The sequence below is a fragment of the Arthrobacter sp. JB02-1C genome, from assembly GCF_057748045.1.
In genome coordinates, this window is record NZ_CM173235.1 from 1964745 (window position 1) to 2426117 (window position 461373).

Sequence of the window (461373 nt, forward strand, 5' to 3'; positions counted from 1 at the left end):
CACCGACGGGGCGGTGAAAACCGAAGGCGAGGTGCGTGAAGTTCGAATGGTTCGAGCGATCTAAGCAACAGTCCAGCTGTCCACCGTTGGGGTCAACTCGGGTGATCCACGGCTGGAATTAGGAGCCATCCGGTTAGCTTGGAGTGCCCTTGTTTCATGAGCTGAACAAGTGGGCAAAGAATCGGCGGCAAAAGTATCGTTGGATTGAGCCGGGGTGTATCAGTTTGCCGACCGCCGGCGACGCACACCAGCAGTTCGTACCGCGCCAGAGGTGGAGACTAATGCCCGGAGGATGGACGACGCCGATGCGGCGGTCCCCCCATGAGCGACGGCGGCGGTCCCCGCATGAGCGACGGCGGCGGTCCCCCCAATGAGCAACCCCAGTAACAACCCCCGTAACAACCCCAGCGGCAACCAGGCCCTGGCCCGCAGGCTCGGTACGTTCGACGCGTCCGTGATCGGCCTCGGCTCGATGATCGGGGCGGGAGTCTTCGCGGCCTTCACCCCGGCGGCCGCCGCTGCTGGGTCGGGGCTGCTGGTCGGGCTTGCCATCGCCGCCGTGGTGGCCTTCTGTAACGCCACGTCCTCCGCCCAACTCGCCGCCGCGTACCCGACGTCCGGGGGGACGTACGTGTACGGCCGCGAGCGCCTCGGGCCTTGGCCAGGGTTTCTGGCCGGCTGGGGATTCGTCATCGGCAAGACCGCCAGCGCCGCCGCCATGGCCATGACGTTCGCCGCCTACGCAGCGCCGCCGGGGTGGGAACGACCGGTGGCGATCGCCGCCGTCGTCGTTTTGGCAACGGTTAATTATCATGGGGTGACCCGAACGGCAGGCCTCACCCGCGTCCTGGTCGTCGTTGTCCTGGCGGCCTTGGCGGTAGCCGTGGTGGCCTGTTGGGGTGGCGGCGACCCGGAACCGGCCAGGCTCTTCGGGGAGGGGCTGCTGGCGTCTGGCTGGTATGGGATCCTGCAGTCGGCAGGGCTGTTGTTCTTTGCCTTCGCCGGCTACGCCAGGGTCGCGACCATGGGGGAGGAAGTCCGCGATCCGCGGCGCACGATTCCCCGCGCGATCGTTATCGCCTTGGCGATCACGGTGCTGGTCTACGCCGCGATCGCCGTCACCGTGCTGGCCCGTTTGGGGCCCGACGGCGTTGCGGCCGAATCCGCGCCCCTCGCCGCCGCAGTCCAGGGTGGAAGCATGCCGCGGGCCGTTCCGGTGGTCCGCGCAGGGGCGGCGGTGGCATCCCTGGGTGCCCTGCTGGCCCTGATCGCGGGCCTCGGCCGGACCACGCTGGCCATGGCGCGTGAGCACGACCTGCCGCACTGGCTCTCCGCGGTGCACCCGCGCTATAAAGTTCCACACCGCGCGGAGGCGGTGCTGGCCGTGGTGATCTGCGCGGTTGTCGCCGTCGCCGACCTGCGCGGCGCCATCGGGTTCTCCTCGTTCGGCGTGCTGGTCTACTACCTGATCGCCAACCTGTCCGCCTTCACCCAGCCTGGGACAGACCGCCGGTACCCCAAAGCGGTGCAAATCCTGGGCGCCGTGGCCTGCGTGGTCCTGGTCGGGACCCTGCCGCCGCCGTCAGTGCTGCTGGGCGTCCTCATGTTCGCGGCCGGGATCCTGCTGCGGCTGCTCCGGCTCCGTCGGGCACGCCGCACGCGCCGCGGAGCGTGAACGGCCGACGGCGCCGTCCCACCGCCCGTCCCGCCCGCACCGCCCGCCCATCCCGCCCGCACCGCCCGTCCCGCCGTCCCGCCCCGCCGAAACCGGCGTCAGAGAACCCTCGGCCGGCCGAACTGCGTGCGGACCCCGGGCGAGTACAACACCGATTCCGGCGGCCCGGAGACCGTAATGCCCGCCGCGGCGATCAGCTGGTCCTCGAGCACGCGCACGCGCGCGTGGAACAGCGGCCAGGGCCGGTGGGCGTTGGGGATATACAGGGTCCGGCCGCGAAAGCGGCTGTGTAAACCGAACCGGGCCGTGAGGTGCACGGACAGCGGATCGTCGGCGTCGACGTCGGGCAACGGGGCAACCGCGACCTCGGTCTGCGCTCCGCCGCGGAACCGACGGACAGAGTATCCGAGCGCCGGCGCCGCCGCCGCAGCCAGCTCCAGTGCGTCCGGCGGCCCCGGCGGACCCGGCGGCCCCGGCGGCCGCGGCGGACCGGCAGTGACGGCCGCCTCGAAGCGGGCGCTGGACCACACGTAGGGGATTCCGGCCGCGCGGGCCGCGAGCACCACCGCAAGGCGGGAGGCGTCCAGGCTTAGGAAGACAACACCCCGCGTGCCGTCCGGTTCCCGGGAGTAGAGCCGGACGTTGATTTCAGTGAAGCTGCCAAAATACGGAATGCCTGGTCCCCGGCCCAGCCCGGCGCCCTGCATCCGGAAGCCGATCAGCCCCACCCAGGCAGCCCCGTCGAACTCGTCCGGGGCGACGCCCGGCGGCATGAAGGCCGCGGCCTCCGCCTCGGGGATGCGCCAGTGCAGGAAGATGGCGTCGGTCCAGCTCTGACCCATGATGACCGGGTGGGGCAGGTCCGGCGCCGCCGGCCAGGAATCGGTGGTCATGGTGCCTCAGCTTGGTGTCGCGGCCGGTTCGGCTCCGGCCGGCTGTCTCTGCCAAGGCCAGCGTCCGGTGATTTCCAGCTCGAGGGAGAAGCTCAGGAACGTCCGGATCAGCACGATGACGGCCAGGACGCCGACGCTTTCGAAGGTTGGCGTCACCGCGACGGTGCGGATGATGTCGGCCGCCACGAGGAGTTCGAGGCCCAGCAGGATGGACCGGCCCAGGAGCTGCCGGTAGGAGCGATAGACGGACAGCCGTTCCGCGCCAGCCGGCAGCCGTCGCGGTTGGTACCCCCGCAGGGCCATGGGGACGGACGCCAAGGCACCGACGACCATCACGCTCACCCCGGCAAAATCCAAGAACCGGCCGATCGTTTCAATGATGTGTTGAAAATCCATGCTGCCCTCAGGTCCGATGGGATGGGAGTGGAATCCAGTTTGCCGGGGCCCCGGAACGCCTTGGGCGCTCAGGGATGTCGCACGCCGACGCCGGACAGGACTGCCCGGTATCCCTCCCGGTAGCTCGGATACGTGAACTCGAAGCCGGTGGAGCGGAGCAGCGCGTTACTGACCCGCTTGTTTCCGCCGCGTCCCGGCCCGCCCCCGGACACCCCGGACACCGCGGACACCCCGGACTCCCCGGACTCCCCGGTCGATCCCGGCAGCTCCGGCAGTTCCAGCTCGCCGGCCAGGAATTGCAGGACCGTACCGAGTTCGGCCGGTTCGTTGTCCACTCCCAGGTACACGGGTGCAGGCTCCGGGGCCATGCTGCACAGGTGCACGATCGCGGCGGCGGCGTCGTCGCGGTGGATCCGGTTGGTGAAGTGGGATGCCGCCGGGACGGTCGCTTTCCCGTCCCGGACCTGGTCGATCAGGCGGGTGCGGCCCGGTCCGTAAATGCCGCCGAGCCGCAGCACCACGGGGGACACTGCGCTCTCCCGCAGGCGGGTGTGCAGCAGTTCCTCGGCCTCGCAAATGATCCGGCCGGAAAACCCGGCGGGGTGCGGCGCCGTCGTCTCGTCCACCCAGCCGCCGTCGGCGTCCCCGTAGACGGCGGTGGAGGACACGAAGAGTACCCGGCGGACCGGCGCGGCGGACCCTGCCACGGCGTCGAGGACGTGCCGCAGGCCGTCCACGTAGGCCGCGCGGTACGCCTCCTCGGTGGCGGAATCCGCCGCCACCGCGACGACGACGGCGGTGGTGTCCGCGGGAAGATCCGGGAGTTCGCCCCGGGCCAGGTCCGCCGTGGCACCTTCGATCGGCGCGGGCAGTTTGTCCGGCGAGCGCCGCCAGCCCACCACCCGGTGTCCGGCTGCGGCAAAACGCAACCCCGCCTCGGTACCAAGGTCGCCGCAACCGGCCAGCACAACAGTCATACCGGCCAGTCTGCCAGCAATCCCGCCCCTGCGTCCCGCCGCGGGTGGGGGACTACGAGTCGCGGCTAGCGGGCAGCGATCGGGAAGAACACCCGGGGGTCCTGCAGCAGCGCCGGGTAGTCAAAGTCCTGCCGGGCCAGGATCTCGGTGACCGCGAAGCTCCGGGCAAACCGGCCGTCCTCGGTGATCGGCCGGCCGTGCACCTGGCCGACGGCGAACGACTGGCCGCCGTCGAAGGGAATGGCCACCACGGATTTGCCGGGCAGCGTGGCGAAGGCGTCTTCCTGCGCCTGCCGTTTGCGGGTGGGCTTCTTGACCAGCGGCTTGGCCGGCCGCTTGCGGGCATTCTTCTCCGGGCGTCGGGACGTGTGGTCCGCGTACACGAACTCATAGTCGTCGTCGCCCACGGCCCGGGCAGCCCGGCTGGCCCGCACCGGCGGCAGGCTGACGGTGTCCAGTTGCCGCGGGTCCGTCTCGCCCAGCGGCAGGCGGAGGATCCACATCCGGTCCCCGGCCGGATCTTCGGGGATCAATTCGTGCTTGGGCTCGGGCCAGACGTACTCCAGGTCCGGGTCCGTGCCGGGGAAAACGGAGGCGTAGAACCGGTGGTCCTTGGCCAGCAGCCGGGACTGGTGGCTGACGTGGAAGTCAGGGTTCCCGAGCCAGTACGGCATCGGGATCTTGGCGGCGTAGTCCGGGTGCGCGGCCTGCGGCGCGAACTCCCTGATCTTGTCCCGGGTGGTGTCTTCGCCGCCGCGGGAGGTCCACTCATCCACCATGGCCAGGCCGTACATGGTCAATGCGGGAACATGGCCCATCCACATCCGGACGGCCGGGTGGGACTGCCAGCCGTACTCGGGAATCACCAGCGCGCGCAGCATTTGCAGCGCCTCGACGCGCTGCTTGCCGAGCCGGACGCGATCAAGGGCCGCGGCGCTTTGCCGGAAATCGGGGAAGGGAAGGAAAGTCTGCATCTCTCCAGTTTGGGGCCACCGGCCCGCAACGCCAATTGTGGGCCCTCCGGGGTGAGCGTCTTCACATCCCGAAACGCTACAGACAGTTCCCAGTTACGGGATCTATCATGGAGCCCACCACCCCACGCCCCACGGAAGACCCGCCATGACCCCTCTTCACGCGGCGCCGTTTGCGCCCAAGTACGGACAAATGCTCCCGCCGGAAGCCAACGGCATCCTGGTCCTCGAGGAATTCACCCTGGACCCGGCTGCGGCCCGCAAGGAACAAAGCGGCTTCCGCGCGGCCCTGGCCTCGATGGCCCTGACGGTGCGCCGCCTGATGGCCTTAAGGCTCGTCATCGCCATCGTCGCGATCGCCAACCTGCCGTTTTTCCTGCTCTCCAGCGGCTGGGAAATTTACGCCGTCTCGCTGACCCTGGTGGTGGCCGTGCATACGGCGGTGTCCTTGCTGAACCGGCATGAACCGCGGCTGCGGCAGCGGCGGATGCTCGAACTCCACCTGCACCGCGAACGCAGCGCCAACTACCGCAAGGTCCGGGACGCGGTGAAGTATGTGATCGACACGCCGGCCCGGATGAACGAACAGCTCTACCTGGAACTGCTCGCCGCCAAGCGCGTGGCGCTGCATCTCGCGCAGGGAACGGTGGCGCTGCTGGACACCAGCGACGACGCCGCCTGGAAGGTCCGCATAATCCGTGAACTTCCGCGAGCCGCCTGAAACCAATTAACCAACGACGCCGGAGCGACCCCCAAGGGCGCCCCGGCGTCGTTGGTTAATCACTGCAGTTCAATCACGGCACTGATCAGGCGGGCAGCTGCAGGACCTGGCCGGCGAGGACCAGGTTCGGGTCGCTGATGGTGTCCGCATTGGCGTCGGCCAGCTGCTGCCAACCGCCGTTGATGTTGAGTTGTTCCGCGATCTTGCTCAGGCTGTCGCCGCTCTGCACGGTGTAGGTCTCGCCGCTCAGCGCGACCGGGGCTGCGTGCCGCGGCGCTGCCTGGACGGGGGCGGCCTGCTGGACCGGCGCCTGCGCGGCCACGTACTGGACCGGTGCCTGCGCCGCCGGGACCTTTACCGGGGCGGTTGTGGCGCCGCCGCCTCCGGTGAGGCCAAGCTGGGCAGCACACGCCGGCCACGCACCCCAGCCCTGGCTGGCCTGGACATTCTGCGCCACGGCGATCTGCTGTTCACGGCTGGCGCTGGCCGCCGAACCCGTGCCGCCATGGGCTGCCCAGGTGCTCTGGCTGAACTGCAGGCCGCCGGAGTACCCGTTGCCGGTGTTGGTGCTCCAATTGCCGCCGCTCTCGCACTGGGCCAGCGAGTCCCAGGTGGACGTGCTGGCGGCGGCCGGGGTGGCCGCGCTGGCTGCGGTGGCGGACAGGGCCACGCCGGCCACCGAAATAGCGGCAAGGGTGGCTCCACGGCGCGCGGCAGTAGTGAAGGTTGATTTCTTCATGGATTCAGCTGCTCCTGAGGGCCACCGACGCTCGGTCCGTCCCCGGACGTTATCGCGCCACTGCCCGCCCCTGACAATAGAGGTCATTTTCGGTTGCTGCCGGTCGGGCAGTTCATGGTGGAGGCAGCACCGGGCATGCAAAGCGCCCACGATTGGGCGTCCGTCCACCGTAAAACAGCCGGGCGCCGAGATCAACCCCGCGCGTTGACTCACAAATAACCTCCGCGTAGCCGGATACGTTGCCTCAGGAGAAAACCTCCGGCAGGGGCGGGCTGGGGCGGAGATCCTTGAGGGATGGGATTGACGATGGGTGAGCGCAAGGCGGTGACGAAGCATTTGGCTGAGTCTTACCGGGCCGGTGACCGTGCCAGGAAGGGGCGGATCCTGGATGAACTGGTCGAGTTGACCGGCTGGCATCGGGACCATGCGCGGGCGGTCTTGCGGCACGCGCTCGATCCGCCGCGGCCACGGCCGGTCAGGCCCGGGCGCGCCCCGGTGTACGGGGCGGACCTGCAGGCCGGGCTCGTGGTGTGCTGGGCGGTGTTGCGGGGGCCGGCGGGCAAGCTGCTGGCACCGATGCTGCCCGATCTCGTCCCGATGCTGCGGGCTGAGAAGGCCCTGGACATCACCGACGCGCAGGCGGCGCTGCTGTCCCGGATGAGCGCGGCGACCATCGACCGGCGGCTGGCGGGCCAGCGGGCGAAACTGCTGCCGCACGGCCGGTCCCATACCAAGCCCGGATCGCTGCTGAAGTCCCAGATCCCGGTCCGGACCTGGGCCCAGTGGGACGGCGCGGTGCCGGGTTTCGTCGAAATCGATCTGGTCGGCCACGACGGAGCGAACAGTTCCGGCCAGTTCTGCTTCACCCTCACGGTCACGGATATCGCGACCGGCTGGACCGTGAACCGGTCCGTGCCGAACAAGGCGCAGAAGCACGTCTTCGCAGCCCTGCAGCATGTCCTGGCGGTCTTCCCGTTTCCCGTGGCCGGGATCGATTCGGACAACGGCAGCGAGTTCATCAACAACGAGCTCTTCGAGTTCTGCCTGCAGCAGCGCATCACCTTCACCCGGTCCCGTCCGGGCAACAAGAACGACGGCGCGCACGTGGAGCAGAAGAACTGGTCCCGGGTCCGTGAGCTGGTCGGCTACCTCCGCTATGACACCGCCGCGGAACTGGATCTGCTCAACGAGATCTGGGAGCTGGACCGGATCTTCACCAACTACCTGCTGCCCCAGCAAAAACTCATCGCCAAGGTCCGCCACGGAGCCAAAGTCAGCAAAACCCATGACCGGGCAGCCACCCCGCACCGGCGCGCAGCCGCCCACCCGGCCCTGTCACGGATGCCCGTGATCCGGATGAACGCCCAGTACAAGAAGATCCGCCCCGCCGCCCTCTCCCGGCAGATCCTGGCCCTGACCGGCCGGCTCGAAACCCTCGCTACCGCCAAACAACCGGCCCCGATCAGACCCGTCGTGAACGAACGATGGAACCACCGCGACAACCGGAGGTTTTCATCTGAGGCAACGACTGCACCTTCCCGGAGGTATTGACATGAGGCAACAGGCCCCGGTCGGCGCCTTTAATTGCCGCCGCTTAGCCCACGGCCTCAAAAGGACAATCACCTAGCGTTACGGATCCAGCGCCGGTGGCCGACGCAGAGCAGTCGATGTACCGGTGATGCGCGGGGTGGCTTTGAACGGATCGCTCCAACGGCCGGCTCGAGTAGCCTAGGAATCAATGAACCCTTTTGGACTGCCGGACCACCAGCTCGCCGCATTCGCCCGCCCGATACTCGAATACCTGCCCGCCGGGTACGATGCTGAGGACGCAGCGCAAGCCGAGATCGACGACGTCAAATCCCTCGCCACACTTGCGTCACCGGACGTTGTGGCGGCCAGGATCGACCGGCTGGGAGTCGAGGTCAGCACCGGTAACATGACCGAGCGGCTACTTGTAGCCAGCGATGAGCGCACCGTCGTTTCGGGGCTCAGATACCGCAACCTCGATCCGGCTTTCCCGTTCGTGGCGGTCAAAACTACTGCCCGGGTGAACGACGCTGAGGCTGTGGATGCACTGGCCGCTCAAGTGGCAGCGTGTTACTGCGGCGCCGGAGTGCGTGGCTTCACATTCTGGGAACAGCCAGGCCTTGCTCTATCCACCGCAGAGAACTGGGCAACCGTTATGTCCGGGTCCGTGGACGTGGCGGCCAGAGCTGACGAGCGGGACCTGACCGGGGCTCTGACGATCTCTTGGCCGGAAGCGGCGGCTGAAGTGTTCTCCGATCACCAGAAAGAACATCAAGCGTGGAGGTCCGAGGCCCCGGAACTTGCCTCGTTTGTCTCGGAGTCCGGCCAGGAGGGGCTCCAAGAAGCGGCTGACCAGGGCCTGTTGATGTCGCTCCGCGACGACCACGGCTTTGCGGGATTGGCGGCTGCCACAATTTCGCCCCTCTTTGGCCGACGCGCGCTCTGCATGCTGGACGTTTTCCTGACGGAACGTCTGCGTGGCAAGGGCCTGGCTCTGGCGGTGCAATCCTCGTTCCTGACCGGCCAAGGCTCCGGCGCAGACACCGTCTGGGGCCAAATCCACGCGGGGAACCTGCCTTCGCTGCGCACGGCCCAGAAGCTGGGCCGTCGACCGGTCCAGCAGGAGTACTTCGTCAGCCTGTCGGCACGCTGAAATTCCCGACCATCAGGACCCCCCACACCGGACACGACGCCTCATCAGGCGATCCCTTGAAAAGATCCTTTTTTCTGGGAACCTTCAGCGCATAGACCTAAGTTGCCAGGGCCGCGGCCAGGTACTGCGCGGTCCGGCTGGTTTTGGACCGGGCGACGACGGCTGGTTCCCCGGCCGCGACGATCCTGCCGCCGGCGTCGCCGCCCGCGGGGCCCAGATCGAGCACCCAGTCCGCGGCGGCCACCACGTCCATTTCGTGTTCCACCACCACCACCGTGTTGCCGGCGTCCACCAGGCGCTGCAGCTGCCCCATCAGGAGTTCGACGTCGGCCGGGTGCAGGCCGGTGGTCGGTTCGTCCAGCAGGTAGAGCGAGTGGCCGCGCTGGGCCCGCTGCAGTTCGGTGGCGAGCTTGATGCGCTGCGCTTCGCCGCCGGAGAGCTCGGTGGCGGGCTGGCCCAGCCGGAGGTAGCCCAGGCCCACCTCCCGCAGCGTCTGCAGGGCACGCGCGGCGGCGGGGACACCGGCCAGGAACTCGGCGGCCGCGTTGACCGTCATGCCGAGCACTTCCGCCACGTTTTTGCCGTGGTAGGTGACCGCCAGGGTCTCGGGGTTGTAGCGGGAGCCGTGGCAGACCGGGCAGGGGCCGTAGCTGCCGGGCAGGAAGAGCAGCTCGACGGCCACGAAGCCTTCGCCCAGGCAGGTCTCGCAGCGTCCGCCGGGCACATTGAAGGAGAACCGTCCGGCGCCGTAGCCGCGGGCCTTGGCCTCGTCCGTGGCGGCGAAAACCTTGCGGACGGCGTCGAACAAGCCGGTGTAGGTGGCCAGATTGGAGCGAGGGGTCCTGCCGATCGGTTTCTGGTCCACCTTCACCAGCCGGTCGATCTGCTCCAACCCGGACACCTGGCCCACGCGCAGCGGCGTGTCGAGTTCGGCCGGCTCTTCGGCCGCCTCCTGGGCTGCTTCGTCTGCGGAGCTGTCCGTTCCGGGGTGCAGCCAGGCGTTGGCGACGTCGGCGAGGACCTGGCTGACCAGGGTCGACTTGCCGGAGCCGGAGACGCCGGTGACGGCGGTCAGCACGCCCAGCGGAAAACGGGCGTCCAGTTGCTGCAGGTTGTGCCGGCTGATGTCGCGCAGTTCGAGCCAGCCGGCAGGCTCGCGGCGGCCGTCGCCGTCGCTGTCGGGGCCGCCGGCCGACGGGGAACGGCGCGCCCCGCCGTGCACCCCGCCGTCGTGCACCCCGCCGTCGTCCGCCTTGCCGGCGGTTTCGGGGAACAGGTAGGGCCGGGTCACGGACGCCTCCACGTCGGCGAGGCCGGCCACCGGGCCGCTGTAGAGCACTTCGCCGCCGCCTTCGCCGGCGCGCGGTCCCACGTCCACCAGCCAGTCGGCGCGGCGGACCACGTCCATGTTGTGCTCCACCACGAACACGGAGTTGCCGGAGGATTTCAGCTGGTCCAGCACGGCCAGGAGAGGCTCGGCGTCGGCCGGGTGCAGGCCGGCGGAGGGTTCGTCGAGGACGTAGATCACCCCGAACAGCCCGGAGCGCAGCTGGGTGGCGATCCGGAGCCGCTGCATCTCGCCGGGGGAGAGGGTGGGGGTGGACCGGCCCAGCGCCAGGTAGCCCAGGCCCAGGTCCACCAGCACGGTGACGCGCTGCAGCAGGTCGCGGGTGATGGCGACCGCCACCTCGGTGGATTCGGCGCCGGACTGGCCGGCCGGCAGCCGGCGGGAGGCCGTCCCGGCGTCGGTGAGTTCGGTGGTGGGCTTGATGATCTGCGCCAGCTCGGTCATCGGGACGGCGTTGAGGTCGGCGATGGTCCGGCCGGCGAAGGTGACGGCCAGGGCCTCGGGGCGTAGGCGGCTGCCGCCGCAGCGCGGGCACGGTCCGGTCTCCATGAAGCGGAGCACCTTCTCGCGCATCATGGCGGACTTGGAGTCGGCGAGGGTGTGCAGCACGTAGCTGCGCGCGCTCCAGAACCGGCCCTTGTACGGTTTGGCCACCCGGTCCCGCTGCGGCGTCACTTCGACTACCGGCTGCTCTTCGGTGAAGAGGATCCAGTCTCGGTCTTTTTTGGGCAGCTTCCGCCAGGGGATGTCGACGTCGTAGCCGAGGTGGCTGAGCACGTCGCGCAGGTTCTTGCCCTGCCAGGCGCCCGGCCAGGCGGCGATGGCACCGTCCCGGATGCTCAGCGACGGGTCGGGGACCAGCGACGCTTCGGTGACCGTGTGCGCGATGCCCAGGCCGTGGCATTCGGGGCAGGCGCCGGCTGCGGTGTTGGGTGAGAATGCGTCCGAGTCCAGGGGCTCCGCACCCTCCGGATAGCTGCCGGCGCGGGAGAACAGCATCCGCAGCGAGTTGGACAGGGTGGTGAGCGTGCCGACTGTGGACCGGGAACTGGGGGTGCCGCGGCGCTGCTGGAGCGCGACGGCGGGCGGCAGGCCGGTGATCAGCTCCACCTTGGGATTATGGCCCTGCTGGATCAGCCGCCGGGCGTACGGCGCCACCGATTCGAAGTAGCGCCGCTGGGCCTCCGCGTAGATGGTGCCGAAGGCCAGCGAGGACTTCCCGGAGCCGGAAACCCCGGTGAAAGCCACGATCGCGTCCCGAGGAACGTCCACGTTGACATTGCGGAGGTTGTTTTCGCGGGCGCCGCGGACCCGGACAAAGCCGTCCACGGGCTGGACCGGCGCCAGGCCGGCAAGATCGGAAGCCTGCTGATTGTTCTGCATCTGTTCGACTCTATCCGGCCCGCATCCGGCCCGCATCCCGCGGGCATCCGGCGGGCATCCGCAGGGCATCCCCGGACCGCGCGGGCTTATCCTTACCGAATGGAAACTTACGACGGCGGCGCTGTACCGCCGCTCACTGAGCCGCATGCCGACGGGTCGCATGCCGACGATGTCCCCGAGTTCGCCGAGATCCCCGAAGAGGTCCATTCTCCGCTGCCGGTCGCGGAACTGCACCTGCATATCGAGGGCACGCTGGAGCCGGAACTGATCTTTGCGCTCGCGGACCGTAACGGGATCACCCTGCCGTACGCGGATCTGGACGAGCTGCGCGCCCGGTACGAGTTCAGTGACCTGCAGTCATTCCTGGACCTGTACTACGCGAATATGGACGTGCTGCGGACCGAGCAGGACTTCGCGGACATGACCCGCGCCTACCTGACCCGGGCCGCGGGGGCCGGGGTGCGGCACGCCGAGATCATGCTGGATCCGCAGGCGCACCTGGCCCGCGGGGTATCGCTGGAGACCTGTGTCAACGGGGTGGCTGCGGTGCTGGCGGACTCGGAGCAGGAGTTCGGCATCTCGACGCTGCTGATCGCCGCGTTCCTGCGCGACCTGTCCGAGGAATCGGCCCTGGACGTGCTCGAACAGCTGCTGGCCATGGACGCCCCGATCGTCGGGATCGGGCTCGACTCGGCGGAGCTGGGCAACCCGCCGTCGAAGTTTCAACGGCTCTTCGCCCGGGCCAAGGAGGCAGGGCTGCGGCGGACCGCCCACGCCGGCGAGGAGGGCCCGGCGTCGTACCTGATGGAGGCGTTGGAGCTGCTGGACGTGGAACGGATTGACCACGGGATCCGCTGTATGGAGGACACCGACCTGGTGGAACGCCTGGTCCAGGACCTCACCCCGCTGACCGTCTGCCCGCTCTCGAACGTCCGGCTCCGCACCGTGGCTACGCTCGCCGAGCACCCGCTGCCGGGCATGCTCGCCGCCGGACTCAATGTCAGTGTGAACTCGGACGACCCGGCTTACTTCGGTGGCTACGTCGATGACAACTTCGCGCAGCTGAGGTCGGTGATCGGGCTGTCCGAGTTCGACTGCGTGCGGCTCGCCGCCAACTCCATCCGTTCCTCGTTCGCGAGCGAAGAGCGCAAGACCGAACTGCTGGCCGAGCTGGCAGCTTCCGGCCGCTAACCTCTGCGCGCATTGCCCGCCCCGCGCGTTGCCCGCCCCTGCGTTGCCCGCCCCTGCGTTGCTCTATCAGTTGTGGTCGCTAAAACAGTCGGTTAGGGACCATAGCTGATAGGGCAACGGGGCTAAGCGTCGATGCTGCCCATATCCGGGTAGCGGGCCCCCGCGTCGTAGCCGGCCGGGGCCAGCTCATCGAGCCGGTTGAGGTCCTCGGCGGTCAGTTCGACGTCGACCGCACCCAGGTTCTCGGCCAGCCGTTCGCGCTTCTTGGTCCCCGGGATCGGCACGATGTGGCTGCCCTGGGCCAGCAGCCAAGCCAGGGCCAGCTGCGCGGGGGTGCAGCCCTTCTCGGCGGCGACCTCCGTCACCCGGTCCACGAGCTGGACGTTGCGGGTGAAGTTCTCGCCCTGGAAGCGCGGCGAGTGCCGGCGGAAGTCGTGCTCCGCGAAATCGTCCTCGCTGCGCAGCTTGCCGGTGAGGAAGCCGCGGCCCAGCGGGCTGTACGGGACAAAGCCGATGCCGAGCTCGGCGAGAACCGGGAAAACCTTGGTCTCGGGTTCGCGTTCCCACAGCGAGTACTCGGTCTGCAGGGCGGTGATCGGGTGCACGGCGTGGGCGCGGCGGATCGTCTCGGCGCCCGCCTCCGAGAGTCCCAGGTGCCGCACCTTGCCGGCCTGGACCAGCTCGGCCATGGCGCCCACGGTGTCCTCGATCGGGACCGTCTTGTCCACCCGGTGCTGGTAATACAGATCGATGTGGTCCACCCCGAGGCGCTGCAGGCTCGCGTCGCAGGCGGACCGGACGTACTCCGGTTTGCCGTTGATGCCCACCCAGGAGCCGTCCTCGCGGCGTTCATTGCCGAACTTCGTGGCCAGCACGACGTCGTCACGCCGGCCGGCGATGGCGCCGCCCACCAGTTTTTCGTTGGTGAACGGGCCGTACATGTCGGCGGTGTCCAGCAGGGTCCCGCCGGCGTCGAGGAAGGCCTGGATGGTGGCGACGGACTCGCGCTCGTCACCCCGGCCGTAAAACTCGCTCATGCCCATACAGCCCAGCCCGAGGGCCGAGACGGTGAGCGAACCGAGGGTGCGTGTTTGCATGGGGAGCTCCTGAACCAGAGGGAATGGAGTGCCGCCGATCAGCCGCGTTCAGCAATGCAGTGCAGCAGCCCGGAGCTGCGGCGGTCAGGCCACTGTAACCAGCCATGCTTGCCGCGGGCAACGGTTTGTTCCGGCGTCACATCGGGCCGCAAAGCAAAGAGTTCACCTGATGCAGTCGCGGAACCAGCGGAACCTTGGCAAAATGCAGGTGGACCAACAGCTTCTAAAGGAGACCCATGGGCGCGAACTCGGCGGAAAACACGAACCTTCGGCTTAAGGCCGTTTTGGATGTGCTGGCAGAAGGGATCTGGTCGGGCGAGAAGCTCAACGCCGGCGTGGTGCTCGGCGAGGCGATCGCCCGCGTGCCGCTGAACGACCACGAACGCGAACTGCTCAGCGGCGGCATTCCGCGCGGGCACAAGGCGCTCACCACCGCCACGGCCCGGCTGGTCAAGGCCGGCTGGCTGGTCAAGGGCCGCTCCGGCTGGACCATCACCGAGGACGGCCAGCGGGCCACGGTCGCGTTCCCCGACCCGGCCGCGTTCATCGCAGCGCTCGACGCCGGCACCCCGGTCCCGGCGGACACGCCGCTGCCCGCCGCCCCGGCCGGGCACCACGCGCCCAAGGCGCCGGCCGCCGCGACGGTCGCCGGAAGGGTAGCGGACAAGGCCGCCAAGCTGGTCGAAGAAGCGGTCGCACCGGTCGCCAAGGCCGTCCGGCGCAAGGTGGCGGACCGGGACGACGCCAAGGAAAACGCCGACGCCGGGACGGGCGGGACGGGCGGGACCGACGCCGGCGTGCCGCCGGTCGATCAGCCCGACGAGGTGGCCGTCGCCGGCGACTTCAACGTGCTGCTGGGCGCCCCGGCGAACTGGGCACCGCAGTATGACGAGGCCCAGATGCAGCTCGACGCAGCGGACCAGCTGTGGAAGCTGGCGGCAGAACTTCCCGCCGGGTCCTACAGCTTCAAAATCGCGCTGAACCGGTCCTGGGACGAAAACTACGGCGCGTTCGGCGTGTTCGACGGTGCCAACCACGAGGTGCACCACCGCGGCGGTCTCCTCGTGATCCGCTACGACCACCGGACCCGCGACATCGTGCTGGAATAGGACCCCTGGGTGATCCGGCCGCGCCCTGATACCGCCGGCCGCGCCCTGATACCGCCGGCGGCTAGAACCAGGTTGCGCTAGAACTAAGCCGCGCTAGAACCGGGTCGGATCGGGCCGCGGCGGTACCGGGCCAGGATCGGGGATCGGCAGCGGGCCCGGCGCGGGCGCAGGGCTGGGGGACGGTCCCGGCGTCGGGCTTGGCGTGGGGCCGGGCTCCGGCACGGGAATCGGCGCCGGCGGCGGGGGTCCCGGATCCGGGAACGGCTCGCCCGGGTACGGTTCCGGCGTCGTCGGGCCGGGTTCTGGCGGAAACGGGTCGGGCCCCGGGGGCGGTGGGATCGTCATGGCTCCGATTATCGGCCCTTGCGGGGGCCCAGGGAAGAGAGCAGCCGGGAAGAGGACAGCCGGGAAGAGCGCGGCCCGGAAGAGTGCGGCCGCCGCGGCCTGCTAGTCCTGCGAGTTGGCGGACTTCTCCCGATCCTCGAACACGTCCTCGCCAGGGCCGGTAAACGCGCGCGAGCGCTGCACGGCCGCGATCGAGCCGGTAAAGAGCTGCGAGTCCTGCGGATCCGCGGGCATGCGGGCGGCCGTTTCGTCGGCTGCCGAGATTTTGCCCCGACGCGCCGGCGGTGTTTGGGCTGCCGTCGCCGCGGAGGGGATGGTCTCCAGCCGGAGGTGGGGCAGCGACGTCGGGTATTTCTCCTGCAGGAACAGGACGAGTTCCTCGCGGACCAGGCAGCGGAGGTCAAAGAGCGCCGCGCTGTCCGCGGCACTGATCAGGATGCGGACCCGGACAAAGCCCGAGGTCGCATCGGTGATCTGCAGGATCCCCACCCGGTGGTCCCAAAGTTCGGTGCTGGCCAGCACGGCCTTGAGTTCGGCGCGCATGGCCTGCACGGGAGCACGCCAGTCCAGGTCGAACTCCACGGTCCCCATCACTTCGGACTGGCGCCGGGTCCAGTTCTCGAACGGGGTGGTGGTGAAGTAGGTGGAGGGCAGGATCAGGCGGCGGTCGTCCCAGAGGTGGACCACCACGTAGGTCAGCGTAATTTCCTCGATCCGGCCCCATTCCTTTTGGACAACGACGACGTCGTCCACCCGGATGGCGTCGGTGAAGGCCAGTTGCGTGCCGGCGAAGACGTTCACCAGCGATGTTTGGGCGGCGAGGCCGGCCACGATGGAGATCACGCCGGCGGACGCGAGCAGCCCGGCTCCGATGGCCTGGATTGCCGGGAAGGTCAGCATGATGCAGCCCAGCGCCACGACCGCGACCAGGGCGACGCCGATCCGCCGGGCAAGGATCACCTGGGTGCGCAGCCTCCGGGCACGCCTGTTGTCCGCAACGTCCACGCGGAAGCGGGTGGTGATCAAGGCTTCGATAATCAGCAGGACAGCGATCAGCAGCCAGGCCACGGAGCCGATCAGGGCGATCAGCAGTGCGTGGTCCACCTTGTCGCGCCACGGCGCGTCGTCGGTCGTCAGGTCCAGGGCTATCCGGATGCCGGTCAGGCAAAGCACGAAGCGCAGCGGCAGGCGCGCCACCCGCGAAGTTTCCCGCAGCGCCGGTTGATTGCGGTTCAAGCGCAGGACAATCCGGCGCACCAGCCAGGAGGCAGTCAGCCCGGCGACCACCGCGATGGCGACAGCGAAGTAAGGAATGGCGGAGTTGAGGAAACCTTGCATCTTTTCAGGTGTAGCAAGCCGGCGCAAGCAATTGCAATTGCAGGGATGCCGGTGTGGTGCTGTTCACTCCCGGGGGGCTCATGAGGGCTCCCGGGGGCTCACGAGGGCCCGAGGGCCCCGTGCGGAGGGCCGCCCGGCCGCACGCCGTCCCATTACGGGACCTAATGCCCTAGGCTTCGCGGCTGGAAAGCTGACAATTAGGCGACCACTTGTTCTCCAGGGGGAGGGTGACATGCGACGCGGCGCTTCGCTCGGACTGGTCCTCATCGTGGTGCTGTGCGCCTCCTGCAGCACACCGGGTCCCCCGCCGGGTGCCGCGCCGGGGATTTCCTCATCCCACAGTGTTCCTCCCGACAGTGTTCCACCCAGCAGTGTTCCTCCTGCCGAGGGCCCCTCGACGCCGACCGTTGGCCCCGGTGCCCCGGCCCGCAGCGGCATACCGGCCGGCCCGGACTGGAAGACCTTTGCGACGTCGGACGGGCTGGCGTTCGATTATCCGCCGGACTGGACCGCGAGGGACCCCGGCGGGGCCCTGGCCGGCGCGTTCGTGGACATCACCAACGCGGCCGGGAAGCCGATGGCCCAGCTGCGGACCAACATCGTCACCGGAGCGGAATGCAGCACGCAGGTGCCGTACCAGGTCTACGACTCACAACCAATCCAGGCGTTGAGCGAACCCGGCGCCGCGGACCGGCCCCCACCCCGCTACGTCTTCGAGTCGCGCGGCGACGGCATGGAGCCTGGCCCGACGCCCACCATCTCTGCCGCCTACGGCATCACCATGATGCCGGAGGAGAGCGGGCCGCTCGCCTGCCCGATGTTCCACCTGTTCCTTTGGCCGCCGAGCGGTGCCTTGTTCGGCGGCGTCTACGACCCCGGGAACAACACGACCCCTGGGGACCCAACGCTGCCGTACTTGGAGAAGGCCAGACGCTATGCCGACACAACGGAATATCAGGAAATTCGAACGATGATCACTTCGCTCCGGCCCGCCAAGGCTGTCCGCTAGCGCGCCGCGCGCCCGGCCGCCACGACGCGGGCAGATCGCATCCTCACGCCGCGGCCCCACACCACGTCCGCACCGCGTCACACGGCGGGCAAGCGCCGCTGTCGGCGGGTGCGTGGCTGCACAGCCTTGCTGCTCCGGGTCCAGGTGGTGCCGCCCCACGGGGTGGCGTGCGACTCCCGGATCAAGCCGGTCCCGGCGCACTCGCGCACCGCCATGATGCCGTCAGCCGCGGCGCGCTTGTCGGTAAAAGCCTTGGACACTGCAAGCACTGTGCCATCCGCGCCCAGCAGGCGGAACCTGACGTTCGATTCCGCGTCGGTGAAGATTTCAAACTGCCCTGCCATGTGTCTCTTCCTTTCAGCATTCCGGCGGCCCGTGCGGGGTGTCCGCGGTATGACCGGTGCCGGAGGTCTCCCTCCACCCTGCCGAGGCGCCCAAGGGGCTGAAAGGGGCAAAGGTCCCTGATGTTTCCCGCCGGGGACCGGTATTAAATTGGAGCCATGGCTGAATTTGGTGAGGGACGCCCGGCGGCGGAGCCCGGAACCGCGGTGCGGCTGACGGCCCGGGTCCACGGCATGGTGCAGGCTGTCGGGTTCCGTTACTGGACAGTCCGCAAGGCCGAGGACCTTGGGCTGAGCGGCACCGTGAAGAACAACGACGACGGCACCGTCGCCGTCGTCGTCGAGGGACCGCAGGCGGTGGTGCTTCAGTTCCGGGCATGGTTGAACTCGGCGGAGGCGCCGGGGCGGGTCGACCACGTGGACGAGCGGATCACTGCCGCCACCGGCGACTTTGACGGCTTCCAGGTCGAGTACTGATCCAAGGTCGAGTACTGAGCGGCCCGGCGTGTTGGCCGGCCACTACTCGTCGGGGGTGTCCGTAACCTCGTCCGGCGCCGCATCAGCCGCGTCGGCTGGGGCCCGGGCGGTCGTCTTGCCGGACGCCTTCTCCGCTGCCGGCGCACGAAGTGGCGCCACCCGGCCGTCCGCCCCGTAATCGCCTTCTGCGTACCGGCCGATTTCGGACTCGGCGGTCCGTCCCGGCAGGGAGCCGACGTCGCCGTAGTTGGCCTTCACGTAGCGCCCGAGCTCACGGGCCTTGTCTCCCAGCGGTTCCGGGAGCCCGCCCTCGCGGCCGGCCTCGCCGTAGTCCCCTTCGATGTACTGGCCCTCTTCGTCGTCCGCATGCCGGCCCCTTTGTTCGCCGGCCTTGCCGAAGTTCCCTTCGACGTACCGGCCGCGCAGATCTTCCTCCGGCTTCGCTTCCGGGGCCGTTGCCGGCGGGGTGTCTTCGAAGCCGCTCTTGTCGGTCATGACCATGCCTTTCCCGAGACGAACTCTGCGTCTTCTGCGGCGCACTTTAATTTTAGCGAGCACGCCGGTGCCGGAACAGGGAAGAGGGCCCTAGGTCCTTAGCCATGCGCATGTCTGGTGGTTACCATAAAACTACTGGGGTTGTCAAATATTGAAAGTGAAACAGATGACTCGAGGAGGCAATCGCAATGAGCGACATCAGTCCGCTGAGAAACGCCGTCCGCAACGGCAGCGGCCTCAAAAAATTGGGAGGGACTTGGGGGGAACTGCTGGCAGAATTCCTCGGCACCTTTGTGCTGATTTCCTTTGGCGACGGCGTGGTTGCCATGGCGGTCGCGGCCTTGCCGGGGTCGGGCCGGGCTGCCACCCCGACCACCATCTTTATGGCTGCCGGGGACTGGCTGCTGATTACCTGGGGATGGGCGCTCGCCGTCACGCTGGCCGTCTACGTTGCCGGCGGCGTCAGCGGCGCGCACATCAACCCGGCGGTGACCCTTGCTTTCGCGATCCGGCGCAAATTCCCGTGGAACAAGGTCGGACCGTACATTGTCGCCCAGGTCGTGGGGGCCTTTGCCGGCGCAGCGATGGTCTATCTGCTGTACCACGACGCGATTGACGCGTATAACAAGGCGGCAGGCACCGGGCGGGGGGACCCGAAAGGGTTGGCGACGTATTCCATCTTCGCCACCTTCCCCGCACCCTATTTCGACGGAAACGCCGCCGGGCCGCTAATCGACCAAATTGTGGGAACGGCCTTCCTCCTGATGTTCGTGGCGGCCATCGTCGACATGCGCAACACGGCGGTGCAGGCAAACCTGGGCCCGTTCATGATCGGGCTGGCGGTCGCGGCGATCGGCATGTCCCTGGGTGCGAACGCCGGCTACGCCATCAACCCTGCCCGTGACTTCGGGCCCCGGCTCTTTGCCTGGATGGCCGGGTGGGGGCAGACGGCGCTACCGGGCACCGTGGAAGGCTCCTTCAGTTGGTACTTCTGGGTGCCGATCGTGGGCCGCTGGTCGGCGGCGCCATCGGGGTGCTGGTTTACGACTGGTTCATCGGGGACGTCCTGGATGCGCGGACCATGCTTCAGGAGCCCACGCCTCCGGGCCGCGCCGGCGGCGAAACTCCCCCGGCGACCGGGACCGAGACGGGGACCGGGACCGAGGCGGGGACCGGGACCGGGAGGGCGGCCGAAGCGGCGGGTGAACCGAGGCGGACGGTTGAACCCAGGCGGACCGTCGAACCGTAGAAACACCCTCGGCACGGCGGCCGGTGCTGGCTAAGGTGGACCGCATGCAGAAGATATCGATCGACGCCCTGGCCCGGCAGCAGCTGACCGCCGCGCTCGCGGCCGGCAGCGGCCGGGCCGCGGACACCGTCTTCGGCGGTCACGAAAAGGTGCTCCGCCAGACCGTGATGGCCTTCAAGGCAGGTACCCAGCTCAGCGAACACCGCAACCCGGGGGAGGCCACCGTACTGGTCCTGACCGGCTGCGTGCGGCTTCGCTCAGGCAGCGAATCGTGGCAGGGGAAGCCCGGCGACCTGCTGATCGTGCCGGACGGACTACACAGCCTGGAGGCCGAAGAAGACTCGGCCATCATGATGACGGTGGCCAAAGTCCCGGGCTGACGGCGGGGCCGTGCCGGAGACTTTCCGAGACCCGTTGTCAGCAGGAGTTCCCGGGCCTACGCTGTGCCCGACGGCCCCACTCGGGGACCGGCTCCAGGACCTCCGCAGGCGGCAGCGCGCCGGACGGCCGATGCCCGCGTCCTGGAAAATTCGGGACAGGACAAGACCATGAGCAAGTATTTGTTTGAAGCGAATTACGTGGGCGAGGGCATCAAGGGACTCATGCGCGAGGGCGGCAGCAAGCGCCGCGACGCCGTGGTGGACGCCCTCAAATCGGTCGGCGGAACGCTCGATTGCATGTATTACGCCTTCGGGCACACCGACGTGCTGGGCGTCTTTGATGTCCCCAGCGACGCCGACGCCGCCGCCCTCTCGCTGATGATCAACTCCACCGGCAACGTGAACATCCGGCTGAAGCCGCTCATGTCGCCCGAAGACCTGGACGAGGCGGCCAAGAAGACGCCGACGTACCGCGCCCCCGGACAGTAACCCCGGGCATCCGCCCTAGGGATTGGCGCGGCTACCCGGCGCCCTTGATCTTGCGCCAGCCGCCGGCCCGGTTGTTGGCGATGATCGCCCGGAACATCGCGCCGAGCGCTTCTTCATTCAGGGCCTCACCCTCGTAAAAGGCGACGGTACGGGCGGTCTTGTTGCCGTGCCCGGCGGTGATGATGTGCTGCGGGTCCGGGACGATGCCGCCGTCGTACAGGAACACGTTGGCATGGTCCTTCGCCGCGAGGAGGGCGCAGATGTTGCCGTCCAGGACGAAGTACGGCTGGACGGAGCGTTTGATGGTCTCCTCGACGGCGGGATCGGCGGCGTGCGCCAGAGCGCGGACCTGCCGGCAGATGGCCTGCTGCCAGGCCGGGAGGGCTTCGATGTAGTGGTCCACCCGCGGATCGTCCATGCAGGGATTATGCCTGATCCTTGCCGCCCGGCGCGCCGCTTCCCCGGGCACCGGGCGCCCCGGTTCGGCGCGCGCGGGTGCGATAAGACAGACTGTTGCCGTGAGCAACTCTTCCCGGACCGGCCTGGCCGTGGCAGGGCTCAGCCTCGGCACTGCCCTGAACCCGCTGAACTCCTCGATGATCGCCGTCGCGCTGGTGGTGCTGCGCGCGGATTTCGGGCTCGACGTCGCCACGGTCACCTGGGTGGTCACCGCCTTCTACCTCACCTCCGCGGCCGGGCAGCCGCTGATGGGACGGCTCGCGGACCGGTTCGGACCCAGCCGGTTGTTCCTCTGGGGCATGATGCTGGTCGCCGTGACCTGCGCCGTCGCGCCGATCGCGCCGAATTTTGCGCTGCTGTGCGTGGCCCGGGCCTTCATGGCGCTGGGCACCGCGACGGCGTACCCGAGCGCCGTCGTCATGGTCGCCGCCCTGGCGCGGCAGGCGAACGTGCCCTCCACGCGGCCGCTGGGCCGGATCCAGATGGCCAACACCTCGGCCGCGGCGGTCGGGCCGGTGGTGGGCGGCCTGCTGGTGAGCCTGGTGGGCTGGCAGGCGCTGTTCCTGGTCAACGTGCCGCTCGCGCTGGCGGCGATCCTCGTGGTCCGGCGCTTCGCCCCGGCGGACGGGCAACGCGAGCGCGGGCGGGTTTCGGCGCTGCTGCGGGACTCCGATCTGCCCGGCATCGGCGCGTTCATCGCTGCCCTGGTGCTGGTGATGATGGCGCTGCTGAACGTGCTGCCGGGCTACCGTTGGTGGCTGCTGGCGGGCGGGCTGCTGCTCGCGGCGCTGTTCGCCTGGCGGGAACTGCACTTCAGCCCGCCCTTCCTGGACCTGCGGCTGCTGGGCCGGAACCGCCCGCTGCTGCTGGTCTATCTGGGCTTCGCCCTGTTCAACGGCGTCTACTACTTCGCGTTCTTCGGCCTCCCGCAGCTGCTGCAGACCGCCGGCGGCTACGACCCGGGAATCGTAGGCCTGCTGATGCTCCCGCTGGCCGCCATCTCGGTGGTGCTGACGCCGTTCGCCGTCCGCGCCATCGACCGGTTCGGGGTGCGCCGGGTGCTGATTGTCGGCGTCGTCCTGCTGATCGTGGCGTCCGGGACCATGTGGCTGCTGACCGCGTCGCTGGCGGTTCCGTTGGTGTTGGCGATGACGGCGCTGCTGGGCGTGCCGTACTGCGTGGTCAGCATCGCGTCCAGCCAGGGCATGTACCTCTCCACCCGGCTGGCGGAGCGCGGGGTGGCCGCCGGGATCTTCCAGACCTGCCGGTACCTCGGCGCGATCACCGCCACGGTGCTGATCGGCATCTTCTACGGCAGCGGCGTCAGCCAGGCCAACTGGGGGCTGATGGTCTTTGTCATGCTGGGGCTGGGCGCGGTGGTGTTCCTGGTGTCGCTGGCGTGGCGGGAACGGCGCCCGGCGTAGGAGCACGACGGCGGCTGCACCTGACGGTAGGCGCTCGCCCAGGGATGCGACCGGCCGCGACCGCCAGCGCCGTCGTGGGCGGCCCCCGGGTGCTCCCTAGACTTGTCATTCGCGGATCTTCCGGCTCGGCGCACTCCTAGGCCTATGCGTGTATCCGGGCCAACGTTTCAGTCAGCTTCTTGAGTATCTGTCCGCGCCAGCCGCCGCCCATGATGCGGTGGGCAATGACGTGGCTGGGCTCGTCCGGGTCGAAGCCTTCGTGGGTGAGGAACAGGCGCGTGCCGGTGCCCTCCGGGACCAGAGTCCAGGTGACCGTGCTGCTCAGGCTGTTGCCGGCGTTGCCATCGCGCCAGGAGATCCGCAGAAGCCGTTCAGGATCGATGTCAAGCACTTCACTGGCGACAAGTCCGCTGAAGCCCACCGCCGGAACCGGAGTCCCGCGCATAGTGTAGTTGTGCCCGACGACGGGCTGAAAGTCGTTTTCCATCAGCCAAGGCGCGATCAGGTCCGGCTCCGTGAGCGCCCGCCACACCTTTGCTGGCGGGTGGGGAAGAAATTCGTCGAGCTCTATGGCGGTCAACGTTGCTGACATCAGGTGTCCTTCAGGTTCTCGAGTGTACGGTTCAGGTCTTTCAGGCGGCTGCGCCAGAACAGCTCGAATGGAGACAGCCACGAGGCGACGTCGGCAAGAGGAGCGGGCGTGAGCTGGTATCGAATGGTGCGTCCGCGCCGTTCCTCGGAAACGAGGTTCCGATCGAGCAGCACCTTCAGATGCTCGGAGACGCTGGGCCGGGCCATGTCATATCGTTCGGCAATCTCTCCGGCGGTCCGTGGACCTTCCAGGAGAAGCGTCAGAATGTCGCGCCTGGTGGGGTTAGCCAACGCTCCGAAGAGCAGGTCCGCGGGGGAATCCTTCGTTCTCACTGGCACCCGCCCATAATATGTAGGACATTTCCTACAAGTCAAAGTGCGAGCGGCGCATTCCTGCGTTTAGCCGCTGCGCCCGGGAGGCCGTTCCTGTGCGAGGTCCCGGACCCATCCCGGCGTCGACCTGCCCAGCCTCCGGTCTGTGACTTCCCGCAACCGGGCGGCTGCCACGTGGACGGCGAGCTCATCTTCGTCCGGCGGTGCGGCCGGCGCGCGAGCCTCCGCCCGGGGCGGCGCCTGATCGGTTGAGGGTTCGGCCCGGGACGGCGCCGCCCTGGCGAGCGGCTTTTCCGAAACCGCATCGAGGACGGCGAGCTCGCCGTTGCCGGCCAGCGGGCTTTCGCCCAGCACCTTGAGCACCCTCAGCCCGATCACGGCGCGCTCTTTCTGCCCGGAGTAGACGGCATCCAGGGCCCACTCGGTCCGGCGCCACCACTCGGCCCGGTTGTCCGCTTCACTCTTTTGTTTCAGCGTCCGCCAGCCGACGAAGCCGGCCACGAGGGCGCCCAGCAGCACGGCCAGCGGCCCGAGGGCGGCCACGATCTGCCACCACTCGGCCGGGCCGCTGTGCACGAAGACATCGACCGGAGCCGGTGCGGGGGAGGGAATCGGCGGCATGCGACCAGACTAGTCCCGGGCCCGGACAGTTAGCCGTCGGGCTTAGACCGTGGCGGCCAGGGGTTCGCCGTTGAGGTACTCGAGTTGCCAACCGTCCTCGGGGTGGTGATGGACCAGGTTCAGTACAGCGTTGTCGATGCTCGGCATGGATTCGCCGAGCGCCAGGCTGAGGCTGAGCCGGATCAGCGTGCCGTGCGCGACCACCAGGACGCGGCGGCCCTGGAATTCCTCGGCGAGGGCGTCCAGGGCGGCCAGCCCGCGCTCAGCTGCTTCGTCGTCGCTCTCGGCGCCGCGGAACCCGCCGGGGATCCGGAGGGCCTCCAGTTCGGGGCCGGCCTGCATTCCTTCAGCCGGGCCGAAGGAGCGTTCGGTGAGCGCCGGGACGCGGCGCGCCACACTGAGGCCCAGCCCGGCGGCGATCAGTTCCGCGGTTTCGGAGGCCCGGCTCAGCGGTGAGGAGACCACGGTGTCCCAGTCGTACCCGGACAGGGCGGCGACGGCGTCGCGCGCCTGGCCGCGACCGACGTCGTTCAGCGGAATATCGCTCGATCCCTGCAGCCGGCGCTGCGCGTTCCAGTCGGTCTGGCCATGGCGGATGAGCGCGAAGGTTGTCAGGGTCATGGGTCTATTCTGCCGGGTGTTGCGTTAGAAGCCATTAACCGGGAGGCAGCAGCGGAACCCGGAGGAAAGGGCTGTCCACGTTTCCCCCAACGTGGACAGCCCTTTGGCCGTGCCGATGGCCGTGCAGCTGGCCGTGCGGATGGCCGTACGGATTGTCCGCGGTTTCCGCGGACCGAGCTGCTACCTCTTGGCGTCGTAGGCCTTCGGGAGCTTCAGTCCGCGCTCGTCCATCACGGCGCGCAGGCGGGTGGGGTAGTCGGTGATGATGCCGTCCACGCCAAGGTCCATCAGGCGCTCCATGTCCGCGGTGGTGTTCACCGTCCAGGGGATGACCGGCAGGCCGAGCTGGTGGGCTTCGGCGACCATCTGCGGGGTGACGGAGCGGAATGCGGGGGAAATGGCGTCGTAGCCCTGGGCGGCGGCCGCCTTGGCCAGGGAGCCGCCGTAGCTGTCGATGTCGATGCCGCCCAGGTTGGGGCTGGCGCCGGGCTTGCCGACCTCGAGCCAGGCATCGCCGCTGGAGAGGGCGACCAGCGGCAGCTCCGGGGCGAGCTGCTTGGTGAGGTTCAGCGAGGACCAGTCGAACGACTGCACGGTGCTCCGTTCCGCCATGCCGGAGGCTTGGATTTCCGCGACCACGGCCTTGGTCAAGGCCACCATGCCCGCGCCGCCGGATTTGCCGTCCTCCACCTTGGTCTCGATGTTGAAGCGGACCTTTTTGGCGTCGGCGTCGCGCACCAGCTGGAAGACGTCCTTGAGTTCGGCGATCCGGTTGCCCTCGATCACGTCCTGCTCCGGGTACTCCTTGAGCTGCGTGAAGCCGCAGTCCAGCGTCTTGACCTGGGCGAGCGACAGTTCGGCAACCCGGTCGCCGACGTACGGGTAGGCGGGGTCGCCCGGCGTGGCCGGCGCCGTGTCCCGGCACTTGTCCGCCTGAATGGTGTCGTCGTGCCAGACGATGACCTTGCCGTCGGAGGTCAGGTGGGTGTCCAGTTCCAGCGTGGTCACGCCGAGCCTCAGTGAGTTGGCGAACGCGGCCAGGGATTCCTCGGTCCACTCGGGGCGGCCACGGCGGGGCTCGCCAGTGAGGCCAGGAGCGCGGCGGTGGCCACGGCGGTCAGGGATTTACGCATGGGGGTGCTTCCTCCTAGGTTGGGACCGGCGGTCGGCCGGTGACCCGTCCACCCTAGGGAGGGCAGGTGGACCGCCGGTGAACGGTCCCGGAACGGAGCAGTCCTTCGCCGTGCAGCTTGCCGGTCACGTCGCCAGCCGCAGCAGCTTGCCGTCCGTGACGGCCTGGCGGGACAGCGTCTTGTAGCCTTCCTGCTCGAACAGCACCGTGATGACATCCTCTTCGTGCCGCATGACCAGGCCCGGCCCCCATTCCTTGTGCACGACGGCGGCCTGGAGCGGGAAGGGTTCCCCGCCCCCGGCGGCCGCAGCGCCGTCGTCGTAGTCATGTTCCTGGGCCGAACCGTCCCGGCAGGTGTCGCAGTTGCCGCAGGGCTCCGGGAGGTCCTCGCCGAAGTAGCCCAGCAGGAACTGGCGGCGGCAGCCGTCGGTCTCGGCGTAGCCGCGCATCATCTCGATCCGGGAGCGGTCCACCCGCTGCCGCGCCTCGGCGTGCTCGACGGCGCGTTCCACCACCGCGGGCAGCTTGGCGCTCGACTCCAGCCGGAAGCCGCGTTTGCCGGTGCGGACCGCCCGGGTCTCCTGCAGCTGGTTCAGCAGCCCGGTGAGTTTCCGAGGCGAGAAGCCGGTCTGCTCGGCCAGCGCCTTCTGCTTCAGCGGCCCGTCGGCGGCGCGCAGGGCTTCAAGGACGGCCAGCAGGGCGTCCTCGTCCGGGGCGTGGGTGCCGAAGAATTTGCGCAGTCCCAGGTCCTCGGGCCGGTAGTGGAGCACGGCGGTGGCGGGACCGCCGTCGCGCCCGGCCCGGCCGATCTCCTGGTAGTAGCTGTCCAGCGAGTCGGGGATGTCGGCGTGGACCACGAAGCGGACGTTGGGCTTGTCGATGCCCATGCCGAACGCGGTAGTGGCCACCACCACGTCGAGTCCGTCGTCCAGGAACTGCTCGTGCACGGCGTCCCGCTCGCTTTGCTTCCGGCCGGCGTGGTACGCCGCGGCGCGCAGGCCCAGGGCGGTGAGCTCGGCGGCGTAGGCCTCGGTGTCCTTGCGGGTGGCGGCGTACAGCAGGCCGGGGCCGGTGAGCCCGGCGACCTGCTCGGTCACGGCGCGGCGCTTGTCCTTGTCTGTGAGGTGCCGGACCACGGTGAGGCTGATGTTGGTCCGGTCGAAGCCGTGGACCAACACCAGCGGGTCGGCCATCCGCAGCCGCTGCTGGATTTCGTCGCGCACCGGCGGCGAGGCGGTGGCGGTGAGCCCGACGACGGGCGGGTTGCCCAGCTGGCCGCGGACCTCGCCGAGGCGCAGGTAGTCGGGCCGGAAGTCGTGGCCCCAGGCGGAGACGCAGTGCGCCTCGTCCACCACGAACAGGCACACGTCCAGGGCCGCGAGGCGTGCGACGGTTTCTGCCTTGGCGAGCTGTTCGGGGGCGAGGAAGATGAACGCCGCGTCGCCGCTTTCGGCGGCGGCCCAGGCCTCGTCCAGCTCGGCATCGCTGTGGCCGGAGTTGATGGCGACGGCGGCGTCGTCGCCGAGGGTTTCCCGCAGCCGGTCCAGCTGGTCCTCCTGCAGGGCGATCAGCGGCGAGACGACGACGGCGGGACCGTGCCGTGCGCCGTCCGTTTCCGCCGCGGTCCCGTCCGCATTTTCCTGGCCCGGCTTCCCGTGCAGGTACAGCGCCGCCACCTGGTAGATGGCCGACTTTCCGTAGCCGGTCGGCATCACGGCGAGGACGTCCCGGCCGGACGCCAGGGCCTGCATTCCGGCGAGCTGGCCGGGGCGAAGCCGGGGGAGCGCCAGGGTGTCGGCGGCGACCCGGCGGAGGTCGGCCGCGGGGTCGGGGCCGGTTTCTGCGGCAGCACGCGTCACGTCAGGCGGGACAGAGGAGGTGGAATTCTCGGTCATGGTGGCGGCTCCAGGGAGGTGCGATCCGATGGCCGGGTGTCTTCAGCCGAGGTTCCCAGTTTACGCCTGGGTGCTCAGCTCGCCTTTCGCCCAGGCGAGCGCCAAGGCGGAAATGCTGATGCCGTCACGGATCTGGTCGTCGGCAATCTCCTGACGTATCTGTTGCACATCAATCCATCGCACGGAGGAGTACTCCGCGGCGGCCGGGCTGGCAAGAGCATCGACTCGGATCCGAACGACGTTCACTGCATCCCCGCTCAGGCCACTCTCCGCCCAGATCTGGCCGAGCAGCCGGGTCTCAACGGCGATCAGACCGGTTTCTTCGAGAAGTTCCCGTGCGGCCGTCGATTCCGGGGTTCCGTCCCCGGCGTCGGCCTGCCCGCGCGGCAGTTCCCACAGGTTCCTCCCGATGGCCGGGCGCTCCGCATCAATGAACAAGACCCGCGATCCGTCGACGACGACGGCGACAGCCCCGTCGCCTTCGGAGTTTGACAGGATCCGGTGACGGGTCCACCCCTCTTCATCGCGCGCCTGCACGAAGAGCCGTTCTCCCGGCGAGGTCCAGACGTCGCGCCAGCGGCGGCCCGCCGTCATGCCTTGAACCGGAGGGTGGACTGCAGCTGGGAGCCGGACATGCGGCGTAGGCTGCCCAAGTCCGACCAGGGTGCAGCGAGGAGAGCAGCCACAAGGAAGGCGATGACCGCCCACTCCGGACCGTTTAGGACGATGACCCCCTTGTCGTAAAGCACCACGCCCAGCCCGCCGATGGTGACGACGGCGGTGCGCAGCATCGTCGAGCGCATCCGCCGGGATCGCGACGTCGTGTCACCGGCGATCTCGTCGATGGCGACGACGAGGTCCAACAGCGACCGCCGTCCCGGGTTTCGCAATAGCTCGCCCGAGCCAACAGCATCGAACGCTTGAAGCCGTGAGTACTCGGCGGGCGTGAAGGCAGCGAGGCGGGTGACAACATCGCCGGCGATCGGCAGAGTGTTCGCGACCGAGGACCGCGACCGGCGTCGGAAGCGCGCGCGCATCCGGGCCCGGAATCCCTCCTTGGGGCGCCGCAGTCCCCAGGCGAGCTCGGCAGCCTCGGCGTCGTCGCCACGGATGCCGGAGGGCGACGGCAGCGCGTTAAAGATTGTGAGCAGCCGAAGGTCGTCCCGGTCGCAGATGGCCCGGTTGTACGCAAGGGTCCACCAGCCGAGGGCAGAGCTGCGGTGTACGGCCAAGCCGTCATGCTGCAGGGAGTCCGGCAGCCGCGGCGGGTTCAACAGTTCCATGTGCTCGCCGTCAAGCCACCGGGTTACCAGTGACCGAGTCGTCACGTGGGCACGCTGGCACGGCTCCTCCTGGCCAGAATGCACAACCCCGCACGGAGCGGTTTTACGCCGGTCAGCCTCGTTCGCGTATTCGAGATTTACCAGCGCGGCGACGAGTTCATCCACCTCCGGGAGCTGGTCTGCGTTCGGGGGAAGTTCCGTATCGAGCTCGGGCCCAAGCGGATTAGGACCGAGGCCGGCGCTGCTACGCACCTGGACGCGCCCGTCCCGCATCGCTTCGACCCAGGCGCTCCGGCCGTCCTCCCGGACTTTCTTCGCGACTTCGATATCCCGCGCGGCCCAGAGAGCCTGTGGCACCACCACCGGGTCCGAAACGCGCCACGCCTCATCGAACCTGGCGCCGGAGGACGAATGGGAGCGCTGGCTTGCATCCGAGGCACGTTCGTAGGCTCCGCCGGTCAGGGCGATGAGTGGAGATGAAACCCGGTGCGGGTCGTCACGGATCGCCGCGTGATTGGCCTCGATTGCCGTCACGAGTTCGTCGTCGACGCCCCAGCGTTGCTCTCCGTTGGCGAGTTGCCATGGTCCCGATGGTGTCGAAGCGCTGGATGGCGCCGGCAGCAGTTGCACTTCGATCGGAAGCGGGGCTCCCGGTTCTAATCCAAGGTGCCAGGCCAGGCGCTCCGGAGGCATGGCGATGAAGAAGATCCCCTCAAGGAGCTGGTTGCGGTCGACGACCACCGTGCCGCCGAAGAGTAGCGCGGCGCGCAATACCCCTACGAGCATTTGCCTCGCCTCTGTCGGCCCGACCTGCAACCACAGCTTCGACTGCTCGACCGGGTCCAGGTTGAAGACGCTGATACGGGCGGACAAGCCAGTCTGCCCCTCGGTAGCTAATGCAGACATACATCCCCAATTGATTTTACGAATAAGTACTCGTGCGCTGCAGCGAGTGACTCTGCACTAGCCGTGCTCTGAGCGTAGTCAATCACGGGTGCTTGCTCGGTGTTATTGCGTGCGAGCATCCGGCGAGTTGGGCATGACGTCAGGCAGGCTCGGCGGAAGAGTCGCCCGGTCTAGCGCGAGCGAAACCCGAGCGGCCGCCCGGGTCTGGCAGCTCCGCTAGGGTGCGGCGCGGACGCCGGCCGCGACCTCTGCAGCCGTCAGCGCCTCGCCGAACGCCACTACGGCGGATCGGTACTCAGCAGTGCGGCCGGTTGATCTGGCCTCGTCTGCCGCGTGCATCGCCCTGATCATCGCGGCGGTGGGAGGAAAGGCAGTGTCCGACATCGCGGGAAAGTCGAACTGCAAGTGCGGGTCCACCTCGTAGGCCAGCCAGCGGCTCTTGAGAAGGTCGTGTCGTGCAGCAGCGGCACTGAACGCCTGAGCGTCAACCAACGACAGTGCCGCGAGGCTCCCCGCGGCTACACTGGCGGCCTGCTCCGCTGCCTGGGCCGCGAGGCGCTGGCGTTCGAGCGCCTGGGCAGTGCCCAGCCCGTCGGAGCCTTTAAGCCGGTACTTCAGCACCATGTTGTTCTCGAAGGTCCGGATCTCCTCAGGGGACATACCGTCGAGCTCCGCAGCGCCCTTGGAAGACACATCGTCCGGGCCTTTCCGGCTGGCGATACTGCTGACCGGGACCGGGAAGATGTACCTGCCCGCCAGGATGCCGCCGACCAGGACAGTCCAGAAGATCCAGCGCGGCCAGCCCGCTGACTCCACCGATCCGGCGAGGAAAAAGGCGCCCAACGTGGCTACAGCCTGCCCGGTCGTAAACACCATGCGGGATTTACCGAGCCGCCTCACCTTCCGGTACGTGCCGAGCTGCCTGTCGTGGAAAGAACGGGCCTTCGCGGTCCAATCTTTTACTCGGTTCACCGGTCGCGGCTTTCAGTCATGGTCATGACAATACCGCCGCTCTCGCGCCGTGGCGTTCGTCGTTCACCCGGACAGCGGCGGCGCATCTCAGCCGTACAGGCCGGTGCCAGGTCGATGAGCTGCGACTTCTTGGCCAGCGATGAAGGCGGCATTTAAGACACGCCGTGACGGTCCGGTAGCTCAATCTTTCTCAAAGCTTCAACCAATACCATACACTTCGAGCGTCATCTATCGCACCGCGGAATATGGGAAAAGGAGTGCGCTCGGAACATGGTGTTGGGTCTATCCCGCCAGCCACTACTGAGCGGAGGCCACCTTTTTGGTCTCGTCTCGTCATACTGCCGGTGTACGAGCCAACGTGCGGCTCCGTGAGGTGTTAAACCAGACGCGGCGCCCATCGCTTACTAATTTCCATGGGGAAAAACAATGATTGATCGTTCCACTATTGTCGCGCGCCTGAAAGGGCGCTCTAAGTCTTTTTGGGTCGTGGCAGCGCTGGTGCTGCTCCTAGCCATCCTCTTTGTGGCGTCCGGCGGCCTGGCCGGCGTCTTCGTGATCCTGGGCATTGTGGCCCTGCTTACGGGCTTGTACGCCCTTATCTTCAAGCGTCAATCCTGGGTGGGGCTGCCGCACCGCAAGGCCGCCGGCGTGGTGGCAGCGGCCGGCGTCGTCGTTTTCATGGTGGGCGGTGGCATCGGAGCCGCGACGGCAGGGCCCGGCAGTTTTCCCGAGAAGTCGCCGTCTGCGGCCGCCTCGGTCAAGCCATCTGCCACGCCTACACCCACGCCCTCTCCAACGCCGACTGCCACCAATCCTGTCCGCACGTCATGCCTGACAGCAGCAGCCACCCAGAGCTACCAGGGCGACGCCCTGGTCTGCACCGCGGGTACCGATGGCCGGCTGCTGTGGCTGCCGGAGGCGGAATCAAAGAAGGTCGTCAAAGCAGCCGAGGAGAAGAAAGCTGCTGAGGACAAGGCGGCTGCCGACAAGGCCGCAGCGGAGAAGCTGCTGGCTGACAAGGTGGCGGCCGACAAGCTGGCCGCCGACAAGGCCGCGGCGGACAAAGCTGCTGCCGACGCCGCAACAGCGGAGGCAGCACGTCAGGCGCCGGTTCCGGTAGCTCCCGCGGTTCCCGCTGCTCCCGCTGTGCCCGCCGGTCCCAATGTGGTTCACCCGGGGGCGTTCTGCAGCGGTGGAGTCGGCGTTTCAAGTACCGGTAAGCCGATGATCTGCGCGCCAGCAAAGGATGGAAAGCTTCGCTGGATCTCGGGGTGAAGGGGCGACGCGTCCCATGCGCACACCCCATTTAGATGCAGACACCATTACTGACACACTCCCGACGCTCCGCCTGCGGTTGAAAGCCGACGCCCGGTTGGACACCGCGCGCAGCACCTAGGCTCTTGACCGTGGTTGGGCCCCCGTTAGCAGTCCAGCGTCTATGCGATAGCTAATTGGTTTTCTTGGGTCCAGTTTTCCCAGTAGCGTTTCGGCGTCATGCCGTCCAGGGATCCGTGGGGCCGTTCATGATTGTAGATAGCTTTCCATTCCTCGGCCAAATACTTCGCTTCGGCCATGGTGTCCATGATTTCTCCGGCGAGTTGTTCCCTTCTGAATTGGGCGTTGAAGGATTCGATGAAGCCGTTCTGCCAGGGTGAGCCCGGGTCGATGAATGCGGTGTCGACCCCGGCGGTGTTGCACCACTCGATCAGTGCGGCGGCGGTGAATTCCGGACCGTTGTCGCAGCGGACGTATGTCGGGGAGGTGCCGGTTTCGGCGATGATGTTCTCCAGCACCGCGACCACGTCGGTGGCTTTGAAGGACCGGCGCGGGATGATGGCCAGCGCGGTGCGGGTGTACTCATCGATGACGTTGAAGAACCGGATGTGCCGGCCGCAGGAGGTCACATCGGACTGGAAGTCGAAGCTGACCACGTGCATCGGGTACTCGGCCGTGAGGCGCTTCTGTTCACCGGCGCCGGGCCCGGTGCGGCGCTTCTTCCGCGCCCTGGGTTTACAGACCAGGCCTTCGTCGCGCCAGAGCCGCCGCACCCGCTTCCGGTTCAGCGCCACGCCGTCCCACTCTGGCTGGGCGAGCAGGTGCCAGCGGGCCTTCCGCCAGCCCCACGCGGGGTGCTGCCCGGCGACGGTGCGCAGGGCTGCGCGGAGCCGGGCTTCCTCAAAGCCCATGTCGGGTTTCTTCTTGCGGAACGCTGACCGGTTCTGGCCCAGTAGCGCGCACGCGAAGCGTTCGGACGCCCCGAACTTCTCCACCGCCATGCGCACGGCACGGCGGCGGGGTTCGGGGCTCAGAATTTTCCCTTGGCCACCTCGTTCAGGATGTCGATGGCCAGTTCCTTCTCCGCCAGCAGCCGCTTGAGCCGGGCGTTCTCCTTCTCCAGCTCCTTGGTCCGTTTGGACGCCTCGGCGTTCTTCTCGGACCCGTACTGGTTCAACCAGCGGTACCAGGTCGCCTCGGTGATTTGGAGCTCCTTGATGACTTCGACCATAGGGCGCCCGTCGTTGAGCATCTTCTGGCCCTGCCGGACCTTGGCGATGACCTGCTCGGGGGTATGTCTGCGTGCCATGATTCGTGAATTTCCTCCTGTGTCCATTCTCGGACACGAAACTCACACAAACACTGGACTCCTACCCGGGGACCCAACCAACCGCGTTCTCGACGCGTTCGCGGTTGCGTCGGAGTAGCCGACCAAGCCGTTGACCACCCAGGAATCAGTGGCCGGGAGAGGCCGGCTTGCCTGGCGAAGTCGCGGATGGTGACCATTGTTCCTCCTCTCTGAGGGCGCCTACGGGTGCTGGCTTGCTTGTTGTTTGGCGCATTACGCAAACGGTTTCGTTCGCGCAGGATCGACCGTAAGTGGTGGGCGAGGGATCGCGTTTGCGCTTCCTAAACGGGGGTGGGCTCCCTGCACCCAACGGGAGACGACCCGAACGACTGGCAGATGGGTCCTGCTCGGAGCTGGTGACTTCGAGGAAAGCTGCTACCGACACCCTTTTAACCTCTGTTTAAAACCGACCGCCGCAGCTCCAGCGCAATGCACAGCGCAGGCACCGCCAACCCCAAGGTTGGCTTCTGCGCCATCAACCCGAACGGGGCCCTGTTCGGGTGGCACAGGAAAACGGAGAAGACCACACCGGCCGTCGAAATTCGCAAGCCGCTCGGCATCGATGCCCCCGCCCGCTAATGGCCGGTACGGCGCTCTTCCTGTCCGGCCGAGGCGACTTCGACCTCATGCTCGCGATGTGCCACAACCAGGGCCCGGGCCCGCGAAGCTCTGGGGTATCGAGGCGGCGTCCGCATCATCGTGCGCTACCGGTCAAATTCGCACCTAGACATAGCGGGCAAGAGCGTCATAGACGTGCACAGCATTGTCGACGCCTGGGGCCAGGCCAAGTGGGTGTTCCCGTGCCCGGCGCTGCAGGGGTAGACGTTTCCACGCAAAAAGGGGCGGCCACCCAGTGGGCTACCCCCGCCGCCGGATTTTTCATCACAGTCCGAGAGCCTTATCTAGCCAGCAAGTCCAACGCGTGCGCCGTGGGGAAGAATGAACCGCATGAAAACAGACTTTCCGACACCGGTCATGAAGCTCCCGCTGATCATGCAGAGCGCCTCCGATGAGCTCCAACAGTCCCTTGCCAAGATCAGGACGTCCATAGGGCATAACCTCTCGATCGGCGAGTCCGCAGAGGAGTCCCTTCGACGCTTCCTACGCGCGCACCTCCCTGAATCGATCGGGGTTGCCAAAGGCGAGATCATTGATAGCAGTGGACAGACATCACGCCAGATTGACGTAATTCTTTATGATCTGGCCAGGACGCCAGTCCTATTCAAGAGCGACGAGCACAACTACCGGATTGTCCCGGTGGAAGGGGTAATCGGTGTCGTCGAGGTGAAGGCGAGCATTTCAGCCAGCGCCATGTACAGCGTGATCGCAAACATGCAGAGCGTCAAAAACCTGAAGAAACGCGCCACGTATGCCGTACCAGACGGTTACGCATCCTCCGCCAAGAGCTTCAACCTCTACGGCGAGGCACTAGCCCACTTCCCCATCATTTACAGTCTGTTCGCCTTCGAATCGTCCTCTGCGGAGAACATGCACGGTGCGTTCAAGTCTTTGAACGACTCGCTCCCCGTCAAAAGACGTATTGACAACGCCTGCCTCCTCGACACAGGGGTGATTCTCAATAGAGACAGCAACGAAGTTATCCATGCCGTTCCGGCACCCGGCACACACTCGGTGATCTCGGCCACAAGCAACAAACTCCTTTTTTGGTTCCTCATGAACTCGTCGCTTTGGCTCCAAGCAGAGACGCAGCCGATCAACATGGTCCACTATCTAGGAGAAGAATTCGCCTTCTGACGGGCATGTGTGGCGCCCCGCTCACGGTTGGGCCCAGATCAACGAACCAGACCGGCCATAGGCAGCGGCAAGTTCATCCGCGCCCGTCGTATCTCCTTCAGGCACTCCTAGAAGATCAAGAAAGCGACACATGCCTTACCCGACCAAAGGCTTGCCGCTGGGTTCTTCCGTACAGACCGACGAGGTCGAAGCGGCCCGTGTAAGGCCTCTTCTGGAGTGTAGTTCGGGGTTATGCCGTTACCGAGGGGCACCTCTACATAACCGTCGCCCTACCAACGGTCCGCGAAGTCGTAGTTCAGACGATTCATCGTCCATGGAGCTCCTCCTCGCCGATTATTGCCCCCGCCCACGAGAGCCACGGAACCCAGATTAGTTGGCGGCATGAAGTAGCAGCTTTTTCTTAGCTGTATATTCTCCCAGGGCGACCGGTGAAGCTTGGGGAAACGGGACTGCAGAATTAGTCGCCGAGGGCGATGAACGGGTGATCTTACGTCTATTGAACGTCAGGCCGGTTCTTTCCGGACACGTACGCTAATAGCTGCGATGGAGGATCTCTCCCGCGCTTTGAGTCGGCAGACCTTCGCTAATTCTAGCCTTCTGAGGCAGGGAAGGCGAGAGCATAGGCGCATCGCGGAAGACCTGTGAAATCAGCGATGACTGCTCGCTGTTCCTACAGGCGCTTGAAATTGTCGGCCCCGGCAAGGGGTGGGTCATGATTGCCGTAGGCCGTCCGTCCGCTAGCCTGGCGAAGTGACTGATTTCATTGGGGGAGTGGCAGCGGAGCAGCTGCCCGAGGGCTTGTACGAACTTCTCAACACGGACGCACTTGGCAAGCAGCTGCACAGCGGGGCAGATCTTCAACCAGTCTTCGCAGAGGTTGAAGACGAAGACTCCCCGGACATCCTCTCCCGCCACGTAGCCGACGCCGTCCGGCGGGCCCTCGCCGCAGCCAAGCCAACCGACCGCGTAGCCCTCGCGAACAGGCTCCTCGAGGAACTGAGCACAGGAGACCGCATCGCCCCTGGTCCTACGCAGCTCCAGTCGCTTCACCGGCCAGACACGCTCAAACGGCGCAACCTTCGCCGCCCTACCACCAAGCTGAGCGACTCGGCCCTGCTCACCAACAGCAAGGACGATCCCAACCTCGCCGCGGAACTCAGGACCGAGATCGAGTCTGCCAACACAGTGGACCTGCTCTGTGCCTTTGTCCGCTGGACCGGTCTCAGGCTTCTCGAACCCGCACTCGCGCAGCTCAAGGAACGTGGGGCCAAACTCCGGGTCATCACCACCACTTATATGGGTGCCACCGAGCGTCGCGCCATCGACGAACTCGTCCACCGCTACGGCGCGGAAGTGAAGATCAACTACGAAACCCAGGCCACACGCCTCCACGCCAAGGCCTGGCTGTTCCGCCGTAACACAGGCTTCGACACCGCCTACGTCGGCAGTTCCAACCTCAGCCAGGCCGCCCTCCTGGATGGCCTGGAATGGAACGTCCGGCTCAGCTCCGTCGGCACGCCCGCACTCCTAAACAAGTTCGAAGTCACTTTCGACAGCTACTGGGAACAGCGGGCCTTCCAAAGGTACGACCCCGAACGCGACGGCGAGAAGCTGGACGCCGCGCTGGAACGCAACGGCGGCCGCCGTACAGCCATCCCCGGCGCAGCGACCGGCCTGGAACTCCAGCCCTTTCTGCACCAAGAGGAGATGCTTGAAGACCTCGAAGCCGAGCGGCTCAAGGGCTTCAACAACAATCTGCTGGTCGCCGCCACCGGCACCGGCAAGACCGTCATCGCGGCGCTGGATTACAAGCGGCTCCGCGAAGCCGCCGGCAACGACCTCAAGCTGCTCTTCGTCGCCCACCGCCAGGAAATCCTCAAGCAGGCCATGCGCACCTACCGCGACGTCATGCAGGACGGCGCCTTCGGCGAACTCTACGTCGGGGAGCACAAGCCTCGTCAGTGGAAGCACATCTTCGCCTCGGTCCAGTCGCTCTCGTCCCTCGGCATTGACAAGCTGGAACCGGACTTCTTCGACGTCGTCGTGATCGATGAGTTCCACCATGCCATGGCGCCCACCTACCGCCGGCTGCTGGACCACCTGCAGCCGCAGCAGCTCCTCGGGCTGACCGCGACGCCGGAACGCGGCGACGGCGTCGACGTCGCCCAGCAGTTCTTCGACGGCCGCACCGCCAGCGAACTGCGCCTTTGGGATGCCCTGGACGCGGATCTGCTGGTGCCGTTCCACTACTTCGGCGTCTCCGACGACGTCGACCTCAGCCAGCTGGAATGGAAGCGCGGCAACTACGACACCGCGCAGCTGAACAACCTCTACACCGGCAACGACGCCCGCGCCGCCAAGGTGATCCGCGAACTCCGCGACAAGGTCACCAGCACCGAGCAGATGCGGGCCATCGGCTTCTGCGTCTCGGTCCAGCACGCCCACTACATGGCCGAGGTCTTCAACCGCTCCGGTATCGCCTCCGTCGCCGTCGACGGCAGCACCGACGACGCCGACCGCGCGGCGGCGCTGAAGCGGCTCGCCACACGTGAGATCAACTGCATCTTCGCCGTCGACCTCTTCAACGAAGGCCTGGACCTTCCGCACGTGGACACCATCCTGATGCTCCGGCCGACTCAGAGCGCCACGATCTTCCTCCAGCAACTGGGCCGCGGGCTGCGCCGCGCAGAGGGCAAGGCGGTGCTGACCGTTCTTGACTTCATCGGCCAGCAGCGCCGTGAGTTCCGCTTCGATCTGCGCTACGGGGCCCTGACCGGTTACGGGCGCAAGGAGCTGGAGAGGGCTGTCGAGGATGAGTTCCCCTACCTGCCCTCGGGCTCCCAGATCGTGCTGGACCGGGTGGCGCAGAAAGTCGTGCTGGACAACATCAAGGCGCAGCTGCGGTTCAACCGGGCCCAGCTGGTCCGGGACATCGCCTCGTACGCGGAGACGGAACTGGACGCCTACCTGGAGCGGTCCGGAAACGACGTGAAGTCGATCTACCGGTCCACCAGGGATTCGTGGACCGGCTACCTGCGCCAGGCCGGGCTGATCGAGGGGTTCTCGCCGCTGGAGGAGGTGCTCAGCGGGAGGATCAGGGAGCTCTCCGACGCCGACGAGAAGAAGCTCCTCGGCCGGATGGCCGCGCTGATCCACGTGGATGATCCGGAACGCGCCGAAGCCTATTCGATGCTCGTCGGCGTCGACGCGCCACGCTATGCGGACCTCGGCATGCGCGAGCAGACGTTCGCCCGTATGCTCTTCTACACGCTCTGGGACGACGGCGGCGGTTTCCGGTCGTACGACGCCGGCCTGGACTACCTGCGGGGCTACCAGTTTGTCTGCAGCGAAATCCGCCAGGTCGTAAAGCTCGGCGTGGCAGCCTCCAAGCATGCAGCCAAGGGTCTCGGCGCGGGGCTGCAGCACGTTCCGCTGCTCTCGCATGCAACCTACCGGCGCGAAGAAGTCCTGGCGGCGCTGCAGTACGGGTCGCTGGAGCTCGGCAAGAACGTCCAGCACCGTGAGGGCGTTGCCTGGTGCCAGGCCACGGCCACGGACGCCTTCTTTGTCACGCTCAACAAGGACGACAAGAAGCACTCGGCCACGACGATGTACAAGGACTACGCCATCAGCCCGGAGCTGTTCCACTGGGAGTCGCAGAACGCGACTTCGCCCGCGAGCCCGACGGGCAAGCGTTACCTCGACCGGACCGCGCACGGCTCGAAGGTCCTAATCTTCACACGGGACACGTCAGAGGATGAGACCGGGCTGACCGTTCCGTACACGTGCCTCGGGCAGGTGGACTATGTGCAACATGCCGGGGAGAAGCCGATTGCGATCACCTGGAGGCTGCACCGACCGATGCCGGCGGATGTGTTTGCGACGGCGGCTGCGGTGGCGCAGTAAGGCGCTGACTTGTAGGAGGGCTTCCCGTGCTTGAGTGCTCGGCAGGGGACGCGTGTGGACAAAAACGAGCTCCAGATTGGCCCTAGTCAGCGTTGTGTACAGCCGCCCGTCGGATCCCGAGTTGGCTCGGAACGTGGGCGGCTCGACGACCACGACCGCGTCAAATTCGAGGCCAGACTCTGCCACTGCCGGGCCGGCGCCGGTTTCCTTGCGCTCGGCGATGGCGATCCAGCGCATCAGCGTAGTGACTGAACGCCCGAAATCCTTCGCAATCTGCGCCAGCGGCGCCTCGCTCTTGCGGACCACATCAAAAACGTCCTGGAGGAACCTCGCCCCATAAGCCGTGGGCATGGTCAACATCCTTCCGCGAGCACCAGCTGGTGAGATCAAGGAGTCAGCAGAACCGGGGGAAATCCCAATGACGGACTTCCTAGATCGCAACGACATGACCTCATCCTTGACGGCTGTGAAATCTGATCTGGCGTCAACGTACGCCCGCCCGGTCGGCGTCTATCACGCTGAGGTTTCATGGCCACTGTCTGCAATTTCTCAGACGTGAAAGGCCGTAGGTGCGACACGGGTTCGCCAGACGCTAGTGTCTAATCTCTTTGAGAGAATGGTGAGCATGATGGGGACGATGATGAGCGGGAGCACGATGGCGGACACGCAGCATATTAAGTCCCGGGAACGAGTACGCGACCTCGGCGAGGTCTATACCCAGCCACGGGAGGTAAACGCGATGCTCGATCTCATCCCGGACGCTTTCACTGAAATTGATACTCGCTTCCTCGAACCTGCCGCAGGCAACGGGAACTTCCTCGTCGCGATCTTGGACCGCAAAATCGCCGCAATCGACGAGAAGAAGCACGGCGGAAGCAAGTATTGGTTCGAGTTTGCGTTGCTACGCTGCGTCGCCTCGACTTACGGCATCGACATTAGCGATGAGAACGTCGATGAGTCGCGTGAGCGGATGACCGCCCTCATTGACGTCGCCCACGTCTTCCGCGGAGAGCCGTCAACCTCTGACTTCGCACCTGCTGTCGAAGCAATCCTCGCGACGAACGTCGTCGTCGGCGACTCGCTGAATGGCGCTGATCAGATCGTCTTCGTCGAGTACACGCCACTGCCGGGTGAGCGATTCCAGCGTGTTTCGTCTGAGCTGGAACAGCCGGAGATGGATCTGTTCTACGAGCCTCCGATGGTGCTGCCGACGGTTCACTACTCGGAGTTGGGGGCATGACCGGCGAGGTAACCGCGTCAGCACGTAACGAGCGGCACGACGAGTATGTTCCTGATGTGCTGGAGACGCTGGCCCAGTTGCCGAATGACGACATTTACACGCCACCGAAAGTCGTCACCGCGATGCTCGACATCCTGCCCCAGCACGTCTGGGCTGAGCCGCATTACACCTGGCTGGACCCCGGAACAAAGTCCGGCATCTACCTCCGCGAAGCCTACAAACGACTCATGATCGGCCTCTCCGAATGGGAGCAGGATGGTAAGAAGCGCCGACAGCACATCCTGGAAAACATGCTGTACGGTGCCGCGACGACGCAGATTAACGGTGAGATCGCCCGCCGCACCCTCTACCAAACGAAGAACGCCACTGGCGCCGAGGTGAGGGATCCGGCGCTGACCGACCTCGTCGTTCACCTTGACTCTCCAGACGGGAACATCCCATTTGTAGAGACCGAGCATACGCTTAACGCTCATGGAAAATACGCAGGGTTGAAGTGTGAGCTATGCGGCGCGCCGGCTGCGCTTATTAGGAACCAGCGTGAGTCATTTGCGTACTCGTTTATCCATGGAACTTACCCCACGAAGGAGGTGGCCGACATGCAGTTTGACGTCATCGTCGGAAATCCGCCCTACCAGATCGGCGTCGAGGGAAATACTCGCACCAAGCCGCTTTACAACCTGTTCGTGGAGCGAGCGATAGCACTCAACCCACGCTATCTGGTGATGATTACTCCGTCACGTTGGTTCACAGGAGGGCTCGGGCTTGATCAGTTTCGCCGCCGGATGCTTGCAGACAGGCGCATCCGAATCCTGGTCGACAATCCGAAGTTGTTCGACGTTTTTCCCCAGGCAGAAATCAAGGGAGGAGTGTCCTATTTTCTTTGGGAACGTGCGTATAACGGGGATTGCGAGTTTAACACCCGTATCGATGGCCACATAAGCTCAACGCTCACCAGAGATCTGCGGAAAGGTAAGGGAGTCCTCGTTCGAAGCAACGAGGCCGAGCGCATAATCGAAAAAGTTCTCGCTAAGAGAGAGCGCTCCATTGAGCACCGAATTTCCTCGCAGAAGCCATTCGGCTTGCTCAGCAACTTTTCTGATTTCACAAATGAACCAGAAGAGCTCGCCCTTCGGCTTTGGAAGCGTGACCGCGCAGATGCATACATCCGAAGAGGACAGGTACAGCAGGGGCTGCATCTTATCGACAAGTGGAAGGTGATTACGCCAGAGGCGGGGGACGGACATGGACGCGTGCCAGCGTTGGTGACCGGAAACCCGTTTGTCACTGAACCGGGGAGCGTTTGCACACAAACCTTTCTCGTCGCAGGGACGCATCCAGATAGGGAGTCAGCTGAGCGTTTTGCTGCCTACCTTAGAACCAAGTTCGTGCGATTCCTGGTACACGCGCGCAAGGCCTCTCAACACACAACATCTGACACCTACGCCTTTGTTCCAGACATCGAGATGAACCGTGTTTGGACTGATCAGCAACTATTTGAGCGATATGAACTTACCCGAGAGGAACAGGAGTTTATCGAATCTCAGATCAGGCCGCTTGGTGTCACCGACAACGTCGATATCAACGACGCTGAAGAGGTCGGTGACGACGAGTGACGAGCTACATCTACGCCTACACGCACTCAGGGAATGCGAAAGCATGGCGGCGTGCGAGCGGGCAGAAAGGTGACGCCTGGATCAAGGTCGGTCAGACCGTTAAGCCGGGGATTGACCGGGTTCGGCAGCAGGTCGGCACCGCGTTCCCAGGTCTCCAGGGCGTCGACGTCCTGTTCCACTCGGAGCTCGCGGCGAGGCCAGACGGCAGCGTTTTCAGCGATCACGATGTGCACCGCGTGCTTACCGGGGCCGGGATTGTCAACCCAGGCGGCGAGTGGTTCGAGGCGACAGAAACCGAGGTCTGGGCTGCGATCCGATCGTTGCAGCGCGGACTGCCCTTCGACCCGAGCCGCGTCCAGGATTTTAAGTCGAGACCTGAGCAGAAGCGAGCGGTCGAGCAGACCGCTGCATTCTTTCGGGCGCACCCCGAGGGAGCACCGAAATTCCTGTGGAACGCCAAGATGCGCTTTGGTAAGACCTTCACCACCTACAAACTTGCGAACGAGATGGGCTGGACGAAGCTGCTCATCCTAACTTACAAGCCGGCGGTGCGAAGCGCATGGCGTGACGACCTGCTCAGCCATGTCGATTTCATCGACTGGCAGTACGTCGACCGGGACACACCTCCCTCCGAGGCGGATGTAATGATCGACAGCGGCCGTTCGACGGCTTGGTTCGCATCATTCCAGGATCTCATCGGGCGTGATGACGCAGGCAAGCCCAAGGAGCGAAACGAGACCATTCACCTGGTCGACTGGGACTGCATCGTCATCGACGAATTCCATTTCGGTGCCTCCACCGCGTCGGCACGCGAGGTGTACGACCCTCAGGACAAGGCCGAAGCGGCGCTTGCCCAGATGTTCATGAAGGCCGCAGACGAGTCCAGTGACACCGATGCCGATGTCGTTCCCGAACTCGACTACGGGCTGAAGACCAAATTTCATCTGCATCTGTCAGGCACCCCTTTCAAGGCGATCACGAACGGTGACTACGACGAGTCCGAGGTCTTCAACTGGACATACATCGACGAGCAACGCGAGAAGGAAAATTGGGTTGCGGCAAAGGGCCCCAATCCTTACGCCGAGTTGCCTCAGATGCGGATGTACACCTACGCGATGGGCACGCCCGCAGACGAGTGGGCGGGGGACGGCGAGTTCGACGGTTTCGACTTGAATACCTATTTCAAGGCTAAGAAGGTCGAGGATGGTCATGTCTTCGTGAAGCCCGATTATGTTGCGTCGTTTCTCGATCTCATCCGCGGCAAGAAGGCGTTGCCGGAGAAAGTCATCGACTCGGGAGAGTCGAACGCGCAGTTTCCCTATGAGGCTGCCGACTTCAAAGACGCGGTGAGACACTCAGTCTGGTATCTCCAGGACGTCGCAGCGTGCGAAGCGATGGCCGCGCTGTTGCGGAAAGATCCCTTCTTCTCCGCTTATGAAATCTACGTCGCTGCCGGGGCGAAGGCGAAGACCGGCGCAAAAGCACTAGGGCCTTTGCAAGCCGCGATCCGCCGCGCGGACGAGTCAGGGAAGTCCGGTTCAATTACCCTCTCCTGCGGGAAGCTGATGACCGGGGTTACCGTGCCGGAATGGTCGTCTATCTTCATGCTCCGCTCGCTGAAGGCTCCCGAATCCTATTTTCAGGCCGCGTTCCGGGTCCAGTCGCCATGGAGGACGGATGGTGAAATTAGGAAGCACACCGCCTACGTGTTCGAGTTCGACCCAAACCGGGCACTGTCGCTCGTTTCGCTTTACGGCACGGAGTTGGCAAACAACTCCGCTGATAGGACAGCGACGCAGGAATCGGTGCTCGGGGAGCTGATCAACTTCCTACCGATCTTCGCGATCGACGGTGGGCAGATGGAACAGCTCGACGTGCAGGCGATTCTTCAGTGGGCACACGGCGGCATCGGCGCGAACGCACTCGCACGTCGTTGGCGTTCCGTGGACCTCTACAACCTCAACGGCGTCACCATGGACCGGTTGCTCCAAGATGCGGACCTACTTGCCGAGTTGGAGCAGATAGAGGACTTCCGGGCCATCCGTGAGGAGGCCGAGAAAATCGTCACCGCGTCGAAGAAGCTCTCTGCGGTAAAGCGGGCCGGTGGCGGTGCCGACGAGCAGCGGAAGCCAAAGAAGGAGATCGCGGAGAAGAGGAGGAACATCCGTGAGAAGCTCAAGAAAGTCTCAGCGAAGGTGCTGATCTTCATGTACCTCACGGACTTCCGTGAGGAGCGCCTGGCGCACGTCATCGAGTCTCTCGATACTGAACTTTTCCTCCGAGCAACTGGCCTCTCGCTGGGCTCCTACGGGAAGCTTACGGACATCGGCGTCATCGACGTTGGCAATATGACTGACGCTATCCAGAAGTTTCGATACTTTGAGAAGAAGAGCATCGAAAACCTGATTCGGTCTCAGGTAGCCGATGCTTGAAGAAGTGAAGCTGTTTAAAGAGGAAGGTGGTTAATCCCCCCTTACTGTCGGTCGAGTTGATGGGGCGGCCCCGGGCGAAGTGGTCCGTTCAAGCGGTCTTTGGTAGTTCTCGCCCGCCCAATGGTGCTCCTACCCAAGTCAATAGCGGAAGGTATCACTGGTTAGCTGTGGCTCAACGGGTTCTGGCCCGACCCGACGACGGATGAGGACGCGGAGCCTAGTTGGCTGGTGACCCCAATGATCCTCACCCAGGCCGTTCACGAAGCGGTGGCTCACATTCACTAGGGACGCCGCCTCGTTATGCCAGAGGACCGGCAGGATCGATGGCTGGTCCCGACGATGACCGAGCGGAACCAGGTAGACAGACAACCCGACCCGGCCTCATCCATCTGCCGGGCAAGGCCCCACACTGACTAGGAGCGCCGAATCCTGGTCAGTCAGCATGCCGAGCTCCGCCAGATCACCTCTGTTAGCGGCCATGAAAAACTGCCCATGGGCGGCCACGAAAGTGCCCACTGACGGCCAGTAGAACTGCCCGACGGTGGCCATGAGATCTGCCCACTTCCTTACTGAACCGACCGCGTCTTAACCTTGATCCACCGATGAGGGTGGGATCGGGTCCGGCGTTTTAAACACGAAATGCCCGTCTTTCGGGGGAAAATTGGCTTACCACAGTCAAAATTTCCGTACCGGAAGAGGACATCTCGTAGATGCAAGTTTCCCATAAGCCGTCCGCGGTGTCAGTTTCCTTCGACGAGCCGAATCTCGTGTCGGCGGCTGGGCTGCTGCCGGTGATGACGCTGGCCCGTGACGCCGGCCTGAACGAGCTGGTCGATGAGTGGCTGACGGTCCCGACGGACAAGGGTGCGAACGCCGGGCTGAAGGTTGCGTCCCTGGTCGCCGGGATGGTCGCCGGCGCGGACTCGATTGATGACATGGCCGTGCTGCGCCACGGCGGGATGAAACGGCTCTTCACCGCCTGTTACGCGCCCTCCACGCTGGGCTCGTTCCTGCGCGCCTTCACGTTCGGGCACGTCCGGCAGCTGGACGCGGTCGCGTCGCGTTTCCTGACCAGCCTGGCATCCCGGGCCCCGCTGCTCGGGCGTCCCGGCCCGGAGGACTTCGTGTTCGTGGATGTCGATGACACGATCATCGAGGTCCACGGCTACGCCAAGCAGGGCTCCGGTTACGGGTACTCCGGGGTCCGCGGGCTGAACACCCTGCTGGCCATAGTCTCCACGAAAGACACCGCCCCGGTAATCGCCGCCCAGCGGCTGCGTAAGGGCGCGGCGAACTCGGCCCGCGGAGCCAAACGGCTGATCACCGACGCCCTGTCCACCCTCAAGCGCGTCCACGCCGGCGGGCGGGTGCTCTGCCGTTTCGATTCGGCCTTCTACGGCCATGCCGCGGTTTCCGCGGCCCTCGCCGGCGGAGCGGCCGTCTCGGTGACCGTGCGCATGGACCCGGCCATCAAACGCGCCATCGCCGGGATCCCTGAAACGGCATGGAAAACCATCGAATACACCGACGCGGTCTTCGACGAGACCACCAACACCTGGGTCTCAAAGGCCGAAGTCGCCGAGACCGCCTTCACCGCGTTCAGCTCACGCAAAAAGGCCGAGCAGATCGCCGGCCGCCTGGTCGTGCGCCGCATCCCCGAACTCAACACGAAAGCCAGCGACGGGCAGGAAACCCTGTTCGAAACCCACCGGCACCACGCCTTCTTCACCACCGTCCGCGCCGACGTCCTGGACACCGTCGCGGCGGACAAGATCCACCGGAAACACGCCATCATCGAGCAGGTCAACGCCGATCTGAAGGACAGCGCCCTGGCACATATGCCCTCAAGCGTTTTTGCCGCGAACTCGGCCTGGCTCGTTGCCGCGGTCATGGCCTACAACCTCACCCGTACCGCCGGGATCCTCGCCGCCGGGCCCTTCCGCAAAGCCCGGACCGGCACGGTCCGCCGCAAACTCATCCACGTCCCTGCCCGCATCGCCACCAGCGCCCGGAAAATCCGGCTTCACCTGCCCGAAGCCTGGCCCTGGCAAACACCATGGCAGGACCTGTTCGACCAGCTCTACCCGCCGCCGCAAGCCGCCTGACCCCCGTCCGCCCCGCCACACGGCGCAACCAGGACCACCAGTGGAACACCGAAGGGCAGCGAGGCCCGGCACCCCATCATGCCCTCAACCCCGCAAACCCGCCGAAACCGGATCCCGATCACCCACCCAGGCGGATCGGTGGATCAAGGCTTAAGCGGTGGGGGCCTCTCCCTGGGGTTTGATGACGGTGTCTAAGCGCACCAAAAGCGAACCAGGAAGAGGCCCTGTATGAAGTCTGACGGAGAAATCATGGAAATTCTTGCTGCCTACGATCTGACCGGATCGTTGCGCGCCACCGCGGAGCTCACGGGCTGCTCGCACCACACCGTTGCCAAACACATCGCTGCCAGGGACGCTGGCCGGCCGATCGGGGAACCCGCGGCCCGGGGCCGGGTCACGGACGCATTTCTGCCCAAGATCGAGGAATGGATCGAAGGATCCAAGGGCCGGATCCGCGCGGACAAAGCCCACGAAAAGCTCGTTGCCCTGGGCTACACGGGTTCGGAACGCTCCACCCGCCGCGCGATCGCGCAGGTCAAAGCGGCGTGGCGGCTCGGCCATACCCGGGTCCACCGTCCCTGGATCACCGAGCCGGGGATGTGGCTGCAGTACGACTTCGGCGACGGGCCAAAGATCGGCGGGGTGAAGACCATCCTGTTTGTGGCGTGGCTGGCGTTCTCCCGGTTCCGGATCGTGATCCCGCTCAAAGACCGGACCGCGCCGAGCGTGTTCGCGGCCCTGGACCGGTGCTTCCGCATCCTGGGCGGGGCACCAACGTATGTGCTCACGGACAACGAGAAGACCGTCACCACCGCCCATGTCGCCGGGGTCCCGATCAGGAACCAGCAGACCCTGGACTTCGCCCGGCACTACGGTGTCACCGTGCTGACCTGCCAGCCGGCGGACCCTGCCACCAAAGGCGGGGTCGAAGCGTCCGTGAAACTCGCCAAGGCCGACATCGTGCCCAAGGACACCAACCTCCGCGACGAGTATTCCTCCTTCGCGGAACTCGAGGCTGCTTGCGCGGCGTTCATGGACGAGGTCAACAACCGTGAACACCGGGCGACCCGGCGCAAACCGGAGTCCATGCTCGCGGAAGAAGCCCCCAGGCTGCACCGGATCCCCGATACCGCCCACACGGTCGCGTTCGGACTGGCGCGCACCGTCCCGGAGAACACCCCGATGGTTACGTTCGAGAACGCCCAATACTCCGTCCCGGCGCACCTGCTCGGGGTGTTCGTGCGCAGCCACGGGACGGGACCCGGCGAACAGGTCATCATCGTCCACACCGGTGCCTCCGGCCCGGTCGAAGTCGCCCGCCACGACCGGGCACGGCCCGGCAGCCCCGCCATCAACGATGAGCATTTCCCAGGGGCCAGGACCCGGATCCCCGGCGACTACGAGGTCAGGGCCCGCAGCGCGGACGAAGCCGCGTTCCTGGCCATCGGTGACGGCGCCAGAACCTGGCTGGTCGAGGCCGCCGCGGCCGGGACGACACGGATGAACGTGAAGATGGCCGAGGCAGTGACCCTGGCGAAAATCGCCGGCACCGCGGCAGTGGACCGGGCACTGGGCGACGCGGCCCTGCATGGCCGTTTCGCGCACCCGGACCTCGCCTCCATCCTGAACGCCAACATCCGCCGCACCACCACCCACGCCGCTAACGAAGCCACCTCCCTGACCCAGGGAACCGGCGCGTGGGCCGCGATCGGCAACCCCGCCCTGAACACCGCGGCCACAAACACCACCCCGGAGGAGCCCCGATGAGCCCCGTCACGACGACCAACACCGCGGCCCCGCCGCTGCCGCCGGACCTGGAGGCCCTGATGCGGTCCCTGAAGATGCCTCACGCCCGGGCGCTGGCTCCGGAGCTGATCGCGACAGCCCGCGCGCAGCGGTGGGAACCGGTCGAGGTCATCAAGGCCCTCTTCGCCGAGGAATCCGCCGGGCGGGCCCGGTCCATGCTCGCCTCCCGCCGCAAGGCCGCGGGCTTCCCGACCGGGAAAACCTTCGATGCCTGGGACCCGGCCGTGTCCTCCATCCCGGCCCCGACCCAGCAGGCGCTGCGGACCCTGGAATGGATCAGCCGGCGGGAGAACCTGGTCGTCTGCGGACCCTCCGGCACCGGCAAGACGTTCTTCCTCGAAGCCCTCGGCCAACAGGCCGTGGAAGCCGGGATGCGCGTGGCGTGGTTCCGGCTCGAGGACCTCGGCGTCCTGATCCGAGCGCACCGCACCGACGACAGCGTCACCCGGGCCGTGACCAGGATCCTGCGCGCCGAACTCGTGGTCATCGATGACATCGGCCTGTTGCCGGTGGCCACGGACGCCGCCGAAGGCCTCTACCGGGTCGTGGACGCCGCCTACGAAAAACGGTCAGTCGCGATCAGCTCCAACCTCCACCCGGCCGGATTCGATGAGCTCATGCCCAAGACGCTCGCCACCGCCACCGTTGACCGGCTGCTGCACCACGCCCACGTCTGCCAGACCAGCGGCGATTCCGTCCGCCTCACCCAAGCCCTCGCAGGAAAAGGAGTAACCCGACTGAACTAACCAAACCAAACGATGGCCAACCCCGCCGAACAAATCAGTGGGCAGATCTGTTGGCCATCACCGGGCAGTTCTACTGGCCACCAGCGGGCACATCAACTGGCCGCCCGTGGGCAGAAACTACTGGCCATTGACACACCTCCCGCTGGATGTTCACGACTCGTGCTCACATTGATCCTTGTGAAAAAATTGAAGGATCCTGGCATTGCCGAGCTCCCTATGACGGGCCGCGGGACACCCGCCGATTCAAAGGCTGGGCAGGTCCAAGTCCGCGCCCTGGGCCATATGGGCCTCGACTACCGGTCCGTGGCTTGTTGCCGCGTCGAGGAGCGCAGTTGGCCGATCAGCGTCGTGGTGGCTAATAACTAACGGTGACGGCCGCAGGTAAGCCAGAAGGTTATGAAGCTTAGTTGAGAAAAATTACCTGCCGCTAACGAGACTCCCTTCGGAGAAATGGCGGACTGCCGCCGTCGGCGGCGACTGGGCGTCTCGTACCCCAAGGGCTTGCAGAAGTTTCGTTGAACCAGAGCTATGCGTGGACGTGCGACTACCTGCAACTTTTAGCTGAGGATCGGACCGGCGCGGCGCGCCGAGATCGTCAACTTCAGCCGCGCTGTGTAGGTTCAACTTTGGGCTTGTCTAGGGCCTTCTTTTCCGGAGGCCGAAGACGGCGGATAACAACTGATTCACCCAGCTAGGAATGTGCAGCTATGGAGACGAACGAGAACATGGCATGAAGCCCGAGAAGGTTAATCCACGGGAGATCTTCTATCAGCCCGCGAGAATGGTAGTGCCTCTTTTCCAGCGCCCTTACGTCTGGTCCAAGGAGCGGCAATGGCAGCCCTTGTGGGAGGACATAGCGCGGCTCGCTGATGTGTTGGCCACGAAAAACGCGGCAGCCACTCACTTCCTCGGCGCTTTCGTCGTACAGCAATTGCCTTCCACACTTGGTACCATGCCGGAGTGGAGTGTCATCGACGGTCAGCAGCGGCTCACGACACTCCAGATCCTCCTCGACTCACTTCACTCGCAGCTTGACGCCCGCGGTCTCACGATGCTCGCCGCACAGGTCGAGCCGCTCATCGTCAATCCGGCCGCCTTCCTCAAGACGCCCGAGGACCGCTACAAGGTCTGGCCGACAAATCTCGACCGTCTCGGATTCAAGTCGGTCATGAGCGCCCCTGCTCCGGTTGACTACTCGAGCGTCGTGCCATCGAGGCTCGCCGAGGCGCATCAGTACTTCAGCGACTCCATCAATGCGTGGCTCGACGACGCGGACGAGCTGGAAGTCAGCGCGAAGCTCCTCGTTGATGCTGTGTCCGGTCAGCTCGAGATCGTGAGCATTCGCCTCGACGCGACAGAGGATGCACAGGCGATCTTCGAGACGCTGAATGCGCGGGGCGAGCCGTTGAGCGCCGCGGACCTCATCAAGAACTTCATCTTCCAGAATCACGCCGGCACCGAAGCGGAAGTCGAAGTAGCGTACCTCAGTAACTGGGCTGAACTCGAGACTCCGTGGTGGGTCACACAGGTGACGGCCGGACGCATCTCGCACCCGCGCGCGTCCTGGTTCCTCTGGCACTGGCTGCGCGCCCGATTGCTGGAGGATTTCCCAATTCGAGAGCTGTTCACGCAGTTCAAGGGCTACGTGACCGACAAGCGGTCCGACCTGTCCACTTTGCTCCCTGAGATCAAGACGGCGGCGGATAGATACCGGTTCGTGATCGAGGGGGCGCAGGCGGTAAACGGTCCGTTGACGAGGGCACAATGGTTCAGTTACCGCGTCGGCACTCTTGATTCTGAGGTCGTGCGACCACTATTGATCTGGCTCGATGAGGAGCCACAGCTCAATGTTCCGGAAGAAGAAAAGAGCCAGATCCTCAAGTACCTCGAAAGCTGGTTCGTCCGCCGCGCGATCGTCAAAGCGCCCTCGCAGGGGACAAACCGATTCATGGTCGAACTCCTCGTCCACCTCAGCAAGCAGCCGCACGATCGTCTGGCGCCTGAAGTCCAGTCCTACCTCGCTTCGAACAAGACGCCCGTCGGGTACTGGCCGGACGACGCAGAGGTCACCTCGGCGCTGAAGGGCGCACCCGCATACAACAGGTATCTCCGGGCTCGACTCCGAATGATCCTTGAAGCGCTCGAAGACTACCGCCGTGGTTATCCTGATTGGAATGCACTGGCTATGGGGCCGATCGCGCGAGGGGTCGGTACGATTGAGCACTTCCTCCCGAGGAAGTGGCGGGCAAACTGGCCGGAGACTTGGTCGTCTGACGAAGCTGAAATGAAGGCGACGTCACGTGATCGCACTCTGCATGAAATCGGCAATCTCACCTTGGTGACCCAGAAATTGAATTCGAAGGTTTCAAACGGGTCATGGGCGACGAAGGTAGAACATTTTCAGCACATCAACGACGTGCTCCTCACGAACGATGTCATTCAGGCAGCTCCGACCAATTGGGACGAGACGGCGATCACTGCGCGTACGGCGAGGCTCGCTGCGTCGGTCCTAAAAGTTTGGCCTGCCCCAGCGGGACATATTGGACTCGCAGCGCAGCCGGAGCAGCCTGAACCTTCGGAGGAAGTCGACCTGGCTCTGCTGGTCTCGGAGGGGCTTATCCAGCCGGGAACCGTGCTCGTAGCTCGTCCCGCTGTCCTGAATGGTGCGACCGCCGCGGTTGGGCTCGACGGGCGCGTGTTTGTCGCCGATGTCGGCTATGACACGCCATCCGCGGCGGGGGTTGCTGTCAACTCGGCCGGAATGTACCGGGGCGGCATCAATGGTTGGCGATTCTGGAAGATTCAAGAATCTGGGAAGTCGCTCTGGGAGGTTCGCAACGAATACCGCGTCAGCCTTGGCGAAGATGACCGAGGCGATGAGGTGGGCGAGGATGTCCAAGACTCAGAGCAGATCGAGGCCGAACTGGTCGCCGCGGAAAGCGCTGGCGAAGTCGACGACGAATAACTCTTGGTTGACGGCGAATTGCCGGAAGCAACTCAGTGGATCGTGCCAGGATTAGATGTCCGCTACTAATGCTTTCTGGTGCGCTGAAGACCGGCCCTGCCTTTGGTGCGTAAGTGGAATTCCCTGCGGGTCTAGCGGGCTCCTGTTGCGTTGGAGTGCAGAGCTTTTCCCGTAGGACTGCCGGACGCCGGTCGGGCAGTCCTACCTGCCTGCGCGGGCTTACGTCGGGTCCGTCACCGCCCGGGGCGTACCAGCGTGACCCGCAGGTGCCACAGCATCGCGGCGAGGGTGGCGAGGAATGCTGCGACCGCCAGCCACAGCTCCGCACGGCCAATCAGCGCCACCAGGGGAAGATGGTCGGCGCGCCCAAGATAGATTCCGGCCACGGCGTACATCCCCAGGGGGAAGATGACGCTCCAGAGGCCGGGTTCGTAGGACAGCGGCACCCGGTGGATCACGTGCCGCCACCATCCGGCCGCCACGAGGACCGGAAAGAGCCACGAGGCAAAGGCCCAGAACACCACGGAGGCGCCGGCCACGAGCCCCCGGGTCGCATCCACCATCGGCGCGCCGGCCATTTCGACGATCCGCGCACCGGCGAGGACACTGATCGCAATGGCGCCCATGGCCACGAAGTACGGCGGGCGGAGGTCCTCGGGCCGGATGGGGTAGGTCATCAGCCGCAGCGAGACGAAGATCCCCACCGCGGCATACAGGATGAGCCCCACCGACCAGGCCACGACGGCGACCAGCGCCAGCACCGCCCGCCAGTCCGGCCCGGCAGCGGGTTCGAGCGACGCCGCCGCGACCGCGACGGACTGGCTGGCCACACACCAGATGAGACGTGCCGAATTCACCCCTGCGGCTCCTTGCAGGCAGCGTCACGGAGCGCCAGGGCCGCCTGGACCAGCGCGGCGTGGGTCAGGGCCTGGGGGTAGTTCCCGAGCAGGGCCCCGGTGGCCGGGTCGGCTTCTTCACTGAACAGGCCCAGCGGGCCGCCGACTTCCAGCAGTGCCTCGAACAGTTCTTCGGCTTCTCCGGCCCTTCCGGTGAGGGCCAGGGCCTGGGCGAGCCAGAAGGAGCAGGGCAGGAAGGCGCCCTCATTCCCGGGCAGCCCGTCCTGGCCGGGCGGGTAGCGGTAGAGGAAGGGGTAGCCGGCGGACAGTTCAGCCCGGACGGCGTCGACCGTGCCCCGGAGCCTGGCCGAGCCCGGCGCCTCGAAACCGGTCACCGGCAGGATCAGCAGGGCCGAGTCCAGATCGGGCGAGCCGTAGGAGCGGGTGTAGGTGTTCCGGGACGGGTCGAAGCCCCGGGCGGTAATGTCGGCGGCAACCGCGGCCCGTGCCGTGTCCCAGCGGCGCCGCCGTCGTGCGCTGATCCGGTGCGTGTCGGCAATGCGGAGCGCCCGGTCCAGCGCCAGCCAGCCCATGATCTTGGAGTGCACGTGGTGCGCGGGATCGTCGCGGATTTCCCAGATGCCGGCGTCGGGTTCCGGCCAGCGCCGCGCCACCAGGTCCGTGAAGCCGCGCATCGCCCGCCACGTCTCCGAATTGAGCCGGTGCCCCTGTTCGACGAGGTTCCAGGCGGCGTCGAGGACCCAGCCGTAGCCGTCGAGCTGGTGCTGGTGCGCGGCGCCGTTGCCAATCCGCACCGGGGCGCTGCCGGCGTACCCGGGCCAGCCGGCCAGGGTGCGCTCGCGGGGGACATGCCCGCCGGTGAGGGTGAGCAGGGCCGGCAGCCGGGGCCGCTGCAGCCGGCTGGCGTGCAGCAGCCAGTTCAGAAAGTTCAGGGCCGCGCCGTCCTTGCCCACGGCGAGGAACGCGGCGATGCCGATGCTCGCATCCCGCGGCCAGGCGTACCGGTAGTCCCAGTTCCGGATCCCGCCCGGGTCCTCCGGCAGCGACGTGGTGGGGGCGGCCACCGGCGCGCCCGAGGGGGAGTAGGTCAGCAGTTTCAGCGTCAGCAGGCTCCGCAGCACCGGCTCACGGAAGGGTACATCGTCGCTGACTCCGGCTGTCCACTCCCGCCAGCGCGCCTCGTCCGCGTCGACCAGGTCCCACGCGGTGTCGGGGTCGACCCAGACCATCGGTTCGGCGTAGGCCAGGGCGAGCACCAGCACCACCGGGCGGCCGGGCACTACGGTGAGGGCCGCCGTCGTCCCCGGTTCCACCCGCAGCCCGCCGCTGCAGCCCAGCGACATTGCCAGCGCGCCCCACGCGCAGACCACGTGCTGCCCGTGCCGGATGCGCGGGCGGACGTGGCGCTCGCCGAAGCGCGGATCAAAGACGACGGCGGCCTGCACCGGGGCGCTCGCCGCCTCCAGCCGCCGGATGAGGAGGGTGGTGGGCAGCAGCTGGCCGGCCACTTCGGCGACCATCGCCTCGGTGAGGGTCAGGGTGCCGCCGTCGGTGGTCCAGACCGTCTCCAGCGTGGCGGTGTGCGGCCGGTAGCGGCGGATGATTTGTTGGGCGGGCAGGGCCGGGCCGGCGCGGAAGGTGCCGGCCTCCGGGCCGCCGAGCAGGGCGCCGAAGACGGGGCTCCCGTCGAAGGTGGGGCCGCAGAGCCAGTCGATGCCGCCGTCGGCCGAGACCAGGGCGGCGGTCCGGGTATCGCCGAGCAGTCCGTAGTCGGCGAGGGCGGGGGAGGGGGCCTTATCTTCCATTGGTGCTCCACCTTCTTTCGCCGGCGTGGTCAGTGGGCCGTGAGGAGCAGCCCGAGCAGCGAGCCGTAGACCAAGTGGGCTGCGACGGCGACGGCCGGGGTCTGGATGCCGTAGTTCAGGCCCAGCAGGCCGGGCGGTTCGAGGGCCGCGCGGCTGGCCGGCCCGGCCCGGGTGCTGGCCATCCGGGGATGGATGCCGGGCAGCAGCGGCAGGATGATGGTCAGCGCTACTGTGACGTGCAGCAGGCCCAGCAGCGCGCCGATCCACCAGGTGGCCTGGCCGAGCAGCGCGAAGACGGCCGCGTAGCCGAGGGCGAAGACCTGCCCGGCGGCGAGGTGGATAAAGAACCCGGCGATCCGGGCCTTGTCCGGGTCCGGGGTGACGAGGCTGCCGAGGACCAGGGGCAGATCGAGCCGGGTCAAGCCGGCCATCTGGTAGGCGATCATCACCGCGGTCAAGGCGGTGGTGGCCAGCAGCCCGAACAGTGCCCAGCCTGGCCAGTCCATCTCAACCGCCGCCTGGACGGTGGTGGCTCCGGGCCGTTGGGGTTATGTCCATGACGCACCTTCTAAAACTAGGTGCTCTAACTTTAGAACGGTCCCGCGGCAGCGGACAAGGGCTGGTGTACCCGGTGCATCCGTAGACTTGGGCGTGCGCCCGAACTCGACGGGCAATGAGTGAAGGTTGGTCATGAACAGCGACTCCACCGGCGAACTTAGACTCGGAGACCTCTTCCACGCTGCCGGGCTGGACGCAGACGACGTGGCGGTCATCCGGCACACGCTAAATCCCGGTGGTCTGGTCACTCGCGCCGACGCCATGGGCCCGAACCTGCTGCAGTACACACGCGAGCAAGGGCACAACAACAAGCTCGGCAAAACACCACCAAAAATCTGGCTGAACTTTCTGGCCACGTCGGGCCGCCGCGCACGATTCATCACTGCGTTCGAGAATCATGGCGAGCTCTTAGAAGAACGCACCGAGATTCATCGCTTTTTCGACCTGCGGCCCTCGCCGGTGCTTTCCGCCTTGGCGGACCGCCTGGTCATCGAATGGACCGCCGACACGGTGAACTGGTGGTTGGGTCCCCGGGTAGGAGTCCAGTGTTTGTGTGAGTTTCGTGTCCGAGAATGGACACAGGAGGAAATTCACGAATCATGGCACGCAGACATACCCCCGAGCAGGTCATCGCCAAGGTCCGGCAGGGCCAGAAGATGCTCAACGACGGGCGCCCTATGGTCGAAGTCATCAAGGAGCTCCAAATCACCGAGGCGACCTGGTACCGCTGGTTGAACCAGTACGGGTCCGAGAAGAACGCCGAGGCGTCCAAACGGACCAAGGAGCTGGAGAAGGAGAACGCCCGGCTCAAGCGGCTGCTGGCGGAGAAGGAACTGGCCATCGACATCCTGAACGAGGTGGCCAAGGGAAAATTCTGAGCCCCGAACCCCGCCGCCGTGCCGTGCGCATGGCGGTGGAGAAGTTCGGGGCGTCCGAACGCTTCGCGTGCGCGCTACTGGGCCAGAACCGGTCAGCGTTCCGCAAGAAGAAACCCGACATGGGCTTTGAGGAAGCCCGGCTCCGCGCAGCCCTGCGCACCGTCGCCGGGCAGCACCCCGCGTGGGGCTGGCGGAAGGCCCGCTGGCACCTGCTCGCCCAGCCAGAGTGGGACGGCGTGGCGCTGAACCGGAAGCGGGTGCGGCGGCTCTGGCGCGACGAAGGCCTGGTCTGTAAACCCAGGGCGCGGAAGAAGCGCCGCACCGGGCCCGGCGCCGGTGAACAGAAGCGCCTCACGGCCGAGTACCCGATGCACGTGGTCAGCTTCGACTTCCAGTCCGATGTGACCTCCTGCGGCCGGCACATCCGGTTCTTCAACGTCATCGATGAGTACACCCGCACCGCGCTGGCCATCATCCCGCGCCGGTCCTTCAAAGCCACCGACGTGGTCGCGGTGCTGGAGAACATCATCGCCGAAACCGGCACCTCCCCGACATACGTCCGCTGCGACAACGGTCCGGAATTCACCGCCGCCGCACTGATCGAGTGGTGCAACACCGCCGGGGTCGACACCGCATTCATCGACCCGGGCTCACCCTGGCAGAACGGCTTCATCGAATCCTTCAACGCCCAATTCAGAAGGGAACAACTCGCCGGAGAAATCATGGACACCATGGCCGAAGCGAAGTATTTGGCCGAGGAATGGAAAGCTATCTACAATCATGAACGGCCCCACGGATCCCTGGACGGCATGACGCCGAAACGCTACTGGGAAAACTGGACCCAAGAAAACCAATTAGCTATCGCATAGACGCTGGACTGCTAACGGGGGCCCAACCACTGGGCCAAGTCAGGAAAGAACGCAAGGTCTCTCACTGTCGTCGAAATCGCCGATCCGCAGATCGAGCTGTTTCCCGGATTCGAGTCGCTTCTGATCAGTTATGACGAACTCCAAGCCGTTATCAGTGATGAACGCTACCGGCAGTGGCAGACCGCCCTTAGTTCGGTGCAGGGGATTTACCTCATCGCCGACACCAAGACCGGCAAGTTGTATGTCGGCAAGGCCGACGGTGCCGAACGGTTCCTTGGACGTTGGAGCGACTACGCCAGGAACGGCCACGGTGGCAATGTTGCCCTCAGGGAATTGGCGGGCGCCGACGCCAGCCACGCACGGCACTTCCAGTTCAGCATCCTGCGGGTCTTCTCACCCAGCGCGCCGGCTGCACAAGTGGACGCTGCCGAAGCACACTTTAAGAAGGCACTGCTCACACGCAGTTTCGGTCACAACCTTAACTAGGCGCTTAGCAGATGACCCCTGGCTGACCGGATTCTCGATCGGGGGCATTGCCCGCTGCCGTTTGATAATGAGCGTGGGCGCGGAGCCAAGGGTGAACAGCGGCGGGCGGTCAGCAGCCGCCGGCCGCCCGCCGTCGTCCTTCTCTGCGGAGCCTACCGCGCCGCCAAGCCCGGCACCCCGTCCCGGATCGTGAACGACGCCTTCGTGCCCACCGGTGCGCCCGGCGTCGTGACGTAGTCCAGGGTGCGGAAGTCCGCGGTCATCGCATCCTTGGTGATCTTCGTATTCACGTAGCCGCGGTTGTCGTTGTAAAACTTCAGGTGCGGGTTCCAGGCCATCACCGGGTCCGTGGTGGAGCCGTTGCCGTTGCCGGTGGAGGTGATGGACGTGCAGACCAGCTCCGAGCCGACCACGGGCGCGTCCGGGTTCTTGTAGTCGACCTTGACGTCGTTGGCCCAGTTGCGGTGCACGTCGCCGGTGAGGACGACGGCGTTGCGCACCTTCGCGTCCACCCAGCCCTGGGTGATGCGGCGGCGGGACGCGGCGTAGCCGTCCCCGCCGTCCATCGAGACGTCGTCGATCTCGGGTGCCTTGTCCCGGTCCCGTTCGGCGAAGAAGACCTGCTGGCCCAGGACGTCCCAGCGCTGTGTGGAGTTCCGGAAACCCTCCAGCAGCCACTTCTCCTGCTCGGCGCCGGTGATGGTGCGGTCCTCGGCGAGGCGTTCGGCCACGTTCTTCTTCCAGCCGTCGCCGGCCAGCTGGTCGTCGCGGTACTGCCGGGTGTCCATCATGTGGAAGTTGGCGAGCTGGCCCCACTGCAGCCGCCGGTAGATCTTCATGTCGGCGCCGGCCGGCACGGTGGAGGGCCGTAGCGGCATGTTCTCGTAGTAGGCCTGGAACGCGGCGGCGCGGCGCTGCCGGAAGTGCTCGGGGCTGTCGTTCAGCTGGTTCGCATCCCGGTTTTCCGGGACGTCGGCCGCCCAGTTGTTGTCCACCTCGTGGTCGTCCCAGACCACCAGCCACGGCGCCACCAGGTGCGCGGCCTGCAGGTCGGCGTCGGCCTTGTACTGTGCGTGCCGCTGCCGATAGCTGGCCAGGCCCACGGTCTCCGGGCCGGCGTGGTCGCGCGGGTTCCCGCCGCCGATCACGTAGCTGTCCTTGGTGTACTCGTACAGGTAGTCGCCCAGGTGCAGCACCAGGTCAGGCTGGTCCTGCGCCAGCCGCGCGTAGGCGGTGAAGTAGCCGTGCTCGAACTGCGCGCAGCTAGCGAACGACATGGCCAGCGCCGCCGGCGTCTCGTGCAGCGCCGGGCTGGTCAGGGTGCGGCCCACCGGGCTGATGTGCCGGCCGGTGCGGAACCGGTAGAAGTATTCGCGGCCCGGCCGCAGGCCCTTGAGCTCCACGTGCACCGAATGCGCGGTCTCGATCCGGGCATGCTCGACGCCGCGGGCCACCACCGTGCGCATCCGTTCGTCCTCGGCCACTTCCCATTGCACGGCGACGTTGCGCGACGGCATGCCGCCCAGGCCGTCCTCGGCCACCGGGTCCACGGCCAGCCGGGTCCAGATCACGAAGCCGGCCGGCCAGGGCTCGCCGGAGGCGATGCCCAGCTGGAACGGATCGGTGCGGAGACCGGCGTCGTCCGCGGTGGAAACGGCGACGGCGGCACCGGGCCAGGCGGCGACGAGGCCGGCCCCGAGGCCGGCGGTGAGAAGGGATCTGCGTGAAAGATTGTCCATGGCCCCGACGCTACGGACGGCGGGTTGACTCGCTCTGTGGACAATGTGAATGGGCAGTTAACTGAGTGACAAGAGCTGTCGACCCGTTGTTGTGCTCCGCGGCAGGGGAGTGGTGCTTTACTTCTTGGGCGCTGCAGGAGTCTTCGCGGCCTTGGCGGCCTTCGGCGCCTTGGGTGGCAGCCCGGCGACGTACTCGAAAGCCTTCTCCGTCCAGGCCCTGGCGCGTGCCTGGTCGCCGTCGCCCTCGCCGTTCCAGACCTCCGGCAGCCCGGTGTAGCCGCCCATCGGGCGCTCCGCGGGGCTGAACGGCACGGTCCGCTCGCTGCGCTCGAGCAGTTCCGTGTCTGCCGGAGACAGCTTGACGCCGATAGTGGGCCCGAACAGCCCGGCGAACATGTTGCCGTGGACGAACGCCCCCAGGTTGCCGAACATCGGCTTGATCACCACCTCCGGATGCTCCGGCAGCACCGAACGGAAGTGCTCCTTGTCGGCGTCGGACGCTTTGGGCATGTCCATGGCGGCGCTCCAGTGGCTAGGGTGCGGCGGGTCTTCCTGCAGGATATGCCTTGCGGAGGGTGGCGGTACAGGCAGGGAAAAGCGTGCACCGCCGCCGGCAGGAAACGACGGCGGAACCGCGCAGCTGCGGGTGTGGCCCCTATGCTGGGTCCACGGCACGCTTTTCGGCTATCGGGGGACAACGTTGCATTCACGGGGTGGGCGCACAGATGGATTCGAGCAGGCGCCGCCGCGCGCCGACGACGGGCCACCCGGCGTCCGACGTTCGCCAAGTGGGCGCATCCCACAGTGGGCCATCGATGAAGCCCTCGGGAAGGTCGACCAGCCGGCGCCCTGGCGGGCAGCTCCCGCCGCCCGGACGAAGCGGCGAAAGACTGCCCGGGGGCTGCGTCGAAAGAGCCCGCTGGGAACGCGCCGCTTGATGGGCCTGCCTCTTCCCACGGTGCTGGGCCTTGGGCTGGTGGTCGTCCTGTATTTCAGCCCCGCGCTGCTTGAACGGTTCGTGCTGACGCCGTTCCGGCCGTACCTCCCGGGTGCCACCGCGCCCCCGGCGGGGGTCGAGGCGGCAAAGGCGCCGCTCGGCCGTCCGCCCGCAACCGCTCCGTCGGCGCACTATGTGCTGCAGCCCGTGGCTGGGCTTGCCCAACCCTTCGTGGCCTACGACCCCTGCCGCCCCGTCCACTACACGGTTCGGCCGGAGAACGGCCCGGCAGGCGGCGATCAACTGATCCGGCAGGCCGTGGCAAAAGTCTCGGAGGCAACCGGGCTGCAATTCGTCGACGACGGCGCCACCTCCGAGGCCCCGAGCGACCAGCGGAAGTCGTACCAGCCCGACCGGTACGGGCAGCGGTGGGCCCCGGTACTGATCGCATGGTCGACGCCGGCGGAAAGTCCGCGGCTGGAAGGCAAGGTGGCCGGGTACGGCGGCAGCGCCCGGGTCGAGACCGCCGACCGGCGTTCGGCATTCGTGTCCGGACAGATCGCCCTGGACGCCCCCGCCCTGAACGAGATCATGCAGCGGCCCAACGGCCCCCTCCAGGTCCGCGCGGTCATCATGCACGAACTGGGCCACGTGATGGGACTCGACCACGTCGACGATCCGACGCAGCTGATGAACGCAGAGAGCATCGGGATTATTGATTTTGCCGACGGCGACCGCGCGGGCTTGGCGGTGCTGGGCGGCGGGCCCTGCATCCCGGAACTTTGATCCGGGATTTTCCCGTCGCGGTGTTCCCTTAAACGGCGCTGATTGGAACAATGTCGCCATGGCACGAATTCTCGGGTTCCTGTTGTTCCTCGCCGTGGTGGTTTACGTGATCGCCGCAACGTGGGTCTTCATCGTCGCGCTGGTCATCACTGTGGCGATCGTCAAGCGGGTGCTCGCCAGACGCCGGGCCGCACTGGCGGCCGCCGAGCTCCACCGCAAAGCCCCACCCGTGCGGCGCCCCGTCCCGGCACCCGCACCTGCGCCCGAAGCGACCCCGGACTACCTGAGCCGGTGGCCGGTCGAGCGCCGGTGGTACGTCGCGGCTGACAAGGACGACTGGGACACGGCCTTTCGGGACACCGAGCTGCGGGCGCAGGTCCGTGTGGCCCGCAGGAGCGTCTACGTACCGTAGCGCGGCGGACGGAATCCCTGGGGGCTCCAACCACGGTGGGCGGGCGGGCCGCTCCGCGCGAACAACGGACTTGCTCGACCCGGCGGGGCTAACTGGACGGCGCCAGCAGTCCTGCCGCGACCAGCAAACTCAGCAGGATCGTGATGATCCCGATGGCTCCGAAGATCCAGACCCGGCTGGATTTGCCCTTGGGCGCCCGCCAAATGGCGATGACCGCGGCGAAGAGCAACCCCGCGGCGACCGGGATGAACGCGAGCTGCCGGGGTTCGGTATTGAGGGGGAGCAACCGGTCCGCACCGTAGAGGGCCAGGACCAGGGCGGGGATGCCGAGGCCGAGGGAGGCCACCGCGGCGAGGGTGTTGAACGCGGCCTGCGAGTCGGCTTCCCGGGAATTGGACACGCTGGCCGCGGCCGCCATGAGATCGCGCGCGGAACCGGACTCCGCATCCAGCTGTTTGCGCATCTCCACGCACTGGCGGACGGCGGCATCATGAAGCCGCATCCAGCTGCGGGTGCTGGAGGTAGCGGCCGCGGCGTCATTGATGATCGAAGGGTCCTGGAGCCGGCGGTACGCGTGATAGGCCTCGGAGTCTGAGAGGTGCAGCCACAGGCCTTCGCGGACCGCTTCCCTGGCCTCGTCGGCGGCGCGGCCGCAGATGATATTCAGCTCGAGCAGTGATGCGACGATGGGGGTGTTGCTGGTGGTCGAGTGGCCCTGGCTGCTGAAGCGGGCCAGCCGGTGTTCCAGGTCGTAACGGATTTCACGGACGCTCGCCACGGCGTTTCGGGTCAGTTCGGCCAGGGCCTTGGCGTGTTTGGCGATCTGCAACTGCCGGCCTTCGCGGAGTCCGCGTCAGGCCAGTCCGGGAGTCCGCGGTTGAATTCTGCCGTCGCCGCCTGAACCTGCTCGTCCGTGCCGGCGTCGGCGACGGACATCCGGACAAATTCGCCCTCGTCCGCGCCTTCCACCCACGCGTTGGTCACGTACGACTCGACGGCCCGGTGGTCAGCGTCCTGGACGGACAGGCAGCTGTGGCCCGCGAGGACCACGCGGTGCCCCTTCTCTCCGGACACCCGCAGCAGTGGCACCACACGGAGGATGCTGGGGCTTTCTGGGCTGGCAAAAGGCCCGGCTGATGCCCTGGCCAGCATGTCCCGGTGGGTGAGGGCATGGTTCCCGTGCGCAGTCGCGACGACTGCAACGTTCTTGGCATGGGGGGCTGAGGCCGACGGTGCGTGCATGGGTTCATCGTAGGGGCGCACCCCATCCGCGGCGCGTTGCGACAGGCCGCAGACGGCGGTGACCCGCCCCCGTGGGCGGGCCACCGCCGTCGTCCTGCGGGGAGGCCCGTCTTAGCGGGCGGCCAGATACGCCGTGATGGCGTGTTCACCCGCTGGCCCGTCGCAGTGCGGTTGACGATTGCCTGCACGCGGTCCTTGAGCCCGTCGGCGGTTGCAGCGGGCGCAGGCGGCGACGAAGTTTTGCAGGGAGGTGGTGCCGCCCTTGGACCAGGGATAGAAGTGATCGCCGTGCTCGGCCGGCCGGGAACAGCGGCGCCGGAAGCCGGCCTCCATCTCGCACTGGCCGGCAGCCCGGGCCATGCCCTCGCGGCAGCCTAATGTAACGAACTGGTAACGTGGAGCTGATGACAAATCAGCCTGGACAAGCCCGAGTCACGCAACTGGACGGCCTCCGGGGGCTTGCTGCCCTCGTGGTGGTCGCCTGCCATGTGCTCTCAACCCTGCCGAACATTGGGCGGGCGGTCTTCGATGAGCGGTCCGCGGAGCTCAGCCCCGCCGGGACGTGGGCCGTGTTCTCCCCGCTGCATCTGCTCTGGAATGGCACGCCCGCCGTGCACGTCTTCTTTGTGCTTTCCGGGTTCGTGCTGGTCCTGCCGTTCACCCGGCCCGGCTTCCGCCAGCGCTGGGCGCCGTACTACGCCAAGCGGCTGCTCCGCCTGTACCTGCCGGCCCTGGCATCGCTGGCGGTCGCGGTTACGCTGATTGCCCTGATTCCGCGGACCCCGTCACCGCTGCAGAGTACCTGGGCGGACATGTACGTGATCCACCCCAGCGTGGGCCAGGTGGCCCGGGACGGCCTGCTTCTGCTGGGCGCGAGCACCATCAACACCCCGCTCTGGTCGCTGAAATGGGAGATCCTCTTCTCGCTCCTGCTGCCGGTCTACGCCGTCTTTGCCGTGTGCTGGCGGCGCCTCTGGCTGCTGAAACTCGGCGCCGCGGTGGCCCTGGCGGCGGTGGGCGCGGTGCAGCACGTGGACTGGCTGACCTACCTGCCGATCTTCGCCATCGGGGCGGTCATGGGGGCGGAGCGTGACCGGATCCGGGCGCTGACCGGCTCCTGGCCGCGGCTGGTGTGGGTTCCGCTGGCCGCCGCCGGCATGGTCCTGGCCAACGCCGAGTGGCTTAGCCGCGCTCGGCCGGTCCTCGGCGTCGAGGCGCTCGTCACCGTCGGCGCGACGCTGATCGTGCTGGTTTTCCTGGCCTGCCGGCCGGCCAAGCGGCTCGGTGACACCGCCGCCGCGCAATGGCTGGGCCGGATCTCCTTCAGCCTCTACCTGGTGCACCTGCCCATCATTCTGGCCGGCGTCACCTTGCTGCGGTCCGTCTCGCTGCCCCTGGCGCTCGCCGTCTCCGTGGCGGTCGCCTTTGCCGCCGCCGAGCTCTTCTATCGCTATGTCGAACGGCCCTCCCACCGGCTCTCGGTCGCCGCGGGCCGCGCCGTGGAGCGCTGGACCGGCCGGAACGCCCGCGTGGAACTCCCGGCAGCGCCGCAGGCTGCGCCCGTCCGGGAGCTGGCAGACGCGGGGGCGGGGCGACGGTAGCGGGCTAGGAGTGCCTCGCTGGTCTACCGGCCAGCCGCTCCAGCGCCCAGTCCCAGCGGATCAACTCCTGTTCCAACCGGACCGCTTTCCCGAACCGGTCGGTGCCCAGTGCTTGGTAAAGCGCGGACTCTGCCGCGGTCAGCCGGGTCAGTCCGGCCCGCGAAGGCGACGGTTCGCTGGCCCAGACATCCCGGTGGGCCAGCAGTGTTTCCTCATCCATCAGCACGCTGGTCACCTGCGGGTGGACGGCCCTGAGCTGGTCCAGAATGCGGAAGCCGTGGGTGTCCAGGTCGCCCCAGTACAGGACCTCGCGGTCCCGCAGCCAGGCCGCGTCCTGCAGCGATGAGAAACCGTACCCGCCGCCGTACACGGCCAGGGTGCCGGGCAGCTCGGGCAGGGCCAGGAAATTCACCAGGTTCTCGGTGGCAACGATCCGTCTGACCGGCAACTCAAGCGTGCCGAAGGCCTCGGCAGTGACTGTCAGGTCCCGCGCCGCACCGAGCAACGGCACCGTAGGATCCAGCACCCGGAACCGGACCAGCTCCGGGGGGTGCAGGAACCCGTGCCGCGCGGCGAACCGCGCCGCCGGCGTCCGCGCCGCGGTCCGGCCCAGCAACGACCCCGGCGCCGCCGGCACTTCGGCGAGGCCGTCCTCAGTGGCACTGCTGCCAGCGTCGGCGTCGGGCTCCACCTCAGCCGCCGCCCCGCGCAGCTCCGCGGCCAGCTCGCCGACGACCTTCCGGTGCTGCTCGATAAACTTCGTGTGCACGCCGGGCAGCCCCAGCTGCCGCACGTAGATTCCCGGCACCGGGTTGGCCCGCAGCCAAAGAGCCACCCGGGCCGCGGTCAGCGCGTCGGCGCCCAGCTCCAGCAGCTGCAACGGCCGCCGCAGGGCCCACGCGCGGAACGCGGGGTCCAGGGCCGTCAGCCCGGCCGCCAGGTCCGCAAACCGGTCCGCATCCTTCGATTTGCCCACAAACGCGATCTCGTCTGCCACGCTGGCGAACACCACCGCGGCGGGCAGCCGGTTGGCCCCAATGGTGGTGCGGCCCACCTCCGCGGTCTCCAGGCTGTACTGGCCCGCGGCGGCAAACAGCTCGGCCGACCATGCGCTGGCCGCAGCGAAGTGGCTCCGCAGGGTGGCCGCCGTCGGACGCTTCAGGCCCCGGCGGCGCGGATAGGCGCCGCCGGGCTCCAGCAGCTCGCGCAGCAGCTGCCCCCGGCTCCACGCGGCCAACGACAGGGCACGCAGCTCGGCCAGCGTGGTCCAGCCCTGCGACCGGCCCGGCGCAGCGTCAGCCGCCATGCCGTTCCTTCTCATCGCGGTACTCCTGGATGGTCATGTTGCGCAGCTGCGAATCATCGCCGTTGGCATTCGCCACGAAGCCCACATGCGACACGAACGGCTCGATCACGTGGATTTTCTGCAGCGGCGTGACGATCAGCAGCTGCAGCTTCATCCGCTGAAACAGCTCCAGCCCATACCGGGCGGACTCGTCCGAGCCGCGGCCGAACGCCTCGTCAATCACCACAAACCGGAAGCTCCTGCCGCTGCCGGCGTTCCTGCCCGCACCCTTGCCGGACCCCAGCCCGAACTGGAACGCCAGGGCCGCCGCCAGGATGGTGTACGCCAGCTTCTCCTTCTGCCCGCCGGACTTGCCGCCCGAATCCGTGAAGTGCTCGTACTCCTCGCCGGTCTCCGTCCACTTCTCCGACGCCGAGAACGTGAACCAGTTCCGCACGTCCGTAACTTTCGCCGTCCACTTCCGGTCCAGGTCCGTCAGCCCCTCGCGGCCGCGGAACCGGTCAATCAGCCGCTCCACCTGAAGGTACTTCTGCTCCGAGTACTGGTCCGTCTCACCGATGGTCCCCTCCGAGCACGCCCGCAGGTCGCTGCCGAACTCCCGCACGTCCTGGTCCGACGTCGCCTGGTGCTCCAACTGGATATGCCGGCCCGTGTTGTACGGAATGCCCGCCAGGGATTCGTTGATCTCGCCGATCCGGTCCATGATGTTCTGCCGCCGGCTGTCCAGGAACGCGTTGAATGCCACCACCTCGCGGATGGTGTTCTGGTTCAGCAGATCCTTGAACTGGTTCTCGAACCGGGGCAGGTCGTTGCCCACCAGCTGCTCCAGGAGCCGGTTATAGTCCGCCGCGGCCTCCAGTGAGGCGTCGACGTCGGTGGTTTCGTTCGGGTACTTGTTGCGGAAATCCGCCATCTGCCGGACCGTGCTCTCCGCCGCCCGGGCGATCCGCTTGGACAGTGCGTCGATGGTGTCCGTCAGGCCGTTCCGCACGGTGCTTTCCACTGTGGCCGTGTTCTTGTAGGTGAGCGGTTTGTCCCCGAGCGCCGCGTCAGCGATGCGTCCGACGGCGGCCAGCACCCCGGCGTCGTCCGTCACCGGCGACTCGCGCAGCACAGCCCGGCATTCCTCGATTGCCTCGCCAATGTCCCGCGCGTCCTTCTCGTTGGCGCCGAGCCGCTCCCGGAGCTTGCCCGCTTTCTCTTCCAGCCGGTCCAGTTCCTTCGTGACCTGTTGTTGCTTGGCCATCAGCTGCTGCAGGACGTCGCTGGTGGTTTCCAGGGCCCGCTTCTCCGCCTTCAGGTCCTCGATACTGCGGGCCGTAACCTGCCAGCTGATCTCGCCGAACTCCGTGACGGAACGGACGGTGCCCAATTGCTGGTTGTGCCGGCCCAGCGCCCCAAGCTGCTCGTTGACGCGGGCCAGCTGCCGGGCCACCACCTTCAGCTGGCCCTGCACCTCGTCCAGATCCGCGCGAAACCCGGCGATCTTGTCGTGGTTGTCCCAGCCCAGCACGTAGTTACGCCGGTCAGCCAGGTCCTTGCGGTCGTCCTTCTCGTGCCGGCCCCTGCCGCCTTTAAGCTGGCCGTTGGCCGTCAGCGCCTTGGGGTAGCGGCGGAAATCGGCCAGGTTCTCGCAGCAGAAGTAGTCAAACCGGCTGCTGAGCTCCTCCTGCAGGAAGTCCCGGAACGGGGTGCCTTGCTTGATGGCGATCTTCGCCGCGAGCGTCCCCGGCTCCGCGGTCCTGGGCGCATGCGAGTCACCGATCCTCAGATAAACCAGCCGGCCGCGGAGGTTGTTCGCGTCCACCCAGCTGCTGACCGCGGCGTAGCGCTCCGCGGGGACCAGGAGCGAGAGCGCGAACCCGCGGAGCGTCCGCTCGGCGGCGCCCTCCCAGCCGGCCTCGCCGTCGCGGACCTTGAGCAGCTCGCCCACGTACGGCAGGTCGCTTTCGGTAATCCCGGTGCCTTCGCAGAGGCGTCGGCGGATATCCAGCTGGGGGAGCGGGATCAGGTTGCGCCGTGCCTGGAGGCTGGTGAGCTCGGCTTTGATCTCCGCGGACCTGGTGTTGAGCCCGGCCTGCTGGATGGACAGCGTGGTGCGCTCCTCATGCAGCGCCTCGGATCGGGCAGCCAGGTCCTGTTCCACCCCGGCGAGCCCCGCCCGGTTCGCGTCGAAGAGGACACGGTCCTCGGGCGCCTGCAGGCCAAGGTCCGCGGCGGCGGCCGAGTAGGACTCGAACCGCTGCCGCTGCTCGGCGGACTTGGCCGCGAGGGCTGCCAGGTCGGCGTCGATCGCCGCGAGCCGGCCGCCGCCGTTGGTGCGGATGTCCTCCTCCACCCCGGCCAGGTCCCGGCGCAGCTGCTTGGTCTCGCCGTTCAGCCGGGCCGAGTCCTCCTGCAGCCGCACGCCGGCGCGTTCCAGCTCGGCCTGGTGTTCCAGGCTCAGCTGCAGCTTCCGGTCGGTGAACCAGGGGTGCAGCTGGTCGCGCTGGGCCCGGGCCAGCTCGTCGTCGGCGGTCAGCCCGGCGTGCAGCGCGGCCCCTTCCTTGATGGGTGTCAGCAGGGCAATCTGGTCTTTGGCCCGGAGGACCGCGTCGTGGGCCTTCTTCAGGTCATCGAAGTGGTGGATCAGGTTGGTGATCCGGGTGGCGACATCGTCCTCCTCCAGCATGTTGCTGCGGACGAACGAGGTGATGTTCTCCACCTGCTTCATGGACACCGTGCGGTGGAACAGCTCCATGGCCTGGTTGCCGCTGATCCCGAACTGGCGCTTGAACGCCGCCGCGTACGGCTCGAAGGAATCATGGACCGAGGCGCCGGCGGCCCGCAGCTTCTTCTTCAGCTTCAGCGGGTCCTGGCCGAAATGGCTGAAGTCGGCAGCAATGCTCTGGTCCGTTTCCGCGAGCGAGTAGAAGCGGTTGGGCTGCCCCGCCTCCTGCGTGGCCCACAGCGTGATGCCCAGGGTGACCCACTTGCCCAACACAGCATTGTGGAAGACGCCCAGCACCACGGTCAGCTGGCCGGTAGCGCGCAAAGGTACCGGCTTGGAGTACTCCCCGCCGGCGCTCCGGGCGCTCTTGTGGAAGCCCCGGACGTAGGACAGCAGGGAGCGTTCCTTCTTCTGCGCCCCCGCCGCCTTGTTGTACTCGATTTTGTGGGCCGGAAACAGCAGCGTGGTGATGGCATCCACCACCGTGGACTTGCCCGAGCCAATGTCGCCGGTGAGCAGGCTGTTCGCACCGTCCAGCCGGAACGTGCGCACCCCCTGGTGGAACGTGCCCCAGTTCAGCAGCTCCAGGCGGTGCAGCCGGAACCCGGGGGGAGTGCCGCCGTCGGCCGCGGTGTCGTCCAGGCTGAACAGGCTCTCCTGCAGGTCCGAGGTCATGCGTCAGCCTCCGTCGCGTGCGCTGCTTCGCGTGCTCCGTCCGGCGCCGCTGTGGCGGGCGGCTCGCCGACGAGCGTCGCGCGGTAGTCGGCCAGCCGGGCGTCGAACTCCTCCAGCCACTGCGCATCCACGTACGCCTTCAGGATCCGGGCCACCTCGTAGGTGTCCGCCTGCCCCTTGAGCTTTCGCAGGAAACCGAGCTCCACTACTTTCTTGATGTCCGCGCCCAGCCGGTCCAGGACGCGGACTTCGTTGCTGGATTCCGGCAGGAACACCGAGACCATGTCCGCGATCTCCTGTTCGTTCATGATGAGCCGGACCTCGCTGCTGTTGATGTCGAACTCCATCAGGCGCCGGCGGAGCAGGGCCAGCAGCAGGCTGACGTGGAAGGTCAGGGTGCGGCGGGCGATGAGCCGGGGGAGCGTGCCGTCCGGATCATCCTTCGACCGCAGGAACGCGTAGCCCTCGGATTCGTCCAGGACAAGGTCCAGGCCCAGTACCGAGACGTAGTCGCGCACGTGCGAGGTCAGGCCGAGCAGGGACTGCCACAGCTTCTCGTCATTCTCCGCGTACAGGACGCCCTTGAAGAGCCGGGTGACGACGCCGGGAAGTTCCTCCGGCCGCGGGGTTTCGGTGCCTGCAGGGGTTGGGGTGGCGGGGTTCATGCCGGCCTTCCGAAGATGATCTGTTCGATGGTGGCTTCGCGGATGCTGCCGTCCGGCAGCTGCCAGGACAGCTGCTGGGACTGTTCGGGGTTGATGGTGGCCCAGTCGGATTCGGTGGCCAGCTGGTAATACGCCACCACCTCGGCCAGGCCCTGGGACAGGGGGTAGGCGGCCGTGACGTCGGCCAGGGTGGCTTGCTCTGCTTCTGCCAGGACGGAGTCGATGTTGGCCCGCAGGCGTTCCTTGTCGACGAAGAACTGGCCGAACAAGGCCGAAGCGTCCACGTCGGCGTCGTCGGCTGTTTCCACCGCGTCGTCCACCAGCACCTTGCGGCTGGGCTCATAGAGCGGCCGCTCAAAGGGCAGCACAACGTCCACGGACGGCGCCTCAAGCTCCATGAAGGCGCCCGACGGCGGTGCGCTCCGGGTGCCCAGCGCGGCGGATTCGATACTGCGGATCAGCTGCATGATGCGCTTGTTTTCGAGGAACACCTTGTCATCCAACAGTCGGCGCATCTGCTGGGACAGCTGACGGACCGTGGCCTGGGTCTGTTCGACGGCGGGCAGCCAGTCCTGGTGCAGGTTGGCCACCGCATGCAGCCCGTCCGCCTCGGCCAAGGCTTCGATCGTCGTGGCGCGCTGGAGCAGGTCCTGCAGCTCGGTGCGCAGCTGGGGCGACATCAGGTAGTCCCAGAATCCCTGGAAGGTGCGCCCCTGCAGGGAGCTGCTGATGTCCTGCTGGTTGTTGAAAATTGACTCCAGCAGTTCACCCTGGGTGCCGTCCCACGTGGCGATCTGCTCGCGCACCTGCCGGTCCAGCTTGCGGAAGTTCTGTTCCACCTCGCGGAAATCGGAGAGCAGGTCCTTGGCCAGGGCAGTGAGCTGCTGGAAGTGGTCCAGTGCCTCCGGGGCCGTCATCACGCGGATATTGCCCTCGCGGATGCGCTGCATCTCGGCGTCAATCCCGTCCCGCTGGCGCTGCAGCTCGGCCAGGCGCACCTCCGGGTCCGTCTCGGACTGCTGCACCAGCTGTTTCAGCACGGCGAAGATGCTGGTCAGCCTTGACTGGGTGGCGACAAAGTCGCGGCCGCGCAGGCTCTCCACCCAGCGGACCACGTCCTCCGCGGCCGGCGTCAGGTCGAAATGCGGCTCATCTTCACCCAGAGGGTAATACTTGCGGAGCCACTGGCGTTCATCCGCCGCCCAGTCGTCCAGGTATTCTCCGGCGCTCCGGGGGAACCGGCCCACTCCTTCGCTGTCCCGCAGGCCGAACAGCACGTCATCCAGGACGTCGATCAGCTGCTGGCGGCCCAGGTTCCGCTGGTTCGGTCCGGTGAACGCCGCCATGAAGAAGGCGAGGGCCAGCGGCGCGTTCTGGGCACGCAACAGCGCCCAGCCTGCGTGGTGTTCACGCAGGGAGTTGATGGCATAAAAGTCCATGGAAGTTCCCGGGCAATACGGCCGATGAGTCGGGTCCCACTCTAAAGGACTGCGCCGCCATTCTCTGGCGCCGCGGCGCTACCCCGGAGACCTCCGGCGGCAGGCCAGGGCACGGCGCGGCTGTTGCGGGGGCCGCAGTGCTGGGCGGGCGCCGGAACGGGGCTTCCGCCGTCGGGCGGCCGCGGGCTAGAGTCGCGCGATGGGGACCAACGAAGACGTGTTCGACGGGCCGCCAACCGGCTTGCCCGCACCGATGGCGCGCGGCACCGCACTGTACCGGCCGGCCGCCGGCCCTCCCGCCGCGGTCAGGCACGCGCGCGGTTACGCGCCGTTCCTCGAGTTCTGTGCCCGCCATGGTGAGCCGGCCGGGGAACTTGCCGCGGACCCCGCCCGGCTGATCCGATTCCTCCGGTCCTCCGGCCCTGAACTGGAGGACGACGCCAAACTCCTCGCCGCCGCGGCCGTCTTCACCGGCAACACCCTCGCCGGGCTGCGGCCCGACGCGCAGTGGACCACCTACGACGGTGCGGCCGCCACCGTCGGGAACCGGCAGACGGGGTACGAGCCCACCCGGCTCGTGCAGGCGCTGCGCGGCGCCGACGAGGAGGCCGTGAGCGGTCTGCTGGCCAAACTGTCGGAGTGGGCCGGCGAAGAACCGGACCCAGCGCCCGTACAACGGCCCGTCCCGTTCCCTCCGCCCGCCGGCGCGCCCCGCTACGTCCGGCCGCCGCTGCCGACGTCGGCGTACTACTCCGCCACGGGCGAGTCCATTAGCTACGGACGCCGCTGGGGCCCCGACGGTCCGGACGCCGGGTCCTACGGTGTCGACAGCCACCCCGAGCGGTTCGCCGGGCTGCACCAGGTCGCCCAGGCCCTGATCGACTACCTGGCTTCCGTCTACGACGTCGCGGTGGACGAGGGGCCGGCGGCCGCGGAGGACCTGCTCCGCGAGGCGCCGAACGTCCGGCGCGCCGTGCGGGTAGCGCCGCGCCGCACCGGGGCGGCGGCCCTGACGTTTGTGCTGACCGGCTACCCGGGCGTTCTGGTGCACGCGGGGGAGCTGCACGACTTTCCGTTCCCGGTCTGTGGCTGTGACGCCTGCGACGAGACCGCGGAGTCGGCGGCGGCCCGGCTCGAGGAACTGGTGTTCGCGGTCGCGGCCGGCGGCTACAGCGAACGCTATCCGGTGGGCCCGCGCCGGTGGAGCGAGTATGCGCTGAGCGCCGCCGACGGGTCCGGTTCGCAAAGCGGCCGCGGTGAACCCGCCACCGCCGACCCGGCCCGCCTGCAGGCCGCGGAGCGCCGGCTGGGCCGGCTGGCCGGCGGCTGGGCTCCCTGGCCGTTGCGGCGGAGCTGACCCGGGCTCTCGGGTCGGCGATTTTCTTAGTCAAGATTGCGCGTGCATATTTCTCCGTAACACAGGAGATTTCTAGGAACTAAGTGATAGTTGAAACTCGAACCGCGGGTTACTATGTGCAGATTCCGGCGAACCGGACTTTTTGGTTGCGCAGCTTCTGCTGATGCACGAACTTGGGGGAAATACATGCTCGCAACGACGAGTCGGCTCCGCTTGCCTGCCTTACTTAGCGCACTTTTGGCGCTAATCATGATGCTCGGTGCCGTACCTGCGACAGCTGCCGATACAACCACTACAGGTTCGATTCAGGGCACCGTGCGGGCCCCCTCCGGCATGGATATCTCGGGTACATCTGTATACGCCTACCTCTCCGACTCTGAGGCCCCGCCGTACAGCGCGCAAATTGGGGCGGACGGCACCTACAAGATCACCGGCCTGCCGGCGGGCTTCTACAGAGTCCAGTTCTCCGGTTCGAATGGCAACGGGGCCCCCGAACAGTGGTACCAGAACGCGGCGTCCTTTGGATCTGCCACGGCGGTCGCGGTTGCGGCGGGGCAAAACGTCTCGGGAATTGACGCAACCCTGGTGAACGGCGCCACGATCAGCGGAAAAATCACCGCCCCGGTGGGGGTGCTCCTGTCCAACGTCTACGTCAATGCCATCCCGACCGCGGCTCCAGGGCAAGCAGGCCAGTTTGCCAGTGTGGCCCTCGACGGCAGTTACAAATTTGCGGGTCTTTCGGCCGGCTCCTACAAGATCAGGTTCTCCGGCCAGGGCAGCGTGGCAATGGAGCAGTGGTATAAAAATGCCACCTCCTTTGAAACGGCCACTGCAGTGACCGTTTCCACGGGGCAGAGCGTCACAGGAATCAACGCGGCCCTGGTGACGGGCGCCGCGATCAGCGGCAAGGTCACCGTCCCCGCGGGCGTGAACGCCACCACCCTCATGGTGAGCGCGACTCCGGCCGACGCGCAATGGCAAGCAACGCAGTCAGGCGCTGTGGCGCAGGACGGAAGCTACAAGATCAGCGGCTTGCCGGCAGGTTCCTACAAGGTCCGGTACTTCGGCTGGAACAGTGGAACCCTCGACCAGTGGTACAAGAATTCGGTGTCCTTTGAATCCGCCACGGCAGTGACCGTAGCCGCAGGGCAGCAGCTTGGTGGTATCGACGCTGCCCTGGTCTTGGGTGCAAGCATCAGCGGCAAAGCCACTGCGCCCCCCGGCGTGAACCTTTCCAGCCTGTCCGTCTCTGCCTCGCTGCCCGGCTCGGAGGGGCAATACATAATGTCTGCCAGCATCGGCACAGACGGGAGCTACAAGCTCGCCGGGCTCGCCGCGGGGTCCTACATCATCGGGTTCTCCGGCAACGGAATCCTCGGACAGTGGTACCCGAATGGCGCCAACGTTGACACTGCGGTGGCGGTCACTGTCGCTGTCGGGCAGGCTCTCACCGGTATTAACAGCAATCTGGTCAAGGGTGCCAGCGTCAGCGGAAAAGTCACGGCGCCGCCGGGCGTGAATCTGTCCAACCTTTCAGTCATGGCGACTTCGGCAGCCTCACAAACCCAAGCCGGCCCACGTGCCAACGTTGCGCCTGACGGCAGCTACAAGATCAGCGGGCTGCCGGCAGGCGCTTATAAGATCCTGTTTGACGGCAGGAACTCTGGCGCCATGGAGCAATGGCACCTGAATGCCTCCTCGTATGACAAAGCCACGCCCGTAACCGTCGCTGCGGGCCAGGATCTCACCGGAATCAACGCCACCCTTGTCAGGGGCGCCACAATCAGCGGCAAGGTCACCGCCCCCGCAGGCGTGACTCTAGCCGCCGCCTACGTCAGCGCCTACTCGGCGAGCACGAGGAACCCGACGAACCAGTCCGCCAGCGTCAATCCAGACGGCAGTTACAGAATCACCGGCCTCGCGGCAGGATCATACAAGCTCCAATTCTCCGGCTGGAACACGGGCGCCCTCGAGCAGTGGCACAAGAATGCAGCTTCCTTTGACACCGCCACTCCCGTCACCGTAACGGCAGGACAAGACCTCACCGGCATTAACGCCGCCTTGGTCAAGGGCGCAACGATTAGCGGCAAGCTCACCGCCCCGGCAGGAGTCAATGTTGCCGGAGCATACGTAAACGTCTGGTCCGCGGCGTCAATGACCCCCGTGGCACAAGCCATCAGCGTGGCGCCGGACGGCAGCTACAAGGTCATCGGCCTCGCGGCTGGATCGTATCGACTCCAGTTCGCTGGCTTTGACACCGGCGCCGTGGAAATCTGGCACCAGAACGCGGACTCGCCGTACAAGGCCACCGCAGTCACCGTCACCGCCGGCCAGGACCTGACCGGAGTCAACGCCACCTTGATCAAGGGCGCGACGATCAGCGGCAAAGTGACAACTCCGGCTGGAGTCGATGCGTCGAGCATCAGGGTCGAAGCGACGCCGTCGGCCCCAACGGACCAGCCCCGCACTTACGCCGCCTGGGTGTCGGCGGGAAGCTACAGAATTATCGGCCTGCCCGCCGGATCCTACAAGCTGGCTTTCCGGGGAGGGTCCACCGGCGCCGTTGACCAGTGGTACAAGGGCGGCACATCCTTCGAGACGGCCACACCCATAACCGTTACGGCCGGCCAGGACCTGGCCGGCGTCGACGCCGCCGTCGTCAGGGGAGCGACCATCAGCGGAAAAGTTTCAGCCCCCATCGGCGTCGAGCTCAGAAAGACGATCATGCGCGGCGTCCCCGTCGCTGCGACGGAAGTCCGCGTTTACGCCGCAGGCTCGTCGACGACCCAAGTGGCCCGCGCCGACGTGAGCGCCGACGGAACCTACCAAGTGGTGGGGCTGCCCGCCGGGCCCTACAAGCTCTTCATCTCAGGTTGGAACACCGGGGCAGCCGACCAATGGTTCGACCGGGCCGCCACCTTCGACACGGCCCGAACCCTGGCCGTGACCGCGGGGCAGGTCCTGACCGGCATCAACCCCGCGTTGGTAGCCGGCTCCACCATCAGTGGCAAGCTCACCGGCAGCACGCCGGACTCCACTCCGGTCAGCGTGTTGAACGCCGCCGGTGCCGTCGTGAAGAGCGGCTACGCAGGCTTGGACGGAACCTACAGCATCACCGGTCTTGCCGCGGGCTCCTACAAAGTCGCCTTCAACCGGGCCAGTGGCTCATCGGTTGCCGAGGCCCAGTACTACAACAACAAGCCTGAATCCGCCGGGCTCGGCGCGGCTCAGACGCTGACTCTCGCGTCCAGTCAGACCGCGGCGAGCATCAACGCCACTCTGGCCCCAGGCGCAACGATCACCGGGGTGCTGAAAGACAAGGCAGGCAACCCGCTGCCCAACACCGGAGTGCAGGCGTACACCCGCGACGGCAGTCTTGTCACCCGAAGCGGGACCACGGACTCGAGCGGAAGGTTCGCAGTCGGAGGATTGAGCAGCGGCAAATATGTCGTCACTGCCCGGTCAGGCGCGGACGGAACACGGGTCTATTCAGGTAATGCCCCCACCGAGGCGGCTGCTACAGCGGTAGCGACCACGGTCGGCAAGACCACTGACCTCGGCACCCTCACCTTCGGTCCCACCGCGCCGGTGGCGTTGACGGTTGCTCCGGTTCCGACGGTGTCCGGGTTGACGGTGACCGGGGAGAAGCTGACGGCGGTTCCGGGGGTGTGGGGTCCGGCGCCGGTGGCCCTGGCGTATCAGTGGAAGCGGTCCGGGGTGAATATCCTGGGTGCGACGGCGAGCACGTATGTGTTGACGGCCGCTGATTTGGGCAAGGCGATCACGGTGACGGTGACCGGGTCCAAGGCGGGGTATGTGAGCGCGGCGAAGACCAGTGCCGCGACGAAGGCGGTGACGGCGCCGGTGGCGTTGACGGTTGCTCCGGTTCCGACGGTGTCCGGGTTGACGGTGACCGGGGAGAAGCTGACGGCGGTTCCGGGGGTGTGGGGTCCGGCGCCGGTGGCCCTGGCGTATCAGTGGAAGCGGTCCGGGGTGAATATCCTGGGTGCGACGGCGAGCACGTATGTGTTGACGGCCGCTGATTTGGGCAAGGCGATCACGGTGACGGTGACCGGGTCCAAGGCGGGGTATGTGAGCGCGGCGAAGACCAGTGCTGCGACGAAGGCGGTGACGGCGCCGGTGGCGTTGACGGTTGCTCCGGTTCCGACGGTGTCCGGGTTGACGGTGACCGGGGAGAAGCTGACGGCGGTTCCGGGGGTGTGGGGTCCGGCGCCGGTGGCGCTGGCGTATCAGTGGAAGCGGTCCGGGGTGAATATCCTGGGTGCGACGGCGAGCACGTATGTGTTGACGGCCGCTGATTTGGGCAAGGCGATCACGGTGACGGTGACCGGGTCCAAGGCGGGGTATGTGAGCGCGGCGAAGACCAGTGCTGCGACGAAGGCGGTGACGGCGCCGGTGGCGTTGACGGTTGCTCCGGTTCCGACGGTGTCCGGGTTGACGGTGACCGGGGAGAAGCTGACGGCGGTTCCGGGGGTGTGGGGTCCGGCGCCGGTGGCGCTGGCGTATCAGTGGAAGCGGTCCGGGGTGAATATCCTGGGTGCGACGGCGAGCACGTATGTGTTGACGGCCGCTGATTTGGGCAAGGCGATCACGGTGACGGTGACCGGGTCCAAGGCGGGGTATGTGAGCGGGGCGAAGACCAGTGCTGCGACGAAGGCAGTGACCGCCGGCTAAACTGTCCCGCGCCGCTGTAGGCGCCCCCGTCCACCGCGCCGCAAACTGAGCACCAAAGGAGACCCGTGTCCCTCCCCATCCGAGCGTTGGAGAGGGCGCGGGTCTTCGCGCCCCAACTGTGCGTTGGGCTGTTCGCCTCATCTGTCCTGGTCTTCCAGCCCGGCGGGCTGTTTCGGTTTACCTGGATCAAGGTCCTCTGGCTTCTCATTGCCCTTGGGGTGGGAGCCCTTGCGCACGGAGGAGGCAGGCTGCCGCGGAACGTCCGTTGGGCACTGTGGGCAGCGGCACTGGTGCTCGTCGCCGCCATCGCGTTCTCAGCTAACCCGATGGTCAGCCTCCTGGGACGCTGGCCCCGGTTCGAAGGGGCGCCGGTCATCGCGCTGTACTTCGCTGCCTTTGCTTTAGGCGCCAAGGTCTTTGGCGGTCCGGCCAGCGCCCGGCACTGGGCTGCCTTCCGGAGCGTCCTCGCTCCCGCTGCGGTGATAGTAAGCCTGGTGAGTGCGCTTGAGGCGGCTGGCTTCCGGCCACTGGGCGGCGCAGACGACCTGCGGCCCGGGGCGACCCTGGGCAACGCGACGGACCAAGGAATCATCGGGGTGTTGGCGGCCGCGGTTCTGGCCCTGCCCGCCCTGCGCGGCCCCAACTGGACGGCACGCATCGGCCTGGCAGCGGCGGTCCTGACAACCGTGATGTCCGGTTCCCGGGCCGCAATACTTGGCCTCGCCGCCGTCGTCGTGCTGCTCACCGCGACGGCGGTACGCCGTGCTCCACGCCGGACCCGCACCATCGTTGCCGGCGGGGCGGCGCTCCTCGTGCTGGCCGCCGCCGCCGTCGCGGTGCCAGCGGCTCGAGAACGCCTTTTCAATCCCGACACCATCAATGGCAGGTGGCTGCTGTGGGGTGAGAGTCTTCAACTCGTCGCCGACCATTTGTGGGCGGGCGTCGGCCCAAATGGATTTGTGGATGCGATCACGGGCTACCACACCCTCGAATGGGCAGTCCGGGTGGGCAATACCTTTCCCCCTGACTCGCCGCACTCATGGCTGCTGCAGGCCGCAACAGCGGGTGGATTGCCCCTGCTCGCAGCGGCAGTCCTGCTGACGGCACTGATCCTCCGCAGCGCGCGAGCGAACATCCTCAGCGCGGAACAACGAGTCGACCGAGACAATTTGACCGGTGCACTGGCAGCCGCGGCCGCCTACGGGCTGATACTTCTGACCGGATTCACCTCGCCGGCCACCACCCCCTTGGCAGCCGTTATCTGCGGAAGCCTGGTATCCACGCCTAAGGCGGCTGGGCAGAGCCTCCTGCCTGCCGCGAAGGACCGGTCCCTGTTCCACAAATGGCGCGCTTTCCCGGCCAAAGCGGTGGCATCGGTTGCGCTCTTCGCGCTCGGATTCAGCTTCGCAGCCCCGGCGACGCTCGCGGAATGGCCGATGGCGGCAGCAACTTCTGCCGTCGACGCGGGTGACCTGGCGACGGCGGAGTCCCAGTTCCAGCGCGCTTACGGCTTGCGGCCCTGGGACTCGGATACAGCACTCCTGGCGGCGCAGGCCTTTGCCGGTCCCGCGGCCGACGGCGACGTTAGAGCAGCGAAGCACGCGATGGACTGGGCCCGCATTGCCCTGGCCCGGACGCCGGAGTCGTCAGAAGCCGGGGTGGCCCTGGCCATCGGCTACATCAACAGCGGCAGCCTCCAACAGGGCAAAGACATTCTCGAGGGGGTTATTGCCCGTTCGCCCTCTGACTCCGGTCCGTACCTCCAGCGCGCTGTGGCCAACTTCGGCCTGGGCCAGGTCAAGGACAGCATCGCCGATCTGACGGCCGCAGCAGAACGGGACCCCCGGTCCGCGGAACCGTGGACTGTGCTAGCCCGGATCTACGACAGACTGGGCGAATCGCAGGCTGCGGGACAAGCGCGGGCCCGCGCGGAGGCCCTGCGGGCAGGCTAGTGCGGGCGTGGTAACCCGGCCCACAAAAGTCCTGTAGTGTTGTTCCTGTTGTTGTGTTTATGCAGTTCGTAGTTCAGGCAGTACGCGCGGTCGAAAGTCCGTGTTCTTCTGAAGCAGCGGTTTTGAGCACCCCACACCGGAGGACCCGAAAGTCGGGACTTTTCCTCTACCTTCACGAAGGACAAAAATAATGGCTACTGGTACCGTCAAATGGTTTAACGCTGAAAAGGGCTTCGGCTTCATTTCCCCCGATGACTCCTCGCAGGACGTCTTCGCGCACTACTCCGCGATCGCTTCCTCCGGCTTCCGCTCCCTCGAAGAGAACCAGAAGGTCTCCTTCGAAACCGAGCAGGGCCCCAAGGGTCCCCAGGCCGTCAACATCCAGTCCCTCTAATTCTTTAGAGACTCTGGACCGTTAGGTTTCGAGCAGGGCCCGTCTTCGGACGGGCCCTGCTTTTGTTTAACCTGCGTGTGCCACATCGCGGCGGCGGGCGGGAAGGGCTGTTCCGGCACCCGGGATAGCGGGATGATTAATACATCACCGCACGCGAGGTGCATGAACCATGGAAATATTCGCAATCCTCCTCGCCGCCGCCGGGCTGGCCGCCATTGCCGGCACCATTGTTGCCGACGCGCGCGACGGCCACGGCCACACCCCGGAGATTCTCTCCGTCGAACCGTGGAAGGCGGGCAACCTGCCGAGCGTCCCGTACGCCTCGGCGAGCCTGAACATCCGGAGCGCCCCGCGGCCGCGGTAGCCAGCCGCCGCCGCCCGGCCGGGAGGAGCCCGGCGCCCGGGCGCCGGGCCTACTTCGCAGTGTCCGCCTTGGGCCCGGCGCCGATGGCCCAGACCCGCGGGGGAGTGGTGCCGTTCACGGCGTAGTCACCCACGATGCGGGCCTTGAAGACCCACGGATTGTGGCTGGCGGCCGTGCGCGCGTTCCGCCAGTGCCGGTCCAGGTTCTTCTTGGTGCTGGTGCCGGAGGCCGCGAGGGCGTCGAAGATGTCCGAAGTGGCCCGGGTGGCAAGCTCGGTCAGGATGATCTGCGCCTGCGCGGTCTCCAGCTCGGCGGCGTCGTTGAGGCGCTCCTCCTCGTCCGGATCACCCAGGAATGCCCCGTCGTAGGCGCCCTGCAGCGCCCGGGCCGCGCGCTCCAGCGTGGCGTCGGCCGCGTAGGCCTTGGCCGAGACCTGGCCCACGACCTGCAGAATCTGCGGATCCGCCGCGAAGGAATCGGCGTTCCCGTGCGAGAAGATCCGGGTCCGGTTGCGGACCTCCGCGGCGATCTCCCGCTCGGCGGCCTTGATGCTTCCGGCCAGCACGGCCAGCAGCACTGCCTGGTAGAACGCCGTCTGGTACTTGAACCGCGTGTCGAAATCGATGACATTCCCGGCCTCGACCACCGCGTCCGTGAAGGTGCTGGTGCCCGAGCCGGTGGTCTGCTGCCCAAAACCGTCCCAGTCGTCCGAGTGCGCGACGCCCGGCTGGTGCGCGTTGACGACGGCGATCACCTTCACACCGTTGTCCGTGCGCTGCGCGAAGGTGTCGATCCAGTCGGCGAAGATGCTGCCGGTGGAGTAGTACTTCGTGCCGCTGATCCGGAACCCGCCGGTACTGCTCTCCGGGTCCGGACTGACCTTGGTGATCACGTCGCCGATTTTCACGGTTCCAACCTCGGTCCACGAGTTGCCCGCGATCTCGCCCTTGACGAACCGTTCCAGCCACACCGCGCGCTGCGCGCCGGTGGAGACCAGACGGTCTTCAACGAAGGCGAAGTGCCCGCGGAGGGCCTGCGGGATGTTGGAGTCAGCGGCCGCGAGCTCGCTGAGCAGCCGGAAGAGCTGCGGCAGGGAGGCGCCCAAACCGCCGTCGGACACCGGAACGCGGAGGGCGCCGAAGCCTGCCGCGGTGAGCTCCTTGATTTCCGCGAACGGCAGCGTGTGGTCCTGTTCCCGGGCGCTGGCGCCTTCGGCGATGCGGGCAAAGATGGGGCGGAACCGGCCGGCGAGGGTCTGGTAGTCGGCTTCGGGCACAGCGGTAATTACTGATGACATGGCATGGCCTTTCGTCTGTGGTGTGAGCTTGGAGTTGGTGGGGTGATGGTTACGCGGTGGCGGGTTCGACGGCGGCGGGTGCCGTTGCGGCATCCGCAGGAGTCCGCGCAGCGGCGGACCTGGCCAGCGCCAGGGCCCCGGCGAACGCAGCGGCGACGACGACGGCGGCCAGCACCGCCGCGGACCAGCCGGCCGGCCACGCGCCGGAGAGTCCCAGCAGGGCCGGCGTCGTCGTCGTGAGCTGTCCGGTCAGCAGGGCCGCCCAGCCGGTGAACGCCGAGAGCGAGGACCGTCCGCCGGCCAGGACCAGGAAGAACAGGAACCAGAGGACCGCCCAGCTGAGCCACAGCACGGCCAGGAACGGGTCTGCCGCGACGTTGGTCGCGGCGTAGAAGACGGCGAGCACGGCCACCAGGGCGCAGAACCAGCCGATGCCGGCCGAGCCCAGGCCGAGCACGGCGTTCAGTCCGACGTAGAGGTACGTGAGGCCGAAGAGCACGATGCCGGCGGCTCCGAGCAGCAAGGCGCCGTTACCGCCGGCCGCGACCGCGAGGAGCACGGCCAGCACGAGCTGGAACAGGCCGATGAGGATGTTGAACGCGCCGCTGTCACGGGCCGGGATGCGGCCCAAGAGGGCCAGGCCGTTGATCAGGAGGGCAGCGCCGGAAAGGATCAGGCAGATATATGACATGGAAAATTCCGTCCACGAGGACGCCCCGCCGACAGCGGGACTCGATGCTTGCCGCGGCGCTTATGCGCACGGCCGGATCTTCACCTGGGGCACCCCGCCACGAAGAGGGTTGCCGTCCAACAAGCCAGGGCTTAATGCTGGAACTCTTGATCTGTACCTAGGACACTAGGGGCCGCGGAAGGCCCCCGACAAGTAAGTTGCGTCACATGAAGCGCCCGACGATTGAAGCTACTGTCGGACCATGACGTCGGATGATTCAGTGCGGGAGGCAAAGGCAAAACTGCGCGCCGAGGTCCGGCGCGGCCGCCGGACCCGGGTGGCGGCGGAGCAGGGGCGGGCGGAACAGGGGCCGGCGGCGGCTGGCCTGACGGAGCAGCTGGTTGCCCTGGTTCGGCAGCGCGCCCCGGCCTTGGTGGGCTGCTATCTCTCGGGCGGCGATGAGCCCAACACCCGGCCGTTCCTGGCGTGGGCCGCCGCGAACGGCGTGGACGTTCTGGTTCCGCTGAGCAGGCCGGACGGGTTGCTGGACTGGGTGGCTGCGACCGGGGGACGCGAGCAGCCTGGGCTGTTCGGCATCTCGGAGATGGTCGGCGAGGTGGTGCCCGCCAGCGTGGTCCAGCGCATCGAGCTGCTGCTTGTTCCTGCCGCGGCGGTGGACCGTGCGGGAATGCGGATGGGATGGGGCCGCGGGTACTTTGACCGGGCCCTGGCATCCCTGGCGAAGCCTCCTGCGGTGTTCGCCGTCATTTATGATGAGGAGTTCCTGGATGTGGTGCCGCGGGAGAGCCACGACCGGCCGGTCGACGGGGTGGTCACGCCCGGCGGCACCACAGTATTTTGACCGGCAACGGCGCGCCCCCGGTCAGAGGGCGTCGGTGGGGGCTGCCCGGTGGTCGATGTCGGCCGTCAGCTTGTCGATCCGGTCCAGGGCGGCGTTGAGGTGCGTCACCGTCGCCCACAGGTCCGGGTGGTCGTGGCGGACCTGTTCGAGGCTGGCGCCGGCCGAGTTCAGCGCTGACAGGTCGTAGCTGACGTTGGTGCGCGCTCCGGTGAGGGCTGCCCTGAGGGCTCCAAAAGCGACAACCACATCGGCGATCAGCGCAGGGTTGCCGTGCGCTGCCAGCCATTCCAGGTCCGCGATGGCATCGATGGCCCGCTCGCCGAGCAGGGCAGAGGATTTTGCGGCCTCGACGGAGGCTTTGTGGATGGCGTCCTCGCGTTCGGGCCCGGGGTCCAGGCGGAAGGCGGCCCCGAAGGCTTTGGAGGCGGCGGAGTCGTCGTCGGCCAGGCGGAGCGCGGCTTCCCGCAGTGAACGGGCCCGGGTGTGAACATCCTCGAGTTCAGCGCGTTGCTGCTCATCGGCGTCGGTGTATCCGGCCACCATCGACGTCAGGGACCCGGCGATGGCAAGCATCACCGCGGACCCGGCACCACCACCGGGGGAGCCCACGGATTCCGCCAACGCGAGCGTCCACTGTTCAACCGTCGAACGCCGGGTTGTCACTGCTTCCGAATCAGCCATGAAACCAAGTCTGCCCCGACGCCGCGGGTGCCGTCACCCGCCGGCTGGCGTTTGCTGCAGTCCGAGCGCCGCTCCTTACTGCGCTGCTCCTTACGGCGCCGCTCCTTACGGCGTCGGCATGCCGCCGTTGACGTTCAGCGTCTCGCCCACCACGTAGCTGGACTCCGGCGAGGCGAGGAACACGTACGCCGGCGCCAGCTCGGCCGGCTGGCCGGCGCGGCCCAGCGGGGTCTGCTTGCCGAACTCCGGCAGTTCCTCGGTGGGCTGGCCGCTGCTGGGCTGCAGCGGGGTCCAGATGGGGCCGGGCGCCACCGCGTTGACCCGGATCCCCTTCGGTGCGAGCTGCTGCGCCAGGCCCTTGGTGAAGTTGTTGATCGCCGCTTTCGTGGTGGCGTAATCCACCAGGGTTTCCGACGGGCTGTAGGCCTGGATCGACGTCGTATTGATGATGGTCGATCCGGGCGAAAGGTGCGGCAGCGCCTCCCGGGTCAGCCAGAACATGGCGTAGACGTTGGTCTTGAGCGTGTGGTCGAACTGGACGTCGTCGATGTCGCGAAGGTCCTGTTGCGCCACCTGCTTGCCGGCGTTGTTGACCAGGATGTCCAGTCCGCCGAGCTCCCGCACCGCGGTCTCCACCAGGTCCTTGCACACCGCCGAATCCTTCAGGTCGCCGGGTACCTTGATCGCCTTGCGGCCGGCCTTCTCGATCAGGTTCGCGATCCGGGCGGCGTCCTCTTCCTCCTCCGGCAGGTAGGACATCACGACGTCGGCACCCTCGCGGGCGAAGGCGATCGCCGTCGCGGCCCCGATCCCGGAATCCGCGCCGGTGATGATTGCCTTCCGGCCCTCCAGCCGGCCGGTGCCGCGGTAGCTCTCCTCGCCCAGGTCCGCCTTGGGCGTCATCTTTGCGTCCAGACCGGGCTCCGGCTGGCTCTGCTCGGGCGGTTCGACCTGCTCGTACGCGGTAACGGGATTCCTGAACGTGTACTGGTCAGTCATGGTTCTCCTCCGGATGGTTGCGGTCGGCTGGCATCCACATGCTAAGCATGCTTAGTAACCAGCGTAAGCAGAGCGGGGGACAGGCGCAACGGCCGGGTTGGAGGTTGGTCGCCTGCGGACGGGGCTGCGCGGGGGTGGTGGGGCGGAAGGCACGGGTGGGCCGGCGGGCGCGGGTGGGCCCTGGCCCGTCGTCGGTGTCAGCGTGCCGGACCGCGGGGACCGGCCAGCTCCGCCAGCACCCGCGCCCCCGTGCGTGCGCCGTCGGCCGCGCGGAGGCGGGCCCCCAGCAGTTCCGCCGCCCGGCGGTGGCTCTCGGATCCCAGCAGGGCGGTAAGCGCGGCAGCGATCTGTTCCGGCGGAGATGTGCGGCGCAGGAGCACTCCCGCGCCTGCATCGCGGACGGCTTTGCCGATCATCGGCTGGTCCATCATGGGGTGCATCGGCAGGATCATCAGTGGCAGGCCATGGGCCAGCGCCCGCATGGTGGTGGCGTGTCCGCCGTGGCCGATGACCGCGCTGCAGCGGGGCATCAGCTGAAGATGGTCCACGTAGCGGTGCACCGTGGCGTTCGCCGGCGCGGACAGTTCCGCGGGGTCCACGGCAGGCCCGGTGGTCACGGTTAGCGTGATCGGCAGCGCGGCGGCCGCGTCCAGGATGTTCTGCAGCGCCCGCCGTTGCCCCGGAAACGCCGTGGTGCTCAAGCTGGCCAGCACCTCCGGCGGACCGCCTCCCGGCGTGTGCCCTGCGGTGCGGCCCAGCGCCGGCGGTGGTGCCTGTACTGTAGTGCCGCTCGCCCGGCCTGGGCCGATGCCGTCCAGCACCGCGCCGGACCACACCGGTCCCGTGGCGCCCGGCCCAGTGGCGCCCGGTCCGCTTGCACCGGGTCCGCTTGCGCCGGTGGGCGGACCGGCCGGGTCCAGGGCGGGATCTGCGCACACCAGCACCCGCTCAGCCTGTCGCAGCACGTGCCCCGGTGGCAGCCGCCGGAGCGCCAGCGCCGCCCCCATCGGCCCGCGCCGGAATGGTCCGTCGAAGAAGGCAAGGAAGCTGTGGACCAGCACCACGGGGCGGAGCCCGGCCTCCGCTGCCGCCCGGATCGCGCCCAGCAGCAGGCAGTCGACCACGACGACGTCGGGCAGCATGCGCCGCGCCTCCGCCACAAGGTCCCGGCCGGCGCCGGCGTCGCCGAACACCCGGAGCATTGCGGCGAACTGCCGGTGGGCAGGGATGTCGGCGACGGGATCGAGCGGCGCCGCGTCACGGTAGGGAATGAACTCGGCGCCGGAGGCTTCGACGGCCGCCGCTTGGCGGGGGTGTCCGAGGAACCGCACCCGATGCCCCTCGCGCAGCAGCTCGCGGCCGATGCCCAGGGCCGGCGGTAGGTTGCCGCCGGCGTCCAGCGTCGCAAAAAGAAAACTTGCCATCGGGTCCTCCTCGTGCTGCCTCCCGGGCTGCCCGACCTGATCCAGACCTGATCCAGACCTGATCCAGACCGACTGTCGCTAGGGCATGAAGCATAGTGGCGGTGCCGCCCGCGCAACAGGGCCCGGAGGCCTCCAGGGGTGTGAGCTACTCCATAGCATCTGATTGCCGGCTGCCGGCGCCGAAAACCCTGCCCTGCGGCTCGAAAATCCGCGGAACCACGCCGAAGTTGGTCCCTCTGGAGCCAGCCGGGCGTGGATTTGTTCCGGGTCGGTTTGGTGTGTAAAGTAGTTCGAGTCGCCGCCGCTGAAGCGGAAAGATAGCGACCGACCCCCTTCTAAACGGCCTGGAAAATGGTTCGCGAATTTGCGTGCTGATTTCGGGTGGGGGCCTGGCGTGTGGGACTGGTAATCGCGGAAACGTTGATTTGCAAAGGACCGCGGGGCCGGGTAAGTTTGAAAAGTTGCTCCGGAGCGATCCTGGACCGTTGGGTTTGGGTGGTGTCGGGTGTGTCTGTTGTTTGAGAACTCAATAGTGTGCCAAGTTTGTTGATACCAATTGTTTTATTGATTGGTTGTTTTGGCTGTGTTGTCCACCCCGTGGATGGCATGGTTTTTACAGCTGGTTTCAAATTTGTGCGACTGGTTTCTCCCGTTTTCCCGGGGGTGCCGGTTGTGTCTGTTTTACTTCAACGGAGAGTTTGATCCTGGCTCAGGATGAACGCTGGCGGCGTGCTTAACACATGCAAGTCGAACGATGATCTCCAGCTTGCTGGGGGGATTAGTGGCGAACGGGTGAGTAACACGTGAGTAACCTGCCCTTAACTCTGGGATAAGCCTGGGAAACTGGGTCTAATACCGGATATGACTCCTCATCGCATGGTGGGGGGTGGAAAGCTTTTTTGTGGTTTTGGATGGACTCGCGGCCTATCAGCTTGTTGGTGAGGTAATGGCTCACCAAGGCGACGACGGGTAGCCGGCCTGAGAGGGTGACCGGCCACACTGGGACTGAGACACGGCCCAGACTCCTACGGGAGGCAGCAGTGGGGAATATTGCACAATGGGCGGAAGCCTGATGCAGCGACGCCGCGTGAGGGATGACGGCCTTCGGGTTGTAAACCTCTTTCAGTAGGGAAGAAGCGTAAGTGACGGTACCTGCAGAAGAAGCGCCGGCTAACTACGTGCCAGCAGCCGCGGTAATACGTAGGGCGCAAGCGTTATCCGGAATTATTGGGCGTAAAGAGCTCGTAGGCGGTTTGTCGCGTCTGCCGTGAAAGTCCGGGGCTCAACTCCGGATCTGCGGTGGGTACGGGCAGACTAGAGTGATGTAGGGGAGACTGGAATTCCTGGTGTAGCGGTGAAATGCGCAGATATCAGGAGGAACACCGATGGCGAAGGCAGGTCTCTGGGCATTAACTGACGCTGAGGAGCGAAAGCATGGGGAGCGAACAGGATTAGATACCCTGGTAGTCCATGCCGTAAACGTTGGGCACTAGGTGTGGGGGACATTCCACGTTTTCCGCGCCGTAGCTAACGCATTAAGTGCCCCGCCTGGGGAGTACGGCCGCAAGGCTAAAACTCAAAGGAATTGACGGGGGCCCGCACAAGCGGCGGAGCATGCGGATTAATTCGATGCAACGCGAAGAACCTTACCAAGGCTTGACATGAACCGGAAAGACCTGGAAACAGGTCCCCCACTTGTGGCCGGTTTACAGGTGGTGCATGGTTGTCGTCAGCTCGTGTCGTGAGATGTTGGGTTAAGTCCCGCAACGAGCGCAACCCTCGTTCCATGTTGCCAGCGCGTTATGGCGGGGACTCATGGGAGACTGCCGGGGTCAACTCGGAGGAAGGTGGGGACGACGTCAAATCATCATGCCCCTTATGTCTTGGGCTTCACGCATGCTACAATGGCCGGTACAAAGGGTTGCGATACTGTGAGGTGGAGCTAATCCCAAAAAGCCGGTCTCAGTTCGGATTGGGGTCTGCAACTCGACCCCATGAAGTCGGAGTCGCTAGTAATCGCAGATCAGCAACGCTGCGGTGAATACGTTCCCGGGCCTTGTACACACCGCCCGTCAAGTCACGAAAGTTGGTAACACCCGAAGCCGGTGGCCTAACCCCTTGTGGGAGGGAGCTGTCGAAGGTGGGACTGGCGATTGGGACTAAGTCGTAACAAGGTAGCCGTACCGGAAGGTGCGGCTGGATCACCTCCTTTCTAAGGAGCACCTACAACAACCACGCCAGGCGTTATGTCTGTGTGGTGGTGTTGTCAGGAGTAGGCCCGTTGCGCAGGCGATTGTTCTGCGGCGGGTGCTCACGGGTGGAATATCAACAAATAGCGGCCGCTGGTTTTCTGCCGGCACCCAGTACGGTCACTTGTTCCCTTCGGGGGGCGGGTTGTCCTGGAACGGTGCGGGGAGGGGATGGGCGGTTTAGTGTTTGGCACACTGTTGGGTCCTGAGACAACAGGACCATGGCATGGGCGGGGTTTTCCTTTCGGGGGAGGCCTGGTTGGTGCTGTGGGGCTGGTTTGTTTCTGGTTTCCTGGCTGCATCGATCACGCGCGTTGACGTGGGTGGGGTGTGTGGTACGGGGTTGTTGTTTGAGAACTACATAGTGGACGCGAGCATCTTTTATAAGAAGCAATTTCCAAGAATATGAACCTGGATCTGGTTCCATGCCTTTTGGGTGTGGGGTTGGTTTCGTGGTTCTCTCGTGAATTACTCCTTGATCTTTTGTGGTCAAGTTTTTAAGAGCACACGGTGGATGCCTTGGCATTAGGAGCCGAAGAAGGACGTAGGAATCTGCGATAAGCCTGGGGGAGTCGATAACCGGACTGTGATCCCAGGGTGTCCGAATGGGGAAACCCCGCCAGGGGCGCGAGTTGCCTGGTGACCCGCATCTGAACACATAGGGTGCGTGGGGGGAACGCGGGGAAGTGAAACATCTCAGTACCCGCAGGAAGAGAAAACAATAGTGATTCCGTTAGTAGTGGCGAGCGAACGCGGATCAGGCTAAACCGTTCCATGTGTGATAGCCGGCGGGCGTTGCATGGTCGGGGTTGTGGGACTTTCCGTTCTGTCTCTGCCGGGACAGTGGGGTGTGTTGCATGGGCATAGGTGAGCGGTCTTGAAAGGCCGGCCAGAGAGGGTGTGAGCCCCGTAACCGAAATGCTGTCATGCCGCCTGGGAGGTATCCCGAGTAGCACGGGGCCCGAGAAATCCCGTGTGAATCTGTCAGGACCACCTGATAAGCCTAAATACTCCCTAATGACCGATAGCGGACCAGTACCGTGAGGGAAAGGTGAAAAGTACCCCGGGAGGGGAGTGAAACAGTACCTGAAACCGTGTGCTTACAATCCGTCGGAGCCATCGCAGCTTGCTGTGTTGTGGTGACGGCGTGCCTTTTGAAGAATGAGCCTGCGAGTTAGTGTTACGTCGCGAGGTTAACCCGTGTGGGGAAGCCGTAGCGAAAGCGAGTCTGAACAGGGCGTTGCAGTGGCGTGATCTAGACCCGAAGCGAAGTGATCTACCCATGGCCAGGTTGAAGCGACGGTAAGACGTCGTGGAGGACCGAACCCACTTCAGTTGAAAATGGAGGGGATGAGCTGTGGGTAGGGGTGAAAGGCCAATCAAACTTCGTGATAGCTGGTTCTCCCCGAAATGCATTTAGGTGCAGCGTTGCGTGTTTCTTACCGGAGGTAGAGCTACTGGATGGCTAATGGGCCCTACAAGGTTACTGACGTCAGCCAAACTCCGAATGCCGGTAAGTGAGAGCGCAGCAGTGAGACTGTGGGGGATAAGCTTCATAGTCGAGAGGGAAACAGCCCAGACCACCAACTAAGGCCCCTAAGCGTGTGCTAAGTGGGAAAGGATGTGGAGTTGCGAAGACAACCAGGAGGTTGGCTTAGAAGCAGCCATCCTTAAAAGAGTGCGTAATAGCTCACTGGTCAAGTGATTCCGCGCCGACAATGTAGCGGGGCTCAAGTACACCGCCGAAGTTGTGGCATTCAGATTTTTGCTAAGCCCTTGTGGTTCAGGCGTCTGGATGGGTAGGGGAGCGTCGTGTGGGCGGTGAAGTCGCGGTGTAAACCAGCGGTGGAGCCTACACGAGTGAGAATGCAGGCATGAGTAGCGAAAGACGGGTGAGAAACCCGTCCGCCGAATGATCAAGGGTTCCAGGGTCAAGCTAATCTGCCCTGGGTAAGTCGGGACCTAAGGCGAGGCCGACAGGCGTAGTCGATGGACAACGGGTTGATATTCCCGTACCGGCGAAAAACCGCCCATGTTGAACGGGGGATACTAACCGCCCGAAGCCTGCCCGAGCGCCCTTGTGGTGTGAGGGTTTTGGTGGAGCGCGGGACCTGATCCCGGGAGGCAAGCGTATTAACAGGTGTGACGCAGGAAGGTAGCCGGGCCGGGCGATGGTTGCCCCGGTCTAAGGATGTAGGGCGAACGGTAGGCAAATCCGCCGTTCATGATGCCTGAGACCCGATGGGACCCCCGTAGGGGGGGATCCGGTGATCCTATGCTGCCGAGAAAAACATCGACGCGAGGTTTTAGCCGCCCGTACCCCAAACCGACACAGGTGATCAGGTAGAGAATACTAAGGCGATCGAGAGAATTATGGTTAAGGAACTCGGCAAAATGCCCCCGTAACTTCGGGAGAAGGGGGGCCCCTACCGTGATGGACACGTGCTGTCCGGAGCGTGGCGGGGCCGCAGAGACCAGGGGGAAGCGACTGTTTACTAAAAACACAGGTCCGTGCGAAGTCGCAAGACGATGTATACGGACTGACTCCTGCCCGGTGCTGGAAGGTTAAGAGGACCGGTTAGCCGCAAGGCGAAGCTGAGAATTTAAGCCCCAGTAAACGGCGGTGGTAACTATAACCATCCTAAGGTAGCGAAATTCCTTGTCGGGTAAGTTCCGACCTGCACGAATGGAGTAACGACTTCCCCGCTGTCTCAACCATAAACTCGGCGAAATTGCAGTACGAGTAAAGATGCTCGTTACGCGCAGCAGGACGGAAAGACCCCGAGACCTTTACTATAGTTTGGTATTGGTGTTCGGAGTGGCTTGTGTAGGATAGGTGGGAGACGTGGAAGCCCGGACGCCAGTCCGGGTGGAGTCATCGTTGAAATACCACTCTGGTCACTTTGGACATCTAACTTCGGCCCGTAATCCGGGTCAGGGACAGTGCCTGATGGGTAGTTTAACTGGGGCGGTTGCCTCCTAAAAAGTAACGGAGGCGCCCAAAGGTTCCCTCAGCCTGGTTGGCAATCAGGTGTCGAGTGTAAGTGCACAAGGGAGCTTGACTGTGAGAGAGACATCTCGAGCAGGGACGAAAGTCGGGACTAGTGATCCGGCGGTACATTGTGGAATGGCCGTCGCTCAACGGATAAAAGGTACCTCGGGGATAACAGGCTGATCTTGCCCAAGAGTCCATATCGACGGCATGGTTTGGCACCTCGATGTCGGCTCGTCGCATCCTGGGGCTGGAGTAGGTCCCAAGGGTTGGGCTGTTCGCCCATTAAAGCGGTACGCGAGCTGGGTTTAGAACGTCGTGAGACAGTTCGGTCCCTATCCGCTGCGCGCGCAGGAAATTTGAGAAGGGCTGTCCTTAGTACGAGAGGACCGGGACGGACGAACCTCTGGTGTGTCAGTTGTACTGCCAAGTGCACCGCTGATTAGCTACGTTCGGATGGGATAACCGCTGAAAGCATCTAAGCGGGAAGCTCGCTTCGAGATGAGATTTCCATACACCTTGTGTGTGAGAGGCCCCCAGCCAGACCACTGGGTTGATAGGCCGGATGTGGAAGCGAGGACTAACGACTCGTGAAGCTGACCGGTACTAATAGGCCGATAACTTACACCACACACCACCCGGGGCAAACGGGTTCAAAAGCGTTTGCCACCAACGGGCGGTACAAAGAAACAAGACTGCTTGCGTCCACTATGTGGTTCCCAAACAACAAACCCGTCACCCGACGGCAACGTTGCAGGAACCAACACAACAAAATAACAACACCACCTGTTGTAACCCACAGATTTCCCACCACCACCCCACCAGGGGCCGGAACGGTGCGGAGCACGAGTTACGGCGGTCATAGCGTGGGGGAAACGCCCGGTCCCATCCCGAACCCGGAAGCTAAGACCCACAGCGCCGATGGTACTGCACCCGGGAGGGTGTGGGAGAGTAGGTCACCGCCGGACAACCATTACAGCCAGGCCCCGACACAACGTCGGGGCCTGCGCCGTTTAACACGCCGGCCGGATGCACTTAGTCTGGGCCGCTAATGGGTAAGCTGCGCACTGTGGGCGGAAAATCGCTCCGGGCGGAACTCATCGAGCAACTCGCACTTATCGCCGAGGACTTCGGCTGCCAGCAGTTCGCCAAGGATCAGGCCGAGAGTGGCGCCGCTGTGCGTGAAGACCGTGAAATAGTTCTTTACCCCCGGCAGTTCTCCTATAACGGCAAAGCCGTCGCCCGGAATCGGTTTCGGTCCAGCTCCGTACGATTCAAGCCGAAGGACCGGGTGTCCCTCTAGGACGGCGGATGCTTCTGCCAGCAAGCGTTCCAGCGTTTCCTCGGGCACCGTGAACGTGCCGTCGTCGTGGCGGATCACTTCGGCTTCCGCCCAACTGTGGTCGAGGACCAGCGTGCCGTCGAGGTTGGGTCGTACGGCAATACGGGGCGAGTTGATGACTGCCTTGAGTCGGACGTCGACCGGCTGGGTACGTACCAGCACGGAAACTGGCGTTGACTCAGGGATGTTGATCCCGGCTTCGGCAACGTCGGCGGGGACTGAAGGGCCAGTGGCCAGCACTACCGCGTCAGCGTCAAGTCGGCGGCCCGTTCCAGTTTGCACACCGTTGGCCCGACCGTCTTCGATAATGACGGAACAGCGGCCGGCGTTTTCGATGAGTTCGCCGCCGTCGCGGGTGAACTCGCGCAGAAGTTCCGCGATCAGGCTGGGCAGATCGACCCAACCTTCGTCAGGAGAAAAAAAGATCCCGTCGGCGGGGCGCACGTCATTGCTCAACCCAAGCCCTCTGGCGGCGGCTTCCTCAGGGGTGAGCAGTTCGACGGGGTAGTCGAGGCGCCGGAGGTACTCGAAGTGTTCCTTGCCGCCGGTGGCCCCGGGGGGATTCCAGTAGATTCCGCCGTCGAAGTGTAGGTAGCCGGCGCTGTCATGAAGGCGTGCGAAGTCACGATAGCGTTCCATGGCAGCCACCCGCAGCGCATGGTAAGCAGGGGACGTTTCGTGGAACGCATTGAGCCAGGACAGGGAGCGCCCCGAGGCTCCGCTGCCCACCCGCTCGTCCGTAACCAACAAGACATGGGCTGATTTCTTGGCCAGTGCCGCAGCGGTGGAAACTCCCAGGATGCCGCCGCCGATAACCACGACGTTCTTGTGTTCCTTGGTCATGTTTCTTCCCTTTCTAAAGCTTGTTCATGGTGTCGGGGTCGGAGCCCACGCGTTCCCCGGTTCCCAAGCTGCTGAGCCGGTTCATTTCTGCGGTTGTGAGTGCGAAATCGAAGATGGCCATGTTCTCCGCGATCCGGGCGGGCGTGACCGATTTCGGGATGACGGCGTTGCCCAGTTGGAGGTGCCAGCGCAGGATGATTTGGGCTGGCGATTTGCTGTGGGCGTCCGCGACGTCGGCGACCAGTGGGTTGCCCAGCATGGCCCCTCGGGCCAGAGGACTCCAGGCCTGGGTTTGGATACCGTGTTTGGCATTGTAGGACCGCAGGGCGTCTTGGGGCAGAGCGGGGTGCAGTTCGATCTGGTTGACACAGGGGACGACGCCGGTTTCCCGCAGCAGCGTTTCCAAGTGGGGAATGTTGAAATTCGAAACGCCGATAGAGCGGACCAGCCCGTCTTGCTGGAGCGACTCAAGTGCTCGCCACGTGTCAACGAAGTTATTCTGTGCAGGAGCTGGCCAGTGAATAAGGTAAAGGTCGAGGTAGTCGAGCCCCAGTTTCTGCCTGCTGACCTCGAAAGCCCGGAGGGTGCTTTCCCGGCCGTGGTCCGCGTTCCAGACTTTGGTGGTGATGAATAGTTCTTCCCGGGCGACGCCGCTGAGCCGGAGGGCTTTGCCTACGCCTTCTTCGTTGCCGTAGGCAGCAGCGGTGTCGATGCTGCGGTAGCCGGCCGCCAGCGCCTCTGTTACCGGTGCGACGACGTCCTCGTCGGCAATCTTGAACACGCCGAATCCCAACTGCGGCAGACGGCGGCCGTCATTAAGGGAAAGGGTGGGGATGGGCGGCGAAGCCATCCACTCTTGTTCCAAGGTGGGTGTGTGAGTGGCTCTGGGCATGGGATGGGTTCCTTGAAGGGTCGGGGCTGTCGGTGAATGGCTCACAGGACATGGGAGAGGAATTCCCGGGTGCGCTGTTGCTGGGGCCGCGAGAAAATGTCGTCCGGGGACCCGATTTCCGCGATGCGTCCCTGGTCCATAAACGCAACGGTGTCTGCTGCCTGGCGGGCGAAGCCGATCTCGTGGGTGACCACGATCATGGTCATGCCTTCCGCGGCCAGATTCTGCATGACCTTGAGGACGTCCCCGACGAGTTCTGGGTCTAGGGCACTCGTCGGCTCGTCGAAGAGCATGAGCCGAGGTCGCATGGCCAGGGCGCGTGCAATGGCCACGCGCTGCTGCTGGCCGCCCGAGAGCTGGCGTGGGTAGGCGGAGCCCCGGTCGCCGAGCCCTACTTTGCGCAGGAGCTCGTGGGCGCGTTCCGTCACTTCGGCTTTGGGTTCCCGCTTGACCTTGATCGGTGAGATGGAAATGTTCTGAAGCACGGTCAAATGCGGGAAGAGGTTGAAATTCTGGAACACCATGCCGATTTCGGCGCGGCTCTCGGCGATGGCTGAGGGCCGGAGCTCGTGCATGCGCCCGTGTTTTTGCTCGTAGCCGATTAGCTGCCCAGCAACGTCGATGCGGCCAGCATCAATCGTTTCAAGATGGTTGACGCATCGCAGCAAAGTTGATTTGCCTGAGCCGGAAGGTCCGATCAAGCAGAGAACCTGGTTTTGCCGCACCTCGAGAGAAACTCCGCGGAGTACTTCGACGGCGCCGAAGCTCTTGCGGACGTTACTGATCCGTACCAGCGGGAGACCGGAACTCGGTGTTGCTGCCGCTTCAGCGGGTTCGTTCGGGCGCGGGGTCGTGGACGGGGCCGGAACTTGATGAGTGTTCATTCGATACCACCTGACGAGGTCAATCTTTTCGCGGGGACGCCCTTGCGGCGCAGGAACCGCTGCAAGGTTCCCGGGGCGGACGCTTGCTGGGTCCTGCTGGATCCGCGTTTGAAGTGTTTCTCCAGGTAGTGCTGGCCGATGCTCAGCAGCGAGGTAAGGATCATGTACCAGACGCTGACCATGATCAGCAACGGGATGGTCTCAAAGGTCCGGGAATAGATCAGTTGGGCGGAGAACAACAAGTCGGAGACTGCAACCACGCTGACCAGGGACGTGCTCTTGAGCATGCTGATGACCTGGTTCCCCGTGGGCGGCAGGATTACCCGCATCGCCTGTGGAAGAACGATATCCATCATCAAACGCGTCCGGCTCATTCCCAGTGCTGTCGCAGCTTCAAATTGGCCTTCGTCCACGGAGGAGATCCCGGAGCGGATGATCTCGGCCATGTAGGCGCCTTCGTTCAGGCCGAGCCCCAGGATGGCGGCCGTCATGGCGGTGATCAGGAGGTTGGCATCGAGTTCCATGAACTGCGGTCCGAAGGGAATGCCCAGGGATATTGTGGGGAACAAGGAAGCAAGGTTGTACCAGAAGATGAGTTGCACGAGCAGCGGTGTTCCCCTGAAGGCCCAGATAAATGCCCACGAGGTTGAACTGAGAACTTTATTGGTGGACATGCGCATCAGCGCCAGCACGGTACCGAGGACGAAGCCGATAACCATGGCCACCACCGTGAGGAAGAGAGTGATCTTCAACCCGTCGAGGATGGGGGGAGCGACGAAGTAAGAAACAACCGTGGGCCACATGAAGTTCGGATTCGTCATTACGACGTAGAGGCTCATGAGGGCGACGACGACGATCACCGCCGAAGCGATGCGCCGCCCCGGGTGTTTCAACTGGACAGTAGGCAGCTGGCCGACCTCGACAGCGTCCTCAGTGCTGGGAGGCGTCAAAAGGCTCGGCTTAGAATCGGGCATTGTTTATCGCCGGCTCTTCAAGCTTCTGGAAGGCTATCTCGTACTTGTTCAAGATGTCCATGTAGGCAGAACCCTTGACGAGTTCCTGAGTTGCGGCCAAGATGGCCGGCGTCAGTTTCGACTCCTTCGCCAAGGGCATACCCCAGATCCCCTTTCCAAAGGTGACTCCGGTCGCTTTGAGCTTGCCGTTGGACGTCTTAACGGTTTCTTTGGTGACGGTGGTGTCGGAGGCTCCGACTTCCACCCGGCCGTTGGCCACGGCCAGGGAAACGTTGTTCTGGCTGTCGAAAACGGAGATCTGGATGGGGGCCTTGCCGGCATCCGTGCACTTCTGGCTTTGTGTCTGGAGCCGCTCGAGCGGAATGCTGCCCTTGACCGCGGAGGCAGTGTGACCGCACATCGTGTCCTCATCGCCCACTTGGGCGGTGGCGTCAGCCTTGAGGAAGTACATCTGCCCCGGGCCGTTCAGATACGTCACGAAGTCCACGATGGCTTCGCGTTTCCTGGTATCCCCCATGCTCGAGATGGCGGTGTCGTACCGGCCGCCCTGGATGCCCGGGATGATCGTGTCAAAGGTGACGTTTTCAAACGCGACCTTTAGGTTGAGGATGCAGCCCAGCTGCTTGGCAATTTCGATGTCCGCACCGACGAGGGTCTTTCCGTCAGTGTCAACCGACTCGTAGGGCGCAGTCGCGGCACTGGTGGCGAACGTAATGGTGCCCTTGGCCTTCAGCTCCGCAGGCACCTTGTCTGCGGCGGCTCCCGGCTTACATCCAGCCGCACTCGCGTTGGCAGAGCCGGACGTGCCACTGGCGCTGGCGTTGCTGCCGCAGCCGGTCAGGGCGAAGAGGCCGGCAAATGCCAGGGCGGCAAAGCCGCGGCTGGCTTTGATGTGGTGGGACATGAATCCTCCAGGGGTCTTCGGGAAATACCGCTGCCGGGTGCAGCGGAACTAGTGGTTATCGCTCTTACCTGCTTGGCCCCGGAAGGGGCTGCACAGAACCTTGCCAATCGTTTGCATGCTGTGTCAATAGATTTCCACTGGTCGGTTTTGGGTGCTTTCCCTAGGAGCGGGCGGGACAACCCCAATGGGGTAGCGGCTTTAGTTCGGTTATGAGATATCTTGATACCAATCGTTTGCCTTATGGCTAATCCGCAACCCGTCCCGTCGCTTTGGAGGAACAGTTCATGACCGAAAGAGTTACGGTCCGAGACGTGGCTCAGGCGGCAGGGGTTTCACCGTCCACCGTCTCAAGGGCGCTGACCTCGGACGACAAGCGCGTGGCGCCGGGCACCCGGGCGCGAATCACCGCGATCGCTAACGATCTGGGCTATGTTCCCAATCTCGCAGCCCGGGAACTTATCACCGGGCGGTCCAACAACATCGGCCTCGTCGTGCCGGACATTCAGAACCCCTACTTCGCGTCCGTCACAAAGGGTGTCCAGGCGGAGGCGCTTCGCGAAGGCTATTCGGTCTTCATTTCCGACTCCGATGAGGACCCTAGGACCGAGTACAACCTGGTAGCCAACCTCGTGCAGCAGGTGGACGGCCTCATCCTCTGCTCGCCGCGGATGGGCGACGAAGAACTGGCAGCCTTGTCCGTGCAAAAAACCGTTGTCCTGGTCAACCGCCGACGGCCCGACATGCCGTCCCTTACTCTGGACGAAGAACAGGTCATCCGACTCGCCCTGGAGCATTTATACGCGCTGGGCCACCGTCATGTTGCCTACGCCGGCGGCCCGGCGTCATCGTGGACAAACAAGCAGCGGAGCGCTGGAATCAACGCAGTTACGCCGCAGCTCTCCGGCCTCAGGGTGACGGAACTCGGGTCTTTTGCCCCGGTCTTCGACGGCGGAGCCTCCGCCGCGGACCTGGCTGTTGCCGCTGGCGTGACTGCGGTCATAGCCTGTAATGACATGGTTGCCATGGGGATCGTCGCGCGGCTTAGGTCCAGGGATTTGTTGGTACCGCAAGACATGAGCGTTGTGGGGATCGACGATCACCAAGCCGCCAGCCTCGTCTCGCCCACACTCACCAGCGTCCGGATGCCGCTACTTTCCCTGGGCCGCTCTGCCGTCAACCGACTGCTCGACATTGTGCGGCCCACCGTGCGCCCCAGGGCCTCCTTGATGCTCGACGTTCAACTGATGGTCCGGGAATCCACCTCCGTACCAGCCCGAATCGGGGCCGGGACGTAACCCGACACCGAGTCAATGGAACACCCCACGGCCCGCCGGCGTTGACTACCCGGATGTAGTTTCAGCACCGACCACGGGAGACACCATGACCGCACGGACCATTGTCATTACCGGCGCCAGTGACGGGATTGGTGCCTCAGCGGCCAGGACCTTCGCCGCGCACGGCGAGAACGTCGTCGTCGTCGGGCGTTCTGCGGAGAAAACCGCACGGATCGCGGGCGAGATCGGCGCGGACTACTTCGTGGCCGACTTCGCCGAGCTGGCGCAGGTGCGCCGGCTGGCCGCGCAGCTGAGCGAGAAGTACCCGCGGATCGACGTGCTGGCGAACAACGCCGGTGGCATCATGCGCTCCCGGGAACTCACCGTGGACGGGCACGAAAAGACTTTCCAGGTCAACCACCTGGCGCCGTTCCTGCTGACCACCGAGTTGCTGGACGTGCTCACCGCCAGCAAGGCCATCGTCATCAATACCTCGAGCGTGGCCAACTCCGTCTTCGCCAGGTTCGACATCAACGACCTGGACGCGGCGCGCGGGTACGCCACGAACCGGGCCTACGGCAACGCCAAGCTCGCCAACATCCTCTTCACCGCCGAACTTCATCGCCGCTACCACGCCGCGGGTATCTCGACGGCCGCCTTCCACCCGGGCGGGGTCGCCACCAACTTCGCGGCAGAGTCCACGAGCCCCATGCGGCTGGCCTACACGTCGTTCCTGAAGCGCTTCATGCTGACCCCCGACCAGGGCGCGGACACGCTGGTCTGGCTCGCCACGGCCACGCCGGGCCTGGACTGGGCTTCCGGCGCCTACTACGCCAAGCGGACGCTCGCCAAGGCCAACAAACAGGCGTACGACGCGGACCTGGCCCGCGAACTCTGGGAACGCAGCGAAGCCATGGTCGCCCGTGCATCCGGCACCCTGGACCCGCGGGCCTAGCTGACCTCCCGCGACGTTCCAGCCCGGTTACCGGCCTTGGCTCGGGGCGGGGTCCGCGCCAACCCAGGGTCCGGCGGCCGGGTGGGTGGGTCCGGGGCGGAGTAACTGGGCAGGAACGTCGGCCGGACCCCGGCGAACCCCCGCACAGGCCCGCAGCCGCCGGAGCCAGCCGACCCCGCCAGCCGACCCCGCCTTACCCCGCGGCTTCGACCGTGTCGATGGCGGTCAGGGCGCTTTCCATCGTCCCGGCCAGGTCGCTGGCGGGCGCCGGCTTAGCGAAAAGGTAGCCCTGCAGCGAGTCGCAGCCGAGGTCCATCAGGTACTTGGCTTGCGCCGGGGTTTCAATGCCCTCGGCCGTGACCTTGAGGCCCAGGTCCTGCGCGGCCTTGATCATGGTGCGGAAGAAGGGCAGCTGTTCCTTGCCGGTCTTGATCATCGCCACGAAGGAGCGGTCAATCTTGACCATGTCCAGCGGCAGTTCCTTCAGCCGGCCCAGGGTGGAGTAGCCGGTCCCGAAGTCATCCATCGCAATCCGCACGCCGGCCTCGCGGAGCCTGCCGAGCTGACCCAGCACGTTCGAATCGGCGTCGAAGAACACGCTCTCGGTCAGCTCCAGGACGAGCTGGCGCGGACCGACGCCGGTGGACGCGACGATTTCCAGCACGTCGCTGGCAAAGTTGCGGTTCTGGAACTGCAGGCCGGAGACGTTGACGGACACGCTGTACGCGGCATCGCCGGCGAGCCAGGGCCGGATCTCGGCGCAGGCACGGCGCATGACTTCGTCGCCGATTTCGCGGATCAGCCCGCTTTGTTCGGCGACCGGGAGGAACTGGTTGGGCGGGACCAGCTTGCCGTGCCGTTCCCAGCGCGCGAAGGCCTCGAACTGCACCACGGCGCCCAGCCCGGGGGAGACCACCGGCTGATAGTGGACCGAGATCTGTCCCAGTTCCACGGCCTGCCGCAGCCCGGCCTCGCCCTGGCCCGCATTCGCGGCGGTACTCAGCATCTCCGGCCGGAACTGCAGCCAGGTGTTCTTCCCGGCCGCCTTGGCCGCCGTCATGGCCGAGTCCGCGTGCCGCAACAGTTCCGCGCCGTCGTGGGTTTCCGGCGAGCGGGCGGCCAGGCCCATGCTGGCGGCGGGCCGGATCAGCGTGCCGGCGATCCGGGCCGGCACGGACAGCGACTCGGCGATCCGCTTGGCCACGGCCCCCGCATCCAGGCATTCGGTCAGCAGCACCACGAATTCGTCGCCGCCGAGCCGGGCCACCGTGTCGTGCGGCCGGACGCAGTTACGCAGCCGGCTGGCTACCTCCACCAGCAGTTCGTCGGCGGCGGAGCGGCCCAGCATATCGTTGTACCGTTTGAAGTCGTCCACGTTCAGCAGCAGCACGTCCACCGGGTCCGGCCGGCGCAACGCCGCGGCGAGGCGTTCGTTGAACAGTGTCCCGTTTGGCAGCCCGGTGAGGCTGTCGCGCAGCACGGCGGCCTTGAGCTGGTCGTCGTGCTCGGCGGCGCTGAGCCGGGGGAGGATGCCGGTGTTGCCCGGCACCAGTTCGGCCTCCAGCGAGGTGAAGGTCCGACGGCGGGACGCCGCCGCAGTCGCGGAGCCGCCGTCGTGCGTCCCCGCGGAGCGCAGGGCACGGACGGACAGGGCCACCGCGCCGGTCCCGCCGGCAGCACTCCCGCCGGCAGCACCGCCGCCGGTCCCGGCGGCAGCACCGCCGCCGGTCCCGCCGCCAGCACCGCCGCCAACAGCACCGCCGGACGGGACCGCCGAGCAGGTGATTTCCAGCGCAAACTCGGAGGCGTCGCCGCGCCGCCCCGCGCCGGCGAAGGGCTGCTGCACCGCGAAGGTCGCCGGTTTTCCGGCGGGCGGGAGCTGGGCGAGGACGGCGTGGAAGGCTTCCCGGGAAGCTTCAGCGAGCAGCAGGCTGTAGTCGGCCCCGAGCAACTGCTCCCGGGAGTAGCCGAAAAGCCGCTCCGCGGCGCTGTTCAGGAACGTGATGGAACCGTCCGGTCCCAGCAGTACCAAGGCGTCCGGGCTGTGTTCCAGCACGGTTTGAGCAAACGTTGCGTCCATAGTGTCTAATGCCCCCAAGCAATGGATCTGTCAATAATGGCCCGCGGGTTCCGGCGGCTGCGGAGAACAGCTGCGGGACGCCAGACGGGCCCTGATGTGCGAAACCAGTTCCTGAATCATATGTGGTCAGAGGCACACTGCCATGCCGCACTGACAATAGCCGCACGGACAAGAATTTGTGACGCCGGTGCTACAGCATCCCGGCGGGCTCCTGGAGCGCTGCGATGGCGTCCGCGGACTGGGCCACGGCCACCGTCCGGCGCAGCGCCGGCACCGGGCGGGAGAAAAGGTAGCCCTGCAGGGCGTCGCACTCGTGTGCCATCAGGTAGCGGGCCTGGGCGGCCGTTTCAATGCCTTCGGCCGTGACCCGCAGGCCCAGGCTGTGGGCCATGTGGATCATCGAGGTCAGGATGGGCAACCGCTCCTCCCCGGTCTGCAGCATGGACACAAACGACTGGTCGATCTTCACCGCATCCACGGGCAACTCCTGCAGCCGGCCCAGCGAGGAATAACCGGTGCCGAAGTCGTCCAGGGCCACCCGGATCCCCGCGGCGCGAAGGGTGATCAGTTGCTGGATCACGTGCGAGGCGGCGTCGAAAAACACGCTCTCGGTGACTTCCAGGACCAGCTGGTGCGGGTCAACCCGGCTCCATGCGGCGATATCCAGCACCCGTTCGGCGAAGTCCTTGTGCTGCAGCTGCACCCCGGAGACGTTCACGGCCAGGGTCCGCCCCGGGTCCTCCGCCAGCCAGGGCTGCAGTTCGGTGCAGCTCTGCCGGAGGACCTCGGCGCCGATGTCCCGGATTAGGCCGCTGCGCTCCGCGGTCTGGATGAAGGTGGCCGGCGCCATCAGCACGCCGTCGCGCTCCCAGCGGGCCAGGGCCTCGAACTGGACCACCTCGCGCCGGTTCGTGGAGATCACCGGCTGGAAGAACACCTTGATCTGCCCGAGCTCGACGGCGCGGCGCAGCCCGGCGGTCAGCTGGGTACGTTCCAGCAGGGTGGTCAGCATCTCCGGCTGGAAGTGCACGTAACAGTTCTTGCCGGCCTCCTTGGCCGCGTACATCGCCACGTCCGCCTGCCGGAGCAATTCGGAGGAGGACATGCCCTCCTCCGAGCGGGTCGCCACGCCCAGGCTCAGGCCGGGGCGCATCAACGTCCCCTCGATGGTGACCGGGGCGTTCAGCGTGCTGACGATCCGCTGCGCCACCGCGTCGGAATCGTGGCAGTTGACCAGCAGCACGACGAACTCGTCGCCGCCGAGCCGGGCCACGGTGCCGTGCGGGCCCACGCAGTTCCGCAGCCGGCGGGCGATCTCCACCAGCATCTGGTCCCCGGCGTGATGGCCGAGGATGTCGTTGACGTCCTTGAAGTCGTCCAGGTCCAGCAGCAGCACCGCCACGGGGCCGGGGGACTCCAGCGCGGCCACGACGCGTTCGTTAAACAGCGTCCGGTTGGCCAGGCCGGTCAACGGATCCTGGAACGCCAGGGCCTTGAGCTGGTCCGCCTGCTGGGCGAGTTCGTCCAGGGCGCGGCGGGCCTGGTCCTGCGCCTTGGTGCGGGTGGTGACGTCGCGGAAGTTCCAGATCCGGCCCACCACCTCGTCGGCAACCTTGTGCGGCCGTGAATACAGCTCCACAGTGCGCCCGTCCTGGAATACGAGGACGTCCTGGCTGTGCAGCTCGTGGTTCGCGTAGAGCTCGGCGACCTTGGCCCTGAACGCGTCCGGGTCCACCAGCTGCCGGGCGATGAACCGGACCAGGGCGTTGGCGTCGTCCTCGGCCAGGATCTCCCGGGGCATCCCCCAGAGCCGCAGGTACTGTTCATTGACGCCGGTGATCTGGCCGGTGTTGGACACCACCACGATGCCGTCCGCCGTCGTCTCCAGCGTCGCGTCCAGCAGGGAGACGGCCTGCCGGCGGCCGGCGTCGTCATCCGGGCGGTGCGAGACGTCACGCACGGCGACCGCCACGGCCGTTTCGTCCCCCAGCGCGACCAGCGAGCAGGTGACTTCGAGCCGGATTTCGCGGCCGTCATGGTGCAGCCCGACGGCGGGGAACGGCTTGATGCCGTCGGCGCCGGAACGGCCCAGGCGGCTGAGGACCCGCAGGAAGCCGCCGCGGTCGTCCTCCACCAGCAGGCAGTCATGCCCGACGCCGATCAGGCCCTCGGGTGCGTAACCGAACAGTCGTTCCGCCGCCGGATTGGCGAAGCTGATGGTCCCCTCGGTGCTGAGCAGCAGCAACGCATCCGGACCCTGCGCCAGCAGAGCCTCTGCCAATCCCTGTTCCACGTTGATGCCAGCCCCCGGGCGTTCGGTATTCCGTCCACCGTCAGCGCAGTGGACCATAAACTTCAAGCATCATAGGACCCTGAGACGCAAATCACAGCACCGGCCGGGTTTGCGTTCCTGTGTCGCGGGCCAGGGCGGCGATGATCCGGCCCGCTGCGGAGAGTGCGTCCGGCAACGCGGCAGCCGGTTGCGGCCGGGAAAACAGGAACCCCTGGAGCCGTTCGCAGCCTCGGCCGCTCAGGTACGCGGCCTGTGCGCTGGTCTCGACGCCCTCCGCGGTGACGGTCAGGCCCAGGCCGTGGGCCATGTCGATCATGGAATCCAGGATGGGAAGCCGCTCGTGCCCGGTGCGGATCATGGCCACGAACGACTGGTCAATCTTGAGCGTGTCCACGGGCAGGTCCTGCAGCCGGCCCAGGGACGAGTAGCCGGTCCCGAAGTCGTCCAGCGCCACCCGGACCCCGGCGCTTCTGAGTTGCACCAGCTGGCGGTGGATCTGGCAGTCGTCGTCGAAGAAGACGCTTTCGGTGACCTCCACCACCAGCTGGTGCGGGTCCACTCCGCAGGATTCGGCGGTGGCGAACAGGAGTTCCGGGAAACCGCCGTGCTGCAGCTGCGTGCCGGAGACGTTGACGGCGAGGGACCGGCCGGGGTCCTCGGCGAGCCAGTCCTTCAGCTCGGTGCAGCCACGCTGCAGCACCTCGGCGCCGATGTCCACGATCACCCCGCTGCGTTCTGCGGCGGGGATGAAGTGCTGCGGCGGGACCACGACGCCGTCACGTTCCCAGCGGGCGAGGGCTTCGACCTTGACCACCCGGCCCAGGCCCGGGGACACGATCGGCTGGTAGTGCACCACGATCTCCCCGTTGCCCACCGCGGCCCGCAACCCGGTTTCAAGCTGGGTGCGCGCCAGCAGTTCGATCATCATTTCGGGGCGGAACCGCAGGTACCGGTTCTTGCCGGCGGCCTTCGCCGCGTACATGGCGATGTCCGCCCGGCGCAGCAGCTCCGAAGCGTCGACGGCGTCCTCGCTGATCGATGCCAGACCCAGGCTCAGGCTGGGCCGCAGCAGGGTGCCGTCAATCCAGACCGGCGCCTTGAGGGACTCGACGATCCGTGCGGCGGCGGCATCGGCGTCGAGCGATCCGACCAGCAGGATGACGAACTCGTCCCCGCCGAGCCGGGCCACCACGTCGCCCGGCCGGACGCAGCCCCGCAGCCGCCGGCCCACTTCGATCAGCATCTGGTCGCCGGCGTGGTGGCCGTGGACGTCGTTGACCTCCTTTTGAAATCGTCCAGGTCCAGCAGCAGGACGTCGACGGCGGTTCCGCACGGGCCGGCCAAGGCGTACGCCAGCCGGTCGTTGAAGAGCTGCCGGTTGGAGAGCCCGGTCAGCGGGTCCTGGAACGCGAGCTTCTTCAGCTGGCTCGCCTGGGCCGCGAGGTCCGCCATCGCCTGCCGGATCCGGTCCTGCGCCGTCCGGGCTGCCGTGACGTCCCGGAAGCTCCAGACCCGGCCCACCACCCGGTCGCCGACCTTTTGCGGCCGGGAGTAGCGTTCAAAGATGCGTCCGTCGCGGAAGTCCAGGACGTCGTGGCTCTCCGCTTCGGGGTCGGCGAAGAGGGCCGTGACCTTGCTAACGAACTGTTCGGGGTCCGACAACTGGCCCAGGACGAAGGCCATCAGGGAGTCGTTGTCGCCGGTGTCCACCAGCTCGCGCGGGACGCCCCACATCGCGAGGAACTGGTTGTTGACCGAGGAGATCCGGCCCCCGGTGCCACCACGAGGATGCCGTCGGCGGTGGATTCCAGGGTGGCGGAGAGCAGGGACAAGGCCTCGCGCAGCCGGTCGTCCGCTTCGATGCGCGCCGAAGTGCTCATCCGGCCGTTTCCGGATGACGCTGAGACCGATGTTGCCGCATGTGGAACCTCCCTGAGAAATCATAGGGGGCGCAGCAGGGCGGCGCTGCCACCTCGGCACCGGCCGCGCGGCCTGCTGCCGGCGGCGCGGCCGGGGACCGCTCGGTGACCGGTCAGCGGCCGGCAAACCCGCCCAGCGCCGCCGCGTCGGTGGCAACCGGTGCGGCGGCCCGGCCGAGTCCGCGCACAGTCCATCCCGCCGCAGTCCAGGCCGCGGCGTCCAGCGCGTTTCGGGCATCCAGCATCGTCCGGCGCCGGACCAGCCCGCCGGCCGCCGACGGAGACAGCGCCCGGTAGGCCTCCCACTCGGTCAGCAGCAGCACCAGTTCCGCGCCCTCGAGTGCGTGCCGGGTGGAGGCCTCGAAGCGCAGCTGCGGGTAGCGCAGCCAGGCGTTGTTGATCGCAGCCGGGTCTGTGACCGTGACGTGCGCCCCGGCGTCGGCCAGTTGCTGCGCCACGTCCAGGGCAGGGGAGTCGCGGATGTCGTCCGTGTCCGGCTTGAACGCGGCCCCCAGCACGGTCACCCGCCGGCCGCCCAGCTGGCCGCCGCAGAGCTCGCGCGCGGCCGCCACGGTCCGGGCGCGCTGGCTGGAGTTGATGCTGTCCACGGCGTCCATCCAGGCGTCCACCGAGTCCACGCCCAACGCGGCCGCCTGCACCCGCAGCGAACGGATGTCCTTGGGCAGGCAGCCGCCGCCGAAGCCGAGGCCGGCGTGCAGGTAGCGGCCGCCGATCCGCGGGTCCAGGCCCATCGCGCCGGCCAGCGCCGTCACATCCGCGCCCGAGGCCTCGCACAACTCGGCCATGGCGTTGATGAAGCTCAATTTGGTGGCCAGGTAGGCGTTCGACGCCGACTTGATCAGTTCCGCGGTGGCGAAGTTGCAGACCAGCCGGGGAATGCCTGCGCTCAGCAGCGGCGCGTACACCTCGTCCAGGGCCGCGGTGACGGCGGCACCGGCGCCTGCGGGACCGGCGTCGGCGGGTCCGCCGTCGGTGTCCGCGCCGTGGACCTGCCGGTCGGGCACGCCGTACACCAGCCGGTCCGGCACCAGGGTGTCCTTGACCGCGGTGCCCTGCCGCAGGAACTCGGGATTCCAGCCGAGCAGCACGTCCGGCCTGGCGGCCAGGACGCCGCCGAGCATGTCCACCGTTCCCACCGGGACGGTGGACTTGCCGACGATGGCGGCGCCGGGGGCGAGGAAGGGAAGCAGCGACTGCGTGGCGGCGACCAGGTAGCTGAGGTCGGCCTCGCCGGAGGTCTTCGACTGCGGCGTGCCGACGCAGAGGAAGTGCAGTTCCGCGCCGGCCGCGTCGGCGAAGGCGGTGGAGAAAGTCAGGCGGCCGTTGGCGCGGCCGTCGCGCAGCAGTTCGTCGAGGCCGGGTTCGAAGAACGGCGCTGCGCCGCGGTCCAGCTGCGCCACCTTGGCGGCGTCGACGTCGATTCCGACTACGGTGTGCCCCATCGAGGCCAGCGTGGCCGCGTGCACGGCGCCGAGGTAGCCGCAGCCGATTACGGAAATTCTCACAGGGTTGCTCCTCTGGTGTGTCGGGCACTGGCTGGGCTTGCGGGGCCGGTAGGACGGGGACCGGCCGGGCCGGCGGCCCGGGCCAGGACCGCCTCGTAGTGCCGGACCAGCTCTTCGCCCAGCGCGGTCCAGGTCCTGCCCTGGACCGAGGCGTGGGCCGCGGCGGCGAACGCGCGGCGCTTGGCGTCGTCGCCGGTCAGGTCCGCCACCCGGGCCCGCAGCGCGGCGAGGTCGCCCGGGGCGTAGAGCCAGCCGGTCCGCGAATTCTCGACCAGATCCAGCGGGCCGCCGCGGCCGGTGGCGACCACCGGCACCCCGGCTGCCATGGCCTCCTGGATGGTCTGGCAGAAAGTTTCGAACTCGCCCGGATGGACGAAGAGGTCGAAGGACGCCACCGTCCGGGCCAGGTCCTCGCCGCCGAGGAACCCGGTGAACACGGCTTGGGGGAGCGCGGCTTCGAGGGCTTCGCGCTGCGGCCCGCCGCCGACGATCACCAGCCTGGTCCCGGGCAGGTCCGCGATTGCCGCCAGGTCTTCCACCTGCTTTTCCACCGCGAGCCGGCCGACGTAGCCGATGATGCGCTCGCCGTCGGGGGCCACCGAGGCCCGCCAGGCGTCGTCGCGCTTCTCCGGGCTGAACCGTGCGGTGTCCACCCCGCGGCGCCACATCTGGACCCGGGGAATGCCGCGGCCCAGGAACTGGTTCAGCGCAAACGTGGACGGGACCAGGGTGCGGGAGGCGAGCAGGTGGATCTGCTCCACCCGGTTCCAGGCCCAGTTCTCCAGGAACGGGACGCCGTACCGGGAGGCGTAGCCGGGGACCTCGGTCTGGTAGATGGCCACGGTGGGGATCCCGAGCTGGTGCGCGGCCTGCGCGGCCCGCCAGCCGAGCACGAACGGGGAGGCGAGGTGCACGACGTCGGGGGCGTAGCCGGCAAGGATTCGCTTGACCCGGGCAACACCGCCCAACGCGACGCGTACGTTCGTGTAGCCGGCCAGCGGCACGGAAGGGAGCCGGTGCACCCGGGCGCCGTGGACCTCATCGGGCGCCCCGGCGTCCTGCGTGGACGGCGCGATCACCAGCACGTCGTCGCCGCGCTCCTGCAGGTGCTCCAGGACCCGCAGGATGGAATGCGTGACCCCGTTCATCTGGGGCAGGAATGATTCGGCGACAACTGCGATCCTCACGCCTCCACCGTGGCCGCGGCGGCTGACGGGGCGGAGTCACCGGTGTGGCCTGCGGGGGAAGAGTGGGTTAACACGCGGCGGCCCGCTGCCGCTGACGGGCGGGGCCTCCGGACACGGAGGCCGGGCCCGTCAGCGGCGTCGGGGCCCGACGGTCAGTGGAACTTGCCGGGGAAGGCACCGATGAGACCGGCGCTGAGAGCGTCCGCCATCATCATCATGTGGGCCTCCGCCTGGTCATAGACGGCGATGCCGTGGGCGTAATTCCCGGCGAGTTCGTCGCTGCCGTACACAATGGTCTGGTCAATATGCCCCTTCATCATGTCCCGCATGTCTTTCTGCGGCCAGAACCTGGGATTGGCCTTGGCAAGGAAATCCGCGATTTCCTGGGCGTTTGCGTACACCGCCTTGGTCGCCGATTCGAGCCCCGCCGAGTCCTTGGCTTTCGCCGCCTGGAACAGCGCCACGAAGTTCGTGATGTGGACCTTAAGCAGGGTGGTCAGCTGGTCGCCGGCAGCGCTGCCGTAGAAGGGCTTGATGGCGTCGCCGATATCGGCCTGGTTGTGAAGCAGCCGCGCGGCGGTGCTCGGGAAGCCGGGGGAGCCGGACGCGAAGTCGACGACGGCGAGCCGCGTCCACTCCATGTGTTGGGCCCACAGCGAGCGCATGCCCTCGCGGAGGGCTGCCTGCGAAGCGGGAATCTTGCCGGAGTTGGCGTCATCGCCGGAATGGCTGTGCTCGAGGGCTACGGCGGGCACCTGGGGTCCGGCGCCGGGCTGGGCGCCCTGCGCCGGGGAATAGGCGATAAGCAGGCCGGTCAGCAAGGCCAGTACGGCCAGCGGCACGGCGCTCCAGAGGCGCCGCGGACGAGAAACCAAGGAATTCATGACGTGTCTTCCTGTCTTGCGGTGGGAAACGCCGGCGACTCCGGAGGAAGCATGAGAAGGCTGCGCTGCTCCGGTGTGCCGGTTGGGCGAAGACGTCCATAGCTATTTAGTGGCGGCCCGACGCCGGCTTCTTACCGCCGTCGAACGGCAAAGTCTAAGCGCCGGATGGCCAGTAAGACGGCGGATGCCGGTGACACTAACCAGATATGGGAATCCTGGATCACACCGTCGCGGGGCAGGTTTCGCTGCTGCGGTCCGTGGGCATTCCTGATAGTCTGCGCACCAACTGGCAGCACTACCCGAGGCGGACCTCCATCCGCTGGTTATGCCGGTGGACCGCGGTTGCCCGCCGGAACTGGCGGCCCGAATTCCCGGGCCGCTCACTGGCCTTGGACGGCGGGAGTAATTTGATGGCGTTCCTGGATGACCACGAGTTGGCCGACACGGACTCTCCCCGGTCCGAACGCGTCCCGGACGACTGGGTGGAGCTGCTCAGCCTGCCCGGTCCCGGCCGCGACGAGGCCCTGGCCAGGCTGCATGCACTCCTGCTGAAGGCCGCCGGGCACCAGGTATCCCAGATGCTGTCCAGGCTGCCGGCCATCGGCCAGACGCGCCGGGAAGACATCGTAAATCAGGCGGCGGACGAGGCCATGGTCGCGGTACTCGGAAAGCTGTCCAGCTTCCAGGGCCGGAGCCAGTTCACCACCTGGGCCTACAAGTTCGGCATCCTGCACGCCGCCGTCGAGGTCCGGCGCAATCTGTGGCGCAACCGCGAGGTGCCGCTGGAGTCCTTGGCCGAGCCCGCCGCCGTCGGGTCGTCCCCCGAGCAGCTGGCCGAGGCGGCCGACTTTTCCCAGGCCGTCAGCCGCGCCATCGACCAGGTGCTGACCCCGCATCAGCGCAGGGTGGTGCTGGCACTGCTCGTTGACGAGGTGCCGGTTGACGTTCTCGCGGACCGGCTGGGCAGCACGCGCAATGCACTGTACAAGACGCTTCACGATGCCCGGGCCCGGCTCCGCACGCGGCTGACCGTCGCCGGCTACCTTGTTCCAACCACTGCGGGGGAGATGATCCCATGATGCGAGCGCACCGGGCACTCACGAAGGAGGCGGCCGAGCGCCTTACCCTGGCCGCCGAGCCATGGCTTTCCTGCGATGACTGCTTCGAGCAGATCGACGGGTATATCGAGCGGGTCCTGGCCGGCGAAGCCGCGCGGGAGCCGGCCATGCGCGCCCACCTGATCGGGTGCGCCGCCTGCGGCGCCGAGGCCAGGTCCCTGCTGCTCCTGGTGGCGGAGGACCAGGGCCTTGATCCGGGCCCCGCGCTGAGCCGGCTCACCGCGGAGTAGGGGCCGCGGCTGGTGGAACCGCGGCAGGGCTTCGGCTCAGCCGCCGGTGTCCTTCTAGCCGCGCGCGTCCTTCCTGAGCACGTCCGGGAGCTCATCGACGAAGACCGTCTGCGGCGGCTCGTAGTAGATGACGAGCACCTCCTCGCCGACGGCGAAGACGCTCTCCTTGTCGAAGGGGTGGGCGTGGAAGGCACTGGTCCCGCCGAGGAACGGCAGCATGACTTCCCCGATAGTGCCCGGCCCGATGCGCCCGGTCACCCGGCCGATTTTGCCGGTCAGGCTCCGGTCGACCTCCCTACGCATCGGGGGCCGTCGGCGGCTGCTTCGTGGGCCCCTTGCCGTTCTTGAGCGCGGAACGCAGAGCCGGGAGGTAGTCGCCGACCTGCGCCAGGATCCCGCCGACCATCCGGTTGATGCCCTCGCCGCCGTTGAGGACCGTGAACTGGCCGACATGGGCGAACGGCTCCGCCGCGGCGGAAATGATGGCAGGCATGTTCTCGGCCAACTGCTGGGAGATGACGGCTTCCTGGTTGGTCCCGAGCGCCTCCGCGCGTGCCTTAATGCCGTCCGCCTCCGCCAGGGCCTTGGCCTTGATGGCGGAGGCCGCCGCGTCGCCGCGGGCCTTCGTCGCCGCGGCCTCTGCCTCGCCGGTGACGCGGGTGGCACCCGCCGCCGCCGACGCCGCCGTCGCGTTCGCCTGGGCCGTGAGCTCGGTGCGGCGGGCATTGGCCTGCGCTTCGAGCTCCGTGCGCCGGGCCAGCGCCTCGGCGGCGCTGATGTCGGCGGATTTCTGGCCCTCGGCGTCGGTGCGCTTGGCGTAGGCTTTCGCGTCGGCGGGCTTGCGGATGGTTGTCTGGAGCTTCTGCTCCTCCCGGTCCGCCTCGAGCTTGGCCACCTCGGTTTCCTGGACCACAACCTGCTGGCGGGCGGTGGCGTCGGCCAGCGGACCTGCCTGCGCCGCATTCGCCTTGGCCTTCTCGGCATTGGCCATCGCCATGGACTGTCGGATCGACGAGACGCTTTGGGCGTCGGCAATCAGCGCTTCGGCCTCGGCTTCCTTTTCCGCCGCTTCCCGGTTCCGGGTGGCCTCGGCGATCCTGGCCTCCATCTTGACCTGGGCGATGTGCGGTTTGGCGATGTTCTGGATGTAGCCGGTGGGATCCTGCAGGTCCTTGATCTGCAGCGAATCCACCACCAGGCCCAGCTTTTCCATCTCGATGCCGCTGGCGCCGCGGACCTGGGACGCCAGCTTGTCCCGCTCGCGGATGATCTCCTCCATGGTCATGCTGCCAATGATGGAGCGCAGGTGCCCCTCAAAAACGTTGTAGACCTGGCTTTCCATCTTGGGCTGCTGGCCGAGGAAGCGGCGCGCAGCGTTGGCGATGAAGGGCGGGGCGTCGCCGATCTTGTAGATGACGACGCCTTCGACAATCACCTGGATGCCCTGCGAGGTCACGCAGTTAACCTTGAGTTCGGTTTCATTCAGGGTCAGGGACAAGGGCCGGACCGTCTGCAACCCGGGCAGCACCAGGGCTCCCTTGCCGGTGACGATCTTGAAGTCCATGCCCTCCCGGGTGTCCAGGGTGCCGCGGGTCAGCCCGGAGATGATGAGGGCCTCGTTGGGTTCGGCCACCTTCCACATCAGCTTCGTTGCCACCCAGATCACGACGACGACGACGATCACCCCGGCGATAATGGCCAGGGCCGGGATGAAGGCTGAGATATCCGGCATGGGAAACCTTTCGGATCGGGGCGTGCGGCCAGGGTAGGGGCGGGCAACGCGGCGGACATCGCGGCAGGGTAGCCGCCGCGTCAGGCCAGTTTGAGTCGTCGCCGCCGGATAAGTCCAGCATTTGGCGGAACGGCCTTAAATGAAGCTGGTGCGGGCACCTAGAAAACGGGGCGCCCGCACCAGCAGGTAGTACGAAATTGTTAGATTGCTATGAATCGTTCCTCATTCGCGGCTCCCTTTCCCGGTGGTCGATTACCGGGTTTCTGCGTCATCGGCCAGATGCCTCGCAAGCAGCCAGCCGGCGCCGATCATTGCCACGCCCAGCACCAGGAGCGTCCAGATGTCCGCGGTGTTGAACGCGAGGAAGTTGGCCGCCGACCCAACGCCGACGATCAGCCCGTAAACACTGAAGATGATGTACAGCAGACCGAAACCCATCAGGAAATTACGGGCGCCCATGCCGTTGCGCGACATGCTCAGGCCGGTGGCGCCAATCGCAAGCTGAACGATGTTCAGCAGCATGGACACCTGGAACAGGCCTAGGAACAAGGCCCGGGAGTCGGGCCCGAGGAACCTCAGTTCGCTGTACTGCGTGGTGATGCCCGGGAGGAACCCCAGGACTCCCACGGCCATTAAGACGATTCCCACACCCATGCCCGCGTTCTGAACATCTGCCCTGCCGAAATGGGCGCCGTGTGCATGTGGGGATGCGGTAGTCATTGCTGCCTCCAACCACTGAATTCGAACACTGTTAATTTTACGGCGCGTCATCGGAAAAAGCTCCGCGCCGCGGGCCTGCCGAGGGGCCGGGATCCGGGCCGAAATCCGGCGGCGAGCCTGTCGGAACCCGGGCCGCCGCCCCACGCGTGGCACGATGGATCACGATGAAACTGCGCGCTGATCAGACCGGGGACCGTGGCCTTCCGATGCCGTTGTGGCTGCAGGGGGCACTCGAGTCCGCGCAGGCGGCCATCATCTCTGCGCTCGCCGTCATTGTCCCGATCGTTGCGGTCTGGGCAACGTCCGGCTTCCAGGAGAGCGGCTTCGAGTTCCTCGCCCGGCTGGCGGGGCAGGCCTGGTTGCTCATCCACGGGGTGCCGCTGCTGCTGGAAACCGTCGGCCCCGGCACAGCGGCCAGGCCGCAGTCCGGGACCCTCTCGCTGGTTCCGCTCGGCCTCACCCTGCTGCCGTTCCTGCTGGCCTGGCGCGCGGGCCGCCGGCTTGCCCGGGCTTCGTACACGGACCAGCTATGGCAGGCGCTGCTTGGCTCCTGGCTCATGTACGCCGCATTCGGTTTTGCCACCGGGTTCCTGTGCCGCACCGGCGAGGTCGGCGTCAGCCTTTGGGCCGCCGCCATCATTCCGCTGATCCCGGTGGCGCTCGGTATGGTGATCGGCGCCCGGCGTGAGGCCGGATCGTGGAGCCGGCTGATCGGCGTCGACGCCGTGGCCTGGTTCTCCCGCACCAGCCAGCACTCCCGCTGGGCCGGCTCCTACCTGGGCTCTGCCATCCAGGCCGGCTTCGTGGCCGTGATGGCAACCCTGGCAATGGCCGCCCTGCTGCTCACTGCGGACCTGGTCATCCACTGGAACCTGATCGTGGCGGTCTACGAAGCCCTGCACGCCGGCCCCGTCGGCGGCGCTGCCCTGACCCTCGCGCAGCTCGGGTACCTGCCGAACCTGGCGGTGTTCGCGCTGGCCTGGACCTCCGGATCCGGGTTCGCGCTCGGCGCCGGTTCGCAGGCCGGACCGCTGGCCACCGCCGTCGGGCCGCTGCCCAGTATCCCGGTGTTCGCCGCGCTGCCTGCGGGGTCGCTGGACTACGGGTTCGTCGCCCTCGTGGTGCCCGTGATCGCCGGCGTCCTGGCCGGCTGGTGGTTCTTGCGCGCGGGCGAAAACCACTTTGACGAATGGCTCTCCATCAAGGTCCGGGCACGCTGGTTCACGGCCGCCGTTTCCACCCTGGTCCTTGGCGCCGTGGTCGGCGCCGTCGCGGGACTCCTGGCGGCCGGACTGGCGTGGCTGGCCGGAGGCTCGGCCGGAATCGGACGGCTCACCGACATTGGCCCCGCCCCGCTGTCCACGGCGTTGTTTGTTGCCGCGGAGGCCGGCATCGGCGTCGTGATCGGCTTCGCGGCGGGTCCGTGGCTGGAACGCAGACAGCGGCTGCAGGAGGCTGACCTGGATCCGGCGCGAAGGACGGACTGAGCGGCCGCCACAGCGGACCCTGCCGGCGCTTGGCCGTCGACGGTCAGCTAGCGCAGGGGCATCGATTTCTGCAGTTGCGTCTGGCACATGGATGCCGCCTGCTGGGTGAGCGCGTGCCGGGCGCATTGCTGGTACTCCCGCACCTGGTTGAAGAACACCGTGGACGCCACCACCAACAGCACCATCACGGCCGAGACGACCAGGCCGGAGATAGTTCCGAACAGCACCAGCCGGGATTCCCGGAGCTTCGCCGCACGGATCAGCAGCACGACGCCGATGACCACCCCGGCCGCAGTCAGGACCGCGGCGAGCCAGAGGTAGTTGATGTCCAGCTGGTAGACGAAGAACGACCCGAGCACCACGACGATGAACATTCGGAACAGGGTGTGCGTCTTGAGCAGCGACGCTTCGGCTGCCTCGCCGGGCCGCTGCTGGCCGCGCAGGCTTTCGCCGGGCTCGTGGGGGCTATTCATATTTTCCAGCGTACGCGAGCGGCTCATAAGCTAAGGCAATGCGCATAGTTGTCCTCGTCTCCGGCACCGGCTCCAACCTCCAGGCCGTCATCGACGCCGTCGCGGCAGGGGAGCTGGACGTGGAGCTCGCGGCAGTGGGCGCCGACCGGCCCGGAACCTACGGGGTCGAACGCTCGGCGGCGGTGGGCGTCCCCACCTTCGTGGTGGACTTTAAGGCCTACCCGGACCGGGCCGCCTGGAACGCCGCGCTTACCGACGCCGTGGCAGCCTACCGGCCCGACGTCGTCGTCTCCTCCGGTTTTATGCGAATCGTCAGCGCTGACTTCATTGAGTCCTTCGGCGGCCGGTACCTTAACACCCATCCGGCGCTGCTGCCGGCCTTCCCCGGCGCCCACGGTGTCCGGGACGCCCTGGCCTACGGCGTCAAGGTCACCGGCTGCACGGTGCACTGGGCCGACGCCGGCGTGGACACCGGCCCGATCATCGCCCAGGAAGCGGTGCCGGTGGCTGCCGGCGATACCGAGGAGACCCTGCACGAACGGATCAAGGCGGCGGAACGGCGGCTCTTGGTGTCCACGCTCCGGTCCCTTGCAGCGACCCCCTGGCCGGCCACCTGAGCAGCCGTTTCAAGCACGATTTCTCGCCCTGGCGGCTCGACCAAGTAGTGGTGCGGGTCCTGCCGGCGCAAAGGGCGATCGCGGGGCCGCCGCTTCGACGAGTGTGAGCGTGGAGTCGGACACTCGCACAGCGGCTACCGTGCAGGTCAACTGCCCGGCGGGCAAGACTGCGGTCGGCGGCGGTTTCGTGCTGAACACCGCTCAGAGCAACCAGGTTGTGGCCAGCCAGCCCGTTGGGACCATCGGCTGGTCCGTCACTCAGCTGAAGAACAACCTCCTCACGGTCTACGTGACCTGCATCCAGTAGTCAAAAGCGAGATGCCCTATCACTTACGGTGCTTCTGAGTCCTCAGAGCGACCACAAGTGATAGGGCATCTCGGCGTTGTGGCGGCTTCCGGGCTATTCGAGCCGGCGCTGCTTGGTCTCCGGCGCGAAGAAGGCCATCCACAACACGGAGAGCAGCACCAGGCCCCCGGCCAGCGCGAACGACGTTGCCAGCCCCAGCTCGGGCCACAGGAAGGAAGCAAAAATCAGCGGCCCGAATCCTGCGCCCAGGCGGGAAAAGCTCGAGGCCCAGCCGAAGCCCGAGCCGCGCAGCTCGGTTGGGTACAGCTCGGAGACGTAGGCGTACAGCACCGGGATGGCCACCTGCACCACGAAGCCGAACACGAGAAGCCAGAACACGGCCGCCGTCGGGATGTCCACGACGACGGCGACGATGACCAGCGTCAGGGCGGAGAGCGGCCCGGTGACGGCGAGGATCCATTTGCGGCCGGTCCGCTCCACCAGCAGGGCGGCCACCACCACACCGAGCAGGCCCACCGCGGCCATCGACGCCGTCGTGAGGAAGGCCTTGTACTCCTCGAAACCGGCCCCGATCAGGATCCGCGGCATCCAGGTCAGCGACAGGTAGTAGACCAGCAGGATGCTGAAGAACAGGGCCCAGGCCGCCGTCGTGATTTTCCAATTGAACTGCCACAGGGCGCGGAGCTGGGTCCAGGCGCTGCCGGCCGAGAGCCGGGGCGCGTCCTGGGGTTCGGGCAGGCTGTAGACCCGGGCCTCGGCTCCGGTGGCCGCCACCAGGTCGTCGATGACCCGGGCGGCTTCGCCCCGGCGGCCCTTGCGGATGAGGAACAACGGCGATTCCGGGACGCTGCGGCGGATCCAGAACACCAGCAGCGCCGGCAACACCATGATCAGCATGGTCAGCCGCCAGTCGGCGAAGGCGGCCACCAGCCCGGCCGAGACGAAGCCGCACAGTGCCGCCCCGACCGGCCACCAGCCGTCCATGGCGGTCAGGACCTTCCCGCGCTGCTTCCGTGGCGTGAACTCGCCCACCAGCGCGTAGTCCACCGGGATGCAGCCGCCCAGACCGAATCCGGCCAGGAAGCGGAACGCCACGAACCACAGGAAATCGGGGGAGAAGGCGCCGAGGACGGTGAAGACGGCGAAGATCAGCAAGGTGGCACTGAAGGCCTTCTTGCGGCCGATGGTGTCAGCGATGGTGCCCCAGATAAAGGCACCCAGCGCCATCCCGATCAGGTTGGCGGTGCCGATCCAGGCCGCCTCGCCCGGGCTCAGGGACCAGTGCTGGGACAGCAACGGAATGAGGATGCCGTTGAGCGTGACGTCCCACGCGTCGAACATGAAGCCCAGGCCGCCGATCAGGAAAATCCGCCCCTGGACCTTCCACCGCCACGGCAGCTCCTGGACCACTTGTTCGCCGCTGGGCACCGTGGTGTACGTGTTCATTTTTGCCTCCTCGGAAAACTCTACGTGGACCCGCCGGCCTGCCCGGGCTTCACACTCCCGCCGCGCGGGGAGCCGCGGACCCGCAACGCGATAAACTGGCCGCATCCCCACCAGCCGCGGCCGCGCCGCGCAACAACACAGCGATACAAGTGCGAAACAAGACGGAGACTTCTGTGAGCTTTACGCAGCATGAGCGTATTTCCATCGACCGCGTTCCCATCCGCCGGGCCCTGATCTCGGTCTACGACAAGACCGGTCTGGAGGATCTCGCCCGCGGCCTGCACGACGCCGGCGTCAAGATTGTCTCCACCGGCTCGACGGCCAAGAAGATCGCCGCCGCCGGGATCCCGGTCCAGGAAGTCGAGGAAGTCACCGGCTCCCCGGAAATGCTCGACGGCCGGGTGAAAACCCTGCACCCGCGCGTCCACGGCGGCATCCTCGCCGACCGCCGCGTCCCGGCGCACATGAAAACCCTTGAGGACATGGCGATCGAACCCTTCGACCTGGTGGTCGTCAACCTCTACCCCTTTGTGGAGACGGTGAAATCCGGCGCAGCCCAGGACGACGTCGTCGAGCAGATCGACATCGGCGGCCCGGCGATGGTGCGTTCGGCAGCCAAGAACCACGCCGCCGTCGCGATCGTGGTGGATCCCGCCTCCTACGGCTCCGTCGTGGAAGCCGCAGCCTCGGGCGGTTTCGACCTGCAGGCCCGGCGCCGGCTCGCGGCCAAGGCGTTTGCGCACACCGCGTCCTATGACACCGCGGTGGCCACCTGGACCGCCAGCCAGTTCCTCGATGAGGACGGCGACGGCGTGATCGACTGGCCGGCCTACGCCGGCCTGGCCCTGGAGCGCTCCGAGGTGCTCCGCTACGGCGAAAACCCGCACCAGCAGGCAGCGCTCTATGTGGACAAGGCTGCGCCGGCCGGCATTGCGCAGGCTGACCAGCTGCATGGCAAGGCGATGAGCTACAACAACTTCGTCGACGCCGACGCAGCCCTGCGCGCAGCGTTCGACTTTGACCAGCCTGCGGTTGCGGTGGTCAAGCATGCCAACCCCTGCGGTGTGGCCGTCGGCTCCGCGACCGCGGCGGATCCGATCGCGGATGCCCATGCCAAGGCCCACGCCTGCGACCCGGTCTCCGCGTTCGGCGGCGTCATCGCGGCCAACCGCACCGTCACTGCCGGCATGGCCCGGACCGTGGCCGGCATCTTCACCGAGGTGGTCATCGCGCCGGCGTTCGAGGACGAGGCAGTCGAGATCCTGGCCAAGAAGAAGAACATCCGCCTGCTCACGCTGCCCGATGGCTACGGCCGTTACCCGACCGAGTTCCGCCAGGTCTCCGGCGGCATGCTGGTGCAAGCCACCGACAAGGTCGACGCCGAGGGCGACGACCCGGCCAACTGGACCCTGGCCGCGGGGGAAGCCGCCGACGCTGCCACCCTCGCCGACCTGGCGTTCGCCTGGACGGCCTGCCGCGCGGCCAAGTCCAACGCCATCCTGCTGGCCGCCGACGGTGCCGCCGTGGGCATCGGCATGGGCCAGGTCAACCGGCTCGACTCCTGCCGGCTCGCCGTCGAACGCGCCAACACCCTGGGCGTGAAGGTGGAATCCGACGTCGAGGGTGCCGGCGGGGCCTCGAATGCCTATGCCAGCGGCGCGCCGGAACGGGCCCGCGGTGCCGTTGCGGCGTCGGACGCGTTCTTCCCGTTCGCCGACGGCCTGCAGATCCTGATCGACGCCGGCGTCCGCGCCGTGGTGCAGCCCGGCGGATCCGTCCGGGACGAGGAAGTCATTGCCGCAGCCAACGCCGCCGGCATCACGATGTACTTCACCGGGGCCCGGCACTTCTTCCACTAGCGGGAACGGGCCGAACCGCCAGCGGACCTGCACGGCTGGCGGACCTGCACGGCTGGCGGACCTGCGCCGCTGGCGGACCTGCGCCGCTGTGGCAGCCCGCAATGGACATGCCCTTCCGAACCGGGAGGGCACGTCCATTGTTTATGCCCGGTGGGAGCCGGCCGCGCACCGGCTCCCGCCCAGGGACGGGGTATGCGGGACATGCTCATTCTTCACGCCTAGGTCCGGGCACAGGCCCCCGGCATCACAGGCCCAGGGCACTGCGGGACATACGGTTCGTGCGCGAGTGCGGAACATGCTCATTCTTCGTCAGCAGAGACGGACATGCTCGTCGGGCCTTGGGACATGCTCATTTTTCGCCAGCAGAGACGGACATGCTCGTCGGGCCTTGGGACATGCTCATTCTTCGTCAGCAGAGACGGACATGCTCGCGGGGCCCCTGGGACATGCTCAGTCTTTGTGGGCAGGCGTGGACATAGTGGCACTATGTCCATTCGCGGACCTCAGCGGAGGGCATGCTCCGCGGCGGGTGGCTCACCCGGCCCCCAGGCCTCCCGGGGCCTTGGCGTGCACACTCGTGGGCTTCCGCCGGCCCGCACCCAAGCCCTCCCGGCCCGCGCCGCCGCACCCAGCCCCGCCGCACCAACCCCACGCCGCACCCAACCCCCGCCGCACTACCCCGCGCACACACGGGAACGCGGGGCCACTCTGCCGTCCCGTCGAGGGGATGGGCGGCACGTGGCCCCGCGTTGCCCTGCTCCTTTCACTAGGGCGCGGTTGCTGGGGATGAAGGTTTTAGGAAGCTGCGGCCGTGCTATAGGCCTGCTGGATGACCGAACCCCAGTAGGGTCCGTACATGGTGGTCGAGTTGCTGCCGTAGCCGTAGCTGTTGATCGAGTTCTGGTAGCCGCTGGAGCTGGTGCCGATGAACCACGGCCCGCCGGAGGATCCGCCGGTCATGTTGCAGGGGATGCCCTGGGTGTTGAACTGCGGGTTGTACGGATCGTTCCTGGCAGTACCGCTGCAGCTCTTCAGCGACTCGCCGTTGAACGGCGCCGCCGCCGGGTAACCGAACGATTTGTAACTCAGCCCCCGGGCGGCGTTGAACTGCACCCCCGAAGAGCCCACGACGTCGGCGAGCGACTTGCCGTTGAGCGGGTTCATCACGGCGAAGGCAGTGTCGTAGGTCATGTCGCCGCCGGTGCTCCACTGGCCGGGGGTGTACAGCGCCCTGGCGGTCCACTTGCCATACGGCGCCGAGCCGTTGAGGTACGCCGGAACAAAGGTGAAGTTAGTGGCGAAGGCGCCGGGGCCCTCATTGACACAGTGTCCGGCGGTGGAGACGGTGCTCCGGTTGGTGGAGGTCACGGAATTGCCGGAGCAGACGTAGTTGGCGCCGCCGAGGGTAAAGAAGACCTTGCCGATGTGCTTGACCGGCGTCTCACTGGCGTTGGCCTTGAGCTGGGGCTGCGGACCCTGCACGGTGGGCGCGGTGCCGGCCACCTGGGCCGGGGCCCCTGCCTCGGCCGGCCGGTTCGGTGCCGCCTTGGCGTTGCCGCCGCGTGCGACCGCTTTCGCAGCCAGGACATCGCCGGGAATGGCGCTGCGCATGCGCTCGGCAGTCCAGTAGTCGGCGGCGCCGGTTTCGTTGGCGGTGTGGCTGCTGACGTCGGCCGTCGCCGGTGCCCTGCCCTGGCCAGGCGCGGCGGAGGCGGTGCCCGCCGCGCAGAGCGCCAGCAGGGCGGCGGCCGAAAGGCTGAACAGGCTGGCGGCCAGTGTCTTTGGTGATCTCACGGATGTCCTAACCGAAGGGATGCGGTGCGGTCCATGGGGGCGGGCCGCTGTGATGGGTTAGAAGCTACGTCAGCGTGACGAACCTGTAAAGCACTTTGTCAAAAATTGACAGGAGAAATTGCGGGAAGTCGCACGGCACTCGCCCGCGCCGCAGGGCACGACCGCACGGCACCCGCCCGCGCCGCCGGGCACGACCGCACGGCTCCCGCCGGCGCCGCGCGGCACCCGCCCGCGCCGCAGGGCACGACCGCACGGCACTCGCCCGCGCCGCAAGGCACGGCCGCAAGGCACGGCCGCAGGGCCCACGCCGCTTCCGCCGCGAGTCATCCGGGAGGGCGACCTCGTCCCGGATAGGCGTCAAGGCGGCCACCTCGGGTAAGTTAGAGCCGTTGAGATACACAAGATTTCCGCAGACTTTCAGGGAGACGCCCGAGCAATGGCCAAGATTATCTATACCCACACCGACGAAGCGCCGATGCTGGCCACCTATTCGTTCTTGCCGATTGTCGAGGCGTTCGCTTCGACGGCCGGTGTGGAAGTGGAGACCCGCGACATCTCGCTCGCCGGCCGCATCATCGCCGTGTTCGGCGACTACCTCACCGAGGAGCAGCGCGTCAGCGACGCCCTGACCGAGCTGGGCGAGCTGGCCAAGAAGCCCGAGGCCAACATCATCAAGCTGCCCAACATCAGTGCCTCGGTGCCGCAGTTGAAGGCCGCGGTTGCCGAGCTCCAGAGCCAGGGCTACGCCCTTCCGGACTACCCGGACAACCCGGCCTCCGATGAGGAAACGGACGTCCGCTCGCGGTACGACAAGATCAAGGGCTCCGCCGTGAACCCGGTGCTGCGCGAAGGCAACTCGGACCGCCGCGCGCCGCTGTCGGTGAAGAACTACGCCCGCAAGAACCCGCACACGATGGGCGCCTGGAGCCCGGACTCCAAGACCAACGTCGCCCACATGCAGGCCGACGACTTCCGTGCCAACGAGAAGTCAGTGGTGATCGGGGCGGACACCAACATCAAGATCCAGCTCGTCAAGGAAGACGGCACGGTCAAGGTGCTCAAGCGGGCCTTCCCGGTCCTGGCCGGCGAGGTCATCGACGGCACCGTGATGCGCGCCGCCGCCCTGGATGAATTCCTCAAGGCCCAGGTCGCCCGGGCCAAGGAAGAGGGCGTGCTCTTCTCCGCCCACCTGAAGGCCACCATGATGAAGGTTTCCGACCCGATCATCTTCGGCCACGTCGTCAAGGCGTACTTCGCCGACCTCTTCGCCACCTACGGCGAGCAGATCGCCGCGGCCGGCCTGAGCCCCAACAACGGCCTCGCCTCCATCCTCAACGGCCTGGAAGACCTGCCCGAGGAGATCCGCGGCGACGTCGAAGCGGCCATCCAGAAGGGTCTCAACGACGGCCCCGAACTGGCCATGGTGGACTCGGACAAGGGCATCACCAACCTGCACGTGCCCTCGGACGTGATCGTGGACGCGTCGATGCCGGCCATGATCCGCAGCTCCGGGCACATGTGGGGACGCGACGGCGAGGAAGCGGACACTCTTGCCGTCCTCCCGGACAGCAGCTACGCGGGGATCTACCAGGTCGTGATCGACGATTGCCGTGCCAACGGCGCCTTCGACCCGACCACCATGGGCACCGTGCCGAACGTGGGCCTGATGGCGCAGGCCGCCGAGGAATACGGCAGCCACGACAAGACCTTTGAGATCCAGGCCGCCGGCACCGTCCAGGTGGTCGACGACGCCGGGACCGTGCTGATCGAGCACCAGGTCGCCCCCGGCGACATCTGGCGCGCCTGCCAGACCAAGGATGTCCCGGTCCGCGACTGGGTCAAGCTGGCCGTCACCCGCGCCCGCGCCTCCGCCACCCCGGCCGTGTTCTGGCTGGACAAGGGCCGCGCGCACGACGCCCAGATGATCGCCAAGGTCGAGGAATACCTCAAGGACCACGACACCGACGGCCTCCAGCTCGAAATCATGGCCCCGGAAGAGGCGACGGCGTTCACCCTCGAGCGACTGCGCAAGGGCGAGGACACCATCTCGGTCACCGGCAACGTGCTCCGGGATTACCTCACCGACCTGTTCCCGATCCTGGAACTGGGCACCAGCGCCAAGATGCTCTCGATCGTTCCGCTGATCAACGGCGGCGGCCTGTTCGAGACCGGCGCCGGCGGCTCCGCTCCCAAGCACGTCCAGCAGCTGCTCAAGGAAAACCACCTCCGCTGGGACAGCCTGGGCGAGTTCCTGGCCCTCGCCGTCAGCTTCGAACACCTCGCCACGTCCACCGGCAACGCCCGCGCTCAGGTCCTGGCCGACACGCTGGACCGCGCCACCGGCACCTTCCTGCTGGAAAACAAGTCCCCGAAGCGCAAGGCCGGCGAGCTGGACAACCGCGGCAGCCACTACTACCTGGCAAAGTTCTGGGCCGACGAACTGGCACGCCAGGACGACGACGCCGAACTCGCCAAGGCCTTCGCCGCCGTCTCCGAGGCGCTGAGCTCCAACGAGGACACCATCGTCGGCGAACTCCTGGCCGTCCAGGGCTCCCCGGTTGACCTCGGCGGCTACTACCGTCCGGACGAGGCCAAGGCATCGGCCGTGATGCGGCCCTCGGCCACGTTCAGCGAGGTGCTGTCCCTGCTGAGCCAGGCAGCCTCGGCGTAACCACTCGCAACCAGGCGGAGGACGCACCTGGATCTCCCGGTACGCCCTCCGTTTTTTGTCCCGACGGCGGACCTCGGGCCTAAGGAGCGAAGTCCGCCGCCACGCCGGGAACGGTGTCAGCGGTCGGAAGCGCGGCGGTCCCGGCTCTCGTCGAACGCCGGTTCGGTGGCCATGTCCGGGTCGGTGTTTTCGGACTGCCCCGCGCCCACGACGTCGTAGCCGGTGTCCGTCAGCAGCGGTTCGGCGGGCGGCGGCGCCGTTGTGCCGCCGTCGTTCACACGCTCCCGCCAGGCGCCGGTTTCAAAATCCCGGCCCTCAATGAATGTCTTGAACCGCTTCAGGTCGGCTGCGACCTGGCGGGAGTCCAGGCCGACGGCGGCGCCAATCTTCTCGGTCGCGGAGCCTGGCTCCCAGTTGAGTTCGACGTCGACGCGGGTTTCCGCGGGTCCGAGTTCGGCGAACCGGACGGTTCCGGCGTTGCGGGGGCCGTCCAGGCTTTCCCAGGACACCTGCCGGTCGGGGTCCTGGCTGGTAATACGGGCGTCGTAGTCGCGCTTGACGCCGCCGATGCTGGTCTGGAAATGGACTGTAGTGTCGTCGAGCTGCCGGATGGCATCGACGCCGGTCATGAACTGCGGAAAGTCCTCGAACTGGGTCCACTGGTTGTAGGCCTGGCTCAATGGGACGTTCACCGTGATGGATTCCTGGACTGTTGCCATGCTTGTTGTCACTCCTTCAGCCGGCAGGCCGTGGCCTGCCATTCGTTACAGGGGCCGGTACAAGGTCGGTGCAGGTGGTCGGTGCAGGCCGCAGTCGGCCTGACTGACCAAGCTAGCCGGATCCGGCGAATAGCGAAAGTCCGGCACCGCACGCTGCTCTCCTCGGCCGGGCCGCTGCCCTCCGCCGGCCTGGCCGGCCCGGTGACGGAATCCAGGGGCGGCTTAGCCTCCGCCCTTTCCCTTTCCCTTGGCCTTGCCGTTCTGCCCCGGCGTGGCGGGAGCCGGTGCTGGTGCTGGCGCCAGTGCCGCCTGCTCCGCCGCCTCCTGGGCGGCCTGCGCTGCCGCTGCCTCTGCCTCCGCCGCTTTCTGTGCGGCGGCCGCATCGGCGGCTGCCTTTGCCGCCTCCTGGGCGGCCGCCTGCTGCTGCGCCAGCTTCGCGGCGAGGTCCTCGCGGACGCTGTCAATGGCTGTCTTGATGCTCCGGTGCCGCTTGAAGGAGACCTTGCCGTCGGCGGCGGCCGCGTCCAGGGCGGATGTCAGCTCGGCCAGCTTTTGCAGGCCTCCGGCGGCGTCCTCGGCGGCTGCTGCCCGGGTGACGGCAAGAACCTGCGACTGGAGCTGCCCGGCAGCATCCGAGTCGAGGTCCGGCGGGGGTCCGGCGCAGCCCGAGAGCGTTGCGGCCAGCAGGACGGCGGTCAGCGCCGCCCCGAGGAGGGCCGGCACGGCCCGCGGGAAACCGGCGGCGGTCATGGCTGGACACTGTTCTGTAGCTGCTTCAAATGGTCGCCCAGATCACCGGTGACGGTGGGGTAGGGGACGACGGCGGGCGGCTCCGGTACCGCGGCGAGCGTCAGCGCAACGGCCACCGCCCCGGCCAACACCAGCACGAGGGCGAGCACGACGGCGAGCCGGGTGCGGCGCCGGGCGCCCCGGAACCGTGCCCGGCCGCGGACCACTGCGCTCTGGCGTGGGCCGGGCAGGGCTGCGTCCTCAGCGGCCACGATTTGCTGCTGGAGCGTTCCGCGCCTGGCGGCGGTCACGACGTCGGCCGGGGCGGCGCCGGCGGTGTGCTGCCTGGCCACCGCCACCGCCGGAGCAGGGCGCGGCGGCCGGGACGGCAACGCGGGCAGGACCCTGGTGCGTTCCTCGGCCAGCGGCCCGGGCAGCGATTCGGCTGAGACCAGGGCGTGCCGGAGCGCTGCCTCGAGCTCTGCCGCAGCGGGACGGTCAAGGGGATCCAGGGCGGTCATCGCCCGGATCAGTTGCGCCCATTCGGCCGGGACACTGTCCGGGACCACCGGTGCCCGGTGCAGGCGCGCCACCGCGGACTCGACGGCGCTTCCCGGATACTCCACCGTTCCTTTGAGGCACTCCAGCAGCACCAGGCCCAATGAATAGATGTCGCTGGCTGTCCCCATGTCCGCGCCGCGGGCCTGTTCCGGGCTCAGGTAGGCGGCCGTGCCGACCATCGTGCCGGTGGCGGTCAGCCGGGTTCCGTCGACAATCCGGGCGATGCCGAAGTCGGTAAGCTTCGGCCGGACGGGTTCACCGGGGCGGACCTGTACCAGCAGCACGTTGGCGGGCTTGATGTCGCGGTGGACAATGCCGAGTGAGTGGACGTAGGCAAGGGCGTCGGCAAGGCCTGCGCCGATGACGGCCAGTTCGTCGAGGGGAACAGGGCTGTGCCTGATCCGGGCGCGCAGGTCCTGGCCTTCCACCAGTTCCATGGTGAGGAACGGCCGGGGCTCGTTGGGCACCCGCGTATCGGTGCCGGCGTCGAACAAGGTCACCAGGCTCGGATGGTTCAGCGTGGCCAGCAATTCGATTTCGGCCTGCTGGCGTTTGAGCTCTTCGGCATCGGCGGTCTGCGGGGCGAAGAGTTTCAGCGCCACGTCCCGGCCCAGGTTTTCGTCCCGGGCCGAGTACACGGACGCCATGCCGCCACGGCCAATGAGCTCGCCAAGGCGGTAACGGCCACTCAGGACCGCGGTGGTGACCTCACTGGGCGATGCGTCCACGGTGTCCCCCCATCCTTGTCCATGCGCCGTAAGGGCGCTCCAAGAGAATGATACGGGGCCAGAGCATCGGGCGTCGCTGTGGGCGGTACCGCGGAGACGAAACGTGTGGGTCTGTGCAGCCACCTTTCGGTTGTGGGAGGAGGGGCGCCGGAGCCCCTGAGGCCGTTGAATCCCCCAGCGGATCCAACGACTTCGCCCCGGCGACAAGGAAACCTGGCAGGAGCGGGCGCGCTTACGGTGGGCGTTCCGTTGGCGGGAAGACAACGTGGTTCTGGTCGAACTGCGAACCGGCCGGCAGAGACCCGGCGGGCGGCGCTGAGACGGTGCGCCTAGGTGCGGCGGGGGTGCCGGTTATTGGGTTTCGGACGGTGGGGTCCATGGAGGATGCTCCTGAATAGCTGACGGCGGGCGCACATGGCAGCCCGAAGGACCGAGCTCTGCGCAGCAAAGAGGCAGAGGACGGCCCTGCTAGTCAGGAGATGAGCCGGGATCGGAAGCGTCGGCGGAATGGACGTGCTGAAGAGGCCCGCTGATCGGGTCGGCGCCCATCGGAGGGATAAAGAAGAGCGAGCCGGGAAGCCACGCGAGAGCCCCGGAAGGCCCGCTCGACGCGGACCCGCTGCCGGAGCCCGAGCCGGGCGTCGGCGGCAGGGCATTGGGGACGGGGAACCCGGTGCCGTCACCCCAGGGGCGCGGACCCTCCGGGCTGGCCGGGGCGGCCGGAGCGCCGCCGGACGCCGGGTTCACCGGTGTGGGGGTACCGGCTGGCGGGACCGCGGCCGGAGCGCCCGCGACAGCAGGTTGCGGCGGCGCCGGGACGAGGCCGTAGGTGCCGGGCACCGCACCGGGACCGAAGTCGCCGGGCAGCCTCAGCGGCCGCGGTGAAGTAATGGGGGAGCAGGTGGCGGGATCCGGCAGGGGTGCGACGGCGGCCACGGTTTGGAGGGGCAGCAGCGGAAGCTTGGCTGCCGGGGGCTTGGGTGCGGTGACGGGGGCCGGAACCGCCTTGGCATCGGAGGTCGGCGCGGGAACGGGGGTGGCTTTGGGGCCAGGTGCGGGAGCGGGCTCCGGTGCGGCCTTGGGATCGTGTGCGGGAGCGGGCGACGGGACTGCGGGGCCAGCCCCGGGTGAGGCGGGCGTGGTGACCGGGACCGGGGTGACGGTGCCCGACTGGCCTGGCTTTGTCACGCTGCCGGTGGCCGGCGTGCTGGCAGGGTCGGTGGCGGGCGGGACGACCGGAACGCCGGGCACGTTGCCGGGCTCGGCGGCGGGCGGCGTCAGCGGGTCGGCGGGTCCCGCCGGCGGCGCAGGGGCAGGACTCGGCGCAGGGGCAGGACTCGGCGCGGGTTCGGGTCTTGCCGGTGGCTGGACCGGGGCGGGCGTGGGCGCCACCACAACCGGGGCGGGGCTCGGGGAGGTGAGCGGCGCCGGTGTGGCGGGCGGCGGCACCGGTGCGGGTGCGGGTGCTGCGGCGGCCGGGGGTGCCGGGACGGGCGCGGGGACGGTCGGGGCCGGGTGGGCGATGGGTGCCGGGGCCGGCAGCAGTACCGGTGCGAGGGCGGGCGCCGTGGGGGAAGGGGTGGGAACAGCGGGGGCCGGAGAGGCCGACAGGGCGGGCCCGGGGACGATCTCCTGGTCCGTCATCGGCCGTTGGATCATGGCTGCGATGTCGGCGCCCCCCGCGGGCCCGGACATCGCGGGTTCGACGGCGTGTGCCGCGCCCGCGGACAGGGCGAGGGAAAGGGCCAGCCAGGCAAAACCGGCCAGACTAGCCAGCAGGAGCCGCTGCAGGAGGCGGAGCGCACGCGAAGGACTGCTCGCTACCGGCATGCGCAACACCCCTCCCCGAAATGATTCGACGATTGATTTTCAGGGTAAGACTCGAGGGCGGGGGGAGTCCATAGCCGGGCGGATATTTAGGCCGGGCAATCGGGTTCCAAGCCCTAGCGCGTAGAGCCGTGGGCGTCGTTGGGATAGCTGACACCCAGTTGCGCGCGGACACCGTCGAACAGCCGCATGATGTTCAAGGAGTCGTGCAGCGGCATGACCGGACTCTCGGTGAGACCCTGCTGGATGCACCGGGTGACCTCGCGCAGCTCGTAGCTGTAGCCGCGCCCGACCGCGCTGAACCGTTCGATCCGCGGCTCGCCCAGGCCGGCCCGCACGAGGATCTCGCTCGGATTGTTGATTGAGCCGAGGCTCTGCAGGTAGCCTTCACTGCCCGCCACCGTCGCTGTCCGGGGCCCGTAGGCCAGGAGCGAGGACGTCAATTGCGCCTGGGCTCCGTGGTGGTAGCCCAGCGTCAGCGCGTTCTGGGCGTCCACGCCGTCGTCGTTCAACCAGCCGGTGGCGGTGACCGTCTGCGGGAAGCCGAGCGTGCCCAGCGCCCACAGCAGCGGATAAACGGTGATGTCCAGCAGGGTGCCGCCGCCGTCGCGCGGTGCCCAGAGCCGGGAGGTCGGGGAGTAGGGCGCGGGGAAACCCAGGTCCGCGCCGACCCATTTGACCGCGCCGATCTCCCCGGAGGCCGCGATATCGAAGGCCCGCTGCATGCCCGGGAGGAACCGGCTCCACATGGCTTCCATCAGGAACAGCCCGTTCTCCCGTGCCAAGCCCACCAGCTCGGCCGCTTCCCGGGCGTTGATGGTGAGCGCTTTTTCGCACAGCACATGCTTGCCGGCCCGGAGGGCCGCCATCGCGATCGCGTGGTGTTGGGCGTGGGGGGTGGCAACGTAGACAACATCGACGTCGTCGTCCTCGAGCAGCCGCTGATAGCCGGTGGCGCCATCCCGGTCGCCGTATGACCTCGCGAAGCCGTAATCGACGGCAAAGGCGTCCGCCGCCGCCTGGCTGCGCGAGCTCACCGCGTACAACTCCGCGTCAGCCAGGAGAGCCAGGTCCCGGGTGAGCGCGGCAGCGATGCCCCCGGTCGCGATCACGCCCCACCGCAGCCTGGCGCCGGTGGCTGACCGGGGGTCCTGGTCGGGTTGGCTGAACAGCCATGGTGTGGCAATGGGGGCGCTCATGCAGCCATCCTCTCACCCGCGCCGCCGTCGTCGTCCTGCCTTTCCGCCGCGGAAACCGGAGCCCCGGCCCTCCCATGCGGGAGAACCGGGGCTCCAGGGCGAAATGCGTCAGGCTACTTGGTGATCGGTCCGAGTACCGGATCGTCGACGTAGGCCGTCTTGACGTTTTCCTTGGTCACGATGACCGGCTGCAGCAGGTAGGCCGGAACGGTCTTGACCTTGTTGTTGTAGGACTTGTCGTCGTTGATCTCGGGCGTCTTGCCGGCCTGGATGTCCTTGACCATGACGATTGCGTGCTCGACGAGCTTGCGGGTGTCCTTGTTGATGGTGGAGTACTGCTCACCGGCGAGGATGGACTTGACCGACTCGACTTCGGAGTCCTGCCCGGTGATGATCGGCAGCGGCTTGCCGGCGGCCTTGACCGAGGTCAGGACCGCGCGGGCCAGCGTGTCGTTCGGGGACAGCACACCGTCGAGGGTGGCGCTGCCGTAGGTGCCGCTGAGCAGGGTGTCGGCGCGGCGCTGGGCGTTCTCTGCCTTCCAGCCCTGGGTAACAGCCTGCTCGAACGAGGTCTGGCCGGAGAGGACCTTGAGCGTGCCGTCGTCAATCTTCGGCTTCAGGATGCTCATGGCACCGTCGAAGAACACCTTCGCGTTGGCGTCATCGGGGGAACCGGCGAACAGTTCGATGTTGTACGGGCCGGTCGGCTTCTTGGCCTTCATGCCGTCCAGCAGGGCCTGGCCCTGCAGCACGCCGACCTTGAAGTTGTCGTAGGCCACGTAGTAGTCCACGTTCGCGGTGTTCAGCAGCAGGCGGTCGTACGCGATGATGGTCGCGCCGGCGTCCTTGGCCTGCTTGAGCTGGGTGCCCAGCTGGGCGCCGTCGATGGCGCCGACGATGATGACCTTGGCACCCTTGGTGACCATGGCGCTGATCTGGTTCTGCTGCTCCGAGACGCCGCCGTTGGCGAACTGCACGTCCGGCTTGAACCCGGCCTGAGTCAGGCCGTCGTTGAACAGCTTCTCCGCCAGGACCCAGTTTTCGCTGGTCTTCTGCGGAAGTGCGACGCCGATCGAGGAGTTCTTGGGGAACGCTTCGCCGCCGGAGCTCGAGCCGCCGGACGATCCGCTGTCGGAACGGCCGCAGGCTGTCAGCGCCAGTGCCGCTATGGCAGCGATCGCTGCTGCCTTTCCTGCTTTACCAATCAGTTGCATTGCTTGGTTCACTTTCTATAGATGGTGTTCGGAGAATCAGGGGTTCGGTGCGGGAACGTTCAGGACTCCCGGGCAATGACCTCTTTGGTGGATGTGGATTCCTCGGGCCGGGCCTCGCCGCTGCGGCCGAAGTTCTTCATCATCATGCCGATGATCGACCGCTTGCCCTGGGTCTTGTTGTAGACATCGAAAGCCACCGCGATCAGGAGCACGAGCCCCTTGATGATCTGGGTGAGGTCCGCGCCGACGCCGAGGAGCTGCAGGCCGTTGTTCAGCACCGCCATCACGAGGCCGCCGACGATCGAGCCGATCACGGTGCCGACGCCGCCGGTCACCGCGGCGCCGCCGATGAAGACGGCCGCAATGGCGTCCAGTTCCCAGCCGACGCCGTCGAACGGGCCCGAAGCGGTGGACCGGCCGACGAAGATCATGCCGGCCAGGCCGGCCAGGACGGACATGTTCGCCATCACCAGGAAGTTGACTTTCTTGGACTGGACGCCGGAGAGTTCGGCTGCGTGCCGGTTGCCGCCAACCGCGTAGACGTGGCGGCCGACGATCGTCTTGGAGGAGATGAAGCCGTAGATCAGGACCAGGACGGCCAGGATCAGGCCCGGGATCGGGAACGAGGTGCCGGGCCGGCCGGTGGCGAAGAGGTAAGTGGCGTAGAGGATGGCGGCGCAGATCAGGACCAGTTTGGTGATGGTCACCCAGGCTTCCGGGACCTCGGCGCCGAGGGCCGTGGCCTTGCGGCGGGAGCGGATCTCGCTGAACACCACGAACGCGGCTCCCAGCAGGCCGAGCAGCAGGGTCAGGTTGTTGAAGCCGGTGTTGGGCCCGATCTCTGGCAGGTAGCCGGATCCGATGTACTGGAAGTCGTTGGGCACCGGGATGGTGTTGGATTTGCCGACGAACTGGTTGAAGCCGCGGAAGAGCAGCATGCCTGCCAGCGTGACGATGAACGCCGGGATGCCGACGTAGGCAACCCAGAATCCCTGCCAGGCGCCGATCACCGCGCCCAGCAGCAGCCCGAACAGGATGCCGAGGTACCACGGGATGCCCCAGTCGCGGATCATGAGCGCGACGCTGACGCCCACGAACGCCGCGACCGAGCCCACCGAGAGGTCGATGTGGCCGGCGATGATCACCAGCACCATGCCGATCGCGAGGATCAGGATGTAGGAGTTGCCGTTAAAGAGGTTAATGACGTTGCCCGGGGTGAGCGTGCGGCCCTCTGTGAAAATCTGGAAGAAGACGATCAGCGCGACCAGGGCGAAGATCATGCCGAATTGGCGGGTATTGCCGCCAAAGAGCTTCTTGAGCGCATTCATTGTGTCAGTCCTTGTTGTCCGGAATGCTCTGGATGGTCCCAGAGGGTCAGGCGGTCTTGCGGGCGGAAGTCATGAGCTTCATGAGGCTCTCCTGGCTGGCTTCCTCTTTGGTCAGGACGCCGGTGATGGCGCCTTCGAAAATCGTGTAGATGCGGTCGGACAGGCCCAGGAGTTCGGGCAGCTCCGAGGAAATCACGATGACTCCCTTCCCCTGGTTGGCCAGCTGCTGGATGATGCCGTAGATCTCAAACTTGGCGCCGACGTCGATCCCGCGGGTGGGTTCGTCCAGGATCAGCAGGTCCGGGTCGGTGAACATCCACTTTGCCAGCACCACCTTCTGCTGGTTGCCGCCGGAAAGTTTGGCCACCCCTTCCTCCACGGACGGGGTCTTGGTGCGCAGCGACTTGCGGTACTGCTCGGCGACGGTGAACTCCTTGTCGACGTCGACGACGTTATGCCGGCTGATCTTCTTCAGCGCCGCCGAGACCGTGGTGGCCTTGATGTCATCGAGCAGGTTCAGGCCGAGGGACTTGCGGTCTTCGGTGACGTAGCCGAGGCCGGCGTCGATGGCCTGCTTGACGGTCTTGAGGTGCAGCTCCTTGCCGTCCTTGTACACCTGGCCGGAGATGAAGCGGCCGTAGGAGCGGCCGAACAGGGACCGCGCGAGTTCGGTGCGGCCGGCCCCCATCAGCCCGGCGAAGCCGACGATTTCGCCGCGGCGGACGTAGAAACTGGAGTTTTTGCAGACCAGGCGGTCCTGGATCTGCGGGTGCCCCACGTTCCAGTTCTTGACCTCGAAGAACGTCTCACCGATTTTTGGCTCGTGCTCCGGGAACCGGGACTCCAGGGTCCGGCCCACCATGCCCTTGATGATGCGGTCCTCGTCGACGCCGTCGGCCTTCACATCGAGGGTCTCGATCGACTTGCCGTCGCGGATGATCGTGATCGAGTCGGCGATCTGCTCGATCTCGTTGAGTTTGTGCGAAATCATGATCGAGGTGATGCCGCGGCCCTTCAGGCCCAGGATCAGGTCCAGCAGGTGCTGCGAGTCGGATTCGTTCAACGCCGCGGTCGGCTCGTCGAGGATCAGGAGCTTCACCCGCTTGTTGAGCGCCTTGGCGATTTCGACCAGCTGCTGCTTGCCGACGCCGATCTCCTTGACCGGCGTGTCCGGGTCCTCGCGCAGGCCCACCCGGGCCAGCAGTTCGGTGGACCGGATCCGGGCTTCCGCCCAGTCAATCACCCCGCGCCTGGTGGGTTCGTTGCCCAGGAAGATGTTCTCCATGATGGACAGTTCCGGGATCAGCGCCAGTTCCTGGTGGATGATGACGATGCCGGCATGTTCGCTGGCGCGGATGTCCCTGAACTGCTGGACCTCGCTCTGGTAAACGATGTCGCCCTGGTAGCTGCCGTACGGGTAGACGCCGGAAAGCACCTTCATCAGGGTGGACTTTCCCGCACCGTTTTCACCGCAGATGGCGTGGATCTCGCCGGCCTTCACCCGGAGGCTTACCTCGGCCAAGGCTTTAACGCCGGGGAACTCCTTGGTGATCGAGCGCATCTCGAGAATCACCGGGTCGCTGTGCGTGTTGAGGGACGTCATCTGCCCTTACGCCTCCAATGCATGACTTCGTTGTCCGCCCCTGCAAATCGCAGGGCCGTCTGATGCAAAAGTAAACTGGATCACGTCGTTGTCGTCAAGTCTTTAACGCAACGGGCGGATAACGGGTTCAGGCTTTCCGGCCCCCGCCCGCCTACTTGCGCTGGATTCCGGCGTGCTGGAAAACCAGTGCCGTGGCGCCCAAGGCTTCCGCCCGGTCGCCGAGGGAGGACATGGTCAGCGTGGTGGTCTCACCGATGACCGGCACCGCGTGCCGGACCAGCCCGCGCCGGATGGGGTCCAGCAGCAGCTGGCCCAGGCCCGCCAGGGGACCGCCGACGACGATCACCTCCGGATTGATGAGGTTCGAGACGTTGCCCAGCGCGCGGCCGACGGCGAGCCCGGCGTCGTCCACCACGCGCAGGGTGGCGGAGTCTCCGGCGAGGGCCTTGCGGACGATGTCCTCGGGGTTCAGCGGCCGGTCCTCGCCCCGGCTCAGGAGCTCGATCATGGTGGTGGTGGAGGCGATGGTTTCCAGGCAGCCGCGGTTCCCGCAGCGGCAGACCAGGCCGTGTTCGTGGATGGTCGCATGGCCGATTTCACCGGTGATGCCGACGTTGCCGTAATAGGGCATCCCGTTCAGGATCAGCCCGGCGCCGATGCCCGAGCCGATCTTCAGGAACAGCAGGTTGTTGATGCCGGTGTGCGGCCCCCAGGTGACCTCGGAGAGGGCGCCCAGGTTGGCGTCGTTGTCGACAAAAACCGGAAGATCCAGCGCTTCCTCGAGCCGTTTCAGGATGTTGATGCCGACCCATTCCGGGAGGATGGCGCCTTGTGCCACGGTCCCGGTGCGCCGGTCGATCGGTCCCGGGATCCCGACGCCGGCGCCCACCAGGGCGCTGCGCTCCACACCGCTGCTGGCCAGCAGCTTCTCCAGCAGGGCGACGGCGGACGCGATGCCCTCCTCGGCCTGGTGGCCCAGCGGGAGCAGGATCGATTCCTCCGCGACCACGTGATAGCTGAGCGAGGCCAGGAAGACCCGCAGGTGGCGCCGGCCAAAGTCGATGCCGACGGCGACCGCGCCATTGCTGTTGAGCCGGACGTTCAGGGCGCGGCGGCCGGAGCTGGTGATTGGCTCGGTGGAGGCCAGGCCGGCGTCCTGCATAATCTTGACGATGTTCGACACCGTCGCGGTGGAAAGCCCGGTCTGCCGGGCCAGTTCAGCCTGCGTGGACGGGCCTGCCAGCAGGCATTCGATGATCCGCTGTTGGTTCAGGTGCCGGAGGGCGGACTGCGATCCGGGGTTTTTGGTGCGGCTCCTCGTTGAGCGCGTTGGTGAGGGCATGGAATGAAGCGTGCCGCATCAGCGGTTTGTAGTCAAGAAGTTAACGCAACCGGGCGGCTCCGTGTCGCCCCGGGCTTCGAGGTTGGCCCGCGGTGGGCCGAGGTAGAGCCGGGGCAGTCAGCCGTGCAGCGCGCGGTGCGCCTGGGCCAGGTCCTGGTAGTGGCTGGCATTGCTCTTGACGCCCTCGAACTCCTCGTCGGTGAGCTCCCTGCGGACCTTGGCCGGCACGCCGGCCACCAGTGACCTCGGCGGGACGATGGTGCCTTCCAGGACCACGGCGCCGGCAGCCACCAGCGAACCGGCTCCGATCACCGCGCCGTTGAGGATGGTGGCGCTCATCCCGATCAGGCAGTCGTCCTCCACGGTGCAGCCATGGACGACCGCGCTGTGGCCGACGCTGACCCTGGCGCCCACGGTGCAGGGGTAGTCCGGGTCGGCGTGCAGCACCACGTTGTCCTGCAGGTTGCTGCCCGCGCCGACGCTGATGGCGGCGGTGTCGGCCCGGACCGAGACGCCGTAGAAGGCGCTGGAGTTCTCGGCCATGGTGGCGTTGCCGATCACCGAGGCTGTTGGGGCGATGAAGGCTGATTCGTGGACGGCCGGGCTGTCGCCGCCGAAAGCGTAAACGGGAGTCATGGCTACAGCCTAGGACACCGGAGGATGCGCTATCAGTAGTGGCTGGTCCGGGTGCCGGTTAGCGGCCATACCTGATAGCGCAACGGGGTGTTCAGGCCGGGGCCCGCAGGACCGTGAAGCCCGGCCCCAGGTCCGGGTGCCCCAGATCGGGAACGGCGACGGCGACCGGCGCGCCGGGTTCCGCCACCCGTGTTAATTCACGGACGACGTCGTCCCACTCCTGCAGCGGCAGGTTGGCCAGCGCGTCCACGGCCCACACGGCCGCGAACGCTGCATCGGCAAAGGGCAGCGTCCGGCCGGTCGCCACCGAAGCGGACAGGCCCCGGGCGCGGGCGGCGTGGATGTTCTCCTCCGAAGCGTCCACGCCGGTGAAATGGATCCCGGCGCGGACAAAGAGCAGCCCCTCCGTGCCCGGGCCGCAGTCCAGGCCAAGCACGCCGCGCCGGCCCTCGGCCTTGAGCAGGGCGATGAAACCGGGCAGCTCATCCGTCCGCGCTGATGCCATGGCTCCAGTTAAGGGCGGACCCGCGTGGAAGACAAGCCTCGGCCTGGGGCGGCCGTGAACTGGGACGGCCGTGAGCTGGAGACGGCTAGCTGAAGACGACGGTGCGGTTGCCGTCCAGCAGCACCCGGTGTTCGGCATGCCACTGAACAGCCTGGGCGAGGGTGCGGGCCTCGACGTCGCGGCCCATCTGGACAAACTGCTCGGCCGTGCGGCGGTGGTCCACCCGGATGACTTCCTGTTCGATGATCGGCCCCTCATCCAGGGCCGCGGTGACGTAATGCGCGGTGGCCCCGATCAGCTTCACGCCGCGGGCGTGTGCCTGGTGGTACGGCTTTGCGCCCTTGAAGGAGGGCAGGAACGAATGGTGGATGTTGATGGCCTTGCCGGTGAGCTCGGTGCACAGTTCGTCGGAGAGGATCTGCATGTACCGGGCCAGCACCGTCAGTTCAATGTCGTGCTCGGCCATGAGCTTGCGCAGGGCGTCTTCGGCTGCGGCTTTGGTCTCCCGGCCGACCGGAATGTGGTGGAACGGAATGCCGTAGAACTCGGCCAGGCCGGCGAGGTCCTGGTGGTTGGAGACGATGGCCGGGATCTCGATCGGCAGCGTCCCGGAGCGCTGCAGGAACAACAGGTCGTTGAGGCAGTGCGCTGAGGTGCTCGCCATCACGAGGGTGCGGACCTTCCGGCCGGCCCGGTTGAGGCTCCACGCCATCCCGAAACTCCGGGCCACCGGTTCCAGCGCCGCGCGCAGCTCCGCCGGGGCCGCCGGGGTGGTGGCCTCGACCCGCATGAAGAAGGTTCCGGTTCCCTCGCTGCCGTATTGCTGGGAGTCCGTGATGTTGCCGCCGGCGACCAGCAGGGCGCCGGCCACGGCGTGGACGATTCCGGGCCGGTCCGGGCAGGACAGGGTCAGGACATAGGAAGCGGGCAGCTGGTCTTCAGTCACGAAGGACAGCCTACCTGCGGCTGGGATAGTCTTGACCTGTCGCAACTGGCGTTGGGTGGCTAACCACCAGGGAGCGGCACGCACGCAGACCACGGATCGTACGCCTGGGCCGAGGGTCATGTTTTTCCGGCCGGCAGCCACGCTGCCGGCCCGCCGCAGCGCCCCGCAGGGGGTGCAGCGCCGGCAGGAGGCGGTCCCGTCCCGGGACCCGTCATTTTGCGGCGCCGCAGCGGGCCAGCCGGTAACCTGACCTTAAAGCAGTGACCGTTGCCTAGCCAGGAGTATCTCGTGACTACTTCCGTTCGCCTTTCCTCAGCAGCCGTCAGCAACCAGCCGCTCGCTGACCTCGACCCCGAAATCGCCGCCGTCCTGGCCCAGGAACTTGGCCGCCAGCGCGGCACCCTGGAGATGATCGCCTCCGAGAACTTCGCCCCGCGCGCCGTCATGGAGGCCCAGGGCTCCGTCCTGACCAACAAATACGCCGAGGGCTACCCGGGCCGCCGCTACTACGGCGGCTGCGAGTACGTCGACGTCGCCGAGCAGCTCGCGATCGACCGGGTCAAGGAACTCTTCGGCGCCGACTTCGCCAACGTCCAGCCGCACTCCGGTGCGCAGGCCAACGCCGCCGCGCTGTCCGCCATGATCAGCCCCGGCGACAAGATCCTCGGCCTCTCTCTGGCCCATGGCGGCCACCTCACCCACGGCATGAAGCTGAACTTCTCCGGCAAGCTGTACAACGTCGCCGCCTATCAGGTCGAGGAGGACAGCTTCCGGATCGACATGGACAAGCTGCGCGCGCAGGCCCTCGCCGAAAAGCCGCAGGTCATCATCGCCGGCTGGTCCGCCTACCCGCGCCACCTCGACTTCGCGGCCTTCCGCTCGATCGCGGACGAGGTGGGCGCGCTGCTCTGGACGGACATGGCGCATTTCGCCGGCCTGGTGGCCGCCGGACTGCACCCCAGCCCGGTGCCGCACTCCGACGTCGTGACCTCCACGGTCCACAAGACCCTCGCCGGGCCGCGCTCCGGGGTGATCCTGGCCAAGAACGAGTGGGCCAAGAAGATCAACTCCAGCGTCTTCCCCGGCCAGCAGGGCGGTCCGCTCATGCACGTGATCGCCGCCAAGGCCGTGGCCTTCAAGATTGCCGGCTCCGACGAATTCAAGGAGCGCCAGGAACGGGTTTTGGAAGGCGCCCGCATCATCGCGGACCGGCTGAACCAGCCGGACCTGTCCGGCGCCGGCGTCTCCGTCCTGACCGGCGGCACCGACGTGCACCTGGTCCTCGTGGACCTTCGCAACTCCGCGCTGGACGGGCAGCAGGCCGAAGACCTGCTGCACTCGGTCGGTATTACCGTCAACCGGAACGCGGTGCCGTTTGACCCGCGGCCGCCGATGGTCACGTCCGGACTGCGCATCGGCACGCCCGCCCTGGCCACCCGCGGCTTCGGGGCCGAGGAATTCACCGAGGTTGCCGAGATCATCGCCACCGCGCTGAAGTCCGGCGCCGGCACCGACGTCGAGGCGCTGCAGGCCCGCGTGGACAAGCTCGCCGCGGACTTCCCGCTGTACCCGCAGCACGAGCAGTGGTGATCCGATGAGCGCCGCCAACACCGCGAACGCAGGAACCGCACAGCACACGGCCCGGACCCTGGACGGCAAGGCCACAGCGGCCGCGATCAAGGCCGAACTGACCGAGCGCGTCGCCGCCCTGAAAGCCCGGGGGATCGTGCCGGGCCTGGGCACCATCCTGGTCGGCTCCGACCCGGGCAGCACCTGGTACGTCGCCGGCAAACACCGGGACTGCGCCGAGGTGGGGATCACCTCGATCCGCCGCGACCTGCCCGAGGACGCCACCCAGGAAGAGCTGCTCGCCGTGGTGCGGGAACTAAACCAGAACCCCCAATGCACCGGCTACATCGTGCAGCTGCCGCTGCCCAAGCACATCGACCAGGACGTCATCCTGGAGGCCATGGACCCGGACAAGGACGCCGACGGGCTGCACCCGATGAACCTGGGCCGGCTGGTGGCCAACGTCAGCGGACGGATGAAATCCCCGCTGCCCTGCACCCCCAAGGGATGTGTGGAGCTGCTGGCGCGGCACGGAATCAGCCTGAAGGGCAAACGGGTGCTGGTGGTGGGCCGCGGCGTCACCATCGGCCGTCCGGTGGGCCTGCTGCTGACCCGCAAGGACGTCAACGCCACCGTCATCCTGGCGCACACCGGGACCGTGGACCTGCCGGCCGAACTGCGGCAGGCCGACGTCGTGATTGCCGCGGCCGGCCAGCCGCACATGATCAAGGCGGCAGACCTCAAACCGGGAGCCATCGTGCTCGACGTCGGCGTCAGCCGGGTTGAGGACGGCTCCGGCAAGGCCGTGGTCACCGGCGACGTCGAGCCCGCCGCGGCCGGCGTTGCCGCCTGGCTCTCGCCCAACCCCGGGGGAGTGGGCCCGATGACCCGGGCCATGCTGCTGGCCAACGTGGTGGAAACCGCCGAACGGCACGCAGCCGGAGAGCGCGCCCACTAGGAAAGTTCCGCGCCCCGGCCCAACTAACTCGCAGTAGGTGTCGTTTTGAGCGCTCAAGACGACACCTACTGCGAGGCAGTTGGCACGAACGTCGCCAAGTTTTTACGAAAAGACTCTTTCATAGTTTGCCGGGATCGACTACCGTGTTCCGGGTGCCTGAACTTGCTTCGAAAGAGTCCACCGTGAGCCGCGACGCCGAAAACGGAGAGCTCCGCTACGTCATCACCGCGGAAAACCTGACCAAGAGCTACGGCGACGTCACCGCCGTCGACGGCATCTCCTTCCGGGTTCCGGCCGGCGAAGCCTTTGGCCTGCTGGGCCCGAACGGGGCCGGCAAATCCACCACCATGAAGATGATCGGCGGCGTCTCGCAGCGGACCTCCGGCAGCCTGAGCATCATGGGCCTGGACCCGGAGCAGCACGGGCCGGAGGTCCGCGCCCACCTGGGCGTGGTGCCGCAGCAGGACAACCTGGACGAGGAACTGAAGGTCCGGGACAACCTGCTGGTCTACGGCCGCTACTTCGGCCTGCCGATGAGCTACCTGAAGCCCAAGGCGGACGAGCTGCTGGAATTCGCCCAGCTCACCGACAAGGCCAAATCCAAGGTGGACGCGCTCTCCGGGGGCATGAAGCGCCGCCTCACGATCGCGCGGTCGCTGATCAACGAGCCACAGATCCTGCTGCTGGACGAACCCACCACCGGCCTGGATCCGCAGGCCCGGCACATCCTTTGGGACCGGCTGTTCCGGCTCAAGGAGCAGGGCGTCACCCTGATCCTGACCACGCACTACATGGACGAGGCGGAACAGCTCTGCGACCGATTGATCGTGGTGGACAAGGGCAAGATCATGGCCGAAGGTTCCCCCGCCAGCCTGATCCGGGACTACTCCACCCGTGAAGTCCTTGAGCTGCGCTTCGGTTCGGAGCGGAACGCCACCGTCGGCGCCGAACTCGAAGGCATCGGCGAGCGTTTTGAAACCCTCCCGGACCGGGTGCTGATCTACGCCCACGACGGCGAAGCCGCCCTCGAGGAAGTCTCCGCCCGGGGCCTGCGCCCGGTCACCTCGCTGGTGCGCCGCTCCTCGCTCGAGGACGTCTTCCTGCGCCTGACCGGGCGGAGCCTCGTTGACTAGGAAAGCAGCACCGGCAGCACCGGCAGCACCGGCCGGGACGGGCGGCACGACGGCGTCCCCCGCCCTGCGCGCGCACGCCCCGGCCGTCTCCGCGGCCAGGGCGCGCCGCTGGGGTTCCTTCTACTACGCCGAGCAGGTCCTGCGGGTCATGAAGGGCTACGGCTGGACCATCGTCATGTACGGCGTCGGCCAGCCGGTGGCGTACCTCTTCGCCATGGGCGTGGGGCTGGCCACGCTGGTGGACACCAACTCGGCGGCGGCCTTCGGCGGCGTCAGCTACCTGGCCTTCATCGCCCCCGCCCTGCTGATCTCGGCCGCCGTCATGACCGCGGCCAACGAGTTCACCTTCCCGGTGATGGACGGCTTCAAGTGGCGCCGGGTCTACTACGGCCCGCACGCGTCGCCGCTGACCCCGGAGCAGATCGCGGCCGGCCAGATCATTGCCGTCACCGTCCGGTTCCTGCTGCAGTCCGCCATCTACTTCGGGGTGGTGGCGCTGTTCGGCGCGTCCCCGAGCGGCTGGGGCTGGCTGTCCATCCTGGTGGCGACGCTGGCCGGGCTGTCCTTCGGCCTGCCGCTGATGGCCTACGCCGCCACGATCAAGACCGACAAAGGCCAGTTCGCCATGGTCATGCGCTTCATCGTGATGCCGCTGTTCCTGTTCTCCGGGACGTTCTTCCCACTGGATACCTTGCCGGTGGGGCTGCGCTGGATTGGCTGGATCTCGCCGATCTGGCACGGCACCGAACTGGGCCGGGTGGCCAGCTACGGCTACCAGGAAGCACCGCTGCTGACCGTGTTCCACGTCGTGTTCCTGCTCGGCCTCGCCGTCCTCGGCTGGGTCCTGACCCGGCGGCAGTTCGCCAGGAGGATGGCATCATGAGCGTACTTGCCGGACGCTACGACCCCGCCGGCCATCCGGCCGCCGACGCGGCCCGCAACCGCCGCTTCGGGCCGCTCTACTCGCGCAACGTGCGCGCCGTCGTCGCCCGTGGACTGATGGCCACCAAGAGCAGCAACTGGATGGTCATGCTGTCCGGTTTCTTCGAGCCGGTGCTCTACCTGGTCTCGATGGGGGTCGGCCTGGGCGCGATCGTCGGTTCCGTGCAGGGACCCGGCGGCCAGGAAATCAGCTACGCAGCGTACATTGCCCCGGCGCTGCTGGCGGTCTCGGCGATGAACGGTGCGGTCTACGACTCCACCTGGAACGTCTTCTTCAAGATGAACTTCGCCAAGCTGTACCAGGGCATGCTTTACACCTCGCTGGGCCCGATCGACGTCGCGATGGGCGAAATCTTCCTGGCCCTGCTGCGCGGGGCCATGTACGCGACCGGTTTCACCGCGGTGATGGCCGTGATGGGCCTGATCACCACGCCGTGGGCCCTGCTGATGATCCCCACCGCGGTGCTGATTGCCTTCGGCTTCGCGAGCTTCGGCATGGGCATCACCAGCTTCATGAAGACGTTCCAGCAGATGGACTGGATCAACTTCGTGATGCTGCCGATGTTCCTGTTCAGCGCCACCTTCTACCCGTTGAGCGTCTACCCGCAGCTCATCCAGTGGCTGGTCCAGGCGATGCCGCTGTGGCACGGGGTTGAACTGCTGCGGCAGATCAGCGTGGGGGCGTTCACCCCCGCCACCGCCGTACACGTCGGTTACTACCTCCTCATGATCGTGCTCGGCGTCGCCCTCACCACCGGACGGCTGCGCAGCCTGTTCCTGAAGTAAGGGCGGGTGGGTGCCCGGGGCTCCGTTCGCCCGGGGTGGAAGCGCCGTCCCGGCCCGGACCGGTTTGCGATAATGGGCTCATGCAATCCCTAGGCAACCCTTCATCCCAGCCGTCCGCGTCCAGCGCCGCCACCGGAAAATTCTCGATGTTCCGGATCGGCGGACTCGGGATGACGGTGTTCATCATCGCTTTCCTGGTGGCCGTGCTCTTCGCCGCCAACCAGAACGACGTCGTGGGCTGGGTTGTCGCTGTCATCGCCGGCTTCTGGCTCCTGCTGGCCGCCTTCGTCGTGTTCAGCATCCAGCGTGCCGCGAAAAAGGCCGGCGCCAGGCTGAACGAGGCGCAGAACGCCTTCAACTCCGCGGTGGGCCGCGCCCCGATGGCCGGCAGCACGGACCAGGGCGGCACCCGGCTGGTCGCCGACCGCGGCCAGGCCGATGAGCTCCGCGATATGAAGCTGGACCACTCGTTCAAGATCGTGCAGGTGCAGGTCCGTGTGGTGGAACAGGAACGGGCCAAGGGCGACGCCGCCGACCCGGAGACCATCCGCCGCGCGCTCGAAACCATCGAGATCACGGCCACCAACGCACGGGACATGATGAAGGCTCCGGGCGGCTCTGACGAACCGGTCAGCGGAACCATCATCGACTAGAGTGGACCGGGTGAGCTTGGCATTGGAGAAGGACCACCTTCGCGTCGCATCGGTAAACGTCAACGGCCTCCGCGCCGCCTATAAGAAGGGCATGGCGGAGTGGCTGGCCCCGCGCGACGTGGATATCCTCTGCCTCCAGGAGGTCCGCGCACCCGACGCGATCGTCCGGGAACTGCTGGGCGCGGGCTGGTACATCCTGCACGCCGAGGCGGAAGCCAAGGGCCGGGCCGGCGTCGCCATCGCCTCCCGCACCGAACCCGTCGGCACCCGGGACGGGATCGGCGATGACTATTTCGCCACCACCGGCCGCTGGGTGGAAGCAGACTTCATTGTCCGGGACACCGCGGGCGTGGCCTCGCAGCTGACCGTGGCCAGCGCCTACGTCCACTCCGGCGAGGCCGGCACCCCGAAGCAGGACGACAAGTTCCGGTTCCTGGACGCGATGACCGTCCGGCTGCCCGAGCTGACCAAGCACAGCGACCACGCGCTGGTGGTGGGGGACCTGAACGTCGGCCACACCGAGCTGGACATCCGGAACTGGAAAGGCAACGTCAAACGCGCCGGCTTCCTGCCCGCGGAACGCGCCTACTTCGACCGCTTCTTCGGCGAGGACATCGGCTGGAAGGACGTCCACCGCGGCCTGGCCGGGGAGGTCGATGGCCCCTACACCTGGTGGTCGCAGCGCGGACAGGCCTTCGACAACGACACCGGTTGGCGGATCGATTACCACCTGGCCACCCCCGCCCTCGCCGCCGCCGCATTTTCCGCCGTCGTGGACCGGGCGCCGTCCTGGGATACCCGCTTCTCCGACCACGCCCCGCTGGTAGTGGACTACCGGCTCTGAGCCCGAAGGTTTCAGCAACATGACTAGCAGCACCGTTCCCGCCAAGAAGCGCATCCTCTCCGGCGCCAAGCCCACCGCTGACTCCCTGCACCTGGGGAACTACATCGGCGCCGTCCGCAACTGGGTGGACATGCAGGCCGAATACGACGCCGTGTTCTTCATCCCGGACCTGCACGCCATCACCGTTGACTTCGAACCGGCCGAGCTGGCCAAGCGGACCCGGGTCGTGGCGGCCCAGTACATTGCAGCGGGCATCGACCCGGACAAGTGCATCTTCTTTGTCCAGTCGCACGTCCCGGAGCACGCCCAGCTTGCGTGGGCGCTGAACTGCATCACCGGCTTCGGCGAAGCGTCCCGGATGACCCAGTTCAAGGACAAGACGCAGAAGTCCGGCGCGGAGGCCGCCACCCTGGGCCTTTTCGCCTACCCGACGCTGATGGCCGCCGACATCCTGCTGTACCAGACGGACCTGGTCCCGGTGGGGGAGGACCAGCGACAGCACCTTGAGCTGACCCGCAACCTGGCCCAGCGCTTCAACACCCGGTTTGGTGACACCTTCACCGTTCCGGAGGCGACCATCCTCAAGGCCAGCGCCAAGATCTATGACCTGCAGAACCCGTCCGCCAAGATGTCAAAGACCGGCGAGTCGCCGAACGGATCGATCCAGCTGCTCGAGGACCCGAAGATCGCCGCGAAGCGGATCAAGTCGGCCGTGACCGACGCCGGGACGGAGATCCGCTTCGACCTTGAAGCGAAGCCGGGCATCTCCAACCTGCTGACCATCTACTCGACCCTGACGGGCAAGCCGGTGACGGAGCTGGAAGCCGAGTACCAGGGCAAGATGTACGGCCACCTCAAGACCGACCTCGCCGCGGTGATGGTCGACTTCGTCACGCCGCTGCGGGACCGCACCAACGAGCTGATGGCGGACCCGGCCGAACTGGACAGGCTGCTGGCCCAGGGCGCGGAACGGGCCCGCGAGATTGCCTCGGTGACCCTGGCCCGGGTCTACGAGCGGATGGGCTTCCTGCCCTCGCTCAGCTTGGCGGGAGTCCGCTAGCGCGATGTCCTCCGTCAGCAGAGTCACCGCCGGCGACACCGGCCGCGCCGCCCACAGCGCGCGGAAGGGTTCCGCCGCCGCCCACCAGCGCCCGGCGGCCGGCAACGGGCAGACCGCTGACGACGGCATCAGCGTCGGCGTCATCCTGAAATTCCCGCAGGAGGTCGCCGATGAGCTGCGGCGCTGGCGGGCCTCCTTCGGTGATCCGCTGGCCGCGACGGTGCCCGCCCACATCACCCTGGTCACCACCACCATGACCCAGGACTGGGAGGCCACCCGCAGCCTGGTCCGGCAGGTCGCGAGCCGGCAGGAACCGTTCACCGTGACGATCGCCGGCACCGGATCGTTCCGGCCGGTCTCCCCGGTGGTCTTCCTCAACGTCGAAGCCGGCTTCGGCGAGTGCGTGAACCTGCACCGGCAGCTGCAGACCGGGCCGCTGGAACGCGAGCTGCCCTTCCCCTACCACCCGCACGTCACGGTGGCCCATGACATCGCCCCGGAGAGCCTCGACGAGGCCGAAACGGCGCTGAGGGATTACAGGGCCAGCTTCCCGGTCGCTAGCATGGGACTTTACGAGCACGACGACAACGGCATTTGGCAGCTACGGGAAGAGCTTCACTTTGGCACCGAACCTGACGAGCACCGAGGCGCGGCAGACACCCGCTGACCTTCCGCTTCCCACCGACCTGGCCGGGTTGCGGCTGGAAGCGATCAGGAAACGGCGCGAGTGGGGCAAGGCGCGGCGCTCCGGCGGGGGAGCGGCGCCGCTGATGGCCAGGGTGCCCTGGCTGCTGGCCCGGCTGAACACCTTCCGCCCGCTGCGCGCTTTCCAGCACTACAACCTGCAGCACGGGCCGCTGCTGAGCGCCGGCATCGGCTTCCGGATGTTCTTCTCCATCACCGGCCTGCTCGCCACCGGCTTCTCCCTGGCCGGGCTGTTCCTGAACGGACAGCCGGTGCTCCTGGACCAAATCATCAAGAGCGTAGCCAAAACGGCTCCCGGGCTCCTGAAAATCAACGGCGGCCAGGGCCTGGTTGATCCCCACCAGCTGCTGACCCCGTCCAACCTCGGCTGGACCGCGGTGATCGCCGGTGCCGTGACCGTCTTTACCGCCCTGGGCTGGATTGGCGGCGTGCGCGACGGCGTGCGGGGGATGATGCAGCTGGGGCCGCGCGGCATCAACCCGCTCCTGCAGATGCTGCGCGACGCCGGCACGCTGGTGCTGCTTGGCGTGGCGCTGGTGGTCAGCGCCGCCGCCTCCCTCGTCTTCGGAACAGCAGCCGACTGGGTGAGCGGGCTGCTGCATCTCGATCCGCTGCTGGCGGGCCCGTTGACGGCGTCGGTCACGGTCCTGGTGCCGTTGCTGCTCGGCTGGGGCACCGCGGTGATCATGTTTCGGGTGGCGGCCGGGCTGAAGCTCGCCCGCCGGGCCCTGCTGGAGGGGACCATCCTGGCGGCCGTGGGCACCACGGTGCTGCAGGTCTTCAGCACGCAGTTGCTTGCCAGCGCCGGCCGGAACCCGCTGCTGGCGCCGTTCGCGATCATCATCGGCCTGCTGATCTGGTTCAACCTGGTCAGCCAGGTCTACCTGGTTTCCGCGGGCTGGTCCGCGGTCCGCGACGGCGACCTCAAGGCCGCCCCGGACGCCGGGACCGCAGGCTGGGGCGCCCGCCAGGTCCAGCCGGGCAGGATGCCGGTACCGCCGCACGAGCCGCGCGGGTCGGCGGTCGCTACCTTCCGGCGTCGAGGTACTGGTCGGCCCACGCCGAAATAATCCTGGCGGCGCGGGCGGAACGACGACGGCGGCGTCCCCACCGGGAGGGTGGGGGCGCCGCCGTGGTTGGAACGGTGGGGGAGTCCGCTAGATCTTGCGGGCCAGGATGGCCTGCTTGACCTCGGCGATCGCCTTCGTCACCTGGATGCCGCGGGGGCATGCTTCGGTGCAGTTGAAGGTGGTGCGGCAGCGCCACACGCCTTCCTTGTCGTTGAGGATCTCCAGGCGCATGTCGCCGGCGTCATCACGGGAATCAAAGATGAAGCGGTGCGCGTTGACGATCGCGGCGGGGCCGAAGTACTGGCCGTCGGTCCAAAACACCGGGCAGGACGAGGTGCACGCGGCGCAGAGGATGCACTTGGTGGTGTCATCGAACCGCTCGCGGTCCTCGGCCGACTGCAGGCGCTCACGGGTCGGCTCGTGGCCCTTGTTGATCAGGAACGGCATGACCTCACGGAAGGACTGGAAGAACGGCTCCATGTCCACGATCAGGTCCTTCTCCACCGGCAGGCCCTTGATCGGTTCAACCGTGATCGGCTTGGACGTGTCCAGGTCCTTGAGCAGCGTCTTGCAGGCCAGGCGGTTGCGGCCGTTGATGCGCATGGCATCGGAACCGCAGACACCGTGGGCGCAGGAGCGGCGGAACGAGACGCTGCCGTCCTGTTCCCACTTGACCTTGTGCAGGGCATCCAGGACACGGTCGGTGCCGTACATGGTGACGTGGAAGTCGTCCCAGGTGGACTCGTCGGAGACCTCGGGGTTGTAGCGGCGCACGCGCAGCGTGACGTCGAAGGACGGGATCTCGCCGCCGCCGCCGACACCGGCGGGCAGTTCGATCTTGGAGGCTGGCTCAGCGAGTTCAGCGGTCATCTTAGTACTTCCTCACCATCGGCTCGTAACGCGTAAAGACCACCGGTTTGGTGGCAAGCCGGATGCCGGCGATTGCCTCGGCGGAGCCGTCCGCCGGGGCGTGGGCATCCTTGTACGCCATGGAGTGCTTCATGAAATTTTCGTCGTCGCGCTCGGGGAAGTCCTCGCGGAAGTGTCCGCCGCGGGATTCCTCGCGGTGCAGGGCCGCCACGGTCATGACCTTGGCGAGCTCCAGCAGGAAGCCCAGTTCCACGGCCTCCAGCAGGTCCAGGTTGAAGCGCTTGCCCTTGTCCTGGACGCTGATCCGCTGGTAGCGCTCCTCGAAGGACGCGATGTCCGTGAGGACCTGGTTCAGCGTGTCCGCGGTGCGGAACACCTGCATGTTGGCGTCCATCGTGTCCTGCAGGTCCTTGCGGATCTGGGCGACCTTTTCGGTGCCTTCGGAGGTGCGGACGTGGTCCAGCAGGTCCAGCGTGTAGGCCTCGGGGTCGGCGGGCAGTTCGACGTAGTCCGCGGTCTTCGCGTACTCCGCGGCGGCGATGCCGGCCCGCTTGCCGAAGACGTTGATGTCCAGCAGCGAGTTGGTGCCCAGGCGGTTGGAGCCGTGGACGGAGACGCAGGCCACCTCGCCCGCGGCGTAAAGGCCCGGGATGATGGTGTCGTTGTCCTGCAGGACCTCGGCGCTGATGTTGGTGGGGATGCCGCCCATGGCGTAGTGCGCCGTCGGGAAGACCGGCACGGGCTCCGTGTACGGTTCCACACCGAGGTAGGTGCGGGCGAACTCGGTGATGTCCGGCAGCTTGGCGTCGATGTGGGCCGGCTCGAGGTGCGTCAGGTCGAGCAGGACGTAGTCCTTGTTCGGCCCGCAGCCGCGGCCTTCGCGGACCTCGTTGGCCATCGAACGGGCCACGATGTCGCGCGGGGCGAGGTCCTTGATGGTGGGGGCGTAGCGCTCCATGAAGCGTTCACCCTCGGAGTTGCGCAGGATGGCGCCCTCGCCGCGGGCTGCCTCGGAGAGCAGGATGCCCAGGCCGGCCAGGCCGGTCGGGTGGAACTGGAAGAACTCCATGTCCTCCAGCGGGATGCCCCGGCGGAAGGCGATGCCCATGCCGTCACCGGTCAGGGTGTGGGCGTTGGAGGTGGTCTTGAAGACCTTGCCCGCGCCGCCGGAGGCGAAGATCACGGACTTGGCCTGGAACACGTGCAGTTCGCCGGAGGCGAGGTCGTAGGAGACGACGCCGGCGACGCGCTTCTGCTTGTAGGCGGTGCCGTCCTCGCGGACCGCGTCTTCCTCGACGGTCAGCAGGTCCAGGACGTAGTACTCGTTGTAGAACTCCACGTTGTGCTTGACACAGTTTTGGTACAGGGTCTGCAGGATCATGTGGCCGGTGCGGTCCGCGGCGTAGCAGGCGCGGCGGACCGGTGCCTTGCCGTGGTCGCGGGTGTGGCCGCCGAAGCGGCGCTGGTCGATCCGGCCCTCGGGCGTGCGGTTGAACGGCAGGCCCATCTTTTCCAGGTCCAGGACGGCGTCGATCGCTTCCTTCGCCATCACCTCGGCGGCGTCCTGGTCCACCAGGTAGTCGCCGCCCTTAACCGTGTCGAAGGTGTGCCATTCCCAGTTGTCTTCCTCGACGTTGGCCAGGGCAGCACACATGCCGCCCTGCGCCGCGCCGGTGTGGGAACGCGTGGGGTAAAGCTTGGTCAGTACTGCTGTGCGTGCGCGCTGACCGGATTCAATCGCGGCGCGCATGCCAGCGCCACCGGCGCCGACAATGACGACGTCGTACTTATGGACCTGCATACCAGATGCTCTTTCTCTCAAAATTCGCTGTCAAACACCGCCGGCGAGGCCTGCGCAGTGAAGTCTCGTGGTCCCGCCCGCTGGCGGGGACCGACGCCCAGGGGGCTCCCTTGCTACGGAGCGGGGCAGAACCCGCCGGGCAGCTGCACGCCGTCCACCACGGGGCACGGGTTGAAGGTGAAGATCACCAGGGTGCCCAGGACGACGATGGCCGCGGCGGCGGCGTAGAGCACGATCTTCAGCCACAGACGCGTCGCGTCCCGTTCGGCGTAGTCGTTGATGATGGTGCGAACACCGTTGGTGCCGTGCAGCATGGCGAGCCACAGCATGGCCAGGTCCCAGACCTGCCAGAACGGGTCCGCCCACTTGCCGGCGACAAAGCCGAAGTCGATGGCGTGGATGCCTTCGCCCACCAGCAGGTTGACCGTCAGGTGCCCGAAGATGAGCACCACCAGGACGACGCCGGAGAGCCGCATGAACAGCCACGCGAGCATTTCGAAGTTGCCCTTGGACGAACCGCTGCGGCGGTACTGCGGGGCGATCTTGCCGCCGGTGCCCTTGCCACTGATGTTTTGTCCACTACGTGGGCTCTGAATCTGCGTTGCGCTCATGGCTTAGTGACCTCCGAGGGCGAGGGACAGGTGGCGGATGGAGAAGCCGACCATGACGACCACCCAGAGGGCCAGGACCGTCCACAGCATCTGGCGCTGGTACTTGGCGCCCTTCTTCCAGAAGTCGACGGCGATGATCCGCAGGCCGTTAAAGGCGTGGAAAACAATCGCTGCGACGAGGCCCGTTTCACCCAGGGCCATAAGGGGGTTCTTGTAGGCACCGATCACGGCGGTGTAAGCCTCGGGGGACACACGCACCAATGAGGTGTCCAGCACGTGGACCAACAAGAAGAAAAAGATCACTACACCGGTAACGCGGTGTCCAACCCAAGACCACATGCCTTCACGGCCGCGGTACAAGGTGCCAGCTGGTTTTGTCGGCACTGAATAAACCTCCCTGCGACACAGCGGCGCTGGCATGGGATCCACGCGGGGGGAACGCCTGCTGCGAGAGCACTCGTAAGCTCAAGCCTAAATCTAGGCTTCGCTAACAGCTTATTCAATTCAGCGAAGTGATGGTGACGGCGCCCGGCGCGGATTTCAAACGGTTTTGAGACAAACGCCACAATCGCAGGTAGGGCCGGGGCCGCCGGCCCGGATCCGACGCCGCCTCCGCTCGGCACCTGGCCGGGGCCCCGGGCAGGTGGTCGGCTAAAGTAGCCGTGATGAGTACAGACAACGTGACCAGCAACGGCCCGGAGGCCGCCGCGGCAGATTCCCCGCTTAAGCGGTTCATCGCCGTGATTCCCGCCGGTGGAGTAGGGACCCGGCTTTGGCCGCTTTCCCGCGCCGCCGCCCCCAAGTTCCTGCACGACCTCACCGGGTCCGGCAGTACCTTGCTGCGCGCCACCTATGACCGGCTGGAGCCGCTGGCCGGCGGCGGCCGGATGCTGGTCGTCACCGGCGCCGCGCACCGCGAGGCCGTCTGCAGCCAGCTGCCCGAGGTGCAGGAGCAGGACCTCGTGCTGGAGAGCGAGCCCAAGGATTCCGGCGCAGCCATCGGGCTCGCCGCCGCCATCCTCTACGAACGCGATCCGGACACCATCATGGGATCGTTCGCCGCGGACCAGGTGATCAGCCCCGACCGGCTGTTCCAGGACGCCGTCCGGGAAGCCATCTACACCGCAGCCGCCGGCAAGATCGTCACCATCGGCATCAAGCCCACGCACCCCTCCACCGGGTTCGGCTACATCCGTGCCGGCGACAAGCTCAGCGTGACGGGTGCGCCGAGCGCCCACACGGTGGTGGAATTCGTCGAAAAGCCGAGCGAGGACGTCGCCCAGCAGTACCTGGACAGCGGCGAGTACGTCTGGAACGCCGGCATGTTCGTGGCCCCGGTCTCGCTCATGCTCAAACACCTCGAAGCAAACCAGCCGGAGCTCTTCGCCGGCCTGCAGGAGATCGCCAAGGCATGGGACACCCCGCTGCGCGACGAGGTCACGGCCCGCGTCTGGCCCACCCTGCCCAAAATCGCCATCGACTACGCCGTCGCCGAGCCCGCCGCCGCGGCCGGGGACGTCGCCGTCGTGCCCGGCACCTTCCGCTGGGACGACGTCGGGGACTTCGCCTCCGTGGGCCGGCTCAACAGTGCCAAAGAGGTCGACGACGTCACCGTGATCGGTGAGGGCGCGCGCGTCTTCACCGAAAACGCCAGCGGCGTGGTGGTCACCGACACCAAACGCGTGATCGCCCTGATCGGCATCAAGGACGTCGTCATCGTCGACACCCCGGACGCGCTGCTGGTGACCACAAAGGCGCACTCCCAGCGGGTCAAGGCCGCCGTGGATGCGCTCAAGGCCAGCGGCGACACCGACGTCCTCTAAGCCCGTCCTCTAACCCCGTCCTCCAACCCCGCCCGCCGGCGCCGTAACGCGCCGACCGCGATGCCGCTATCCTGCGGACCCTCGCTACAGTAATGGGGTGCGAAACTACACTACCGAAGCCGAACCGACGACCCTGGTGGGGCCGTGGCTGGAGCCGCTGCTGCCGGAGCTGATCGCGTTCCGGCGGGATCTTCACGCGCACCCCGAACTGTCGTTCAAGGAGTTCCGCACCACGGAGAAGCTCGCCCAGCGGCTGGAGGCCGCGGGGCTGCGGCCGCGCCGCCTCGAAGGTACCGGCCTGACCGTCGACGTAGGCGAAGGGCCGATAGCCACCGCGCTGCGCGGCGATATCGACGCCCTGCCCATCATCGAGGAGACCGGGCTGGAGTTCGCGTCCAGGAACCACGGGGTCACGCACGCCTGCGGGCACGACGTCCACACCGCCACCATGCTGGGCATCGCCCTGGTCCTGCAACGGATGCATGAAGCGTCCCCGCTCGGCGGCACGGTCCGGATCATCTTCCAGCCGGCCGAGGAAACCATGCCCGGCGGCGCCCATGCCTGCATCGAACAGGGCGTGCTCGAGGGAGTGCCGCGGATCCTGGCGCTGCACTGTGATCCGAGGATCGAGGTCGGCAAGGTCGGCACCCGGATCGGCGCCATCACGTCGGCCTCGGACACCATTAAGATTGAACTCACCGGCCGCGGCGGCCACACCTCCCGCCCGCACCTGACCGAGGAACTCGTCTTCGCGCTGGCCCAGATTGCCATCAACGTTCCGGCGGTGCTGTCCCGCCGGGTGGATGTCCGCAGCGGCGTCTCCGTGGTGTGGGGGCAGATTTCTGCCGGTTCCGCCCCGAACGCCATTCCCGCGGGCGGCTACCTTGCCGGGACCATGCGGTGCCTGGACCGGGACGCCTGGCACAGCGCCGGGCAGATCCTCGACGAAGTCGTCCAGCAGATCGCGGCGCCCTACGGCGTGGACGTCCACCTTGAGCACAGCCGCGGCGTGCCGCCGGTGGTGAACTCCGAGCATGAAACCGCGCTGATCGAGGCGGCCGCCCGGGCCGAGATCGGTGAAAGTTCGGTGGTGCTGACCCCGCAGTCCATGGGCGGCGAAGACTTCGCCTGGTTCCTGGCCGACCTGCCGGGGGCCATGATGCGGCTTGGCACCAAGACCCCGGGCGGCGAGGAGTATGACCTGCACCGCGGGGACTACATCCTGGACGAGCGGTCGCTCGGGCTCGGCATCCGGGTGCTCACCGCGGCAGCCCTGCGCACCCTGCGCGACCTCGGCGCCGCCTGACCCGCGGCCCTGCCGGCCGGGCCTCCCCGGCGGCGCAGCGGCTCGGCTTCGATGGCCCGGCGGAGCAGCTTCCGATAGTTTGGTTGTGCACAATTGAATTGCACGCTATGATTTTTGGGTGAGTGAAACTTCCCGCCCGAACACCGCGCTGCCGGCCGCGCCCCGGCTCGACCGGCAGGTCTGCTTTGCGATGTACGCGGCGTCCCGGGCGGCCACCTCCGCCTACCGGCCCATGCTTGACGAGCTCGGCCTGACCTACCCCCAGTACCTCGTGATGATGGTGCTCTGGGAGCAGGAGCCGCGCGGCGTGCGTGAACTGGGCGAGGAACTGGGCCTGGACTCCGGAACGTTGTCGCCGCTGCTCAAGCGGCTCGAATCCCTGGGGTTCGTCGAACGCCGCCGCTCCGCGGCGGATGAGCGGCGGGTGGAGGTGCTGCTCACCGCCGAGGGGGCAGGCCTCAGCTCCCGGGCCGCCGGGATCCCGCAACGACTCGCCGAGGCGGCCGGACTCACGACCGCCGAACTCGACCAGCTCCGCGAGACGCTCGGCCGGCTCACCGCCGCCCTGAACTCCCGCCGCTGACACCGCAGGCGGGCCCCACCCGACCGCAACCCTCCTACAGGACGGACCAGCATGAAAACCCTCTACACCGCGGAGGCCCTGGCCTCCGGCGAAGGCCGCGACGGCACCGCCCAAAGCAGTGACGGAAAGCTCAACGTCACACTGGCCAGCCCGGTGGAGCTTGGTGGCGACGGCCAGGGAACAAACCCGGAGCAGCTGTTCGCCGCGGGCTACGCGGCCTGCTTCCACTCGGCCCTGCGCCTTGTGGGCCGCAGGGAACGCGCCGACATGACGGACTCGGCCGTTGCCGCCAGGATCCATTTCGGCGCCCTGCCCGATGGCGCCGGGTACGGCCTGGCAGCCGAACTGGAGATCGCCCTTCCCGGCGTGGACATGAAGACCGCCGAGGACCTGGTGGCCAAGGCGCACCAGATCTGTCCCTACTCCAACGCCACCCGCGGCAACATCACCGTGGACCTCAAGATCCTGGAAGTGGCAGCATGAGCAACACCAACGACAACACCGTCCTGCCGGTCAGCGGCCGGGAAATCCAGCTCGCGTCCCGGCCGCACGGCCGCCCCGTGCCGGAAAACTTCCGGCTCGTCGAGGCGCCGCTGCCCGAATTGCAGAACGGCCAGGTGCTGGTCCGCAACCGCTTCATCTCCGTGGACCCGTACATGCGCGGCCGGATGAACGACGCCAAGTCCTACTCCGCCCCGTTTGCCCTGGATGCCGCGCTCGACGGCGGTGCCGTGGGCGAGGTAATCGCGTCCCGGTCCGCGGAGCGCAAGGTAGGGGACGCCGTCGTCCACCAACTGGGCTGGCGCGAGTACGCGGTGCTCGACGCAGCCGCCACCACGCCGGCCCGCACCGACCTGGCGCCCGCCCAGGCGTTCCTGGGCGCACTCGGAATGACCGGCCTCACGGCCTACGCCGGACTGCTCAAGGTCGCGGAATTCAAGCCGGGCGACGCGGTGTTCGTCTCCGGCGCGGCCGGGGCTGTCGGCTCACTCGTGGGGCAGATCGCCAAAGCCAAGGGCGCCTCCCGGGTGATCGGCAGCGCCGGCACCCCGCAGAAGGTCGCGCGGCTGCTCGAACTCGGCTTCGACGCCGCCTTCAACTACCACGACGGGCCGGTCCGCGAGCTGCTGCAGCAGGCGGCGGGGGAGCAGGGCATCGACGTCTATTTCGACAACGTGGGCGGCGATCACCTGGAAGCCGCACTGTCAGTGCTCAACGTCGGCGGCCGCGTCGCCATGTGCGGGGCGATCGCGCAGTACAACGCCACCGAGGCGCCGGCGGCCCCCCGCAACCTCGCGGTAGCAATCGGCAAACAACTCACGCTCCGCGGCTTCCTGGTCGGCGGCCAGCGGCAGCACCGGGCGGAGTTCGCGGAACAAATGGCCGCCTGGCTCGCCGACGGTACGGTCCGGTACGACGAGACGATCGTGGAGGGCCTGGAAAACGCACCGCAGGCCTTCATGGACCTGCTCGACGGCGCCAACACCGGCAAGATGCTGGTCCGTCTCTGACCGGCGGAGCCGCCGCGTTGGTAACAAGTTCTCAACAATCCGGGAAACGGGTGTGAACTGTGTTACTGGACGTGTGCGCGCCCACTAAAGTGGCTTGCATCCGTGCGCCTCGGCGCAGTGCTGCGCAGCTGTCAGTGACAACAGTGTTTCGGGGGAAAACCGGAAGCAGGCTCATTGAACGCGTCGCAGCGCCTATCTCTTGCTTCCTGGAGGAACTTTGAAGAACTCACTGCGCGCCACCCTCAAGCGCGGTTCAACGGCCGGCGTCGCCACCGTGGGTGCCGCTGCCCTGCTGCTCACCGGTTGCGGCGCCGCCCCGGACGCCGGCAGCGGCGCCACCAAGACGGCCAGCAACTACACCGGCTGCATCGTCTCGGACTCCGGCGGATTCGACGACCAGTCGTTCAACCAGTCCTCCTACGAGGGCCTGAAGAAGACCGAAAAGGATCTCGGGATCAAGGTCAACCAGGTCGAGTCGAAGACCAACAACGACTTTGAGCCCAACCTCCGCGCCATGGTCACCGCCGGCTGCAACCTGACCATCACCGTCGGATTCCTGCTCGGTGACGCCACCAAGGCGCAGGCCACGGCCAACCCGGACAAGCACTTCGCGATCATCGACTTCGGCTACGACAAGCCCGTCGCCAACGTCAAGCCGATCATCTACGACACGGCCCAGGCCGCGTTCCTGGCCGGCTACCTCGCCGCCGGCACCACGAAGACCGGCACCGTCGCCACCTTCGGCGGCATCAAGATCCCCACCGTCACCATCTTCATGGACGGCTACGCCGACGGCGTGAAGTACTACAACGAAAAGAACGGCAAGAACGTCAAGGTGCTCGGCTGGGACAAGGCCAAGCAGGATGGCTCCTTCACCGGCGACTTCGAGAAGCAGGACAAGGGCAAGCAGTTCACCCAGAACTTCCTGGACCAGGGCGCGGACACCGTCATGCCCGTCGCAGGTCCGGTGGGCAAGGGTGCCGGCGCGGCCCTGAAGGAAGCCAAGGCTGCCGGCAAGGACGTCAAGCTCATCTGGGTCGACTCCGACGGCTTCCTCACCGCCCCGGACTACAAGGACATCATGCTCTCCTCTGTCATGAAGCAGATGGGCGAAGCTGTTGAGACCGTGGTCAAGGAAGACAAGGACGGCAAGTTCACCAACGCCCCGTACGTTGGCACGCTCGCGAACGACGGCGTGCAGCTCGCTCCGTTCCACGACCTGGACTCCCAGGTCCCGGCCCAGCTGAAGACCGACCTGGACCAGATCAAGAAGGACATCGCCTCCGGCAAGCTGAAGGTCGAATCGGCAGCCAGCCCGAAGGCCTAACTTCCTCCGCTAGGCGCCACGGCCCGCACGGTCACCGACCGCACGGGCTGTGGCGCTTTTCGTTGCACCGGCCCCGCAAAGACCCTGGCAGCAGGCACTAGGCTGGTCCTGCAGCCCCATTACCCCCGTCCGGGCAGGCGTAGTCAGCGTCGTCCGGACATACTTCGAGATTGGTCAGAGTTTTGAAACTTGAACTCAAGGGGATCACCAAACGCTTCGGCTCCCTGGTAGCCAACGACCACATTGACGTGGTCGTTGAGCCCGGACAGATCCACTGTCTGCTCGGCGAGAACGGCGCTGGAAAGTCCACGCTGATGAACGTGCTCTACGGGCTGTACGAGCCCACGGAGGGCGAAATCCGCATTGACGACAAACCCGTCAGTTTCCGCGGCCCCGGCGACGCCATGGCCGCCGGCATCGGTATGGTCCACCAGCACTTCATGCTGGTCCCGGTCTTCACCGTGGCGGAGAACGTCGCCCTCGGCGCGGAAACCACGAAAGCCGGAGGGTTCCTCGACCTCGAGGACACCCGCCGGAAGATCCGGGAAATTTCCGACCGGTACGGCTTCGACGTCGACCCGGACGCGCTGATCGAGGACCTGCCGGTCGGCGTCCAGCAGCGCGTGGAGATCATCAAGGCCCTGGTCCGCGACGCCAAAGTGCTCATCCTCGACGAGCCCACCGCCGTGCTGACCCCGCAGGACACCGACGAACTGCTCGACATCATGCGCCAGCTCAAGAGCCACGGCACCTCGATCGTCTTCATCTCGCACAAACTGCGGGAGGTCAAGGCCGTCTCGGACACCATCACGGTGATCCGCCGCGGCAAGGTTGTCGGCAGCGCCAGCCCCACGGCCTCGACCACCGAACTCGCCTCGATGATGGTGGGCCGCGCCGTCAACCTGACCCTGGACAAGGCCCCGGCCACGCCGCAGGAAACCACCTTCCAGGTCAAGGACCTCACGGTCATCGCCCCCAGCGGGCAGCACGTGGTGGACGGCATCAGCTTCGACATCGCCCGGGGCGAGATCCTCGCGGTCGCCGGCGTCCAGGGCAACGGCCAGACCGAACTGACCGAGGCCATCCTCGGCCTGCACGACCGGGTCAGCGGTTCCATCCTGCTCGACGGCGAGGAGCTGCTGGGCCGCAGCGTCAAGGACGTGCTGCGGGCCGGCGTCGGCTTCGTCCCCGAAGACCGCTCCGTGGACGGGCTGATCGGCACGTTCTCGATCGCCGAAAACCTGATCCTCGACCGTTACGACCAGGAACCGTTCGCCAAGGGCATCAGCATGAGCCCGGCCAAGGTGCTGGAAAACGCGAAGACCCGGATCGACGAATTCGACGTGCGCACCCCCTCGGGCGTCCTCGCGGCAGGAACCCTTTCCGGCGGTAACCAGCAAAAAGTCGTGATGGCCCGCGAACTCTCACGACCGCTGCGGCTTTTCATCGCGTCGCAGCCGACCCGCGGCGTCGACGTCGGTTCGATCGAATTCCTGCACAAGCGGATCGTGGCCGAGCGGGACCACGGTACCCCGGTAATGATCGTTTCCACCGAGCTCGACGAAGTGATCGAGCTGGCAGACCGGATTGCGGTGCTGTACAAGGGCAAACTGGTGGGCATTGTGCCGGCCGGGACCGGACGCGACGTCCTGGGCCTCATGATGGCAGGCCTGTCGCCCGACGAGGCCCACGCCGACTCCGCCACGGCCCCTGCCGCCGCCGCACCCACCGCCGAACGGCCCGGCGCCCACGCCGCCGCCCAGCCCGCGCAGGAGTCCATCTCCGGCGCCGTAGGAGAGCACCATGACTGATACCAACCAGCCCCGCCACGCGGCTGAGCCGGCCCCGGCGAACGCCGCCACCGAAACCGGCCCGGCCGACACCGACCTGGCGGAGAACGAGCCCCTGGCGGACGACGCCACCACCGCCACCTCGCTGGACACCGCCGGCGGTGCGATGCGGCCGTCCGCGGTCCCGGTCTCGGCCCAGAGCGGCGCCGTCCCCGGCGGCGCGGACTCGGTGCTGCGCCGCATCTTCACCGGCAGCGGCATGGTTTCCGTGCTGGCCGTCCTGCTCGCCCTGATCCTTGGCGGCCTGCTCATCGCCAGCACCGACAAGGCCGTGAATGCCAGCGCCGGCTACCTGTTCGCCCGGCCCAGCGACTTCCTCTCCGCGGTCTGGTCCGCCGCGACCCGTTCCTACATCGCGCTGTTCCAGGGCTCGGTCTTCAACCCTCGCGGCAGCGGCGCGGCCGGGCAGTTCGCCCCGCTGATGGAGACCATGACGATCGCCACCCCGCTGATCACCGCCGGCCTCGGCGTCGCCCTGGCCTTCCGCGCCGGGCTGTTCAACATCGGCGCGCAGGGTCAAATCATCATGGCCGGCATCCTCGCCGCCTGGGTCGGTTTCGCGCTGCACCTGCCCATGGGCCTGCACCTGCTGCTGGTCCTGGTCGCGGGCATCGCGGGCGGTGCCCTGTGGGCCGGCCTGGTGGGATACCTCAAGGCCCGTACCGGCGCCCATGAGGTCATCCTGACGATCATGTTCAACTACATCGCGCTGTACTTCCTCCGCTACCTGCTCAACACCCCGGCCTTCCAGCGCCCCGGCGAGACCAACCCGATTTCCCCCGTCCTGGATCCCAGCGCGCTGTACCCGCAGATCCTTGGCTCCCAGTACCGGCTGCACCTGGGCTTCGTCCTGGCGATCGCGGCCACGGTGTTCGTCTGGTGGCTGCTGAACCGGTCGACCATCGGCTTCGAGTTCCGCGCTGTCGGGGCCAACCCGAAAGCCGCCCTCACCGCAGGCATCAACGTCCCGCGCGCCACCATCCTCGTGATGGCCATCGCCGGCGCGCTCGCCGGCCTGTCCGGCGTCGCCCAGGTGGCCGGTACGGAGAAGGTCCTGACCGACGGCGTCGCGGCCACCTACGGCTTCGACGCCATCACCGTTGCGCTGCTGGGACGCTCGACGCCGTGGGGCACGTTCGCCGCCGGCCTGCTGTTCGGCGCCTTCCGCGCCGGCGCCGTGCAGATGCAGATCCAGACCGGAACCCCGATCGACATCGTGCTGGTGGTCCAGTCCCTGATCGTGCTCTTCATCGCCGCCCCGCCGCTGGTGCGCGCGGTGTTCGGCCTGAATCCGCGCAAGAAGAAGGCCGCCAAGGCCGCAACGTCCAAGAAGGCAGCAACCACCGGAGCAGCAGCATGAGCACAACAGCAACGTCGCCCCAGCCGGGAAAGCCGCAGCCTGCCCTGCCGCGCCGGGACACGGCCGCCGGGAAGCAGCACGCGCCGGCCGTGACCGTCAAGCCTGTGACGTGGAAGATCCCCGGCACCCTGCTGTTCCTGGCCCTGGTGGCATTCATCTTCTTCGGCCTGATGGGTCCGCACCAGACCGCCAAGTTCGGCATCTCCACCGGCAGCGACTTTTTCCAGCTGCCGGCCCTGGAAGTCCCGGCCTACCTCGGCGGCATCGTGCTCTCCGTGCTCATGCTCGGGCTGGCCGGCTACGCCGTCTACCTGAAAACCAGGAACCTCAGGGCGCCGTCCTGGGTTCCGGTCGCCTTCACGGTGCTCTTTGTCGCAGCCTTCCTGATCTGGGTGGTCGGCGGGGCCCGCACCACCAACATCTCCCTCGCCGGACTCATTGCCGGTTCCGTGACCCTGGCCGTGCCGCTCGTGTTCGGTTCGCTCTCCGGCGTGCTGTGCGAACGCGTCGGTGTCGTCAATATCGCCATTGAGGGACAGCTGCTGGGCGGGGCGTTCACCGCGGCGATCATCGCCACGCTGACGCACAACGCCTTCCTCGGCCTGCTCGCCGCGGCCGTGGCCGGCGCGCTCGTTTCCATGGTCCTGGCACTGTTCAGCATCAAGTACGTGGTCAACCAGATCATTGTCGGCGTCGTGCTCAACGTGCTGGTCTCCGGCGTCACCGGCTTCCTGTTCAGCACCGTGATGCAGGCGGACAAGGCCAAATTCAACGCGCCGGCGCACCTGGATCCGATCACCATCCCGATCCTTGGCGACATTCCGCTGATCGGCCCGATCCTGTTCAAGCAGTCCCTGATCGGCTACCTGATGTACATCGCCGTGATCGCGGTGTGGGTCGGCCTGTTCAAGACCAAGTGGGGCCTGCGGGTCCGCGCCGTCGGCGAACACCCGCAGGCAGCCGACACGATGGGAATCAAGGTCAACGCCACCCGGTTCTGGAATGTCACCCTTGGCGGTGCGATCGCCGGAATCGGCGGCTCCTTCTTCACCCTGGTGGCGATCGACAGCTTCACCAAGGAGATCTCCGGCGGCCGCGGCTTCATCGCCCTGGCCGCGCTGATCTTCGGCCGCTGGAACCCGATCGGCGCGTTTTTCGCCGCTCTGCTCTTCGGCTTCGCCGACAACCTGCAGAGCATTGTGACCATCATCGGCACCCCGGTCCCGAGCCAGTTCATGGCGATGCTGCCATACCTGGTCACCGTCCTCGCCGTCGCAGGCCTGGTGGGCAGGTCCCGCGGACCGGCCGCCAGCGGCATCCCGTACGTGAAGGGCTGACATGGCTGAGCGAGCTTTCCCGGCGGCCGGCACCGAATCCGGCGTCGAGCCGGGCACCGAATCCGTGGTCGACTGGGCAGCCCTCGCGGCTGCCGCCGTCGCCGCGATGAACAACGCCTACGTTCCGTATTCGAAGTTTCCGGTGGGGGCCGCGGCCCTCACCTCGGACGGCCGTATCGTCAGCGGCTGCAACGTCGAAAACGCCAGCTACGGCCTCACCCTGTGCGCCGAGTGTGCGCTGGTCGGAAATCTGCACATGACCGGCGGCGGGCTGCTGCGCGCCTTCTACTGCGTCGATGCGCACGGCGCCGTGCTGATGCCCTGCGGGCGCTGCCGGCAGCTGCTCTATGAGTTCCGGGCCCCCGGCATGGAGCTCATGACCACACAGGGCATCAAGACCATGGACCAGGTGCTTCCCGACGCCTTCGGTCCCGAAAACCTGGAGGAGACCCGATGAGCCAGAGCACCAGCAACACTCCCGCCGGTAAGGCAGAGGCCTTCGACGCCGTCGACATCATCCGGATCAAGCGGGACAAGGGCGTGCTCAGCCCGGCCCAGATCGACTGGACGATCGACGCGTACACCCGCGGCGCCATCGCGGACGAACAGATGGCGGCGCTCAACATGGCGATCCTGCTCAACGGGATGGAGCGCGCCGAGATCTCCCGCTGGACCGCCGCGATGATCAACTCGGGCGAGCGGATGGACTTCTCCAGCCTTCGCAGGCCCGACGGCGGCGTGAAGACCACCACGGACAAGCACTCCACCGGTGGGGTGGGGGACAAGATCACCCTTCCGCTGGCCCCGCTCGTGGCCGTATTCGGTGTTGCCGTCCCGCAGCTCTCCGGCCGGGGCCTGGGCCACACCGGCGGCACCCTGGACAAGCTCGAAGCGATCCCGGGCTGGCGCGCGGCGCTGAGCAACGAGGAGATACTGGCCCAGCTCCAGGACGTGGGAGCGGTGATCTGCGCCGCCGGCGCCGGCCTGGCACCGGCCGACAAGAAGCTCTACGCCCTGCGCGATGTGACCGGGACCGTCGAAGCCATCCCGCTGATTGCCTCCTCCATCATGAGCAAGAAGATCGCCGAGGGCACCGGATCACTGGTCCTGGACGTCAAGGTCGGCAGCGGCGCGTTCATGAAGGACGAGGCCCGGGCCCGTGAACTTGCCGAGACCATGGTGGCGCTCGGCAAGGACGCGGGCGTCAACACGGTGGCGCTGCTGACGAACATGAACACGCCGCTGGGACTCACCGCGGGCAACGCGATCGAGGTTGAGGAATCCGTGGAGGTCCTCGCCGGCGGAGGTCCGGAAGACGTCGTCGAACTCACCGTCCGGCTGGCCGAGGAGATGCTGGCCGCCGCGGGCATCGCGGACGCGGATCCGCGCGCGGCGCTCCGGGACGGACGGGCGATGGACGTCTGGAACCGGATGATCGAGGCCCAGGGCGGCGACCCGCGCGCCAAGCTGCCGGTCGCCAAGGAATCCGAGACCGTCTACGCGCAGGCGGACGGCGTGCTGGTGGAACTCGACGCGATGGCCGTCGGCGTCGCCGCCTGGCGCCTCGGCGCCGGCCGTGCCCGCAAGGAGGACCAGGTCCAGGCCGGCGCCGGTGTGCGGATGCACGCCAAGCCCGGTGCCACCGTCCGGGCCGGGGAGCCGCTGATGACGCTGCTGACAGACACCCCGGAGAAGTTCGGCCGCGCCAAGGAAGCGCTGGAGCACGCCGCCGTGATCGCCCCGGAGGGATCCCGTCCGGCCCAGCAGCTGATCATCGACCGCATCGGCTGACCCGGTGCGGCCGGGCCGGGCAGTACACTGGCTGCACAGCATTCCGGGAGAAACCGGGTCCCGCCGTGCGTTAGGAAACCGTGCAGGCAATCAATGACTTCATCCTGGCAGCCGCAGGCCAGCCCTGGGTCCTGCTGCTGGTTTTTGCCTGCTGCGTGATCGACGGCTTCTTCCCCCCGGTGCCCAGCGAATCCGTGGTGGTCGGCCTGGCCGCCGTAGCCGCCACAGCCGACGTGCCCAATCCCGGCCTGCTGATCGCGGTTGCCGCCGCCGGCGCGTTCGCAGGAGACAACCTCGCCTACCTGATCGGCCGTGCCGCCGGCACCGAGCGCTGGGCCTGGATGCGGGGCCGGCGGACGCAGCGGGCGGTGGGATGGGCCAGCCGCGAATTGCGGAAGCGGCCGGCGTCGCTGATTATGGTGGCACGGTTCGTTCCAATCGGCAGGGTAGCCGTCAACCTGACCGCGGGTGCCACCCGCTACCGGCACAGCCATTTCATTGGGCTCACCGTGCTGTCCGCGATGCTGTGGGCCGGATATTCCGTGGCCATTGGGCTCTTCTTCGGCCAATGGTTCGAGGACAACCACCTGCTCGGCGCAACCCTTGCGATCATCTGCGCGATCGCCCTGGGCATCGCCGTGGACCTCACCATCGGCAAGCTGCGCGGCACGCTTCCCGAGGGCCTGGCGCCGGAAGAATTGGGCCCCGCCGCGCCGCGGGCCGAAGGGTAGCTTCGCGGCGCCGGGAACCCTGCCGAAACGGGCGCCGTCATCATGCCGGATGCGTAGCGCAACACGCCCTGCCCGTGGGACACTTATGATGCGATTCCTCACATGTTGGTGTCGCGATTCTGCCCGTCCCTGTACGACCCGAAACCTTCTCGTTCTCTAGGAGCCCAGCCCGCGTGGAGTTCATTAATGAGGCCGTGCTCCATGCAGCCGGCCAGTGGTGGATTTACCCCCTCCTGCTGGCGTTTTTCTTCGTGGACGGGTTTGCCATGGTGGTGCCCAGCGAGACGCTGATCGTTGCCCTCGCCGCGTACTCCCGGCAGAGCGGGCAACCCAACCTGTGGCTCCTGGGCCTGACCGCCCTGGTCGGTGCGGTTGCCGGCGACAACATGGCCTACCTGCTGGGCCGCAAGATCGGCACTGAACGGTTCCGCTGGATGCGCCGGCCCAAGGTCCAAAAAGTATTCGGCTGGGCGCGCTACGAACTCGAAAAACGCGGCGCCGTGTTGATCTTCACCGCCCGCTACATCCCCTGGGGCCGGGTGGCCGTCAACTACGTCGCGGGCACCACGGGCTTCCCGCACCGCCGGTTCTTTTTCCTGGACGCTTTCGCGTGCGTGACCTGGGTGATCTACTCCGTCGGGATCGGCCTGCTGGCCAGCTCCTTCCACTGGCTGCACCACAACCCGCTGCTCAGTGCCGGGATCGCCGTCGTCTTCGCGATCGTCCTCGGCGTCGCGGTCGACCACACGCTGCGCTGGTGGCACAAGCGGCTCGCCAAGCACGACGGATCCGACGTCGGCGAGGAAGCCGCGCCGGACGCAGCCAAGGTTCCGGCGCTGGCACCGCGGTCCGCGCTGGCTCCCGGCGCGGACGCCGCCCGCAAGTAGCGCCCGACGCCGTCCGACCCTATGGTTGGAACGTGACTGAGACTATTCCTGACGCTGCCCCTGACCTCGACTTCGACCTGAAGGGCCTTCCCAAGGTCTCCCTTCACGACCACCTGGACGGCGGACTGCGCCCGGCCACCATCATTGAGCTCGCCGAACAGGCCGGCCATACCCTGCCCTCCAACGACCCGGTCGCCCTGGGGGAGTGGTTCCGCGAATCAGCAGACTCCGGCTCGCTGGTTCGTTACCTCGAGACCTTCGACCACACCATCGCCGTGATGCAGACCAAGGAGGGTCTGTTCCGCGTCGCCAAGGAGTTCGTCGAGGACCTCGCGGACGACGGCGTCGTGTACGGCGAGGTGCGCTGGGCCCCCGAACAGCACCTGCAGCAGGGCCTGACCCTCGACGAGGCCGTCGAGGCTGTCCAGGCCGGCCTGGACGCGGGTGTCGACGCCGTCGCCGACTCCGGCCGCGACATCCAGGTAGGACAGCTGATCACCGCCATGCGCCACGCCGACCGTGGCCAGGAGATCGCCGAACTCGCCGTCCGGCACCGCAACAACGGTGCCGTGGGGTTCGACATTGCCGGTGCCGAGGACGGCTTCCTGCCGGCCCGCTTCAGGGACGCCTTCACCTACCTGGCCCAGCACAACTTTCCCGCCACGATCCACGCCGGCGAGGCCGCCGGGCTGGAGAGCATCCAGTCCGCGCTGGTGGACGGCCGGGCCCTGCGCCTGGGCCACGGCGTCCGGATCGCCGAGGACGTCACGGTCGAGTTTGATGAGGCCGACTCCGCGGACGCCGACCCGGACAGCGACGAGGTGGACGACAACATCGGCCTCGTCACCCTCGGCGAGCTCGCCAGCTGGGTCCGGGACCGTGGCATCGCGCTGGAAATCTGCCCGTCCTCGAACCTGCAGACCGGTGCGATCGCCGGCTTCGGCGAGGGCATCGAAAGCCACCCGGTGGACATGCTCTACCAGCTCGGCTTCAACGTCACGATCAACACGGACAACCGCCTGATGAGCGGGGTGACCCTGACCGATGAGTTCGAACTCCTCGTCGAGACCTTCGACTACGATCTGGACGACCTCCTCGAGCTGACGCTGAACGCTGCCGAGGCCGCCTTCCTGCCGCTGGAGGAAAAGGAAGCCCTGGTCGAGTACATCAACGAGGCCTACGCCGACCTTGGCTAAGGACCCCAACGCGGTGGAGGCGCTGCTGGACGTGATCGCCCAGCTGCGCGTCCACTGCCCCTGGATGGGGGCGCTCAGCCACGGGTCCTTGGTGGAATACCTGCTCGAGGAAGCCCACGAGGTGGCCGAAACCATCGAGGCCGGCGGCGGTGACGACGAGCTCCGGGGCGAACTGGGCGACGTGCTCCTGCAGGTCGTCCTGCACGCCCGCCTCGCCGAGGAACGGGGCGCCTTCGGCTTCGACGACGTCGCCCGCGGGCTGCGGGAGAAGATGGTCCGCCGTAATCCGCACGTGTTCCGGCCGGATGGATCCCTGCAGGGCTCCTTCCCGGCCACCGTGCAGGAGATCGAGCAGAACTGGGACGCAGTCAAGAAATCCGAGCGGCCCGAACGGGGCAGCGCCTTCGACGGCGTCCCGGAGGCCCTGCCGGCGCTGGCCCGGGCCCGCAAGCTGATGGACCGTGCCGAACGAGCCGGCCTGCCCACCCCCGCCGGCTCCGCCGTCGAAAGCGCAGAAGACTCCGAGGAGCGGCTCGGCGAATTGTTGTTCGGCATCGTGGCCGCCGCCCGCCGGCACGGCCTGGACGCGGAACGGGCACTCCGCTCGGCGAACCGGCGGTTCGAGCGTAACGCCTCCGGCGGCTCGGGCTCCGCTCCGCGGGCGGGGCTGGACAGGCTTCCGTAACCTGGGCCGCAAGGCACTAGGCTAGGGGCGACGAGGACGTCGGTTTTCGGCTTGAAGTACCGCTAGATTCCAGCATTCAGATTCCCAGCAGACCGCTTCACCCAAAGGAGCAAATCCATGGCGCTTATCGATGCCATCCACGCACGCGAGATTCTTGATTCCCGCGGCAACCCGACCGTAGAAGTTGAAGTCCTTCTCTCCGACGGCCAGATCGGCCGCGCGGCGGTCCCTTCGGGCGCATCCACCGGCGAACACGAGGCCGTGGAACTGCGTGACGGGGACAAGGGCCGCTACCTTGGCAAGGGCGTGCAGAAGGCCGTCGACGCCGTCATCGACCTGATTGCCCCGGCCCTGATCGGCTTCGATGCGACCGACCAGCGCAGCATCGACCAGGCCATGATCGACCTGGACGGCACCCCGAACAAGGGCAAGCTCGGCGCCAACGCGATCCTGGGCGTGTCCCTTGCCGTCGCCAATGCCGCCGCAGCCTCCGCCGACCTGCCGCTTTACAAGTACCTGGGCGGCCCCAACGCCCACGTCCTGCCGGTGCCGTTGATGAACATCCTCAACGGCGGATCGCACGCAGACTCCGACGTCGACATCCAGGAATTCATGGTCGTCCCGCTGGGCGCGGAAACCTTCTCCGAGGGACTGCGCTGGGGCGTCGAGGTGTACCACGCCCTCAAGGCGGTCCTGCAGTCCAAGGGCCTGGCCACCGGCCTCGGCGATGAGGGCGGATTCGCGCCGAACCTGCCGTCCAACCGCGCGGCCCTGGACCTGATCCAGGAAGCCATCAAGAACGCCGGCTACACCCCGGGCAAGGACATCGCGCTGGCCCTCGACGTCGCTTCCTCCGAGTTCTTCAAGGACGGCTCCTACCAGTTCGAAGGCAAGACCCTCAGCTCCGCCGAGATGAGCGCCTACTACGCCGAACTGGTGGCCGACTACCCGCTGGTCTCGATCGAGGATCCGCTGGATGAGAACGACTGGGAGGGCTGGAAGTCCCTCACCGACTCGATTGGGGACAAGGTCCAGATCGTCGGCGATGACCTGTTTGTCACCAATCCTGAGCGGCTGCAGACCGGCATCGACTCCGGCACCGCCAATTCGCTGCTGGTCAAGGTCAACCAGATCGGATCCCTGACCGAAACCCTCGACGCCGTGTCCCTGGCCCAGCGGAACGGGTACACCACCATCACCTCGCACCGCTCCGGCGAAACCGAGGACACCACGATCGCGGACATCGCGGTTGCCACCAACGCCGGCCAGATCAAGACCGGCGCCCCGGCCCGGTCCGAGCGGGTCGCCAAGTACAACCAGCTGCTGCGCATCGAAGAAGAGCTCGACGACGCGGCACGCTACGCGGGGCGCAGCGCGTTCCCGCGTTTCAAGGGGTAGTACCCGCCTAAAGGAGGAACCGGTGGCTATGGTGGAATGACCATAGCCGCCGGTTCTGTTTCGGCCCGCTTTTGGCCCGCGTTGAAGGAGTGACATGGCAACCCGCCGTCCGAAGGTTCCCCGGGCCGCAGCTGCGGTCCCGAAGCCCACGGCCGCCGGCCAGGGCGAAGCCGCCGGCGGCGACCTCATCCGGGCCGACTTCGGCGGACCCCGGCAGGGGAGCGCGCCGGAAACGCCCACCCGCCGCGCCGGCGCACCCGGGCAGCCCGGTCCCCTGACGCCTGGCCACCGTCCCGCCACGGGCGGTGCCGACAAGGGCGCGCCAGCCTCCGCCTCCGGCGGTGCAGGCAAAGGCGCGCCAGCCTCCGGCGGTGCCGGCCCGGGCGCCAGGGTGAGGGGCGAGCGGGCCGGCGTTCTGGAGGTTGAGGCCGCCCCCGTCCCCGCCAAGGCCTTTTCCGGACGGATGCTCGCCCTCGCACTGGTGATGGTCGCCATCACCATCATGCTGGCGCCATCGGTCAAGATCTTCATTGACAAGCGTGCCGAGATCGCGGACCTGCAGGCCGATATCGCGGCCAAGCAGGCCAAGCAGACGGACCTCAAACGCCAGGTCTCCCGCTGGCAGGATCCCAACTACGTGAAGCAGCAGGCCCGGGACCGGATTAACATGGTTATGCCCGGCGAAACCGGTTACTGGGTTTTCGGCGGCGATCTTCCGGCCGGGAGCACCGGTTCCGGTGACGCGGCAGGAACAGCTGCAGACCCGGCCAACCTGCCGTGGGTGGATTCCCTCTGGGAGTCCATCACCCGATCGGCGACAGACTAGACGCGGCGCCCGCCGCCGGACGACCGCGACCCGGCCGTCCCAACAGGGCAGGAAGGTGCCGCGCCAGTGGACCAGAACCGAGCATCCGATCCCCGGACCGGAAACCCCGTCGACGCTGCCGGCGTTGCCCCGAGCGACTCCCGCCGGCCCTCGTCCCGCGATCTGGATGTCTTGAGCCGCCAGCTTGGCAGGCCGGTCCGCGACGTGGTCGAGATCCCGGCCCGCTGCGTCTGCGGCAACCCGCTGGTGGCGGCCACCTCACCCCGGCTGAGCAACGGCACGCCGTTCCCCACCACCTTTTACCTGACCCATCCGGTCATCACCGCCGCGGTCTCCCGCCTGGAGGCGGCCGGGTTGATGAACGACATGAACGGCCGGCTCGGCGCAGACCCGGCCCTCGCGGACGACTACCGGGCCGCGCACGAGGCCTACCTGCGCTCGCGTGCCGAGATCGGTGATCGCGCGGGCATCGGGCCAGTACCTGAAATCGACGGAATCTCCGCCGGCGGCATGCCCACCCGGGTCAAATGCCTGCACGTCCTCGTGGGCCATTCGCTCGCGGCCGGTCCCGGGGTGAACCCGCTGGGAGACGAAGCCATCACGGGCATCGGGCAATGGTGGACGCGGGATCGCTGCTATTGCGACGGCGCCTGGGACACCGGCGGGGAAGCCCCGTCCCGCGATTTAAGCCGGCACGGTCCACAGGGCCTGCCGGAAATCGTCGGACGGCCCGCCCCGCTCCGGAAATCCGGCGGCAGCGCCGGAACCGGCACTACCGACGCCGGCAGCACCGGAGCGGGGCAGTGACCCGCGTTGCCGCCATCGACTGCGGCACCAACTCGATCCGCCTGCTGATCGCCGACGTGGACGGCGAGGGCTCCGCGCCGGTGCTCACCGACGTCGTGCGTGAAATGCGGGTGGTCCGGCTGGGCCAGGGCGTCGACGCGACCGGTGAGTTCGCCCCGGACGCCCTGCGTCGCACCCTCGACGCCACCCGGGACTACGCCGAGCTGATCCGCCGCCATGGCGCGGGGCGGGTCCGGTTCGTGGCCACCTCGGCCACCAGGGATGCCCGCAACCGGCAGATCTTCATTGACGGGGTGCGGGAGCTCCTCGGCGTCGAACCCGAGGTCATCAGCGGTGAGGAGGAAGCCGCGCTGTCCTTCGCCGGGGCCAGCAGTGTGCTGCCCTCGCGCGGCGCGGACCCCGTCCTCGTGGTGGACCTGGGCGGGGGCAGCACCGAGTTCGTGCTCGGCGACGCCGGTGGGGTCATCGCCGCACAATCGGTCGACGTGGGGTGCGTCCGGATGACGGAACGGCATCTTCTCGATGACCCGCCCACCGCCGAGCAGATCGCGGCGGCGGAAGCGGACGTCGACGCCGCCATCACTGCGGCCGCGCTCACCGTGCCGCTGGAACGGGCGACCGCCCTGGTCGGCGTCGCCGGCTCGGTCACCACCATCACGGCCCATGCCCTGCGGCTGCCGGAGTACTCGGCCGCGGCGATCCACGGTGCCGAACTGGACCTGGCCACGGTCAGTGCCGCGTGCACCTCCCTGCTGGCCATGACCCGCGCGGACCGGGCTGCCCTGCCCTACATGCATCCGGGCCGGGTGGACGTGATCGGCGCGGGCGGCCTGGTCTGGCGACGGGTCCTGGCACGGATGAGCGAGGCCACGGAGGGCCGGATCGCGACCGCCGTTGCCAGCGAACACGATATTCTGGACGGAATTGCCCTCAGCATCAGCTAGCTGCCGACCCCGATAGTCCACCCCCTGCCGTTCCTGGCGCGCCGCCGGGCCCGGGCAACTGCCAGCGCCGTGCCCAACCGCGGCACCACCAGACGAACCGCCGATTGGACCCGAATGACCAGAGCAACAGCCCGGTTCCGCCGGACCGCCTCCGCGATGCTGGCCGTGGGCCTGGCGTTCGGTACTGCCGCCACGGCGCTGACTGCCGCCCCGGCAGCCCACGCCGACGCCACCAGGGACAAGGAATACTGGCTGGCCGAGTCCGGCATTACGAAGGCCTGGGAAGTTTCAAAGGGCGCCAACGTTAAGGTCGCCGTAATCGACAGCGGAGTCGACGGCAAACACCCGGACCTCAAGGGGGTCCTCGCCGGCGGAACGGACGTCTCCGGGGCCGGCACCCCCGACGGGCAGAAGAGCATCGGCGCCAAACCCGAACACGGCACGCTGGTAGCGACCATGCTTGCCGGCCGCGGCCACCAGCCCGAGAGCCCGAGCCCAAGCCCGAGCCCGAGCGGGAGCCCCAGCCCGAGCCCGTCCTCCGGCCCGGGAGCCGGCCCCGACGGGATCGTGGGCGTCGCTCCCGAAGCCCAGCTGCTTTCCGTGTCCACCTGGCTTGGCTCCGCCAACCCGGGCGGCAAAAGCGACCAGGACCAGATCCCGGCCGCGGTCCGGTGGGCCGTGGATAACGGCGCCCGCGTCATCAACATTTCGCTCGGCAGCACCTCCCCGGAGTGGCCCCAAAGCTGGGACGCCGCTTTCCTCTACGCCGAGCAAAAGGACGTCGTGATCGTCGCGGCAGCCGGCAACCGGGTGGGCGGCAACATCCAGGTGGGTGCTCCCGCCACCATTCCCGGTGTTTTGACGGTCGCGGGCCTGGACCGCAAGGGCGCCGCCAGCATCGATTCTTCCTCGCAGGGCATCAGCATCGGCGTGGCGGCGCCGGCCGAGAGCCTGGCCGGCGGCCTGCCGGGCGGCGGATATGCGGACTGGGCGGGGACCTCGGGCGCCACCCCCATCGTGGCCGGCGTCGCTGCCCTGATCCGGTCCAAGTGGCCGAACATGCGGGCCAGCCAGGTGATCAACCGGATTGTCAGTACCGCGAAGGACGCCGGCGCGCCGGGCAAGGACCCGTTGTACGGCTTCGGTGTGCTCGACGCCGAAGCCGCGCTGAAGGCCGACGTGCCGGAGACCGCCGTCAACCCGCTGGGCTCGATTTCCGAGTGGATCGGGGTGCACCGGCGTGGGAAGACCGTGAGCTCCCAAGCGCCGGCACTGCCCAGCCCGTCGAGCGCCGCGCCGACCCTGCCGGAAGCGACAGTACCGGCCGCGAAGGCACCTTCGCCCGCCGACAGCGCGGTCCCGGCGATGGTGGTGCTGGGCTTCGGCGGGCTCTTCATCTGCATCATCGCCGCCGCCGCCATCCAGCTTCGCCGGGCCGCCCGTGCTGCCGCTCCGGCACCGGCCGAAAGTGCGGGCGGCCCGGAAACCAGTGCACCGGACGAGACGGGCGCTCCGGCACCCACCAGTTAGTGAAGATTTTCACAAACTGCGGTATTCTTGGGGGCATGGCATCCACTCCTCAGCTCCAGGACCGTCCCAGGGTACTCGTCGTCGGCGGCGGGTACGTCGGCCTGTACGTAGCCCTCAAACTGCAGAAGAAGATCGCGAACGCCGGCGGCATCGTCACCGTTGTCGACCCGCTGCCCTACATGACGTACCAGCCGTTCCTGCCGGAGGTCGCCGGCGGCAATATCGAGGCACGCCACGCGGTCGTCTCGCACCGCAGGCACCTGACGCAGACCGAACTCATCGAGGGCCGCGTCCTCTCGATCGACCACGCCAACCGCACCGCTGTCGTGGCCCCGGCCGACGGCGGCGAGAACTTCGAAATCCCGTACTTCGACGTCGTCCTGGCCGCCGGCGCCATCACCCGCACCTTCCCGATCAAGGGCCTCGCGGAGAAGGGCATCGGCCTGAAGACCATCGAGGAAGCTGTCGCCCTGCGCAACAGCGTGCTCGAGCGCATCGAGACCGGCTCCCTGATGACCGACCCGGTGCAGCGCGCCCGTGCCCTGACCTTCGTGGTGGTGGGCGGCGGCTTCGCCGGCATCGAGTGCATCACCGAGATGGAGGACCTGGCCCGGGCCGCGGTGAAGAAGAACCCGCGCGTCCGGCAGGACGAAATCCGCTTCGTGCTGGTCGAAGCCATGGGCCGCATCATGCCCGAGGTCACCGCCAAGCAGGCGGAATGGGTCGTCGAGCACCTGCGCAGCCGCGGCATCGAGGTCCTGCTGAACACCTCGCTGGACAACGCCGAGGGCTCCATCAAGCTGATCAACCTGCCGGACAAAACCCCGGCGCAGGAATTCGAATCCGACACCCTCGTCTGGACCGCCGGCGTGCAGGCCAACCCGATGGTCCGCTCGACGGACTTCCCGCTGGAGCCCCGGGGCCGGGTCCGCGTCCTCGCCGACCTGCGGGTCTCGGGCGACGAAGGCATCATCGAAAACGCCTGGGCCGCCGGCGACGTCGCGGCCGTGCCGGACCTCACCGGCAGCGGCCTGCCCGACGGCACCTGCGTCCCCAACGCCCAGCACGCACTGCGGCAGGCCAAGCGCCTCGCCAAAAACCTGTGGGCCTCCCGTTGGGACAAGGAACTCAAGGACTACAAGCACAAGAATCTGGGCGCCGTCGCCGGCTTCGGCGAATGGAAGGGCGTTGCCAACATTAACCTGGTCGGCCGCATCGGCCTGAAGGGCCCGCTGGCCTGGCTGGCGCACCGGGGCTACCACGGCCTGGCGATGCCGACCGTCGAGCGCAAGATCCGCGTGATCTCAGGCTGGTTCTGGCAGCTCTTCCTGGGCCGCGACACCACCCAGCTGATGGACCTGGACAACCCGCGCGGTGCGTTCGTGGCCGCTGCCACGCCGGCTCCGAAGCCGGCCGCCGCTGCCACGGCGCCGGCCGCCGCGGCTCCCGTGAAGGAAACCGTCACAGCTAACGCCAAGTAACCACCAGCAGTCCGACGACGGCGGCCGTTCCCTTTGCGGGGAGCGGCCGCCGTCGTCGGGCCGCAGCACGGCGGCGAGGATCTCCCCGGAACCGTTGCCGTCGCCATAATCGACGCTGGCGATGAAGGGAGCGAACCCGTAGCCGCCCTAGTAGGTTCCGGCGAGGTTTTATCCGAGTGTGAAGCCGCCAGGGTCGCGTCGCGGTCGATGATCGGCGAGTCCGCGGCCGTCGCGGGCCAGGGAACCGAGGAGTTTGCCCGAACAGTGCCGGACACCGGAGGGAACAAACTGGCCAGTCTGTCCTCACACAGCCTGCCGAAACCCAGCGCGTCCATGAAGCTCGCGAGGACCGTGACCCCGGCGTGGGGGTCTTAGACTAGTTGGCGGCCGGTTGGGGCTGAAGTTTCCGCACCGTGATCTGAGTGGCCAAGCGTTCTAGCAGCGGAGCGGCGTCGCGGATCGCTGTGGCGATGTCCGGCGCTACGCCGGTGATGGCGTGGACGGAATCAAAATCGGGGTAGCGGGGGTCGGTGCTCAGCTGGTTGGACCCGCAGACGGCGATGGTGGGGATGTTGTGCCGTGTTGCGGCCGTCAGCACGCCGATGGGTGCCTTGCCTTGTAAGGACTGGGCATCGAGGCGGCCTTCACCGGTGATGACCAGGTCCACTCCGGCCAGGTGGCTTTCGAAGTCCAGCAGTTCCAGTACGAGCTCAATGCCAGGCCGGGCCGTCGCGCCCAGCGCAGCGAGGGCGGCGAAGCCGATGCCACCGGCCGCGCCGGCGCCCGGTAGATACGCTGCCGCCGGGCAGAATACTTCGGCGAGGTGGCGAAGTGCTCGGTCGAGGATGGCGACTTCCCTGCTGTCTGCGCCCTTTTGCGGGCCGTAGACGGCGGCAGCACCGTTCGGTCCGCACAAGGGGTTGGTCACGTCTGTGGCCAGGACGATTTCGGTGGCGCGGATCCTTGGATCAAGCCCCGAAGTACTGACCTCTTCCAGTTCCAACAGGTGAACCCCGCCGGGGGCGAGGGGTTCGCCCGATGCATCCAGAAGGGACGCTCCCAGGGCCTGGAGCATTCCTGCTCCTCCATCTGTGCAGGCGCAACCGCCAAGGCCGATGATGATCCTATTCGCGCCCGCATCGAGGGCGGCCATGATGGCATCACCTACGCCGCGGCTGGTGGAACCCAGAGGATCCGGCAGACGGTCACCACGCATGGCCAGACCCGAGGTCAACGCCGTTTCTATGACCGCGGTGTCGTCTTTTAGCGCGATAGCCGACGGCTGCAGGTCATTGTCTGGACCGGTCACCGTGATCTCGCGAGCGGTGTACCCGTTGGCGATGAAGGCCTCCAGGGTTCCGTCTCCGCCGTCAGCGACGGGCAATTCGACTGTGCGGATTCCGGGCTGGGTCTGGCGCAGCCCGTGGGCGATTGCGCGGGCCACCTGAGCCGCAGTCAGAGAGCCCTTGAATTTGTCAGGAGCTATGAGGACCGTGGGTCCTTCCAGGTCGTGGTCGCGGCCAGGAGAAATGGTCTCAGATGCCATAAGGCTCATTTCGCTTTCCCGCTACGGTCAGCGCGACGGCTGTGATCTCCTCGGCAACGGTCTTGCCGAGGACTTTGGTGGAGCCTTCGCCTCCCAGATCGGGGGTGAGGATGTGCTGGCCACCGCGTTCCAAAACGTTCTCAAAGCCGCGCTGGACAGTTGCCGCTGCCTGGCGTTCGCCGAGGTGGTCCAGCATCATGGCCGCGCTCCAGATCTGGCCGACCGGGTTGGCAATGCCCTTGCCTGCGATGTCCGGAGCAGAGCCGTGGACGGGTTCGAAGAGGCTGGGGAATTTCCGTTCCGGGTTGATGTTGCCGCTGGGTGCGATGCCAATGGTGCCGGTACAGGCGGGCCCAAGGTCGGAGAGAATGTCGCCGAACAGGTTGCTGGCCACTACGACGTCGAACCAGTCAGGGTGCATGACAAAGTTAGCGGTCAGGATGTCGATATGGTACTTATCGACCTTGAGGTCGCTGAAGCCCTTGGCCATCAGCTCCACCCGCTCGTCCCAGTAGGGCATGGAGATCGAGATGCCATTGCTCTTGGTGGCCGATGTGAGGTGCTTTTTGGGCCGGCTCTGGGCGAGGTCGAAGGCGTACTTCAGGATCCGGTCCACGCCGGTGCGGGTCATGACGGTCTCCTGGATGACCGTCTCGCGCTCGGTGCCCTCGAAGATCCTCCCACCGATGCTGGAATACTCGCCCTCGGTGTTCTCCCGGACAACGTAAAAGTCCACGTCGCCTGGCGCACGGCCCGCCAGCGGACTATCCATGCCTGCAAGCAGCTTTACCGGACGGAGGCTGACGTATTGGTCGAAACCGCGGCGGAACTGTAGCAGGCTCCCCCAGAGGGAGACGTGGTCCGGGACGACTTCCGGCCAGCCGACGGCGCCAAAGAAGATCGCGTCGTATGTGCTGAGCTCCTCGAACCAGTTATCCGGGAGCATCTTGCCGTGCTTGGTGTAGTAATCAGCGTTTGAGTAGTCGAATTGGGTCGTTTCCAACCGGAAGCCGAAGGCCTCCGAGGCTGCCTCCAAGGCGCGCAGCCCTTCGGGCACTACTTCCTGGCCGATGCCATCTCCGGCGATGACTGCGATGCGGTGGGTATTCGTCATGGTCCTTGGTCTCTCCCTTGTTAAGGACGCCGTTGTGCCGAATACGGGCTTGCCCGTGAGGTCGATACCTTCGGCTGTGCTTCTAGTCACACCAGCGTACGAGACAAGAAGCCGGCAATTGGGGGGCTAACAGACAACCCGGTTTTTCTTCAGCAGAAACAATCTTCTGTGGGTCACACAAGTCTCAACGAGTCCCAGGCCCGCTGATGGTGAGCTCGGAGGCAGGACCCTGCGGAACCAGGCTCTGGAATCGCGCGACCCGACGCACGGTTGATGGCGAGTTCACCGCAGATACCCCAGGTCTTGGTGGGCCTGGAAGCTCCATGTCTGCTCCAAAACATCTCCGGACAGTCTTTCGGTATCCATTACGGCCAACCCCTCGCAAGTTGCGGGCGTGTACGCCCTGCGTATAACGAGTCAGCGGGTACGCACTTAGTGGGATCCGTTTTGAACCGTGGACTGTAGCTTGGCCCTGACTGGCCGCGGATCGATGACGGTCGACGCTCACCCGGCGTTGAGGCGAGCGGTGAGGCCTTCGCGAAGGTAGTCAATGGCGGCAGCAATACGCCTGGGAGTCTGCGTCGTGTCCGAATAGAGGGCATGGACGTCGGCGTCCGGTGTAGGGACATGCTCAAGGACCTGGCGGAGGGTCCCCGTTCGAATCAGGGGACCGACATGCCAGCTGGAGCGCATGATCAATCCGAGTCCCTGGGCGCACCAGCCGGTGACGACGTCGCCGTCATCGCTGACCATATTTCCATTGACACGCACGAACTGCTGCTGGTTTCCGGCCCCGAACCTCCACAGGGCGTAATCGGCGTTGTTTTCGCGCAGCACGATGCAGTTGTGGTGCTCGAGGTCCTCAATTCTTTGCAGTGGCGGCCGGTTCTCTAGATACTGCGGAGCCGCACAAACGAGTCTCCGGTTACGCGCGAGCAGTTTGGACTTGAGTCGGGAGTCCTCCAAGGCGCCGACGCGGATGGCGATGTCGAAGTTCGTGCCGGAGATGTTCAACGGAAGAGCGGACAGTTCCAGATCGACGTGGATCCGCGGATTCTGGAGCATAAATTCACCCAGCAGCGGCGCAATGTGGGTTCGCCCAATCCCAAGGGTTGAGTGGACGGTGATTCTGCCTGTAAGTTCACCGTGCTGGTGGGAGACGAGATCTTCGAGGTCGGCTTTCTGCTGCAGAATGGAAAGTGCCCCGGCCGCGTAGCGGTGTCCTTCTTCGGTCAGGGTCAGCCGGCGTGTGCTGCGTCTGATCAGTGTCACGCCCAACCGGGCTTCCAGCGCCGTGAGCCGCTTACTGACCGACGCTACTCCCTTGCCCCAGGTCATCGCGGCTTCGGTGAGGCTTTGGGAGCGGGCGACCTGTTCAAAGAACTCCAAGTCGTCTATCTGGTAGAGGTCCATGCCGGTTCTTTCTTGTGAGGAGAAATTGCATTGTCTCATAGCCTCTTAATGGCTGGCTTCTTGTTTCGTACGCTTGTGTGATGTGACTAGAAGCACATCAGAAGCAGCTGCCACACCTGACCGAGTCAGGAGCTGCTTCCCGCGCCCGGAGACCCTCGTCCTTCGCTTGGTTAGACCGCGTGGTTCTTAGTCAGAAACTGAAAAGCACTCCCTTATGGGGCAAAGAACGCCCTCCCTCTCAATGAAGCGAGACATCACCATGAGCACCACGATAGAAAGCAAGGAAGCAGTCCCGGCAAAAGCGTCCCGGTTCATGCTCGGCGGGGTTCCCCTGATCGTTCCGGTCCTAATGGCAGGGATCGTCATCACCGCTGGTGTGTTCGGGGCCATCCCAGCGAACATGATCGGCGGGCTGGCCATTATCACCGCGTTCGGCATGCTCCTGGGCCCCCTTGGCAACTGGCTCCCCGGCATCTCCAAGATCGGCGGGGGCGCCCTGGTCTGCCTCCTGGTGCCTTCACTGTTGGTCTACTTCGGCGTCTTTAACGCCAACATGCTCGAAGCCACCACGGCACTGATGAAAGAGGCCAACTTCCTCTACTTCGTTATCTGCACCCTCGTCGTGGGCAGCATCTTGGGCATGCACCGGAGCACCATGCTCCGGGCGCTGGTCCGGATCTTTCCGCCTCTGCTGGCCGGAACAGCCGCAGCGGTAGCCGCGGGAATCGGAGTGGCCATGCTCCTTGGCTACAGCTTTGAACGGGCCCTGTTCTACATCGTCGTCCCCATCATCGGCGGGGGCATCGGCGAAGGCGTCATCCCGCTCTCGGCGGCCTACGCCAACGCCCTCGGCGGGGGCCCGAAGGACTTCATCGCCCAACTCATCCCTGCAGCCGTGATCGGCAACATCGTCGCCATCATCCTCGCCGGCATGCTCCGCCGCCTCGGCGAACGCAAAGCCCACCTGGACGGCGGCGGCCTGCTCGTCAAGCCCAAGCCCGGTGCGAAAGCCGAAGAGGTCCACAACAGTGACCACGACGCCGTCCCGGCCAACCCGAACTACGCCATGGGCATCCTGCTGATTTGCGGCATGTACGTCCTGGGGAGCTTGGCAGAACCGGTCCTGCACCTGCCCGCCCCGATCTTGGTCATCGTCTTCTCCGTCATCCTCAAGGTTGCCGGCATCGTCCCCGCCAGCGTCGAAGGCTCCGCCCGCGCCGTGTACGTCATCATCTCCAAACACCTGATCTACCCGACCATGATCGGCCTCGGCATGCTCTACGTACCCATGGCCGACGTCATCAGCGTCCTCTCCATCGGCTACATCATCACCTGCGCAACAGTCGTGATCACCATGGCAGTCGTCGGCTTCTACGTCGGGAAGGCCCTCGGCATGTATCCCGTGGACGCGTCCCTCGTCACCGTCTGCCACAGCGGACTCGGCGGCACCGGTGACGTCGCCATCCTCTCTGCTTCCAACCGCATGAACCTCATGCCCTTCGCCCAAATCTCCACTCGCATCGGCGGCGTCACCACCGTCATCTCCGCAGCATCACTGATCCACCTCACCGCAGGATAACCCGGGGTCCCTCGCCACAAGCAGAGCCACCGGATGGCGGCGGAACCAGAGCGTTTGTTCCGCCGCCACTACCCGCGCGAAGCACGGAAAGACACGCCCCTTGAGCCATTTCCTCGATTTGGATAGCCCACGCACCGCTTGCACCGACGCCGCACGCCACGGTTACAGCCGTTCGGACGCTGCGAACTGCTTTGAACTCGTCGAAGGTGACAAAGTCGTCTTGCTAGGTCCGCAAAAGCGCACTGTCAAGATTTCCAGGACCGTCGACGCCGTTTCGGCCGACGGCTCGTTGGTTGGTTGGTTGGTTGGTGCAGAACGAATATGGGCAACGCAGCATGTTCAGACGGTCGATGGCTACACAACGCTGCTTGATCCCCAAACGCGCGGAGGGGGTAGGCATATGAGACGCGCAAAAATTGTGGCAACATTCGGACCGGCGATCGCGAGCTTCGAGAACACGCTCGCCGTGTTGGAAGCCGGGGTCGATGTGGCCCGGATGAATATGAGCCATGGAGACTACTCCGTTCACGACACCACTTACGAGAACGTCCGCAAGGCCGCTGCGCAGCTCGGGAAGCCGGTCGCCATCATGGCCGACCTCCAGGGCCCCAAGATCCGCCTGGGCCGCTTCGTGGACGGCCCGCACCTGCTGGCCGCGGGGGACACCTTCACGATTACCACCGAGGACGTTCCGGGTACCAAGGACATCTCCTCCACCACGTTGAAGACCCTGACCGAGGACGTCAAGCCCGGGGATGCGCTGCTGATCGATGACGGCAAGGTGGCGCTGCGCGCGATCGAGGTTGACGACGTCAAGGTTGTCGCCACGGTCACGGTGGGCGGGTACGTGTCGAACAACAAGGGCATCAACCTGCCCGGCGTCGCCGTGAACGTGCCGGCGCTGAGCGAAAAGGACGAGGACGATCTGCGCTGGGCGATTGGCCGGGGCGTGGACATGGTGGCCCTGTCCTTCGTCCGGGATGCGACGGACATCAAGCGTGTCCTGGAGATCATGGACGAGGAAGGCCGGCGGGTGCCGGTGATCGCCAAGATCGAGAAGCCGCAGGCCGTGGAGCAGTTGACGGAGATCATCGACGCGTTCGACGCGATCATGGTGGCCCGAGGCGACCTCGGCGTGGAGCTTCCGCTCGAAGAGGTGCCGATCGTGCAGAAGCGGGCCATCGAGTTGGCCCGCCGCTGGGCCAAGCCCGTCATCGTGGCGACCCAGGTGCTCGAATCCATGATTGAGAACCCGCGGCCCACCCGGGCCGAGGCCTCGGACTGCGCCAATGCGGTCCTCGACGGGGCCGACGCGGTGATGCTCTCGGGCGAGACCAGTGTCGGCAAGTACCCGATTGAGACGGTCAAGGTGATGGCCCGGATCATCGAATCGACCGAGGTCCACGGCCTGGAGCGCGTCCCGCCGCTGGGCACCAAGCCCAAGACCCGCGGCGGCGCCATCACCCGTGCCGCCGTGGAGATCGCCGACCAGCTCGAAGCGAAGTACATCTGTACGTTCACCCAGTCGGGTGACTCCGCGCGCCGGCTCTCCCGGCTGCGGCCGATCCGGCCGGTGTTCGCGTTTACCCCGGTGGAGCACGTCTGGAACCAGTTGGCGCTGACCTGGGGCATCCAGCCGGTCCTGGTCCCGATGGTGGGCCACACCGACGAGATGACCGCCCAGGTGGACCGCAGCCTGCTGGAACTCGATGTGGTGGACGACGGCGACATGGTCGTCATCGCCGCCGGGTCGCCTCCCGGAAAAGCCGGCTCGACGAACATGCTCAAGGTACACAAGGTGGGCGCCGAAGCCTCGCGTCTCGGTGGTGAGGGTGGAGCACCCACAGAGAAGATCGGCCCTTGGCCGACTTCTTAGCGACGTGCAGACGACTTCTGAAACCTGACGGCCGTCGTCGTTGGTCCGGCGTCCGCGAAGGGCGGCAACTGGCCAGGACGGGGGCAGCCGTGCCTAGACTTGGCGCATGACTCCAGCTGAAAAGGACCTGCACACCCTGCTGTCGACGATGCGGCCGGTCGTCCGTGAGGGGGAGTACGTCTATGCTCTCTGGCCGCACGGCAGGCCGCTGGCCGGGCAGGTGGCCGCCGCCGTGCGCGAGGCGGAGGGCCTGACCGTTGTGCTGCCCAGAGCCGAGGCCGACGACCTCGGGCTGCCCTACGACTTCGTGGCCGCCTGGATCACGCTCCAGGTGCATTCTTCGCTGGAGGCGATCGGGCTGACCGCAGCCGTCGGCGCCGCCCTAACCGAGGCCAAGATCAGCTGCAACGTGCTGGCCGGGTTCCATCACGACCACCTCCTCGTCCCCGCCGCAGACGCCGAACGCGCGCTGGAGGTGCTCCACGAAGTGAGCGCCGAAAGCCGCGCAGCCAACGGCGGGGAGCAGCCGCCCGCGCCGGCGCTGGTGCTGCGGACCGCACAGCCCTCGGACCGGCCGGCGCTCCTGGCGCTGACGGCCGCCGCGTTTTCCATCTCCCCGGCAACCGGACTGCCGGTCAACGGCGAACCCGACGAGGTGGGGCTGCTGCGGCGGCTGTTCGACTGTGAGGACTACCTCCCCGAGTTCAGTATCGTTGCCGAACTGGACGGCGAAACCGTGGGCCACGTGATCAGCACCCGCGGACGGGCCGGCGACCTGGAACTGCTCGGCCTGGGCCCGCTCGGCGTGACGCCCCGGCTGCAGCGCCACGGAATCGGATCGGCGCTCATGAAGGAAACGATCGACCGGGCCAACGCCGCGGGGGAGCGCGGCATTGCCCTGCTCGGCAACCCGGAGTACTACGCCAGGTTCGGCTTCGTGCCCTCCGTCTCGCTGGGCGTGGAGGCGCCGGACCCGGCCTGGGGCGAACATTTCCAACTGCTGCCGCTGGCGCTCTGGCCCGGCGGCGTCAGCGGCACCTTCCAGTACGCCGAACCCTTCGGGGCCGTCGCTGCGACGTAGCCGTTCCCGGCGGGATATCATAAGCCGGGCGCCCCAGTAGCCCAATTGGCAGAGGCAGCGGACTTAAAATCCGCGTGTTGTGGGTTCGAGTCCCACCTGGGGTACACAGCCCGGCGCCTCCCCGGCGGGGGAGGCGCCGCCCGCTGCCGGCGTGTCCGGCCGGTGCTTTTGACTTGCGCATCGGCGCAACATATGTTGGGGCAGTTCCTCCACGCATCCCCCCAGAGGCGGGGGAACACTACGGCGCCCCCGTACCATGCCACCCCCGGCTGGTGCGGGGGCGTTTTGCTGCCTCCGGACGGCGGGCCGCTCGGGCGGTCCGGCGCCGGGTGAGCGGCCCGGCGTCGGCATGATTTCCGATAGGCAACGAGTGTTATAAGGATGTGATCGAAGTCACTTATGTTCGGGCGGAAATTGCATTAGCTTGAACCTACATCAGGAACACCTGATCTTTCGCGTCAAAGGCCGTTCGCACCTTTAGATCGAGGAGATTCTCTATGACTTCACTCCCACAGGCGGCGCCGCGCATCGCTAAGCTCACAGCGCTTAGCCTCGGCGTCGCCCTGTTGGCCACGGCATGTGGTGGTTCCTCCACGCCGCCCTCGTCCACCGGCTCGGGCTCGGCGTCCGCCCAGGCTGCGGGCATCTCCTGCCCCGCACCGAGCGCCTCGGCCGCAGCGAGCAGTTCGGCGGCGGCGGCAGGATCCGTGCCTGCCTCCTCGACTACTACTCCTACTCCGCTGAAGATCGGTTCGCTGCTGCCGACCACGGGGTCCCTGGCCTTCCTCGGCCCGCCCGAAATCGCGGGCGTCAACCTTGCCATCAAGGAAATCAATGACGCCGGCGGCGTCCTGGGCAAGCCCGTCGAGGTCATCCACCGTGACTCCGGCGACACCAAGACGGATATTGCCACCCAGTCCACCTCCGCGCTGCTGGGCCAGGGCGTCAGCGCAATTGTCGGTGCTGCCTCCTCGGGCGTCTCCAAGACCGTGATCAACCAGATCACCGGCGCCGGGGTCATCCAGTTCTCGCCGGCCAACACCTCCCCGGACTTCACCACCTGGGATGACAAGGGCCTCTACTGGCGCACCGCCCCGTCCGATGTCCTGCAGGGCAAGGTCCTGGGCAACTACATGACCACCTGCGGCGCTCAGACGGTTGGCATGATCGTGCTGAACGATGCGTATGGCACGGGTCTGGCCAAGAATATCCAGGCGGCGGTTGAGGCTGCCGGCGGCAAGGTTGTGGCCCAGGAACTCTTCAACGAAGGCGACTCGCAGTTCAGCAGCCAGGTGGACAAGGTCCTCGCGGCCAAGCCGGATGCCATTGCCCTGATCACGTTCGACCAGGCCAAGAGCATCGTTCCGCTGATGACGGGCAAGGGCGTCAAGCCCACCCAGATCTTCATGGTGGACGGCAACATGTCCGACTACAGCAAGGACTTCAAGGCGGGCACCCTGAAGGGAGCCGAGGGCACCATCCCGGGCACCTTCGCCAAGGAGGACTTCAAGAAGAAGCTTCTCACCATCGACCCGGCGCTGAAGGACTACAGCTACGCAGGCGAGTCCTACGACGCTGTGAACCTGATCGCCCTGGCCACGGAAGAAGCCAAGAGCACCAAGGGCACGGATATCGCCAAGCACCTGAAGGACGTATCCGAAGGCGGCGAGAAGTGCAACAACTTCGCCTCCTGCGTCACCCTGCTGCGCAACGGCAAGGATATCGACTACGACGGCCAGTCAGGCCCGGTGACGTTCTCCGACGCCGGTGACCCGACGGAAGCCTACATCGGCATCTACCAGTACCAGGACGACAACACCTACAAGCCGGTCAAGGAAGAATTCGGCAAGCTGTAACCCCGAACCTTCCCGCACCACAAGAGACCCCCGTCCAGCCGGACGGGGGTCTCGTGTTTGCAGGGGAGGGATGCGCAGGTTCGGGCGGCGGCCCCACCCCCCGCCCCTCGGCCGATTACTTGCCAAGAAGTTCCGAAGCAAACCAGTTTTCGAACGCGTCGCGGTCGCCGACAAGATCCGCGGAGACAGCGTACAATCCGGGGGTCAGTTTCCACCCTGACTTCTCATCAACAGGAAGCACCGCGAAGGCTACACTCCTGAATGCGTCGCGATCCTCGCGCCGTAGCAACATTTTCACCATTTTCGTGGCCAATGGGGGCAGGAAATCGGGGGATAGCGCATGGCGCCAACTGGCAGTCGTGTCGACTTGTCGGGCGTGCCAAGCCCTGGCGTCATCCAGTAACTTCTCCGCACATTCCTTCAACTCCGGCAAAGCATTCAAGGGGGAAACATAGTCAATCGGCGCATTGGAACCCCGGAAAGATGCATCGGCCAGACGCACAAGTTCTTTCCACCACTGCAGCCATTGTCCTGCCATCCCTGAAACGGCGGCACTTGGGGCGGCATAGTCCTGAATTGGCGCAGGGCTCAGGCGCGGAATTGGAACTGATTTGTCAACGGTCAGATCCATCGCATCGCGAACAAATAAGGCGACAACCAGCGGCTCGTACTCGGAGAATACGACGTTCTGCCTTATCGATGAGTGCACCGTCATGGTGCGACCGTACCGCGGTTAAGGCCGCATGAAAACAGCCATCCTCGGCCCCATCCCCGCATCAGTCATAGGGGCAGTCCTCGTCGGCGTCCAGGATGCAAAGACAGGCACGCGACGTGTATCGGGGCTCGATCCTAGACAGGCGACCGTCATTTGCTCTGACTCCGCGCGTGGAGCTTGCGCCCGCCTCGCGCAGTTGCCCCTCGGCCCCAGGCATATCGGCCCGATCTTTCGGGCGTACTACGGCGACCCCTGGTTGCGTGGGGAACGAGCGCAGGCGCCGAGCAAGTGCCTGCATCCGGAGCCGGGGGCCGGGGACTCGCCAGACACGCCAGAAGGGCCGCCACCGGCTGGTGACGGCCCCTCTGGGCAGGGATGGACGGACTAGTCGACGGTGTCGGCCAGGGTGCCCAGGTACAGCTGGATGACTTTGGGATCCTTCATGAGTTCCCGGCCGGTGCCGGTGTACGCGTCCTTGCCCTGGTCCAGGACATACCCGCGGTCGCAGATCTGCAGGCAACGCCGGGCATTCTGCTCCACCATGATCACCGAGACGCCGGCCCGGTTGATCTCATGCACCCGCAGGAACGTCTCGTCCTGTTTGACGGGGGAGAGGCCGGCCGAGGGCTCGTCGAGGAGCAGCACGGCCGGGTCCATCATCAGGGCACGGCCCATGGCAACCATCTGGCGCTCGCCGCCGGAGAGTGAACCGGCGCGCTGGGCACGCCGTTTGGCCAGCTCCGGGAAGAGGTCCGCGACGAATTCGAACCGCTTGGCGAAGTCCTTGGGCCGCTGGAACATGCCCATCTGCAGGTTTTCTTCGATGGTGAGGGCAGCGAAGACGTTGTTGGTCTGCGGCACGAAGCCCACGCCGCGGCTGACCAGCTTATTCGCTTTCAGCCCGGTGATGTCCTGGCCCCGGACCACGACCGAGCCGGAGTGGACCTTGACCAGGCCGAACATGGCCTTCAGCAGGGTTGACTTGCCGGCACCGTTGGGACCGATGATGCCGATCAGCTCACCCTTCCGGGCCTCGATGCTGCAGCCGTTGAGGATGTTGACGCCGGGGATGTAGCCAGCGACCAGGTCCGTGACCTTGACGACCGAGTCGCCGTCGAATGCCGGCTGGGCGGACGGTGCCGCGCTGGTTGCGCTCATTCTGTGTCCTTCTCTGGTGGCTGCGGCTGCTCGCCATGGTTCGGTTCTTCGGCGCTGCGGCGGCCGTGTGGTGCGCCGCGGCCGGTGCCCGCCTCGGGCGCCTCCGTCACCAGGACGTCGGCGGAGATGAGACCGGCGTTCTCGGTACCCACAATCGATTCCTCGTCGGCCTCGAGTTCGGCCGCTAGCTCCTTGATGCCCTCGGCGTCGCCAAGGTCCACGTCGTGGTGCGCGCCCAGGTAGGCGTCGATCACGGCCGGGTTCTTCATCACGTCGGCCGGCGGCCCCTCGGCCACGATCTTGCCCTCCGCCATCACCACCACCCAGTCGGCGATGTGCCGCACCATGTGCATATCGTGTTCGACGAACAGCACTGTCATGCCCTCGGCCTTGAGGTTCTTGATGTGGTCCAGCAACGACTGGGTCAGCGCCGGGTTGACGCCGGCCATCGGTTCGTCCAGCATGACCAGCTTCGGCCGCACCATCAGCGACCGGGCCATCTCCAGCAGCTTGCGCTGCCCGCCGGAGAGCGACGCGGCGTAGTCGTCCTTCTTGGCGTCGAGCTTGAACTTCTCCAGCAGCACGTTTGCCTGCTCGGTGATCCTTTTTTCCTCACCGCCCCAGATCCCTTTGAAGAGGGCCTTGTAGAGCTTCTCGCCGGACTGGCCGGACGCGCCCAGCCGCATGTTTTCCATGACGGTGAGCTTGCCCATGACCTTGGTCAGCTGGAAGGTCCGGACCATCCCCATCCGCGCCACCTTGTAGGAGGAAACGCCGGCCAGGCTGTTGCCTTCAAACTGCCATTTGCCCGAATTCGGCGTATCGAAACCGGTCAGCAGGTTGAACAAAGTGGTCTTGCCCGCCCCGTTCGGGCCGATCAGGGCGGTGATCTTGTGCCGCGGAATCTCAAGGTACTCGACGTCGACGGCGTTGATCCCGCCGAAGCTGCGGGTCACGTTCTCGGCAACCACAATCGGGTCCCGTTTCTTGCAGCCGGGGGCAATGTCGCCGGCGGCAATCGGACTCGTGTCAGTCATATAGTCGATGGTCTCGGCCGTCACGGAAGCCCCGCCGCCGCTCTTTGGTGCCTCGCTGTGCATGCTCATGCGAACGCCAGCTCCTTCTTGTTGCCGAAAACGCCCTGCGGCCGGAAAATCATTAGCAGCATCAGGGCTACTCCTACCAGGATGTAGCGCAGCTGGCCGGCCTGGACCGTGTTCAGCCACGTGACGGCACCCGATTCAATCAGGCCGTACAGCACGCCCTGGGTGAGGGACAGGACGACCCAGAAGATCATGGCGCCGATGACGGGTCCGAGCACCGTGCCGAGGCCGCCCAGCAGCAGGCAGGTGTACAGGAAGAACGTCAGCTCGGTGCCGTAGTTGGCGGGCTGCACGGCACCGCGCGGCAGGGTGAACACCATGCCGGCCAGGGCCCCGAGCACACCGCCGATGATCAGCGCCTGCATCTTGTAGGAATAGACGTTCTTACCGAGCGACCGGACCGCGTTCTCGTCTTCGCGGATGCCCTTCAGGACCCGGCCCCACGGGCTGCGCATCAGCAGCCAGACCAACAGACAGCAGACGGCGACCAGCGCCCAGCCGACCACCCGGATGAAGAAGTCCCGGTTGTTCATCCCCAGGTAGGACCCTTCGGGGAACGGGTTCATGGCGTAAAAGTCGCCCTCGAAGGCGGCCAGGCCGTTCGCCGACCCGGTCACCGACGTCAGCTGGTTCGTGGTGACGATATAGCGGACAATCTCCGCGGCCGCGATGGTGACAATGGCCAGGTAGTCGGCCCGGAGCCGGAGGGTGGGAATGCCGAGCAGCAGGGCGAAAATTGCCGAGCAGACGACGGCGATCAGGAGGCCCACGAAGAACGGCACGTGGAACGTCAGGGTGGAGATGGCGAAGCCATAGGCCCCCACCGCCATGAAGCCGGCCTGGCCGAAGTTCAGCAGGCCGGAGTAGCCGAAGTGGACCGCCAGGCCGAGCGCGGCGAGCGCGTACGCCGCCGTCGTCGGGCTGAAGAGTTCTCCGGCAGCGCTGGAAAAGATGAATCCGAAGTCCATGTCTGTCTCCTAACCCACGCGCTCGCGGCGGCCAAGGATGCCCTGGGGCCGGAACAAGAGGACAACGATCATGATGAACAGTGCTCCCACGTACTTCAGGTCGGCGGCGAGGCCGAAGACGGTGGTCAGCTCCACGAAGATGCCGACGATGACGGATCCGAGCAGGGCGCCCCAGACGGTACCGAGGCCGCCGAGGGTCACCCCGGCGAAGATAAGCAGCAGGATCTGCGATCCCATATCGAAGGTAACGCCCGGGCGGTAGTAGGCCCAGAGGATGCCGCCCAGGGACGCCAGCATGCCGCCGGTGACCCAGACGATCCGGATGACCGAATCAACGTCGATGCCGGAGGCAGCGGCGAGCGCGGGGTTGTCGGCCACGGCGCGGGTGGCCTTCCCCAGCCGGGTCTTCAGCAGCACGACGCCGAGCGCGGCGATGACGACAAGGCTGACCAGCAGGGACCACAGGTTGTTCGGGGAAATCGAGACAGGGCCGAGCTGGACCTCGGCGCTCTGGGCAAAGGGCAGCTGCTGGGTCGCGCCGCCGAAGTAGAACTGGATCACGTAGCGGACGGCCAGTGCGAGGCCGATGCTCACAATCATCATCGGGACCAGGCCGGTGCCGCGGCGCCGCAGCGGCTTCCACAGGCCGGCGTCCTGGACGTAGCCGAAGAGGCCGCCGCCCAGCAGGGCCAGGATAATGGCGAGCCAGAACGGCAGGTTCATCGCGTTGAACGCGAAGACCAGGACGGCGCCGAGGGTGACCATCTCGCCGTGCGCAAAGTTGGTCAGGCCGGTGGTGCCGAAGATCAGGGACAGCCCCACGGACGCGAGGGCCAGCAGCAGGCCGAAGCTCAGTCCGGCCACCAGGCGGTTGATCAGGTTCTGGCCGAAGTCCTGCTGCTGGACGACGATGCCTTTACCGAAGGCGAAGACGACCGAGAGGTTCGAGGTCTGGCTGAAGGTGACTTTGCGGGGATTTTCCTGGCCCTCGGCGAGCTTGATGCCCTGCGGGAGGGTCTTGACGTCCAGTTCGACCTCGTAGGTGCCCTGGGTCGGGACTCCGATGGTCCAGGAGCCGTTCGCGGCCGACTTGGCCGTCCCGGTGAAGTCGCCGCTCTTGGCGGTAAGGGTGACTCCGGCCAGCGGGGCGCGGTCATCGCCGCGCAGGAAGCCGCTGATGCTGTTCTGGAAGGTGGTGCTCGACGGGGATGGTGTCGGCGCCGGGGTCGCGGCCTGCGATGCCGGAGCGACGATGAGCAGAAGAGCGGCCACGGCGGCAAAGAGCGCCCCCACAGCTTTCCACATGCCGCCGCGCCGTTCCCGGTTCGGGCCTCTCGGTGTGCTTCTCAAATTGAAAACCTCCACATGGGGGTCGGTGCGGGTTGCGCCGTTGCAACCGCTGCGAACTTTCAGGGGACGGGTTGGAGCGGACCTGCGATGCGGCGGAGCGATGTAGTTGTGACATCCGTCACCCTGTTGGCCCCATCGTACAGCCCGTTTTGGCCATCCATTGCCGTCGCCAGCAGGCAGAACGTCGCGATCGCATAACAACCGTGAAGCGGAGCAAACCGCCCAATGTAGCCGAACTTAAGAAAACTTTTGTTGATCCCGAGGATTCCTAAACTGTCCGGGAAGGTGCTCGGGGGAACCAGGCCCCAGATCACGGTTGTGTTGCGGCCGGACGCCGGCCGGAACTATTCGTGCCCGGCGGGCGTGGGAATTGGTAGCGTGAAGTGTACGGATCTTCACCCCATCATCATCTACCCCCTTATTTTGGAGGACACCAGCAATGGCACTTGGCGGTAACCCGGTCTTTAACGGAAAGAACTTCCGCGGGGCCACCCAGGCCCCGCCTGCCCCGTACGCGCAGGGCTACGGCCAGAACGGCTACGGCCAGGCCCCCTACGGCCAGCAGTACGGCCAGGCTGGCTACGGTCAGGCGCAAGCCGGCTGGAACCCGGCGCAGCAGGCGATGAGCAACGACCAGCTGCAGGACCTGTACAACCGTCCGGCTGCGGGACCTGCCGACACCGGGCGGATGACGTTCGACGACGTCATCATGAAGACTGCCGCGTGCCTCGCGGCGGTTGTGGCCGGCGCAGCAGTCACCCTCGTGGTGGCCCAGGGCCTGGCGTCCATGCTGATGATCGTTGGCGCGCTGGGCGGCTTCGTCCTGGCCCTGGTCAACACCTTCAAGAAGCAGCCTTCCCCGGGGCTGATCCTGGCCTACGCCGCCCTCGAGGGCTTGTTCCTGGGCGGGCTGACCCGGATCCTCGACGGGATGTTCCCGGGGGTCGGGCTGCAGGCCGTCATCGGCACGCTCTCGGTCTTCGCGGTGACCCTGGTCCTGTTCAAGAGCGGCAAGGTCCGGGCCACGCCCAAGGCCATGCGCTTCTTCATGATCGCCATCATCGGCTACGCCGTGTTCGGCCTCATCAACATGGTGATGATGTGGACCGGCGCCGTGCAGAGCCCGTTCGGGCTGCGGACCAGCGTCGAAATCTTCGGCATCCCGCTGGGCGTCTTCATCGGGCTGCTCGCGATCGGCCTGGCCGCGTTCTCACTGATCATGGACTTCACCAGCATCGAAGCCGGCGTCCGCGCCGGCGCCCCGCAGCGCTTCTCCTGGACCGCGGCGTTCGGACTGACCGTCACCCTGGTCTGGCTCTACGTCGAGATCATCCGGCTGCTCGCCATCCTGCGCGGCGACGACTAACAGCCACCATTCCTGCCAGATAGCGGGCCCCGCCGACGGCGGGGCCCGCTTTTTGCTGTCTTCTTGTTGCCGTCGCCGTCGCCGTCGGTGCTCAGGCGAGCCGCAGGGCGCCGGGGGCCGGGCTCACAACAAAGATGTCCGGCGCCGCGTGCCGGGCCCGGGCAAACGCCCGCAGCACGGCGGCCCGCACGCCCTGTTCCGCTCCCGCCGGCACAAGCGCGATCGCGGAACCGCCGAAGCCGCCCCCGGTCATCCGTGCCCCGAGGGCTCCGCCGGCGCGCGCCGCGTCCACCGCCAGGTCCAGCTCCGGGCAGGAGATCTCGAAGTCGTCCCGCATGGACCTGTGCGAGTCGTCCAGCAGCGGACCGATCGCCCGCGGGCCGAGGCTCTCCAGCACCTCGACGGTCCGCAGCACCCGGTCGTTCTCGGTGACCACGTGCCGGACCCGGCGGAACGTCTCGGCGTCGAGCAGTCCGGCGGCTTCGCCAAGATCGGCAGGGCCGACGTCGCGCAGCGCGCGCACGCCCAGCACCTCGGCGCCAAGTTCACAGGAAGCGCGGCGGGCAGCGTAGCCGCTGTCGGCGTGTGAGTGCGAGACCTTCGTGTCGATCACCAGCAGCGCCACGCCCGCGGCCGCTGCGTCAAACGGCACCAGCCGGACGGCCTGGTCCCGGCAGTCCAGGAACACGGCGTGGCCGGCAGCACCCCGGAGGGAGGCCGACTGGTCCATGATTCCAGTGGGGGCGCCGACGAAGTCGTTCTCGGCGCGCTGGGTTGCCAGCACCATCTCGCGGGCGCCAAGGCCGGCCCCGGTCAGCTCGTTCACGGCCAGGATGACGGCGCATTCGATGGCGTGCGAGGAGGACAGCCCGGCGCCGCGCGGCACGTCCGAGTCCAGCAGCAGGTCCAGGCCCGGCACGGCGACACCACGCTGCTGCAGCGCCCAGAGCACGCCCAGCGGATACTTCGTCCAGCCGCGCGCCGAAGCACGGTTCAGCGCCGCGGCATCCGCCGTCGTCAGGCCCTGGTTTCCGAAGGTGGACAACATCCGCACGGCGGAATCGGGCCGGAGCCGGACTGCCACGCGTGCCGCACGCTCAATCGCGAACGGAAGTACGAAGCCCTCGTTGTAGTCGGTGTGTTCGCCGATCAGGTTCACCCGCCCCGGGGCCTGCCAGATCCCCTCCGGCGGCGCCCCGAAGACCGACTGGAACCTGGCCGGGAGCCCGTCGATGCCCGGCGCCCCGATCATCGGGCACCCCCGCCGGCGCGACCGGTGGGGGCGCCGGCGCCCGCGTCGCGGAGCCGGGCGGCCACCACCTCCGGGGTGGTGTCGTTGATGAATGCTCCCATCGCGGACTCCGAACCGGCCAGGTACTTGAGTTTGTCCGCGGCCCGGCGCGGCGAGGTCAGCTGCAGGTGCAGGTAACCGGCGCGGCGGAGCGCCGGGTCCAACGGGGCCTGCTGCCAGGCGGCGATGTACGGGGTGGGCGTGGCGTAGATGGCGTCCAGGCGCTGGAGCAGGTCCAGGTAAAGCTGTGCCAGCTCGTCCTTTTCCGCGTTGTCCAGGGCGGCGAGATCGGGCACGTGGCGGTGCGGAACCAGGTGCACCTCCAGCGGCCAGCGGGCAGCGAACGGCACGTAGGCGCTGAAATGCCGGCCCTCGAGCACCATCCGGCTGCCGTCGGTGCGTTCGGCCCGCAACAGCGAACCGGTCAGGGTATCGCGGCCGCCGGCGTCGCCGTAATGCCTCCCGGCCGCAGCGGCGAGGACCGCGGCGCGGGGCGGCAGGTAGGGGTAGGCGTAGATCTGCCCGTGCGGGTGATGCAGGGTGACGCCGATTTCGGCGCCGCGGTTCTCGAACGGAAAGACCTGGCGGATCCCGGGCAGGGCGTTAAGCGCCGCGGTGCGGACGGCCCACGCCTCCACGACGGTGCGGGCGCGGGCTTCGCCGAGGCCGCTGAAGGAGCCGGTATGGTCTGCGGTGAAGGCGACCACCTCGCAGCGGCCGTAGGCCGGGACTGCGGTGCCCCAGCCGGGTTCCTCCGGGAGCGCTCCGACGCCGGGCCCCAGCGATGGAAAGCGGTTTTCGAACACGACGACGTCGTAATCCGGCGCCGGGATTTCGGAACGGTTGGCCGGGGTGCTGGGGCATAACGGGCATTCGCCGGCGGCCGGAAGGTGGGTCCGGGTCTGGCGGTGCGCGGCGATGGCGACCCACTCGCCGGTCAGCGCATCGAAGCGCAGCTCGCCCCGGGCGGGACGGCCGGCCAGCGGCCGTTCGTCGCCGAACGAACGGGGACCGGCGGGATGGTCCGCCCCGCCGTCCGCGTCGGCAAAGTAAAACAGCTCCCGGCCGTCGGCCAGGGTGCCCGGGGTGATGCTGTTGGCGCGCATGTCCTCATTCGACCAGACTTCGGGAGCCGCGGGCAAAGCCCCGCCGTGTAAAGCCCCGCCGTGTACGGACGGCCGCGGGGTTGGGTACCGTGGAGCCCATGGACCCGAACGCCCCTGCCGCCGATGCCGCTGCTGCGCCCGACCCAACCCCCGCCGCCGCTGCCGCGCGTTACGCCACCGGCCGGCAGTACGAGCTGCGCCGCGGCGACGCGGTGGCCATCATCACCGAACTCGCGGCCGGGCTCCGGCTGTACAGCCGTGCCGGTGTCCAGTTGACCGAGAGCTACAACGACGCCGAAATCTCCCCGGGCGCCGCCGGCATCACCCTCGCGCCGTGGGCAAACCGGGTGGAGGACGGCGTCTGGCACCTCGACGGCAAGAAACAGCAGCTGGACATCACCGAAGTCTCGCGCAACAACGCCAGTCACGGCCTGCTGCGCAACTCCTCCTACGCGCTCGCGGACGAGACCGAATTCTCCGTGACCCTGGAGGCGGCCATCTTTCCGCAGCACGGGTACCCGTTCCTGCTCCGGCACCGCGTGCGCTACGAGCTGGACGGCGGCCTGGGACTCACGGTCCGGCAGACCCTGGTCAACGACTCCCAGCGGCCGGCCCCGTTTGTGCTCGGCGCGCACCCCTATCTGCGGCTTGGTGAGGTGCCCAGTGAGGAACTGATCCTCACCGTTGGCGGCCGCACCCGCCTGGTGGCGGATGAGCGCCAGATCCCGCGCAGCACCGAGCCGGTGGCCGGTGACTTCGATCTCCGGGCGGGCCGGCCGGCGGGGGAGCTTGACGTGGACTGCGCCTACACGGACCTGGACTTCGATGGGGACGGCGTGGCCCGCAGCACGCTGCGCGCTCCGGATGGGCGCAGCGTCACCCTGTGGCAGGACGTCGCGTGCGGCTACGTCCACGTGTTCGTCACCGACACGTTCCCAGGCCGGGCCAAGGCGGTGGCACTGGAGCCGATGACAGGCCCGGCAAATGCCTTCAACAGCGGCGATGGGCTCGGGTGGCTGCCGCCGGGGGAGTCCTTCAGCATGACCTGGGGGATCACCGCCGAGCTGGGGAACTAGCCCGATCCGTTGCCATGCCGGCCCGGGGCTCGCCGGCTCCCCGCTGGCACGCCAGGGCTGAGCCCGCCCGCCCCGCCACCGATGCCCGCCTGGCGGCGGGACGCCCGGGTTCGTTTCTTTTCCGTGCCGGACTGGGGAATTATGGGACTATGACGCCAGCCGAGGACCCCAGCCCACGCGCCGATTCCACCGACCAGATTGATCCCCGGCCCCCCGGCTATGCCGCCCCGGAACTTTCGGCCCCGCCCGCGAACCCGGCGGCGGGGCCGGTAACGGGTGCCGAGTCCCCTGCTGCCCGGGGCCCCCTGCCGCTGCAGTCGGCGGCGCAAGGATCAACTGCCGGCCGGCCGGTCGCGGCGGAGGACATCCCTTACGCGGTCCGCATCGCCGCGGACTGGGCCTGGCGGCTTGGACTCATCCTGCTCGTCACCGGGGCACTCGTCTGGCTGCTCAGCAAGATCACGTTGCTGATCATCCCGGTGATGGTGGCGGCCCTGCTCGCGGGACTGCTTAGCCCTGTCACCCGCTGGCTGCGTCGGCGCCGCGTACCCAATGGCGCCGCGGTGGCTATCACCCTGCTCGGCTTCATCGGACTCATCGCGGGGGCGCTGGCTCTGGTGGGACGGCAGCTGACGGCGGGCTTCGCCGACCTCTGGGGTCAGGCGCTGGCCGGCGTCCAGCAGGTCCAGGACTGGCTCGGCGAAGGCCCGCTGCACCTGAGCGCCGACCAGATTGATACCTATGTCAGGGAAGCGGCCGACGCGTTGCAGAACAACAGCAGCAGCATCGTCAGCGGGGCACTGACCTTCGGCAGCACCGCCGGGCATTTTGCCGCCGGTCTCCTGCTGGCGCTGTTCGTCACGGTCTTCTTCTTGCTCGAAGGCCAGCGGATCTGGCGGTTCCTGGTTGGCCTGATGCCGCGCAAGGCCCGTCCGGCCTTTGACGGTGCAGGCAGGCGGGGCTGGAAGTCCATGGTCAGCTACACCAGGATCCAGATGCTGGTCGCCTTGGTGGATGCCCTCGGCATCGGGGTCGGTGCCGCCATCATCGGCGTCCCCCTCGCGCTGCCCCTGGGCGTGCTGGTCTTCATCGGATCGTTCATCCCGGTGGTGGGCGCGCTGGTGACCGGCGCCATCGCGGTCTTGCTGGCGCTGGTGGCCAACGGCCTGGTCAACGCGCTGATCATGCTCGGCATCGTGCTGCTGGTCCAGCAGCTCGAAAGCCACATCCTGCAGCCGCTGGTCATGGGCAAGGCGGTCGCGCTGCACCCCGTGGCGGTCATCCTGTCCGTGGCCGCGGGTTCCTACCTGGCCGGGATCCCGGGCGCCCTGTTCTCCGTGCCGATCCTCGCCGTAGCAAACTCGGCGGTTCGCTACATTGCCGGCAGAACGTGGGAACATGATGAAGAGCTGGCCGCTGCACATCCGCAGGGAGTTCCTGCGCTTGCCGGCGCCGGCGAGGACCCGGGCTTCCGGGCGGTCCAACTCCCCGGCGCCGATGCCGGAAACCCCTAAAGGAGACTAGTTAGTGAATACCCTTGAGAGCCTGCCCGTCACGCTGGACGATGTCCTGGAGGCGCAAAAGCTGCTCGACGGGATTATCACGCGGACCCCGGTGGAATCGTCCCGGGCGCTGGGCGGCCTGGTGGGCGGTGAGGTCTACTTCAAGTGTGAAAACCTGCAGCGGGCGGGTTCCTTCAAGGTCCGCGGCGCCTACGTCCGGATGGCCAAGCTCTCCGCTGCGGAAAAGCAGCGCGGGGTCGTGGCGGCCTCGGCCGGCAACCACGCCCAGGGCGTCGCCGTGGCAGCCAAGGCGCTGGGCATCAAGGCACGCATCTACATGCCGCTGGGCGTCGCACTGCCCAAGCTCGCCGCGACCCGCAGCCACGGCGCCGAGGTGGTGCTGCACGGCCACAACGTCGACGAGGCGCTCGCCGAGGCCAAGCGCTACGCGGACGAGTCGGGGGCCGTGTTTGTGCACCCCTTCGACGACGTCGATATTGTCGCCGGCCAGGGCACCGTCGGACTGGAAATCCTCGAACAGATCCCCACCGTTGACACCATCCTGATGGGCGTGGGCGGCGGCGGTCTGCTGGCCGGCGTCGCGGTCGCGGCGAAGGCCCGGGCCAAGGAGCTTGGCCGCGACATCCGGATCATCGGCGTGCAGGCCGAAAACGCCGCGGCTTACCCGCCCTCGCTGGCTGCCGACGCGCTGGTACCGCTCAAACGTGTCTCCACGATGGCGGACGGCATCGCCGTCGGCCGGCCCGGTCAGCTGCCGTTCAGCATCATCCGCGAACTGGTGGACGACGTCGTGACGGTCAGCGAGGATGCGCTGGCCCGGGCGCTGATCTTCCTGCTGGAACGCGCCAAAATGGTGGTTGAACCGGCCGGTGCGGTGGGCGTGGCGGCCCTGATGGAAGGCAAGATCGAGAACCCCGGAACCACCGCCGTCGTGCTGTCCGGCGGCAACATCGATCCGATGCTGATGCTCAAGGTCATCCAGCGCGGTCTCTCCGCTGCCGGCCGGTACATGACGGTGCGGATGATGCTGGACGACCGCCCCGGTTCGCTCGCGACGATCGCGCGGATCATCGCGGAAAACGACGCCAACGTCACCGGCCTGGACCATACCCGGGTGGGCGGTTCGATCAGCATGGGCGACGTCTCCATCACCGTCAACCTGGAGACCAAGGGCCACGAGCACTGCGAGCAGGTGCTCGGCGCGCTCCGGGCCGAGGGTTTCCAGCCGATCGTGGTGCACTAGGCGGGCATGGTCCACCAGGTGCCAAAGGCGGAGCAGCCCGCGACCACCGCCGCCCGGGCCCGGCAGGGCCTGGCGGTGGTGGGGTCGTTCGTGCTGCTGCTCTATGCGATCGAGATCCTCAACACCCTGATGCTGCACTCGCTGAACGCGACCTTCGGGCTGCGGCCGCGGAGCCCGGACGGGCTGCTGGACATCCTGACGTTTCCGCTGCTGCACGCCAACCTCGCCCACCTGCTCTCCAACACCCTGCCCTTGATCATCTTCGGGTTCCTGGTGTTCCTGTCCGGTTTGCGGGTGTTCATCACCGCGGTGGCTTCGAGTTGGCTTGCTTCGGGACTGACGGTCTGGCTGATTGGCGGTTTCAACGTCACGGTGGGGGCGTCCGGGCTGGTGTTCGGCCTCTTCGCGTTCCTGCTGGTGCGTGGTTTCTTCAACCGCAACTGGCGCCAGATCCTGCTCTCCGTGGTGTTGTTCCTTGCCTACGGCGGCATCCTCTTCGGCGTGCTCCCCACCGTGGTGGGCTACGTTTCCTGGCAGGCCCACCTGGGCGGCGCGGCGGGCGGCGTCCTGGCGGCCGTGGTGTTGCGGGCCGACCGGCAGCGCCTAAGGCCTTAAATGCCGGCGCCGGCCCGCCCGGTCAGGGGGAGGGCCGGCGCAGTGGTCCGGGGACTCAGCCTACGTAGGGCTTGGCAGAGATGATCTCCACCGTGATGGCCTTGCCGTTCGGGGCGGTGTAACCGAGCGTGTCGCCTTCCTTGTGGCCCACGATCGCGGAGCCGAGGGGTGACTTCTCACTGAAGACGTCCAGGTCCGAGTCGCCGGCGATCTCACGCGAGCCGAGCAGGAACGTTTCTTCGTCGCCCGCGATCCGGGCCACCACGATCATGCCGGCCTCGACGATTCCGTCGTCGGCCGGCGGCTCGCCGACGTGGGCATCCCGGAGCAACACGGTCAGCTGGCGGATGCGGGCTTCAATCTTGCCCTGCTCTTCCTTGGCCGCGTGGTAACCGCCGTTCTCCTTGAGGTCGCCTTCCTGGCGGGCAGCTTCGATCTTCTGAACGATTTCTGCACGGCCGGCGCCGGAGAGGTGGTCCAGCTCTGCCTTCAGGCGGTCAAAAGCTTCCTGGGTAAGCCAAGCTGCAGTTCCGCTGTTGGTGGTCGACACGGACTTCTCCTTTTAGTGGTCAAACAAGCTGGTCAAACAAGCAAAGACCCCGCCACGGTGGCCACTTATGGATCTCAGTAACCAACTCAGCGGGGCAGAGGTATTGGTCCATTGTAGTCAATGCTGTGGATAAACCAAAGAAGCCCTGCGGCGCAGATCACACAGTGTTACGGGCGGCGCTGCAGCCGCCGGAGCCGAGGCCGGGTCCTACTTCGCCTTCGCCGGGATCCAGCAGTTGTCGACGACGGCGGATACGGCCTGGGACTCGGTGCGGACGTTGACCCGCTGGATCGTCGTCCGGCCGCCGTCCGCGCCGGTGTCCGCCGCGTTCGGACCGATGTCGACGACCTTCCAGCCGACGACGGCGAACTTCGAGTCCAGCGCCTTGACCGCGCACTTGGCCGCCGTCTCCGGGTTCTTACTGACCTGGAAATCGATGTGGGCCAGGGTGGCGTCCGGGGTGCTGAAGCCGATGTCCTTGAAACCGACGGAGTCGGTGGCCGCCGACGTCGAAACCCAGGCCAGGAAGCCGACCCCTGCCGCGAGCGCGGCGAGCAGGATGCCGCGCTTGGTCTTGCGGCCCAGCGCTCGCTTTTGGGTGCCGTATCGATTGGCTAGGCTGGTAGGTGCCGGCGCGGTCGGGGCAGGCTGCTCCTCGGAAGTCACCCGTCCAGTTTAGTGTGGAACACGGCCGGGAATGTCCGCGCCGCAGATCCGCCCGCGCAGCACCGCATCCGTTGAAGAAAAAAGGAGCCGTCCGACGATGACAGCGTCCCCCCGCCAGCAGGCCCCGCTCCGGCTGCTGGCCGTCCACGCGCACCCCGACGACGAGTCAAGCAAGGGCGCCGCCACGATGGCCAGGTACGCCGCCGCCGGTGTCGACGTCATGGTCGCCACCTGCACCGACGGTTCCCGCGGCGACATCCAGAACCCGGCCATGGAGGGTGCCCCGCATCCCAAGCGGGACATGGCCGGCGCCCGCCGGCTGGAGATGGACAACGCGGCCCGGGTGCTCGGAATCCGGCAGCGCTGGCTGGGCTTCGTCGACTCGGGCCTGCCCGAGGGGGACCCGCTGCCGCCGCTTCCTGTGGGGTCCTTCGCCACCCTGCCACTGGAACGTGCCGCGGCCCCACTGGTCCGGCTGGTCCGGGAGTTCAAGCCGCAGGTGATCCTCAGTTATGACGAGAACGGCGGCTATCCGCACCCGGACCACATCATGGCGCACCGGGTCGCCGTCGAAGCCTTCGAAGCCGCGGGCGACCCGGAACGGTACCCGGGTACAGGCGAAGCATGGGAGCCGGCCAAGCTCTACTACGACCGCGCCTTCAGCCCGGAACGGTTCCGCGCCCTCCACTTCGCCCTCGAAGCGGCCGGCCTGCAGTCGCCGTACGCGGAACGGCTCGCCGCCTGGCTCGAAGCCGACGCCGAGGGGCACACCCCGCCCGCCCCCACGCATCCGACCACCACCCAGATCGAGTGCGGTGACTTTTTTGAGGCCCGGGACGACGCCCTGCGCTGCCACCGCACCCAGGTCGATCCGGAGGGCTTCTTCTTCGCGGTGTCGCCCGCGATGCAGCGGCAGACCTGGCCGTGGGAGGACTACTCGCTGATCCAGTCCCGGATCCAGTCCGACGTGCCCGAAACGGATTTTTTCGCCGGGCTAAGATAGATCCGGCAGGGACTTCTATGCTGCGTAGAACCGGCGAAGTCCCGCAGAACACACTCTCCACAGAAGGTTCCCACCGTGCATTCCTTGTTCATCGCCCTGGCGACATCCCCGGCGCCCGAACCGTCGCCGTCCCTGCGCCCGGGGCTCAACCAGGACCAGGTCACGCCGGGCCTGCTGGGTTTCCTGCTGACCGCATTCATCGTGCTGCTCACGGCGTTCCTGATTGTGGACATGGTGCGCAGGATCCGCCGGGTCCGCTATCGCGCCCAGGTGGAAGCCGAGCGCAGCGCCGCGGACGAGGCGGCCGCGGACGAGGCGGCCGCGGACGCCGCCGGACCGGAGGGGGCCGGCCGGCGGAACGGGCTCCGGCCCGGGGACCCGGCCGAAAGCCGTCCGGAGGCCAACGGTGACGCCGGGCCCGGCAACCGCTGAACCCGGCCCGTCCAGGGACGCGCACGGGAATCTGAGCCGCACCGGCAACGCGCTGGGCGGTGAACCGTCCGCCTACCTGCGCCAGCACGCCGGCAACCCAGTGCACTGGCGGCCATTCGGCGATGAAGCCTTCGCAGCAGCCGCAGCCCGCGACGTGCCGGTCTTCCTCTCGATCGGTTACGCGGCCTGCCACTGGTGCCACGTCATGGCCCGGGAGTCCTTCGAAGACCAGGACACTGCCGAGTTCCTAAACGCCAACTTTGTCGCCGTCAAAGTGGACCGCGAAGAGCGGCCCGACGTCGACGCGGTCTACATGGCCGCCACACAGGCCATCAGCGGTGAGGGCGGCTGGCCGATGTCGGTGTTCCTGCTGCCCGACGGCAGGGCCTTCCACGCCGGCACCTACTACCCGCCCCGGCCGCTGCCCGGCCGGCCCTCCTTCCGCCAGGTGCTCGAAGCGGTCCGCGAGGCCTGGCTGGAACGCCGCAGCGCCGTCGAGGAAAACGCCGACGCGCTGGCGCGTGGACTCGCCGCCGCGCAGGCCGGCTCCACGGTGCGGCTGGACGGGCCCGCGGCGGGGCCGGATGCGGCCGTGCTCTCCGAAGCGGTCCGTGTCCTGGCTGGCTCCGAGGATGCAGCCGGAGGGTTCGGCGCGGCCCCCAAATTCCCGCCGTCGCCGGTTCTGGAGTTCCTGATCCGGCACGCCGCCGTACCATCCGACACGGCGGCGACCGCTCGCGGGCTGGCGGGGCGCACGCTCGCCGCAATGGCTCGGTCGGCCTTGTTCGACCAGCTCGACGGCGGCTTTGCCCGCTACTCCGTGACGCGCGACTGGTCCGTACCGCACTTCGAGAAAATGCTCTACGACAATGCCCAGCTGCTGCGTTGCTACGTCCACTGGGTCCGGCTCGGCGGCACGGAAGGGTATACGGCCGAGGAGGCCGCCGCCGTCGCCGGCAGCACCGCGGACTGGATGCTGGGCTCGCTCGGGCTGGCTAACGCGGATGCCGGCGACGGTGCAACACCCACCGCGCTGGCATCATCACTCGACGCGGACACTGTTATCGACGGGCAGCACTTCGAGGGTGGCAGCTACCTCTGGACGCCACAGGAACTCGCCGCGGTCCTGGGACCGAGTGACGGCGCGGCGGTGGCACACCTGATGAACGTCCGCGCCGCCGGAACCGTCTCCGCGGACGGCTCGCCGCTGCACCCTGGCCGCCGGCTCGAGGAACCGGAGGCCAGGTTGTGGGAGCGGGTCCGTCCAGCGCTAAGCCGGGTGCGGTCGGCCCGGCCGCAGCCAGGCCGGGACGAGAAGGTGGTGGCCGGCTGGAACGGGATGGCCCTCGCCGCACTTGCCGAGGCGGGCGCGGTGCTTGACCGGCCCGGGCTGGTTGCCGCCGCGGAAGGCATCGCCGGCTACCTCGAACGCGTGCACTGGTCCCCGGGCAGCGGAGCGGAGCCGGGCTGGCTGGTGCGGGTCTCCCACGATGGTTCCGGCCGCGGGATCGGCGGACTGCTGGAGGACTATGCGTTTTGCGCGGACGGACTGCTCGCACTCTACGCCGTCACCGGCCGGGTCCGCTGGTACAGCCTGGCCGAGGCGCTCCTCCAGGCCGCCGCCAGCAGGTTCGCCGTCGGCGGCACGCTGCAGGACACCGTCGGTGAGTCCCCGCAGGTTTTCAACGCCCAGGGCGGGCGCGCCGGAATGGACCCGTTCGACAACGCGGCCCCGAGCGGTGCGGCGGCGTTCGCCGGAGCGCTGCTGAGCTACGCCGCTCTCTCCGGATCCACGGAACACCGCAACACGGCGGAACACATCCTTTCCCTGCTGCCGCCGCTCGCCGTTCGCGCGCCGCGGGTGGCCGGCTGGCTGCTCGCCACCGGGCAGGCAGCGCTGGCTGGTCCGCTGGAAGCCGCCGTCGTCGGAGCGGATACGCCGCTGCGGACGGCGCTGCACCGGACACTGCTGCGCTCGCCCAGCCCGGGACTGGTGATTGCAGTCGGCGACCCCGACGCCGACCCCGAGGCGGCCGCAGTCCCGCTGCTGCGGGGCCGCGGACCGGCGCCGGATGGTTCGGCCCAGGTGTTCCTCTGCCGCGGCATGGTCTGTGACCTTCCAGTGGGCTCCGTCGGGGCGCTCCAGGAACGACTGGCTAGCATGGCTGAATGACTTTTCCCCCTGTGGCCGCGCGTCCCTTTGAACTGGTGGTCTTCGACTGCGACGGCGTCCTGGTCGATTCTGAGGTGATCTCGGTCCGGGTGGACCAGCTCGTGCTTGCCGATCTTGGCTGGGAGCTGGATATCGAGGAAATCGTGCAGCGCTTCGTCGGCAAGAGCGAGGCCAACTTCATCTCGACTATCGAACGGCACCTGGGCATCGAGCTGGCCGACGGGTGGGACAGCACCTACCAGCAGTGGTACCACGAGGCCTTCGAGCGGGACCTCACGGCCGTCGACGGCGTGGAAGAGGCGCTTGACCGGCTCCGGCTTCCGCACTGCGTCGCCTCCAGCGGCAGCCACGCCAAGATGCGGCGGACACTCGGCCGGACCGGGCTGCTGCACCGCTTCGCCGGCCGCATCTTCAGCGCCACGGAAGTCGCCAACGGCAAACCCGCCCCCGACCTCTTCCTGCACGCGGCCGGGACGCTCGGGGCCGCCCCGGAGCGCTGCGCCGTCGTCGAGGACAGTGCCTACGGCGTCCAGGCAGCGCGGGCCGCGGGGATGCATGCGTTTGCCTATGCCGGCGGCGTCACGCCCGCCGAGCGGCTGGCGGGCCCAGGCACCACAGTTTTCCATGACATGCGCCAGCTCCCGGAACTGATCTCAGCGGGCCGGCCCAGCTGAGGTTGGCTTTGGCGCGGCGGGCCCGCCGTTGTGGAGCCGGTCAACCGAGGACGGCGATCGCGATCGCGATGTAGTGCGCGGCGAACGCGAAGACGGTGAAGGCATGGAACAGTTCGTGGAAGCCGAAGTGCTCGTAGCTGAAGTTCGGCTTTTTCAGCGCGTAGAACACGGCACCGGCGATGTACAGTGCGCCGCCCACGCAGACCAACACCGCAGCGGGCACACTGGCGGCGAAGAAATCCGGCAGGTAGAACAGGGCGCCGCAGCCCAGGGCAATATAAATCGGCACGTAGAGCCAGCGCGGGGCGTGGGTCCACAGCAGCCGGAACAGCACGCCCAGCACCGCCCCGGACCAGATGACCCAGAGCAGGAGCACCGCCTTGGGCCGGTCCAGGAGCGCCCACGCCAGCGGGGTGTAGCTGCCCGCAATGACGAGCATAATGTTCGTATGGTCCAGCCGCTTGAGCACGATCTTGACGCCGGGGGACCAGTTTCCGCGGTGGTAGACCGCGCTGACACCGAACAGCAGCACGCCGGTGAAGGCGTAGACAGCGGAGGCAATTTTTAAATCCGGGGTGGGGGCAAGGAGCACCAGGACCAGCCCGGCGGCCAGCGCCAGCGGCGCCGTGACGGTGTGGATCCAGCCCCGCCATATGGGCTTGATCATCAGCAGCTCCGCGAGCCTGGCCGCCGCGTCATCCAGCGGGGTGTCGTCCCGGCCCGCGGCCTTACCGGGGCCGCCCGCCGATGCCCCGCCTGAGGGCTCCGGGCCGATCCTGTCCATCCTGTAATTCTAAACTACGCGCTGGTAAGTTACCCGCGAGTAACCTAGGTTTGTGGTCATCCGGCACCCCCGGTTGCGCGGACCCGGGCGAACGGCGGGTAGCCTAGGAATGCACTGCCGTCAGACCTCAAGGAAGCCAGGTGAATCTCGGGATGGAACTACCCGGACTCCTGTATGGCTTCTATGAGCGCAAGCTGCAGAGGTCCCTCGATCCGGACCGGATCCCGCGGCACGTGGGCGTCATGGTCGACGGCAACCGCCGCTGGGCCCGGCAGTTCAACGCCCCCACCAGCCAGGGCCACCAGGCCGGCGCGGACAAAATCCACGAATTCCTCGGCTGGTGCCAGGAACTGGGTGTCCGGGTGGTCACCCTCTACATGCTGTCCACCGACAACATGAACCGCTCGGGCGAAGAGCTGGACCTGCTGATGGGCATCATCGCCAATACCCTGGACCGGCTGGACGAGGACGCAGACATTTCGGTCCACGCGATGGGGGCACCCGAACTCCTGCCGGACTACCTCGCCGAACGCCTGGACAAACTCACGCTCCGGACCCCGGTACGGGAGAAGATCCACGTCAACGTCGCCGTCGGCTACGGCGGCCGCCGCGAGATCGTCGACGCCGTCCGTGAGCTGCTGCACGACGCCGTCGGCCGTGGTGCCGACATCGGCAAGCTGGCCGACGAGCTCAGCGCCGACGACATCTCACGGTTCCTCTATACCCGCGGCCAGCCGGACCCGGATCTGGTGATCCGGACCTCGGGGGAGCAGCGCCTCTCCGGCTTTTTGATGTGGCAAAGCGCCTACAGCGAGTTCTATTTTTGCGAGGCCCTGTGGCCGGCCTTCCGCAAGGTGGACTTCCTGCGCGCCCTCCGCGACTTCGCGGGCAGGCAGCGCCGCTTCGGTTCCTGACCCGGTTCATCCCGGCTTCACCTGTTGGCAACACGGCTCGCCGGGAAATGGACTGCCCACAGACGCTCCGCGGACGTACGTTAATCCCATCAGCAGGCAAACCGCCGGCTGACCGGGGAGGCCAGTACATGGAGCGGAACGTCGCACCAGCGTATGGGAGGCCGCATCCGGCCTCATGGCCGAGCCGCCTCACCACTAACGAAGCCGGGCTGCGGCCCGGGGCTGGAGTCGATGTGGCTATTTCTGAAACGCTGCCCGCCGTCATGACCGACCAGGGCACGAAGGATACCTCTCGCGCCACGGGAGCCACTTCACGGACCGGAGCAGCGGCACCTGACGCTGTGGCCGGTCCCGCTGTTTCCGGGGAAGAAGCAGCGGGCACCGAAACGGCCCGAAGCTACGTGATCGACACCTCCGTCCTGCTCTCGGATCCGCGTGCGCTGCTGCGGTTCGCCGAACACGAAGTGATCGTGCCGATCGTCGTCATCAGCGAGCTCGAAGCCAAGCGCCATGACCCGGAGCTGGGCTACTTTGCCCGCAAGGCGCTGCGGCTCCTCGACGACCTCCGGGTGGAACACGGCGGCCTGGACCGGCCGATCCCGCTGGGCCACGACGGCGGCACCCTCCTGGTGGAGATGAACCACATCTCTGCCGAGGTGCTGCCGGCCGGGTTCCGCGGCGGCGATAACGACAGCCGGATCCTCGCCGTCGCCAAGAACCTTTCCAATGAGGGCCGCGACGTGACGGTGGTGTCGAAGGACCTGCCGATGCGGGTCAAAGCCTCGGCCATGGGCCTGCTGGCCGACGAATACCGCAATGAACTGGTCAAGGACTCGGGCTGGACCGGCCTGGCGGAGATCGACGCCGCCGAGGACGAAGTGGAGACCCTCTACGGCCACGAACCCGTGTTCATCCCAGCCGCGGCGGAGCTGCCGGTGAACACCGGCCTGGTGCTGCTCTCCAACCGCGGCTCGGCTTTGGGCCGGGTGGGAGCCGACAAGCAGGTCCGCCTGGTCAGGGGAGACCGGGACGTCTTCGGCCTGCACGGCCGCTCCGCCGAACAGCGCCTGGCGATCGACCTGCTGATGGACCCGTCTGTCGGCATCGTCTCTCTCGGCGGCCGCGCCGGCACCGGCAAGTCAGCGCTCGCCCTCTGCGCCGGCCTGGAAGCGGTCCTGGAGCGCCGGGAACACCGCAAAGTCATTGTCTTCCGGCCGCTCTACGCCGTCGGCGGCCAGGAACTCGGCTACCTGCCGGGCTCCGAGTCCGAGAAAATGAACCCCTGGGCGCAGGCCGTCTTCGACACGCTCGGGGCGCTGGTCAGCCAGGAAGTGGTGGAGGAGGTCATGGACCGCGGCATGCTCGAGGTCATGCCGCTCACACACATCCGAGGCCGTTCGCTGCACGACGCGTTCGTGATCGTAGACGAGGCGCAATCCCTGGAAAAGAACGTCCTGCTGACCGTCATGAGCCGGATCGGCCAGAACTCCAAGATCGTCCTGACCCACGACGTCGCCCAGCGCGACAACCTGCGCGTCGGCCGGCATGACGGCGTGGCCGCCGTCGTCGAGACCCTCAAAGGCCACCCGCTGTTCGGCCACATCACCCTGACCCGCTCCGAGCGCTCGCCAATCGCCGCTCTCGTGACGGACCTGCTGGAGGGGGCAGAAATCTAGACCTGTCCTTCGTCAGCTCGCGGCTTTCGGTGGGGCCGTGGGTGGGTTCGCCGGACCCCCGACCAGGCGATACGGTGCGGAGCCCTAGCAGGCCTACCCGATGCCCAGGTACTTGGCCGTGGGTTCGTGGCCCTGGACGTGGAGGGTCCAGTCGGGGCGTTTGAAGGTGGCCGGGGTGAGGCGGACTTTTTGGGCGTCCTGGAGCTTGCCGCCCCAGCTCACCCGGGTGACGCCGTTGAGCTCGTAGCCCAGGGAGCGGGAGACGCCGAGGGATTGCTGGTTCCAGGCAGCTGCCTCGGAGACGGCTACCTCGGCGCCGAGCCAGTCGAAGGCGTACAGGGCGACGGCGGCCCGCATCTCCTTGCCGAACCCGCGGCCCTGGGCGCTGGTTTGGAGCCAGGAGCCCGTGCTGACCGTCTTGAGGGTGGCGAAGTCCGCGGCTTCGACATCCTGGCAGCCGATGAACTGACCGTCGTGCCAGATGCCGAGCAACAGCGTCCACTCCTGGGGCGACATGTTCCCCCGGCAGCGCCAGTACCACTGGGCCATGTTCGGACCGAGTTGCTCGGCGGGGGCCTCGGCCCAGGGCCTGCTGAACGGGCTGCGGCCCGGCTCGTGCACTCCGCTCAGAGCCGCCCGGACCGCGGCCGGGATGTCCTCGTCCCGGATCGGGCGCAACGTCAGGCGCGGCGTTTCGAGCGAGAGGGCGAATGGAGGCCAGAAGGTGGCGGGAGCAGTCACCGAAGGAAGCGTAGCGGCACGGTCCCCGGGACGCCAGTCACGGCCGCGCGCCGGAAGCGGCGGGCCGGGCCGGCATCCAGTAGCATCCGAGAGTGATCCATCGTCTCGGTGAACTCGCGGAAGCCGCCCCGCCGGCCTTCTGGCTGGCCCTGCTGGCCTGCCTGTACTTCGTCGTGATGGCGGCGCGGCTGACGGTGATCGACATCCGGCACCACCTGCTGCCCAACCGGATCGTCTTTCCCTCCTATCCGGTGGCCGGCGCGCTGCTGCTGGCCGCCGCGGTCCTTGCGGCCGCAGTCCCGGCCGGTAGCCACGCCGGTGCAGGGCCGGCCGCCGCGGCGCTGTTCGGCATCCCGGGCCTGCGGGTCCTGGTCGGAGGAGCCGTGCTGTGGCTCTTCTACTTCCTGCTGCGGGCTGTTTATCCGGCGGGGATGGGCTTCGGCGACGTCAAGCTCGCCGGCGTCCTGGGCCTCTACCTGGGCTTCCTGGGCTGGGGCCATCTGTTCGCCGGCACGTTCGCGGCGTTCCTCTTCGGCGGCCTCTGGGGCGTGACGCTGCTGGTGTCCCGGCGCGGCACGCTGAAATCGGACATCCCGTTCGGCCCGTTCATGCTGGCCGGTGCCGCGGCGGCCATGCTGCTGCCCGCAAGCTAGGCTGGCAAAATGGCCACCCCGGACTTCATCCTTAGATTGCGCGAAAAAATCGGCCACGAGACCCTGTGGATCCCCGGCGCCAGAGCGGTCGTGTTCGACGACGACGGCAGGGTGCTGCTCGGCCAGCGCGCCGACAACGGGCGGTGGGGACTGATCACCGGCATCCTGGAACCGGGGGAGGATCCAGCGCCCGGGCTGCTCCGCGAGGTGCTGGAGGAGACCGGCGTCGTCGCCGTCGCCGAGCGGCTGGTTTCGGTGGACGCCGTGGGCCCCACCATCTACCCCAATGGCGACGTCTGCCAGTTCCTGACCCTGGTGTTCCGCTGCCGCTACGTTTCCGGTCACGCGCGCGTGAACGACGACGAGTCCCTCGCGGTGGGGTGGTTCCGTCCCGAAGAGTTTCCCGAGCTGCTCCCGGGGCATCTGGAGGCGATTGAGCGCGCACGGGAACCGGACGGCGCGGCGCACTTCCGCAGCTGACCGCACGCAGGACGGCCGGCGGGACGGGGCGTGCAAGATTGTCGCAGCCCCGCCGTAGCCTGCTTCCAACCAGCTCTTCAGCTGGCTACAGTTGCCCGGACCTGTCCGGGCCGGAAATGGGGAAGCATGACAGATTCAGCACTGACGCACGTGTACGTCCTCCTGGACCGTTCCGGGTCCATGAGTTCCATCGCCGACGACACCGTCGGCGGCTTCGCAGCGTTCGTCCGCGAGCAGCAGGCGGTGGCGGGCCGCTGCAAGCTCTCGCTGGCGCAGTTCGACGACGTCTATGAACGGGTCTACGCGGCGGTGGACATCGGGGACGTTCCGCCGCTGGTGCTCCAGCCCCGCGGAAGCACGGCGCTGCATGACGCCATGGTCCGGCTGATCGGGGAGGCCGGCGCGGAGCTGGCAGCGCTGCCCGAAGAGGAGCGTCCGGGCACGGTGCTCGTGGCCGTACTGACCGACGGCCACGAAAACGCCTCGCGCGAGGCCAGCGGCGCCCTCGTCAAGGACTTGGTCGAACGCCAGCAGCGCCAGTGGGGCTGGCAGTTCACCTATCTCGGAGCCAACCAGGACGCCGTCCTGACAGCGCACGGTCTGGGCATCCGGGCCGAGGACGCCCTGACCTACGCGGCGGGCAACGTGGACGCCGCGTTCTCTGGCCAGTCCGCCAAGACCAGGCGCCTGCGGGAGGCCCGCATGGCCGGAGCCAGCCTTGACGAGGCCGCGGCCTATTCCGCCTACACCCCGGCGGAGCGCCGCGCCGCCGGGGGAGAGGTGCCGCTGGAGTAGGGCCGGTTAAGGCACGACGGCGGCCGGCGCCTTTCGCTGGAAAGGTGCCGGCCGTGGGAAACTACGCCTTGTGCGGGGGGCGGGTCATGGCCATGACGTCCAGGGCGGTGTCCAGCTGCTCTTCGGTCAGCTCGCCGCGCTCCAGGAAGCCCATCGCGACGACGGTCTCCCGGATGGTCAGGCCCTCGGCGACAGCCTTCTTCGCGATCTTGGCGGCGTTCTCGTAGCCGATGTACTTGTTCAGCGGCGTCACGATGGACGGCGACGCCTCGGCGAGGAAGCGGGCGCGCTCGACGTTGGCGGTGATGCCGTCAATCATCTTGTCGGCCATGACGCGGCTGGTGTTGGCCAGCAGGCGGACGGATTCGAGCAGGTTCGCGGCCATCACCGGGATGCCGACGTTCAGTTCGAAGGCGCCGTTGGTGCCGGACCAGGCGATGGCGGTGTCGTTGCCGATGACCTGGGCGGCCACCATGATGGACGCCTCGCAGATGACCGGGTTGACCTTGCCCGGCATGATCGAGGAGCCCGGCTGCAGGTCCGGGATCGCGATTTCGCCGAGGCCGGTGTTGGGACCGGAGCCCATCCAGCGCAGGTCGTTGTTGATCTTCATGAAGGAGATCGCGATGTTGCGCAGCTGGCTGGACGCCTCGATCAGGCCGTCGCGGTTGGCCTGGGCCTCGAAGTGGTCCCGGGCCTCGGTCAGCGGCAGGCCGGTATCTGCGGCGAGAAGCTCGATCACGCGCTCCGGGAAGCCGGCGGGGGTGTTGATGCCGGTACCCACGGCGGTGCCGCCGAGCGGAACCTCGGCCACCCGGGGGAGCGAGGCGTTGATCCGCTCGATGCCGTAGCGGACCTGTGCCGCGTAGCCGCCGAACTCCTGGCCCAGGGTCACCGGCGTGGCGTCCATCAGGTGCGTACGGCCGGACTTGACGACGTCCTTGAACTCGACGGCCTTGCGTTCCAGCGAGGCGGCCAGGTAGTCCAGGGCCGGGATCAGGTCGTTGATCAGGGCGGAGGTGGCGGCCACGTGGACCGAGGTCGGGAAGACGTCGTTGGAGGACTGCGAGGCGTTGACGTGGTCGTTCGGGTGCACCACCTTGTCGCTGCCGGCGGCCGCGAGCGCGCGGGAGGCGAGTTCGGCGATGACCTCGTTGGTGTTCATGTTCGAGGAGGTTCCGGAACCGGTCTGGAAGACATCGATCGGGAAGTCGCCGTCGTAGTTGCCGGCCGCGACCTGGTCGGCGGCGTCAGCAATGGCCTGGGCCAGTTCGCCGTCGAGCACCCCCAGCTCCGCGTTGGCCTGGGCGGCAGCCTTCTTGACCCGGGCGAGTGCCTCAATGTGGGCGCGCTCCAGGGTCTTGCCGGAGATCGGGAAGTTCTCGACCGCACGCTGCGTCTGGGCACGGTACAGGGCGTTCACGGGAACGCGGACTTCGCCCATGGTGTCGTGTTCGATGCGGAATTCGTCGGTGTTCAAATCTGCTGTGGAAGTCATGGGGCTAGCTTATTCGGCCCGCGCGTCCCGCCGAAAACGATGAAGCTGTTCCGGCCCCGGGGCCCTACAGCTTGCCGAGGCTGGAAACCAGGTCCGCGCGGCCTTCGGCGAGGTGGTAGGCCAGCCCGATCACGGCGGCGCGGCCGCCCTCGACGGCGTCGGAAATCACCCGCGAGCTGTCCACAAGACGCTGCGAGGTCTGCTTGACGTTCTCCACCACCATGTCGTTCACCTCATGCTGGCCGTTGCGGATCGACGTCAGCACGGACGGCGTGATCCGTTCGACCAGGCTGCGGATGAAGCCGCTGGGCATCTGCCCGGTCTCAACGGCGTCCTTGGTGGCGGTGACCGCTCCGCAACTGTCGTGGCCGAGGACCACGATCAGCGGCACGCCCAGCACGCCGATGCTGTATTCGAGCGAGCCAAGGACGGCGTCGTCGATCACCTGGCCGGCGGTGCGGACCACGAAAGCGTCGCCGAGGCCCAAATCGAAGATAATCTCCGCGGCGAGGCGGGAGTCGGCGCAACCGAAGATCACGGCGAAAGGGTGCTGCGTTTCCACCAGCGAGGACCGGCGCGAGGCGTCCTGGTTCGGATGCGAAGAGGTGCCGGCGACGAAGCGTTCGTTGCCTTCGCGCAGTCGGCGCCAGGCGAGGGCGGGAGTCAGTTCTGTAGTCACCGCCCTAGTTTACGGGGCGGCCGAGGGGGAAGGTGTGGGGGCCGGCGTCCCGGCGGCCGGGTTGCTGTCCAGCGACTTGACGACCGCCTCGGCGAGGGCCGAAAACTCTTCCAGCTTGGCCGGGCCGTTCAGCACCACGGTGGTGCCGCGGTAGTCCAGCACCATGCTCCGCTCGCCCTTGCCGGTGTCCCGCAGCTGCCAGTCGTGGCCTCCGGCGTTCCGGGTTCCGGTCACCGGGGCACCCTTGGTCTGCTGCTGGAGCCAGGTCGGATTCGACTGCCGGGTCTGCACCAGCGCGATGAAGGACTCCTTCGGCGTCAGGTAGCCGACCTCCCAGGTGGCCACGCCGCTGCCGGACCCTGACTCCCAGCGGGCGTAATTGGGCCGGAATGTGTCGCCGGTTTGCGGCGCCACCGGTGTGAATCCGGCCACACCTGCGGCGTTCTGCGCAACCGCGGTGACGTTGACGTTGGGGCGGTAGCCGTCGCCGTTGGGCGACGGATTCATCAGCACCACCGGGAGGAACGCGCCGATGCTGACCGCCAGGGCGATGATCATGCCGATCACGGAGGCGTTGGCCCGCTTCGCGGCTGCGGCGCGGATGACGGGCTTGACCGGCTGTCCTGCGGCGCCGGGGCCGGTGTCACTGCCGTCGCGGGAGCCGGTGCCGGGGCCGGTGCCGGGTCCGGCGTCGGACGCTGTCCGCCCGTCCGGTGCTGCGGAGGTCTCGGGCGTCGTGTCGTGCAATTCGTTCACCCTTCTATAGTCGCCCATCACGGGCCGTACGCCCATTCGGCGGGACGGCCCGGAGCGGCACGGGCCGGTTCCGCGGGTGGTCATCCCATGACCGATCGTTGGCGCCGCGACTATGATCAGTAACAGTCGAATCACCGCGGTGCCGGACAACGGACGCCGCGGGTCAATGACCGCCACTCGAAGAAGAGGTTCACGTGTCACCAGCGTCCATTACCCAGAAGTACTCCACGCTTTCCCCGTCGCTCGCCGTCGGAATCGATGAGCCTGACCGCAACCTCGCCCTGGAACTGGTCCGTGTCACCGAAGCCGCCGCCATCGCCGGAGGCCACTGGGTCGGTTTCGGCGACAAGAACAAGGCCGACGGCGCCGCCGTCGACGCCATGCGCTCCTTCCTGCAGACCGTCCACTTCAACGGCGTCGTGGTCATCGGCGAAGGCGAGAAGGACGAAGCCCCGATGCTGTTCAACGGCGAGCGTGTCGGCGACGGCACCGGTCCGGAGTGCGACGTCGCCGTTGACCCGATCGACGGGACCCGGCTGACCGCCCTCGGCATCAACAACGCGCTGGCAGTCCTGGCCGTCGCGGAACGCGGTTCCATGTTCGACCCCTCGGCAGTGTTCTACATGGAGAAGCTGGTCACCGGGCCCGAGGCCGCCGACATGGTCGACCTCCGTCTGCCGGTCAAGCAGAACCTGCACCTGATTGCCAAGGCCAAGGGCGTCAAGGTCAACCAGCTCAACGTGATGATCCTGGACCGCGACCGGCACCGCCCGCTGGTCGAGGAGATCCGTGAGGCCGGCGCCCGGACCAAGTTCATCATGGACGGCGACGTGGCCGGCGCCATCGCCGCCGCCCGGGCCGGCACCGGCGTCGACGCCCTGATGGGCATCGGCGGAACCCCGGAAGGCATCGTGGCGGCCTGCGCGATCAAGTCCCTGGGCGGCGTCATCCAGGGCCGCCTGTGGCCCACCAGCGACGAAGAGAAGCAGAAGGCGCTCGACGCCGGGCACGACCTGGACCGGGTGCTCTCCACCAACGACCTGGTCTCCAGCGACAACTGCTACTTCGCGGCCACCGGCATCACCGACGGCGACCTGCTCAAGGGCGTGCGGTACTCCAAGGACAAGGTCCTGACCCAGTCCATCGTGATGCGCTCCAAGTCCGGCACCATCCGCTTCGTCGACGGCGAGCACCAGGCCAGCAAATGGGAAGGCTACGCGCGCAAGAACTAGCCGCAGCCGCCGCGCGCTGCCGCGCGCTGGACATGCTCAGCGCGGGACTCCCGCGCGCTGCCGTGCGCTGGACATGCTCAGCGTTGGACTCCCGCGCGCTGGACATGCTCAGCGCTAACCACGAACAGTGGACAGAAGCACATTCTGTCCACTGTTTGTGTTTAAGACTGGGCATGTCCACCCGGACTGGCAACGAACGTTGGACATGCCCGCGGGCCCGGCTACGAAGAATGAGCATGTCCCGCTGGGTTAGCAACGAAGAATGAGCATGTCCCGTTCATCGCGCAGCCCAGGGACATGTTGCTGCTATGTCCCGCCGAGGGCCCGAAGAATGGGCATGTCCCGCTGGGTTAGCGACGAAGAATGGGCATGACCCGTTCATCGCGTAGCCCAGGGACATGTTGCCGCTATGTCCCGCCGAGGGCCCGGAAGAATGGGCATGTCCCGCTGGGTTAGCGACGAAGAATGGGCATGTCCCTCGGAGCGGGCCGCCGCAGTGGTTCGTGGGGCTGCTTCCACCGGGACCGCCCGGATTGGATAGGGTGGAGCCATGACTTGGCTTGTTACCGGCGGTGCTGGATATATCGGATCCCACGTGGTTGCTGCACTGCGCGCAGCACAACTACCGGCGGTGGTGGTGGACTCGCTGTCCAGCGGGCACCGGGAGTTCGTTCCGGCGGAGGTGCCCTTTGTGCATGGCAGCATCCTCGATGCCGATCTGCTGACCCGCACCATGCTCGAGCATGGCGTCACGGGAGTCATCCACCTGGCAGGCTTTAAATACGCCGGAGTGTCGGTGCAGGAACCGCTACTGACCTATGAGCAAAACGTCACCGGCACGGCCCAGCTGCTGCAGGCGATGGAGTCGGCCGGGGTCGACAAGCTGGTGTTCTCCTCCTCCGCCGCCACCTACGGCACCCCCAGGGTCGACATCGTCACGGAAGAGACGCCCACCCAGCCCGAGTCACCCTACGGCGAGAGCAAGCTCATCGGCGAGTGGCTCATCCGTGACCAGGGCCGGGCGCGCGGCCTCCGGCACACGTCGCTGCGCTACTTCAACGTCGTCGGCTCCGGCTCGCCCGAGCTCTTTGACACGAGCCCGCACAACCTGTTCCCGATCGTGCTGCGCGCGCTGACGTCGGGGAAGACCCCGAAGATCAACGGCACGGACTACAACACCGAGGACGGCACCTGCGTGCGCGATTACGTCCACGTGGCGGACCTCGCCGCCTCGCACGTCGCGGCTGCCCAAGCCCTCGCGGCCGGCCGGCCGCTGGAACGCGTCTACAACCTTGGCTCCGGTGACGGGTTGTCCGTGCGGCAGATCATGACGGCGATGGCGCGGGTGACCGGCATTGGGTTCGAGCCGGAGATCGGCCCCCGGCGGCCCGGCGACCCGGACCGGATCGTCGCCGACGGCGCTTTGGCCGCCCGCGACCTGGATTGGAAGATGCGGCACTCCGTCGAGGACATGGTTGCCAGCGCGTACGCGGCGCAGAAGCGTGCCGCCGAAGCAGTGCAGCCCGCCTAGGAGCATTTCCGGGCCGGGGCGGCCCCTCCCTGGCAGCTGGGGCATATCACCGCAGCCGGGCTGCGACCCCGCAGCCCGGGGCCGGCCCGCGCCCTCCGGGGCCGGCCCGTGCCCTCGGGGGCCTACCGCCGCAACTACCGCCGCAACGCCCCCGCCAGCTTCTTCGCGGCCTGGGCGGCCTTCCGGGCGAGCTGGTAGGCGCCATAGCGGACCTTGTTCACCGGCAGGTCCCAGGTCCCGGCGTAGGCGACTTCCCGGCCGCCGAAGGACTTCTTGAAGGCCGTGAATCCCGCCCACTTGTGGTCCGGCTGGTCGGCCGGAGCCACGCCCCACAGGTCCACGTGCCGCAGCCCCTTTTCCCTGGCCTCAGCCATCAGCGTCACCACCAGCGGGATGCCGGCGCTGAGCTTCCGGTGCGTGTCGTCCAGCGCCGCGTGGGCGTACGTGCGGGTATCTTCGGAGTCGTACACCAACGCCGCCGCGATCGGTGCGCCCGCCAACTCGGCAAGGTAGAGGGTTGCGGCGCCGGCCGGCATCAGCGACCGCGCTACCTGGTCGAGGTACTCGTCGCTCTGCGGTTTGAAGCCGTTGCGCGCCGCCGTCAGGTGCAGGAAGTCCAGCAGCACCTTGATCTCGGCGGGATCCTGGCTGGACCGGAAGCTGACACCCTTTTTGTGGATGTTGCGGTAAAGATTGCGGTTGACCGGCTTCATCGCCGCCAGGACGTCCTTGAAGTCGGCTTCGAGGTCCACGATCCAGCTCAGCTCGGGCTGCAGGTTCGCGGGCGCCGGCAGCAGGCCCCTGCTGCGGAGCACCGCGCCGGCCTCGGTGCTGGAAAAGCCGGCGCTGACCGGTTCGACCCGGACAAACACGGCTCCGCACCGGCGTGCCAGGACCATCAGGGCCTGCAGGGCGGCGTCGAAGGCGGGGAGTGAGTCGGCCAGCGGGCCATAAGGCACATACAGCAGCTTGCCGGCCGGGTTGCTCTCCTCGATGGCAAGAAAGCGCCAGCCGTCGCCTGCCTGCTCGTGGACGGTGCGGCCCAGGGCCCGCTGCACGTCGGCCCAGTGCGGGCCCTGCAGGAAAAAGTCCATGGATCAGGCCGCCATTCCGGTCGTGACGGCGAAGGCCACCGCGGGGGCGGTCGCTCCGGCCACCGGGTGTACATTCACCGGCGCCTCGGCGGCCGGCAGGAACGCCGACGCGCCGCGCCCGAGGTGGAGGTCGCCCCTGGGGGAGTCGAGCAGGACCGCGCCGGAGACCACAATGATGACCGCCGCTCCGGACTGGGCCAGCGGGACCGGTTCCGCGCCGGGTTCCAGGTCCACCCGCTGCAGCTGGAATTCCCGGAACGGCGGCCGGTACAGCTCCTGGCCGAGGATCGTCGTCTCGGCCAGCAGCCGCGGCACGCCGGGGGCTTCGAAGACGATCGTTTTCAGCAGTTCGGGGACGTCGACGAATTTGGCTGTCAGGCCGCCGCGGAGCACGTTGTCCGAGGAGGCCATCACCTCGATCCCGAGCCCGTGCAGGTAGGCATGGACATTCCCGGCGGGCAGGTACACGGCTTCGCCGGGCGCCAGGGTGATGCGGTTCAGCAGCAGTGAGACCAGGACGCCCGGGTCACCGGGATACTCGTCGTTGAGGTTCACGACGGTGCCCAGTTCCGCCACGTGGGCTCCCAGCGGCGCGCCGGAGACAAGGACGGCGACGACGGCGTCGGTGGCCGCCCTGACGTCCGCACCTCCGGCGATCAGCCGCCCGAAGGCGGCCCGCAGCGCTGCGGGCTCATCCGGCAGTGCCAAATCGTCGAGCAATTGCGGAAGCAGCGGCGGAAGGTCAAGGCCGGCGGTTCCGAAGCAGCCGCAGAGGTGCTCGAACACGGCGCGGGACTCCACGGCGGCCCGGAAGCCACACAGTGCCTCGAACCGGGTCAGCGCGAAAATCATTTCCGGTTTGTGGTTGTCGTCCTTGTAGTTCCTGGTGGCCGCGGAACGCGGTACGCCGGCGGATTCCTCGCTGGCGAACCCGGCCCGCGCCTGCTCCAGCGTCGGATGCACCTGCAGCGACAGCGGTCGCTCGGCGGCCAGGACCTTGAGCAGGAAGGGAAGCCGGGGACCGAACTCGGCGACGCTGTCGGCGCCCAGGAAGTGGGCGGGATCGCGGGCGATCAACGCGTCCAGGGGGAGCGGGTCGGCGTCGCCGTCGACGCTGCCCGCCGCCAGGGCCGTGGAAGGGGAGCCCGGGTGGGCGCCGATCCAGAACTCTGCCTCGGGGCCGCCGGAAGCCGGCCGGCCGAGCAGCCCGGCGATCGCTGTGGTGGATCCCCACGCATAGGGTCGCAGGACATTCTCAAGTTCGTACACGTGGTCCCTTATCTGCTCGGGTCGGCTGCTGGCGTGTTGCTTGTCGCGGTGCGGGCGTGTCCGCTGCTAGAGCGGGGCGCACTGGCCGTTGGTGGCGACCAGATCACGGATGGACTGCTCGTCGCCGTTGCGTTTGAAATCGTTGAGCATTTGTTCCGTGATCGGTTCGCCCTCCGGCGTGGTCGTCACCGGGGTGAAATCGGACGACGGCGGCGACGGTGCGGTGACGGGGTGCGCTCCTGCCGCGGACAATGGACCCGGCGCGGCCGCCGGTTGGCGGATGGTGTCGGCGGCGGCGGGCGCCGGGCCGAGCAGCTTGTCCACCGCCTGGTGGATCCGGTCGAAGTCCGGGACGGTGGAGAACGAAGCGTCGAAATCCGGCGGACCGATGGTGAGCCGGCCCACCGGCTGGCTCTTGGATTTCATGGCCAGGTCAACGAAGCTGCCGAGCTGGTTGGCGGAGATGTTGGAATCGACCACCTTGGTGCCGGCCTTGACGATGTCTTCGAACTTCGAGAGCAGTTTGGCGGGGTCCAGCTGTTTGAGCATGGCCTGCTGCACGCACTGCTGGCGCGCGATGCGGGCGTAATCGTCGACGAATTCCCGGGAGCGGCCGTACCAGAGGGCGTGATAGCCGTCCAGGGTGTTGTCACCGGCAGGGATCCAGCCCAGCGGCATGCCGTGGATGCCGTTGGCCTCATCGATGGTTTCGCCGCTGATGGGGACCCAGCCGCCGGCCTTGATCTTGATCCCGCCCATCGCGTCAATGAGTTTGGCGAAGCCGTCCATGTCGACCAGGACGTAGGCCTGGACCTTGATGCCGAGGGTGCCGGAGACCGCCTCCAGGGTGGCCTGCGCGCCCGGGTCTTCCACCCCTGGGTAGAGGTTCTGGTACTTGTTGGTGACCTCGGTGTTGATGGCGTTGATCAGGCACTCATCGCCGCAGTCGTAGCCGTCGGGGTAGATCTTCCGCATCGGGGAGTCGTCGCTGAACCGGGCGTTCTGGAGGTTGCGGGGGATCGAGATGATGGCGGACTGGCCGGTCTTGGCGTCCACGCTGATCACGGACAGGCTGTCCGGCCGGCGGCCGGTCCGGTCCGCCCCGGCGTCGCCGCCCATCATCAGGAAGTTGTAGCGGCCCTCGGACGGCTCCATCGCGGGTCCGTTGGCGAAGATCGTGCCGATCGCGTCCCGCCCGACGTTGAGCAGGTACGCGGCGTAGCCCAGGCTGCCGCTGCTGAGCAGCATGGCCAGGACCAGGGTGCCGATGACCGCCAGCCGGGTTCCGGACTCCAGCAGGACCGGGCGGATCAGGCGCAGGGTGTTGATGAACAGCGCGGCCCAGCCCAGGGCCAGCAGCGCGAGCAGGATCACCAGCAACAGCGAGGCGGCCGGGTTGGCGACCAGGTTGATCAGGGTGGCGCGGGAGGCCAGGAGCATCACGAGCGCCAGGACCACCACGGCCCAGACGGTGAGGGTGACCCGAAGGGCGGCCCGGCCCAGTCTGCGGTTGCCGGCCGCGATCTGGGCGCCGCCGGGGACCAGCAGGGTCAGCAGGATCAGCAGGAACGCACGCTTGGACAAGACCCGCTGGCCCGCCCCGGCGGGGTAGCGGACCGGATCCGTCAGGACCCCCGGGCGCCGCGTCCTTGCGGGCGCTGCGGCGAAACCATTGTTCATCTGCTGGATCCCTTACCGGCCGCCCCGGCTGGGGTTGTTGTCGTCGGCGAACACCTCGGCCACCTTGCTGCGCAGGCTGGCGCCTTTCCGGGTCGCGGCATCGTTGAGGGACTGCGCGAACTCCACCAGGTCGGACCGGAGCTGGACTGCGGTCGCGTCGGTGCCCGCGGCCAGGATCCGTACCGCCAGCAGCCCGGCGTTACGGGCGCCGGCGATCGAGACCGTGGCCACCGGAACGCCGGCGGGCATCTGCACGATGGACAGGAGCGAGTCCATTCCGTCGAGCGTTTTCAGCGGCACCGGGACGCCGATCACCGGCAGCGGAGTCACCGAGGCGAGCATGCCGGGCAGGTGCGCTGCGCCGCCGGCGCCGGCGATGATCACCCGCAGCCCGCGTTCGTGCGCGGTCTGCCCGTAGCGGAGCATCTCGGCGGGCATCCGGTGGGCGGACACGACGTCGGCCTCAAACGGGATGCCGAATTCAGCCAGCGCCTCGGCTGCGGCCTCCATCACGGGCCAGTCCGAGTCGGAACCCATCACAAGGCCCACGAGCGGGGCGGAGGGGGTGCCGGCCGCGGGGGATGGGGCCACGGGGGTGCTGTCGCTCACGTTGTCTCCTGGGTGGTTCCCGGGCCGGTGCCGGCGGGCAGCCGGCCGTCCGAGATGATGGCGGCGACGGCTCCGGCGCGTTGCCGGACGTCATCAACCTCTGCGGCGGCGGTGCCCAGGAGATTGACGTGGCCGATTTTGCGTCCCGGCCGCACCGTCTTGCCGTAACAGTGGACCTTCGCCGCGGGTTCGGCGGCGAGCGCGGCGGGGTAGGCGGAGAACAGGTCCTGGTTCGCGCCGCCGAGAAAGTTCTTCATGACCACCACAGGGCCGAGCAGGTCGGTGGCACCGAGGGGCAGGTTGAGGACCGCGCGCAGGTGTTGTTCGAACTGGCTGGTGACGGAACCGTCCTGGGTCCAGTGGCCGGTGTTGTGCGGCCGCATGGCGAGTTCGTTGATCAGGAAGCCGGCTCCGACGCCGGGGGTCTCGAACATCTCCACGGCCATGACGCCGGTGACGCCGAGTTCGTCCGCGATGCGGATCGCTGCGTCCTCGGCGGCGGCGGCGGTCTCCAGCGGAATGTCCAGCGCCGGGGCGATGACTTCGTCGCATACGCCGTCGACCTGGATGGTGTGCACGACTGGCCAGGCCCGTGATTCGCCGTCCGGGGTGCGGGCGACCATGGCCGAGAGCTCACGGCTGAACTCCACCTTGGTTTCGGCCAGCAGCGGTGACATGACCTCGAACCAGTCGGCCGAGGTGGCCGCGTCTTCGGCGGAATGGACGATCCGCACGCCCTTGCCGTCGTAGCCGCCGCGGGGTGTCTTCAGCACCACCGGCCATCCGGCGTCGTGGCCGAAGGCGACCAGGGCCTCGACGTCGGCCACCGCGGCCCAGCGCGGGTTGGGCAGCCCCAGCCGGTCGATGGCAGCACGCATGACCAGCTTGTCCTGGGCATTGACCAGCGCGTCGGGGCCCGGGTGCACGTTGACGCCCGCCTCGATCAGGGCGCGCAGGTGGCCGGTGGGGACGTGTTCGTGGTCGAAGGTCAGCACGTCCAGCCCGCGGGAAAACTCCAGGAGCTGGTCGAGGTCGGTGTAGTCGCCCACCGGTGCCTGGGCGACGGCAGCGACGGCGGAGACGTCGTCAGCCTCCGCCAGGACGCGGAGCTCGAAGCCGAGGGCGGTGGCGGCCGGGGCCATCATGCGGGCGAGCTGGCCGCCGCCAACCACCCCGATTACAGGAAAAGTCACGCCCCCCAGCCTACCGAAAACCTCGCTGGAACCGTCCGCCGCGCCCCAGCCCGGCCAAAACAGGGGCAGTTTCGGCGGCGGTCCGGCGTCGTTGGGCGGAGCCGGGCGCAGCTGGCTGCCGTCCTGCGGGGGCGTCCTCCCGGCAAACGGCGCTAAAATAGGCCGTCGGCCATCTGGCCAACTGATGCATAGGCCACGGAGGGTCATGATTAATACACTTGCGGACCGTGTTCGCGGACTGGCCTCGCTGTTCTGGCGGGAAGTGGCGAAGTTCGGCGCCGTCGGCGGTGTGGCGTTCGTCATCGACAACGGCCTGACGTACTACCTGATGCATGGCGCCATGTCGGACAGCGAAGCAAAGGCACGTTTCGTCGGCGCCACCGTCGCCACGATCTTCTCGTGGATCGCCAACCGCTTCTGGACCTTCCGGCACCGGCGCCAGGCCAACGTGCTGCGCGAATTTGCCATGTTTGTCCTGATCAACGGCATCGGGATCGGCATCTCCACCGGCCTGACCGCCCTCGCCAAGTACGGCATGGGCATCACGGACAAGAACCTGCTGTTCCTCGCCGGCGTCGCCGGCATCCTGGTGGCAACGGTGGTGCGGTTCTTCGCCTACCGCTTCCTGGTCTTTAACAAGGAGCTCGACGACGAGCCGGAGTTTTCCCACGACCACGAACTCATCGACCGCCAGCCGCAGACCGGAGCGGCCATCACCGTCCCGCCACAGGGCACCGGCCGGCCGGACCTCCCCGACGCCAAGCCTTAGACGGCCGGCCTTCTAAGCCGCCGCCCGGTTGCGCGGCCGCACGGTTGCCTGGCGCCGCTGCGCCCGGGGCCGATCAGCGGGCGGTAACGCGTTCCTCGCCGAGCAGCCGCTCGGTCACCGCGACGTCCGTGTGCACCAGCACCACCGAACCATCGCCGTTCCAGGCGCCCAGGGACCGGGCCAGCGCCGCCTCCAGGCCGTCGCCGGCCGCCACGAGCAGCCGCGCCCCGTCATCCCCGGCCGAGGCGAAGCCGTCCAGCAGCCGGGCGTGCGTGTGCAGTTCGCCGCCGCCGCTGCGGACGGCGGTGCGGCCGGCATCAGCCTCGACGTTCGGCATGAAGACGTCGCCGTGGGACCGCACCTCGGCGGCGTAGTCCACGACGCCGGAAGGCAGCGCACCGGGCCAGCGCATCGCCAGCGCCGGAAGGGCCACGGCCAGCACGGCCTCGAAGGCGCCGGCGGCGGCTCCCGGCCCGGGCTCCGCGGTGGCCAGCAGGTCGGCGTCGCCGCCGTCGAGCACCACCTCCATGCCGAGCTGCCAGCCGGCCAGCGCAAGGACCACCGATTTCCAGTGCGCGGGAAGATCCAGCCGAAGCCTGGTGCCGGGCTCCGCGTCGAGTTCGTCCTGCAGCAGGTTGCTGGTCTTGGCCACCCAGTTGTCCAGCACCCGGCCGGACAGTTCCACCCGCTCGGCGTCGGGTCCGTACCAGGTCAGCCGCGGGGAGGCGGACTGGCCTGATCGCAGGGCTGTCAGCAGGTCGATCGCCGGGATAGTCATGGCTTCATCCTGCCACGGCTGCCCAGGTGTGATCTCGGTCACCGGCCGGCCCGGAGCCCGGTGCGGGGCGGGGAGCTCCGTACACCCGAAATTTCCCTAAATGTCGGCCGGAATTCGTGCCAGAGGGGCCCGGCTGCGGGGCAGTTTGCCGTCACCCGGACGGGCGGCACAAAAATCCCGGGCGTGGCGTGGCAGCAAATCGCACCACATCCTGATTATTATTCCCGCCGTGGCTTGACTCCAGGATACTTACACGCGTGTAATTAGGTAACGAAAGCCGATGTGCAACAGCCGGCACTCAACCGAGTGTCCGAGGGTCAGGCAGCGGCTGCAAAATCAGAGAGGGAACGCCAATGGGGCTTGCAGAGCGTATCCATGAAGATGAAGTCACCGCCGGACAGGCGACGGCAAAACACCGTTCACGCGGGGTGCCGAGCGACTGGTACCTGGACCCGGCCGACCCGGACGCCGCGGAACGGTACAACGAACGCACCCAGGATGCGCTGCAGGACCAGGCGACGGCCTTCCTTGCGGCCCACGAGGCGCTCCAGACGGCAACGCCGGAGGCGGACCATGATCCGCTCGATCCGCCGATGGAACTGCAGACTCTGCACTCCCGGACCACCGCCCAGCCGGTCTGGATCGGCTTGGGCTCCCAGCAGGTCTTCGACGATGAAGGCGAACTGGGCTGGCAGACGGATGCGCTGTGCGCCCAAACCGACCCGGAGGCTTTCTTCCCGGAAAAGGGCGGCTCCACCCGCGACGCCAAAAAAGTGTGCGGCGCCTGCAACGTGCGGTCGCAGTGCCTGGAGTACGCCTTGTCCAATGACGAGCGCTTCGGGATCTGGGGCGGACTTTCGGAGCGGGAACGCCGCCGGCTTCGGAAGCGGGCAGTCTAATTCTTCAGGAAGTACACGTCACCGCCGTTGTGGTAGCCCACAACGGCGGTGATTATCTCCCCAGGACCCTCGCGGCTTTGGCGGCGCAAACCCGGCCGGCGGACGCCGCGATCGGCATCGATACCGGCTCGCGCGACCACTCCGCGGCCCTCCTCGAACAGGCCCTGGGCAGTTCCAGCGTGACCGTTGCCGACCACCTCAAGGGCGGGATGGGAGCCGCCGTGCAGGCGGCCCTCCAGGCGCTCGCGCCGGAGAGCCGGAAAAGCGGGTCCGCCGGCGCCGAGTGGATCTGGCTGCTGCACGACGACGCCGCGCCGGCCCCCGAAGCGCTGGCCGAACTGCTGCACGCCGTCGAGCGAGCGCCTTCGGTCACCGTCGCCGGCTGCAAACAGCTTGACTGGCACGCCGGCCGCCGGCTGATCGACGTCGGCCTTTCCACCAGCCGCTGGGCCGAGCGCCTCACCCTGATCGAAGCCGACGAACTCGACCAGGGCCAGTATGACGGCCGCACCGATACCTTCGCCGTCAACTCCGCGGGCATGCTGGTCCGGCGCGACGTGTGGGAGGAGCTGCGCGGCTTCGACCCGGCCCTGCCGGGCAGCGGCGACGACGTCGATTTCTGCTGGCGCAACCGGCTCGCGGGGCACCGCGTAGTGGTGGTCCCGAGCGCCCGGATGTTCCACGTCTCGCACCGGCCGCACGCGCTGGGAAACGCGACGGCGGCACGCAGGGCCCAGGTGTACCTCCGGCTCAAGCATGCCCCGGCCTGGAAGGTGCCGCTGCATGCGCTCGGCGCCCTGCTGGGCAGCCTGTTCAAACTCGTCCTCAGCGTCGCGGTCAAGGACCCGGGCCACGGGTTCTCGCAGCTGCTGGCCACGCTCGGCGCGCTGGGCCGGCCCGCTGCCGTGATCCGCGGCCGCCAGACGGCGGCCCGGACCCGGCGTATCCGGCGCTCGGTCATCAAGGGTCTGCAGACGCCGCGGCGCGAGGTGTGGGCGCACCGCCGCTCCCTGATGGAAGCGCTTGGTGCTGATGATTCCGACGACTTCGCCGGCAGCCGGGACCCGCTGGCCGAACAGCCCAGCGGCGACTCCACCGACGATTTCACTGCCCTCGGCACCACCGACCGGGGCTGGGTGGGCAACGGAGCCCTCCTGGCGGTGCTGGTCAGTGCGGCGGCTTCACTCGTGGGGTTGCTGGGACTGATCCGGGCGGAGGCCGCCACCGGCGGTGCCCTGCTTCCGGTGTCCGCCGGCCTGGGCGAGATCTGGGACCACGCTTCGAGCTGGTGGATAGCCCTGGGCGCCGGCCTGCCCGGCCACGGCGACCCTTTCGGTTACGTGCTGTGGCTGCTCGGTGTCCTCGGCGCCGGGAACGCCAGCGGCGCCACGGTTTGGCTGCTGATCCTGGCCATGCCGCTCTCCGCGTTGACCGCCTGGTTTGCTGCCGGCGCGCTGACCCAGCGGCGCCGGCTGCGGCTTGCTTCCGCGCTGGTCTGGGCCGGTGCCCCCGCCCTGCAGGTGTCCCTCAACCAGGGCCGCCTCGGTGCGCTGGTCGCACATCTGATGTTGCCGCTGCTGGTCCTGGCCCTGCTTCGCGCCACCGGGTCCGTCCCGGGCCGGGGCCGCTACGCGGTTCCGGCCCCGGGGGAGCGGCGCTTTACCGAGCACCCTCCGGCCAAACCCGGCGTCAACGGCACCCCGTCCTGGACCGCTGCGGCCGCAGCGGGACTCGCCCTGGCCGTCGTCACCGCGGCGGCGCCGTCCCTGCTCGTGCCCGCCGTCGTCGTGGTCGCACTCTGCGGCACGCTGTTGGGACGGCGCGGCCGCACCGTCTGGTGGTCGTTGCTGCCCAGCCTTGCGCTCTTCCTGCCGGTGGCGCTTTCGGTCCTGGACCGGCCCCGCGCCCTGCTGGCCGACCCGGGCGTGCAACTGGGCTTCGACGCGGCCCCGCTCTGGCAGCAGGCGCTGGGCCAGCCACTGCGCTTTGAAGCCGGCGCCGGCGTTGCCGGACTCGCCCTGTTCGGGCCCGGCGGCGTCCCGTGGGCGCTGCTGCTGGCCCTCCTGGTCGGCCTGCCGGTCCTGCTGCTCGCGCTCGGCGCACTCTTTGTTTCCGGCCGCCGCCGGGCCTGGCTGGTCCGCAGTTTCTGGGCGGCCGCGCTGTTGATGCTGGCCGGCGGCTGGCTGGCGGGGCACATCGCCACCGGCGCCGGTGCAGAAATCCTGGTCACCCCGTTCACCGGTCCGGCGGTATCGGCTGCCGGCTTCGCGCTGCTCGCAGCCGCCCTGATCGGGGCCGAGGCCCTGTTGGAGGGTGCTGCCGCCGCCCTCGCCGCCGGCCGCGACGTCCCGAACCGGCAAGTTCGGCTCCGCAGGGTAGTGGTCCGCGCAAGCGCGGCCGCCGCCGTGATCCTGCTGCTGGCCGGGCCCCTTGCCGGGCTCGCCGGCTGGGCCGCGCACAATGTGCTGCAACCCTCGGCGCCGGCTGCCGGCGGCGCCCTGGGCACCCCGAGGCTGGTCCAGGCGGGCAGCGCCCGCACCCTGCCCGCGACCGCCATCGACCGGGGCGAAGGCCCCGAACAGGCGCGCACCCTGGTCATCTCCGCCCGCGAAGACGGCGCGTTCGCGGCGTCCCTGGAGCGCGGCGCAGGAACCCGGCTGGACACCTTGTCCGCCATCGCTTCGGCCCGGCCCGTGATGGGCGCACCCGGAAAGGAGACGGTCCGTGAGGACGACGCCGTCGCTGCCTCGCTGCGCGGCGTGGTCGCCACCATCGTGGCCGGCCGGGGTGTGGACCCGCGCCGCGAGCTCGAGCAACTGGGCGTCGGCTTCGTGGTGCTTGACGCGACGGACAGTGCAGCCCAGCTGACCGCCAGCCGGATGGACGCGGTCCCGGGCCTGGTCGCCGTCGGGCAGACCGACGTCGGCTGGCTTTGGCGGATCAGCCCGCTCAACCAGCCGGTCATCCAGGCCGCCGACGTGGCCCACCGGGTCCGGATCGTCGACGGCACCGGGGCCACCACCGGGCTGCTGCCGGCGGACGCCGTCACGGCCGACGCCACCGTGCCCGCGGGCCCCGACGGCCGGCTGGTGGTCCTCGCCGAGCGCGCTGATCCGGGCTGGAGCGCCTGGCTGGACGGGCAGCGGCTGACGGCAACCTCCGCCGAGTGGGCCCAGGCCTTCACCCTGCCGGCCCACGGCGGCCGGCTCAGCATCCGCTACGAAAACCCCTGGACCCTGTGGACCGGCATTGCGCAGGGCGCCATGATCGGCCTGACAGTCCTCCTGGCCATCCCGATGCCTGCCCGACGGCCCCACACCGGGCTCTCCAGGGACGAAGGCTCGCTGCGTAAGGAACACCAGCATGCATGACGACCACGACGCGACCACCCCGCCGGACGGATCCCTCCCGGCCGCCGTTCCGCCCGTCTCGGCCGAGGGCGACCGGCGGGACCGCAGCCGACGCGGCGGCAAGGCGCGCGGCGTGGTACGCCCCCCAGCAGTCCCCGCAGCGCCGGGAGCCCGGGCCAAACGTTTGTCCGGCACCGTGGGCGGGATCGTCTCGGTCCTGGCGCTGATAGCGGCCGGCGGTGGCCTTGCGGCTGCCTCCGTCCTCGCACCGGCGGCTCCGGCCAGCAGGCCACTGGCCGCCCCGCTCGCCGCGGTCCCCGCCGGCAGCAGCGTCGGCATCTGCCCCGGCCCGGCACGCCTGCTCGAAGGCACTCCGGTCGGCACGGACCCCCAGTTCAGCCCGGAGTCAGCCACCGCCAAGAGCGCCGTCAGCGCGCTGGTGCTCAGTTCCAACACCGGCGAACTGCCCGGCAGCCGGCTCGCCGGGCTCAACGGCAACACCCTGCTGGAACTGGCCAAGGCTGCTCCGGCGACGGCTGCGCCGACGCCCGCCCCGGCCGGCCCGCCGGCGCTGCGGACCGCTGTGGCGCAGCGGACCGTCGATGCCGCCAGCGTGCTCAGCGCCGATGCGCTGGGAAACCGGCAGCCTGCCGCCGCCGCCGTGATGGCATACACTGCCGCCGACGGCGACCTGCGCGGCACCGCCGCCGCCGGCTGCCAGCGTCCGGCGAACGACCTGTGGCTGGTTGGCGCCAACACTGCCCTGGGCCGGACCGCGGTCCTGAACCTGAGCAATGCCACCGGTACGCCGGCCACCGTCAGCCTCGACCTTTTCGGCGCCAAGGGAGCCATCCCGGCCCCCGGAAGCCGCGGCCTGTTGGTCGCCCCCGGCAGCAGCCGGTCGATCATCCTTGCCGGCCTGGCCCCCGGGCAGGAGCAACTCAGTGTGCGGGTACGCAGCACCGGCGGCCCGGTCTCGGCCGTGATCCAGCAAAGCGTGCTCCGCGGGCTGACCCCGGGAGGGGTGGACTTCATCTCACCCGGAGCAGCGCCCGCCACCCGGCAGGTCATGACCGGCATCGACATCCAGGACCCTGCCGGGCTGGCGGCCCTTTCCGCCAAGCCCGGCTTCGCCGACGCTAAACCGGCACTGCAGATCACCGTCCCGGGCGCAACGGATGCCGTGGTGGACATCAAACTGTCCGGCCGTGACGGCCAGAAACCGCTGCCCGGCGGCGGGGTGGTCACCGCAAAGGCCGGAGCGGTCACAGAGGTGTCCCTGGCGGGCGTGCCGGCCGGCCATTACACCGTCTCTGCCGCTTCGGACGTTTCTTTTGCCGCTGCCGTCCGCGTCAGCCGCGGCCTGAAAGCGGAGGACGCCGCCGATTTCGCCTGGGCACCCTCGGCGGCACGGCTCGGGAGCCAGCACGTGGCGGCCGTCCCGGCCGGTGGCGCCAGGTTCCTGATGTTCGGGGCACCGGAAGACCGGGCCACGGTCACGTACACGCCGATCACCGCCGACGGCAAAGTCCGGGCAGCGGCGACGGCGGACATCGCCGGCGGGACCACCGCGTCGGTCCGGATCCCCGGGGAGGTGGGTGGCTCGCCGCTGGTGGGCTACCTCGTGTCCGGGGCCGGCGGCGCGGCGTACGGTGCGGTCATGCTGCAGCAGGACGGCGCGGCGGATATCGCCACTGTGCCGGTGGCGCCCGGGCCCGCGGGCCAGGAGCAGGTCCCGGTCGTCCTGGGCTACTAGCCGCACCCCGCAGAGCTGTACGTGGGGTCGGTCAGTAGCGGCGGCGGTAGACCGGATCCAGGGATTCCGGCGGGACGCCGAGCATTTCCGCCGTCCGCTCCACCACCACGTCGTGCACCAGGTCCTGCAGTTCCTCGGGGCTCCCGCAGGCCTGTTCCACGACCCGCCGGTACAGCGTGATCACGGGACCGTCCCCGGCCGCAGCCGGGGCATACGCGCCCATCGGCGCGGGCGCCCCGTCGGCCACGAGCTGTTCCAGCCCGGGCGGGATCTCCTCCACGGCGAAGCGGACGCCGTCCAGCGGCTTGCCCCAGATATCGTGCAGGCGCTGGGCCGAATCCAGGACAAGGTCATCGAAACGGTCGGAGCGCGTCCGGTAGCCGGGCAGGGTGGGAAGCATCAGTTCGCCGCGCAGGCCGCGGCCGTGCCGGTTCCTGCGGCGGTCGCGGAAGCTCTTGCCCTGGGCTGAGCCGCTGCCTGCAGGGTCAGCCAACCGGACCGTAAAGCCGGGTTCTAGGTGCGATGACTGCATAGCTTGACTCTAAACCCGGCGCCGGAATTCTGCGACACGGCGGCCTCCCCGCCGCGGGCACGCCCTGCTCCGGTGCACAGCAGCGTTTCAATACACCGGTCAGCCGGTGGGGAGGGGTAGTCTGTGATGTCGTGGGTGCAATTCGTCAGTGTTCCAGGTCAGCCTGCCGCAATTCGGCGGTGGCGACTTTGACGTACGTCTACGCCGACTCCACCGCTGTGCTGGGCCCGCTGGCCACCTACGCCGAACCGCACTGCTACGACCTGTGCGAGCAGCATGCCGACTCCCTGACGGTTCCGCGCGGCTGGGAAGTCCTGCGGCTCGCGATGCCCGCCACTCCGGCCGGGCCCGGCCCCGACGACCTGCTGGCCCTGGCCAACGCGGTCCGTGAGGCCGCCAGGCCCGCAGCGACAGAGCCGGGCCAAGGGCAGCGGGCGGCCCACCCGGCACTGGAGGCCCCGGCAGCCGCCGAGGGAACACGCCGGGGGCACCTGCGCGTCCTGCGCGAACCGTCCTGAATCCCGAACTGGCGGTAGGCTGGACAATGAAATCTGCGTCGGCCACCGGCGCCTGCCGCGCCGCCCCCAGGGAGCCTCCACCATGTCACTGATCAGTCCCGAACTGTTGTCTGTCCTGCGCTGCCCCGTTACCGGTTCGGCGCTGGTCCAGGAGGGGGAGGAACTTGTCACGGCCGGCGAGGACACTGGCGGCGAACGCCTCCGCTACGCCATCGAGGACGGCATTCCGCTGCTGCTGCCGCCGGAGCTGGTGGCAGCCGCCGCTGCTGCCCCCTCGGACCAGCACGACGGCGGCGGGACCGGCGCAGCCGCCCCGCACACGGCAGGGTAATACCTCCCGGCTCCCGGCCAGCCCCGGCAGCGGATCACCGCGGCCGGAACAGCGAGCCGCCGGCCCATCGCCCGGCGCTCCGGCGCCGAACCACTGCCTGTCCGCACAGCTTGACCCGGTAACCCCCAAAGGATCCCCATGACTTTCGACTACAAAATTGCCGACATCTCGCTGGCCGAGGCCGGCCGGCACCAGATCCGTCTGGCCGAGCACGAGATGCCCGGCCTGATGTCCCTGCGCGAGGAATTCGGCCCCAGCCAGCCGCTCAAGGGCGCCCGGATCGCCGGGTCGCTGCACATGACGGTGCAGACCGCCGTGCTGATCGAAACCCTCACCGCCCTCGGCGCCGAGGTCCGCTGGGCCTCCTGCAACATCTTCTCCACCCAGAACGAGGCCGCCGCGGCCGTCGTCGTCGGCAAGGGCACCGTCGAGGACCCGCAGGGCGTGCCGGTGTTTGCCTGGAAGGGCGAGACGCTCGAGGAATACTGGTGGACCGCCGAGCAGATCCTGACCTGGCCCGGTGCGGACAGCAACCCGGACCTGGGACCGAACATGATCCTCGACGACGGCGGTGACGCCACCATGCTGGTGCACAAGGGCGCCGAGTTCGAAGCCCTCGGTGCCGTGCCGGCGACGTCCGATGACGAATCCGAGGAGGGCCGGGTCTTCCTGTCCGTGCTGCGCGCCTCGCTCGAAAAGGACCCGCAGAAGTGGACCCGGATCGGCTCCCGCCTGCTCGGCGTGACCGAGGAAACCACCACCGGCGTGCACCGCCTGTACCAGCTCGCGGAGCAGGGCAAGCTGCTGTTCCCGGCGATCAACGTCAACGACTCGGTCACCAAGAGCAAGTTCGACAACAAGTACGGCATCCGGCACTCCCTGCCCGACGGCATCAACCGGGCCACCGACGTGCTGATGGGCGGCAAGGTCGCCGTCGTCTGCGGCTACGGCGACGTCGGCAAGGGCGCCGCGGAGGCGTTCCGCGGCCAGGGCTCGCGGGTGATCGTGACCGAGATCGACCCCATCTGCGCGCTGCAGGCGGCCATGGACGGCTACCAGGTGGCAACGCTGGAGAACGTCCTGGCCGAGGGCCACATCTTCATCACCACCACCGGCAACAAGGACGTCATCATGGCCGAGCACATGGCCGGGATGCGCGACAAGGCGATCGTGGGCAACATCGGCCACTTCGACAACGAGATCGACATGGCCGGCCTCGCCCGGATCCCCGGCATCAAGAAGGTCGAAATCAAGCCGCAGGTGCACGAATGGGTCTTCGACTCCGGCACCGAGGAGCAGCGCTCCATCATCGTGCTCTCCGAGGGCCGGCTGCTGAATCTCGGCAACGCCACCGGCCACCCGTCCTTCGTGATGAGCAACTCCTTCGCCAACCAGACCATCGCCCAGATCGAACTGTTCACCAAGGCCGGGCAGCCGGAGGGCGAGCGGGAGTACGAGAAGCAGGTGTACGTCCTGCCGAAGGTCCTCGACGAGAAGGTGGCCCGGCTGCACCTGGACGCCCTCGGCGCCGAGCTCACCGAGCTGACCAAGGAACAGGCCGCCTATCTTGACCTCGACCCGGCCGGCCCCTACAAGCCGGAGCACTACCGCTACTAAGCTCCGGGCGGACAGCGCCGGGCCCCGGACTTCGCGGTCCGGGGCCCGGTCGCTGCCGTCCGGCGGCCGTAACCGGATCGTGGCAGCCGGGGGCGCAGTTTCGCGTCGAATCTGGCCTATGCTTTCAACGTAGCCCCTGGAAGGATCCCACTATCGTGATCGCCCCGAAGCGCTGGAGCGCCGGCCGGAAAGCCGCCGTGCTGGCGGCGGTATGCGCCCTGGCCGCCGGTGGCGGCGTGTTCGCCGCGGCCGGACCCCTGGCGCACCCGTCGTTCGCTTCGGAGGCTGCCTCCCCGGAGCGGGCAATGCCGGGACTGGCGTTCCCGGTGGTTCCCCCGGTGCAGGTCAGTGCCGCGCCGGCGGACGCCGCCACCCAGGTCAACCCGGCCGCACCAGTGACCCTCAAGGTCGGCAACGGCCGGATCGAGCGGGCTGCCCTCACCAGTGCTGCCGGTGATGCCGTCGCGGGGACTTTGAGCGCCGACGGCGCCAGTTGGGCCGCGTCCGCGCCGCTGAAGTTCAACACGCGCTACAACTACACCTACGCCGTTACGGACGGTGCGGGCCGCACCACGAACACCACGCGCAGCTTCAGCACGGTCTCCACCGCCAATGAGGCCGATGCGGCCATCTACCCACTGGACGGAATGAGGGTGGGAGTGGCGCAGCCCCTGCAGATCACCTTCAGTGAGCCGGTGCTGAACCGGGACGCGGTGGAAAAGGCCATCAAGATCAGCTCCAGCGCAGGCCAGGCCGGCGACTTCCACTGGTTCAGCAACACCATGGTCCGCTACCGGCCGGAAAACTTCTGGACGGCCAACAGCACTGTCACCATGGACCTGAAGCTGTTCGGCGTCGACCTCGGAAAAGGGCAGATCGGCAACTTCAACAAGTCGGTCACGGTGCACATCGGCGACAAGAAGGTGGCCGTCGCGGACGCCACCGCGCACACCTTCAAGGCGTTTATCAACGACAAGCAGGTCGGTGAGTGGCCGGCCACCATGGGGGATACCCGGTTCCCGTCCGCGCGCGGGTACCTGGTCCTGATGGAGAAATACCGGGTGGAGCACATGGACGCCTCCACGATCGGACTCAAACCGGGCGACCCGGCGTACTACGGCGAGCTGGACGTCAACTTCGCCACCCGCCTGACCCCCAGCGGGGAGTTCATCCACCAGGCCACGGACTCGGCGATGCCGTACATCGGCAAGGTCAACCTGTCCCACGGCTGCATCGGCCTCGGACCGGACGGTGCGCAGTGGGTCTACGACAACATGACCGCGGGCGATGTCGTCCACGTCGTCAACACCGAGGGCGACTACGCCAACTTCGACGACGGTTTCGGGGACTGGAACATCCCCTGGGCGCAGTACGCGAACTAATTAGCAGGACAAGGACGGACAGTCATTTGGGGGACAGCATGGACCAGCCGGTGAACGCGCGCCCGGCCGGGCGCCGCACAGCAGGGAGCAGCACAGCGGGCAGCAGACCGGGAAGCCGGCGCAGGGCCGACGCCACGGGGAAAGTCCGGGGAAAGATGCTGGCCGTCGTCGGGCTCTGCCTCGCCGTCGGCGCCGGCGGGATCGGCGCGGCCACCGCGCCGGTCTGGGCGGACAGTGCGTTTCCGTCGGAAGCCTCCTCACCGATGCGCAATGTCGCGGGCCTGGCAGCGCCCGTGGTGAAAGCGGTGGAGCTGGGGGCGACACCGACCGACGGCGCCAAGGGCGTCAACCCCGCAGCCCTTCCCTCCGTCAAGGTCGTCAATGGCACTGTCAAGGACGTGGAACTCCGGCCGGAGTCGGGCGGCGCCGCCGTGCCCGGTATGACCGGTCCCGACGGCTCCACCTGGACCGCCGAGGACCCGCTGGAGTTTGATACCAGCTACCGGTACGGCTTCACGGTCGTTGACCTTGCCGGTCGCGAGACAAGGCAGAGCCGGACCTTCTCCACCGTCGCGAAGGCCAACGAAGCCGACGCCGCCGTCTACCCGCTCAACGGCAGCACCATCGGGGCGGGCCAGCCGATCGAAATCGTCTTCAGTGAGCCGGTCCTCAACAAGGCGGCCCTCGAAAAGGCCGTGGCCGTCACGGCGTCCTCCGGCCAGGCCGTCGCCTGGCGCTGGTACTCGGACCGCCGGGTCCGGATCAGGCCGGAAACCTTCTGGGCCGCGAACACCCGGATCTCCGTGGACCTGCGGCTCTTCGGCGTGGATTTCGGCAACAAAATGGTCGGCAACGCGGACGCCAAGGTCACCTATACGGTCGGGCCGCAGCGCCTCGCCGTCGTGGACGATATCAGCAAGACGATGAAGGTCTACTTCGACGGGAAACTCGTCCGCACCGCCCCGGTCACTCTCGGCAGCCCGGACTGGCTGTCGCCGACCGGCTACGCGGTGATCATGGAACAGGAACGCTTCTCCAAGTTCAACGCCGGCAGCATCGGCCTGAAACCGGGGGACAAGGGTTACTACCCGCCGCTGACCGTGGAGCACGCCAACCGGCTCACCACCTCGGGCGTGTACGTCCACCAGGCACTGGAATCCGCCTGGGGTGCCGTGGGCCGGTCCAACGTCTCGCACGGCTGTGTCGGCCTGCTCCCGGCGGATGCGCAATGGTTCTTCAACAACATGAAGACCGGGGACGTGGTCCAGACCCTCAACACCGGTGCCCCGGCCGTCGAGCCGCTCGAAGGTTTCGGCGACTGGAACATCCCCTGGGCCCAGTACGCCAAACGCTGACGCCGGGAAAATGCCCCAAATCGGCGGTCCACGGGGTGGCACCTCGCCGCCGGTGAGGCACGGACGGTAGGCTCGACGTCAGATATGTGGCGCCGCCGGACCGGGTCCGGCGGCGCGGAAGCCTACGGAAGCGAAGCTGCAGTGACTGATACGAGTCCCACCCCTCCGAACCGGCAGGCTCCCCCCGTGGAGCCGGTCGAGGACGACGACGAGCCCGCCTTCGAGTGGATGAAGCCGGCCGCGGGGGCAGCTCCGGCGGCGGGTGAGCGCCAGGGCCGGCGGGCCGAGCGGATGGCCGCCGCCGCCGACGCTGACAACCCCGCCGCAACGGGCGGCGTGACCCCCGGTGCTACCGCTGCCGGCGGGGACGACGGCGGCGCCGGTGCCTCGCCGTCGACCTCGGCGCTGCAGCTTAGGCCGCCCCAGGAAGAAGTGGAGCGCCGGAACGCCGAACGCGAACACGCTGCCAACGCGAAGCCGGTGGCGCCCCGCGTCCTGCAGGTGCTGCTGGCGGTCTGCTATCCGGTGATCCTGCTGGTGCTCGCGGTCCGGACCGTAGCCACACCGCTGTTTCTCTGGGTGGAGTACAACCGCCCGGGCTTCCCGGGCGACGGCTACGGCTTCAACACCGACGACCGGATGACCTACGGTTCCTACGCCGTCGACTACCTGAGCAACTGGTCCGGCCCGCGTTACCTCGGCGACCTGGTCGCCCGCAGCGGGGACAAGCTGTTCAAGGACGGCGAAGTCAGCCACATGGCCGACGTAAAGCTTGTCATGCTGTCCTCCCTCGGCGCAGGGGCGGTGCTGGCCCTCCTCAGCCTGATCGCCATCCTCTACCTCCGGCGCCGCCGCAACGGCGGCGTCCGCCGGGGCCTTTTCGCCGGCTCCATCGCAACCCTCGTGATCATCATCGGCCTCGGCGTGTTGGCGGTCCTGGGCTGGGAACAGTTCTTCACCGAGTTCCACCGGGTGTTCTTCGCCAACGGCACCTGGACGTTCTCGCTGCAGGACACGCTGATCCGCCTGTTCCCGGGCCAGTTCTGGGTTGATGCCGGCATCACGATCGGCGGCCTGGTCCTGCTCGCCGCCATCGTCACCCTCATCCTGACCTGGCCGACCCGGAAACGCCGCGGACTCCCGCCGCGCAAGGCCGCGGCCAAGGCCCAGGCCGCGCTCAATGCCCAGGCGGATGCCGCAGAGGCGGCTGACCCGGCAGCGCCCAAGGGCAGGCGTTTCAGGCGCCGGAATGGCTCTGCGGAATCCCGGACCGGCGCCGGCGCAAGCCAGTCGCCCAGCGCCGGTGGAAACAGCGCCGGCGGAGCCGATGAAGTCGGCGGCGAGGATTCGACCGGCGAGCGGGCCGGCACCGCGCAGGAGCGCTAGCCAAGGAACCGGAAACCGGAAAGCCGAAAGCGGCAGGCACCCGAGGGTGGCTGCCGCTTTCGCGTCCGGTCCTGGGACCTAGCCGTAGATCCCGTCGATCTCGGTGGAAAAGTCCCGCACCACGGCGGAACGCTTCAGCTTCAGGGACGGCGTCAGATGCCCGGACTCGACGGTGAAGTCGGCGCCCAGCACCACGAAGCCGCGGATTGACTCGGCCTTCGAGACCAGGGTGTTGGCTTCGTCGACGGCAGCCTGGATCGCGGCCCGGACCTCCCCGTCGGCGGCGGCCTCCGTCGTTGCCAGCACCGGCCGGCGCCGTGCGGCGCACCAGCTCTGCAGACCTTCCGGATCCAGGTTCACCAGGGCGGAGACGAACGGCCGGCCGTCGCCGACCACCACAGCCTGGGCCACCAGCGGATGTTCCCGGATCTTCTCCTCCAGCGGTCCCGGAGCGACGTTTTTGCCGCCGGCGGTGACCAGCAGGTCCTTCTTCCGCCCGGTGATGGTCAGGAAGCCGTCGGCGTCGAGGGAGCCGAGGTCGCCCGTGCGGAAGAAACCGTCCACGAAGGCCTCGGCGTTGGCGGTTGCGTTCGCGTGGTAGCCCTTGAAGACGCCGATGCCCTTGACCAGAACCTCGCCGTCGTCGGCGATCCTGATGGTGGTGCCGGGCACCGGGATCCCCACCGTCCCGACCTTGGTGCGGGTGGGTGTGTTGGCCGTACACGGCGCCGTCGTCTCGGTCAGGCCATAGCCTTCGAGGACCGGAATCCCGGCACCGCGGAAGAAGTGCGCGTCGCTGGAACGGAGCGGGCTCGCCCCGGACACCGTGTAGCCGAGCTCTCCGCCGAACGCCTGCCGCAGTTTCGGATACAGCACCTTGTCGAAGAGGCCCCGTTTGGCGCGCAGGACCAGGCCCGGTCCGGTGCCCTCGCCGCGGTTGGCGGCGTCAACCGCCTTTGAGTACTCAATCGCGGTGGCGGCGGCGGTGCCGAACAGCCTGTCCTTGCCGGCCGCGGCCGCCTTCTGGGCAGCCCCGGCGTATACCTTCTCGAAGATCCTGGGGACCGCCAGCAGGAAGCTGGGCTTGAACGTTCCAAGGTCGGACAGGAGTTCCTGGGCATTGGAAGTATGGCCCACCGTGGTGCCCGCGCTGAGGCAGATCACCTGGACGGCGCGGGCCAGGACATGGGCCAGCGGCAGGAACATCAGCGTCCTGGTGCGCGGCTGCAGCAGAATCTCCGGCAGGAACAGGATGATGTTCTTCGCGACCAGGGCGAAGTTGCCGTGCGTGATCTCGCAGCCCTTGGGGCGTCCCGTCGTGCCCGAGGTGTAGACCAGGGATGCCACGTCTGCCAGCCCGGCCGCGGACCGCTGCCGCTCGAGTTCGGCGTCTGAGATCCCGGCGCCGGCCGCCGCGAGGCTGGCGAGGTTGGGGGCGTCGCCGTCGTAGTCCATCCGGACGATGCCGGGGACCCGTTCCGCCAACAGCCCGGAACCGTCCAAAACGCCCTGGACCAGCGCCGCCTTCGCCTGGTCCTCCACGAAGACCCTGCGGGCTCCGGAGTCGTGCAGGATCCACTCGACCTGGCTGGCCGACGACGTCTCATAGATCGGCACGCTCACGCCCCCGGCGAACCAGACCGCGAAGTCCACCAGGGTCCATTCGTAACGGGTTGCGGACATGACAGCGACCGTCTCGCCCCGGGACAGGCCGCCGGCGATCAGGCCTTTGGCCAGTGACCTGACCTGTGCCAGGAACTGCTGGGCGGGCACGTCGGTCCAGCCCGACGGGCCTTTGCGGGCGTAGAGCGGGTGCACCGGATCCTTGGCGTGCTGCTCCAGCAGCAGATCCGTCACATTGCTGGCCGGATCCAGCTCCACGAGCAGCCCGGTGCTAGCTTCTCTCAAACCCGTCCCTCCCGATCCGTTACCGGTCCCGGCGGCCCCGGGCTCCGCTAGTTATCCTGCCCTAGATCCAGGACGGCATCCACATCCGGAACCGCCAGTCCTGGTATGAAATCAGTTCCCCGGTCCAGACCGGGTAGAAGTAGGCCGAGAGCAGCACCGCCCCAACGACGAACACCGCCACCAGGTAAAGCCCGGAGCGCCGCCGCCAGAGCGGATCCGTCCGCCGGCCCAGGACCAGGCCCAGGCAGTAGGCCAGGGCAAGCACCAGGAACGGTTCGAAGGAGACAGCGTAAAAGTAGAACATGGTGCGTTCGGGGTACATGAACCAGGGCAGGTAGCCGGCGCCGACGCCCGCCAGGACCGCGCCGGCGCGCCAGTCGCGCCGGCCGATCCACCAGAACAGCAGGACACCCAGGCAGACGGCCGCGCTCCACCAGATGAGCGGATTGCCGACCGAGAGGATGGCCGAGGTGCAGCTGGGCAGCTCGCACCCGGAGGCGCCCTGCTTTAGCGACTCGTAGTAGAACGACGTCGGGCGGCCCATCACCAGCCAGCTCCAGGCACTCGCCTCGTAGGGATGCTCGGCGCTGAGGCCCTGGTGGAACTTGTACGCCTCCAGGTGGTAGTGCGCCAGCGAACGGAGCGAAGCGGGGACCCAGCCCCACTCCGCTGAGGGATTGCTCTCGGCCCAGTGCCGGTAATAGGCATTGCTGGAACGGAACCAGCCCGTCCAGGTGGCGGTGTACACCAGGGCGGCGACCGGGACGATGCTCAGGAAGGCGGGGACGCCGTCCTTGAGGATGCCGCCGGTGATCCAGCCGTGGACCCCGGCGATCCGGCGGGCACTGAGATCCCAGAACACCGTCAGCAGGCCAAAGCCGGCCAGGAAAAACAGGGCCGACCATTTGGTGCCGACGGCCAGTCCAAGGCACACCCCCGCGGCCAGCCGCCACCAGCGGATCCCCAGCCACGGTCCGGCGGCCAGCTGCAGGCGCGACGGAACGCCGCCGGGGGAGGCGGCGGCCTGCCGGCCCAGCCGTGCCGCGAGCCGGCGCCTGCCGTCGTCGCGGTCCATCAGCAGGGCGCCGAAGGCGGCCAGAACCCAAAACATCAGGAAGATGTCCAGCAGGGACGTGCGGGACATCACCAGGTGGTGCCCGTCCACGGCCAGCAGCACGCCCGCCACGGCGCCCAGCGTCAGTGAACGCAACAACTTCTGCGCGATCAGGGCTATCAGGAAGATCGACAGCGTCCCGGTCAGGGCGGCACCGAAACGCCAGCCGAAAGAGCTCTCGGGGCCGAACAGCCACATGCCGGCCGCGATCATCCACTTGCCCACCGGCGGGTGCACCACGTATTCCGGGCTGTCCAGCAGGACGCCGGGGTGGCCGGCGATGAAGGAATCGTTGGCCTTGTCCGGCCAGGCCCGCTCGTAGCCGCTGACCAGGAGGGAATACCCGTCCTTGACGTAGTAGGTCTCATCGAAGACGAGGCTGTGCGGGGTGTCGAGCCGGACGAAGCGCAGGATGCCGCCGAGCAGCGCGGTCAGCGCCGGGATGAGCCAGAACCAGAGCCGGAGCGAGGGCGGAAAGTCCCGCCAGCTGCGGATATTGCCGACCAGCCGCTCAGCCAGGGCATCGGGCGTGAACGCGGTCCCGGGCCTGCTGATCCAGCGGTGTCCTTCCAGGTTCCGGCCGGTGTTGGCTGGGCGGCGGGTGCTGTCCGTACCGGATTCGGCACGCGCCGGCGCGGCTGGACCGGCCTTGGCAGGCCGCATGGGGGTCTGCGTCACCTTGCCATGCTACCGTTCATGGCCCGGATCCCCGGTCCCGCGCGCCGCCCGCCGGCAGTAGGCTGGTGGGGTGGATCCCGAGCAAAGCACCGCCCCTGCCCCTGCCGATTCAGGTCCGGCCGCCGGGCCCGGCCGGATTGTGCTGGCAGCTACCCCGATCGGGAACGTCGGCGATGCAACCGCCCGCCTCGTTGAACTGCTGTCAACGGCGGACATCGTCGCGGCCGAGGACACCCGGCGCCTGCACCGGCTGGTCCAGAGCCTTGGCATCGCCGTGGCCGGCCGGGTCATCAGCTACCACGAGCACAACGAGGCGGCGAAGACCGGCGAGCTCCTGGAGCAGGTGCGGGCCGGGAAGACACTGGTGATGGTGACCGACGCCGGCATGCCCTCAGTGTCGGACCCGGGATTCCGCCTGGTCGAAGGCGCGGTTGCCGCCGGGCTCACGGTCACCGCCGCCCCGGGCCCCTCGGCCGTGCTGACCGCGCTCGCCCTCTCCGGGCTGCCAACCGACCGGTTTTGTTTCGAAGGGTTCCTGCCGCGGAAGGCCGGGGAACGTGCCTCCCGGCTCGCGGACCTCGACGCCGAGCGCCGCACCATGGTGTTTTTCGAGGCCCCGCACCGGCTCGAGCCGATGCTCCGGGCCCTGCACGAGCGCTTCGGCGCAGACCGGAGCGCGGCCATCTGCCGGGAGCTGACCAAGACCTACGAGGAAGTCATCCGGGGGCCGCTGCGCGAACTCCTCGAATGGGCCGAAACCCACGAGGTCCGGGGCGAGATCGCCGTCGTCGTGGGCGGCGCGCCCGAGCGGGAGCCGGGCCGTCCGGAGGACCAGGTGGCGGCCGTCAACGCGCTGATCGCCCAGGGTGTGCGGTTAAAGGAAGCGGTCGCGGCGGTGGCCGATGATGCCCGGATCAGCAAACGCGAGCTGTACTCCGCCGTGCTCGCCGCACGCTGAGCCCGGCGGTTGTGCAGCTGCACAGCGAAACCGGCGCAGGGCAGTGCGCCGATGCGTAGACACCCCGCAGCGGCCGGCAGTACCGTGGCACTAACCCCGGCCCCGCGGCGCGCACCGCCGCGTGCCGCTTCAAAGGGTTCCCACCACTGCTGATAAGGGAGTCGTTGTGACTGTAACTGCCCAGCCCACCGTTACCGCGGAGCGTGAGGCCGCGCTGCTGGCCCGTGTGCCGACCGGTCTGCTGATCGACGGACAGTGGCGTCCGGCCGTGTCCGGCAAGACCTTCGACGTCGAGGACCCGGCCACCGGCAAGGTGCTCCTGAGCGTTGCCGACGCCGGCCCCGAGGACGGCGCCGCGGCCCTGGATGCTGCCGTGGCCGCGCAGGATTCCTGGGCCAAGGTTCCGCCCCGGGAGCGTGGCGAGATCCTGCGCCGCGCTTTCGACCTGGTCACGGAACGGGCCGAGGACTTCGCGCTGCTGATGACCCTTGAAATGGGCAAGCCGCTGGCTGAGGCCCGCGGCGAGGTTACCTACGGGGCCGAGTTCCTGCGCTGGTTCTCGGAGGAAGCCGTCCGTGCGTTCGGCCGGTACTCGACGGCACCGGACGGAAAGTCCCGGCTGTTGGTGACGAAGAAGCCGGTGGGTCCGTGCCTGCTGATCACCCCGTGGAATTTCCCGCTGGCGATGGCCACCCGGAAGATCGCCCCCGCAGTGGCAGCAGGCTGCACGATGGTGCTGAAGTCCGCGAACCTGACCCCCCTGACCTCGCAGCTGTTCGCTGCCGTGATGCTCGAGGCCGGGCTGCCGGCGGGCGTGCTGAACGTGATCCCGACCTCCACCGCCGGCGCCACCACGGGGCCCTTGATCAAGGATTCCCGGCTCCGGAAGCTCTCCTTCACCGGGTCCACCGAGGTGGGCCGCCGGCTGCTCGCCGATGCTTCGACCAATGTCCTGCGGACCTCGATGGAACTGGGCGGCAACGCGCCGTTCGTGGTGTTCGAAGACGCCGATATCGACGCCGCCGTCACCGGGGCAATGCTCGCGAAGCTGCGCAACATGGGGGAGGCGTGCACCGCGGCGAACCGGTTCATCGTGCACGAGTCCGTGGCCGGGGAATTCGCGGAGAAGTTTGCCGCGAAGATGAAAGAGATGACCCCGGCCCGGGGGACGGAACCGCAGTCGAAACTGGGTCCGCTGATCGACGCGAAGAGCCGGGACAAGGTCCACGAACTGGTCTCGGACGCCGTCTCCGCTGGCGCGGCGACCGTACTCGGCGGCAACGCCGTCGAGGGCCCGGGCTATTTCTATCAGCCGACGATCCTCACCGGCGTTCGCGAGGGCGCCCGGATCCTCTCCGAAGAGATTTTTGGGCCGGTCGCCCCGATTATCACCTTCGGCACCGAGGACGAGGCGGTGCGGCTCGCCAACAGCACCGAATACGGGCTGGTGGCCTATGTTTTCACGAAGGACCTGAACCGCGGTCTCCGGATGGGCGAGCGCCTCGAAACGGGGATGCTGGGACTGAATGCCGGCGTGGTGTCCAATGCGGCGGCGCCGTTCGGCGGCGTCAAGCAGTCGGGTCTGGGCCGCGAAGGCGGGCTGGAAGGCATCGAGGAGTACCTCTACACCCAGTACATCGGCATCGCGGACCCCTACGCCGGCTGACGACGGCGGGCGCGGACGGCCCGGCGGTTACGCCGGCTAACGATGGCGGGCGCGGACGGCCCGGCGGAGCCTGGAGAAGGCGTCGGCGGCACCGTGCCGGGACAATTTCTCCTGCCTCTTCTCCTGCCTCGGGGCCGGCCGGCGCGGCCTGGGCTTCCTGTTGCCCCAGCGGGTGAGGAGCGAGGGCGGCAGCCACGCGGCGCGCAGCCGGGTCCACCGCGACGCGTTCGCCCGCAGGGTGTCCCGGATGACGGCAATCCGCTCCGCGGCCGAACCGCCCGCCGGGCCCACGCCCGGTGCGGCGGCGTCGGGGCGGCCGTACTGCTGCCGCTCGAAGTCTCCGGTCAGCGCGGCCACGGCGTCGTGCGCCGGCCGGTCCAGGCCGCCGGGTTCTCCGAGCGCGGCGGAGGCACGCAACCGTCCGGCGAAGCGGCGCGGCGTTTCGCTGCGCCGCGGCGGCACGCCATAGTCGGCGGCAAGGTCGCGCAGTTCGTCCCAGGCCGGCGCCGCCCGCGGGTCGGCTGCTGCGTCGCCGGCGCCACCGGCGGCCCGCAGCCGGCGCCGGCGGAGGCCGCCGCGGGCCAGGGCTGGTGCGGCCAGCAGCAGCAGGATCAGCAGCACGCTCGCGGCGCCATACAGCCACCGGGTATCGGGGGTGTTGGTGCCGGCGGTGCCGCCGGCGTCAGGCAGCGGAAGCGGCGCGGGCGCGGCTCCCGCCGGAGGCTTGGCGGCGTCGCTGGGGATCAGGTCGTCGTTGTTCTGGTTCGTGCTGGCGCCGCTGGGCGCCGCGGCCTCGGTCGCGTATGCGGGTACCACGCCGCGGGACGGCGTGGGTTCGAAGGCCACCCAGCCGAGGCCCTGGAAATACAATTCCGGCCAGGCATGCGCGTCACGGGCGTCGACCTCGTACTCGGGCAGCGCGCCCTGCCCCGGGATCGAGACGGTGGCGCCGGTGGCACGGCCGGGGGCGTAACCGACCGCGATCCGGCTCGGAACCCCTTCGAGCCGGGCCATCACGGCCATGGCCGAGGCAAAGTGGATACAGTAGCCGCTTTTCTGGGCCAGGAAGTCAGCCAGCACCGAGAGCCCGTTCCCGTCGTAACCGCCCTGGACCGGTGACTGAAGCGAGTAGCTGAACTCGGTGGAACGAAGGTACTTCTGGATCGCCATGGCCTTCGCGTAGCCGGTGGTGCTGCCGGCCGTGACCCTATCGGCGGTCTGCTGCACGATCCGGGGAACGTTCGCCGGGACCCGGGTGAACGTGTCGGACAGGTTCCGCACCTGGCCTGAGGACCCGGCGAGGACCGCGGGGGTCAATTTCGGAGCCACCGAGGTGACCACATACTGCTGGTTGCGGGTCGTGACGTCCAGGCCCTTGATGCTCAGGGTCGCCGGATCCCAGGTCCAGCGTCCGGTCAGCCCGGCGACTGACTCGGGAGCATACGGGGCGGGCAGGTACGGGCTGGTGAACTCGCCCGCGTCGACGGCGGTCACCACCCTGACCAGCTCCCCGGGGCTGCCGTTCAGTCCCGGGTCCAGCTCACCGGTGCCCGGCCGCCGGCTGGCATCGCGGTCGTCCGGGGACCACGAGTCGCCGTCAAAACTGTCCACCGTGACCGAGCGGAGGTACGGTGCCGCGGCGGCATTGGTGGCGTAGCTGATCTGGCCCGTTCCGGCGGGGCTGCGCAGGCTGTTGCCGAGGCTGATCATGGGGTTCAGCCCGTTGGCGGTGCCCCAGGGGTTCAGCCGCGAGCCCTGCGGGAAGAGGCCTTGATCGAAGCCTGGGATCACCAGTTGCAGCATGAGGGTCAGGGTCAGGGCCAGGGCCCCGGTCAGCGTGGCGCGCTTTACCTGGCCCGGGCTGCCGGCCGTGTCCGCGCCGGTCCCTGCGCCCGGATGAAACCAGTGGCTGCAGGCAAGGATCATCAGGAAACCGGCTGCGGCGGCGGTGAAGCCGAGCCAGCCCACGCTTTGGGGCTTGACCATCGCAGGCACCACCAGGATGGCCAGCAGCCCCAGCCCGCTGGTCGCCGGAAGCCCGAGCGGCACGCACAGGGCATCGATCAGGATCACCAGCAGCCCGAGCGTCCCGCAGACCAGCAGCACGATCCCGGCGTTCGGCGCCACCGGCGTGGTCTCCCCAATCACCGTTTCGCCCGCCCGGTCCAGGTAGCGCCGCACCTGGGCAACGGTGTCGGCGGACGGAATGAAGCCGGCCACACTGTGCTGCCGGAAGAAGGTAGAGGTCAGGACCACGGCCAGCGCCGCGAAACCGCCGGCCCCGACCAGGACCCCCCGCAGCCGCAGGGCCCGCAGCCCCGCCATCGTCATGGCCACTGCCAACACTGTGGTCAACACCGCGGGATACCAGGCCCAGCCGCGGAGCACACCATTGAGGCCCAGCGCTGCCCCCGCCACACCGGCGGCGATCGCGAACCCCATGGCCCACGGTTCGACGCCGGCCAGGCGGCGGCCGGGGCGCTCCGGCGCGGGGGAACCCCTGGTCCCGGCGCCGGGACCGGTCTGCGGGGACGTGCCCCGCTGCGGAGCCAGGGTCATCGCCGGCCCCCCGCCCCGCGCCGCACATCGGAGACGGCCGAGACGGCCGGGGCGCCGGCCTGGTCGAAGGCGGTCCACGCGGCGGTCAGCGGGGTGGCTGCCGTGACGGCGACTGCACGCCATCCTCCCCGGCGCAGGGCCTCCAGCGCGGCGCCGGCGTCGGCGCCCCGGTCGACGACCAGGATGGCGAAGGCGTTCGCGCCGAAAGCTGCAGCCGGGGCCAGGGCCCGCGCCTCGGCCAGCGAAAGCCGCCCCAGGAGGGCGAGGAGGGGACCGCGCAGCCGGTGTGCGGAGAGTTTGTCCAGCAGCCGGTCGTCGAAGGGCTGCGGTCCGGGGTCGGCCGTCGGCCGGTGCGGGCCGGTCAGCTGGATCGCGGCCAGGCTCTCCGCAATGGACTGCAGCCCTCCAGCGCCGACGTATTCGTCGGCCTCCGGCTCCGGGGCCGAGGGAGAATTCAGAAAAGCGGGCTCACCTGCCGGATCCAGGCAGCGCAGGGCATAGTTGCGCTCGCCGAGGTGGGCGCTGATCGACATCACCGCGGTGACGGCCCATTCAAAAGCGTCGCTGCTGAGCGGCTCGGGCCCGTCGGCCAGGTCGCCGGAAACGTAACCGGCGGCGGCGGCGTAGGCATGGTAGCGCTGGTCCAGGATGATGGTGGCTTCCGGAGTGGTCACTGACTCCTCCTGGCGCACCATCAACGCCCCGTGCCGGGCGGTGGCAGCCCAGTGCACGCGGCGCATCGGGTCGCCGTGCCGGTACTCGCGCGTCATGACGTCGTCGTCGCTGGGGTTGGCGCGGATCCGGGTCGGGGTGACGCCGTCGTGGCCGCGCGCGCCCGCCAGCCCGGTCACGGGAAGCTCGACGGCGGCCGGGGTAACGGTGAGCACGTCCCCGCTGCCGATCGCGTGACGGTGGACGGAGAGACCGAACGGATCGCTGAATTCGGCCGTCACCGGTCCGATCAGGAACTGGCCGCGCTTGGCGCTGCGGAGCTGGTACTCGTAGCGGCTGGTTTGCGCGACGGCCGTTCTGGCCGGGAAGCGGAACACCGGCGACTGGCCGAAGCGGTGCGGGAGCTGCTCCGCCATCAGCGCGTGGCCGGTGCCGGCGCCTACGCGGGCCACTGCGAGCCGGACTGTGGTGGCAGCGGACGTTTCAACCGGCGACGGGCTGAACTCCCGGTAGACCTGGAACCGGGGCTTAAGCATCCGCGTGCCCGCGAGGGACAGCAGCGGCAGGACCAGCAGCAGCAGCGCCAGCACCAGCAGGTCCCGGCGGCCCAGCACCTGGGCGCCCAGCAGCGACAGCACACCGGCGCCCAGGAGGCCCCAGCCGCGCGTACTGAAGATGTGTCTCGGGAGCCGGTCCAGCAGCGCCATGCCTGCCCCGTCCGCTAGTTCGCGCTGGGTTGCGGGGCGGTCCCGGCGGTCCCGCTCCGGCGGCCGGCGCGGGCCAGCGCCGGAGAGGGGTCCGCCCCCGCCGGCACCCTGGCCAGGATGGACCGGATCACGCTCTGCGGCGTCTCGCCGGTGCTGGCCGCCTTGCGGTCCAGGATGATCCGGTGCGCCAGCACCGACTCCGCCACGGCGGCAATGTCGTCCGGCAGCACGAAGTCCCGGCCCTCCAGGGCAGCGGTGGCCTTCGCCGCGCGCAACAGCTGCAGCATGGACCGCGGGCTGGCGCCCAGCCGCAGCATGGCACTCTCCCTCGTGGCCCGGCCCAGGGCCACGGTGTACTCCTTGATCGACTGGGACACATAGACGTGCTGGACGGTGGAGATCATGGACGCCACGTCTCCCGCCGTCACCACCGCCGTCACCCGGGCCAGCGGGGACGCGGCCTGATGGGTCTCGAGCATCTCCAGCTCCGCGTCCCGGTCCGGATAGCCCATCGAAATGCGCGCCATGAAACGGTCGCGCTGCGCTTCCGGGAGCGGGTAGGTGCCCTCCATCTCGATCGGGTTCTGCGTCGCCACCACCATGAACGGCTCCTCCAGCTGGTAGGACTCTCCGTCCACGGTGACCTGGTGCTCCTCCATGCACTCCAGCAGCGCGGACTGCGTCTTTGCCGAAGCCCGGTTGATCTCGTCGCCGATCACGATATTGGCGAACACGGCGCCGGGCCGGAATTCGAACATCCGGGTCGACTGGTTGTAGATGGAGACCCCGGTGACGTCGGAAGGGAGCAGGTCCGGAGTGAACTGGATCCGGCTTACCGTGCAGTCGATCGTGCGGGCGAGGGTCTTGGCCAGCAGGGTCTTGCCGACGCCCGGGACGTCCTCGAGGAGCAGGTGGCCCTGGGCGAGGAGCACCGTCAAGGCCAGCTTGGCTGCCTCCGCCTTGCCGTCAATCACGGTGTTGATGGCGCCCAGGATGCGCTCGCTGGCGGCCTGGAAAGCGGCAGGGTCCAGCGGGTCCGCTCCCCGGGCAAGGCCCTGCGGCTCCGGCAGCACTTCGTCCACGGAGGTGTGTCGGTGGTAGTCCATCGGCAGCCTTTCAGCCCTGTTGCGGCCCGGCGGAGCCGCAGCCAATGCCGGTACCCGCACCAGGTTCACGCCTGTCTTGGTATCAGCGTACTAACACAACTTGCGAAGCATATAGAGAGTTCCGGGTAATTCTCGACGCCATGCGCCGATAGGCTGGCAGGATGTGCAATCCGTTGACCCCAGCCCCGTTCCGCACACCCGGCAGCGGCGGCGCCGGCGGTGATACGGCCGGGCGGAAAGGTTACCCGCCGGCCCCCGAACCGCTGCCGGTGCCGGTGATGGACAACCACACCCATCTGGACTTCGGGGACGCCCGGCCGGCGGTCAGCATCAAAGACGCGCTGGACGCCGCCGAGGCGGTGGGAGTGCAGGGTGCGGTGCAGGTCGGCTGCGACCTTGAGTCCTCCCGGTTCACCGTGCAGGCAGTGGAGCAGGACGCCCGGCTGCTCGGCGCAGTGGCGCTGCACCCCAACGATGCCCCGCTCTATGCGGCCAGAGGGCAGTTGGAGGAGGCGCTGGCAGAGATCGAAGCGCTGGCCGCCCATCCACGGGTCAGGGCGATCGGCGAAACCGGACTGGATTATTTCCGCACCGAGGGGGAGGGGCTGGCTCCGCAGCGCTACTCATTCCGCCGCCACATCGACATCGCCAAGCGGCTGGGCCTGACGCTGCAGATCCACGACCGCGACGCGCACCAGGACGTGGTCCGGGTGCTGCGCGAAGAGGGTGCCCCGGAACGTGTGGTGTTCCACTGCTTTTCCGGCGACGAGGAGCTCGCCCGTACCTGCAACAGCGAGGGCTGGTTCATGTCCTTTGCCGGGACCGTGACCTTCAAGAACGCGGCCAACCTGCGCGCGGCGCTGGCCGTCGCGGAGCCCGGACGGGTCCTCGTCGAGACGGACGCACCCTTCCTCACCCCGCACCCGCACCGGGGGCGGCCCAACGCCAGTTACCTGGTCCCGTATACGGTCCGGGCCATGGCCGAATTGACAGGCCGGGAGCTTGGCGCGCTCTGCGCCGAACTGGCCGAAAATACCTTGGAAGCGTACGGCTCCTGGGCCTAGGTTGGACCCGATCGGCTGCCCGCGGTACATACCGGGTATGCACAAAATCTTGGTTCGTTTATAACGCTACGGTTACAGTGGTCAACTATTAGCCGGGGTCGGGGAAGGCCTTCGGATAGTTTCACTCCCGCCGGGCGCGCACACGGTCAAGAAACCATGTGTGCGCTCTCGTTTGGAAGTGTGGCGGCGCCCGCGTTTTCCGCACGTGCTTCGGACCCGTTCCGGAGCTGCCCTCCGGGGTCTTGGTGCGGCGGAACGTGTGCGCTATTCCCCGTGCCCGGACGGTCCAAAAGATATGGGCAATCGTGGTCAAGTTCTTCACATCGGACGGCAAAGTGAGCGTCGTCAAGGTTGGTGCGCAGCTCGTCGTGCTCATGGCGCTGGTTTTGGGGCTCGTCGCCTTCGTGGGCAACAACAAGACGGTCACGCTCAACGTTGACGGGAATGTCAGCTCCGTTCAGACCTTCGGCGGCACGGTCGGCCAGGTGGTCCGCGGTGCCAATGTGGAGCTGAAGTCGGCGGACAAGGTCTCGCCGGCGGCCGATTCGACGGTGCAGGACGGGTCCGTCATCAACGTGAACCTCGCGAAGACCGTCAAGGTCAGCGTGGACGGCGCGGAGCGGACGATCAGCACCACGGCCCCGACCGTGGAGCGGCTGGTGACCGAGCTCGGCGTTGCAGGCGCCTCGGAAGTCTCCGCCCCGAAGGACGCGCAGCTCGCCGTTTCCGGTTCTTTCGTCAGCATCTCGACGCCCAAGAAGGTGACCCTCGTCGCCGACGGCAAGGCCACCGAGACAACGACGACGACCGCCACCGTCGGACAGCTGCTCGCCGACGCCGGCATTAAACTCGGTGCCGGAGACCGCACCTCCCAGCCCGACAACGCCCACGTCGTCAACGACATGATCGTCAAGGTGTCCCGCGTCGACACCAGCAAGACGGCCGAAGCAACCGAACCCGTCCCGTTCGAAACCCTCACCTCCGAAGATGCGGGCATGCTCAAGGGTGAGAAGACGGTGACCCAGGCCGGGGCCGCCGGCAGCATCAGCAAGAGCTTCAAACTGGTCCTCGTCGACGGCCGCGAAGCATCCCGGACCCTGGTGTCCCAGAGCGTCACCGTCCAGCCCGTGACGCAGAAGGTCACCATCGGCACCAAAGAGAAGCCCAAGGCCGAGGCGGCACCGGCCGGCGGCAACACCGGCGCCGCGGCACCGGCCATGATGAACGAGGCCATGTGGGACAAGATCGCCCAGTGCGAGTCCGGCGGCAACTGGTCCATCAACAGCGGAAACGGCTACTACGGCGGCCTGCAGTTCGACGTGCGCACCTGGGTCGGCTCCGGTGGCGGGGCCTACGCGCCCACCGCCGCCGGCGCCAGCAAGGCCCAGCAAATCGACATCGCCAACCGGGTCTACGCGCAGCGCGGACTGCAGCCCTGGGGCTGCGGCTGGGCAGCGTCCCGCTAGGCAGGGTCGCGTCGGTGGGGTCCCGCCAAGCGGAGTCCCGCCAAGCGGAGTCCCGGGCCGCTGCCGCGGGATAGGATACCAAGGTGACTGAACCGACCTCCTCCGCCGCCGGGCCCGCCGGAAAGCTGTCCGCCGGCAGTCCAATGCCGCTCCTGGGTGCCTCCGACATCCGCCGGCTGGCCGAGGAAATCGGGGTCCGCCCCACCAAGACCCTGGGCCAGAACTTCGTCATCGACGGCAATACCATCCGGCGGATCGTCGCGGCCGCGGACATTGACAGCGACGAGACCGTCCTGGAGGTGGGGCCCGGACTGGGCTCGTTGACCCTGGGCCTGCTGGACGCCGCCAAGGCCGTGGTCGCCGTCGAAATCGACCCGGTCCTGGCCGCGAAGCTGCCGGCCACCGTCGACCGGTGGCGGCCCGAGGCGGCGAAGGATTTCCATCTCGTCCTCGCCGACGCGATGAAGGTCACCCAACTGCCGGTCCAGCCCACCGCCCTGGTGGCCAACCTGCCCTATAACGTGGCGGTTCCCGTGGTCCTGCACCTCCTGGAACACTTCCCGGGCCTCCGGCACGGACTGGTGATGGTCCAGGACGAGGTTGCCGACAGGCTCGCGGCGCCGCCAGGTTCGAAGACTTACGGCGTTCCGTCGGTCAAGGCGGCCTGGTACAGCGGCATGCGGAAGGCCGGCGTGATCGGCATGAACGTCTTCTGGCCGGCACCTAAAATCAGTTCGGGCCTGGTCGCCTTTACCCGCAGGGAACCCCCCGCCACCACCGCCAGCCGGAAAGAAGTGTTCGCCGTCATCGATGCCGCCTTTGCCCAGCGGCGCAAGACGCTCCGGGCCGCCCTGGCCGGCTGGGCGGGGAGCGCCGCGGAGGCGGAACGCTGCCTCCGCGCCGCCGGCGTCGACCCCGCCGCCCGCGGCGAAGTGCTCGACGTCACCGCCTTTGCCCGCATCGCCGAAGCCCACGCGGGCCGCGCCGCCTGACCGCGGCCGGCCGCACCGCTCCTGGTTGGAGCCATGGCGCGCCATGCCATAGCGTGGAGCCATGAACGCAGTGAGAGGGCGCTTTTCCGCGCGGACAGTCCGGGTCAAGGCCCCCGGGAAAGTGAACGTCTCACTCGATGTGGGGCCGGTGCGCCCGGACGGGTACCACCCGGTGGCCAGTGTCTATCTGGCCGTGTCGCTGTACGACGAGGTCGCGGCCACCAGCACGGACACCGGCCGGATCACCGTCGGCATCAGCCCGGCCAGCACCCTGGACCTGGACGACGTCGATATTCCGGTCGATGAGCGCAACCTCGCCTACCGGGCGGCGGCCATCATGACCGACGTCTCGGAACACTCCACCGGCGTGCACCTTGAAATCACCAAGCGCATCCCGGTTGCCGGGGGCATGGGCGGCGGCTCGGCCGATGCCGCGGCCACCCTGCTGGCCTGCGATGCGCTGTGGAACAGCGGGCTCTCCCGGGAGGAACTCGCGCACCTCGCCGCCGAGCTCGGCGCGGACGTGCCGTTCTCGCTGCTCGGCGGAACCGCCGTGGGGCTGGGGGTGGGAGATGACCTGTCGCCCGCGCTGGTCAAGGCCCAGACGGACTGGGTCCTCGTCACCGCCGACTTCGGCCTGTCCACGCCGGAGGTCTACCGCACCCTTGACCGGCTTCGCGCCGCCGAGGGCGCCCGGATCGAACCGCCCGACTCGGTGGATCCGCGGGTCCTCGCCGCCCTGCTCAGCGGCGACTCTGATGCCCTCAGCCGGGTCCTCGTCAACGACCTGCAGCGGGCCTCGATCGAGTTGGCTCCCGGGCTGCGCGACGTCCTGGGCCTGGGCGAATCCCTGGGGGCGATAGCCGGCATTGTCTCCGGATCCGGGCCGACCGTGGCGCTGCTGGCCCATGGCTCGGCCGCCGCCGAAAGCCTCGCCGGGGAGCTGTGCCGCCACGGCCTCGATGCCATGGCGGTGCACGGCCCGGTGCACGGAGCCCGCATCATCTCCGATACGCTCCTTTAGTAGCGTTGACTGTATATACGTCAGGATTAACTGCGGCGTCAGGCGCCGCCGCTCCACCCTTCACCTAGGAAAGCAGTTCCCCGTGGCACACCTTCTCGGCGGCGAAAACCTCACCGTTTCATACGCGACGCGCACCGTCCTGGACGGCATCACCCTCGGCCTTGAAGAGGGCGACCGGATCGGCATGGTGGGCCGCAACGGCGACGGCAAATCCACGCTGATGCGCCTGCTGGCCATGCGCTCCACGCCGGACTCGGGCCGGGTGACGAAGCGCAGCGAAGTCAACATCGGCTACCTGGACCAGAGCGACGTCCTGGACGGCGACCTCACCGTCGGCGCCGCCATCGTCGGGGACCAGGCCGATTACGAATGGGCCCGCAATCCGAAGATCCGTGAAGTCATGGGCGGACTGGTGTCCGACGTCGACTGGCAGGCCAACGTGCATGCGCTCTCCGGCGGCCAGAAGCGGCGCGTCGCGCTGGCCAAGCTGCTGATCGAGGACCACGACGTGATCATGCTCGACGAGCCGACCAACCACCTCGACGTCGAGGGCGTCGCGTGGCTGTCCCGGCACCTGAAGACCCGCTGGCGGCCCAACCAGGGCGCCTTCCTGGTGGTCACCCACGACCGCTGGTTCCTCGACGAAGTGTGCAACAAGACCTGGGAAATCCATGACGGCATCATGGACCCGTTCGACGGCGGCTACGCGGCCTATGTCCTGGCCCGCGCCGAGCGTGACCGTGCGGCGTCGGTGACCGAAGGCAAGCGCCAGCAGCTCGTGAAGAAGGAACTGGCCTGGCTGCGCCGCGGCGCCCCGGCCCGGACGGCCAAGCCGAAGTTCCGGATCGAGGCTGCCAACGCGCTGATCGCCGACGTCCCGGAGCCGCGCGACTCGACGGCGCTGAGCAAGATGGCTACGGCGCGTCTTGGCAAGGACGTGCTGGACCTGGAAAACGTTTCGCTCGATTTCCGCGGCGGCGAGCCCGGCCAGAAGCTGTTCGACAACATCACGCTCCGGCTCGCCCCGGGCGAGCGGCTCGGCCTGGTCGGGGTCAACGGGGCCGGGAAGACCACGCTGTTGAAGCTGCTCAACGGCGAGATTGAGCCCAGCGCCGGCAAGCTCAAGCGCGGCAAAACCGTGGTCACCGCGGTGCTCACCCAGGAGGTCAAGGAGCTCGACGACGTCTCGGACCTGCGCGTGATCGAAGTGATCGAGCGCGAAAAGCGGTCCTTCAACGTGGGCGGCAAGGAGTTCACGGCGGGCCAGCTCGTGGAGCAACTTGGGTTTACGAACGAGAAGCAGTGGACCCCGGTCAAGGATCTGTCCGGTGGCGAGCGCCGCCGGCTGCAGCTGCTGCGCCTGCTCGTGGGCGAGCCCAACGTGCTGATGCTCGACGAACCGACCAACGACCTGGACACGGATACCCTTGCCGCGGTCGAAGACGTGCTCGACGGCTGGCCCGGCACCCTCGTGGTGGTCAGCCACGACCGGTACCTGCTGGAGCGCGTCACGGACCACCAGATGGCCTTGCTGGGCGACGGCAAGGTCCGTGCCCTCCCGCGCGGCGTGGACCAGTACCTGGAACTGCGCGAAGCGGCACTGGCCGGTTCAACCATCACCGGCGGCGGAAACCCGGTCACCGGACCCAGCGGAAGCTCTGCACCCGCCGCCTCCGGCTCCTCCGAGGCCCAGAAGCGTGACGCCCGCAAGGCCAAGAACCGGATCGACCGTCAGCTCGGCAAGCTCCAGCAGCAGGAAGACAAGATCCATGCCCAGATGACCGCTGGCGCCGGCGACGCTTCCAAGTTCGACGAGCTGGCCGGCCTCAACGCGAAGCTCCAGCAGCTCGCCGCCGAACGCGAAGCCCTCGAACTCGAATGGCTCGAGGCCCTCGAGGTTCTCGGCGAGTAACCTGCTCCCGGCTGCCCCGGCTGATGGACATACCCGCTGCTTGACTCCAGGAATGGGCATGTTCTCTGGCAGCGGCATCCATACGCGGGGATGCCCTTCGCTCACGTCCAGGAATGGGCATGCTGGCAGTATGTCCATTGCTCACAGCCAGGGAAGGGCATGTCCGGGGTGGCTGCGCCGGCTCCGCTCCGGCATCAAGTCGCACGATTAACATCCTTCGTGGCAGAATTGTCTCTTGTGCTCAGGCTCGACGCCTGGGCACGGTCCGCTCTGGTGTAATGGCAGCACCCCGGCCTTTGGAGCCGTGGAGTATAGGTTCGAGTCCTATGGGCGGAACTGCCTCAGGCAGCCGGCGGCCGGACTAACCGGCCAGCCGGGCGGCGGCCGCCGGCCGTCCAGTAGGATAAAGGGGATGCCGAGGCCGGAACGTGGTCCGGCACGGCCGCGCGGAGCCGGCAACGAGGTACACCACCTGGCTGTCGTGCAAGGGTGCGCCGAGATCGACCGAACAGTGACCCCCAGCCAGGCCACTGAGCAAGGAGAGCCCGTACGTGAGCCCCGAGAACACCGGCCCCGCTGCCGTCATTGTCCTAGCTGCAGGCGCCGGTACCCGGATGAAGTCCCGTACCCCCAAGATCCTCCACGAAATCGGCGGCCGCTCCCTGGTGGGCCACGCACTTCACGCCGCCCGCGCCCTCCGGCCGCAAGAGCTGGCCCTGGTGGTCCGGCACGAACGGGACCAGGTCGCCGCGCACATCGCCGCACTTGATCCGCAGGCGCTGATTGTCGACCAGGATGACGTTCCCGGCACCGGTCGCGCCGTCGAAGCCGCCCTGGACGCCCTGGATGCCCGCCACCCCGACGGGCCGCTGAACGGAACCGTCGTCGTCACCTACGGCGATGTTCCGCTGCTCACCGGCGAACTGCTTTCCGAACTGGTCGCCGCGCACGAGGCCGACGGCAACGCCGTCACCGTCCTGACCGCCGTGCTCGACGACGCCACCGGCTACGGCCGCATCCTCCGGGCGGAGGACGGTACCGTGACCGGAATCCGCGAACACAAGGACGCCAGCGACGCCGAGCGCCTGGTCCGTGAAATCAACTCCGGCATTTACGCCTTCGACGCGGCCGTGCTGCGCGACTGCCTGGCCCACGTCACCACCGACAACGCGCAGGGCGAAAAGTACCTCACCGACGTGCTGGCCCTGGCCCGTGCCGCCGGCGGACGGGTCGCCGCCGTCGTCACCGAGGACCGCTGGCAGGTCGAAGGCGCCAACGACCGTGTCCAGCTCTCGGCGCTCGGTGCCGAGCACAACCGCCGGACCGTGGAAGCCTGGATGCGCGCCGGCGTCACCGTCGTCGACCCCGCCACCACCTGGATCGACGCCACCGTCAGCCTGGACGAGGATGTCCGGCTGCTGCCCAACACCCAGCTGCACGGCACCACCACCGTGGCGCGTGACGCCGTCGTCGGCCCGGACACCACGCTCACCGACGTCGAGGTGGGGGAGGGCGCCACGGTCATCCGCACCCACGGCTCCGGTTCGCGCATCGGCGCCCGCGCCTCGGTCGGCCCGTTCACGTACCTGCGCCCGGGCACCGTCCTGGGCGAGACCGGCAAGATCGGCGCCTTCTACGAGACCAAGAACGTCACGATTGGCCGCGGCTCCAAGCTCTCCCACCTCGGCTACGCCGGCGACGCCGAAATCGGCGAGGACACCAACATCGGCTGCGGCAATATCACTGCCAACTACGACGGCGAAAAGAAGCACCGGACGGTCATCGGTTCCGGCGTCCGCACCGGCTCCAACACCGTTTTCGTTGCGCCGGTGCGGGTGGGCGACGGTGCCTACAGCGGCGCCGGGGCCGTCATCCGCAACGACGTGCCCGCGGGCGCGCTGGCGTTGTCCATCGCCAAGCAGCGCAACGCCGAAGGCTGGGTCCCGACCCACCGGCCGGGCTCCATCTCCGCGGTGCTGGCCGAGGCCGCCGGCGGCACCCCCACATCCTCCACGACTCCGGCATCAACAGAAGAGGGCTAGTAAACATGAGCGAAATAACGGCACACGGCGAGAAGAAGCTGGTGCTGGCCGCGGGGCGCGCGCACCCGGAGCTGGCGCGTGAAATCGCCAAGGAACTGGGGACCGAACTGCTGCCGCTGGACGCCTATGACTTCGCCAACGGCGAGATCTACGTCCGCGCCGGCGAGAGCGTCCGCGGCACCGACGCCTTCGTGATCCAGGCCCACCCGGCACCGCTGAACAACTGGCTCATGGAACAGCTGATCATGATCGATTCGCTGAAGCGGGCCTCCGCCAAGCGCATCACCGTGGTTTCGCCCTTCTATCCGTACGCCCGCCAGGACAAAAAGGGACGCGGCCGCGAGCCGATCTCCGCCCGGCTGGTGGCAGACCTGTACAAGACGGCCGGAGCCGACCGCATCATGAGCGTGGACCTGCACACCTCGCAGATCCAGGGTTTCTTCGACGGGCCCGTGGACCACCTGATGGCCATCCCGCTGCTGGCCGAATACATCCGCACCCGGGTCGGCTCGGACAAGATCACCGTCGTCTCACCGGACACCGGACGGGTCCGCGTCGCGGAACAGTGGGCGGAACGCCTTGGCGGCGCCCCGCTGGCCTTCGTGCACAAGAGCCGCGACCTGACCGTGCCCAACCAGGCGGTCTCCAAGACCGTCGTTGGCCAGGTCGAGGGCCGCACCTGCGTGCTGATCGACGACATGATCGACACCGGCGGAACCATCTCCGGTGCCGTCCAGGTGCTCATGAACGCGGGCGCCAAGGACGTTATCATCGCAGCGACCCACGCCGTGTTCTCCGACCCCGCCCCGCAGCGCCTCGCCGAATCCGGCGCCCGCGAGGTCGTCGTCACCAACACCCTGCCGATCGCCGCCAGCAAGCACTTCCCGCAGCTGACAGTGCTCTCGATCGCGCCGCTGATCGCGCGCGCCATCCGTGAAGTGTTCGACGACGGCTCCGTCACCAGCCTCTTCGACGGCAACGCCTGAGCACCACCGCCGCACTTCCAGCCGGGCCCTGTTTCGTGAAACAGGGCCCGGCACTGCTAAACTTGTTCCGATACCTTGGCGAGGGAGCGCGCCGGCCTCTTATTTCGCAGACAATCGTCAACCCGCTTGACGCCTGCCTGCGCAGTGCCGGCGGCCGGTCTCCGTTATCGACTGGGTCTGAATCTCCCTTCTGAAGGGCGGCGTTGCCGCCCGGCGTTGAAGGTCGCTGACAGACCTCCGCCCTTGCTGAACAACCCGTTCGTCCCAGAGGAGATATCCATGTCTGAGCAGAAGCTCGCAGCAGAAGTCCGCGCCGAATTCGGCAAGGGCTTCGCCCGCCGCGCCCGCATGGCCGGCCAGATCCCCGCCGTCATCTACGGCCACGGCGCCGAGCCGATCCACATCACGCTGCCCGCAAAGGCCACCACCCTCGCGGTCCGCACCGCCAACGCCCTGCTGTCCCTGGACATCGATGGCGAAGAGCACCTGGCCCTGGTCAAGGACATCCAGCGCAACCCGATCAAGCAGATCATCGAGCACCTCGACCTGCTGACCGTCCGCACCGGCGAGAAGGTCACGGTGGACGTTCCCGTGCACCTGACCGGAGAGCTCGCTCCGGGCAACGCCTACAACCAGGAGATGACCACCGTCTCACTTGAGGCTGAGGCTACGAACCTGCCGACCGCCATCGAGGTCAGCATCGAGGGCCGCGCCGCCGGCGAGCACGTCCTCGCTTCCGACCTGGTGCTGCCGAAGGGTTCCGTCCTGCTGGCCGACCCCGAGTCCCTGGTCGTTCACGTCTCCGAGGCCACCGAGGTCTCCGAGGAAGAAGCATCCGCCGACACCACCGAGGGTTCCTCGGTCGCAGCCGAGTAGTTCCGTCGTTGCCGTGGCCGGGCCCCTCGGGGCTCGGCCACCGTCGTCTGCACAGACTGTCCATCCTGCCGCTCCACCGGGCCGCCCCACAAGAAGGACTGAACCATGACTGACACGTGGTTGATCGTCGGCCTCGGCAATCCAGGCTCCGAGTACGCCAACAACCGGCACAACGTCGGCCAGATGGTGCTCGACGAACTCGCCGGCCGGGTGGGGGGCGGCTTCAAGTCGCACAAGGCACGGGCCCAGGTCCTCGAAGGTCGGCTGGGTATCGGCGGCCCGCGGGTGGTGCTGGCCAAACCGCTGAGCTACATGAATGTTTCGGGCGGCCCGGTGGCCGCGCTGACGAAATTCTACGACGTCGACCCCGGCCGGGTGATCGCAGTCCATGACGAGATCGACATTCCTTTCGACACCGTCAAACTCAAAATCGGCGGCGGCGAGGGCGGACACAACGGTCTGCGCGACATCTCCAAGGCCCTGGCGACCAAGGACTATCTTCGCGTTCGGGTCGGCGTGGGACGTCCACCAGGTCGAATGGACACCGCGGACTTCGTGCTTCGGGACTTCGGCGCGGCGGAAAAAAAGGAGCTGCCTTTCCTGATCGGCACCGCAGCCGACGCCGTGGAAGCCCTGCTCCGGGAAGGCCTGCAGGCAGCCCAGCAAAAGTTCCACCCCGCCAGGACGCCATAGCCCACACTGCGTCGGTTCCTTTGCAGGCGCCCGGCTGGCCGTTATGATCTGTCTACTCTCCTGTCGGGGGATAGGGTTACGCTACTTCTAAGCGGACGGTCTCAGGTTTGCTGTCCGCAAAGCGGTGCAAAGGAAAACTGATGTCGAGGGATTCGCTGGGCTGGGGGGAAATTCCCATTTCATTGGCGCCGGCCGACGACCAACACGCCGCCGGGGCGATGAGCCGCCACGCGTGGGCCGGGCTGGCCCACGCGGCCGATGCCGACCGGGTGCGGTCTGCCTTGGCCGCGCCCGCATCGTTGGGCGTTGTCATCACGGGGGACCGCGGAGTAGGTAAGTCCCTGGTCGGACGCAATGCCTTGGCGGGACTGGGCCCGGAGGCCTATACCGTCCAGCTGCGCAGCTCCGGTTCCGGCACGTCACCGCCCTACGGATGCCTTGCCTTCACGCTCGCCCGGCTCCCGCAAAGTGCTCTCGGCTCGCCCACGGCGATCCTGCACGGAATCACCTCCCTGATCCGAGATGACGCAGCCGGCCGACAATGCTTCATCCTGCTCGACAACGCCGGTTCGCTCGACGAGCAAAGCACCGGCGTCCTCCTCAACCTGCTCCAAACGGGCACGGCACGGCTCGTCGCCACCGCGCGGCGCACCACCGACCTTCCCGCCGACTTCTACTGGCTGATCACCAGCGGGCAGCTCGCCGAAGTGCGGGTCGCCAACCTCACCGAAGTCGAAACCCGCGGCGTCCTCCAGGCCGCACTCGGACACCGTGTTTCGAGCGCCCTCGCAAGCCAGCTGCACGAGTTGGTGGGCGGCAACCTCACCCTCCTGCAGGCCGTCGTCTCCGAGCAGATCGAACGCGGCAACCTCGTGCTGTCCGGCTCGGTCTGGACCTTCGTCGACGAAGTGGTTTTGGACGGGAAGACCGCACTCGAGGACATCGTCAGGTCCCGGTACGCCCGGGAGTCCCCGCAGGCACGCGAAGCCATCGAGGTGCTGTCCTGCGCCCGCAGCCTGCCGTTGTCGAGGCTGGCAAAAATGTACGGCCCCGGCCTGATCGCCGACCTGGAAGAGGCCGGCCAGATCGTCGTCGACCGCACCGACCGGCATTTTGTCACCCTCGGTGACCGCTACCTTGGCGACATCGTGCGGAACTGGCTCAGCGTTGAACGGCGGCTGGAGCTGAGGGACAAGGTGCCGGGCCACCAGGAACACGAGCTGGACGAGCTGAGGGTGGAGGACCTGCTGGCCTACGCGGCCTGGACCCACGACTGCAACGCCGAGCTGGCGCCCGCGCATGCGTTGGCTGCGGCCCGGGCCGCCGTGCGCCTCTTCGACCCGAAGTTCGCGCTCAAGTGCGCCGGCGGGATCGCCCCGGGCGACCGCGAATGGACGGGCGGCCAGCTGGAAAAGTCCGCGGCCTACCTGCAGTTGGGGCTTCCGCGCCAGGCCATGGCGTCCCTTGACGACATCTCCGAGGCACAGATCAGCACTCTTTCCCCCGGGCCGTACGCGGACCTGGTGGCAGCCAAGGCCGACTGCATGGCCTGGCTGGCGGACCGCAGCGACCAGGTACCGGGGCTGATCCGCGAGGCCCGGGAGCGGCTGCAGGATTTCCGGCTTGCCGGCCCCGCCGAGGGCCAGGAAGCGGTGGCCCGCGCCGGCCTCAGCGTGGACCTCGCGGAGTTCAACTACCTTTCCTTCATCGGCGACTACGAATCGATGATGCCGCGGCTCGAGGCGGCCTCCCGCGGCGAGTACGCCGGGGCCATCGACCCGGTCCACCGGCTTCGGGCTTCCATCATCCTGATGGAAGCCCTTTGCCTGACCGGAAAAGAGCTTGAGTCCCGCACGCTGATGCGCGAACTGGCCGGACAACTCGGCGAATGGTCCAATGTTCCGCGGATTAGGGAAAACTTTGCCTGGCGCTCGTTCAACGTCCTGCTGCTCTCCGGCCATTGGCGCCAAAGCATCGACATGCTCAAAGACGCCAGCGGACGCGCCGGACACGGGTTGCACTCCGGGAGCGCCGCCACCGACCTCGCCGTCGGCCTCGCCTACGTGTACGCAGGCCGGGGTTATCTGGCACTGGATCCGCTCCTGGCAGCCATCGCCCAGCTCGAGGTCAGGCCCAGCCTGCATTCCCTGCGGCAGGCGTATGCCGCCACCGCCTTCGCCTACGCGCAGACCGGAAATGCTGTCCAGGCCACCGTCTACCTGGACCGGGCCCGGTCCGCCGAGGGGCCGGCACGGTTCGTGGTCGAGAGTTCGGCGGAGTTCTGCCAGGACATGGCCTCGCGCTGGTTGGGTGACCCGGATGCGAAGGAGCGGCTGGTCCGGTCCGCCGAGCGGCATTTCCGGAACGGCCGCTACACGATGGCCGGCATTTGCATGCTCGGCGCCACCGTCCACGGCACGGCGAAGGACTTTCAGTTCATGGAAGACATCTCCGCCCGCAGGCAGGGACCGCTTGCCGAATTGTCCCGCGTGGTCGCCGTCGGGAGCCGGAAAAAGGACGCCGTCACCATGCTCGAAGCCGCAGAACTGGCCGCCGCCCTCGAGCTTGATGCCGTTCAGGCCAGGTGCGCTGCGCTGGCCTTCGGCTTCGCCAAGGGCGACGGCCAGGCCGGAATCGCCGCCGCCGCGCACAATATGCTTGAGGCCCTGGCGGCCTCGGTGCCGGCGCTGCCCGTCGTCCCGCGGAACAGCGGACCGCTGCTGACCGACCGGGAGCGGCAAATCGCGGCCCTGGCCGGCAGCGGAGTGTCGAACAAGGACATCGCCCTCGAGGTGGGTATCTCGGTGCGGACCGTCGAGGGACACCTGTATCAGGTCTTTACAAAATTCGGCGTATCCTCCCGGAGTGATCTGCTTGGACTCATCTAAAGCGCGGGGGGGAGGGGCCGCCGGGCCGGAAGGCCGCGTCCCGGCCGGACGGTCCGATGACCTGGGTTCCGCGATGGAGGCCCTGCAGGACGGCGCCCGGGTAGCCGTGCTGGTGCTGGGTGAACACGGAATCGGCAAATCCACGCTGATGGAGGCCGTTGCGGATCGGCTGGGCAGCACCATGACCATCGTGCGCCTGCATGGCAGCCCGGCCCTGAGCCAGGTTCCCTACGGCGTGCTAGCCCCCTTCATCGTGGATCTGCCCGTGCAGGACGCAACCTCCCAGCTGGCGGTACTGCGAACCTTCTGGAAGTACCTTGACGGCGAACGGCGGCTGACCCAGAAACCGCTGCTGCTGATGGTCGACGACGCCCACAGCCTTGACGAAGCCACCTGCGGGGTCCTGGTCGAACTGGCTACTGCCGGCTGGGCAAAACTGCTGGTCGGAGCCGCGGCCCGCCCCTGCCTGCCCGAACCGCTCCTGCAGTTGTGGTTCGAAGGACTGGCGGAACGCCATGACCTGCGACCGCTGACCCGTGAACAGACCACCGACCTCCTGCTGGAACGGCTCGGCCCGCAGGTCCTCCCCGTTGTGGCCGAGGTGTTCTGGTCAGCCTCCGCAGGCAACCCGCTCCTGCTGACCTGCCTGCTCGACGACGCCACCAGCGACGGAACGCTCCTGCAGCGCAATGGAGTATGGCTGCTGACCCGGCAGTTGAACAGCCACGGCGAACGGCTGACCGACGTCGTGCGCCGCCAGTTGCTCCGGCGCTCGGCGGAAGAAACCAAGGCGCTGAACCTCGTGGCACTGGCCGAGCCGGTGGGCAGGGACCTGGTTGAAGCCCTTGTGGATGCGCCCACCGTGGCGGAGCTGATCGAGCAGGAACTGATCCGGGTCTCGGCCGCCCCGGAGGCGGAATTACGGCTTTGGCATCCGGTCTACGCGGATACCCTCCGCAGCCTGATCTCGCCCGCCCGCAGCCTGGAACTGCGGCAGAACCTGCTCGAATTGATGGACCGGGAACCGGAGTCGGCGGAAGGCCTGCTGCGGCAGGTCAGCTGGTCGATGGACTGTGATGTCGACGTCGAGGACCGTCAGCTGCTGCGCGCCGCCGTGCTCGCCAGCAGGCTCTTCGAAGACCAGTTGGCCCGCAGGGCGGCATCCCGGGTCAGGGATCCGGAACTGCAGATGGCGGCGCGCGCCGTGATAGCGCGAACGCATTACAACACCTCCAACCACGCCGCCGCCCGCGACATCCTCGCTGCGGACTTCGCGCGTGGGAACACGCTGGCCAGCCTGCTCGCGGGATCCCTGTTGTGGGCCGCAGTGCTGTCTGCGCTGGGACAGCCGCCGTCAGAGATCATGCAGCGAGCCGAGGCCCTGCAGACAGCCGGGCAGCGGCTCGCCGCCGAGCGACCCGCCGAGGCCGACAGTATCCTTGCCGCGGTCACGGAGCGCCTCCGCACCATCCGCACCATGGTCCTGGCCCTCGCCGGTGATGCTGAGGCGCTGGCCCCGGCAGCCGCCGAGGCAGCCCCGCCGGAGGGGGCTCCGGTGGGAATGCTCGAAACTGCGTTCGGGCTGGCCCTCAAGGCAGAGCAGCTGCTGGTGCAGGGAAAGTCGGCCGCCGCCTACGCCGCGGCCACAGCGGCACTGGGTGCGGTCAGCGACGAACAGGACGAACTGCACTTCCTCTCCGACTTCCTGGTGGTCCGAGCCGTGACCACCGCGGTCCACGGCGGTGATTGGAAAGCAGCGCAGCGCCTGCTCGAAGGCTTCGTTGCAGGGTTTGGCCCGAGCCTGATTTCCTTCGGCGGCGGAGTCCACGCGGCCACCGGTATCGCCTTGCTCTATCAAGGGAAGGCCGCCGAGGCGAAGAAGACGCTGCGGGCGGCCCTGGAAGCACTCCGCGTCACCGATCCCCAGCAGTTGTTTTCGCTCACCGCTGCGATGGGCTTCGCTGCTGCTGCGGAAGCCGGCTTCACGGAGCGGGCTGCCGCATTCCTGGCCGATTACGAATCATCCCGACCCCCTGTCTCCCGGTACCTCCGCAGCTTGGCCGCCATGGCGTTGGCTTACGGCCGGGCGCGGTTGGGGGAGCACGCTCCCGGGCTGGAGGAACTGCGGGAGCTGGGCAACACCGAAGCCGGACGCAACGCCGCGGGCCTCGAATTTGATGCGCTCGCCTTCCGGCTGGCCCTCGGGGACGCGACGGCTGCGGGCCGGCTGCGGGAGCTGCAACCGGCACTGGAGGGCAGCAGGGCGGCTGCGGTGTGCGCCTATGCCGCTGCCCTCGCCACGGGCGGACCGGCGGAGCTGGCCGCGGCGGCACAGACGTGTGAGGACGCCGAGCTCTGGGGATTCGCAGCACTGGCCCACGATGCCGTCGCTCGGTCTTACCACGAGGCCGGCGACGTGTTGCGGGAACGGGTTGCGGCCTCCCACCGGCAGCGTTGCCGGGACCGGGCCGAGCGCCTGCCGGGGCAGGAGCCTGCCGGACGGGACGCCACCTTTGGACTCCTGACCCGCCGGGAACGCGACATTGTGGCGCTGGCCGTCCGGGGCCTGACCGACCGGCAAATCGCGGCCGAGTTGCACCTGTCGGTCAGAACGGTCGAAGGCCACCTGTACCGCTGCTACGCCAAGCTGAACGTCAAGGGACGCGAGGAGCTCCGCCACTTGGCGGCGACCTGAGGATTTCCGCGTACCTGCTCGCCCTGCTGCGCGCCACTCGCGAACCCCGCGTCAACTACTTGCCCGACACCTCCGGCCTACCGCCGCGAACTGAGTACAGCCACGTAGGCCCAGCGCCCGTACTCGTCGGGCAATCGAGTACTACTTACGGATGCCCTCGCCGGTCCTAGTCCATAGCGTGGATTTATCACTGGTTAAACATTGATTGCGAAGGTCTCTCCCATGTTTCAGCAAGAAGCCGGCTTGCCTGCGGGCAGCGGCAAAACAGACACGATTTCGCGCACTCAACAGCCGTCCCAGGAGCGGCAGGAAAAACCATTCGCCCGGCGGCATGTGGTTTCGGAGATCGTTGAAACCCTGACATCCGGCTCCGGCTGCGGCGTCGTCCTGGTCGGTGAGCACGGCGCGGGAAAGTCCTTCATTGCCCAGCGTGCCCTTGAGCAGCTGGGCAATGAGTACTTGGTGGTCCAGGTGCGGGGAAGTTCCATCTCCTCCAAACTTCCCTACGGCGCCCTCAGCGTGCTGCTGAACGACCTGGACTCCTCCCATTTGGAACACCCCCTGATGGTGCTCCGCGGCCTCACCCAGTTGCTCCATTCAAAAGCCCAGGGACGTCCCATCGTCATCTTCGTGGACAACGCCCACGACCTCGACGACCTGTCCTGCATGATGGTGGCTCAGCTCAGCGCCGGTGGCCACGTTACGCTGCTAGCAGCCTGCGTTGACCTGCCGCATGTCGGCGGCGACATCATGGGACTGTGGAAGGACGACCTGCTCCGCCGCGTCGACCTGGAGCCGTTCGATTTCGCCGAGACCGCTGCAACCCTCAACCGGGAATACGGCGGGCACTTTTCGCACACCGCGGCCCGCGCGCTTTGGAGCGCCAGCGGCGGCAACGCCCTCTTCCTCCATTCGCTGGCGCGTGAACAGATCAAGCTCGGCACGATTGTCCGGCAGGGGAGTGCCTGGGTCCTGACCGGCCGCCCTATCGCCCTGACCGGTGAAGTCCGCGATGTCATTAAGGCCCGGCTGAACAGGCTCAGCCTCGGCCAGCGGGATGTTTTCGAGCTCCTGGCACTCGCCGGCGCCGTCCCGCTGCAGACGTTGATGGGAATCTTTAACCCGCAGGATATGGACAATCTGCAGGAGCGGGGCCTGATCCAAGTCAGCCATGAGCATCCGCCGCTGGTCAGCGTCGCGAACCCGGTGACGGCTACCATCGTTGCCGGTGTTGTTCCTCCTGGCCGCAGTGCGGAACTCCGTCGCCGTCTTAATGCCGTGCAGTCCGACGCTGCGAAGGCCGAGCCCACCGGCTCCGCGGATGTGGCCTGGGCTCTCGACTGCGGTGAGCAGATCAGCCCCGAGACCGCGCTCGCGGCCGCACGGCTGGCGAACAAGGCATCGGACCCGGCGGCAGCGTTGCGGTTTGTCCACGAAATCGACGGCCTGGGGGCGGCGGCCGGCGTGGCGATCGAATCCGTGCAGGCCCACATCTCGGTGAACAACGACGAGTCTGCACGGATGGTGCTGCACGGGCTGGAAGCATCGGCCCAGACTGAGCCGGCGCTGCTTGACTGGGTCACGCTGGAACTGCTGCAGGCCGAGCTGGACCAGCGCAGCCCCGGCACGGCCGCCGCTGCCCGGCAGCGACTGGACCAGGTCGGCCAACGCCTTAGCGCAGCGACCGCGGACGACCCTGCGGTTCTGGCAACCTGCAGGGAGCAGTTGCGCCTCGCCGAGTTCAAGCTGGCCGCCTTCGAAGGCCGCTACGCCGACATTCTCGCCCGCCGGTTTGAGGGTGATCCCGGGCTGGCGACCGAGACCGGTCTCCTCACCGCGAGCCTGCTGTGTGAGGCCCTTGCCGTCAGCGGGGACGTACTGGAGGCCTTGGCGCTGGATAAGCGGATCATCGCAGCGGCGGCAAGCGTTTCCCTGACGGATCGAACCATCCGCGACGTACGCGGCCGGTTCCTGCTCCTGATGCTGCTGTCCGCCAAGTTCCGCGATGCTTCAGCCTTCCTTGCGGCCACGTCAGCAACGGATGAGCCGCAGGGCCGGCTCGGGGGCATGTTCGAAATCGGACAGGGCATCGTGGATCTTCACGAAGGGCATCTCGAAGGCGCAATCCCTTGGCTCGAAGCCGGCATGTGGCAGCTGAAAGTGCAGGATCCGGACGCCCTGTCCGGACTTGCCACGTCGGCCTGCGCCTACGCGATGGCACTGGCCGGTGACGAGGAAAGGGCCGGCCAGTTGCTGGCCGACCTGACACAGCCGCGCCGCCAGGCGTCGTGGCTGGTCCGCCGGCTGACGCGATACTTCGAGCTCTGCTCACTCGCGGAACTCGGGCAGCGCGCGTCCGCGATCAGGACCCTCGCGGCCGAGGCGGACCGTGCGGACGAAGCCGGTGCCCCGACGTCCGGCCTGCTCTTCCTCTCGGCGGCAGCACGACTGGGCGACCGGCAACTGTGCCAGAAACTGTCCGGCATGGCGCCCCGGGTGACGGGACAGTTTGCAGTGCTGTGCCAGCGCCTTGCCGATGGGGTCAAGGAAGGTGCCAGCGAGCAACTCCTGGCCGTCGCCAGGGACGCAGAAGCCGCCGGCAACGCCGTCTTCGCACGCGACGCCGCCCGGCGGGCGGTCTATTGCGCCAATGAGGCCGGGAACCGGATCGCACTGCGGACGGCGCAGCGAACCGAACAGTCCCTCGATGACAAGTTCGGCAGCCCTAAAAACGGGCTGCATTCGCTGACCACCTCATCCCTGACGGCCCGGGAATGCGAAGTGGCGGTCCGGGCGGCGGCCGGTGCGTCCAACCGCAAGATCGCCGAGCAGATGCATGTCTCGGTCCGCACGGTGGAGGGCCATTTGTACCAGGTGTACGCAAAACTGCATGTTGCGAGCCGATCGGAGCTCAAGGATGTCATCTCCGGCCCGGCTGCCAGCGCACGCATCGGTTGACCCGCACGGCTGGATCGGCGGCACTCCGGTCGCGACTGACACCGAGGGCGGACCCTGATGGACAGCCTGAGCGGTGGCGACGGCCTGATTGGCCGCTCCGGCGTCGTGCGGGAAGTGATCCGCTGCCTGCGCGACGCCGGCGGCGCCGGGGCCCTGGTTGTCGGCAGTTCAGGATCCGGGAAGACAGCGACGGTCAAGGCTGTCCTCGCCGAACTGCACCCGCAGGGCCCGGTGGTCAGGCTGGCGGCAACGCCGGCGCTCGCGGCCGTTCCGTTCGGAGCGCTGGCCCCCTATCTGGCCGGACTCCCGTCCGAGGATTTGGACTCCTACGCGGCCGTACTGGGTGCGATCAACGCCAGCCTGAAGAGTGAGCCGGTCCCTACGTTGTTCGTCGTCGACGACGCCCATCATCTGGACCGGGGAACCGTAAGGCTGCTCGCGGAGGCAGTCGCAACCGGTGCGGCGAGGCTGCTCGCCACCTGTCTGCAGGGTCCTCTGATCCCGGAAGAGTTCCTGGCCCTGTGGGACGACGGCATCATTGCCAAGTTCGATGTGGCGCCCCTGAACCGTGCGGAGGTGCACCAGCTCTGCGAACAGCTGTTGCGGGGCGACGTGTCCCCCTGGGTCAGTGAGCTGTTTGCCGGATTGACGGAAGGCAACCCCTTCATGTTGATTTCGCTGATTGAGCATGCGCGAACAACGGAGACGATCGGCCGGCGGCACGGCACGTGGTTTCTGCTGGCACCGCCGGACCTGGGGGGCGTCCCGGCCGCGGACCTGGTGGATCACCAACTACGTTTGCTGTCCCCGGAAGAGAAGACAGCCGCCGCGCTGGTGGCCTTGGGGGGCCCGTTAGCGCTCGGACAGGTTCTCCGCTTCAGCGGCCCCCGCGCGCTAGACGCCCTTGAGATGGCCGGGATCATCAAGGTCTTGCGGGGCCCGGAACGCCTCGTCGCACCGGCCAGCCCCTTGATCGGCGAAATCATCCGAAGCCGCGTTCCTGCAGGCCGGAGCGCGAGCCTGCGGGCCAGCCTCTTGGCTATTCCGTGGTCTGGGACGTCGCCCCCTGGTTCCCGGCTAAACCAGCTCCGCTGGGCGCTGGATACCGGCGCGGATCTGGGCTCCGCGGAACTGCTTGAGGGCGCGGCAGCGGCAAACATCGCTTTCGATACAGCGACCGCGCTGCGGGCCGCGGAAGCCGTTCGGGACGACAACTTCCGGTCCGAGGCGAGTCTCCAACTCGCCTATGCCAACTACCTTCGGGGCCGCCGCGACGTGGCTGCGGGCCTCCTGAATTCTGCAGGCCCGGTCCGCTACGGCCGCCCTTCCTACGCTGCGGCCCTCCTCGCCGCGCGCCTGGATGGCGTTCTTGCGTGGGAGGTGCCACGGCGGGCCGCCGAGGGGGATCCCCGGGCGGAGGGACCGGACGAACTGTACTGGACCGGTCCCGGCCCCGGCCTCGCCGCAGGCCTCCTGCAACGCCGCTGGGACGGAGACCCGGCGCAGTTGCAGGACCGGCTGCAGGAACTGATGGGCGCCGCGGCGGAGAACCCGGACCTCCGGATACCGGCGGCGTCCCGCCTGGCCGGGGTCTGGACGGCGCAGGGTCTGGTGCTGGCGGCCCTAAGCCTGGACCGCGAAGCCTGGCAGGGCGCACAAAGCGGCCAGCTGACGTTTCCCCTCATCTACGAAGACACGCTGGCCCGGCACTGCCTGACCCTGATCCGTGCCGGCGATTGGGACGAGCTGGCCTCGGTCCTCGACCACTACGTTTCGAACCTTCCCACGCGGCTGCTGTACAGCGGGGGACTGGTGCATGTGATGAGCGGCTACTCCCGGCTGCGCCAGGGGCGGATTCCGGAAAGTCTGGCTGAGTTGCTGCTCGCGGTGGACGAGCTCCGGATCGCCGACCCCTGGCAGCTGCTGGCCTTCACCCACGCCGTCACGGCCTACGCGGCGGCGGCAGCTGGACGGGGCGACGAGGCGGCGGAGCAGGCCGCCGCCTTCCGGGACGCCGACTACGGCGAACCGGAGACCCTGCGGCTGCTCGCAGAGGCCTACGCCAACGCCGCCGAGATAGCCGGTAGCCGCGCCGGCGGCGATGCCCGCCACGAGCTAGACCGGCTCGCGGCGGAGGCCGAGCGCCAGGGACTCAGGGCGGTGGAGGCGGACATCCGCAGGCTCGCGCTCCGTGGCGGGGACCCCGCCGCAGCGCATGCGCTCGCGGCCAGCAGCGTTGCCGTCGAAGGTCCCGAATCCGGGTTGCTGCGGTCCTACGCCTTGGCGGTCGAAGCCGCCGATGCGGACGCATTGATGGCACTGAGCGACGAGGCAATGAGCGCCGGTTACCTGCTGCTGGCCCTAGAAGCCGGCCAGCAGGCGGCCCACCTGCTCGAAGGCGACACGGACAGGTGGAAGCTCTCGGTGGCGCAGCGGAAGGTGCGGCACCGCCTGGCTGCTGCCGGCCTGTCGGACCAGATGGAGATCATCCGGGGCGACCACTATGCCGAGCTGACCCCCCGGGAGTCCGAGATACTCAAGCTTGTGGCGGCAGGGTCCTCCAACGCTGAGATAGCTGCGGCCCTGACGGTCTCGCAGCGGACCGTTGAGGGACACCTGTACCGGATCTTCGGAAAACTCGGGGTGAGCAGGCGCGCCGAACTGGTGGAGCTGCACCACGACCTGCCGCCCGGCCAGCGCTAGGCAGTTTCGGCCGGTGTCCCGGGGCAGGGACCCCACTGGGACGGGGGAGACGACTGCGTAACCACCACGTGGCACAGAGGCTGCTCGGGAGTACGCCTAAGTAGTGGGACCCAGCGGGGCGCCGGAGAAGTAGGGTAACCCCTACTCGTGCACGGACCGGCCCCGCGCGATTGACTTAACTCAGTCCCGGGAACACCATCCCGATCCCGACTCCTTCACTGGAACCGTATGGTGCATTCGCAGCAGCCATACCCCAAGGACGGAGCCGGCGGCGTCAGAGCCTTCTGAGACCGAGGCTCTCCCCCCAGCCGCCGTCGGCTCCCTTAACCGGTCTGCACCGCGTTTATGGGGAAAAACAAGGGGGTACGGCGGCCAGCCGACGCACCTTCATAGCTCCACCAACCACGATGCCCCGCAGCGAACCGCTGCGGGGCATCGTGGCGCCCAGCGGTCCGGCCCAGCGGTCCGGCGACGTTGCCGCCGCGGCGCACCCCCGCGGCGCTGGAACGTGGGACAATTAGGTCTAATCCGTGTGACGTAATAGGGCCAGCCGGACGGCAGGTTCGTTGCGCCGCAGCGAATACCGATCCAGGAGTTCTGCCTATGGTTGCCACACCAGCCCATCTGCTCCGCTCGGCCACAGCGCTGAGCAACGAGGAGGTCAGGAGGATCCGCAACGACTTTCCGATCCTGAACCAGTCGGTCAACGGGCACGCGCTGGTTTATCTGGACTCCGGCGCCACCTCGCAGAACCCGCTCAGCGTGTTGGAAGCGGAGCAGGAATTCTACGAGCAGCGCAACTCGGCCGTGCACCGCGGCGCGCACCACCTCGCCGTGGAAGCCACCGAAGCCTTCGAGGATGCCCGGGCCACGCTGGCGGCCTTCATCGGCGCAGAGCCGGACGAACTGATCTGGACGTCGAACGCCACCGAGGGCCTGAACCTGCTCAGCTACTCCTTCCTGAACGCCTCCCTGCCCGGCGCCTCCGCGGAAGCGGCCCGCTTCGCGCTCCGTGCCGGAGACGAAATCGTGGTCACCGAAATGGAACACCACGCCAACCTCATCCCGTGGCAGCAGCTCGCCGAACGAACCGGCGCCACGCTGAAGTTCATCCCGGTCGACGACGCCGGCACCCTGGACCTCGACGCCGCCCGCTTGCTGATTGGCGGCCGCACCCGCGTGCTGGCCTTCACCCACGCCTCGAACGTGCTTGGCACGATCAACCCGGTGTCCACGCTGGTCGCGCTCGCGCGGGCCGCCGGGGCCCTCGTCGTGCTGGATGCCTGCCAGTCTGCCCCGCACCTGCCGATCGACGTGAAGGCCCTGGACGTGGACTTCGCCGTGTTCTCCGGACATAAGATGCTTGGGCCCACCGGAATCGGTGGCCTCTACGGCCGGCTGGACCTGCTCAATTCGATGCCGCCCTTCCTGACCGGCGGTTCGATGATCACCACCGTCACCATGGAGCGCGCCGCATTCCTGCCCGCGCCGCAGCGGTTCGAGGCCGGCACGCAGAAAATCTCCCAGGCCGTGGCGCTCGCCGCCGCCGCCAACTACCTCAGCGAGACCGGACTTTCCCGGATCCACGCCTGGGAAGCGGAGCTGGGCCAGCGGCTCGTGCAGGGGCTGGAATCCATTGCCGGGATCCGTGTGCTGGGCCCGGACGCTGGCCAGGACCGGATTGGCCTTGCAGCCTTCGACGTTGCCGGGGTGCACGCGCACGACGTCGGCCAGTTCCTGGACAGCCGCGGCATCGCCGTCCGCGTGGGGCACCACTGTGCGCAGCCCTTGCATCGGCGTCTGGGGCTGACGGCAAGTACCCGGGCCAGTACTTACCTTTACAACACCACCGACGACGTCGACGCCTTCCTTGCGGCCGTCGCCGGTGTCCGCAGCTATTTCCAGGCCTAAGGACGGCATCGCATGAGTCTTGACCAGCTGTACCAACAGATCATCCTCGAACACTCCAAGGCGCGGCACGGCAGCGGCCTCTCCGGCGCATGGGTGCAGGATGGGTCCGGCAGCGGCCAGTCCCACCAGCTCAACCCGGTCTGCGGCGACGAAATTACGGTCCGCGTCTCGGTCGCGGAAGGCAAAGTCAGTGAGCTTCGCTGGGACGGGGAGGGCTGCTCCATTTCCATGGCGTCCGCCTCCGTGCTGACTGATCTGGCGGAGGGACTGGACCCGGCCGAACTCCAGCGGGTCATCGACGCCTTCCGTGAGGTCCTGCGATCACGCGGCAAGGTGGCCGCCGATCCCGAGGTCCTGGGCGACGCAGCCGCCTTTGAAGGCGTTTCCCGCTACGCAGCACGCGTGAAGTGCGCCATGCTGTCGTGGGTGGCCGCAGAGGACGCACTCGGCCAGGCCGTGGCCGGACACCCCGCCTAGCTGTCCTGCCGGCTCAGCCCTGAAGCCCGGGTGGGAATTCCGCCCTCAAGGAGGAGCTTCCGAAACAGGCGTTCCGCCCGGTTGCCGCCTGCCGAAAATTGGGCTCAACACCCGCCCGCCCGCACATCCCCGTCCGGTTCCGGCGAGTAGCCAACCGAGTGGTGGAGCGCCGCAGAAACGGGTATCTCGCTGTCGCTTCCGTGCTGTACCCGCAACAAAGACGGGTAGGTCCCACTCGTGCCCGACATGGTGGTTGGTTTCTACTCTGGATCATGTTGGGGCATAGAAAACACGGGGAAGCGGTCTCCCGGAGAATGCTAGATGCACCTGACTCTCGGCAGCGGGGGCCACTGAACTCTGTCCCCGGATCGTTCGACGTCAGACGCGACTATTCGCCCGGAAGCGGCTATCCAGTTCTGAATCGTAGGCCAGCTTTGCCAACGAGACACAGAATTTCAGCGGGACAGCAAGAAAACCGGGAGGGCCAAGGATCATGACGCCGAATACTAGGACAAAAAACCGCCGAACCAAGGCGCCCGAACTCCCGCCACTCGTGGAAGCAGCGGCCCCCTGGCCGGACGAACTCCCCGGGAAGCCGGCCCCGACGCGGGCCGTGTCGGGTGGGCCGCTCAATGAATCGGCGGAGGCCCAGCCGGCCTTCACGTTCGATGTGGCAATTGTGGGCCTGGGCTATGTGGGGCTGCCAACGGCGCTTGCCATCAATGCTTCCGGCCGGCGCGTGCTCGGACTCGATGTTTCCGAAGCGCGGCTGGCCACTATCCGGTCGCAGCAGGCCGATCTCCTGGACTCCGACAAGGCGCGGTTGGAAGCGGCCCTTGATGACCCGGCGTTCATGATCAGCAACGATCTCTCCCTGCTGGCCCGCGCCGCTGCCGTGGTCGTCTGCGTGCCCACCCCGGTGGACCCGTACCTCGTCCCCGACCTGGGAATTCTTCGCGCGGCTTGCGCCTCCGTCGTCGAATTCGCGGTCCCGGGCCAGCTCTTGATGCTGACCTCTACGACCTACGTCGGGTCCACCCGTGACCTGCTTGCGGCGCCGCTGGCGGCCAGGGGTTTGATCCCGGGACGGGACATCTACGTGGCGTTCTCGCCCGAGCGCATTAACCCAGGCGTGGACGCCTTTTCCCACGAGGACGTACCCAGGGTCGTCGGCGGGGTGACGCAGGCGTGTGGCGACGCTGCTGCCACCCTGCTCAGCGCAAGCACCAAGCTCGTCCACAAAGTCCCGTCCGCGGACGTTGCCGAAATGACCAAGCTCGTGGAGAACACTTTTCGGGCCGTCAACATTGCCCTGGCCAACGAGTTCGCTGATATTTGCCAGGGACTGGGCATGGAGGTCATGGACGTCATCGATGCCGCTTCGACCAAGCCCTACGGCTTCATGCCCTTCACACCCGGTCCGGGCGTGGGCGGCCACTGCATCCCTTGCGATCCGCACTACCTGCTCTGGCAGTTGCGGAAGGCCCGGGTCACCGCGCCGGTCATCGAACACGCGATGGCTGGGATCGCCAGCAGGCCGCATCAGGTGGTCGAGAAGGCACGCAAGATTCTCTCCGAGCGCAACCACGGTCTCACGGGCGCCCGGATCCTGATCGAAGGCGTGGCGTACAAGCCGGACGTCGAGGACCTTCGCGAGTCGCCGGCGCTGGAGATCATCGCGGAGCTCATCGCAGATGGCGCCGAGGTGGCCTACCACGACCAATGGTGCCCGAGCGCGCCGGATGGCCAGGGCGGCCGACTGGAGTCGTTGGCGGATCCCGAAGCCTGGGGAGCCGACCTCGTGATCTTGCACACGAAACATTCGGCGTCCGATACCGGCTGGCTCGTCACCGCTCCAGCCGTTCTGGACACCACCTATCGGCTTCCCAACGACGCCAACGTGACGCGGTTGTGAATCCGTAGGCCTCGGGACAGGAATACCGCGGCAGCCAGAACAAGGAAGCAGGAGCAATGAAGACCACAATCACTGGGGGAGCCGGCTTCATCGGAAGCCATCTCGTAGAACACCTGCTGGCCGCAGGCGACGAGGTAACCGTGCTCGACAATCTCTCCACTGGAAGGTTGGAGAATCTGCGCAACATGATCGGACACCGCAAGTTCCACTTCGTGGAAGGCGATATCCTCGACAAGCCGGCAGTGGACAGGGTTGTCGCCGGTTCCGATCGGGTTTTTCACTTGGCGGCCGCCGTCGGAGTCAACCTGATTGTTGAACACCCCCTGGAAAGCCTCCGGACCAACATCCACGGGACGGAAGTCGTCTTGGACTCCGTTCTCCAGGCAGGCGCCACCCTGCTGTTGGCCTCGACCAGCGAAATCTACGGAAAAAACACGGCGGACAGCCTGGACGAGGAGTCCGACCGCATTCTCGGTTCTGCGCTGAAGTCCCGGTGGACCTACGCCGCAGCCAAAGGCATCGACGAGGCGTTCGCGCATGCGTACTGGCGGGAGTTCGGACTCAAGGTCGCGATCGTGCGGCTCTTCAACACGGTGGGACCGCGGCAGACCGGCCGCTACGGCATGGTCGTGCCCCGGCTGGTCAAGCAGGCCCTGGCCGGCAAGCCGCTGACGGTCTACGGCGACGGCAAGCAGACCCGCTGTTTCTCCTACGTGGCGGACATCGTGCCGGCGATCACGAGGATTTCGGAGGAACCGACGGCGTACGGCAATGCCTACAACCTCGGGGGCAGCTACGAGATCTCCATCCTCACCCTCGCCGAGCGGATCGTGGAGCTTCTGGGCAGCGAGAGCGAGATCAGCTTCGTGCCGTATGAGCAGGCCTACGCCGAAGGGTACGAGGATATGCGTCGCCGCGTCCCGGATAACAGCAAGGCCCGGCAGCTGGTCGGGTTCGACCCGAGCACGACCCTCGACCAGATTATCCACAACGTCGCGGCCGACCACCGCTCACGCTCGTTGCGCACCCCGGTCCACCGGACGGCGACGATGGCTGCGAATTAGTTCCGTCCAGTGGTTTGAACAGCTTATATTGGTGATCGGCAGCCAGGGGCGGAAACAGTGGAGCAAAAGGCACAGCGACATCTGAAATCAGCATTCAAGCGACTTGCCGCGGCGGGCCTCGTGGGAGTGTTGGCGGTGTCCTGCACCGGACCACAGCCGTCTCCCAGCCCAACCCCGCAGCAAGGGTACCCGTGGCACACCGGGATTGTCGCAACAACGTTCTGGGTGGGCGAAATCTTTGACCCCAAGGCGTCCGATGGCAGCCAGGTCGTCTCCACCTACGACAGCCAGTGGATGCAAAGCTACGGTGGGTGCGACGGCGTCCTGAAGAACGGTTGCGAAACGGAGGCCCGGACCAGCGCCAATGACTATTTCCCCACCAGCATGACGCCGCGGGAAAACCCCTTCTACCTGGATCTTCCCTACGACGATGTGAACGACACGTCCGCGTTCGGGGAACGGGCCGCCGTCGTTCCGTGGGCGAAGGAAGCATCTTTGGCCGGACAGGCCGGCAACCACCGGGTCAGTTACATGAAGAACCGCTGGGTCAAGATCCGGATGAACGGCAAGGAGTGCTTCGGTCAAATCGAGGACGCTGGACCTGGACAGTATCGGGACAAGGAATACGTCTTCGGCTCCGACGACGCCAGACCCAAAAACAAGGAATTCAACGGAGCAGGGATGGACGTTTCACCCGCGCTCAACGGCTGCCTGGGCTTCAAGGACCTGAACGGACAGGACGACAAAGTTGACTGGCAGTTTGTGGACCGCAAGGATGTCCCGCCCGGGCCATGGCTGAAATTGGAGACAACGAGCCCCGTCCAGTAGGCGCCATCCGGGTGGCGTATCACTTCATCCTGCCCGTTAGACCGGCGCCGAGGAGTTCCGAAAACTCCCCGGGACTCTGGCTGACGCCGCTGCAGACGTGGGTGGCGGTGTCCGGGTCGGCCGCCGCCGGGCACGCCACGTCACGGTTCAGCGACCACATCGACAGGCGCTGGACGCCCTTCCCGAGCGCAAATTCGCGGATCTTCCTGGCTGCGTCCTGGTCGAACACCTCACCCGGAAGACTGTTCTGACCAATCATGGGCGTGATGCCCAGCTTGGCCCAAAGCTCGTCACTGCCCAGATTGATGCCGGCTCGCTGGTAGACGATGCTCAGCTGGTCGTGCGTGGCCGTGGCCGCGGAGGTGGAGGCATCCAGCATGCTTTGGGATCCGGGACGGCTCTCGCCGTAGTTCATCGTCATGACATTGACGCCGGTCAGCTGGACCCCGGCGTGGAGCATTTGCTCGACGGCGGTGAGCCCTGCATCTGTGAGGCCGCGCGGGGAGACCGGAAGCGTCAGCCAAACATCGAGCCGGTCGTCGCCAGACCCGCGCTCGTCTTGCAGTTCCCGGACAACGCGGGCCCTGCGCTCGCCGGCGGCCGCGTCGGACAGGTTATCGCCTTCAATGTCGAAGTCCAGGGCCACCGGGCCGTAGCGTGCCACGACCTGCCTATAGGCGTTCTTCAAGGCCGCTTCGTCCTGGCAGGAATTCGCCAATTCCAGGTTGAGCTCACCCCCGAACGACACCGCCACCCTTCCGCCACGGGATTTGAACGCCCTGACCCGTTCATCCAGATTCAACGCCTGGTCCGCCGCATCCATCGAGTAATGCAGCCCCCAGCTTGGTACACAAGGTTGGTCCGGAGACGCGACCACGAAGGCCATGATGACGTCTTTGCTGCCGCCGTTTTCGAATGCGTACGGCGGGCTGACGGTGACGTCGGCATAGCCGGCGAACCAGCTTGGATCAGCGGCATGCCGCCCGGCGCCGAGACTAGCCATCAGCACCACCGCCATGGCCGCCACGACGGCAATGATCGAGGTGCCGAGAACGCGTCGCCTGAGGGCTGGGTCCCACTCCGACCAGACGCGGCGGGGTCCGCTCGCGGCACGCGGATCCGGGGTGCGGTCCGGGTCGCCGTTCGCTGTCATTCGGCCCTCGTGTCCTCTGCGGCTGGGTCATAACAACACCATTTCACCACGATCAAGAGCCGCCACGCCGCCGGATGGAAACAGCGCCTTGAAGAAGCCCTCCGGGAACATCTACGTGGCGAGAAGTCGAGTAGTCCGCCAGCCCATACTCGCAGCAAGACACGGGACAGGCAGGTGATCCCGGGCAAAAACGCGTAGAGGCCACTCGTGTCCTGTTGGCGGCCGCTCTCTACGCTGTGGGTGTCGGTTGCAGAGGGTGCACAGTGATGGAGAAGAAGCAGGTCTCAGCTCTCCGCAGAGGATCGTCGTCGTCCTGGGCCGGCAAATGCTTGACCGCCAGTGAAGGGCAGCTACCTGGGTGGCTGCGCAGGCCGGTCAGCACGATGAGAGGGGCATCTGCCATGACAAACCATCCGACGAACAGGGGCGGGGTTAAAGGCCGGGTTCGGCCGCTGTCGGCTGGCGCTCCCGCTCGCCGGGCCAACCTGAGGTCGGCCTGGGTTGTCTCCTCGCTGCTGGCAGTCGCGGCGCTGGCGCTTTCGGCCATGCTGGTCCCCAGGCCCGGAACCGCGCCGGCCGCTCCTAACGCGGCGGGGGAGGGGCTCGTCGGCGCCGCGGGGCCAGCACTGACCAGCGTGAGCTTCACGTTCGACGGCGGCCGCTCGAGCCAGCTGGCAGCAGCCGCGGTCCTCAAGGAGGACGGCATGCGCGGTACCTTCTTCATCAACTCAGGCTTTCTGCAGGAGCCCGGCTACATGAGGGTGGAGGATCTCCATGCCCTGGTGGCCAACGGCAACGAGATCGGTGGGCACACGGTGACGCTGGCGGACCTCAGCATCGTTACCGGGGACGAGGCCGCCCGGCAGGTCTGTTCCGATCGCAGCAACCTCACCGAGCTCGGTTTTAAGGTCTCATCCTTCGCTTACCCCTTTGCCGCCGTCACACCCGCCGCCGAAAACCAGGTGGCTGCCTGCGGCTACAACAGCGCCAGGAGCGGTGCGGACCTCCGCAGCCCGTTTGGATGCGCCAGCTGCGATGCAGCGGAACTGGTCCGGCCCGCCGACCCGTTCCGGTCCCGCTCCGTCATCGAAATCGGCAACGCCTGGCGTCTCGCCGACCTTCAACAACTCGTAACGGCGGCGGAGGAGCGGGGTGGCTGGTTGCAACTGGTCTTCTACGACATCGATGACACGGGATCGCCGCGATCGGTGACGCCCCAGCTGTTCAAGGATTTCGCGGCCTGGTTGAAGCCCCGGAACGAGACGAAGTCGACTGCGGTCCGTACCGTTCACGAGGTGATCGGTGGGGGCGTGAAGCCCGCGGTCCCCGGCCCGACCGCTCCGCCGGCACCTACGGGGGTCAACGCCATCAAGAACCCCGGCCTGGAAGCGGCGGGAAAGTACGGGTTGCCACAATGCTGGGAGCTGGCCTCGTACGGCGAAAACCAGCACGAACTGAGCGTCCTCAGTCCTGGCCACGAGGGCACCATTGCCCGCCGCCTGGACGTAACCGGCTACAAATCCGGCGACGCCAAGCTTTTGCCCACGCTGGACCTCGGCGAATGCTCTCCGAGCGTCGAGGCCGGGCACGCTTACACGATTAGTGCGTGGTACACCTCCACGGCGCCCACGCAGTTCGAACTCTATTACCGCAACAAAGCCGGGGTCTGGACCTACTGGACAGCCAGTCCCTGGACCCCCGCCACGCCTGCATACCAGTACGCCCGGTGGACCACGCCCGCCGTCCCCGCAGACGCGGTGGGCATCAGCTTCGGCCTGAACCTCTTCAACAATGGCGAGCTCGCCACCGACGACTACGAGATGTTGGATGCCGGCAAGCCCTGACTTCCCCCCATCAGTGTGCAAGCCAGCCCGGCTGGCCGCAATGTAAGGAATTGAGTAATGCTCATAAACGAGACTGGACGAACAACTTCATTTCATCGCGTTCGCGGCCCGCGCCGACTGGCCGGCTGGTGGTCTAAAACCGTTACGGTGGCCGCGGTATTCGGCCTGTCTGTCGCGGGGCTTGCGGCCGGGATGGTACCGGCAACGGCGGCGGCACCAACGGTGGTGACGCTGACGTTCGACGACGGGAATGCGGACCAGATGAATGCCGCACAGATCCTAAACAACAATGGATTCAAGGGAACGTTCTATATTCCGTCTGGTTCCGTCGGCACGGCCAATTACCTGACGCTGGCGAATCTCCAGGGGCTTGCCGCATCCGGCCATGAAATCGCAGGTCACACTGTCACCCACCCGGACCTGACGACCCTGACGACGGAAGAAGCAACGCGGCAGATCTGTAATGACCGGGTCAACCTCACGAGGTGGGGTTTCCGCATCACGAGCTTCGCCTACCCCTTCGCTGCTGAGAACGCCACTACTGAAGGGATCGCCAAGAACTGCGGCTACAACAGTGCCCGGGGCCTCGGCGACATCAAGACTCGGTTCAGTTGTCCCGGCTGCCCTCTTGCGGAGACGATACCGCCAGCCAATTACTACAACACGGCCGCGCCTGACGAAGTGGATTCATCCTGGACTCTGGCGGATCTGCAGAAGTCGGTCACCCAAGCTGAACCTGGCGGTGGATGGGTGCAGTTGACCTTCCATCACGTAGCCGCCACGAGCGCTGACCCGCTGAATATCACGCCGACGCTGTTGACGCAGTTCGCGACGTGGCTCAAGGGGCGGCCCGGGACGACTTCGGTGAAGACCGTGGATCAGGTGATTGGCGGTACCGTGAAACCCGTTGTTGCCGGGCCTGCAGTTCCCCCACAGGCGACCAGCGGCAACCTGGTGAAGAATCCTAGCCTCGAGACGCTGGTCAACGGCGCACCCCAGTGTTGGCAGGCCGGGGGCTACGGAACTAACACGGCCGCGTTCAGCGTAGTCAGCCCAGGCCATACGGGCAGCGTCGCCGAACGGCTCGTCGTGACGGGATACGCTAACGGGGACGCGAAGTTTCTGCCAGCATTGGATTTGGGCGGGTGTTCACCCGCGGCCACAGGGGGACATACTTATAACCTCTCCACCTGGTACAAATCCACCGCCAGCACGCAATTTGCCCTCTATTACCGAACGGGTCTGGGCTCCTGGGTATATTGGACCTCAAGTCCTTGGTTCGCGCCCGCGACCACTTTTCAAAAGGCGGGGTGGACGACACCCGCGCTTCCTAGCGGCGCGACCGGAATCAGCTTCGGGCTCAACCTATTCAGCAATGGCACGTTGATCACTGACGACTACGAAATGCTCGACACGGCGACAGCCCCTGCGCCGGCCCCGCCGCCGTCCGGTACCAACCTGGTGCAGAATGCAGGCCTCGAGACTGCCGGGACGGGGACGCCGCAATGTTGGCAGGTGGCTGGCTACGGTGCCAATACCCCAGCCTTCAGCACGGTGACAAGCGCCCACAGTGGTAGGGCCGCCGGGCGGTTGACCGTCAGCGCCTACGGTAGTGGGGACGCGAAGCTTCTTCAGACACTCGACAGCGGTTCCTGCGCCCCCCCGGCGGTCGCCGGCCACACCTACTCGCTCCGGGCCTGGTATACGTCCACGGCCGTCACCCAGTTCACGGTGTACTACAGGAACGCGGCGGGAGTCTGGACCTACTGGACATCCGGTCCCTGGCTGGCCGCGTCGCCAGCATACGTTCAGGCTAATTTCACCACGCCGGCCCTGCCTGCCGGTGCAACGGCTGTCAGCTTTGGACTCAACCTGTTCAGCAATGGCGTGCTCACTACCGACGACTATGCCATGTACGACTCAGTAGGAGCGCCGTCGCTGTGACTGTCCTGTTCGTGATCCTTGTCCTGGGTGTTACCACTATCTTCTGGACGCTGGTGGGCCTGATGCGGGTGGCCAGGGAACAGTACGACCTGTACAGGGCGACGAAGCCTGCCCTGGGATTTACCGGCCGCCGCCTGTGGTGGGCACGGGATCAGGCTGGACCGGGCGGCCGACGCTTCCCGACCCTTCCGTCCCAAGGCAGGGCCGGCAGGATCAGCCGGATTCACGGCAGGCGTAAGGCCAAACCTGCCATGCTGCGGCCTGCCGACGTCGCCGTCTTGATTGCCGCCCACAACGAGGCGCTGGTGATCAGCGAAACCATCCGGGCCGTGACTGCTTTGGTTCCCATCGAGAACGTTCATGTCATCTCGGATATGTCCACGGACGACACGGCGGAAATCGCCCGCCGGGCAGGAGCTAAGGTCCTCGAGTTAGCCCCCAACCGGGGCAAGGCCGGCGCGCTGGCTGCCGGGATCGCCCACTTCGAACTGTGCCGGGATTTCCAGGTGGTGATGCTGCTCGACGCGGACACCAGGCCTGCCCCGGACTACCTCGCCACCGGGCTGCCGCTCTTCGCGGACCGGACGGTAGCGGCCGTGGCGGGCCGCGCCAAATCGATCACGAACCCGACGTCCCCGAACGGGCTGGGACGCTTCCTGGTGGCCTACCGTGAGCGGCTGTATATCCTGGTGCAGTTGCTGCTGAAGTACGGCCAGGCCGCCAAGGGCGCGAACGTCGTGTCCATTGTGCCTGGTTTCGCGAGCATGTACCGCACGTCCGCACTCGAAAAGGTGGATGTCTTGGGCCCCGGCCTGGTCATCGAGGACTTCAATATGACCTTTGAGCTGCACGCGAAAAAACTGGGCAGGATCGCCTTCCATCCTGCCGCCGCCGTGGCCTATACCCAGGACCCGGACACGCTTTCCGACTACATCAAGCAGGTGCGGCGCTGGAGCCTGGGGTTCTGGCAGACCGTGCGGCGGCACAGGGTACGGGCTGGGAAGTTTTGGCTCGCGCTGACCGTGTACATTATCGAGCTGCTGTTCAGCTGTGTGTTCTTCGTGCTGCTTGTTCCGGTCCTGTTGATCTCGGTCCTGGCCGCGCTGCAGCTGCAGACCGGAAACACCTCGCCGGAACTGATAGCCGTGGCAGGTCTGCTCCGTCCGCAGGACGTCCTGCTCGGCGTATTCCTGCCCGACCTACTCCTAACGATCGTCGCAGCCGTGGCTCTGCGGCGCCCCTCGCTCCTGTTGCTGGCACCATTATTCCCGCTGATGCGAATCCTCGACGCAGGAATTTGCCTGATGGTGCTGCCTCGGGCATTCTCAGCCCACTCCACTGGCGTCTGGACGAGTCCAGCCCGGCGGGCCCAACACGAGCCCCCCAGCGGAGAACCGCTGGAGAGCTCGGCTGCGAGGGACGCGCCCGCGAGCAGCTAGCTGACGCCGGAGGTCGTTTCGACCTTGAGCCACGGACCATCGGGTACGTTGGCGCGGTCGATGAAGGACCACGACACCCGGTCCCCGCTGCCGTCAAGCTCGGCGAATCCCAAGCAGCCGTTCAATGCAGGGGAAACATCCATTCCCGCGCCCTGGCTTGCGTCGGCGGAGAAGTCGCCGTTGGCCGGCCGGCGGTCGTCCGCACCGAAGACGTAGCCGGCATCGTGGTACTGGGTGCCGCTGGAGGGGCCGGCATCCTGGATCTGTCCGTAGCAGACATTGCCGTTGGGGCCGGTGAGCTGGACCCAGCGGTTCTTCATGTAGCTGTAGTTCGAATCGGCGCAGTGGTTCACGCCGGTGGCGGCGTTGTCAGCTGCTGCCCACGGGATCACCTGGCAGCGCTGCTGGAACGCCACCGCATCATTGACATCGTCGAACGGCAGGTCTAGGTAGAAGGGATTTTCCTTCGGCAGGGGCTGATTCTTGGGGAAATAACCGTTGGACGCGTCCCGGGCTTCGGTGGCGCAGCTGAAGTTGCTTCCGCTGCCCGAGCTGATGCCGTCGCAGCCGCCGAAGATGCTGCCGGGGCAGCCCGAGGCCGAAGCCGGGGTGGTGCCCAGGTTGACCCCGGTGTGCTGGAACGCCCACTGGCCGTGGTAGGTGGAGCAGACCTGGGATCCGTCAGCGAGGCTTGCGTTGAAAATTTCGCCTACCCAGAACGTGGTGCTGATGATATTGGTGTGCACCGGGTAGGGGGTGGAAACCGGGGCGGCCTTCGCCGGAGCCGGGGCCGGAGCGGCTGCCTCGGCGGGGACCACCGGTGCAGCAGGACGGTTCGCCGTGGCGGCCTCGGCCGGCGCTGCTGACTCGGCCTCGGCCGTCGCGGACTGACTGGCCGACGCCGTCGCCGATGCGCTGGCCGACGGCGTGGCGGTCCGGGTGGGATCCGTGGTGCTGGAGGTAGGGGTAAGGCAGTGGGCTGCCTGGCTGCCGGGCTGGCAGGCCTCTGCAGACGGCGTTGAAGCAGCGGCGCACCCGGACGTGAGTCCGGCGATCAGGACAACCAAGGTTGCCAGGCGGAATTTATTGAGGTGTTTCATCGGTGGGTGCAAATTCTGTTGGGGACATGGAAAATGACAGCGTGCTGCGAGTGGCGGCATGCTGAAGTTCGGCCGCGACGGCACCGCCACCCATGGGGCTGCGGTCTCCCGGTTGGGCGCCACATGGGCGGCCAACCACACCGGCAAGCTCCCCCCGGAGGGCCAGGTGATACGTGCGGCACGCAAAGACCAGATCGTGCAGGGTCAACCATACATGCGGGTCAGCTCTCGGTTGCCACGCCGGAGGCGCCAGGGGGCTGGGAGGTGATCATTCTCACGTTCTAGCCTGCCGCCCCCCCGGCGAGGGCCGCCCCGGCGCACGGAAGCCGCCGCAGGCAGGCCGGCGGCATTAAAAGAACCCGGTCGACACAATGTCGACCGGGGTTGTCAATTTCCTGTAAAAAACCGGGTCAATGCGGAAAAACCACCATCACCCAGGAAAGGAGAGCCAGCAGGATCAGCGCCGAATACATGGACCAATTCTTGCCGGCGGACTTGCGGTGGCTTCCGTGCCAGACCCGCTCCATGCCGTTCATGTCCGTGCTCATGGGTCGATTCAACGCCCGGAAAGCCGGAAGTTTAAGCGTGCCGCTCACTCAACAATGTGGGCCCGGGCCACCTAGTCGAGACGGTTCCCTACTCGGATGAAGCGTCCCGCGGCCGGGTAGCCGGGACCGGCAGCTGCTAAGGCCTGCCGAGGCCCTTATACGTCCAGCCTGCCGCACGCCATTTGGCCGGGTCGAGCACGTTCCGCCCATCGAGGATCCTCGGCGCGGACACCAGGGCCAGGGTGTCGTGCGGATCAAGCTCCCGGTACTGCCGCCACTCGGTCAGCAACAACACCGCGTCGGCCCGGCGCAGGGTAGCCTCCAGGTCCGGCTCCAGCGGAAGCTCGGGGAAACGCTTGGCCGCGTTCGCCAGCGCCTCCGGGTCGGTTACCGTTACCACCGCTCCCTGGAGCTGCAGCTGCGCGGCCGCGCTCAGCGCCGGTGAGTCCCGGACGTCGTCGCTCTCCGGCTTGAACGCCGCGCCGAGGACCGCAATCCGCTGGCCCATCAGCGAGCCGCCGCACAGTTGCCGGGTAAGCTCCACGACGCGGGTCCGGCGGCGCATGTTGATCGCGTCCACCTCGCGCAGAAAAGTCAGGGCCTGATCCGCGCCCAGCTCGCCGGCGCGGGCCATAAACGCCCGGATGTCCTTGGGCAGGCAGCCGCCGCCGAAACCGATCCCGGCGTTGAGAAATTTCCGGCCAATCCGCTCGTCCAGCCCGATCGCGTCCGCCAGCCGGGTGACGTCAGCGCCGGTGGCCTCGCAGACTTCAGCCATTGCATTGATGAACGATATCTTTGTGGCCAGGAAGGAGTTCGCCGCGGACTTGACGAGTTCGGCGGTGGCGTAGTCGGTAATGAGCCGCGGCGTACCGCCCGAAAGCGGCGCCGCGTAGACCCGATCCAGGACCGCGACGGCGGAGTGGTCCTCACTGCCGCCCGGAACGCCGTAGACGAATCGGTCGGGATTCAGGGTGTCGGTGACGGCATGGCCCTCGCGGAGGAACTCGGGGTTCCAGACCAGGGTGGCGCCTGACGCCGTCTCGTCAAGACGGTCGGCCAGCCGGGCAGCGGTGCCCACCGGCACCGTGGACTTCCCGGCAATGATGTCGCCGGGGGACAGCTGACCGGCCAGCGCCTCCACCGCCGCGTCGACAAAGCGCAGATCCGCCGCGTTTTCGCCGCGCTTCTGCGGGGTTCCCACACAGATGAAATGCACTTCTGCCCCGCGGGCGGCGGACATCTCGGTGGTGAACTTGAGCCTGCCTGATTCCTCAAGTTCGGTCAGGAGGTCGTCCAGTACAGGTTCGTAGAACGGCGCCCGTCCCCGGGACAGCTGCTCCACCTTATTTGCGTCGACGTCGATGCCGACCACGTCGTGACCCAGTTTTGCCATGCACGCTGCGTGGACCGCGCCCAAATACCCGCAACCGATAACCGAGATCCGCATTCCAAGATCCTCCCCCGGATGGTGTGATCACAGAGTACGTGCTGACGTCCCGTTTCGGACAGGCCTCCGGCGCGGCATTAGCAGCAGGGCAAGCAAAGCGCCAAGAGTGGCGCCGGTGGCGTTCGCCAGAACGTCGGCCAGGGTGGCGTAGCGGGCGGGCAGAAAAAGGAGCTGCGTCAGTTCAATGGCGCTCGACGTCAGCAACCCGGCAACCGCACCTACCCACCAGTGGCTCTTTCCAACAATCCAGGTCACGAGTGCACCCAGCGGGATGAAGATCAGCACGTTCGCGGCGGACTCGATGAAGCCGTAGTCCACCCAGGCTGGGACGCCCCGGAGGTGCAGCGCCTGCAGCGCGCCGGCCAGCAGCCCGGAAATTGGGCGGTCCACGGGCTGCGGCCAGAGAGCTACCGTGGCCAGGGCCGCGGCATAAGTGAGGAGTCCCAACATGGCGACGCGACGGGACCGCAAACACATCCCCCTCACCTGGGTCGGATATCCCCCCGATTCTAGCCCCGAACGCTCCGCGCGTGGCGCCGCGGGGGAGCTTAACCGGCCCTCAACCGCCGCCGGACGCGGCCGCCGGAACAATCCAGCAACCGCGTCCCGGAGCAATTCGGCAACCGCGGGCCGGGGCAAGTACGGGGATCAGCCGAGCAGTGCGCCGACCCCGATCGCGGCAGTCGCCGCGCCAAGCACCATCGAAATGCTGACCAGCACGACGTGGACCGTAAGGAACCGGGTGGCCTTGCCGCCGGCGTCGCGGGCCCGGGGGTCTTTCAGAACCCGGCGGAGGAACTGCGGCCAGACGACCAAGGACCAGACGCCGGCCACGATCAGGACCACGGCCAGAGCGGCCGGTAGCTCCATGGGCTAGTGGCTCTCGAGCCAGGCCTGGGCCTGGGTGGACTGGATGTTGAGTGCCTTGCCGACCATCGGTTCGGCGGCGTCGGCGATCTTCCCGCCCAGGAACGGTACGGATGAGGTGACGGTGCCCTCCAGCTCGATCCGGGTGCTGCCGCCGTCGGCCACGAGGCGCTGCACGGCGTTGACGTCCAACGGCGCGCCGGCGACCTTCAGGGAGATATTGCTCTGCCGGGAACCGTCCGCAGCCGGGGCGCTCCAGCTTTCCAGCTGCGTGACCTTGAGGCTCTCGCCGACGAACTTGCGGGCCAAATCGGGCATGCGGTTGGTCGGAATGGTGCGGACCGTGGTGGTGTTGAAGGCGCCGGCGGTGTCGCCGTTGACGGCAAACGATTCCAGGGTTCCGCCGACGAGTTCGCTGGTGTGGCGCAGGAAGTCCTCGTTGACGAAAACTGCCGTCACGCTTTCAACGCTGTGCGGAAGGGTGGTGGATGCGCTCAGGGCCATTGGGGTCCTCCATGGGGTGGATCTGGTCGTTTCGGGCTCCCAACATCCTATGCGGTGGGCCGCTCCGGTTTCGATTCGACGGACATCAGCTGTTGCGCCGCCGCCGAGATGTTCCGCGACATGGCGGGAAAAATGAGGCTGTGGAAAGGCAGCACGGCCAGCCAGTACAACCGGCCGCTCAGCCCCTTGGGAAAGAAGATGGCCCGCTGGCGGTAGCGGCTGCCGGCGCCGTCGGGTTCCACCGACAGTTCCAGCCAGGCCCGGCCCGGAGCGCGCATTTCGGCGCGCAGCCGGAGCAGCCGGCCGCGGTCGATCCGCTCGACCCGCCACCAGTCCACCACTTCGCCTTCGGCCAGGAGGTGCGGGTGCCGCCGGCCGCGCGCCAGCCCCGCGCCCCCGGTGAGCTTGTCCAGCCAGCCGCGCACGCTCCAGGCCAGCGGCAGCGAATACCAGCCGTTGCGTCCGCCGATGCCTTCGATGATGGTCCAGACGTGTTTCGGGTCCACCGGGCTGGAGTAGGCGCGCTCGTCGACATAGACCCGGTGGCCGGCCCAGTCCGGGTCGCTCGGCAGCGGATCGGCGTCGGCCCCGGCGTTGGCCCACGTCGTCTCCACCTGCCCGTCGCGTTCCTTGCCCAGGGCCAGGGCCACTGCCCGCCGGTAGGGGGTGAGCCCTCCCTCTGGCTGCGGGATGTAGGAATCGATGTCATGCTCCCGCGATACGGCGTCGTGCTGCAGCGATTCCACCAGCGGCAGCGACATGGACAACGGGATCGGGGTGGTCAACGCGACCCACATCCCGGCAAGCTTCGGCGCGGGGATCGGCAGCGCCAGCACCACCCGGTGCGGCAGCCCGGCCTCCGCGGCATATTCCTGCATCATGCCCGCGTAGCTGAGCACCTGGCGGGAGCCGATGTCGAAGGTGCGGTTGATCGGCCCTTCGAGCGCTGCGGCCCCGACCAGGTAGTGCAGCACGTCCCGCACCGCGATCGCCTCGATCTTGTTCCGCACCCAGCTGGGGGCGGGCATCACCGGCAGGGTCTCGGACAGGTGCCTGATCATCTCGAACGACGCCGAGCCGGAGCCGATCACGACGCCGGCCTGGAACACGATCGCATTGACCGGGCCGTCCAGGAAGACCTTGCCCACGGCCTCCCGGGACCGCATGTGCGTGGAGAGCTCGGCCCCGGAGGGGTGCAGGCCGCCGAGGTAGACGATCCGGCCGACGCCGGCCCCGGCGGCTGCCTTTGCCGCCGTTTCGGCCATGGCCTTTTCCTTGGCTTCGAACCCGGAGCCTCCCGCCATTGAGTGGACGAGGTAGTAGAGCACGTCGACGCCCTCGAGCGCCTCGCGCAGCGCAGCGCCGTCATCGAGGCTGCTCTGGACCACCTCGACCTGCTCCAGCCACGGGACGCCGGCGACTTTCGCCGGGGTCCGGACCAGGACCTTCACCCGGTGCCCGGCCTCGAGCAGGCGGGGGACCAGCCTGCCGCCAATGTACCCGGTGGCGCCTGTCACGAGCACCGTCTTCGTGTTCGCAGCCCCGGGGGTGCCGTTCATGGGTGGCTCCTTCTCATTGCGGATATCAGCCGGCGGATACAAGCCATTCGGAGCGCCGGCCCGTCCGGACTGCGCGGCCCCGGACTGCGCGGCCCCCGACTGCAGGCCCTGGCCGACGTCCCTGCCGCCAGCTTAGCCCCGGGGTGCGGCCCGGCCACCGGGGCGCGGTAGGCTAAAAGGACCCCGGGATTCTTGCGAATTTCGGGTATTCGTGTTGCCTGCAGGTCCCGTCATTACTTCAGGAGTTCCCGCCATGAGCCTCAGCGGCCCCTCACTTACCGGTCTGCGGCGCGTCCTCGCCGGGGACAAGACGTTCGCCCGGGTGCAGGGGGAAGCTTCCCGCCCGTTCACGGTGCGCAGCGAGGACTACCAGATCAGCGCCCCGGGGGGCCTGCGGGCCGCGCTGCTGGCGGAGATGGCCGACGGCCTCGCCTCGGAGGCGCTGTCCGACGGGGACGCGTCCGACGGCGGTGCCTCCGCCAGTGTCCGCACGCCGGTGGTGCTGGCCGTCACCGCCACCGGGCGCGAGGCCGAAGACCTCGCCGCGGCGCTGGGCGCCTTCCTGCCGGCCGGCAGCATCGCCGAATTCCCGAGCTGGGAGACGCTGCCGCACGAACGGCTCTCCCCGCGTTCGGACACGGTCGGCCGCAGGCTCTCGGTGCTGCGCCGGCTGGTGCACCCCGAAACCGGCGCCGGGCCACTGCGTGTGGTGGTGGCGCCGGTCCGTGCCGTGGTCCAGCCCATCGTGGCAGGGCTCGGCGAACTGGTCCCGGTCACCCTGAAGGTGGGCCAGGAAGCGCCGTTCGGCGGCGTCGTCAAGAGCCTCGCCGACGCCGCCTACGCCCGGGTGGACATGGTCACCCGGCGGGGCGAGTTCGCCGTCCGCGGCGGCATGCTGGACGTCTTCCCACCCACCGAGGACCACCCGATCCGGGTGGAGTTCTTTGGCGACGAGGTGGAACAGATGCGCTGGTTCGCGGTCGCGGACCAGCGTTCGCTCACCGGCCCGGCAGTGCACCACCCGACCGAGCTGCACGCGCCGCCGTGCCGGGAACTGTTGATCACCCCTTCGGTGATGTCCCGGGCGGCGACGCTGAAGTCCCAACTGCCGGCCGCGGCGGACATGCTGGAGAAGATCGCCGGCGGCATCGCCGTCGAAGGGATGGAGTCCCTGGCCCCGGTGCTTGTCGACTCCATGGTGCCCTTCCTGGACCAGTTCCCCGGCGGCTCCATCTCGGTGGTCATTGAACCCGAAAAGGTCCGCAGCCGCGCCCACGACCTGGCCGCGACCAACGAGGAGTTCCTCGAGGCAGCCTGGTCCACGGCATCGGACGGGGGAGCCGCGCCGCTAGACCTAAGTTCCGCGGCGTCCGAGGCCCTGCACACGGCCAGCTTCCGCTCGCTGGCCCAGACCCGGTCCACGGCGCTGGCGCACGGCGTCTCCTGGTGGTCCATCACGTCCCTGGCCAGCGACGAGGAACTGCTGCCCGACATCGATGTGCTGAACCTGCGCGCCCGTGAGCCCCGCGGCTACCAGGGTGATGTCGCCGAGATGATGGACTTCATTGGCTCCCACGTCCGGGACCAATGGCGGATCGTCGTCGCCACTGACGGCCCCGGGCCGGCACAGCGGCTGGCGGAGTTGTTCCACGACAACGACATTCCCTGTGCCCGGGTGGACTCGCTGGACGCCGAGCCGCAGCCGGGCCTGATCGAGGTGACCACCGCCGCCGTCGGCCGTGGCTTTGTCCTGGACTCGCTCAAGGTGGGACTGCTGACCGAGGCCGACCTGCTGGGCCGGACCTCGGCGGGTTCGACCAAGGACATGCACCGGATGCCGTCCAAACGGCGGAACGCCGTGGACCCGCTGCAGCTGCTCGCCGGTGACTTCGTGGTGCACGAACAGCACGGCATCGGCCGGTTCGTGGAGCTGATCCAGCGCAAGGTGGCGGGTGGCGGGGACGGCGTGCGCGAATACCTGGTCCTGGAGTATGCCCCCTCCAAGCGCGGCGCCCCGGGTGACCGGCTTTTCGTGCCGTCCGACCAGCTGGACCAGGTCACGCGCTACGTCGGCGGCGACACCCCGGTGCTGAGCAAAATGGGCGGCTCGGACTGGGCCAGCACCAAGTCCAAGGCACGCAAGGCCGTCAAGGAGATCGCCGGCGAGCTGATCCGGTTGTATTCGGCCCGGATGGCGTCCCGCGGCCACGCCTTCGGCCCGGACACGCCCTGGCAGCGCGAACTTGAGGAGGCCTTCCCCTACGTCGAGACCCCGGATCAGCTGACGACCATCAACGAGGTCAAGGCGGACATGGAGCGGGAGATCCCGATGGACCGCCTGGTCTCGGGCGACGTCGGCTACGGCAAGACCGAGATCGCCGTCCGCGCCGCCTTCAAGGCGGTCCAGGACGGGAAGCAGGTCGCCGTGCTGGTGCCGACGACGCTGCTCGCCCAGCAGCACTATGAGACTTTCACCGAACGGTTCTCCGGCTTCCCGCTCCGGGTCAGGCCGCTGTCCCGCTTCCAGGGCGCCAAAGAGGCCAAGGAGACGCAGGAAGGGGTGAAGAGCGGTGCGGTGGACGTGGTGATCGGCACCCACCGCCTGCTCTCCAAGGACTTCGCGTTCAAGGATCTGGGTCTGGTGATCGTGGACGAGGAACAGCGCTTTGGCGTCGAGCACAAGGAAGCGCTCAAAAAGATGCGCACCAACGTGGACGTCCTGGCCATGAGCGCCACCCCGATTCCGCGGACCCTGGAGATGTCCTTGACCGGCATCCGGGAGACGTCCACGCTGGCCACCCCGCCGGAGGAACGGCACCCCGTGCTGACCTACGTGGGCCCCTACACGGACAAACAGACCTCGGCCGCGATCCGGCGCGAGCTCATGCGCGAAGGGCAGGTCTTCTTCGTGCACAACCGGGTCTCCAGCATCGAGCGCACCGCGGCGAAAATCCGCGAGCTCGTCCCCGAGGCGCGGGTCGAAGTGGCGCACGGCAAGATGTCCGAGAGCCGGCTGGAACAGATCATCGTGGACTTCTGGGAGAAGCGCTTCGACGTGCTGGTCTGCACCACCATCATCGAGACCGGCCTGGACATTTCCAACGCCAACACCCTGATCGTGGACGGTGCGGACAAGTACGGGCTCTCGCAGCTGCACCAGCTGCGCGGGCGGGTGGGCCGCGGCCGGGAGCGGGCCTACGCCTACTTCCTGTACCCCTCGGAGAAGCCGCTCGGGGAGGTGGCGCTGGAACGGCTCAAAGCCGTCGCGACGCACAACGAGCTCGGCGCCGGCATGCAACTGGCCATGAAGGACCTGGAGATCCGCGGTGCGGGAAACCTGCTTGGCGGCGAACAATCCGGCCACATCCAGGGCGTCGGCTTCGACCTGTACATCCGGCTGGTGGGCGAGGCGGTGGCGGATTACCGCGGCGAAGCCGAGGAAAAGGCCGCGGAGATGAAGATCGAACTGCCGGTGAACGCCCACCTGCCGCACGACTACGTGCCGGGGGAGCGGCTGCGCCTGGAGGCCTACCGCAAGCTGGCCGCCGCGCTCAGCAACGAGGCCATTGACGAGGTCGAGGCGGAACTCGTGGACCGCTACGGCGAGCTCCCGCTGCCGGCGAAGAACCTGGTGGCCGTGGCCCGCTTCCGGGTCGGGGCGCGCGCGGCCGGTCTCAGCGACGTCGCACTGCAGGGCAACTTCATCAAGTTCTCGCCCGCGCAGCTGCCGGAGTCCAAACTGATGCGGCTGGCCCGGATGTATCCCGGCTCACAGGCGAAGCCGGCCCTGGACGCGGTCCTGATCCCCAAGCCCAAGACTGCCCGGATTGGCGGCCGGGACCTGCAGGACGCCGAGATCCTGGCCTGGGCCAACGGCGTGATCGAGGCGATTTTCTCCGACGCCGCTGTAGCTGCACCGACAGCCGGCTAGGCCGTGATGGGAGGACACCACGCCGCGTCTGGCGCCGCGGCGTGGGTGGCTGTTGCCTCGACCGGGCCGTACGCGCTGGGCTGGTATCCGCTCGATGCCACCGGCATTGTGATCGGCGGGATAACGACGGCGGGCACCGCCCTGGTCTGCGACTGGGACCACCGCTCGTCCACGGTGGCGCATGCCCTTCCGCCGCTGTCGAACCTCATCGCCGTCGGGATCGAAAACGCGTCCGGCGGCCACCGGCAGGGCACCCACTCGGTGCTGGGCGCGGCGTTCTTCGTGCTGCTCGCGGCGCTGGCCGGGCAGCTGCAGCTGCAGACGGACTGGGGCCTGCTGTCCCTCGGCGCCGGGCTGCTGTGCATGTTTATGATCAACATCGCCGCGAAGGCGCTGAAGCTGTTTCCCAAGTACGGCTGGGTCAGCAACTGGATCTTTGCCCTGGTGATGGCCGGCCTGGTGACCTGGTTCGCGCCGCACCAGTGGTCCTGGCTTCCGGTGTCCATGCTCACCGGCGTCCTGGTGCATATCGTCGGCGACATGATCACCACCGGGGGAGTTCCGCTGCTGTGGCCGCTTGTGGTCAAGCCGCCCAAGTTCCTCCGCAAGGTGCCGCTGGTCAAGGACGTCTGGAAGGCCAACGGAGCGTTCTCTATCCCGTTGCTGGGCCGGGCCGGCTCGCGGCGGGAATGGTTCGTGCTGATCCCGGTCAGCGCCTATGCCATGGTCGGGCTCTTCGGGGCCGGCTTGGATTTGGCCAAGGGGCACTTCCCGGCAGCCCTCGCGTTGGGGACGGCGCTGGTTAACCGCCTGCTGGCCGCCGTCGCCGGCGCGGCTTAAATGGCTGAAGCCCCGGCGAACCGGGGCTTCAGCCATTTCCGTCCGAGCGTGCGAATCAGCTTTCGCCGGCCGAATCCGAGCGGCCGGTGATGGTCTGCGGGATCCAGAACGCAAGGCCGAACAGGATCAGGCAGACGGCCATCGGCCACGCGTTGCCCAGGGTGAGGAAGGACAGTGAGTACAGGGCGGCGAAGAACAGGATCATCATCAGGACAAACAGCACGATGCTGGATGCCAGGCTGTTCTCGGCCTGCGGGGTCTTGGTGTTGTTGCTCGACATGCGTTCCTCCTCGGCCCCTGGGGGCTCAAAACCGTGATTGCTGGTGCTTGTGATCGGTGCGGTCAGTACGCGGACGAACCCTGTTCGCCGCTGACGATCGCGATGCCGGAGCTGGCGCCAATACGTGTTGCACCTGCTGCAATCATAGCCCGAGCGTCGGCGAGCGACCGTACACCGCCGGAGGCCTTGACGCCGAGTCCGGAACCCACGGTGCGGCGCATCAGGGCTACGTCCTCGACCGTGGCGCCCCCGCCGTTGAAGCCGGTGGAGGTCTTCACGAAGTCGGCGCCTGCTTCCACTGCGGCCTCGCAGGCAAGCACCTTCTGGGAGTCATCAAGCAGGGCGGTCTCGATAATGACCTTCAGGATGGCGCCGCCGGCATGCACGGTCTCTGCCACCGCGCGGATGTCCTCCGTCAGGGCACCCTTGTCGCTGGCGCGGGCCGCGGCAATGTTGATCACCATATCGATTTCGTCCGCGCCGTCCAGCACTGCGCCGCGGGCTTCGAAGGCCTTGACGTCGGTCGGCGTGGCACCGAGGGGAAAACCGACCACCGAGCAGGTCAGGACGTCCGATCCCCTAAGGGCGGTCTTGACGGTCTTGACCCAGACCGGGTTTACGCAGACGGACTTGAAGTGGTACTCGACCGCCTCGGCGCAGACCTTCAGGACCTCGGCTTCGCTTGCCTCCGGCTTGAGCAGAGTGTGGTCGATGTACGAGGCGATCGCGTCGGCCGGCCGGTCGGAGCTGGCAGCCCCCGTGGCCGTGGTGGCTTCATTGCTCATGGTGGTCCCTTTCCTGGCGGGCGTGGTTCGTGGCCGGGCCCGTCCCGCTGGCACGGCGTACGTCGTGGCTTCTCAGTGCACCATCTTGCCATAACAGGACCCGCCCGGGCCCGGCTCAGGCTGCCTCCGCAAGCGGGCCGGCCGGGCCTGCCCGCAGCAGGTCCGGGGTCAATACAGCTAGAGCCCCAGGGCTTCGCGCACGTCGGCGAGGACGTTTTCCAGGGCTGTGCGGGCCTCCAGCCGGGCCGCCGGCAATTCAGCGGCGGAGCCGACGCTGCGGATGACTTCGAGGTAGCACTTGAGTTTCGGCTCGGTTCCGCTGGGGCGGATGATGACGCGCGTGTGGTCCCTGGTCAGATACAGCAGCCCCTCGGTGGGTGGCAGCCGGTCGCTGCCTTCGGCGAGATCCGTGGCTGTCTCCACCGGCGAGCCGCCGAAGGACTCCGGCGGATTGACCCGGAGCCGGTTCATCATCGCGTCCAGCAGGCCCAGATCCGCCACCCGGATGCTGAGCTGGTCACTGGCATGCAGGCCGTGCACCAGGTACAACTCGTCAAGGGTGTCGAAAACCGTCTTGCCCTCGGCTTTCGCGGCGGCCGCGAGTTCGGCGATCAGGACGGCCGCCGAGATGCCGTCCTTGTCCCGCACCAGGTCAGGGGCCACGCAATAGCCCAGCGCCTCCTCGTAGCCGTACCGCAGGCCGGGAACCCGGGCAATCCACTTGAACCCGGTGAGGGTTTCCTCGTGGGCGTACCCGGCGGCCGTGGCCACGCGGGCGAGCAACCGGGAGGAAACAATCGAGTTGGCGAAGACGCCGGTGGTGGCGTCCGCCTCGTCGGCGAGCCGGGCCACGGCGTGGGCGCCGAGCAGGGCGCCCACCTCGTCCCCGCGCAGCATCCGCCAGTCCCCGGTGTCCGGGTCCTGGGCTGCGACGGCGGCGCGGTCCGCATCCGGGTCGTTCGCGATCACGATGTCCGCACCCACGCGGGCCGCGGTGGCCAAGGCCAGGTCCAGTGCCCCGGGTTCTTCCGGGTTGGGGAAGGCCACGGTGGGGAAGTCCGGGTCCGGCTCTGACTGCTCGGCCACCAGGGTAACGTCGGCGAAGCCGGCAGCCTGCAGCACCGCCGAGGCAGTTGCGCCGCCTACCCCGTGCAGGGGCGTGAGGACAATCTTGAGGTCCCGGGCCGGAAACCGCTGCGGAAGCGCAAGGGCCGCGACGGCGGCCTGGTAGTCGGCGGCGACGGCCGGGTCCAGCACCGTCCAGCCCTCGGAGGCCAGCGGGATCGAGTCCAGCGTGCCGACGGCGTTGATCTCCGCGGCGATCTGTTCGTCGTAAGGCGCCACGATCTGGGCTCCCCGGCCACTTTCCTCCACGGCGTGGCGGCCCAGGTAAACCTTGTAGCCGTTGTCCTGCGGCGGGTTGTGGCTGGCGGTCACCATCACGCCGCCATCGCAGCCCAGCGCCCGGACGGCGTAGGCCAGCAGCGGCGTGGGCAGCGCGGCGGGCAGCAGAAACGTTTCGATGCCGGCAGCGGTGAAGATCGCGGCCGTCTCCGCCGCGAACACGTCGGAGTTGTGGCGGGCGTCGTAGCCGACGACGGCGCGGGGCCGGGTTCCCGGAGCTGCCTTCCCGACCGTGGTGCCGAGGAAGGCGGCGAGGCCGCGGGCCGCCCGCCGCACCACCACCCGGTTCATCCGGTTGGGGCCGGCCCCCAGCGCGGCCCGCAGCCCCGCGGTACCGAACTGCAGCGTGCCGTTGAAGCGGTCCGCCAGCTCCTGCCGGGCCCCGGCCGTCCCCGCCTCGGTGAGGCGGATCAGTCCGGCCAGCTCGGCGGCCGTGGCGGGGTCGGGGTCCTGCGCGGCCCAGTCACGGGCCTCGCTCAGCAGCTGGGACAGTGCGGCATCGGAAGGCGTCATGGGTACCAAACTAGCGCCAAATGCCGGTCCGGCGTGCCCGGACCGGCGCGTCCACGGCTGACGGGTCCATCACGTCGGGCCCGCCGACGGGTCCGGCACGTCCGCCCGGCGCAGGGCTTCCGAAGGATCAGCACAAGACCCGGCGAACCGGCGGCCGGGCGATTGACACCCATTTTTCCGGACACGTAGCGTCTGGAATATGAAAATGGGGCGGGGAGTGGAATGGGCCGTGCATTCGTGCGTCAACATGTCATGGACGCCGCCCGGGGAAGCAGTCAACAGCGCCAGGCTTGCGGCTTTCTACCAGCTCCCCGCGGCTTACCTGAACAAGCAGCTCCAGGCCCTGGTCCGCGCCGGCATCCTGGCCTCGGTGTCCGGCCCGCGCGGCGGCTTCCACCTGGCCCGGAGAGCGGACAACATCAGCGTGCTGGACGTGGTGCTGGCGGTGGAAGGACCGGAACCGGCTTTCCGTTGCGAGGGGATCCTGGGCGCCGTCCCGGGGCAGGACCGGCGGGAAAACTTCGTCCGGAGCTGCCTGATCTCGCAGACCATGCGGCAGGCGGAACTGGCCTGGCGGCAGGCGCTGGCACGGCAAACCATCGCGGGCATCGCCGAGTCCATGGAGCGCCGCTTCCCCGGGGACCGGGCCAACGCCCTCCGCCACCTGGCCTCCGGGTAGGCGCTCCGGCGCCCGCCGGTGTTCCTTCCGCCGGGACGTACCTCAGAGTTTGGCGATGATTTCGGCAAGCAGCTTGGAGATCCGCGGGGCCGCCGCCTGACCGGCCTCCAGGACCTCCTGGTGGCTCAGTGGCACCGGGCTGATGCCGGCAGCAAGGTTGGTCACGAGCGAGATGCCGAAGACCTCCATGCCCGCGTGGCGGCCGGCGATGGCTTCGAGCGCGGTGGACATGCCCACCAAGGACGCGCCGATCCGCTTGGCGTACTGCACCTCGGCCGGGGTCTCGTAATGCGGGCCGGTGAACTGGGCGTAGACGCCTTCGTCCAGGCTGGGGTCCACCTCGCGGGCCAGGCCGCGGATCCGCGCGGAGTACAGGTCGGTGAGGTCCACGAAGGTGGCGCCCTCGAGCGGGGAGGTGGCGGTGAGGTTGATGTGGTCGCTGATCAGCACGGGGGTGCCGGGCGCCCAGTCCTCGTTCAGCCCGCCGCACCCGTTGGTCAGGACCAGCGTCCGGCAGCCGGCGGCGGCCGCGGTGCGCACTCCGTGCACCACAGCGCGGACGCCCTTGCCCTCGTAGTAGTGCGTCCGTGCGCCGAGGACCAGGGCGCGCTTGCCCTCGCGGGTGAGCACCGAGCGGATGGTGCCCACATGGCCCACCACGGAGGGTGACGAGAAGCCGGGGACCTCCTCGGCGGAGAGTGTGGCGGTGGTTTCGCCGATCAGGTCGGCAGCGTCGCCCCAGCCCGAGCCGAGGACCAGTGCCACGTCGTGGCGGTCCACGCCGGTCTCGGCTGCGATGTGGTCGGCGGCAGCGCGGGCCGCGTCGAAGGGGTCCGTGTTCAGGAATTCTGTAGTACTCACTGGTACAAGCTACCGTGCGCGCGGGGCAGTGCCCACCACCCCATTGGTGGCGCCCGTTCTTATGGTGGACAATGGATGACTGTGACTACGCACCCCGATTTCAGCGCACCCCGGATCGCAATTCTCGGCGGAGGGCCCGGCGGCTATGAGGCCGCCATGGTCGCCGCCTCGCTGGGGGCGCAGGTGACCATCATTGAGCGTGCCGGCCTCGGCGGCTCCGCCGTGCTGACCGACGTCGTGCCGTCCAAAACCCTGATCGCCACTGCCGACCTGATGACCCGGATGGCCGGTGCGGGGGAGCTGGGCGTCATGTTCGACGTCGACGGCGGCGATTACGCGCCGACCATGCGGGCGGACCTCAAGCACATCAACGACCGTGTGCTGGTGCTGGCCCGGCAGCAGTCCGCCGACATCAGGCGGGGCCTCGAGCGCCAGGGCGTCCGTATCCTGATCGGCTCCGGCAAGATGCTGGACAACCACACCATCGAGGTCCTCACCGCCGAGGGAACCGAAACGATCGAGGCAGACGCCGTCCTGCTGGCGGTCGGCGCCCACCCGCGCGAACTGCCCACCGCCCGCCCGGACGGCATCCGCATCCTGAACTGGGCCCAGATCTACAACCTGGACGAACTCCCGGAGGAACTGATCGTGGTGGGGTCCGGCGTCACCGGCGCCGAATTCGCCTCCGCGTACAACGGCCTGGGTTCCAAGGTCACCCTCATTTCCAGCCGGGACCGGGTGCTGCCCGGCTCGGATGCGGACGCGGCGGAGGTGCTCGAAGGCGTCTTCGAACGCCGTGGCGTAACCGTGCTGTCCCGGTCGCGGGCCGAGACCGTCGAACGCACGGACGACGGCGTCGTGGTCACCCTCGCCGACGGCTCCACGGTCTCCGGCAGCCACTGCCTGGTGGCCGTCGGGTCCATCCCGAACACCGCAGGAATCGGCCTGGAGGAAGCCGGCGTCGCGCTGACCGAGAGCGGCCACATCAAGGTCGACGGCGTCTCCCGGACCACCGCGCCGAACATCTACGCCGCCGGCGACTGCACCGGCGTGCTGGCCCTCGCCTCGGTCGCGGCGATGCAGGGCCGCATCGCGATCGCGCACTTCCTGGGCGACGGCGTCACCCCGCTCAAGCTGCACCAGGTGGCGTCGAACATCTTCACCTCACCGGAAATCGCCAACGTCGGCGTCTCCGAAGCCGAAATCGACTCCGGCAAGTACCAGGCCGACGTCATCAAGCTCTCGCTCAGCAGCAATGCCCGGGCCAAGATGCGCAACCACAAGGACGGCTTCGTCAAAATCTTCGCCCGCAAGGGTTCCGGTACCGTGATCGGCGGCGTCGTCGTCGGCCCGAACGCCTCCGAGCTGATCTTCGCGATCTCGCTCGCCGTGACCCAGAAGCTGCACGTCGACGACGTCGCGAGTACATTCACCGTCTACCCGTCGCTCAGCGGGTCCATCTCCGAGGCCGCGCGGCGCCTGCACGTCCATATGTAGCGTTCCGGTGGCGCCGCCGCTCTGGACGGACCGGGGCGAAGTGGCGTTGAATGTGGCCAGTGCACAAAGCACTGCTGGCCGCAGCCGGGGCCACCGGTCCGAGGCTGCATTGCGAAGGAGCAATTCAATGGCAGGAATTGAAGATCATTTCGACAAGGCATTCCACGGCAAGTCGGCGTCCGAACTCGCAGCCGCTCCCGTCGATGCCCTCAAGGGTGTGACCGAGGCCGACGGCGAACATTTGAAAGCCGCGTTCGGCATCACCACGGTCAAGGACCTGGGGACCAACAAGTTCTTCCTCTGGGCGCAGGACGTCGCCAAACAGGCAAAGTAGCCGCCGGCGAGGAGGGCCCAACGGCGCGATGCCGTTGGGCCCTCCGGCGCGGTTGACTGCCGCCCGCGGCCGGGTGGGTCTAGAACGGATACGGTGCGATGTCCGGACGCACGGTGAGCCACTGGATTTCCGTGAAGGACTCCATGTTCGCGTGGTGCCCGCCGATCCGTGAACCGTTGCCGGAGTTCTTCACGCCGCCGAACGGGGAGTTCGCCTCGTCCGAGACGGTCTGTTCGTTGATGTGCACCTTGCCGGAGTCGAGCCGGTCGGCAACGGCCATGGCCAGGCCGACGTCGCCGAGGATGCCGACGGAGAGGCCATAGTCGTTGTCGTTGGCCAGCGCCACGGCCTCGTCCACGGTCGAGAATTTCAGGACCGGCGCCACCGGGCCGAAGATTTCATCCTTCCAGGCCGCGCTGTCCCGGCGCAGGTCCACCAGCACGGTGGGCTGGTAGAAGCGGCCGTCGTGGGTGCCGCCGGAGGCCAGCCGGGCGCCGCCACGCACCGCGTCCTGGACGATGCCGTCCACCCGCTGCAGCTGGCGTTCGTCGATCACCGGACCCAGCGCCACGGTACCGCTCTTCGGATCACCGACCGGCAGCTGGCCGGCCTTCTCGGCGAGTGCCGCGACGTAGTCGTCGTAAATGTCCTCGTGCACGATGTGCCGCCCGGCCGCCATGCAGATCTGGCCCTGGTGCATGAACGAGCCGAAGGCCGCCGCGGAGGCCGCCTTCGCCAGATCTGCACCCGGCAGCACGATCAGGGCGCTGTTGCCGCCCAGTTCCAGATGGGCACGCTTGAGCAGCCGGCCCGCGGTTTCGCCGATCTTCCGCCCGGCCGCCGTCGAGCCGGTGAAGGCGATCACCCGGACTTCCGGGGCCTCGACGACGGCGGCACCGATCTCCGCGCCGCCGGGCAGCAGCGAGAGCAACCCGGCCGGAAGACCGGCCTCCTCGAAAATCCGCATCACCGTTACGCCGCCGCAGACGGCGGTCCGGGGGTCCGGTTTCAGCAGCACGGCGTTGCCGAGGGCAAGGGCCGGAGCGACGGCCCGGATCGAGAGGATCAGCGGGAAGTTGAACGGAGCGATCACCGACACGACGCCAACCGGACGGCGCCGTGCGAACGACCAGCGGCCTTCGTTCGAGGTCAGCACGTCCCCGGCGGGCAGCGACGGCAGCGCGGCGGCTTCGTAGCATTCGTTGGCGGCGGTGTGCGTTTCCAAGCCGGCCTTGGGCGGGATGCCGCCCGATTCCCGGACAATCCAGTCCTGGATCTCGGCTGCGTGTTCCTCCCAGAGCAGCCCCGCGCGGCGCAGGACGGCCGCCCGGTCCTCCGGGTTGCGGGCCGCCCACTCCCTTTGCGCCGTCGCCGCGACGGTGGCCGCTTCGCGCACGTCCGCCACGGAGGCGACGCCGTAGCTGCCGAGCTGCTCGCCGGTGGCCGGTTCGACGGCAGGGCTCGTCCCTCCGCCGCCGGTGCGCCAGCCGTTGAGGTAGATTTTGCCGTCCCAGAGGACGGGGTCGAGCAGGGGCATGTCGTGGCCTTTCGTCGTGAGCCTGGCGGTGCTAACGGTCCGGCCGAGACGGGCAAGGCCGACGTGTCCATCACATGCGGTGCCGGCTGTGCCGTCAAGGGCCCGGTGACGTTCGGCCCTAGCCGCGGCGCGCGGCCGGACCCAACAGTGGAGCATGGCCAATATCTATATTCCCTTCGGGACGGTCGAAGGCCAGACGGCCCGGATCGCCGAGTACATTGCCGACGTCGTCCGCGGGCAGGGCCATGAGGCCCGGGCCGCAGACCTCCGGGCCTCCGGCAACGCCCTCCCGGCCGGCTGCGAGGGCGTCATTCTCGGCGGGTCGGTCCACGTCGGCAAACACGAGGGCTGCGTCACCGACTTCGTCCGGGCGAACAGGGCCGCGCTGAACCGGCTGCCCACTGCCTTTTTCTCCGTGAGCCTGGCCGCCCACGGGGACGAAGGGAACGCCGAAGGCTACGTGGAGAAATTCATGGACGACGCCGGCTGGCGACCTTCCCATGTCGCCTTGTTCGGCGGGGCACTGCCTTACACGCAGTACGGCTTCCTGAAGCGGCACCTCATGCGCACGATCGCCGGCAGCAAAGGCTCCCCGGACACCGACCTGACCCGCGACTACTACTACACCGAGTGGGACGGCGTCCGGCGCTTCGCCGAGGATTTCCTCTCCGCACTCCCCGACCCTTCAGTCTAGGGGAGCGGAACAGGCGGGCAGCAGGGCGGAAGCGATTCGTCAAGTCCGTCTCACCGCCGGGTCATACGCCGTCATCGGGGGTGCCCAAGCGCCGGGCTGTCTTGCTATCGTCGCTAGTAGAATGCCGCCCTGCGCGGCCACCCCAGCGGGCCCCTCCGGCTCCTCGATGAAGGACCATCATGAAGCACACTCGACTTTCCGTCATCGGCCTGATCGCAGCGGCAGGTCTGGCTCTCACGGGCTGCGGTTCCGCCGCGACGAGCCCGTCGAGTTCGGCACCGGCCGGCGGGGCGGACACCTCGCTGAGCGACGTCAAGAGCGCCGGCGTGCTCAAGGTCGGCACCGAGGGAACGTACAAACCGTTCTCGTTCCACGCGAACGGCACCGGGGAACTGACCGGCTACGACGTCGAGATCGTCAGCGCCGTCGCGGCCAAACTGGGCGTTAAACCCACCTTTCAGGAAACCCAGTTCGACGCCATCTTCGCGGGCCTCGAAGCCAAGCGGTTCGACGTCGTCGCGAACCAGGTCTCGATCACCGACGAACGCAAGGCGAAATACGACTTCTCCACGCCCTACACCGTGAGCACCGGCGTCATCGTCACCAAGTCGGACAACTCCAGCATCACCTCGTTCGACAGCCTCAAAGGCAAGACCACGGCGCAGTCGCTGACCAGCAACTGGTACAAGCTGGCGCAGCAGAGCGGGGCAAATGTGCAGGCGGTGGAAGGCTGGGCACAGGCGATCACGCTGCTCAAGCAGGGACGCGTGGATGCCACCATCAATGACAAGCTGACCTACCTGGACCAGCAAAAGCAGGCCAAGGACGACAGCATCAAAATCGCGGCGGAGACCACCGACAAGTCGCTGAGCGCCTTCGCTTTCCGGAAGGGCTCCACCAGCCTCACCGACGCCGTCAACAAGGCGCTGACCGAACTGCAGGCAGACGGTACCCTGACGAAGATTTCGCAGAAATACTTTGACGCCGACGTCACCAAGTAGCGCGGTGCCCACCGTCGCCCAACGCCGGGCCTTGCCATGACGATCAACTGGGACCTGGTCTGGAGTTCGCTGGGGCCGATCCTGGTGGGTGCGGTCACCGGGACCATTCCGGTTGCGCTGTCCTCGTTCGCGCTCGGCCTGGTGCTGGCACTGCTGGTTGCCCTGATGCGGCTCAGCCGCAATTCCGTCCTCTCGACCATCGCCCGGATGTACATTTCGGTGATCCGCGGCACGCCGCTGCTGGTCCAGCTCTTTGTCATTTTCTATGGGCTGCCGTCCGTCGGCGTCACCATCAGCCCCTGGCCCAGCGCGATCATCGCGTTCTCGCTCAACGTGGGAGGCTACGCCGCGGAGGTGATCCGCGCGGCCATCCTCTCGGTTCCGAAGGGCCAATGGGAGGCCGGGCACACCATCGGCATGTCCCGGCGACAGTCCTTGATCCGGATCATCCTGCCGCAGGCCGCCCGGGTCTCGGTGCCGCCGCTCTCCAACACCTTCATCAGCCTGGTCAAGGACACCTCGCTGGCCTCGCTGATCCTGGTCACGGAGCTGTTCCGCCAGGCGCAGCAGGTCGCCGCCTTCAGCCAGGAGTTCATGCTCCTCTACCTGGAGGCCGCCGTCGTCTACTGGATCATCTGCCTGGCCCTCTCCAGCGGACAGTCCGTCCTGGAGAAGAGATTGGACCGCTATGTCGCCCACTGAATCCGCGCTCCCGGACACCGCGCCGCTGCTGGCCGTGCGGGGGCTGCGCAAGGCCTTCGGCCGGCACGAAGTGCTGAAATCCATCGACCTCGAGGTCCGGCGCGGCGAAGTGGTCACCCTGATCGGGCCCTCCGGTTCCGGCAAAACGACCGTGCTGCGTTGCCTCAACGGCCTCGAAGTGCCCGACGCCGGGACCGTCGAGTTCAGCGGCGGCCCCGCCGTCGACTTTTCCAGCCAGGCCTCCAAAAAGCAGCTGGCGGCGCTGCGGGACCGCAGCGCCATGGTCTTCCAGCACTACAACCTCTTTCCGCATAAGACCGTCCTGGAGAACATCATCGAGGGCCCGGTCCAGGTGCAGAAACGGCCCAGGGCCGAGGCCGCCGCCGAGGCAAGGGAACTGCTGGCCCGGGTCGGGCTTGCCGAGAAGGAGGCGAGCTACCCGTTCGAACTCTCCGGCGGGCAGCAGCAGCGTGTCGGCATTGTCCGTGCGCTGGCCCTGCGCCCGGCGCTGCTGCTCTTTGACGAGCCGACGTCGGCGCTGGACCCGGAACTGGTGGGGGAGGTGCTCACCGTCATCAAGGAACTGGCCGACGAAGGCTGGACGATGGTGGTGGTCACGCACGAGCTGGCCTTTGCCCGTGAGGTCGCCAACGAGGTCATCTTCATGGACGGCGGCGTGGTCGTGGAACGCGGGCACCCGGACACGGTGCTGCGGGACCCCCGGGAGGAACGGACCCGGCAGTTCGTCGACCGTCTACTCAACCCCTTCTAAGGCTCAGCGACGACATAAACGTCCACATAGTGGACCATTTGTCCATTGGGTGGACGTGGGGAACTAATATGGCAGATATATTCCCTTCCGTAGCCGGCTGCCTCTTCCGCAAAGGCATCCGGTCTTCATGAAAGCGTCACCACATGTCAACCACTGTTAAGTCGACGGAGAATGGGGCCAAGCAGGTGAACTCGCGCGGCCGCGTGATTGTCGCCAGCCTGATCGGCACCACCGTTGAGTTTTACGACTTCTATGTCTACGCCACGGCCGCCGTCCTCGTCTTCCCGAAACTGTTCTTCCCGGGCCAGAACGAGACCACCCAGCTGCTCAGCTCCTTCGCCGTCTTCGGCGTCGCCTTCGTCGCGCGGCCGCTCGGCTCGATCGTGTTCGGCCACTTCGGTGACAAGTTCGGCCGCAAGGGCACCCTGGTGGCGTCACTGCTGACCATGGGCATTGCCACCTTCCTGATCGGCTGCCTGCCCACCGCCCTGGTTCCGGGCTGGGAATTCTGGGCACCGGCGCTGCTGGTCATCATGCGCTTCGCCCAGGGCCTGGCCCTTGGCGGCGAGTGGAGCGGTGCGGCCCTGCTGGCCACCGAAAACGCTCCGGCCAACAAGCGCGCCATCTACGGCACCTTCCCGCAGCTGGGCGCGCCGATCGGCTTCATCATCGCCAACGTGCTGTTCCTCGTCTTCAGCTACGCCTTGTCCCCGGCGGCCTTCATGGAGTGGGGCTGGCGTGTGCCGTTCCTGGTCAGCGCCGTCATGGTCATCATTGGCCTCTACGTCCGGCTCAAGCTGATCGAGACCCCGGCGTTCACCAAGGTCCTGGAATCCAACGAGGTTGCCAAGCTGCCGGTCGGCCGGGTCTTCAAGACCAGCTGGCGTCCGCTGATCCTGGGCACCTTCATCATGCTCGCCACCTACGTGCTCTTCTACCTGATGACCACGTTCACCCTGACCTACGGCACCAAGCCCACACTCGCCGGCGCGCAGGCTGCCGCCGAGAAGGCCGGCAAGCCGATGTCGGAGGCAGCAGTCGCCGCGTTTGTCCCCGGCCTGGGCTACACCCGCAACGACTTCCTCTGGATGCTGATTGCCGGCGTCGTGTTCTTCGGCATCTTCACGCTGGTGTCGGGCCCGCTGGCGGAAAAGTACGGCCGCCGCAAGATGCTGATGAGCGTCACCGCCGGCATCTTCGTCTTCGGCCTGCTGTTCGTCCCGTTGTTCAATGGGGGCTTCGTCGGTGCGATGGCCGTGCTGATCATCGGCTTCACCCTGATGGGCCTGACCTTCGGACCGATGGGCGCCATCCTGCCGGAACTGTTCCCGACCAACGTCCGCTACACCGGCTCCGCCATCAGCTACAACTTCTCGTCCATCCTGGGCGCGGCAGTGGCCCCGTTCATCGCGGTCTGGCTGTGGGAGATGGCCAAGGGCAGCCCGGTGCTGGTGGGTGTCTACCTCACCGTGATGTCCGTGCTGACCCTGATTGCCTTGTTCCTGAGCAAGGAAACCAAGGACGTCGACTTCGAGAACAACGTGGCCTGACGTTCCAGCCCGGTTACTGACGGGAATGCCCGGCGTGTGCTGTCAACACGCCGGGCATTTCCGTGTCCCGGGGCCGGAGCCGTTCCCCAAACCGGGCAGGAGCGCTCCGGTGGCCCCAAAACGGCGGCTCCGGATCCCGGCCGGCCTCAGCGGGCGTAGCGCTCCACGAAATTCCGCAGGATGGCCATCGGCTCGGTAGCGTGGTGGCGGCGCGCCAGCGCCATCAGTTCGCCGGCCGACTCGGGCGGGAAATAGCCGGCGTGCCGGTAGATGTCGATCCGGGTGATCAGGCCATCGGCGTCGAGCTCGGGGTGGAACTGGGTGGCGTAAAGGTTGGAGCGGAGCCGGAACATCTGCACCGGGCACTGCTCGGAGCTCGCCAGCAGCACAGCCCCGGGCGGCAGGACGGTGCAGGCCTCCTTGTGGCCCACGAAGGCGGTGAACCGCTCCGGGAGCCCCTTCAGCAGCGGATCGCGCCGTCCTTCCGGCGTCAGGCTGATCGTCACGCCGCCCAGCCCCTCGCCGTACGTCCGGTCGATCACCGCGCCCTGGTGCAGGCCGAGGGTCCCGACGCCGTAACAGGCACCCAGAAACGGGAAGTCCTCGGCCACGATCCGGTCGAGCAGGGTGAACAGTTCACGTTCCACCCGGTGCTGGGCCTCGCTTTTGTGCTCGGCGGGGTCGCTGGACGTGAAGGGGCTTCCGCCAACAATGACGCCGGAGTACCGCCCCAGCTCGAGGGCGGGCAGGGGAGCCGCCTCCATCCGGATCCGGTGCAGCCGGTCTTCGGTGAGGCCGGTGTAGCGCAGGTAGGCGCGGTATTCGTCGTCGGCGGCGGTGTCCTCGGCGCGGGAGGCGAGCAGCAGGAAGGGCTTCACGTAACCAAGTCTGCCCCCGCCGTCCCGCTGCCGCTATTCGGCCGCCTCGCCGTCCTCGATCATGGCGATGACGGCGCCCGCGGAGACGGTCTCGCCGGCCGCGGCGGCGAGTCCGATCACGATGCCGGCGCGGTGCGCGGTGAGCGGCTGCTCCATCTTCATGGCTTCGAGCACGACGACGAGGTCACCCTCGGCCACGCGGTCACCCTCCGCCACGGCCACCTTCACGATGGTGCCCTGCATGGGGGAGGTCAGCGCGTTCCCGCCGGCCGGAGCCGCAGTGCCGCCGCCGCGGGACCGCTTCTTGGCCTTGGCCGGCTTGCCGCCGCCGGAAACGGTGCCCAGCGTGGCCGGCAGCACCACCTCGAGGCGCTTGCCGCCGACCTCGACGACGACGCGCTGGCGGTCGCCGGCGTCGGCCGTTGCCGTCGCGGTGCCGTCCGGTGTCCAGGCGGGGATGTCGTTGACGAAGGCGGTCTCGATCCAGCGGGTGTGGACCTTGAACGGGCCCTCGGCCGGGGCGAAATCCGGGTTGGTGACGACGGCGAGGTCGAACGGGATGACGGTGGGGATGCCTTCGACCACCATCTCCTGGAGGGCACGGCGGGACCGCTGCAGCGCCTGGTTGCGGGTGGCACCGGTGACGATCAGCTTGGAGAGCATTGAGTCGAAATTGCCGCTGATGATGTCGCCCTGTTCGACGCCGGAGTCAATCCGGACGCCGGGGCCGGTCGGGTTCTTGAGGCCGGTGATGGTCCCGGGGGCGGGCATGAAGTTCCGGCCCGGATCTTCCCCGGTGATGCGGAACTCGATGGAGTGGCCGCGGACCTCGGGGTCGTCGTAGCCGAGCTCTTCGCCGCGGGCCAGCCGGAACTGCTCGCGGACCAGGTCGATGCCGGTGACTTCCTCGGAGACGCAGTGCTCCACCTGCAGGCGGGTGTTGACCTCCAGGAAGGAGATGGTGCCGTCCTGGCCGACCAGGAATTCGCAGGTCCCGGCGCCCTGGTAGCCGGCCTCCTTGAGGATGGCCTTGGAGGATTCGTAGAGCCGCCGGTTCTGCTCCTCGGTGAGGAAGGGGGCCGGGGCCTCCTCGACGAGCTTCTGGTTGCGGCGCTGCAGGGAACAGTCGCGGGTGGAGATCACGACGACGTTGCCGTGCGCGTCGGCGAGGCACTGGGTCTCGACGTGGCGGGGGGCGTCCAGGAAGCGTTCGATGAAGCACTCGCCGCGGCCGAACGCGGCGGTGGCCTCCCGCACTGCAGACTCGAAGAGTTCGGGGATTTCCTCGCGGGTGCGGGCGACCTTAATGCCGCGGCCGCCGCCGCCGAAAGCTGCCTTGATGGCGACCGGCAGGCCGAACTTATCGACGAACTCCAGGATCTCCTCGGCGGATTGCACCGGGTCGGCGGTGCCTGGGACCTGGGGTGCGCCGACCTTTTCGGCGATATGCCGGGCCTGGACCTTGTCGCCCAGCGCGGAAATCGCCTCGGGGGAGGGGCCGATCCAGGTGATGCCCGCGGCGATCACCTTGGCGGCGAACTCGGCGTTCTCGGCGAGGAAACCGTAGCCGGGGTGGACGGCATCGGCGCCGGCACGGTGCGCCACCTCGATCAGCTTGTCCATCACCAGGTAGGACTCGGCGGCGGTGGTGCCGCCCAGGGCATAGGCCTCGTCGGCAAGCTTGACGTGCAGCGCGTCCCGGTCCGGATCCGCGTAGACCGCCACGGAGGCAATGCCTTCATCGCGCGCGGCGCGGATGATGCGCACCGCGATCTCGCCGCGGTTGGCGATCAGCACCTTGCTCAGGCGGTGGGTGCCGGTCGCGGTGGCGGCGGGCTGGACGGACTGCTCCGAATTTGCTGACAAGGCGTCTCCTTCTTTTCCTTCAGGGAGCCTAGCGCGCTTTTGTGGGGTTCGCTGATATTACTTGCGGATCCCGCGCGTAATCCGCCGATCCTTTGTGGGATTCCTACAAGGCGGGGCGAAACCCGTCACTCCGCCCGGACGTCGGCGGGATCGGCTGCGCCGCCGGTCCAGAGGTCGGTGACGGACACCTTCGCCTGGCCCAGGAGGCTGCGCAGGGTGGAGACGGAGAGCCCGACGACGGTGTGCGGGTCGCCGTCGACCTTGCGGATGAAGGCTCCGCCGTACCCGTCGATCGTGAAGGAGCCGGCGCACTGAAGCGGCTCGCCGGTGGCGATGTAGGTGTCGACCTCGTCCTCGCTCAGCTCCATGAAGTGCACCTCGGCGGAGGTGACGGAGCCGAGCGTCGCACCGCTGCCGGCGGTTGCGTCGGTGCCGTCGGCGGGCGCGTCTGTGTCGCGGCAGTCCACCAGCCAGTGGCCGGTGTGCAGCACGCCCATCCGCCCGCTCATCCGCAGGATCCGCTCCCGGGCGACCTCGGCCGTGTACGGCTTGCCGTGGGCTTCGCCGTCGAACTCGAAGACCGAGTCGCAGCCGAGCACCAGGGCGCCGTCCGCCTCCGGCAGCGTGGCGACGGCCTCGGCTTTGGCCCGGGCCAGGAGCAGGGCGGTGTCGTGCGGGTCGGTGACGCAGTAGCGGGCCTGCACGGCGTCTTCGTCGACATCGGAGACGAGGACCTCGTGGGCGATGCCGGCGTTGCTGAGCAGCTTGGTGCGGGCGGGGGACTGGGAGGCAAGAATCAGACGGATCACGGCTCCAGCCTAGTTCCCTGGGCTGGCAGTGTGGCGGGTTCGGTGGGTATGGGGGCCGGAGCGCGGCCTTATATTGTCACACCCCTCCGATTGAATACGTTTTATGGAAGGTCAACGAGGAGCTGAAGGCGATCTTCGCAGCGTCATTGCGCTGTGCTGTCACATGCTTGAGGAAGTGCGACTGCCCGACAGTCGTGAGAGCCTGATCGAGTCGGAGGTGCGGCTGGAGGAGTTGCAGTCCGCTTCGGCTCCTGTTCTTACCCGGCCGCAGGTGGCGACAGCGCTGAATGACGGACCAATGGCGGCATTGGACGTGGGACGTTCCCCGGCTGCGACCGCGGCCGTGGACGGGCTCTTGCTGGCTCTCAAAAATGTCGTAGCCCTGCAGGACACTTGAGCTATGGACGGCAACCAGTCGGCGAAGACGCAAGCAGCGGGGGACGCGGCGGCGATCGTTGATGAGCTCCGCGCCTTGGAGGACCGGAAGTCGGCGATCGCGGCCCGGCAGGCACGGTTGGCGGTGGCCTTGGATCTGGTCCGGCGGCGGGAACAGGCCGCTCTTGGGTTGCCCGCTGACCAGCTCGGCGCCGGGGTGGCGGCGGAGATCGCGTTGGCGCGGCGGGAATCCCCTGCCAAAGGCTCACGCCTGCTGGGTTTGGCCCGGGCGCTCGTGACCGAGATGCCGCACGCCCTCGCCGCCCTCGACACCGGGCGCCTGAACGAATGGCGCGCCACCCTCCTGGTCCGCGAAACCGCCTGCCTGGACGCCGCCGGCCGGGCCGCGGTAGATGAGGAACTCGCCGCCGACACCGGCACCTTCGACGGCGCCGGAGACCGCGCCATCATCTCCGCAGCCAAAGCCGCCGCCTACCGCCACGACCCACGATCCGTCGCCCAACGCGCAGCGCATGCCGAGACCGAACGGAGCGTCAGTCTCCGACCGGCCCCAGACACCATGTGCTACCTCACCGCACTACTCCCCGTCGCCGCCGGAGTCGCCACCTACGCCGCCCTGACCCGGCACGCCGACACCGCCCGCGCCACCGGAGACCCACGCTCCCGCGGCCAGGTGATGGCGGATGCTTTGGTCGAACGCGTCACCGGCACACCGGGCGGGATCACCGGCATTGAAGTCCAACTCGTCATGACCGACCGCACCCTCCTCGCCGGAGACAACGAAGCCGCTAGGCTCGCCGGCTACGGGACCGTCCCGGCCGGGTGGGCCAGAAAACTCCTCGCCGGCAAAGGCGACGACGCAGAGTTCACAACCTGGATCCGGCGGCTCTACACCGCCCCCGCCACCAGGGACCTGATCGGCATGGACTCCCGGGCCCGGCTCTTCCCCGCAGGGTTACGCCGGTTCATCGAAACCCGCGACAACACCTGCCGGACCCCGTACTGCGACGCACCCATCCGGCACCTGGACCATATCGTCCCGAGGTACCGCGGCGGAGAAACAACCGCAGCCAACGGCACCGGACTCTGCGAAGCCTGCAACCACACCAAAGAAACCCCCGGCTGGACCTCACGGCCGGTCACTGGGACAGGTTCGGTCCGCCGGACAGAAGCGACCAAGACAGCTGAACCGGGTATGCGGGCCGGTCCGGACAGCACAAGGCCGCCTTCCAACCGTGGCCGGCACACCCTGGAACTCACCACTCCCACGGGTCACACCTATCTCTCAGTCTCACCGCCCCTCCCGGGTCATTCCGTGACGTCCGGAGAGGCGGAGCCAGCAGGGGTGGGGGATCGATGGTTGACGATAGGTGTCTCCCACGCCCGGTCGAAAGTTTGGACTGGTTACGGACTCCAAGGGCTTAGGAAGAGTCGGACACCCCGTCGGAAACGGATGAAACCGGTCGCGGCTCTCGTCCCTCGGGTGCCGAGTGTTCCCACGCCCGACGGTTCGTTGGATGGAGCCGCGTGACGGCTCAGCATTAGAAGATCGTGACCGTCCGCGTAGGAGATGTGGAGGGCGCGGAGAGTCTGCGGCGACCGGCCCGGTGGGCTTGAGTACTAGTCGGTCCTAGGAGCCTGGTAATTCACCAAGGCGTACCCCGAAGGTCGATGTCGCCTTCTGGCCATTCGCTCTTCTCGCGGATTGCAGAACAGATCAGAATGGGGCCGCCGTCCGTTTGAACGACGGATTTTTGGTCCAGCCGTGAGATGCAGCGTTCCGTCGCGTGAACTTGCACCCAACCTGCTTTCTCATAGAACGGCACCACTTCCGGCCGGCAACCCAGGAAGCCAAACTCGATGCCCCGTTCCGCGCGCATGGCCTGTTGGGCGCGGCGCATCACCAGGCCGCCGAGGCCCGTCCCGCGTGAGGCGTCGTCGACGAGCACGCCACCGGTGCCGGCCACCACGACCTCGTGCATCCCGACGGCAATTCTTCGACGTTGAAAGCCCACATGAGCGGCCAGGTCCCGGCCTTGGAACGCCAACACATGTGTGTCGGCTGGCGAATATCCGTAGGGTGCGTTGGGAGTCCACGGGCCGAAGTCATTCAGATATTCTTCGTCGAAGAGCCTCTGTAAGGCGTCGACGTCAGCAGCCGTCAGGTCTGTATGGCGTCGGACATGGATCACCTCACGCATCGTCGCCATAGCCATCGACAGATGTCGGCATCCGTCGACTCCTAGCCGGCGCGTTCCGGAGACAGAAACTCAAGCCGGTTTCCATTGTTGTCCTGCAGATAGAACCGCCGCATGCCGGGAAAATTGTCATCCCATTCGACATCGAGGCCGTGCTCCTGAACCCGCTGAGCGAGGGCATCAATGTCCGCTACCAGAATTCCAGGATGAGCTTTCTTTTGCGGGCGGAAGTCCTCCTCGACCCCGAGATGGATCTCAAGGTTGTCAGCCCGGACCCACAGGCCACCCAGGGCGGCCAGCGCCGGTGGTTTCTGAACCTCGGTCATGCCTAGGACGCCTACATAAAACTCCCGGCATTCCTCTTCTCCACCCGACGGCAGAGCCAACTGGACGTGGTGGAGACCAAAGCCCAGGATAGTGCGGGCGGGAACAGACTCATACGGTTGCAGGTCAGGCACGGAGCTCCTTCGTCGGCGTCGGGCCGAGTATTCCACATGAAGCGCCCGGGAGCTTGTAAAGGTGCGCATTCGGAGAACCCACCCAAACGAACGCCGCCCGCCGATCACACGGATCGACGGGCGGCGTCTAGGGGAGTGCGGCGCCGGGTTCAGCGCGCAGCCCGGGAAGCAGCGGAAGCAACCCTTACCGCACGGCGACCCCGGCGGCCTCGGGCTCGGCCGCTCCGCCGCCGGCGTCGGGCTTGCGCAGCTTGGCGCCCTCGACGTCGACGTCCGGAAGAATGCGGTCCAGCCAGCGCGGCAGCCACCAGGCCTTCCGGCCCAGCAGGTACATCACGGCCGGGACGATCGTCATGCGCACCACGAAGGCGTCGATCAGGACCCCGAAGGCCATCGCGAAGCCCAGCGGCCGGACCATATTCAGGTGCGAGAAGATGAAGCCGGAGAACACGCTGACCATGATGATGGCGGCCGCCGTAACCACCGCCGCCGCGTGGCTGAAGCCGGAGCGGACGGCACGCTTGGCCGTTTCGCCGTGCATGTAGGACTCGCGCATGCCGGAGGCGATGAACACCTGGTAGTCCATCGCGAGGCCGAACAGCACACCGATCAGGATGATCGGCAGGAAGCTCAGCACCGCCCCGGGGTTCTCGACGCCGAACACACTACCCAGCCAGCCCCACTGGTACACCGCGACGACGGCGCCGAAGGCGGCGGCGAGGGAGAGCAGGAACCCGCCGGTGGCCAGCAGCGGCACCCAGATCGAGCGGAACACGAGCAGCAACAGCAGCAGCGAAAGGCCCACCACGATCGCGAGATACGGCGGCAGCGCGTCGCCAAGCTTGGTGGAGACGTCCACGTTGCCGGCCGTCTGCCCGGTCAGGCCGATGCCGACGCCGGTGGCGTCCTTGATCCGGTCCTTTTCGGCGCGGAGCTCGGAGACTACCCGGACGGTACTGGCACTGGCCGGGCCCTCGGCCGGAATGATCTGGAAGACGGCGGTCCGGCGGTCCTGGCTGAGCGCCAGCGGCACCGCGGCGGCCACGTTGTCCGTGCCGCGGAGGATGTCCGCGACATCGAACTGCTTGGCCTGCGCCGCGGTTGCGCTGAGCCCGGCCGGCAGGTCACCGACCACGATGATGGGCCCGGTCATGCCCTCGCCGAAGCTCCGCTTGGTGACGTCGTAGGCCTGGAAAGCCTGCGAGGCCACCGGCTCCGAACTGGCATCCGGCAAAGCCAGCCGCAGCTGGCCGGCGGGCAGCGCCACGACGCCCAGGAGCACCACGCCGGCCAGCAGCGCGAGCCAGGGGTGCCGGGTGACGACGCCGCCCCAGCCGTGGCTGCTCCGGTACTCGTCCTGGGCACGGTCCGCTGTTTCGTGGCCCGGGGCGGCGTTGTGCTGCTCCGCTTTGGCCCACGCCCGTTTGGAGATCAGCTTCCGGCCGACGAGGGACAGGACGGCCGGGGTCAGGGTCAGTGCGACAACGACGGCGACGGCCACCGTGGCGGCGGCGGAGAGGCCCATGACGGCAAGGAACGGCAGCCCGGGCACCACCAGGGCGGCGAGGGCGATGATGACGGTGAGTCCGGCGAAGAGCACGGCGTTCCCCGAGGTGCCGGTGGCCAGCGCCACTGATTCCTCGGGGTCCATCCCGGCGAGCAGCTGGCCGCGGTGCCGGTTCACAATGAACAGGGAGTAGTCGATGCCGACGGCGAGGCCAAGCATCAGGGCCAGCATCGGGGAGATGGAACTCATGTTCACGGCACCGCTCAGGGCGAAGGTGCCGCCGACGCCCACGGCGACTCCGACGACCGCCATCAACAGCGGAAGCCCCGCGGCGACCAGGGTCCCGAGCATGGCCACCAAAACCAGGGCGGCGACGGCGACACCGATGATCTCGGCGGTGCCGAAGATCTCCGAAATGTCCTCGCTGATTTCCTTGCTGGGCAGCGCGGTCACGTTGGCGGCGGAAACCTCTTTGACGATGTCCTGGACTTCCTGCCGGACTTCCGGCTTGAGGCCGTTGATCGAGGTCTTGAACTGCACCTGGGCGATCGCGGCCTTGCCGTCCTCGGAGACAAAGCGCAGGCCCTTTGAGGCGTCCAGCTGTCGCTTACCCAGGGCCAGCTTGGCGGCGCCCGCCTCGAGGTCACGGGTGCCGGCGTCGAGCTTTGCCTGTCCTTCGGCGAGGGCGGCTTTCTGCTGGCCAAGCTGCGCCTCGATCGCGGCAGCGGGCAACCCGGCCGCTGCCATCTGGGCTTCGGCGGCGTCCAGCCGGGCCTTCCCGGCGGCGAGATCTGCTGCGGCCTTGTCCAGCTGCGCCTTGCCGGCAGCGGCCTGCTGCTCGCCGGCGGCAAGGTCGGCCCCGGCCTTGTCCAGCTGCGCCTGGGTGGCGAAGGGATCCACGGTGCCCTGCACGTCCGGGACGGTCTTGAGCTTGGCCAGGGCTGCGGAGACCGCGTCCTGGCCGGCCTGGCTGAACCGCGCGTCGTTGGCTTCGAAGACGATGCTCGCAGAGCCGCCCGAGGAGGACGGAAGCTCCTTCTTGAGCTTGTCCGCCATCTGCTGCGTCTCGGTGCCCGGGATCTGGAAGTTGTTGGACAAGGTGCCGTGGAAGGCGGCCGCGGCGCCGCCAACGGCGAGCATCACCGCCAGCCAGAGCGAGATGACGAGCCAGCGGTGGCGGTAGGAGAACTTGCCGAGGCGGTATAGCAGCAGTGCCATGTCAGAACCGATCTGGGGAAGGGGTGGCGGGGGAGGCGGCGGCCGGGCCGGCTGCCGGGGTGGCAAATCCCGAGCCCAGCAGGCTCATGGAGTCGATCAGGAGTTGGCGCAGGGTGGCCAGTGATTCGGGTGAGAGCGAGCCGCCGCAGCGGGCGAACCAGACGTCCATGGCTGCCTTGCCGCAGGAGATGACCGACCCGGCCAGGGCGTGCAGGTAGAGTTCGTCGACCTCGGGGCCGCTGCCGTGGACGAACCGCGTCCTGGCGGCGTCGATGATTTCTGCCGTGCAGTGGTCCCAGGCCTCCAGTTCGGACCGGTTCAGCTGCGGGTTTGACCGGCCCAGGCTGTACAGCTCGGCCAGCGGCGCCACGGTCATCGGGTCGGCAAGTTCCACCAGCGCGGCCCGGGCGGATTCCAGGATGGGTTCGTCGGCGGGGCGGCGACGGAACTGCCGGAGTGCGGTGTCCAGGAACCCGTGGGTGGCGGAAGCAAGGGCCTCCTCGGTGCTGCTGAAGTAGTTGAAGAAGGTCCGGCGCGAAATGCCGGCCGCGTCGGCGATGTCCTCCACGGTGAAGTTGCCGGGCCCGTTGCTGCGCAGCAGCGCCACCGCGGCGTCGGTGATCGCCTGCCGGGTCGCGGCCTTGTTTAGCTCCCGCCGGGACGGCGCTGGGGGCGCCGGGGTCCCAGCCGGGTCGGACAGCGGAGGAGTGGGCATGCGGTTACACTACGTGCATGTTTGCACTGAGGGCAACTTTATTTGCGTCGTCGCGCACCGCCGGGGGACATTCACAGCAAGCTGAAAGGTTCCCAACAGCGTGGTTGAAACCCGGGCCCGCAGAATGGAGACAGGTTTCGCGGGCGAAACCGCATCCAACGAGGCCGTCACCGGACGGCAGAGCAAGGAGACAGTAGATGTCACGCACCAGGAGAACCACGCTCGGCATTTCCGCGGCCGCCCTCGCGCTGGGCGCGGGCGTCGGATTGGCCGGGATGGCGTCCGCCACCACGACGCCGGCCCCCACCCCGAATTCCAGCTCCAGCGCACCCGCTGACGGCAGCACCACACAAGGTGGTGCTATGGGGATGCGCGGCGGCCACGGCCACGGCGGCGCACGGGAGGGTTTCGGCGGAGCAAAGGCGTCCGAGCTGGCCGCCAAGCTCGGTGTCGATAAGGCCAAGGTGACCGAGGCGCTGAAGGCATTCCGGGACGCGCACAAGCCCAGCGGCCGGCCCGCCGAGGGCACCAAGCCGGACCGATCCGCCATGGAAGCCGAGCTGGCCAAGTCGCTCGCCTCCTCGCTGGGGATCGAAGAGGCGAAGGTGACGGCGGCCCTTGAGGAACTTCGGACCGCTGCCCAGGCGGACCGTGCCGCCGGCCTGAAGACGAAGTTGGACAAGGCGGTCAGCGACGGCACCCTGAGCCAGGCCGAGGCCGACGCGGTCACCAAGGCAGTCGAGAAGGGCGTCATCGGCGGCGGCCGCTAGCCGCGGTGCCCCGCCGGCGCCGGGCAACAAGGGCGCCGGGCAGCAAGAAAGCTGCAACACGACGAAGTCCCCGGGAACCTCCCGGGGACTTCGTCGTATGAGCGGCGCGCCGGACGTACAGCCAGGCGCGGCGGATCTAGGCCCTGGTGCCGGCCAGTTCTCGCTCATCCAGGGTGCCGCCGTCGGCGTCCGTAGCGGCGGCGACGGGGACATCGTCACTGAACGGATCGCCGTTGCGCGGGGCGTTGTACAGTGCCTCGTCCAGGATGCCCTGGCGCTTGGCCACAATCGCCGGGATCAGCGCCTGCCCGGCCACGTTGACCGCGGTGCGGCCCATGTCCAGGATCGGGTCGACGGCCAGCAGGAGCCCGACACCGGCCAGCGGCAGGCCCAGGGTCGAGAGCGTCAGGGTGAGCATGACGACGGCGCCGGTGGTGCCGGCGGTCGCGGCGGAGCCCAGCACGGCGACGAGGGCGATCAGCAGGTACTGGCTGAAGTCCAGGTGGATGCCGAAGAACTGGGCCACAAAAATGGCCGAGATAGCCGGGTAGATCGCGGCGCAGCCGTCCATCTTGGTGGTGGCACCCAGCGGCACGGCGAAGGAGGCGTAGGCACGGGGGACGCCCAGGTTGCGTTCGGTGACCCGCTGGGTCAGCGGCAGGGTGCCGATCGAGGAGCGGGAGACGAAAGCCAGCTGCACGGCCGGCCAGACGCCGGAGAAGTACTGCTTGATGGACAAGCCGTGGCTGCGGACCAGGGCCGGGTAGACCACGAACAGGACGAGGGCCAGGCCGACGTAGATGGCGAAGGTGAACTTGCCGAGCGCGCCGATGGTGTCCCAGCCGTAGACGGCGACGGCGTTGCCGATCAGGCCCACGGTGCCGAGCGGGGCGATCCGGATGATCCACCACAGGACTTTCTGGATCACGGCCAGGGCGGAGGCGTTGAGGTTCAGGAACGGTTCGGCGGCCTTGCCCACCTTCAGCGCGGCGATGCCGACGGCGATGGCAATCACCAGGATCTGCAGCACGTTGAAGCTGACCGCGGTGCTGGCCACGCCGTCGGTGACGGTGGTGCTTGCCCCGAGACCGAGGAAGTTCTTCGGGAACAGCCCGATCAGGAACGCCCACCAGTCGCCGGACTTGCCGGCGTACTTGGCCTCCTGGGTGATCCCGGTACCGGCGCCGGGCTGCAGCAGCACCCCCAGCCCGATGCCGATCAGGACGGCAATCAGCGAGGTGATGGCGAACCACAGCAGCGTGTTCCAGGCCAGCCGGGCCGCGTTGGACACGGCGCGCAGGTTGGAAATCGAGCTGACGACGGCGGTAAAGATCAGGGGCACGACGGCGGTCTGCAGCAGCGAGATGTAGCTCGAGCCGATGGTCTGCAGGGTGGCGCCGAGGGCGTTGGGGTTGGTCTTGGTGCTCCCGGTGTATTTCGCGAGCAGGCCGAGGCCCAGGCCCACGATCAGGGCGGCAATGATCTGGAAGCCGAATGAGCGGGCCCAGGAGGGCAGCTGGAAACCGGGCTTTCCTGCGGGTGCGGAGGTGCTTGTCTGAGTGGTCACCCGGACACGCTAGGGCCGATGTCCTTATCATGACGAACCAACGTTGAGAAATGTTACGCGGCCCTGGGTCGGCCAGTGCCCCGGAACCCCGCCAATCCGCCTCGCAATCACCCATTTGTGAAGTTATTCCAACCGTCACTGTGGCCATTGTCACCCCGGAGGCCCGGACCACGCCGAGATGACAGTCCGCGCCAATGTTTTCAAAAAACACTGCCGCGAACTGCCATTTCGCGCACGGCCCGGGGGAGGACTACTACCCGGGCCTACCCCAGCAGCGCCCGCTTCAGGGTGTCCAGGCCCACGGAGCCGATGTTCAGCGCCTTGGTGTGGAAGGCCTTGAGCTCAAAGCCCGGGCGGGACTCAAGCTCGGCCCGGATCTGCTCCCAGAGCCGTTGTCCCACCTTGTACGAGGGTGCCTGGCCGGGCCAGCCGAGGTACCGGGTGAACTCGAACTTGAGCTGGCCCTCGCTGATCGCCAGGTTCTGCTTGAGGAACTCATACCCGGCCTCCGGGGTCCAGGTCCCGGAACCCCAGCGTTCGGGCACCTCCAGTTCCAGGTGCACGCCGATGTCGAACACCACCCGGGCGGCCCGCATGCGCTGCATGTCCAGCATGCCCATGTGGTCGCCCGGATCCTTCAGATAGCCCAGCTCCTGCATCAGCTTCTCGGCGTACAGGGCCCAGCCTTCGCCATGGCCGGAGGTCCAGCACACGTTGCGGCGCCACTTGTTGAGCAACTCGCGCCGGTAGGTGGCGGTGGCGACCTGCAAATGGTGGCCGGGAACGCCTTCGTGGTAGACGGTGGTGGTCTCGGCCCAGGTGGTGAAGGTGTCCTCGCCCGGCGGCACGGACCACCACATCCGGCCCGGCCGGCTGAAGTCGTCAGACGGCCCGGTGTAGTAGATGCCGCCTTCCTGGGTGGGGGCGATCTTGCACTCAAGCGTCTTCATGGGGCCCGGGATGTCGAAGTGCACCCCCGCGAGGTCGGCCACCGCCCGGTCGGAGAGGTCCTGCATCCAGTTCCGGAGCGCTTCGGTGCCCAGCAGCTGCCGGGCCGGGTCATTGTTGAGGATTTCCTTGGCCTCCGCTACCGAGGCGCCCAGCCGGATCTGGTCGGCCACGCGCTCCTGTTCGGCGATCAGGCGGTCCAGCTCCTGCACACCCCAGGCGTAGGTTTCCGCCAGGTCCACTTCGGCGCCGAGGAAGGAGCGCGACGCCAGGGCGTAACGTTCCCGGCCGACGGCGTCTTTTTCCGGAGCCACCGGCAGCAGTTCGGCTTCCAGGAAACCGGCCAGCCGGGCGTAGCCGGCGCGGGCGGCGGCAGCACCGGCGTCGAGCTTGGACTGCACGTCCTCCGGCAGCGGGCCCTCCGCGGTGGTGGCTTCGGTGGCGAGTTTGGCGAAGAAGCCGTCATCCGCGGCGTGCTTGGTGGTTTGTTCGATGACGATCCGGACCTGGCGGGCGGCGGCAACGCGGCCGGCGTCCCGGGCCGTGCGCAACGACTCGATGTAGCCGTCCAGCGCGGCCGGCACGTTGTGCGCCCGGCCGGCGATGTGGTCCCACTGGGCGGCCGTGTCCGTGGGCATCAGGTCGAAGATTGCCCGGATTTCCTGGGCGGGGGAGGCGATGTTGTTCAGCTCGGCGAGGTCCCAGCCCGAGTCATGGATTTCCAGCTGCAGGCCCAGGCGTTCCCGCATGGCATCGAGGGTGACGGCGTCGACGTCGTCCGCGGGTTCCAGCCCGTCCAGCGCGGCGAGGGCCTCGCGCGCGGCGGCAGCGAACTCCTCGTGGCCTGCGGGGGAGAAGTCCTGGTATTCCGTCTCGTGGCCGGGCAGTCCCAGCTCGGTGGCGAAACTGGGGTTAAGCCGGATCAGGGTGTCCGTGAAGGCGTCGGCGACGGCGTCGATCGCGGTCTGCGGACGGCCCGGGACGGGGCTGGGTGTGGTGTTATCAGTGGTTTCGGTAGTCACCCGAACGAGACTAGCCGGGCCGCGGCCGTTATGAAAGGGTTACTGAACTTTTCCTAGCCGCGGCTGCGCTTCCAGGACCCGGGGCCTGGTTTGGGCGCCAGCTGCAGCTGCTGCCGGCGGATCCAGTGCCGGGCGCTCGGCTTCGCCGGTGCTGCGGTTCCGGTGTCGCCCAGCGCAAGGACGACGGCGGTGAGCGCCGCGAGTTCCTCCGCGGTCGGGGATCCCTTGACGACGGCGAGCAGCGGCTGCTCTGCCGGCAAGGCGGCAGCTTCGATCCCGGATTCCGACGTCGTCACAGCGGGATGTTCCCGTGCTTCTTGGCCGGCAGGCTGGCGCGTTTGTCCCGCAGCGCCCGCAGGCCCTTGATGATCTGCAGGCGGGTCTCGGACGGGGCGATGACCGCGTCCACATAGCCCAGCTGGGCGGCCTGGTACGGGTTGAGCAGCTCTTCCTCGTACTGCCGGATGACGTCCGCGCGCTTAGCTTCGACGTCGCCGCCGTCCGCCGCGACCGCGGCGAGCTCGCGGCGGTACAGGATGTTCACCGCGCCCTGGGCCCCCATCACGCCGATCTGCGCGGTGGGCCAGGCCAGGTTGAGGTCGGCGCCGAGCTTCTTGGAGCCCATCACGATGTACGCCCCGCCGTACGCCTTGCGGGTGATCACGGTCAGCTTCGGTACCGTGGCCTCGGCGTAGGCGTAAAGCAGCTTGGCGCCGCGGCGGATGATGCCCTGGAACTCCTGGTCCTTGCCCGGCAGGAAGCCCGGCACGTCCACCAGCGTGATGATGGGGATGTTGAAGGCGTCGCAGTGCCGGACGAAGCGGGCGGCCTTCTCCGAGGCGGCGATGTCCAGGGTTCCGGCGAACTGCATCGGCTGGTTGGCCACGATGCCCACCGTGTGGCCCTCGACGCGACCGTACCCGATGATCACGTTCGGGGCGTAGAGCGACTGCATTTCCAGGAAGTGCGCGTCGTCGACGATCTGCTCGATCACCTCGCGCATGTCATAGGGCTGGTTGGCCGAGTCCGGGATCAGCAGGTCGAGGGCGAGGTCGTCGTCGTCGGGCTCCAGCTCCTGGGAGTGCTCCAGCACCGGGGCCTCGGCGAGGTTGTTGGAGGGCAGGAAGTCCAGCAGTTCGCGGACGAACTCCACCGCATCCGCCTCGTCGGCGGCGAGGTACGTGGAGGTGCCGGTGTTCGCGTTGTGCTGCCGCGCCCCGCCCAGGGTTTCCATGTCCACGTCTTCGCCCGTGACGGTCTTGATCACGTCCGGGCCGGTGATGAACATGTGCGAGGTCTTGTCCACCATGACCACGTAGTCGGTCAGGGCGGGGGAGTAGGCGGCGCCGCCGGCGGAGGGGCCCATGATGAGCGAGATCTGCGGGACGACGCCGGAGGCGTGCACGTTGTTGCGGAAGATGTCCGCGAACATGGCCAGCGAGGCGACGCCTTCCTGGATGCGGGCGCCGCCGCCGTCGAGGATGCCCACCACGGGGCAGCCGTTGCGCAGTGCGAACTCCTGGACCTTGACGATCTTCTCGCCGTTGACCTGGCTGAGCGAACCGCCGTAGACGGAGAAGTCCTGGCTGTAGACGGCGACGGGCCGGCCGTCCACGGTGCCGTAACCGGAGACCAAGCCGTCGCCCAGCGGCTTCTTCTTCTCCATGCCGAAGGCGGTGGACCGGTGCACGGCGAGGGCGTCGAACTCCACGAAAGACCCGGCGTCGAGCAGCAGGTCGATGCGCTCGCGGGCGGTGTTCTTGCCGCGGGCGTGCTGCTTCTCGATCGCTTCCGGGCCGGAGGGCTGCTCGGCACGGGCCTGGCGGTCGCGGAAATCGGCAATCTTTCCCGCGGTCGTGGTCAGATCGTGGCTCATCAGGTGTCTCCGGCTCTGTTGTGCTGTGCGTGTTCGGTACGGCGGCCGGGCCTGGACGCTGCCCGGCCCGGCGCTTAAGTGGGTTCCCCACAAAAACACGGCCGTGCTCGCAAGTCTAATGACGGTATTCGCCCGGGACGCTGTAGGAACCCTACAATTTTCGTTCGGACGCCACGCCCGTTTCCTTCGGGGCGCCGCGCTCGTTTCCCGGGGGGACGCCACGCCCGTTTCGTTCGGAGGCCGCGCTCCCGCCCAGTTACCGGGGTACGGCCCGCGTCCGGCCGGCGTGTTTGTGCGGGCAGCGGTCCCGGTCCGGCGCCGCGGACCCCAGTAACCGGGCAGGAACGTCATCGGCTGCGCCGGAACCCGGGAGAATGCTATGTTACCGGCGGGTAACATCGGCTAGAGTGGACTCATGACTTCAAGCAATGACGCTTCGGGCGCCGTCCGCCACGGCGCCGACCCCGCCGACCCCGCCGGCCAGCACACGACCGCCGGCCAGCACACCGCGCACCGGCCCTACCGTTCCTCGGCCTCGCTGCGGGGCAACACCCTCCTGATGTCGGGCGGCAGCCGCGGCATCGGCCTCGCCATCGCCCTGCGGGCCGCGAGCGACGGCGCCAACATCGTGCTGCTGGCCAAGACCGGGCAGCCGCATGCCAAGCTCGAAGGCACCGTCTACTCGGCTGCCGAGCAGATCGAGTCTGCCGGCGGCCAGGCGCTGCCGCTGGTCGGGGACGTGCGCAACGACGACGACGTCGCCGGCGCGGTGGCCGCAGCGGTGGAACGCTTCGGCGGGATCGACATCGTCGTCAACAACGCCTCCGCGATCGACCTCTCCCGGACCGATGCCGTGGACATGAAGCGCTACGACCTGATGCAGGACATCAACGTCCGCGGCACCTTTTTGCTCAGCAAGCTCGCCCTGCCCGCGCTGCGCGAGTCCGCCGCCGGGCAGATCCTGACGCTGTCGCCGCCGCTGAACCTCGACCCCAAATGGGCCGGCATGCACCTGGCCTACACGATGGCCAAGTACGGCATGAGCCTGACCACCCTGGGCCTGGCCGAGGAACTGAAGGTCGATGGCATTAACGTGAACTCGCTTTGGCCCTGCACCTTGATCAACACCGCGGCGATCCGCAACATGCCCGGCGGCGAACGCATCGTCCAGGGCGCGCGCGGGCCGGAGATCATGGCGGACGCGGCGCACGCTGTACTCACCGGGAGCAACGCCATCCCGGACTCCGGCAGCTGGAGCGGCAACTTCTACACCGACGAGCAGGTGCTCGCGGCCGCCGGCGTCACGGACTTCACGCCGTACAGCCTGGGCGCGACGGAAGACCGGCTGGTTCCCGACATCTTCCTCTAAGCAGGGCAGGCCCCAGTGGTGGGTCCCGCCGGCAGACCTCCGGCAGACCTCCGGCAGACCTCCGGCAGACCTCCGGCCGGCCGCCGGTTACTCGGTAGGATTCAACCATGGAAGCTGCGCAGGAGACCCCGGACCGCCCACCCCTGGACCGGGGCGCCCTCGCCGACGCCGCTTTCCTCAGCTCCGCCGGCATTCCCCGGCTGGACGTGGTGGAGTCCACCGGCTCCACCAACGCCGATCTGCTGCGGGACGTCGCCGTGGACCCAGCCGCCTGGCCGGACCTGTCGGTGCTCGCGGCCGAGTACCAGAGCGCCGCGCGCGGCCGGCTGGAGCGGCGCTGGGAGGCGCCTGCGCGCAGTTCGGTGTCGGTCTCGGTCGTGCTCCGTCCGGTCAATGCGGACGGCCGGCCCCTGCCCACGCAGTGCTACTCCTGGCTGTCGCTGCTCGCCGCCCTCGCACTGCGGGAGACGCTGCTGGAGACGGCAGGAATCCCGGCGGAACTCAAGTGGCCCAACGACGTCCTGGTCCGGGGCAAGAAGATTGCCGGCATCCTCGCGCAGCTGGGCGCCAGGTCCGACGGCGGTGCGCCCCCGGTGGTCCTCGGCACCGGCCTCAACGTCACCCTCACGCAGTCCGAGCTCCCGGTTCCCACCGCCACGTCCGTACTGCTGGAGCAGCCGGCCACGGTGGACCGTACCGTGCTGCTCACCAGCTACCTGTCCCGTTTCGCGTCGCTGTACCGGAGCTTTTGCGACGCCGACGGCGACCCTGCCGCCGGGCTTGCCGGCGGTCCCTCCCTGCACCACCGGGTCGGCCATGTGCTGACCACGCTGGGCAAGCAGGTCCGTGCGCAGCTGCCCGGCGACAATGAAATCATCGGGCACGCCACCCGGCTGGACGAGTACGGCTCGCTGCTGGTGGTCGATGCCGGCGGCCACGAGCATGTGGTGACGGCGGGCGACGTCGTGCACCTCCGCCCCTGGACGCCGCCCGGCGCCGGCGAAAGCGGCTATGCGTAAAGAGCTGTTCCCCGGCGAGCAGGTGATTGTGGTAACCCGTCCGCAGCCGCGCAGGCTCATTCTTCCCGCGCTGGTGTTGATCCTGGTGGCCGCCCTGGCCGCCTACGCCAGCGCCTGGATCGTGAAAGGCAACCCGGCGCGGCTGGTCCCGCTCGTCACTCCTGACTGGACGCCGTGGCTGGTGGGTGCCTGCCTGGCCGCGGCCGGCTGGACCCTGGCCGCGTACTGCCTGCCCCGGGTCCTGGCCTGGCAGGCCAGCCGCTACATCCTGACCAGCCGGCGGCTGGTGGCCCGGTACGGCCTGTTGCGACGGCGCGACCAGCAGGTTCCGCTCGCCGCAGTCCGTAATGTCTTCATTGAACAGACCCTGCTGCAACGGAGCCTTCGCTCCGGGACTATATCCTTGGATACCGGGTACCCCTCCAGCACGGTGCTTCCGGACGTCCCCGAGGTCATGACGTTCCGGAACTTCATCCTCGACGCAATCGACGAACTTCCGGAGGGCGAACTGCTTGAGGCCGACGACACGCTGGACGGCTCCGGCCACTGGCCAGGGGAGATAGGGGAAGGTGGAAGAGATGAACGCTGAGAACGCGCACCCCGACACCGGTCTCCTGGCCGTCGACGCCGCTGCCGAAGGACCTGCCGAACCCGCGGAAGCCGCTGAAGCCGCGCGTGACGCTGCCGCGTCCAACGGCCACCACGCCTCCGCCCCGGCGTCCCCCGCGGGCCCGGCCACCGGCAGCATCTCGACCGACCGGCTCGCGGCCAAGGCCCTGGAGCAGCGGCTGCTGGGCGGCGAACGAAAACTCCGCCGGCGCGAGGTGGCCGCCGGCGCCGGCCTCTCGCTGCTCTCGGCCCGGAAATTGTGGCGGGCCCTCGGGTTTCCCAACCTTGGCGATGAGGATGTCGCGTTCACCGAGCGGGACCAGGCGGCGCTGAACACGATCGTGGACCAGGTCCGCACCGGCAAACTGACCGAGGAAGCAGCCATTTCCGTCACCCGCGCCATCGGCCAGATGACCGACCGCATGGTGGTCTGGCAGATCGAGGCCCTGGTCGAGGACATGGTCCACCAGCAAGGCGTCAGCGACGCGGTCGCCCGCAAGCGCCTGGTCAACGAACTGCCCGCCCTGGTGGACGCGCTGGAGGACATGCTGGTCTACTCCTGGCGGCGCCAGCTCAATGCCGGCGTGCAGCGCCTCGCCGTGCGCGCCGAGGCCGGGCTGGCCTCCAGCGAGGAAGGCCGCGAGGGTGACGAGGACGACGCGCCGCTGCCGCTGGCCCGCGGCGTCGGGTTTGCCGACCTGGTCTCCTACACCAGCCTCTCGCGCCGGATGAACGAAAAGACGCTCGCGCAGCTGGTGCAGCGGTTTGAAAACAGGTGCGCCGAGATCATCTCCGTCGGCGGCGGACGCCTGGTCAAGACCGTCGGCGACGAAGTCCTTTACATTGCCGAGACCCCCGCCGCCTGCGCGGAAATCTCGCTGGCCCTCTCGCAGGCCTTCAACGAGGATGAAATCCTGCCGCAGGCCCGCGTGGCCATGGTGTGGGGCCGGATCCTTTCCCGGCTCGGCGACATCTACGGTCCCACCGTGAACCTGGCCGCCCGGCTCACGGCACTGGCCGATCCCGGCACCGTGCTGGTGGACTCCATGACCGCCGCCGCCCTGGACCAGGACGAGCGCTTCGTGCTGCTGCCCCGGCCCGCGGAGAACGTCCGCGGCTTCGGCGAGATCCACCCGGTGGAGCTGCAGCGCGGCCGCGGCAAAGGACTCGTCGTGGACTAGCCCAGCCGGCACCACCAGCCCTGCCGCCTGCCACCGGGCCGCACGGGGTTTCTCAATTCGATGGCCAATATGCCATAGTCGTGGATATCTGACCACAGCTACGGCACTTCACCACGCCCGCAGGGCGTGCCACACGGGGGCAGCGGGAACATGAAAAACATCCTGGACGGGGTGCGGGCAAAAAACCGTGCCGGCTTCCGTGCTCCCCGCAGGAACCGCCGCAAGCGCCTGTTGGCTGGTACTGCTGTGGCGGTGGCTGGTGCGGTGTTGGTGGCTGCGGCGGTGTTGTATCCGGGGTTTAAGACCACTGAGGTGGAGTTGAATGACGGTGGCGTGTGGGTGGTGTCGAAGGCGAAGAACGCGGTGGGGCGGTTGAATTATCCGTCGCGGGTGTTGGATGGGGCGGTGACGCCGGCGTCGACGAAGTTTGACGTGCTGCAGGATGCCGGGACGGTGTTTGTTGATGACGCGTCGGGGGCGACGTTGAACCAGGTCTCGGCGGCGCAGATGCGGCTGGGTGGGGAGAAGAAGTTGCCGGGCTCTGCCGTGGTGAGTTTCGGGTCGAGGGTTGTTGCGGTGACGGATCCGGCGAAGGGTGCGGTGTGGGCGTTGTCCCCGTCGACGGTGAATGGTTTTGATCCGGAGAATGCGGAGCCGGTTGTGGCGGGTGCTGCCGGGCTGGTGTCGGTGGTGGGTTCGGATGACCGGATCTACAGTGTGGACCCGAAGGCGGGCCGGGTGACGGTGACCGCGGTGGATGCCGGGGGCAGGGCGACGGATTCGCAGTCCAGTACCTGGGAGGGGCTCAGGGGTGCCGGGGCCGTGCAGGTGACGGTGGTGGGGGATGCGCCGGTGGTGTTGGATGCCGGGCGGGGGAAGCTGTTCCTGCCGGGCGGGCGGGAGCTGGCGCTGGAGAACGCAAAGGACGCAAAGCTGCAGCAGCCGGGTCCGGCGGCGGATGTGGTGGCGGTGGCGACGCCGAAGGCGTTGCTGAAGCAGCCGTTGAATGGTTCGGCTGCGGTGGTGGTGGCGTTTGGCGGGCAGGGGGTGCCGGCGGCGCCGGTGCAGTTGGGCGGGTGTGTGCATGCGGCGTGGTCGGGGGCGAATAAGTATGTCCGGGACTGCGTGAATGATGCCGATGACAAGACGGTGCCGGTGCCGAAGGCCAGTGCGTCGCCGTCGTATGTGTTCCGGGTGAACCGGGATCTGGTGGTCCTCAATGATGTGAATTCGGGCAATGTGTGGCTGGTGAACCAGAACATGCAGCTGGTGAACAACTGGGACGACGTCATCCCGCCCAAGCAGACCTCGGATGACGCGGACAAAGACTCCGCGGACGAGGTGCAGCGGACCGTCCTTCCGGACCGCAGCAAACCCAACAACCCGCCCACCGCCAAACCGGACAGCTTCGGCGTCCGGGCCGGCAAAACCACCATCCTCCCGGTCCTGGACAACGATTCCGACCCCGACGGCGACGTCCTCACCGTCCGCGCCCCCGAGCCGCCCAAGTCCGGGCTGCTCGCACCGATTTACGGGGCCACCGGCTTCCAGATCAGCGTCGGCGCCGACAAGACCGGTGCGGAGACCTTCAAATACACGGTCGACGACGGCCGCGGCCTGTCAGCGTCCGCGGACGTCACCCTCAACATCGTCCCGCCGGGGGAGAACGCCGCGCCCCGGCAGAAACCGAACCGGAACACCACCCTGGTGGTCCAGTCCGGCAAGGTCGTCAGCCAGAACATCCTCCCCGACTGGATCGACCCCGACGGCGATGACCTGTTCGTCGTCGGCGCCGCCGGCAGCGACCCCCGCGACCAGGTTAAGGTCCGGCCCGACGGGATGCTCAGCTTCCAGGACTCCGGCGCCGAAGTCGGCCGCAAGACCATCACGGTCACCGTATCGGACGGCCGGTCCACCGCCGAGGGCAAGGTCACCGTCGAGGTCCGGCCGCCGGGGGCCCTGCCGCCCATCGCCAACGCGGACCACCTGGTCGCCGTCGCCGGCGTCGATACCGTGGTCACCCCGCTGAAGAACGACTCGGACCCGCAGGGCGGGACGCTGCGCCTCGCGCAGGTCACCCCGGACGGCAACTCCACCGCCACCCCCGGCGCCGACCAGCAGACCTTCACCTTCAACTCCACCGCGCTCGGCGCCCACTACGTGTCCTACCTGGTCACCAACGGTCCCGCCAGCGCCCAGCAGTTGGTGCGCGTCGACGTCGTCCCCGGTGGCGGCGACGGCGCCCCGGTGGCGGTCCGCGACACCGCACTGCTGCCCAGCGGCGGCAGCGTCCTCGTCGACGTCCTGGGCAACGACTCGGACCCGTCCGGCGGCGTGCTGGTGGTCCAGTCCGTGACCGCCGGGGACGGGCTGCCGGTCAGCGTCGCCGTCCTGGACCACTCCGTCGTCCGGATCACCGACCTCCGGGCGCAGGGACAGCTCACCGTCAAATACACCATCTCCAACGGCAAGGCCTCCGCTTCGGGCGAGATCGCCGTGCTGGTGGTGCCCGCCCCCGCAAAGTTGCAGGCGCCGCAGGCCAAACCCGACGAGGCCACCGTCCGCGCCGGCGACGTCGTCACCATCCCGGTGCTGGCGAATGACACCGACCCCAACGGCGGCAAGCTCACCCTCGAACCGGTGCTGGCCCAGCAGCCCGACCCCGCCGACGGCCGCACGTTCACGTCCGGCCAGACGCTGCGCTTCATCGCCGGCGGCGTGGCGAAAACGGTCTACGCGATCTACAAGGTCACCAACGCCTCCGGGCAGTCCGACTCCCAGCAGGTCACCATCCGGATCCGCGCGCGCGACGACGAACGCAACACGCGTCCGGAACCGAAAAACCTCACCGCCCGCGTCGTGGCCGGAATGACCGTCCGGATTCCGGTGCCGCTGGACGGCGTGGACGCCGACGGCGATTCGGTGCAGCTGATCGGCGTGGACAAGGCCCCCGCGATGGGTACTGCCGTGGTCAAAAACGGTTTCCTGGAGTTCACCGCCGCCGGCACCGCCGCGGGCACCGACACCTTCAGCTACCGGGTCCGGGACCGCATCGGAGCTGAGAACACCGGCACCGTGATCGTCGGCATCGCCCCGCCGGAGGCCAACAACCAGAAGCCCATCGCCGTCGACGACGCGGTGGATGTCAGGCCGGGGCGGAAGATCGCCGTCGACGCGCTCACCAACGACTCGGACCCCGACGGGGACCCGATCAGCCTGGTGGGCAACGGGTTTGACGCCCGCCCCGAACTCGCCGTCGAAGCGGCCGACGGCGGCAAGGTCCTGCTCACCGCACCCGCCGCCGCCGGCAACGAGAGCGTCAGCTACAAAATCCAGGACGACAAGAAAGCCCAGGCCAGCGCCGTCATCCGGGTCCACGTGAGCCCGGACGCGGCGCTGAAGGCTCCGGTCGCGAAGGACGACGTGGTCACCGCGGCGGAGACGCTGGGCAAGTCCGCCGTCGACGTTCCGGTGCTGAAAAACGACTCCGACCCCGACGGCGTCGCGGCCGAGCTGAAGATCGCGCTGCCGGACGGGAACCCCAACGCCCGTGTCTCCGGCGACGGGACCGTCCGGGTCGCCCTCGCGCCGAAGGACCAGCTGGTCCCGTACACCGTCACCGACGTGGACGGCCTGAGCGCCACCGCCGTCATCTGGGTTCCGGGCCAGGGCGAGCAGCACCCCACGCTGGCCAGGACGGACGTCCTCGAGGTCATGGCCGGCAAGGAGGCCAGCCTGGACCTGGCCGAGTACGTCAGGGTCCGGGACGGCCGCACGCCCCGGATCACCCAGGTGGACAGGGTCCGGGTACAGGGCGCCGAACCGGACAACGTCGTCACCGGCAACGGCAGCAGCCTGCGCTACGCCGCGTTGAAAGACTACGTCGGCCCCGGATCGGTCACCTTCGAAGTCACCGACGGCGCCGGGCCGGACGATCCTGCCGGCCTCAAAGCCACGCTCAGCATCATGACCAAGGTCATCCCCGACCCCAACGCGAACCATCCGCCGACCTTCAGCGGCGCCGCCCTGGACGTCCCGAAGGGTGAAGCGGCCAGCCTGGAACTGCGCCACCTGGCCAAGGACGTGGACGCCGGCGACGGGGAAAAACTGAAGTTCGAGCTCGACGGCACCCAGCCGGACGGGTTCAAGGTGTCCGTGGAGGGCGGCACCCTGAAGGTGGCGGCAGATTCCGCGAAGGCGGCCGGCTGGAAGGGAAGCATCCCGCTCAAGGTCACGGACGGCCGTTCCGCGCCGGTCCGGGCCACCGTCAGCGCCACTGTGGTGGCCTCGAACCGGCCGTTGCCGGTCGCGAACGAGGACGTCGTGGACAAGGCCGACGCCGGCAAGCCCCAGACCGTCAACGTCCTGGCCAACGACTTTAACCCGTTCCCGGAAACGCCGCTGCGGATCGTCTCCGCCAGCGTGGAGACCGGCTCCGCCGCGGGGCAGCCCGCAGTCTCCGGCGACTCCATCAATGTCACCCCGGCCGCCGGTTTTAGGGGGGTGATGGTGGTCCGCTACACCGTGATGGACAAGACCGACGACGTGTCCCGGCAAACCGACGGACGGCTCCGGATCACCGTGCGGGACCGGCCCGACGCACCGTCGGCCCCGACGGCGACGGACGTCCGCAGCCGGACTGCCGTGCTCAAGTGGACGCCGCCGTCGGACAACGGCGCGGCCATCACCAAATACACCGTGCGTTCCGGCAACGGCTTCAGCCAGGAGTGCCCGACCACCACCTGTACCCTGAGCGGGCTGACCAACGACGTCAAATACGTCTTCACCGTCTCCGCCACCAACGAGGTCCGCGAATCCGACCCCTCGCCGCCGTCGAACGAGATCCGGCCCGACGAGAAACCCTCCCCGCCGGACGCGCCGACCGTGAAGGCCGGCGACAAAAACATGGTCATCGCCTGGTCCGCAGCCAGGACCGAGGGCTCGGCGGTGAAGAACTACAACCTGGAAATCTCGCCGCCGCCGGCGAACGGGGTGGCCGTGAAGAACGGGGTGGCCGGACTGAACTACACCTGGCCCGGGCTGACCAACGGCGTGCGCTACAAGGTGCGGGCGCAGGCCGTGAACGACCTGGGCCCCTCCGACTGGGGGCAGTACTCGGCCGAGGACAACCCGGCCGGGGTCCCGGCCGCGCCCGGAGCGCCGACGTCGTCGGTGGCGTCCGCGGTGGGCAGCTCCAACCAGCTCAAGGTCGACTGGAACGAACCCAACACCAACGGCGATGCCATCAAGAACTACTACGTCACGATGAGCGGCGGCGGCGGCGCGGCCCAGACCCAGGTGGTGGCGGGCACCGTCCGGACGGCGAACTTCTCCGCCAACAACTCGGAAGCGTCGTACACGTTCACCGTGCAGGCCGAGAACAAGGCCGGCAAGGGCGCCGTCAGCGCGCCCTCGGCGCCGCGGCGCGCCACCGGCAAGCTCGGCCAGGTCTCCGGCGTGAGCGCCACGGAAGCCAACACCGGCGGCGCCGGGCGCTCCGTGACTGTCACCTTCCGCGAGCTCACCGCCGCGGAACGGAACGGCTCAGCCGCCTCCGAGGTCAGCTACACCTACCGGGCCAGCACGGGCCAGTCCGGGCCCATCAAACCCGGCCAGACCGTCGGCGGCTTCGCCAACGGCGCCGCCACCGCCATCACCGTGACCGCCAACTCCTCCGTCGCGCCCAGCTCGGACGCCAGCGCACCGGCGACCGCGAACCCGTACGGGTCGCCCGGAACGCCGTCCGCCTCCGGAACCGACGGCGCCGAAAACCAACGCAGCCTGACCCTCAGCTGGGGCTCACCGGATGCCGGCAGCCATGACATCGCCTACACCCAGATCCGCATCGACGGCGGCGGCTGGGAACGCGTCGGCGCGTCCGGCAGCCGCACGATCAATACCGGCGGTTTCAACGAACGGCACAGCATTGAGGTCCAGACCGTGAACTCCAGGGGAAGCGGCGGCGCCCTGGCCTCCGCTTCCGCACAGTCCGGAGCCCAAAAGACCCGCTGGACCACCCGGCTAAACACCGGCATGGACCGCAGCTGCACCGACCTGCCCGGCCCCACCTCCTACGACCCGGCGAAAAACACCTGTGACGGGCAGGGCGGCTATAACCGGCCCTGGATGTCCCACTTCGACACCTTCGACGTCATGTGCTGGAAGCCGCACGGCACCACCTACAGCGGCGACGGCCAGTGGTACTACATCATGCGCGGCTCACCGAACGGAACCCGCTGGATCCAGTCACTGCACACCTCCATCGGGTCCCCGGCGCAGAGCGGGGTACCGGCGTGCAACTTCCCGACCGGCGCCACGCCATGACCGGCCGGCACAGGAACCCGCGCCACCCCGCCGGGCAGTTCTCCCCATCGCCCGCGTCCAACGCCTTGGGTAGGCTGTCGCGGGGGATGGGCGGCCAGGCCATGCCCGGGGAACCACAGAATCTTGAAGGACATCGAAAGCCGTGACACGACTCTTCGCCATGCCGGGCGCCAGGAAGCCGCGATCCGGGAAGTTCGGCCCAGGCACGCGCCGCAAGCGCCTGTTGGCTGGTACTGCTGTGGCGGTGGCTGGTGCGGTGTTGGTGGCTGCGGCGGTGTTGTATCCGGGGTTTAAGACCACTGAGGTGGAGTTGAATGACGGTGGCGTGTGGGTGGTGTCGAAGGCGAAGAACGCGGTGGGGCGGTTGAATTATCCGTCGCGGGTGTTGGATGGGGCGGTGACGCCGGCGTCGACGAAGTTTGACGTGCTGCAGGATGCCGGGACGGTGTTTGTTGATGACGCGGCGGGGGCGACGCTGAACCAGGTCTCGGCGGCGCAGATGCGGCTGGGTGGGGAGAAGAAGTTGCCGGGCTCTGCCGTGGTGAGTTTCGGGTCGAGGGTTGTTGCGGTGACGGATCCGGCGAAGGGTGCGGTGTGGGCGTTGTCCCCGTCGACGGTGAATGGTTTTGATCCGGAGAATGCGGAGCCGGTTGTGGCGGGTGCTGCCGGGCTGGTGTCGGTGGTGGGTTCGGATGACCGGATCTACAGTGTGGACCCGAAGGCGGGCCGGGTGACGGTGACCGCGGTGGATGCCGGGGGCAGGGCGACGGATTCGCAGTCCAGTACCTGGGAGGGGCTCAGGGGTGCCGGGGCCGTGCAGGTGACGGTGGTGGGGGATGCGCCGGTGGTGTTGGATGCCGGGCGGGGGAAGCTGTTCCTGCCGGGCGGGCGGGAGCTGGCGCTGGAGAACGCAAAGGACGCAAAGCTGCAGCAGCCGGGTCCGGCGGCGGATGTGGTGGCGGTGGCGACGCCGAAGGCGTTGCTGAAGCAGCCGTTGAATGGTTCGGCTGCGGTGGTGGTGGCGTTTGGCGGGCAGGGGGTGCCGGCGGCGCCGGTGCAGTTGGGCGGGTGTGTGCATGCGGCGTGGTCGGGGGCGAATAAGTATGTCCGGGACTGCGTGAATGATGCCGATGACAAGACGGTGCCGGTGCCGAAGGCCAGTGCGTCGCCGTCGTATGTGTTCCGGGTGAACCGGGATCTGGTGGTCCTCAATGATGTGAATTCGGGCAATGTGTGGCTGGTGAACCAGAACATGCAGCTGGTGAACAACTGGGACGACGTCATCCCGCCCAAGGACCAGTCGGACGACCAGGACCAGGAATCCGCGGACAACAACACCATCAACATCCTGCCGGACCGCACCAAGCCCAACCGGCCCCCGGAGACCAAGCCCGACGCCGTCGGCGTCCGGCCCGGACGCACCACCGTGCTGTCCGTGCTGGATAACGATTCCGACCCCGACGGCGACGTCCTCACCGCCTCGGTGGCCGGCGACGGTCCCGCCGCGGGCAGCCTTGAGAGCATCTACGGCGGCACCGCCTTCCAGATCACCGTCCCGGCCGGGGCGAAACCCGGCACCGAAACGTTTCGCTACAATGCCGCCGACGGCCGCGGCCTCTCCGCCGCCGGCAGCATCACGCTCAGCGTCGTAGCCCCGGAGGACAACAAGCCCCCGCTGTTCAAACGCGGCGAACCCACCACCCTGCTGGTCGAGCAGGGCAAGGCCGTCAGCCAAAACATCCTCACCGACTGGATCGACCCCGACGGCGACGACCTGGTCCTGCTGGACGCCAAGACGGACAACGCCCAGGACCAGCTCCAGGTGCGCCGCGACGGGCTGCTCAGCTACCAGGACTCCGGCGCCGCCCCGGGCAAGAAGACCGTGACCGTCACCGTCTGGGACGGCCGTGCCACCGCCACCGGCAAGGTCATCGTCAACGTGCAGCCGCCCGGTGCCCTGCCGCCGGTGGTTAACGCCGACCACGTCACCGCCGTCGTCGGCCAGGACCTCGTGATCGCGCCGCTGAAGAACGACGTCGATCCCAACGGCGGCGCCCTGCGCCTCGCCCAGGTGGAAGCCGCCGGCCCGGCGCAGCTGGGACCGGTGACCGACGGCGGTACCTTCACCTTCCGCAGCGACACCCCGGGCCCGATCTACCTGACCTACCTGGCCAGCAACGGCCCGCAAAGCACGCAGGGACTGATCCGGGTGGATGTCGAGTCGGGCAAGGACGTAGGCAACCCGGTCGCCGTCCACGACCTGGCGCTGATGCCGGTCGGCGGCAGCGTCCTGGTCGACCCGCTGGCCAACGACTCGGATCCGGCCGGGGGAGTGCTGGTCCTGCAGTCCGTCCAGCTGCCGGAGAACGCCACCGCCTCCGTCAGCGTGATCGACCACAGCGTCCTCCGGGTCACCGACGTACTCAGCAGCAAGGAACCCTTCAGCTTCCGCTACACCGTGTCCAACGGCACCGCGTCGGCCACCGGCAGCGTCGCTGTCGTTCCGGTCCCCGCTCCCGCCGTAGTCGAGCCACCCCAAGCCAAACCGGATGAAGTCAATGTCCGGATCAACGATGTGGTCACCATCCCGGTGCTTGCCAATGACACCCACCCGCAAGGCGCTGAACTGACCCTGGACCCGGTCCTGCCGCAGCCGGTCCCCGCCGCCGACGGCAAAAGCTTCGTCTCGGAGAACACGCTGCGCTTCATCGCCGGCAGCGTACCCAAGACCGTCCACGCCATCTACAACGCCGTGGACCCGCAGGGCCAGAAGAGCGCTGCCGCCGTCACCATTCACATCCTCCCGCTGGAGGGCACACAGAACTCCCGGCCGCAGCCCGCGAACCTCACCGCACGCGTGGTGGCTGCCGGCACCGTGCGGATCCCGGTGGCACTGGACGGCATCGATCCCGACGGCGACTCGGTCCAGCTGACCGGGATCGACAGCCCGCCGTCGAAGGGCACCGCCACGGTGGGCAGCAACTTCATCGACTTCACCGCCGCCGCCGACGGCGCCGGAACGGACACCTTCCGCTACCAGGTGGTGGACCGGCAGGGAGCGGTCAACACCGGCACCGTGACCGTGGGCATTGCCCCGCGCGGCGACACCAACCAGAAGCCGACCCCGGTGGACGATGAAGTCAAGGTCCGGCCCGGCCGCCAGATCGCCGTGGATGCGACCGCCAACGACACCGATCCCGACGGCGACCCGATCCGGATCCTGGCCAACGGCATCGACGCGGCCCCGGAGCTGCAGGCCACGGTCAGCAAGCAGAGCGGCCGCATCATCCTGCTGGCCCCCGGCAAGGAAGGCACCGCAAACGTCCGGTACACCGTGGCCGATGACCGCGACGCCCAGGCCCAAGCCGTCATTGCCGTCAAGGTTCAAAACGACGTACCCCTGCAGGCGCCGATCGCCCGGGACGACCGGGTCACCTCGGCCCAGACCCTCGGCAGGACCGCGGTGGACGTTCCGGTGCTGAAAAACGACGAGGATCCGGACGGCGTGGGCGAAAGCCTGTTGGTGGCGACCGAGGCCAAGACCGCCCGGCCCGGCACTGAGGGCAACGTGATAGTGGAGCTGACCGAGGCGCCGCAACTGATCCCCTACACGGTCGAAGACATCGACGGGCAAAAGTCCACGGCCATCATCTGGGTTCCCGGCCTCAGCCAGCAGGTGCCGACCCTCGCCAAGGACGACGTCCTAGAGGTGGCGGCCGGCGCCTCCGTCACCGTGGACCTTAAAGACTGGGTGAAGGTCCGCGACGGCCACACGCCGCGGCTCACCCAGGCAGACAGCATCAAGCTGATCGGCGCAGACGGGTCCGACCCGGTCGCCGGCGGCGGAACCGGCCTGAAATACACCGCCGGCCGGGACTACGCGGGCCCCGGCTCGCTCAGTTTCGAGGTCACCGACGGGACCGGCCCGGATGACCCGGCCGGCCTGAAATCCACCCTCAGCATCCGCACCAACGTGCTGCCGGACCCCAACCGCAACAACCCGCCCGTGCTGCTCGGCAGCCAGGTGGACGTGCCCAAGGGGGATACCGCCAGCATCGACCTGGCGAAACTGACAGCCGACCCGGACGACGGCGACCTCGACGGCATGAAGTACGAACTGGCGGGCACTGTTCCGGCAGGCTTCGCCGCCAGCATCGATGGGAAGACCCTGCGGGCGTCGGCCAAGGACGGGACGGACGCCGGCACCACCGGGGCCGTCCAGGTCAAGGCCCGGGACCGCCGCGGACTTGAGGCGACGGCCACGTTCCAGCTGGCGGTCACCGCCTCCAACCGGCCCAAACCGGTGGCCAACGATGACGTCGAACCGAACGCCGCTGCCGGCAAGCCCGTCACGATCAACGTCCTGGCCAACGACGCCAACCCGTTCCCGGAGACGGCGCTGAGGATCGTCTCCGCCGGCACGGAGACCGGGTCCGGCACCGCCGAGGTGGCCGGCGACGCGGTCACCGTCACGCCGGCAGGGGGATTCTCCGGATCCATGGTGGTGGCCTACACGGTGGCGGACAAGACCGGGGACCCGTCCCGCCACGCCACCGCACGCATCCGCCTCACGGTCAAGGACAAGCCGCTGGCCCCAGGCGCGCCGCAGGCCCAAAGCACCGGGGACCGTACCGCTCTGCTGACCTGGACCCCGCCCGCGGACCGCGGCTCGCCCATCACCACCTACACCGTCCACGGCGAGGGCGGCTACCGCCAGGACTGCCCGGCCAACACCTGTACCCTGACCGGGCTGACGAACAACGCGAAGTACCACTTCCAGGTCACAGCCACGAACGCACTGGGTGAGTCGGACCGGTCCCCGGCCTCGGCGGAGGTGCGCCCCGACGTCAAGCCGGACACGCCCGCGGCGCCGTCGCTGAGGTTCGGCGACAAACAGCTGAGCGTGAACTGGGTTGCGCCGGCCTCGAAGGGCTCCGCGATCAAGTCCTATGACCTGGAAATTTCGCCCGCCCCGGCCGGCCAGAACGCGCAGGTCCAGAACCTCACCTCCGCGAGCTACGTGTGGAAGGGACTGAAAAACGGCGTGGCCTACAAGGTCCGGGTACTGGCGCGCAATGACGCCAAGGAACCCTCGGAGTGGAGCCCCTACTCCGCCGCCGAGACGCCCGCCGGCGCCCCGCTGACCCCGTCGGCGCCGACCGCGTCGGCTGCGCCGCCGGTCGGCAGCCAGAGCCAGCTGAAGGTCAGCTGGACGGCGCCGAACAACAACGGCGATGCCGTCAGGTCCTACACCCTGACCACCCTCCGCGGCGGGACCCGCGTTGGCAGCCAGCAGGTCTCCGGTACCGCACAAAACATCACCGTGGAGAACTCGGAGGCGGATTACACCTTCACCGTCGCCGCAACCAACAAGGCCGGTACCTCCGGAACCAGCCCGCAGTCCGCGCCGATCCGGGCAGCCGGCAAGCCTGGCACGGTAGCAGGCGGCACCGTCGCCGCGCCGGGCAACAGCGGCCAGTTAAACGTGACGTTCACCCCGCTGAACCAGGCCCAGCGCAACGGCTCGCAGGCTTCCGAGATCAGCTACCGGTGGTCCACCGCTTACGGGTCCGGCCCCATCAGCGCCCCCGGCGGCACAATCACCGGCCAACCCAACGGCAAGAGCGTCACCGTCAACATCATCGCCGTCTCCACCAAGAACAACATCTCCGGAGACGGCAAGGCGATCGGCTCGGCCGTTCCCTACGGACCGCCCGGTACCCCCGGCGTCACCGGGGGCACCTCGGCCAAAGGCGACGGCCAGGTGCACTGGACCTGGGCGGCCCCGAATGACAACGGCCGTCCCATCAACCGGTACGAGGTGAGCTACGACGGCGGCGGCTGGACCAGCGTCGGCCTGAAGCGCAGCTACGACCGCAGCGCTGGCGGCTGGAACCAGGGCCACACCCTGGCGGTCCGCGCCTGCAACGGCACTGACGGGACCAAGGACTGCGGCGGCACCGGCAGCGCCAGGGCCACCTCCGGCCCCGATCCCACCCCCGCGCCGGTCGGGCCCAAGCTCTGGAACGGCACCGTCAACGTCAACAGCTGCCTCGAGGACGCCAAGGGCTCCGGAGACCACTGGACCGGCGGGAACTGCTCGTCCTACATGATGCCGAAGGGCTCCAACCTCGGGCTCGAGTGCTACCGCGACGGTTGGGGCGCCCACCGCTGGTACTACATCTACGAAAAGGGCGGCAGCCGTTGGACCAACCAGTACCGCTTCATCCGTTCCGACACCGTCAACGGAAGCACCGCCGGAATGGGCTCATGTCCGTCGAGCTACTGATGCCGCCCGCCCCACCGACCGCCGGATACCGCCGGCCAGCCCCGCCCTCACCCGGCCACGCCTTTCACCAGCAACAGAAGAGGACCAACCCATGACCATGACCACCGAACAGGCCGAATGGTTTGCCGGCACCTTCGAGACCCTCGTCGCCAACGTGGGCCAGGCGGTGCTGGGCAAGTCCCACGTCATCCGGCTGACCTTCACGGCAATGCTGGCCGAGGGGCACGTGCTCTTCGAGGACGCCCCCGGCACCGGCAAGACCTCCCTGGCGCGCGCCCTCGCCGCCACCGTCCAGGGCTCCAACAACCGGATCCAGTTCACCCCGGACCTGCTGCCCTCGGACGTCACCGGCGTGACCATCTACGACCAGAAGACGCAGAAGTTCGAGTTCCACAAGGGACCCATCTTCAACAACATCGTCCTTGCCGACGAGATCAACCGCGCCTCGCCCAAGACCCAGTCCGCGCTGCTCGAGGTCATGGAAGAATCCCGCGTGACCGTGGACGGCGTCACCTACGAGGCGGGCCGGCCGTTCATGGTGCTGGCCACCCAGAACCCGATCGAGCAGGCCGGAACCTACCGGCTGCCGGAGGCCCAGCTTGACCGCTTCCTGATGAAGACCTCGATCGGCTACCCGGACCACGCCTCCACGGTGCAGCTGCTCGGTGGCGCCAACCTCAAGGACCGGTCCAAGGAAATCACCGCCGTGATCACCACCCAGGCGATCGCGGACATGGCAGACCTTGCAGCCACCACGCACGTGGATACCGCCGTGCTCGAATACATCTCCCGGCTCTGCGAGGAGACCCGCAACGCACCGGAGACACGCCTCGGCGTGTCCGTCCGCGGCGCGCTGGCCATGGTCCGCGCCGCCAAGGTCTGGGCCGCCAGCCAGGGCCGGAACTTCGTCCTGCCCGACGACGTCAAGGACCTCGCCGCCGTCGTCTGGACGCACCGCCTGGTGATGGACCCGGAAGCGGAGTTCTCCGGTGCCACCCCGGAGGCCGTCCTGACCCGGGTGCTGGCCGACGTGGCCGCCCCGCAGCAGCGCGCCACCGTGTAACGCGGCCCGTCCCACCCAGTCCAGCACCCGGGCAGCCCATCCTGCCGCCCGGCGCCACGCACAAACAAAGGCACCCATATGTCCACCAGCACTCCGTTGACCCGGCTTGCTGACCGTCTGAAGCGGCCCCTGTCCCGGGCCGGAAAAACCCCCGGGCTGCACCCGTCCGCCGTCTGGTCCGAAGCCCGCGGCACCGCGGCCCTCGCCCTGGCGCCGGCCGGCCGCGCCGTCCGGGACCGTTACCGCCGGCACCTTGCGCCGGTCCTCTCGGTCGTGAGCGTGCTCGGCTGGTCCGTGCTGGCCGCTTCGGTGCTGCTCTGGGGCCTTGGCCTGGCGTACGGCTGGCAGGAGGCAAAGGCTGCCGCGGTGGCCGCGGTCGTGCTGTTTGTGCTGGCGGTCGGATTCGTCCTGGGCCGGTCCTCCTACGGCGTCGTGCTGGACCTGGCCCGGACCAGGGTGGCGGTCGGGGACAGCGCCGTCGGCAGCATCGCCGTCTCCAACACCGCTGCCCGCCCGCTGCTGCCGGCTGACCTGGAACTGCCGGTGGGCGCCGCCACCGCGGTGTTCCACCTGCCCCGGATGAAGCCCGCGCAGGTCCACGAGGACCTGTTCACCATCCCCACCACCCGCCGCGCCGTGATCGTGGTGGGACCGGTGCGCTCCGTGCGCGCCGACCCGCTGCACCTGCTCCGCCGCCAGGTGCCGTGGACCGAACCCGAGGACCTCTTCGTGCACCCGAAAACCGTGGCCCTGGCCGGCTCGGCCGCCGGCTTCATCCGCGACCTGGAAGGCATGCCCACCACGGAACTCTCCAGCGCCGACGTGTCCTTCCACGCCCTGCGTGACTACGTCCCGGGTGACGACCGGAGGCACATCCACTGGAAGACCACGGCCCGGACCAACACCCTCATGGTGCGCCAGTTCGAGGAGACCCGCCGCGCGCACCTTGCCGTCTCGCTGTCCACCAACACCGACGAATACGCCTCCGAGCAGGAGTTCGAACTGGCGATTTCGGCCGCCGCCTCCATCGGCCTGCAGGCCATCCGGGAGCAGCGCGACCTGGACGTCCTCACCCAGAACGGACCGCTGCGCTGTGAAACCGGCCGCAACCTGCTAGATGACATGACCCGGATTGCCGGCGCCTCCCAACGCAGGACCGCCGTCGACCTCGCCCGGACCCTGGCCGACACCGTCCCCAACGCCTCCGTCGTGTTCTTCGTGGTGGGCAGCAACGTGACCGCCACCGAGCTGCGTTCGGCCTCGGCCTCGGTGCCGCCGGGCGTGCGCAGCCTGGCGGTTCGGGTCGAGACCGGCGCCGCCCCCGCCCGGGCCAACATCGCGGACCTGACGGTGCTCACCCTGGGCGATCTCGCCGAACTGGCCATCGTGCTGCGGAAGGCCGCCGCATGAGCGCCGCACCGGGCCTGCGGCGCCGCATGACGCCGTCCCGCGACGGATTCGCGGACGGCCAGCCCACCTGGCATTACGCGCTCGACGCCGGCGCGCTCCTCGTCCTGCTCGGCCTCGGGGTCCTCGGCTTCAGCCTCAGCTTCGGCGGGGACCCGTACTACCTGGCCGCCGGGGGCGGCGGCATCCTGCTCGGCCTTGCCGTGGCCGCCGTCGCCGTGCACTACCGGCTCGGAGCGCTCATCACCGCGGCCCTGACGCTGGGCGTGTACCTGCTCTTCGGCACCGCCCTCGCCGTCCCGGAGGCGTCGGTCGCCGGCGTCCTGCCCACCCTGGAGTCACTGCGCACGCTGCTGGCCGGCGTGGTCTTCGCCTGGAAGGACATGCTCACCCTCGGCGTGCCGGTAGGTACGGCAGGCGGCACCCTGATTGTGCCCTTCCTGAGTTCCTTGCTGGCCTCGCTGGCGGCAGGGCTGCTGATCTGGCGGCTCAAGAGTCCCTACTGGCCCCTGCTGCCGGTCCTGGTGCTCTTCGTGACCGGCATTGCGTTCAGCACCAGTTCCGGTTTCCTCATGGTGGAACGCGGCACGGCGTTGACCGTCGTCGGCATCGCCTGGGCCGCATTCCGCCGCGACGCCCTGCGCCGCAGCGACACCCGCAAGGTCTCGGTCAACCGGCCGGCCGAGGACCAGGCCGCGGCGCGCGCGGCCCGGTTCCGCCGGCTGGGAGCCGCGGCGGGCGTGGTCGTCGCCGCCGTCGGAATTTCCGCGGTCGCGTCCCCGCTGCTGACCACCGCCGGTGACCGGAAGGTGCTGCGGAACACCATCGTGCCCCCGTTCGACCCCAAGGACTACATCAGCCCGCTGGCGAGTTTCCGGACCCTGGTCAAGGACAAGAAGGACGAGAACCTCTTCGTCGTGAAGGGCCTGCCCAAGGACGGCCGGGTCCGCCTCGCCGCGCTGGACGCCTACAACGGCACCAACTACGCCATGGACCCGAACGCCTCCGGCAGCTTCAGCAAGGTGGGCGACGCCAGATCCCTGAACACCCTCGCCGACCCGACCGGGATCGTCCCCACCCGGGATTACACCCTGGACATCACCATCGAGGACTACCAGGGCTTCTTCCTGCCGGGTGGCCGGAAGACCACCGGCATCAGCTTCGCCCGCGATGGCTCCGGCGCCGCCTCCGGCCTGTACTTCAACTCAGGCACGGACACCGCCGTGACCACCCGCGGCCTGGCCAAGGGGGATGCCTATACCGTTCAGGTGGCCGACCCGGTCATGCTGGAACACGGCCAGCTCACCCAGTACGACTTCGCCAAGGACACGCTGCCGGATCCGGCCGAGGTCCCACCGGTGGTCGGCTCACAGGCCAACGACCTCGCAGCGGACGCACCCACCGCCATTGACCGGGTCCGCCAGGTGGAAGCCCATTTCCAGAAGAAGGGCGCCTTCAGCAACGGCCTGATCGCCGACGGCCAGCTGCCCAGCGTCTCCGGGCACAGTGCCAACCGGATCAGGAGCCTGCTGACGGCCAAGCAGATGCTCGGCGACGACGAACAGTATGCCGTGGCGATGTCGCTCATGCTGCGCCACCTGGGCATCCCCGCGCGCGTGGTGATGGGGTTCTATCCGGACCCTAAGAGCCCGGAAAACGGTGCCGGCAAGGTGACCATCACCGGGAAGGACGTGCACGCCTGGGTCGAAGTGGCCTTCGACCGGGTGGGCTGGGTCGCGTTCGACCCCACACCGCCGAAGGACAACGTGCCGATCCCGCCGGACCCGGAGAACAAGTCCAAACCCAAGCCGCAGGTGCTCCAACCGCCGCCCCCGCCGCAGGAACCGGCCGAACTGCCGCCGGACTCCTCGCCGGACGCGCTCGACGCCGACGAGAAGAAAAACAACCCGTGGCTGTTTTGGGGTCCGCTGCTGTCCGCGATCGGCATGGCCTTGATTCCGGTGGCGGTCCTGGCGCTGCCGCTGCTGCTGGTCGCGCTGCTGAAATCCCGGCGGCGCAAGGCCCGCTTCACCGACGGACATCCGGCCCAACGCGTCGGCGGAGGCTGGAACGAGGTCCTCAGCCTCGCTACGGACCTCGGCGCCGGCGTGGACCAGCGGGCCACCCGGCGGGAGTCCGCCGCGGTGCTCCGCGACGCGTTCCCGGCAAGCCAGCACAGCACCACAGTGCTCGCCCACCGGGCCGACGCCGCCATCTTCGGCGCGGGCCAGCCAAGCGAGGACGAGGTGCGTGAGTACTGGCAGATCGTGGACGGCTCGCTCAAGGAAATGACCGGCACGCTGGGCTTCTGGCGCCGCCAGCAGGCACGCTACTCGCCCCGATCCCTGCTGGCCGACGGCCGGGCCGCCCTCACGCTGCGCGGACTCCGGCAGGCGCTGTCCGGCGGGAAACGCGGGACGCCGGCCGCCGGCCCCGGCCCGGACGCGGCCGCCTTCGGTCCGGCCCGCCGGCCAGCTAGTACAGTGGAGCCCGGTCCGGACCCCGACCCGCAGCCCACCGCCAGGAAGAACCGCAACGAGCCATGACCGACGACGTCGAGCGCTGCCCGCGCTGCCGGCAGCCGATCCGCCCGGGCGCTGTGTTCTGCCCGGCCTGCGGAGTGCCGCTGAGCAACCGGTCCGCCCGGAGCAGACGGCACCCGGTTGCCGGACCCGGTACGATCCCGATAGCGGCGGGCGTAGCTCCCGGGCCGGTGGCGCCCGGACCGGGCGTGCCAGGGCCAGGCGCGCAAGGACACCAAGGGGGAGATGACGGAATGCCGAACAGGCTCGAACTGGTTCCGGCCGCCGCCGGCAAGCGGCTGGCTGCGGCCATCCTGGACTGGACCGGTCCTGCTGCCGTCCTGGCCGTGCTCTTCGCCCTCGGCTTCGCAGGGGTCACCCAGACGCGCAGCGGCGGCTCGATCATCTACAACACCTCGTCCCTGGTGCTCTACGGCGGCATCGGGACCGGCATCACGGTTGTATATGTCCTGGTCCAGGCAATGATCGAAGCCCGGTCCGGCGTGACCGTCGGAAACCGCCTGATGGGGATCCGCAGCGCCGACGCCGAGGGCTACCCGCCCGGCGGGGGAGCGGTGTTCCTCCGCGGCCTTGTCACCGGGGCCGGGGTCCTGCTTGCCATCCTCGCCGCCGCCGTGGTGGTCCTCTGCCAATGGTTCGGCGCCGCGCCCTGGATTGTGGGCCCGCTGGCGCTGCTGGGCGCCGCCTGGGCGGTTGCGGTGGTGGTGTCCAACACCTGGGACCGCAACGGCCGGCTGCGCGGCTGGCACGACAAAGCCGCCAAAACGCTCGCCTTCGATATCCGGGCCGGCCGTAACCCGCTGCTCACCGGCGGAATCCAGGGACCCTACAGCTTCGCCCCGCTGGACCTGCCACCGGTCCAACAAGTCGCCTCACCGGTGGCCGGCGCGGCCCGGCTGCAACCCGCTGCCGCCGCCCACCCCGCTGCCGCCGCTCAACCGGTCCCGGCCGCAGCCGCTCCCACGCCGATCGAGGCGGCCCGCAGCGAAGCGGTCAACAGCCGCGCGTTCAGCCCGCACCCCGACGACGACCACGACCGCACCCAGGTCCGCGGCGACAGCACTGTTCCGGTCACGGTCGCCATTGCGCGGATCAGGATCGACGACGGCCGCGAAATCGAAGTGGACCGGACCTTGCTGATCGGCCGGAACCCGGCGTCCCACCCCGGTGAAAACCCGGTCCGGCTGCTCCCGGTGGCTGATCCGGGCCGTTCCATCTCCAAAACCCACCTTCACCTCCGGCCCGGAAACGGCGGAATCTGGGTCACGGACCGCAACTCCACCAACGGCAGCGCCGTCACCACCCCGGACGGCGTCCGCACTGCCCTGGCAGCCGGGGAACCCACCCACGTACGCCCCGGATCCACCGTGCACTTTGGTGACCGCTCCTTCTACCTAGGACAGGCATGACATCCCAGCCCCCTCCCGATCTGCCCGCTGCCGGCCCGGCGGACTCAGCCGCGGCCGGCTCCGGCCTGCGGCTCAACGTCGGCTACGGAACGGACCGCGGACTGCGGCGTGAAATGAATGAGGACTCCTTCATCGCCGCGGACCCGGTGTTCGCCGTCGCCGACGGGATGGGCGGCCACGAGGCCGGCGAGATCGCCAGCGGCATCTGCGTGCGCACCCTCGCCGGGATCCCGCAACTGGCCACCGGTGAGCGGGACGCCACGGCCGCCGTCGTCCAGCAGTACCTGCTGCAGGCCGACGCCGATATCCGCTCCGCCACCGGCTCCCGCGCCGGTACCACGCTTTCCGGCGTCGTCGTCGTGGAACAGATGGGCATTCCCTATTGGCTGGTGCTCAACATCGGCGACTCGCGGACCTACCGGCTGGCCCAGGGCGCGCTCAGCCAGGTCAGTGTCGACCATTCCGAGGTGCAGGAACTCGTGGACGCCGGGGAGATCACGCCCGCGCAGGCAGCCGTGCACCCGCGCCGGCACGTGGTCACCAGGGCACTGGGCACCGGCGACGAGACGGAGGCCGACTACTGGTTGCTGCCGGTGGAGGAGGACGACAGGATCCTCGTCTGTTCCGACGGCCTCAACGGCGAGCTCGACGACGCCCAGATCAGCCGGATCCTGACCTCCGAACCGGACCCGCAGGCGGCGGTGGATGAGCTGATCCAGGCCGCCCTGCGCAGCGGAGGCCGGGACAACGTCACCTGCATCGTGGTCGACGCCACCAACGTGTCCCACGACCACGGCGCGCAGACGGCACCGCGGGCTGCCACGGAGGCCGAAGACGCCAATACCCTGCCGCGCACCGAGATCCTCGACGCGGCCCCGGAAGCAGACCCCGGCGACGCCGCCGGAACTGCGGACCGCGGGACCGGCGACGCGCCTGCCGGCCAGGGCGGGGAGCCCCGTGGCGCCCGCTGACGGCCGGGCCGCACTCAGCTACACGCCGGGACCCTGGCTGGGCGTGGTCCGCTCCGGCACCGTGGTGCTGCTGGGCCCGGAGACCGACCGTGCGCTGGTGGAGACGCTCTGGTCCTTGCTGGCCCGCGCCCGGGAAAACCACGAGGTGCTCGACGCCGTGACCGCGGCCACCGGTGGCTCGCTCGCGCGGCTGCCCTGGTTCGGGATCGTGGGCCTGCGCGGGCCGCTGCAGGTGTTCCTTCGCGGTGACCTGGAGCTCGACGTCACCCAGGACGGCGGAGCCGGTGCGGCGCTCAGCGGCCGGGACGTCAGCACCTGGGCCGAACGCCGCTTCCCCTCGGCACAGTCCTTCCGGCTGGCCGTCGCCGGCGCGGGCCCTGCCGCGGACCCGCTCCCGCTCCCGCTCGGTGAGGGAGTGGTGCTGCTGCAGGCACTGCACGGCGCGCTGCACGGCGCGCTGCCCGCGGCGCGGCCCGGTTCCCTGCCCGCGGCGCAGCCCGCTTCGGCCGGCGCCGTGGACGAAGAGCTGCTGGCCGCCGCCGAGGCCGACATGCAGGCCGGTCTGGGCGAGCACGGCAGCTCCGCCGACACCGTGCTGGAACTCCCGGACGAGGAGGACCCAGGCCCGGACGCGCCGGAGCCGGCTGACGCGCCGGAGCCGGCCGACGCGCCGGAGCCGGCCGACGCGCCGGAGCCGGCGGAACAGGAACCCACCGGCAGCTATGACCATCTTTGGGAGCAGACGGTGATCCGGACCATCGAAGACGCCGCCGTACGCGAGGCGCCCGAGGCGGAAGAACCAAAGCCCGCGCCTGCGCCCCCACCTTCACCCGCTGCTGAGCCCGTGCCTGTACCCGTGCCTGCACCTGCGCCCGCTGCTGCCGCGCCGCGCCCTCCCGCGGCCCCCGCCGGGCTGATCGACTCCGTCCCGTGGCGCACCGGCGGGGACGCGGCGCCAGGCCGGGGACCGGCGCCGGTAGCCGCGCCGCCGTCGCTGTTCACCCCGCCGCCCTCCGCGGCCCCGCCGCCGGCGGGTGCGCTGCAGCCGTCACCGGGGGAGGACGCCGACCACGACGGCCAGACGGTACTCAAGAGCGCCCTGGGCGCGGCGGCCGGCGGCCGCCCCGCTGATCCGGCGCCGCCGACGAGGGGCCAGGAGCCCGGCACCGGGCCCATGGTCCTGGCCAGGGTCTGCCCGCAGGGCCACGCCAACCCGCCCACCAGCGCCCACTGCGCCTACTGTGAGCAGCCGCTGCCCGGCGACGGCGTGCAGGTCCCGCGCCCACGCCTCGGCCGGATGCGGCTGTCCACCGGCGAACTGATCGACCTGGACCAGTCCCTGATCGTGGGCCGGCAGCCTTCGGTCAACCGGGTCCAGGGCGCCGTGATGCCCAAACTCGTCCAGGTGGCCAGCCCCGGCGGGGACATCTCCCGCTCCCACGTGGAGGTCCGGCTCGAAGGCTGGCACGTGATGCTTTGCGACCTTAAAGCAACCAACGGCACAGTGCTGCTGCGCGAAGGGCAGGCCCCGCGACGGCTCGCCCAGGGCGAGATGGCCATCCTCTTCGACGGCGACATCGCCGAACTGGGCGACGGCATCCAGCTGCGCTTTGAGGAGCTCCTGTGAACGCCAAACGGCCCGTCGCACCACCGCCGGCCATCCCGGGCTTCACCTACATCAGCCTGCTCGGTTCCGGCGGGTTCTCCGACGTCTACCTGTACGAACAGGACCGGCCGCGCCGCAAGGTGGCAGTCAAAGTCCTGCTCTCCGACCTCAAGACCGAAGGTTCGCGCCGCCGCTTCGAGTCCGAGGCGAACCTGATGGCGCAGCTGTCCTCACACCCCTACATCGTGACGATCTTCGAGGCGGAGGTCACCGACGCCGGCCATTCCTACCTCGCCATGGAATACTGCTCCCGGCCCAGCCTGGACGTGCGCTACCGCCGGCAGCGTTTCAGCGTCGACGAGGTCCTGGCCGTGGGCATCCAGGTGGCCTCGGCGGTGGAGACCGCGCACCGCGCCGGCATCGCGCACCGGGACATCAAGCCCGCGAACATCCTCGTCACCGATTACAACCGCCCCGCGCTGACCGACTTCGGTATCTCCGGCACCCTCGCCGGCGACCAGGACGAAGACGCCGGCATGTCCATTCCGTGGTCGCCGCCCGAACAGTTCAGCGACCGGCAGGTCGACGGCGTCCTCGCGGACGTCTGGGCGCTCGGCGCCACGCTCTACACCCTGCTCGCCGGCCGCTCCCCGTTCGTGCTGCCCGGCGCGGACAACTCCCAGCGCGAACTGATCGCCCGGATCACCAACCTGCCGGTCCCCAAACTCGGCCGTGCCGACGTGCCCGCGTCGCTGGAGCTGGCGCTGGCAACCGCCATGGCGAAGGCTCCGGCGTCGCGGTACTCGTCCGCGCACGCGTTCGCCCTGGCACTGCAGCGGATCCAGGCCGAGTTGAACCTCTCGGTGACGCCGTTCGAAGTCCTCGAAGAACCCCGCGCCGAGGACCCCCTCCCGGACGACGCCGTGGACGAAACCCGGGTCCGCAGCGTCGCCGCCATCGACCCCGACGCCACCGGCCAGGCCCCCACGTTCCCGGCCAGGCCAACCGGAACCGTTCCGCCGGACGATCCGACCACCCGCAACCACGCCGGCCTGGCCCAGGCGGTCCCGGGCCACGACACGGTCCGCCGGCCCGGCACCGTAGTGCCCGGCGCGCCGCTGTCACGGCCCGCGGCAGCCGCCCGGGTCGAGGACGACGCCGTCGCGGCCACCGTCAACCGCTCCAGCCTGCCGGCGGAACCGTCCGGCGGCGCGGGAGAAGCCGAAGCCGGTCCGGCAGCGCACAGCCGCCGCAACCTGGCCCTCGCGATCGTGGGCGGCGCCGTGCTGGCGGTCGCCGCCGTCGTCGGCGTCATCGCCGGAACAGCCCGGCCCGATCCCGCCCCGCAGGCATCCCAGCAGGTCAGCAAACCGCCCGCAGACGCTTTGGACAACGGCACCGTTCCGGACGTCGAGGCGGTAGCCGGCAGCGCTGACGGAACCGGGAAACTGAGCTTCAGCTGGACAAACCCGCAGCCCAAACCCGGCGACCGCTACAAGTGGCGGACCTACTCGCCGCAGGGCAACGGCGAATTCCAGTCCAGCGCTGACACCAAGGCCCACGTCGCGGCCAACCCGACGGGGGAAACCTGCATCCAGGTCATGATCATCCGCTCCGACGGTTCGTCATCGCCGATGGAACAGGGCTCCATCGGCTGCGCGAAGAAACCCTGAGCTACAACAGCATGGCGCAACGCACACCAGGACACACCGGCATGAAGCCCAACGAGGAGACAGACACCATGGGGGATCTGGCAATAGAGTTCTGCGGCGAATGGTATGAACCATCCGACGAGGACATCTTCAGCATCGGCCGCGAAGGCGACCTCGAAGTTGACGACAACCCGTACCTGCACCGCCAGTTCCTGCAGGTGGCCCGCTATGACGGGATCTGGTGGCTGAGCAACGTCGGCAGCATGCTGTGCGCCACCATCGCCGACGCCTCCGGTGGCATGCAGGCCTGGCTGGCCCCGGGGGCCCGGATTCCGCTGGTGTTCCGCCAGACCAACGTCATCTTTACCGCCGGACCCACCAGCTACGAGTTCGCCGTCCACCTCCACACCCCTGCGTTCCGGCAGGAGTCCCGCGGCGCGGACAGCGGCGGAGACACCACCATCGGCCCGGTGGTGTTCACCGACTCGCAGAAGGCGCTGATCGTGGCGCTCGCCGAGCCGATGCTGCGCCGCGAAGGGACCGGCTTTAGCGCCATCCCTTCCTCCGCCGAAGCGGCCAGGACCCTCGGCTGGGCGCTGACCCGGTTCAACCGGAAGCTGGACAATGTGTGCGACAAACTCGACCGGGTCGGAGTGGCCGGGCTGCGCGGCGGAGGCGGGAAGCTCGCCACGAACCGCCGGGCACGTCTGGTGGAACACGCGGTGACCTCCCACCTCGTCACGCCGGCGGACCTGGTGCTGCTGGAGACCCAGCGCGGCGGGGAGGAAGGATGAAGATCCGGCTGACCCTGCGCCGCGACCCGGCCGAGGCCAAGGACCTGGCCGTCACCGTGGACGGCCTCGCCACCGTGGCGGACATCGCCACGGAGCTCTGGGCGGCGGACCCTGCCCGGCGCGGCACCGAACCGCCGGCGAACCTCTCGCTGCAGGTCGAGGAGGCCTTCGCCGCCGGCGGCCTGGCCGGCAGCATCCTGACCCGGGAGGACAACCTGCTCGAATCCGGGCTGCGGCCCGGCTCGATCGTGTCACTGACCCGGATCAGCGAACAGTTTGCCGTGCCCGGCGCGCACCGCGGGCCCGCCGCGGCGACGCTGCGCGTGCTCTCCGGCCCCGACGTCGGCCGCGAATTTCCGCTGCCGTCCGGAACCAGCTACATCGGCCGGGACCGGGATGTGGACGTCCGCTTGACGGACCCGCTCACCTCCAAGCGGCATGCCCGGGTCACGGTCGGGGAAACCGTGGAGATCGTGGACACGAACTCCGCCAACGGGCTGCTGATGGACGGCCTGCCCGTCAGCCGGGCCACGCTGAACTCCTCGGACACCGTCACGCTGGGGGACACCACCGTGTCCGTGATGTCCCTGGGCGGCAGCCAGGGCGCGGCACCGAGCAGCCCGCTGATCGAGTTCAACCGCTCGCCGCGCGTGGTGCCCCGGTTCGAACCCCGCGTCCGGACCCTCCCGGCCGGCCCCAAACGGCAGAACCGCCAGCCCTTCCCTTACATCATGCTGGTGGCCCCGCTGATGATGGGCGCCGTCCTGTTCGCCGTCACGCAGAACATGATGTCAGTCATTTTCATGATGATGATGCCGTTGTTCGTCGTGGGCCATTACGTCGACCAGAAGATGCAGTCCCGCCGGGAACGCCGGGAACAGCTCAAGGCCTTCCGCGCCGCGATGGCGGCCTTCCATCAGGACATCACCGCGCTGCAGCAGGTGGAACGGGCCGTCCGGCTCCAGGAGGCACCGTCGGTCAGCGACACGGTCGACGCGATCTACAAGCTCGGGCCCCTGCTCTGGACCCACCGGCCGGAGCACACCGGCTTCCTGGGGCTGCGGTTCGGGCTGGGCACGGCGCCGTCCCGGATCCGGTTCGAAGAACCCGGCAACAACGACACCGACCCCGAGTTCATGGCCGAAATTCAGGAGTTCATGACGGAATTCGGCAGCATCGAGGGTGTCCCGGTGGTCTCGCAGCTGCGCACCGCCGGGTCCTTCGGGCTGGCCGGCCAGCGCGGCCTGGTCGATGACGTGGCCCGCGGCCTGGTCCTGCAGCTCGTAGGGCTGCATTCGCCGGCCGAAATGGTGCTGACGGCCATTACCTCGGCCCAGTCCAAGGACCGCTGGGACTGGCTGCAGTGGCTGCCCCACACCGGATCCGGGCACAGCCCGCTGGGCGGGGACCACCTCGCGGCCGGTCCCGCCGGCGGCACCGCCCTGCTGGCCAGGCTCGAAGACCTGATCGACCAGCGTGAGGCGGCGGCCCGGTCGCCGCGACCCGAACCCCGCCCCGGCATCGCGGCCGAGGCCGGCGACCTCCCGGCCCCGGAGCTGCCCGCCGTGCTCCTGGTCGTGGAGGACGACGCCCCGGTGGACCGCGGCCGGCTCACCCGGGTCCTGGAACGCGGCCCGGACTCCGGCGTGCACGTGATGTGGGTGGCCGCGTCCGTCCAGCAGCTCCCGGCAGCCTGCCGCGACTTCATGGCGGTCGACGGCGAACACGGCACCACCACCGGACAGGTCCGGCTGGGCCGGCACACCTTTCCGGTCAGCTGCGAAAGCCTCGACGCCGGGCTCGCCGCGCAGCTCGCGCGGATGCTCGCGCCGGTGGTCGACGTCGGAAAACCGCTCCAGGACGACTCGGACCTGCCCCGCGCGGTGTCCTACGCGACCCTGATCGGCAAGGACTTCCTGGACAACCCGCAGTCCGTCGCCGACCGCTGGAGCGAAAACAACTCCGTGCATGCCACGGCCACGCCCAACCGGAAGGACAAGGGCACCCTCCGCGCCCTGGTGGGTTCCAAGGGCCTCGAGCCGCTCTACCTCGACCTGAAGAACGAGGGCCCGCACGCTCTGGTGGGCGGCACCACCGGCGCCGGCAAGTCCGAGTTCCTGCAGTCCTGGGTGATGGGCATGGCCGCCGCGTACAGCCCGGACCGGGTCAATTTCCTGTTCGTCGACTACAAGGGCGGTGCCGCCTTCGCGGACTGCCTGCACCTGCCGCACACGGTGGGCCTGGTCACGGACCTCTCGCCGCACCTGGTCCGCCGGGCCCTGACCTCACTCCGGGCCGAGCTGCATCACCGCGAGAAGCTGCTCAACCGCAAGAAGGCCAAGGACCTGCTGGACCTCCAGCGCCAGGCCGACCCGGAAGCGCCGCCGTACCTGATCATCGTCGTGGACGAATTCGCCGCCCTGGCCACCGAGGTGCCCGAATTCGTGGACGGCGTGGTGGACGTCGCCGCCCGCGGCCGTTCGCTGGGCCTGCACCTGATCCTTGCCACCCAGCGGCCGGCAGGCGTCATCAAGGACAGCCTGCGCGCCAACACCAACCTGCGGGTGGCGCTGCGGATGGCCGACGAGGACGACGCCGTCGACATCCTCGGTGTCCCCACCGCGGCCTACTTCGACCCGGCCATCCCCGGCCGGGGCGCGGCCAAGACCGGGCCGGGCCGGATCCAGGGCTTCCAAACCGGCTACGCCGGCGGCTGGACCACGGCAAAACCGCAGCGTCCGCGGATCGACGTCGTCGAAATGGCCTTCGGCTCCGGGCCCGCCTGGGCCGCCCCCGCCGACGAGACCCCGGCGCCGGAGGAAGCGTCAGGACCCACGGATATCGCCCGGATGACGGCGAACATCATCAAGGCCGCCGAGGTGCTGGCGATCGCACCGCCGCGCCAGCCGTGGCTGGACGAGCTCGCCACCACCTATGACTTCTCGAAGCTGCCCAACCCGCGCACCGACGAGCGGCTGCTGCTGGGCGTGGCGGACGACCCTGCCCACCAGGACCAGCCCACGGTGTTCTACCAGCCCGACCGGGACGGCAACATGGCCATTTACGGCACCGGCGGCTCGGGCAAGTCCGCGGCCCTGCGCGGGATCGCGATTGCCGCCGCCGTCACCCCGCGCGGCGGCCCGGTCAACGTCTACGGCATCGACTGCGGCTCGTCCGGCCTGACGATGCTTGAGGCGCTTCCGCACGTCGGCGAGGTCATCAACGGCGACGACGTGGAACGTGTCGGCCGGCTGCTGCGCTGGCTGCGCGACCTGGCCGACGACCGCTCCGCCCGCTACGCCGAGGTCCGGGCGGCCACCATCGTGGAATACCGGCAGCTGGCCGGCAGGCCGGACGAGAAGCGCATCTTCGTCCTGGTCGACGGTATGTCCGCGTTCCGGGAAACCTACGAATACAGCAAGCTCGCCGCGCTCTGGGACATCTTCCTGCAGCTCGCCACCGACGGCCGGCCGCTGGGCATCCACCTTGTCGTCACCGGTGACCGGCCCAACGCGGTGCCGGCGTCACTGCTGGCCTCGATCCAGCGCCGGCTGGTGCTGCGGATGTCCTCGGAGGACGACTATCTGTCCATGGATGTGCCCAAGGACGTCCTGGCGGCAGGTTCACCGCCCGGTCGCGGCCTGCTGGGCCCGCTGGAGGTACAGCTGGCGGTGCTGGGCGGAAACTCCAACCTGGCGGTCCAGTCCCGTGAGGTGCACCGGCTCCGTGAGGCGATGCTGCGGCAGGGCGTCGAGCAGGCACCGCGGATCGAGCGGCTGCCGGACACGGTGGACCTGGAGCTACTGCCGGCCGGCAGCCCGGACCTGCCGGTGATCGGCGTCGACGACGAAACACTGCAGCCGGCCGAGATCCTGGCCAAGGGTCCGCTGCTGCTGGCCGGGCCGCCCGGTTCCGGCCGCACCGTGGCGCTGGTGACCCTGGCCCACGCGCTGCGCCGGTCCAACCCCGGCGTGGAGCTGATCTACCTGGGCTCACGGCGTTCCGCCGCCGCGTCCCTGAAGCTCTGGGACCGGTCCGTGGTGGGCGCGGACGACGTCGAGGAAGCGATCGACGAACTCACGGACTACGCCGCCGGCACGCCGGGCAAACTCGCCATCTTCATCGAGGGCCTGACCGAGTTCACCGACACCCTGGCCGAGTCCGGCATCGGCCGGCTGGTCACGGCCGCCATCAAGGCCGACCAGTGGGTGGTGGGCGAATCCGAGACCTCCACCTGGTCTTCGGCCTGGTCCTTGGCGCAGCCATTCAAGTCGGGGCGGCGCGGTGTGCTGCTGAACCCGGGCGATATCGAGGGCGACACCCTGCTCAGCACCCCGCTGGGCCGGGTCAGCGGCGACTTTATTCCCGGTCGCGGCTACGTCGTGGGCCGCGGCAAGGTCCGGAAGCTGCAGGTCGCCCTCCCGCCGGAGAACCGCACCTGATATGTAGCCGTCCCGCACCGCCGATGGGGAGTGCTGCCCATCGACAGCATTTTGCGGGACAGGGTAGGTTCTAGGCAATGGATCTTCCGGATCAGCCGGGGACCGCTGGGGATGCCGACAATGGTCGGGTCCGGTGAACTAAGGAGTTTTTCGCATGGCTATGTGGGGTGCAGATGTAAATCAGCTCAAGACGCTTGGGTCGAAGCTGCAGGCCGGTTCGCAGGAGATCGACAACCAGCGGTCCATGTTGACCAAGGTCCTGGAAGGTACCCAGTGGATGGGCCCGGATGCGGACAAGTTCCGCAATGACTGGAACGGCGAGCACGTCGCCGCCCTGACCCGGGTCTCGCAGGCGCTGCAGCAGGCCAGCCAGCAGGCCGCCCGGAACGCCGCCGACCAGGAGAGCGCCTCCCTCCGCTAGGCCTGCCGGCCGGAGCGAGCGTGCCAGGGCCGTTGTAACCCGATGTTCATTCGGTGTTGCAGCGGCCCTGGCCGGTTTAAGGGCGAGCGTCAGGATTGGGGCGTAGAGTGCGAAGACCACGTCCGGGCCGGTTCCCCCAGGGTCACGGTGCGGCGTCGGATCCTGGAGGCACAGCTAAGGAGACGCACCATGAAGGCATGGCAGTTTACCGGAACGAACAAGCCGCTGGAGCTCAATGAGGTTCCCGAGCCGCACGCCGGCCCGGGCCAGGTGGTGGTTGGTGTCAAGGCCGCAGGAGTCTGCCACTCCGACGTGACCGCGCTCGACGACGCCGGCTGGATGCCGCTCTTCCCGCACCTCCCGCGCACCATGGGACACGAGAACGCCGGCATCATTTCCGAAGTCGGGGACGGCATGGACCAGTGGAAGGTCGGCGACCGGGTGGGGCTCGCCCCGGTCATGAGCGACGGTGACGCGATCGGCTACGGGAAGTGGGACGGCGGCTTCGGACCCCGGCTGCTGGCGACCGCCGACAACCTGGTCCGGCTCCCCGACGAGGTCCCGTTCGACCTGGGGGCGATGGCCACCGACGCCGGCCTCACCGCCTACCACGCCATCATGGCGGTCGGCGGCGCCACCGCAGGGATGCGGGTCGGCGTGATCGGACTCGGCGGCCTGGGATACATCGGTGCCCGCTCCGCCGTGCTGTCCGGCGCGGAGGTCTACGGCGCCGAGATCAACCCGGAAACCCGGAAGCTTGCCGACGAGATCGGGCTGGCCGGGGTGGCCGAGTCGATCGATGCGTTCAAGGACAAGAACCTCGACCTGATCGTCGACTACGCCGGCTTCGGCAGCACCACCGCCGCCGCCGTGGAGACCCTGGCGGAATTCGGCACCCTGGTGCAGGTCGGCATGGGCCGGTTGGAGGCCACCATCAACACCTATCCGCTGATCATCAACCAACTCTCGATCAAGGGGTCGAAGTCCGGCACCAGGGCGGACCTCGAAGGCATCTACGACCTGATGAAGTCCGGCCGGCTGAACCCGCCGATGAACCTGATCACCCCCGCGGACATCCCCGGCGCCATCGACAAGTTGCGCGCCGGCGGCGTGGTGGGCCGCTTCATCGCCCTGTACGAGTAGCGGCCGCCGCGGGCCCGGCGGCCGTGACCGGACAATGCGGCCGATCTGAGGCAGGATAGGTCTGTGAGCACAGGGAAGACTGCAGCAGCCACCGGCACCACCAGCGCCAACGGGGAGCGCGTCCCGTCCGAAGCTGTCCGCCAAGAGTACGAGGTCCTGGTCGAAGAGGTCCGCAAACACCGCTTCGCCTACTACCAGGAGGACGCGCCGATCATCTCCGACGCCGACTTCGACGAGCTCTACCGGCGGCTGGAAACGATCGAGGCCATGCACCCGGAACTGGTGGCCAACGATTCCCCCACCCAGGAGGTCGGTGGCGAGGTATCCGCCGCCTTCACCGCCGTCGAACACCTCACCCGGATGTACAGCCTCGAGGACGTGTTCTCGCTCGAGGAGGTGGAGGCCTGGATCGCGAAGGCCGAGGCCGGCATCGCCAAGCTCGGCAACGGCGGGAACCCGCCGTCGTGGCTCACCGAGCTCAAAATCGACGGCCTGGCCGTGAACCTGCTCTACCGGGACGGCGTCCTGGCCCGCGCGGCCACCCGCGGCGACGGCACCACGGGGGAGGACATCACCCGCAACGTCCTGACCATCAAGGAAATCCCGCGGCAGCTCAACGGCGGGAACTTTCCGGCGGAGATGGAGATCCGCGGTGAAGTGTTCATCCCGTCCAAGGCGTTCGTGGAGTTCAACGAGGCGCTGATCGCCGCCGGCAAGGCGCCGCTGGCCAATCCGCGGAACGCTGCCGCCGGGTCGTTGCGGCAGAAGGACCCGGCGGAGACGGCCAAGCGCCCGCTCAAGATGTACGTGCACGGCGTCGGCGCCCGCGAAGGATTGGCCACGACCAGCCAGTCGGACACCTACCGGCAGCTCGCCGAGTGGGGCCTGCCCACCAGCCCGTACTTTGAAGTGCTGCCCGGGCTGCCGGAAGTGCTGGACTTTATCCGGCGCTACGGCGACAAACGGCACAGCCTCAGCCACGAGATCGACGGCATCGTGGTCAAGGTGGACGACTTCGCCACGCAGCGGGCCCTGGGCTACACTACCCGGGTCCCGCGCTGGGCCGTGGCCTACAAGTACCCGCCCGAAGAGGTCAACACCAAGCTGCTCGATATTGCCGTCAACGTGGGCCGCACCGGCCGGGTCACTCCGTACGGCGTGATGGAACCGGTCAAGGTGGCGGGCTCCACGGTGGAGATGGCCACCTTGCACAACCAGGAAGTCGTCAAGGCCAAGGGGGTCAAGATCGGCGACATCGTGGTGCTGCGCAAGGCAGGGGATGTCATCCCGGAGATCGTCGGCCCCGTGCTGGCCCTCCGCGACGTCCAGGACCCGCCGGTCCGCGACTTCGTGATGCCCACCGAGTGCCCCGCCTGCGGCACGCCGCTGGCACCGGCCAAGGAAGGCGACGTCGACATCCGCTGCCCCAACGCCCGGTCCTGCCCGGCCCAGCTGCGTGAACGCGTCTTCCACCTGGCCGGCCGCGGCGCCTTCGACATCGAGGCGCTCGGCTGGGAGGCGGCGATTGCGCTGACCCAGCCCGCCGAGCCCGACGTCGCGCCGCTCACCTCCGAGGCGACCCTGTTCCGGCTCACCCGTGAAGACCTGGCGGGCGTCAAGATCCGCCGCGAGAAGCGGTCCAAGGGCGTGGCGACCGGAGAGTTCGAGCTGGTCCCGTATTTCTACACGAAGGGCACCGCCAAGTCCCCGTCGAAGCCCACCGCGAACACGGAGAAGCTCTTCAGCGAACTCGAAAAGGCCAAGTCCCAGCCGCTGTGGCGAATCCTCGTCGCCCTGTCCATCCGCCACGTGGGACCGCGGGCCTCGCGGGCCCTGGCGACCGCGTTCGGGACCATGGACGCCATCCGGGCGGCCTCCGAGGAGGAACTCGCCCACGTCGACGGCGTGGGCCCGGTGATTGCCGTGGCGCTGAAGGAATGGTTCGCCGGGGACTGGCACCGGGAGATCGTTGATACCTGGGCCGCGGACGGCGTGCGGATGGCGGACGAGCGCGACGAATCCACTCCGCGGACGCTCGAAGGCTTGACCGTGGTGGTCACCGGCGGTCTGGAAGGTTTCAGCCGGGACGAAGCGAAGGAAGCGATCCTGGTCCGCGGCGGCAAGGCTGCAGGGTCCGTCTCCAAGAACACCAGCTACGTGGTGGCCGGCGAGAACGCCGGCACGAAGCTGGACAAGGCGGAACAGCTCGGTCTGCGCATCCTGGACGAGGACGGGTTCCGCGCCCTGCTGGCCGAAGGACCCGCCGGGCTGGGCGACGCCGGTGCGGTGACCGTCGAATGACCGCCGCTGCCGCCGGTTTCCCCGAACCGGCGGCCTTCCTTGCACTGGCCCGGCAGGCGGCCGCCGCGGGCGCGGCGGTGCTGGCCGGCCGTGGCACCGGCCCCCTGGAAGCCAGCAACAAGGGCGACGCGGGGGACTGGGTTACGGCTTTCGACCTGGCCGCCGAGGCTGCCGTCAGGGACGTGATCACGACGGCCCGGCCGCGCGATGCGGTGACCGGGGAGGAAGGCGGCACGGTCCTGCCCGAGGCTGCCAGCGGGTTCCGCTGGTCCATCGATCCGCTGGACGGCACCACCAACTTCATCCGCAACATCGTCTACTACGGCACCTCGGTGGCGGTCGCCGGGCCCGACGGGGCCTGGCTGGCCGGCGTCGTCCATGCCCCGGCGCTGGGGCGGGTCTACTACGCTGCACGCGGCGCAGGGGCCTGGCTGGAAGAGAACGGGCAGCGTACCCGGCTGAACGGCCCGCTGACGGGCCGGACCGGCCAGCTCCTCGCTACCGGCTTCAGCTACGACCCGGGGGTCCGGGCCGAACAGGCCGCAGGGCTCGGCGCGCTGATGGACGGTTTCGCCGATGTCCGCCGGCTGGGTTCCGCGGCGCTGGACCTGTGCCTCGTGGCGGACGGGTCCCACGACGCGTACGGCGAACGCGGCCTGAACGAACACGACTTTGCCGCCGGGGCGCTGATCGCCGAGGAAGCCGGCTGCTGGGTCCGGCGGCCCCGCCTCACCAGCGTGCTCGACGGCGGTCCCTCCGCGGCCGAACGGCCGGCGGCCTGGACCTGCGCGGGACCGCTGGAGCTCTCCGGGAAGTTCCCGCTCTGAGATGTCCGCCTCGTGATAGCTCCGTCACGGAATCCGGCAACCGGCGGCCGGCACGGCGGTAGGACCCGTACCATTGACAGGTGCCCTCGCAGATCCTCATCCGCCCCGCCGTGCCGGCAGATTACGACGACGTCGCCCGGATCACCCGGGACGCGTACCTGGCCGCAGGCTACTTCGAGGACGCGGACCATCCCTACATGCAACAGATCCAGCAGGTCGCCCGCCGGCACGAGCAGGCCACCATCTGGGTCGCGGAACGGGCCGGCCGGGTTGTCGGTTCGGTGACCCTCGCCGTGGCGGGCGAGCCGTATGCGGACATCGCGCTGCCGGACGAACTGGAATTCCGGATGCTCGTGGTCGACCCGGCCGTGCAGCGCAGCGGCGCCGGACGGGCCCTGGTGGAAGCCATCGTCGGGTACGCCAGGACCCTGCCCGGCATCGCCGGCGTGGCACTCACCACGGGCCTGACGTGGGAGAGCGCCCACGGCCTCTACCGGAAGACCGGCTTCCGGCGCGTGCCCGAGCGCGACTGGCTGGTGCCGGATACGGACATCAAGCTGCTCGTCTACCGTCTGGACCTTTAGCCCGGGGACGCTGCGGCCGCGGCTCCGGTAGGGTTGCAGCCAGAGCACCACCACTGACCCACGCTGTCCACCGCACGAGCCCAGCTGGAGGTTCCATGGCACCGCACATTCCGGACACCATTGACGAGAAACTGCTCGGCCTGTATCTGTCGGACCACCTCAGCGGCGCCACTGCCGGGCTCGGCAGGATGGAGCGGATGGCCAAGGATTTCAGCGACACGCCGGTACACGCCGACCTCGCCGATCTGGCCGCCGCGCTCCGCCGGGAGCGGGAGCGGCTGCGCGGGTTGCTCAACGAACTGGGCATCCGCCGGCGCCCGCATCGCCAGGCCGCCGCCTGGCTCGCCGAACACGCCGGCCGGCTGAAGCTCAACGGCCGGCTCCTGAGCCGCTCGCCGATGACCCTGGTCCTGGAGGCGGAGCTGATGCGCGGCGCCGTCCTGGGCAAGATCGGCGGCTGGCAGACGCTGGAGGAGCACGCGGCCGAATTGGGGCTGGAGCAGTCCACCTTCACCCAACTGATCGCGGACGGGCACCAGCAAATCGAAACCCTGGGCCGCGTCCACGAGCACGCCCGCAGCAACGCCTTCCGCAGGGACGGCGACGTCACCGGCTAACCGGGGAAACCTCCCGGTTGTTTCTCAAGCGGAGTGCGCGAAAATATTGCCTCGTTTGACACTCACTTAGAACCACAGCCGGAGCCGGAAGCGAAATCTATCTCCGAGAACTTTTTCGAGTTCATCACGGAGGCGAACCCCTTCCAGGTCAAAGTGTTTGCGGCGTTCCTCACTCCCAAACATCCCTGTCTCTTCATTCGCATGTTCGTTGAAGAATGCCGCCCAGGCCACAAGATCCTGGTACAGAGGTTCTGGAAGTTCGCTCTTCCAATCGGGCACATCTTCTAGCGCCCAGAATATGGTGGACATCGGCCAGGTGTACCCGTAATCGACGTCGACAAGGATCTCGGGTCGCGAATCTTCTGTAGGCGTGGCCACAAGACGACTATATCTTCGCAGCGCCCTCGCCCCGGCCCTTGGAGATCTCCCCGCTTCGCCGGGCGGCGAAACCGTCAGGAGCGCAGAGCCCGTTGGAATTACCCCTTCATCCACGGCGCTCCGGGCCACCGCGTTGCGGACACGACGTCAGGAGCGAGACTCCGTAGTGTCGAGGGCGTCGAAGCCGGCAGAAATCTTCTTCAACGCCCGAATATGGTTGTCGAACGCGCTCCTGCCGGCTGCGGTGAGACGCAACCAGGTGATACGCCGGGAATCAGCCCGCGACGCTGAGGCCATCTTCGTCGAAGTAGCGAGGCCCGCGGCAATGAGCGCCTTCAAATGTTTCGATAGCGTCGCGTCGCTGACGCCGAGCGTGTCACGCAGGACGGCGAAGTCCAGCTCATCGACCGAGCGGAGGAGACCGCATATCCGCAATCGCAACGGCGCGTGAATGATCTCATTGAAAACGCCATCAGCGGACATTGCGAAGGCGCTCTCGCATCGACGCGAACATTACGCTCGCGAGCCACAGGACCAACACAAAGGCGGCGCATGCTGGTGCCGCAATCCACCAGGGAAGGCCTGAAGCGGCCAGCCCGAGCGCGACGCTGTGCAGGACGAGGGAACCCAATACCGCCGCCGCGAACGCCACCCACTCTCGCACACCGAATCGCGAGATCTTAATGCCCGTAGCGCGGTAAGCGTTGCCCACCAGGAGAAACCCAGCAATAACTGCCGCGATGAGGACGAAGTTACGGGTCGGCGCGTCCGGGAACGCGGGGATCGACACGTAGGCAGCAGCGATAAGTCCGTATCCCGGCGCTAGCCACTTGGGTGCCCGGAAGTGGTGAACGAGCCGGGTCCGGTCGGCCTCAAGCTGATCAAGAATATCCGGCACGACGTGTGAATTTCCCGACTCGCCGGGGCTCCTGTTGCTTTCCATGCCGGCAAGTCTATTGCATTGCTTTCCGTGGCGGCAAGTGACATAGCGGACCAGGTCACGCACCTTTTCGCCCGCCCGCATCGATGCCCTCGTGTGAAAGGCCGAAGGGCGGTCGTGCAGCGGAAGTGCCTGATCGATAGTCTGGCGGCGTGACCACCCACACGCACGGCGCCACGCGCTCACCTGTAGTCGCGGCCTACGTCGTCGTTCTGGGCCTGTTCGGCCTATGGATGGCGCAGCCGGTCCTTCCTAGTTGGGGATGTGCGATCAGTCTTTCCGCGATGTGTCCTGCGCATCTGCTGCCTGTTCGTGCATCGCTGGTCAGTGCAGGCCTCCTTAGGTCGCGGAAGACGCGAGGGCGCAGCGTATTCAAGAGCGGGGACCCCTCAGGGAGCGGTCAGCGCCGTGAGAAGCTCGCGGACGTCGGCCGGGAGCGGGCGCGTGCCGTTTCCGTCGCGGTAGAGCAGCCCGCAGCCGTCGAGTTCGGTCGTGAGTGTCATCCCGAGGTCCTGCCCACCCCTGCGTGGCCAGAGCACCAGGAACGTAGCAGTCGAGGCATCGCAGGAGCGCGGCACCGGCTCAGCTGCGGCAACCTCGGCCACCAACTGAGCGGTCGCCGTGTCGAGCGTGCCGCCGGCGACGAATCGACCCGTGCGAAGGGTGATGGACCCGGGGAACGCCGGCGCCCCGCTCGGCCCGGGCGCGCCCGCCGGAGCAGGTTCGACAGCATAGCGGCACCAACGCATGCCATCGAGTTCGGCCGGCACCGTGACGGTCAGCGGTTTGCTCGGAATCTGTGAGGTACCGTCCGAGCCGGGGATCGATCCGGTCGACGGGATCGACAGGCCCGGGCCCTCACCGAACGGAGCTTTCCACCCCACTGCGCATCCGCTGTCGAGCGCAGCGCGCGGTTCAACTAGTGTTCGCTTGAGCGTCCTGACCTCTCGCACGTTCAGCCCGGCGAGGGCGTCGCGCACGCCGGGCTTCGTCTTGCCGCATCCGTTCCGAGGGTAGTGCGCGTTGATCGCCTGTCCGTTTGCGTCCACGAGCCAAAGTGGGGGCACGAGCTCGGCGTCTGCAGTACACGGACCGAGCCAGTGCCCATCGTCGGGCTCGGACAGGGCCGCGAGCAGGGCAGTGAGGTCACCCGCAAGGGTCACTGCGGTAACGCCGCTCCACCGTCCCTCGGCGTCGTCGATGCTGGCCATCAGGTCACAGCGCACAGCCGTGGTCGGTGTGAACCCGACCGGGACCCGCCCGGGTTTCGGTGCATCAGGATGTTGCGGGTCGGGCGGACTCGTTGGGGCGGGAGGGAGCACCCAGCCACCCAGGTTCGGGGCGAGGCAGTCGTAGCCATCGACGGCCTCGGCAGCATCCACCGCGCGAGAGTTGCCGCCCGGGACGACGGCGCATCCGCTGAGCAGCACCGCGACCGTTACGACGCCGAGCAACACCCGGCTGAAGCCTGCAATTGCGGCTGTTGGTTCCAGAGGGTGCATGGCTCCATCATGGCGGGGGGCGACCGGCCCGTCGATTGCTGGGACTCTATCGTTATGCGAACGGAAGTCTCGAGCGGCGGTCAGCGCAGACTTTTCTGAAGCTCGGGCATTGTGTCACAGGGCAGCGGAATGCCGGGAGTTTCGACGAACGCTCCTGAGCCCTGGATGTCGCGGCAGTCGGCTTTTTGCGTTCGGGCCGCGACACGGCCGGATCGCCTGGATGCATAGCTGGCATTCCACTATAAACTCAGTGTATAGATTGACGGGTGAATAACTCCCTTACCCTGTTGGGACTGCTGGGCCGCGAGCCGAGCTATGGCTACGACCTCAAGCATTCCTATGACCGCTATTTCGGGACCGGGAAGGCGCTGGCTTTCGGGCAGGTGTATTCCACGCTGGCCCGGATGGTCCGGGACGAATTGATCCGGGCCCTGGGTGAGGAGACCGGCGGCGGCCCGGACCGCAAGAAGTACGAGATCACCGGGGCCGGCCGGGTAAGGGTGCAGGAGTGGCTGTTTACTCCCGACGTCCCCTCGGAATCCCTGCAAAGCGAGCTCTTTGCCAAGACCGTGATCGCGCTGCTGCTCGATGATGACGCCGACCGATTGCTGGATGTGCAGCGCGGCGAACACATGGCCCGCATGCGTGAGCTGACCCGGCTCAAGCGCGACGCCGATCTGCTGCGGGTCTTGATGTGCGACCACGGCCTGTTCCACATCGAAGCCGACCTGCGCTGGATCGACCTCACCAGCGCCCGCCTGACCCAACTCAAGAAGGAGCTCCAGAGCGCATGAGCACCCAGGACACCGACGCACCTATCCTCAGTGCCCGAGGCCTGCACCACTCCTTCGGGCAGACCGAAGCATTGCGGGGTGTCGACCTTGACGTCCACGCAGGGGAGGTGCTTGCTGTCATGGGCCCGTCCGGATCGGGCAAGTCCACCCTGCTGCACTGTCTGGCCGGGGTTCTTGTGCCCGACGGCGGTTCGGTGACCTACGGTCCCGCCGGCCGGGCCCCGATGGAAATCAGCGCCCTCGGGGAACCCAAACGGGCCCGGCTGCGGCTGACCGACTTCGGGTTCGTCTTTCAGTTCGGCCAGCTGCTGCCGGAACTCACGGCGGTGGATAACGTCAGCATCCCGCTGCTCCTTTCCGGGACCAGGCGCTCGGACGCGCTGCGCCGGTCCACGGAGCTGCTGGACCGCCTCGGTTTGGACGGACTGGGCGCCAAGCTCCCCGGTGAATTGTCCGGAGGGCAGGCCCAGCGCGTCGCCGTCGCCCGGGCACTCGTGACATCCCCTGCGGTGTTGTTCGCCGATGAGCCCACGGGTTCGCTGGATTCCCTCGCATCAGAGAACGTACTGACCCTCATGCTGGAGCTTGTCCGCGAAGCAGGCACCACCGTGGTGATGATCACCCACGATGCCCGCACGGCTGCGTACGCGGACCGGGAAGTCATCGTGCGCGACGGCGCCATCGGCGCCGGGTACCGGGTGTCCGCATGAATCCCGCCTTGCTCAAACTGGCAGTTGTCGGCAGCCGGACCGCCTACGGCAGGCTCGGCGGCATTGCCGGTGGGGTTGCTGTCGGAGTGTGCCTGTTGTTGTTGCTGTGGGGAGGCGCCAACGGCCTGAGCGCACGTGATGACCGCGGTGCCTGGCTGCGCGAAACAGGCAGCCCATCGGTGTCCAGCCCGGCGGTAGAGGACAACAGTCAAGGCCCAGGGCGGCCGACGCCGGTGCCGCTTACCGCGGAGACGGCGCTCATGGAGGCCAACCCGGCGGAGGTCTTCCGCGACCAACTGATTAACCGTCGCGATTTCGCCGCCCTGAGTTCGACTACCGTCAAAATCCCCGGGATCGGCGCCCCGCCGGCACCGGGCAGCTACTATGCGTCCCCGGCACTTCAGCATCTGATCGAGTCAACGCCGCGGGATGAGCTCGGCGACCGTTTCGGCACGTTTGCCGGCACGATAGACGACGCCGCGTTGCCCGGACCTGATTCGCTGATCGTTGTCACAGGAGCGACGGAAACCGAACTCCGTCAGAACGGCGCGGCGTTCCTGGTATCGGACTTCACGACCAACCCCTATGGTGGCAGCGCTGCCGCCTATAACACGGTGCTGTCCATCGGGGCCATTGGGGTGTTCTTCCCCGTGCTGCTGCTCATCAGCATCGTGACCAGCCTGGGCGCTGCCCAACGCCGGGAACGTTTCGCGACCCTGCGCCTCATTGGCGCATCCCCACAGGTTGTCTCCCGGATCGCCGCGGTTGAAACCGCCGTTCCCAGTCTGATCGGCGCAGTGATGGGCATCGTGCTGGCCGTACTGCTCAGGCCGGCTGTCGCGCAGATACCGGTCAATGGCACCAGGATGTTCACCGCGGATCTGACCACCGGCTGGGTAGCCGCCGTCGTCGACGTGGCCGTGGTTGTCAGCGCCTCGGCGCTCGTCGCCGCCCACCGCACGGCCCGTGCCGGCATTGGCCCCCTGGGGGTAACACGAGCCGTGCACGAAAAAACACCCACCACGTGGCGGACCGTGCCCTTGCTCGTTGGTTTGGCCGCCATGATCACGGCGGTACTCATGATCCGGGTCCTGGAGGTGCGGCTGCCGTGGCTGGAATCACCGCTCCTGATCGTCGGTTTTCTGCTGATCCTGGTCGGCATCGTGGTCATCGGCCCCTGGCTGACCCGTCTGGTGAGCCGGATCGGGCTGCGCCAGGCGCGGAGCGCGGCGGCAGTTATTGCCGCCAGCCGGATTCAAAGGACCCCGGTGGCGACCTTCCGTTCCGTATCCGGACTCGTGATCGCCGTGTTCGTCGTCACCGTCTTCGCCGGAGGATCCAGCATCATCGAGTCCGCTGAGGCACCCCCCGCCCGTCCCGGTCTGCTCCAGCCCTCCAGCCTCCAGGCCACCGTGAGCGCCGGACACACCCGGGCCCAAGCCGCGGAGGCCGCCCGCCAAGCCAGGGAACTGCCCGGAATCCTGGGCGCCACCGTCGGCTACGGCCCTGGAGCCCTTTCCGGACCGGATGCCGGCCCCGAAATCTACCTTCGCGCTGCGGACGCGGCAGGCCTCGGGTTCGAGGACGTCCCGGCAACAGAAATCGTCGCTGTCGATACCTCGTTCCTATACTCCTGGACCACGCAGCCAGCGGCGCTGACCCCAGCGCCGGCCGCCAACCTGGACGGACTGGTCCCGGTCGTGATGGTGCTCGGCACCGACGGCACGCCCGCCGCCATGGACCGCGCCCGGACGGCATTAAACAGTTCAGGCATCACGGCGATCCCGGCTACAGCTCCGTCGGACCTCAAACTGCCGTCCACCGGCCGCCTGATTCAGGGCCTGGCGGTGCTCGCCTACCTCGGCATGTTCGTCGCGATCGCAATCGCCGGCCTGTCCCTGGCCGTCGCCACCGCTTCCGCCGTCCTGGACCGGAAGAGAGTTCTGGGTCTGATGCGGCTGATGGGGATGCCGGTGTCCGTCCTGCGCCGTATCATCACCCGTGAGGCAGCCGTCCCGCTCCTGACCGTGCTGCTGCTCTCTGTTGGCCTCGGATTCCTCGTGGCCTGGCTGATGGTGACGTTTATCAACGACACCTACCGGATGACCTGGCCGGCCCCCGATTACTTCGCGGCCCTGGGCCTCAGCCTGCTCCTGGCCCTCGGAGCGGTCACCGCGACATTCAGTCTCGTCCGGGGCAGTACGGCAATGACCGTCACCCGCTTCGAATAGAACCGCATCCCCCAAGAACGCCGGTGGCGGCGGGAGTACCATCCGAGGAAGCGGCCGAGGTCGCCGTCCTCGAGTGAACCAGTCGAACGAATACTCGATTGCCTGCCAGGGCTTCGTTGGAGGCAGGGCCGTTGTTGCGTTCGGACCACCGGCGGTCCGACGGCCACTGCCGGCTGCCAGGCGCCCGCGTCGGTACTCAAGACGGAGCACGCTAGCAGGCATCCCGCTGATCTAGCGGAATGACAGCGCAAGGCCCAGCATGGCGAGGGCGAGTATTGGGAAGAACCAGTTGGTCACCTGAACGATTGCCCTCGCGCCTCTTCCGGTGCTCTCGGTGGTCGCGGAGAGCGGATCGGTGATGGCGTTGTCGTCCTCCGAGCGGGATGACCGGATGGTATTCATGATTGAAAGTGCCACCATGACGAGGGCGCTGCCTATGAGCCAGGGCAGCGGGTCGATCGCTAGCCATGCTTCGGCCCGGCTCGCAGGGGTCGCGAAGGCCGAGACGAGCCCTGCGAGGACGCAAACGGCGGTTATACCGATACAGGCCCAGATGCGCCGGATGACGGCGTCGAGGTAGAGCGGCAGGAAGGCCAGCAACACGACTGGTGTAGCGAGGAGCGCCAGCTGCGCGGGTGATACGAGCAGCAGTTCCGCCCGTGTCCAGGACACCACTGCTTGATTGAAGAGCAGGAAGGCCAGAAGTCCGAGCAGCGCCGGCCAGAGGGCTTTTCGCACCCAGTCGTGCTTCGGCTCGGACGGGAGTTCAAGCGCGGCAGCGTAGTCTCGTGCTGGCCCGAACGCTTCCTCGGCCTGTTGGCCGGTATCGCCCAGGAGCTCCCTGGCGCTTGCAATGGTGTCGCCGATGGCACTCCCGTGCACTTGGCGGATACGTAACTCCATGACGAGCTGGTCGAACCATTTCTTGTCGTTGGCCTGCTGCGTCATGCGGAGATCTCCTTCGTGAGCCGCTTGGGGTCGAGGTAATGAGTGCTGGTGCCTGCGAAACGGAGCCAGTCAGCGCTCAGGCGGCTGAGTTCGGCGCGGCCCTGATCTGTCAGCGCGAAGTACTTGCGGCCAGGACCGCCGTCGCCGGCCCGCCACTCCGTGGTGAGTAGACCGGCAGTCTCGTACCGGGTGAGGAGTGGGTAGAGGGTCCCGCCCTTTATGGCGCCGAACCCATGGCGCTCGAGTTCGCTGATGATCGCGTATCCATAAGAGGGCCCGGCGGATAGTGCGCGGAGGGCAAGTAGGCCAAGTGTGGCCCGGAGCCAATCACTTGGCCAGTCCGCGCTTCCTGTGGGTTGCGGATCGGAGGCCGGAACATTCATGACTAGATTGTCTATCTAAGTAGTCGGCCTGTCAAAACAACTTTCGATTGGGCATGGCTGGGCGCCGGGTGCGACACGCAGCGGGTCCGCTCTTCGACTAGTCCCCGGCGGCCTGTTCCGATGTCTGACGCATCTTCACGGGAAGTGTTGATCGCACAGGCGAGGCGATGAGGGCCGCAAGCCAGTGCCCGTCACCGGGCAGAGGCCCTGGTCCGCACGAGCCAATCTTTCACCAGCGCGGCAGTGAGGTCCGGACGTTCGAGATGGGCGTTATGGCCAGCGGCGTCGAGCACCGCGTACGTGCCCCGGACATAGTGGTTGCGGAGTTTCAACCCGTCCTCGTAGCCAGTCACATGGTCCTGACGCCCGAAAAGGTGCAACGAGGGCGCTTGGAAGGGATCAGGGTGCGCGACCTCCGGTTCGACAGAGAGCGCATAGTCCTCCGCTACCCGTTCGAGAATGGCTTGGTTCGCCCCACGAAGACCAGGAAGGGCATACCGGGTGAATGCCTCGAGCGTGGCCTCGCTTTGAACTACGGTCATTTCTTCGTAGTCATCCCTCACCGGTCCTGCCAAAGCCAGGACGGAAGGGTCCTCTCGGACGACCTGCCGGCGGGGAAGGCTGCGAGCCTGATGGTTCGGCTCGTACACACCCGCAAGAGTAGCCAGGCCAAGAACCTGATCTCGAAGCACATGGGCTACGTGCCGGGCTATCATGCCTCCGAAGGAGTTGCCGATCACCGCGAAGGGCCGGTCTCCAAGGTACTCATCAATATCGGCCAGAGCCCCTTGCGCGATATGGTCTGCGCTGGAGGCATTGGTGCCGGTATTCCCCGCGGCCCACGGTAGGTCGATATAAATCCGCTGCCATCCGGACTCAGCAATGGCGTCTTCCAACGGCAGCATGATCCGATGATCAACGCCGAATCCATGGATTACGACGAGCGGAAGGCCTTCTCCTAGGATTTGGGCAATCACGAACCAGAGCCTACAGGCACAGCTTGATCCTGGTGGGTTCTGGCTCAGGGAGGCCGGCTGTGTGCCGCTGACCGTCACGACAGGCACCATGACTGAGACCATTCATGTGCCGATCGGCAAGAGCTGCTCATAGCTCGCCGTCACAGCAGGGTCTGCCCACTGCGGAACTAAACCACGGAACCGACGGACAACCGAACAATCAGAAGCACAGGACGATTGTTAGGATAGGTTTCTTTCACCGGGCGGGCGCCCGGCATGGAGGGGGACCATTGCAGACATCAAACGAAGGCCCGGCTAAGGAACAGGCAGAAACAGTCAGCGGATCCGTTCGCTATGCGACGGTGCGGCCGGCCAAAACGCACAGGGCGGCATCGGCCCGACCTGTGGCCGCAGCCGTGTGGGTATTCGCCGCAGGAACGCTGGCGTGGTTGATAATTGCCGGAGATCTCAATGCCGCAATACGTGCTGCACCCTGGCTGGTTCTACTGTCCTGGTTTGTTTACGCATCCCAGTGGCGGCCGTGCCTGCGCATCGACGACTCTGGGTTTGAGGTGATCAATGGTCTGCGCGACCACCAGATACCGTTTGGGACCGTTAAGGACATCGAGGTCCGATACGCCACAGCCATCTGGGCGGCCGGTAAAAGGTACGTCAGCTGGGGAGCTCCGAACCCACCGACCGCATTCGGCTCCGGATTTCGGAACGAAGTAAACCTTAGGAGTCGTCCCTTCACCATGCTTCCGAGCAACGACCGCATCAGCCAGCCGGAGACAAAGACCGGACGTGACGCCATCGTCGCCGCGTGGCACGAAGCCCGATCCGCCGGATACACCTCCACACGTAAGGTTGTCGTCTCCACATGGAACGCACCCGTGATCGCCGTCGGACTGCTCGCGGTTCTCTCAGTGATCGCCTCAGCTTTGGCCTAGATGCCGCTGCTCAGCCCTTGCAAGTGCGGGCATCCGAGCCCGCGGCAATGAGCCGCGGCAAGATGCGTATCTAGGCCGTATGGGGTGAAGCGAACCCCGACGCTCAACGGGGTGGGCCCGGGGTGGGGCAGGATGATCCTGTGACCACAAGTGACGAGCAGCTCTTTCTGGCCTATATCCACAAGAACCCGATCAACGGGGAAATACTTGACCTGGCGCCGCTTCTTGGCGTCTCTGACTGGTGGTTGACTGCCGGGGCGTTGTTCCAAACTGTTTGGAACGTGCTGGAAGGGAAGGACCCCCGAGCTGGCATCCGGGACTACGACCTGTTCTACTTCGACGAGGACACCTCTTACGAGGCGGAAAACGCGGTGATTCTACGGGCGCGCGAGCTATTCAAGGACCTGGGAGTCGACGTCGAAGTCCGCAACGAAGCCCGCGTGCACGTTTGGTACGAGGAGCACTTCGGCGTTCTTGCCATCCCCTTCACCAGTACCCCTGATGCGATCGATCATTTCGCCGCGAAGACCTGCTGCTTCGCCGTCACCCCAGATGAGGCGGGCGTCCTCACAACGTACGCCCCACACGGCTACGAGGACCTGTTCAAGCGGAAGATAGTGCCGAACCCGGTCCTTGCTCCCCAGGATGTGTACGAGGCGAAGACCAGAAGGTGGAGCGCACAATGGCCTACGCTGACAGTGCTGCCATGGTCCACAGACAGCTCCTGCGATGAACTACCGCTGCCGTCCACAATGACGGGAAGATTGTGACCATGGCGGATGTCCTTCAAATGCGGTGGCTGACCACCCCGGTTATGGCAAGTCCGGTCTTCTCTTGAAAGCATGGCCCAGTCACTCCACGAGCCGGCCAATCGACTACTGCTGGCCACTGTCAACGATCAGCTGGCAGGGTGGCTGTTCCTAGCCGGTAATTCCAGCGAGCTCACCGCACACTGGGCACGAATACTTCGTGTCCAGACCGCAGTTGGCTTCAGAAAACGCGGCGTCGGGCGTGCACTCATGACCGAGGTAGCACGAGCCGCCTCCGAGGACCTGGCCCTTGACCACCTGCGCCTTGAATTGCGTTCAGGCACGGGCCTTGAAGACTTCTACAAGTCATGCGGTTGGCAGGAAATCGGGCGTTGGCCAGGAGCTCTCCGGTTCCCGGAGGGTGACCAAGACGAGGTCCTCATGGGCCTGCCCCTAAGCAAGGACCCCGAACCGGCAGCCAGCGCCCCGTAAGCGATGCTTTAGCGGGCGTCAGATCCGTCCTGATCCGGGCATCGAGTTCATCCCAAGTTCCGTCAGGAAGAACCCAATCGTCATAGTCAGTGTCGACCGTTCGGTAGCCCCGCCGGGACGCGAAATAGAAGGTCATCAGTTGGGCAACCCGTAGGCTGATGTCATGAAAAACACCATGCGAGCAACGCTCATTTGGTCGCTGGGGGCGGTTATTTTCTCTCTCGTCGGCGTATACATCGCATTGAACGCCAACGGGGTTTGGTACAGCATCGTCTCGGCGGTCTTACTTTTGCTCGCCGGCGTTACCTTCGCCGCCAGGGCCGCTCTTTCCGTCCGGGCCTCAGATCCCAACATCTAGATAGGCAGCCAGGGCCACCGCGTACTTTGGGGGCGGGGCTAGCACGGGGAGGCAGGTCCAGGGGTCTGCCGAAGCGCCAGGGCTGCCATGGTCCCCGGCGCAACCGTGACGCGGCGCGTTGGATGGTGCGCAGGTAGTCGTGTCGAGCGTGCGTCGTGCCGGCCACGGACCAATCGCCGCCATGGAGTGCATGGTGCACGTCATGGCGCTGAAAGCTCAAGCACGCGCTGAGCAGTTTCGACAACGAGCGGTCGCCACGGCTCCGAGTGCTGGAAGTTATCCGTTGCAGTGATGTCCGCTGCGATGGCCGCGGCACCGCGATGGCGGACACCGCGCTGGACCCAACCGCAAGGCCCGGCGCACAAAACACTGCCGTGGACTGTGATCCCGTCGTGGGACGCCCTTCCCGGCAGCCCCGGGAAGTAGCAGCAGGGGAACCCACGTAGACTGGAACGGAAAATAATCCGAACCTTGCAGGGGAGATCCATGGCTGCGATCAACCGCGACGACGTCGCGCACCTCGCGCGTCTCGCGCATATCGAGATGAGCGCTGAAGAGCTGGACAGGATGGCCGGCGAGCTCGCCGTCATCGTGGAATCGGTCAAATCCGTGAGCGAAGCCGCCGGTGACGACATCCCGGCCACGTCCCACCCGATTCCGCTGACCAACGTGTTCCGCGACGACGTGGTGGGCCACACCTTCACGGCCGAGCAGGCGCTCTCCGGAGCTCCCGACGCGTACGAGGGCCGTTTCAAGGTCCCGGCAATCCTGGATGAGGACTAAGACATGACCGAAACCACCCCTGAACTCTTCCGCCTCTCCGCCGCAGCGCTCGCCGAAAAGCTCGCCGCCCGCGAGGTCACCGCCGTCGAGGTCGTGCAGGCGCACCTGGACCGGATCGCCGCCGTCGACGGCCAGGTCAACGCGTTCCTGCACGTCAACGCCGAGGAAGCCCTCGCCGTCGCCGCCGAAGTGGACGCGATCCGTGCCGCCGGTGGCCCCGCCGCCGAAGAGCTGCACGTGCTCGCCGGCGTCCCGATCGCCGTCAAGGACCTGATCGTCACCATCGGCCAGCCGACCACCGCCGGCTCCAAGATCCTCGAAGGCTGGCACAGCCCCTACGACGCCACCGTCGTGGAGCGCCTGCGCGCCGCCAAGATGCCGATCCTGGGCAAGACCAACCTGGACGAGTTCGCCATGGGCTCCTCCACCGAGCATTCCGCGTACGGTCCCACCCGCAACCCCTGGGACCTGGACCGTATCCCTGGCGGCTCCGGTGGCGGCTCGGCTGCCGCCGTCGCCGCGTTCGAGGCGCCGCTGGCCCTCGGCACGGACACCGGCGGCTCCATCCGCCAGCCCGGCGCCGTCACCGGCACCGTCGGCGTAAAGCCCACCTACGGCGGCGTCTCCCGCTACGGCGCGATCGCCATGGCGTCCTCGCTGGACCAGATCGGCCCGGTCTCCCGGACCGTGCTGGACTCGGCGCTGCTGCACCAGGTCATCGGCGGGCACGACCCGCGCGACTCCACCTCGCTGCCGGATCCGCTCGAGGACCTCGTGGCCGCCGCCAGGACCGGCAACGTCGAAGGCATGAAGATCGGCATCATCAAGGAACTCCACGGCGAGGGCTACCAGGCCGGCGTCGAGAACCGTTTCAACGAGGCCCTCGAACTGCTCAAGGGCGCCGGCGCCGAGATCGTGGAAGTCTCCTGCCCCCACTTCAAGTACGCCCTCGGCGCCTACTACCTGATCATGCCCTCCGAGGCCTCCTCCAACCTGGCCAAGTTCGACGGCGTCCGGTTCGGCCTGCGCACGCTGCCCACCGACGCGCCGCTCACCATCGAGCGCGTCATGGGCGCCACCCGCGCCGCCGGCTTCGGCGATGAGGTCAAACGCCGCATCATCCTGGGCACCTACGCCCTGAGCGCCGGCTACTACGACGCCTACTACGGCTCGGCCCAGAAGGTGCGCACCCTGATCCAGCGTGACTTCGACGCCGCGTTCGCCCAGGCCGACGTGCTGATCTCCCCGACGGCGCCGACCACGGCGTTCAAGCTCGGCGAGAAGCTCAACGACCCGCTGGCCATGTACCTCAACGACGTCGCCACCATCCCCGCCAACATGGCCGGCGTGCCCGGCCTGTCCCTGCCCGGCGGCCTGGCCGACGAGGACGGACTGCCGGTCGGCGTCCAGCTGCTCGCCCCGGCGCGCCAGGACGCGCGTCTCTACCGGGTCGGCGCGGTGCTCGAGTCGCTGCTCGAGGCGCAGTGGGGCGGACCGCTGCTGGAGAAGGCCCCTGCACTGACTGATTCCGCGCCGGTGGTTGCTGCCGGCGCTCCCGCGAGCCACGGAGGTTCACACTAATGACTGACGCAACCCTCAGCTTCGAAGAAGCGATGGAGCGGTACGACCCGGTGCTCGGCTTCGAGGTGCACGTGGAGCTCAACACCAAGACCAAAATGTTCTCCTCCGCGCCCAACATCTTCGGCGACGAGCCCAACACCAACGTCAACGAGGTGGACCTGGGCCTTCCCGGCGTGCTGCCCGTGGTGAACCGGACCGCGATCGAGTCCTCGATCAAGATCGGCCTGGCGCTGAACTGCAAGATTGCCGAGACCTGCCGCTTCGCCCGGAAGAACTACTTCTACCCGGACACCCCGAAGAACTTCCAGACCTCCCAGTACGACGAGCCGATCGCCTACGACGGCTACCTGGACATCGAGCTTTCCGACGGCACCGTGTTCCGGGTCGAAATCGAACGCGCCCACATGGAGGAGGACGCCGGCAAGCTCACCCACATGGGCGGCGCGGCCGGCCGGATCCAGGGCGCCGACTACTCGCTGGTGGATTACAACCGGTCCGGCGTGCCGCTGGTCGAGATCGTCACCAAGCCGATCGAAGGGGCCGGCAGCCGCGCCCCCGAACTCGCCAAGGCCTACGTCGCCGCCGTCCGGGAGATCGTCAAGAACCTCGGCGTCTCGGACGCGAAAATGGAACGCGGCAACGTCCGCTGCGACGCCAACGTCTCGCTGCGCCCGCACGGCCGCGAACGCTTCGGGATCCGCTCGGAGACCAAGAACGTCAACTCGCTGCGCGCCGTCGAACACGCCGTCCGCTTCGAAATCCAGCGGCACGCCGCGGTGCTGGAATCCGGCGAGCCCGTGATCCAGGAAACCCGGCACTGGCACGAGGACACCCGCTCCACCACCTCGGGCCGGCCAAAGTCCGACGCCGACGACTACCGCTACTTCCCGGAACCGGACCTGGTGCCGATCGTGGCGTCCCGGGAATGGGTCGAAGAGCTCCGGGCCACGCTGCCCGAGCCGCCGGCCGCCCGCCGCAAGCGGCTGCAGGCCGACTGGGGCTACTCCGACCTGGAGTTCCGCGACGTCGTCAACGCCGGCGTCATGGACGAGATCGAGGAGACCATCGCCGCCGGCGCCACCGCCACGGTGGCCCGGAAGTGGTGGATGGGCGAGATCGTCGGGCGCGCCAAGAACGCCGACGTCGACCCCGGCCAGCTCGGCGTCGCCCCGGCCACCATCGTGGAACTGAACCAGATGGTCGAGGACGGCAAGATCAACAACAAGATGGCCTCCGAGGTCCTCGACGGCGTGCTCGCCGGCGAGGGCACCCCCGCGGAAATCGTTGCCCAGCGCGGCCTCGCGGTGGTCTCCGACGACGGCCCCCTGCTGGAAGCCATCGACGCCGCCCTCGCCGCGCAGCCCGGCGTCGCGGACAAGATCCGTGGCGGGAAGCTCCAGGCGATCGGCGCGATCGTCGGCGGCGTCATGAAGGCCACCCGCGGCCAGGCCGACGCAGGGCGCGTCAAGGAGCTGATCCTGCAGCGACTCGGGGTCGAAGGCTGAGCCGAAGCTGAGGCGCAAACCGCCCCGTGACGCGCAAATGCCCTGCCGCTGCCGGGATACCGGTAGCGGCAGGGCATTTGCGTGTCGCCGGGTGCGGGGTGTCGCCGGGGGCGCAGGCCTAGTGCGTCAGGTCCTTGCCCTTGGTCTCCGGGATGGTGAAGACGAAGGCGATGCCCACCAGCAGCAGGATCACCGCGTAGACGTTGAACAGGCCGGCCTGGCCGATGGTGCCCAGCCAGGTCTGCAGGTACGGGGCGGTGCCGCCGAAGACCGCCACGCAGATGGAGTAGGGGATCCCGACGCCGATGGTGCGGATCTTGGTGGGGAACAGCTCGGCGTAGACGGCCGGGACGATGGCCGCACTGCCCGCGATGAAGAACAGCATCACGGACATGCTCACGGCCAGCTGCCAGGGGGAGTCCTTCAGGAGCCAGGTCATCGGGAAAAGCAGCAGCGCGGCACCGGCAGAGCTGGCGATCAGCACGGGCTTGCGGCCGATGCGGTCAGACAGCTTGCCCCAGAACGGCAGGGCGGCGATGAAGACAATGTTGCCGATCACGCCGGCCCACAGGGCGTCCCCGCGGTCCATCTTGAGGGTGGTGGCGGCGTAGCTCGGAGCCACCACACCCCAGATGTAGTAGGACACGGTAAGGCCGACGGTCAGGCCGATGACCTGCAGGGCCTGTTTGCGGTACCGGAAGATCTGCGGCCACATCGGCTCGTGCTTCTCCTTCGGGGCTTCAGCCTCGAAGGCCTCGGTTTCCTTCATGCGGGCCCGCATGACCAGGGCGTAGATGCCCAGGGCCCCTCCGATCAGGAACGGGATGCGCCAGCCCCAGGCGTTCATGTCGGCCTTGCTGAGGACTCCGGTCAGGATGGCGCCCAGCAGCGTGCCGGCCAGGATTCCTGCCGTGCCGGAGGTGTAGATGAGCGTCGCCCAGAAACCGCGCTTTTCCTTGGGGGCCATCTCGGACAGGTACGTCTGGGACGACGGCAGTTCGCCGCCGTGGGCCAGGCCCTGGATGAGGCGGGCCACCAGCAGCATCACCGAGGCGAAGGCGCCGACGGCCGCGAAGGTCGGTGCGATCCCGATGAGCAGGCTGCCGACGGCCGCGAGGCCGACGGCGAAGGTCATGGACGTCTTGCGGCCGACCCGGTCACCGATCCAGCCGAAGACGAAACCGCCGAAGGGGCGGGCAACGAAGCCGACGGCGAAGATCGCCAGCGTGGAGAGGACCGCCGACGTCGGGTCCGCGGTGCTGAACAGCGCGCCGGCAATGAAGGGCGAGAACGTGGCGTAGATGGCCCAGTCGTACCATTCAACGGCGTTGCCGATGCCGGTGCCGATGAGGGTCCGCAGGTGGGATTTATGAACCTGGACTGTGGCTGAAGTGCCTACGGTGGCGGTCATGTCGTGCTCCAAGTGATGGTGGTAATGGTCAGTTGCCGGCAGCGGCAAGGGCTGCGATGCGGGAGACTGCGAGCTCTGTGTAAAGCGCTGCGCCGTCGGACAGAACGCCGTCGTCAAAGGTGGCGTAAGGGGAATGGTTAAACGGTGTGGCGGTGTGGTCGGCGCCGGGGGTGACGGCACTGAGCCCGATGAAGGTGCCGGGCACCTCCGCCATCACCCGGGAGAAGTCCTCCGAGCCGCTGAGCGGAGTGGCCCAGCGGGTATGGCGGGATTCACCAAACAGCTTCGCGATGGTCTTCTCGGCTGTGTGCGTCTCGTCTTCGTCCGTGACACTGAGGGGGTATTCGGCGCGGTAGTCGACGTCCACCTCCAAGCCGTGGGCCGAGGCGATGCCCTTGAGGAGGACCGGAATGGCAGTCATCATCAGTTCCCGGGATGCGTCGGAGAAGGTGCGGATGGTGGCTTCGAAGCGCGCGGATTCGGGGATGACGTTGCGCTTCGTGCCGGCCTGCAGGAGGCCGACGGTAAGGACCACGGGATCGAACATGTTGAACCGGCGGGTGACCATCACCTGCAGGGCCGTCACCATTTCGGCGACGGCCGTGACGGGGTCCTTGGCGGCGTGCGGCGCGGAGCCGTGGCCGCCCGACCCCAGCACCGTGACGAAGAGGCCATCCGAGGCGCTCATGATGACACCCGGCTTGGTGCAGAACTGCCCGTGTGGTTCCAGCGCGGAGAACACGTGCATCCCGTAGGCGGCATCAGCCCGGCGCCCTGCTGCGTCCAGGACGCCTTCGCGGATCATGTGGCCGGCGCCGTCGAAGCCTTCCTCGCCCGGCTGGAACATCAGGACGACGTCGCCGGCAAGCTGTTCGCGGCGTTCGGCCAGCAGGGTGGCCGCTCCGGCCAGCATCGAGGTGTGGAGGTCGTGGCCGCAGGCATGCATGGCGCCGTCAATCCTGGAGGAGAACGCGACGCCGGTGCGTTCCTGGACGGGAAGGCCGTCCATGTCAGCGCGCAGCAGGACGACCGGTCTGGCGGCCGCTGCGTGCGGCGCCCCGCCGCGCAGGACCGCGGTGACCGACGTCGTGCTTTCCCCGAGGGTGATCTCAAACGGGAGGTCCTGGAGCGCCTTGAGAACTTTTTCCTGGGTGCGGGGAAGGTCCAGGCCGATCTCCGGCTCCTGATGCAACTCATGGCGGAACCGGGCGATCTCGCCCCGGAGTTCCTTGGCGTCCGCGGTAATCGGCATCAGCTCTCCTGCTTCCTGAACGTTCGGTTTGTGATCTACTGCCTATTGTGAGGTGATCCGGTTCACAATGACGCAAACGGCTGGAAAAAATCAAAACTATGATTGTTCCTGCAGTATTCACGCAGCCGAGGGAGGACGCAGATGGAACTCAGTGAGGAGGACTTCGACCTGATCAATGCGCTGCAGATCGCGCCGCGGATCAGCTGGACCGATGCCGCCGGCGTCCTGGGCGTCCACGCGACCACCCTTGCTGCCCGGTGGGAGCGGTTGAAGGCGTCCGGCGTTGCCTGGCTTACGGCGCATTGGATGGGCGATCCCCAGCAGATGTGCCTGGCGCTGGTGGACGTGGACTGCGAGATGCGGCTGCGTGCCGACGTCACGGCCGCCCTTGCCGCCCTCCCGGAAGTGGTCACGGTGGAGGAAGCAGCGAGCAACCGTGACCTCATGCTGACGGTCATCACGCCCACCCTCGCCCAGTTCAGCGAATCAGTGGTGCCGCGCTTCAAGGAGATCCCCGGCCTCACCAAGTACCGCACCTCGCTGTGCACCCGCCTGCATGCCGGCGGCTACGCCTGGCGGCTCAATGTCCTGAACAAATCGCAGCAGGCTGCCCTGAAGGCGCTGGCGGGGCCGGAAGCGACCGGCTCGGCGCCGCCCCGGACCCCGGGTGCGCCGCTGCCGCCGAGCCATCTGGCGCTGATCCCGTTCCTCGCCAGGGACGGACGGGCGACGGCCGCGGAGATCGCCCGCGCTTTGGGCCGCAACCCCGCCACTGTCCAGCGGCAGCTGAACCGGGTGCTGGCCAGCCAGATGCTCTCCTTCCGGTGCGAAATCGCGCAGAAATACTCGGGCTATCCGGTCACCTGCCAGTGGCTGGCCAACGTGCCGGCCGGCCAGCACGAGGCCGCTGCCGCAGAACTGCGCACCTTCCGCAACATTCGGCTAAGCGCCTCCACCACGGGGCGCACCAACTTCGTGATCCTGATGTGGCTGCAGTCCCTGGCCGATGTCATGAACGCCGAACTGGTCCTGCAGCAGAGGATCCCCGGGATCGAGCTTGTGGAGAGCGTGGTGGTGCTCAGTTCCGCCAAGCGGGTCGGATGGATGCTGAACCCGGATTCGACGGCGACCGGCGCCGTCGTCGTCCCCGTCGCGGAGTTGACGCCGACAGCGTGACACCCGCGCACCCAACTGGGGATCAGGTGACCAGCTCGGTCATGATGGTCTGCAGCGCGTCGCAGACCATCATGACCGACTTGCGTTTCAGGTTCTCCGGCCGGGCCAGGATGTCGATCCGGCGCCGGGTGCTGATGCCCTCCAGCGGCTTCAGCACGATCCCCGGGTTTAGCGCGGGCCGCGCGGTGTGGCGCGGCAGCAAACCCACCACGCTGCCGGCCGCGACCAGGGCCGCCACGGTGGAGTAGTCGTTGATCCGGTGCACGATGTTCAGCTCCCGGCTGGAGACAGCGGCGACCGCAGCCAGCACATCGGCGGGGGAGTAGCCGGCATGGCTGGTCACCCACGGTTCGCCGACGACGTCGTCCGCCGTCACCGCGGGCTGGCCGGCAAGCCGGTGCCCGGCCGGTAGGGCCACGTCCAGCGGCTCATGCGCGAGCGGGATCACCGCCACCCGTTCCTGCGGCCACCGCGGGCTGTGGTCCATCCGGTGCGCCAGGACCAGGTCGTAGCGGGCCGTCAGCGCCGGGAAGTCCTGTTGCGCAACATCCTCGTCGGAGAGCTGGATCGTGGGCTGTCCCGGTTTGGCCAGCAGCCGCGCCAGCGGACCAAACAACGCCTGGCCCGCGCTGTGGAATCCGCTCAGCGTCACCGGCGCCACCGGCGAGCCGTGGTAGGCGCCGATCGCCATCTTCGCGTCCGCCATGGCGCTGACGACGGCGGCCCCGGCGTCCGCGAGCACCTGCCCGGCTTCGGTCAGCACCAGGTTGCGGCCCTCCTTGCGGGTCAGCGGAACCTCCACTGACCGCTGCAGCGCCGCCAGCTGCTGGGACACCGCCGACGGCGTGACCGCCAACGTTTCCGCCACCGCCTTGACGCTGCCCAGGGCGCCGAGTTCACGTAGCATTTCCAGCTGGTGAATTTCCATAACGTCCATCCTATGCTCAAGCTTTTACTAAATCGTCGATTGAGAAAAATTCTGTTGTGCTAATGCTTTTCTGCTTGTCTAATGGGGTGAGTCGTCCCACACCGCTGCCGCACGGAGGCAGCCAGCACAGTTAGGCAGGCCCATGAAGGCTCTCTACAAGTCCGGCGCCCACGCGGGATTCGAACTCGTCGACCGCCCTGAGCCCCAGGCCGGCAGCGGGGACGTCAAAATCCGCGTCATGAGCACCGGCATCTGCGGCACCGACCTGCACATCCAGTCGTGGGACGCCTGGGCGCAGGGCATGATCCAGGCACCCCTGATCGCCGGCCACGAGTTCTACGGCGAAGTGGTGGAGGTCGGCGCGGGCGTGCGGGACGTGCGGGTGGGGGACCGGGTGTCCGGGGAGGGCCACATCGTCTGCGGGATCTGCCGGAACTGCCGGGCCGGGCGCAAGCAGATGTGCATCAACACCGTCAGCGTGGGCGTGCAGCGTGACGGCGCCTTCGCCGAGTACGTCGTGATCCCCGAAACCAACGTCTGGGTTCACCACGATCCGTCCGTCACGCCGGAACTCGGCGCGATCTTTGATCCGTTCGGCAACGCCGTGCACACCGCGCTCAGCTTCCCCCTGGTCGGTGAGGACGTCCTCATCACCGGCGCCGGACCGATCGGCCTGATGGCCATCGCGGTCGCCCGGCACGCCGGCGCCCGGAAGATCGCCATCACGGACGTCTCCGCTCCGCGGCTGGAGCTGGCGCGCCGGCTCGGCGTCGACCTCGCGATCGACGTCTCCGGAACGCGGGTCAAGGACGCGCAGCGCGAGCTGGGCATGCGCGAGGGCTTCGATATTGGCCTGGAAATGTCCGGGCACCCGTCCGCGCTGCCGGAGATGATCGAGAACATGAACCACGGCGGCCGGATTGCGATGCTGGGCCTGCCCAGCCAGTCCATCGACATCGACTGGGGCAAGGTGGTCACGCACATGCTGACCATGAAGGGCATCTACGGCCGCGAAATGTTCGAGACCTGGTACGCCATGAGCGCCATGCTCTCCTCCAACCCGGTCCTGCACGCCAACATCTCCGCGGTGGTCACGGACACGCTGCCCGCCGCCGACTGGGAAAAGGGCTTCGAGATTGCCCGTGCCGGCAGCGGCGGCAAAGTCGTCCTCGACTGGACCGGCTTCTAGGCCGCGCCGCTTTCCGGTACCGTACAAAAATTCCCCCAGCCCAGGAGCGCAACCCATGTATTCAGCCATCAAGGACCAACTGCAGGACGAACTCGACGCGATCCGCGGCGCCGGCCTGTTCAAGACCGAGCGCCACATCGACTCGCCGCAGGCCGGCCGGATCCGTGCCGGCCAGGTGGGCCAGGGCGCAGCCGACGTCCTGAACTTCTGCGCCAACAACTACCTCGGCCTCGCCGACCACCCCGAGATCATCGCGGCCGCCAAGTCGGCGATGGACGATCGCGGCTTCGGAATGGCCAGCGTGCGCTTCATCTGCGGCACCCAGGACCTGCACCTGGCCCTCGAGGAACGGGTCTCGGCGTTCCTCGGCACCGAGGACACCATCCTGTTCTCCAGCTGCTTCGACGCGAACGGCGGCGTCTTCGAGTCCCTGTTCGGCCCGGAAGACGCGGTCATCTCCGATGCGCTGAACCACGCCTCCATCATCGACGGGATCCGGCTCTGCAAGGCCCGGCGCTTCCGCTACGCCAACCAGGACATGGCGGACCTCGAGGCGCGGCTGATTGAGGCCGACACGCAGGAGAACCCCGCCCGGCGCAAGATCATCGTCACCGACGGCGTCTTCTCGATGGACGGATTCCTGGCCCCACTCGAAGCGATCTGCGACCTCGCCGAAAAGTACGACGCCCTGGTCATGGTGGACGATTCACACGCCGTGGGCTTCATGGGGGCCTCCGGTGCCGGCACCCCCGAACACGCCGGCGTCTCGGACCGGGTGGACATCTACACCGGCACCTTCGGCAAGGCCCTCGGCGGCGCGTCCGGCGGCTACGTCTCCGGCCGCCGCGAGATCGTCGCCATGCTCCGGCAGAAGGCACGCCCCTACCTGTTCTCCAACTCGCTGGCACCGGCCATCGTGGCGGCGACCTTGAAGGCCCTTGACCTGGTCGAGCAGTCCGCCGAGCTCCGCAGCCGCCTCTTCGCCAACGCCGGGCTCTTCCGGCGCCGGATGGCCGAGGAGGGCTTCGACCTGCTCCCCGGCGAACACGCCATCGTCCCGGTCATGTTTGGCGACGCCGTGACCGCCGCCAGGGTCGCGGACGCGATGCTCGCCCACGGCGTCTTCGTCACCGCGTTCAGCTACCCCGTCGTGCCCAAGGGCGCAGCCCGGATCCGCGTCCAGCTCTCCGCCGCGCACAGCACGGACGACGTCGAAAGCTGCGTCCAGGCGTTCGTCCGCAGCCGCGCGGAGGCGGCCGCCCACGTATAACGGCGCCCCGCCGGGCCGAAACTACTGACGCCCAAAACTACTGACGCGGCCTCCCCCCGGATGCAAGGATGGGGGGATGTCAGCTACATACGATGTCGTGATCGTCGGCGGCGGCATCGCCGGCCTGTCCCTTGCCGCCGCGCTTGCCGGCAAATGCAGCGTGGCCCTGGTCGAAGCCGAGCAGTCGCTGGGGTACCACACGTCCGGGCGGTCCGCCCGGCAGCTGATCCCCAGTTACGGTCCGCCCGTGGTCCAGGAACTGACCATGCGCACCCTGGAACTGCTCGGCAGCCACGAGGGCACCCGGCCCGAACCCGTGCTCGCGCCGCGCCGGTTCATGCTGATCGGGGACGAGGAATCGGTCCGGCAGCAGGCCAGCGGCTTCATGCAGCCGATCAGCCACGCCGAGGCGCTGGACCTGTGCCCGGCGCTGAAGCCGGACTCCTTCACGGCCGCCGGCCTGGACTCCGGATCGTTCGCCTGCAACGCGCCCCTGCTACTGGAGGATCACCGGGAGCGGGCCGCCGCCGCGGGCGTGAACATCATCACCGGCGCCCGCGTCCACTCGGCGCAGCGCCTCGGATCCGGCTGGCAGCTCGGCGCCGGGCAAGAGGGCTTCGAAGCCGCTGTGGTGGTCAACGCCGCCGGAGCATGGGCGGACGAGCTGGCCGTGCTCAGCGGCGTCGAGAAACTGGGACTCCAGCCCTACCGGCGTACCGCCGCGATCGTCGACGTCGAACGGCCGCTGCCGCCGGGCTGCCCGATGGTCGCCGCCACCGGCGCCTTCTACTTCCGCCCCGAGGGCGCGCGGCAGGTCCTGATCTCGCCATCCGAAACCGTGCCCAGCGGGCCCGAAGACGCCCAGCCCCACCCTGGTGACATCGACGCCCTGATCGCCCGGCTCAACACCTTCACCACGATGGGAATCGGCAGCGTCGAGCGGGCCTGGACCGGGCTCCGGACCGAAGCCGCCGACGGCGTCCCGGTGGTGGGGTTCGACGCCGAAGCCACCGGCTTCTTTTGGCTTGCCGGCCAGGGCGGCTACGGTTTCCAGACCTCCTCCGCTATCGCCGAACTGGCAGCCGCCCTGATCCTGGCCGGACAGCAGGGCGGCAGCCCGTTCCCGGCGGACAGTCCGGCATCCCGGACAGCCGCGGCCGTGGCGGCAACGCGGTTGTCGATCCGGGGCTGAAGAATGGACGCATGAGCACCCTGATCACCAACATCGCGGAACTGATGACCCAGGACGCCGAACACCGGGTCCTGGACGCCGCGGCTATCGTGATCGAGGGGGAACGGATCGCCTGGATCGGAGCGGCAGCCCAGGCGCCCGCCGCCGACGACGCCGTCGACGCCGGCGGCCGGGCGCTCCTGCCCGGCTGGGTCGACTCGCATACCCACCTGGTCTTTGCCGGCGACCGGACGGCGGAATTCGAGGCGCGAATGGCGGGGGAGGCCTACCGCGCCGGCGGCATCGCGGCCACTACCGACGCCACCCGGAGGGCCGGCGACTACGACCTCACCCGGCTGGCGCTGGGACGGGTCGCGGAAGCGGTGGCGCAAGGCACCACCTACCTCGAAACCAAGACCGGCTACGGGCTGGACGTGGAGCACGAGGCCCGCAGCGCGCGGATCGCCGGCACGGTCGCGGACGAGGTCACCTACCTCGGCGCCCACCTCGTCCCGGCCGGCATGGACGCGGAGGACTACCTCGACCTGGTCTGCGGACCCATGCTCGCCGCGGTTCGCCCCTACGTGCGCTGGGCCGACGTCTTTTGTGAACGGGGCGCCTTCAACGAGGACCAGTCACGGCGCGTGCTGCAGGCGTGCCGGGAAGCCGGGCTGGGCCTGCGCGTGCACGGCAACCAGCTGGGCCCCGGAGCCGGTGTGCAGCTGGCGGTCGAGTTCGGGGCAGCCAGCGTGGACCACGTCAACTACCTCTCCGGCCCGGATATCGGGGCCCTCGCCGACAGCTGGTCCGGCTGGGACCCCGACGCCGGCACAGGCAGGCGCGGAACCGTCGCCACCTGCCTGCCAGCCTGCGACCTGTCCACCCGACAGCCGCTGGCGCCCGGACGGCAGCTGCTCGACGCCGGTGCGCAGCTGGCGCTCGCCTCCAACTGCAACCCCGGCACCTCCTACACGTCCTCGATGGCGTTCTGCGTCACCACAGCCGTGCTGCAGATGCGGCTCAGCGTGCACGAGGCTGTCCGCGCGGCGACGTACGGCGGCGCACTGGCGCTCGGCCGGGAGTCCGGGAACGACGTCGACGGACAGCGGGCGGTCGGCTCGATCGCCGTCGGGCACCGGGCGGACCTGCACCTGCTCAACGCCCCGTCAGCGACGCACCTGGCGTACCGGCCAGGCATGCCGCTGACGCATGCGGTCTGGCGCGCCGGGGTCCGCGCCCGCTAAGACACCGTCGGCCGGGACACAGTCGGCCAGGACGCCGTCCGCTAGAAAACCATCGGCGGGGCATCCAGCACGGTCTCGTCCACCCGCCGGTGCTCCCACTGGCTGAAGGGCCGGTCCAGTTCGTACTTTCCCTCGTCGGTGCGCAGCAGCCTGCGGATCTCGGCGTTGTCCGGGTTGTTCAGAGATTCAAAGTACTCCACGGACCAGTGGAACCAGCGCATGCAGAACAGCCGCATGGTCAGTCCGTGCGTCACAAACAAGGCATTCGGCGCGTAGTCCGGCCGGGACCAGTGCCGGTGCAGGGTCTCCATGAAGGAGGAGATCCGGTCGTAGACGTCGGAGCCGGACTCGCCCTCGCGGAAGCGGTAAAAGAAGTGCCCGTACGCGTTGCGGAGCTCCTTCTGGTCCTCAATGTCGCCGGCGATCTGGAAGTTCGCCCAGTCCTGTTCGCGCAGCCGCGGCTCCTCGATCACCCGCTCCGTCAGCGACCCCAGCCGGAGCGCCTCCAGGGTCTGGTAAGCCCGCAGATACGGCGAGACATAAACGCAGACCTTTTGTCCGTCCAGGTCCCGCCGCAGCAGCTCTCCCGCGGCCGTGGCCTGTTCGATGCCGAGCGGGGTCAGCGGAATCCGGTAGTCGGGCACCCGGTTGTAGATCGAGGTGTCGGCGTTGGCGGCGGACTGGCCGTGCCGGATCAGGTAGATTCTCCCGGGCGCACTCACGCCCCCAGCATAGGCGCGTGCAGTCAACTCCCCGAAACGGCAGGCAAGATAGGAACATGTTGGTTCCCTCCCGCCGTCGGCTGCGGCTTGAAGTCTGGATTGTCCTGGGCCTGTCCCTCGGCCAGTCGGCGGTGTACTCGGTGGTGCAGCTGCTGGACAAGATGACCCGGGCGCCGCTGGCGCAGGGCACATCGACGCTGAACCGCTCGCAGAGCCCGCGCGAATACTTCGATCTCACCTACCAACTGCTGGACATCATCTTCGCCCTGGTCCCGGTGGTGCTGGTGATCTATTTCCTGACCGAACACCGGGCCGCCGGCCCGGCCGGCGGCACTTTCACCGGCGGCGCCGGAACCTCGGCGTTCCGGAAACTGGGCTTCAACTTTGCCCGCCCCGGCAGGGACCTGGGCCAGGGCCTGGGCCTCGCCGCGCTCATCGGGATCCCGTCGCTCGGGCTCTACGCCGCCGGCCGGGCGCTGGGAATTACGACCGCGATCATCCCGAGTGCACTGGACTCCTACTGGTGGACGGTGCCGGTCCTCATCCTCTCCGCGATCCGGCACGGGATTGTCGAGGAAGTCATTGTGGTGGGCTATCTGCTGGACCGGTTGGGGAAGTTCGGCTGGGGCGCGCCGGCGGCCATCCTCGCCAGCTCCCTCCTGCGCGGCAGCTACCACCTTTACCAGGGCTTCGGCCCGTTCCTCGGCAACGCGGTCATGGGCGTCGTCTTCGCGCTGATCTACCGGAAGACCGGACGGGTGATGCCGCTGGTGATCGCGCACGCGCTGCTGGACATTGTCGCCTTCGTCGGCTTCAGCCTCTTCGGCAAAGCCATCGGCCTGGGCTAAGGAAGCCATTAAACCTGGGCTAAGGAAGCCATTAAAAGGGTTTCGGCCGCCGGCGGCGGGTGGCGTCATTGGCACCCGCGGCTGGCGGCCGAAGTCTTGTGGCCCGAAAGCGTCAGATGGTGACGGCTCCGGAGGCGGTTTCGAACGTGACGGACATGATACCGGGCGTCCCGCGGGGGGCCAGCCAGTTGACCGCCACGTCTTCCAGCGGCTTTTCCACCGGCATGCCAAGCCACTCGGTGACCCGCTCCGCCGAACCCGCGATAGTGAGCTCAGACATTTTGACGCTGCTCTGATACGCGTTGGACGGATGCAACGCGGGGTCGCCCTCCCATTTGAGCATGTAGGGGACCTGCGGATCGGCGATCAGGCCGAGGATGCCGATCTGCTTCCAGACCAGCTCGCGGCCGTCCGGGAACTTGCGGTTGCCGTTGACGGCGGCGCGTCCCAGGCGCTTCTCGAACGGGGCCAGGTCGTCGACCTCGACGCACCACCCCATCCAGCCGCCGCCGGCAGCCGAGCGGGCCCGCACGGCCTGGCCGAACGGCGCCTTGTCTGAGGCGGGGTGGTCCAGGACCTCCACGACCTCCAGGTACTTGTGCCCGGCCAGCGGAATAATCATGTTGCGGGTCCCGAACCGGGGGTGTACTCCGCCCTTGACGGCTTCGACACCGAGGGCGGTCGCAATACGTTCGGTGGTGGCAGCCAAGCCATCTTGTTCACAGGCGTAAGAGACGTGATCCATGCGCATGCCATCATCTTGGCACTTTGTGATAGAGCTCTCAGCTTAGGCCGCCCTAACCGTCATGGGATGTCGTTTGAGAGGGCCCGGCCTGACGCAACCACCGCCCGCCACCGGCATTTCCGGCCCGTACTTCATCTTTGTCACAAAGCTATCCGCGCCCGCCGGCCCTACCTAGACTGGGGCCAGGTCATGAGTGCCAGCATCGAGCCCCGGCTTGCTGGCCGGCAACCCTCCTTACGCGGTGGGGTGCCCCGGGTGAAGACCTGGCCGCCCGGCGCCCGCCGGGTGGCAAGCGCGGCGCCAGCGCCGTCCGGCCTTCGGGCCCGGGGCGGGCTGTGCCCAGTAACAGGGAGCTATTGCCATGTCCAATGCCTGGTCCTTCGAAACCCGCCAGATCCACGCCGGCCAGGAGCCGGACCCCGCTACCGGGGCGCGTGCACTGCCGATTTACCAGACGACGTCGTTTGTCTTCCCCAGCGCCGAGAGCGCTGCGGACCGTTTCGCCCTCGCCGAACTCGGCCCCATTTACACCCGGATCGGCAACCCCACCCAGGACGCGGTGGAGCAGCGGATCGCCAGCCTGGAAGGAGGGGTCGGCGCCCTGCTGCTCAGCTCGGGGCAGGCCGCGGGGACGCTCGCCATCCTTAACCTTGCCGAGGCCGGGGACCACGTGGTGGCCAGCCCCAGCCTGTACGGCGGCACGTACAACCTGCTGGCGCACACGCTGAAGAAGCTCGGCATCTCGGTGACGTTCGTCGCGGACCCGGACAACCTGGATCAGTGGCGGGCGGCCGTGCAGCCGAACACCAAGCTGTTCTTCGGCGAGGTGGTGTCCAATCCGCGCCAGGACGTACTGGACCTTGAGGGGGTCGCGGAGGTCGCCCACAGCGCCGGAGTCCCGCTGATTGTGGACAACACCCTCTCCACGCCGTACCTGATCCGGCCGATCGAGTGGGGCGCGGACATTGTGGTGCATTCGGCCACCAAGTACCTGGGCGGCCACGGCACCGCGATCGGCGGCGTGATCGTGGACTCCGGCAACTTCGACTTCGGCAAGGACCCCGAGCGGTTCCCCGGGTTCAACACCCCGGACCCCACCTACAACGGACTGGTTTATGCCCGGGACCTCGGAGCGGACGGCGCGCTGGGCGCGAACCTGTCCTTCATCCTCAAGGCGCGGGTCCAGCTGCTGCGCGACCTCGGGTCCGCGGTCTCACCGTTCAACGCCTTCCTGATCGCCCAGGGCATCGAGACGTTGAGCCTGCGGGTGGAGCGGCACGTCGAGAACGCCGGCAAGGTGGCGGCCTGGCTGGAGGCGCGTGACGACGTCGAATCGGTTGCCTACGCCGGGCTGCCCTCCAGCCCCTGGTATGAACGCGGCCGCAAGTACGGCCCGAAGGGTACCGGTGCCGTGGTCGCCTTCACCATCGCCGGGGGAGCAGAGGCGGGCAAACGCTTCGTCGACGCCCTTGAGCTGCACTCCCACGTGGCGAACATCGGCGATGTGCGCTCCCTGGTGATCCACCCGGCATCGACCACGCACAGCCAGCTGTCGCCCGAACAGCAGGCGGTCGCGGGGGTCCAGCCGGGCCTGGTCCGGCTCTCCGTGGGACTCGAGCACATCGATGACATCCTCGCCGACCTCGACGCGGGATTCCGCGCGGCCAAACTGGCCTGAGGTCATACAGCCGTCACAATCTTCGCGCTTGCCCGGCCCCGTTTCGTAGACTCGAGCCAGGTCATGAGTGCCAGTGACAGCCCCGGCTTGCTGGCCGGCAACCCTCCGCTTCCGGCGGGGTGCCCCGGGTGAAGACCTGGCCTGCCGGTCTGCTGACGGCGGGCAAGCGCGAAGTTAGGTCTGCACATGACGATTGCCGCCACCCGTACGGGTGCCTCAACCCACCCCGCCCACGCCGCCGTTCCGGACGGAACCCTGCGGTACCTGCGGATCGGCGACCTGGACCTGGAATCCGGCGCCACCCTGCCGGACGCCACCCTCGCCTACGAGACCTGGGGAACCCTCAACGCGGACGCCTCCAATGCCGTGCTGATCGAACATGCCCTGACCGGGGACACGCATGTCACCCGCGGCGCCGGCGCAGAACCGGGCTGGTGGGAGCAGTTGGCCGGCCCCGGCGCCCCGGTGGACACCGACCGCTTCTTTGTGGTCTCGATCAACATCCTGGGCGGCTGCTACGGCTCGACAGGACCCTCGACGCCGGCCCCGGACGGCCGTCCGTGGGGCTCGCGCTTCCCGTTGGTCACCCTGCGGGACAGCACCGCAGCCGAAGCCCGGCTCGCCGACGCGCTCGGAATCGAGAACTGGCACGCGGTGCTGGGCGGTTCCCTCGGCGGCGCGCGTGCCCTCGAGTGGGCTGTCAGCCACCCGGACCGGGTCCGGCGCTGCGCGGTGATAGCGGTCGGCGCCCGCAGCACCGCCGAGCAGATCGCCTTCGCCCAGGCCCAGACCCTGGCCATCCGGCAGGACCCGAATTTTAACGGCGGTGACTACTACGGAGGCACCGAGCCCCATGCCGGCCTGGCGCTGGCGCGCCGGATCGCCCACATCACCTACCGGTCCGCGGCCGAACTCGACGGCCGGTTCGGGCGCAATGCCCAGACCGACGAGACGCCCCTGACGGCCGGTTCGCTGGCCGGCCGCGGCCGCTACCAGGTGGAGAGCTACCTTGACCACCAGGGCAACAAGCTGGTGCGCCGGTTCGATGCCAACAGCTACATCGCCATTACCGAAGCCCTGATGAGCCACGATGTCAGCCGCGGCCGCGGCACCCTTGAGCAGGCGCTCTCCCGCACCACGGCCGAGTTCCTGGTCGCGGCCGTCGACTCGGACCGGCTCTACTTCCCGGCGCAGTCCCAGGAACTCGCCGGGGCCCTGCCCGGCAATGTGCCGGTGCAGCTGATCCGGGCTCCCATCGGCCACGACGGCTTCCTGACCGAGATCGGCCAGCTCGGCGGGCACCTGCGGGGCAACTTCTTCGCCTGACTTCTTTGCCTGGCTCTTTCGCCTGGCTTTTCCGCCAGATCGGGTGGGGGCGGCGCGGCCTGTGCATTTTTGCAGATGTGCTCTGCGGGAATGGTCGTTGAGCCTTCCGCGGCGGCAGTCCATACTCGTGGAGGATATCGCTGTGTGCCACACCACACACACCTCAGGTTCACAGGATGTCGACGGAGACATCGAAGGAGTCCCACATGAGTACGGAAAACACCGCCATACGGCGAACAGAAGAGCCCGACGTCAAGTCCTCGGGCCTGAAGAAGGTAGTTGCGGCCTCGATGGCCGGCACGGTGGTTGAGTGGTACGAGTTCTTCCTCTACGCCTCTGCCGCCACCCTGGTCTTCGGCAAGATGTTCTTCCCCAACTCCGGCACGGAGCTGGACGGAATCTTGGCCGCCTTCCTGACCTATGCGGTGGGCTTCGTGGCCAGGCCGATCGGCGGCATCGTCTTTGGCCACTTCGGTGACAAGTTCGGCCGCAAGCAGCTCCTGCAGCTGAGCATCATCCTCGTCGGTGTCTCCACCTTCCTGATGGGCTGCCTGCCGAGCTTTGCCCAGATCGGCTACTGGGCACCGGCCCTGCTGGTATTCCTGCGCTTCGCCCAGGGCTTCGCCGTCGGCGGTGAGTGGGGCGGCGCCGTGCTGCTGGTCGCCGAGCACAGCCCCAGCAAGTCCCGCGGCTTCTGGTCCAGCTGGCCGCAGTCCGCCGTCCCGATGGGCAACCTGCTCGCCACCGGCGTGCTCTTCATCCTGTCCTCCGTGCTGCCCGCTGCGGACTTCCTCAGCTGGGGCTGGCGGGTCGCGTTCTGGCTGTCCGCGGTGATCGTGCTGATCGGCTACTACATCCGTACCAAGGTCCAGGACGCCCCGATCTTCCTGGAGGCCCGCAAGGAGGTTGAAGAGGGGCAGAAGGGTTACGGCGTCGCCGAGGTCTTCCGCCGTTACCCCCGCGGCGTGTTCACCGCCATGGGCCTGCGGTTCGCGGAGAACATCCTGTACTACCTGGTGGTCACCTTCTCCATCACCTACCTCAAGACCGTGGTCCACGCCGACACCGCCCGGATCCTGCTGCTGCTGCTCATTGCGCACGCGATCCACTTTGTCGCCGTCCCGCTCGTCGGCCGGCTTTCGGACCGGTTCGGCCGCCGCCCGGTCTACATGGCCGGTGCCGTGCTCGGCGCCACCTGGGGCTTCTTCGCCTTCCCGATGATGGACACCGGGAACGATTTCATCATCCTGGCCGCCGTCATCATCGGCTTGCTCTTCCACTCGCTGATGTACGCCGGGCAGCCGGCCATCATGGCCGAAATGTTCCCCACCCGGATGCGCTACTCCGGCGTGTCGCTGGGCTACCAGGTGACCTCGATCGTGGCAGGCTCGCTGGCCCCGATCATTGCCGTCGCACTGCTGGGCCAGTTCAAGTCCTCGGTCCCGGTGGCTATCTACCTGCTGATCGCCTGCGTGATCACCATGGTGGCGGTGTACTTCCTCAAGGAAACCCGCGGGATCTCGCTGCACGACGTCGACGCCGCCGACGCGCAGGGCACTGCCGACCTGCTCGCCGCCGGCAAGAAGTAGCCAGCCCCACCAGCACCACTGCTGCCCGTGTCCGCGATCCGCGGACACGGGCAGCCGTCGTTTCCGGCGTCGGCACGGCGGTCCCCGACCTGGCCCTGAAAACCATGGAGGCCTTTCCGGAGCTCAGATCTGTTCGAGGAGCTGTTGGTAGAGCGCCCGGGTCCCCGGGCTGGGCGAAACACCAAGCTGGTCGCGGAGAAGGCCGGCTAGCTGGCCGTACACGGCCAGCGCCTCGGCTACGTTGTCCTGGGCGGCGAGAGCCCGCATCAGGTAGCGATGGCCGCTTTCGCGCAGCGGATCCAGGTCGATAAGCCGGCGACCCGCGCGGAGCGCACCGACGAGTTCAGCGCCGCCGATGCCGAGCTCGGCGGCGGCGTAACACTCCAGGGATCGCAGGCGGATCTCGGCCAGCTGGTCTCTGGTCTGGTCGATCCAATCCGCATCCTCGCCAGGCAGGAATCCGCGGTCGGCGACGAACAACGCGACCAGAGCCGGCCCCCACGCACGGGTCCAGTCCTTCTGAGCCACGGCGGACTCGGCGCGGTGGATTGCCTCCACGGCGGCCTCGAGGTCGATCCACACGTCGGGGAGGTGAAGCTGGACGGTGACGCGACCATGCACAGCGTCCGGGCCCATGACGTGGCGAAGCTTGGAGATCAGCGGGTTCAGGCGCGCGTCATTCCCGGCGGGATCGGGGCTGCGCCACAACGCCTCGATGAGCTCGTCGCGGGGCACCTGACGGTGCCGGTTGACGACGAGGTAGGTGAACACCAGGCGTCCCTGACGGCCGGGCAGGTCGTGATCGAGCCTCAACCCGTTCCGCTCCACAACCAGCGGCCCGCAGATCTGCAGACGCAGCGCTGACTGCACGCTCATGACACCATGATCCCATGGACCGCCATCGTTCCGGGGAGGGTCCTACCAGTTGCGGGAGGTCGTTATGGCTAAGCTCATCCGATGTGAATGCGGGTTCGTCGTCCGCGGCGACACCGACGAGGAAGTGATCGGGGCGATCCGCGGCCACATCGCCAGCGACCACCCGGCGCTCCTGCGATCGGTCGGTCGCGAGGATCTGCTGGGGTGGATCCAGACCGAATAGGCCGACCGGCCCGGCGCCAAGGTATCGCCAACTTTGGGCCAACCTTGCGCCAATGACAAGCGGGCAGACTGTGGACATGCTCATCGAACCCATCTGGCTGGCGAATCATCTGTATGACCCTGCGGTCCGCGTTGTCGAAGTGGACGTGTCCGCGGCCGCCTACAATCAATGGCACATCGACGGCGCGGTACTGTGGAACGTCTACGCAGACCTCAAAGACGACCGGTACCGCCCGGTCGGCAGAGAAGCCGTCGAACAGCTATTGGCCCGGTCCGGCATCGGCCCCGCGTCGACGGTCGTGTGCTACGGCTACGCCCCGGCACTCGGCTATTGGCTGCTCAAGCTGTACGGTCACGCCGATGTCCGCATCCTGAACTGCTCCCGCGATGCCTGGCGCGCCGAGGGACATCCCTACGGCACGTCACCGATCCCGGTGGAGGCCGCCCCGTACCAGCTCACCGAACGGAACCCGTTGCTGTTCGCCGACATGCCGGCCGTGCGGGCAGCCATCGGCCGCGCTGGAACAACTCTTCTGGATGTCCGCTCCGGGCCCGAATACGCCGGTGAGCGGTTCTGGCCATCCGGCGGAATGCAGCCGGGAGGGCGCGCCGGGCACATCCCTACCGCCGTCCACCGGCCGTTCGGCGATCTCTACGACCAGAAAGGCGCGTTCCGCCCGGCCGACGAGCTGCGCCGGGCGATGCCCGTGCCGGAGCTCGAAGGCGAGGACGAGCTGATCACGTACTGCACCATCGGCGGCCGCGCGGCTACCGCGTGGTACGTGCTCACCGAAATTCTCGGACGCGGCCGTGTCCGGGTCTACGACGGATCCTGGGCCGAATGGGGTCTTCGTCCCGACTCCCCGGTCGAGACCGCCCACCTCACCACATGACTGCCCCGGTGCGACACTGCGGCGATGAACAACGCCATCGACTGGCTCAGCCCGTCAGCAGGTCCTGGCGTTCGGAGATCTCCCGCCGGATGGTGGCCAGCACCGCCTGGACCTGCGCCGAGCGCAGCGATTCGGCCCGCGCCACCGCCCAGATCGGCAGCTGCCGCTGGAAGTCGTCGGGCAGGACCGGCAGGAAGCCGGGCTTGCCGACCACCATGAAGTTGGGCAGCAGGCCGATGCCTGCCGCCCGGCTCACCGCCTCGAGCTGGGCGAAGATGCTGGTGGCCTGGAAGCTGGAACGCGGCACCGGAAGCTGGGTGGAGCGGTGGCCCAGCTCGGCTACCTGCAGCGCAGACTCCACGTAGGAGACGAAGCCGTGCCGCTGGACGTCGTCAAGCGTTTCCGGCAGCCCGTGGCTGAGCGCGTACTGCGGGCTCGCGTACAGCCTGAGGAAGTAATTGGCCAGGAAGATGGTCTGCGCGTTGCTGACGTCCAGGTTGCCCACCACCACCTCGAGGTCCACCCCCGAGCGGTTCTGGCTGACCTTGCGGGTGGCGCTGAGCATCTCCACGTTCAGCAACGGATGCTCCTGCTGCAGCCGGACCAGCGCGGGGGTGACGAATTCCGCGCCGAAGCCGTCCGGCGTGCTGATCCGGACCAGGCCGGAAAGTACGTCCTGGCGCCGGGCGATCCGGCCGGACAGTGCGCCAAGGGTCGCCTCGATCTCTTCGGCCGCGGCCACTGCCTGCGAGCCAAGTTCGGTCAGCTCCCAGCCGTGCGGGCTGCGCCCCAGGGTGCGGCCGCCGAGCTGCTTGTCCAGGGCCAGGATCCGGCGCGAAATCGTGGTGTGCGTCGTTCCCAGGGTCTCGGCAACGGCGTTGAACCGGCCCAGCCGGGCCACTGTCAGCAGGATCAGCAGGTCATCCGGACTGGCCAGCCGCTTCCGGTCCACCACAGGCGCTCCCCTCGATGTGCATTGCTGCACATGGCATCTTTACTTTTTCCCCTTGAATGCACTGTAACAGGATGTGATGGTAGACACGTCGGGCCGGCACCGGGCCGCATCGAATTCAGCAGAACTAAGCAAAGGAGCTTAAGCCATGGCAGTTGTCGCCTGGATCGGACTGGGAAACATGGGCGGGTTCATGTCGGTGAACCTGGTTAAGGCCGGACACGAAGTCCGCGGCTTCGACCTCAACCCCGAGGCCGTCGCTGCCGCCGAAGCCGGCGGGGTCAAGGCCGCCGGCAGCATCGCCGACGCCGTGCAGGGCGCCGACGTCGTCTTCACCATGCTGCCCAAGGGTGAGCACGCCCGTGCCGTGTACCTCGGCGAGGACGGGGTCCTGGCCCACGCCGACACCAAGACCCTGCTGGTCGATTCCTCGACGATCGACATTGCCTCCGCCCAGGCCCTGCACGACGCCGCCGCAGCAGCCGGGTTCCGCTTTGTTGACGCGCCCGTCTCCGGCGGGATCAGCGGCGCCGAGGCCGCCACCCTGACCTTCATGATCGGCGGGGAGTCCGGCGCCGTCGCCGACGCCACCGAATACATCCGCCCGATGGCCGCCAACATCATCCCCACCGGCGGCCCCACCACCGGGCAGGCCGCCAAAATCTGCAACAACCTGATGCTCTTCATCAACCTCGCCTCCACGGCCGAAGGCGCGGTGCTCGCGGACCGGCTGGGCCTGGACAAGCAGGTCTTCTGGGACATCGCCTCGGTCTCCTCCGGCGACAGCTGGGCGCTGCGCACCTGGTACCCGGTGGCCGGGGTGGTCCCCACCGCCGCCTCCAACAACGACTTCGCGCCCACCTTCACCGCCGAACTCGCCAACAAGGACATCGGCCTGGCCATCAGCGCCGCCCGGGACACCGGCACCCCCCTGGAAATCGGCGAGCATGTCCAGCAGCTCTTCCAACGCCTCATCGACGGCGGCCAGTCCGGCAAGGACTGCTCCGCAATCGTCAAACTGGTCGACGGCTCCTTCGAACCCGCCAACTAGCCCGCCACCTCGCTTAGAAAGAGACCTTCCCATGGAACGCATCCCGCACTTCATCAACGGCGCCCTGGTATCCGACGCCGAACGCTACGGCCCCGTCTTCAACCCCGCCACCGGCGCACAGGAGAAGGAAGTGGCGCTCGCCTCGGCGTCACGCGTCGAGGAAGCCATCGCCGCCGCCCGCGCCGCGCTGCCGGGCTGGCGCGCCACCAGCCTGGCCAAGCGCACCACCATCTTCTTCCGGGTCCGCGAACTGCTGATGCAGCGCCGCCCCGAGCTCGCCGCCCTGCTGACCAGCGAACACGGCAAGGTCCTCTCCGACGCCGAGGGCGAGATCACCCGCGGCCTGGAAAACATCGAATTCGCCACCGGCCTGTCCCACATGCTCAAGGGCGAACGCTCCGAGCAGGTGTCCAGCGGCGTCGACGTCCACTCGGTCCGCCAGCCGGTCGGCGTCGTCGCCTGCATCACGCCGTTCAACTTCCCGGCCATGGTGCCGCTGTGGATGATCGGCAGCGCCCTGGCCTGCGGCAACACGGTCCTGCTCAAGCCCAGCGAAAAAGACCCCTCCTCGGCCGTGTTCATCGCCCAGGTCTTCGCCGAGGCCGGCCTGCCCGCCGGCGTCCTGAACGTGGTCCACGGGGACAAGGAAGCCGTCGACGTCCTGCTGGAACACCCGGACGTGAAGGCCGTCAGCTTTGTCGGGTCCACCCCGATCGCCCAGTCGATCTACAAGCGCGCCGCGGACAACGGCAAGCGCGTCCAGGCCCTCGGCGGGGCCAAGAACCACATGGTGGTGCTGCCGGATGCCGACCTGGACATGGCCGCCGACGCCGCTGTTTCGGCCGCCTACGGCTCCGCGGGGGAGCGCTGCATGGCGGTCAGCGTCCTGGTGGCGGTCGGGAACATCGCGGACGACCTCGTGGAGGCGATCAGGACCCGGATGGCGACCCTGACGATCGGCCCCGGCACTGACCCTGCCTCCCAGATGGGACCGCTGATCACTGCCGAACACCGCGACAAGGTTGCTTCCTACGTCGCCGGCGCCGCAGACGAGGGCGCCTCCGTGGTGGTGGACGGCCGCGCCCAGCAGTTCGACTCCGACGGGTTCTTCATCGGCGTCAGCCTGATCGATAACGTCAAGCCGGGCATGAAGGTCTACGACGACGAGATCTTCGGGCCGGTGCTATCGGTGGTCCGCGTCGGAAGCTACGCGGACGCGGTGCAGCTGGTCAACGACAACGAGTTCGGCAACGGGGTCGCGATCTTCACCCGCGACGGCGGTGCCGCCCGGCAGTTCGAATTCGACGTCGAGGCCGGCATGGTGGGAGTCAACGTGCCGATCCCGGTGCCCGTGGGAACCTTCTCCTTCGGTGGCTGGAAGAACTCGCTCTTCGGCGACACGCACATGTACGGCCCGGAGAGCATCAAGTTCTACACCCGCGGCAAGGTGGTCACCACGCGCTGGCCGGATCCGTCCACCTCGGTGATCGACCTGGGCTTCCCGCAGGTCGACTAGGCGGAGCCCCCCCGACAACAGCAACGCGGGGTCACTTACGGCCTATCCACGAGTGGAGTATGGACGGTAAGTGACCCCGCGTTGCTTATCGGGTCAGGGGTGTCAGCCCTTCATGATCTCCGCGCGCTGGGCCATGTAATCCTCCATCGCGAGCTCGCCGTTGCTGAACTTCTGGTCCAGCTCGGCGAGCCTGCGGGCGCGGTAGCCCTGCGGCCCGGACGAGGACGGCAGGTCCGGGGCCGCCGGCGTCCCGGGCTGCTGCCGGGGCGCCTGCGGCGGCCCGTACTGCGGCGGATTGTTCAGGTACTCCGGGCTGTCCTCATACGGGACGGGGTACTGGCTGCCGGGCTGGCCCGGGTAGGGGTTCGCCGGCGGCTGCGGCGCGCCGAGCTGGCCGAAGCCGCCATAGTAGTCCCGCTGGGTGAACCCGTCCCGGGGCTGGTTGCTCTGCTGGCCCGGGAAGCCGCCGGGTAACTGCCCGGGGAACCCGCCCGTCATCCCCGGATCCTGGCTCCGTGCCCGCTGTGAGGTGCGGTACCAGCGCCTCGCTGCCGGCACCACCACCGACAAGACGATGATCAAGAAGAAAATACTCACGGTACCGCGCCTCTCAGAAGGGTGTCCTTCCAGCTTAACGCGAACGGTCCGCCGAGTCGCCCGCGCCGGGCGGGCCCTCGCCGGAACCAAGCGGGACGCCGGGGCCGAAGACCGGGCCGGCCAGCGGACGCTTGGCCGTGATGCCGTCGCCGGAGGAGCGGTGCCGCAGGCGCCGGACCACCCATGGAACGAAATGCTCACGGGCCCAGATCAGGTCGCCGGTGCGGGCCTCCCGCCAGCTGCGCTGCGGCAGCGGTTTGGGGGAGAGCGGCTCCAGGGTGTGCTGCACGTTCAAGGAGTCCAGCACCATCGCCGCGATCGTGTGATGGCCCAGCGGCGAGAAGTGCAGCCGGTCAGCATCCCACATCTGCGGATCGTTAAGCTGACGCAACGACCACATGTCCGCGATGATCGCGTCGTGGCGGGCAGCCACGGTGCGCAGGTTCTCGTTGTAGATGGCCACCTTGCTGCGGATCCGGCCCAGCACGGTGGAACCCGTGTCCGGGCCGTTGAACAGGACCACGGTGGCGCCGCCCAGGCTCAGGATCTGGACCACCGAGTCCAACCGCTCGGCGAGGACGTCGGGGTCGCCGCCGGGCCGGATCAGGTCGTTCCCGCCCGCGGACAGCGTTACGAGGTCCGGCTTCAGGGACAGGCAGTGGGCCAGTTGCTGGTCCACGATCTGCTGCAGCAGCCTGCCCCTGACGGCAAGATTGGCGTAGGCAAAGTCCCCGTGGCCGCGGCTCAGTTCCTCCGCCACCCGGTCCGCCCAGCCGCGGTGCCCGCCCGGGCTGGCCGGCTCGGGGTCGCCGATGCCTTCGGTGAAGGAATCGCCCATCGCGACGTACCGGGTCCAGGGGTGGTTGAGGGTGCGGTCCGGCGTCTCCACCGGGTATTCTGTTTCGCTCACCTTCATATCCTGCCCTTTCCCGGCAAAGCCGCGCCACCGCAACGGGTGACCCACAGGTAACTGTAAGAATGGAGCCATGACTGAAGCTGATGCCTTCCCCAGTACCTTCCCGGCCCCCGTTGTGCTGTGGTCCCGGCCCGAAGAAGCCCGCGCCGGCAAGCCGCTGCTGGTGCTGCTGCACGGCTACGGCGCCAACGAACAGGACCTGCTCAGCCTGGCGGACCTGCTGCCGGAAGAGTTCGTCGTCGCCGCCCTGCGCGCCCCGCTTCCGGCCGGGCCGGGCTTCACCTGGTTCCCGCTGACGGCGTCCATCGACTATTCGCTCGACGCCGTCAAGCACGCCGCCGCCTACGCCCAGCACTGGATCGACTCGGTCCGGGGCAACCACCCTTCCGTGACCCTGCTCGGGTTCTCGATGGGAATGGCCCTGGCCACGACGCTGCTGCGCCAGCGGCCGGACGGCTACGCCGCCGTCGTGGGGCTCTCAGGCTTTGTCGTCGACGCCGGCGGCGACCCGGCTTTCCGCGACGCGGAGCTGGACGGCACGGTCCCCATGTTCTGGGGGCGGGACCAGCAGGACCCCGTGATCACGCCGGACAAAATCGAGTTCACCATGGGCTGGGTGCGCAGCCACGTGAAGCTCACCAAGGTGCTCTACACCGGCATGTGGCACGGCATCAACCAGCAGGAGATCGGCCACGTGGGCGAGTTCCTCAGCCACGAGGTGCTCAGCGCCTGACAGCACTGCTCCGCCGGCACCTGCCCGGACCCGTGGTCACTGCAGCTAGGCTCGCCCCGGTGCCGAAATCCGCACGGTCCGGCCGTTCACGGTGACGGTGTCGCCGTCGTGCAGCTGCCGGCCGCGGCGCTCGTCAATCTGGCCGTTGACCTTCACGAGCCCGTTCTTGATCAGTTCCGCAGCCTCCACCCCGTCCTCCACCAGGCTGGCCAGCTTCAGCAGCTGCCCCAGCCGGATCATGTCGTCGCGGATGGGGATGTCTTCAATTTCCTGCTTGCTCATACCAGCAATAATGCCTGACCAAAGGTGGCACCAATGACCCACGCACCGCGGCTTCCGCTGCTGCCCGGCCTCCTGCTGGCGGTGGCGGCCGGGCTGTTCGTCCCGGTCCAGGGCCGGATCAACGGCGCCCTGGGAACAGTCCTGGCCGACGGCCTCGCCGCGGCGGTGGTGAGCTTCAGCACCGGCCTGGTCCTGATGATCGCCATCACCCTCGTGCTACCCAAGGGGCGCGAGGGGCTGGCGCGCGTCCTGCCGGCCCTGCGGGAACGCCGCTTCCCGCGCTACTACGTGCTGGCCGGCGGCATTGGCGCGTTCTTCGTCTTCGCCCAGTCCTTCACGGTCGGGCTGCTCGGCGTTGCCTTGTTCACCGTCGCCGCCGTCACCGGCCAAACCCTCAGCGGACTGCTGGTGGACCGGATGGGCATCGGCCCGGCGGGGAAGAAATCCATCACGGGCATCAGGGTGCTCGGCAGCGTGCTGACCGTCGCCGCCGTGGCGTGGGCGGTTTCGCCGCGCTTCGATGGCAGCGCCGCGGGCGGCGCGTCCGGGCCGCTGCAACTGCTGCTGCCGGTGCTCCTGCCGGTCCTCGCAGGATTCCTGATGAGCTTCCAGCAGGCCATGAACGGCACCGCCACGATGCACTACGGCACCCCGATCACCGCCACCCTGGTCAACTTCATCGCCGGCGGCATCGTGCTCTGGCTCGCCTGGCTGATCAAACTGGCCGTTGCCGGCCCCGGCCAAGCCCTCCCCGGCGACTGGTGGTACTACCTCGGCGGACCGATGGGCTGCGTGTTCATCGCCGTCGCGGCCTTCCTGGTCCGCAGCCTGGGGGTCCTGGTCACCGGGCTCGGCATGATCGCCGGGCAGCTGCTGGGGTCCCTGGGCCTGGACCTGGTCCTGCCGGCGCCGGGCACGATCATCGCCCTGCCCACGGTCTTGGGCACCCTGCTGACCCTGGCCGCCATTGTGCTGGCCAGCCTGCCCTGGTCCCGGGGCGCCTTCAGGCGGTAACGGCCCCGGGTAGGCTTGGACATTGCATCACACCGTTCGCACCACCCCGCCCGGCAACCAGCCGGTGTCGCGGGGCTGACAGCACGGACCGCACCCAGCGGCCCTGTAGAAATTGGAGTTCCCATGGCAGCAAAATCCGTACTCGACCAGATCATTTCCCTCGCCAAGCGACGGGGGTTCGTCTTCCAGGCCGGTGAAATTTACGGTGGCTCCCGTTCTGCCTGGGACTATGGGCCCCTCGGTGCCGAGCTGAAGGAGAACATCAAGCGCCAGTGGTGGCAGTCCGTGGTCCGCGGCCGCGACGACGTCGTCGGCCTCGACTCCTCGGTGATCCTGCCCCGCCAGGTCTGGGAAGCCTCGGGCCACGTCGAGGTCTTCTCCGACCCGCTGGTGGAGTGCCTGTCCTGCCACAAGCGCTACCGTGCGGACCACCTCGAGGAAGAGTACGAGGAGAAGAAGGGCCGCCCGGCCGAGAACGGCCTCAAGGACATCGCCTGCGCCAACTGCGGCACCCGCGGCCAGTGGACCGAGCCGCAGGAATTCTCCGGCCTGCTCAAAACGTACCTGGGCCCGGTCGCGAGCGAAGAGGGCCTGCATTACCTGCGCCCGGAAACCGCCCAGGGCATCTTCGTGAACTTCAGCAACGTGCTGACCACCTCGCGGAAGAAGCCGCCGTTCGGCATCGGCCAGATCGGCAAGTCCTTCCGCAACGAGATCACCCCAGGCAACTTCATCTTCCGCACCCGCGAGTTCGAGCAGATGGAAATGGAATTCTTCGTCGAGCCCGGCACGGACGAGCAGTGGCACCAGTACTGGATGAAGGAACGCATGGCCTGGTACACCGGCCTGGGGATCCGCGAGGAAAACCTGCGCTTCTTCGAGCACCCGCTGGAGAAGCTCAGCCACTACTCCAAGGGCACCACGGACATCGAGTACCGCTTCGGCTTCTCCGGCTCGGAGTGGGGCGAGCTCGAGGGCATCGCCAACCGCACCGACTTCGATCTGTCCACGCACTCGAAAGCCTCCGGCCAGGACCTGAGCTACTTCAACCAGGCCACGAACGAGCGCTACACCCCGTACGTGATCGAACCCGCCGCCGGTCTCACCCGGTCCTTCATGGCGTTCATGATCGACGCCTACACCGAGGACGAGGCACCCAACGCCAAGGGCGGCGTCGACGTCCGCACGGTGCTCAAGCTTGACCCGAGGCTGGCCCCGGTCAAGGCGGCCGTGCTTCCGCTGAGCCGGAACGAGGACCTCTCCCCGAAGGCGAAGGATCTTGCCGCGCAGCTGCGGAAGAACTGGAACATCGAATTCGACGACGCCGGCGCGATCGGCCGCCGCTACCGCCGCCAGGACGAAATCGGCACGCCGTTCTGCATCACGGTGGACTTCGACACCCTCGATGACCATGCCGTCACCATCCGCGAACGCGACACCATGAGCCAGGACCGGGTGTCCCTGGACAAGGTGGAGGGCTACCTGGCCGCACGGCTGATCGGCGCCTGAGCATGACCATCGCATACCGGGAATGGCGCGACGGCGACGACCTGGCGCTGCTGGAAATCTGGGGCGGCCCGGAGACGGACCAGGCCCGGCAGTTCCGTGCCGCGCTCGCCGTCTCCGGCAACAGTCCCTGGCGCCGCTGCATCGTGGCGGAGGACGTGGTGGACGGCGCCGCCATCCCGGTGGCCGCCGGTGTGGTCCACGAGGCCTCCCTGCATCCGGAACGCCTCTGGGCCTACGTTGAGGTCGCCCGCGACCACCGCCGGACCGGTATCGGCTCCACGCTGCTGGCCATGCTCCGGCACGAAGCGGAGCATTCGCCGTCGGGCGTGACCCGGCTGCGGACCAAGGTCGAACCCGGCACGCCCGGCGCCGCCTTCGCCGAGGCCGCCGGCCTATCCCCGATCCAGCGGTCCCGCCTCGTGGTCGTCGAACCCGGCGCCCTGAAGCTGCCGGTCTTCGGCGACGGCTCCGAGGCGGCCGCCTCGGAGCAGGTGGAGGACCTGGCCACGGGCTCGGTGGAACTGAGCGACGTCGTTGGCCGCTACTACACCGCGGTGCACGGGTGGGACAGCCCCGGCGAACTCAGCATCGCCACCGTGCAGCGGCTCTTTCTGGACGACCTCAGCGGCGCCCACGGGGCCATTGTGCTGCGCGCGCCCAAGGCCAGCGCTTTTGGTGCGGGCGTGCCGGCGAGCAAGAAGGGCCGGCTGCAGGCGTTCGCGGTCAGCTACGCCCAGGGCGGCCCGGAAATGGGCGGCCCGGAAGATGGCCACGCCACCAAGGCCGGCGAACCCTCGGACGTGTTCCTCGGCCACGAGCCCGGACTGTCCGCGGAGGAGGCCCGCGCCGCGGTCCGGGACCTGCTGGCCCTGATTGCGTACCAGTACCCGGTGCTGCTGGAACTTGACGATTCAATGGCGGCCCTGTGCGCCGTCGTCGAGCCGCTGCTGGAGAGCGGCACGGCGCGGCTCGCCGGCGCGGAAACCCTGGTGCTCTCCGACCCCGCCTGACACCGGGCCCGAGACATCAAAAAACCACCCCGCCGCCGTTGACTGCACCGGCTGGCAGGGTGGTTTTTTGCGCCTGTGCGCCGCGCCTACTTGCCGGCCGGCATCACCGGCGGGACGAAGTCGAAGGTCATGCCGAGCAGCCAGACCAGCAGCAGCACTACCGGCAGGTGGAAGATGAACTGCAGGAAGGTGAAGCCCACCAGGTCCCGGGCCCGCAGCTTCAGCACCGCGAGGAGCGGGAGCATGAAGAAGGGGTTGACCAGGTTGGGCAGCGCTTCGGCGATGTTGTAGATCTGCACCGTCCAGCCCAGGTTCATCTGGACATCGGTGGCCGACTGCATCACGTACGGCGCCTCCACCAGCCATTTGCCGCCGCCGGAAGGAACCAGCAGGCCCAGCACGGCCGTGTACAGCGCAATCACGACGGCGAACCCGCCACCGCTGCCGATCTCCGAGAAGAACCCGGCCAGGTGCGCGGAGATGGTCATGCCGCCGTTGCCCGTGGCCTTGGTCAGGATCGCCGCCATCGCGGCGTAGAGCGGGAACTGCACCAGGATGCCCGCGGTGGCCGGGACCGCCTTGGTGACGGCCTGCAGGAAGTTGCGCGGCGTGCCGTGCAGCACCAGCCCGAGGATGAGGAAGACCAGCAGGTACCCGTTGAGGCTGCTCACCACGGTCAGGAACGGCTTGGTCAGGAACTGGGACACCAGCCAGCCCAGGGTCAGGATCCCGGCCAGGACCGGCAGGATCCTGCTGTATTCGAGCCACTCGCCCGGGCGGGACCGCGGCGCCGGCTCGCTGGGTTCGTCGTCGAGGTCGACGCCGAGATCTTCAGCGGTGCGGATCGAGCCGCCCTGCGGGGCGGAGAAATGCGCGATCACGGTGGTCAGCAGCATGAGGATGGCCAGGGTCAGCAGCGACTGCCAGGTGAAGATCGTGGTGCCGAAGTCCAGGATGCCGGTGATCTTCAGCAGCGCCGGCGGCAGCGAGGCGGGGGTCGCCTGCAACTGCGCGGCGGAGGAGGACAGGCCCAGGGCCCAGACGGCGCCCAGGCCCATAAAGGCGGCCGCGCCCAGGGCGCGGTAATCCACGGTGAGGTCCTTCCGGCGGGCGATAGCCCGGGCCAGCAGGCCGCCGAAGATCAGGCTCAGCCCCCAGTTGAGGAACGAGACGGACATGGACATCAGGGCCACGAAGCTCACGGCGGTGCGGGCCGTGGACGGGACCATGGCCAGCCGGTTGATCAGCCGGGCCACGGGCGGGGACGTCGCCACGACGTAGCCGGTGAGCACCACCATCGCCATCTGCAGCGTGAAGGCCGTCAGGTCCCAGAAGCCGTTGCCGAAGGAGTCCGCGATGGACTGTGGCGAAGCACCGATCGCCAGCGCGGCCAGGGCGATGATGATGACGCCGGCGAGGGCGAAGATGTAGGCGTCGGGGAACCACTTTTCGGTCCATGCCGCCATGCGTTGGGCGACCCGGGCGAGACCACGCTCTTCACCGGTGCCGCGCTTGTTCAGGACTGTGTTTGCCACAGAGTTGTACCTCTCCATCGAGTGCTGAATTGCTCCCCAAGGAGTGTAGTCAAGAGAACCGCGCGGGCGGGGCTTATCGGCGCCGGGCGCGTGCGCGCCGCCGACCCTCGGCCTCATCCAGCCGCCGCCGCTCGTCGTCGCCGGGCGCGCCGCCGCCCAGCACGGCGGGCATCCACCAGGCCCCCGCCGCCGGCCGGAGCGGGAAGTCGGCGATGCAGGCGTCGATGCCGCGCTGCAGGGCTTCCCGCAGCGCCACGGTGGCCTCGGCAGCGTCGACGCCGGGGCCCGGCGCGACCGGTTCCCCGACATGGATCCGCACCGGGGCCCGCCAGGCCCGCAGCGGGGAGAAGGCGTGGTGCCGGGTCATGATCCGGTGCGAACCCCAGACCGAGACCGGGATGAGCGGAACACCCGCCTCGGCGGCCATCCGGACCGCACCGGTCCGGCATTCGCGGACCCGGAAGCTGCGGCTCACCCCGGCCTCCGGCAGGACCCCGACATACTCGCCGGCGTGCAACTTCCGCACCGCAGCGTCATAGGCCTGGGAGCCGCCCTGATAGCCGACGACGACGTGCCCGGCGGCGCTGACGGCGGGACCGGCCAGCCAGTGGTCGGCCGCGGCCTGGGTGATCAGGAAGCGCAACTGGGCCCGGCTGTGCCGCCACAGCAGCAGCTCGGCGAAGGCGAAGTCCAGGTAGCCGAAGTGGGTGATGGCGATAACCGCGCCCGTGCCGGGGACCGGCCGCCGGGACGGGCCGGACACCGGCTGCTCCGGGCCCGTGGCGGCCGGTCCCGCCGGCAGGTGTTCGCATCCGGTGACGATGACCCGGACCCGGAACAGCGCCAGGAGCGCCTGCCCGGTCCGGACCAGCGCCCGGTAGAAACCGTCGCTGGTCCCGGGCCGCCAGGGGCGTCCAGCCGGCGGCACGTCAGTGTCCGTCGCCGTCGTGCTGCGGCTGTGACGCGTGGGCCGGCCGGTGCCCGTGGCGCGGCCTGCGGCGCGGCGGCCGGGGCAGGAAGCCCGACGTCGCCTCGATGTACTCCCTGTACCCGGGCCGGGCGGACATGGCCTTTTCGGTCAGCGGCTTGCCGGTCTTGCCGGCCAGGGTCCAGATCATCAGGGCGGGGGAGAGCACGGTGAGCACGCCGGGCCAGCTGTCCGCGGCGACCAGGAACAGCCCGGCCCAGACGGCGGCGTCGCCAAAGTAGTTCGGGTGCCGGGTGTAGCGCCACAGGCCGGTGTCCAGAACCGTGCCGCGCCGGGCAGGGTCCGCCTTGAACCGGGCCAGCTGCCAGTCGCCGACCGTCTCGAAGACGAAGCCGACCACCCACAGCAGCACGCCGGCCAGGGCCAGCCAGCCGAGGCCGCCGGTGCCGAACATGCCCACCTGGATGGTGAGGGAGACGAAGAACATCACGATTCCCTGCGGCAGGTAGACCCGGCGCAGGGCGTAGACGTTGCGGGAGCCCGGAGCCGGGGCGAGCATGTCCACGTAGCGCGGATCCTCGTGGCCGCCGCGGGCCCTGAGACCGATGTGCACGGCCAGCCGGATGCCCCAGACCGCCACCAGGACCAGCAGCAACAGCCGGCGGCCGGCGTCGCCATGGCCCGCTGACAGCAGCCAGGACACGGCCGCCGCCACCACGAAACCCAGGCCCCAGACGGTGTCGATCACCGAGTGCCGGCGCTGCCGCACGGCGACGGCGAAGGTGACGGCCAGCAGGGCAACGATCGCGAGCGCCGCCCAGGGCAGGCTGGCCAGGAACGCAGCGAGCGGGAAGGGACTGAGCGGGAAGTCCGGCATCACAGCACCACCTTCATCACAGCACCACCGGCAACGCGGCCGTGGCCGGCAGGACCTGGCGGAGCGTCGCGGTGCCGGGGAGGTCGATTCCGGTGCTCCGTCCAAACGCGTCGAGGATGAAGCCGTTGGCAAGCGCGTGCCACAGCCTGACCCGGCGGGCCATGAAATGGCCCGCCCCCTGCAGCGCGATGTAATCCATCGAACCGGCCACGCCCTCGGCGCGCCGGGCGTAGGCGAGGGAGTTTTTCGGGCTGGTCCACCGGTCCTCGCTGCCGTGCACGATCAGCACCCGCCGCCCGGTGACCCGCGCGGCCGGGGTGGCCCCGTCCAGCCAGGGGGCCAGGGCGACGACGGCCTCTACCTGCGGGTCGTCCGCAACGCAGAGCGCCGTCAGGCCGCCCATCGAATGGCCCAGCAGGTAAACCGGGACGTCCGGATGCTCCACGCTGATCTGGGACAGTGCCCAGCGCGCATCCTGGACCGGGGACATGTCCGGCCCGTTCCAGCCGCGGTACCGGTTCCGCAGGGTCCAGACGGCCAGGCCGTGCGGGCCGCCGGCGGCCCGCAGCGACTGGGCGAAAGGCAGCATCCGGGCCGGACTCAGGTGCCGGGCGCGGACCGCCTCGAAACTGTCCGCCCGGCCGCCGTGCAGCACCAGGGCCACGCCGCGGGTGGTCCCTGCGGCGTCGGCAATGCTCAGCTCGGCGCGGGCTGCCGTGTCCCGTCCCGAGGTCCCGGGCTCCCGGTCGTCGGTCTTGCGTCTGGCCACCGTTGTGTCCTCCAGATCGTTCCTCATGTCCCACTTTAGGACCGGCTCACGCCGCGTACCACCGGCTATTCGGCGCAGCGCGCGGCGGGGATGGGTCGGCGGCGCGGATCCGTGCGGGTCCGGGACCGGGGCCCGCGGGGGCTCCCGCAATACGTTGTCCGGACCCCTTGACCCGGCCGGGTCAAAGGAGTATGGCTGGTGCTCGTAGACCACCGGGCGCCATGCCGGCTGGGAGCACACCATCGTCCGGTCGGAAGATTCGACGAAATCGACGGTGTAGGAAATGAACGGAACATTTGAGGCCTTGCGGGGGCACGTCCGCGGGCAGATCTCCATGCCCGGCGACGGCGACTATGACGCTGCCCGGGCCGTGCACAACGGCATGATCGACAAGAAGCCGGCGGCCGTGGTGCGGGTCAGCCAGGTGGCCGACGTCATTGCGTGCGTCAACTCCGCACGGGATAACGGCCTGGACCTGGCCATCCGCGGGGGAGGGCACAGCGCCCCGGGATTCGGAACCTGGGACAACGCGCTGGTCATCGACTTTGCCAACACGACCGGCGTCCGGGTGGACCCGGCCAAGGGCACGGCACGTGCCGAAGCCGGCGCAACCTGGGCCGATTTCAACCACGCCACCCACGCCTTCGGCCTCGCGACCACCGGCGGCATCGTCGGCACCACCGGAGTGGCCGGGCTGACCCTCGGCGGAGGCATCGGCTACCTGGACCGGAAATACGGGCTCAGCTGCGACAACCTCCTCTCGGCCGACGTCGTCACGGCGGACGGAAAATTCCTGACGGCCAGCGCCAGCGAGAACGATGACCTTTTCTGGGCGCTGCGCGGCGGCGGCGGGAACTTCGGCGTCGTGACCTCACTGGAATTCCAACTGCATCCAGTGGACATGGTCCATGCCGGCATCCTGATCTACCCGCTCGAGCAGGCGGACTCCGTGGCCAGGTTCTACCGCGAATACCTGGCGACGGCTCCGGAAGAATTCGGCGCGTTCCTGGGCTTCGCGCTGGGACCGCCGGTGCCGTTCCTGCCACCCGAGTGGCACGGCAAGCCGGTGTGCGTCGTGGTCGGCATGTGGACCGGGGACCAAGCGGAGGGGCCGGCCCGCTGGCAGCCGTTCCTCGACGCCGCACCCGTGGCCGGATCCATGGTGGGCCCGATGCCCTACCCCGCCCTGAACCAGGCGTTCGACGCCATGCTGCCCAAGGGACTGCGCGGCTATTGGAAGGCCGATTTCATGCAGGAGCTTTCCGACGGCGCCATCGATGTGCACATCCAGCACGCGACCTCCATTCCCACCATTCCGACCGCAATCCACCTGTACCCGATTGACGGCGCGGTCCAACGGATCGGTGCAACGGAGACCGCCTTCGCGAACCGCAACGTGAAGTTCGCCCCGGTGATCGCCACCTTCTGGGAGGACCCGGCGGACGACGCCGCGAATGTTGCCTGGGCCCGGGAATATGCCCAGGCGCTGCGTCCGTTTTCTGCCCCGGGCGGCTACATCAACTTCATGGACGGCGATGACCTGCCCCGGGTGGCGGAAAACTACGGGGCCAACTACCAGCGGCTGCGGGAGGTGAAAGCCAAATACGATCCGCAGAACCTCTTCCACATCAACCAGAACATCACGCCGGGCCGCACCCCGTAGAGTTTTCGGCATGAGGTTGAACTGCTGATGGGCGCCGGACATTCACATCCCCCGCAGGGGCAAACGCCGCCGACGCCCCGGGCGCTCGCCGCCCGCCGGAAAGCCAACCTGATCCTGGCCGCGGTCCTGGTTCCCCTGACGCTGCTGACCATTGCCGCGATGGTGCTGCTGTGGCCCTCGGGAAGCAAGGAGGGCCTCAAGCTGGCGAGCCCGTATGCGGCCGCGCCAGGCGTCACCTTCGACACCGGAAAGATCCAGCGCGTCGTCGTCGCCAACTGCATGGACGGCCAGCCCGGCGCGCCTGCCGGCCAGCCCGGCGCGCCTGCCGGCCAGCCCGGCGCGCCTGCCGGCCCGTCCCAGCCTGCCGCGCCTGCGCAGCAGGGCCCGGATGCCGGCGGCGGCGCCGGACAAGGGTCGCAATGCACGTTCGCGTACACCGAACCGGACGCCGGCGGGAACCCGGTCAAGGTAGTGATCAACCCCGATGTTGCAAAATCCCACGGGGTCAAAGTCGGCGACAACATCCGCTATCTGAACCTGTCAAAAGTGCAGAGCGCCGGCTCGCAGGGAACGCCAGCGTACGTCTTTGTCGACTTTGTCCGGACGCTCCCGATCATCCTGCTTGCGGTGCTGTACGCCGTCGTGGTCATTGCCGTGGCGCGCTGGCGCGGGCTGCGCGCCCTGATCGGGCTGATCGGCGCCTACGCCGTCCTCGTCACCTTCATGCTGCCGGGCCTGGTCGAAGGCAAACCGCCGCTGCTGCTGGCCCTGGTCAGCTCGACGGTGATCATGATCGGCGTGCTGTACTTCGCCCACGGCTTCACCGCCCGGACGTCGACGGCGCTGCTGGGCACCATGTTCGGCCTGGGCATTACGGCCGGGCTCGCGGCCTGGGCCACCGATGCGGCGAACCTGGCCGGCGTGGGAAACCACGACGCCGCCACCCTCACCAGCGTCTCGGACCACATCTCCATCTCGGGAATCATCCTGTGCGGGCTCATCATTTCCGGGCTCGGCGCGCTCAACGATGTCACGATCACCCAGTCCTCCGCGGTGTGGGAACTCTGGGAGCTGGCGCCGGGAACGTCCGCACGGAAGCTGTTCACCTCGGCCATGCGGATCGGCCGGGACCACATCGCCTCCACCGTCTACACCATCGCCTTCGCCTACGCCGGGGCCGCGCTGCCCGTCCTGATCATCGTGATGCTCTACGAACGGCCGCTGGGCGACGCGCTGACCAGCGCCGAGCTCTCCGAGGAAGTCATCCGCACCCTGGTCGGCTCCATCGGCCTGGTCCTGGCCATCCCGGTCACCACCCTGCTCGCCGTGCTGGTGGTCAAGGCCACCGCACTCAAGGCCGCCGGTCCTGCCGGGGACGACGGCGATTTGGACGCCGCAGTCCCGACGGCTGCCGGCCTGGCCGGCGGGCAGCCCGGCCCCGGCGGCCCGACCACCCGGCAGGGCAACGCCGACGGCGACAGGGACCAGGGCAACGCCGAGGGCGGCCCGGCGGGGGAGCGCCGCCGCGGACGGCGGGCCGCACTGCCAGGCTGAGGGACTCCCGGCCGCCGTCGGACGCGCCGCGATGTCCACATAGCCGGCCCGGGACCCGTCGATTTGCCCGGCTTTGAGACAATGAACGGGTGACTGTTGTAGCAACGCCCCCCGCCCCGAAGCTGGACCTCCCGCCCCTGCGGCTTGGCCCCCTCACAGTGGACACCCCCGTGATCCTGGCTCCGATGGCGGGCATTACCAACTCGGCCTTCCGCAGGCTCTGCCGCGAATACGGCGGCGGGCTGTACGTCGCCGAGATGGTCACCTCCCGGGCCCTCGTGGAGCGCACACCCGAGTCGCTGCGGATCATCTCGCATGACGAGGACGAAAAGGTCCGGTCCGTCCAGCTTTACGGGGTGGACCCGGTGACCGTCGGAAGCGCGGTACGGATGCTGGTCGAAGAGGACCGCGCGGACCACATCGACCTTAACTTCGGCTGCCCGGTGCCCAAGGTGACCCGGAGGGGCGGCGGTTCCGCACTGCCCTGGAAGATCGATCTGTTCACCTCGATCGTCCAGGCCGCGGTCAAGGAAGCATCCGCGGGCAACATCCCGCTGACCATCAAGATGCGCAAGGGCATTGACGAGGACCACCTCACCTACCTCGACGCCGGCCGGATCGCGCGTGACTCCGGCGTCGCGGCCGTCGCCCTGCACGGCCGCACCGCCGCCCAGTTCTACTCCGGCAAGGCCGACTGGTCCGCCATCGCCCGGCTCCGCGAGGCCCTGCCGGACATCCCGGTGCTGGGCAACGGCGACATCTGGTCCGCCGAAGACGCCGTGCGGATGGTCCGCGAAACCGGCGTGGACGGCGTAGTGGTAGGCCGCGGCTGCCAGGGGCGGCCCTGGCTCTTCGGCGACCTGATGGCTGCCTTCGAAGGCAGCGAAAAGCGGTTCACCCCGGCGCTGCGCCAGGTCGCCGAAAGCATCTACCGCCACGCCGAACTCATGGTCGAGACCTTCGGCGACGAAGGCAAGGCACTGCGGGAGATCCGCAAGCACATGGCCTGGTACCTCAAGGGCTACGTCGTTGGCAGCGAACTGCGCAACCGGCTGGCACTCGTGACGAGCCTCGAGGTGCTCCGCGGCACCCTCGACGAACTGGACCTCGACTCGCCCTACCCCGGCGCCGACGCCGAGGGCCCGCGCGGACGCGCAGGATCGCCCAAGAAACCCGCCCTGCCCAAGGACTGGCTGGATTCCCGCGCGCTGAACGAGGCACAGTCCCAGGACATCTCGGCCGCCGAACTGGACGTTTCCGGTGGCTGAGACCAGGACGTCGGCGCCGGTGATCGACGGCTACGTGGACCGGGACTGCGCCCGCTGGGTGGAGGAGCCGCCCAAGAGCACCTACCGGTCCGACTTCGAGCGCGACCGCGCCCGCGTCCTGCACTCCTCCGCGCTGCGCCGGCTCGGTGCCAAGACCCAGGTGGTCGCCCCGGACACCGACGACTTCGTCCGCACCCGGCTGACGCACAGCCTGGAAGTGGCGCAGGTGGGCCGCGAGCTGGGCCGGGCCCTGGGCTGCGACCCGGACGTCGTGGACACGGCCTGCCTCAGCCACGACCTGGGCCACCCGCCCTTCGGCCACAACGGTGAGTCGGCCCTCAACGAGGTGGCGCACGCGATCGGCGGCTTCGAGGGAAACGCCCAGACCCTGCGCCTGCTGACCCGGCTGGAGCCCAAGGTCCTGGCCCCGGACGGCCGGCCCGCCGGGCTCAACCTGACCCGCGCCAGCCTCGACGCGGCGGCAAAGTACCCGTGGTCGGCGGAGAACGCGCCCGTGATCCATGGCCAGCGGACCAGCAAGTTCGGCGCCTACGAGGATGACCTGCCCATTTTTGACTGGATCCGGGAAGGTGCTCCGGAACGCCGGCCGTGCCTCGAAGCCCAGGTCATGGACCTGGCGGATGACATCTCCTACTCCGTGCACGACGTCGAGGACGCGATTGTCGCGGGCCACTTCCAGCTCCGCTGGATGGACAACCCGGACCACCGGGCCCGGGTGGTGGGCTACGCCAAGCAGTGGTACCTGCCGCACAATGACCCGGTGGCCATCGATGCGGCGCTGGCCCGGCTGGAAGCCACCCCGGTCTGGGTCCGCGAGGCCGACGGCAGCCGGAAGTCCATGGCCGCGTTGAAGGACATGACCAGCCAGCTCATCGGCCGGTTCTGCCAAAGCGCCCTGGAGACCACCCGCGCCGTCTACGGCCCGGAGAACCTGACCCGCTACAACGCCGAACTGATCGTCCCGGACGAGACGGTCATGGAAATCGCCGTGATGAAGGGCCTGGCCACCACGTTCGTGATGACCACCGAACACCGGCAACCCATCTACGAACGGCAGCGCGAAGTCCTGCATGCCCTCGTGACCGCGCTCAGCGCGGCGGGCGACCGGCACCTGGAGCCGATGTTCGCCGCCGACTGGCGCGCCGCGGCGGACGACGGCGCCCGGCTGCGGGTCGTGATCGACCAGGTCGCCTCGCTCACCGACGGGTCGGCTCTGGCGATGTACGAACGGCTCGTCGGCAGCCTGCCGTCGCTGTGGTGACGGCGCTGGTGACGGGTGCCATAGGCCGCCGCCCGCTGCCCGGACCGGGTACTAGGATGGCACCGTGGCCGGCCTGATCAAACGCGAAGACATCGACGAGGTCCGTCAGCGCACCGACCTCAAGGAGGTCGTGGACGGCTACGTCACCCTCAAAGGCGCCGGGCTGGGCTCGTTCAAGGGCCTCTGCCCCTTCCACGACGAGCGCTCGCCGTCCTTCACCGTGCGTCCCCAGGTCGGCCGCTACCACTGCTTCGGCTGCGGCGAAGACGGCGATGTCATCTCCTTCGTGCAGAAACTCGACCACACCTCCTTCCACGAGGCGGTGGAAAAGCTCGCCGCGCGGATCGGGTACGAGCTGCGCTATGAGGACGGCGGTTCCGGTCCCAACCGGGAAGAGATCGGCCGCCGCCAACGGTTGCTCGACGCACACAAAATTGCAGACGAATTCTTCCGCGCCCAGCTGCTGACCCCCGGCGCCACCGAAGGCCGGAACTTCCTCTACGAGCGCGGCTTCGACCGGGCCGCCTCGGAATTGTTCGGCGTCGGCTACGCCCCGCAAGGCTGGGACTCGCTGCTCAAGCACCTCCGCGGCCGCGGCTATACCGACGCCGAGCTCAAACTCACGGGGATGTTCTCGGAAGGCTCCCGGGGGATTTACGACCGCTTCCGCGGCCGGCTGGTCTGGCCGATCCGGGACATCGCCGGCGACACCATCGGCTTCGGCGCCCGCAAGCTCTATGAGGACGACCAAGGCCCCAAATACCTCAACACCCCCGAGACCGTGCTCTACAAGAAGTCACAGGTCCTCTACGGAATCGACCTGGCCAAACGGAACATCGCCAAGGAACGGCAACTGGTCGTGGTCGAAGGCTACACCGACGTGATGGCCTGCCACCTGGCCGGGATCCAGACGGCGGTGGCCACCTGCGGTACGGCCTTCGGCTCAGAGCACGTCAAGGTTGCCCGCCGGCTGCTCTCCGACGACGGCAGCGGGGGAGAAGTGATCTTCACTTTCGACGGCGACGCCGCAGGCCAGAAGGCGGCCCTGCGCGCCTTCGAGGAAGACCAGCGCTTCGTGGCCCAGACCTACGTCGCGGTGGAACCGGGCGGCTCCGACCCGTGCGAGCTCCGCCAGACGAAGGGCGACTCGGCCGTGCGGGACCTGATCGGCAGCCGCCGTCCACTGTTCGAATTCGCGATCCGCGCCACGCTGCGGCGGCACAACCTGGACACGGTGGAGGGCAGGATCGCGGCGCTGCGCGAATCGGCTCCCGTCGTGGCCCAGATCCGCGACGCCGCCATCCGGCCCGGGTACGCCCGCGAACTGGCCGGCTGGCTGGGCATGCCGGTTGAGGAAGTCAGCCGCGCCGTCGGCGTGGCCATGAAGCGGGGGAATGCAGGCATGCCGGCAGGCAACGGGAACTCGCGCAACGGCGGCCGGCCGGCGGCGGGGAACGCAGCCCGGCCCGGCGGGCCCGGCGTGGCTGCCGGACCGGCGTCGGGGGCTGTCCCTTCCTACCAGCGCCCGGACCCGCGGGACCCGGTGGCGTCGATGGAGCGGCAGGCGCTCGAGGTGGCGCTGCAGGAGCCCGCCCTCCTGGCCGGCGGCATCTGGGAACGCTTCTCCGGCACGCGGTTCACCACGCCCGCCTTTCAGGCCGTCCACGATGCCATGCGGGCCTCGGGGCCCGGACTGCTGGGAGAACCGGCGCGCTGGGTGGGGCAGGTCATGGAGGAAATTCCCGAACCGCTGAGGCCGCTGGTCTCCGAGCTATCCGTGGTGCCGCTTCCTGCCAGCACCGCCGAGGGAGTCCAGAAATATGGCAGGGGAATTCTGCGGGCGCTTTTCGAACTGCAGATCACGCGGGTCAAAGCGGACAAGATGGGCCAGTTGCAGCGGCTCGACCCCGCTTCCGAGCACGAACGGATCCAGCAGTTGCAGCGGGAACTCATGATGCTGGAAATGGATCGCCGCGCCCTGCGCTCGGACGCCTGAGCGGCAGGTTTCCGCGGCCCGGTTTCACTACCGGTTTCGCTTCCAGCCGGGGTCTTTGCTAAGCTAATATCCGCTTCATTCCTCCTTAGCTCAATTGGCAGAGCATTCGACTGTTAATCGAAGGGTTGCTGGTTCAAGTCCAGCAGGAGGAGCGCGCAGTCCCCGTTCCGGTTTCGGAACGGGGACTTTTTCTATACCCACAGGGGGTATTGGCCGCCGATTTCCGCATCGGTGAAACCTTTGCTAATGTCATACCTGCTTCCTTCCTCCTTAGCTCAATTGGCAGAGCATTCGACTGTTAATCGAAGGGTTGCTGGTTCAAGTCCAGCAGGAGGAGCAGACGGGCCCCGCAGCCGGTGAACAACCGCTGCGGGGCCCTTTTTCGTCTCCAGGTTTAAGCGACGGTTCCCGGCCCCAACTCCCGCAGCGGGACCTAGACGAAGAACATCTCAACCTGCAGGAACCGCTCCGCCTCGGCAACCGCGCCCTGGAAAGCCTCGTCTTCGGTGGGCGACTGCCGCGGTTCCCGGGGGTGCCACTCGTGCGGTGAGGAATGGACCCGGGTAAAGCCGCCGCGGGGCGGGGCATAAAAGATGGCGAAGCGCTGGACCGGCCACTCGCGGGACGTCTCGGGCGCCACCAGCAGGGCCGAATCGTAGGCGGGGTTGTACCACTGCGCGATCGGCCGGCGGCGATCTTCGGTGAACAGGCCGGCGGCGTAGAGCGCTGCCGACTGCGGGCTGGTCTGGGAGCACAACCGCTCCCACCACAGGGGCAGAATGCCGTCGTCGCACCGCTGCCACGTGGCCGGGAGGGGAGGGGGGTCCTGCCAGTCGGGCACACAACAACTTTATCGCCCGCCGTTGGCCGCGAACAGGGTGGCAGTCCGGGGGTGGCAGCCCGAGGTGGCAGCCCGGGGGTGGCAGCCCGGGGTGGGCACGGACATGCTCCCCGTTCCGGCTGGCCGCTGGGCATGGTGCCAGTATGTCCATTCGTGGCGGCAGGCACTGGGCATGTCCCGCGGAATTCCCAGCCCAATTCCGGTCAGCGGAAGGTTGCCCTTGCCCGGGCGGGCTCCGGGGGAGATGTTGGAGCCATGACGAAGATGAGGGCCGCCGCCAACCACCACGGGCGGGACGTCGCCGCGAGCATCGAGGCGGACCCGGAAGGGGTCATCGCACTGTCCCCCCAGCTTGCCGCGATCTGGGACCGCGCGGCCCCCTATCTGCGGGTGCGGGACAACGATGCCCACACGCTCTACGCCCTGGGACTGGCCCAGGCCCTGTTGGACGCGCACCCCGGGGCCGACCCCGCCGTGGTCCTCCCGGCCATCATGCTGCATGACGTGGGCTGGTCGCAGGTTCCGTCGGAGGAGGTGCTGCAGGCCATCGCCCCTGGCGGCGGCAGACCCGACCTGGTGCTGCTGCATGAGAAGGAGGGGGCCCGGCTGGCGGCCCAAATCCTCGCGGACAGCCAGTACGATCCCGGGAAGTTCCCGGCCATTCTGGAGATCATCGACGGGCACGACAGCCGGCGCGAAGCCCTCTCCATCGAAGACGCGATCGTCAAGGATGCGGATAAGACCTGGCGGCTCAGCCCGCACGGCATCGACACGGTGATGGACTGGTTCGGGCTCGACCGCGCACAGGCCCTGCGGCTGTGCAGCCAGCGCGTCCACGGGCACCTGTTCACCGCCGAGGCCCGCACCATGGCGAGGGCGCTGTCCGCCCTGGAATCGGTAACCCTGTGGCCGCAGCGGCAACGACTGCTCGACGCAGCAACCGGCCCGGCCGCTCCGGTCTAGACTCGATTCCGGACGCCGCTGGGCGCCAAGGAATCCAGGAGGTCAGCATGGCCGGCGGCAGCCGCGAACCCGGACGCACCGTGACGTCCAAGGTCCTGGCCATCCTGGAGGCATTTGAGAAGTCCCGCGGCGCGTTGAGCCTGACGGACATTGCCGGGAAATCCGGGCTCCCGTTGAGCACCGCGCACCGGCTGGTGAACGAGCTGACGGACTGGGGCTTCCTCTCGCGGGAACCCAACGGGCGGTACCAACTCGGCATCCGGCTGTGGGAACTCGCCCAGAACACCGGACGGCAGCTTCGCGACGCCGCCCGTCCCTTTGTCCAGGACCTGTTCTCGCTGACGGGCGAGACCGCGCACCTGGCCGTCCGCGCCGGCCATGAAGTGCTCTACATCGACAGGGTCTACGGTTCCAAACGGGTGCCCAGGGCCTCCCGCGTGGGAGGCCGGCTCCCCATGCACGCCACCGCCGTCGGCAAAGTCATCCTGGCGTTCGAAGAGGGCTGGGTCCGGGACGCCTACCTGCAGCGGGAACTGGAACGGCCCACAGCCCACACCCACGTTGACCCGCGGCGGTTCGCCGCGGAACTGGACCAGATCCGCGAGCAGGGCTACGCCACCACGCTGGAGGAAGTCCGCCTGGGCTCGTGTTCGATCGCCGTCCCGGTCTTCCACACGGGCAGGATCGGGGCCGCGATCGGCCTGGTGCTGCCCACCTCCCAGGCGTCCACCATGACCAGGCACCTTCCGGTCCTGAAGGGAATATCGGCGCAGATCGAACGCGCCACGGCCCGGATCCCGCTGGAAACGCTGATCGGCGTCCACCGGGGAGCCCTTCCGACGGGGTAGGCCGACGCCGCTCTTCCGGGGACCGATATTGGTTTCCACTGAGCGGAAGCCCGGACTGGGCTTGGCTGGTGATCTGGACCACACTGGAGACCACGAACCCCCGGCGCCTGACGGCAGCGGGCGGAGCCAATTTTCCTAGGAGTTCCCATGTCATCGTCGACTGAAACGGCCGGCCGCTGTCCCTTCGGCCACGGCGCCGAAGCCCCCGCCGGGCACCACGGCTATGAGCCGTTCCAGATGAAGGACCCTTTCGGCGCGTACGCCGAGCTCCGGGCCGAGCAGCCGGTCATGTTTGACGAGCGGACGGGCCTCTACGTCGTCTCGCGTTATGAGGACATCAAGGCAGTGTTCGAAGACTGGGAGACCTTCTCGAGCGAAAACGCCCAGGCGCCGGTCCGCGAACGCGGCGCCGCGGCCAGGAAAATCATGGACGACGGCGGGTTCACCGCCTACTCGGGTCTATCCGCGCGCATCCCCCCGGAGCACACCCGCATCCGCGCGATCGTCCAGAAGGCCTTCACCCCCCGCCGCTACAAGGCGCTTGAGCCGTTCATCCGGCAGAACGTCGTCGGGCTGGTCGAGAAGATGCTGGCACGCCCGGAACACCGCGGCGACATGGTCAAGGACCTCGCCTATGACGTCCCCACCATCACCATCCTCACGCTCATCGGAGCCGACGTCGCCAAGGTCGATACCTTCAAACGCTGGAGCGATTCCCGCGCGGCCATGACCTGGGGCGACCTCAGCGACGAGGAGCAGATTCCGCACGCCCGCAACCTCGTGGAGTACTGGCAGGAGTGCCTGCGCCTGGTGAAGGAGGCCCACGACAACGGCGGCGACAACCTCACCGCGGACCTGGTGAAGGCGCAGCAGGAAGGCGCCGAGATCTCCGACCACGAGATCGCCTCCGTGCTCTACAGTCTGCTCTTCGCCGGCCACGAGACCACCACCACGCTGATCTCCAACGCGCTGCGCGAGCTCCTGGCCCGGCCCGAGCAGTGGAAGCAGGTCGTGGCGGACCCCAAAAAGATCCCCGCCGCCGTCGACGAGGTCCTGCGCTACGCCGGCTCGATCGTGGGCTGGCGGCGCAAGGCGCTGAAGGACACGGAAGTGGCCGGCGTCGCGATCGAGAAGGGTTCCCAGCTGCTGCTCCTGATGGGCTCCGCCAACCGCGACGAGAACAAGTTCGACGCCGGCGAAGACTTCGATATCAGCCGGCCCAACGCCCGCGAGCACCTCTCCTTCGGGTTCGGCATCCACTACTGCCTGGGCAACATGCTCGCAAAACTCCAGGCAAAAATCGCGCTCGAGGAAGTCGCCCGGCTCGCCCCGGAACTGCAGCTGGAGGATCCGGAGGGCATCACCTTCCGGGAGAACCTGTCCTTCCGCGTCCCCGAGACCGTTCCCGTCAGCTGGAAGGCCTGAGAATTATGCACAGCAACGAATACATCCAGTTTTTCGACGGCGGCATGGAGCCGAAGCTCGAAAACCTCGGCGGGAAGGGCGCTTCGCTGGTCACCATGACCTCCGCCGGCATGCCCGTCCCGCCCGGCTTCGTGGTGACCACCGCCCAGTTCGACGCCTTCATGGCGGAAGCCGGGATCACCAAGCACATCCATCAGCTCCTGGCCGATCTGGATTCCGAGGACATGGCGCAGGTGGACAAGGTCTCCGCCGCCATCCGCGAGGACATTTGCTCCCGTCCCGTCCCGCAGGCCATGCGTGAACTCACGATCAGCGCCTATGAATCCCTGATGTCCCGCTTCGAGGCCCCGGTCCCGGTGGCCGTGCGGTCCAGCGCCACCGCCGAGGACCTGCCGGACGCCTCCTTCGCCGGCCAGCAGGACACCTACCTCTGGCTCGACGGCGTCAAGGCCGTCACCGACCACATCCGGCAATGCTGGGCCTCGCTCTTCACCTCCCGGGCCATCGTCTACCGGCTCAAGAACAACATCCCCAACGAGGGCCTCTCGATGGCGGTCGTGGTGCAGAAAATGGTCAACGCCCGGGTCTCCGGCGTCGCCATCACCATGGATCCCACCAACGGCGACCGCTCCAAAATCACCATCGACTCCTCCTACGGGGTGGGGGAGATGGTGGTCTCCGGGCAGGTCACCCCGGATAACATCATGCTGGACAAGGTGACCCTGGCCGTGATCACCGACCACCTCGGCGACAAGCACGCCGAACTCGTCCCAGACGCCGCCGCCGGCCGCCTCGTCGAACGCGAGGTCGACGCCGAACGCCGCGGCCGGCGCAGCCTCACCGATTCCGAACTCACCGCCGTCGCCCAGATGGCCAAGCGCGCCGAGAAACACTACAAGTGCCCGCAGGACATCGAATGGGCCCTCGACGCGGACCTGCCCGACGGCGAGAACCTGCTCCTGCTGCAGTCCCGCCCGGAAACGGTGCACTCCTCCAAGGCCGCTGTGCCGTCCGCCGTCGCCGGCGGAGGCTACTTCAGCGGACTCAGCCCCGCCAGCTAATCCAGCAAGTTTTGACCCGCTCCATACACCAGGCTCAACGCCGAGCCCGTATTGAAAGGACCGCCATGTCCCTGAAGTCCTTCCCCAAGCCTTCCGAGCTTCCGGTACCCGCCGGCGCCGAGGGCTGGGAAAAGATCTACCCGTACTATCTGGTCTTCCAGGACAAGCTCAAGGAGCAGGAGGACGCCAAGTTCTGGTTCTGCGACAGCCAGCACTGGCCCACCGTGTTCAAGCCCTTCGAGACGATCGGCGGAGAATTCGCGGTCAAGTGCCTGGGCCAGTACAACGCCCGGCACCTGATGATCCCCAACGCCAACGGCATCGAGTTCCGGGTCCACCTCGGCTACCTGTACATGTCGCCCATCCCGGTCCCCGAGGACCAGATCGCCGCCCGCGTCCCCTTGTTCGAACAGCGCGTGGGCCATTATTTCCAGAACTGGGAGCAGTTGCTCAAGGACTGGCACGTCAAGGTCAAGGGCACCATCGACGAGATGGAAACCATTTCCTTCCCCAGGCTCCCTGATGTGGTCCCGATGGAGGACATCACCTCCGGCAAGGGCAAGGACGGCTCCGAGAAGCTCCTGGAAAGCTACGACCGGCTGATCCAGCTGGCCTACCAGAACTGGCAGTACCACTTCGAGTTCCTGAACCTCGGCTACATCGCCTACCTGGACTTCTTCAACTTCTGCAAGCAGGTCTTCCCCAACATCCCTGACCAGTCCATCGCCACCATGGTGCAGGGCGTGGACATGGAGCTCTTCCGCCCGGATGACGAGCTAAAGCAGCTCGCCAAGCTGGCCGTGGAGCTGAAGCTGCAGCCGCATTTCAGCAACACCGACGACGTCGAGGCCACCCTGGGTGCCATCGCTGCCGCCCCGGGCGGGGACCGCTGGCTGGCCCAGTACGACGGTGCCAAGGACCCGTGGTTCAACTTCACCGTGGGCAACGGCTTCTACGGCCACGACAAATACTGGAACGAGCACCAGGAAATTCCGCTGGGCTACATCGCCGACTACATCCGGCGGGTTGATGCCGGCCAGGACATCATGCGGCCGGTGGAGGCGCTGATTGCCGAGCGCGACCGCATCATCGAGGAATACCGGGACCTGCTGGAAGGCGAAAACCAGGCGCTCTTCGACGCCAAGCGGGGGCTCGCCGCCACCGCCTACCCGTACGTGGAAAACCACAACTTCTACATCGAGCACTGGACCATGGGCGTCTTCTGGCGCAAGATCCGTGAACTGTCCCGGATGATGCAGGCCGAAGGCTTCTGGACCGAACCGGACGACCTGCTGTACCTGGGCCGCAACGAGGTCCGCGACGCACTGTTCGACCTCGTCACCGGCTGGGGTGTCGGCGCCAAGCCGATCGGTCCGGACTACTGGCCGGAGGAGATCGAGCGGCGCCGCGGGATCGTGGACGCGCTCAAGACCGCGCGGCCGGCGCCGGCGCTGAACACGCCGCCGGAAATCATCACCGAACCCTTTACCCGGATGCTCTGGGGCATCACCACCGAGCAGGTCCAGCAGTGGCTGGGTGCCGGCGAGGAGGTTGAAGGCGGCGGCCTGCGCGGCATGGCGGCCTCGCCCGGCGTCGTTGAAGGCCTGGCCCGGGTGATCACCGATGCGGACCAGCTCTCCGAGGTCCAGCAAGGCGAGATCCTCGTGGCCACGGTGACCGCCCCGTCCTGGGGCCCGATCTTCGGCAAGATCAAGGCCACCGTCACGGACATCGGCGGGATGATGAGCCACGCCGCGATCGTGTGCCGCGAATACGGCCTCCCGGCCGTGACCGGAACCGGCTCGGGGTCCACCACGATCAAGACCGGCCAGCGGCTGCGGGTGGACGGCACCAAGGGCACGGTCCAGATCCTCGACGACGAGCCCGAGCTGCAGGTCGCGGGGCCGGGGGCCCACAGTCACAGTGCCCACAGCCACAGCCATGTCTGATCCCACTATGACTGATCCCCAGAGGAACGGTGCGGGCCCTGACGGCCGCACCGTCCTGATCACCGGTGCCGCCGGCGGCCTGGGCCGGGCGTTCGCGCTCGGCTTCGGCCGCCGCGGCTACCGCGTGGCCGCGGCCGACGTGAACCTCGAGGGTGCTGAGGAAACCGCCAAACTGGTCGCCGATATTGGGGCCGAGGCGGCAGCCTTCCACGCCGATGTCACCAGCGTCGACTCCACCGAGGCCCTCGCGAAGAGCTGCGCAGACTTCGGCGGCGGGGGCATCGACGTCGTCCTCAACAACGCCGCCGTGTACGCGGGGGTGACCCGCAGCCGATTCGAAGACATCGATCCGGCCGAGTGGGACCTGGTCATGAACGTGAACCTCAAGGGCCCGTGGCTGGTGACCCGGGCCGCGAGCCCGTACCTGCGCGAGGGCGGCCGCGTCATCAACCTCTCCAGCGCGACCATCTTCAGCGGTTCGGAGCAGTGGATGCACTACGTCGCCTCGAAGGGCGGCGTGGTGGCCCTGACCAGGGTCATGGCCAAGGAGCTGGGCAGGCGGGGGATCACGGTCAACGCGATCGCCCCCGGCTTCACCCTCACCGAGGCCAGCTACGGGCTGATGGAAAATGCCGAGAACTACGGCGTGGACCGCGGCGCGATCAAGCGGGCGAGCCAGCCGGAGGACATTGTCGGCGCCGCGCTCTTCCTGGCCGGGCCGGACAGCTCCTATTACACCGGCCAGACCATGGTGGTCGACGGCGGCCGCCAGTTCATCTGACCCCGTCCGCCACCGCCCAACCCAACGATTCATCCCAAGCTCACCCTCTAAGGAGGACCCATGCCAACCGTTCATTTCACTGACGCCGAAGGCGCCGTTCGCGATGTCCAGGGCAACGCCGGCGACTCCGTCATGGAAACCGCGGTGCGCAACGGCGTGCCCGGGATCGTCGCCGAATGCGGCGGCTCGCTGTCCTGCGCCACCTGCCACGTGTTCGTCCGCGAGGACTGCCTTTCACAGCTCCCGCCGATGGAGGACATGGAGGACGAGATGCTCTACGGCACCGCGGTGGACCGCGAGGACAACTCCCGGCTGTCCTGCCAGCTCCGCCTCACGGACGAGATCGACCTGTTCGTCACCACCCCGGAAACGCAGGTGTAGCGATGGGCACCCACGCAGTGGAGCAGGCAGCCGCCGCTGAGCAGACCGCGGCCGACGCAGCCGTACAGCCGGACAGCACCACCCGAACCGGCCTGCTGATCATCGGCGCGAGCCAGTCCGGCGTCCAGCTCGCGGTGTCGCTGCGGGCGCTTGGCTTCGAGGAGCACATCACCCTCCTCGGCGACGAGGACCACCGCCCCTACCAGCGGCCGGCGCTGTCCAAGGAATTCCTCCAGGGCACGGTGGAGAGCGAATCGCTGATCTTCCGCTCCAACGACTACTGGACCGAACACAACGTGGACCTGGTGAAGGGCGAATTCATCGTCCGGATCGACAAGGGCGCGGACGGCTCCGGCGTCGCGCATTCCGCCTCCGGCAAGCAGTTCCCCTTCAAACGGCTCGCCCTCACAGTGGGCGCCCGCGCCCGCAAGCTGGAGATCGACGGCGGGGACCTCGACGGCGTGCTGTATCTGCGCAACGCCGACGACGCCCTGGCGCTCAAGGCCCGGGTGGGGGACGTCACGGACGTGGTGGTGATCGGCGGCGGCTTCATCGGCCTGGAAGCCGCGTCAAGCCTGCGCAAGATGGGCAAAAACGTCACGGTGCTGGAGTTCGGGCCGCGCCTCGTGGGCCGGGCCGTCGGCGAAGAAACCGCCGACTACTTCCTGCGGGCGCACCGGGACCGCGGACTCGACATCCGGCTCAGCACGAGCGCCCGGCGGTTCATTGCCGAGCACGGCCCGGGCGAGGGCAGCGGGGCGGTGGCCGGCGTGGAACTCCAGGACGGCACCGTGCTGCCCGCGCAGATCGTGCTGGTAGGCATCGGCGTCATCCCCAACACCCAGCTGGCGGAAGAACTGGGCCTCGCGGTGGACAACGGGATCGTCGTGGACCGCTTCGCCCTGGCCTCGGACGGCGCCACGGTAGCAATCGGCGACTGCGCCAACATGCCCAACCCGGTGCCCGGGTCCACGCCCGGCGAACGGATCAGGCTGGAAAGCGTCAACAACGCCATCGAACACGCCAAGGTCGCCGCTTACTCGCTGACCGGACGGCGGGAGGAATACGCCGGCATCCCGTGGTTCTGGTCGAACCAGGCGGACCTCAAGCTGCAAATCGCCGGCCTCTGCAACGGCTACGACCAGACTGTTCTCCGGCGCGACGAGGAGCGCGGAAAGTTCAGTGTCCTCTACTACCGGCAGGGCCGGATCATCGCCGCGGACTGCGTCAACGCGCCGCTGGACTTCATGGCCGTCAGGAACGCGCTCGCCAAGGGCCAGAACATCCCGGCGGACGCCGCCGCTGACCCGGCCACCCCCCTCAAGACGATTACGACGGACAGCTAACTGTATTCAGACAGTACGTTGGCCGCACCCGAAGGAGCATCATGACCATCCCCGAGACTCCGGTCGCCCACGCCGACGCTGGTGCGTCCGCCCGAAGCGCGGAAAGCGAGTCCGCGGCCGCGGATTTTGCCGCAACCTATCCGGCCCGCCCGGTTCCGGCCATGGGCCCGGTCGACACCGCTCCGATCGCCACCACGCCGGCGGCCCTTGAGGACCTCGACGGTCTTTGGCATGCCGTGGTGCACGAGACCCGCACCCGCGGCAACGACATCCACCTCCCGATCTCGCTCGCGTTCGCCGAACGGCTGTGCCGCGCCTACCCTGACGCCGACGCCGAACTGGTCCGCGTGGCCACCTTGCTGCACGACACCGGATGGGCCCACGTGGACGAATCGCGCATCATCTCCGAGGGCTTCGCGGGGGACTGGCGCAAGGCAGCCATCCGGTTCGAACACGAGAAGCAGGGCTGCGGCGTCGCCCGCCGGGTGCTCCCGCCCCTGGGCTATTCCCCGGAGTTCATCGAACGGGTCTGCGAGATCATCGACGGCCACGACACCCGCCCGGAAGCGCAGTCCCTGGAAGACGCGTTGATGCGCGACGCGGACCGGCTGTGGCGGTTCGATCAGGCGGGGATTGCGCTGGCTTCGTCGTGGTTCGGGATGGATCCTGCCACCTACACCGACCGGCTGGCCACCGAAATCGTGCCCGAACTCATCACCCAGGCCGCCCATGACATGGCCACCGCGGACCTGGACCGATCCAACGCCCTGCTCAAGACGGCGGTGATCCGGTGACCGCCGCGACGCACGACGCGCCGGCCCTCGCCGCGCGGGCCGCACTCGAACTGCCGTACACCCACGTCGAGGACATCTTCCTCGACGGCGCCTGGATCCCCGCGCGCGGCACCGGCCGCAACCCGGTCACGGACCCCGCCACCGGCGAAGTGTGGGGCTCGGTGCCGGACGGAACGCCCGGCGACGTCGACGCCGCCGTCGCCTCCGCCCGCAGGGCTTTCGACGCGGGCGGGTGGCCGCGGTTGGCGCCGTCCGAGCGGGCAGCCTATCTGCTGCGCATCGCCGAGGAAGTGGAGAAACGGGCGGGGGAGCTGTCGCTGACCAACACCCGCGAAAACGGCTCGCCGGTGTCCGAATCCGGCGGAGCAGCCGCCAACGCGGCGGGCATCTTCCGCTACTTCGCCACCTTGGCCGAGTACCTTGAGCGCGAGGATGTGCGTGCGTTCCCCAAGGGCGGCGGCGAATCCGTGGTCCGGCGTGAACCGATCGGCGTGTGCGCGCTGATCGCGCCGTGGAATTTTCCGATCAACCTCGTGGTCATCAAACTTGCCCCGGCGCTGCTGGCCGGCTGTACCGTGGTCATCAAGCCGGCGTCGCCCACGCCGCTGTCGCTCCGGGTGATTATCGACGCCGTGGCCGCGGCGGGTGTCCCGGCCGGCGTCGTCAACCTGGTCACCGGGTCCGGCCGGCTCGGGGACGCGCTGGTGAAACACCCCGGCGTGGACAAGGTGGCGTTCACCGGTTCAACGCCGGTGGGCCGGAAAATAGCCGCGGCCTGCGGCGAGCTGCTGCGCCCCGTCACCTTGGAGCTTGGCGGAAAATCCAGTGCGATTGTGCTGCCGGACGCTGACCTGGACGCGATGTCGCGGGTGCTGATCCGCTCCTCCATGCGCAACACCGGCCAAACCTGCTACATCTCCACCCGGATCCTGGCCCCCGCCAGCCGGTACGACGAAGTGGTGGACATGGTCACTTCCACCATCGCCGCCGGCAAGCAGGGCGACCCGCTGGACCCGGACACGGTCTTCGGGCCCTGCGCCACCGAATCCCAATACCGGACGGTGCTGGAATACGTTGAGTCCGGACTGGCCGAAGGGGCCCGCGCCACCACGGGCGGCCGGGCAGCGACCCTCGGCGGCGGGCTCGAAGGCGGCTACTTCGTGGAACCCACTGTGTTCGCCGACGTCACCCCGGAGATGCGGATTTCCCGGGAGGAGATCTTCGGCCCGGTGATCTGCATCCTGAAGTATGACGACGCCGGCGGCGCCGTTGATCAGGCGGTCGAGCTGGCGAACAACACCGAGTTCGGCCTCGGAGGGCTGGTATTCGGGAAGGACCCCGCCGCTGCCCTGGCGGTGGCTGACCGGATGGACACCGGGTCCGTTGGCATCAACTTCTTCGCGTCCAACCACGCTGCACCCTTCGGCGGCCGCCACGACTCAGGGCTCGGGACCGAATATGGCATCGAAGGCCTGAACGCGTACCTCAGTTACAAGTCCATCCACCGCCAGCTCTAGCCTCCCGCCGTCTCCCGAGCCGGTCCGCCCCCGGCCCGGCCCGGTGCGCCCCGTCCTGGTGCGCCCGCCCGTCCGTCCCATCCACCTACCCCGTCCCGGGGGGCATGTGCCACGTTCGAGCCGGCGGGTGGGCATGTGCCCGCTATGTCCATTCGTGGCCGCGGGGACTGGGCATGCCCTTCCCGGGGGGTCCGCCTGTTGTTGTGCCAGCCGGGTGGGCATGTGCCACGTTCGAGCCGGCGGGTGGGCATGTGCCACGTTCGAGCCGGCGGGTGGGCATGTGCCCCGTCCACCTACCCCGTCCCGGGGGACATGCGCCACGTTTGAGCCGGCGGGTGGGCATATGCCCGTTATGTCCATTCGTGGCCGCGGGGACTGGGCATGCCCTTCCCGGGGGTCCACGACCCGCCCAGCCCGTACGCCACGCCCAACCTGCCAGTCGGCCGGACCCGGTCCTGACGCTGAATGATAGTTTTGAGACCTGAGTGCGCGCCGGGAGGGGCGCACCCGGCAATTCAGCGGAAGCGGCACCACAGATGGAACCAGTTAGGCGGAACCCATGAGCGGACGTCACACCGGCAGTACGAGGAGCGGCGGCCTCCGCCTTTCCGCGCTGCCCAAAACCCTGAAACTGATTTTCAAGCTTGCACCGCGGCAGCTCAACGACGAGATTGCCTTCGCCAAGGCCGAACTGAAACGCAAGGGCAAACAGCTCGGCGTGGCAGCGGCCTTCCTCGCCGTTGCCCTCGTCTTCGTCGCGTTCCTGGTGGTCGGCCTCATTGTGGCCGCCATCATGGGCCTGGCCACGGTGATGCCGGCGTGGCTGGCCGCCCTGCTGGTCTGCGCGGCGTTCCTGCTGATCGCCCTGGTCGTGGGCCTGGTCGGTTACAGCCGGTTCAAGAAGGCCATGCCGCTGATGCCGGACGAGACCATCCGCGGCCTGCGGTATGACCTCGGCATCGCCAAGGAAGGATCTTCCTTCGACGCCGCCGTCCTGGACCCCGACTCCCCGCAGGCCAAGGCCGCCAAGGCCGCCAAGGAGGAAGCCGCCGCCAAGGCAAAGGCAGAAAAGGAAGCCAAGAAGGCAGCCGAGGAGACCGACTTCGGCCCGGCCCCCACGGAGGCGGACCTGCGCCGCCGCCTCGACCAGCGCCGTTGGCACCTCACCGGGGTCCGCGACGAACTCGGCGAGGAACTCGACGTCAAGACCCAGGGCCAAGCCCTACTCGCTGCCGGCCAGCACCGCCTGGCGGAAGGCAAAGAACTCGTCGACGACAGGGTGGCGGCCTTCCGCGACCGGCCCAGGGCCCCCGGTGCCGGCACGGTTCCTGGCGCCCAGGCGGAGCTTGCCAGGCGTTGGAAGCCCCTGGCCGCACTGGCCGCCTCGACGGCGGCGTTCGTCTTCCTGCTCCGCCGCCTGCTCAAGGGATAGGCGCCACCCTGGTCTCCGACACTGACTCGACGCCGGTTGTGGAAAGGGGGAATGGATGAGGTTCATCGGTGCCGGCACCCGGCCCGGGCAGCCCCAGATCCACCACGACCAGGTCTTCACGGTCCCCAACCTGCTGACCGTGATCCGTTTCCTCGGCGTCCCGCTTTTCATCTGGCTGGTCCTGGCCAAACGGGAGTACGGGGCCGCCGTACTGGTGCTCGCAGTCATGGGCAGCACCGACTGGGTGGACGGATACGTGGCCCGCCGCTTCAACCAGATGTCCAAGCTTGGCCGCATCATGGACCCCATCGCCGACCGGTTGTCCCTGATCGCGGTGGCGGTCACCCTCGTGATCGCCGGCGTCGTCGAGTGGTGGTACCTGACCGCCCTGCTGGTACCGGACCTGGTGCTGCTCAGCAGCTCCTTGTTCTATTTCCACAGCCACCCGGACCTGCCGGTGAGCCGGATCGGAAAGGTCCGCACCGCGCTGCTGCTGGTTGGCACGCCGCTTCTGGTCCTGTCCAAGCTCGCCATCCCGGGGACGGGCAGTTATTTTGTGGCCGCCTGGCTCTGCCTGGGACTGGGCCTGATCGGGCACTGGATTGCTGCCTATAACTACCTCCGGGCCATTATCCGCAAGGGTCGGGGAGTCCGGGCCGCAAGCCACGGCACCGCGTCCCGGGAGCCGGACACGACCGACGGCGGGCTGCGCTGATGGTCTGGTTCGCGGTACTGCTCGCGGTCCTCGGCGCCTGCTTCCTGGCCTTCGGCGCCCAACGGCAGGGGAGTGCGGTCAAGGCCGACACCGGCGGCCTGGCCCTCAGCTCGCACGGGCTGCTGCGCCTGATCCGGAACCCGCGCTGGGTGCTGGGACTGGTGCTCCTCGCCACCGGCACCGCGATGAACGCGATCGCCCTGGTTTCCGCGCCGCTGACCGTCGTCCAGCCGATCGGCGCAATCGCCCTCGTCATCACCACCATCATCAACGCGAAGGACCAAGGGCTCAGCATCAACCGGGCCACCGTCGTGGCCATCAGTTCCTGCGTCACCGGCTCGGCCCTGTTCGTGATCCTCGCCATCAACGTGACGCAGGAAAACCACCACGTCAGCGGCACCGATGAACTGACCGTTGTGCTGCTGCTGGCCCTGGCCGTGGGCTTGTTCGGGACGCTGGCAGTGCTGTTCAAGCACCGGCTGAGCGCCTTCGTCTACATCATCGGCGCCGGCGTGCTCTTCGGCTTCGTGGCCGTCCTGACCCGCATCATCGGCAAGCACCTGCTCGATCCCAACGGACTGTTCCTGCTCAATGTCCAGTGGTACACCCTGGTGGCGATGGCGGCTGCCGGCGGCCTCGGATCCTGGTTCGTGCAAAGCGCCTACTCCGGTGGCCCGCCGGACCTGGTGATCGCCGGGCTGACCGTGATCGACCCGATCGTCGGCATTGCCATCGGCATCGTGATCCTGGGGGAGTTGCGCCCCGACGTCCACGCCGTGACGGCGATCGCCATGGGGTCCGCCGCTTCCCTTGCTATCGTGGGAGTGATCGCCCTTTCCCGGCACCACCCCGAGGTCACAAAGCGCAAGAAGGACGCGCGGAAGGCCGCGGGACGGCTGTCCTAGGGTGGTGCCAGAGACTTCAGGCGCGGCCGGCGCCAGCGCGCCGACGGTCGCCCGCCGCAGCCCCGCTGACCGCACCGTGAACACCAGGAGCTATCCCCGTGACCATGCCCGAGAATAACCAGAAACCGCTGACCATCCTGATTGCCGCGGAAACGTACCCGCCCAACATTAACGGCGCGGCTATGTTCGGTTACCGCCTGGCCAAAGGCATGACCGCCCGCGGACACAACGTGCACGTCCTGGCCTGCCGACCGAGCAAAGGAAAGAGCTACAGCGAAGCCTGCGACGAAGGCACGGTCCACCGGATCCGGTCGCACTCGGTTCCGACTCACGAATACTTCCGGATCACCTTTCCCTGGGAGATCAAGAAGGAAATTGCCCTGCTGTTCGACCGGATCCGCCCCGACGTCGTGCACATCCAGAGCCACTACATGATTGGTGAGCACGTCCTGTACGAGGCGGTCAAGCGGGGCGTCCGGGTCGTAGCGACCAACCACTTCATGCCGGAGAACCTAAATCCGTTCCTGCCGTTCCCGCAGTGGTTCAAGGACATCGTGGGCCGGGTCTCCTGGCGTGACATGGGCAAGGTGATGGGCCAGGCCGATGTCGTCACGACCCCGACGCCGCTCGCCGCCAAGGCCATGCACGACCATGCCTTCCTCCGCAAGGTGCTGCCGCTCTCCAACGGCATCGACGCCGCGGCCTACGAACTGAAGCCCGGCGAGGAGGAGTTCCGCCACGCCAGCCCCACCGTGCTGTTTGTCGGACGCCTGGCCGAGGAGAAACACATCGACGTGCTGATTGACGCCGTGGCCAAGACGCCGTCCGAGCTGGACATCCACCTGGAAATCGTCGGCGGAGGCGAGGTCCGGTCCGCCCTCGAGGCGCAGGTGGCACGCCTCGGCCTGCAGGACCGGGTGAGGTTCCTCGGACTGGCCAGCGACGAGGATCTGCGGAAGGCGTACCTGGGCGCGGATCTGTTCTGCATGCCCGGCACGGCCGAGCTGCAGTCGCTCGTGACCCTGGAGGCGATGTCCGCATCCACCCCGGTGGTCCTGGCCGACGCCATGGCGCTGCCGCACCTGGTGCGCGACGGCGAGAACGGCTACCTGTTCACGCCGAATGACAGCGATGACCTGGCCGCCAAGATCACACGGGTACTCTCCCTGCCGGCGGACGAGCGGGCCGCCATGGGCAAGACGAGCCGGAGCATGGTCGAGAGCCACGGCATCGAGCGCACCCTGCAGACCTTCGAGGACATTTACCGCGGCGCCAGCTACGACGATCTGGTCGTCTAGCGGCACCGGCCGCGGCCCCTCCCGCACCCTGCCCACCGGCGGGGGACGCGGGTGGGACGCGGCGCGCTGGGCCGGCAGCCCGGGTGCCGGGGGCTAGTATTGCTAGAGTGTTTTTGCCCGGACCGGGCGCCGTCCCGCCGGGCCGGCTCTCTTCCGGGCGCAGGGGGCTATAGCTCAGCTGGTTAGAGCGCGGGACTCATAATCCTAAGGTCCTCGGTTCAAGTCCGAGTAGCCCTACCACGACCCCGCGCCCCGGTGCGCGCGGCAGCCTTTCGCCCGACCATACCGCCGGGCGGGTGTGCTCCCGGTCACTTGCCAGCGGCACGGCTGCACGGTAAGTTACTGATCAGTAACAAGCCGGTGGCGCCTTGACTGCGCCCTGTTGGTCGCTGCTGACCCGTGAAGGAACAACATGTCCAAAGCTGCAATCGATATAAACAACCTGCCCTACGCGGACGGCGACTTCTTCGCGTTCGAACAGTTGCTCAGCGGCAAGGAACAGGACCGGCTCGCCGAGGTGCGGGAGTTCCTGGCCCGGGAGGTCAGGCCCATCGCGGTGGACTGCTGGAACCGCGGCGAGTTTCCGATGGAACTGATCCCCAAACTCGCGGACATCGACCTGGTCAGCCCGGTCCGCCGCCAGGGCTATTCCAACCTCTTCGCCGGCATCCTGCATGCCGAAGCCACCCGCGCCGACACCTCGATCGCCACCTTCATGGGCGTGCACGACGGACTGTTCACCGGCTCCATCGAGGCGCTCGCCTCGCAGGAGCAGCAGGAGGCCTGGCTGCCCGATATCTACGCGCTGAAAAAGATCGGCGCCTTCGGCCTGACGGAACCGCTGGGCGGCTCCGACGTCGCCGGCGGGACGAGGACCACTGCCCGGCGCGAGGGTGGGAACTGGATCCTCAACGGCGCCAAGCGCTGGATCGGCAACGCCACCTTCTCCGACTGGGTGGTCATCTACGCCCGCGACGTTGCGGACAACCAGGTCAAGGGCTTCCTCGTGGACACCGGCACCGAGGGTTACAGCGCCACCAAGATCGAGAACAAGATCTCGCTGCGCACGGTGCAGAATGCCGACATCACGCTGGAGAACGTCGTGGTCCCCGACTTCTACAAGCTCGCCAACGCCAACAGCTTCCGGGACACCAACAAGGTCCTCAAAGTCACCCGCCTGGCCGTTGCCTGGCAGGCCGTCGGCCAGCAGCTCGCCGCGTTCGACGTCGCCCGCCGCTACGCCGTCGAGCGCAGCCAGTTCGGCCGGCCGATCGCCTCCTTCCAGCTCGTACAGCACCAGCTCGTGCAGATCCTCGGCAACGCCGTCAGCTCCATGGGCATGATGGTCCGCCTTTCCCAGCTCGAAGACGCCGGCCAGGCCAAGGACGAGCAGTCTGCCCTGGCCAAGGCCTTCACGACGGCACGGATGCGCGAAAGCGTTGCCATCGGCCGCAGCCTCCTCGGCGGCAACGGCATCGTCACGGACTACGAAATGGCCAAGGTCTTCGCCGACGCCGAAGCGATCTACTCCTACGAAGGCACCCACGAGATCAACACGCTGGTGACCGGCCGGGCCATCACGGGGATCTCGGCGATCGTCTAGCTCCCCGGACGAGCCCTTATCGGCGGCAGCAGGACGGAGGGCCGCCGGTCCGTCACGAAGGACAGCGGATCCAGGTAGACCTCGCCGCGGCGCACGCCCCAGTGGATGCACGGCGTCGCGCCGCAGTGCCCGGGCAGCGACCGGCCCAGCACAGCGCCTTCGGCGACGGCGTCGCCGGGCAGCAACCGGCTCTCCACCGGTTCGAAACTGCTCCGCAATCCGTTGCCGTGATCGACGGTCAGCACCGGGCGGTCTACCACGACGCCGACGAAGCTGACCCGGCCCGCAGCCGGCGAGGTGACCGGCGCGCCGTCGTACCCCGCCCGCAGGTCCACCCCGCGGTGCCCGCTGAGCCACGGCCGGTCCGGCGGGTCGAAACCCCGCAGTACGGCCGGTTTGGGGGAGAGCGGCCAGCTCCAGCGCGCCGCAGCTGCCGAAGCCGGGACTGCCGGGGGTGCCGCGCCGGGTGCCGCGGCGGGCGCCGCGCAAGTCAGGGACAGCAGCAGGGCGGCGGGCAGGCTGAAGACCTTCATGGTGCCACCCTCCCGCCCCGGCAGCCGCCGCGAAAGGGCCGGCCGCGGCCATGTGGATAGCCGGGCGGACGCCGCGCTGTGCACCGTGGGACCCCTTTCGGCGCGCCGGTTTGGCCGGACCTGTGACGTTTGCAGGCAGCGACAGCGTTCCTGCCCGGTTGCACCCTGGCCAAGCACGTCGGGCTGGCCGGCTAACCGCCAACTGGCGCGGATTTCGGGCCCCACCGCTGCGGCGAACCGGGCTGGAACGTCGCGGCCGCCCCACGTCCGACAGGTTGTGCCGGCGGCCGCCGTGCGTCCCGTGACCACTCGCCACCCAGCCCTTCAGGCCCGCCAACCCCCTTCCGATCGGCCCCCGGCGGCCCGCCCGGAATCCGTGCGTCCGGGCAGGTGCCCTGTAGTACACTTGGTGGAGCAGTTTGCTGTGCCCTCATGCGCGTTTCCGGTTTTTGATCGGATAGTTTTTCGTCGGATAGGCAGCACGCCTCATTCAGGAGTGCGGGAACAGCAGCTGACTACGCGTATCCAGCCCTCCCAGTCCGAAGCCCGGCTTCCGGGTGCGGAGGACTGCGCCTCTTACGGTCCGGCCCCTGGTCGGATGAGGGGTGCGGTGGATGCCAGGAGCAGCACCCGACCGGGTGGTGCTAACAACCGTCAACTATTGGCAGGGTAAGAGAGCCCACGGCTTTCTCATGAATGACCTGCCGGAAGGAGCGTCGGCATGCCCGTCGTAACTATGCGCCAGCTGCTTGACAGCGGCGTCCACTTTGGACACCAGACCCGCCGTTGGAACCCGAAGATGAAGCGCTTCATCTTCACGGAGCGCAACGGCATCTACATCATTGACCTTCAGCAGTCGCTGTCCTACATCGACCGCGCCTACGAGTTCGTCAAGGCCACCGTCGCCCACGGCGGCACTGTCCTCTTCGTCGGCACCAAGAAGCAGGCACAGGAAGCCATCGCGGAGCAGGCTACCCGCGTCGGCCAGCCGTACGTGAACCAGCGTTGGCTCGGCGGCATGCTGACCAACTTCCAGACGGTCTCCAAGCGCATCCAGCGCATGAAGGAACTCGAAGAGATCGACTTCGACGACGTCGCCGGCTCCGCGTACACCAAGAAGGAACTGCTGCTTCTTCGCCGCGAGCTGACCAAGCTGGAGACCAACCTCGGTGGTATCCGCAACCTGACCAAGGCGCCGTCGCTCCTGTGGGTTGTTGACACCAAGAAGGAGCACCTCGCCGTCGACGAGGCCCAGAAGCTGAACATCCCGGTGGTGGCCATCCTGGACACCAACTGCGATCCGGACGAAGTCGACTTCCCGATCCCGGGCAACGACGACGCCATCCGCTCCGTCAACCTGCTGACCCGCGTTGTTGCCGACGCCGTGGCTGAGGGCCTGATCGCCCGCCACAACCGCGCCACCGGCACCACCGAGGCTCCGGAGGAGCCGCTGGCCGAGTGGGAGCGCGAGCTCCTCGAAGGCAGCAAGACCGCAGAGACCGCAGCTCCGGCTGCCGCAGAGACGGCAGCTCCGGCCGCCGCCGATGCTGCTGCCCCGGAGGCCGCCGCTGAGGCTGCTGCCCCGGAGGCCGCCGAGGCTCCCGCCGCAGAGGCCCCGGCTGCCGAGGCTGCTCCGGCCGCCGACGAAGCCAAGTAGTCAGACAAGTAAATCTGGATCTCCCCGGGCGCTGCCGCGCAGCGTCCGGGGTACTGACAGGATGGCCGCTCACCGTGGTGAGCAGCCGTCCTGTCGGTCCGTACACCACATAAATTTTCTAGACAGAGGGGTTCACATGGCGAACTACACTGCCGCTGATATCAAGGCTCTGCGCGAGCGCACCGGCGCCGGCATGATGGATGTCAAGAAGGCTCTTGACGAAGCCAACGGTGACGCCGAGAAGGCCATCGAGATCATCCGGATCAAGGGCCTCAAGGGCGCTACCAAGCGCGAGGGCCGCTCCACCGCCGAAGGCCTGGTGGCGGCCAAGGTCGATGCCGGCGTCGGCGTCATGATCGAAGTCAACTGCGAGACCGACTTCGTGGCCAAGGCGGACAAGTTCATCCAGCTCGCCGACAAGGTGCTGGCCGTAGCGGTGGAGTCCGGCGCTGCCGACCTCGACACCCTGCTCGCCACCGAGGTCGACGGCAAGCCGCTCTCCGAGGTTGTCATCGAAGAGGGTGCAATCCTCGGTGAGAAGGTTGTGGTCCGCCGCATCGCCCGCATCGAAGGCGCGACTGTGGACGCGTACCTGCACAAAACCTCCAAGGACCTCCCGGCCCAGGTCGGCGTGCTGTTCGCCGTTGACGGTGAGGGTGAAGCGGCTTCCACCGCCGCCCACGACGTCGCAGTGCACATCGCGGCGATGGCGCCGAACTACCTGACCCGCGAGGACGTCCCCGCCGATCTGGTCGAGTCCGAGCGCCGCATCGCCGAGGAAACCGCCAAGGCCGAGGGCAAGCCCGAGGCAGCGATGACCAAGATTGTGGAAGGCCGCGTGACCGGCTTCTACAAGGGCGAGGTCCTCGTTGACCAGGCATTCGCCAAGGATGCCAAGAAGTCTGTCGCCCAGGTCCTCGAAGAGGCCGGCGTCAAGGCAACCGCGTTCACGCGGTTCCGCGTCGGTTCCTAAGTAGGTTCCGCTGAGGGGTGGTCACTGCGGTGGCCACCCCTTTCGCATGCGCCCCGGACGCTGGCCGGGGAATGCAGCCTTTGGTCCCCGGCACGATACCCTTTTTCAGAGCTCACCAACGGGAAGGCACCATGGAAACCGTCAACAATTCAGCCCAGCCAACGAAGAACAGGCGCCGCGTGCTCCTGAAGCTGTCAGGCGAAGTCTTCGGCGGGGGCAAACTGGGCGTTGACCCGGACACCGTCCGCGGGGTTGCGAAGCAGATCGCGGCCGCCGTTCCCGAGGTCGAGGTGGCCATCGTCGTCGGCGGCGGAAACTTCTTCCGGGGCGCCGAACTCTCGCAAAGCGGCATGGACCGCTCCCGGGCCGACTACATGGGCATGCTCGGCACCGTCATGAACTGCCTGGCCCTGCAGGACTTCCTGGAACAGGCCGGCGTCGAGACCCGTGTCCAGAGCGCCATCACCATGGGCCAGGTGGCCGAAGCCTACATTCCGCGCCGCGCCATCCGCCACATGGAAAAGGGCCGCGTCGTCATCTTTGGCGCCGGCGCCGGCCTTCCGTACTTCTCCACCGACACCGTCGCCGCCCAGCGCGCCATGGAGGTCCACGCCGACGTCGTCCTGATGGCCAAGAGCGGGGTCGACGGCGTCTACACCGCCGACCCCAAGAAGGACCCGAACGCGGAGAAGCTGCACCACCTCAGCTACGACGAGGCCCTGCGCCGCGATATCCGCGTCATGGACCAGACGGCGATGACCATGTGCAAGGACAACAACCTGACGATGGTGGTGTTCGGCATGGAAGGCGAGGGCAACGTGACCCGGGCCATCCGTGGCGAGGAACTGGGCACCGTAGTCACCCCCTAGCTGCGGCTAGGATGTTTTTTAGGACAGTTCAGCTCCCCGGGCTCTGGGGCGCGCCAATTTCTGAGGAGAGATCGTGATCGAAGAAACCTTGCTCGAAGCCGGGGACAAGATGGACAAGGCGGTTGAGGTAGCCAAGGAAGACTTCGCCTCGATCCGGACCGGCCGCGCCACCCCTGGCCTGTACAACAAGGTCCTGGTGGATTACTACGGCGCGCCGACTCCGCTGCAGCAGCTGGCCTCGTTCGCCGTCCCGGATGCCCGCACCATCCTGATCACCCCGTTCGACAAGGCCGCGCTGCGCGACATCGAACGCGCGCTGAGCGACTCCGAGGTCGGCGCCAACCCCTCCAACGACGGCAACGTCATCCGGATCACCATCCCGGAACTGACCAAGGAACGCCGCAAGGAATACGTCAAGATCGTCAAGTCCAAGGGCGAGGACGCCAAGGTGTCCATCCGGAACATCCGCCGTAAGGCCAAGGAAACCCTGGACAGGCTCGTCAAGGACGGCGAAGCGGGCGAAGACGAGGGCACCCGCGGGGAGAAGGAACTCGACGCCCTGACCAAGTCGCACGTGGACGGCATCGACGAGCTGCTCAAGCGCAAGGAAGCCGAGCTGCTAGAGGTCTGATGGCGGCCGAACAACAGGCGCCGGGCCCGCGGGTCCGGGCGCGGGGCAAACCACGGAAGAACCCGACGCCGAAGGCCGGCCGGAACCTCCCGGCCGCCACGGCGGTGGGCCTTGCCATGCTCTTCGCGGTGCTCGGCGGCCTGCTCTTCCTGCCCCTGGCCTTCGTGCTCATCGTCACCGCGTTCGCGGTGTTCGGCGTCTGGGAGGTCTACCGCGCGCTGGAGGCTTCCGGCACCCGGCTGCCGATCATCCCGGCGATGACCGGCACCGTGGCGATGCCGCTCGCGGCCTACTTCGGCGGTCCCGAAAGCCTGCTCTTCGCGCTGCTGCTCAGCAGCGTCGCCGTGCTCCTCTGGCGTTCGCTCGAGGGGGCAGCCGGGTCCGCGCGCAGCATCTTCGCGGGGGTCTTCACCATGGCCTGGGTCCCGTTCCTGATCAGCTTCGCGGTGCTGCCACTGCATGCGGCCGGCGGTCCCACCCCGATCGGCCCTTGGCCCGGCGGGGTGGTGCCGAACGGAGCCTGGCAGATCGGCACCCTGCTGCTGCTGGTGGTTGCGAATGACACGTTCGGCTACCTGGTGGGGGCCTCGCTTGGCAAGCACCCGATGGCTCCGAAGATCAGCCCGAAGAAGTCCTGGGAGGGCTTCGGCGGGTCGATTGCCGGCGCCGTACTGGTCGGAATCCTCGCCTGTCTCTTCGTGCTCGGTGAACCTTGGTGGTTCGGCGCGGCGCTGGCCGTCGGCATGGTGGCCGCGGCGACAGCCGGTGACCTGGCCGAGTCCATGGTCAAGCGCGAACTCGGGATCAAGGACATGGGCAACAGCCTCCCCGGCCATGGCGGGGTGATGGACCGGCTGGACTCCATCGTGTTCGCGTCACCGGTGGCGTTCATGATTTTTTCCGCCGCCGCCGGCGGCTAGCCCCGCGGGCATCTCCCGGAGCCTACAATAGTCCCGAGCAAACCCCGCCCGCAGACGGCGCAACCAAAGCCGAACCGCATCGAAGGAAACATAGTTACAGTGGACATCCAACGGCAGCTTCCTGCCTCCTTTGACCGCGTGCAGCGGAACCAGTACGGCTACAACGCCAAGCAGGTCGACCAGTTTCTGGAGCGGGCCCGGGTGTCCTTTGAAGCCCCCCACGCAGCCGCCCGCTCGGTCAAGAGCGCAGACGTCCGCGCCGTCTCCTTCGACCCCGTCAAGGGCGGCTATGCCGCCGCCGGCGTGGACGCGGCCCTGGACCGGCTCGAAGACGCCCTGGCCCGCCGGGAACGCGACGAGCTGATCGGGGAACGCGGCGAAGAGGCCTGGCTCCGGGAGATCGGCCGGCTCGCCGGCCTGCTCCGCGGCCGCCTGCACCGCCCGGACGGCCAGCGTTTCCGCCGGCCCGCCAAGGCCAAAGTGCGCAGCTACAACACCGCCGACGTCGATGACCTGTGCCACGACCTGATCGGCTACCTCGAGGAGGACCAGCCATTGAGCGTGGACAACATCCGCCGGGCCACGTTCCGGGCGGCCGTCGGGCGGGACGGCTACGAGGAAAGCCAGGTCGACGCCTTCCTGGACCGCGTCGTCGAACTGATGGCAGCTATCGACTGATCCCCGGGCCCGGGGCCGCCCCCGGCCCGCCGGGCCGGCCCTGCGGCTACCGCTCGGTGGCCAGCGGCCGTTCCGGAGTGTGCAGCCGGTTCATCAGCCGGGTGACAGTGTGCGGAACCCGGTTCCTGGTGGCCCGGGAGACCAGCACCATCACGGCGAACGCCGCCGGAACCGTCCAGGCGGCCGGCTGGGCCAGCCACGGCGGGGTCGCGGCGGAGCCCAGCATCGCGCCGGAGAACATCGCCCCGCCGCAGAGGACAGCCCCGGTCAGCATCCCGGCAATCGCGCCGGCATCGGTCAGCCCACGCCACCAGATGCCCAGCAGCAGCACCGGGCAGATAGTGGAGGCGGTGAAGGCGAAAACCAGGCCGACGCTTCCGGCCAACGCCGTGGAGTCCGTCATGCCGGCGATGGCCAGCGGCACCAGGGCCGACATCACCGCGGCCAGCCGGAAGCCCCGCACGCTGCCGCCGAGGATGTCCTGGCTGATGACACCGGCCAACGACACCACCAGGCCCGAGGTGGTGGACAGGAACGCCGCGAAGGCGCCCGCCACCACCAGCGCGGACAGCAGATCCCCGGCCGCGCCGCCCACCAGCCGACCCGGCAGCAGCAGCACCAGGGCGTCGGCGTGCCCGGTCTGCGCCAGCCCGGGGGCAAACATCCGGCCCAGCAGCCCGTAGGCGGTCGGGAACAGGTAAAAGACGGACAGCAGCCCCAGCACGATCAGCGTGGTCCGCCGGGCCGACTGGCCGTCCGGGTTGGTGTAAAAGCGGACCAGGACGTGCGGCAGCCCCAGGGTACCGAACAGCAGCGCCACCAGCAGCGACATGTTCTGGTACGGCCCGGCCGGGGCCAGAGCCGTCGGGTTCACGGACGCCTCGGTGACCGGCGGGGCGCCGGTGCCGGCCAGCAGGAACAGGATGAACAGCACCGGCACCGCCAGCGCGGTCAGCTTCAGCCAGTACTGGAACGCCTGGACGAACGTGATGGAACGCATGCCGCCGGCCACCACGGTCACGCAGACCACGGCGACCACGGCTACCTGCCCCACCCAGGCGGGTAGCCCGGTGGTGATCCGGATGGCCAGCGCCGCGCCGTGCAGCTGCGGCACAATGTACAGCCAGCCGACCACCACCACCACGAAGCTGGTGACCCGGCGGACCTGACGGGAATCCAGCCGCGCCTCGGTGAAATCGGGAATCGTGTACGCCCCGGAGCGCCGCAGCGGCGCCGCCACAAACAACAGCAGCATCAGGTACCCGGCCGTGTAGCCCACCGGGAACCACAGCGCGTCGGTGCCGGAGAGCAGGATCAGGCCGGCGACGCCGAGGAAACTGGCCGCCGACAGGTACTCGCCGCCGATCGCCGAGGCGTTCCACCACGGACGCACGGTGCGCGAGGCAACGTAGAAGTCGCCGGTGGTTCGGGAAATCCGGAGACCGTAGAAGCCGATGATGGCGGTGGCCAGTGAGACAGCCACGAAGGCCGAGATCCCGACAACGGGGTTCACCCGCTCCTCACCTGTCCCCGGCGAGGTCGCGGTAGCGGGCTTCGTTCCGCGCTGCGGACCGGACATACAGCCAGCCGCTCAGGCCGATCACCGGATAGACGCCGGCGCCCAGCAGCACCCAGCCGAACGGCAGCCCGGCGATCCGCAGTTCCGCCATGCCCGGCACGAGGCCCAGCAGCAGGGCAAAGGCGAGCAGGATCAGCATGAACCCCGCAGCCACCACGAGCCCGAGACGCAGCTGGGAGCGGATCAGCGAGCGGATGAAGAGCTGACCGGCGTCGGACTCTTCGGCCGCCTCGCGCAGGTCCGTGGACGGCCGGCCCGCTGCGCCGGCCGGGACGCTGCCAGGCGTGCCGGGCGCAGGGCGGGCCGGGACGCCACGAGGCGCCGTGACGCGGACCCTGGTCATGGCTGGGGCCGGATCCGGGTCGCTTCGAGCTTCTCCCGGACCGCCGGCAGGTGCCGGCGGCTGATCGGCAGCTCGGCCCCGGCAACGGTCACGCTGGGACGGGCCGCGGCAAGCTTCAGGTGGCTGACGTGGCCGAGCGCGATCAGGTAGGAGCGGTGGATGCGCAGGACCCCGGCGTCGGCCCATTGCTGCTCAAGGTCGGCGAGCGGCACGCGGATCAGGTAGCTGGCGTCGGCGGTGTGCAGCCGGGCGTAGTCGCCCTGCGCCTGCACATAGGTCACGTCCTCGCGCCGGATCATCTTGGTGGTGCCGCCCAGGTCAACGGTAATCATCTCCGGTGCCGGCGCGCCGTCGCGGATCAGGTCGCTGATCCGGCCGATGGAGCGGGCCAGCCGCTCGGCACGCACCGGCTTGAGCAGGTAGTCCACCGCCGCCAGCTCGAACGCCTCCAGGGCGCAGTCTTCATCCGCCGTGACAAAGACGACGGCGGGTGGCTTGCTGCCGCGCGCGATCGCCCGGGCGATGTCCAGACCGGACACGGCCGGCATGTGGATGTCCAAAAAGACGGCGTCCAGGTCCCCGGCCTCCAGGGCACGCAGCGCCTCGGCACCGGAGGAGGCGCGCCGGATGGTCCCGATCCGGTCGTCCCGGCCGAGCAGATAAGCCAGCTCTTCGACGGCAGGGAGCTCGTCGTCGGCGACGAGGACGTTAATCATGGTCCTAGGGTACCGCCGGGGTCAGGCGTCGTGCCGCGGCTGCGACTTCGGCACCCGCATGGTGATCAGGGTGCCTTCGCCCGGCGCGGTTTCGATCACCAGCCCGGTGTCCTCGCCGTAGACCTGCCGCAGCCGGGCATCGACGTTGCGAAGTCCCACGTGGTCGCCGTCGCTGTGCCCGGCGAGGACGGCGCGCAGTTTCTCCGGGTCCATGCCCACGCCGTCGTCTTCGATGGTTACCTCCGCGAAGGCCCCGGAGTCGTTGGCGGTGATGGTGATGTGGCCCGGGCCTTCCTTGGCTTCGAGGCCGTGCCGGACCGAGTTCTCCACCAGCGGCTGCAGGCTCAGGAACGGGATGACAGTGCTGAGCACCTCGGGCGCGATCCGCAGGCTGACCTGGACCCGTTCGCCGAAGCGGGCCCGCTCCAGCAGCAGGTACCGGTCGATGCAGCGCAGTTCCTCGGCCAGGGTGGTGAAGTCGCCGTGGCGGCGGAAGGAGTAACGCGTGAAGTCGGCGAACTCCACCACCAGCTCCCGGGCGCGCACGGGGTCGGTGTTGATAAAGGACGCGATCGCATTGAGGGAGTTATAGATAAAGTGCGGGCTGATCTGGGCCCGGAGGGCCCGCACTTCGGCTTCCATCAGCAGGGTCCGGGACGCGTCCAGCTCGGCCAGTTCCACCTGGGTCGCCACCCAGTCCGCCACCTCGCCGGTGGCGCGCACGAGCCCGGCGTGGGCGGCCGGGGCGAACGCCGCCACTACTCCGACCACGCGGGCGCCGGCCTTCATCGGGGCGATCACGACGGCGCGCTCCGCGGCCGCCGCCGGCGCGGCTTCGCCGGCGAGCAGCTGAAGTTCCCCGGCCGGGATCACCGCCGTGTGCCCGCCCGCCAGGACCTTGGCGGCGAGGCCCATCAGGGCCGGTCGGAACTCGTCCCCGGCGCCGTCCCAGGCCAGTACGCCGGTGGTGTCGGTGATCGCCAGCCCGTCGCAGCCCAGCAGGCCGCGCAGCTGCCGGCTCGCCTTCGCTGCGCCGGCCGGGTTTAGTCCGGTGCGCAGGTACTGGCCGGCCCGGGAGGCGGCGTGCAAAGTCTTATAGGTGGCCCGTTCGGCGTCGGTGCCGAGCTCCCGGAAGGAGCGCAGCACACGGAGTCCAACGGCCACCACGACGGCGACGGCCATGGCGATCACGGCAATCGCGGCGGCGCTGACAAGGGGAGAGTCCGGCATGCTGCCAGCGTAGCGCGCGCCGTTGGGCGCAGCATCGGGACCGCTGGGCGACCGGAAGCGAGATCTTGCTGGAACGTTGGCCGCATTCCAGTGCACAGTGATCTCAGTCACATGGCGCCGGGGTCTCGCACGCCGGGGCCCGGGGGAAGCCCGTCGGTGGCTCGCCAGTCTCAATGAGGAGGAACGATGGGTCACGACGCCCAACATGCGGACGCGGCGGCGTCCGTGGACTTCAAGGAAGTCCAGTCGACGGAGCGGTTCCAGGAACTGCGCAAACGTCACCGCAGCTTTGTCTTTCCGATGGCCATCGCATTCCTGCTGTGGTACTTCGCCTACGTCCTGCTGGCCGACTACGCGGTGGACTTCATGTCCACCAAGGTCTGGGGCAACGTCAACATCGGCCTGATCCTGGGGCTGCTGCAGTTCGTCTCGACCTTCGCGATCACGGCGTGGTACGTCAGCTACTCGAACCGGAAGCTGGACCCGATTGCCGAGGAGATCCGCCACGAGATCGAGGGTCACGAGTTCGATAAGCACGGCAACCGAGTGGGCGGAGCAACAAAATGAGATTCATGGTCCCTGCGGTCGACGTTGCCGCCCTCAAAGACACGACCCTGCTGAACATGGGTATCTTTGCCCTCTTCGTCGCGGTCACCCTGGTGATCGTGCTCCGGGCAAGCCGGAACAACAAGACAGCGGCCGACTACTACGCCGCCGGTCGGTCCTTCAGCGGTTCGCAGAACGGCACCGCGATCGCGGGCGACTACCTCTCCGCGGCGTCCTTCCTCGGCATTACCGGGGCGATCGCCATCAACGGTTACGACGGCTTCATGTACTCCATCGGCTTCCTGGTGGCGTGGCTTGTGGCGCTGCTGCTGGTGGCCGAGCTGCTGCGCAACACCGGCAAGTTCACCATGGCCGATGTGCTGTCCTTCCGGCTCAAGCAGCGCCCGGTGCGGATTGCCGCCGCCATCTCCACCCTGGCGGTCTGCTTCTTCTACCTGCTGGCCCAGATGGCCGGCGCCGGCAGCCTGATCTCGCTGCTGCTGGGCATCAGCGACTGGGGCGGACAGGCCCTGGTGCTCATCGTCGTCGGCGTCCTGATGATCACCTACGTCCTGATCGGCGGCATGAAGGGCACCACCTGGGTGCAGATCATCAAGGCCATCCTGTTGATCGCCGGTGCTGCCGTGATGACGTTCTGGGTGCTCGCGATTTACGGCTTCAACCTCTCGGACCTGCTCGGCGGCGCTGCCGAGACGGCCAAGAACCCGGCGGTCCTGAACCCCGGCCTGCAGTACGGCAAGAACGACACCTCCAAGCTGGACTTCATGTCCCTGGGTCTGGCGCTGGTGCTCGGCACCGCCGCCCTGCCGCACGTGCTGATGCGCTTCTACACCGTCCCGACCGCCAAGGAAGCCCGCAAGTCAGTGGTCTGGTCGATCTGGCTGATCGGCCTGTTCTACCTGTTCACCCTGGTCCTGGGCTATGGCGCCGCCGCGCTGGTGGGTGCCGCTACGATCAAGGCCGCCCCGGGCGGGGTCAATTCCGCGGCTCCGCTGCTCGCGTTCCACCTGGGCGGCCCCCTGCTGCTGGGCTTCATCTCGGCGGTGGCCTTCGCCACCATCCTCGCCGTGGTTGCCGGACTCACCATCACGGCGGCTGCGTCCTTCGCGCACGACATTTACGCCAATGTCATCGCCAAGGGCAAGGCGGATCCCGCGGCCGAGGTCAAGGTGGCCCGCAGGACCGTTGTGGTCATCGGCGTCCTGGCCATCGTCGGCGGCATTTTCGCCAACGGCCAGAATGTGGCCTTCCTCGTGGCCCTGGCCTTCGCCGTGGCGGCGTCGGCCAACCTGCCAACGATCCTTTACTCGCTGTTCTGGCGTAAATTCACCACGCAGGGCGCCATCTGGAGCATGTACGGCGGCCTTGGCTCCGCCATCATCCTGATCGCCCTCTCGCCGGTGGTCTCCGGCGCCAAGACGTCCATGATTCCGGGCGCCAACTTCGCGGTCTTCCCGCTGAGCAACCCCGGCATCGTCTCCATCCCGCTCGCGTTCGTCCTGGGCTGGCTGGGAACCGTCCTGGACAAGAAGCTCGAGGACACCACGAAGCAGGCGGAGATGGAGGTCCGCTCGCTGACCGGCGTGGGCGCGGAGAAGGCCACCAGCCACTAGCCGCCCCTGCCGCCGCCCCTGCCGCCGCCCCTGCCGCCGCCGGCTTTCGCCCGGCCCGGCTGTCGCACCGCCCGAAGGAGCTCCCGCGCACTGCGGGGGCTCCTTCCGGCGTCGGCCGGTTCCGTCGCGTTGAGGCATCCGGCCGGCCCCTGATGTCACCGTGGCCGCCCTGCCCGGGCTGGTCCCGGCCCTGGCGGGCGGACGCTGAGGCCGGCGGCCCGTTCGGCGGTCAGGACTCCGCGGAGCCGCGTTCGAGCAGCGGCTGGATCCGGAACGGAATGAGTTCGCCCATGGCCAGGGCGGTGTCCGTGCGGTCGACCCCGTCGCAGGAGAGGATCTTGCCGTTGATCCGGAACAGGTCCTCGGCGTCGAGCGCCACCACCCGGAGCAGCAGGTCGGCGGACCCGGTCAGGCCATAGCCCTCCAGGATCTCCGGAATGCCGGCCAGGTCGACCGCCAGCTGGCCCAGCTTCTGCTGCTGGACGTGGACCGAGATGAAGGCCATCAAGGGATAGCCCAGGGCGGCCGGATTGATCCGCCGCTCGAAGGACAGGAAGACATGCTTTTTCTCCAGCTGGGCCATCCGGGCCTGCACGGTGTTCCTGGACAAGCCCAGTTTCTGGGCCAGCGCCACCACGGTGCGCCGGGGATCCCGGGCCATGGCCGAGAGCAGCCGGGTGTCGGTGCCATCTAAAGCTCGCATAATGCGCAACGTTAGCACGGTACCGGCCCTCCCGGCTGGGCAAAATGCTGAGAAAATCCGAGGGTGGTTGTACCCTATGACGGTTGTGAGTAGTGTCACAATTATCCGGGGCAACGGCGCCCGGGGCCCGTCGCCCGCAGGGATCACAAGTCCCGAGGACCGGGGGCCGACAACGTCAGAAGGTGGCGGACAAACTGTGTTTACCGACGACGCGGGGGAGAGCGGCATGACCGCCGGCGGCCCCGGAAACAACGCACCAGCAACCCGCCGCACGGGCGGGGACCTCGTCCAGCTGATCACCCCCGGCGGTGAACGCATCAGTCAGCCGGAGTTCGATTCCTGGGTCCACGACGTCGGGGACGAGCAGCTCGCCTCGCTCTACGAGGACATGGTGGTGATCCGCCGCATCGACGCCGAGGCGACGGCCCTGCAGCGCCAGGGTGAGCTGGCGCTCTGGCCGCCGCTGCTGGGCCAGGAGGCGTCCCAGATCGGTTCGGTCCGGGCACTGCGCGAGGACGACTTCGTTTTCCCCAGCTACCGCGACAACGGTGTGGCCTATTGCCGCGGCGTCGCCCCGGCGGACATCGTGAAGGCGTGGCGCGGCAACGCCCTGGCCGGCTGGGACCCCTACACCGTCAACGTGGCGACGCAGCAGATCATCATCGGTGCCCAGTCATTGCACGCCACCGGATACGCCATGGGCATCCAGTTCGACGGCGCGGACTCCGTAGCGGTGGCCTACTTCGGCGACGGCGCCACGAGCGAGGGCGACGTCAACGAGGCCATGGTCTTCGCGGCGAGCTTCCAGGTGCCGGTGGTGTTCTTCTGCCAGAACAACCACTGGGCCATCTCCGAGCCGGTGCTATTGCAGTCCCACATCCAGATCGCGGACCGCGCCTCCGGCTTCGGCATTCCGAGCATGCGGGTGGACGGCAACGACGTGCTGGCCGTGATGGCGGCCACCCGGATTGCCCTGGACCGGGCCCGCCGCGGCGGCGGCCCCACCTTCATCGAAGCAGTGACCTACCGGATGGGCCCGCACACGACGGCGGACGACCCCACGCGCTACCGCGACGCCAACGAGCTCGAGGACTGGTCCGCGAAGGACCCGGTGGCCCGGGTCAAGGCCCTGCTCGACCGGAAGGGGCTGCTCACCGCAGAACTCGAGGCCGCCGTCGCCGCGAAGGCCGACGCCGTGGCCAAGGAGCTCCGGGCCGGCACCATCAACATGCCTGAGCCGCAGCCGCTGGACGTCTTTGAACACGTCTACAGCACCCCCAACTCCTGGCTGGACCGCCAGCAGGAGCAGTACTCCCGTTACCTGGCTTCCTTCGGCGATCCCGCAGCAGCCACTTCCGAAGAAGGTGCACGCTGATGACGCAGATGACCTTTGCCCGGGCCATTAATTCGGGTCTGCGCAAGTCCCTCGAAAACGATCCCAAGGTCATCCTGATGGGTGAGGACATCGGCGCCCTCGGCGGTGTCTTCCGGGTCACGGACGGGCTGCAGAAAGACTTCGGCAAGCACCGGGTGGTGGACACACCGCTGGCGGAGTCCGGCATCCTCGGCACCGCCGTCGGACTCGCGTACCGCGGCTACCGGCCGGTGGTGGAGATCCAGTTCGACGGCTTCATCTACCCGGCGTTCGACCAGATCGTCAGCCAGGTCGCCAAGATGCACTACCGCACCCAGGGCGCCGTGAAGATGCCCATCACCATCCGGGTGCCCTTCGGCGGCGGCATCGGCTCGCCGGAGCACCACTCCGAATCCCCGGAAGCCTACTTCACGCACACCTCCGGTCTGCGGGTGGTCAGCGTGTCCAATCCCCAGGACGCGAACACGGTGATCCAGCAGGCCATTGCCTGCGACGACCCGGTGCTCTACTTCGAACCGAAGCGCCGCTACCACGACAAGGGCGAGGTGGATGAGTCGCTCGACCTCTCTTCCGCCCTGTCCATGGAGAAGGCGCGCGTGGTCACCGACGGCACCGACGTGACGCTGGTTGCCTACGGCCCGCTCGTGAAGACCGCCCGCGACGCCGCCCTCGCGGCAGCCGATGAAGGCGTCTCCGTCGAGGTGCTAGACCTGCGCTCGCTGGCTCCGCTGGACTTCGCCACCCTGGAGGCCTCGGTCCGGAAGACCGGACGGCTCGTCATCACGCACGAGGCCAGCCAGTCCGGCGGACTCGGCGCGGAAGTGGCCGCCAGCATTACCGAACGCTGCTTCTACCACCTCGAGGCGGCGCCGGTCCGGGTGACCGGCTTCGACGTCCCGTACCCGTACTCGAAGCTCGAAATGCACCACCTGCCGGGCCTGGACCGGATCCTCGACGGCGTTGACCGGGCCCTCGGCCGCCCCAACTCCCTCAGTGGGCTGGAAGGATGACCGCCACCATGATCAAGGAATTCCGGCTGCCGGACCTCGGCGAAGGCCTGACCGAATCAGAAATCGTCGCCTGGAAGGTCGGCGTCGGTGACACGGTCACGCTCAACCAGATCATCGCCGAGGTGGAAACCGCCAAGGCCGTCGTTGAGCTGCCCTCCCCGTTTGCCGGCGTCGTGACGGCGCTGCATGAGCAGCCCGGCAGCGTGGTCGAGGTCGGCAAGCCCATTGTCTCCTTTGAGATTGAGGGCGACGACGGCGGCTCCGGTTCCGGGGCGGACGGAGCCGCTCCCGCCAAGCGGGAGCCGAATCTGGTTGGCTACGGCGCCGTGCTGGAAAGTTCCGGCCGCCCGGCGCGCCGGGCCCGCAGCTTCGCCGCCGCGCCAGCCACCGTCTCTGCCCCCGTCACCGCACCCGCCGCCGAGGCTGCCCCGGTCGCGGAGGTTGCCCCGACTCCCGCCGCGGCAACAGTGCCTGCGGCCGAGCCCCAGGCGGCGGTGTCCGCCGACGGCGCCCGGACCGTCGAGCGTCCGCGCTCCACCCCGCCGGTACGCAAGCTGGCCAAGGACCTCGGCGTCGACCTCGCGGCCGTCACCGGCACGGGGGAGCACGGGCTGATTACCCGCGATGACGTGCGTAACTTCGTCGGCGGCGGCGACCTTCCGGCCGCGCCCCGGGAGCTGGCGGGCGCCCCGGCGCCCGCTCAAGGTGAACGGGAAACCCGGATACCCATCAAGGGCGTGCGGAAGTTCACTGCCGCGGCGATGGTGTCCAGCGCCTTTACCGCGCCGCACGTCACCGAATTCCTGACCCTGGACGTCACGCCCACCATGGAACTGCTGGGCCGGCTCAAGACCAGCCGCGCGTTCGCCGGTTACAAACTGACGCCGCTGACGCTGGTGTCCAAGGCCGTGCTGATCGCGCTGCGCAACCACCCGACGCTGAACGCCCGCTGGGACGAGGCCAACCAGGAGATCGTCCAGTTCAACTACGTCAACCTTGGCATCGCAGCGGCCACGCCGCGGGGGCTGACCGTGCCGAACATCAAGGACGCTGACCGGCTGTCCCTGCTGGAGCTTTCCACCGCGCTGACCGAGCTGACCGACACCGCCCGGGCCGGCAAGACCGCCCCGGCGGACCTCTCCGGCGGGACCATCTCGATTACGAACATCGGTGTCTTCGGCATCGACGCCGGCACGCCCATCCTCAACCCCGGCGAGGCCGCCATTCTGGCGCTCGGCGCGGTGCGGAAGATGCCCTGGGAATACCGGGATGAAGTGGCGCTGCGCCAGGTCATGACCCTCAGCCTGTCCTTCGACCACCGGCTGGTGGACGGCGAACAGGGTTCCCGCTTCCTGCAGGACCTCGGCACCATCCTCGCTGATCCGGGCATGGCGCTGGCGATGGTCTAGCCACCGAGGGATCACAGCTTCCGGCCTCCCCTCGACGGGGAGGCCGGCAACCTTGTGTTTCGGCGCGGCATGCCTGTCCCCGTTCGAAGTTTGGATGCCCGACGAAAGGTCCGATGCCCGTAGTCGGGCCGCGGCCTTTCGCTGGTCCGGGTGGGGATCCTTGAAGGGGCGCACCATGACCGCTGCATCCAACCCGGCATACTGGCTTGTACGGTGCCGAAGCGTTTCCGGCTAGAGCTGCTAGGAGCATCAGTGGGACACATTGGGTCGTATGTTTGGGAGTTGCGCCAGAAGGTTGGCTCCCGGCAACTGCTCCTGCCAGGAGCACAGGTCCTGGTCCTGGATGACAAGGGCGACGCCCTGTTTCAGCGCAGGGTCGACAACGGAGTCTGGGAATTTCCCGCCGGCGCTTGCGAACCCGGGCAGAGCTTCGCTACTACCGCCGCCGCCGAACTTCTTGAGGAGACCGGCATCCTGGCCGATCCTGGGGACCTGGTCGCGTTCGCCAGTCTCTCCGATCCGGAGCTTCATCAGCTGGAGTACCCGAACGGCGATAAAGTACATGCATTTGCGCTGTGTTTTGTGGTGGAAAGGTGGGAAGGGGATGTTCTGCCGGAGCAGTCGGAGGTGAGTGAGATCGCCTTTTTCTCGCTGACCGCAGTGCCCGAACCGACCCACCCGCCCACCCTTGAGGTGATCCGGCTCTATCAGCGATACCGGGAAACGCATCTTTTCCAGGCGCGATAACTGGCCAGGTATCGCTCCTCCACCCGACATCCGGAACTGTCACGCCAGGTTGATCCAGCAGGGATCTTTTACCCGGTGAGCTTCGGCAGTTCTTCCTGAAGGTCCGTCGCGGCGGTGTGAAGTATGGTTCTGAAGCCCAGGCTCCGTGCGGTGGCGACGTTCGTGGCGTTGTCGTCGATGAACACCACGTCGCGTGGGCGTGTGCCTAAATCAGCTACAACGTGATGAAAAATCTGTGGGTCCGGTTTCGCCATACCCAGCATCCCGCTGAAGTACAGTTTCGAAAAATAGTTTGTCCACGACGACTCGGCAAGGTGTCGCCGCGCCATGTGAATAGGCATGTTTGAAAGGAGAGCTACGTTGGCGTTTTCGCTTTGCAGTGTCTCCAACACCGCTAGCGTCCTCGAGTTCAGGTGGGACCATTGCGCTAAATCATGAGCTTCCAGCAGTTGGACGTCAGCTGAAGTGACGGGACGGCTGAGAACCGTTCCCCAATACTCCTCGGGACTTAGCTCCCCGGAGTCAAAAGATGCGCGGCTCGCCCAGTATGGGCTGGTTGTTGGCTTGAGAGCCAACCCTGTTGTGCGCTCCAGGGCCTGCCAGTCACTTTGTTTCGGAGCGGTCGAGACTACCATTCCGTAATCGAAGAGATACCAGAGGTGCGAACGGGATATCGCTGTCATCGATTCAGAGTAGCGGCGTTCTTAGACGGTTTCTCGTTTGTCTCGGCAAGCACGCGTAGCAACTCTAGCTTCTTCTACCCGCGGCCCGCGCGACAGCGAGAGAGCCGTCACAACCGGTCAGTTTTGGGAGTCCATGCTCGAGCTGGCCGCCAAGGCACCCGATCAACTGCGTCACACCCCAGCCGTAAAAGCGAAGTCCGAGCCTTGCAGCCGAAGTAACCTGGCGTCCGGTGGAGGATCCCCAAAAGGCTCCAGCCGCGGCGGCGGGGTAGCCCTATTCCGCACCGATCAATAGCATGAGGTGTGGCCACGCCAAGTGAGAGTTCAAAGTTGATCAGGCGCCTAACGGTTGTCCTGCTCGGTCTCTCTCTTTTCGCTACGTCTTGCGCCGGAACGGGGCCTGCGGGTTGGGCCGGCGAAGCTGCCCAGCCGCCCGTGCAGGAGCCGACGCCAATCCAACCGCCTACTGGCTCACTGGTCAGTCCTGAAGCTGCGCCGGCGGACGGAACGATCTCTCATGCTGCCAGCACGCTGAGTGGGGGGGCTGGCAGGGGATGCTGAATTCGCCTCAGTCGAAGTGATCGAGGGGAACCGGATTATCGTTCATTGGCACGGCCCGTTGGGCGCGAAGCTACAGGACCTACTGGCCCGGTTTCCAAACGTCGATATTTCAGTCCAGACAGCCGCCTGTTCTCCTGGGAAACTGAGCGATTTTGCAAGCGAACTGTTGGCCTCCGACCCTGCTGTGAACATCACTTCGGTATCGCCAGACGGTTCACACCTGACCCTGACGCTGGACGAATCAGTCAGGGCCGCATCGGACGTTGCAAGTCTGGAGCGCAAGTACTCGAAGGCAGCTGGGTGCCCGGTCAAAGTGGAATTCGGGCGTATTGCCCCGCTCGGCGGTTAATCCGCACTCAATACTGGACGCGGTAAGGCCCCCCAGCCTGCACCATCCGCAATCTCCGCGCGGTATCCGCTAAAGGTTCCCGGAGCGGGCGCTTCTCGGACGGCTCTCTGGCAGCCGTCGACGCAGCGGCCCGTGCACCGACCGTCCCGTCAAGGTCGGCCTCTGATCTCACCGGCGGCGTGTCTGTTCCCCCGTCGAACTGCCGACTTCTGGCACCATGACAGTGACAGCAACCGATGCCGTCATGATCATGTGGGAGAAGCAATGGATAAGCGTCGAGTAAACCACTTTGGAAAGCCTTCGGCATGGTCCGTGACTTCCTTCGTCCTCGGTCTCTGCGCCCTGACCACGACAAGTCTCGTGGCCATCCTGTGGAACCCAATCGACGAGGACATCATCAATCGGGCTGACGCCGCGGGCTGGGACACCAGCATGCTCCTGCCGCATCAAACCGAACTCTCGCTCCTCATCAACGCATCAGTCCTGGCAACCCTCGTCATCGTCGTGACTGCGTTCATGGGCATGCTCACCTCACGCCGGCGGACCGGGATATCGGCCGATTCCCCAGCCCCAGTCTGACCAGACCTGGGCCTCAGGCTCGGCTCCCTGATGCCCTCAGCCCACCGACAGTGACAGGCAGACTTCGGTACCGCTGCATCTTCGGCCGCCTGGAGTTGCTTTAGAGGAACCTTGGGTTCTTCAACGGGCATCCGTGGGGGCATCAAGTTCTTAACGCGCGGCAAAGGCCGCGAGCTAGACTGGCACCTTAGAGGGAAGTCATGGAATTGATTATTTTAGGTATCGGCGCTCTGGTCATAATCGTTGCGTCTATCTGGCGCGACATCTCACGGAAGTCGCTGCGGCCCCCTGCGGGATCGGACCCGGAGCGGGAGCTTCGTGACTTTCATCGCGGTCAGACCCTGGGCCAATCGCATTTCGTAGGACTTGATAACACAGGCCATCGCCGATAACTCGAGGCACGCTGCTCCGCTCCAGAGCATCGCGAAACCCTGGGTTAAAAAACACGCGCGGATTCACGGTCCCGGAAGAGGATCCTCCTACGGGAGGGTAGGATCTTTGCGCCTCGGTCCGGCAGAGGCCTATGACCCCGGGGCTTGGGCACTTCGACTCGGAGGCGGGGTCAGTTAATCCGGATCAGACCCAACACATCTGCCACCGCCACCCAGATCAGATACGCGAGCATGTTGCCCCGATTTGGCCACCCGATCCGTACCTCGGGACTCCCGACCTCGGAATGCTTCCCCAGCCTTAGCCTTGATCCACCGATGAGGGTGGGATCGGGTCCGGCGTTTTAAACACGAAATGCCCGTCTTTCGGGGGAAAATTGGCTTACCACAGTCAAAATTTCCGTACCGGAAGAGGACATCTCGTAGATGCAAGTTTCCCATAAGCCGTCCGCGGTGTCAGTTTCCTTCGACGAGCCGAATCTCGTGTCGGCGGCTGGGCTGCTGCCGGTGATGACGCTGGCCCGTGACGCCGGCCTGAACGAGCTGGTCGATGAGTGGCTGACGGTCCCGACGGACAAGGGTGCGAACGCCGGGCTGAAGGTTGCGTCCCTGGTCGCCGGGATGGTCGCCGGCGCGGACTCGATTGATGACATGGCCGTGCTGCGCCACGGCGGGATGAAACGGCTCTTCACCGCCTGTTACGCGCCCTCCACGCTGGGCTCGTTCCTGCGCGCCTTCACGTTCGGGCACGTCCGGCAGCTGGACGCGGTCGCGTCGCGTTTCCTGACCAGCCTGGCATCCCGGGCCCCGCTGCTCGGGCGTCCCGGCCCGGAGGACTTCGTGTTCGTGGATGTCGATGACACGATCATCGAGGTCCACGGCTACGCCAAGCAGGGCTCCGGTTACGGGTACTCCGGGGTCCGCGGGCTGAACACCCTGCTGGCCATAGTCTCCACGAAAGACACCGCCCCGGTAATCGCCGCCCAGCGGCTGCGTAAGGGCGCGGCGAACTCGGCCCGCGGAGCCAAACGGCTGATCACCGACGCCCTGTCCACCCTCAAGCGCGTCCACGCCGGCGGGCGGGTGCTCTGCCGTTTCGATTCGGCCTTCTACGGCCATGCCGCGGTTTCCGCGGCCCTCGCCGGCGGAGCGGCCGTCTCGGTGACCGTGCGCATGGACCCGGCCATCAAACGCGCCATCGCCGGGATCCCTGAAACGGCATGGAAAACCATCGAATACACCGACGCGGTCTTCGACGAGACCACCAACACCTGGGTCTCAAAGGCCGAAGTCGCCGAGACCGCCTTCACCGCGTTCAGCTCACGCAAAAAGGCCGAGCAGATCGCCGGCCGCCTGGTCGTGCGCCGCATCCCCGAACTCAACACGAAAGCCAGCGACGGGCAGGAAACCCTGTTCGAAACCCACCGGCACCACGCCTTCTTCACCACCGTCCGCGCCGACGTCCTGGACACCGTCGCGGCGGACAAGATCCACCGGAAACACGCCATCATCGAGCAGGTCAACGCCGATCTGAAGGACAGCGCCCTGGCACATATGCCCTCAAGCGTTTTTGCCGCGAACTCGGCCTGGCTCGTTGCCGCGGTCATGGCCTACAACCTCACCCGTACCGCCGGGATCCTCGCCGCCGGGCCCTTCCGCAAAGCCCGGACCGGCACGGTCCGCCGCAAACTCATCCACGTCCCTGCCCGCATCGCCACCAGCGCCCGGAAAATCCGGCTTCACCTGCCCGAAGCCTGGCCCTGGCAAACACCATGGCAGGACCTGTTCGACCAGCTCTACCCGCCGCCGCAAGCCGCCTGACCCCCGTCCGCCCCGCCACACGGCGCAACCAGGACCACCAGTGGAACACCGAAGGGCAGCGAGGCCCGGCACCCCATCATGCCCTCAACCCCGCAAACCCGCCGAAACCGGATCCCGATCACCCACCCAGGCGGATCGGTGGATCAAGGCTTAGGGTCGCTGCCAGGAACCAGATCAATCCCGCCCAAGGAAGGGCCGCGGCCCACATCAAGATTGATCCTCCCGGCCCTCCGGTAAACGCGCCCAGCCCCGCACAGCTCGCAGCGACCGGAAACCCAAGGATAAAGACAGAACCCAGAACGGCATGAACCTTGCTTCTGCCCGTCATGTGAGACCTCGGTGTTGTTATCGGGTCGGTGTCGACGAAAGCCGCTCCAATCGGGCCCAGGGCGACCAGAATAAGCCCAACAGCGAACGCGTCGGCGGACTCCCACAAGACAAAACCACAGGCGATAACGCTCGTCCCGCCAAGGACGAACGCAACCCGCATGATCGTCCCCCACCGGCCCAACGAATACTCACTAATCATGCGCCAGGCCGGGTCAAATTCCGGTTCGAGAAAATGAAGAAAGACAACAAGAACGATGGCGCCAGCGGCGGCCCCCAGAGAATAAAGGGCGGCAAGTTCCACCAAAGAATCCGTCATCTCCATCTCCTGGTACCCAACGGGAAGTCGGGTGCCACTTGGGCCAGGATATTTAGGTCCGGCGATGGACGCCAGGGGGCTGCGGACGCCCGGCAATCAGCCACACCAGTCCGCCAACCACGCTTCCGAGGACTAAGAGCACCAACCAGACGTCCCTGCTGAAAGTCCGCATGTCCCGCGCGTCAGTCCGGCTGAAGTCGATCAAGCTGTACGCCCAGACGGCCAGGCATGGGACAAGAACCAGTAGAGGCAGCAACGCGTCGACGCTTGTCGTGCTCATAGCACCAGTATGCGCCGGCGCTGCTCCGCAGCGGGAGACGGCGGCCATTCCTCGCAGGTGTTGGGCCTGAGCGACACATCGCCGGACCACTGGTGCAGTTCGGCCAACCGGTCCTTACCTAGACTTTGCAGCGGAGCCAACCACAAGGGGAGCTGCCGAACCAATCATGGCCGAGACGAGCCAGCTCACCGCCGCTCTCAAACCGTCCCGTAAGCCGGTCCTCTACGGCGCATCCGGCATCGCAGTTGCCGGATTCGACATGATCGTGTTCCCATAGCCGGCCGATTCCCGTATGACCGGCCCGAGAAATTGGCCGGTGACGGGGGGGCGGATTCCATCGGTCGACGCAACAATTCATTGAAATGGGAGGTGTTGTCCCGGTTTTTGAGGTTACCTCAGAACTGCGATTGGCACTTTATGTTCGGCCCTAAACCGTGCAGCTGGGGTGTCGTAGTGGAGATTCTTTCTGGGCCGAGTGTTGATCTCTCGCATCACGTGGTCGACGTGCTGGGCGCTGTGAACGGCCAGGTTGGTGCCTTTGGGGAAATATTGGCGGACGAGTCCATTGAAGTTCTCGTTCGCGCCGCGTTGCCACGGGCTGGATCGTTCGGCAAAGAACACGGGAACACCGGTGGCCTGCGTCAGTGCTTCATGACTGGCCATTTCCACTCCCTGGTCCCAGGTCAGGGAGCGTTTCAGGGATGGTGGCAACGTGGCGAACGCGCTGATGGCTGCGGCGTTGACGCTTGCCGCGGTGTGGTCCCGGGGCAGGTTGACAATGATTCCGTACTGGGTTTTCCGTTCCCTCAGCGTCATCATTGCCGAGACGGACCCGACTCCTACGATTAGATCGCCCTCCCAATGGCCTGCTTCCAAGCGGGTTTCCACCTCGGCCGGCCGCTGGTCGATCATTCTCATGTTGCGGATCCGCGAGCCCTGCCCCGTTCGAGTGCGCCAGCGGGTCTTGCGGATTCTCCTGCCGGTGCGCAGCTTGGTGGCGTAGCGCTTGTGCAAACCCTGGCCCTCGCGCAGGAGCAGAGATCGATAGATCGTTTCGGGGCAGAGCCGCAACGTCTGGTCATCGGGGTAGGTCCTCTTCATCCATCCGCAGATTTCATCCGGGGACCAGCACCGGTTGAGCTTGCGTTGCACGAGCCTGCGCAGGCGGGGGTCGGCGACGAGTTTGTGGGCCTTGGGCCGGGCCCGTTGCAGCCGGGCGTCGTGATCGGCTGTGCGGGGCAGATAGCGGCCTTCGACGTCTCGGTGGCGGTCCAGCTCTCTTTTGATGGTGGAGGGCTGACGCCCGAGTTCACGGGCCACTCCGCGCATGGAATGTCCCAGTTCCAAGAGGTCAGCGATCTGCAGCCGTTCGCGGGCATCGAGGTATCGGCCCGTCGCGGCCGGCGGCGGCTTGAGGGAGGGGATCTGGTAGTTATTGGCGCGCCGGAGCAGCGTACCTGTTCGTCGATGCATACCGAGAAGTCTGCATGCGTGGGCATTGCTTTTGCCCTCTCGCATCAGCTGCCAGTACTTCGTGTCCCGTTCGGTGCGTCGCTGTTGCGCCGCCGAAACTGTTGAGGCTAGTACCTGGTCTGCGTAGCGGCTCGACGACAACAAGGCGGCGTGTTGGGCCGCCGCTGCCGCATTCCTGTCCTTCGCCAGCCGGGCGAGGCGTTCGCGTTCGAAACTGCGGCAGCGCTGATCTGTCAGGCGCAGAAGGCCCTGGCAACGCGTCACGGTGACCTTCGAGCTCCGGAGTTGGTCGAACCGAATATGGAGCCATCGAATACGAGGTCGAACGGCTCACCGCGCCGGCCAGGGCCGACTCATCAAGGCTCTTGCCACCCTCAAACGCAGCCCAGAATGCAGCTTCATTTTCGGCATTGGCCTGTAGATGGTGGCGGCCCGTAGTACCGCTGACGGTTGCTTCCCAGGCTGGGAGCCTGGATGAAACGAAACCAAGCGCTGCCATCGATTCTGCCGGACTCGATCCGTCGCGGCGGAGTTCCAAGTATCTTTCACGCAACCAGCGGTAACCGGTCTCTTTGCCGATGCCAGCCGAACGGGCAGAGGGTTTGAGACCATTTCCTTGCTTGATCGAGGCCAGAAAGCGGACACCTGCTGGAGACGTCGAACTCAAATACATATCGAATCACCTTGAAATAGGTGTTGCTTCGATCGACAGAATCCCCCGGGGGCTTAACGGTACATTCACGTCCGATACCGGGGTCCCCATCGACAGGTGGGTTAGGGCATCCCGTGGGCGGTTGCCGTCGGGGGTAATTTTCAGCGAGTTATTCGGCCTTTTCGTCCGGATTTGCGGTGTGTCCGAGCCAAAGTGCCCCAGCGTGGGCCTCGGCGGTTAGGCAGCGAGTCCCGGCCGGAAAGCGCCCGGCGCTCAGGAGTTGACGGGTGCCAGCAGCCAGCGGTGGCTTGGTTCCCGGCCAAGCTGTTTTGAGTGGCCGCCACGGGGGTGCCAAGGTGGCGGCGGGCAACTTTGGGGGCAGAAATTGTCCGTGGAGCCAATGTCCATAGCGTGTCCGCGCCAAAGTGCCCCCGGGCCGTCGGCCGGCACTTGCCGGCTGGGCAAGCGCCGGCCCGGCGTCAGCCGAGAGGTCGGGGTGACGCCGGCGCCATGAGGGCCGCCAGCGCCATGTTCTCCAGCAGCGGCCGGGCCCGCTTGAGCGCCATCCGGCGTCCCTGGTTCCGCACCGAGTGCGGCGTGGAGTTGATCAGTCCGAAGGTGGCATGTGCGCGCACCCGCAGCTCGGCCGGGTCCGTGTCCGGATGCAGCCCGGCCAGCACGTCCACCCAGAGTTCCACGTAATTGCGCTGCAGGATGCGGACCTCGGCCTGGTCGTCGTCGTCGAGGTTGCTGAAGTCCTGGTCCTGGACCCGGATGACGTCCGGGTAACTGAGGGCGAAGTCGACATGGAATTCGACCAGACCGGCGAGGGCCGCTGCGGCGCCGTCGGAGTCCTGCACCACGCTGCGGCCGCCTTCCAGCAGGTCCTGGCTGACGCTGAGCAGCAGCGCCCCGAGGACGGCCTGCTTGCCGGCGAAGTGGCGGTAGACGGCGGGCCCGCTGACCCCGGCGGCGGCTCCGAGATCCTCCAAGGAGACCCGGTTGAAGCCGTCGGCGGCGAACAGGGCTGCGGCGGCGGTCAGGAGGGCCTTCCGTCGGCTCTCCTTGGCCTGGCTTCGCTGGGTGGTCTGGCTGGGCTCGGTCACCGGCGCGTCCCTCCTCTCGACTGTCCCGTGGTGGACATCACAGTTAATAGAGACTAACCTAAAACTCAGTTACGCGGTACTAACCGAAAGTGCGGGCCGGCCGCTGGAAACACACGCCGGCGCCACGGCCAGGATGGAAGCAGTCAATGGAGACAATCGCCAGCCAGCTGGACACGGGGACGGCAGCCTTTGCCGCGAACCGCGAGGCGCAGCTCGGCCTGGCGCGGGAGCTGAAGGAGCGTCTCGCCACCGCCGCGCTGGGTGGACCGGAAAAGTCCCGGGAACGGCACGTAGCCCGCGGCAAACTGCTGCCGCGGGAACGGGTCGACCGGCTGCTCGATGACGGCAGTCCCTTCCTGGAGATCGCCCCGCTGGCCGCAGAGGGGATGTACGACGGCGATTCGCCGGGCGCCGGGGTGATTGCCGGGATCGGGCTGGTGCACGGCAGGCAGGTCCTGGTCATCTCCAACGACGCCACGGTCAAGGGCGGCACCTACTATCCGATGACCGTGAAGAAGCACCTCCGCGCGCAGGAAATCGCGCTGGAGAACCGGCTGCCGTGCATCTACCTCGTGGACTCGGGCGGGGCCTTCCTGCCCAAACAGGACGAGGTGTTCCCGGACAAGGAGCACTTCGGCCGGATCTTCTTCAACCAGGCGCAGATGTCCGCGGCGAAGATCCCGCAGATCGCCTCCGTGATGGGGTCCTGCACCGCCGGCGGCGCCTACGTCCCCGCGATGAGCGACGAGACCGTGATCGTCCGCAACCAGGGCACCATCTTCCTGGGCGGCCCGCCGCTGGTAAAGGCAGCAATTGGCGAGATCGTGACCGCCGAGGAACTTGGTGGCGGCGACGTGCACTCGAGGATCTCCGGCGTCACCGACCACCTGGCCGAGAACGACGAGCATGCCCTGCAGATCGTCCGCGACATTGTCGCCACGCTGCCGAAGCCGGCCGCGCCCGTCTGGGACGTGGACACCGCCGTCGAACCCGTGGCCGATCCGGCGGAGCTGTACGGCGCGGTCCCCACCGACGTGAACGCTCCCTATGACGTCCGGGAGGTGATCGCCCGATTGGTGGACGGCAGCCGCTTCCACGAATTCAAGAAGAACTACGGCACCACCCTGGTCACCGGTTTTGCCAAACTCCACGGCCACCCGGTCGGCATCGTGGCGAACAACGGGGTGCTGTTCAGCGAATCCGCGCTCAAGGGCGCGCACTTCATCGAACTCTGCGACCAGCGCGGCATCCCGCTGGTCTTCCTGCAGAACCTCTCCGGCTTCATGGTCGGGAAGGACTATGAGCAGGGCGGGATCGCCAAGAACGGCGCGAAGATGGTCACCGCCGTCGCCACCGCCCGCGTACCCAAGCTGACGGTAGTCATCGGCGGGTCCTTTGGCGCCGGGAACTACTCCATGTGCGGCCGGGCCTACTCGCCCCGCTTCCTCTGGATGTGGCCGGCGTCCCGGATCTCCGTGATGGGCGGCAACCAGGCCTCCAGCGTGCTCGCCACGGTCAAGCGGGACCAGTACGAGGCGCGCGGACAGGAATGGTCGGCCGCCGACGAGGAAGCGTTCAAGGCCCCGATCAAGGCCCAGTACGAGGAACAGGGCAGTCCCTATTACTCGACGGCCCGGCTGTGGGACGACGGCATCATCGACCCCGCGGACACCCGCACCGTCCTGGGACTCGCGCTCGACGTCGTCTCCCGCACCCCGCTGCCGGAGACCTCCTTCGGCCTGTTCCGGATGTGAGCCAACCATGATTCTTTCTTCGTCGACCACTTCTTCCACAGCTCCGCAGCCGGCACCGGCCGCAAAGCCCCTGTTCGGCACCGTCCTGGTGGCCAACCGCGGTGAAATCGCCTGCCGCGTGATCCGCACCCTCCGGGCGCTGGGCATCCGCTCGGTGGCCGTCTACTCCGACGCCGACGCCGGCGCCCGCCACGTCCGCGAGGCCGACACCGCCGTCCGGATCGGACCGGCCGCCGCCACCGAAAGCTACCTCAAGATCGAAGCCATCATCCAGGCCTGCCGCGACACCGGCGCCGAGGCCGTCCACCCCGGCTACGGCTTCCTGAGCGAAAACGTCGACTTCGCCCGCGCCCTGGAACAGGCCGGCATCACCTTCATCGGCCCCGGCGTCGAAGCCCTCAACGTCATGGGCGACAAGATCCGCTCCAAGAACCACGTCACCGGCTACGGCGTGCCAGTGGTTCCCGGCATCGCCGAA

383 protein-coding genes, 5 tRNA genes, 3 rRNA genes, 2 pseudogenes and 4 riboswitches (2 of these 397 running past the window's edge) are annotated in these 461373 nt (G+C 67.7%); of the genes and pseudogenes, 233 read left to right on the top strand and 160 right to left on the bottom strand.

The genetic code is table 11. The features are described 5' to 3' along the window. Together AC3ANP_RS09465 and AC3ANP_RS09470 are read left to right on the top strand one after the other, a co-directional pair. Window positions 1-64, top strand: the end of a protein-coding gene (locus AC3ANP_RS09465; protein WP_488329938.1) for a GNAT family N-acetyltransferase. Its footprint begins 431 nt before the window's first position; only the last 64 of its 495 coding nucleotides appear in the window; its start codon lies off the left edge, out of view; its stop codon occupies window positions 62-64. A 306-nt stretch (window positions 65-370) separates the two neighbouring features. Beyond that, on the top strand, window positions 371-1675 hold the full coding sequence (locus tag AC3ANP_RS09470) for an APC family permease (protein WP_488329939.1): 1305 nt from the start codon (window positions 371-373) through the stop codon (window positions 1673-1675). Between the two features lie 98 nt (window positions 1676-1773). Here AC3ANP_RS09470 and AC3ANP_RS09475 read toward each other — a convergent pair whose 3' ends face one another. The 4 genes from AC3ANP_RS09475 to AC3ANP_RS09490 all read right to left on the bottom strand — a co-directional run bounded on the left by AC3ANP_RS09475 (window position 1774) and on the right by AC3ANP_RS09490 (window position 4915). Continuing rightward, window positions 1774-2568, bottom strand: a complete 795-nt coding sequence (locus AC3ANP_RS09475) for a YqjF family protein (protein WP_488329940.1) — start codon at window positions 2566-2568, stop codon at window positions 1774-1776. 6 nt (window positions 2569-2574) lie between these two features. Continuing rightward, the gene (locus AC3ANP_RS09480; protein ID WP_488329941.1) at window positions 2575-2964 is read right to left on the bottom strand and encodes a DUF1622 domain-containing protein; all 390 of its coding nucleotides are present in this window, start codon (window positions 2962-2964) and stop codon (window positions 2575-2577) included. Window positions 2965-3032: 68 nt separating this feature from the next. Then, the gene (locus tag AC3ANP_RS09485; protein ID WP_488329942.1) at window positions 3033-3941 is read right to left on the bottom strand and encodes an NAD-dependent epimerase/dehydratase family protein; all 909 of its coding nucleotides are present in this window, start codon (window positions 3939-3941) and stop codon (window positions 3033-3035) included. 65 nt (window positions 3942-4006) lie between these two features. Then, the gene (locus AC3ANP_RS09490) at window positions 4007-4915 is read right to left on the bottom strand and encodes an MSMEG_6728 family protein (RefSeq protein WP_488329943.1); all 909 of its coding nucleotides are present in this window, start codon (window positions 4913-4915) and stop codon (window positions 4007-4009) included. A gap of 145 nt (window positions 4916-5060) precedes the next feature. On the opposite strand from AC3ANP_RS09490, the gene AC3ANP_RS09495 reads away from it, so the two are divergent. Then, entirely contained in the window at window positions 5061-5633 is a 573-nt protein-coding gene (locus AC3ANP_RS09495) for a hypothetical protein (protein ID WP_488329944.1), read from the top strand. Window positions 5634-5718: 85 nt separating this feature from the next. Here the strand turns inward: AC3ANP_RS09495 and AC3ANP_RS09500 are convergent, their stop codons facing one another. Then, window positions 5719-6372, bottom strand: coding sequence for a transglycosylase family protein (locus tag AC3ANP_RS09500; RefSeq protein WP_488329945.1), 654 nt, complete (start codon window positions 6370-6372; stop codon window positions 5719-5721). A gap of 294 nt (window positions 6373-6666) precedes the next feature. Between AC3ANP_RS09500 and AC3ANP_RS09505 the strand changes: the two genes are divergently transcribed. Both AC3ANP_RS09505 and AC3ANP_RS09510 read left to right on the top strand, forming a co-directional pair. Further along, window positions 6667-7923 (top strand): integrase catalytic domain-containing protein, encoded by a 1257-nt coding sequence (locus AC3ANP_RS09505; protein WP_488329946.1) that lies wholly within the window; start codon window positions 6667-6669, stop codon window positions 7921-7923. 187 nt (window positions 7924-8110) lie between these two features. Then, a complete protein-coding gene (locus tag AC3ANP_RS09510; protein WP_488329947.1) occupies window positions 8111-9052 on the top strand; it encodes a hypothetical protein in 942 nt (313 codons plus the stop codon). 97 nt (window positions 9053-9149) lie between these two features. On the opposite strand, the gene AC3ANP_RS09515 is transcribed toward AC3ANP_RS09510, so the two are convergent. Continuing rightward, window positions 9150-11783, bottom strand: a complete 2634-nt coding sequence (locus AC3ANP_RS09515; protein WP_488329948.1) for an excinuclease ABC subunit UvrA — start codon at window positions 11781-11783, stop codon at window positions 9150-9152. Between the two features lie 99 nt (window positions 11784-11882). Here AC3ANP_RS09515 and AC3ANP_RS09520 point away from each other — a divergent pair, with 99 nt between their 5' ends. Beyond that, window positions 11883-12974, top strand: a complete 1092-nt coding sequence (locus AC3ANP_RS09520) for an adenosine deaminase (protein WP_488329949.1) — start codon at window positions 11883-11885, stop codon at window positions 12972-12974. 122 nt (window positions 12975-13096) lie between these two features. Here AC3ANP_RS09520 and AC3ANP_RS09525 read toward each other — a convergent pair whose 3' ends face one another. Further along, window positions 13097-14071 carry an aldo/keto reductase gene (locus AC3ANP_RS09525; RefSeq protein WP_488329950.1) on the bottom strand — a complete coding sequence of 325 codons (975 nt, stop codon included), beginning with the start codon at window positions 14069-14071 and terminating at the stop codon, window positions 13097-13099. 236 nt (window positions 14072-14307) lie between these two features. Between AC3ANP_RS09525 and AC3ANP_RS09530 the strand changes: the two genes are divergently transcribed. After that, window positions 14308-15180, top strand: a complete 873-nt coding sequence (locus AC3ANP_RS09530; protein ID WP_488329951.1) for a pullulanase X25 domain-containing protein — start codon at window positions 14308-14310, stop codon at window positions 15178-15180. A 447-nt stretch (window positions 15181-15627) separates the two neighbouring features. On the opposite strand, the gene AC3ANP_RS09535 is transcribed toward AC3ANP_RS09530, so the two are convergent. Then, the gene (locus AC3ANP_RS09535; protein ID WP_488329952.1) at window positions 15628-16863 is read right to left on the bottom strand and encodes a mechanosensitive ion channel family protein; all 1236 of its coding nucleotides are present in this window, start codon (window positions 16861-16863) and stop codon (window positions 15628-15630) included. 232 nt (window positions 16864-17095) lie between these two features. On the opposite strand from AC3ANP_RS09535, the gene AC3ANP_RS09540 reads away from it, so the two are divergent. Continuing rightward, window positions 17096-17872 (top strand): hypothetical protein, encoded by a 777-nt coding sequence (locus tag AC3ANP_RS09540; protein WP_488329953.1) that lies wholly within the window; start codon window positions 17096-17098, stop codon window positions 17870-17872. Between the two features lie 77 nt (window positions 17873-17949). Here the strand turns inward: AC3ANP_RS09540 and AC3ANP_RS09545 are convergent, their stop codons facing one another. Then, complete coding sequence (locus AC3ANP_RS09545) at window positions 17950-18216, bottom strand: YegP family protein (protein ID WP_488329954.1); 267 nt, start codon at window positions 18214-18216, stop codon at window positions 17950-17952. 156 nt (window positions 18217-18372) lie between these two features. Here AC3ANP_RS09545 and AC3ANP_RS09550 point away from each other — a divergent pair, with 156 nt between their 5' ends. Beyond that, window positions 18373-18690, top strand: coding sequence for an acylphosphatase (locus tag AC3ANP_RS09550; protein WP_488329955.1), 318 nt, complete (start codon window positions 18373-18375; stop codon window positions 18688-18690). Window positions 18691-18732: 42 nt separating this feature from the next. On the opposite strand, the gene AC3ANP_RS09555 is transcribed toward AC3ANP_RS09550, so the two are convergent. After that, window positions 18733-19185 carry a hypothetical protein gene (locus AC3ANP_RS09555; RefSeq protein WP_488329956.1) on the bottom strand — a complete coding sequence of 151 codons (453 nt, stop codon included), beginning with the start codon at window positions 19183-19185 and terminating at the stop codon, window positions 18733-18735. Window positions 19186-19373: 188 nt separating this feature from the next. Here AC3ANP_RS09555 and AC3ANP_RS09560 point away from each other — a divergent pair, with 188 nt between their 5' ends. The 3 genes from AC3ANP_RS09560 (at window position 19374) to AC3ANP_RS09570 (ending at window position 21303) form a co-directional block, all read left to right on the top strand. Continuing rightward, window positions 19374-20468, top strand: a complete 1095-nt coding sequence (locus AC3ANP_RS09560; RefSeq protein ID WP_488329957.1) for an MIP/aquaporin family protein — start codon at window positions 19374-19376, stop codon at window positions 20466-20468. Window positions 20469-20478: 10 nt separating this feature from the next. Then, a complete protein-coding gene (locus AC3ANP_RS09565; RefSeq protein WP_488329958.1) occupies window positions 20479-20814 on the top strand; it encodes a cupin domain-containing protein in 336 nt (111 codons plus the stop codon). A 168-nt stretch (window positions 20815-20982) separates the two neighbouring features. Then, on the top strand, window positions 20983-21303 hold the full coding sequence (locus AC3ANP_RS09570) for a GYD domain-containing protein (protein ID WP_488329959.1): 321 nt from the start codon (window positions 20983-20985) through the stop codon (window positions 21301-21303). A 31-nt stretch (window positions 21304-21334) separates the two neighbouring features. On the opposite strand, the gene AC3ANP_RS09575 is transcribed toward AC3ANP_RS09570, so the two are convergent. Further along, window positions 21335-21721 (bottom strand): DUF1801 domain-containing protein, encoded by a 387-nt coding sequence (locus AC3ANP_RS09575; RefSeq protein WP_488329960.1) that lies wholly within the window; start codon window positions 21719-21721, stop codon window positions 21335-21337. A gap of 100 nt (window positions 21722-21821) precedes the next feature. Between AC3ANP_RS09575 and AC3ANP_RS09580 the strand changes: the two genes are divergently transcribed. Beyond that, a complete protein-coding gene (locus AC3ANP_RS09580; protein ID WP_488329961.1) occupies window positions 21822-23186 on the top strand; it encodes an MFS transporter in 1365 nt (454 codons plus the stop codon). A gap of 142 nt (window positions 23187-23328) precedes the next feature. On the opposite strand, the gene AC3ANP_RS09585 is transcribed toward AC3ANP_RS09580, so the two are convergent. The 9 genes from AC3ANP_RS09585 to AC3ANP_RS09625 form a co-directional block, all read right to left on the bottom strand. Beyond that, window positions 23329-23778, bottom strand: a complete 450-nt coding sequence (locus tag AC3ANP_RS09585) for an SRPBCC family protein (RefSeq protein ID WP_488329962.1) — start codon at window positions 23776-23778, stop codon at window positions 23329-23331. Next, window positions 23778-24110, bottom strand: a complete 333-nt coding sequence (locus AC3ANP_RS09590; protein WP_488329963.1) for a metalloregulator ArsR/SmtB family transcription factor — start codon at window positions 24108-24110, stop codon at window positions 23778-23780. The genes AC3ANP_RS09585 and AC3ANP_RS09590 overlap by 1 nt, the downstream gene beginning before the upstream one ends. A 66-nt stretch (window positions 24111-24176) precedes the next feature. Then, window positions 24177-24731: a hypothetical protein gene (locus AC3ANP_RS09595; RefSeq protein WP_488329964.1), complete on the bottom strand. Its 555-nt coding sequence runs from the start codon at window positions 24729-24731 to the stop codon at window positions 24177-24179. 42 nt (window positions 24732-24773) lie between these two features. After that, window positions 24774-25352 (bottom strand): histidine phosphatase family protein, encoded by a 579-nt coding sequence (locus tag AC3ANP_RS09600; RefSeq protein WP_488329965.1) that lies wholly within the window; start codon window positions 25350-25352, stop codon window positions 24774-24776. A 180-nt stretch (window positions 25353-25532) separates the two neighbouring features. Beyond that, a complete protein-coding gene (locus tag AC3ANP_RS09605) occupies window positions 25533-26360 on the bottom strand; it encodes a glycerophosphodiester phosphodiesterase family protein (protein WP_488329966.1) in 828 nt (275 codons plus the stop codon). 249 nt (window positions 26361-26609) lie between these two features. Next, window positions 26610-28379 (bottom strand): RecQ family ATP-dependent DNA helicase, encoded by a 1770-nt coding sequence (locus tag AC3ANP_RS09610; RefSeq protein ID WP_488329967.1) that lies wholly within the window; start codon window positions 28377-28379, stop codon window positions 26610-26612. Between the two features lie 60 nt (window positions 28380-28439). Next, a complete protein-coding gene (locus tag AC3ANP_RS09615) occupies window positions 28440-28973 on the bottom strand; it encodes an NUDIX hydrolase (protein ID WP_488329968.1) in 534 nt (177 codons plus the stop codon). Continuing rightward, window positions 28970-30568 carry a hypothetical protein gene (locus AC3ANP_RS09620; RefSeq protein WP_488329969.1) on the bottom strand — a complete coding sequence of 533 codons (1599 nt, stop codon included), beginning with the start codon at window positions 30566-30568 and terminating at the stop codon, window positions 28970-28972. The genes AC3ANP_RS09615 and AC3ANP_RS09620 overlap by 4 nt, the downstream gene beginning before the upstream one ends. 216 nt (window positions 30569-30784) lie before the next feature. Further along, window positions 30785-31444, bottom strand: a complete 660-nt coding sequence (locus tag AC3ANP_RS09625) for a hypothetical protein (protein WP_488329970.1) — start codon at window positions 31442-31444, stop codon at window positions 30785-30787. A gap of 582 nt (window positions 31445-32026) precedes the next feature. Between AC3ANP_RS09625 and AC3ANP_RS09630 the strand changes: the two genes are divergently transcribed. Next, the gene (locus AC3ANP_RS09630) at window positions 32027-32815 is read left to right on the top strand and encodes a hypothetical protein (RefSeq protein WP_488329971.1); all 789 of its coding nucleotides are present in this window, start codon (window positions 32027-32029) and stop codon (window positions 32813-32815) included. Window positions 32816-32976: 161 nt separating this feature from the next. Here AC3ANP_RS09630 and AC3ANP_RS09635 read toward each other — a convergent pair. Then, window positions 32977-34124 (bottom strand): IS3 family transposase gene (locus AC3ANP_RS09635; protein WP_488329972.1). Its coding sequence is split into 2 segments (ribosomal slippage): window positions 32977-33851 and window positions 33851-34124, totalling 1149 coding nucleotides; the frame shifts between segments, so codons are not numbered across the junction. A 468-nt stretch (window positions 34125-34592) separates the two neighbouring features. Between AC3ANP_RS09635 and AC3ANP_RS09640 the strand changes: the two genes are divergently transcribed. The 3 genes from AC3ANP_RS09640 (at window position 34593) to AC3ANP_RS09650 (ending at window position 39824) form a co-directional block, all read left to right on the top strand. Beyond that, window positions 34593-34742 carry a hypothetical protein gene (locus tag AC3ANP_RS09640; protein WP_488329973.1) on the top strand — a complete coding sequence of 50 codons (150 nt, stop codon included), beginning with the start codon at window positions 34593-34595 and terminating at the stop codon, window positions 34740-34742. 369 nt (window positions 34743-35111) lie between these two features. Next, window positions 35112-35918, top strand: coding sequence for a DUF6602 domain-containing protein (locus AC3ANP_RS09645; RefSeq protein ID WP_488329974.1), 807 nt, complete (start codon window positions 35112-35114; stop codon window positions 35916-35918). 786 nt (window positions 35919-36704) lie between these two features. Next, complete coding sequence (locus AC3ANP_RS09650) at window positions 36705-39824, top strand: DEAD/DEAH box helicase (RefSeq protein WP_488333013.1); 3120 nt, start codon at window positions 36705-36707, stop codon at window positions 39822-39824. 174 nt (window positions 39825-39998) lie between these two features. On the opposite strand, the pseudogene AC3ANP_RS09655 reads toward AC3ANP_RS09650, so the two are convergent. Beyond that, window positions 39999-40175: pseudogene (locus AC3ANP_RS09655) on the bottom strand (IS3 family transposase); the annotation flags it as partial. A 274-nt stretch (window positions 40176-40449) separates the two neighbouring features. On the opposite strand from AC3ANP_RS09655, the gene AC3ANP_RS09660 reads away from it, so the two are divergent. From AC3ANP_RS09660 to AC3ANP_RS09690, 7 genes are all read left to right on the top strand, one after another. Beyond that, entirely contained in the window at window positions 40450-41064 is a 615-nt protein-coding gene (locus tag AC3ANP_RS09660; protein ID WP_488329975.1) for a hypothetical protein, read from the top strand. Next, window positions 41061-42677 carry an Eco57I restriction-modification methylase domain-containing protein gene (locus AC3ANP_RS09665; protein ID WP_488329976.1) on the top strand — a complete coding sequence of 539 codons (1617 nt, stop codon included), beginning with the start codon at window positions 41061-41063 and terminating at the stop codon, window positions 42675-42677. The genes AC3ANP_RS09660 and AC3ANP_RS09665 overlap by 4 nt, the downstream gene beginning before the upstream one ends. Beyond that, complete coding sequence (locus tag AC3ANP_RS09670) at window positions 42674-45109, top strand: hypothetical protein (RefSeq protein ID WP_488329977.1); 2436 nt, start codon at window positions 42674-42676, stop codon at window positions 45107-45109. Before AC3ANP_RS09665 ends, AC3ANP_RS09670 begins: the two co-directional genes overlap by 4 nt. 710 nt (window positions 45110-45819) lie before the next feature. Next, window positions 45820-47214 carry an IS1380 family transposase gene (locus AC3ANP_RS09675; RefSeq protein ID WP_488329978.1) on the top strand — a complete coding sequence of 465 codons (1395 nt, stop codon included), beginning with the start codon at window positions 45820-45822 and terminating at the stop codon, window positions 47212-47214. Between the two features lie 228 nt (window positions 47215-47442). Further along, complete coding sequence (gene istA / locus AC3ANP_RS09680) at window positions 47443-48981, top strand: IS21 family transposase (protein WP_488329979.1); 1539 nt, start codon at window positions 47443-47445, stop codon at window positions 48979-48981. Further along, on the top strand, window positions 48978-49766 hold the full coding sequence (istB, locus tag AC3ANP_RS09685; protein WP_488329980.1) for an IS21-like element helper ATPase IstB: 789 nt from the start codon (window positions 48978-48980) through the stop codon (window positions 49764-49766). Before istA ends, istB begins: the two co-directional genes overlap by 4 nt. 730 nt (window positions 49767-50496) lie before the next feature. Next, window positions 50497-52731: a GmrSD restriction endonuclease domain-containing protein gene (locus AC3ANP_RS09690; protein WP_488329981.1), complete on the top strand. Its 2235-nt coding sequence runs from the start codon at window positions 50497-50499 to the stop codon at window positions 52729-52731. 233 nt (window positions 52732-52964) lie between these two features. On the opposite strand, the gene AC3ANP_RS09695 is transcribed toward AC3ANP_RS09690, so the two are convergent. Genes AC3ANP_RS09695 through AC3ANP_RS09705 form a run of 3 tightly spaced genes read right to left on the bottom strand, consistent with a single transcriptional unit; the run spans window position 52965 to window position 55899 of the window. Beyond that, window positions 52965-53588: a tellurite resistance/C4-dicarboxylate transporter family protein gene (locus AC3ANP_RS09695; RefSeq protein ID WP_488329982.1), complete on the bottom strand. Its 624-nt coding sequence runs from the start codon at window positions 53586-53588 to the stop codon at window positions 52965-52967. After that, window positions 53585-55393 carry a glycoside hydrolase family 15 protein gene (locus AC3ANP_RS09700; RefSeq protein WP_488329983.1) on the bottom strand — a complete coding sequence of 603 codons (1809 nt, stop codon included), beginning with the start codon at window positions 55391-55393 and terminating at the stop codon, window positions 53585-53587. Before AC3ANP_RS09700 ends, AC3ANP_RS09695 begins: the two co-directional genes overlap by 4 nt. Before the next feature lie 29 nt (window positions 55394-55422). Next, a complete protein-coding gene (locus tag AC3ANP_RS09705) occupies window positions 55423-55899 on the bottom strand; it encodes a hypothetical protein (RefSeq protein ID WP_488329984.1) in 477 nt (158 codons plus the stop codon). Between the two features lie 651 nt (window positions 55900-56550). On the opposite strand from AC3ANP_RS09705, the gene AC3ANP_RS09710 reads away from it, so the two are divergent. Together AC3ANP_RS09710 and AC3ANP_RS09715 are read left to right on the top strand one after the other, a co-directional pair. Beyond that, a protein-coding gene (locus tag AC3ANP_RS09710) for an IS3 family transposase (RefSeq protein ID WP_488329972.1) occupies window positions 56551-57698 on the top strand; the annotation gives its coding sequence in 2 pieces (ribosomal slippage) (window positions 56551-56824 and window positions 56824-57698; 1149 coding nt in all). Between the two features lie 195 nt (window positions 57699-57893). Beyond that, a complete protein-coding gene (locus AC3ANP_RS09715) occupies window positions 57894-58184 on the top strand; it encodes a GIY-YIG nuclease family protein (protein ID WP_488329985.1) in 291 nt (96 codons plus the stop codon). 152 nt (window positions 58185-58336) lie between these two features. Here AC3ANP_RS09715 and AC3ANP_RS09720 read toward each other — a convergent pair whose 3' ends face one another. Both AC3ANP_RS09720 and AC3ANP_RS09725 read right to left on the bottom strand, forming a co-directional pair. After that, entirely contained in the window at window positions 58337-59923 is a 1587-nt protein-coding gene (locus AC3ANP_RS09720) for an alkaline phosphatase D family protein (protein ID WP_488329986.1), read from the bottom strand. 117 nt (window positions 59924-60040) lie between these two features. Further along, complete coding sequence (locus AC3ANP_RS09725) at window positions 60041-60439, bottom strand: TfoX/Sxy family protein (RefSeq protein ID WP_488329987.1); 399 nt, start codon at window positions 60437-60439, stop codon at window positions 60041-60043. A gap of 421 nt (window positions 60440-60860) precedes the next feature. Between AC3ANP_RS09725 and AC3ANP_RS09730 the strand changes: the two genes are divergently transcribed. Together AC3ANP_RS09730 and AC3ANP_RS09735 are read left to right on the top strand one after the other, a co-directional pair. Further along, window positions 60861-61646 carry a matrixin family metalloprotease gene (locus AC3ANP_RS09730; protein ID WP_488329988.1) on the top strand — a complete coding sequence of 262 codons (786 nt, stop codon included), beginning with the start codon at window positions 60861-60863 and terminating at the stop codon, window positions 61644-61646. Window positions 61647-61704: 58 nt separating this feature from the next. Beyond that, window positions 61705-62058, top strand: a complete 354-nt coding sequence (locus AC3ANP_RS09735) for a hypothetical protein (protein WP_488329989.1) — start codon at window positions 61705-61707, stop codon at window positions 62056-62058. Window positions 62059-62146: 88 nt separating this feature from the next. On the opposite strand, the gene AC3ANP_RS09740 is transcribed toward AC3ANP_RS09735, so the two are convergent. The 3 genes from AC3ANP_RS09740 to AC3ANP_RS09750 all read right to left on the bottom strand — a co-directional run bounded on the left by AC3ANP_RS09740 (window position 62147) and on the right by AC3ANP_RS09750 (window position 63660). Continuing rightward, window positions 62147-62887: a hypothetical protein gene (locus AC3ANP_RS09740; RefSeq protein WP_488329990.1), complete on the bottom strand. Its 741-nt coding sequence runs from the start codon at window positions 62885-62887 to the stop codon at window positions 62147-62149. After that, entirely contained in the window at window positions 62848-63300 is a 453-nt protein-coding gene (locus AC3ANP_RS09745) for a hypothetical protein (RefSeq protein ID WP_488329991.1), read from the bottom strand. Before AC3ANP_RS09745 ends, AC3ANP_RS09740 begins: the two co-directional genes overlap by 40 nt. Window positions 63301-63411: 111 nt before the next feature. Further along, a complete protein-coding gene (locus AC3ANP_RS09750; protein ID WP_488329992.1) occupies window positions 63412-63660 on the bottom strand; it encodes an HNH endonuclease in 249 nt (82 codons plus the stop codon). Between the two features lie 44 nt (window positions 63661-63704). Here AC3ANP_RS09750 and AC3ANP_RS09755 point away from each other — a divergent pair, with 44 nt between their 5' ends. Then, on the top strand, window positions 63705-64901 hold the full coding sequence (locus AC3ANP_RS09755) for an acyltransferase family protein (RefSeq protein ID WP_488329993.1): 1197 nt from the start codon (window positions 63705-63707) through the stop codon (window positions 64899-64901). A 4-nt stretch (window positions 64902-64905) separates the two neighbouring features. Here the strand turns inward: AC3ANP_RS09755 and AC3ANP_RS09760 are convergent, their stop codons facing one another. From AC3ANP_RS09760 to AC3ANP_RS09775, 4 genes are read right to left on the bottom strand one after another with little or no spacing between them, the layout of a single operon-like run. Next, window positions 64906-66207, bottom strand: coding sequence for a Wadjet anti-phage system protein JetD domain-containing protein (locus AC3ANP_RS09760; RefSeq protein WP_488329994.1), 1302 nt, complete (start codon window positions 66205-66207; stop codon window positions 64906-64908). Next, complete coding sequence (locus AC3ANP_RS09765; RefSeq protein WP_488329995.1) at window positions 66197-69592, bottom strand: ATP-binding protein; 3396 nt, start codon at window positions 69590-69592, stop codon at window positions 66197-66199. The genes AC3ANP_RS09760 and AC3ANP_RS09765 overlap by 11 nt, the downstream gene beginning before the upstream one ends. Next, window positions 69589-70257, bottom strand: a complete 669-nt coding sequence (locus tag AC3ANP_RS09770) for a DUF4194 domain-containing protein (RefSeq protein WP_488329996.1) — start codon at window positions 70255-70257, stop codon at window positions 69589-69591. Before AC3ANP_RS09770 ends, AC3ANP_RS09765 begins: the two co-directional genes overlap by 4 nt. Further along, on the bottom strand, window positions 70254-71696 hold the full coding sequence (locus tag AC3ANP_RS09775) for a DUF3375 domain-containing protein (protein WP_488329997.1): 1443 nt from the start codon (window positions 71694-71696) through the stop codon (window positions 70254-70256). Before AC3ANP_RS09775 ends, AC3ANP_RS09770 begins: the two co-directional genes overlap by 4 nt. A 199-nt stretch (window positions 71697-71895) precedes the next feature. Between AC3ANP_RS09775 and AC3ANP_RS09780 the strand changes: the two genes are divergently transcribed. The 5 genes from AC3ANP_RS09780 to AC3ANP_RS09800 all read left to right on the top strand — a co-directional run bounded on the left by AC3ANP_RS09780 (window position 71896) and on the right by AC3ANP_RS09800 (window position 80458). Continuing rightward, a complete protein-coding gene (locus AC3ANP_RS09780; RefSeq protein WP_488329998.1) occupies window positions 71896-73053 on the top strand; it encodes a DUF6226 family protein in 1158 nt (385 codons plus the stop codon). 249 nt (window positions 73054-73302) lie between these two features. Continuing rightward, the gene (locus tag AC3ANP_RS09785; RefSeq protein WP_488329999.1) at window positions 73303-77748 is read left to right on the top strand and encodes a carboxypeptidase regulatory-like domain-containing protein; all 4446 of its coding nucleotides are present in this window, start codon (window positions 73303-73305) and stop codon (window positions 77746-77748) included. Between the two features lie 65 nt (window positions 77749-77813). After that, on the top strand, window positions 77814-79700 hold the full coding sequence (locus AC3ANP_RS09790; protein WP_488330000.1) for an O-antigen ligase family protein: 1887 nt from the start codon (window positions 77814-77816) through the stop codon (window positions 79698-79700). 190 nt (window positions 79701-79890) lie between these two features. Beyond that, on the top strand, window positions 79891-80094 hold the full coding sequence (locus AC3ANP_RS09795; RefSeq protein WP_066274236.1) for a cold-shock protein: 204 nt from the start codon (window positions 79891-79893) through the stop codon (window positions 80092-80094). A gap of 169 nt (window positions 80095-80263) precedes the next feature. Further along, window positions 80264-80458 carry a hypothetical protein gene (locus AC3ANP_RS09800; RefSeq protein ID WP_488330001.1) on the top strand — a complete coding sequence of 65 codons (195 nt, stop codon included), beginning with the start codon at window positions 80264-80266 and terminating at the stop codon, window positions 80456-80458. A gap of 49 nt (window positions 80459-80507) precedes the next feature. On the opposite strand, the gene AC3ANP_RS09805 is transcribed toward AC3ANP_RS09800, so the two are convergent. After that, the gene (locus AC3ANP_RS09805; protein ID WP_488330002.1) at window positions 80508-81755 is read right to left on the bottom strand and encodes an acyl-CoA dehydrogenase family protein; all 1248 of its coding nucleotides are present in this window, start codon (window positions 81753-81755) and stop codon (window positions 80508-80510) included. Between the two features lie 49 nt (window positions 81756-81804). Next, window positions 81805-82446, bottom strand: coding sequence for an AmiS/UreI family transporter (locus tag AC3ANP_RS09810; protein WP_488330003.1), 642 nt, complete (start codon window positions 82444-82446; stop codon window positions 81805-81807). 39 nt (window positions 82447-82485) lie between these two features. Continuing rightward, window positions 82486-82598, bottom strand: a riboswitch (SAM riboswitch). 89 nt (window positions 82599-82687) lie between these two features. Here AC3ANP_RS09810 and AC3ANP_RS09815 point away from each other — a divergent pair. Beyond that, a complete protein-coding gene (locus AC3ANP_RS09815) occupies window positions 82688-83287 on the top strand; it encodes a 5-formyltetrahydrofolate cyclo-ligase (RefSeq protein ID WP_488330004.1) in 600 nt (199 codons plus the stop codon). 21 nt (window positions 83288-83308) lie between these two features. Here the strand turns inward: AC3ANP_RS09815 and AC3ANP_RS09820 are convergent, their stop codons facing one another. From AC3ANP_RS09820 to AC3ANP_RS09830, 3 genes are all read right to left on the bottom strand, one after another. Continuing rightward, entirely contained in the window at window positions 83309-83968 is a 660-nt protein-coding gene (locus tag AC3ANP_RS09820; RefSeq protein WP_488330005.1) for a cyclodeaminase/cyclohydrolase family protein, read from the bottom strand. A gap of 105 nt (window positions 83969-84073) precedes the next feature. Continuing rightward, on the bottom strand, window positions 84074-84967 hold the full coding sequence (locus AC3ANP_RS09825) for a glucose 1-dehydrogenase (protein ID WP_488330006.1): 894 nt from the start codon (window positions 84965-84967) through the stop codon (window positions 84074-84076). A 197-nt stretch (window positions 84968-85164) separates the two neighbouring features. After that, window positions 85165-86391 (bottom strand): glycosyltransferase, encoded by a 1227-nt coding sequence (locus AC3ANP_RS09830; RefSeq protein ID WP_488330007.1) that lies wholly within the window; start codon window positions 86389-86391, stop codon window positions 85165-85167. Between the two features lie 686 nt (window positions 86392-87077). Between AC3ANP_RS09830 and AC3ANP_RS09835 the strand changes: the two genes are divergently transcribed. The 3 genes from AC3ANP_RS09835 to rrf all read left to right on the top strand — a co-directional run bounded on the left by AC3ANP_RS09835 (window position 87078) and on the right by rrf (window position 92600). Further along, window positions 87078-88603 (top strand): 16S ribosomal RNA (locus AC3ANP_RS09835). A 524-nt stretch (window positions 88604-89127) separates the two neighbouring features. Beyond that, window positions 89128-92263 (top strand): 23S ribosomal RNA (locus AC3ANP_RS09840). Window positions 92264-92483: 220 nt separating this feature from the next. Further along, window positions 92484-92600, top strand: a 5S ribosomal RNA gene (gene rrf / locus AC3ANP_RS09845). Together the 16S, 23S and 5S rRNA genes form the textbook arrangement of a ribosomal RNA operon. Before the next feature lie 80 nt (window positions 92601-92680). On the opposite strand, the gene AC3ANP_RS09850 is transcribed toward rrf, so the two are convergent. The 5 genes from AC3ANP_RS09850 to AC3ANP_RS09870 form a co-directional block, all read right to left on the bottom strand. Further along, window positions 92681-93817 carry an NAD(P)/FAD-dependent oxidoreductase gene (locus AC3ANP_RS09850; protein ID WP_488330008.1) on the bottom strand — a complete coding sequence of 379 codons (1137 nt, stop codon included), beginning with the start codon at window positions 93815-93817 and terminating at the stop codon, window positions 92681-92683. A gap of 13 nt (window positions 93818-93830) precedes the next feature. Next, entirely contained in the window at window positions 93831-94667 is an 837-nt protein-coding gene (locus AC3ANP_RS09855) for an aldo/keto reductase (protein ID WP_488333014.1), read from the bottom strand. An 83-nt stretch (window positions 94668-94750) separates the two neighbouring features. Then, on the bottom strand, window positions 94751-95593 hold the full coding sequence (locus AC3ANP_RS09860) for an amino acid ABC transporter ATP-binding protein (protein ID WP_488330009.1): 843 nt from the start codon (window positions 95591-95593) through the stop codon (window positions 94751-94753). Next, window positions 95590-96543: an amino acid ABC transporter permease gene (locus tag AC3ANP_RS09865; protein WP_488330010.1), complete on the bottom strand. Its 954-nt coding sequence runs from the start codon at window positions 96541-96543 to the stop codon at window positions 95590-95592. The genes AC3ANP_RS09860 and AC3ANP_RS09865 overlap by 4 nt, the downstream gene beginning before the upstream one ends. A gap of 10 nt (window positions 96544-96553) precedes the next feature. Beyond that, window positions 96554-97471 carry a transporter substrate-binding domain-containing protein gene (locus AC3ANP_RS09870; RefSeq protein WP_488330011.1) on the bottom strand — a complete coding sequence of 306 codons (918 nt, stop codon included), beginning with the start codon at window positions 97469-97471 and terminating at the stop codon, window positions 96554-96556. Window positions 97472-97755: 284 nt separating this feature from the next. On the opposite strand from AC3ANP_RS09870, the gene AC3ANP_RS09875 reads away from it, so the two are divergent. Both AC3ANP_RS09875 and AC3ANP_RS09880 read left to right on the top strand, forming a co-directional pair. Next, a complete protein-coding gene (locus AC3ANP_RS09875; RefSeq protein WP_488330012.1) occupies window positions 97756-98766 on the top strand; it encodes a LacI family DNA-binding transcriptional regulator in 1011 nt (336 codons plus the stop codon). 85 nt (window positions 98767-98851) lie between these two features. After that, window positions 98852-99700, top strand: a complete 849-nt coding sequence (locus tag AC3ANP_RS09880) for an SDR family NAD(P)-dependent oxidoreductase (RefSeq protein ID WP_488330013.1) — start codon at window positions 98852-98854, stop codon at window positions 99698-99700. A gap of 193 nt (window positions 99701-99893) precedes the next feature. Here AC3ANP_RS09880 and AC3ANP_RS09885 read toward each other — a convergent pair whose 3' ends face one another. The 7 genes from AC3ANP_RS09885 to AC3ANP_RS09915 all read right to left on the bottom strand — a co-directional run bounded on the left by AC3ANP_RS09885 (window position 99894) and on the right by AC3ANP_RS09915 (window position 109589). Then, complete coding sequence (locus AC3ANP_RS09885; protein ID WP_488330014.1) at window positions 99894-101756, bottom strand: putative bifunctional diguanylate cyclase/phosphodiesterase; 1863 nt, start codon at window positions 101754-101756, stop codon at window positions 99894-99896. Window positions 101757-101970: 214 nt separating this feature from the next. Next, window positions 101971-104061, bottom strand: coding sequence for a putative bifunctional diguanylate cyclase/phosphodiesterase (locus AC3ANP_RS09890; RefSeq protein ID WP_488330015.1), 2091 nt, complete (start codon window positions 104059-104061; stop codon window positions 101971-101973). A 103-nt stretch (window positions 104062-104164) separates the two neighbouring features. After that, window positions 104165-105316: a putative bifunctional diguanylate cyclase/phosphodiesterase gene (locus tag AC3ANP_RS09895; protein WP_488330016.1), complete on the bottom strand. Its 1152-nt coding sequence runs from the start codon at window positions 105314-105316 to the stop codon at window positions 104165-104167. Then, entirely contained in the window at window positions 105310-105807 is a 498-nt protein-coding gene (locus AC3ANP_RS09900) for a diguanylate cyclase domain-containing protein (protein ID WP_488330017.1), read from the bottom strand. Before AC3ANP_RS09900 ends, AC3ANP_RS09895 begins: the two co-directional genes overlap by 7 nt. A gap of 298 nt (window positions 105808-106105) precedes the next feature. Next, window positions 106106-107518, bottom strand: a complete 1413-nt coding sequence (locus AC3ANP_RS09905; RefSeq protein WP_488330018.1) for a UDP-glucose dehydrogenase family protein — start codon at window positions 107516-107518, stop codon at window positions 106106-106108. Next, complete coding sequence (locus AC3ANP_RS09910; RefSeq protein WP_488330019.1) at window positions 107515-108705, bottom strand: glycosyltransferase family 4 protein; 1191 nt, start codon at window positions 108703-108705, stop codon at window positions 107515-107517. Before AC3ANP_RS09910 ends, AC3ANP_RS09905 begins: the two co-directional genes overlap by 4 nt. A gap of 152 nt (window positions 108706-108857) precedes the next feature. Continuing rightward, a complete protein-coding gene (locus AC3ANP_RS09915; protein ID WP_488330020.1) occupies window positions 108858-109589 on the bottom strand; it encodes a hypothetical protein in 732 nt (243 codons plus the stop codon). Window positions 109590-109795: 206 nt separating this feature from the next. Here AC3ANP_RS09915 and AC3ANP_RS09920 point away from each other — a divergent pair, with 206 nt between their 5' ends. Both AC3ANP_RS09920 and AC3ANP_RS09925 read left to right on the top strand, forming a co-directional pair. Beyond that, window positions 109796-110668: an RNA polymerase sigma factor gene (locus AC3ANP_RS09920; RefSeq protein ID WP_488330021.1), complete on the top strand. Its 873-nt coding sequence runs from the start codon at window positions 109796-109798 to the stop codon at window positions 110666-110668. Then, entirely contained in the window at window positions 110665-110937 is a 273-nt protein-coding gene (locus tag AC3ANP_RS09925) for a hypothetical protein (protein ID WP_488330022.1), read from the top strand. Before AC3ANP_RS09920 ends, AC3ANP_RS09925 begins: the two co-directional genes overlap by 4 nt. Before the next feature lie 54 nt (window positions 110938-110991). Here the strand turns inward: AC3ANP_RS09925 and AC3ANP_RS09930 are convergent, their stop codons facing one another. The 3 genes from AC3ANP_RS09930 to AC3ANP_RS09940 all read right to left on the bottom strand — a co-directional run bounded on the left by AC3ANP_RS09930 (window position 110992) and on the right by AC3ANP_RS09940 (window position 113389). Continuing rightward, window positions 110992-111195 carry a hypothetical protein gene (locus tag AC3ANP_RS09930; protein WP_488330023.1) on the bottom strand — a complete coding sequence of 68 codons (204 nt, stop codon included), beginning with the start codon at window positions 111193-111195 and terminating at the stop codon, window positions 110992-110994. Window positions 111196-111232: 37 nt separating this feature from the next. Beyond that, window positions 111233-112669 (bottom strand): flotillin family protein, encoded by a 1437-nt coding sequence (locus AC3ANP_RS09935; RefSeq protein WP_488330024.1) that lies wholly within the window; start codon window positions 112667-112669, stop codon window positions 111233-111235. A 252-nt stretch (window positions 112670-112921) separates the two neighbouring features. Beyond that, on the bottom strand, window positions 112922-113389 hold the full coding sequence (locus AC3ANP_RS09940; RefSeq protein WP_488330025.1) for a DUF4383 domain-containing protein: 468 nt from the start codon (window positions 113387-113389) through the stop codon (window positions 112922-112924). A gap of 164 nt (window positions 113390-113553) precedes the next feature. Between AC3ANP_RS09940 and AC3ANP_RS09945 the strand changes: the two genes are divergently transcribed. Then, a complete protein-coding gene (locus tag AC3ANP_RS09945; RefSeq protein ID WP_488330026.1) occupies window positions 113554-114876 on the top strand; it encodes a cell division protein PerM in 1323 nt (440 codons plus the stop codon). A 47-nt stretch (window positions 114877-114923) separates the two neighbouring features. On the opposite strand, the gene AC3ANP_RS09950 is transcribed toward AC3ANP_RS09945, so the two are convergent. After that, window positions 114924-115349 (bottom strand): hypothetical protein, encoded by a 426-nt coding sequence (locus AC3ANP_RS09950; protein ID WP_488330027.1) that lies wholly within the window; start codon window positions 115347-115349, stop codon window positions 114924-114926. 38 nt (window positions 115350-115387) lie between these two features. Between AC3ANP_RS09950 and purN the strand changes: the two genes are divergently transcribed. Together purN and AC3ANP_RS09960 are read left to right on the top strand one after the other, a co-directional pair. Then, entirely contained in the window at window positions 115388-115966 is a 579-nt protein-coding gene (gene purN / locus AC3ANP_RS09955; protein ID WP_488330028.1) for a phosphoribosylglycinamide formyltransferase, read from the top strand. Between the two features lie 109 nt (window positions 115967-116075). Further along, window positions 116076-116273: a hypothetical protein gene (locus AC3ANP_RS09960; protein ID WP_488330029.1), complete on the top strand. Its 198-nt coding sequence runs from the start codon at window positions 116076-116078 to the stop codon at window positions 116271-116273. A 93-nt stretch (window positions 116274-116366) separates the two neighbouring features. Here AC3ANP_RS09960 and AC3ANP_RS09965 read toward each other — a convergent pair whose 3' ends face one another. Continuing rightward, window positions 116367-117719, bottom strand: a complete 1353-nt coding sequence (locus tag AC3ANP_RS09965; protein ID WP_488330030.1) for an MFS transporter — start codon at window positions 117717-117719, stop codon at window positions 116367-116369. Window positions 117720-117892: 173 nt separating this feature from the next. Here AC3ANP_RS09965 and purH point away from each other — a divergent pair, with 173 nt between their 5' ends. Then, window positions 117893-119578 (top strand): bifunctional phosphoribosylaminoimidazolecarboxamide formyltransferase/IMP cyclohydrolase, encoded by a 1686-nt coding sequence (gene purH, locus AC3ANP_RS09970; protein ID WP_488330031.1) that lies wholly within the window; start codon window positions 117893-117895, stop codon window positions 119576-119578. Between the two features lie 795 nt (window positions 119579-120373). Here purH and AC3ANP_RS09975 read toward each other — a convergent pair. Beyond that, window positions 120374-121372: a trypsin-like serine peptidase gene (locus tag AC3ANP_RS09975; RefSeq protein WP_488330032.1), complete on the bottom strand. Its 999-nt coding sequence runs from the start codon at window positions 121370-121372 to the stop codon at window positions 120374-120376. Between the two features lie 436 nt (window positions 121373-121808). Between AC3ANP_RS09975 and AC3ANP_RS09980 the strand changes: the two genes are divergently transcribed. Next, window positions 121809-124043, top strand: coding sequence for an NADP-dependent isocitrate dehydrogenase (locus tag AC3ANP_RS09980; RefSeq protein WP_488330033.1), 2235 nt, complete (start codon window positions 121809-121811; stop codon window positions 124041-124043). A 116-nt stretch (window positions 124044-124159) separates the two neighbouring features. On the opposite strand, the gene AC3ANP_RS09985 is transcribed toward AC3ANP_RS09980, so the two are convergent. The 12 genes from AC3ANP_RS09985 to purU form a co-directional block, all read right to left on the bottom strand. Continuing rightward, the gene (locus tag AC3ANP_RS09985) at window positions 124160-124762 is read right to left on the bottom strand and encodes an SRPBCC family protein (protein ID WP_488330034.1); all 603 of its coding nucleotides are present in this window, start codon (window positions 124760-124762) and stop codon (window positions 124160-124162) included. A gap of 222 nt (window positions 124763-124984) precedes the next feature. Further along, the gene (locus tag AC3ANP_RS09990; RefSeq protein ID WP_488330035.1) at window positions 124985-125512 is read right to left on the bottom strand and encodes a mucin-associated surface protein; all 528 of its coding nucleotides are present in this window, start codon (window positions 125510-125512) and stop codon (window positions 124985-124987) included. Next, window positions 125509-126780 carry a serine/threonine-protein kinase gene (locus AC3ANP_RS09995; protein WP_488330036.1) on the bottom strand — a complete coding sequence of 424 codons (1272 nt, stop codon included), beginning with the start codon at window positions 126778-126780 and terminating at the stop codon, window positions 125509-125511. The genes AC3ANP_RS09990 and AC3ANP_RS09995 overlap by 4 nt, the downstream gene beginning before the upstream one ends. A 468-nt stretch (window positions 126781-127248) precedes the next feature. Next, window positions 127249-128610: a hypothetical protein gene (locus tag AC3ANP_RS10000; RefSeq protein ID WP_488330037.1), complete on the bottom strand. Its 1362-nt coding sequence runs from the start codon at window positions 128608-128610 to the stop codon at window positions 127249-127251. Between the two features lie 113 nt (window positions 128611-128723). Further along, complete coding sequence (locus AC3ANP_RS10005; protein ID WP_488330038.1) at window positions 128724-129806, bottom strand: Gfo/Idh/MocA family protein; 1083 nt, start codon at window positions 129804-129806, stop codon at window positions 128724-128726. A 113-nt stretch (window positions 129807-129919) separates the two neighbouring features. Beyond that, a complete protein-coding gene (locus tag AC3ANP_RS10010) occupies window positions 129920-131020 on the bottom strand; it encodes a substrate-binding domain-containing protein (RefSeq protein ID WP_488330039.1) in 1101 nt (366 codons plus the stop codon). A gap of 59 nt (window positions 131021-131079) precedes the next feature. After that, a complete protein-coding gene (gene mmsB / locus AC3ANP_RS10015) occupies window positions 131080-132348 on the bottom strand; it encodes a multiple monosaccharide ABC transporter permease (RefSeq protein ID WP_488330040.1) in 1269 nt (422 codons plus the stop codon). A gap of 46 nt (window positions 132349-132394) precedes the next feature. After that, window positions 132395-133951, bottom strand: a complete 1557-nt coding sequence (gene mmsA, locus AC3ANP_RS10020; protein WP_488330041.1) for a multiple monosaccharide ABC transporter ATP-binding protein — start codon at window positions 133949-133951, stop codon at window positions 132395-132397. A 151-nt stretch (window positions 133952-134102) separates the two neighbouring features. Beyond that, window positions 134103-135293: an ROK family transcriptional regulator gene (locus AC3ANP_RS10025; protein ID WP_488330042.1), complete on the bottom strand. Its 1191-nt coding sequence runs from the start codon at window positions 135291-135293 to the stop codon at window positions 134103-134105. A gap of 117 nt (window positions 135294-135410) precedes the next feature. After that, window positions 135411-135929 carry a gamma carbonic anhydrase family protein gene (locus tag AC3ANP_RS10030; protein ID WP_488330043.1) on the bottom strand — a complete coding sequence of 173 codons (519 nt, stop codon included), beginning with the start codon at window positions 135927-135929 and terminating at the stop codon, window positions 135411-135413. Window positions 135930-136020: 91 nt separating this feature from the next. Next, entirely contained in the window at window positions 136021-136434 is a 414-nt protein-coding gene (locus tag AC3ANP_RS10035) for a methyltransferase domain-containing protein (protein WP_488330044.1), read from the bottom strand. A gap of 85 nt (window positions 136435-136519) precedes the next feature. Continuing rightward, window positions 136520-137380 (bottom strand): formyltetrahydrofolate deformylase, encoded by an 861-nt coding sequence (gene purU, locus AC3ANP_RS10040; protein WP_488330045.1) that lies wholly within the window; start codon window positions 137378-137380, stop codon window positions 136520-136522. 31 nt (window positions 137381-137411) lie between these two features. Further along, window positions 137412-137497: riboswitch (ZMP/ZTP riboswitch) on the top strand. A 171-nt stretch (window positions 137498-137668) separates the two neighbouring features. Here purU and glyA point away from each other — a divergent pair. The 10 genes from glyA (at window position 137669) to AC3ANP_RS10090 (ending at window position 147100) form a co-directional block, all read left to right on the top strand. Beyond that, complete coding sequence (gene glyA, locus AC3ANP_RS10045; RefSeq protein ID WP_488330046.1) at window positions 137669-138970, top strand: serine hydroxymethyltransferase; 1302 nt, start codon at window positions 137669-137671, stop codon at window positions 138968-138970. 4 nt (window positions 138971-138974) lie between these two features. Further along, window positions 138975-139907: a bifunctional methylenetetrahydrofolate dehydrogenase/methenyltetrahydrofolate cyclohydrolase gene (locus AC3ANP_RS10050; protein ID WP_488330047.1), complete on the top strand. Its 933-nt coding sequence runs from the start codon at window positions 138975-138977 to the stop codon at window positions 139905-139907. Between the two features lie 182 nt (window positions 139908-140089). After that, on the top strand, window positions 140090-141040 hold the full coding sequence (locus AC3ANP_RS10055) for an ABC transporter ATP-binding protein (RefSeq protein WP_488333015.1): 951 nt from the start codon (window positions 140090-140092) through the stop codon (window positions 141038-141040). Next, on the top strand, window positions 141033-141923 hold the full coding sequence (locus AC3ANP_RS10060; protein ID WP_488330048.1) for an ABC transporter permease: 891 nt from the start codon (window positions 141033-141035) through the stop codon (window positions 141921-141923). The genes AC3ANP_RS10055 and AC3ANP_RS10060 overlap by 8 nt, the downstream gene beginning before the upstream one ends. After that, window positions 141920-142768, top strand: a complete 849-nt coding sequence (locus AC3ANP_RS10065; protein ID WP_488330049.1) for an ABC transporter permease — start codon at window positions 141920-141922, stop codon at window positions 142766-142768. Before AC3ANP_RS10060 ends, AC3ANP_RS10065 begins: the two co-directional genes overlap by 4 nt. Before the next feature lie 80 nt (window positions 142769-142848). Next, window positions 142849-143421 (top strand): hypothetical protein, encoded by a 573-nt coding sequence (locus AC3ANP_RS10070; protein WP_488330050.1) that lies wholly within the window; start codon window positions 142849-142851, stop codon window positions 143419-143421. Window positions 143422-143431: 10 nt separating this feature from the next. Then, the gene (locus AC3ANP_RS10075) at window positions 143432-144265 is read left to right on the top strand and encodes an exodeoxyribonuclease III (protein WP_488330051.1); all 834 of its coding nucleotides are present in this window, start codon (window positions 143432-143434) and stop codon (window positions 144263-144265) included. Between the two features lie 19 nt (window positions 144266-144284). Beyond that, window positions 144285-145325, top strand: coding sequence for a tryptophan--tRNA ligase (gene trpS / locus AC3ANP_RS10080; RefSeq protein ID WP_488330052.1), 1041 nt, complete (start codon window positions 144285-144287; stop codon window positions 145323-145325). 4 nt (window positions 145326-145329) lie between these two features. Continuing rightward, the gene (locus AC3ANP_RS10085; protein ID WP_488330053.1) at window positions 145330-145992 is read left to right on the top strand and encodes a 2'-5' RNA ligase family protein; all 663 of its coding nucleotides are present in this window, start codon (window positions 145330-145332) and stop codon (window positions 145990-145992) included. Further along, window positions 145946-147100, top strand: a complete 1155-nt coding sequence (locus AC3ANP_RS10090) for a YihY/virulence factor BrkB family protein (RefSeq protein ID WP_488330054.1) — start codon at window positions 145946-145948, stop codon at window positions 147098-147100. Before AC3ANP_RS10085 ends, AC3ANP_RS10090 begins: the two co-directional genes overlap by 47 nt. Before the next feature lie 87 nt (window positions 147101-147187). On the opposite strand, the gene AC3ANP_RS10095 is transcribed toward AC3ANP_RS10090, so the two are convergent. The 4 genes from AC3ANP_RS10095 to sdhC form a co-directional block, all read right to left on the bottom strand. Next, window positions 147188-147970, bottom strand: coding sequence for a succinate dehydrogenase iron-sulfur subunit (locus tag AC3ANP_RS10095; RefSeq protein ID WP_488330055.1), 783 nt, complete (start codon window positions 147968-147970; stop codon window positions 147188-147190). 1 nt (window position 147971) lies between these two features. Then, complete coding sequence (sdhA, locus tag AC3ANP_RS10100; RefSeq protein WP_488330056.1) at window positions 147972-149771, bottom strand: succinate dehydrogenase flavoprotein subunit; 1800 nt, start codon at window positions 149769-149771, stop codon at window positions 147972-147974. A gap of 113 nt (window positions 149772-149884) precedes the next feature. Next, window positions 149885-150382: a succinate dehydrogenase hydrophobic membrane anchor subunit gene (locus AC3ANP_RS10105; RefSeq protein WP_488330057.1), complete on the bottom strand. Its 498-nt coding sequence runs from the start codon at window positions 150380-150382 to the stop codon at window positions 149885-149887. A gap of 3 nt (window positions 150383-150385) precedes the next feature. After that, window positions 150386-150721 carry a succinate dehydrogenase, cytochrome b556 subunit gene (gene sdhC / locus AC3ANP_RS10110; protein ID WP_056740111.1) on the bottom strand — a complete coding sequence of 112 codons (336 nt, stop codon included), beginning with the start codon at window positions 150719-150721 and terminating at the stop codon, window positions 150386-150388. Window positions 150722-151047: 326 nt separating this feature from the next. Between sdhC and AC3ANP_RS10115 the strand changes: the two genes are divergently transcribed. The 21 genes from AC3ANP_RS10115 (at window position 151048) to AC3ANP_RS10215 (ending at window position 173755) form a co-directional block, all read left to right on the top strand. After that, window positions 151048-152205 carry a mannose-1-phosphate guanylyltransferase gene (locus AC3ANP_RS10115; protein WP_488330058.1) on the top strand — a complete coding sequence of 386 codons (1158 nt, stop codon included), beginning with the start codon at window positions 151048-151050 and terminating at the stop codon, window positions 152203-152205. A 97-nt stretch (window positions 152206-152302) separates the two neighbouring features. Next, window positions 152303-153511, top strand: a complete 1209-nt coding sequence (locus tag AC3ANP_RS10120; protein ID WP_488330059.1) for an amidohydrolase — start codon at window positions 152303-152305, stop codon at window positions 153509-153511. A gap of 190 nt (window positions 153512-153701) precedes the next feature. Further along, complete coding sequence (locus tag AC3ANP_RS10125; RefSeq protein WP_488333016.1) at window positions 153702-154094, top strand: MarR family winged helix-turn-helix transcriptional regulator; 393 nt, start codon at window positions 153702-153704, stop codon at window positions 154092-154094. Window positions 154095-154145: 51 nt separating this feature from the next. Beyond that, the gene (locus AC3ANP_RS10130; protein WP_488330060.1) at window positions 154146-154577 is read left to right on the top strand and encodes an organic hydroperoxide resistance protein; all 432 of its coding nucleotides are present in this window, start codon (window positions 154146-154148) and stop codon (window positions 154575-154577) included. Further along, window positions 154574-155605: an NADP-dependent oxidoreductase gene (locus tag AC3ANP_RS10135; RefSeq protein ID WP_488330061.1), complete on the top strand. Its 1032-nt coding sequence runs from the start codon at window positions 154574-154576 to the stop codon at window positions 155603-155605. The genes AC3ANP_RS10130 and AC3ANP_RS10135 overlap by 4 nt, the downstream gene beginning before the upstream one ends. Window positions 155606-155822: 217 nt before the next feature. Then, a complete protein-coding gene (locus AC3ANP_RS10140; RefSeq protein WP_488330062.1) occupies window positions 155823-156932 on the top strand; it encodes a BMP family lipoprotein in 1110 nt (369 codons plus the stop codon). 182 nt (window positions 156933-157114) lie between these two features. Further along, window positions 157115-158743, top strand: coding sequence for an ABC transporter ATP-binding protein (locus AC3ANP_RS10145; protein WP_488330063.1), 1629 nt, complete (start codon window positions 157115-157117; stop codon window positions 158741-158743). Next, window positions 158736-160142, top strand: a complete 1407-nt coding sequence (locus AC3ANP_RS10150) for an ABC transporter permease (RefSeq protein ID WP_488330064.1) — start codon at window positions 158736-158738, stop codon at window positions 160140-160142. The genes AC3ANP_RS10145 and AC3ANP_RS10150 overlap by 8 nt, the downstream gene beginning before the upstream one ends. After that, window positions 160139-161479: an ABC transporter permease gene (locus tag AC3ANP_RS10155; RefSeq protein WP_488330065.1), complete on the top strand. Its 1341-nt coding sequence runs from the start codon at window positions 160139-160141 to the stop codon at window positions 161477-161479. Before AC3ANP_RS10150 ends, AC3ANP_RS10155 begins: the two co-directional genes overlap by 4 nt. Window positions 161480-161585: 106 nt before the next feature. After that, a complete protein-coding gene (locus tag AC3ANP_RS10160) occupies window positions 161586-161936 on the top strand; it encodes a cytidine deaminase (protein ID WP_488333017.1) in 351 nt (116 codons plus the stop codon). Beyond that, window positions 161933-163270, top strand: coding sequence for a thymidine phosphorylase (locus tag AC3ANP_RS10165; protein ID WP_488330066.1), 1338 nt, complete (start codon window positions 161933-161935; stop codon window positions 163268-163270). The genes AC3ANP_RS10160 and AC3ANP_RS10165 overlap by 4 nt, the downstream gene beginning before the upstream one ends. 80 nt (window positions 163271-163350) lie before the next feature. Beyond that, window positions 163351-164001, top strand: coding sequence for a DedA family protein (locus AC3ANP_RS10170; protein WP_488330067.1), 651 nt, complete (start codon window positions 163351-163353; stop codon window positions 163999-164001). A 173-nt stretch (window positions 164002-164174) separates the two neighbouring features. Beyond that, a complete protein-coding gene (locus AC3ANP_RS10175; protein ID WP_488330068.1) occupies window positions 164175-164888 on the top strand; it encodes a DedA family protein in 714 nt (237 codons plus the stop codon). 32 nt (window positions 164889-164920) lie between these two features. Continuing rightward, window positions 164921-166084, top strand: coding sequence for an adenosine deaminase (locus AC3ANP_RS10180; protein WP_488330069.1), 1164 nt, complete (start codon window positions 164921-164923; stop codon window positions 166082-166084). A 64-nt stretch (window positions 166085-166148) separates the two neighbouring features. Continuing rightward, window positions 166149-166769, top strand: coding sequence for a MazG nucleotide pyrophosphohydrolase domain-containing protein (locus AC3ANP_RS10185; RefSeq protein WP_488333018.1), 621 nt, complete (start codon window positions 166149-166151; stop codon window positions 166767-166769). Window positions 166770-166886: 117 nt separating this feature from the next. Next, complete coding sequence (gene eno, locus AC3ANP_RS10190; protein ID WP_488330070.1) at window positions 166887-168167, top strand: phosphopyruvate hydratase; 1281 nt, start codon at window positions 166887-166889, stop codon at window positions 168165-168167. 94 nt (window positions 168168-168261) lie between these two features. After that, on the top strand, window positions 168262-168993 hold the full coding sequence (locus tag AC3ANP_RS10195) for an FtsB family cell division protein (protein ID WP_488330071.1): 732 nt from the start codon (window positions 168262-168264) through the stop codon (window positions 168991-168993). A 66-nt stretch (window positions 168994-169059) separates the two neighbouring features. Further along, the gene (locus AC3ANP_RS10200; protein WP_488330072.1) at window positions 169060-169800 is read left to right on the top strand and encodes a DUF501 domain-containing protein; all 741 of its coding nucleotides are present in this window, start codon (window positions 169060-169062) and stop codon (window positions 169798-169800) included. Next, window positions 169797-170744, top strand: a complete 948-nt coding sequence (locus AC3ANP_RS10205) for a Ppx/GppA phosphatase family protein (protein ID WP_488330073.1) — start codon at window positions 169797-169799, stop codon at window positions 170742-170744. Before AC3ANP_RS10200 ends, AC3ANP_RS10205 begins: the two co-directional genes overlap by 4 nt. A 114-nt stretch (window positions 170745-170858) precedes the next feature. After that, entirely contained in the window at window positions 170859-172274 is a 1416-nt protein-coding gene (locus AC3ANP_RS10210; protein WP_488330074.1) for a S8 family serine peptidase, read from the top strand. 35 nt (window positions 172275-172309) lie between these two features. Next, on the top strand, window positions 172310-173755 hold the full coding sequence (locus AC3ANP_RS10215; protein ID WP_488330075.1) for an NAD(P)/FAD-dependent oxidoreductase: 1446 nt from the start codon (window positions 172310-172312) through the stop codon (window positions 173753-173755). A 45-nt stretch (window positions 173756-173800) separates the two neighbouring features. On the opposite strand, the pseudogene AC3ANP_RS10220 reads toward AC3ANP_RS10215, so the two are convergent. The 4 genes and pseudogenes from AC3ANP_RS10220 to AC3ANP_RS10235 all read right to left on the bottom strand — a co-directional run. After that, a pseudogene (locus AC3ANP_RS10220) lies at window positions 173801-174120 on the bottom strand (IS1380 family transposase); the annotation flags it as partial. An 11-nt stretch (window positions 174121-174131) separates the two neighbouring features. Continuing rightward, window positions 174132-175301: a glycerate kinase gene (locus tag AC3ANP_RS10225; protein WP_488330076.1), complete on the bottom strand. Its 1170-nt coding sequence runs from the start codon at window positions 175299-175301 to the stop codon at window positions 174132-174134. Then, window positions 175291-176415 carry a tartrate dehydrogenase gene (locus AC3ANP_RS10230; RefSeq protein WP_488330077.1) on the bottom strand — a complete coding sequence of 375 codons (1125 nt, stop codon included), beginning with the start codon at window positions 176413-176415 and terminating at the stop codon, window positions 175291-175293. The genes AC3ANP_RS10225 and AC3ANP_RS10230 overlap by 11 nt, the downstream gene beginning before the upstream one ends. A 504-nt stretch (window positions 176416-176919) precedes the next feature. Then, window positions 176920-177828 (bottom strand): LysR family transcriptional regulator, encoded by a 909-nt coding sequence (locus tag AC3ANP_RS10235; RefSeq protein WP_488330078.1) that lies wholly within the window; start codon window positions 177826-177828, stop codon window positions 176920-176922. A gap of 259 nt (window positions 177829-178087) precedes the next feature. Here AC3ANP_RS10235 and AC3ANP_RS10240 point away from each other — a divergent pair, with 259 nt between their 5' ends. From AC3ANP_RS10240 to AC3ANP_RS10260, 5 genes are all read left to right on the top strand, one after another. After that, complete coding sequence (locus tag AC3ANP_RS10240; RefSeq protein WP_488330079.1) at window positions 178088-179407, top strand: 2-hydroxycarboxylate transporter family protein; 1320 nt, start codon at window positions 178088-178090, stop codon at window positions 179405-179407. A gap of 400 nt (window positions 179408-179807) precedes the next feature. Further along, entirely contained in the window at window positions 179808-181283 is a 1476-nt protein-coding gene (pyk, locus tag AC3ANP_RS10245) for a pyruvate kinase (RefSeq protein WP_488330080.1), read from the top strand. Between the two features lie 106 nt (window positions 181284-181389). Beyond that, on the top strand, window positions 181390-182364 hold the full coding sequence (locus AC3ANP_RS10250; protein WP_488330081.1) for an N-acetyltransferase: 975 nt from the start codon (window positions 181390-181392) through the stop codon (window positions 182362-182364). Window positions 182365-182394: 30 nt separating this feature from the next. Further along, window positions 182395-182468 (top strand) — tRNA-Leu (locus AC3ANP_RS10255). 393 nt (window positions 182469-182861) lie between these two features. Next, window positions 182862-184220, top strand: coding sequence for an ABC transporter substrate-binding protein (locus AC3ANP_RS10260; protein WP_488330082.1), 1359 nt, complete (start codon window positions 182862-182864; stop codon window positions 184218-184220). Window positions 184221-184335: 115 nt separating this feature from the next. Here AC3ANP_RS10260 and AC3ANP_RS10265 read toward each other — a convergent pair whose 3' ends face one another. The 5 genes from AC3ANP_RS10265 to AC3ANP_RS10285 form a co-directional block, all read right to left on the bottom strand. Continuing rightward, window positions 184336-184935, bottom strand: a complete 600-nt coding sequence (locus AC3ANP_RS10265; protein WP_488330083.1) for a hypothetical protein — start codon at window positions 184933-184935, stop codon at window positions 184336-184338. Window positions 184936-185319: 384 nt separating this feature from the next. Further along, window positions 185320-186093, bottom strand: a complete 774-nt coding sequence (locus AC3ANP_RS10270) for an ABC transporter ATP-binding protein (protein WP_488330084.1) — start codon at window positions 186091-186093, stop codon at window positions 185320-185322. Continuing rightward, on the bottom strand, window positions 186090-187199 hold the full coding sequence (locus AC3ANP_RS10275; RefSeq protein WP_488330085.1) for an ABC transporter ATP-binding protein: 1110 nt from the start codon (window positions 187197-187199) through the stop codon (window positions 186090-186092). The genes AC3ANP_RS10270 and AC3ANP_RS10275 overlap by 4 nt, the downstream gene beginning before the upstream one ends. After that, window positions 187196-188164, bottom strand: a complete 969-nt coding sequence (locus AC3ANP_RS10280; RefSeq protein ID WP_488330086.1) for a branched-chain amino acid ABC transporter permease — start codon at window positions 188162-188164, stop codon at window positions 187196-187198. The genes AC3ANP_RS10275 and AC3ANP_RS10280 overlap by 4 nt, the downstream gene beginning before the upstream one ends. 9 nt (window positions 188165-188173) lie before the next feature. After that, window positions 188174-189469, bottom strand: a complete 1296-nt coding sequence (locus tag AC3ANP_RS10285) for a branched-chain amino acid ABC transporter permease (protein ID WP_488330087.1) — start codon at window positions 189467-189469, stop codon at window positions 188174-188176. Window positions 189470-189953: 484 nt separating this feature from the next. Between AC3ANP_RS10285 and AC3ANP_RS10290 the strand changes: the two genes are divergently transcribed. Further along, on the top strand, window positions 189954-190880 hold the full coding sequence (locus AC3ANP_RS10290; RefSeq protein ID WP_488330088.1) for a Bax inhibitor-1/YccA family protein: 927 nt from the start codon (window positions 189954-189956) through the stop codon (window positions 190878-190880). Window positions 190881-190971: 91 nt separating this feature from the next. Here AC3ANP_RS10290 and galK read toward each other — a convergent pair whose 3' ends face one another. Together galK and galT are read right to left on the bottom strand one after the other, a co-directional pair. Continuing rightward, complete coding sequence (gene galK / locus AC3ANP_RS10295; RefSeq protein ID WP_488330089.1) at window positions 190972-192132, bottom strand: galactokinase; 1161 nt, start codon at window positions 192130-192132, stop codon at window positions 190972-190974. After that, window positions 192129-193277, bottom strand: a complete 1149-nt coding sequence (gene galT / locus AC3ANP_RS10300) for a galactose-1-phosphate uridylyltransferase (RefSeq protein ID WP_488330090.1) — start codon at window positions 193275-193277, stop codon at window positions 192129-192131. The genes galK and galT overlap by 4 nt, the downstream gene beginning before the upstream one ends. Window positions 193278-193375: 98 nt before the next feature. Here galT and AC3ANP_RS10305 point away from each other — a divergent pair, with 98 nt between their 5' ends. The 4 genes from AC3ANP_RS10305 to AC3ANP_RS10320 all read left to right on the top strand — a co-directional run bounded on the left by AC3ANP_RS10305 (window position 193376) and on the right by AC3ANP_RS10320 (window position 197734). Then, window positions 193376-194353, top strand: coding sequence for an aldose 1-epimerase family protein (locus AC3ANP_RS10305; protein WP_488330091.1), 978 nt, complete (start codon window positions 193376-193378; stop codon window positions 194351-194353). Window positions 194354-194502: 149 nt separating this feature from the next. Beyond that, a complete protein-coding gene (locus AC3ANP_RS10310) occupies window positions 194503-195867 on the top strand; it encodes an AI-2E family transporter (RefSeq protein WP_488330092.1) in 1365 nt (454 codons plus the stop codon). Between the two features lie 13 nt (window positions 195868-195880). After that, window positions 195881-197119: a threonine ammonia-lyase gene (gene ilvA / locus AC3ANP_RS10315; protein WP_488330093.1), complete on the top strand. Its 1239-nt coding sequence runs from the start codon at window positions 195881-195883 to the stop codon at window positions 197117-197119. A 6-nt stretch (window positions 197120-197125) separates the two neighbouring features. Then, window positions 197126-197734 carry a rhomboid family intramembrane serine protease gene (locus AC3ANP_RS10320; RefSeq protein ID WP_488330094.1) on the top strand — a complete coding sequence of 203 codons (609 nt, stop codon included), beginning with the start codon at window positions 197126-197128 and terminating at the stop codon, window positions 197732-197734. 55 nt (window positions 197735-197789) lie between these two features. On the opposite strand, the gene greA is transcribed toward AC3ANP_RS10320, so the two are convergent. Beyond that, a complete protein-coding gene (greA, locus tag AC3ANP_RS10325) occupies window positions 197790-198284 on the bottom strand; it encodes a transcription elongation factor GreA (protein ID WP_488330095.1) in 495 nt (164 codons plus the stop codon). A gap of 207 nt (window positions 198285-198491) precedes the next feature. Then, a complete protein-coding gene (locus AC3ANP_RS10330) occupies window positions 198492-198950 on the bottom strand; it encodes a DUF4307 domain-containing protein (RefSeq protein ID WP_488330096.1) in 459 nt (152 codons plus the stop codon). Between the two features lie 97 nt (window positions 198951-199047). Between AC3ANP_RS10330 and mca the strand changes: the two genes are divergently transcribed. The 4 genes from mca to AC3ANP_RS10350 all read left to right on the top strand — a co-directional run bounded on the left by mca (window position 199048) and on the right by AC3ANP_RS10350 (window position 203232). Then, on the top strand, window positions 199048-199953 hold the full coding sequence (mca, locus tag AC3ANP_RS10335; RefSeq protein WP_488330097.1) for a mycothiol conjugate amidase Mca: 906 nt from the start codon (window positions 199048-199050) through the stop codon (window positions 199951-199953). Between the two features lie 75 nt (window positions 199954-200028). Beyond that, a complete protein-coding gene (locus tag AC3ANP_RS10340; protein ID WP_488330098.1) occupies window positions 200029-200385 on the top strand; it encodes a hypothetical protein in 357 nt (118 codons plus the stop codon). Then, on the top strand, window positions 200360-202558 hold the full coding sequence (locus AC3ANP_RS10345) for a thioredoxin domain-containing protein (RefSeq protein WP_488330099.1): 2199 nt from the start codon (window positions 200360-200362) through the stop codon (window positions 202556-202558). Before AC3ANP_RS10340 ends, AC3ANP_RS10345 begins: the two co-directional genes overlap by 26 nt. After that, window positions 202555-203232, top strand: coding sequence for an HAD family hydrolase (locus tag AC3ANP_RS10350; RefSeq protein ID WP_488330100.1), 678 nt, complete (start codon window positions 202555-202557; stop codon window positions 203230-203232). Before AC3ANP_RS10345 ends, AC3ANP_RS10350 begins: the two co-directional genes overlap by 4 nt. Before the next feature lie 40 nt (window positions 203233-203272). Here the strand turns inward: AC3ANP_RS10350 and trhA are convergent, their stop codons facing one another. After that, window positions 203273-204016 carry a PAQR family membrane homeostasis protein TrhA gene (gene trhA / locus AC3ANP_RS10355; RefSeq protein ID WP_488330101.1) on the bottom strand — a complete coding sequence of 248 codons (744 nt, stop codon included), beginning with the start codon at window positions 204014-204016 and terminating at the stop codon, window positions 203273-203275. 152 nt (window positions 204017-204168) lie between these two features. Here trhA and AC3ANP_RS10360 point away from each other — a divergent pair, with 152 nt between their 5' ends. Beyond that, window positions 204169-204930, top strand: a complete 762-nt coding sequence (locus AC3ANP_RS10360) for an isoprenyl transferase (protein WP_488330102.1) — start codon at window positions 204169-204171, stop codon at window positions 204928-204930. A 233-nt stretch (window positions 204931-205163) separates the two neighbouring features. After that, window positions 205164-206606 carry an RNA 5'-3' helicase PhoH2 gene (gene phoH2 / locus AC3ANP_RS10365; RefSeq protein ID WP_488330103.1) on the top strand — a complete coding sequence of 481 codons (1443 nt, stop codon included), beginning with the start codon at window positions 205164-205166 and terminating at the stop codon, window positions 206604-206606. A 93-nt stretch (window positions 206607-206699) separates the two neighbouring features. Here the strand turns inward: phoH2 and AC3ANP_RS10370 are convergent, their stop codons facing one another. Further along, window positions 206700-207347, bottom strand: a complete 648-nt coding sequence (locus AC3ANP_RS10370; RefSeq protein ID WP_488330104.1) for a GNAT family N-acetyltransferase — start codon at window positions 207345-207347, stop codon at window positions 206700-206702. Between the two features lie 92 nt (window positions 207348-207439). Here AC3ANP_RS10370 and AC3ANP_RS10375 point away from each other — a divergent pair, with 92 nt between their 5' ends. The 3 genes from AC3ANP_RS10375 (at window position 207440) to AC3ANP_RS10385 (ending at window position 209275) form a co-directional block, all read left to right on the top strand. After that, entirely contained in the window at window positions 207440-208000 is a 561-nt protein-coding gene (locus tag AC3ANP_RS10375; RefSeq protein ID WP_488330105.1) for a prepilin peptidase, read from the top strand. Window positions 208001-208009: 9 nt separating this feature from the next. Continuing rightward, window positions 208010-208480, top strand: a complete 471-nt coding sequence (locus tag AC3ANP_RS10380) for an NUDIX hydrolase (protein ID WP_488330106.1) — start codon at window positions 208010-208012, stop codon at window positions 208478-208480. A 126-nt stretch (window positions 208481-208606) separates the two neighbouring features. Then, entirely contained in the window at window positions 208607-209275 is a 669-nt protein-coding gene (locus tag AC3ANP_RS10385) for a VWA domain-containing protein (RefSeq protein WP_488330107.1), read from the top strand. A gap of 61 nt (window positions 209276-209336) precedes the next feature. On the opposite strand, the gene AC3ANP_RS10390 is transcribed toward AC3ANP_RS10385, so the two are convergent. The 3 genes from AC3ANP_RS10390 to AC3ANP_RS10400 all read right to left on the bottom strand — a co-directional run bounded on the left by AC3ANP_RS10390 (window position 209337) and on the right by AC3ANP_RS10400 (window position 212208). Further along, on the bottom strand, window positions 209337-210773 hold the full coding sequence (locus tag AC3ANP_RS10390; RefSeq protein WP_488330108.1) for a class II fumarate hydratase: 1437 nt from the start codon (window positions 210771-210773) through the stop codon (window positions 209337-209339). A 64-nt stretch (window positions 210774-210837) separates the two neighbouring features. Next, window positions 210838-211452, bottom strand: a complete 615-nt coding sequence (locus tag AC3ANP_RS10395; protein ID WP_488330109.1) for a carbonic anhydrase — start codon at window positions 211450-211452, stop codon at window positions 210838-210840. A 9-nt stretch (window positions 211453-211461) separates the two neighbouring features. Continuing rightward, entirely contained in the window at window positions 211462-212208 is a 747-nt protein-coding gene (locus AC3ANP_RS10400; RefSeq protein WP_488330110.1) for a DUF4245 domain-containing protein, read from the bottom strand. A gap of 194 nt (window positions 212209-212402) precedes the next feature. Here AC3ANP_RS10400 and glpX point away from each other — a divergent pair, with 194 nt between their 5' ends. After that, entirely contained in the window at window positions 212403-213440 is a 1038-nt protein-coding gene (gene glpX / locus AC3ANP_RS10405; protein WP_488330111.1) for a class II fructose-bisphosphatase, read from the top strand. 550 nt (window positions 213441-213990) lie between these two features. Continuing rightward, window positions 213991-214971, top strand: a complete 981-nt coding sequence (gene galE, locus AC3ANP_RS10410; protein WP_488330112.1) for a UDP-glucose 4-epimerase GalE — start codon at window positions 213991-213993, stop codon at window positions 214969-214971. Window positions 214972-215105: 134 nt separating this feature from the next. On the opposite strand, the gene AC3ANP_RS10415 is transcribed toward galE, so the two are convergent. From AC3ANP_RS10415 to AC3ANP_RS10435, 5 genes are all read right to left on the bottom strand, one after another. After that, complete coding sequence (locus tag AC3ANP_RS10415; RefSeq protein ID WP_488330113.1) at window positions 215106-216065, bottom strand: lipid II:glycine glycyltransferase FemX; 960 nt, start codon at window positions 216063-216065, stop codon at window positions 215106-215108. Between the two features lie 3 nt (window positions 216066-216068). Continuing rightward, window positions 216069-217334 carry a mannose-6-phosphate isomerase, class I gene (gene manA, locus AC3ANP_RS10420; protein ID WP_488330114.1) on the bottom strand — a complete coding sequence of 422 codons (1266 nt, stop codon included), beginning with the start codon at window positions 217332-217334 and terminating at the stop codon, window positions 216069-216071. A 66-nt stretch (window positions 217335-217400) separates the two neighbouring features. Next, window positions 217401-219014: an LCP family protein gene (locus tag AC3ANP_RS10425; RefSeq protein WP_488330115.1), complete on the bottom strand. Its 1614-nt coding sequence runs from the start codon at window positions 219012-219014 to the stop codon at window positions 217401-217403. 12 nt (window positions 219015-219026) lie between these two features. Then, a complete protein-coding gene (gene purE, locus AC3ANP_RS10430; protein WP_488333019.1) occupies window positions 219027-219551 on the bottom strand; it encodes a 5-(carboxyamino)imidazole ribonucleotide mutase in 525 nt (174 codons plus the stop codon). Window positions 219552-219619: 68 nt separating this feature from the next. Next, the gene (locus AC3ANP_RS10435) at window positions 219620-220768 is read right to left on the bottom strand and encodes a 5-(carboxyamino)imidazole ribonucleotide synthase (RefSeq protein WP_488333020.1); all 1149 of its coding nucleotides are present in this window, start codon (window positions 220766-220768) and stop codon (window positions 219620-219622) included. A gap of 253 nt (window positions 220769-221021) precedes the next feature. On the opposite strand from AC3ANP_RS10435, the gene AC3ANP_RS10440 reads away from it, so the two are divergent. Continuing rightward, entirely contained in the window at window positions 221022-221585 is a 564-nt protein-coding gene (locus tag AC3ANP_RS10440) for a GtrA family protein (RefSeq protein ID WP_488330116.1), read from the top strand. Window positions 221586-221658: 73 nt separating this feature from the next. On the opposite strand, the gene AC3ANP_RS10445 is transcribed toward AC3ANP_RS10440, so the two are convergent. Further along, a complete protein-coding gene (locus AC3ANP_RS10445; protein ID WP_488330117.1) occupies window positions 221659-222363 on the bottom strand; it encodes a TIGR03089 family protein in 705 nt (234 codons plus the stop codon). Between the two features lie 353 nt (window positions 222364-222716). Here AC3ANP_RS10445 and AC3ANP_RS10450 point away from each other — a divergent pair, with 353 nt between their 5' ends. Genes AC3ANP_RS10450 through AC3ANP_RS10460 form a run of 3 tightly spaced genes read left to right on the top strand, consistent with a single transcriptional unit; the run spans window position 222717 to window position 228368 of the window. Beyond that, a complete protein-coding gene (locus AC3ANP_RS10450) occupies window positions 222717-223262 on the top strand; it encodes a WhiB family transcriptional regulator (protein ID WP_488330118.1) in 546 nt (181 codons plus the stop codon). Between the two features lie 29 nt (window positions 223263-223291). Further along, window positions 223292-226633 carry a glycosyltransferase family 2 protein gene (locus AC3ANP_RS10455; protein WP_488330119.1) on the top strand — a complete coding sequence of 1114 codons (3342 nt, stop codon included), beginning with the start codon at window positions 223292-223294 and terminating at the stop codon, window positions 226631-226633. Next, window positions 226626-228368: a DUF5719 family protein gene (locus AC3ANP_RS10460; RefSeq protein ID WP_488330120.1), complete on the top strand. Its 1743-nt coding sequence runs from the start codon at window positions 226626-226628 to the stop codon at window positions 228366-228368. Before AC3ANP_RS10455 ends, AC3ANP_RS10460 begins: the two co-directional genes overlap by 8 nt. A gap of 31 nt (window positions 228369-228399) precedes the next feature. Here AC3ANP_RS10460 and AC3ANP_RS10465 read toward each other — a convergent pair whose 3' ends face one another. Next, window positions 228400-228900, bottom strand: a complete 501-nt coding sequence (locus AC3ANP_RS10465; protein ID WP_488330121.1) for a metallopeptidase family protein — start codon at window positions 228898-228900, stop codon at window positions 228400-228402. Between the two features lie 131 nt (window positions 228901-229031). Here AC3ANP_RS10465 and AC3ANP_RS10470 point away from each other — a divergent pair, with 131 nt between their 5' ends. From AC3ANP_RS10470 to AC3ANP_RS10495, 6 genes are all read left to right on the top strand, one after another. Continuing rightward, window positions 229032-229418 carry a DUF3499 domain-containing protein gene (locus AC3ANP_RS10470; RefSeq protein ID WP_488330122.1) on the top strand — a complete coding sequence of 129 codons (387 nt, stop codon included), beginning with the start codon at window positions 229032-229034 and terminating at the stop codon, window positions 229416-229418. 82 nt (window positions 229419-229500) lie between these two features. Beyond that, complete coding sequence (locus tag AC3ANP_RS10475) at window positions 229501-229749, top strand: Trm112 family protein (protein WP_488330123.1); 249 nt, start codon at window positions 229501-229503, stop codon at window positions 229747-229749. A 138-nt stretch (window positions 229750-229887) separates the two neighbouring features. Beyond that, the gene (ahcY, locus tag AC3ANP_RS10480; RefSeq protein WP_488330124.1) at window positions 229888-231366 is read left to right on the top strand and encodes an adenosylhomocysteinase; all 1479 of its coding nucleotides are present in this window, start codon (window positions 229888-229890) and stop codon (window positions 231364-231366) included. A gap of 158 nt (window positions 231367-231524) precedes the next feature. Beyond that, window positions 231525-232748 (top strand): L,D-transpeptidase, encoded by a 1224-nt coding sequence (locus AC3ANP_RS10485; RefSeq protein ID WP_488333021.1) that lies wholly within the window; start codon window positions 231525-231527, stop codon window positions 232746-232748. A 155-nt stretch (window positions 232749-232903) separates the two neighbouring features. Beyond that, a complete protein-coding gene (locus AC3ANP_RS10490) occupies window positions 232904-234103 on the top strand; it encodes a L,D-transpeptidase (RefSeq protein ID WP_488330125.1) in 1200 nt (399 codons plus the stop codon). 141 nt (window positions 234104-234244) lie between these two features. Next, window positions 234245-235489 carry a TIGR01906 family membrane protein gene (locus AC3ANP_RS10495; protein ID WP_488330126.1) on the top strand — a complete coding sequence of 415 codons (1245 nt, stop codon included), beginning with the start codon at window positions 234245-234247 and terminating at the stop codon, window positions 235487-235489. A 78-nt stretch (window positions 235490-235567) separates the two neighbouring features. On the opposite strand, the gene AC3ANP_RS10500 is transcribed toward AC3ANP_RS10495, so the two are convergent. Together AC3ANP_RS10500 and AC3ANP_RS10505 are read right to left on the bottom strand one after the other, a co-directional pair. Continuing rightward, a complete protein-coding gene (locus AC3ANP_RS10500; protein ID WP_488330127.1) occupies window positions 235568-237397 on the bottom strand; it encodes an AMP-dependent synthetase/ligase in 1830 nt (609 codons plus the stop codon). A gap of 61 nt (window positions 237398-237458) precedes the next feature. Beyond that, window positions 237459-239174 carry a dolichyl-phosphate-mannose--protein mannosyltransferase gene (locus AC3ANP_RS10505; protein ID WP_488333022.1) on the bottom strand — a complete coding sequence of 572 codons (1716 nt, stop codon included), beginning with the start codon at window positions 239172-239174 and terminating at the stop codon, window positions 237459-237461. 85 nt (window positions 239175-239259) lie between these two features. On the opposite strand from AC3ANP_RS10505, the gene rsmI reads away from it, so the two are divergent. Further along, the gene (rsmI, locus tag AC3ANP_RS10510) at window positions 239260-240147 is read left to right on the top strand and encodes a 16S rRNA (cytidine(1402)-2'-O)-methyltransferase (RefSeq protein ID WP_488330128.1); all 888 of its coding nucleotides are present in this window, start codon (window positions 239260-239262) and stop codon (window positions 240145-240147) included. A 166-nt stretch (window positions 240148-240313) separates the two neighbouring features. After that, a complete protein-coding gene (locus AC3ANP_RS10515) occupies window positions 240314-241813 on the top strand; it encodes an NAD-dependent succinate-semialdehyde dehydrogenase (RefSeq protein ID WP_488330129.1) in 1500 nt (499 codons plus the stop codon). Window positions 241814-241849: 36 nt separating this feature from the next. On the opposite strand, the gene AC3ANP_RS10520 is transcribed toward AC3ANP_RS10515, so the two are convergent. The 3 genes from AC3ANP_RS10520 to AC3ANP_RS10530 are packed head-to-tail and all read right to left on the bottom strand — an operon-like array spanning window position 241850 to window position 246857. Continuing rightward, window positions 241850-244372, bottom strand: coding sequence for a transglutaminase TgpA family protein (locus AC3ANP_RS10520; protein ID WP_488330130.1), 2523 nt, complete (start codon window positions 244370-244372; stop codon window positions 241850-241852). Continuing rightward, entirely contained in the window at window positions 244369-245751 is a 1383-nt protein-coding gene (locus AC3ANP_RS10525) for a DUF58 domain-containing protein (protein ID WP_488330131.1), read from the bottom strand. Before AC3ANP_RS10525 ends, AC3ANP_RS10520 begins: the two co-directional genes overlap by 4 nt. 14 nt (window positions 245752-245765) lie before the next feature. Then, window positions 245766-246857 carry an AAA family ATPase gene (locus tag AC3ANP_RS10530; RefSeq protein WP_488330132.1) on the bottom strand — a complete coding sequence of 364 codons (1092 nt, stop codon included), beginning with the start codon at window positions 246855-246857 and terminating at the stop codon, window positions 245766-245768. Window positions 246858-247018: 161 nt separating this feature from the next. On the opposite strand from AC3ANP_RS10530, the gene AC3ANP_RS10535 reads away from it, so the two are divergent. The 19 genes from AC3ANP_RS10535 to AC3ANP_RS10625 all read left to right on the top strand — a co-directional run bounded on the left by AC3ANP_RS10535 (window position 247019) and on the right by AC3ANP_RS10625 (window position 275351). After that, on the top strand, window positions 247019-247921 hold the full coding sequence (locus tag AC3ANP_RS10535) for a TatD family hydrolase (protein WP_488330133.1): 903 nt from the start codon (window positions 247019-247021) through the stop codon (window positions 247919-247921). A 305-nt stretch (window positions 247922-248226) separates the two neighbouring features. Next, window positions 248227-249387: a resuscitation-promoting factor gene (locus AC3ANP_RS10540; protein WP_488330134.1), complete on the top strand. Its 1161-nt coding sequence runs from the start codon at window positions 248227-248229 to the stop codon at window positions 249385-249387. Between the two features lie 83 nt (window positions 249388-249470). Further along, the gene (gene rsmA, locus AC3ANP_RS10545; RefSeq protein ID WP_488330135.1) at window positions 249471-250379 is read left to right on the top strand and encodes a 16S rRNA (adenine(1518)-N(6)/adenine(1519)-N(6))-dimethyltransferase RsmA; all 909 of its coding nucleotides are present in this window, start codon (window positions 249471-249473) and stop codon (window positions 250377-250379) included. Between the two features lie 61 nt (window positions 250380-250440). Continuing rightward, a complete protein-coding gene (locus AC3ANP_RS10550; protein ID WP_488330136.1) occupies window positions 250441-251403 on the top strand; it encodes a 4-(cytidine 5'-diphospho)-2-C-methyl-D-erythritol kinase in 963 nt (320 codons plus the stop codon). Window positions 251404-251485: 82 nt separating this feature from the next. Beyond that, entirely contained in the window at window positions 251486-253315 is a 1830-nt protein-coding gene (locus tag AC3ANP_RS10555; protein ID WP_488330137.1) for an ABC-F family ATP-binding cassette domain-containing protein, read from the top strand. A 264-nt stretch (window positions 253316-253579) separates the two neighbouring features. Further along, window positions 253580-253651: transfer RNA gene (locus AC3ANP_RS10560), tRNA-Gln, on the top strand. 215 nt (window positions 253652-253866) lie between these two features. Continuing rightward, a complete protein-coding gene (gene glmU / locus AC3ANP_RS10565) occupies window positions 253867-255357 on the top strand; it encodes a bifunctional UDP-N-acetylglucosamine diphosphorylase/glucosamine-1-phosphate N-acetyltransferase GlmU (RefSeq protein WP_488330138.1) in 1491 nt (496 codons plus the stop codon). 5 nt (window positions 255358-255362) lie between these two features. Then, on the top strand, window positions 255363-256343 hold the full coding sequence (locus AC3ANP_RS10570; protein ID WP_488330139.1) for a ribose-phosphate diphosphokinase: 981 nt from the start codon (window positions 255363-255365) through the stop codon (window positions 256341-256343). A 279-nt stretch (window positions 256344-256622) separates the two neighbouring features. Next, window positions 256623-257219 carry a 50S ribosomal protein L25/general stress protein Ctc gene (locus AC3ANP_RS10575; RefSeq protein WP_488330140.1) on the top strand — a complete coding sequence of 199 codons (597 nt, stop codon included), beginning with the start codon at window positions 256623-256625 and terminating at the stop codon, window positions 257217-257219. A 105-nt stretch (window positions 257220-257324) separates the two neighbouring features. Next, the gene (gene pth, locus AC3ANP_RS10580) at window positions 257325-257912 is read left to right on the top strand and encodes an aminoacyl-tRNA hydrolase (protein WP_488330141.1); all 588 of its coding nucleotides are present in this window, start codon (window positions 257325-257327) and stop codon (window positions 257910-257912) included. A gap of 140 nt (window positions 257913-258052) precedes the next feature. Next, the gene (locus AC3ANP_RS10585; protein WP_488330142.1) at window positions 258053-260800 is read left to right on the top strand and encodes a LuxR C-terminal-related transcriptional regulator; all 2748 of its coding nucleotides are present in this window, start codon (window positions 258053-258055) and stop codon (window positions 260798-260800) included. A gap of 73 nt (window positions 260801-260873) precedes the next feature. Continuing rightward, window positions 260874-263495: a helix-turn-helix transcriptional regulator gene (locus AC3ANP_RS10590; protein WP_488330143.1), complete on the top strand. Its 2622-nt coding sequence runs from the start codon at window positions 260874-260876 to the stop codon at window positions 263493-263495. Window positions 263496-263717: 222 nt separating this feature from the next. After that, complete coding sequence (locus tag AC3ANP_RS10595) at window positions 263718-266453, top strand: helix-turn-helix transcriptional regulator (protein ID WP_488330144.1); 2736 nt, start codon at window positions 263718-263720, stop codon at window positions 266451-266453. 57 nt (window positions 266454-266510) lie between these two features. Beyond that, on the top strand, window positions 266511-269156 hold the full coding sequence (locus AC3ANP_RS10600; RefSeq protein ID WP_488330145.1) for a helix-turn-helix transcriptional regulator: 2646 nt from the start codon (window positions 266511-266513) through the stop codon (window positions 269154-269156). Between the two features lie 597 nt (window positions 269157-269753). Next, complete coding sequence (locus AC3ANP_RS10605) at window positions 269754-271067, top strand: SufS family cysteine desulfurase (protein ID WP_488333023.1); 1314 nt, start codon at window positions 269754-269756, stop codon at window positions 271065-271067. 12 nt (window positions 271068-271079) lie between these two features. Beyond that, window positions 271080-271544: a Fe-S cluster assembly sulfur transfer protein SufU gene (gene sufU / locus AC3ANP_RS10610; protein ID WP_488330146.1), complete on the top strand. Its 465-nt coding sequence runs from the start codon at window positions 271080-271082 to the stop codon at window positions 271542-271544. Between the two features lie 493 nt (window positions 271545-272037). Continuing rightward, entirely contained in the window at window positions 272038-273459 is a 1422-nt protein-coding gene (locus tag AC3ANP_RS10615; protein ID WP_488330147.1) for a nucleotide sugar dehydrogenase, read from the top strand. Window positions 273460-273515: 56 nt separating this feature from the next. Further along, complete coding sequence (locus AC3ANP_RS10620) at window positions 273516-274523, top strand: dTDP-glucose 4,6-dehydratase (RefSeq protein ID WP_488330148.1); 1008 nt, start codon at window positions 273516-273518, stop codon at window positions 274521-274523. A 225-nt stretch (window positions 274524-274748) separates the two neighbouring features. Beyond that, the gene (locus AC3ANP_RS10625) at window positions 274749-275351 is read left to right on the top strand and encodes a hypothetical protein (RefSeq protein ID WP_488330149.1); all 603 of its coding nucleotides are present in this window, start codon (window positions 274749-274751) and stop codon (window positions 275349-275351) included. Between the two features lie 19 nt (window positions 275352-275370). Here the strand turns inward: AC3ANP_RS10625 and AC3ANP_RS10630 are convergent, their stop codons facing one another. Continuing rightward, window positions 275371-276504, bottom strand: a complete 1134-nt coding sequence (locus tag AC3ANP_RS10630; protein ID WP_488330150.1) for a chitinase — start codon at window positions 276502-276504, stop codon at window positions 275371-275373. Window positions 276505-276905: 401 nt separating this feature from the next. Here AC3ANP_RS10630 and AC3ANP_RS10635 point away from each other — a divergent pair, with 401 nt between their 5' ends. The 3 genes from AC3ANP_RS10635 to AC3ANP_RS10645 are packed head-to-tail and all read left to right on the top strand — an operon-like array spanning window position 276906 to window position 281731. Further along, window positions 276906-278348 carry a polysaccharide deacetylase family protein gene (locus tag AC3ANP_RS10635; protein WP_488330151.1) on the top strand — a complete coding sequence of 481 codons (1443 nt, stop codon included), beginning with the start codon at window positions 276906-276908 and terminating at the stop codon, window positions 278346-278348. 57 nt (window positions 278349-278405) lie between these two features. Then, the gene (locus AC3ANP_RS10640; protein ID WP_488330152.1) at window positions 278406-280292 is read left to right on the top strand and encodes a polysaccharide deacetylase family protein; all 1887 of its coding nucleotides are present in this window, start codon (window positions 278406-278408) and stop codon (window positions 280290-280292) included. Next, on the top strand, window positions 280289-281731 hold the full coding sequence (locus tag AC3ANP_RS10645; RefSeq protein WP_488330153.1) for a glycosyltransferase family 2 protein: 1443 nt from the start codon (window positions 280289-280291) through the stop codon (window positions 281729-281731). Before AC3ANP_RS10640 ends, AC3ANP_RS10645 begins: the two co-directional genes overlap by 4 nt. On the opposite strand, the gene AC3ANP_RS10650 is transcribed toward AC3ANP_RS10645, so the two are convergent. From AC3ANP_RS10650 to AC3ANP_RS10680, 7 genes are all read right to left on the bottom strand, one after another. Then, a complete protein-coding gene (locus AC3ANP_RS10650; RefSeq protein WP_488330154.1) occupies window positions 281728-282831 on the bottom strand; it encodes a hypothetical protein in 1104 nt (367 codons plus the stop codon). The two genes, AC3ANP_RS10645 and AC3ANP_RS10650, sit on opposite strands and share 4 nt — an antisense overlap. A gap of 410 nt (window positions 282832-283241) precedes the next feature. Beyond that, window positions 283242-283379, bottom strand: a complete 138-nt coding sequence (locus AC3ANP_RS10655; RefSeq protein WP_488330155.1) for a hypothetical protein — start codon at window positions 283377-283379, stop codon at window positions 283242-283244. Window positions 283380-283515: 136 nt separating this feature from the next. Beyond that, window positions 283516-284829 (bottom strand): UDP-glucose dehydrogenase family protein, encoded by a 1314-nt coding sequence (locus AC3ANP_RS10660; protein ID WP_488330156.1) that lies wholly within the window; start codon window positions 284827-284829, stop codon window positions 283516-283518. 27 nt (window positions 284830-284856) lie between these two features. Further along, window positions 284857-285219 carry a VanZ family protein gene (locus tag AC3ANP_RS10665; protein WP_488330157.1) on the bottom strand — a complete coding sequence of 121 codons (363 nt, stop codon included), beginning with the start codon at window positions 285217-285219 and terminating at the stop codon, window positions 284857-284859. Window positions 285220-285477: 258 nt separating this feature from the next. Beyond that, window positions 285478-285699 carry an SCO4848 family membrane protein gene (locus AC3ANP_RS10670; RefSeq protein ID WP_488330158.1) on the bottom strand — a complete coding sequence of 74 codons (222 nt, stop codon included), beginning with the start codon at window positions 285697-285699 and terminating at the stop codon, window positions 285478-285480. A gap of 3 nt (window positions 285700-285702) precedes the next feature. Further along, entirely contained in the window at window positions 285703-286200 is a 498-nt protein-coding gene (locus AC3ANP_RS10675) for a DUF2505 domain-containing protein (RefSeq protein ID WP_488330159.1), read from the bottom strand. Window positions 286201-286247: 47 nt separating this feature from the next. Further along, window positions 286248-287759, bottom strand: a complete 1512-nt coding sequence (locus AC3ANP_RS10680) for an SDR family oxidoreductase (protein WP_488330160.1) — start codon at window positions 287757-287759, stop codon at window positions 286248-286250. 253 nt (window positions 287760-288012) lie between these two features. On the opposite strand from AC3ANP_RS10680, the gene mfd reads away from it, so the two are divergent. Both mfd and AC3ANP_RS10690 read left to right on the top strand, forming a co-directional pair. Then, entirely contained in the window at window positions 288013-291690 is a 3678-nt protein-coding gene (mfd, locus tag AC3ANP_RS10685; RefSeq protein ID WP_488330161.1) for a transcription-repair coupling factor, read from the top strand. Window positions 291691-291693: 3 nt separating this feature from the next. Then, the gene (locus AC3ANP_RS10690; protein ID WP_488330162.1) at window positions 291694-292530 is read left to right on the top strand and encodes a metal-dependent hydrolase; all 837 of its coding nucleotides are present in this window, start codon (window positions 291694-291696) and stop codon (window positions 292528-292530) included. A gap of 55 nt (window positions 292531-292585) precedes the next feature. On the opposite strand, the gene AC3ANP_RS10695 is transcribed toward AC3ANP_RS10690, so the two are convergent. From AC3ANP_RS10695 to AC3ANP_RS10705, 3 genes are all read right to left on the bottom strand, one after another. Further along, window positions 292586-292810 carry a hypothetical protein gene (locus AC3ANP_RS10695; RefSeq protein ID WP_488330163.1) on the bottom strand — a complete coding sequence of 75 codons (225 nt, stop codon included), beginning with the start codon at window positions 292808-292810 and terminating at the stop codon, window positions 292586-292588. 62 nt (window positions 292811-292872) lie between these two features. Then, entirely contained in the window at window positions 292873-293595 is a 723-nt protein-coding gene (deoC, locus tag AC3ANP_RS10700) for a deoxyribose-phosphate aldolase (protein WP_488330164.1), read from the bottom strand. 177 nt (window positions 293596-293772) lie between these two features. Then, the gene (locus AC3ANP_RS10705; protein ID WP_488330165.1) at window positions 293773-295512 is read right to left on the bottom strand and encodes a phospho-sugar mutase; all 1740 of its coding nucleotides are present in this window, start codon (window positions 295510-295512) and stop codon (window positions 293773-293775) included. A 247-nt stretch (window positions 295513-295759) separates the two neighbouring features. Between AC3ANP_RS10705 and AC3ANP_RS10710 the strand changes: the two genes are divergently transcribed. Then, the gene (locus AC3ANP_RS10710; RefSeq protein WP_488330166.1) at window positions 295760-296191 is read left to right on the top strand and encodes an RrF2 family transcriptional regulator; all 432 of its coding nucleotides are present in this window, start codon (window positions 295760-295762) and stop codon (window positions 296189-296191) included. 42 nt (window positions 296192-296233) lie between these two features. Here AC3ANP_RS10710 and AC3ANP_RS10715 read toward each other — a convergent pair whose 3' ends face one another. Then, complete coding sequence (locus AC3ANP_RS10715) at window positions 296234-297052, bottom strand: purine-nucleoside phosphorylase (RefSeq protein WP_488330167.1); 819 nt, start codon at window positions 297050-297052, stop codon at window positions 296234-296236. Window positions 297053-297133: 81 nt separating this feature from the next. On the opposite strand from AC3ANP_RS10715, the gene AC3ANP_RS10720 reads away from it, so the two are divergent. After that, window positions 297134-298549 (top strand): NAD(P)H-quinone dehydrogenase, encoded by a 1416-nt coding sequence (locus tag AC3ANP_RS10720; RefSeq protein ID WP_488330168.1) that lies wholly within the window; start codon window positions 297134-297136, stop codon window positions 298547-298549. Between the two features lie 127 nt (window positions 298550-298676). Then, the gene (locus AC3ANP_RS10725; RefSeq protein ID WP_488330169.1) at window positions 298677-298883 is read left to right on the top strand and encodes a hypothetical protein; all 207 of its coding nucleotides are present in this window, start codon (window positions 298677-298679) and stop codon (window positions 298881-298883) included. 79 nt (window positions 298884-298962) lie between these two features. Here the strand turns inward: AC3ANP_RS10725 and AC3ANP_RS10730 are convergent, their stop codons facing one another. Continuing rightward, complete coding sequence (locus AC3ANP_RS10730) at window positions 298963-300420, bottom strand: benzaldehyde dehydrogenase (protein ID WP_488330170.1); 1458 nt, start codon at window positions 300418-300420, stop codon at window positions 298963-298965. Window positions 300421-300574: 154 nt separating this feature from the next. Between AC3ANP_RS10730 and AC3ANP_RS10735 the strand changes: the two genes are divergently transcribed. From AC3ANP_RS10735 to AC3ANP_RS10755, 5 genes are all read left to right on the top strand, one after another. Beyond that, window positions 300575-301114, top strand: a complete 540-nt coding sequence (locus AC3ANP_RS10735; RefSeq protein ID WP_488330171.1) for a flavodoxin domain-containing protein — start codon at window positions 300575-300577, stop codon at window positions 301112-301114. A gap of 179 nt (window positions 301115-301293) precedes the next feature. Then, window positions 301294-302115 (top strand): amino acid ABC transporter substrate-binding protein, encoded by an 822-nt coding sequence (locus AC3ANP_RS10740; protein WP_488330172.1) that lies wholly within the window; start codon window positions 301294-301296, stop codon window positions 302113-302115. A gap of 42 nt (window positions 302116-302157) precedes the next feature. Next, entirely contained in the window at window positions 302158-302817 is a 660-nt protein-coding gene (locus AC3ANP_RS10745) for an amino acid ABC transporter permease (RefSeq protein ID WP_488333024.1), read from the top strand. Further along, on the top strand, window positions 302804-303589 hold the full coding sequence (locus AC3ANP_RS10750; protein WP_488330173.1) for an amino acid ABC transporter ATP-binding protein: 786 nt from the start codon (window positions 302804-302806) through the stop codon (window positions 303587-303589). Before AC3ANP_RS10745 ends, AC3ANP_RS10750 begins: the two co-directional genes overlap by 14 nt. 143 nt (window positions 303590-303732) lie before the next feature. Continuing rightward, window positions 303733-305139 carry an MFS transporter gene (locus tag AC3ANP_RS10755; RefSeq protein ID WP_488330174.1) on the top strand — a complete coding sequence of 469 codons (1407 nt, stop codon included), beginning with the start codon at window positions 303733-303735 and terminating at the stop codon, window positions 305137-305139. Between the two features lie 146 nt (window positions 305140-305285). Here the strand turns inward: AC3ANP_RS10755 and AC3ANP_RS10760 are convergent, their stop codons facing one another. The 3 genes from AC3ANP_RS10760 to AC3ANP_RS10770 all read right to left on the bottom strand — a co-directional run bounded on the left by AC3ANP_RS10760 (window position 305286) and on the right by AC3ANP_RS10770 (window position 308692). Then, window positions 305286-306017: a glutamine amidotransferase gene (locus AC3ANP_RS10760; RefSeq protein WP_488330175.1), complete on the bottom strand. Its 732-nt coding sequence runs from the start codon at window positions 306015-306017 to the stop codon at window positions 305286-305288. 33 nt (window positions 306018-306050) lie between these two features. Continuing rightward, the gene (locus AC3ANP_RS10765; protein WP_488330176.1) at window positions 306051-307883 is read right to left on the bottom strand and encodes an acetyl/propionyl/methylcrotonyl-CoA carboxylase subunit alpha; all 1833 of its coding nucleotides are present in this window, start codon (window positions 307881-307883) and stop codon (window positions 306051-306053) included. 125 nt (window positions 307884-308008) lie between these two features. Beyond that, window positions 308009-308692: a Maf family protein gene (locus AC3ANP_RS10770; RefSeq protein WP_488330177.1), complete on the bottom strand. Its 684-nt coding sequence runs from the start codon at window positions 308690-308692 to the stop codon at window positions 308009-308011. 103 nt (window positions 308693-308795) lie between these two features. On the opposite strand from AC3ANP_RS10770, the gene AC3ANP_RS10775 reads away from it, so the two are divergent. Beyond that, entirely contained in the window at window positions 308796-309089 is a 294-nt protein-coding gene (locus tag AC3ANP_RS10775) for a hypothetical protein (protein ID WP_488330178.1), read from the top strand. A 3-nt stretch (window positions 309090-309092) separates the two neighbouring features. After that, a complete protein-coding gene (locus AC3ANP_RS10780; RefSeq protein ID WP_488330179.1) occupies window positions 309093-310619 on the top strand; it encodes an HNH endonuclease in 1527 nt (508 codons plus the stop codon). Between the two features lie 115 nt (window positions 310620-310734). Here the strand turns inward: AC3ANP_RS10780 and AC3ANP_RS10785 are convergent, their stop codons facing one another. The 4 genes from AC3ANP_RS10785 to AC3ANP_RS10800 all read right to left on the bottom strand — a co-directional run bounded on the left by AC3ANP_RS10785 (window position 310735) and on the right by AC3ANP_RS10800 (window position 315184). Next, window positions 310735-311289 carry a GNAT family N-acetyltransferase gene (locus AC3ANP_RS10785; protein ID WP_488330180.1) on the bottom strand — a complete coding sequence of 185 codons (555 nt, stop codon included), beginning with the start codon at window positions 311287-311289 and terminating at the stop codon, window positions 310735-310737. A gap of 41 nt (window positions 311290-311330) precedes the next feature. Continuing rightward, complete coding sequence (locus tag AC3ANP_RS10790; RefSeq protein ID WP_488330181.1) at window positions 311331-311744, bottom strand: VOC family protein; 414 nt, start codon at window positions 311742-311744, stop codon at window positions 311331-311333. A gap of 184 nt (window positions 311745-311928) precedes the next feature. Beyond that, window positions 311929-314469: an MMPL family transporter gene (locus AC3ANP_RS10795; RefSeq protein ID WP_488330182.1), complete on the bottom strand. Its 2541-nt coding sequence runs from the start codon at window positions 314467-314469 to the stop codon at window positions 311929-311931. Window position 314470: 1 nt separating this feature from the next. Then, window positions 314471-315184, bottom strand: coding sequence for a TetR/AcrR family transcriptional regulator (locus AC3ANP_RS10800; protein WP_488330183.1), 714 nt, complete (start codon window positions 315182-315184; stop codon window positions 314471-314473). A 197-nt stretch (window positions 315185-315381) separates the two neighbouring features. Here AC3ANP_RS10800 and AC3ANP_RS10805 point away from each other — a divergent pair, with 197 nt between their 5' ends. Further along, window positions 315382-315954: a hypothetical protein gene (locus AC3ANP_RS10805; protein WP_488330184.1), complete on the top strand. Its 573-nt coding sequence runs from the start codon at window positions 315382-315384 to the stop codon at window positions 315952-315954. Between the two features lie 136 nt (window positions 315955-316090). Here the strand turns inward: AC3ANP_RS10805 and AC3ANP_RS10810 are convergent, their stop codons facing one another. From AC3ANP_RS10810 to AC3ANP_RS10825, 4 genes are all read right to left on the bottom strand, one after another. Next, window positions 316091-317521 (bottom strand): dicarboxylate/amino acid:cation symporter, encoded by a 1431-nt coding sequence (locus AC3ANP_RS10810; RefSeq protein ID WP_488330185.1) that lies wholly within the window; start codon window positions 317519-317521, stop codon window positions 316091-316093. A gap of 263 nt (window positions 317522-317784) precedes the next feature. After that, window positions 317785-319491 carry a DUF885 domain-containing protein gene (locus tag AC3ANP_RS10815; RefSeq protein WP_488330186.1) on the bottom strand — a complete coding sequence of 569 codons (1707 nt, stop codon included), beginning with the start codon at window positions 319489-319491 and terminating at the stop codon, window positions 317785-317787. A 53-nt stretch (window positions 319492-319544) separates the two neighbouring features. Further along, on the bottom strand, window positions 319545-319787 hold the full coding sequence (locus AC3ANP_RS10820) for an acyl-CoA carboxylase subunit epsilon (RefSeq protein WP_488330187.1): 243 nt from the start codon (window positions 319785-319787) through the stop codon (window positions 319545-319547). Further along, on the bottom strand, window positions 319784-321367 hold the full coding sequence (locus AC3ANP_RS10825; RefSeq protein WP_488330188.1) for an acyl-CoA carboxylase subunit beta: 1584 nt from the start codon (window positions 321365-321367) through the stop codon (window positions 319784-319786). The genes AC3ANP_RS10820 and AC3ANP_RS10825 overlap by 4 nt, the downstream gene beginning before the upstream one ends. 415 nt (window positions 321368-321782) lie before the next feature. Between AC3ANP_RS10825 and AC3ANP_RS10830 the strand changes: the two genes are divergently transcribed. From AC3ANP_RS10830 to AC3ANP_RS10930, 21 genes are all read left to right on the top strand, one after another. After that, entirely contained in the window at window positions 321783-322736 is a 954-nt protein-coding gene (locus AC3ANP_RS10830; protein WP_488330189.1) for an SDR family oxidoreductase, read from the top strand. 107 nt (window positions 322737-322843) lie between these two features. Then, window positions 322844-323755, top strand: a complete 912-nt coding sequence (locus AC3ANP_RS10835; RefSeq protein WP_488330190.1) for a biotin--[acetyl-CoA-carboxylase] ligase — start codon at window positions 322844-322846, stop codon at window positions 323753-323755. Then, window positions 323748-324344: a PH domain-containing protein gene (locus tag AC3ANP_RS10840; RefSeq protein ID WP_488330191.1), complete on the top strand. Its 597-nt coding sequence runs from the start codon at window positions 323748-323750 to the stop codon at window positions 324342-324344. The genes AC3ANP_RS10835 and AC3ANP_RS10840 overlap by 8 nt, the downstream gene beginning before the upstream one ends. After that, window positions 324334-325545: an adenylate/guanylate cyclase domain-containing protein gene (locus AC3ANP_RS10845; RefSeq protein WP_488330192.1), complete on the top strand. Its 1212-nt coding sequence runs from the start codon at window positions 324334-324336 to the stop codon at window positions 325543-325545. Before AC3ANP_RS10840 ends, AC3ANP_RS10845 begins: the two co-directional genes overlap by 11 nt. Before the next feature lie 150 nt (window positions 325546-325695). Next, window positions 325696-331869, top strand: a complete 6174-nt coding sequence (locus AC3ANP_RS10850) for an Ig-like domain-containing protein (RefSeq protein ID WP_488330193.1) — start codon at window positions 325696-325698, stop codon at window positions 331867-331869. 160 nt (window positions 331870-332029) lie between these two features. Then, on the top strand, window positions 332030-338158 hold the full coding sequence (locus AC3ANP_RS10855; RefSeq protein ID WP_488333025.1) for an Ig-like domain-containing protein: 6129 nt from the start codon (window positions 332030-332032) through the stop codon (window positions 338156-338158). Window positions 338159-338249: 91 nt separating this feature from the next. Then, window positions 338250-339221 carry an AAA family ATPase gene (locus tag AC3ANP_RS10860; RefSeq protein WP_488330194.1) on the top strand — a complete coding sequence of 324 codons (972 nt, stop codon included), beginning with the start codon at window positions 338250-338252 and terminating at the stop codon, window positions 339219-339221. Between the two features lie 78 nt (window positions 339222-339299). Then, complete coding sequence (locus AC3ANP_RS10865) at window positions 339300-340631, top strand: DUF58 domain-containing protein (protein WP_488330195.1); 1332 nt, start codon at window positions 339300-339302, stop codon at window positions 340629-340631. Beyond that, complete coding sequence (locus AC3ANP_RS10870) at window positions 340628-343174, top strand: transglutaminase-like domain-containing protein (RefSeq protein ID WP_488330196.1); 2547 nt, start codon at window positions 340628-340630, stop codon at window positions 343172-343174. Before AC3ANP_RS10865 ends, AC3ANP_RS10870 begins: the two co-directional genes overlap by 4 nt. Beyond that, a complete protein-coding gene (locus AC3ANP_RS10875; RefSeq protein ID WP_488330197.1) occupies window positions 343171-344580 on the top strand; it encodes an RDD family protein in 1410 nt (469 codons plus the stop codon). The genes AC3ANP_RS10870 and AC3ANP_RS10875 overlap by 4 nt, the downstream gene beginning before the upstream one ends. Beyond that, window positions 344577-345551, top strand: a complete 975-nt coding sequence (locus AC3ANP_RS10880) for a PP2C family protein-serine/threonine phosphatase (RefSeq protein WP_488330198.1) — start codon at window positions 344577-344579, stop codon at window positions 345549-345551. The genes AC3ANP_RS10875 and AC3ANP_RS10880 overlap by 4 nt, the downstream gene beginning before the upstream one ends. Further along, window positions 345538-347178: an FHA domain-containing protein gene (locus tag AC3ANP_RS10885; RefSeq protein WP_488330199.1), complete on the top strand. Its 1641-nt coding sequence runs from the start codon at window positions 345538-345540 to the stop codon at window positions 347176-347178. The genes AC3ANP_RS10880 and AC3ANP_RS10885 overlap by 14 nt, the downstream gene beginning before the upstream one ends. Beyond that, a complete protein-coding gene (locus tag AC3ANP_RS10890) occupies window positions 347175-348830 on the top strand; it encodes a serine/threonine-protein kinase (RefSeq protein WP_488330200.1) in 1656 nt (551 codons plus the stop codon). Before AC3ANP_RS10885 ends, AC3ANP_RS10890 begins: the two co-directional genes overlap by 4 nt. Window positions 348831-348898: 68 nt before the next feature. Continuing rightward, on the top strand, window positions 348899-349603 hold the full coding sequence (locus tag AC3ANP_RS10895; RefSeq protein WP_488333026.1) for a hypothetical protein: 705 nt from the start codon (window positions 348899-348901) through the stop codon (window positions 349601-349603). Then, on the top strand, window positions 349600-354045 hold the full coding sequence (locus AC3ANP_RS10900; protein ID WP_488330201.1) for a type VII secretion EssC family protein: 4446 nt from the start codon (window positions 349600-349602) through the stop codon (window positions 354043-354045). The genes AC3ANP_RS10895 and AC3ANP_RS10900 overlap by 4 nt, the downstream gene beginning before the upstream one ends. Before the next feature lie 154 nt (window positions 354046-354199). Next, window positions 354200-354466 carry a hypothetical protein gene (locus AC3ANP_RS10905; RefSeq protein ID WP_488330202.1) on the top strand — a complete coding sequence of 89 codons (267 nt, stop codon included), beginning with the start codon at window positions 354200-354202 and terminating at the stop codon, window positions 354464-354466. Between the two features lie 189 nt (window positions 354467-354655). Then, window positions 354656-355609: an alcohol dehydrogenase catalytic domain-containing protein gene (locus AC3ANP_RS10910; protein WP_488330203.1), complete on the top strand. Its 954-nt coding sequence runs from the start codon at window positions 354656-354658 to the stop codon at window positions 355607-355609. Between the two features lie 63 nt (window positions 355610-355672). Beyond that, on the top strand, window positions 355673-357910 hold the full coding sequence (gene ligA / locus AC3ANP_RS10915; protein ID WP_488330204.1) for an NAD-dependent DNA ligase LigA: 2238 nt from the start codon (window positions 355673-355675) through the stop codon (window positions 357908-357910). Next, entirely contained in the window at window positions 357907-358737 is an 831-nt protein-coding gene (locus AC3ANP_RS10920; protein ID WP_488330205.1) for an inositol monophosphatase family protein, read from the top strand. The genes ligA and AC3ANP_RS10920 overlap by 4 nt, the downstream gene beginning before the upstream one ends. A gap of 80 nt (window positions 358738-358817) precedes the next feature. After that, window positions 358818-359321, top strand: coding sequence for a GNAT family N-acetyltransferase (locus AC3ANP_RS10925; RefSeq protein WP_488330206.1), 504 nt, complete (start codon window positions 358818-358820; stop codon window positions 359319-359321). Window positions 359322-359416: 95 nt separating this feature from the next. Further along, complete coding sequence (locus AC3ANP_RS10930) at window positions 359417-359938, top strand: hypothetical protein (RefSeq protein ID WP_488330207.1); 522 nt, start codon at window positions 359417-359419, stop codon at window positions 359936-359938. Window positions 359939-360004: 66 nt separating this feature from the next. Here AC3ANP_RS10930 and AC3ANP_RS10935 read toward each other — a convergent pair whose 3' ends face one another. From AC3ANP_RS10935 to AC3ANP_RS10950, 4 genes are all read right to left on the bottom strand, one after another. After that, on the bottom strand, window positions 360005-360316 hold the full coding sequence (locus AC3ANP_RS10935; protein ID WP_488330208.1) for a hypothetical protein: 312 nt from the start codon (window positions 360314-360316) through the stop codon (window positions 360005-360007). A 147-nt stretch (window positions 360317-360463) separates the two neighbouring features. Further along, window positions 360464-360799: a transcriptional regulator gene (locus AC3ANP_RS10940; RefSeq protein WP_488330209.1), complete on the bottom strand. Its 336-nt coding sequence runs from the start codon at window positions 360797-360799 to the stop codon at window positions 360464-360466. Beyond that, complete coding sequence (locus AC3ANP_RS10945; RefSeq protein WP_488330210.1) at window positions 360789-361259, bottom strand: hypothetical protein; 471 nt, start codon at window positions 361257-361259, stop codon at window positions 360789-360791. Before AC3ANP_RS10945 ends, AC3ANP_RS10940 begins: the two co-directional genes overlap by 11 nt. A gap of 386 nt (window positions 361260-361645) precedes the next feature. Beyond that, window positions 361646-362758 (bottom strand): hypothetical protein, encoded by a 1113-nt coding sequence (locus AC3ANP_RS10950; RefSeq protein WP_488330211.1) that lies wholly within the window; start codon window positions 362756-362758, stop codon window positions 361646-361648. A gap of 266 nt (window positions 362759-363024) precedes the next feature. Between AC3ANP_RS10950 and AC3ANP_RS10955 the strand changes: the two genes are divergently transcribed. Genes AC3ANP_RS10955 through AC3ANP_RS10965 form a run of 3 tightly spaced genes read left to right on the top strand, consistent with a single transcriptional unit; the run spans window position 363025 to window position 366493 of the window. Continuing rightward, entirely contained in the window at window positions 363025-363552 is a 528-nt protein-coding gene (locus AC3ANP_RS10955) for a PadR family transcriptional regulator (protein ID WP_488330212.1), read from the top strand. Next, complete coding sequence (locus AC3ANP_RS10960; RefSeq protein WP_488330213.1) at window positions 363549-364262, top strand: ABC transporter ATP-binding protein; 714 nt, start codon at window positions 363549-363551, stop codon at window positions 364260-364262. The genes AC3ANP_RS10955 and AC3ANP_RS10960 overlap by 4 nt, the downstream gene beginning before the upstream one ends. An 8-nt stretch (window positions 364263-364270) precedes the next feature. Then, complete coding sequence (locus AC3ANP_RS10965) at window positions 364271-366493, top strand: FtsX-like permease family protein (RefSeq protein WP_488330214.1); 2223 nt, start codon at window positions 364271-364273, stop codon at window positions 366491-366493. A 231-nt stretch (window positions 366494-366724) separates the two neighbouring features. Here the strand turns inward: AC3ANP_RS10965 and AC3ANP_RS10970 are convergent, their stop codons facing one another. The 3 genes from AC3ANP_RS10970 to AC3ANP_RS10980 form a co-directional block, all read right to left on the bottom strand. Further along, window positions 366725-367441, bottom strand: a complete 717-nt coding sequence (locus AC3ANP_RS10970; RefSeq protein WP_488330215.1) for a hypothetical protein — start codon at window positions 367439-367441, stop codon at window positions 366725-366727. Beyond that, the gene (locus AC3ANP_RS10975; protein ID WP_488330216.1) at window positions 367438-367824 is read right to left on the bottom strand and encodes a PadR family transcriptional regulator; all 387 of its coding nucleotides are present in this window, start codon (window positions 367822-367824) and stop codon (window positions 367438-367440) included. Before AC3ANP_RS10975 ends, AC3ANP_RS10970 begins: the two co-directional genes overlap by 4 nt. A 191-nt stretch (window positions 367825-368015) precedes the next feature. Next, window positions 368016-368801 carry an alpha/beta fold hydrolase gene (locus AC3ANP_RS10980; RefSeq protein WP_488330217.1) on the bottom strand — a complete coding sequence of 262 codons (786 nt, stop codon included), beginning with the start codon at window positions 368799-368801 and terminating at the stop codon, window positions 368016-368018. Between the two features lie 269 nt (window positions 368802-369070). Between AC3ANP_RS10980 and AC3ANP_RS10985 the strand changes: the two genes are divergently transcribed. The 7 genes from AC3ANP_RS10985 (at window position 369071) to gatB (ending at window position 375198) form a co-directional block, all read left to right on the top strand. Continuing rightward, window positions 369071-369730: a hypothetical protein gene (locus AC3ANP_RS10985; protein ID WP_488330218.1), complete on the top strand. Its 660-nt coding sequence runs from the start codon at window positions 369071-369073 to the stop codon at window positions 369728-369730. A gap of 140 nt (window positions 369731-369870) precedes the next feature. Further along, window positions 369871-370500 (top strand): nucleotidyltransferase family protein, encoded by a 630-nt coding sequence (locus AC3ANP_RS10990; RefSeq protein WP_488330219.1) that lies wholly within the window; start codon window positions 369871-369873, stop codon window positions 370498-370500. Between the two features lie 72 nt (window positions 370501-370572). Continuing rightward, window positions 370573-370971 carry a GNAT family N-acetyltransferase gene (locus AC3ANP_RS10995; RefSeq protein WP_488330220.1) on the top strand — a complete coding sequence of 133 codons (399 nt, stop codon included), beginning with the start codon at window positions 370573-370575 and terminating at the stop codon, window positions 370969-370971. A gap of 163 nt (window positions 370972-371134) precedes the next feature. Beyond that, window positions 371135-371329, top strand: coding sequence for a hypothetical protein (locus AC3ANP_RS11000; protein ID WP_488330221.1), 195 nt, complete (start codon window positions 371135-371137; stop codon window positions 371327-371329). A gap of 486 nt (window positions 371330-371815) precedes the next feature. Continuing rightward, window positions 371816-372112 carry an Asp-tRNA(Asn)/Glu-tRNA(Gln) amidotransferase subunit GatC gene (gene gatC / locus AC3ANP_RS11005; protein WP_488330222.1) on the top strand — a complete coding sequence of 99 codons (297 nt, stop codon included), beginning with the start codon at window positions 371816-371818 and terminating at the stop codon, window positions 372110-372112. A gap of 3 nt (window positions 372113-372115) precedes the next feature. After that, window positions 372116-373693 carry an Asp-tRNA(Asn)/Glu-tRNA(Gln) amidotransferase subunit GatA gene (gatA, locus tag AC3ANP_RS11010; protein WP_488330223.1) on the top strand — a complete coding sequence of 526 codons (1578 nt, stop codon included), beginning with the start codon at window positions 372116-372118 and terminating at the stop codon, window positions 373691-373693. Then, window positions 373693-375198 (top strand): Asp-tRNA(Asn)/Glu-tRNA(Gln) amidotransferase subunit GatB, encoded by a 1506-nt coding sequence (gatB, locus tag AC3ANP_RS11015; RefSeq protein WP_488330224.1) that lies wholly within the window; start codon window positions 373693-373695, stop codon window positions 375196-375198. Before gatA ends, gatB begins: the two co-directional genes overlap by 1 nt. Before the next feature lie 118 nt (window positions 375199-375316). Here the strand turns inward: gatB and AC3ANP_RS11020 are convergent, their stop codons facing one another. Together AC3ANP_RS11020 and AC3ANP_RS11025 are read right to left on the bottom strand one after the other, a co-directional pair. Next, entirely contained in the window at window positions 375317-376609 is a 1293-nt protein-coding gene (locus AC3ANP_RS11020) for an MFS transporter (RefSeq protein WP_488330225.1), read from the bottom strand. Between the two features lie 28 nt (window positions 376610-376637). Then, the gene (locus AC3ANP_RS11025) at window positions 376638-377861 is read right to left on the bottom strand and encodes a M20 metallopeptidase family protein (protein WP_488330226.1); all 1224 of its coding nucleotides are present in this window, start codon (window positions 377859-377861) and stop codon (window positions 376638-376640) included. A gap of 141 nt (window positions 377862-378002) precedes the next feature. Here AC3ANP_RS11025 and AC3ANP_RS11030 point away from each other — a divergent pair, with 141 nt between their 5' ends. Continuing rightward, the gene (locus AC3ANP_RS11030; protein ID WP_488330227.1) at window positions 378003-379037 is read left to right on the top strand and encodes an Lrp/AsnC family transcriptional regulator; all 1035 of its coding nucleotides are present in this window, start codon (window positions 378003-378005) and stop codon (window positions 379035-379037) included. A gap of 22 nt (window positions 379038-379059) precedes the next feature. Here AC3ANP_RS11030 and AC3ANP_RS11035 read toward each other — a convergent pair whose 3' ends face one another. Further along, the gene (locus AC3ANP_RS11035; RefSeq protein ID WP_488330228.1) at window positions 379060-379965 is read right to left on the bottom strand and encodes a LysR family transcriptional regulator; all 906 of its coding nucleotides are present in this window, start codon (window positions 379963-379965) and stop codon (window positions 379060-379062) included. 142 nt (window positions 379966-380107) lie between these two features. On the opposite strand from AC3ANP_RS11035, the gene tdh reads away from it, so the two are divergent. The 4 genes from tdh to hutI all read left to right on the top strand — a co-directional run bounded on the left by tdh (window position 380108) and on the right by hutI (window position 384839). Then, entirely contained in the window at window positions 380108-381154 is a 1047-nt protein-coding gene (tdh, locus tag AC3ANP_RS11040; RefSeq protein WP_488330229.1) for an L-threonine 3-dehydrogenase, read from the top strand. Between the two features lie 55 nt (window positions 381155-381209). After that, window positions 381210-382424 (top strand): glycine C-acetyltransferase, encoded by a 1215-nt coding sequence (locus AC3ANP_RS11045; protein WP_488330230.1) that lies wholly within the window; start codon window positions 381210-381212, stop codon window positions 382422-382424. A 76-nt stretch (window positions 382425-382500) separates the two neighbouring features. Further along, entirely contained in the window at window positions 382501-383616 is a 1116-nt protein-coding gene (locus tag AC3ANP_RS11050) for an NAD(P)/FAD-dependent oxidoreductase (RefSeq protein ID WP_488330231.1), read from the top strand. Between the two features lie 11 nt (window positions 383617-383627). Then, window positions 383628-384839: an imidazolonepropionase gene (hutI, locus tag AC3ANP_RS11055; protein ID WP_488330232.1), complete on the top strand. Its 1212-nt coding sequence runs from the start codon at window positions 383628-383630 to the stop codon at window positions 384837-384839. A gap of 41 nt (window positions 384840-384880) precedes the next feature. Here hutI and AC3ANP_RS11060 read toward each other — a convergent pair whose 3' ends face one another. Further along, complete coding sequence (locus tag AC3ANP_RS11060) at window positions 384881-385561, bottom strand: histidine phosphatase family protein (RefSeq protein ID WP_488330233.1); 681 nt, start codon at window positions 385559-385561, stop codon at window positions 384881-384883. A 56-nt stretch (window positions 385562-385617) separates the two neighbouring features. Between AC3ANP_RS11060 and AC3ANP_RS11065 the strand changes: the two genes are divergently transcribed. Continuing rightward, complete coding sequence (locus AC3ANP_RS11065) at window positions 385618-386409, top strand: CPBP family intramembrane glutamic endopeptidase (protein ID WP_488330234.1); 792 nt, start codon at window positions 385618-385620, stop codon at window positions 386407-386409. 112 nt (window positions 386410-386521) lie between these two features. On the opposite strand, the gene AC3ANP_RS11070 is transcribed toward AC3ANP_RS11065, so the two are convergent. Continuing rightward, window positions 386522-387160, bottom strand: a complete 639-nt coding sequence (locus AC3ANP_RS11070) for a VOC family protein (protein ID WP_488330235.1) — start codon at window positions 387158-387160, stop codon at window positions 386522-386524. Between the two features lie 179 nt (window positions 387161-387339). Beyond that, a riboswitch (SAM riboswitch) is annotated at window positions 387340-387455 on the top strand. A 60-nt stretch (window positions 387456-387515) separates the two neighbouring features. Here AC3ANP_RS11070 and AC3ANP_RS11075 point away from each other — a divergent pair. From AC3ANP_RS11075 to AC3ANP_RS11085, 3 genes are all read left to right on the top strand, one after another. After that, the gene (locus AC3ANP_RS11075; protein WP_488330236.1) at window positions 387516-388832 is read left to right on the top strand and encodes a bifunctional o-acetylhomoserine/o-acetylserine sulfhydrylase; all 1317 of its coding nucleotides are present in this window, start codon (window positions 387516-387518) and stop codon (window positions 388830-388832) included. Window positions 388833-388891: 59 nt separating this feature from the next. After that, window positions 388892-389007, top strand: a riboswitch (SAM riboswitch). A gap of 11 nt (window positions 389008-389018) precedes the next feature. Further along, on the top strand, window positions 389019-390158 hold the full coding sequence (metX, locus tag AC3ANP_RS11080) for a homoserine O-acetyltransferase MetX (RefSeq protein WP_488330237.1): 1140 nt from the start codon (window positions 389019-389021) through the stop codon (window positions 390156-390158). A 206-nt stretch (window positions 390159-390364) separates the two neighbouring features. Beyond that, window positions 390365-391747, top strand: a complete 1383-nt coding sequence (locus AC3ANP_RS11085; RefSeq protein WP_488330238.1) for an MFS transporter — start codon at window positions 390365-390367, stop codon at window positions 391745-391747. A 123-nt stretch (window positions 391748-391870) separates the two neighbouring features. On the opposite strand, the gene AC3ANP_RS11090 is transcribed toward AC3ANP_RS11085, so the two are convergent. Beyond that, a complete protein-coding gene (locus AC3ANP_RS11090; protein ID WP_488330239.1) occupies window positions 391871-392623 on the bottom strand; it encodes an AfsR/SARP family transcriptional regulator in 753 nt (250 codons plus the stop codon). A 64-nt stretch (window positions 392624-392687) separates the two neighbouring features. Here AC3ANP_RS11090 and AC3ANP_RS11095 point away from each other — a divergent pair, with 64 nt between their 5' ends. Both AC3ANP_RS11095 and AC3ANP_RS11100 read left to right on the top strand, forming a co-directional pair. Next, window positions 392688-392846, top strand: coding sequence for a DUF1059 domain-containing protein (locus AC3ANP_RS11095; protein WP_488330240.1), 159 nt, complete (start codon window positions 392688-392690; stop codon window positions 392844-392846). Window positions 392847-392922: 76 nt separating this feature from the next. Continuing rightward, window positions 392923-393738 carry a sulfurtransferase gene (locus AC3ANP_RS11100; RefSeq protein WP_488330241.1) on the top strand — a complete coding sequence of 272 codons (816 nt, stop codon included), beginning with the start codon at window positions 392923-392925 and terminating at the stop codon, window positions 393736-393738. Window positions 393739-393784: 46 nt separating this feature from the next. Here AC3ANP_RS11100 and AC3ANP_RS11105 read toward each other — a convergent pair whose 3' ends face one another. Continuing rightward, a complete protein-coding gene (locus AC3ANP_RS11105; protein WP_488330242.1) occupies window positions 393785-394690 on the bottom strand; it encodes a LysR family transcriptional regulator in 906 nt (301 codons plus the stop codon). A 148-nt stretch (window positions 394691-394838) separates the two neighbouring features. On the opposite strand from AC3ANP_RS11105, the gene mmsB (AC3ANP_RS11110) reads away from it, so the two are divergent. Beyond that, window positions 394839-395741, top strand: a complete 903-nt coding sequence (gene mmsB, locus AC3ANP_RS11110; RefSeq protein ID WP_488330243.1) for a 3-hydroxyisobutyrate dehydrogenase — start codon at window positions 394839-394841, stop codon at window positions 395739-395741. 31 nt (window positions 395742-395772) lie between these two features. Continuing rightward, complete coding sequence (locus tag AC3ANP_RS11115; RefSeq protein WP_488330244.1) at window positions 395773-397257, top strand: CoA-acylating methylmalonate-semialdehyde dehydrogenase; 1485 nt, start codon at window positions 395773-395775, stop codon at window positions 397255-397257. Between the two features lie 102 nt (window positions 397258-397359). Here the strand turns inward: AC3ANP_RS11115 and AC3ANP_RS11120 are convergent, their stop codons facing one another. Together AC3ANP_RS11120 and AC3ANP_RS11125 are read right to left on the bottom strand one after the other, a co-directional pair. Then, a complete protein-coding gene (locus tag AC3ANP_RS11120) occupies window positions 397360-397854 on the bottom strand; it encodes a hypothetical protein (RefSeq protein ID WP_488330245.1) in 495 nt (164 codons plus the stop codon). A 34-nt stretch (window positions 397855-397888) separates the two neighbouring features. Continuing rightward, window positions 397889-398770 (bottom strand): SGNH/GDSL hydrolase family protein, encoded by an 882-nt coding sequence (locus tag AC3ANP_RS11125; RefSeq protein WP_488330246.1) that lies wholly within the window; start codon window positions 398768-398770, stop codon window positions 397889-397891. A gap of 70 nt (window positions 398771-398840) precedes the next feature. Here AC3ANP_RS11125 and AC3ANP_RS11130 point away from each other — a divergent pair, with 70 nt between their 5' ends. After that, entirely contained in the window at window positions 398841-399503 is a 663-nt protein-coding gene (locus AC3ANP_RS11130) for an alpha/beta hydrolase (protein WP_488330247.1), read from the top strand. Window positions 399504-399548: 45 nt separating this feature from the next. Here AC3ANP_RS11130 and AC3ANP_RS11135 read toward each other — a convergent pair whose 3' ends face one another. Next, complete coding sequence (locus AC3ANP_RS11135; protein ID WP_488330248.1) at window positions 399549-399785, bottom strand: RNA-binding S4 domain-containing protein; 237 nt, start codon at window positions 399783-399785, stop codon at window positions 399549-399551. A gap of 33 nt (window positions 399786-399818) precedes the next feature. Between AC3ANP_RS11135 and AC3ANP_RS11140 the strand changes: the two genes are divergently transcribed. From AC3ANP_RS11140 to AC3ANP_RS11150, 3 genes are all read left to right on the top strand, one after another. Next, window positions 399819-400799 carry a DMT family transporter gene (locus tag AC3ANP_RS11140; protein WP_488330249.1) on the top strand — a complete coding sequence of 327 codons (981 nt, stop codon included), beginning with the start codon at window positions 399819-399821 and terminating at the stop codon, window positions 400797-400799. Between the two features lie 123 nt (window positions 400800-400922). After that, the gene (locus tag AC3ANP_RS11145; RefSeq protein WP_488330250.1) at window positions 400923-402308 is read left to right on the top strand and encodes a glycine--tRNA ligase; all 1386 of its coding nucleotides are present in this window, start codon (window positions 400923-400925) and stop codon (window positions 402306-402308) included. Between the two features lie 2 nt (window positions 402309-402310). After that, window positions 402311-403318 carry a GNAT family N-acetyltransferase gene (locus AC3ANP_RS11150; RefSeq protein WP_488330251.1) on the top strand — a complete coding sequence of 336 codons (1008 nt, stop codon included), beginning with the start codon at window positions 402311-402313 and terminating at the stop codon, window positions 403316-403318. Between the two features lie 86 nt (window positions 403319-403404). On the opposite strand, the gene AC3ANP_RS11155 is transcribed toward AC3ANP_RS11150, so the two are convergent. From AC3ANP_RS11155 to AC3ANP_RS11170, 4 genes are all read right to left on the bottom strand, one after another. Then, window positions 403405-404853 (bottom strand): short-chain fatty acid transporter, encoded by a 1449-nt coding sequence (locus tag AC3ANP_RS11155; protein WP_488330252.1) that lies wholly within the window; start codon window positions 404851-404853, stop codon window positions 403405-403407. Between the two features lie 73 nt (window positions 404854-404926). Then, window positions 404927-405781 carry a lysophospholipid acyltransferase family protein gene (locus AC3ANP_RS11160; RefSeq protein WP_488330253.1) on the bottom strand — a complete coding sequence of 285 codons (855 nt, stop codon included), beginning with the start codon at window positions 405779-405781 and terminating at the stop codon, window positions 404927-404929. A gap of 1 nt (window position 405782) precedes the next feature. Further along, window positions 405783-406658, bottom strand: coding sequence for a DUF1295 domain-containing protein (locus tag AC3ANP_RS11165; protein WP_488333027.1), 876 nt, complete (start codon window positions 406656-406658; stop codon window positions 405783-405785). A gap of 16 nt (window positions 406659-406674) precedes the next feature. Further along, on the bottom strand, window positions 406675-407454 hold the full coding sequence (locus AC3ANP_RS11170) for an alpha/beta hydrolase (RefSeq protein ID WP_488330254.1): 780 nt from the start codon (window positions 407452-407454) through the stop codon (window positions 406675-406677). 256 nt (window positions 407455-407710) lie between these two features. On the opposite strand from AC3ANP_RS11170, the gene AC3ANP_RS11175 reads away from it, so the two are divergent. The 7 genes from AC3ANP_RS11175 to AC3ANP_RS11205 all read left to right on the top strand — a co-directional run bounded on the left by AC3ANP_RS11175 (window position 407711) and on the right by AC3ANP_RS11205 (window position 415527). After that, complete coding sequence (locus AC3ANP_RS11175) at window positions 407711-409090, top strand: FAD-binding oxidoreductase (protein WP_488330255.1); 1380 nt, start codon at window positions 407711-407713, stop codon at window positions 409088-409090. A 27-nt stretch (window positions 409091-409117) separates the two neighbouring features. Further along, window positions 409118-410644, top strand: a complete 1527-nt coding sequence (locus AC3ANP_RS11180) for a YibE/F family protein (RefSeq protein ID WP_488330256.1) — start codon at window positions 409118-409120, stop codon at window positions 410642-410644. An 89-nt stretch (window positions 410645-410733) separates the two neighbouring features. Further along, on the top strand, window positions 410734-411912 hold the full coding sequence (gene dusB / locus AC3ANP_RS11185) for a tRNA dihydrouridine synthase DusB (protein WP_488330257.1): 1179 nt from the start codon (window positions 410734-410736) through the stop codon (window positions 411910-411912). Beyond that, complete coding sequence (locus AC3ANP_RS11190) at window positions 411905-413194, top strand: deoxyguanosinetriphosphate triphosphohydrolase (protein ID WP_488330258.1); 1290 nt, start codon at window positions 411905-411907, stop codon at window positions 413192-413194. Before dusB ends, AC3ANP_RS11190 begins: the two co-directional genes overlap by 8 nt. A gap of 64 nt (window positions 413195-413258) precedes the next feature. Continuing rightward, window positions 413259-415190, top strand: a complete 1932-nt coding sequence (dnaG, locus tag AC3ANP_RS11195) for a DNA primase (protein ID WP_488330259.1) — start codon at window positions 413259-413261, stop codon at window positions 415188-415190. A 79-nt stretch (window positions 415191-415269) separates the two neighbouring features. Further along, window positions 415270-415342, top strand: a tRNA-Asn gene (locus AC3ANP_RS11200). A 112-nt stretch (window positions 415343-415454) separates the two neighbouring features. Continuing rightward, a tRNA-Asn gene (locus AC3ANP_RS11205) sits at window positions 415455-415527 on the top strand. A 96-nt stretch (window positions 415528-415623) separates the two neighbouring features. Here AC3ANP_RS11205 and AC3ANP_RS11210 read toward each other — a convergent pair. Further along, the gene (locus AC3ANP_RS11210; protein ID WP_488330260.1) at window positions 415624-416031 is read right to left on the bottom strand and encodes a hypothetical protein; all 408 of its coding nucleotides are present in this window, start codon (window positions 416029-416031) and stop codon (window positions 415624-415626) included. Window positions 416032-416286: 255 nt separating this feature from the next. Between AC3ANP_RS11210 and AC3ANP_RS11215 the strand changes: the two genes are divergently transcribed. From AC3ANP_RS11215 to AC3ANP_RS11290, 16 genes are all read left to right on the top strand, one after another. Beyond that, window positions 416287-416994, top strand: a complete 708-nt coding sequence (locus tag AC3ANP_RS11215) for an HD domain-containing protein (protein WP_488330261.1) — start codon at window positions 416287-416289, stop codon at window positions 416992-416994. A gap of 47 nt (window positions 416995-417041) precedes the next feature. Next, a complete protein-coding gene (locus AC3ANP_RS11220; RefSeq protein WP_488330262.1) occupies window positions 417042-417842 on the top strand; it encodes an IclR family transcriptional regulator in 801 nt (266 codons plus the stop codon). 147 nt (window positions 417843-417989) lie between these two features. Beyond that, window positions 417990-419267 carry a cytochrome P450 gene (locus AC3ANP_RS11225; protein WP_488330263.1) on the top strand — a complete coding sequence of 426 codons (1278 nt, stop codon included), beginning with the start codon at window positions 417990-417992 and terminating at the stop codon, window positions 419265-419267. Window positions 419268-419272: 5 nt separating this feature from the next. Further along, window positions 419273-420328 (top strand): PEP/pyruvate-binding domain-containing protein, encoded by a 1056-nt coding sequence (locus AC3ANP_RS11230; protein ID WP_488330264.1) that lies wholly within the window; start codon window positions 419273-419275, stop codon window positions 420326-420328. Window positions 420329-420393: 65 nt separating this feature from the next. After that, complete coding sequence (locus AC3ANP_RS11235; protein ID WP_488330265.1) at window positions 420394-422277, top strand: PEP-utilizing enzyme; 1884 nt, start codon at window positions 420394-420396, stop codon at window positions 422275-422277. 7 nt (window positions 422278-422284) lie between these two features. Beyond that, a complete protein-coding gene (locus AC3ANP_RS11240; RefSeq protein ID WP_488330266.1) occupies window positions 422285-423058 on the top strand; it encodes an SDR family NAD(P)-dependent oxidoreductase in 774 nt (257 codons plus the stop codon). 60 nt (window positions 423059-423118) lie between these two features. Then, entirely contained in the window at window positions 423119-423439 is a 321-nt protein-coding gene (locus AC3ANP_RS11245) for a 2Fe-2S iron-sulfur cluster-binding protein (protein ID WP_488330267.1), read from the top strand. A 2-nt stretch (window positions 423440-423441) separates the two neighbouring features. Then, complete coding sequence (locus tag AC3ANP_RS11250; RefSeq protein ID WP_488330268.1) at window positions 423442-424785, top strand: NAD(P)/FAD-dependent oxidoreductase; 1344 nt, start codon at window positions 423442-423444, stop codon at window positions 424783-424785. 41 nt (window positions 424786-424826) lie between these two features. Beyond that, window positions 424827-425579 carry an HD domain-containing protein gene (locus tag AC3ANP_RS11255; RefSeq protein WP_488330269.1) on the top strand — a complete coding sequence of 251 codons (753 nt, stop codon included), beginning with the start codon at window positions 424827-424829 and terminating at the stop codon, window positions 425577-425579. Beyond that, on the top strand, window positions 425576-427096 hold the full coding sequence (locus AC3ANP_RS11260) for an aldehyde dehydrogenase family protein (protein ID WP_488330270.1): 1521 nt from the start codon (window positions 425576-425578) through the stop codon (window positions 427094-427096). The genes AC3ANP_RS11255 and AC3ANP_RS11260 overlap by 4 nt, the downstream gene beginning before the upstream one ends. 559 nt (window positions 427097-427655) lie before the next feature. Next, window positions 427656-428528, top strand: a complete 873-nt coding sequence (locus tag AC3ANP_RS11265) for a phage holin family protein (protein ID WP_488330271.1) — start codon at window positions 427656-427658, stop codon at window positions 428526-428528. A gap of 55 nt (window positions 428529-428583) precedes the next feature. Beyond that, the gene (locus AC3ANP_RS11270) at window positions 428584-429243 is read left to right on the top strand and encodes a CDP-alcohol phosphatidyltransferase family protein (protein WP_488330272.1); all 660 of its coding nucleotides are present in this window, start codon (window positions 428584-428586) and stop codon (window positions 429241-429243) included. Beyond that, window positions 429243-430148 (top strand): DMT family transporter, encoded by a 906-nt coding sequence (locus AC3ANP_RS11275; RefSeq protein ID WP_488330273.1) that lies wholly within the window; start codon window positions 429243-429245, stop codon window positions 430146-430148. The genes AC3ANP_RS11270 and AC3ANP_RS11275 overlap by 1 nt, the downstream gene beginning before the upstream one ends. Before the next feature lie 104 nt (window positions 430149-430252). Next, a complete protein-coding gene (locus AC3ANP_RS11280; RefSeq protein ID WP_488333028.1) occupies window positions 430253-431446 on the top strand; it encodes a glycosyltransferase in 1194 nt (397 codons plus the stop codon). A gap of 163 nt (window positions 431447-431609) precedes the next feature. After that, window positions 431610-431686: transfer RNA gene (locus tag AC3ANP_RS11285), tRNA-Ile, on the top strand. A gap of 172 nt (window positions 431687-431858) precedes the next feature. Further along, entirely contained in the window at window positions 431859-433049 is a 1191-nt protein-coding gene (locus AC3ANP_RS11290; protein WP_488330274.1) for an acyl-CoA dehydrogenase family protein, read from the top strand. Here AC3ANP_RS11290 and AC3ANP_RS11295 read toward each other — a convergent pair. Next, entirely contained in the window at window positions 433046-433582 is a 537-nt protein-coding gene (locus tag AC3ANP_RS11295; RefSeq protein ID WP_488330275.1) for a M23 family metallopeptidase, read from the bottom strand. The genes AC3ANP_RS11290 and AC3ANP_RS11295 overlap by 4 nt on opposite strands. A gap of 721 nt (window positions 433583-434303) precedes the next feature. On the opposite strand from AC3ANP_RS11295, the gene rpsB reads away from it, so the two are divergent. From rpsB to AC3ANP_RS11325, 6 genes are all read left to right on the top strand, one after another. Next, window positions 434304-435239 carry a 30S ribosomal protein S2 gene (rpsB, locus tag AC3ANP_RS11300; protein WP_488330276.1) on the top strand — a complete coding sequence of 312 codons (936 nt, stop codon included), beginning with the start codon at window positions 434304-434306 and terminating at the stop codon, window positions 435237-435239. Window positions 435240-435375: 136 nt separating this feature from the next. After that, the gene (tsf, locus tag AC3ANP_RS11305; protein ID WP_488330277.1) at window positions 435376-436212 is read left to right on the top strand and encodes a translation elongation factor Ts; all 837 of its coding nucleotides are present in this window, start codon (window positions 435376-435378) and stop codon (window positions 436210-436212) included. A gap of 131 nt (window positions 436213-436343) precedes the next feature. Continuing rightward, entirely contained in the window at window positions 436344-437081 is a 738-nt protein-coding gene (gene pyrH / locus AC3ANP_RS11310; protein WP_488330278.1) for a UMP kinase, read from the top strand. Window positions 437082-437154: 73 nt separating this feature from the next. After that, window positions 437155-437712, top strand: coding sequence for a ribosome recycling factor (gene frr, locus AC3ANP_RS11315; RefSeq protein ID WP_488330279.1), 558 nt, complete (start codon window positions 437155-437157; stop codon window positions 437710-437712). Further along, window positions 437712-438632 carry a phosphatidate cytidylyltransferase gene (locus AC3ANP_RS11320; RefSeq protein WP_488330280.1) on the top strand — a complete coding sequence of 307 codons (921 nt, stop codon included), beginning with the start codon at window positions 437712-437714 and terminating at the stop codon, window positions 438630-438632. Before frr ends, AC3ANP_RS11320 begins: the two co-directional genes overlap by 1 nt. A 99-nt stretch (window positions 438633-438731) precedes the next feature. Further along, a complete protein-coding gene (locus AC3ANP_RS11325; RefSeq protein WP_488330281.1) occupies window positions 438732-439310 on the top strand; it encodes a DivIVA domain-containing protein in 579 nt (192 codons plus the stop codon). Between the two features lie 46 nt (window positions 439311-439356). Here AC3ANP_RS11325 and AC3ANP_RS11330 read toward each other — a convergent pair whose 3' ends face one another. Genes AC3ANP_RS11330 through AC3ANP_RS11345 form a run of 4 tightly spaced genes read right to left on the bottom strand, consistent with a single transcriptional unit; the run spans window position 439357 to window position 443178 of the window. Then, window positions 439357-440823 (bottom strand): sodium/solute symporter, encoded by a 1467-nt coding sequence (locus tag AC3ANP_RS11330; RefSeq protein WP_488330282.1) that lies wholly within the window; start codon window positions 440821-440823, stop codon window positions 439357-439359. 7 nt (window positions 440824-440830) lie between these two features. Beyond that, window positions 440831-441232: a hypothetical protein gene (locus tag AC3ANP_RS11335; RefSeq protein WP_488330283.1), complete on the bottom strand. Its 402-nt coding sequence runs from the start codon at window positions 441230-441232 to the stop codon at window positions 440831-440833. Beyond that, window positions 441229-441948, bottom strand: coding sequence for a LytR/AlgR family response regulator transcription factor (locus AC3ANP_RS11340; protein ID WP_488330284.1), 720 nt, complete (start codon window positions 441946-441948; stop codon window positions 441229-441231). Before AC3ANP_RS11340 ends, AC3ANP_RS11335 begins: the two co-directional genes overlap by 4 nt. 21 nt (window positions 441949-441969) lie before the next feature. After that, complete coding sequence (locus AC3ANP_RS11345; RefSeq protein WP_488330285.1) at window positions 441970-443178, bottom strand: sensor histidine kinase; 1209 nt, start codon at window positions 443176-443178, stop codon at window positions 441970-441972. Between the two features lie 186 nt (window positions 443179-443364). On the opposite strand from AC3ANP_RS11345, the gene AC3ANP_RS11350 reads away from it, so the two are divergent. Continuing rightward, window positions 443365-443745 (top strand): DUF485 domain-containing protein, encoded by a 381-nt coding sequence (locus AC3ANP_RS11350; protein ID WP_488330286.1) that lies wholly within the window; start codon window positions 443365-443367, stop codon window positions 443743-443745. Then, window positions 443742-445358 carry a solute symporter family protein gene (locus AC3ANP_RS11355; RefSeq protein ID WP_488330287.1) on the top strand — a complete coding sequence of 539 codons (1617 nt, stop codon included), beginning with the start codon at window positions 443742-443744 and terminating at the stop codon, window positions 445356-445358. Before AC3ANP_RS11350 ends, AC3ANP_RS11355 begins: the two co-directional genes overlap by 4 nt. A 229-nt stretch (window positions 445359-445587) precedes the next feature. Here the strand turns inward: AC3ANP_RS11355 and AC3ANP_RS11360 are convergent, their stop codons facing one another. Next, entirely contained in the window at window positions 445588-446061 is a 474-nt protein-coding gene (locus tag AC3ANP_RS11360) for an Lrp/AsnC family transcriptional regulator (RefSeq protein ID WP_488330288.1), read from the bottom strand. Window positions 446062-446257: 196 nt separating this feature from the next. Here AC3ANP_RS11360 and pdhA point away from each other — a divergent pair, with 196 nt between their 5' ends. The 4 genes from pdhA (at window position 446258) to AC3ANP_RS11380 (ending at window position 450602) form a co-directional block, all read left to right on the top strand. Then, the gene (pdhA, locus tag AC3ANP_RS11365) at window positions 446258-447436 is read left to right on the top strand and encodes a pyruvate dehydrogenase (acetyl-transferring) E1 component subunit alpha (RefSeq protein WP_488330289.1); all 1179 of its coding nucleotides are present in this window, start codon (window positions 446258-446260) and stop codon (window positions 447434-447436) included. Next, window positions 447436-448446 (top strand): alpha-ketoacid dehydrogenase subunit beta, encoded by a 1011-nt coding sequence (locus AC3ANP_RS11370; protein WP_488330290.1) that lies wholly within the window; start codon window positions 447436-447438, stop codon window positions 448444-448446. Before pdhA ends, AC3ANP_RS11370 begins: the two co-directional genes overlap by 1 nt. Then, a complete protein-coding gene (locus AC3ANP_RS11375; RefSeq protein ID WP_488330291.1) occupies window positions 448443-449855 on the top strand; it encodes a dihydrolipoamide acetyltransferase family protein in 1413 nt (470 codons plus the stop codon). The genes AC3ANP_RS11370 and AC3ANP_RS11375 overlap by 4 nt, the downstream gene beginning before the upstream one ends. 282 nt (window positions 449856-450137) lie before the next feature. Further along, complete coding sequence (locus AC3ANP_RS11380; RefSeq protein ID WP_488330292.1) at window positions 450138-450602, top strand: NUDIX domain-containing protein; 465 nt, start codon at window positions 450138-450140, stop codon at window positions 450600-450602. Between the two features lie 68 nt (window positions 450603-450670). Here AC3ANP_RS11380 and AC3ANP_RS11385 read toward each other — a convergent pair whose 3' ends face one another. Further along, window positions 450671-451285, bottom strand: a complete 615-nt coding sequence (locus tag AC3ANP_RS11385; RefSeq protein WP_488330293.1) for an HAD family hydrolase — start codon at window positions 451283-451285, stop codon at window positions 450671-450673. 1222 nt (window positions 451286-452507) lie between these two features. Here AC3ANP_RS11385 and AC3ANP_RS11390 point away from each other — a divergent pair. Further along, window positions 452508-452774, top strand: a complete 267-nt coding sequence (locus tag AC3ANP_RS11390; RefSeq protein WP_488330294.1) for a hypothetical protein — start codon at window positions 452508-452510, stop codon at window positions 452772-452774. Between the two features lie 815 nt (window positions 452775-453589). Beyond that, window positions 453590-454984: an IS1380 family transposase gene (locus tag AC3ANP_RS11395; protein WP_488329978.1), complete on the top strand. Its 1395-nt coding sequence runs from the start codon at window positions 453590-453592 to the stop codon at window positions 454982-454984. A gap of 118 nt (window positions 454985-455102) precedes the next feature. On the opposite strand, the gene AC3ANP_RS11400 is transcribed toward AC3ANP_RS11395, so the two are convergent. From AC3ANP_RS11400 to AC3ANP_RS11415, 4 genes are all read right to left on the bottom strand, one after another. Beyond that, entirely contained in the window at window positions 455103-455630 is a 528-nt protein-coding gene (locus AC3ANP_RS11400; RefSeq protein WP_488330295.1) for a DUF998 domain-containing protein, read from the bottom strand. 52 nt (window positions 455631-455682) lie between these two features. After that, entirely contained in the window at window positions 455683-455958 is a 276-nt protein-coding gene (locus tag AC3ANP_RS11405) for a PLDc N-terminal domain-containing protein (RefSeq protein ID WP_488330296.1), read from the bottom strand. A 342-nt stretch (window positions 455959-456300) separates the two neighbouring features. Further along, window positions 456301-457647: an IS30 family transposase gene (locus tag AC3ANP_RS11410; RefSeq protein WP_488330297.1), complete on the bottom strand. Its 1347-nt coding sequence runs from the start codon at window positions 457645-457647 to the stop codon at window positions 456301-456303. 867 nt (window positions 457648-458514) lie between these two features. After that, on the bottom strand, window positions 458515-459141 hold the full coding sequence (locus AC3ANP_RS11415; RefSeq protein WP_488330298.1) for an SACE_7040 family transcriptional regulator: 627 nt from the start codon (window positions 459139-459141) through the stop codon (window positions 458515-458517). Between the two features lie 146 nt (window positions 459142-459287). On the opposite strand from AC3ANP_RS11415, the gene AC3ANP_RS11420 reads away from it, so the two are divergent. Next, the gene (locus AC3ANP_RS11420; RefSeq protein ID WP_488330299.1) at window positions 459288-460895 is read left to right on the top strand and encodes a carboxyl transferase domain-containing protein; all 1608 of its coding nucleotides are present in this window, start codon (window positions 459288-459290) and stop codon (window positions 460893-460895) included. 7 nt (window positions 460896-460902) lie between these two features. Further along, a protein-coding gene (locus AC3ANP_RS11425) for an acetyl/propionyl/methylcrotonyl-CoA carboxylase subunit alpha (protein ID WP_488330300.1) crosses the window boundary here: on the top strand, window positions 460903-461373 show its 5' portion. Its footprint extends 1788 nt past the window's final position; 471 of the gene's 2259 nt are visible here — the first part of the coding sequence; it begins with the start codon at window positions 460903-460905; its stop codon lies beyond the right edge, outside the window.

What these genes read in the sequence shown, in the direction of transcription:
- AC3ANP_RS09470 (WP_488329939.1), top strand. Translation starts at nt 371, where the DNA reads ATGAGCAACCCCAGTAACAACCCCCGTAACAACCCCAGCGGCAACCAG.
- AC3ANP_RS09475 (WP_488329940.1), bottom strand. Translation starts at nt 2,568, where the DNA reads ATGACCACCGATTCCTGGCCGGCGGCGCCGGACCTGCCCCACCCGGTC.
- AC3ANP_RS09480 (WP_488329941.1), bottom strand. Translation starts at nt 2,964, where the DNA reads ATGGATTTTCAACACATCATTGAAACGATCGGCCGGTTCTTGGATTTT.
- AC3ANP_RS09485 (WP_488329942.1), bottom strand. Translation starts at nt 3,941, where the DNA reads ATGACTGTTGTGCTGGCCGGTTGCGGCGACCTTGGTACCGAGGCGGGG.
- AC3ANP_RS09490 (WP_488329943.1), bottom strand. Translation starts at nt 4,915, where the DNA reads ATGCAGACTTTCCTTCCCTTCCCCGATTTCCGGCAAAGCGCCGCGGCC.
- AC3ANP_RS09495 (WP_488329944.1), top strand. Translation starts at nt 5,061, where the DNA reads ATGACCCCTCTTCACGCGGCGCCGTTTGCGCCCAAGTACGGACAAATG.
- AC3ANP_RS09500 (WP_488329945.1), bottom strand. Translation starts at nt 6,372, where the DNA reads ATGAAGAAATCAACCTTCACTACTGCCGCGCGCCGTGGAGCCACCCTT.
- AC3ANP_RS09505 (WP_488329946.1), top strand. Translation starts at nt 6,667, where the DNA reads ATGGGATTGACGATGGGTGAGCGCAAGGCGGTGACGAAGCATTTGGCT.
- AC3ANP_RS09510 (WP_488329947.1), top strand. Translation starts at nt 8,111, where the DNA reads ATGAACCCTTTTGGACTGCCGGACCACCAGCTCGCCGCATTCGCCCGC.
- AC3ANP_RS09515 (WP_488329948.1), bottom strand. Translation starts at nt 11,783, where the DNA reads ATGCAGAACAATCAGCAGGCTTCCGATCTTGCCGGCCTGGCGCCGGTC.
- AC3ANP_RS09520 (WP_488329949.1), top strand. Translation starts at nt 11,883, where the DNA reads ATGGAAACTTACGACGGCGGCGCTGTACCGCCGCTCACTGAGCCGCAT.
- AC3ANP_RS09525 (WP_488329950.1), bottom strand. Translation starts at nt 14,071, where the DNA reads ATGCAAACACGCACCCTCGGTTCGCTCACCGTCTCGGCCCTCGGGCTG.
- AC3ANP_RS09530 (WP_488329951.1), top strand. Translation starts at nt 14,308, where the DNA reads ATGGGCGCGAACTCGGCGGAAAACACGAACCTTCGGCTTAAGGCCGTT.
- AC3ANP_RS09535 (WP_488329952.1), bottom strand. Translation starts at nt 16,863, where the DNA reads ATGCAAGGTTTCCTCAACTCCGCCATTCCTTACTTCGCTGTCGCCATC.
- AC3ANP_RS09540 (WP_488329953.1), top strand. Translation starts at nt 17,096, where the DNA reads ATGCGACGCGGCGCTTCGCTCGGACTGGTCCTCATCGTGGTGCTGTGC.
- AC3ANP_RS09545 (WP_488329954.1), bottom strand. Translation starts at nt 18,216, where the DNA reads ATGGCAGGGCAGTTTGAAATCTTCACCGACGCGGAATCGAACGTCAGG.
- AC3ANP_RS09550 (WP_488329955.1), top strand. Translation starts at nt 18,373, where the DNA reads ATGGCTGAATTTGGTGAGGGACGCCCGGCGGCGGAGCCCGGAACCGCG.
- AC3ANP_RS09555 (WP_488329956.1), bottom strand. Translation starts at nt 19,185, where the DNA reads ATGACCGACAAGAGCGGCTTCGAAGACACCCCGCCGGCAACGGCCCCG.
- AC3ANP_RS09560 (WP_488329957.1), top strand. Translation starts at nt 19,374, where the DNA reads ATGAGCGACATCAGTCCGCTGAGAAACGCCGTCCGCAACGGCAGCGGC.
- AC3ANP_RS09565 (WP_488329958.1), top strand. Translation starts at nt 20,479, where the DNA reads ATGCAGAAGATATCGATCGACGCCCTGGCCCGGCAGCAGCTGACCGCC.
- AC3ANP_RS09570 (WP_488329959.1), top strand. Translation starts at nt 20,983, where the DNA reads ATGAGCAAGTATTTGTTTGAAGCGAATTACGTGGGCGAGGGCATCAAG.
- AC3ANP_RS09575 (WP_488329960.1), bottom strand. Translation starts at nt 21,721, where the DNA reads ATGGACGATCCGCGGGTGGACCACTACATCGAAGCCCTCCCGGCCTGG.
- AC3ANP_RS09585 (WP_488329962.1), bottom strand. Translation starts at nt 23,778, where the DNA reads ATGTCAGCAACGTTGACCGCCATAGAGCTCGACGAATTTCTTCCCCAC.
- AC3ANP_RS09595 (WP_488329964.1), bottom strand. Translation starts at nt 24,731, where the DNA reads ATGCCGCCGATTCCCTCCCCCGCACCGGCTCCGGTCGATGTCTTCGTG.
- AC3ANP_RS09600 (WP_488329965.1), bottom strand. Translation starts at nt 25,352, where the DNA reads ATGACCCTGACAACCTTCGCGCTCATCCGCCATGGCCAGACCGACTGG.
- AC3ANP_RS09610 (WP_488329967.1), bottom strand. Translation starts at nt 28,379, where the DNA reads ATGACCGAGAATTCCACCTCCTCTGTCCCGCCTGACGTGACGCGTGCT.
- AC3ANP_RS09615 (WP_488329968.1), bottom strand. Translation starts at nt 28,973, where the DNA reads ATGACGGCGGGCCGCCGCTGGCGCGACGTCTGGACCTCGCCGGGAGAA.
- AC3ANP_RS09620 (WP_488329969.1), bottom strand. Translation starts at nt 30,568, where the DNA reads ATGTCTGCATTAGCTACCGAGGGGCAGACTGGCTTGTCCGCCCGTATC.
- AC3ANP_RS09625 (WP_488329970.1), bottom strand. Translation starts at nt 31,444, where the DNA reads ATGGTGTTTACGACCGGGCAGGCTGTAGCCACGTTGGGCGCCTTTTTC.
- AC3ANP_RS09640 (WP_488329973.1), top strand. Translation starts at nt 34,593, where the DNA reads ATGCACAGCGCAGGCACCGCCAACCCCAAGGTTGGCTTCTGCGCCATC.
- AC3ANP_RS09645 (WP_488329974.1), top strand. Translation starts at nt 35,112, where the DNA reads ATGAAAACAGACTTTCCGACACCGGTCATGAAGCTCCCGCTGATCATG.
- AC3ANP_RS09660 (WP_488329975.1), top strand. Translation starts at nt 40,450, where the DNA reads ATGATGGGGACGATGATGAGCGGGAGCACGATGGCGGACACGCAGCAT.
- AC3ANP_RS09665 (WP_488329976.1), top strand. Translation starts at nt 41,061, where the DNA reads ATGACCGGCGAGGTAACCGCGTCAGCACGTAACGAGCGGCACGACGAG.
- AC3ANP_RS09675 (WP_488329978.1), top strand. Translation starts at nt 45,820, where the DNA reads ATGCAAGTTTCCCATAAGCCGTCCGCGGTGTCAGTTTCCTTCGACGAG.
- istA (WP_488329979.1), top strand. Translation starts at nt 47,443, where the DNA reads ATGAAGTCTGACGGAGAAATCATGGAAATTCTTGCTGCCTACGATCTG.
- istB (WP_488329980.1), top strand. Translation starts at nt 48,978, where the DNA reads ATGAGCCCCGTCACGACGACCAACACCGCGGCCCCGCCGCTGCCGCCG.
- AC3ANP_RS09690 (WP_488329981.1), top strand. Translation starts at nt 50,497, where the DNA reads ATGAAGCCCGAGAAGGTTAATCCACGGGAGATCTTCTATCAGCCCGCG.
- AC3ANP_RS09700 (WP_488329983.1), bottom strand. Translation starts at nt 55,393, where the DNA reads ATGGAAGATAAGGCCCCCTCCCCCGCCCTCGCCGACTACGGACTGCTC.
- AC3ANP_RS09705 (WP_488329984.1), bottom strand. Translation starts at nt 55,899, where the DNA reads ATGGACTGGCCAGGCTGGGCACTGTTCGGGCTGCTGGCCACCACCGCC.
- AC3ANP_RS09720 (WP_488329986.1), bottom strand. Translation starts at nt 59,923, where the DNA reads ATGGACAATCTTTCACGCAGATCCCTTCTCACCGCCGGCCTCGGGGCC.
- AC3ANP_RS09725 (WP_488329987.1), bottom strand. Translation starts at nt 60,439, where the DNA reads ATGGACATGCCCAAAGCGTCCGACGCCGACAAGGAGCACTTCCGTTCG.
- AC3ANP_RS09730 (WP_488329988.1), top strand. Translation starts at nt 60,861, where the DNA reads ATGGGCCTGCCTCTTCCCACGGTGCTGGGCCTTGGGCTGGTGGTCGTC.
- AC3ANP_RS09735 (WP_488329989.1), top strand. Translation starts at nt 61,705, where the DNA reads ATGGCACGAATTCTCGGGTTCCTGTTGTTCCTCGCCGTGGTGGTTTAC.
- AC3ANP_RS09745 (WP_488329991.1), bottom strand. Translation starts at nt 63,300, where the DNA reads ATGCACGCACCGTCGGCCTCAGCCCCCCATGCCAAGAACGTTGCAGTC.
- AC3ANP_RS09750 (WP_488329992.1), bottom strand. Translation starts at nt 63,660, where the DNA reads ATGGCCCGGGCTGCCGGCCAGTGCGAGATGGAGGCCGGCTTCCGGCGC.
- AC3ANP_RS09755 (WP_488329993.1), top strand. Translation starts at nt 63,705, where the DNA reads ATGACAAATCAGCCTGGACAAGCCCGAGTCACGCAACTGGACGGCCTC.
- AC3ANP_RS09760 (WP_488329994.1), bottom strand. Translation starts at nt 66,207, where the DNA reads ATGGCGGCTGACGCTGCGCCGGGCCGGTCGCAGGGCTGGACCACGCTG.
- AC3ANP_RS09765 (WP_488329995.1), bottom strand. Translation starts at nt 69,592, where the DNA reads ATGACCTCGGACCTGCAGGAGAGCCTGTTCAGCCTGGACGACACCGCG.
- AC3ANP_RS09770 (WP_488329996.1), bottom strand. Translation starts at nt 70,257, where the DNA reads ATGAACCCCGCCACCCCAACCCCTGCAGGCACCGAAACCCCGCGGCCG.
- AC3ANP_RS09775 (WP_488329997.1), bottom strand. Translation starts at nt 71,696, where the DNA reads ATGGACTTTTATGCCATCAACTCCCTGCGTGAACACCACGCAGGCTGG.
- AC3ANP_RS09780 (WP_488329998.1), top strand. Translation starts at nt 71,896, where the DNA reads ATGGGGACCAACGAAGACGTGTTCGACGGGCCGCCAACCGGCTTGCCC.
- AC3ANP_RS09785 (WP_488329999.1), top strand. Translation starts at nt 73,303, where the DNA reads ATGATGCTCGGTGCCGTACCTGCGACAGCTGCCGATACAACCACTACA.
- AC3ANP_RS09795 (WP_066274236.1), top strand. Translation starts at nt 79,891, where the DNA reads ATGGCTACTGGTACCGTCAAATGGTTTAACGCTGAAAAGGGCTTCGGC.
- AC3ANP_RS09800 (WP_488330001.1), top strand. Translation starts at nt 80,264, where the DNA reads ATGGAAATATTCGCAATCCTCCTCGCCGCCGCCGGGCTGGCCGCCATT.
- AC3ANP_RS09805 (WP_488330002.1), bottom strand. Translation starts at nt 81,755, where the DNA reads ATGTCATCAGTAATTACCGCTGTGCCCGAAGCCGACTACCAGACCCTC.
- AC3ANP_RS09810 (WP_488330003.1), bottom strand. Translation starts at nt 82,446, where the DNA reads ATGTCATATATCTGCCTGATCCTTTCCGGCGCTGCCCTCCTGATCAAC.
- AC3ANP_RS09815 (WP_488330004.1), top strand. Translation starts at nt 82,688, where the DNA reads ATGACGTCGGATGATTCAGTGCGGGAGGCAAAGGCAAAACTGCGCGCC.
- AC3ANP_RS09820 (WP_488330005.1), bottom strand. Translation starts at nt 83,968, where the DNA reads ATGGCTGATTCGGAAGCAGTGACAACCCGGCGTTCGACGGTTGAACAG.
- AC3ANP_RS09825 (WP_488330006.1), bottom strand. Translation starts at nt 84,967, where the DNA reads ATGACTGACCAGTACACGTTCAGGAATCCCGTTACCGCGTACGAGCAG.
- AC3ANP_RS09830 (WP_488330007.1), bottom strand. Translation starts at nt 86,391, where the DNA reads ATGGCAAGTTTTCTTTTTGCGACGCTGGACGCCGGCGGCAACCTACCG.
- AC3ANP_RS09850 (WP_488330008.1), bottom strand. Translation starts at nt 93,817, where the DNA reads ATGACCAAGGAACACAAGAACGTCGTGGTTATCGGCGGCGGCATCCTG.
- AC3ANP_RS09855 (WP_488333014.1), bottom strand. Translation starts at nt 94,667, where the DNA reads ATGGCTTCGCCGCCCATCCCCACCCTTTCCCTTAATGACGGCCGCCGT.
- AC3ANP_RS09860 (WP_488330009.1), bottom strand. Translation starts at nt 95,593, where the DNA reads ATGAACACTCATCAAGTTCCGGCCCCGTCCACGACCCCGCGCCCGAAC.
- AC3ANP_RS09870 (WP_488330011.1), bottom strand. Translation starts at nt 97,471, where the DNA reads ATGTCCCACCACATCAAAGCCAGCCGCGGCTTTGCCGCCCTGGCATTT.
- AC3ANP_RS09875 (WP_488330012.1), top strand. Translation starts at nt 97,756, where the DNA reads ATGACCGAAAGAGTTACGGTCCGAGACGTGGCTCAGGCGGCAGGGGTT.
- AC3ANP_RS09880 (WP_488330013.1), top strand. Translation starts at nt 98,852, where the DNA reads ATGACCGCACGGACCATTGTCATTACCGGCGCCAGTGACGGGATTGGT.
- AC3ANP_RS09895 (WP_488330016.1), bottom strand. Translation starts at nt 105,316, where the DNA reads ATGCTGATCGAAGTGGGCCGGCGGCTGCGGGGCTGCGTCCGGCCGGGC.
- AC3ANP_RS09900 (WP_488330017.1), bottom strand. Translation starts at nt 105,807, where the DNA reads ATGTGGGGCGTCCCGCGCGAGCTGGTGGACACCGGCGACAACGACTCC.
- AC3ANP_RS09915 (WP_488330020.1), bottom strand. Translation starts at nt 109,589, where the DNA reads ATGAATTCCTTGGTTTCTCGTCCGCGGCGCCTCTGGAGCGCCGTGCCG.
- AC3ANP_RS09920 (WP_488330021.1), top strand. Translation starts at nt 109,796, where the DNA reads ATGGGAATCCTGGATCACACCGTCGCGGGGCAGGTTTCGCTGCTGCGG.
- AC3ANP_RS09925 (WP_488330022.1), top strand. Translation starts at nt 110,665, where the DNA reads ATGATGCGAGCGCACCGGGCACTCACGAAGGAGGCGGCCGAGCGCCTT.
- AC3ANP_RS09935 (WP_488330024.1), bottom strand. Translation starts at nt 112,669, where the DNA reads ATGCCGGATATCTCAGCCTTCATCCCGGCCCTGGCCATTATCGCCGGG.
- AC3ANP_RS09940 (WP_488330025.1), bottom strand. Translation starts at nt 113,389, where the DNA reads ATGACTACCGCATCCCCACATGCACACGGCGCCCATTTCGGCAGGGCA.
- AC3ANP_RS09945 (WP_488330026.1), top strand. Translation starts at nt 113,554, where the DNA reads ATGAAACTGCGCGCTGATCAGACCGGGGACCGTGGCCTTCCGATGCCG.
- AC3ANP_RS09950 (WP_488330027.1), bottom strand. Translation starts at nt 115,349, where the DNA reads ATGAATAGCCCCCACGAGCCCGGCGAAAGCCTGCGCGGCCAGCAGCGG.
- purN (WP_488330028.1), top strand. Translation starts at nt 115,388, where the DNA reads ATGCGCATAGTTGTCCTCGTCTCCGGCACCGGCTCCAACCTCCAGGCC.
- AC3ANP_RS09965 (WP_488330030.1), bottom strand. Translation starts at nt 117,719, where the DNA reads ATGAACACGTACACCACGGTGCCCAGCGGCGAACAAGTGGTCCAGGAG.
- AC3ANP_RS09980 (WP_488330033.1), top strand. Translation starts at nt 121,809, where the DNA reads ATGGCCAAGATTATCTATACCCACACCGACGAAGCGCCGATGCTGGCC.
- AC3ANP_RS09985 (WP_488330034.1), bottom strand. Translation starts at nt 124,762, where the DNA reads ATGGCAACAGTCCAGGAATCCATCACGGTGAACGTCCCATTGAGCCAG.
- AC3ANP_RS09990 (WP_488330035.1), bottom strand. Translation starts at nt 125,512, where the DNA reads ATGACCGCCGCCGGTTTCCCGCGGGCCGTGCCGGCCCTCCTCGGGGCG.
- AC3ANP_RS10000 (WP_488330037.1), bottom strand. Translation starts at nt 128,610, where the DNA reads ATGCCGGTAGCGAGCAGTCCTTCGCGTGCGCTCCGCCTCCTGCAGCGG.
- AC3ANP_RS10005 (WP_488330038.1), bottom strand. Translation starts at nt 129,806, where the DNA reads ATGAGCGCCCCCATTGCCACACCATGGCTGTTCAGCCAACCCGACCAG.
- AC3ANP_RS10010 (WP_488330039.1), bottom strand. Translation starts at nt 131,020, where the DNA reads ATGCAACTGATTGGTAAAGCAGGAAAGGCAGCAGCGATCGCTGCCATA.
- mmsB (WP_488330040.1), bottom strand. Translation starts at nt 132,348, where the DNA reads ATGAATGCGCTCAAGAAGCTCTTTGGCGGCAATACCCGCCAATTCGGC.
- mmsA (WP_488330041.1), bottom strand. Translation starts at nt 133,951, where the DNA reads ATGACGTCCCTCAACACGCACAGCGACCCGGTGATTCTCGAGATGCGC.
- AC3ANP_RS10025 (WP_488330042.1), bottom strand. Translation starts at nt 135,293, where the DNA reads ATGCCCTCACCAACGCGCTCAACGAGGAGCCGCACCAAAAACCCCGGA.
- AC3ANP_RS10030 (WP_488330043.1), bottom strand. Translation starts at nt 135,929, where the DNA reads ATGACTCCCGTTTACGCTTTCGGCGGCGACAGCCCGGCCGTCCACGAA.
- AC3ANP_RS10035 (WP_488330044.1), bottom strand. Translation starts at nt 136,434, where the DNA reads ATGGCATCAGCGCGGACGGATGAGCTGCCCGGTTTCATCGCCCTGCTC.
- AC3ANP_RS10050 (WP_488330047.1), top strand. Translation starts at nt 138,975, where the DNA reads ATGAGCGCCGCCAACACCGCGAACGCAGGAACCGCACAGCACACGGCC.
- AC3ANP_RS10065 (WP_488330049.1), top strand. Translation starts at nt 141,920, where the DNA reads ATGAGCGTACTTGCCGGACGCTACGACCCCGCCGGCCATCCGGCCGCC.
- AC3ANP_RS10070 (WP_488330050.1), top strand. Translation starts at nt 142,849, where the DNA reads ATGCAATCCCTAGGCAACCCTTCATCCCAGCCGTCCGCGTCCAGCGCC.
- trpS (WP_488330052.1), top strand. Translation starts at nt 144,285, where the DNA reads ATGACTAGCAGCACCGTTCCCGCCAAGAAGCGCATCCTCTCCGGCGCC.
- AC3ANP_RS10085 (WP_488330053.1), top strand. Translation starts at nt 145,330, where the DNA reads ATGTCCTCCGTCAGCAGAGTCACCGCCGGCGACACCGGCCGCGCCGCC.
- AC3ANP_RS10095 (WP_488330055.1), bottom strand. Translation starts at nt 147,970, where the DNA reads ATGACCGCTGAACTCGCTGAGCCAGCCTCCAAGATCGAACTGCCCGCC.
- sdhA (WP_488330056.1), bottom strand. Translation starts at nt 149,771, where the DNA reads ATGCAGGTCCATAAGTACGACGTCGTCATTGTCGGCGCCGGTGGCGCT.
- AC3ANP_RS10105 (WP_488330057.1), bottom strand. Translation starts at nt 150,382, where the DNA reads ATGAGCGCAACGCAGATTCAGAGCCCACGTAGTGGACAAAACATCAGT.
- sdhC (WP_056740111.1), bottom strand. Translation starts at nt 150,721, where the DNA reads ATGTGGTCTTGGGTTGGACACCGCGTTACCGGTGTAGTGATCTTTTTC.
- AC3ANP_RS10115 (WP_488330058.1), top strand. Translation starts at nt 151,048, where the DNA reads ATGAGTACAGACAACGTGACCAGCAACGGCCCGGAGGCCGCCGCGGCA.
- AC3ANP_RS10125 (WP_488333016.1), top strand. Translation starts at nt 153,702, where the DNA reads ATGTACGCGGCGTCCCGGGCGGCCACCTCCGCCTACCGGCCCATGCTT.
- AC3ANP_RS10130 (WP_488330060.1), top strand. Translation starts at nt 154,146, where the DNA reads ATGAAAACCCTCTACACCGCGGAGGCCCTGGCCTCCGGCGAAGGCCGC.
- AC3ANP_RS10135 (WP_488330061.1), top strand. Translation starts at nt 154,574, where the DNA reads ATGAGCAACACCAACGACAACACCGTCCTGCCGGTCAGCGGCCGGGAA.
- AC3ANP_RS10150 (WP_488330064.1), top strand. Translation starts at nt 158,736, where the DNA reads ATGACTGATACCAACCAGCCCCGCCACGCGGCTGAGCCGGCCCCGGCG.
- AC3ANP_RS10155 (WP_488330065.1), top strand. Translation starts at nt 160,139, where the DNA reads ATGAGCACAACAGCAACGTCGCCCCAGCCGGGAAAGCCGCAGCCTGCC.
- AC3ANP_RS10160 (WP_488333017.1), top strand. Translation starts at nt 161,586, where the DNA reads ATGAACAACGCCTACGTTCCGTATTCGAAGTTTCCGGTGGGGGCCGCG.
- AC3ANP_RS10165 (WP_488330066.1), top strand. Translation starts at nt 161,933, where the DNA reads ATGAGCCAGAGCACCAGCAACACTCCCGCCGGTAAGGCAGAGGCCTTC.
- AC3ANP_RS10185 (WP_488333018.1), top strand. Translation starts at nt 166,149, where the DNA reads ATGGGGGCGCTCAGCCACGGGTCCTTGGTGGAATACCTGCTCGAGGAA.
- eno (WP_488330070.1), top strand. Translation starts at nt 166,887, where the DNA reads ATGGCGCTTATCGATGCCATCCACGCACGCGAGATTCTTGATTCCCGC.
- AC3ANP_RS10195 (WP_488330071.1), top strand. Translation starts at nt 168,262, where the DNA reads ATGGCAACCCGCCGTCCGAAGGTTCCCCGGGCCGCAGCTGCGGTCCCG.
- AC3ANP_RS10210 (WP_488330074.1), top strand. Translation starts at nt 170,859, where the DNA reads ATGACCAGAGCAACAGCCCGGTTCCGCCGGACCGCCTCCGCGATGCTG.
- AC3ANP_RS10215 (WP_488330075.1), top strand. Translation starts at nt 172,310, where the DNA reads ATGGCATCCACTCCTCAGCTCCAGGACCGTCCCAGGGTACTCGTCGTC.
- AC3ANP_RS10225 (WP_488330076.1), bottom strand. Translation starts at nt 175,301, where the DNA reads ATGGCATCTGAGACCATTTCTCCTGGCCGCGACCACGACCTGGAAGGA.
- AC3ANP_RS10230 (WP_488330077.1), bottom strand. Translation starts at nt 176,415, where the DNA reads ATGACGAATACCCACCGCATCGCAGTCATCGCCGGAGATGGCATCGGC.
- AC3ANP_RS10235 (WP_488330078.1), bottom strand. Translation starts at nt 177,828, where the DNA reads ATGGACCTCTACCAGATAGACGACTTGGAGTTCTTTGAACAGGTCGCC.
- AC3ANP_RS10240 (WP_488330079.1), top strand. Translation starts at nt 178,088, where the DNA reads ATGAGCACCACGATAGAAAGCAAGGAAGCAGTCCCGGCAAAAGCGTCC.
- pyk (WP_488330080.1), top strand. Translation starts at nt 179,808, where the DNA reads ATGAGACGCGCAAAAATTGTGGCAACATTCGGACCGGCGATCGCGAGC.
- AC3ANP_RS10250 (WP_488330081.1), top strand. Translation starts at nt 181,390, where the DNA reads ATGACTCCAGCTGAAAAGGACCTGCACACCCTGCTGTCGACGATGCGG.
- AC3ANP_RS10260 (WP_488330082.1), top strand. Translation starts at nt 182,862, where the DNA reads ATGACTTCACTCCCACAGGCGGCGCCGCGCATCGCTAAGCTCACAGCG.
- AC3ANP_RS10265 (WP_488330083.1), bottom strand. Translation starts at nt 184,935, where the DNA reads ATGACGGTGCACTCATCGATAAGGCAGAACGTCGTATTCTCCGAGTAC.
- AC3ANP_RS10270 (WP_488330084.1), bottom strand. Translation starts at nt 186,093, where the DNA reads ATGAGCGCAACCAGCGCGGCACCGTCCGCCCAGCCGGCATTCGACGGC.
- AC3ANP_RS10275 (WP_488330085.1), bottom strand. Translation starts at nt 187,199, where the DNA reads ATGAGCATGCACAGCGAGGCACCAAAGAGCGGCGGCGGGGCTTCCGTG.
- AC3ANP_RS10280 (WP_488330086.1), bottom strand. Translation starts at nt 188,164, where the DNA reads ATGGACTTCGGATTCATCTTTTCCAGCGCTGCCGGAGAACTCTTCAGC.
- AC3ANP_RS10285 (WP_488330087.1), bottom strand. Translation starts at nt 189,469, where the DNA reads ATGTGGAAAGCTGTGGGGGCGCTCTTTGCCGCCGTGGCCGCTCTTCTG.
- AC3ANP_RS10290 (WP_488330088.1), top strand. Translation starts at nt 189,954, where the DNA reads ATGGCACTTGGCGGTAACCCGGTCTTTAACGGAAAGAACTTCCGCGGG.
- galK (WP_488330089.1), bottom strand. Translation starts at nt 192,132, where the DNA reads ATGATCGGGGCGCCGGGCATCGACGGGCTCCCGGCCAGGTTCCAGTCG.
- galT (WP_488330090.1), bottom strand. Translation starts at nt 193,277, where the DNA reads ATGCGCGCCAACAGCATCACCCCGGGCACCCTGGCCGACGGCCGGGAG.
- AC3ANP_RS10305 (WP_488330091.1), top strand. Translation starts at nt 193,376, where the DNA reads ATGGACCCGAACGCCCCTGCCGCCGATGCCGCTGCTGCGCCCGACCCA.
- AC3ANP_RS10310 (WP_488330092.1), top strand. Translation starts at nt 194,503, where the DNA reads ATGACGCCAGCCGAGGACCCCAGCCCACGCGCCGATTCCACCGACCAG.
- AC3ANP_RS10320 (WP_488330094.1), top strand. Translation starts at nt 197,126, where the DNA reads ATGGTCCACCAGGTGCCAAAGGCGGAGCAGCCCGCGACCACCGCCGCC.
- mca (WP_488330097.1), top strand. Translation starts at nt 199,048, where the DNA reads ATGACAGCGTCCCCCCGCCAGCAGGCCCCGCTCCGGCTGCTGGCCGTC.
- AC3ANP_RS10350 (WP_488330100.1), top strand. Translation starts at nt 202,555, where the DNA reads ATGACTTTTCCCCCTGTGGCCGCGCGTCCCTTTGAACTGGTGGTCTTC.
- trhA (WP_488330101.1), bottom strand. Translation starts at nt 204,016, where the DNA reads ATGGACAGGATCGGCCCGGAGCCCTCAGGCGGGGCATCGGCGGGCGGC.
- AC3ANP_RS10360 (WP_488330102.1), top strand. Translation starts at nt 204,169, where the DNA reads ATGGAACTACCCGGACTCCTGTATGGCTTCTATGAGCGCAAGCTGCAG.
- AC3ANP_RS10380 (WP_488330106.1), top strand. Translation starts at nt 208,010, where the DNA reads ATGGCCACCCCGGACTTCATCCTTAGATTGCGCGAAAAAATCGGCCAC.
- AC3ANP_RS10385 (WP_488330107.1), top strand. Translation starts at nt 208,607, where the DNA reads ATGACAGATTCAGCACTGACGCACGTGTACGTCCTCCTGGACCGTTCC.
- AC3ANP_RS10390 (WP_488330108.1), bottom strand. Translation starts at nt 210,773, where the DNA reads ATGACTTCCACAGCAGATTTGAACACCGACGAATTCCGCATCGAACAC.
- galE (WP_488330112.1), top strand. Translation starts at nt 213,991, where the DNA reads ATGACTTGGCTTGTTACCGGCGGTGCTGGATATATCGGATCCCACGTG.
- AC3ANP_RS10415 (WP_488330113.1), bottom strand. Translation starts at nt 216,065, where the DNA reads ATGGACTTTTTCCTGCAGGGCCCGCACTGGGCCGACGTGCAGCGGGCC.
- AC3ANP_RS10425 (WP_488330115.1), bottom strand. Translation starts at nt 219,014, where the DNA reads ATGAACAATGGTTTCGCCGCAGCGCCCGCAAGGACGCGGCGCCCGGGG.
- purE (WP_488333019.1), bottom strand. Translation starts at nt 219,551, where the DNA reads ATGGGTTCCGACTCGGACTGGCCCGTGATGGAGGCCGCAGCCGAGGCG.
- AC3ANP_RS10435 (WP_488333020.1), bottom strand. Translation starts at nt 220,768, where the DNA reads ATGATGGCCCCGGCCGCCACCGCCCTCGGCTTCGAGCTCCGCGTCCTG.
- AC3ANP_RS10440 (WP_488330116.1), top strand. Translation starts at nt 221,022, where the DNA reads ATGATTAATACACTTGCGGACCGTGTTCGCGGACTGGCCTCGCTGTTC.
- AC3ANP_RS10445 (WP_488330117.1), bottom strand. Translation starts at nt 222,363, where the DNA reads ATGACTATCCCGGCGATCGACCTGCTGACAGCCCTGCGATCAGGCCAG.
- AC3ANP_RS10450 (WP_488330118.1), top strand. Translation starts at nt 222,717, where the DNA reads ATGGGGCTTGCAGAGCGTATCCATGAAGATGAAGTCACCGCCGGACAG.
- AC3ANP_RS10460 (WP_488330120.1), top strand. Translation starts at nt 226,626, where the DNA reads ATGCATGACGACCACGACGCGACCACCCCGCCGGACGGATCCCTCCCG.
- AC3ANP_RS10465 (WP_488330121.1), bottom strand. Translation starts at nt 228,900, where the DNA reads ATGCAGTCATCGCACCTAGAACCCGGCTTTACGGTCCGGTTGGCTGAC.
- AC3ANP_RS10475 (WP_488330123.1), top strand. Translation starts at nt 229,501, where the DNA reads ATGTCACTGATCAGTCCCGAACTGTTGTCTGTCCTGCGCTGCCCCGTT.
- ahcY (WP_488330124.1), top strand. Translation starts at nt 229,888, where the DNA reads ATGACTTTCGACTACAAAATTGCCGACATCTCGCTGGCCGAGGCCGGC.
- AC3ANP_RS10490 (WP_488330125.1), top strand. Translation starts at nt 232,904, where the DNA reads ATGCTGGCCGTCGTCGGGCTCTGCCTCGCCGTCGGCGCCGGCGGGATC.
- AC3ANP_RS10505 (WP_488333022.1), bottom strand. Translation starts at nt 239,174, where the DNA reads ATGCGGCCTGCCAAGGCCGGTCCAGCCGCGCCGGCGCGTGCCGAATCC.
- AC3ANP_RS10520 (WP_488330130.1), bottom strand. Translation starts at nt 244,372, where the DNA reads ATGACCCTGGCTCCGCAGCGGGGCACGTCCCCGCAGACCGGTCCCGGC.
- AC3ANP_RS10525 (WP_488330131.1), bottom strand. Translation starts at nt 245,751, where the DNA reads ATGGCGCTGCTGGACCGGCTCCCGAGACACATCTTCAGTACGCGCGGC.
- AC3ANP_RS10530 (WP_488330132.1), bottom strand. Translation starts at nt 246,857, where the DNA reads ATGGACTACCACCGACACACCTCCGTGGACGAAGTGCTGCCGGAGCCG.
- AC3ANP_RS10535 (WP_488330133.1), top strand. Translation starts at nt 247,019, where the DNA reads ATGTGCAATCCGTTGACCCCAGCCCCGTTCCGCACACCCGGCAGCGGC.
- AC3ANP_RS10550 (WP_488330136.1), top strand. Translation starts at nt 250,441, where the DNA reads ATGAACGCAGTGAGAGGGCGCTTTTCCGCGCGGACAGTCCGGGTCAAG.
- AC3ANP_RS10570 (WP_488330139.1), top strand. Translation starts at nt 255,363, where the DNA reads ATGAGCGAAATAACGGCACACGGCGAGAAGAAGCTGGTGCTGGCCGCG.
- AC3ANP_RS10575 (WP_488330140.1), top strand. Translation starts at nt 256,623, where the DNA reads ATGTCTGAGCAGAAGCTCGCAGCAGAAGTCCGCGCCGAATTCGGCAAG.
- pth (WP_488330141.1), top strand. Translation starts at nt 257,325, where the DNA reads ATGACTGACACGTGGTTGATCGTCGGCCTCGGCAATCCAGGCTCCGAG.
- AC3ANP_RS10585 (WP_488330142.1), top strand. Translation starts at nt 258,053, where the DNA reads ATGTCGAGGGATTCGCTGGGCTGGGGGGAAATTCCCATTTCATTGGCG.
- AC3ANP_RS10590 (WP_488330143.1), top strand. Translation starts at nt 260,874, where the DNA reads ATGGAGGCCCTGCAGGACGGCGCCCGGGTAGCCGTGCTGGTGCTGGGT.
- AC3ANP_RS10595 (WP_488330144.1), top strand. Translation starts at nt 263,718, where the DNA reads ATGTTTCAGCAAGAAGCCGGCTTGCCTGCGGGCAGCGGCAAAACAGAC.
- AC3ANP_RS10600 (WP_488330145.1), top strand. Translation starts at nt 266,511, where the DNA reads ATGGACAGCCTGAGCGGTGGCGACGGCCTGATTGGCCGCTCCGGCGTC.
- sufU (WP_488330146.1), top strand. Translation starts at nt 271,080, where the DNA reads ATGAGTCTTGACCAGCTGTACCAACAGATCATCCTCGAACACTCCAAG.
- AC3ANP_RS10615 (WP_488330147.1), top strand. Translation starts at nt 272,038, where the DNA reads ATGACGCCGAATACTAGGACAAAAAACCGCCGAACCAAGGCGCCCGAA.
- AC3ANP_RS10620 (WP_488330148.1), top strand. Translation starts at nt 273,516, where the DNA reads ATGAAGACCACAATCACTGGGGGAGCCGGCTTCATCGGAAGCCATCTC.
- AC3ANP_RS10630 (WP_488330150.1), bottom strand. Translation starts at nt 276,504, where the DNA reads ATGACAGCGAACGGCGACCCGGACCGCACCCCGGATCCGCGTGCCGCG.
- AC3ANP_RS10635 (WP_488330151.1), top strand. Translation starts at nt 276,906, where the DNA reads ATGACAAACCATCCGACGAACAGGGGCGGGGTTAAAGGCCGGGTTCGG.
- AC3ANP_RS10640 (WP_488330152.1), top strand. Translation starts at nt 278,406, where the DNA reads ATGCTCATAAACGAGACTGGACGAACAACTTCATTTCATCGCGTTCGC.
- AC3ANP_RS10650 (WP_488330154.1), bottom strand. Translation starts at nt 282,831, where the DNA reads ATGAAACACCTCAATAAATTCCGCCTGGCAACCTTGGTTGTCCTGATC.
- AC3ANP_RS10655 (WP_488330155.1), bottom strand. Translation starts at nt 283,379, where the DNA reads ATGAGCACGGACATGAACGGCATGGAGCGGGTCTGGCACGGAAGCCAC.
- AC3ANP_RS10660 (WP_488330156.1), bottom strand. Translation starts at nt 284,829, where the DNA reads ATGCGGATCTCGGTTATCGGTTGCGGGTATTTGGGCGCGGTCCACGCA.
- AC3ANP_RS10670 (WP_488330158.1), bottom strand. Translation starts at nt 285,699, where the DNA reads ATGGAGCTACCGGCCGCTCTGGCCGTGGTCCTGATCGTGGCCGGCGTC.
- AC3ANP_RS10675 (WP_488330159.1), bottom strand. Translation starts at nt 286,200, where the DNA reads ATGGCCCTGAGCGCATCCACCACCCTTCCGCACAGCGTTGAAAGCGTG.
- AC3ANP_RS10680 (WP_488330160.1), bottom strand. Translation starts at nt 287,759, where the DNA reads ATGAACGGCACCCCCGGGGCTGCGAACACGAAGACGGTGCTCGTGACA.
- mfd (WP_488330161.1), top strand. Translation starts at nt 288,013, where the DNA reads ATGAGCCTCAGCGGCCCCTCACTTACCGGTCTGCGGCGCGTCCTCGCC.
- AC3ANP_RS10695 (WP_488330163.1), bottom strand. Translation starts at nt 292,810, where the DNA reads ATGTCGAGCAACAACACCAAGACCCCGCAGGCCGAGAACAGCCTGGCA.
- deoC (WP_488330164.1), bottom strand. Translation starts at nt 293,595, where the DNA reads ATGAGCAATGAAGCCACCACGGCCACGGGGGCTGCCAGCTCCGACCGG.
- AC3ANP_RS10705 (WP_488330165.1), bottom strand. Translation starts at nt 295,512, where the DNA reads ATGACGCCTTCCGATGCCGCACTGTCCCAGCTGCTGAGCGAGGCCCGT.
- AC3ANP_RS10710 (WP_488330166.1), top strand. Translation starts at nt 295,760, where the DNA reads ATGTCATGGACGCCGCCCGGGGAAGCAGTCAACAGCGCCAGGCTTGCG.
- AC3ANP_RS10725 (WP_488330169.1), top strand. Translation starts at nt 298,677, where the DNA reads ATGGCAGGAATTGAAGATCATTTCGACAAGGCATTCCACGGCAAGTCG.
- AC3ANP_RS10730 (WP_488330170.1), bottom strand. Translation starts at nt 300,420, where the DNA reads ATGCCCCTGCTCGACCCCGTCCTCTGGGACGGCAAAATCTACCTCAAC.
- AC3ANP_RS10735 (WP_488330171.1), top strand. Translation starts at nt 300,575, where the DNA reads ATGGCCAATATCTATATTCCCTTCGGGACGGTCGAAGGCCAGACGGCC.
- AC3ANP_RS10740 (WP_488330172.1), top strand. Translation starts at nt 301,294, where the DNA reads ATGAAGCACACTCGACTTTCCGTCATCGGCCTGATCGCAGCGGCAGGT.
- AC3ANP_RS10750 (WP_488330173.1), top strand. Translation starts at nt 302,804, where the DNA reads ATGTCGCCCACTGAATCCGCGCTCCCGGACACCGCGCCGCTGCTGGCC.
- AC3ANP_RS10755 (WP_488330174.1), top strand. Translation starts at nt 303,733, where the DNA reads ATGTCAACCACTGTTAAGTCGACGGAGAATGGGGCCAAGCAGGTGAAC.
- AC3ANP_RS10775 (WP_488330178.1), top strand. Translation starts at nt 308,796, where the DNA reads ATGGAAGGTCAACGAGGAGCTGAAGGCGATCTTCGCAGCGTCATTGCG.
- AC3ANP_RS10780 (WP_488330179.1), top strand. Translation starts at nt 309,093, where the DNA reads ATGGACGGCAACCAGTCGGCGAAGACGCAAGCAGCGGGGGACGCGGCG.
- AC3ANP_RS10785 (WP_488330180.1), bottom strand. Translation starts at nt 311,289, where the DNA reads ATGCGTGAGGTGATCCATGTCCGACGCCATACAGACCTGACGGCTGCT.
- AC3ANP_RS10795 (WP_488330182.1), bottom strand. Translation starts at nt 314,469, where the DNA reads ATGGCACTGCTGCTATACCGCCTCGGCAAGTTCTCCTACCGCCACCGC.
- AC3ANP_RS10800 (WP_488330183.1), bottom strand. Translation starts at nt 315,184, where the DNA reads ATGCCCACTCCTCCGCTGTCCGACCCGGCTGGGACCCCGGCGCCCCCA.
- AC3ANP_RS10805 (WP_488330184.1), top strand. Translation starts at nt 315,382, where the DNA reads ATGTCACGCACCAGGAGAACCACGCTCGGCATTTCCGCGGCCGCCCTC.
- AC3ANP_RS10825 (WP_488330188.1), bottom strand. Translation starts at nt 321,367, where the DNA reads ATGAGCCACGATCTGACCACGACCGCGGGAAAGATTGCCGATTTCCGC.
- AC3ANP_RS10830 (WP_488330189.1), top strand. Translation starts at nt 321,783, where the DNA reads ATGACTTCAAGCAATGACGCTTCGGGCGCCGTCCGCCACGGCGCCGAC.
- AC3ANP_RS10835 (WP_488330190.1), top strand. Translation starts at nt 322,844, where the DNA reads ATGGAAGCTGCGCAGGAGACCCCGGACCGCCCACCCCTGGACCGGGGC.
- AC3ANP_RS10840 (WP_488330191.1), top strand. Translation starts at nt 323,748, where the DNA reads ATGCGTAAAGAGCTGTTCCCCGGCGAGCAGGTGATTGTGGTAACCCGT.
- AC3ANP_RS10845 (WP_488330192.1), top strand. Translation starts at nt 324,334, where the DNA reads ATGAACGCTGAGAACGCGCACCCCGACACCGGTCTCCTGGCCGTCGAC.
- AC3ANP_RS10850 (WP_488330193.1), top strand. Translation starts at nt 325,696, where the DNA reads ATGAAAAACATCCTGGACGGGGTGCGGGCAAAAAACCGTGCCGGCTTC.
- AC3ANP_RS10855 (WP_488333025.1), top strand. Translation starts at nt 332,030, where the DNA reads ATGCCGGGCGCCAGGAAGCCGCGATCCGGGAAGTTCGGCCCAGGCACG.
- AC3ANP_RS10860 (WP_488330194.1), top strand. Translation starts at nt 338,250, where the DNA reads ATGACCATGACCACCGAACAGGCCGAATGGTTTGCCGGCACCTTCGAG.
- AC3ANP_RS10865 (WP_488330195.1), top strand. Translation starts at nt 339,300, where the DNA reads ATGTCCACCAGCACTCCGTTGACCCGGCTTGCTGACCGTCTGAAGCGG.
- AC3ANP_RS10870 (WP_488330196.1), top strand. Translation starts at nt 340,628, where the DNA reads ATGAGCGCCGCACCGGGCCTGCGGCGCCGCATGACGCCGTCCCGCGAC.
- AC3ANP_RS10875 (WP_488330197.1), top strand. Translation starts at nt 343,171, where the DNA reads ATGACCGACGACGTCGAGCGCTGCCCGCGCTGCCGGCAGCCGATCCGC.
- AC3ANP_RS10880 (WP_488330198.1), top strand. Translation starts at nt 344,577, where the DNA reads ATGACATCCCAGCCCCCTCCCGATCTGCCCGCTGCCGGCCCGGCGGAC.
- AC3ANP_RS10895 (WP_488333026.1), top strand. Translation starts at nt 348,899, where the DNA reads ATGGGGGATCTGGCAATAGAGTTCTGCGGCGAATGGTATGAACCATCC.
- AC3ANP_RS10900 (WP_488330201.1), top strand. Translation starts at nt 349,600, where the DNA reads ATGAAGATCCGGCTGACCCTGCGCCGCGACCCGGCCGAGGCCAAGGAC.
- AC3ANP_RS10905 (WP_488330202.1), top strand. Translation starts at nt 354,200, where the DNA reads ATGGCTATGTGGGGTGCAGATGTAAATCAGCTCAAGACGCTTGGGTCG.
- AC3ANP_RS10910 (WP_488330203.1), top strand. Translation starts at nt 354,656, where the DNA reads ATGAAGGCATGGCAGTTTACCGGAACGAACAAGCCGCTGGAGCTCAAT.
- AC3ANP_RS10920 (WP_488330205.1), top strand. Translation starts at nt 357,907, where the DNA reads ATGACCGCCGCTGCCGCCGGTTTCCCCGAACCGGCGGCCTTCCTTGCA.
- AC3ANP_RS10930 (WP_488330207.1), top strand. Translation starts at nt 359,417, where the DNA reads ATGGCACCGCACATTCCGGACACCATTGACGAGAAACTGCTCGGCCTG.
- AC3ANP_RS10940 (WP_488330209.1), bottom strand. Translation starts at nt 360,799, where the DNA reads ATGTCCGCTGATGGCGTTTTCAATGAGATCATTCACGCGCCGTTGCGA.
- AC3ANP_RS10945 (WP_488330210.1), bottom strand. Translation starts at nt 361,259, where the DNA reads ATGGAAAGCAACAGGAGCCCCGGCGAGTCGGGAAATTCACACGTCGTG.
- AC3ANP_RS10950 (WP_488330211.1), bottom strand. Translation starts at nt 362,758, where the DNA reads ATGCACCCTCTGGAACCAACAGCCGCAATTGCAGGCTTCAGCCGGGTG.
- AC3ANP_RS10960 (WP_488330213.1), top strand. Translation starts at nt 363,549, where the DNA reads ATGAGCACCCAGGACACCGACGCACCTATCCTCAGTGCCCGAGGCCTG.
- AC3ANP_RS10970 (WP_488330215.1), bottom strand. Translation starts at nt 367,441, where the DNA reads ATGACGCAGCAGGCCAACGACAAGAAATGGTTCGACCAGCTCGTCATG.
- AC3ANP_RS10975 (WP_488330216.1), bottom strand. Translation starts at nt 367,824, where the DNA reads ATGAATGTTCCGGCCTCCGATCCGCAACCCACAGGAAGCGCGGACTGG.
- AC3ANP_RS10995 (WP_488330220.1), top strand. Translation starts at nt 370,573, where the DNA reads ATGGCCCAGTCACTCCACGAGCCGGCCAATCGACTACTGCTGGCCACT.
- AC3ANP_RS11000 (WP_488330221.1), top strand. Translation starts at nt 371,135, where the DNA reads ATGAAAAACACCATGCGAGCAACGCTCATTTGGTCGCTGGGGGCGGTT.
- gatC (WP_488330222.1), top strand. Translation starts at nt 371,816, where the DNA reads ATGGCTGCGATCAACCGCGACGACGTCGCGCACCTCGCGCGTCTCGCG.
- gatA (WP_488330223.1), top strand. Translation starts at nt 372,116, where the DNA reads ATGACCGAAACCACCCCTGAACTCTTCCGCCTCTCCGCCGCAGCGCTC.
- gatB (WP_488330224.1), top strand. Translation starts at nt 373,693, where the DNA reads ATGACTGACGCAACCCTCAGCTTCGAAGAAGCGATGGAGCGGTACGAC.
- AC3ANP_RS11020 (WP_488330225.1), bottom strand. Translation starts at nt 376,609, where the DNA reads ATGACCGCCACCGTAGGCACTTCAGCCACAGTCCAGGTTCATAAATCC.
- AC3ANP_RS11025 (WP_488330226.1), bottom strand. Translation starts at nt 377,861, where the DNA reads ATGCCGATTACCGCGGACGCCAAGGAACTCCGGGGCGAGATCGCCCGG.
- AC3ANP_RS11030 (WP_488330227.1), top strand. Translation starts at nt 378,003, where the DNA reads ATGGAACTCAGTGAGGAGGACTTCGACCTGATCAATGCGCTGCAGATC.
- AC3ANP_RS11035 (WP_488330228.1), bottom strand. Translation starts at nt 379,965, where the DNA reads ATGGAAATTCACCAGCTGGAAATGCTACGTGAACTCGGCGCCCTGGGC.
- tdh (WP_488330229.1), top strand. Translation starts at nt 380,108, where the DNA reads ATGAAGGCTCTCTACAAGTCCGGCGCCCACGCGGGATTCGAACTCGTC.
- AC3ANP_RS11045 (WP_488330230.1), top strand. Translation starts at nt 381,210, where the DNA reads ATGTATTCAGCCATCAAGGACCAACTGCAGGACGAACTCGACGCGATC.
- AC3ANP_RS11050 (WP_488330231.1), top strand. Translation starts at nt 382,501, where the DNA reads ATGTCAGCTACATACGATGTCGTGATCGTCGGCGGCGGCATCGCCGGC.
- hutI (WP_488330232.1), top strand. Translation starts at nt 383,628, where the DNA reads ATGAGCACCCTGATCACCAACATCGCGGAACTGATGACCCAGGACGCC.
- AC3ANP_RS11065 (WP_488330234.1), top strand. Translation starts at nt 385,618, where the DNA reads ATGTTGGTTCCCTCCCGCCGTCGGCTGCGGCTTGAAGTCTGGATTGTC.
- AC3ANP_RS11070 (WP_488330235.1), bottom strand. Translation starts at nt 387,160, where the DNA reads ATGCGCATGGATCACGTCTCTTACGCCTGTGAACAAGATGGCTTGGCT.
- AC3ANP_RS11075 (WP_488330236.1), top strand. Translation starts at nt 387,516, where the DNA reads ATGTCCAATGCCTGGTCCTTCGAAACCCGCCAGATCCACGCCGGCCAG.
- metX (WP_488330237.1), top strand. Translation starts at nt 389,019, where the DNA reads ATGACGATTGCCGCCACCCGTACGGGTGCCTCAACCCACCCCGCCCAC.
- AC3ANP_RS11085 (WP_488330238.1), top strand. Translation starts at nt 390,365, where the DNA reads ATGAGTACGGAAAACACCGCCATACGGCGAACAGAAGAGCCCGACGTC.
- AC3ANP_RS11090 (WP_488330239.1), bottom strand. Translation starts at nt 392,623, where the DNA reads ATGAGCGTGCAGTCAGCGCTGCGTCTGCAGATCTGCGGGCCGCTGGTT.
- AC3ANP_RS11095 (WP_488330240.1), top strand. Translation starts at nt 392,688, where the DNA reads ATGGCTAAGCTCATCCGATGTGAATGCGGGTTCGTCGTCCGCGGCGAC.
- AC3ANP_RS11100 (WP_488330241.1), top strand. Translation starts at nt 392,923, where the DNA reads ATGCTCATCGAACCCATCTGGCTGGCGAATCATCTGTATGACCCTGCG.
- mmsB (WP_488330243.1), top strand. Translation starts at nt 394,839, where the DNA reads ATGGCAGTTGTCGCCTGGATCGGACTGGGAAACATGGGCGGGTTCATG.
- AC3ANP_RS11115 (WP_488330244.1), top strand. Translation starts at nt 395,773, where the DNA reads ATGGAACGCATCCCGCACTTCATCAACGGCGCCCTGGTATCCGACGCC.
- AC3ANP_RS11125 (WP_488330246.1), bottom strand. Translation starts at nt 398,770, where the DNA reads ATGAAGGTGAGCGAAACAGAATACCCGGTGGAGACGCCGGACCGCACC.
- AC3ANP_RS11130 (WP_488330247.1), top strand. Translation starts at nt 398,841, where the DNA reads ATGACTGAAGCTGATGCCTTCCCCAGTACCTTCCCGGCCCCCGTTGTG.
- AC3ANP_RS11135 (WP_488330248.1), bottom strand. Translation starts at nt 399,785, where the DNA reads ATGAGCAAGCAGGAAATTGAAGACATCCCCATCCGCGACGACATGATC.
- AC3ANP_RS11140 (WP_488330249.1), top strand. Translation starts at nt 399,819, where the DNA reads ATGACCCACGCACCGCGGCTTCCGCTGCTGCCCGGCCTCCTGCTGGCG.
- AC3ANP_RS11145 (WP_488330250.1), top strand. Translation starts at nt 400,923, where the DNA reads ATGGCAGCAAAATCCGTACTCGACCAGATCATTTCCCTCGCCAAGCGA.
- AC3ANP_RS11150 (WP_488330251.1), top strand. Translation starts at nt 402,311, where the DNA reads ATGACCATCGCATACCGGGAATGGCGCGACGGCGACGACCTGGCGCTG.
- AC3ANP_RS11165 (WP_488333027.1), bottom strand. Translation starts at nt 406,658, where the DNA reads ATGCCGGACTTCCCGCTCAGTCCCTTCCCGCTCGCTGCGTTCCTGGCC.
- AC3ANP_RS11170 (WP_488330254.1), bottom strand. Translation starts at nt 407,454, where the DNA reads ATGAGGAACGATCTGGAGGACACAACGGTGGCCAGACGCAAGACCGAC.
- AC3ANP_RS11175 (WP_488330255.1), top strand. Translation starts at nt 407,711, where the DNA reads ATGAACGGAACATTTGAGGCCTTGCGGGGGCACGTCCGCGGGCAGATC.
- AC3ANP_RS11180 (WP_488330256.1), top strand. Translation starts at nt 409,118, where the DNA reads ATGGGCGCCGGACATTCACATCCCCCGCAGGGGCAAACGCCGCCGACG.
- AC3ANP_RS11215 (WP_488330261.1), top strand. Translation starts at nt 416,287, where the DNA reads ATGACGAAGATGAGGGCCGCCGCCAACCACCACGGGCGGGACGTCGCC.
- AC3ANP_RS11220 (WP_488330262.1), top strand. Translation starts at nt 417,042, where the DNA reads ATGGCCGGCGGCAGCCGCGAACCCGGACGCACCGTGACGTCCAAGGTC.
- AC3ANP_RS11225 (WP_488330263.1), top strand. Translation starts at nt 417,990, where the DNA reads ATGTCATCGTCGACTGAAACGGCCGGCCGCTGTCCCTTCGGCCACGGC.
- AC3ANP_RS11230 (WP_488330264.1), top strand. Translation starts at nt 419,273, where the DNA reads ATGCACAGCAACGAATACATCCAGTTTTTCGACGGCGGCATGGAGCCG.
- AC3ANP_RS11235 (WP_488330265.1), top strand. Translation starts at nt 420,394, where the DNA reads ATGTCCCTGAAGTCCTTCCCCAAGCCTTCCGAGCTTCCGGTACCCGCC.
- AC3ANP_RS11240 (WP_488330266.1), top strand. Translation starts at nt 422,285, where the DNA reads ATGACTGATCCCCAGAGGAACGGTGCGGGCCCTGACGGCCGCACCGTC.
- AC3ANP_RS11245 (WP_488330267.1), top strand. Translation starts at nt 423,119, where the DNA reads ATGCCAACCGTTCATTTCACTGACGCCGAAGGCGCCGTTCGCGATGTC.
- AC3ANP_RS11250 (WP_488330268.1), top strand. Translation starts at nt 423,442, where the DNA reads ATGGGCACCCACGCAGTGGAGCAGGCAGCCGCCGCTGAGCAGACCGCG.
- AC3ANP_RS11255 (WP_488330269.1), top strand. Translation starts at nt 424,827, where the DNA reads ATGACCATCCCCGAGACTCCGGTCGCCCACGCCGACGCTGGTGCGTCC.
- AC3ANP_RS11265 (WP_488330271.1), top strand. Translation starts at nt 427,656, where the DNA reads ATGAGCGGACGTCACACCGGCAGTACGAGGAGCGGCGGCCTCCGCCTT.
- AC3ANP_RS11270 (WP_488330272.1), top strand. Translation starts at nt 428,584, where the DNA reads ATGAGGTTCATCGGTGCCGGCACCCGGCCCGGGCAGCCCCAGATCCAC.
- AC3ANP_RS11275 (WP_488330273.1), top strand. Translation starts at nt 429,243, where the DNA reads ATGGTCTGGTTCGCGGTACTGCTCGCGGTCCTCGGCGCCTGCTTCCTG.
- AC3ANP_RS11280 (WP_488333028.1), top strand. Translation starts at nt 430,253, where the DNA reads ATGCCCGAGAATAACCAGAAACCGCTGACCATCCTGATTGCCGCGGAA.
- AC3ANP_RS11290 (WP_488330274.1), top strand. Translation starts at nt 431,859, where the DNA reads ATGTCCAAAGCTGCAATCGATATAAACAACCTGCCCTACGCGGACGGC.
- AC3ANP_RS11295 (WP_488330275.1), bottom strand. Translation starts at nt 433,582, where the DNA reads ATGAAGGTCTTCAGCCTGCCCGCCGCCCTGCTGCTGTCCCTGACTTGC.
- rpsB (WP_488330276.1), top strand. Translation starts at nt 434,304, where the DNA reads ATGCCCGTCGTAACTATGCGCCAGCTGCTTGACAGCGGCGTCCACTTT.
- tsf (WP_488330277.1), top strand. Translation starts at nt 435,376, where the DNA reads ATGGCGAACTACACTGCCGCTGATATCAAGGCTCTGCGCGAGCGCACC.
- pyrH (WP_488330278.1), top strand. Translation starts at nt 436,344, where the DNA reads ATGGAAACCGTCAACAATTCAGCCCAGCCAACGAAGAACAGGCGCCGC.
- AC3ANP_RS11320 (WP_488330280.1), top strand. Translation starts at nt 437,712, where the DNA reads ATGGCGGCCGAACAACAGGCGCCGGGCCCGCGGGTCCGGGCGCGGGGC.
- AC3ANP_RS11335 (WP_488330283.1), bottom strand. Translation starts at nt 441,232, where the DNA reads ATGACCAGGGTCCGCGTCACGGCGCCTCGTGGCGTCCCGGCCCGCCCT.
- AC3ANP_RS11340 (WP_488330284.1), bottom strand. Translation starts at nt 441,948, where the DNA reads ATGATTAACGTCCTCGTCGCCGACGACGAGCTCCCTGCCGTCGAAGAG.
- AC3ANP_RS11345 (WP_488330285.1), bottom strand. Translation starts at nt 443,178, where the DNA reads ATGCCGGACTCTCCCCTTGTCAGCGCCGCCGCGATTGCCGTGATCGCC.
- AC3ANP_RS11350 (WP_488330286.1), top strand. Translation starts at nt 443,365, where the DNA reads ATGGGTCACGACGCCCAACATGCGGACGCGGCGGCGTCCGTGGACTTC.
- AC3ANP_RS11355 (WP_488330287.1), top strand. Translation starts at nt 443,742, where the DNA reads ATGAGATTCATGGTCCCTGCGGTCGACGTTGCCGCCCTCAAAGACACG.
- AC3ANP_RS11360 (WP_488330288.1), bottom strand. Translation starts at nt 446,061, where the DNA reads ATGCGAGCTTTAGATGGCACCGACACCCGGCTGCTCTCGGCCATGGCC.
- AC3ANP_RS11370 (WP_488330290.1), top strand. Translation starts at nt 447,436, where the DNA reads ATGACGCAGATGACCTTTGCCCGGGCCATTAATTCGGGTCTGCGCAAG.
- AC3ANP_RS11375 (WP_488330291.1), top strand. Translation starts at nt 448,443, where the DNA reads ATGACCGCCACCATGATCAAGGAATTCCGGCTGCCGGACCTCGGCGAA.
- AC3ANP_RS11385 (WP_488330293.1), bottom strand. Translation starts at nt 451,285, where the DNA reads ATGACAGCGATATCCCGTTCGCACCTCTGGTATCTCTTCGATTACGGA.
- AC3ANP_RS11395 (WP_488329978.1), top strand. Translation starts at nt 453,590, where the DNA reads ATGCAAGTTTCCCATAAGCCGTCCGCGGTGTCAGTTTCCTTCGACGAG.
- AC3ANP_RS11400 (WP_488330295.1), bottom strand. Translation starts at nt 455,630, where the DNA reads ATGACGGATTCTTTGGTGGAACTTGCCGCCCTTTATTCTCTGGGGGCC.
- AC3ANP_RS11405 (WP_488330296.1), bottom strand. Translation starts at nt 455,958, where the DNA reads ATGGCCGCCGTCTCCCGCTGCGGAGCAGCGCCGGCGCATACTGGTGCT.
- AC3ANP_RS11420 (WP_488330299.1), top strand. Translation starts at nt 459,288, where the DNA reads ATGGAGACAATCGCCAGCCAGCTGGACACGGGGACGGCAGCCTTTGCC.